The sequence below is a fragment of the Compostibacter hankyongensis genome (genome assembly GCF_039541075.1).
Lineage (GTDB): Bacteria > Bacteroidota > Bacteroidia > Chitinophagales > Chitinophagaceae > Compostibacter > Compostibacter hankyongensis.
The window spans coordinates 55,754-447,121 of record NZ_BAABFN010000022.1 but is presented as its reverse complement, the minus strand read 5'-3'; the positions used below and the strand labels follow the sequence as shown (position 1 = coordinate 447,121).

The 391,368-nt window shown below is 53.7% G+C and carries 331 protein-coding genes, 6 tRNA genes and 1 other RNA gene (1 of these 338 running past the window's edge); 185 read left to right on the top strand and 153 right to left on the bottom strand.

Annotation, left to right across the window (positions count from 1 at the left end; translation table 11 throughout):
* Window positions 1-202 precede the first annotated feature (202 nt).
* The 9 genes from ABD851_RS17990 to ABD851_RS17950 form a co-directional block, all read right to left on the bottom strand.
* On the bottom strand, window positions 203-1,381 hold the full coding sequence (locus tag ABD851_RS17990; RefSeq protein ID WP_344981937.1) for a carboxylate--amine ligase: 1,179 nt from the start codon (window positions 1,379-1,381) through the stop codon (window positions 203-205).
* 19 nt (window positions 1,382-1,400) lie between these two features.
* Window positions 1,401-2,678, bottom strand: coding sequence for a lipopolysaccharide biosynthesis protein (locus ABD851_RS17985; protein WP_344981935.1), 1,278 nt, complete (start codon window positions 2,676-2,678; stop codon window positions 1,401-1,403).
* A 5-nt stretch (window positions 2,679-2,683) separates the two neighbouring features.
* Complete coding sequence (locus ABD851_RS17980; RefSeq protein WP_344981933.1) at window positions 2,684-3,709, bottom strand: Gfo/Idh/MocA family protein; 1,026 nt, start codon at window positions 3,707-3,709, stop codon at window positions 2,684-2,686.
* Between the two features lie 81 nt (window positions 3,710-3,790).
* Window positions 3,791-4,930 (bottom strand): DegT/DnrJ/EryC1/StrS family aminotransferase, encoded by a 1,140-nt coding sequence (locus ABD851_RS17975; protein WP_344981931.1) that lies wholly within the window; start codon window positions 4,928-4,930, stop codon window positions 3,791-3,793.
* A gap of 5 nt (window positions 4,931-4,935) precedes the next feature.
* Window positions 4,936-6,138 carry an L-2-hydroxyglutarate oxidase gene (gene lhgO / locus ABD851_RS17970; protein WP_344981929.1) on the bottom strand — a complete coding sequence of 401 codons (1,203 nt, stop codon included), beginning with the start codon at window positions 6,136-6,138 and terminating at the stop codon, window positions 4,936-4,938.
* A gap of 33 nt (window positions 6,139-6,171) precedes the next feature.
* Window positions 6,172-7,464 carry a nucleotide sugar dehydrogenase gene (locus tag ABD851_RS17965; RefSeq protein WP_344981927.1) on the bottom strand — a complete coding sequence of 431 codons (1,293 nt, stop codon included), beginning with the start codon at window positions 7,462-7,464 and terminating at the stop codon, window positions 6,172-6,174.
* Window positions 7,465-7,729: 265 nt separating this feature from the next.
* Window positions 7,730-10,099 carry a GumC family protein gene (locus ABD851_RS17960; RefSeq protein ID WP_344981925.1) on the bottom strand — a complete coding sequence of 790 codons (2,370 nt, stop codon included), beginning with the start codon at window positions 10,097-10,099 and terminating at the stop codon, window positions 7,730-7,732.
* A 56-nt stretch (window positions 10,100-10,155) separates the two neighbouring features.
* Complete coding sequence (locus tag ABD851_RS17955; protein ID WP_344981924.1) at window positions 10,156-11,076, bottom strand: polysaccharide biosynthesis/export family protein; 921 nt, start codon at window positions 11,074-11,076, stop codon at window positions 10,156-10,158.
* A 145-nt stretch (window positions 11,077-11,221) separates the two neighbouring features.
* On the bottom strand, window positions 11,222-12,463 hold the full coding sequence (locus ABD851_RS17950; RefSeq protein WP_344981922.1) for an aminotransferase class I/II-fold pyridoxal phosphate-dependent enzyme: 1,242 nt from the start codon (window positions 12,461-12,463) through the stop codon (window positions 11,222-11,224).
* A gap of 228 nt (window positions 12,464-12,691) precedes the next feature.
* Between ABD851_RS17950 and ABD851_RS17945 the strand changes: the two genes are divergently transcribed.
* The 3 genes from ABD851_RS17945 (at window position 12,692) to pafA (ending at window position 17,083) form a co-directional block, all read left to right on the top strand.
* Entirely contained in the window at window positions 12,692-14,266 is a 1,575-nt protein-coding gene (locus tag ABD851_RS17945; RefSeq protein ID WP_344981920.1) for a glycerol-3-phosphate dehydrogenase/oxidase, read from the top strand.
* Window positions 14,267-14,428: 162 nt separating this feature from the next.
* Window positions 14,429-15,379 (top strand): glycerophosphodiester phosphodiesterase family protein, encoded by a 951-nt coding sequence (locus ABD851_RS17940; protein WP_344981918.1) that lies wholly within the window; start codon window positions 14,429-14,431, stop codon window positions 15,377-15,379.
* A 63-nt stretch (window positions 15,380-15,442) separates the two neighbouring features.
* Window positions 15,443-17,083, top strand: a complete 1,641-nt coding sequence (gene pafA / locus ABD851_RS17935; protein WP_344981916.1) for an alkaline phosphatase PafA — start codon at window positions 15,443-15,445, stop codon at window positions 17,081-17,083.
* 97 nt (window positions 17,084-17,180) lie between these two features.
* On the opposite strand, the gene ABD851_RS17930 is transcribed toward pafA, so the two are convergent.
* Window positions 17,181-19,445, bottom strand: a complete 2,265-nt coding sequence (locus ABD851_RS17930; protein WP_344981914.1) for a penicillin-binding protein 1A — start codon at window positions 19,443-19,445, stop codon at window positions 17,181-17,183.
* Window positions 19,446-19,612: 167 nt separating this feature from the next.
* On the opposite strand from ABD851_RS17930, the gene ABD851_RS17925 reads away from it, so the two are divergent.
* The gene (locus ABD851_RS17925) at window positions 19,613-20,005 is read left to right on the top strand and encodes a HipA N-terminal domain-containing protein (RefSeq protein ID WP_344981912.1); all 393 of its coding nucleotides are present in this window, start codon (window positions 19,613-19,615) and stop codon (window positions 20,003-20,005) included.
* A 13-nt stretch (window positions 20,006-20,018) separates the two neighbouring features.
* Here ABD851_RS17925 and ABD851_RS17920 read toward each other — a convergent pair whose 3' ends face one another.
* A complete protein-coding gene (locus ABD851_RS17920) occupies window positions 20,019-20,225 on the bottom strand; it encodes a hypothetical protein (protein WP_344981910.1) in 207 nt (68 codons plus the stop codon).
* Between the two features lie 199 nt (window positions 20,226-20,424).
* Here ABD851_RS17920 and ABD851_RS17915 point away from each other — a divergent pair, with 199 nt between their 5' ends.
* On the top strand, window positions 20,425-21,531 hold the full coding sequence (locus ABD851_RS17915; RefSeq protein WP_344981908.1) for an AI-2E family transporter: 1,107 nt from the start codon (window positions 20,425-20,427) through the stop codon (window positions 21,529-21,531).
* 47 nt (window positions 21,532-21,578) lie between these two features.
* Here the strand turns inward: ABD851_RS17915 and porW are convergent, their stop codons facing one another.
* On the bottom strand, window positions 21,579-24,572 hold the full coding sequence (porW, locus tag ABD851_RS17910) for a type IX secretion system periplasmic lipoprotein PorW/SprE (protein ID WP_344981906.1): 2,994 nt from the start codon (window positions 24,570-24,572) through the stop codon (window positions 21,579-21,581).
* 111 nt (window positions 24,573-24,683) lie between these two features.
* On the opposite strand from porW, the gene ABD851_RS17905 reads away from it, so the two are divergent.
* From ABD851_RS17905 to ABD851_RS17845, 13 genes are all read left to right on the top strand, one after another.
* Window positions 24,684-25,073: a hypothetical protein gene (locus ABD851_RS17905; RefSeq protein ID WP_344981904.1), complete on the top strand. Its 390-nt coding sequence runs from the start codon at window positions 24,684-24,686 to the stop codon at window positions 25,071-25,073.
* Between the two features lie 160 nt (window positions 25,074-25,233).
* Entirely contained in the window at window positions 25,234-25,476 is a 243-nt protein-coding gene (locus ABD851_RS17900) for an AtpZ/AtpI family protein (protein ID WP_344981902.1), read from the top strand.
* 357 nt (window positions 25,477-25,833) lie between these two features.
* Entirely contained in the window at window positions 25,834-29,037 is a 3,204-nt protein-coding gene (locus ABD851_RS17895) for a SusC/RagA family TonB-linked outer membrane protein (protein WP_344981900.1), read from the top strand.
* A 3-nt stretch (window positions 29,038-29,040) separates the two neighbouring features.
* Window positions 29,041-30,483 carry a SusD/RagB family nutrient-binding outer membrane lipoprotein gene (locus ABD851_RS17890; protein WP_344981898.1) on the top strand — a complete coding sequence of 481 codons (1,443 nt, stop codon included), beginning with the start codon at window positions 29,041-29,043 and terminating at the stop codon, window positions 30,481-30,483.
* Window positions 30,484-30,501: 18 nt separating this feature from the next.
* Window positions 30,502-31,767: a TlpA disulfide reductase family protein gene (locus tag ABD851_RS17885; RefSeq protein WP_344981896.1), complete on the top strand. Its 1,266-nt coding sequence runs from the start codon at window positions 30,502-30,504 to the stop codon at window positions 31,765-31,767.
* A 94-nt stretch (window positions 31,768-31,861) separates the two neighbouring features.
* Window positions 31,862-32,284 carry a hypothetical protein gene (locus tag ABD851_RS17880; RefSeq protein WP_344981894.1) on the top strand — a complete coding sequence of 141 codons (423 nt, stop codon included), beginning with the start codon at window positions 31,862-31,864 and terminating at the stop codon, window positions 32,282-32,284.
* A gap of 78 nt (window positions 32,285-32,362) precedes the next feature.
* Window positions 32,363-32,992 (top strand): SprT-like domain-containing protein, encoded by a 630-nt coding sequence (locus tag ABD851_RS17875; protein ID WP_344981892.1) that lies wholly within the window; start codon window positions 32,363-32,365, stop codon window positions 32,990-32,992.
* A gap of 207 nt (window positions 32,993-33,199) precedes the next feature.
* On the top strand, window positions 33,200-34,486 hold the full coding sequence (locus ABD851_RS17870; protein WP_344981890.1) for a Pycsar system effector family protein: 1,287 nt from the start codon (window positions 33,200-33,202) through the stop codon (window positions 34,484-34,486).
* 2 nt (window positions 34,487-34,488) lie between these two features.
* Entirely contained in the window at window positions 34,489-36,534 is a 2,046-nt protein-coding gene (gene ppk1, locus ABD851_RS17865) for a polyphosphate kinase 1 (RefSeq protein ID WP_344981888.1), read from the top strand.
* Complete coding sequence (locus ABD851_RS17860; protein ID WP_344981887.1) at window positions 36,527-37,390, top strand: SdiA-regulated domain-containing protein; 864 nt, start codon at window positions 36,527-36,529, stop codon at window positions 37,388-37,390. Before ppk1 ends, ABD851_RS17860 begins: the two co-directional genes overlap by 8 nt.
* A complete protein-coding gene (locus tag ABD851_RS17855; protein WP_344981885.1) occupies window positions 37,390-40,995 on the top strand; it encodes a BamA/TamA family outer membrane protein in 3,606 nt (1,201 codons plus the stop codon). Before ABD851_RS17860 ends, ABD851_RS17855 begins: the two co-directional genes overlap by 1 nt.
* Before the next feature lie 76 nt (window positions 40,996-41,071).
* Window positions 41,072-43,423, top strand: a complete 2,352-nt coding sequence (locus tag ABD851_RS17850) for a GAF domain-containing protein (RefSeq protein ID WP_344981883.1) — start codon at window positions 41,072-41,074, stop codon at window positions 43,421-43,423.
* Window positions 43,424-43,475: 52 nt separating this feature from the next.
* Entirely contained in the window at window positions 43,476-43,892 is a 417-nt protein-coding gene (locus ABD851_RS17845) for a hypothetical protein (RefSeq protein ID WP_344981881.1), read from the top strand.
* A 311-nt stretch (window positions 43,893-44,203) separates the two neighbouring features.
* Here ABD851_RS17845 and ABD851_RS17840 read toward each other — a convergent pair whose 3' ends face one another.
* Together ABD851_RS17840 and ABD851_RS17835 are read right to left on the bottom strand one after the other, a co-directional pair.
* Window positions 44,204-45,577 (bottom strand): Fic family protein, encoded by a 1,374-nt coding sequence (locus ABD851_RS17840; protein WP_344981879.1) that lies wholly within the window; start codon window positions 45,575-45,577, stop codon window positions 44,204-44,206.
* Window positions 45,578-45,935: 358 nt separating this feature from the next.
* Window positions 45,936-46,012 (bottom strand) — tRNA-Met (locus tag ABD851_RS17835).
* A 123-nt stretch (window positions 46,013-46,135) separates the two neighbouring features.
* Between ABD851_RS17835 and ABD851_RS17830 the strand changes: the two genes are divergently transcribed.
* Window positions 46,136-46,438, top strand: coding sequence for a nucleotidyltransferase family protein (locus tag ABD851_RS17830; RefSeq protein WP_344981877.1), 303 nt, complete (start codon window positions 46,136-46,138; stop codon window positions 46,436-46,438).
* Window positions 46,419-46,703 (top strand): HepT-like ribonuclease domain-containing protein, encoded by a 285-nt coding sequence (locus ABD851_RS18105; RefSeq protein WP_425549967.1) that lies wholly within the window; start codon window positions 46,419-46,421, stop codon window positions 46,701-46,703. Before ABD851_RS17830 ends, ABD851_RS18105 begins: the two co-directional genes overlap by 20 nt.
* Here the strand turns inward: ABD851_RS18105 and ABD851_RS17825 are convergent.
* The 3 genes from ABD851_RS17825 to ABD851_RS17815 form a co-directional block, all read right to left on the bottom strand.
* Entirely contained in the window at window positions 46,597-47,037 is a 441-nt protein-coding gene (locus tag ABD851_RS17825) for an acyl-CoA thioesterase (RefSeq protein ID WP_344981875.1), read from the bottom strand. The genes ABD851_RS18105 and ABD851_RS17825 overlap by 107 nt on opposite strands.
* 109 nt (window positions 47,038-47,146) lie before the next feature.
* A complete protein-coding gene (rdgB, locus tag ABD851_RS17820) occupies window positions 47,147-47,764 on the bottom strand; it encodes an RdgB/HAM1 family non-canonical purine NTP pyrophosphatase (protein WP_344981873.1) in 618 nt (205 codons plus the stop codon).
* Between the two features lie 66 nt (window positions 47,765-47,830).
* Window positions 47,831-48,529: a hypothetical protein gene (locus tag ABD851_RS17815; protein WP_344981870.1), complete on the bottom strand. Its 699-nt coding sequence runs from the start codon at window positions 48,527-48,529 to the stop codon at window positions 47,831-47,833.
* 102 nt (window positions 48,530-48,631) lie between these two features.
* On the opposite strand from ABD851_RS17815, the gene ABD851_RS17810 reads away from it, so the two are divergent.
* From ABD851_RS17810 to ABD851_RS17635, 36 genes are all read left to right on the top strand, one after another.
* Window positions 48,632-49,756, top strand: coding sequence for a branched-chain amino acid aminotransferase (locus ABD851_RS17810; protein ID WP_344981866.1), 1,125 nt, complete (start codon window positions 48,632-48,634; stop codon window positions 49,754-49,756).
* A gap of 221 nt (window positions 49,757-49,977) precedes the next feature.
* Entirely contained in the window at window positions 49,978-50,361 is a 384-nt protein-coding gene (rpsL, locus tag ABD851_RS17805) for a 30S ribosomal protein S12 (RefSeq protein ID WP_344981863.1), read from the top strand.
* Between the two features lie 64 nt (window positions 50,362-50,425).
* Complete coding sequence (gene rpsG / locus ABD851_RS17800) at window positions 50,426-50,893, top strand: 30S ribosomal protein S7 (protein WP_344981860.1); 468 nt, start codon at window positions 50,426-50,428, stop codon at window positions 50,891-50,893.
* 166 nt (window positions 50,894-51,059) lie between these two features.
* Complete coding sequence (gene fusA / locus ABD851_RS17795; protein ID WP_344981858.1) at window positions 51,060-53,204, top strand: elongation factor G; 2,145 nt, start codon at window positions 51,060-51,062, stop codon at window positions 53,202-53,204.
* A gap of 255 nt (window positions 53,205-53,459) precedes the next feature.
* Window positions 53,460-53,765: a 30S ribosomal protein S10 gene (gene rpsJ / locus ABD851_RS17790; protein WP_344981856.1), complete on the top strand. Its 306-nt coding sequence runs from the start codon at window positions 53,460-53,462 to the stop codon at window positions 53,763-53,765.
* A gap of 73 nt (window positions 53,766-53,838) precedes the next feature.
* On the top strand, window positions 53,839-54,462 hold the full coding sequence (gene rplC / locus ABD851_RS17785; protein WP_344981854.1) for a 50S ribosomal protein L3: 624 nt from the start codon (window positions 53,839-53,841) through the stop codon (window positions 54,460-54,462).
* A 1-nt stretch (window position 54,463) separates the two neighbouring features.
* Complete coding sequence (gene rplD, locus ABD851_RS17780; protein WP_344981852.1) at window positions 54,464-55,159, top strand: 50S ribosomal protein L4; 696 nt, start codon at window positions 54,464-54,466, stop codon at window positions 55,157-55,159.
* Window positions 55,160-55,171: 12 nt separating this feature from the next.
* On the top strand, window positions 55,172-55,471 hold the full coding sequence (rplW, locus tag ABD851_RS17775) for a 50S ribosomal protein L23 (RefSeq protein ID WP_344981850.1): 300 nt from the start codon (window positions 55,172-55,174) through the stop codon (window positions 55,469-55,471).
* 65 nt (window positions 55,472-55,536) lie between these two features.
* Window positions 55,537-56,367: a 50S ribosomal protein L2 gene (gene rplB, locus ABD851_RS17770; protein WP_344981848.1), complete on the top strand. Its 831-nt coding sequence runs from the start codon at window positions 55,537-55,539 to the stop codon at window positions 56,365-56,367.
* An 18-nt stretch (window positions 56,368-56,385) separates the two neighbouring features.
* A complete protein-coding gene (rpsS, locus tag ABD851_RS17765) occupies window positions 56,386-56,652 on the top strand; it encodes a 30S ribosomal protein S19 (RefSeq protein ID WP_344981846.1) in 267 nt (88 codons plus the stop codon).
* A 45-nt stretch (window positions 56,653-56,697) separates the two neighbouring features.
* The gene (gene rplV, locus ABD851_RS17760) at window positions 56,698-57,078 is read left to right on the top strand and encodes a 50S ribosomal protein L22 (RefSeq protein ID WP_344981844.1); all 381 of its coding nucleotides are present in this window, start codon (window positions 56,698-56,700) and stop codon (window positions 57,076-57,078) included.
* 36 nt (window positions 57,079-57,114) lie between these two features.
* A complete protein-coding gene (gene rpsC, locus ABD851_RS17755) occupies window positions 57,115-57,861 on the top strand; it encodes a 30S ribosomal protein S3 (protein WP_344981842.1) in 747 nt (248 codons plus the stop codon).
* A 23-nt stretch (window positions 57,862-57,884) separates the two neighbouring features.
* Window positions 57,885-58,310: a 50S ribosomal protein L16 gene (gene rplP / locus ABD851_RS17750; protein ID WP_344981840.1), complete on the top strand. Its 426-nt coding sequence runs from the start codon at window positions 57,885-57,887 to the stop codon at window positions 58,308-58,310.
* A gap of 62 nt (window positions 58,311-58,372) precedes the next feature.
* Window positions 58,373-58,597, top strand: coding sequence for a 50S ribosomal protein L29 (gene rpmC / locus ABD851_RS17745; protein WP_344981838.1), 225 nt, complete (start codon window positions 58,373-58,375; stop codon window positions 58,595-58,597).
* On the top strand, window positions 58,590-58,847 hold the full coding sequence (gene rpsQ, locus ABD851_RS17740; RefSeq protein ID WP_344981836.1) for a 30S ribosomal protein S17: 258 nt from the start codon (window positions 58,590-58,592) through the stop codon (window positions 58,845-58,847). Before rpmC ends, rpsQ begins: the two co-directional genes overlap by 8 nt.
* 77 nt (window positions 58,848-58,924) lie before the next feature.
* On the top strand, window positions 58,925-59,293 hold the full coding sequence (rplN, locus tag ABD851_RS17735) for a 50S ribosomal protein L14 (protein WP_344981834.1): 369 nt from the start codon (window positions 58,925-58,927) through the stop codon (window positions 59,291-59,293).
* A gap of 148 nt (window positions 59,294-59,441) precedes the next feature.
* Window positions 59,442-59,780, top strand: a complete 339-nt coding sequence (rplX, locus tag ABD851_RS17730; RefSeq protein WP_344981832.1) for a 50S ribosomal protein L24 — start codon at window positions 59,442-59,444, stop codon at window positions 59,778-59,780.
* A complete protein-coding gene (gene rplE, locus ABD851_RS17725; RefSeq protein ID WP_344981830.1) occupies window positions 59,780-60,358 on the top strand; it encodes a 50S ribosomal protein L5 in 579 nt (192 codons plus the stop codon). The genes rplX and rplE overlap by 1 nt, the downstream gene beginning before the upstream one ends.
* A gap of 12 nt (window positions 60,359-60,370) precedes the next feature.
* Window positions 60,371-60,640, top strand: coding sequence for a 30S ribosomal protein S14 (gene rpsN, locus ABD851_RS17720; RefSeq protein ID WP_344981827.1), 270 nt, complete (start codon window positions 60,371-60,373; stop codon window positions 60,638-60,640).
* A gap of 63 nt (window positions 60,641-60,703) precedes the next feature.
* Window positions 60,704-61,102 (top strand): 30S ribosomal protein S8, encoded by a 399-nt coding sequence (rpsH, locus tag ABD851_RS17715; RefSeq protein ID WP_344981825.1) that lies wholly within the window; start codon window positions 60,704-60,706, stop codon window positions 61,100-61,102.
* Window positions 61,103-61,127: 25 nt separating this feature from the next.
* Entirely contained in the window at window positions 61,128-61,682 is a 555-nt protein-coding gene (gene rplF, locus ABD851_RS17710; protein WP_344981824.1) for a 50S ribosomal protein L6, read from the top strand.
* A 63-nt stretch (window positions 61,683-61,745) separates the two neighbouring features.
* On the top strand, window positions 61,746-62,099 hold the full coding sequence (rplR, locus tag ABD851_RS17705) for a 50S ribosomal protein L18 (RefSeq protein ID WP_344981822.1): 354 nt from the start codon (window positions 61,746-61,748) through the stop codon (window positions 62,097-62,099).
* A gap of 64 nt (window positions 62,100-62,163) precedes the next feature.
* A complete protein-coding gene (gene rpsE, locus ABD851_RS17700) occupies window positions 62,164-62,682 on the top strand; it encodes a 30S ribosomal protein S5 (protein ID WP_344981820.1) in 519 nt (172 codons plus the stop codon).
* A 73-nt stretch (window positions 62,683-62,755) separates the two neighbouring features.
* On the top strand, window positions 62,756-62,932 hold the full coding sequence (rpmD, locus tag ABD851_RS17695) for a 50S ribosomal protein L30 (protein ID WP_344981818.1): 177 nt from the start codon (window positions 62,756-62,758) through the stop codon (window positions 62,930-62,932).
* Window positions 62,933-62,994: 62 nt separating this feature from the next.
* Window positions 62,995-63,441, top strand: a complete 447-nt coding sequence (gene rplO / locus ABD851_RS17690; RefSeq protein ID WP_344981816.1) for a 50S ribosomal protein L15 — start codon at window positions 62,995-62,997, stop codon at window positions 63,439-63,441.
* A 62-nt stretch (window positions 63,442-63,503) separates the two neighbouring features.
* Window positions 63,504-64,856, top strand: a complete 1,353-nt coding sequence (gene secY / locus ABD851_RS17685; RefSeq protein ID WP_344981814.1) for a preprotein translocase subunit SecY — start codon at window positions 63,504-63,506, stop codon at window positions 64,854-64,856.
* Window positions 64,857-64,859: 3 nt separating this feature from the next.
* The gene (gene map / locus ABD851_RS17680; protein WP_344981812.1) at window positions 64,860-65,660 is read left to right on the top strand and encodes a type I methionyl aminopeptidase; all 801 of its coding nucleotides are present in this window, start codon (window positions 64,860-64,862) and stop codon (window positions 65,658-65,660) included.
* 64 nt (window positions 65,661-65,724) lie between these two features.
* The gene (gene infA, locus ABD851_RS17675; RefSeq protein WP_344981810.1) at window positions 65,725-65,943 is read left to right on the top strand and encodes a translation initiation factor IF-1; all 219 of its coding nucleotides are present in this window, start codon (window positions 65,725-65,727) and stop codon (window positions 65,941-65,943) included.
* An 85-nt stretch (window positions 65,944-66,028) separates the two neighbouring features.
* Window positions 66,029-66,145 carry a type B 50S ribosomal protein L36 gene (gene ykgO, locus ABD851_RS17670; RefSeq protein WP_013621733.1) on the top strand — a complete coding sequence of 39 codons (117 nt, stop codon included), beginning with the start codon at window positions 66,029-66,031 and terminating at the stop codon, window positions 66,143-66,145.
* 54 nt (window positions 66,146-66,199) lie between these two features.
* A complete protein-coding gene (gene rpsM, locus ABD851_RS17665) occupies window positions 66,200-66,580 on the top strand; it encodes a 30S ribosomal protein S13 (RefSeq protein WP_344981808.1) in 381 nt (126 codons plus the stop codon).
* Window positions 66,581-66,635: 55 nt separating this feature from the next.
* Window positions 66,636-67,037, top strand: a complete 402-nt coding sequence (gene rpsK, locus ABD851_RS17660) for a 30S ribosomal protein S11 (protein ID WP_344981806.1) — start codon at window positions 66,636-66,638, stop codon at window positions 67,035-67,037.
* Between the two features lie 150 nt (window positions 67,038-67,187).
* On the top strand, window positions 67,188-67,793 hold the full coding sequence (gene rpsD / locus ABD851_RS17655) for a 30S ribosomal protein S4 (protein WP_344981804.1): 606 nt from the start codon (window positions 67,188-67,190) through the stop codon (window positions 67,791-67,793).
* A 37-nt stretch (window positions 67,794-67,830) separates the two neighbouring features.
* Entirely contained in the window at window positions 67,831-68,826 is a 996-nt protein-coding gene (locus tag ABD851_RS17650; RefSeq protein WP_344981802.1) for a DNA-directed RNA polymerase subunit alpha, read from the top strand.
* Between the two features lie 87 nt (window positions 68,827-68,913).
* Complete coding sequence (gene rplQ, locus ABD851_RS17645) at window positions 68,914-69,513, top strand: 50S ribosomal protein L17 (protein WP_344981800.1); 600 nt, start codon at window positions 68,914-68,916, stop codon at window positions 69,511-69,513.
* A gap of 111 nt (window positions 69,514-69,624) precedes the next feature.
* The gene (carA, locus tag ABD851_RS17640) at window positions 69,625-70,725 is read left to right on the top strand and encodes a glutamine-hydrolyzing carbamoyl-phosphate synthase small subunit (protein ID WP_344981798.1); all 1,101 of its coding nucleotides are present in this window, start codon (window positions 69,625-69,627) and stop codon (window positions 70,723-70,725) included.
* 630 nt (window positions 70,726-71,355) lie between these two features.
* Window positions 71,356-72,015 carry a metal-dependent transcriptional regulator gene (locus tag ABD851_RS17635; protein WP_344981796.1) on the top strand — a complete coding sequence of 220 codons (660 nt, stop codon included), beginning with the start codon at window positions 71,356-71,358 and terminating at the stop codon, window positions 72,013-72,015.
* Window positions 72,016-72,278: 263 nt separating this feature from the next.
* Here ABD851_RS17635 and ABD851_RS17630 read toward each other — a convergent pair whose 3' ends face one another.
* Both ABD851_RS17630 and ABD851_RS17625 read right to left on the bottom strand, forming a co-directional pair.
* Window positions 72,279-73,484: a pyridoxal phosphate-dependent aminotransferase gene (locus ABD851_RS17630; protein ID WP_344981794.1), complete on the bottom strand. Its 1,206-nt coding sequence runs from the start codon at window positions 73,482-73,484 to the stop codon at window positions 72,279-72,281.
* Window positions 73,485-73,548: 64 nt separating this feature from the next.
* On the bottom strand, window positions 73,549-73,974 hold the full coding sequence (locus ABD851_RS17625) for a DUF1573 domain-containing protein (protein ID WP_344981792.1): 426 nt from the start codon (window positions 73,972-73,974) through the stop codon (window positions 73,549-73,551).
* Between the two features lie 313 nt (window positions 73,975-74,287).
* On the opposite strand from ABD851_RS17625, the gene ABD851_RS17620 reads away from it, so the two are divergent.
* Window positions 74,288-76,690, top strand: a complete 2,403-nt coding sequence (locus ABD851_RS17620; RefSeq protein WP_344981790.1) for an alpha-ketoacid dehydrogenase subunit alpha/beta — start codon at window positions 74,288-74,290, stop codon at window positions 76,688-76,690.
* 10 nt (window positions 76,691-76,700) lie between these two features.
* Complete coding sequence (locus tag ABD851_RS17615) at window positions 76,701-77,654, top strand: D-2-hydroxyacid dehydrogenase (RefSeq protein WP_344981788.1); 954 nt, start codon at window positions 76,701-76,703, stop codon at window positions 77,652-77,654.
* A gap of 21 nt (window positions 77,655-77,675) precedes the next feature.
* Here the strand turns inward: ABD851_RS17615 and ABD851_RS17610 are convergent, their stop codons facing one another.
* Both ABD851_RS17610 and ABD851_RS17605 read right to left on the bottom strand, forming a co-directional pair.
* The gene (locus ABD851_RS17610) at window positions 77,676-78,386 is read right to left on the bottom strand and encodes a YebC/PmpR family DNA-binding transcriptional regulator (protein ID WP_344981786.1); all 711 of its coding nucleotides are present in this window, start codon (window positions 78,384-78,386) and stop codon (window positions 77,676-77,678) included.
* Between the two features lie 33 nt (window positions 78,387-78,419).
* The gene (locus ABD851_RS17605) at window positions 78,420-80,111 is read right to left on the bottom strand and encodes an amino acid permease (protein ID WP_344981784.1); all 1,692 of its coding nucleotides are present in this window, start codon (window positions 80,109-80,111) and stop codon (window positions 78,420-78,422) included.
* Between the two features lie 136 nt (window positions 80,112-80,247).
* Here ABD851_RS17605 and ABD851_RS17600 point away from each other — a divergent pair, with 136 nt between their 5' ends.
* Entirely contained in the window at window positions 80,248-81,624 is a 1,377-nt protein-coding gene (locus ABD851_RS17600; protein ID WP_344981782.1) for a dicarboxylate/amino acid:cation symporter, read from the top strand.
* A 3-nt stretch (window positions 81,625-81,627) separates the two neighbouring features.
* Here the strand turns inward: ABD851_RS17600 and ABD851_RS17595 are convergent, their stop codons facing one another.
* The 5 genes from ABD851_RS17595 to ABD851_RS17575 form a co-directional block, all read right to left on the bottom strand.
* A complete protein-coding gene (locus tag ABD851_RS17595) occupies window positions 81,628-83,340 on the bottom strand; it encodes a GMC oxidoreductase (protein ID WP_344981780.1) in 1,713 nt (570 codons plus the stop codon).
* A 34-nt stretch (window positions 83,341-83,374) separates the two neighbouring features.
* Window positions 83,375-84,577 carry a n-acyl-d-glucosamine 2-epimerase gene (locus ABD851_RS17590; protein ID WP_344981778.1) on the bottom strand — a complete coding sequence of 401 codons (1,203 nt, stop codon included), beginning with the start codon at window positions 84,575-84,577 and terminating at the stop codon, window positions 83,375-83,377.
* Window positions 84,578-84,656: 79 nt separating this feature from the next.
* Window positions 84,657-86,390 carry an FAD-dependent oxidoreductase gene (locus ABD851_RS17585; protein ID WP_344981776.1) on the bottom strand — a complete coding sequence of 578 codons (1,734 nt, stop codon included), beginning with the start codon at window positions 86,388-86,390 and terminating at the stop codon, window positions 84,657-84,659.
* 420 nt (window positions 86,391-86,810) lie between these two features.
* Window positions 86,811-88,409, bottom strand: coding sequence for a RagB/SusD family nutrient uptake outer membrane protein (locus tag ABD851_RS17580; RefSeq protein WP_344981774.1), 1,599 nt, complete (start codon window positions 88,407-88,409; stop codon window positions 86,811-86,813).
* 18 nt (window positions 88,410-88,427) lie between these two features.
* Complete coding sequence (locus ABD851_RS17575; RefSeq protein ID WP_344981772.1) at window positions 88,428-91,601, bottom strand: SusC/RagA family TonB-linked outer membrane protein; 3,174 nt, start codon at window positions 91,599-91,601, stop codon at window positions 88,428-88,430.
* A 286-nt stretch (window positions 91,602-91,887) separates the two neighbouring features.
* Here ABD851_RS17575 and ABD851_RS17570 point away from each other — a divergent pair, with 286 nt between their 5' ends.
* The 3 genes from ABD851_RS17570 (at window position 91,888) to ABD851_RS17560 (ending at window position 94,582) form a co-directional block, all read left to right on the top strand.
* Window positions 91,888-93,120, top strand: a complete 1,233-nt coding sequence (locus ABD851_RS17570; RefSeq protein WP_344981771.1) for an ROK family protein — start codon at window positions 91,888-91,890, stop codon at window positions 93,118-93,120.
* A gap of 85 nt (window positions 93,121-93,205) precedes the next feature.
* Window positions 93,206-94,309, top strand: coding sequence for an anhydro-N-acetylmuramic acid kinase (locus ABD851_RS17565; protein ID WP_344981769.1), 1,104 nt, complete (start codon window positions 93,206-93,208; stop codon window positions 94,307-94,309).
* Window positions 94,310-94,357: 48 nt separating this feature from the next.
* Window positions 94,358-94,582 carry a hypothetical protein gene (locus ABD851_RS17560; RefSeq protein WP_344981767.1) on the top strand — a complete coding sequence of 75 codons (225 nt, stop codon included), beginning with the start codon at window positions 94,358-94,360 and terminating at the stop codon, window positions 94,580-94,582.
* Window positions 94,583-94,828: 246 nt separating this feature from the next.
* Here the strand turns inward: ABD851_RS17560 and ade are convergent, their stop codons facing one another.
* Complete coding sequence (gene ade / locus ABD851_RS17555) at window positions 94,829-96,493, bottom strand: adenine deaminase (protein ID WP_344981765.1); 1,665 nt, start codon at window positions 96,491-96,493, stop codon at window positions 94,829-94,831.
* Between the two features lie 166 nt (window positions 96,494-96,659).
* On the opposite strand from ade, the gene ABD851_RS17550 reads away from it, so the two are divergent.
* Window positions 96,660-97,784, top strand: coding sequence for a Gfo/Idh/MocA family protein (locus tag ABD851_RS17550; RefSeq protein ID WP_344981763.1), 1,125 nt, complete (start codon window positions 96,660-96,662; stop codon window positions 97,782-97,784).
* Window positions 97,785-97,789: 5 nt separating this feature from the next.
* Here the strand turns inward: ABD851_RS17550 and ABD851_RS17545 are convergent, their stop codons facing one another.
* A complete protein-coding gene (locus ABD851_RS17545; protein WP_344981761.1) occupies window positions 97,790-98,806 on the bottom strand; it encodes a helix-turn-helix transcriptional regulator in 1,017 nt (338 codons plus the stop codon).
* A gap of 135 nt (window positions 98,807-98,941) precedes the next feature.
* Between ABD851_RS17545 and ABD851_RS17540 the strand changes: the two genes are divergently transcribed.
* A complete protein-coding gene (locus ABD851_RS17540) occupies window positions 98,942-99,205 on the top strand; it encodes a hypothetical protein (RefSeq protein ID WP_344981759.1) in 264 nt (87 codons plus the stop codon).
* A 202-nt stretch (window positions 99,206-99,407) separates the two neighbouring features.
* Complete coding sequence (locus tag ABD851_RS17535; protein ID WP_344981757.1) at window positions 99,408-100,043, top strand: peroxiredoxin; 636 nt, start codon at window positions 99,408-99,410, stop codon at window positions 100,041-100,043.
* A 65-nt stretch (window positions 100,044-100,108) separates the two neighbouring features.
* Here the strand turns inward: ABD851_RS17535 and ABD851_RS17530 are convergent, their stop codons facing one another.
* From ABD851_RS17530 to ABD851_RS17515, 4 genes are all read right to left on the bottom strand, one after another.
* Complete coding sequence (locus tag ABD851_RS17530) at window positions 100,109-100,957, bottom strand: RluA family pseudouridine synthase (protein WP_344981755.1); 849 nt, start codon at window positions 100,955-100,957, stop codon at window positions 100,109-100,111.
* Between the two features lie 170 nt (window positions 100,958-101,127).
* Complete coding sequence (locus tag ABD851_RS17525; protein ID WP_344981753.1) at window positions 101,128-102,483, bottom strand: pseudouridine synthase; 1,356 nt, start codon at window positions 102,481-102,483, stop codon at window positions 101,128-101,130.
* Between the two features lie 51 nt (window positions 102,484-102,534).
* Entirely contained in the window at window positions 102,535-103,572 is a 1,038-nt protein-coding gene (gene rlmN, locus ABD851_RS17520) for a dual-specificity RNA methyltransferase RlmN (RefSeq protein ID WP_344981751.1), read from the bottom strand.
* Between the two features lie 55 nt (window positions 103,573-103,627).
* Window positions 103,628-104,701, bottom strand: coding sequence for an RluA family pseudouridine synthase (locus ABD851_RS17515; protein ID WP_344981749.1), 1,074 nt, complete (start codon window positions 104,699-104,701; stop codon window positions 103,628-103,630).
* A 55-nt stretch (window positions 104,702-104,756) separates the two neighbouring features.
* Here ABD851_RS17515 and lipB point away from each other — a divergent pair, with 55 nt between their 5' ends.
* Window positions 104,757-105,545 (top strand): lipoyl(octanoyl) transferase LipB, encoded by a 789-nt coding sequence (lipB, locus tag ABD851_RS17510; protein WP_344981747.1) that lies wholly within the window; start codon window positions 104,757-104,759, stop codon window positions 105,543-105,545.
* On the opposite strand, the gene ABD851_RS17505 is transcribed toward lipB, so the two are convergent.
* Entirely contained in the window at window positions 105,526-106,212 is a 687-nt protein-coding gene (locus ABD851_RS17505; protein WP_344981745.1) for a hypothetical protein, read from the bottom strand. The two genes, lipB and ABD851_RS17505, sit on opposite strands and share 20 nt — an antisense overlap.
* A 51-nt stretch (window positions 106,213-106,263) precedes the next feature.
* On the bottom strand, window positions 106,264-107,079 hold the full coding sequence (locus tag ABD851_RS17500) for a porin family protein (protein ID WP_344981743.1): 816 nt from the start codon (window positions 107,077-107,079) through the stop codon (window positions 106,264-106,266).
* 265 nt (window positions 107,080-107,344) lie between these two features.
* Between ABD851_RS17500 and ABD851_RS17495 the strand changes: the two genes are divergently transcribed.
* The 5 genes from ABD851_RS17495 to ABD851_RS17475 all read left to right on the top strand — a co-directional run bounded on the left by ABD851_RS17495 (window position 107,345) and on the right by ABD851_RS17475 (window position 112,882).
* Window positions 107,345-108,253 carry a nucleotidyltransferase family protein gene (locus ABD851_RS17495; RefSeq protein WP_344981741.1) on the top strand — a complete coding sequence of 303 codons (909 nt, stop codon included), beginning with the start codon at window positions 107,345-107,347 and terminating at the stop codon, window positions 108,251-108,253.
* The gene (locus ABD851_RS17490; RefSeq protein WP_344981739.1) at window positions 108,250-109,317 is read left to right on the top strand and encodes a phosphotransferase enzyme family protein; all 1,068 of its coding nucleotides are present in this window, start codon (window positions 108,250-108,252) and stop codon (window positions 109,315-109,317) included. The genes ABD851_RS17495 and ABD851_RS17490 overlap by 4 nt, the downstream gene beginning before the upstream one ends.
* Window positions 109,318-109,429: 112 nt before the next feature.
* Complete coding sequence (locus ABD851_RS17485) at window positions 109,430-110,602, top strand: acetyl-CoA C-acyltransferase (RefSeq protein ID WP_344981737.1); 1,173 nt, start codon at window positions 109,430-109,432, stop codon at window positions 110,600-110,602.
* Between the two features lie 75 nt (window positions 110,603-110,677).
* Window positions 110,678-111,700: a pyruvate dehydrogenase complex E1 component subunit beta gene (locus ABD851_RS17480; protein ID WP_425549966.1), complete on the top strand. Its 1,023-nt coding sequence runs from the start codon at window positions 110,678-110,680 to the stop codon at window positions 111,698-111,700.
* A 6-nt stretch (window positions 111,701-111,706) separates the two neighbouring features.
* Window positions 111,707-112,882 (top strand): sigma-54-dependent transcriptional regulator, encoded by a 1,176-nt coding sequence (locus ABD851_RS17475; RefSeq protein ID WP_344981735.1) that lies wholly within the window; start codon window positions 111,707-111,709, stop codon window positions 112,880-112,882.
* 48 nt (window positions 112,883-112,930) lie between these two features.
* On the opposite strand, the gene ABD851_RS17470 is transcribed toward ABD851_RS17475, so the two are convergent.
* Both ABD851_RS17470 and ahcY read right to left on the bottom strand, forming a co-directional pair.
* Entirely contained in the window at window positions 112,931-113,671 is a 741-nt protein-coding gene (locus ABD851_RS17470) for a pyridoxine 5'-phosphate synthase (RefSeq protein WP_344981733.1), read from the bottom strand.
* Window positions 113,672-113,934: 263 nt separating this feature from the next.
* Complete coding sequence (gene ahcY / locus ABD851_RS17465; RefSeq protein WP_344981731.1) at window positions 113,935-115,260, bottom strand: adenosylhomocysteinase; 1,326 nt, start codon at window positions 115,258-115,260, stop codon at window positions 113,935-113,937.
* A gap of 151 nt (window positions 115,261-115,411) precedes the next feature.
* Here ahcY and ABD851_RS17460 point away from each other — a divergent pair, with 151 nt between their 5' ends.
* On the top strand, window positions 115,412-115,915 hold the full coding sequence (locus tag ABD851_RS17460; protein WP_344981729.1) for an Lrp/AsnC family transcriptional regulator: 504 nt from the start codon (window positions 115,412-115,414) through the stop codon (window positions 115,913-115,915).
* Window positions 115,916-115,937: 22 nt separating this feature from the next.
* On the opposite strand, the gene ABD851_RS17455 is transcribed toward ABD851_RS17460, so the two are convergent.
* Window positions 115,938-116,312 carry a VOC family protein gene (locus tag ABD851_RS17455; protein WP_344981727.1) on the bottom strand — a complete coding sequence of 125 codons (375 nt, stop codon included), beginning with the start codon at window positions 116,310-116,312 and terminating at the stop codon, window positions 115,938-115,940.
* Window positions 116,313-116,514: 202 nt separating this feature from the next.
* On the opposite strand from ABD851_RS17455, the gene ABD851_RS17450 reads away from it, so the two are divergent.
* Window positions 116,515-117,246, top strand: coding sequence for an SIMPL domain-containing protein (locus ABD851_RS17450; RefSeq protein ID WP_344981725.1), 732 nt, complete (start codon window positions 116,515-116,517; stop codon window positions 117,244-117,246).
* A 20-nt stretch (window positions 117,247-117,266) separates the two neighbouring features.
* Here ABD851_RS17450 and ABD851_RS17445 read toward each other — a convergent pair whose 3' ends face one another.
* Complete coding sequence (locus ABD851_RS17445) at window positions 117,267-117,782, bottom strand: GNAT family N-acetyltransferase (protein ID WP_344981723.1); 516 nt, start codon at window positions 117,780-117,782, stop codon at window positions 117,267-117,269.
* Between the two features lies 1 nt (window position 117,783).
* Complete coding sequence (locus ABD851_RS17440) at window positions 117,784-119,460, bottom strand: helix-hairpin-helix domain-containing protein (RefSeq protein ID WP_344981721.1); 1,677 nt, start codon at window positions 119,458-119,460, stop codon at window positions 117,784-117,786.
* A gap of 121 nt (window positions 119,461-119,581) precedes the next feature.
* Between ABD851_RS17440 and ABD851_RS17435 the strand changes: the two genes are divergently transcribed.
* Window positions 119,582-119,992 carry a hypothetical protein gene (locus tag ABD851_RS17435; protein WP_344981719.1) on the top strand — a complete coding sequence of 137 codons (411 nt, stop codon included), beginning with the start codon at window positions 119,582-119,584 and terminating at the stop codon, window positions 119,990-119,992.
* Between the two features lie 67 nt (window positions 119,993-120,059).
* On the opposite strand, the gene rpmA is transcribed toward ABD851_RS17435, so the two are convergent.
* Both rpmA and rplU read right to left on the bottom strand, forming a co-directional pair.
* The gene (gene rpmA / locus ABD851_RS17430; RefSeq protein ID WP_344981718.1) at window positions 120,060-120,338 is read right to left on the bottom strand and encodes a 50S ribosomal protein L27; all 279 of its coding nucleotides are present in this window, start codon (window positions 120,336-120,338) and stop codon (window positions 120,060-120,062) included.
* A gap of 55 nt (window positions 120,339-120,393) precedes the next feature.
* On the bottom strand, window positions 120,394-120,696 hold the full coding sequence (gene rplU / locus ABD851_RS17425; RefSeq protein ID WP_344981716.1) for a 50S ribosomal protein L21: 303 nt from the start codon (window positions 120,694-120,696) through the stop codon (window positions 120,394-120,396).
* A 232-nt stretch (window positions 120,697-120,928) separates the two neighbouring features.
* Here rplU and ABD851_RS17420 point away from each other — a divergent pair, with 232 nt between their 5' ends.
* The 3 genes from ABD851_RS17420 (at window position 120,929) to rseP (ending at window position 125,037) form a co-directional block, all read left to right on the top strand.
* On the top strand, window positions 120,929-122,422 hold the full coding sequence (locus ABD851_RS17420; protein ID WP_344981713.1) for a GH3 auxin-responsive promoter family protein: 1,494 nt from the start codon (window positions 120,929-120,931) through the stop codon (window positions 122,420-122,422).
* Window positions 122,423-122,490: 68 nt separating this feature from the next.
* Entirely contained in the window at window positions 122,491-123,651 is a 1,161-nt protein-coding gene (locus ABD851_RS17415; protein WP_344981711.1) for a 1-deoxy-D-xylulose-5-phosphate reductoisomerase, read from the top strand.
* A 12-nt stretch (window positions 123,652-123,663) separates the two neighbouring features.
* A complete protein-coding gene (rseP, locus tag ABD851_RS17410; protein ID WP_344981709.1) occupies window positions 123,664-125,037 on the top strand; it encodes an RIP metalloprotease RseP in 1,374 nt (457 codons plus the stop codon).
* 108 nt (window positions 125,038-125,145) lie between these two features.
* On the opposite strand, the gene ABD851_RS17405 is transcribed toward rseP, so the two are convergent.
* The 3 genes from ABD851_RS17405 to ruvC are packed head-to-tail and all read right to left on the bottom strand — an operon-like array spanning window position 125,146 to window position 127,751.
* Window positions 125,146-125,850, bottom strand: coding sequence for a response regulator transcription factor (locus ABD851_RS17405; RefSeq protein ID WP_344981707.1), 705 nt, complete (start codon window positions 125,848-125,850; stop codon window positions 125,146-125,148).
* A gap of 40 nt (window positions 125,851-125,890) precedes the next feature.
* Window positions 125,891-127,180, bottom strand: coding sequence for a sensor histidine kinase (locus tag ABD851_RS17400; protein WP_344981705.1), 1,290 nt, complete (start codon window positions 127,178-127,180; stop codon window positions 125,891-125,893).
* 1 nt (window position 127,181) lies between these two features.
* Complete coding sequence (gene ruvC / locus ABD851_RS17395) at window positions 127,182-127,751, bottom strand: crossover junction endodeoxyribonuclease RuvC (protein ID WP_344981703.1); 570 nt, start codon at window positions 127,749-127,751, stop codon at window positions 127,182-127,184.
* A gap of 90 nt (window positions 127,752-127,841) precedes the next feature.
* On the opposite strand from ruvC, the gene ABD851_RS17390 reads away from it, so the two are divergent.
* From ABD851_RS17390 to ABD851_RS17370, 5 genes are all read left to right on the top strand, one after another.
* A complete protein-coding gene (locus ABD851_RS17390; protein ID WP_344981701.1) occupies window positions 127,842-128,834 on the top strand; it encodes a lysylphosphatidylglycerol synthase domain-containing protein in 993 nt (330 codons plus the stop codon).
* Window positions 128,835-128,839: 5 nt separating this feature from the next.
* On the top strand, window positions 128,840-129,631 hold the full coding sequence (locus tag ABD851_RS17385; protein ID WP_344981699.1) for a DUF3108 domain-containing protein: 792 nt from the start codon (window positions 128,840-128,842) through the stop codon (window positions 129,629-129,631).
* A gap of 53 nt (window positions 129,632-129,684) precedes the next feature.
* Window positions 129,685-130,383: a response regulator transcription factor gene (locus ABD851_RS17380; RefSeq protein WP_344981697.1), complete on the top strand. Its 699-nt coding sequence runs from the start codon at window positions 129,685-129,687 to the stop codon at window positions 130,381-130,383.
* Window positions 130,384-130,516: 133 nt separating this feature from the next.
* Window positions 130,517-130,892, top strand: a transfer-messenger RNA (tmRNA) gene (gene ssrA / locus ABD851_RS17375).
* Between the two features lie 375 nt (window positions 130,893-131,267).
* Window positions 131,268-131,906: a putative polyvalent protein kinase domain-containing protein gene (locus ABD851_RS17370; protein ID WP_344981695.1), complete on the top strand. Its 639-nt coding sequence runs from the start codon at window positions 131,268-131,270 to the stop codon at window positions 131,904-131,906.
* Here the strand turns inward: ABD851_RS17370 and ABD851_RS17365 are convergent.
* The gene (locus ABD851_RS17365; RefSeq protein WP_344981693.1) at window positions 131,880-132,341 is read right to left on the bottom strand and encodes a helix-turn-helix transcriptional regulator; all 462 of its coding nucleotides are present in this window, start codon (window positions 132,339-132,341) and stop codon (window positions 131,880-131,882) included. The two genes, ABD851_RS17370 and ABD851_RS17365, sit on opposite strands and share 27 nt — an antisense overlap.
* 133 nt (window positions 132,342-132,474) lie before the next feature.
* Between ABD851_RS17365 and ABD851_RS17360 the strand changes: the two genes are divergently transcribed.
* Entirely contained in the window at window positions 132,475-133,290 is an 816-nt protein-coding gene (locus ABD851_RS17360) for a CPBP family intramembrane glutamic endopeptidase (RefSeq protein WP_344981691.1), read from the top strand.
* Window positions 133,291-133,344: 54 nt separating this feature from the next.
* Here ABD851_RS17360 and ABD851_RS17355 read toward each other — a convergent pair whose 3' ends face one another.
* Both ABD851_RS17355 and ABD851_RS17350 read right to left on the bottom strand, forming a co-directional pair.
* Window positions 133,345-135,324: a glycoside hydrolase family 97 protein gene (locus ABD851_RS17355; protein ID WP_344981689.1), complete on the bottom strand. Its 1,980-nt coding sequence runs from the start codon at window positions 135,322-135,324 to the stop codon at window positions 133,345-133,347.
* 71 nt (window positions 135,325-135,395) lie between these two features.
* A complete protein-coding gene (locus ABD851_RS17350; protein WP_344981687.1) occupies window positions 135,396-135,602 on the bottom strand; it encodes a hypothetical protein in 207 nt (68 codons plus the stop codon).
* 60 nt (window positions 135,603-135,662) lie between these two features.
* Here ABD851_RS17350 and ABD851_RS17345 point away from each other — a divergent pair, with 60 nt between their 5' ends.
* Together ABD851_RS17345 and ABD851_RS17340 are read left to right on the top strand one after the other, a co-directional pair.
* On the top strand, window positions 135,663-136,118 hold the full coding sequence (locus tag ABD851_RS17345) for a hypothetical protein (RefSeq protein WP_344981685.1): 456 nt from the start codon (window positions 135,663-135,665) through the stop codon (window positions 136,116-136,118).
* Window positions 136,119-136,182: 64 nt separating this feature from the next.
* Window positions 136,183-137,889 carry a DEAD/DEAH box helicase gene (locus ABD851_RS17340; protein WP_344981683.1) on the top strand — a complete coding sequence of 569 codons (1,707 nt, stop codon included), beginning with the start codon at window positions 136,183-136,185 and terminating at the stop codon, window positions 137,887-137,889.
* Window positions 137,890-137,892: 3 nt separating this feature from the next.
* Here ABD851_RS17340 and ABD851_RS17335 read toward each other — a convergent pair whose 3' ends face one another.
* A complete protein-coding gene (locus ABD851_RS17335) occupies window positions 137,893-138,891 on the bottom strand; it encodes a YpdA family putative bacillithiol disulfide reductase (RefSeq protein WP_344981681.1) in 999 nt (332 codons plus the stop codon).
* A gap of 157 nt (window positions 138,892-139,048) precedes the next feature.
* Between ABD851_RS17335 and ABD851_RS17330 the strand changes: the two genes are divergently transcribed.
* The 3 genes from ABD851_RS17330 to pncB are packed head-to-tail and all read left to right on the top strand — an operon-like array spanning window position 139,049 to window position 141,718.
* Complete coding sequence (locus tag ABD851_RS17330; protein WP_344981679.1) at window positions 139,049-139,957, top strand: NAD(P)-dependent oxidoreductase; 909 nt, start codon at window positions 139,049-139,051, stop codon at window positions 139,955-139,957.
* Window positions 139,958-140,006: 49 nt separating this feature from the next.
* Window positions 140,007-140,492 carry an META domain-containing protein gene (locus tag ABD851_RS17325; RefSeq protein ID WP_344981677.1) on the top strand — a complete coding sequence of 162 codons (486 nt, stop codon included), beginning with the start codon at window positions 140,007-140,009 and terminating at the stop codon, window positions 140,490-140,492.
* Between the two features lie 38 nt (window positions 140,493-140,530).
* Window positions 140,531-141,718, top strand: coding sequence for a nicotinate phosphoribosyltransferase (pncB, locus tag ABD851_RS17320; RefSeq protein ID WP_344981675.1), 1,188 nt, complete (start codon window positions 140,531-140,533; stop codon window positions 141,716-141,718).
* A gap of 5 nt (window positions 141,719-141,723) precedes the next feature.
* On the opposite strand, the gene ABD851_RS17315 is transcribed toward pncB, so the two are convergent.
* The 25 genes from ABD851_RS17315 to ABD851_RS17195 form a co-directional block, all read right to left on the bottom strand.
* Window positions 141,724-143,034, bottom strand: a complete 1,311-nt coding sequence (locus ABD851_RS17315; protein WP_344981673.1) for a putative oxidoreductase C-terminal domain-containing protein — start codon at window positions 143,032-143,034, stop codon at window positions 141,724-141,726.
* An 87-nt stretch (window positions 143,035-143,121) separates the two neighbouring features.
* Window positions 143,122-144,327 (bottom strand): N-acetylglucosamine-6-phosphate deacetylase, encoded by a 1,206-nt coding sequence (gene nagA, locus ABD851_RS17310; RefSeq protein WP_344981671.1) that lies wholly within the window; start codon window positions 144,325-144,327, stop codon window positions 143,122-143,124.
* 32 nt (window positions 144,328-144,359) lie between these two features.
* Window positions 144,360-145,700 carry a Gfo/Idh/MocA family oxidoreductase gene (locus tag ABD851_RS17305; RefSeq protein WP_344981669.1) on the bottom strand — a complete coding sequence of 447 codons (1,341 nt, stop codon included), beginning with the start codon at window positions 145,698-145,700 and terminating at the stop codon, window positions 144,360-144,362.
* Window positions 145,701-145,740: 40 nt separating this feature from the next.
* The gene (locus ABD851_RS17300) at window positions 145,741-146,790 is read right to left on the bottom strand and encodes a Gfo/Idh/MocA family protein (RefSeq protein WP_344981667.1); all 1,050 of its coding nucleotides are present in this window, start codon (window positions 146,788-146,790) and stop codon (window positions 145,741-145,743) included.
* An 11-nt stretch (window positions 146,791-146,801) separates the two neighbouring features.
* Entirely contained in the window at window positions 146,802-147,995 is a 1,194-nt protein-coding gene (locus tag ABD851_RS17295) for a sialidase (protein WP_344981665.1), read from the bottom strand.
* Between the two features lie 117 nt (window positions 147,996-148,112).
* On the bottom strand, window positions 148,113-149,831 hold the full coding sequence (locus tag ABD851_RS17290) for a RagB/SusD family nutrient uptake outer membrane protein (RefSeq protein ID WP_344981663.1): 1,719 nt from the start codon (window positions 149,829-149,831) through the stop codon (window positions 148,113-148,115).
* A 10-nt stretch (window positions 149,832-149,841) separates the two neighbouring features.
* The gene (locus ABD851_RS17285) at window positions 149,842-153,033 is read right to left on the bottom strand and encodes a SusC/RagA family TonB-linked outer membrane protein (RefSeq protein ID WP_344981662.1); all 3,192 of its coding nucleotides are present in this window, start codon (window positions 153,031-153,033) and stop codon (window positions 149,842-149,844) included.
* 144 nt (window positions 153,034-153,177) lie between these two features.
* The gene (locus ABD851_RS17280) at window positions 153,178-154,269 is read right to left on the bottom strand and encodes a Gfo/Idh/MocA family oxidoreductase (RefSeq protein ID WP_344981660.1); all 1,092 of its coding nucleotides are present in this window, start codon (window positions 154,267-154,269) and stop codon (window positions 153,178-153,180) included.
* The gene (locus ABD851_RS17275; RefSeq protein WP_344981658.1) at window positions 154,269-155,744 is read right to left on the bottom strand and encodes a sodium:solute symporter family protein; all 1,476 of its coding nucleotides are present in this window, start codon (window positions 155,742-155,744) and stop codon (window positions 154,269-154,271) included. The genes ABD851_RS17280 and ABD851_RS17275 overlap by 1 nt, the downstream gene beginning before the upstream one ends.
* 148 nt (window positions 155,745-155,892) lie before the next feature.
* Complete coding sequence (locus tag ABD851_RS17270) at window positions 155,893-157,395, bottom strand: PQQ-dependent sugar dehydrogenase (RefSeq protein ID WP_344981656.1); 1,503 nt, start codon at window positions 157,393-157,395, stop codon at window positions 155,893-155,895.
* A gap of 85 nt (window positions 157,396-157,480) precedes the next feature.
* Window positions 157,481-158,578: a plastocyanin/azurin family copper-binding protein gene (locus tag ABD851_RS17265; RefSeq protein ID WP_344981654.1), complete on the bottom strand. Its 1,098-nt coding sequence runs from the start codon at window positions 158,576-158,578 to the stop codon at window positions 157,481-157,483.
* 10 nt (window positions 158,579-158,588) lie between these two features.
* Window positions 158,589-159,917: an enolase C-terminal domain-like protein gene (locus tag ABD851_RS17260; RefSeq protein ID WP_344981652.1), complete on the bottom strand. Its 1,329-nt coding sequence runs from the start codon at window positions 159,915-159,917 to the stop codon at window positions 158,589-158,591.
* A 14-nt stretch (window positions 159,918-159,931) separates the two neighbouring features.
* On the bottom strand, window positions 159,932-161,140 hold the full coding sequence (locus tag ABD851_RS17255) for a M20 metallopeptidase family protein (RefSeq protein WP_344981650.1): 1,209 nt from the start codon (window positions 161,138-161,140) through the stop codon (window positions 159,932-159,934).
* 3 nt (window positions 161,141-161,143) lie between these two features.
* Window positions 161,144-162,202, bottom strand: a complete 1,059-nt coding sequence (locus ABD851_RS17250; RefSeq protein WP_344981648.1) for a dihydrodipicolinate synthase family protein — start codon at window positions 162,200-162,202, stop codon at window positions 161,144-161,146.
* Window positions 162,203-162,283: 81 nt separating this feature from the next.
* Complete coding sequence (locus tag ABD851_RS17245) at window positions 162,284-163,300, bottom strand: NAD-dependent epimerase/dehydratase family protein (protein WP_344981646.1); 1,017 nt, start codon at window positions 163,298-163,300, stop codon at window positions 162,284-162,286.
* Window positions 163,301-163,308: 8 nt separating this feature from the next.
* Window positions 163,309-164,934, bottom strand: a complete 1,626-nt coding sequence (locus ABD851_RS17240; RefSeq protein ID WP_344981643.1) for a PQQ-dependent sugar dehydrogenase — start codon at window positions 164,932-164,934, stop codon at window positions 163,309-163,311.
* Window positions 164,935-164,947: 13 nt separating this feature from the next.
* Window positions 164,948-166,222 (bottom strand): Nramp family divalent metal transporter, encoded by a 1,275-nt coding sequence (locus ABD851_RS17235; RefSeq protein ID WP_344981641.1) that lies wholly within the window; start codon window positions 166,220-166,222, stop codon window positions 164,948-164,950.
* A gap of 266 nt (window positions 166,223-166,488) precedes the next feature.
* The gene (locus ABD851_RS17230) at window positions 166,489-167,235 is read right to left on the bottom strand and encodes a 3-keto-disaccharide hydrolase (RefSeq protein ID WP_344981639.1); all 747 of its coding nucleotides are present in this window, start codon (window positions 167,233-167,235) and stop codon (window positions 166,489-166,491) included.
* Window positions 167,236-167,247: 12 nt separating this feature from the next.
* A complete protein-coding gene (locus ABD851_RS17225; RefSeq protein WP_344981637.1) occupies window positions 167,248-167,616 on the bottom strand; it encodes a hypothetical protein in 369 nt (122 codons plus the stop codon).
* 9 nt (window positions 167,617-167,625) lie between these two features.
* Window positions 167,626-169,767, bottom strand: a complete 2,142-nt coding sequence (locus tag ABD851_RS17220; protein ID WP_344981635.1) for a PVC-type heme-binding CxxCH protein — start codon at window positions 169,765-169,767, stop codon at window positions 167,626-167,628.
* Window positions 169,768-169,855: 88 nt separating this feature from the next.
* Window positions 169,856-170,851: an amidohydrolase family protein gene (locus ABD851_RS17215; RefSeq protein WP_344981633.1), complete on the bottom strand. Its 996-nt coding sequence runs from the start codon at window positions 170,849-170,851 to the stop codon at window positions 169,856-169,858.
* Window positions 170,852-170,914: 63 nt separating this feature from the next.
* Complete coding sequence (locus tag ABD851_RS17210) at window positions 170,915-172,309, bottom strand: DegT/DnrJ/EryC1/StrS family aminotransferase (protein WP_344981630.1); 1,395 nt, start codon at window positions 172,307-172,309, stop codon at window positions 170,915-170,917.
* Window positions 172,310-172,348: 39 nt separating this feature from the next.
* Complete coding sequence (locus ABD851_RS17205; protein WP_344981628.1) at window positions 172,349-173,305, bottom strand: amidohydrolase family protein; 957 nt, start codon at window positions 173,303-173,305, stop codon at window positions 172,349-172,351.
* 70 nt (window positions 173,306-173,375) lie between these two features.
* Window positions 173,376-174,857 carry a RagB/SusD family nutrient uptake outer membrane protein gene (locus ABD851_RS17200; RefSeq protein WP_344981626.1) on the bottom strand — a complete coding sequence of 494 codons (1,482 nt, stop codon included), beginning with the start codon at window positions 174,855-174,857 and terminating at the stop codon, window positions 173,376-173,378.
* Window positions 174,858-174,875: 18 nt separating this feature from the next.
* Entirely contained in the window at window positions 174,876-177,956 is a 3,081-nt protein-coding gene (locus ABD851_RS17195) for a SusC/RagA family TonB-linked outer membrane protein (protein WP_344981624.1), read from the bottom strand.
* 918 nt (window positions 177,957-178,874) lie between these two features.
* On the opposite strand from ABD851_RS17195, the gene ilvD reads away from it, so the two are divergent.
* The 5 genes from ilvD to ilvA all read left to right on the top strand — a co-directional run bounded on the left by ilvD (window position 178,875) and on the right by ilvA (window position 185,352).
* Window positions 178,875-180,554: a dihydroxy-acid dehydratase gene (gene ilvD, locus ABD851_RS17190; RefSeq protein ID WP_344981622.1), complete on the top strand. Its 1,680-nt coding sequence runs from the start codon at window positions 178,875-178,877 to the stop codon at window positions 180,552-180,554.
* Window positions 180,520-182,259, top strand: a complete 1,740-nt coding sequence (ilvB, locus tag ABD851_RS17185; RefSeq protein ID WP_344981620.1) for a biosynthetic-type acetolactate synthase large subunit — start codon at window positions 180,520-180,522, stop codon at window positions 182,257-182,259. The genes ilvD and ilvB overlap by 35 nt, the downstream gene beginning before the upstream one ends.
* 113 nt (window positions 182,260-182,372) lie before the next feature.
* On the top strand, window positions 182,373-182,921 hold the full coding sequence (gene ilvN, locus ABD851_RS17180; RefSeq protein ID WP_344981619.1) for an acetolactate synthase small subunit: 549 nt from the start codon (window positions 182,373-182,375) through the stop codon (window positions 182,919-182,921).
* A gap of 55 nt (window positions 182,922-182,976) precedes the next feature.
* Complete coding sequence (gene ilvC, locus ABD851_RS17175) at window positions 182,977-184,020, top strand: ketol-acid reductoisomerase (protein ID WP_344981617.1); 1,044 nt, start codon at window positions 182,977-182,979, stop codon at window positions 184,018-184,020.
* A gap of 99 nt (window positions 184,021-184,119) precedes the next feature.
* A complete protein-coding gene (gene ilvA, locus ABD851_RS17170; RefSeq protein WP_344981615.1) occupies window positions 184,120-185,352 on the top strand; it encodes a threonine ammonia-lyase IlvA in 1,233 nt (410 codons plus the stop codon).
* On the opposite strand, the gene ABD851_RS17165 is transcribed toward ilvA, so the two are convergent.
* From ABD851_RS17165 to ABD851_RS17155, 3 genes are read right to left on the bottom strand one after another with little or no spacing between them, the layout of a single operon-like run.
* The gene (locus tag ABD851_RS17165) at window positions 185,340-186,710 is read right to left on the bottom strand and encodes an MFS transporter (protein ID WP_344981613.1); all 1,371 of its coding nucleotides are present in this window, start codon (window positions 186,708-186,710) and stop codon (window positions 185,340-185,342) included. The two genes, ilvA and ABD851_RS17165, sit on opposite strands and share 13 nt — an antisense overlap.
* An 8-nt stretch (window positions 186,711-186,718) precedes the next feature.
* Complete coding sequence (locus ABD851_RS17160) at window positions 186,719-188,842, bottom strand: cation:proton antiporter domain-containing protein (protein ID WP_344981611.1); 2,124 nt, start codon at window positions 188,840-188,842, stop codon at window positions 186,719-186,721.
* A 3-nt stretch (window positions 188,843-188,845) separates the two neighbouring features.
* Entirely contained in the window at window positions 188,846-189,424 is a 579-nt protein-coding gene (locus tag ABD851_RS17155) for a hypothetical protein (RefSeq protein ID WP_344981609.1), read from the bottom strand.
* A 148-nt stretch (window positions 189,425-189,572) separates the two neighbouring features.
* Between ABD851_RS17155 and ABD851_RS17150 the strand changes: the two genes are divergently transcribed.
* Window positions 189,573-189,959, top strand: a complete 387-nt coding sequence (locus tag ABD851_RS17150) for a hypothetical protein (RefSeq protein WP_344981607.1) — start codon at window positions 189,573-189,575, stop codon at window positions 189,957-189,959.
* 62 nt (window positions 189,960-190,021) lie between these two features.
* On the opposite strand, the gene ABD851_RS17145 is transcribed toward ABD851_RS17150, so the two are convergent.
* Complete coding sequence (locus ABD851_RS17145) at window positions 190,022-191,098, bottom strand: GlxA family transcriptional regulator (RefSeq protein ID WP_344981605.1); 1,077 nt, start codon at window positions 191,096-191,098, stop codon at window positions 190,022-190,024.
* A gap of 143 nt (window positions 191,099-191,241) precedes the next feature.
* On the opposite strand from ABD851_RS17145, the gene ABD851_RS17140 reads away from it, so the two are divergent.
* The gene (locus tag ABD851_RS17140; RefSeq protein WP_344981603.1) at window positions 191,242-191,652 is read left to right on the top strand and encodes an SRPBCC family protein; all 411 of its coding nucleotides are present in this window, start codon (window positions 191,242-191,244) and stop codon (window positions 191,650-191,652) included.
* 232 nt (window positions 191,653-191,884) lie between these two features.
* Here the strand turns inward: ABD851_RS17140 and ABD851_RS17135 are convergent, their stop codons facing one another.
* The 4 genes from ABD851_RS17135 to ABD851_RS17120 form a co-directional block, all read right to left on the bottom strand.
* Window positions 191,885-192,112: a DUF433 domain-containing protein gene (locus ABD851_RS17135; RefSeq protein WP_344981601.1), complete on the bottom strand. Its 228-nt coding sequence runs from the start codon at window positions 192,110-192,112 to the stop codon at window positions 191,885-191,887.
* Window positions 192,069-192,362 carry a hypothetical protein gene (locus ABD851_RS17130; protein WP_344981941.1) on the bottom strand — a complete coding sequence of 98 codons (294 nt, stop codon included), beginning with the start codon at window positions 192,360-192,362 and terminating at the stop codon, window positions 192,069-192,071. The genes ABD851_RS17135 and ABD851_RS17130 overlap by 44 nt, the downstream gene beginning before the upstream one ends.
* A gap of 167 nt (window positions 192,363-192,529) precedes the next feature.
* Window positions 192,530-192,603: transfer RNA gene (locus ABD851_RS17125), tRNA-Pro, on the bottom strand.
* A 118-nt stretch (window positions 192,604-192,721) separates the two neighbouring features.
* Window positions 192,722-194,491 (bottom strand): alpha-L-rhamnosidase-related protein, encoded by a 1,770-nt coding sequence (locus tag ABD851_RS17120; protein ID WP_344981599.1) that lies wholly within the window; start codon window positions 194,489-194,491, stop codon window positions 192,722-192,724.
* A 354-nt stretch (window positions 194,492-194,845) separates the two neighbouring features.
* Here ABD851_RS17120 and ABD851_RS17115 point away from each other — a divergent pair, with 354 nt between their 5' ends.
* From ABD851_RS17115 to ABD851_RS17100, 4 genes are all read left to right on the top strand, one after another.
* A complete protein-coding gene (locus ABD851_RS17115) occupies window positions 194,846-197,935 on the top strand; it encodes a SusC/RagA family TonB-linked outer membrane protein (RefSeq protein ID WP_344981597.1) in 3,090 nt (1,029 codons plus the stop codon).
* 33 nt (window positions 197,936-197,968) lie between these two features.
* Window positions 197,969-199,519 carry a RagB/SusD family nutrient uptake outer membrane protein gene (locus ABD851_RS17110; protein WP_344981595.1) on the top strand — a complete coding sequence of 517 codons (1,551 nt, stop codon included), beginning with the start codon at window positions 197,969-197,971 and terminating at the stop codon, window positions 199,517-199,519.
* 7 nt (window positions 199,520-199,526) lie between these two features.
* Window positions 199,527-201,854, top strand: a complete 2,328-nt coding sequence (locus ABD851_RS17105; RefSeq protein WP_344981593.1) for an alpha-L-rhamnosidase-related protein — start codon at window positions 199,527-199,529, stop codon at window positions 201,852-201,854.
* A 101-nt stretch (window positions 201,855-201,955) separates the two neighbouring features.
* A complete protein-coding gene (locus tag ABD851_RS17100) occupies window positions 201,956-202,777 on the top strand; it encodes a sugar phosphate isomerase/epimerase family protein (RefSeq protein ID WP_344981591.1) in 822 nt (273 codons plus the stop codon).
* Here the strand turns inward: ABD851_RS17100 and ABD851_RS17095 are convergent.
* Window positions 202,774-203,661 (bottom strand): helix-turn-helix domain-containing protein, encoded by an 888-nt coding sequence (locus tag ABD851_RS17095; protein WP_344981589.1) that lies wholly within the window; start codon window positions 203,659-203,661, stop codon window positions 202,774-202,776. The two genes, ABD851_RS17100 and ABD851_RS17095, sit on opposite strands and share 4 nt — an antisense overlap.
* Window positions 203,662-203,900: 239 nt before the next feature.
* On the opposite strand from ABD851_RS17095, the gene ABD851_RS17090 reads away from it, so the two are divergent.
* The gene (locus tag ABD851_RS17090; RefSeq protein WP_344981587.1) at window positions 203,901-204,311 is read left to right on the top strand and encodes a VOC family protein; all 411 of its coding nucleotides are present in this window, start codon (window positions 203,901-203,903) and stop codon (window positions 204,309-204,311) included.
* A 20-nt stretch (window positions 204,312-204,331) separates the two neighbouring features.
* A complete protein-coding gene (locus tag ABD851_RS17085) occupies window positions 204,332-204,856 on the top strand; it encodes a DinB family protein (RefSeq protein ID WP_344981585.1) in 525 nt (174 codons plus the stop codon).
* Window positions 204,857-205,284: 428 nt separating this feature from the next.
* Here the strand turns inward: ABD851_RS17085 and ABD851_RS17080 are convergent.
* Window positions 205,285-205,374: transfer RNA gene (locus ABD851_RS17080), tRNA-Ser, on the bottom strand.
* Between the two features lie 39 nt (window positions 205,375-205,413).
* Window positions 205,414-206,847, bottom strand: a complete 1,434-nt coding sequence (gene dnaA, locus ABD851_RS17075; RefSeq protein WP_344981583.1) for a chromosomal replication initiator protein DnaA — start codon at window positions 206,845-206,847, stop codon at window positions 205,414-205,416.
* 546 nt (window positions 206,848-207,393) lie between these two features.
* Here dnaA and ABD851_RS17070 point away from each other — a divergent pair.
* From ABD851_RS17070 to ABD851_RS17060, 3 genes are all read left to right on the top strand, one after another.
* Window positions 207,394-207,777 carry a DUF3127 domain-containing protein gene (locus tag ABD851_RS17070; protein ID WP_344981581.1) on the top strand — a complete coding sequence of 128 codons (384 nt, stop codon included), beginning with the start codon at window positions 207,394-207,396 and terminating at the stop codon, window positions 207,775-207,777.
* 24 nt (window positions 207,778-207,801) lie between these two features.
* On the top strand, window positions 207,802-208,731 hold the full coding sequence (locus ABD851_RS17065; RefSeq protein WP_344981579.1) for an ABC transporter ATP-binding protein: 930 nt from the start codon (window positions 207,802-207,804) through the stop codon (window positions 208,729-208,731).
* Window positions 208,732-208,832: 101 nt separating this feature from the next.
* Window positions 208,833-210,131 (top strand): ABC transporter permease, encoded by a 1,299-nt coding sequence (locus ABD851_RS17060; protein WP_344981577.1) that lies wholly within the window; start codon window positions 208,833-208,835, stop codon window positions 210,129-210,131.
* Window positions 210,132-210,148: 17 nt separating this feature from the next.
* Here the strand turns inward: ABD851_RS17060 and ABD851_RS17055 are convergent, their stop codons facing one another.
* Window positions 210,149-211,141, bottom strand: a complete 993-nt coding sequence (locus tag ABD851_RS17055) for a sugar phosphate nucleotidyltransferase (protein ID WP_344981575.1) — start codon at window positions 211,139-211,141, stop codon at window positions 210,149-210,151.
* A 144-nt stretch (window positions 211,142-211,285) separates the two neighbouring features.
* Between ABD851_RS17055 and glyA the strand changes: the two genes are divergently transcribed.
* The 6 genes from glyA to ABD851_RS17025 all read left to right on the top strand — a co-directional run bounded on the left by glyA (window position 211,286) and on the right by ABD851_RS17025 (window position 216,186).
* A complete protein-coding gene (glyA, locus tag ABD851_RS17050; protein WP_344981574.1) occupies window positions 211,286-212,563 on the top strand; it encodes a serine hydroxymethyltransferase in 1,278 nt (425 codons plus the stop codon).
* A 174-nt stretch (window positions 212,564-212,737) separates the two neighbouring features.
* Window positions 212,738-213,574, top strand: a complete 837-nt coding sequence (locus ABD851_RS17045) for an ABC transporter ATP-binding protein (RefSeq protein WP_344981572.1) — start codon at window positions 212,738-212,740, stop codon at window positions 213,572-213,574.
* Between the two features lie 11 nt (window positions 213,575-213,585).
* Complete coding sequence (locus tag ABD851_RS17040) at window positions 213,586-214,425, top strand: hypothetical protein (RefSeq protein WP_344981570.1); 840 nt, start codon at window positions 213,586-213,588, stop codon at window positions 214,423-214,425.
* A 27-nt stretch (window positions 214,426-214,452) separates the two neighbouring features.
* Entirely contained in the window at window positions 214,453-214,833 is a 381-nt protein-coding gene (locus ABD851_RS17035; protein ID WP_344981568.1) for a GntR family transcriptional regulator, read from the top strand.
* 16 nt (window positions 214,834-214,849) lie between these two features.
* Window positions 214,850-215,596 (top strand): hypothetical protein, encoded by a 747-nt coding sequence (locus ABD851_RS17030; protein WP_344981566.1) that lies wholly within the window; start codon window positions 214,850-214,852, stop codon window positions 215,594-215,596.
* A gap of 23 nt (window positions 215,597-215,619) precedes the next feature.
* Window positions 215,620-216,186, top strand: coding sequence for a hypothetical protein (locus ABD851_RS17025; protein WP_344981565.1), 567 nt, complete (start codon window positions 215,620-215,622; stop codon window positions 216,184-216,186).
* An 11-nt stretch (window positions 216,187-216,197) separates the two neighbouring features.
* On the opposite strand, the gene ABD851_RS17020 is transcribed toward ABD851_RS17025, so the two are convergent.
* From ABD851_RS17020 to deoC, 3 genes are read right to left on the bottom strand one after another with little or no spacing between them, the layout of a single operon-like run.
* Window positions 216,198-217,373: a M20 metallopeptidase family protein gene (locus tag ABD851_RS17020; protein ID WP_344981563.1), complete on the bottom strand. Its 1,176-nt coding sequence runs from the start codon at window positions 217,371-217,373 to the stop codon at window positions 216,198-216,200.
* Entirely contained in the window at window positions 217,357-217,812 is a 456-nt protein-coding gene (locus tag ABD851_RS17015) for an SPOR domain-containing protein (RefSeq protein WP_344981561.1), read from the bottom strand. Before ABD851_RS17015 ends, ABD851_RS17020 begins: the two co-directional genes overlap by 17 nt.
* A 10-nt stretch (window positions 217,813-217,822) precedes the next feature.
* Window positions 217,823-218,491, bottom strand: a complete 669-nt coding sequence (gene deoC, locus ABD851_RS17010) for a deoxyribose-phosphate aldolase (RefSeq protein ID WP_344981559.1) — start codon at window positions 218,489-218,491, stop codon at window positions 217,823-217,825.
* A 55-nt stretch (window positions 218,492-218,546) separates the two neighbouring features.
* Here deoC and ABD851_RS17005 point away from each other — a divergent pair, with 55 nt between their 5' ends.
* The 3 genes from ABD851_RS17005 to ABD851_RS16995 all read left to right on the top strand — a co-directional run bounded on the left by ABD851_RS17005 (window position 218,547) and on the right by ABD851_RS16995 (window position 221,201).
* Window positions 218,547-219,281: a DUF1223 domain-containing protein gene (locus ABD851_RS17005; RefSeq protein WP_344981557.1), complete on the top strand. Its 735-nt coding sequence runs from the start codon at window positions 218,547-218,549 to the stop codon at window positions 219,279-219,281.
* Between the two features lie 73 nt (window positions 219,282-219,354).
* On the top strand, window positions 219,355-220,533 hold the full coding sequence (locus ABD851_RS17000; protein WP_344981555.1) for an AIR synthase related protein: 1,179 nt from the start codon (window positions 219,355-219,357) through the stop codon (window positions 220,531-220,533).
* A gap of 191 nt (window positions 220,534-220,724) precedes the next feature.
* Window positions 220,725-221,201: a hypothetical protein gene (locus ABD851_RS16995; RefSeq protein WP_344981553.1), complete on the top strand. Its 477-nt coding sequence runs from the start codon at window positions 220,725-220,727 to the stop codon at window positions 221,199-221,201.
* A 130-nt stretch (window positions 221,202-221,331) separates the two neighbouring features.
* Here ABD851_RS16995 and ABD851_RS16990 read toward each other — a convergent pair whose 3' ends face one another.
* On the bottom strand, window positions 221,332-223,140 hold the full coding sequence (locus ABD851_RS16990; RefSeq protein WP_344981551.1) for a TonB family protein: 1,809 nt from the start codon (window positions 223,138-223,140) through the stop codon (window positions 221,332-221,334).
* 28 nt (window positions 223,141-223,168) lie between these two features.
* Entirely contained in the window at window positions 223,169-223,540 is a 372-nt protein-coding gene (locus ABD851_RS16985; RefSeq protein WP_344981549.1) for a BlaI/MecI/CopY family transcriptional regulator, read from the bottom strand.
* A 215-nt stretch (window positions 223,541-223,755) separates the two neighbouring features.
* Here ABD851_RS16985 and ABD851_RS16980 point away from each other — a divergent pair, with 215 nt between their 5' ends.
* From ABD851_RS16980 to ABD851_RS16955, 6 genes are all read left to right on the top strand, one after another.
* A complete protein-coding gene (locus ABD851_RS16980; protein WP_344981547.1) occupies window positions 223,756-224,445 on the top strand; it encodes a cell division ATP-binding protein FtsE in 690 nt (229 codons plus the stop codon).
* Between the two features lie 83 nt (window positions 224,446-224,528).
* Window positions 224,529-224,801, top strand: a complete 273-nt coding sequence (gene rpsO / locus ABD851_RS16975) for a 30S ribosomal protein S15 (RefSeq protein ID WP_344981545.1) — start codon at window positions 224,529-224,531, stop codon at window positions 224,799-224,801.
* Window positions 224,802-224,893: 92 nt separating this feature from the next.
* Complete coding sequence (gene pnp / locus ABD851_RS16970) at window positions 224,894-227,161, top strand: polyribonucleotide nucleotidyltransferase (RefSeq protein WP_344981543.1); 2,268 nt, start codon at window positions 224,894-224,896, stop codon at window positions 227,159-227,161.
* 107 nt (window positions 227,162-227,268) lie between these two features.
* Window positions 227,269-228,090: a 50S ribosomal protein L11 methyltransferase gene (prmA, locus tag ABD851_RS16965; protein ID WP_344981541.1), complete on the top strand. Its 822-nt coding sequence runs from the start codon at window positions 227,269-227,271 to the stop codon at window positions 228,088-228,090.
* Window positions 228,091-228,210: 120 nt separating this feature from the next.
* On the top strand, window positions 228,211-228,858 hold the full coding sequence (gene plsY, locus ABD851_RS16960) for a glycerol-3-phosphate 1-O-acyltransferase PlsY (protein WP_344981539.1): 648 nt from the start codon (window positions 228,211-228,213) through the stop codon (window positions 228,856-228,858).
* Between the two features lie 54 nt (window positions 228,859-228,912).
* Window positions 228,913-229,719: a M48 family metallopeptidase gene (locus tag ABD851_RS16955; RefSeq protein WP_344981537.1), complete on the top strand. Its 807-nt coding sequence runs from the start codon at window positions 228,913-228,915 to the stop codon at window positions 229,717-229,719.
* Here ABD851_RS16955 and ABD851_RS16950 read toward each other — a convergent pair.
* Genes ABD851_RS16950 through rny form a run of 3 tightly spaced genes read right to left on the bottom strand, consistent with a single transcriptional unit; the run spans window position 229,716 to window position 232,509 of the window.
* On the bottom strand, window positions 229,716-230,183 hold the full coding sequence (locus ABD851_RS16950; RefSeq protein WP_344981535.1) for a 5' nucleotidase, NT5C type: 468 nt from the start codon (window positions 230,181-230,183) through the stop codon (window positions 229,716-229,718). The two genes, ABD851_RS16955 and ABD851_RS16950, sit on opposite strands and share 4 nt — an antisense overlap.
* Before the next feature lie 57 nt (window positions 230,184-230,240).
* A complete protein-coding gene (locus tag ABD851_RS16945; RefSeq protein ID WP_344981533.1) occupies window positions 230,241-230,885 on the bottom strand; it encodes a 3-keto-disaccharide hydrolase in 645 nt (214 codons plus the stop codon).
* A gap of 58 nt (window positions 230,886-230,943) precedes the next feature.
* Complete coding sequence (gene rny, locus ABD851_RS16940) at window positions 230,944-232,509, bottom strand: ribonuclease Y (protein ID WP_344981530.1); 1,566 nt, start codon at window positions 232,507-232,509, stop codon at window positions 230,944-230,946.
* Between the two features lie 178 nt (window positions 232,510-232,687).
* Between rny and ABD851_RS16935 the strand changes: the two genes are divergently transcribed.
* Window positions 232,688-232,891: a hypothetical protein gene (locus ABD851_RS16935; protein ID WP_344981528.1), complete on the top strand. Its 204-nt coding sequence runs from the start codon at window positions 232,688-232,690 to the stop codon at window positions 232,889-232,891.
* A gap of 1 nt (window position 232,892) precedes the next feature.
* Window positions 232,893-233,366 carry a hypothetical protein gene (locus ABD851_RS16930; protein ID WP_344981526.1) on the top strand — a complete coding sequence of 158 codons (474 nt, stop codon included), beginning with the start codon at window positions 232,893-232,895 and terminating at the stop codon, window positions 233,364-233,366.
* On the opposite strand, the gene ABD851_RS16925 is transcribed toward ABD851_RS16930, so the two are convergent.
* From ABD851_RS16925 to pheT, 3 genes are read right to left on the bottom strand one after another with little or no spacing between them, the layout of a single operon-like run.
* Window positions 233,363-233,644, bottom strand: coding sequence for a cell division protein ZapA (locus ABD851_RS16925; RefSeq protein WP_344981524.1), 282 nt, complete (start codon window positions 233,642-233,644; stop codon window positions 233,363-233,365). The two genes, ABD851_RS16930 and ABD851_RS16925, sit on opposite strands and share 4 nt — an antisense overlap.
* 36 nt (window positions 233,645-233,680) lie before the next feature.
* Entirely contained in the window at window positions 233,681-233,974 is a 294-nt protein-coding gene (locus ABD851_RS16920; RefSeq protein ID WP_344981522.1) for a hypothetical protein, read from the bottom strand.
* A gap of 17 nt (window positions 233,975-233,991) precedes the next feature.
* Entirely contained in the window at window positions 233,992-236,433 is a 2,442-nt protein-coding gene (gene pheT, locus ABD851_RS16915) for a phenylalanine--tRNA ligase subunit beta (RefSeq protein ID WP_344981520.1), read from the bottom strand.
* 423 nt (window positions 236,434-236,856) lie between these two features.
* On the opposite strand from pheT, the gene dnaB reads away from it, so the two are divergent.
* Both dnaB and ABD851_RS16905 read left to right on the top strand, forming a co-directional pair.
* On the top strand, window positions 236,857-238,413 hold the full coding sequence (gene dnaB, locus ABD851_RS16910; RefSeq protein ID WP_344981517.1) for a replicative DNA helicase: 1,557 nt from the start codon (window positions 236,857-236,859) through the stop codon (window positions 238,411-238,413).
* Between the two features lie 232 nt (window positions 238,414-238,645).
* Window positions 238,646-239,371, top strand: a complete 726-nt coding sequence (locus ABD851_RS16905; RefSeq protein ID WP_344981515.1) for an RsmE family RNA methyltransferase — start codon at window positions 238,646-238,648, stop codon at window positions 239,369-239,371.
* Here ABD851_RS16905 and ABD851_RS16900 read toward each other — a convergent pair.
* Complete coding sequence (locus tag ABD851_RS16900) at window positions 239,366-240,388, bottom strand: quinone-dependent dihydroorotate dehydrogenase (RefSeq protein ID WP_344981513.1); 1,023 nt, start codon at window positions 240,386-240,388, stop codon at window positions 239,366-239,368. The two genes, ABD851_RS16905 and ABD851_RS16900, sit on opposite strands and share 6 nt — an antisense overlap.
* Before the next feature lie 241 nt (window positions 240,389-240,629).
* On the opposite strand from ABD851_RS16900, the gene ABD851_RS16895 reads away from it, so the two are divergent.
* Window positions 240,630-242,441 (top strand): BamA/TamA family outer membrane protein, encoded by a 1,812-nt coding sequence (locus ABD851_RS16895; RefSeq protein WP_344981511.1) that lies wholly within the window; start codon window positions 240,630-240,632, stop codon window positions 242,439-242,441.
* Between the two features lie 4 nt (window positions 242,442-242,445).
* Here the strand turns inward: ABD851_RS16895 and ABD851_RS16890 are convergent, their stop codons facing one another.
* The 4 genes from ABD851_RS16890 to icd all read right to left on the bottom strand — a co-directional run bounded on the left by ABD851_RS16890 (window position 242,446) and on the right by icd (window position 246,093).
* Window positions 242,446-242,772, bottom strand: coding sequence for a DMT family transporter (locus ABD851_RS16890; protein WP_344981509.1), 327 nt, complete (start codon window positions 242,770-242,772; stop codon window positions 242,446-242,448).
* A gap of 10 nt (window positions 242,773-242,782) precedes the next feature.
* On the bottom strand, window positions 242,783-243,478 hold the full coding sequence (locus ABD851_RS16885) for a type 1 glutamine amidotransferase (RefSeq protein ID WP_344981507.1): 696 nt from the start codon (window positions 243,476-243,478) through the stop codon (window positions 242,783-242,785).
* 8 nt (window positions 243,479-243,486) lie between these two features.
* On the bottom strand, window positions 243,487-244,719 hold the full coding sequence (locus tag ABD851_RS16880; RefSeq protein ID WP_344981505.1) for an NADP-dependent isocitrate dehydrogenase: 1,233 nt from the start codon (window positions 244,717-244,719) through the stop codon (window positions 243,487-243,489).
* A 102-nt stretch (window positions 244,720-244,821) separates the two neighbouring features.
* Window positions 244,822-246,093 (bottom strand): NADP-dependent isocitrate dehydrogenase, encoded by a 1,272-nt coding sequence (gene icd / locus ABD851_RS16875; RefSeq protein WP_344981503.1) that lies wholly within the window; start codon window positions 246,091-246,093, stop codon window positions 244,822-244,824.
* Window positions 246,094-246,227: 134 nt separating this feature from the next.
* On the opposite strand from icd, the gene ABD851_RS16870 reads away from it, so the two are divergent.
* The 4 genes from ABD851_RS16870 to ABD851_RS16855 all read left to right on the top strand — a co-directional run bounded on the left by ABD851_RS16870 (window position 246,228) and on the right by ABD851_RS16855 (window position 249,795).
* Window positions 246,228-246,896, top strand: coding sequence for an FAD-binding oxidoreductase (locus tag ABD851_RS16870; RefSeq protein WP_344981501.1), 669 nt, complete (start codon window positions 246,228-246,230; stop codon window positions 246,894-246,896).
* Window positions 246,897-247,020: 124 nt separating this feature from the next.
* Window positions 247,021-247,998, top strand: a complete 978-nt coding sequence (locus ABD851_RS16865) for a LiaF transmembrane domain-containing protein (RefSeq protein WP_344981499.1) — start codon at window positions 247,021-247,023, stop codon at window positions 247,996-247,998.
* A 23-nt stretch (window positions 247,999-248,021) separates the two neighbouring features.
* A complete protein-coding gene (locus tag ABD851_RS16860) occupies window positions 248,022-249,083 on the top strand; it encodes a sensor histidine kinase (RefSeq protein WP_344981497.1) in 1,062 nt (353 codons plus the stop codon).
* Window positions 249,058-249,795: a LytR/AlgR family response regulator transcription factor gene (locus ABD851_RS16855; protein ID WP_344981495.1), complete on the top strand. Its 738-nt coding sequence runs from the start codon at window positions 249,058-249,060 to the stop codon at window positions 249,793-249,795. Before ABD851_RS16860 ends, ABD851_RS16855 begins: the two co-directional genes overlap by 26 nt.
* A 12-nt stretch (window positions 249,796-249,807) precedes the next feature.
* On the opposite strand, the gene ABD851_RS16850 is transcribed toward ABD851_RS16855, so the two are convergent.
* Complete coding sequence (locus ABD851_RS16850) at window positions 249,808-251,700, bottom strand: Nramp family divalent metal transporter (protein WP_344981493.1); 1,893 nt, start codon at window positions 251,698-251,700, stop codon at window positions 249,808-249,810.
* 215 nt (window positions 251,701-251,915) lie between these two features.
* On the opposite strand from ABD851_RS16850, the gene ABD851_RS16845 reads away from it, so the two are divergent.
* From ABD851_RS16845 to ABD851_RS16835, 3 genes are read left to right on the top strand one after another with little or no spacing between them, the layout of a single operon-like run.
* Complete coding sequence (locus ABD851_RS16845; protein ID WP_344981491.1) at window positions 251,916-252,821, top strand: hypothetical protein; 906 nt, start codon at window positions 251,916-251,918, stop codon at window positions 252,819-252,821.
* Between the two features lie 13 nt (window positions 252,822-252,834).
* Entirely contained in the window at window positions 252,835-255,027 is a 2,193-nt protein-coding gene (locus ABD851_RS16840) for a cation:proton antiporter domain-containing protein (RefSeq protein ID WP_344981489.1), read from the top strand.
* Between the two features lie 26 nt (window positions 255,028-255,053).
* Window positions 255,054-256,010, top strand: coding sequence for an alpha/beta hydrolase (locus ABD851_RS16835; RefSeq protein WP_344981487.1), 957 nt, complete (start codon window positions 255,054-255,056; stop codon window positions 256,008-256,010).
* Between the two features lie 29 nt (window positions 256,011-256,039).
* On the opposite strand, the gene porV is transcribed toward ABD851_RS16835, so the two are convergent.
* The 11 genes from porV to ABD851_RS16780 form a co-directional block, all read right to left on the bottom strand.
* Window positions 256,040-257,221 carry a type IX secretion system outer membrane channel protein PorV gene (gene porV, locus ABD851_RS16830; RefSeq protein ID WP_344981485.1) on the bottom strand — a complete coding sequence of 394 codons (1,182 nt, stop codon included), beginning with the start codon at window positions 257,219-257,221 and terminating at the stop codon, window positions 256,040-256,042.
* Between the two features lie 28 nt (window positions 257,222-257,249).
* Window positions 257,250-259,130: a chitobiase/beta-hexosaminidase C-terminal domain-containing protein gene (locus tag ABD851_RS16825; protein ID WP_344981483.1), complete on the bottom strand. Its 1,881-nt coding sequence runs from the start codon at window positions 259,128-259,130 to the stop codon at window positions 257,250-257,252.
* A 47-nt stretch (window positions 259,131-259,177) separates the two neighbouring features.
* Window positions 259,178-260,920, bottom strand: a complete 1,743-nt coding sequence (locus ABD851_RS16820) for an alkaline phosphatase family protein (RefSeq protein ID WP_344981481.1) — start codon at window positions 260,918-260,920, stop codon at window positions 259,178-259,180.
* A 60-nt stretch (window positions 260,921-260,980) separates the two neighbouring features.
* Window positions 260,981-262,573: a DUF5008 domain-containing protein gene (locus ABD851_RS16815; protein WP_344981479.1), complete on the bottom strand. Its 1,593-nt coding sequence runs from the start codon at window positions 262,571-262,573 to the stop codon at window positions 260,981-260,983.
* Window positions 262,574-262,676: 103 nt separating this feature from the next.
* Window positions 262,677-263,417 (bottom strand): hypothetical protein, encoded by a 741-nt coding sequence (locus ABD851_RS16810; RefSeq protein WP_344981477.1) that lies wholly within the window; start codon window positions 263,415-263,417, stop codon window positions 262,677-262,679.
* 10 nt (window positions 263,418-263,427) lie between these two features.
* A complete protein-coding gene (locus tag ABD851_RS16805) occupies window positions 263,428-264,942 on the bottom strand; it encodes a RagB/SusD family nutrient uptake outer membrane protein (protein ID WP_344981476.1) in 1,515 nt (504 codons plus the stop codon).
* A 27-nt stretch (window positions 264,943-264,969) separates the two neighbouring features.
* On the bottom strand, window positions 264,970-268,194 hold the full coding sequence (locus tag ABD851_RS16800) for a SusC/RagA family TonB-linked outer membrane protein (protein WP_344981474.1): 3,225 nt from the start codon (window positions 268,192-268,194) through the stop codon (window positions 264,970-264,972).
* A 112-nt stretch (window positions 268,195-268,306) separates the two neighbouring features.
* Window positions 268,307-269,362 carry a DUF5007 domain-containing protein gene (locus ABD851_RS16795; RefSeq protein ID WP_344981473.1) on the bottom strand — a complete coding sequence of 352 codons (1,056 nt, stop codon included), beginning with the start codon at window positions 269,360-269,362 and terminating at the stop codon, window positions 268,307-268,309.
* Between the two features lie 35 nt (window positions 269,363-269,397).
* Window positions 269,398-271,011, bottom strand: coding sequence for a carbohydrate-binding protein (locus tag ABD851_RS16790; protein ID WP_344981471.1), 1,614 nt, complete (start codon window positions 271,009-271,011; stop codon window positions 269,398-269,400).
* 16 nt (window positions 271,012-271,027) lie between these two features.
* On the bottom strand, window positions 271,028-272,554 hold the full coding sequence (locus ABD851_RS16785; protein WP_344981470.1) for a RagB/SusD family nutrient uptake outer membrane protein: 1,527 nt from the start codon (window positions 272,552-272,554) through the stop codon (window positions 271,028-271,030).
* 11 nt (window positions 272,555-272,565) lie between these two features.
* Entirely contained in the window at window positions 272,566-275,559 is a 2,994-nt protein-coding gene (locus tag ABD851_RS16780; RefSeq protein WP_344981468.1) for a SusC/RagA family TonB-linked outer membrane protein, read from the bottom strand.
* Between the two features lie 683 nt (window positions 275,560-276,242).
* Between ABD851_RS16780 and ABD851_RS16775 the strand changes: the two genes are divergently transcribed.
* From ABD851_RS16775 to ABD851_RS16765, 3 genes are all read left to right on the top strand, one after another.
* Window positions 276,243-276,719, top strand: a complete 477-nt coding sequence (locus ABD851_RS16775) for a hypothetical protein (RefSeq protein WP_344981466.1) — start codon at window positions 276,243-276,245, stop codon at window positions 276,717-276,719.
* A 152-nt stretch (window positions 276,720-276,871) separates the two neighbouring features.
* A complete protein-coding gene (locus tag ABD851_RS16770; protein WP_344981464.1) occupies window positions 276,872-279,685 on the top strand; it encodes an alpha-L-rhamnosidase in 2,814 nt (937 codons plus the stop codon).
* Window positions 279,686-279,695: 10 nt separating this feature from the next.
* On the top strand, window positions 279,696-282,095 hold the full coding sequence (locus ABD851_RS16765) for an alpha-L-rhamnosidase-related protein (RefSeq protein WP_344981462.1): 2,400 nt from the start codon (window positions 279,696-279,698) through the stop codon (window positions 282,093-282,095).
* 13 nt (window positions 282,096-282,108) lie between these two features.
* Here the strand turns inward: ABD851_RS16765 and ABD851_RS16760 are convergent, their stop codons facing one another.
* Complete coding sequence (locus tag ABD851_RS16760) at window positions 282,109-283,410, bottom strand: peptidoglycan DD-metalloendopeptidase family protein (protein ID WP_344981460.1); 1,302 nt, start codon at window positions 283,408-283,410, stop codon at window positions 282,109-282,111.
* A 106-nt stretch (window positions 283,411-283,516) separates the two neighbouring features.
* Complete coding sequence (locus tag ABD851_RS16755) at window positions 283,517-283,732, bottom strand: hypothetical protein (RefSeq protein WP_344981458.1); 216 nt, start codon at window positions 283,730-283,732, stop codon at window positions 283,517-283,519.
* A gap of 181 nt (window positions 283,733-283,913) precedes the next feature.
* Between ABD851_RS16755 and ABD851_RS16750 the strand changes: the two genes are divergently transcribed.
* A complete protein-coding gene (locus ABD851_RS16750) occupies window positions 283,914-285,557 on the top strand; it encodes a sodium:solute symporter (RefSeq protein WP_344981456.1) in 1,644 nt (547 codons plus the stop codon).
* 27 nt (window positions 285,558-285,584) lie between these two features.
* Here ABD851_RS16750 and ABD851_RS16745 read toward each other — a convergent pair whose 3' ends face one another.
* The 4 genes from ABD851_RS16745 to mtaB all read right to left on the bottom strand — a co-directional run bounded on the left by ABD851_RS16745 (window position 285,585) and on the right by mtaB (window position 287,835).
* Window positions 285,585-285,908: a type II toxin-antitoxin system VapC family toxin gene (locus tag ABD851_RS16745; protein WP_344981454.1), complete on the bottom strand. Its 324-nt coding sequence runs from the start codon at window positions 285,906-285,908 to the stop codon at window positions 285,585-285,587.
* Between the two features lie 37 nt (window positions 285,909-285,945).
* Window positions 285,946-286,197, bottom strand: coding sequence for a hypothetical protein (locus ABD851_RS16740; protein ID WP_344981452.1), 252 nt, complete (start codon window positions 286,195-286,197; stop codon window positions 285,946-285,948).
* Window positions 286,198-286,328: 131 nt separating this feature from the next.
* Window positions 286,329-286,403, bottom strand: a tRNA-Val gene (locus ABD851_RS16735).
* Between the two features lie 163 nt (window positions 286,404-286,566).
* Complete coding sequence (mtaB, locus tag ABD851_RS16730; RefSeq protein ID WP_344981450.1) at window positions 286,567-287,835, bottom strand: tRNA (N(6)-L-threonylcarbamoyladenosine(37)-C(2))-methylthiotransferase MtaB; 1,269 nt, start codon at window positions 287,833-287,835, stop codon at window positions 286,567-286,569.
* Window positions 287,836-287,947: 112 nt separating this feature from the next.
* On the opposite strand from mtaB, the gene priA reads away from it, so the two are divergent.
* Complete coding sequence (gene priA, locus ABD851_RS16725) at window positions 287,948-290,389, top strand: replication restart helicase PriA (RefSeq protein ID WP_344981448.1); 2,442 nt, start codon at window positions 287,948-287,950, stop codon at window positions 290,387-290,389.
* Between the two features lie 41 nt (window positions 290,390-290,430).
* Entirely contained in the window at window positions 290,431-291,453 is a 1,023-nt protein-coding gene (murB, locus tag ABD851_RS16720) for a UDP-N-acetylmuramate dehydrogenase (protein ID WP_344981446.1), read from the top strand.
* Here murB (ABD851_RS16720) and yiaK read toward each other — a convergent pair.
* On the bottom strand, window positions 291,450-292,430 hold the full coding sequence (gene yiaK, locus ABD851_RS16715; protein ID WP_344981444.1) for a 3-dehydro-L-gulonate 2-dehydrogenase: 981 nt from the start codon (window positions 292,428-292,430) through the stop codon (window positions 291,450-291,452). The genes murB (ABD851_RS16720) and yiaK overlap by 4 nt on opposite strands.
* A 498-nt stretch (window positions 292,431-292,928) precedes the next feature.
* Between yiaK and ABD851_RS16710 the strand changes: the two genes are divergently transcribed.
* The 3 genes from ABD851_RS16710 to ABD851_RS16700 all read left to right on the top strand — a co-directional run bounded on the left by ABD851_RS16710 (window position 292,929) and on the right by ABD851_RS16700 (window position 298,949).
* Complete coding sequence (locus tag ABD851_RS16710; RefSeq protein ID WP_344981443.1) at window positions 292,929-296,012, top strand: SusC/RagA family TonB-linked outer membrane protein; 3,084 nt, start codon at window positions 292,929-292,931, stop codon at window positions 296,010-296,012.
* A gap of 74 nt (window positions 296,013-296,086) precedes the next feature.
* Window positions 296,087-297,598 carry a RagB/SusD family nutrient uptake outer membrane protein gene (locus ABD851_RS16705; RefSeq protein ID WP_344981441.1) on the top strand — a complete coding sequence of 504 codons (1,512 nt, stop codon included), beginning with the start codon at window positions 296,087-296,089 and terminating at the stop codon, window positions 297,596-297,598.
* A 151-nt stretch (window positions 297,599-297,749) separates the two neighbouring features.
* Complete coding sequence (locus tag ABD851_RS16700) at window positions 297,750-298,949, top strand: proline dehydrogenase family protein (RefSeq protein ID WP_344981439.1); 1,200 nt, start codon at window positions 297,750-297,752, stop codon at window positions 298,947-298,949.
* A gap of 47 nt (window positions 298,950-298,996) precedes the next feature.
* Here the strand turns inward: ABD851_RS16700 and ABD851_RS16695 are convergent, their stop codons facing one another.
* On the bottom strand, window positions 298,997-300,070 hold the full coding sequence (locus tag ABD851_RS16695) for a calcium:cation antiporter (protein ID WP_344981437.1): 1,074 nt from the start codon (window positions 300,068-300,070) through the stop codon (window positions 298,997-298,999).
* 75 nt (window positions 300,071-300,145) lie between these two features.
* Window positions 300,146-300,538 carry a septal ring lytic transglycosylase RlpA family protein gene (locus ABD851_RS16690; RefSeq protein ID WP_344981435.1) on the bottom strand — a complete coding sequence of 131 codons (393 nt, stop codon included), beginning with the start codon at window positions 300,536-300,538 and terminating at the stop codon, window positions 300,146-300,148.
* Window positions 300,539-300,561: 23 nt separating this feature from the next.
* On the opposite strand from ABD851_RS16690, the gene ABD851_RS16685 reads away from it, so the two are divergent.
* The gene (locus ABD851_RS16685; protein ID WP_344981433.1) at window positions 300,562-301,194 is read left to right on the top strand and encodes a SixA phosphatase family protein; all 633 of its coding nucleotides are present in this window, start codon (window positions 300,562-300,564) and stop codon (window positions 301,192-301,194) included.
* 184 nt (window positions 301,195-301,378) lie between these two features.
* On the opposite strand, the gene mgtE is transcribed toward ABD851_RS16685, so the two are convergent.
* On the bottom strand, window positions 301,379-302,809 hold the full coding sequence (mgtE, locus tag ABD851_RS16680; protein ID WP_344981431.1) for a magnesium transporter: 1,431 nt from the start codon (window positions 302,807-302,809) through the stop codon (window positions 301,379-301,381).
* Window positions 302,810-302,937: 128 nt separating this feature from the next.
* Here mgtE and ABD851_RS16675 point away from each other — a divergent pair, with 128 nt between their 5' ends.
* Genes ABD851_RS16675 through ABD851_RS16665 form a run of 3 tightly spaced genes read left to right on the top strand, consistent with a single transcriptional unit; the run spans window position 302,938 to window position 304,774 of the window.
* A complete protein-coding gene (locus tag ABD851_RS16675) occupies window positions 302,938-303,330 on the top strand; it encodes an SET domain-containing protein (protein ID WP_344981429.1) in 393 nt (130 codons plus the stop codon).
* A gap of 2 nt (window positions 303,331-303,332) precedes the next feature.
* Window positions 303,333-303,830 (top strand): metallophosphoesterase family protein, encoded by a 498-nt coding sequence (locus tag ABD851_RS16670; protein ID WP_344981427.1) that lies wholly within the window; start codon window positions 303,333-303,335, stop codon window positions 303,828-303,830.
* Window positions 303,827-304,774 (top strand): class I SAM-dependent methyltransferase, encoded by a 948-nt coding sequence (locus ABD851_RS16665; RefSeq protein WP_344981425.1) that lies wholly within the window; start codon window positions 303,827-303,829, stop codon window positions 304,772-304,774. The genes ABD851_RS16670 and ABD851_RS16665 overlap by 4 nt, the downstream gene beginning before the upstream one ends.
* A gap of 91 nt (window positions 304,775-304,865) precedes the next feature.
* On the opposite strand, the gene ABD851_RS16660 is transcribed toward ABD851_RS16665, so the two are convergent.
* Window positions 304,866-307,112: an aconitate hydratase gene (locus ABD851_RS16660; protein ID WP_344981423.1), complete on the bottom strand. Its 2,247-nt coding sequence runs from the start codon at window positions 307,110-307,112 to the stop codon at window positions 304,866-304,868.
* A gap of 198 nt (window positions 307,113-307,310) precedes the next feature.
* On the opposite strand from ABD851_RS16660, the gene ABD851_RS16655 reads away from it, so the two are divergent.
* Together ABD851_RS16655 and fabF are read left to right on the top strand one after the other, a co-directional pair.
* Window positions 307,311-307,532: a PspC domain-containing protein gene (locus tag ABD851_RS16655; protein WP_344981421.1), complete on the top strand. Its 222-nt coding sequence runs from the start codon at window positions 307,311-307,313 to the stop codon at window positions 307,530-307,532.
* Between the two features lie 124 nt (window positions 307,533-307,656).
* On the top strand, window positions 307,657-308,907 hold the full coding sequence (gene fabF / locus ABD851_RS16650) for a beta-ketoacyl-ACP synthase II (RefSeq protein WP_344981419.1): 1,251 nt from the start codon (window positions 307,657-307,659) through the stop codon (window positions 308,905-308,907).
* A gap of 39 nt (window positions 308,908-308,946) precedes the next feature.
* On the opposite strand, the gene ABD851_RS16645 is transcribed toward fabF, so the two are convergent.
* Complete coding sequence (locus ABD851_RS16645; RefSeq protein ID WP_344981417.1) at window positions 308,947-311,340, bottom strand: GumC family protein; 2,394 nt, start codon at window positions 311,338-311,340, stop codon at window positions 308,947-308,949.
* A gap of 17 nt (window positions 311,341-311,357) precedes the next feature.
* On the bottom strand, window positions 311,358-312,164 hold the full coding sequence (locus ABD851_RS16640; protein WP_344981415.1) for a polysaccharide biosynthesis/export family protein: 807 nt from the start codon (window positions 312,162-312,164) through the stop codon (window positions 311,358-311,360).
* Between the two features lie 356 nt (window positions 312,165-312,520).
* Between ABD851_RS16640 and ABD851_RS16635 the strand changes: the two genes are divergently transcribed.
* The 14 genes from ABD851_RS16635 (at window position 312,521) to ABD851_RS16570 (ending at window position 328,357) form a co-directional block, all read left to right on the top strand.
* On the top strand, window positions 312,521-313,573 hold the full coding sequence (locus tag ABD851_RS16635) for an NAD-dependent epimerase (RefSeq protein WP_344981413.1): 1,053 nt from the start codon (window positions 312,521-312,523) through the stop codon (window positions 313,571-313,573).
* Window positions 313,574-313,590: 17 nt separating this feature from the next.
* Window positions 313,591-314,856, top strand: a complete 1,266-nt coding sequence (locus tag ABD851_RS16630; RefSeq protein ID WP_344981411.1) for a UDP-N-acetylglucosamine 1-carboxyvinyltransferase — start codon at window positions 313,591-313,593, stop codon at window positions 314,854-314,856.
* A complete protein-coding gene (locus ABD851_RS16625; RefSeq protein ID WP_344981409.1) occupies window positions 314,857-315,393 on the top strand; it encodes a serine O-acetyltransferase in 537 nt (178 codons plus the stop codon). It begins immediately after the preceding gene.
* A 2-nt stretch (window positions 315,394-315,395) separates the two neighbouring features.
* Window positions 315,396-316,715 carry a lipid II flippase MurJ gene (locus ABD851_RS16620; protein ID WP_344981407.1) on the top strand — a complete coding sequence of 440 codons (1,320 nt, stop codon included), beginning with the start codon at window positions 315,396-315,398 and terminating at the stop codon, window positions 316,713-316,715.
* Complete coding sequence (gene murB / locus ABD851_RS16615) at window positions 316,693-317,550, top strand: UDP-N-acetylmuramate dehydrogenase (protein ID WP_344981405.1); 858 nt, start codon at window positions 316,693-316,695, stop codon at window positions 317,548-317,550. The genes ABD851_RS16620 and murB (ABD851_RS16615) overlap by 23 nt, the downstream gene beginning before the upstream one ends.
* Window positions 317,551-317,561: 11 nt before the next feature.
* Entirely contained in the window at window positions 317,562-318,530 is a 969-nt protein-coding gene (locus ABD851_RS16610; RefSeq protein WP_344981403.1) for a glycosyltransferase family 2 protein, read from the top strand.
* Window positions 318,531-318,749: 219 nt separating this feature from the next.
* Window positions 318,750-319,106 carry a serine acetyltransferase gene (locus tag ABD851_RS16605; RefSeq protein WP_344981401.1) on the top strand — a complete coding sequence of 119 codons (357 nt, stop codon included), beginning with the start codon at window positions 318,750-318,752 and terminating at the stop codon, window positions 319,104-319,106.
* A 20-nt stretch (window positions 319,107-319,126) separates the two neighbouring features.
* Complete coding sequence (locus ABD851_RS16600; protein ID WP_344981400.1) at window positions 319,127-320,251, top strand: glycosyltransferase family 4 protein; 1,125 nt, start codon at window positions 319,127-319,129, stop codon at window positions 320,249-320,251.
* A complete protein-coding gene (locus ABD851_RS16595; RefSeq protein ID WP_344981398.1) occupies window positions 320,248-321,414 on the top strand; it encodes a hypothetical protein in 1,167 nt (388 codons plus the stop codon). Before ABD851_RS16600 ends, ABD851_RS16595 begins: the two co-directional genes overlap by 4 nt.
* Before the next feature lie 139 nt (window positions 321,415-321,553).
* On the top strand, window positions 321,554-322,861 hold the full coding sequence (locus ABD851_RS16590) for a right-handed parallel beta-helix repeat-containing protein (RefSeq protein WP_344981396.1): 1,308 nt from the start codon (window positions 321,554-321,556) through the stop codon (window positions 322,859-322,861).
* A gap of 136 nt (window positions 322,862-322,997) precedes the next feature.
* A complete protein-coding gene (locus ABD851_RS16585) occupies window positions 322,998-324,101 on the top strand; it encodes a glycosyltransferase family 4 protein (protein ID WP_344981394.1) in 1,104 nt (367 codons plus the stop codon).
* A 31-nt stretch (window positions 324,102-324,132) separates the two neighbouring features.
* Window positions 324,133-325,305, top strand: coding sequence for a glycosyltransferase (locus tag ABD851_RS16580; RefSeq protein WP_344981392.1), 1,173 nt, complete (start codon window positions 324,133-324,135; stop codon window positions 325,303-325,305).
* Between the two features lie 242 nt (window positions 325,306-325,547).
* Window positions 325,548-326,951 (top strand): undecaprenyl-phosphate glucose phosphotransferase, encoded by a 1,404-nt coding sequence (locus ABD851_RS16575; RefSeq protein ID WP_344981390.1) that lies wholly within the window; start codon window positions 325,548-325,550, stop codon window positions 326,949-326,951.
* Between the two features lie 44 nt (window positions 326,952-326,995).
* Window positions 326,996-328,357, top strand: a complete 1,362-nt coding sequence (locus tag ABD851_RS16570; protein ID WP_344981388.1) for a UDP-glucose dehydrogenase family protein — start codon at window positions 326,996-326,998, stop codon at window positions 328,355-328,357.
* Window positions 328,358-328,366: 9 nt separating this feature from the next.
* Here the strand turns inward: ABD851_RS16570 and ABD851_RS16565 are convergent, their stop codons facing one another.
* A complete protein-coding gene (locus tag ABD851_RS16565) occupies window positions 328,367-329,302 on the bottom strand; it encodes a hypothetical protein (protein WP_344981386.1) in 936 nt (311 codons plus the stop codon).
* A gap of 269 nt (window positions 329,303-329,571) precedes the next feature.
* On the opposite strand from ABD851_RS16565, the gene ABD851_RS16560 reads away from it, so the two are divergent.
* On the top strand, window positions 329,572-329,934 hold the full coding sequence (locus ABD851_RS16560; RefSeq protein ID WP_344981384.1) for a DUF4260 domain-containing protein: 363 nt from the start codon (window positions 329,572-329,574) through the stop codon (window positions 329,932-329,934).
* Between the two features lie 42 nt (window positions 329,935-329,976).
* Here the strand turns inward: ABD851_RS16560 and ABD851_RS16555 are convergent.
* Window positions 329,977-330,049 (bottom strand) — tRNA-Lys (locus ABD851_RS16555).
* Window positions 330,050-330,257: 208 nt separating this feature from the next.
* Here ABD851_RS16555 and ABD851_RS16550 point away from each other — a divergent pair.
* From ABD851_RS16550 to ABD851_RS16525, 6 genes are all read left to right on the top strand, one after another.
* The gene (locus tag ABD851_RS16550) at window positions 330,258-330,581 is read left to right on the top strand and encodes a hypothetical protein (protein ID WP_344981382.1); all 324 of its coding nucleotides are present in this window, start codon (window positions 330,258-330,260) and stop codon (window positions 330,579-330,581) included.
* 92 nt (window positions 330,582-330,673) lie between these two features.
* Window positions 330,674-332,992 (top strand): TonB-dependent receptor, encoded by a 2,319-nt coding sequence (locus ABD851_RS16545; protein WP_344981380.1) that lies wholly within the window; start codon window positions 330,674-330,676, stop codon window positions 332,990-332,992.
* A 36-nt stretch (window positions 332,993-333,028) separates the two neighbouring features.
* On the top strand, window positions 333,029-333,592 hold the full coding sequence (locus ABD851_RS16540) for a hypothetical protein (protein ID WP_344981378.1): 564 nt from the start codon (window positions 333,029-333,031) through the stop codon (window positions 333,590-333,592).
* 24 nt (window positions 333,593-333,616) lie between these two features.
* On the top strand, window positions 333,617-334,342 hold the full coding sequence (locus ABD851_RS16535; protein WP_344981376.1) for an outer membrane beta-barrel protein: 726 nt from the start codon (window positions 333,617-333,619) through the stop codon (window positions 334,340-334,342).
* A gap of 27 nt (window positions 334,343-334,369) precedes the next feature.
* Window positions 334,370-334,786, top strand: a complete 417-nt coding sequence (locus ABD851_RS16530) for a hypothetical protein (protein ID WP_344981374.1) — start codon at window positions 334,370-334,372, stop codon at window positions 334,784-334,786.
* A 171-nt stretch (window positions 334,787-334,957) separates the two neighbouring features.
* The gene (locus ABD851_RS16525; RefSeq protein ID WP_344981372.1) at window positions 334,958-337,390 is read left to right on the top strand and encodes a TonB-dependent receptor; all 2,433 of its coding nucleotides are present in this window, start codon (window positions 334,958-334,960) and stop codon (window positions 337,388-337,390) included.
* Between the two features lie 47 nt (window positions 337,391-337,437).
* On the opposite strand, the gene ABD851_RS16520 is transcribed toward ABD851_RS16525, so the two are convergent.
* From ABD851_RS16520 to ABD851_RS16500, 5 genes are all read right to left on the bottom strand, one after another.
* Window positions 337,438-337,863 carry a DUF983 domain-containing protein gene (locus ABD851_RS16520; RefSeq protein ID WP_344981370.1) on the bottom strand — a complete coding sequence of 142 codons (426 nt, stop codon included), beginning with the start codon at window positions 337,861-337,863 and terminating at the stop codon, window positions 337,438-337,440.
* 47 nt (window positions 337,864-337,910) lie between these two features.
* A complete protein-coding gene (locus ABD851_RS16515; RefSeq protein ID WP_344981368.1) occupies window positions 337,911-339,734 on the bottom strand; it encodes an ABC transporter ATP-binding protein in 1,824 nt (607 codons plus the stop codon).
* Window positions 339,735-339,785: 51 nt separating this feature from the next.
* Window positions 339,786-341,324: a YifB family Mg chelatase-like AAA ATPase gene (locus ABD851_RS16510; protein WP_344981366.1), complete on the bottom strand. Its 1,539-nt coding sequence runs from the start codon at window positions 341,322-341,324 to the stop codon at window positions 339,786-339,788.
* A 50-nt stretch (window positions 341,325-341,374) separates the two neighbouring features.
* Entirely contained in the window at window positions 341,375-342,700 is a 1,326-nt protein-coding gene (locus ABD851_RS16505) for a MutS-related protein (protein ID WP_344981364.1), read from the bottom strand.
* A 71-nt stretch (window positions 342,701-342,771) separates the two neighbouring features.
* The gene (locus ABD851_RS16500) at window positions 342,772-344,115 is read right to left on the bottom strand and encodes a dihydroorotase (protein WP_344981362.1); all 1,344 of its coding nucleotides are present in this window, start codon (window positions 344,113-344,115) and stop codon (window positions 342,772-342,774) included.
* Window positions 344,116-344,197: 82 nt separating this feature from the next.
* Here ABD851_RS16500 and ABD851_RS16495 point away from each other — a divergent pair, with 82 nt between their 5' ends.
* Window positions 344,198-345,943, top strand: a complete 1,746-nt coding sequence (locus tag ABD851_RS16495; protein ID WP_344981360.1) for a hypothetical protein — start codon at window positions 344,198-344,200, stop codon at window positions 345,941-345,943.
* Window positions 345,944-345,973: 30 nt separating this feature from the next.
* Here ABD851_RS16495 and porT read toward each other — a convergent pair whose 3' ends face one another.
* Both porT and ubiE read right to left on the bottom strand, forming a co-directional pair.
* Complete coding sequence (gene porT / locus ABD851_RS16490; RefSeq protein WP_344981358.1) at window positions 345,974-346,681, bottom strand: type IX secretion/gliding motility protein PorT/SprT; 708 nt, start codon at window positions 346,679-346,681, stop codon at window positions 345,974-345,976.
* Window positions 346,654-347,322, bottom strand: a complete 669-nt coding sequence (gene ubiE, locus ABD851_RS16485; RefSeq protein ID WP_344981356.1) for a bifunctional demethylmenaquinone methyltransferase/2-methoxy-6-polyprenyl-1,4-benzoquinol methylase UbiE — start codon at window positions 347,320-347,322, stop codon at window positions 346,654-346,656. Before ubiE ends, porT begins: the two co-directional genes overlap by 28 nt.
* Before the next feature lie 97 nt (window positions 347,323-347,419).
* Here ubiE and yihA point away from each other — a divergent pair, with 97 nt between their 5' ends.
* On the top strand, window positions 347,420-348,073 hold the full coding sequence (gene yihA, locus ABD851_RS16480; protein WP_344981354.1) for a ribosome biogenesis GTP-binding protein YihA/YsxC: 654 nt from the start codon (window positions 347,420-347,422) through the stop codon (window positions 348,071-348,073).
* 71 nt (window positions 348,074-348,144) lie between these two features.
* On the opposite strand, the gene ABD851_RS16475 is transcribed toward yihA, so the two are convergent.
* The 6 genes from ABD851_RS16475 to ABD851_RS16450 all read right to left on the bottom strand — a co-directional run bounded on the left by ABD851_RS16475 (window position 348,145) and on the right by ABD851_RS16450 (window position 355,591).
* Window positions 348,145-348,618 (bottom strand): ribonuclease H-like YkuK family protein, encoded by a 474-nt coding sequence (locus tag ABD851_RS16475; RefSeq protein ID WP_344981352.1) that lies wholly within the window; start codon window positions 348,616-348,618, stop codon window positions 348,145-348,147.
* A 106-nt stretch (window positions 348,619-348,724) separates the two neighbouring features.
* Window positions 348,725-349,102 carry a CoA-binding protein gene (locus ABD851_RS16470; RefSeq protein WP_344981350.1) on the bottom strand — a complete coding sequence of 126 codons (378 nt, stop codon included), beginning with the start codon at window positions 349,100-349,102 and terminating at the stop codon, window positions 348,725-348,727.
* Between the two features lie 13 nt (window positions 349,103-349,115).
* A complete protein-coding gene (locus ABD851_RS16465; protein WP_344981348.1) occupies window positions 349,116-350,849 on the bottom strand; it encodes a pyruvate dehydrogenase complex dihydrolipoamide acetyltransferase in 1,734 nt (577 codons plus the stop codon).
* A 47-nt stretch (window positions 350,850-350,896) separates the two neighbouring features.
* Window positions 350,897-352,765 (bottom strand): DNA polymerase III subunit gamma/tau, encoded by a 1,869-nt coding sequence (locus ABD851_RS16460; protein ID WP_344981346.1) that lies wholly within the window; start codon window positions 352,763-352,765, stop codon window positions 350,897-350,899.
* Window positions 352,766-352,881: 116 nt separating this feature from the next.
* A complete protein-coding gene (locus ABD851_RS16455; protein ID WP_344981345.1) occupies window positions 352,882-354,042 on the bottom strand; it encodes a hypothetical protein in 1,161 nt (386 codons plus the stop codon).
* Window positions 354,043-354,100: 58 nt separating this feature from the next.
* Window positions 354,101-355,591, bottom strand: coding sequence for an aldehyde dehydrogenase (NADP(+)) (locus ABD851_RS16450; protein ID WP_344981343.1), 1,491 nt, complete (start codon window positions 355,589-355,591; stop codon window positions 354,101-354,103).
* A 93-nt stretch (window positions 355,592-355,684) separates the two neighbouring features.
* Between ABD851_RS16450 and ABD851_RS16445 the strand changes: the two genes are divergently transcribed.
* Entirely contained in the window at window positions 355,685-356,290 is a 606-nt protein-coding gene (locus ABD851_RS16445; RefSeq protein ID WP_344981341.1) for a hypothetical protein, read from the top strand.
* Between the two features lie 5 nt (window positions 356,291-356,295).
* On the opposite strand, the gene ABD851_RS16440 is transcribed toward ABD851_RS16445, so the two are convergent.
* The gene (locus ABD851_RS16440; RefSeq protein WP_344981339.1) at window positions 356,296-358,518 is read right to left on the bottom strand and encodes an FUSC family protein; all 2,223 of its coding nucleotides are present in this window, start codon (window positions 358,516-358,518) and stop codon (window positions 356,296-356,298) included.
* 173 nt (window positions 358,519-358,691) lie between these two features.
* On the opposite strand from ABD851_RS16440, the gene atpD reads away from it, so the two are divergent.
* Together atpD and atpC are read left to right on the top strand one after the other, a co-directional pair.
* The gene (gene atpD / locus ABD851_RS16435) at window positions 358,692-360,203 is read left to right on the top strand and encodes a F0F1 ATP synthase subunit beta (protein WP_344981337.1); all 1,512 of its coding nucleotides are present in this window, start codon (window positions 358,692-358,694) and stop codon (window positions 360,201-360,203) included.
* A 17-nt stretch (window positions 360,204-360,220) separates the two neighbouring features.
* Window positions 360,221-360,478, top strand: a complete 258-nt coding sequence (atpC, locus tag ABD851_RS16430; protein WP_344981335.1) for an ATP synthase F1 subunit epsilon — start codon at window positions 360,221-360,223, stop codon at window positions 360,476-360,478.
* 10 nt (window positions 360,479-360,488) lie between these two features.
* On the opposite strand, the gene ABD851_RS16425 is transcribed toward atpC, so the two are convergent.
* A complete protein-coding gene (locus tag ABD851_RS16425; RefSeq protein ID WP_344981333.1) occupies window positions 360,489-361,040 on the bottom strand; it encodes a YqgE/AlgH family protein in 552 nt (183 codons plus the stop codon).
* A gap of 404 nt (window positions 361,041-361,444) precedes the next feature.
* Here ABD851_RS16425 and ABD851_RS16420 point away from each other — a divergent pair, with 404 nt between their 5' ends.
* Complete coding sequence (locus ABD851_RS16420) at window positions 361,445-362,806, top strand: sensor histidine kinase (RefSeq protein WP_344981331.1); 1,362 nt, start codon at window positions 361,445-361,447, stop codon at window positions 362,804-362,806.
* A 112-nt stretch (window positions 362,807-362,918) separates the two neighbouring features.
* On the opposite strand, the gene ABD851_RS16415 is transcribed toward ABD851_RS16420, so the two are convergent.
* Together ABD851_RS16415 and ABD851_RS16410 are read right to left on the bottom strand one after the other, a co-directional pair.
* A complete protein-coding gene (locus ABD851_RS16415; RefSeq protein ID WP_344981329.1) occupies window positions 362,919-363,842 on the bottom strand; it encodes a S66 peptidase family protein in 924 nt (307 codons plus the stop codon).
* On the bottom strand, window positions 363,817-364,764 hold the full coding sequence (locus tag ABD851_RS16410) for a S66 peptidase family protein (RefSeq protein ID WP_344981327.1): 948 nt from the start codon (window positions 364,762-364,764) through the stop codon (window positions 363,817-363,819). Before ABD851_RS16410 ends, ABD851_RS16415 begins: the two co-directional genes overlap by 26 nt.
* Window positions 364,765-364,829: 65 nt before the next feature.
* On the opposite strand from ABD851_RS16410, the gene metG reads away from it, so the two are divergent.
* The 5 genes from metG to lpxB all read left to right on the top strand — a co-directional run bounded on the left by metG (window position 364,830) and on the right by lpxB (window position 369,984).
* The gene (gene metG / locus ABD851_RS16405) at window positions 364,830-366,938 is read left to right on the top strand and encodes a methionine--tRNA ligase (RefSeq protein WP_344981325.1); all 2,109 of its coding nucleotides are present in this window, start codon (window positions 364,830-364,832) and stop codon (window positions 366,936-366,938) included.
* A gap of 48 nt (window positions 366,939-366,986) precedes the next feature.
* Complete coding sequence (locus ABD851_RS16400) at window positions 366,987-367,634, top strand: zinc metalloprotease (protein WP_344981323.1); 648 nt, start codon at window positions 366,987-366,989, stop codon at window positions 367,632-367,634.
* A 96-nt stretch (window positions 367,635-367,730) separates the two neighbouring features.
* A complete protein-coding gene (surE, locus tag ABD851_RS16395) occupies window positions 367,731-368,504 on the top strand; it encodes a 5'/3'-nucleotidase SurE (RefSeq protein WP_344981321.1) in 774 nt (257 codons plus the stop codon).
* On the top strand, window positions 368,501-368,800 hold the full coding sequence (locus tag ABD851_RS16390) for a hypothetical protein (protein ID WP_344981319.1): 300 nt from the start codon (window positions 368,501-368,503) through the stop codon (window positions 368,798-368,800). The genes surE and ABD851_RS16390 overlap by 4 nt, the downstream gene beginning before the upstream one ends.
* Before the next feature lie 50 nt (window positions 368,801-368,850).
* Complete coding sequence (gene lpxB, locus ABD851_RS16385) at window positions 368,851-369,984, top strand: lipid-A-disaccharide synthase (protein WP_344981317.1); 1,134 nt, start codon at window positions 368,851-368,853, stop codon at window positions 369,982-369,984.
* Here the strand turns inward: lpxB and ABD851_RS16380 are convergent.
* Window positions 369,944-370,120: a DUF6728 family protein gene (locus ABD851_RS16380; RefSeq protein ID WP_344981315.1), complete on the bottom strand. Its 177-nt coding sequence runs from the start codon at window positions 370,118-370,120 to the stop codon at window positions 369,944-369,946. The genes lpxB and ABD851_RS16380 overlap by 41 nt on opposite strands.
* A 144-nt stretch (window positions 370,121-370,264) precedes the next feature.
* Here ABD851_RS16380 and ABD851_RS16375 point away from each other — a divergent pair.
* A tRNA-Ala gene (locus tag ABD851_RS16375) sits at window positions 370,265-370,338 on the top strand.
* A 179-nt stretch (window positions 370,339-370,517) separates the two neighbouring features.
* On the opposite strand, the gene ABD851_RS16370 is transcribed toward ABD851_RS16375, so the two are convergent.
* The 5 genes from ABD851_RS16370 to ABD851_RS16350 all read right to left on the bottom strand — a co-directional run bounded on the left by ABD851_RS16370 (window position 370,518) and on the right by ABD851_RS16350 (window position 375,009).
* Window positions 370,518-371,675, bottom strand: a complete 1,158-nt coding sequence (locus ABD851_RS16370) for a Fic family protein (protein WP_344981313.1) — start codon at window positions 371,673-371,675, stop codon at window positions 370,518-370,520.
* A gap of 223 nt (window positions 371,676-371,898) precedes the next feature.
* On the bottom strand, window positions 371,899-372,657 hold the full coding sequence (locus tag ABD851_RS16365) for a TonB family protein (RefSeq protein WP_344981311.1): 759 nt from the start codon (window positions 372,655-372,657) through the stop codon (window positions 371,899-371,901).
* A gap of 27 nt (window positions 372,658-372,684) precedes the next feature.
* The gene (locus ABD851_RS16360; protein ID WP_344981308.1) at window positions 372,685-373,119 is read right to left on the bottom strand and encodes a hypothetical protein; all 435 of its coding nucleotides are present in this window, start codon (window positions 373,117-373,119) and stop codon (window positions 372,685-372,687) included.
* A gap of 703 nt (window positions 373,120-373,822) precedes the next feature.
* Window positions 373,823-374,494: a Rossmann-fold NAD(P)-binding domain-containing protein gene (locus ABD851_RS16355; RefSeq protein ID WP_344981306.1), complete on the bottom strand. Its 672-nt coding sequence runs from the start codon at window positions 374,492-374,494 to the stop codon at window positions 373,823-373,825.
* Window positions 374,495-374,535: 41 nt separating this feature from the next.
* Window positions 374,536-375,009 (bottom strand): DUF4188 domain-containing protein, encoded by a 474-nt coding sequence (locus ABD851_RS16350; protein WP_344981304.1) that lies wholly within the window; start codon window positions 375,007-375,009, stop codon window positions 374,536-374,538.
* A gap of 150 nt (window positions 375,010-375,159) precedes the next feature.
* Here ABD851_RS16350 and ABD851_RS16345 point away from each other — a divergent pair, with 150 nt between their 5' ends.
* Window positions 375,160-376,188: a glycoside hydrolase family protein gene (locus ABD851_RS16345; RefSeq protein WP_344981301.1), complete on the top strand. Its 1,029-nt coding sequence runs from the start codon at window positions 375,160-375,162 to the stop codon at window positions 376,186-376,188.
* 27 nt (window positions 376,189-376,215) lie between these two features.
* Here ABD851_RS16345 and ABD851_RS16340 read toward each other — a convergent pair whose 3' ends face one another.
* A complete protein-coding gene (locus ABD851_RS16340; protein ID WP_344981299.1) occupies window positions 376,216-377,319 on the bottom strand; it encodes an endonuclease/exonuclease/phosphatase family protein in 1,104 nt (367 codons plus the stop codon).
* Between the two features lie 285 nt (window positions 377,320-377,604).
* On the opposite strand from ABD851_RS16340, the gene ABD851_RS16335 reads away from it, so the two are divergent.
* From ABD851_RS16335 to ABD851_RS16320, 4 genes are all read left to right on the top strand, one after another.
* Complete coding sequence (locus ABD851_RS16335) at window positions 377,605-380,031, top strand: alkaline phosphatase family protein (RefSeq protein ID WP_344981297.1); 2,427 nt, start codon at window positions 377,605-377,607, stop codon at window positions 380,029-380,031.
* Between the two features lie 188 nt (window positions 380,032-380,219).
* Window positions 380,220-382,655, top strand: a complete 2,436-nt coding sequence (locus ABD851_RS16330; protein ID WP_344981294.1) for a bifunctional YncE family protein/alkaline phosphatase family protein — start codon at window positions 380,220-380,222, stop codon at window positions 382,653-382,655.
* 32 nt (window positions 382,656-382,687) lie between these two features.
* Entirely contained in the window at window positions 382,688-384,100 is a 1,413-nt protein-coding gene (locus ABD851_RS16325; RefSeq protein ID WP_344981292.1) for a hypothetical protein, read from the top strand.
* The gene (locus ABD851_RS16320) at window positions 384,100-386,931 is read left to right on the top strand and encodes a TonB-dependent receptor domain-containing protein (protein WP_344981290.1); all 2,832 of its coding nucleotides are present in this window, start codon (window positions 384,100-384,102) and stop codon (window positions 386,929-386,931) included. The genes ABD851_RS16325 and ABD851_RS16320 overlap by 1 nt, the downstream gene beginning before the upstream one ends.
* A 7-nt stretch (window positions 386,932-386,938) precedes the next feature.
* Here ABD851_RS16320 and ABD851_RS16315 read toward each other — a convergent pair whose 3' ends face one another.
* Entirely contained in the window at window positions 386,939-388,693 is a 1,755-nt protein-coding gene (locus tag ABD851_RS16315; RefSeq protein WP_344981288.1) for an ABC transporter ATP-binding protein, read from the bottom strand.
* Window positions 388,694-388,846: 153 nt separating this feature from the next.
* Here ABD851_RS16315 and ABD851_RS16310 point away from each other — a divergent pair, with 153 nt between their 5' ends.
* On the top strand, window positions 388,847-391,368 hold the 5' portion of the coding sequence (locus ABD851_RS16310; RefSeq protein ID WP_344981286.1) for a phosphocholine-specific phospholipase C. 34 nt of this gene lie beyond the right edge of the window; 2,522 of the gene's 2,556 nt are visible here — the first part of the coding sequence; it begins with the start codon at window positions 388,847-388,849; the stop codon falls past the right edge of the window.

Below are 391,368 nucleotides of genomic sequence, written 5' to 3'. Positions count from 1 at the left end.
GTGATCTCTTTTCTTCTTTGCTCATTAAGCAAAGTTCTGCATTATACAACGCTCAGGAAATATGCACTTGGTCGGGCGGATACCGATAACTGCGTTACCAGAAAACCTGGTATTCGTAATTACAGTATTATTATATATTTTGACACCCCGTTTCTTCATTTGAAAACGATACCATTTTTGCCGAAGGCTATTCAAAAAGGTTTTAGGCATGTTTTTTTTTAAGTAAAGTTAGGATTAGGAGTTTAAGCGTATGAAATAAATCATGCATGAATGGTTTCCAATCCTTCAAATCGATTCCGGCCCAGTATTTGTTCTTTTTTTTACATATCTGTTTGAACGTCGACCAATAATTTTTTCGTATGAAGAGGTTGATTAATTCATGTTTATAATAAATTAAGACAATTGGTTTTTTCCTGTTCTGCAATTCAACAGGCGGCTTCTCTCCTCTTGCGTAACACCATTGGGTATAGTGGAGATTTACACCAGATAATCTACCTACTTCATTCCACATCATGGATCTAAGGTTAACTTCCATCAATTTATATTTTCCATCCCGATAGTCATATTTAAATTCTGGTTCACAAAAGCCATGAATATTCATACCTTTTACCAACGATCTTCCCTGTTGCATCACTATTTCAGGTACTTCATTAGAGGCTGAAGAGAAAACACCGTAGTCATTAGGATATTGGCTTAATTTCCGTCCACCCCATTCATTTAGAATGTTCCCATTTTCGTCTACATAGGAGCAATAGGCATATATATTCCCATTTGAGCTGCCCGGTATAACTTCTGATGCTAAGAAATCTACCCCTTCCTCTAATAAGAGATTAATTGATCCTATATTTAATAATAGGTCTTCTTGGTCTTTGATTAACTTGGAGCGAAATATCTTTTGGTTGAGGTCCTCTCTATGAGATGGCTTAATTATAATTGGGAAGGCCAATTTTGTAATACTATCCCAATCTGTTTTATTTTGAATGCCTATTGTTCGTGGGTAGGGAACAGATAATTGTTCACAATATTTATATTGTATAACCTTGTTAGCAGTTAAATTGAAATTTTTGGTATTAAAGGGGATAAAGGTAAAATCTTTTATAAGGGGTTCAATTTTGACTATCTGTTCCAAAAACCAATCATCTGTTGGATAGAGAATAAGCTTTCCTACTTCTTTTCCCAATCGCATCAGGCAGTTGGAAAGATTTTCTGTAGTTTGTTTGATTATACAGACCTTTTTTATCTTATTAGAAAAGCAAGCTATTTTTTTTGTATAGGATATTAGGGCTATTTCCTGTATTCCCTTTTTATGTAACTCATTAATGATAGCATACGCATTTATATATCCTCCAAGAACTACAGCATAAGTTATTTCTTTTTGCACAATTATTGTTTGAATAAATTTAAATTCTCTTGATTGCTACTAAATATAAAACATATAAATTAAGAGTATAGGTCGTGACTCCTAATATCATGTATAAATGTAGGAAGCTTTCAATTTTTAAATGAAGTTGATAGCTTATTAAAAAACTTATTATATTAGTAAAGAATATTGAACTTTGTATAAGCAAAGCCAACCTTTGCTTTTCGAACGCACCATTAATCATGCTCAGTGGGCTAAATATAGTGCGGATAAAAAATAAGGGAAGTAATATTTGAGCATAAACACCTGCAATTCTCCATTTCTCCCCGAAAACAAAAGCGAGAACATCTACTACAATAAAATATAATATTAAAAAAAAGGGGGTGCATATCGTTAGTAGCTTCTTTAAAGTGGATATAAATTCCTTTTTTGCATCCCTCTTTTCTTTATGGCAATCAGCACATATTTGAAAAAATAGCTGGCCCATATTAGTACTTATTAACGATAGAGGAATGTTAAGATAGCGGTAACTATAAGAATAAAACCCTAATTGATTAACTCCGAATAAATTAGAAATAAAAAAATTATTAATGTTGATTGAGGAAGAATTCAGAAAAATTCCCCACGTAGAGATAAGCGGAAAATCTTTATACCTCTTTGCCATTTTCCATATGCGGTTTTTATTGACAGCTTTAAACTCGCTTTTATAAGATAGAAAATGGCGTATCATCTTTAGGTTTCCGGATAGATTAGATAGAATATTTCCAATAATCAATCCACTATGTCGTAGCCCAACTATTCCTAATCCAGACTGAAATACAGCGCCTGTTCCGGCTTTGAGTATGTTGGATCCGGCAATGGTTTTATATTTCTTAAAACGGACCGAGAAGTAATTTAGCATATTATATAGTCCCCCAAGAAATATAGAGAGTGGCACAAAAAAAATCCAATTTCCCAGTTTTTCTCCTCCAATTAGATGCAATATTGGCTTAGTAAAGAGAATAAATGCCATTAGTAATAATAATGAAACAGAAATTGCGATTATTATTGACAAGAAAGATAAATTTATTGCATCCTCATCTTCTTTTGGCAATGGTATAGTGAACTCATACCTTAAATTTGCTATGGAAGTAAATATTTGAACTAAGGCTGTATATACCGCTAGTATACCAAAATCTTCCGGAGGATATATTCTGGCTAAGATTATACTGGCTGCCAGTGGAATACTTTGCGCTATAACTGATCCGGAAAAAAGAACAGCAAAGTTCTTATTAAAGTCAGACTTTAAACCAATTTTTAATCTCTGGACTATCTTCATATTAATTAAGCTCCGGCTGCACAGTATATTCTTTCAATTATATCAACAACTTTTAAGCCTTCCAGAGCATTGGTAGTAATTGCAGACCGGCTGTTTAAGACGTCTACTACATTTTCAATAACATAATGATGGTTAGCAGCTGATCCTTTATATGCTCCATAATCATTTCCAGGATTAGTAGGAGCTAATTCCGGCATTGTATAATCTTTTATATGGCAAACCTCTACCTTATCCATATATTGGCCTCCTATTTTTACCGAACCATTTTCAGCAATAATGGTCATGGAGCTTTCCAGGTTTTGATTCCATACGGAGGTTGAATAATTTAGCGACCCCATACCCCCGTTCGTAAAATCGAAGCTTACAATACCGCTGTCTTCAAATTCAGTTAATCCTTTATGATTGAAGTCATTTAGTTTGGCGCTAATATTTGTAATATCGCCGAAGAGCCAGTACATAATATCTATAAAATGAGAAAACTGGGTAAATAGTGTTCCGCCGTCAAGGTCCTTTTTCCCATGCCAGCTTTCCGGCTTATAATAGCGATCATCCCTATTCCAGTAGCAATTTAGCTGGACCATATATATTTCCCCTAATCTTCCGCTCTCAATTAACTCCTTGATCCAGACTGACGGGGGAGAATATCTGTTCTGCATAACAGCAAATACATGCCTATGTACCTGAAGCGCCTTGTATATGACCTTTTCCGCATCTTGTTTAACGAGTGCCAAGGGCTTTTCAACCACAATATGTTTGCGTGCTTCTAGGCATTGCATGGCTTGTCCAGCATGAAAACCATTAGGGCTTGCAATGTTAATTACATCCACTTCTATTCCAGAATTAAGAAAATCATCTAGAGTATTGAAAAAGGGAACAGAATATTGGTCTATATTCAAGTCTTCTTTATTCTTTACGTCAATAAGACCAACCAGCTGGCTTTCTCTATTCCTGCTAATCATTTCTGCGTGACGTTTTCCAATATGTCCGCAGCCGATAACGGCAAATTTTACTATTTTACTTTTCTGGCCCATTAAGAATTTATTTTTTATTTTCGATGTTCTTCCCTATTTGATTTGATGTTTGCAATAGCCCTTGTTGCCTTTAATGTCTGTCTACTTAGCGGTTTTGAAATAATTTAATATTTCTTCAATAATATAATCTTGATCTTCATGCTTCATTTCTGTATGTATAGGCAGCGAAATTACTTCTTCGCACAACCTTTCTGCTACCGGAAAATCGCCTGCTTTATATCCATAAGTGCGATAAGCTTCTTGTAAGTGAAGTGGTATAGGGTAATAAATCATTGAAGGTATGCCTTTGCTTGTCAGATATTGCTTTAAAGCTTTACGATTATCGCTTTTTATTCTGCATGTATATTGATTGAACACATGTGTCGAATAAGGCGCTCGAAAAGGTATAATTATTTCAGAATGTCCTTTTAATCTTTCATCATATCGATCCGCTACATTTTGGCGGGCTCTGCTATAATTATTTAGATGCCGAAGTTTAATTTGTAATATTGCCGCTTGCAACGTATCCAAACGGGAATTTACGCCGATTGTCTCATGATGATACTTTTCTCTTTGACCATGATTAGCAATCATGTATGCTTTCTCAGAAAGTTGTTCATCATTAGTAAATAAAGCTCCGCCGTCACCATAGCACCCGAGGTTTTTAGATGGAAAGAATGATGTTGTTCCGATATCACCAATAGTCCCCGCAAATTTTCTGGTCCCATCTTTAAAAATAAATTCAGCACCTATGGCCTGTGCTGTATCTTCTATTATAGCTATATTATACTTTTTTGAAATTTTGAGAAGAACCTCCATATTTGAGCATTGTCCGAAAAGGTGGACGGGCACAATGCCAACTGTTTTTTCCGAAATAACGTTTCCCAACTGGTCATAGTCTATCTCAAATGTATCTTCTCTGACATCGATAAATTTAGGAGTTAGGCCAAGTAAGGCTATTACTTCTACTGTGGCGATATAAGTAAATGCCGGTACAATAACTTCATCTCCCGGTTTAAAATTTAGCGCCATCATGGCAATCTGAAGGGCATCTGTCCCATTTCCACAGGGTATTACATGCTTTACCTTATTGTATTGTTTCAAATCCTTAGCAAAATCTTTTACCTGAGGCCCATTAATATAAGCAGTGCCTTCGGCTACTGAAATCAAAGCGTTATCTATTTCCTCTTTGAGTTTATAATACTGTGCCTTTAAGTCAACCATTTGAATGGAACGCTCCATGTAGATTAATTTTTTATCTTATCACTTATAAAATTACCAATGGACAAGCAAGCTGTAGCTGCCGGAGAGGGGGCATTGCGGACATGGATAATATTACCATCTTCCAGAATGTTAAAGTCGTCTATTAGATTCCCTTCTCTGTCACAGGCCTGTGCACGGACTCCCGACCCTCCATTGATGAGGTCATCTTCTTGAATTTCCGGGATTAACTTTTGTAAGGCCTTCGTAAAGGCTTTTTTGGATAATGATCTATATATTTCGCCAGCCCCGGTTTTACCATACTTAGTTACGATTTTCCAGAATCCAGGCCAAAACAGCGTTCCAGCAATATCGCTCAGGCCGATATCCTGGAATTTATATCCTTCTCTCTTAAAGGCTAATACGGCGTTAGGACCGGCTTCTATGCCCCCGCGAATCATACGGGTAAAGTGGACCCCAAGAAAAGGAAATTTAGAATCAGGAACGGGGTAGATCAGATTGTTCACTAAATCCTCCCTTTCAGGTTTTAGCTTATAATACTCTCCCCTGAAAGGAATAATACGTAGGTCGCTTGCTCTTTTAGTCAAACTTGCTATTCGGTCAGAGTGTAATCCCGCGCAACTGATAATATTTTTCGCAGTGTAACTTCCACTTGAAGTTTCGATAATATGCTGTTCTCCTTGAGAAAGTATATTGATAACTCTCTCCCCAAATACCGCTTCTCCTCCTAATTCCTGTGTAAAAAGATATAATAATTTCTCTGCTACCTTGGGATAATCAATAATACCTGTCTGGGGTACGTAGATCGCAGCAATTCCCGAAGCATGAGGCTCATAATTATGAATTTCTTCTTTAGCGATTTTCTTTAGGCCCTTAAGGCCGTTCATCTGCCCACGTTCAAAAATTTTATTCAGAGCATGTGTTTCATCTTCAGAAGTTGCTATAATAAGTTTTCCACATATCTGATGGGGGATGTTATATTGCTTTGCGAATTCTAGTAAAGCTGTATAACCCGATATGCAATTTTTAGCTTTTAGACTTCCAGGCTTATAGTAAATACCACTATGTAATACCCCACTGTTGTGCCCCGATTGATGAGCAGCTACCCGATCTTCTTTTTCTATAAGCAAAACCCTTTTTCGAGACGACTTTAATTTTAAGTGGTATCCTACAGAAAGGCCAACCAATCCTGCTCCAATAATTACGGCGTCATAAGTGGAACTTGTCATCTTTTATCAGAAATCTTTTAGGGAGTATTCTCACTATAAGCGGCAACTAACAGTCTCACGGGGTAGGTAAGATTTGGTGTCGAAGATAATTGTGCTGTTGCCATTTCGAAGCTTTTTAAAGTCAATATTATAAAACTCCTTATGAGAGACTGCCAGAATTACAGCATCATACCCTCCTTCAATGGCATCTACCAGTTCTACATTGTATTCCTCTTTTACTTCTTCTTTTTGTGCATGAGGATCGTAGATGTCTACAGTTGCTCCGAATTCCTTCAATTCGTGATAGATATCTACCACTCGCGTATTTCGAATATCGGGGCAATCTTCTTTAAAAGTAATCCCCAGAATCAATATGCGTGCCCCCTGGATTTTGTGCCCTTTATGTATCATCAGTTTAATCACCTTGCTGGCCACAAACATACCCATGTTATCATTTACCCTTCTTCCACTTAATATCACTTGTGGATGGTAGCCCAACGCTTGGGCTTTATGAGCTAAATAATACGGATCTACACCAATACAATGACCTCCTACCAATCCTGGTTTGTATTTCAAGAAATTCCATTTAGTTCCGGCAGCTTCGATCACATCTGTGGTATCGATCCCTATACGGTCAAAGATCAATGCCAGTTCATTTACAAATGAAATGTTCACATCTCGTTGCGCATTCTCGATAGCTTTCGAAGCTTCCGCTACCTTAAGGCTGGGCGCTTTATGGGTCCCTGCATTAATAATGCTGCTATATAGTTGATCTACAATATCTGCAATTTCGGGAGTTGAACCTGACGTTACTTTTTTAATCTTTGTCAGTGTGTTCACCTTATCCCCGGGATTGATTCGTTCCGGGGAATAGCCGCAGTAGAAATCCTTATTGAATTTGAGGCCGGATGCTTTTTCCAGTACGGGAACGCAATCCTCTTCCGTGCAGCCGGGATATACCGTTGACTCATAGATTACAATATCTCCGTTTTTCAGCACTTTCCCGATCATCTCTGAGGCTTTTAGCAAGGGGGTTAGGTCAGGAGCCTTAAACTGATCAATAGGCGTCGGTACGGTAACGATGAAAGTGTTATACTTCTTTAGATCTTCTGTATCCGATGAGAACCAGAGACCTTTCTGGTCGTTATGTGCCTGGGTAGCTTCCTTAAGTCCTTCCAGGTCTGCTTCTCTGGTATGATCTTCTCCGTTTTGTAATTCTTGAATTCGTCGTGTATTGATGTCAAATCCTAGAACATCATATTTTTTCCCGAATTCGATGGCCAGGGGAAGACCTACATATCCCAGGCCGATAACTGCAATATGCTGGTCAGTTAATTTATTATTCATAGATGTACAATGATAATGAAGTGAATTTTTATGCAAAGAAAAATAGGTATCTGGCACGGCTTCGCCTCCTCACTCACAACGGTGCTGTTCAGTTTATTCAGCCGGTTGCAAAGATACAACGAATGACAACTTTTTAAAAAAGGTTGCAAAAAGTTAACGTCGCACCTGGACGGCTGCCTCTATGCAAATTTAAGGCCGGAAATGAGGATCTGGCTCGAATTGTTTGTCATGGAAATATAAAAATAATAGGGCTGATCTACAGTTATTACCTGCTTTGAAAGCGGCGTTTCCATCGACCTCTTTTTGCATCGTCACTATAATACCCATACCCGTACCCATATCCATATTGATAACGATACGCATCCCCGGATTTAATATCATTCAACACAATGGTCAAATTCGGAAACTTCTTCTGTTGGTAAAGCTGCGCGATGATTTGTACCTGCCCTTTGAGGGTATAGTTATGCCGGACGATAAACAGGCAGACATCTACATACTTGGTGAGTAGTTGAGCATCAGTAACCAGCCCAATGGGGGGAGTATCCAGCAATACAATATCGAAATTGGACTTAAGATGATCTATGAGCTTATCCATGCGTTCGTTTAGAATGAGTTCCGCTGGATTTGGAGGTATGGGTCCGCTGGGTACAAAGAAGAGTTTGTGATTCCCAAAAGGGAGCTCCATGGGCAATTCCTCAAGGCTAGCTTGTCCGGCCAGGTAATTGGAAATGCCTTTATGATGTTCTGCCCCAAGTACTCGGGCTAGTTTTGGATTGCGCAGGTCAAGACCCAAAATAGCGACTCGCTTATCTGCCAGAGCATATCCCGCAGCTAAATTCAGGGAGATAAAGGATTTCCCTTCCCCACTGGTGCTAGAGGTAATAAGGAGTGTCTTTACACTATCATCCGTACCGGTCATGAAAGTGAGGTTAGTGCGAAGGGTCCGGAACTGTTCGGCAATAACACTACGAGCCCCTGGTTTGACCACTATGTTATCTCCTTCAGTACTATGGGCAATCTCTCCCAGAATAGGAGCGTGAGTATGTTCTTCTACCTCTTTTCGGGAATGAATTTTATTATTTAGTAGATCCTTCGCATAGAGCATACCTACCGGGACACAGAGTCCAATTAAAAATGCTGCAAGATATATTAACCTTGATTTTGGCGAGATTGGTTTCGGAGAACTATTGGCCGGATCGATCAAGCGGCTTCCAGATACGGCTGCGGCTTGTGAAATAGCGGCTTCTTCTCGCTTCTGTAGGAGATAGAGATAAAGATTCTGCTTTATCTCCTGCTGCCGTTTGATGCTGATGTAATTCCGTTGCAAAGCCGGTACGGAACGAATCTGGTTTTCAAAATACTGGTTTTGCTGATTCAGCTTATTCAATGCCAGCTGGGTAGCCTGTTCCAGGTTTTTTACACTTTGCAGAATATCCGATCGCAGTCCAGTTAGCTGGGTATCGATGCCTTTGACTAAGGGGTTGTCTGACTTTGCACCTGCCTGGATATTCCGGCCGCGTTCTAGCTCCAGGTTATTATAGTTATTGATCAGTGAAAGCAGGGTAGGGTCGTCTATGCCCAACGAAGAAGGGACCATCTTATCTGCCTGCCCAGGATTGCTCACATATTCCCGGATAGATTGTAGAACATTTAATCTTAATTGTTGTACAGACAACTGATTATCTACATCCTTCACTTGATCCAGAAAGAGTTGGCTTTGGGCATCCAAGTCGGCCATGGAATGGGATTGCATAAACTCTTCCAGGCGACTCTCAATAGTATTTAGCTCTCCACTGAGCGAATCAACTCTTCCGTCCACAAACCGCACCGTATTTTCAGCTGTCAGATTCTTGTCCTGCAAACCGGCATTGTTATAAGCGTCGATTAGGGTCGTCAAATAATCTTTTCCTTTCTGTTGTACAGGTGTTTTTAAGGTTAGATTCAAAACACTGGAAGTCTTGCTGGTAGTGGTGACACCGAGACTTTTTTGATAATTTTCTACAACGGCTTGAAGTGGTGTAATAACTACAGTAATCCCTAATCTTGCGAGGCTGTCCGTTTCTTTTCCTCGATTTATAGGCAAAATAAGAAAGTGCCCAGAGGATAAATGAGCGACTTGTTTATTATTTACAATTGCCTCTCCGTCATCATCTGTGACACGATAAGTCCCATTCTTTTGTAACTGAACTTTAAACGTAATTTTTTGGGTACTATCTGTCTTTTGCAGTACAACTATATTCACAGGTGAAGACCTGTATAGTTCCTTATGACGGAGGCCATCGCGTACATAATAAGTAGTGCTAAGATCTAGTTTTCGAACAACCTGCTCATTTAAATAATGTGATTGTAGGATAGCCATTTCGTTATCTACATTGGCATTGCCTCCCATCATGTTCAACTGATTCAGAATATCGTTTTCCAGATTCTGTCCACCCTGGCCATTTTCTTGTTTGATCAGCAAGGCGCTCTCTACCTGATAAATAGGCGTGGCAATATGTAGATACAAAAAAGCCAGGAACAACATAATGACAATACCGATAGCAAACCAATACCAATGGCGCAGGTATCTGACAATGATCTCCCGAAGATTGACGGTGTTTTCTTCCTGTAAGGCAAGTTGTTCGGATTGCTCCATGTCGTGATATAAAAACGTTTCTTTAAAAACGGTTCGGATTCATGTAATGAAAAACATTAAAAGCGGGTTGCCACAAGACTGAGGGCACTCAGAATAGTGGCCAGGATAGAAACATTCCTGAGACCGGCGTTATCGGTGTTCCATACTTTCGTTTTTCTGGGCTCTACATATACCACATCGTTCTGTTGAAGATAATAGTATGGAGATGTAAACAGGCTTTTGGAGTCGTTCATATTAATCCGTCCATAGGTTCTTTCCCCGTTCTTTTCGCGGACGACCATTACATTTACCCGCTTTCCAAAAACCGTCATATCTCCGGCCATGCCCAGGGCTTGCAGTAATGTGATCTGTTGGTTAGGAATGTTAAAGGTGCCCGGTCTAGCCACTTCCCCAAGGATAGTAATTTTATAGTTCAGAAAGCGGATATTTACAATAGGGTCTGCCAGATAAGTCAGTAGACGATGAGTCAGGGTATCTTGCGCAGCCTGTAAGGTTAAGCCTTTTAGCGGAAGCTTCCCAATGCTGGGGAAATTGATACTGCCGTCTGCATCGACCAGATAACCCAACCGCATATCAGCAGTGCGTCCGTAGAGGCTTTCTACGGTGGAAGTTTCTCCCATATACATTTGGGTAGTGACACCGGCACTCCCCTGATTAAATGGTGCCGCTGCTGCCTGGTTGGTACTGCTTACCGTAATGGAAAGAATATCATCCGGCTGTATCGTCGGTGTCACTGGTTGTACACTAATAGCCTCGCTCTGAATGCGGGCCGTGTCATTAATATTCTGGAAGTAAGCAATATGTTTGGTGGAAGTGCAGGCCGGACAACACAGGATCGCGACGCAGGCGGCAAGGAAGAGCTTGGATATGGTCGACATCGTATCTGTTGAGGTTACTTTTTCAGATTTTACCGGGATACTTTCAAAAAACGGGCCGGTTTCTGCCGGCGGTAATAACTCTATGGAAATTGGTTGCAAATATAGGAGAAAAAAATATAGTATGTAATTGCGTTTGAAAAACCGCCCAGGTTTTTCAAACGCGCCTAACGAATGGAAGGCTCCACGGGAGCTTTGGTCTGGATTAAATTTATGTAAAAGATCTCGACTCCAAAATAACGTAGGGTCACACCACCGGTATCTCCGCCACGTCGTACACCTTGGCATCCAGCTTTTTACGGGCTTCGGAGAAGGCATTCAGCGTCAGCTCGATATCTTCGTCGGTATGGGCCGCCGTGGGGGTGAGCCGGTAGATGATCTGTCCCTTGGGGATCACCGGGTATACCACGATGGAGCAGAAGATATCGTAGTTCTCCCGCAGGTCGGCGGCCATGGCTGTGGCCTCGGGTACCGTGCCGCTCATGTATACGGGAGTGACGGGGGAGTTGGTTTTACCGATATTGAAGCCCCGCTCGCGCAGGCCTTCCTGCAGCTTGCGGACCTTGTCCCACAGCGTTTCCTTCAGCTCGGGATGGCTGCGCAGCAGCTCCAGCCGCTTCAGGTTGCCAATGACAATGGCCATGGGGAGCGACTTGGCAAAGATCTGCGACCGGATATTGTAGCGCAGGTAGGTGATGATGGCCTTATCGCCGCTCATAAAGCCGCCGATAGAGGCCATCGACTTGGCAAAGGTGGAAAAGTACAGGTCGATCTGATCCTGGACGCCTTGTTCTTCGCCGGCGCCGGCGCCGGTAGCGCCCATGGTGCCGAAGCCGTGCGCATCGTCTACCAGCAGGCGGAACGCATACCGCTGCTTCAGCGCGGCGATCTCCTTCAGGATGCCCTGGTCCCCGGCCATACCGAAGACGCCCTCGGTGATCACCAGGATGCCCCCGCCGGTGGTCTTGATCATTTCGGTAGCCCGTTTCAGCTGCTTTTCGCAGTCTTCCGCATCGTTGTGCTTGAATACATACCGGTGGCCGGGGTGCAGGCGCAGGCCGTCCATGATGCAGGCGTGCGACTCGGCATCGTACACTACCACGTCGCGGCGGCTGCAGAGGGCGTCGATGGCGCTCATGATGCCCTGGTAGCCGTAATTGAACAGCACGGTATCTTCTTTCTTTACAAAAGCCGAAAGCTCACGTTCCAGCTGGTTATGGTAATCCGAGTTGCCGCTCATCATCCGGGCGCCCATGGGATAGGCCAGGCCATACCTGGCGGCGGCTTCCGCATCGGTCTTCCGTACTTCGGGGTGGTTGGCCAGACCCAGGTAGTTGTTCAGGCTCCACACTATCTTTTCTTTTCCCCGGAACAGCATCCGGTTGCTCAGCTCTCCTTCCAGCTTGGGAAATGCGAAGTATTCGTGGGCGCGGTCGGAGTGCCGGCCAATAGGGCCCAGGTTTTTGATAAGTTTCTCAAAAATATCCATAGACGTATTTAAAGCTTGAAACGTGTGTGGTAAACGGGTGCAAATTAAAGAATTGTTAGCATTTAAGGAAGAATTAACCTGTGGTCTCTCCCCGACAAGGCTGGCCCGCCCTCATTTCCAAATTGAAACAAATCGAAAACATCCGTATAAAACTCTGTTTCGATTTATTGCATTTTGTTGTTTTTATTTTTATTTTGTGCTGTATTTAGCAGTATCTAAACGACGAACATGGACAGAGCGCAGATTTTGGAAGCGATAGCGGCGGGAAAACGAAGCTGGGATATTATCGTGATCGGGGGCGGGGCCACCGGTCTCGGCGTAGCTGTGGACGCGGCGACGCGGGGTCTGGATGTGCTGCTGCTGGAACAGGCCGACTTTGCCAAAGGCACTTCCAGCCGCAGCACCAAGCTGGTGCATGGCGGGGTGCGCTACCTGGCTCAGGGCGATATCAAGCTGGTGCGGGAAGCGCTCCGGGAAAGAGGACGGCTGCTGCATAACGCTCCCCACCTGGCCTGGCGCTCAGGCTTTGTCGTGCCGGCCTACAGCTGGTGGAGCAAATATTATTACGGTATCGGTCTTAAGCTGTACAGCTGGCTCTCCGGCCGGTGGGGAATAGGCAGGGCGCGGCTACTCAGCCGCCGCCGCGTGACGGAGCTGCTGCCCACCATCCGCACCGAAGGGCTGAAAGGAGGCATACAATATTACGACGGGCAGTTCGACGACGCCCGGCTGGCAGTAAACCTCGCGCAGACCTGTCTGGAAAACGGCGGCCATGTGCTCAACTACTGCCGGGTTACGGCCCTGACCAAAGATACCGCAGGGCGTGTCAACGGCGTGCAGCTGCAGGATCTGGAAGCTGGCGCGTCTTATGTCCTGCAGGCCAAAGCGGTGGTCAACGCCACCGGGGTGTTTGTAGACGAGGTCCTTTCCATGGACAATCCGGAGCACCGGAAGATGGTCCGCCCCAGCCAGGGAGTGCATGTGGTGGTGGACCGCAGCTTCCTGCAAAGCGACCAGGCTGTCATGATCCCCAAAACCAGCGACGGCCGGGTGCTGTTCATCGTGCCCTGGCAGGGTAAGGCGCTCATCGGCACCACTGATACCCCGCTGGATCATATCAGTCTCGAGCCGCAGGCGCTGGAAGAGGAGATCGCCTTTATCCTCGACACGGCAAAGAGCTATCTCCGGCGTCCGGTAACGCGCCGGGATGTGCTCAGCATCTATGCCGGGCTGCGCCCCCTTGCTGCCCCGCAGGGCGAAGGCTCCGCCACCAAGGAGATATCCCGGGGGCACAAGCTGATCGTCAACGCCTCCGGACTGGTCAGCATCATCGGCGGCAAATGGACCACCTACCGCCAGATGGCCGAGGATACAGTCGATAAGGTGCTGGCGGTGCACGGCATGCCGCCCCGGCCCTGCGTGACGCAGGATCTGCATATCCACGGCTATCATACCGGCGCTCCCGATCCCGAGTTCCTGTACGGGGCCGACGGGCCGCAGGTGAAAGCCCTGGCGGAAAACGGACCGGCCGCATGGCGTCAGCCTCTGCATCCCCGCCTGCCACAGATAGGAGCGGAGGTGATCTGGGCCGTAAGGGAAGAGATGGCCCGCACCGTGGAAGACGTGCTGGCGCGCCGTACCCGCGCGCTGTTTACCGATGCGCAGGCTGCTATAGAAGCCGCGCCGGCCGTGGCGGAGCTCATGGCGGGCGAGCTGCACCGCGACGAACCCTGGCGCCGGCAGCAGGTGGCGGATTTCCGGAAGGTGGCGGAACAATACTTGCCCGCCGGAGGCGGGAGGTGAAGGGTGAAGGGTCAAAGGTCAAAGGTAAAGGGTGAAAGGTAAAAGGCGAAGGGTCAAAGACCTAAGGCCTCACTTGGTAACATCATGTTAACATACACGGTGCATCTTTGCGATGCCTCCGGCGGCGGGTGCACGTGCTTTATAAAATCAAAAACATCCTTCATGAAAATGAATCCGACACACCGCATCATTATGCCGCTTGCCGCTGCCCTGCTGGCGATTGCCCTGGCCGCCGGCTGCAGCACGGCGAAGAAGACCGGTAGAGCATCCGCAAAAGCGCAGTCCTCCGTTCCCAACCCCGATTTTTACAAGGTCGGCCACCGGGGTACCCGGGGCCTGATGCCCGAGAACACGATCCCCTCCTTTGAAAAGGCCCTTGAGATCGGCGCCAATACCATCGAATGCGATGTCCACATCACCAGGGACGGTAAGGTGATGATCTATCACGATGCCTCGCCCACACCTTCGTATACCACCTTTGCCGACGGCAGCGATATCCCGCCGGCAGAACGGAAGAAGTACACCTGGTACAAGCTCAACTACGACGAGATCCGCAAGTTTGTCATCGGTATGAAGGATTATCCCGCCTTCCCGCAGCAGCAACGCATAGCCACCTATGCGCCGCTCATGGGCGAGATGATCGACTCCGTGGAAGCTTTTACCCGGGCGCATGATCTGCCTGAGGCATTTTATCTTGTGGAGATCAAATCCGGACCTGGGACGGACGGTGTCGAGCAGCCTAATCCCGAGGAATATATGAAGATCCTCATGCCGGTGCTGAATGCAAAGCACCTGGGCAACCGCCTTATCGTACAATCCTTTGACGAGCGGCCCCTGCAGATCATCCACCGCGATTATCCCAACATACGGCTGGGCTTTCTGCTGTCCAACAAAAAAACGTTTGAAGAAAACCTGCAGACTGTGGGCTTTACCCCCGAGTTCTACAATCCCTCCTTTAACCTCGTAACGCCGGAGCTGGTAAAGGCCTGTCACGACAAAGGGATAAAGATCGTGCCCTGGACGGTGGATAGCGAAGCGGATGTAAAAAAGATGAAAGCGCTGGGCGTGGACGGCATCATTACCGATTATCCGAATTATCTGCAGGGGCTTTGATATATTTGGATCCGGCCGCCTGGGCTCCCGACCATATTATTTACCCGATATTAAACTACGCTCATGCTTAAACGAAATTTTACCCTCGCCCTTCTCCTAACCGCCGGGATGATCCTGATGGGTCTGTCCCTGAAAGCCCAGTCATCCCGCACCCTTCCCCGCCCCAGGCTGGTGGTCGGCATCGTGGTGGACCAGATGCGCTGGGACTATCTTTACCGTTACTACGACCGTTACGGGGAAGGCGGCTTCAAAAGGCTGCTGAACGAAGGCTTTTCCTGTGAAAACACCTTCATCAGCCACCTGCCTTCCTTCACGGCGGTAGGGCATACTACCGTCTTCACCGGTTCTGTGCCCGCCATCCACGGGATTACCGGCAACGACTGGACGGATCAGCTTACCGGCCGTAAATGGTACTGTACGGAAGATACAGCGGTGCAGTCTGTCGGTACCACCGGCAAGGTAGGAGAGATGTCGCCCCGCAATCTGCTGGCCAGTACCATCACCGACGAGCTGCGCATGTCTACCAACTTCCGCTCCAAAGTAGTGGGCGTATCGCTGAAGGACCGCGCCGCCATCCTGCCGGCAGGGCATATGCCCAACGGCGCTTTCTGGCTGGATGATGCCAGTGGCAAGTTCATCACCAGCTCTTACTATATGCAGGAGCTGCCGGACTGGGCACAGCAGTTCAACGCCCGGAAGGAGCCCGAAAAGCTGGTAGCGGGCGGCTGGAAAACGCTGTATCCCATCAACACCTATATCCAGAGCACGGCGGATAATGTTTCCTGGGAAGGTACCCTGGCCGGTGAGGAAGCGCCCGTATTCCCGCACGACCTTAAAGACAGCTATCAAAAGGACCGGGGCAGCCTCCGCATCAGCCCTTTTGGTAATACGCTCACGCTCGATTTTGCACGGGCGGCCGTGGAAGGCTATGATCTCGGCAGGGGGCCGGTTACCGATTTTCTGACGATCAACTGCGCCTCTACCGATTATGTGGGGCATAAGTTCGGACCCAAGTCCATTGAAGTGGAAGATACCTACCTGCGGCTGGACAAGGACCTGGAGAAGTTTTTCAGCTACCTCGATCAGCGGCTGGGCAAGGGTAATTACCTCGTGTTCCTGACGGCAGACCACGGCGCTTCGGAGTCGGTCGGCTATCTCGAAGCGCACAATGTTCCTTCGGGTCTGTTTAATTCGGGGGGTATAACGAAATCGCTCAACAAATTGCTCGAGCAGCAATATGGCGTAGCCGGTCTGGTACGCTCCGCCATGAATTACCAGATCAACTTCGACCTGAATAAGATTGCGGAGCACAAGCTGGATATTGAAAAAATAAAAAAGACTTCGCTCGGATTTCTGCGGGCCCAGCCGGGTGTGCAGTTTGCCCTCGACATGGACCATATCGGGGAAAGTTCCGTACCGGAGCCCATCAGGATGATGGCGGAGAACGGCTATAATGCCAAACGTTCAGGTCAGATCCAGCTGATCCCCGAACCGGGCTGGTACAGCGGTTCCGCCAAGGGTACGACGCACGGTACCTGGGCGCCTTACGATACCCATATTCCGCTCGTGTTCATGGGCTGGGGCATCCGTCACGGGGCCACGAACGAAACGGTCCACATGACCGATATCGCCCCCACCGTCGCGGCGCTGCTGCATATCCAGATGCCCGGCGGCTGCGTAGGGAAAGTGGTGAATTTAAGGTAAAAGGTTAAGGGTTAAGGGTAAAGGGTGAAAGGCATTTTATAAAAGCGCCCTTCACCTTTTGCCTTTTACCTTTCGCCTCTTACCTCCTTTAGGGGGCTTACTTTTTCTTGGGAACATCAAAATAGTCGCTGGCATTGCCGTTCCCGATATCGTCGGGCTCGGCGCCGGGAAGGGCGCCGCCGCTGTCCGGCGGCCGGTAGTTGACGTCCAGCTCGGGCGGGAAGCTCAGCGGCCGCTCAAAGGGCGTATTGGGGTTGATGTCGAACGAGTTGTCCGCATACACCTTCTGCAGGAAATAGGCACAGATCGGCAGGCCGGTGCTGGCGCCCTGCCCCCAGGTCATGTTGTTGAAGTGCAGGAAGTTATAATTGCAGCCTACCCAGGCCCCGAACTGAAGCTGGGGATTGTAGCCGATAAACCATCCGTCGGTATGATCGTTGGTGGTCCCCGTTTTTCCCGCAAGGGGTCCTTTTATCCCATACCGGAAACGCATCCGGCTGCCGGTGCCGTGGTCCACCACCCCCTGCATCATCTGCACCATCGTATAGGCGATGTTCTGGTTGATGATCTCCTGCTTACGGGGCGTAAAGTTTTCCAGGATATTGCCGTTCCGGTCCTCGATGCGGGTAATGAGCAGCGGTTCCGCCATCAGACCCTTGTCCGGGAACATGCTGTAGCCGCGCATCATCTCGTACAGCGATATCTCGGGCGTTCCCAGCGAAATGGACGGGAAGGGCGGTACGTTGCCGCCGATCCGGATCCTTTTTTTCAGAAATTCGGCGAACACCGCGGGGGTCAGCTGCTGGATGAGATAAGCCGAAGCATTGTTCAGCGACCTGGCCAGCGCCTGCGACATCGGTACGGGCTCGCTGACGCTGCCGTCGTCGTTGTGCGAGGTCCAGTTCTGGTAATTGGGAAAAGTCACCGGCTGGTTGGGTACTTCGGTGCCCGGTGAAAATCCGTTCATGATGGCCAGGCAGTACAGGAAGGGCTTGATGGTAGAGCCTACCTGCCGCCGGGTATGGATATGATCGTTCTTGAAATACCGGAAATCCGGCCCCCCCACCCAGGCCTTGATCTCCCCGCTTTCGGGGTCCATGGCCATAAAACCCGCCTGCAGCTGCTGCTGCATGTATTTGATGGAGTCCATCGGGGTCATGAGGGTATCCAGCGTATTGGGCAGGTTACCCACATTGCGGTTCCAGGCAAACACGCGCGCCGGCACCTTTTTCTCCATGAAGACTTTGCGGATCTCCGCATCGCTTTTACCCGCTTCTTTCATGCTGCGGTAACGCAGGGTATTCTTCATGAACATGTCCAGGTAGTTGCTCCGGCCTTTCCAGATGCTGCCGCTTTTGATATTGGACTGCCGGTTAAATACGGACTGGAGCGTGCTGAGGTGCTTGGCCACCGCTTCGTTGGCATACAGCTGCATGCGCGGATCGATGGTGGTGTAGATCTTCAGGCCGTCTGTATACAGGTTGTAGTTGCTGCCGTCCGGTTTTTTGTGTTCCGAGCACCACTGCTTCAGATACCCCCGGATGTATTCGCGGCAGTAGGGAGCAATGCCGTTGTTCTGGTCCACTTTGTGATACTCCAGCTGTATGGGGGTCTTCAGCGCCGCCTGTGCCTGTGCCGGGGTGATAAAGCCGTTTTCCCCCATCTTGTTGATGATCAGGTTCCGCCGGCCGATGGCGATCTGGGGGTTGCGCCGCGGGTTGTAGAGCGTCGGGCCCTTGAGCATGCCGATCAGGGATGCGGCCTCCTGGATGTTGAGGCGGTCGGGGTTCTTGTTGAAAAAGGTCAGGGAGGCGTTCTTGATGCCGTAAACGTTGTCGCTGAACGGCACGGTGTTGAGATAAAGCGCCAGGATCTCTTCCTTGGTAAAATTGCGTTCCAGTTTTACGGCGAGCACCCATTCCTTCATCTTCTGGAAGGCCCGGATCACATAGTTGGAAGAACGGGAGCCGAACAGGTTCAGGGCCAGCTGCTGGGTGATGGTGCTGGAGCCCCTTTTCCGGCCGGTAAGGAGGTAAAAGGGAATGGCCGCCACCCCCTTGGGGTCGATGCCGGAATGTTTGTAAAAGCGGATGTCCTCGGTGGCGATCAGCGCCCGGGTGACATACGGGGAGATGTCTTTGAAATCGATGGCGGTACGGTCCTGATCGGCGTAATAGAACTTGCCCATCCGGGTGCCGTCCTTGGCATACACCTCAGAGGCCAGCGCGGCGGATGGATTTTCAAGCTCTTCCATGGAAGGCATGTAGCCGAATACCCCCCAGTTGATCAGCAGGACGATCAGGCAGGCGCAGGCGACGCCGGCCAGCACGACCGTCCATAATATCTTAATGGCTTTTTTCATTCGTTAATATCTGTCAACGGGCAAAACTATCAAATTTATCTTGTTTTGGCGCCAAAGTAGTGTTAAAAGGTCGGAAGTCGTTGTATGACATAGCAAATAGGGGCATTCCCTATTTTTGCCTATTTTAGAGCAAGTAACAGATTTGAAAGGGTAAGAACATTATAGTTATGATACAGAAAATAATGAAATGGTTCAATAAGGAGCACGAGGGCCAGGCCGCTCAGTTACCTAAGAACGAATCTGCACAATTCCTCCTTAATATAGACGATATTCAGGTAGGGACACTTTATTGTGAAAATGGGGAATGGTGCTTTAAATATAGCGAGGACTTTAAGGAACATCCTGATTATAACCGCATTGTTGGATTTCCGGATTTAAATAAGACATATAAGAGCGAAGAGCTTTGGCCTTTTTTTCAGATTCGAATCCCGGGCTTAAAACAACCCGCTATCCGGGAAATCTTAGAGAAAGAAAAGATTGATAAAGAAAACGAGGTAGAATTGTTAAAACGCTTTGGAAAAAAAACCATTTCAAATCCCTATGAATTGGTGACTGTGTAGTCTGCATCGGAGTCTAGAACAACTCCTCGTCTTTCGTATTGCAAAGCTTTCTCAGTACTTCCGGTGTAATAGGTTCTTCTCTGCCATCGGAATAGAGTAATATCCCTTTTCCATCTTTGGAAATGGCTACGGGTAAATTATGCCGGAAAGCAGCCCGACGCGCGGAAGCAGACACGTTTTTCAGGGCTTCTTCCACCGTTATCTTTTTCTTTTCTTTCATTTGTTGATGCTTTTCTCCTTGCTCACAATGGCTCATTTCACATCTTAAACCTAAGCCGGATTTTTATACCCGGCTTCCCAAGCCGAAATTACGAAAGTCTGTTAAAATGTCCTGGGCTGATTAAAAACAATGCCCGTTCCGGCACACACATCAGAAATAATTCAAAAAAATATAAATTACACGATAATCTGCTCGTTTTATGAAAAAATACACCCTCCCTTTTTATACGAAGCTGTCCCTCGTGATGATCGGCCTCATCGCTTCGGGCTATGTGGCAGTATGGGGAAAAGAAATTCTTGCCCCCCTGGTGCTGGCTTTCCTTTTTTCGGTGCTGCTCTTTCCGCTGAGCCGCTTTTTTGAACGGCGTTTGCGCTTCCCGCGGAGCCTGTCCTCGCTGCTCTCCGTTGTGCTGCTGGTGGTCTTTATCCTGCTGGTCCTGTTTTCCGTGGGCACCCAGATATCCGCCCTCACGCGCGACTGGCCCCAGTTCCAGTCGCAGGTCGGGGAGGCGCTGGGTCAGCTGCGGGAATGGCTGCAGCGCCGCTTCCACCTCAGCATGGAGAAGCAGCTCAGCTATCTGCACATGGCCACGGACAACATGCTTTCCAGCGGTGGTACCGTGATCGGACAGACGGTGCTCTCCGCGTCGACGGTGTTCCTGTTTTTTATTTTTACCCTCATCTATACCTTCTTCCTGCTGTTCTACCGGAGCCTGCTGGTGCGGTTTCTCGTGGCCCTGTTCCGGGAAGAGCATACCCCCGTCGTTTACGAGGTGATCGAGCAGGTGCAGTATATCATCAAGAAATACGTGGTAGGCCTGTTTTTCGAGATGTGCCTGGTGGCGGCGCTGACTACCGGTCTCTTGTGGATCCTGGGCGTGAAATACGCTCCGCTGCTGGGACTGATCACCGGCATCTTCAACCTGGTGCCCTATATCGGCATCTTTACGGCGTTGCTGCTGAGCGTGCTCATCACCTTTGCCACGGTTTCAGCGGGCAAGGCGCTTGTGGTCGCGATCGCCATCCTGCTCGTCCATACGCTGGACAGCAACGTGCTGATGCCGCGCATCGTCGGCTCCCAGGTAAAGATCAACGCGCTGGTCACGGTGATCGGCGTGGTGGTGGGCGAAATGCTCTGGGGGATAGCCGGCATGTTCCTTTCCATACCCGTCATCGCCATCTTTAAGATCGTATTCGACCGCGTGGAGGATACAAAAGCCTGGGGACTTCTGCTGGGGGAAGATCACCATCACCACGCAAAGAAACCCGTCCTTGCCTTTCCACGCCGGCGGCGGCCGCGAACGTAAATGGCCGGCCTTTCGCCTTTCAGCTCCGGCCTTTCACCTTTTACCCTTCACCTTTCACCTTTTACCTCCGCCGGCCTCAGATAACGGTCGACAAAAAACTGAAGGTAGCCGTTCAGATCCTTGGTGTTGTTCAGCAGCACAAAGTTATCCCTTGAGATGAAGCACAGGAAGTAATCCCGCGGCCCCGCCGCGGGGAAGATGCTCCGGGAGGTTCTGGCGCGGAGCTCGTTATAATAGGCCTTGGCTGCCGCCTCGTTTTCGAAGGGGCGGAAGATGAGCATGACCCGGTTTTGTATGATCACATAGGGACTTACCTCTATGCTGTCGCCCGGATGCTGCTGCCGGTTGTATTTGGCAAAGGCGGCCAGCCCGTTTTCAACCAGCGTTTTATTGGTTTTGAGAAAGGTAAGGATGACAAAATAAGGCATGTCCGCCTCGGCCTTATAGGGCGTGACCACGACGGCGGGCGCCGGCGTCCGGAGGCTGTCTCCTGCCGCTGGCGGCGGGGGCTGGACGGCTACGGGGGCCGCGGCGCTGTCTTTTGCGATGGCGAGGCTGCTGTCTGCTGCCGTTATTTTCTGCGACGCCGGCGTGGGTGCGGTTGTATTGACCGCGTAGTTGCCGGGTTCCTCCTCGGGCGCCAGCTGCAGCTGCTGCAGGTAGGCAATCAGAGAGTCCTTATGGTCCAGGGCCGCCAGGATATCCCGTGCGCGGGTGCTGAGGGCTGAATCCGCGGCATGGTCGCGGAGCACATCGTTCAGGGCGGCGCGGCCGGCGCTGTCGGATTGCTGCTTCACCAGGGTCATCGCCCGGAGCAGGTCGAACCGTCCCTTTTGCGGGTTGTGCGGGTAAAGCGAGTCACCCAGCGACTGCTGTTGCAGGACGGATGCGTAGTTGCCGGACAGGTAGTCCGCGTAAGCCTTTTCATACAATGCCGTGGCAGCCGCCTCTGCTGCGGTGCTGTCCGGCCGGGGCCGGAGAAAGGCGGTGTATTTATCGTCCGGGAACTGCGCCAGCAGCTGACTTTTATAGTGTTCGGCACGGGCGGTCTGCCCCGCCTTGCTGTAGAGCAGGTAGAGGCGGTAAAGAGCTTGCGGCTTATAGCTGTTGGCCGGGAAGCGGATCAGCAGGGTATCGAAGCTGTGTATGGCCCCGGGAATATTCTCCAGCTCATCGGCATACAGGCCGCCGAGCGCGTAATAGGCGTTGATCAGCGAATCATCCGATTGTTTTCTTTTTTCCGGCGTGGTGGGGAGGGGGGCCATCAGCGTCTCCAGGCTGAAGGGCTGTCCGGCTGCGCCGGGTCCTCCGGCGGCAGTTTCCATGGCGCCGCTGTCCGTGGGAATGGCCGCAGCGGCGGCATTGCTCAGCCGCCAGTTATCGCCTTCGGGCCGTTTGCCCCAGCGGCTCCGGAAGAGATTGAAGCCGGCTCCTTTGAGGGCGGCGTTATAAAAGTACCAGTCGCCCTGTTGTTTGCCGTTTGCCGTGAGTCCGTCGTTTCCGGCAAGCCCGCCGGCGGTCAGTAAACCGCCCGCATCTTTATCGCCGCCGCGGCGCTGCTCGTCGCGCCGGGCTTTCTTTTCCCGGATACGCAGGCTGTCGTCCACGATCCGCTGCAGCCGGGCTTGGAGCTCGGCGGGGGGGAGGTCCGCCAGGGCGCGCAGGCTATCCTGCCGCCGGATGATACGCAGCTTCTCCACCACTGCCCCGAGGGTCTGCCGGCGCTGGTTTACCATGCCGGCAAAGGGCATGCCGGCGGTCATCACCGAGGCCGTGCTGTCGTAATAATTATAGGCCTGGCCGTAATCCGGCAGCGCGTAATAGGTATCGCCCAGCAGCTTGAAAAGCCGGACCTGCTGGGCGGTATTATCCCGGTTGTACCGCAGCCCCGTATGGAGGTATTCCAGGGCGGCCGCCGGCTGCCGGGCCCCGAGCGCCAGCTCTGCCAGGGCATAGTAAAGGATGCTGCGGTAACGGGCATATTTTTCTTTGCGGGCCATGGCGAGCAACGTCCGGGTGCCGGTATCAAAATCCTCTCTGCCGGTCGCTATGTTGATCCGGATAATGTTCAGCCGCGCATAGAAGTTCAGCAGCGGGTCGGGGTGGTGATCGATGACCTGCCGGTATTGTTCGATGGCTTTGTCGGGCGCTTGCTGCCGTTCGTAAAGCTGGCCTGCCAGAAACGCCCACCGGCTGCCCACCGCCTTATCCGGGCCGGCGTCGATGGCGCTGAGCAGCGCGGGAAGGCAATGAGGATAATCGCCCTGCGCGTAATAGAAGTAAGCCTGCTGTTCGGCCAGCGCCCCCCTGAGCCGCTCGGGAAAAAGCGGGTCTACCTGCAGGCTGCTCAGCAACGCCCTTGCCCGGTCGTACTGCCCGCCGCTGATATAGGTACGGATCAGCCAGAGCAGCCCCGCATTCCGGGCCGGGGTATGATGCAGGAAGCCTTTTTTCTCGGGTGTGGCTACCGATATCTGGGGCCGGGAGGTATAGCCCCGCGTGCCGATGAGGGGCGGGGCATTTTTTTCCTGGGCCGGCGCAAACGCCTTGTTGATGAACTGGAAGGCGATCAGCGCGTTTTCGTAATCCGCCTTATAATAATAGGCTTTCCCCACCAGCAGGTAGAGATCGTCCATCCACTTATCGCGGGGATCGTGGATGTTGATGCCGATCGAGGATTTCAGGATCACCGAGTCCAGGTCGGGAACCGCCTGGGAAAAATCGTCCGGGGAAAGGGCATAAAAGGGGAGCAGGGTATCATAGGCTTCGGGATGGGCGGCCTGTACCCGCTCCAGGATATGTTTCAGCTTTTCCCGCGCGTTGAAATAGTAATTGTCCCGGGTAACGAGGTTCTGGTATATCTTCCGGTTGAAGGAAAAAGGCTTCTGTGCCAGCTTTTCGCTCGGGGCGGGCATGTTTTCGTATACCGAGTCGGGTATCTTCTGCTCATGTTTAAGCACGATCTGGGCCGAAAGGGAGCGGCAGATCAGCAGCAACAAACAGGTTAAGAAAACAGGTAATATCCGGTTGGCGGTATGCATGCAACAATTTAATGGAGTACGCTCCGGTAACTTTTGCTTGGTTCCGGCAAAAATAGTTTAAAAAGACTTTATCCGCGGTAATTGTTAAATTCGTGCATTGATCCATTTATAATGAAGGACAAGCAGGCCGGCTGGCGGGTAAAACTAAAAAAATGGCGGCAAAAGCTGGATAACAAATACCGGCTGGCGGTCCTCAACGAGGATACTTTCCAGGAAGTAGGGTCGTTCCGGTTGTCGCGGGGCCGTATTTATGTGATCGCCTGCAGCATCCTGGTGCTCTTGCTGGCGCTGGCCATGTTGCTGGTGATGTATACTCCCATCCGGTATTATATGCCGGGGTATGGCAATCTGCAGCAGCGGCAGGAATATATCCGGCTGAATATGCGGGCCGATTCGCTGGAGCATCTGCTCGAATTGCGGGAGCGGTATTACGGGGACCTGCAGCAGGTGCTGAACGGGGGCATCCAGCCGCCTCCCCGGGATACGGCGCTGCTGAAATAAGTCTAAAGTCTAAGGTTTCATTCCAGGCAGACCAACTTTAGACGTTAAACCATGAAACCGGAAACCTCAAACCAGAAAGGCGCAGCCTTCATTGAGACCGCTAAAAAATGTTATGCCCGAAATAAACGCGCAGCGTTCACGGAGACCGCTAAAAAACGTTATGAACGATGTAAACCGAAAACCGGAAACCGGAAACTTCAAGCCAGAAACGAAAAGCTGGATCCGCTACGCGGGTCTCGGCACCGAGATGCTGGCGATGCTCGGGCTGGCCACCTGGCTGGGGTATAAGCTGGACCGGTGGATGGAGCTCCGGTTTCCCATATTCCTCCTGATCTTCCCCCTGGCGGCCCTGACCGTATTTTTATGGAAGGTCATCCGGGCCACCGGCCGGCGGAAAGGATGAGCCGGTTGATCAGGGTTAGACCGGCACGTTGCCGCGCTTGATCGGCGACCTCTTTGAGGCTGATGAGCTCCTGACCTGTGGTTGATCGCCGGTCAACCTGCGATCGGCCTTGGCGGTGATACTTTCCCTTCCTTCCATGGGTTTTTCCAATTTCCATTTAGGCTATAGAATTTATAGATTAGTAAGCTTTAAGTATCTTTGCAGCGGACAAGAAGTTTAAAGTCTAAGGTTCATTTTCAGGCAGATCAACGTTAGACTTTAAACCTTAGACTATTGAAACCGAAATCTCAAATTCGAGACCTCAAGCTAGAAACCCCAAACCAGAAACTTTCATGATACCAATTAAATTTTCAAAATATGTCAAAAATATACGGACTCTTTGCCCTCCCGGCGCTTTTGCTGGGAACGGAGATCAGCCGGGCGCAATCCTTTGAGATCAGCGGCACGGTCCGGAGCCGGGAGGAAAACTTCCCCCTGTCCGGGGCCAGCGTCGTGGTGAAAGGAACCAGCCGGGGCGTCATTACCGATGACAAAGGACAATTTACCCTTACCATAAGCAGCTCGGATACCCTGCGCGTTTCCGAGCTGGGTTACCAGCCCAGGGATACAACGATATCCGGTCCTGCTTCCGGCCTGGTGATCCCGCTGGAGAGCGCCACCAGCGCCTTAAACGAGGTGGTGGTCACCGCCCTCAATATCTCCAAGGAAAAAAAATCGCTCGGCTACTCGGTACAGGAGCTCAAGACAAAAGATATCAGCGAAGCCAGGGAGCCTAACCTGGTCAATGCGCTTTCGGGGAAGGTGGCCGGCGTCAATGTCACCAACTCCCAGGGCGATATGGGCTCTTCCCGCATCATCATCCGGGGGGAAACTTCCATTTCGGGAAACAACCAGCCGCTGTTTGTGATCGACGGGGTGCCGGTAGACAACACCCAGTTCCTGGGCGGCACCGGGGGCGACAGGGACCCGGAAGCCTCCCGTGACTTTTCAAATGCCATTGCCGATATCAATCCCTCCGATATCGCCTCCGTTTCCGTGCTGAAAGGGCCCAATGCCGCAGCATTATACGGGTCGAGGGCGGCGGCAGGTGTGATCCTGATCCAGACCAAAAGCGGCAAAGGCGAGAAAGGGCTCGGCGTAACGCTCAACTCCAATACCACCCTCTCTAACCTGCTGGTGCTGCCCTCTTATCAGAATGTGTTCGGACAGGGCTCCAGCGGAAAATTCAGCTATGTGGACGGCGCGGGCGGAGGCGTCAATGATGCGGTGGATGAAAGCTGGGGCCCGCCGATGGACGGCCGCCTGATCCCCCAGTTTTTCTCCGGGGGCAAGGCAGTGCCTTTTGTGCCCCATCCGGATAATGTGAAGGACTTTTTCAGGACGGGCTACAAGCTGGATAATGAAATCGCTTTTGCGGGATCGGGCGACAAGTACAACTTCCGTTTTTCGTATAACAATATGTCCCAGCACGGGGTGATTCCCAATACGGCGCAGGAGCGGAATTCCTTCCTGGTCAATGCCGGCTATCAGATCACGCCGAAGCTGTCCCTCGATGTCATGGCCAATTATATCCGCAGGGATGCGCCCAATCTGCCCGGCGGCAGCGGCCTGAGGGAAACCAGCACCATGCTGCAGTTTACCTGGTTCGGCCGCCAGGTGGACATGGACAAGCTGTACCAGCTCTACAAAGAAGGCAGCCTTATCAACTGGAACAACCTTTATTACAGCAACCGGTATTTTATCGCCTATAACAATACCGTGGCCCAGCAGCGTAACCGCCTGATCGGGAACGTAAACCTGAAATACCAGATCACGAAAGACCTGACAGCCTCCTTCCTGACGGGGAACGACTACTATGCAGACCGCCGCAAGATGAAAGTGGCCTTCGACACCAAGGGAGCGCCTTACGGATCTTACGGGGAAGATACCTACATCGTCAATGAGAACAATACCGAAGGCCGGCTGGATTACAACCGGCAGCTGAGCGACGACTTCAGCCTGGATATCCTGGGCGGTGGCAATATCCGCACCAATACCACGGAAAATAATGATCAGCGGGCGCCTCAGCTGGCCGTAGCCGGCGTCTATACCCTCAACAACTCCCGCGTGCCGCTGGTGTCCAATAATTATTATACCAAGCTGAAGACCTACAGCTTGTTTTCGTCGGCGCAGATCGGTTTCCGGCATTATGCTTATCTGAACCTGACGGCCCGTAACGACTGGTCGTCCTCGCTTCCCGTAGAGAACCTGTCTTATTTTTATCCTTCGGTAAACGGCAGCTTTATCTTAAGCGAAGCATTGCACATGACCAGCGACCGGGTTAATTTCATCAAGCTGCGGGGCGGCTGGTCGAAGGTAGGGAAGGCTACCAGCGCGTACCAGCTGATCAATACCTACGGCTTCACCACGCCTTTTGATACCGATCCGCAGCTTCATGCCGGATCCATTGATCTCAACCCTGACCTGAAACCGGAACAGACCACCTCCGTGGAAGCGGGTGCGGAAGCGGGCTTTTTCCACGACCGGCTTCACCTCGATCTGAGTTTCTATAACATGAACAGCTTTAACCAGATCCTGGCCGTAGATGTAAGTCCTGCTACCGGGTATGAGCAAAAGCTGATCAACGGCGGGAAGATCAACAACAAGGGGCTGGAGGTGGAGCTGGACGTAACGCCGGTGCAAACCGGTGATTTTACCTGGAACATCATGACCAACTACTCGGCCAACCGCAGTAAGGTGGTATCGCTGGATAAAGCAGGACGGCTGAACAGCTATGTGCTGGGTTCCGACGGCACCGTGCAGGTGCTGGCGGCTATCGACCAGCCTTACGGCACCTTATTCGGTACCGCCTTCGAACGGAACGATAATGGGGAGATCATGGTGGACCAGAGCGGGAGGCCGGTGGTGGACCCCGATAAAAAATACCTGGGCAAATTTACCCCGGACTGGCTGGGCAGCATCAACAACAGCTTTTCCTGGCACGGCTTTCAGCTGAGCTTCCTGGTGGATGCCCGTGTCGGCGGCTCTATTTATTCCAGCACCAACAGCACCGGAACATACACGGGTGTGCTGGCTTCCACTTTGCCCGGCCGGGATGCCGCGCACGGGGGATTGCGGTATTATTATCCCGGGGACGACGACAACCATGCGGCTGTTCCGCTTCCCGAAGGCGGCACGGCGCCGGGGGGCGCTACCGTGCATGACGACGGTATGATCTTCAAAGGTGTGCATGACGACGGTAAGCAAAATGACGTTATCATATCCGCGCAGGATTATTATAAAAGTCTCACCAACGTGGACGAAGCTTTTATCTACAACGCCTCTTTTGTAAAGCTGCGCGAGGTAAGGCTGGGGTACGAGCTGCCAGCCGCGTTTATCCATTCCCTGGGTTTACAGAGCGCCGCCGTTTCGCTGGTGGGCCGCAACCTCTGGATCATCAGCAAGCATGTCCCCAACATCGATCCTGAAACGGCCTTCAACACCGGAAACGGCCAGGGGCTCGAAGACCTGGCGCTGCCGACCGTTCGCAGCTTGGGGGTGAACATTAACGTTAAATTTTAAGTCATGACATCCTATAGATTTCTCACCGTCCTCGCGGGGTTTGCATTTCTGCTGACGTTCTCTTCCTGCAAAAAGGAGCTCGCCGGGATCAATACCAATCCCAATGCCGTGGAGCATCCCCAGCCTTCCTATCTGCTGACCGGCGCCACAAAAACCGCCGCCGATGTATACTGGAATGTAGGCGGCACCAACCCCTCCAACCTGTTTGTGCAATACTGGGCGGCCATACAGTATACGGACCAGGACCGGTATATTTTTTCCAACAGCGATTTCCAGGATTTATGGACAGATCTGTACTCCGGCAGCATCGTAAATCTGGACAAGATCATCGATCTGGCCGGAGCGGAAGACAACCCCAATTACAAAGGCGTGGCCCTGATCCTGCGGGCATGGATGTATTGCCTGCTTACCGATGCTTACGGCAATATTCCTTATTCCGAGTCCATTCAGATAGACGAAAACATCACCCCCGGATATGATACCCAGCAGAAGGTCTACGAGGGCCTGCTGAGCGACCTGAAAACCGCGCAGGACAGCCTGGATGCGGACGGAAAGCCGGTAGAAGGGGATATCATTTACGGAGGGGATATCGCACGGTGGAAAAAGCTGGATAACTCCCTGCGTCTGCGCATTGCGCTTCGTATAGCGGACCGGGAGCCGGAGAAGGCTGCAGCGGTGATAAAAAGCATGGCAGACGCCGGCGGGAATTACATCGGCAGCAACAGTGAAAGCGCCGAATTGAAATATCAGAATACGCCGCCCAACGATAACCCGCTGGCCGAGCTGTTTCTGACCCGCGACGATTACCGCATCAGCAAGACCATCGTAGACCGGCTGTTTCAGCTGAATGACCCCCGCCTGCCCGTGTATGCCGCCCCCACACAGGATCCCACACCGCAGACCTACGTCGGTATTCCCAATGGTTTACTGGTGGGACAAGCCAGCGAGCTGGGGTTCACCAAGACCTCCAGGCCCGGAGCGGCCTTCCTGGACGAGACGGCCCCGGCGGTCATCATGAGCTATGCCGAGGTGCTCTTCGACCGGGCCGAGGCGGCGGCGCGGGGCTTTACCGCTGAAAACGCGGCCGACCTGTATAAAGCGGCGGTAACCGCATCGCTGCAGCAGCATAATATTGATCAGGGCGCGATCGATAAATACCTGTCGCAGCCGGCCCTGCAGTATGATCCGGGTAATTTTAAAAAGTCGATCGGCGTGCAGAAATGGATCGCGCTTTTCGGACAGGGGCTGGAGGCTTTTGCCGAATGGAGAAGGCTGGACTACCCGCAGCTGAAACCCGCCGTGGCGGGCGTACTGAACGGCAAGATGCCTTTGCGGTTTATCTACCCGGGAACGGAGCAGTCGCTGAACAAGGAAGGATACCGGCAGGCCGTCGCCGATCAGGGCGCCGACGTGCTGACCACATCGCTGTGGTTTGACGTAAATTAGCGGAATAAAATGCAGATCATGATAACAGCAAGAAGCTTCCTGCGAAAAGCGCTTTGGGCCATAGGGCTGCCGGGCGTCCTGTTATTTGCCGTACGCTGTACGGAGAACGGACCCGGTTTGCAGCACGGCATCTGGAGGGCGGCGCTGCAGCGTGCCGACGGGCAGCAGGTGGTCTTCAATTTTGAGGTGGCGGACACCGCAGGACGGCCCGTGATCGCTATCTTCAATGCAGATGAGCGCATGCGGGTGGACAGTATCCTTTTCCGGGACGATTCCGTGTTTATCCGTATGCCTTTTTTTGATTCTTATTTCGCCGCTAAGATCAATACCGACGGCAGCCTGCAGGGTACCTGGACCAAAAACTACGGCAACCGGCTGGAAACAATGCCTTTCCATGCCGTGCCGGGCGACAGCACAAGACTGCCCGCCTATGCAAAACCTGCGCAGGATATATCCGGTAGCTGGGAAGTGTCTTTTCCCGGCGAAGAAGATATTTCCAAAGCCATTGGCCTCTTTCAGCAAAACGGCAACCAGCTCAGCGGAACCTTTATGACCCCTTCGGGAGATTTCCGTTACCTGCAGGGTGTGGTCAGCGGCGATACGATGAAGCTCTCGGGTTTTGACGGCGGGCATGCGCTTTTGTTTACCGCCCGGATAGACAGCGCCAATGTCTTGTCGGACGGACGTCTGTACTCCATCAACAGCGAGGCGGCGCCCTGGTCCGCGCAAAAGAAAGTATTCGATTCCCTTCCTGCGGCCTATGCGGTGAGCGATATCCCGCCCGGAACGGTAAAGCTGAAGTTCCGGCTTCAGGACATGCGGAGCTCCCGTACCGTTTCCCTGACAGACAGCGCTTTTCTGGGAAAGGTGACGGTGATCCAGATCCTGGGCTCCTGGTGCCCCAACTGTATGGACGAAACCCCGTTCTTTACCGAGTATTACCGGGAAAACCGTCAGCGGGGCGTGGAATTTATCGGTATTGATTTTGAAAGAACGCCCGACCTTACGGCATCCAAACAGGCGCTGCAGTCCTTTTTCAACCGTTTCGATATACCTTATCCGGTCTTGTTTTCGGGGGTAGCCGCATCCGATACCGCCCTTACCCGGAAGGTATTTCCGGAGCTGCCGGTAGCCATCCGCATCTTTCCCACCACCATCTTTATAGACCGGCAGGGATATGTCCGGAAGCTGCACAGCGGGCTCAACGGTCCGGCCACGGGAAAGTACTATGAGCAGTTCAAGGCCGAATTCAGGGCCATTATGAACGGGTTGCTGGCCGAGTAGAACTGCAGCGGAGGCCCCCGTTTTCCGGCTGATTTTCCTGTTAAAGCCATTCGCCGTACTTTTGCAGGAAATCATCAAAGCACCGGCAAGCGGAATGGATAAGTTTTATGTTAAGCTCATTATCGTTTTTTGTCTTATTAACGGTATCGGAATAGCTTACTCTCACGTCCTGGAAAGATGGGGCATTGAAAATATCGTGGGGCTTACGGGAAACATCCTACTGGCATTGGCCACCTTTATCTCCTATTATTATAACCGGAAAGCGATCGGGGTAAAGAGCAACCATGTTTTTATCCGCATGGTATACCTCTCCACCCTCATCAAGCTGCTGATCTGCCTGGCCGCCGTGGTGACCTATGTGTACCTCTACCGGGGACATCTGACCAAGGGTACCATCCTGCTGTTCTTCTTTCTGTATGTGTTGTATACCGTGCTGGAAACCACCAGTCTTATCCGGAAACCGGGCAGCCGGATCGACGAAGGAGGGGGAGAGGAAGACGCCGGTCCGGAGGAATAAAAAAATAACCTCCGGGAAACAAAAAAGCATAGGTAATTCCCGTGAAAATCCTGAAATTTACCGCGCTTATTTGCAGACGTGCCACACCAGGAAGTTCCCTTGCCGGCCCTCGCAGAATATCTGCCTGAGGGCGCTTATGCCAAGATCGCCCCTTACCTTATCGATCATAAGGTACATCTCACTATTACCCGGCAACGGCAGTCCGTGCTGGGCGATTACCGCCACCCCGACCACTGGCAGGGGCACCGCATTACGGTCAACGGCAACCTTAACCCCTATAATTTTCTGCTGACGCTGGTCCATGAGATCGCCCACCTGGTGGCCTTTACCCGTTACGGGCACAGCGTGTCCCCCCACGGACGGGAGTGGAAGGCCATCTACCGGGAGCTGCTGTCGCCCTTCCTGGGCTGCGGCTGCCTGCCCTCCGATGTGGAAGCGGCGGTACGGTCCTACATAAAGAATCCCCGGGCAGCCTCCTGCTCCGACGATGAGCTGATCCGGGTGCTGCGGCGTTATGACCGGGACAACCACGGCCGCGTGCTGGTGGAGGAAATGCCGGAAGGGGCCCTGTTCCGTACTCCCGACGGCCGCATTTTCCGCCGGATGCAGCGCCTCCGCAAACGCTATCATTGCATAGAGGTGAAAACAAAAAAAGCCTATCTCTTCAGCCCTGTGTACGAAGTGATCCCCCTGGACCAGGCAACCTGACCGGGATTTACCGATCTTTTCACCGCCTCCACCGACCTTTTCTCCCACCTCCGAGGTATAAATCCGGTTTTGCGGTACCTTTATATTCACGAAGTTTAAAGTTTAAGGTCTGACTTCTAAGGTTTCATTCCAGGCAGATCGACTTTAGCCTTTAAACTTTAAGACCTTAGACTATCGAAACAAGAAGCTGTAAACCAGAAACCTTCCATGACAGATTTTAAGGAGGGCACAACCTCTTCTCCTCCCGAAATGGCCGGAAACGCTGCCTTGGTAGCTGCGCTGGATAAGATCCGGCAGCATGTCCGGGCTTTTTACCGTCTGAACGACCAGGGCCGTTTTGTCTATCATACGCTTGAGCATACCGAAAATGTCGTCTCCGCTGCAGTCCGTATCGCCCATCATTACCGGCTGAACGATGAGGATCTTTTCGTCGTCATGGCCGCCTGCTGGTTTCACGATACCGGCTATTATACGGGCGATGGGAGCGGCAAGGGTCACGAAGACCGGGGTGCGGAAATGGCCGCGCAGTTCCTGCGGGAGCTGCAGATTCCGGAACCACAGATAAAGCGGGTGCAGGACTGTATCCTGGCCACCCGTATCCCCCAGCAGCCTGCCACCCTGCCCGAGCAGATCGTATGCGATGCCGATCTCTTTCACCTGGGCACGGACGGGTTTGCCGCCTGTAACAAGCTCATGCGCCGGGAAGCCGAGACCCTGCAGCAGCACAAGATCAGCAAGGAAGACTGGCGGCTCGGCACCATCCGTTTCCTGAGCGATCATCATTATCATACAGATTACTGCCGGGAGCTCCTTGGTCCGCAGAAACGCCGGAATATCGAGCTGCTGGAGCAAAAGGCGGCGGAGGGAGCGGCAGAAAAGGCCGTGTTGTCCGGCGTCAGCGGCAACGGAGTGCCGGCCGACGCCGGGACCGCGTCGGGAAAAAAGGGGGAAAAGCGGCCCGACCGCGGTATCGAAACCGTTTTCCGCATCAGCTCAGGCAACCACCAGAAGCTGAGCGATATGGCAGACCGGAAAGCCCATATCATGATCTCTACCAACTCCATCATCATTTCGGTGCTGCTGAGCGTACTTTTCCGGAAGCTGGAGGAATATCCCCACTTCATGCTGCCGGCCACGCTGCTGCTGGTGGTATGCGTGCTGGCCATCGTATTCTCTATCCTGGCGGCAACCCCCAAAGTTTCGGGCGGCCGGTTCAGCCGGGAGGACCTCGATGCAAAAAGGGTAAACCTGCTTTTCTTCGGAAACTTTTACAGGATGAGCTTCGAGGAATATAGCGAAGGCATGAACAGGCTGATGAACGACCGGGACTTTCTGTACGGCAGTCTTATCCGCGATGTATACGCCCAGGGACGCGTGCTCTCCCGCAAATACAGGCTGCTGCGCATCGCCTATAATGTATTCATGTACGGCCTGATCGCCTCGGTGATCGCCTTTATCATTGCTGCCGTAGCCCATACCCATGGAATTATCTGAATATGGATACCCGTTATTTTCAGCGCGACGCCAGCTGGCTTTCCTTTAACGGCCGCGTGCTGCAGGAGGCACGGAACAAGGATCTTCCCCTGATGGAGCGGGTGAAATTTCTTTCCGTCTTTTCCTCCAACCTGGATGAATTTTACCGGGTGCGCATGCCGGTGCTGATGGCGCTGAAAGATATCGATGCATACCCGTTTGACCAGGATACCCTGGATAAGGTGAACGGGATGATTGCCGCCCAGCAGCAGCTGTTCGGCCGCATCCTCCGGGAGGAGCTGATCCCGGCCTTCCGTGAAAAGAACATCCATATCCTCTACGATGTTCCCCTCCCTGTCGCGGTGCACCGCCAGGCAAGATCGTATTTCTTTAGCCGTATCGCGGCTTTTATGACGGTCGCCGATCTGGTAAACGGCGCCCCGGTGTTTCCCCGGAACAACCAGCTGTACATGGTGGTGCGGACCGGACGGGAAAACGGGAGCGAAGGCCTGTTCCTGGTAACGGTGCCTTCCGGCGAGCTTCCGCGCTTCTTTGCCGCAAAGGATAAAGGGAATGTCTATGTGCTTTTCATCGAGGACATCATCCGGTTATGCCTCCCGGCGCTGTTGCCCGGGGAGCACATACAGGGCATCTACAACATCAAGGTCACACGGGATGCCGAGCTGGACCTGAGAGACGAATATGCGGGCGACCTTGCCGGGAAGATCGCCGCCCGGATCGCCGTGCGCGACCTGGGTCTGGCCACCCGCTTTCTTTACCAGCCGGGTATTCCCCTCCGTACGCTGCTGTGGGTGACCGAGACCCTGCAGCTGTCCGGCGCGGGTATGATAGAAGGGGGCGCCTATCATCATCTCAGGGACCTGAGCAGTCTGCCGCTGGATGATGCTGCCCTCTTTGAGCGGCCCTGGCCGCCGGCCGGTCCGCCTCAGGAGGAAGCGCCTTTTTTACTGCACCGCCTGCTGGGCGGGGACATGATGCTGCATTCCCCTTACCAGTCTTATGACACCATACTCCGCTTTTTCAACGAAGCGGCCCAGCTGCCGGAGGTGGAAGCGGTGTATGTCACACTCTACCGCATCGCCCGGGAATCCAGGATTGCGCAGGCGCTCATGACCGCCGCGCTGAACGGGAAAAGCGTAACGGTTTTTGTAGAGCTCAAAGCCCGGTTCGACGAAGCCAACAACCTGAAATGGGCCAAAAAGATGAAGGAGGCCGGCGTACGGATCATCTACAGCATCCCCGGTCTGAAAGTACATGCCAAGGTGGCCCTGCTGACCCTGCGGAGCGCCGGGCAGCAAAAGTTCATCGGCTTGCTGGGAACCGGCAACCTCAATGAAGATACCGCCGCGTTTTATACCGATCATATCCTGCTTACCGCCCGGCAGCCGATGCTGCAGGAGCTTTACGGGCTGTTTGGCTTCCTGACGCTCCGGGAGCGCCCGGAAGCCGCCACATCGCTCCGGTTTGAGCACCTGATCGTTGCACAGTTCAACCTGAAGGAGCGGTTTGATGCGCTGATCGACCGGGAGATCCGGCATGCCCGCAACGGGGGAGAGGGCCGCATCACGGTAAAGCTCAACAACCTGGAGGAAAGATCCCTCATCGACCGTCTCTATGCCGCCTCGGCGGCGGGAGTAAAGATCAGGCTGATCGTACGCAGCATCTGCTGCCTAATGCCCGGCGTCCCGGGTCTCAGCGACAACATTACCGTTACCCGCATCGTGGACCGCTACCTCGAGCACGGCCGTATCTTTTGCTTTCATAACAACGGTACGGAAGAGCTTTACCTCGGATCGGCCGACTGGATGAACCGCAATATCCATCACCGTATCGAAGTCTGCTTTCCCGTGCATGACGAAGCGATCAAAAGCGGGCTGAAGCAGATCCTAAAGCTGCAGCTGAGCGACAACGTGCAGGCCGTGTATATCGACGAAGGGTTGAACAACATACCGGTCGGCGCAGACGACGGCGCCCCCCGGATACGGGCCCAGGAGGCGATCAGCCGGCTTTTACATTCACCACAGGAAAAACTGCTGACCCATGTTTAAGATCACCGCTTCCCTGTTTTTATTTCTGAGCGCGGCTTTTGCACTGTGCCCGGCCTGCAGCGCTCCCGCGCAGTCCGCTGCCAATCCTCCCGGCTACGACCTTACTTCCCCCGTCCGTTATAAGATGCCGGATGAGCTGCTCGAGATTTCCGGTATCGACTTCAATAATGGAAACACAGATATCTTTTATGCCGAGCAGGACGAAGCGGGAAAGCTCTTTTACGGGAACCCGGCAACGAAGACCTGGCACAGCTATACCTTCGGTCCCAAAGGCGACTATGAGGATGTAGCCATCTGCAACGGCCGGGTAGTGCTGCTGCGGAGCGACGGCACGCTGTTCAGCTTCCCGCTGGATGTGGTGCAGGGGAAAAGCGGCGCCGCTGCCCGGGAAAGCGCGGGACTGTTGCCCAAAGGAGAGTACGAAGGATTGTCTGCGGCGGGGGAGGATAACCGGCTGGCCGTGCTTTGTAAACAGTGTAAGACAGACAAAGAAGGGATAACCGGCTACTTTTTCCGCCTGTCACCCGACGGGAGCCTGAGTGCGGACGGCAATTTTCATATCCCCGCGGCCGAGGTGGAAAAGCGGAGCGGCGGTAAAAAAAGCGCCCTTCGTCCCTCGGCCCTGGCGCTGCATCCGCTGACCGGGGAATGGTATATCCTGTCCTCGGTCAACAAACTGCTGATCGTGGCCGATCCGCAGTTCCGGGTCAAAGGCGTTTATCCCTTTAAGCGTTCCGGGTTCAACCAGCCGGAAGGCATGGCCTTTGACCGGGAGGGGAATCTCTACATTTCCAATGAAGGGAGCAAATCGGAGCCCGGAAATATTTTGATGTTTACCTACAGAAAACCCTCGTGATGTACCTGCGTTATGCGCTTGCGGCCCTCCTGTCGATCGCCCTGTCTTTGCCGGCCCTGGCACAGGACAGCATCAAATACAGGATGATTCTCATTGGCGATGCCGGCGAGATGGATCCCCAGCAGCATCATGTTATCGACGATGCGGCCGCCCATGTGCTTAGGAACAGGACCAGCGTATTTTTCCTGGGAGACAACGTGTATCCCCGCGGCATGGGCCTGCCCGGCAGCAAAACGGAAGAAGCCGGAAAAAAAATCCTGCAGTCCCAGTTCCGCCCCATGCGCGCTGCCGGGGCGCCGGTGTATTTTATCCCCGGCAACCACGACTGGGACAGGATGGGTCCGCAGGGTCTGGCCAAGATCAGGCAGCAATGGGCTTATCTCGCGTCGCAGCACGATTCGCTGCTGAAGCTCGTGCCGCCGGACGGCTGCCCGGGGCCGGTGGAGATATCGCTGACGGACAGTCTTACGGTGATTGCCTTTGACTCGGAATGGTGGCTGTTCCCTTTTGACAAAGCCAACCCCGAAGCGGACTGCGACTGCCGGACCAAGGACGATGTGATCTCCAGCCTCGAGAGTATGGCCTATGACGATCGCTATAAGGTGATCGTGCTGGCGGCGCATCACCCCTTTCAGAGCTACGGTCAGCACGGAGGAAAATTTTCCTGGAAGGATCATCTTTTTCCCCTGACGGCGCTTAATAAAAATCTGTACCTGCCCCTGCCGGGTGTGGGATCGCTCTATCCCTTCCTGCGCACCGTCTTTACCAACCCGGAAGACCTGAAGCATCCGCTGTACCGGGATATGATCCGCCGCATCGACGGCGCTTTTGCAGAAGCTCCTAACCTGGTCCATGCCGCCGGCCATGAGCACGGACTGCAGTTTATAAAGAACAAACAGCTGCAGGTGGTGAGCGGGGCGGGCGCCAAGCACGCCTATGCCCGGAAAGGGAAGCACTCTCTCTTTGCAAAAGCCAACCAGGGATATGTAACCGCAGACCTGCTGGAAGGCAACGCCCTGCGGTTTACCTACTACCTGGACGGAGATACGGGAGTGGCTCCTGTTTTCAGCTATACGGAGCCCTATGTGCCGGTGAAAAAGCAGGAGGATTCCGCCTATGCGGCCGTGGATACGGATAGTGTGATGGTCAGGATACATCCGGGCTACGACCGCGTGAGCGGCATGCACCGCTTTCTGTTCGGCGAAAATTACCGGAAGGAGTGGGCCGCCCCGGCGAAGCTGCCCGTGATCCGGATATCGCAGGTCGAAGGGGGGCTTGTGCCGGAAAAAAGAGGAGGAGGTCACCAGACCCGCTCCCTTCGCCTCGTGGATAAGCAGGACAGGGAATGGGTGCTGCGTAGCGTGGAAAAATACCCCGAAGCGATCCTGCCGGAGCAGTTGCGGGAAACCTTTGCCAAAGACTGGGTGGGCGATAACATGTCGGCCCAGCATCCTTTTTCCGCGCTGGTGGTGCCGGCGCTTGCGGATGCTGCAGGGATCCCGCATACCCGTCCCGTCATCGGCTGGGTGGCCCCCGACAAGGCGTTGGGCGTCTATGAAAAAACTTTCGCCCGTACCGTTTGTTTATTAGAGCAAAGAGAGCCGCTCGGCAACTCGGACAATACGCCCAAGATGTATGGAAAGCTCCGCGAGGATAACGACAATACGGTGGACAGCCTCCTGTTTTTCCGGGCTCGCCTGCTGGACCTGCTGATAGCGGACTGGGACCGGCATGACGATCAGTGGCGCTGGGTGGATACACTGGACGGAAAGGGGAAGCATTATATACCGGTTCCCCGGGACCGGGACCAGGTGTTTTATACCAATGAAGGTCTCATCCCTTCCGTCATTTCCCGGAAATGGATCGCCCCCAAACTTCAGGGCTTTAAAGGGCGGATAAGGGATGTGGGCACTTTTTATTTCAACGGCCATCAGCTGAACAGCTGGCTGCTGAACCAGCTTTCCTATCCCCGTTGGATGGAGGCGACCCGCGCTTTTGTGGCGACCATGACGGACTCGGTGCTGGAAGCCGCTTTGCGCAGCCTCCCGGATACCGATTACGCTATACGGCACGACGAGCTGCTGGCAAAGCTGAAGCAGCGGCGCGACGCGCTGCCGGAAGCCTCCGCCCGCTACTACCGCTTTCTGAACCGCATTGTTGACATACAGACCTCCGATAAAAATGAGCAGGTAACCTTTACCGATACCGCGGACGGACGGCTGTCGCTCGTGATCCGGAAGATATCAAAGAAGGGCCTGCCGGAGCAGATCACCTTTGCCAGGATTTTCGACCCCGGCGTCACCCGCGAGATCCGGCTTTTTGTCGCAGGGGGAGACGATAAGGTGACGATCCGCAATACCACCTCCATACGGCTGCGTATCGTGGGCGGGCAGGGCAGCAAGGCCTATGATGTTGAGGAGAGCCGGCACCGGATACACGTGTACGGACCGCCGGGCACGGCGGCGTTCGCAGGGGCGGAGGAGCGCCGGGTCAAAACAAAGCTTTCGGCCGACAGCGCCAACACGGCTATTGTGTCCACCAACCCTTACAATGTGGCGATGCCGCTGCTGACGGGCGGCTATAACCGTGACGACGGGCTGATGCTCGGCGCCGGCGTCCGTTTTACCCAAAGAGGGTTCCGCAAGACGCCTTATGCCGGTATGCAGCAGCTTACCCTGGCGCATGCCTTTGCCACCCGCGCCTATCGCGCCCGTTACAAGGGTGAATGGATTGAGGCGCTGGGTCATGCCGATATTACCGCAGCGGTCAACATCATGGCGCCGGATAATACGCAGAACTTTTTCGGAACGGGCAACAACAGCGTGTATGATAAATCCCACACCATCAGTTATTACCGGGCGCGGTTCGACCTGTACGAGCTGGAGACGGCGCTCCGGTTCAAAACGGCGTCGGGAGCTTATTTTTCCATCGGTCCGGCTTTTCAGTATTACCGGTACGACAGCTCGGAGAACAAAAACCGTTTTACCCGGACTTCCGGAGCCACCGGTACCTACGACAGCGCTGTGCTGGGCAAGGCAAAAGCTCATGCCGGCCTGCTGCTGAATTTTGTCAGCGACCGGCGGAACAACACGCTGATCCCGCAGTGGGGAACCTATGTGAATGTCGCCCTCTCGGGCTTTGCCGGCCTCAACCAGGCTGCCGGCGATTATGGCCGGCTGACGGCAGAAGCCGCCCTGTACAAAAGCATTAACCTGAAAGGTACGCTCGTGATCGGGGAGAGGATCGGCGGAGGAATTATGCTGGGGAAACCTGCATTTTATCAGTCGCTTTTCCTGGGCGGGCAGGACAACCTGCTTGGGTTTCGGAAATACCGCTTTGCCGGTACCGGCATGTTGTATAACAACCTTGAGCTGCGGATAAAGCTGGCCACCTTCAACGGCTACATCCTGCCGGGGCAGCTGGGTCTGCGGGGTTTTTACGATGTGGGCCGCGTGTGGCAGAAGGAGGAGGCTTCACAGCGCTGGCACCAGGGCGTGGGCGGGGGATTGTACTTTGCCCCCGCAGAGATGGCGCTGGTGAGCTTTGTAATGGGCTATTCCCCGGAAGGGTGGTATCCCTATATCCGGTTTGGCTTCCGGTTTTAATGCGGCAGGCGGAAAAGAAAGCCGCCGGTCCGTAAGCCTGTTGATTGAAAAAAAACATCGAAAAAACGATCCTGTCATGCAATTCGAATTGCTGCCTTTGGGGTTAGAAGCCCTTTATAAGGGCGAGATCAATACCGTATTCTCTTTTGCTCCTTTCCTGAAGGTGCTCGAGCAGCGCCTGTCTGAAGAGGAAGGAACGCGAAAGAAATTTTTCCGGCAGGCGCTGGATAAGTTCCTGGCTTATCCCGACATCCGCGAACCCATTCCCCTTGAGAAGATAGGAGAGTACCGGGAGCTGCTGGAGATGCTGTTCACCCTTTTGTATACGCCCATCGCAGATGAAAAGCAGACCCTCTGGGCCGTCAGCGTACCGGTGGTGCCCTGCATCGTCTGCGGGACAGACGGTCTGTACGGATTGGTGCGTCGCATATCTTCGGGGATGCCGAAGTCGGGGCCGCCGAAGTTCGGGCCCCCGAAATCGAAAAAGAAGCACCTGAACCTGTTTTATACCATCCTGCTGAAGCGGTTGTATAACGTGGACGTATCGCTGAATACCGAAATGGTGCATTCGCATATGGATCCGGAAACAGGGCTGAGAAGTTATTGCAAGGTAAACATCAACATTGACTTCGTGGAGATCACGGCCAGCGGCCCCCTGCCGGAGCTGCCGGTGGAAAGGCTGGCGCCGGGATTCTTCAGCGAGGAGAACCTGGCCGAGCTGCAGCGGCTGCTGCCGCTGAGCATGTTTTCGTTTACCGGCTTCTCGGTGATCAGCCTGTCGGATGTTACGGCTACGCATATACTCGAGGAGATCAAAAGCACTGTGCTCAACCCCAGCGGGCTGGCGGAGGAGATCTGCTACGGGGAAATCATCACTTCCCTGAAAGCGCTGGCGGGCAACCGGGATATCGAATTCGGGCTGCTGCCGTTTTTCCGGGTAAACGGGAAGCTGGTGATCGACGATAATGAACGCCAGCACAGCATCCTGTTAAAAGAGGGAATGGCCAACGGTATATCCAAGCAGGTTTACTTGGATATGGCGGATGAATATATTACCCGGCCGAGGGTGCTTTTTTTCGAGGACCTGGAAGCCCTTGACCGGAAGGACTATCCTTTTCTGAATGCCCTGCGGGCGGCGGGGGTGAGATCCTTTGCTTTTCTGCCCGTCTTTCATAATGCCACCCTGGCGGGGGCCATCGAGATCCACAGCCGGCAGCCGCATGTGCTGGACAAGGCGGTGCTGGCCAGGCTGGAGCCTGCTGTGCCGGTGATCTCACAGCTGCTGGATCGCGATATAGAAGTATTCAACGCCCGGCTCGAAAGGGTGATCAAGGAAAAGTTCACCTCGCTGCAGCAGCCGGTGGAATGGCGGTTCAGGGAGGCTGCGTGGAACTATATGCAGCAGGAGTCCGGCCCGGGAAAAAGTGCCCATCTCGAAAAGATCATCTTCAGGGATGTTTATCCCCTGTACGGGGCCATCGATATCCGTAACTCCACGGTGGAACGCAATCACGCCCTGCAGCAGGACATGCAGCACCATTTTGAGCTGCTGAAGGAAACCCTGATGCAGATCAGGGCCGCTCATCCCATCGGACTGATCGACGAGCTGCTGTTTCGCTGCAACAAGTGGCTGCAGCGGAACGAAGGTTACCTCTCGGCCGATGAGGAGATGCGGCTGAAGGATTTTCTCCAGTTTGAAGCCAACGACTTCCTGTTACAGCTCCGGAACACTACTACAGACGTTTCCGGGCTGATCGACCGGTACATGGCTGCCGTCGACGAGCTGGAAGGATCGGTTCACACGCATCGTCAGGAGCTGGAAAGGTCCATACAGCTGATCAATACGGCGCTGGACAATTATTTTGAGCAGGCGGGCAAAGAGCTGCAAAAGATATATCCGTATTATTTTGAAAAGATACGCACCGACGGCGTCGAATATGATATCTATATCGGTCAGTCCATCCTGCCGGTAAAGCCGTTTAACCCCATGTACCTGAAAAACCTCCGGCTCTGGCAGATCCGTTCCATGGCCGAGATCGCCCGCATCACCCACAGGCTGCAGGCGGAAATGCCCCGAACCCTGCTGACCACCCAGCTCATCTTTGTGCACACCAGCCCTATCGACATCAGCTTTCGCAACGACGAAAGAAGGCTGGATGTGGAAGGCGCCTATAACATCCGGTACCAGGTCGTCAAAAAGCGGATCGACAAGGTGCATATCCGCAATACCCGGGAACGGCTGACCCAGCCGGGCAAGATCGCGCTGGTATATTTCAACAAAAAGGATGCAGACGAGTACCTGCCTTATATCCATTACCTCCGCGAAGAAAAGATGCTGCAGGACGATCTCGAATATCTCGAGCTGGAAGACCTCCAGGGTGTCAGCGGTCTCCGCGCCATCCGGGTAAGCGTGGAGATGGAGGAGTGATTTGTGCAAATATTACATTTTATGTTAGATTTGTACATGATGGCAGGACGACTTGGATCCCATAGCGGATGGGACCGGCGAGGTGGGTAAAGCAACGATTGCCTTATCTCTCAGTGTAACTTATTATGATCGGATAATAGTGTTTCGTTTTATGACTAAGCGCTCCGGATTTTTGATTTTTCTCTCTGTCTGCAATTTCAGTTTTATTCATGCGTTTGGCCAGAAGGCGATAAAGGAGTATGTTCAGCAAAGCATTCATGTAATAGAAAACCTGGATACTTCATCTTCAGACTACAAAGATCTGGAGGCCATCGGTAAAGCCATCGGTACGGCCCGGGTGGTTATGCTTGGCGAACAGGATCATGGGGATGCACCCACTTACCTGGCTAAGACAAGGCTGATCAAATATCTGCATGAAAAAAAGGGATTCAACGTTCCCGGTGCCCGGCCCGGAAAAGGGAAGTTTTGAAAGTTGGATAGATCCCCGCTGCCGCTACGGATTTGTTGATTTTTTGCCCTTTAACAAAAGCCATTCCGATGATCATGGCCAGTTTCAGTTAAAAGGCTTTACACACATGTACTACCCACAGAAATTCGAATGGAATAGGGCTTTTGACGGTATCTTTTTTATCCGAGATATGTACCCGTGCAATAGCGGTGAGCAGCAATAGCGGGATGAATAAGTTAAAGTGAAAAGGCCGCTTTTGTGAAGCAGCCTTTTAAAAAGAATTATCTGATGTAGCCTGTCATAGGACATTAAGCTGAGTCGCAGCGATGCATCTAGATAGTACTCCAGATTTTCTGCCAGTTTTTAAACTGGGATGGTGTTACGAAATAACGCGCGAAGTTACCGTCGTGTAAACTGACCAGTTCATTTTCTACGGTTTGCACAAATTTTTCTTGGTCGCTTTCCGGCAGCTTGAGAGCCCTCTCCTGAATCATAGGGATCGCTTCCGCTTTTGAATTCGGTGCGGTAATGATCTCCGAGATGAGAGAACGGATCAGATCGCGATATTGCATCCGGAAAGGGTCGGGTTCCCCCAACGACTGGCGTTGGACGGCATATTGTTTGGCAGAGCGGTCGTAGGCCCAGAGAAACACGTCCTTTAGTAATTCAACCCGGTTCAATTCATATACTCCAAGCAATCCGTCTATGTAAAGTGTATCTGGCACCTCCACAAACGACAGTGGAGCAAGATTTTTTTTGTTCAAAGGAATATTGGCCGCTAAACGGGATACTCGCTTATTGACGTCATCAAAGGGTTGTAGATAAGGGAGCTGTACCATGATAAAAAAGGCTTGCTCAAACGGATCCAGGATTTGAGCTGCCTTACCGAGCATCAGTTCGAACATTTCTTCAATAAGCTGGGGTGTACCGGTAGGCGTATAGACAGAACCTGCTATTCCCACGCCGTGCGTTCTCAGGCTGCCGGAAGCAGCCGGATTAGGCAATAGGTTATTGGATAACAGTGCGTGCAGACTTAAGACCGTGTACCGGTTAAAGCCGATATCGGCTGTATTGACAATAAATTCAATAGCGTCTTTGTGATTAAGGATCATTTGGGCTTCCGACGCGGATTTGTCGTTGGCCGACACTCCTTGATCCAGGAGCCGTTGTGTGTCGAGTAGGGAATAGGTATTCCCTTCCAGCCTGCTGGAATTCCAGGCCAGATCGATTAATAACTGTTGTAAAATTTGTTTCGCATAAGTGCCTGCCGGGGCGTTCATCTGGGCGGTTACTCCCAGGCCAGCTAACCGCTCTTTTTCCTGTTTGGTCAGGTAACTGCTGCTGTTAGGCTGGTAGTTGTCAAGAAAGCTCCGGTTATAGCCTACTGGTTGGCGCTTTTGTTGGGGTTGCGAGACGTATTGCCGGATCTCCCGTGCTTGTCCGGACAGTGGCAGTAAATCGGAGTTCGTGTCCGGATTGCTGACGGATGCAACTTTCGCCAGCTCGTATCTGGTGGCACGTCCTTTTCCGGAGGATACCAGCTCGCCTGAGACTATTAATTCCTTTAAACGCCTTTGCAGGGTCCGTCGGTCAGGAGGGTTTGTTAATTTGGCTTCAATAGCACCAATAGAAAGTCCGCCTGTCTCGACGGAAAGGGTAAGGACGATTTCCCGTAAATCCTTCGCTGAATTTGCTGATTTAGCCATTGTCGAGATTTATTTATCGCGACAAAATTACGCTTATTTTTGTCGCAATTCCTTTTATCGCGACAATTTTTGTCGCGATTCGGTTAATCGCGACAATTTATTCGTCAATTGTACTTGCATAAGAAGAAAGTAGTGCTGGTCTTAACAGGGCAGGGATGTACTGATCGAGATGGTTTGGCATCAACGTTCCGTATGTGAGTTGTTCCAACAACTTAGCATGATGGGCTTTGGGGCCGCAATGGCTGAGGCGTAACCCCCCATATTCGATTGTTGACTATGAACCGATACATATCTTGTCATAAATAAAACAACAAAAAAAGACGCATAAAATGCGTCTTTTATATAAATGCCAGTTGAATGGTAGCGAGATCGGGATTTGAACCCGAGACCTCAGGGTTATGAATCCTGCGCTCTCACCAACTGAGCTACCTCGCCAAAAGGAGTGCAAATATATAACTTCCGTCCGAATTCAACCTTCTCTGGCCGCTAATTTTTCTCTTAGCCCGCCGGGCAGGGCGGCCGGGAAGATAGGAATGATAAATTATTTACCTTTACCTTATGAAACTCAGCCCTTCAGATCAATTGTCCCTTCAGCGTTTTTTTGCCGGGCGACCGGTAACAAGGGCTTATCTGTTTGGTTCCTATGCCAGGAATGAGGCAGATATGGACAGCGATTTGGACATTCTCGTCGAATTGGATCATAGCCAGCCCATAGGAATGAAATTTTTTACCTACCAGACCGAACTAGAAGATTTATTACACAAAAAAGTGGATCTTGTCAGCAGTCAGGGACTTTCCAGATATATAAAGCCGTTTGTTGACAGGGATAAGATATTGATTTATGAGAGGTCCGCTAAATGACGAGGTCCGGATCAGACATGTTTTGGACGCTATTGTAGAGGTGGAGCGTTATCTTACCGGCGTTTCTCTTGATGATTTCCTTTCCAATTCTGAAAAGCGCTTTGCCACTATCAAGCAGATAGAGATTATCGGAGAGGCCCGTTTTGCGGGACCAGTTTTCAGCCCTTCCCCACCTCTAATTTTTCTCTTAGCTCGCCGGGTAGAGCGGCCACCTTCCGGGTGGAATAGTCAAAACACAACATGCCCGTCTTGGCTGTGGCAATGAGGATCGTCCCGGTTTCCCGCCTGCAGCCGACCCGGTAAAGCAGGTCGAACCCGCGGCTGCTGAACTCCCCCGCTGCGATCTCCACCAGCAGCTCATCGCCCCGGAATCCTTCCCCCTTATAAGTTACAGCAAGATCCGACATGATCAGGCCGGTACCACAGGCATCCAGCTCGCTGCAGCCCAGCGACTGCAGGTACCTGATACGGGCCTCATGCAGCAGCGAGACAAGGGAATCGTTTCCCAGGTGCCCGCCGTAGTTGATATCCCGCACCTGTACCGGGATGTGGGTGCTGAAGGAAAAGGTTTCCGGAAGCTCGATCTTTATTCTGGACATTGATGTTTCTGGTTTGCGTCGTTCACAAATTTTTTTAGCGGTCTCCGTGAACGCTGCGCGTTTATTTCGGGCTTAATATTTTTTAGCGGTCTCAATGAAGCTTCACCTTTTACCTTTCACCTTTAACCCTTTCACCCCCTTTAGGGGGCCGGGGGGCCAAAAACGCCTCCAACTTCTGGAAGGCCCTGGCCCGGTGGCTGTAGCGGTTTTTCTCCCCGAGCGTCATCTGGGCAAAGCTGCGCTCCGCTCCCTCGGGAACAAATACGGGATCATAGCCAAAGCCTTCTTCGCCGGTGGCTGCTTCCAGGATATGGCCCGGGCAGACGCCTTCGAAGCGGTGTTCCTTCCCGTCCAGGATCAGCGAGATGATGGTCCGGAACCGGGCCCGTCTGTCTCCGTGGCCCTCCAGGTTTCGCAGCAGCAGCCGGATATTGTCTGCCGCAGATTTCTGAGGGCCGGCATAACGGGCGGAATACACCCCCGGAGCGCCGTTCAGCGCTTCCACCTCGAGACCGGTATCTTCAGAAAAGCAATCCTTCCCCGTCAGCCGGAAGATGGTCTGCGATTTCTCCGAAGCATTGTCCTCCAGCGTATCGTGCGGCTCGGGGATCTCCCGGGTGAAGCCGGCTTCCTCCAGGCTGATCACCCGGAATCCGGAAGCGTCCAGCAGGGAGCGGATCTCCTTTACCTTATTGGGATTGTGGGTGGCAAAAATCAGTTCGGTCATCAGGTCAGATATATGGTTCCGGGGCCGTTCCGCTTGTTCGGGAGTTCCGGCGGCCGGCCCGGTATGTCAGGAAAAAAACAGTTTCAGCGCGCCCCAGAAAAGCCGCTTCCGTTCCCGGTCGCTTTCCAGCTGCTGCAACGTATCGGTGCGCAGCAGGGGCAGCTTTTCTGTTGTCTGCAGCACCGCGTTGCGCTGCGCCGGCAGCTCCGCCAGGGCATCGCCGAACAGCAGTACTTTCCGGGGACGGAACTGCTCCTGCAATGCCCCGAAGCTCATTCCCGGGCTGTGGGCCAGGTTCACCAGGGCGATGTCCGCCATGCTGTGCTGCACGGCGCCCAGTATCTTGGTAAAAAAGGCAAACTGTTCCTCATCCAGAAACGCGGTGGACGCGTCCTCGACGATCACCAGCACCTGCCGCCGGTTGCCCCCGAGGGAACGGAGGGGGGGCGCTAAAGTTTCGGATACCGGGTCGGCAGTCCCCGCCGGAGCCGCTGTCCCCGCCGAAGCGGCCGTTCCTGCAGCGGAGTCTGTTCCTGTCAAAGCGGCTGTTCCCGGAGCAGCCTCCGTCTCCGCAGCCGCTGTTGCTGCGGAAGCGGTGTCCGCCACAGCAGCCTCCGGCCCGGCGGTATTCAACCCTTCGCCGGGGCTATCCGGACTTTCCCCGGCCCCGTCCAATCCTTCCCCGGCGGGAACAGCCGGTACCAAAGGCTCCCGGTATATACCGGCCAGCAAATAAGGATCGAGGGGCAGGGCCTGTAAGCTCATGACACAGAAAAAGTAAGGCGAAATGATCTTCCGCAGGTAAAAATTCCGTTTATTTGCAATAGTAAGCAATAAAAGCTGCAAGATAAATTCAATTCACCATTTATGGAAGACATAGGGACCAAGGAAGCCGCTGTAAAACCGGCAGCAGCGGAAGGGAAGGAGCGGAAGACCGGCGGACTGTTCCCGGTGGAACGGGTGCGGAAAAGTCATCTCGGGGAAGTGGATTTTTCCAACCTCGGGTTTGGAAAGATATTTGCCGATCATATGCTGGTCGCCGATTTCGCGGACGGCAGCTGGCAGCCGGCGCATATCGTGCCCTACGGAGAGTTCAGCGTCAGCCCGGCCAACTCGGCCCTGCATTACGGACAATCCATCTTCGAAGGCATAAAGGCTTACCGTGACGAGGACGGCGCTCCCCTGCTGTTCCGTCCGGAGAAAAATTACGAGCGTTTTCTGAAGTCCGCCGAAAGGCTGGCTATGCCGCCGGTGCCGGAGGATATCTTTTTATCGGGCATGGAGCAGCTGATTAGCCTGGACCGCGCCTGGATACCCGAGGCGGAAGGCTGCTCCCTCTATATCCGGCCCTTTATGTTTGCCACCGATGCCTTCCTGGGCGTACGTCCCTCGGGAAGCTACCGCTTTATGATCATCAATTCCCCCGCGGGCGCCTATTACAATAAGCCCGTAAAGCTGGTGGTGCAGGAAAAGTACGTACGGGCTTTCCCCGGAGGGACCGGCTTTGCCAAATCGGCCGGCAACTATGCCGGAAGCCTGATGCCCGCCCTCGAGGTGCAGCGGCAGGGATACGACCAGATCCTCTGGATAGACGGTATTCAGCATAAATACCTGCAGGAATGCGGGACCATGAACTTTTTTGTGATCATCGGCGATACGGCGGTGACCGCCGACCTGGACGAAGGTACCATCCTCGACGGGGTGACCCGCGATACGGTCATCGCGCTGATGCATGAGCAGGGGCTGAAAGTGGAGGAACGTCCCCTGTCCATCGACGAGGTGCTGGAGGCTTACCGGCAGGGCACCCTCCGCGAGGTATTCGGGACAGGCACCGCGGCCGGAATATCCTATGTGGCGGAAATGACCTACCGGGAGCACCACCTGCAGTTCCGCCCGGAAGCGTGGACCATTGCTCCGGCGCTGCTGCAGCGGCTCGGGGATGTGCATTTCGGCAAGAACGATCCCCATGGCTGGTGCCGGCGGATCGACTGAAAACAAACAGGGCTCCGCGCCGTCTGAAACGGTACGGCCCTGCCGACGATACTGTTGATTCAACAGGTGATTAAGGTTACCGGCGTGTTTTTGACGGGCACGCCGGTTTTTTGTTTTTCATTTTGCTTTTTTATCCGGAATCACCTACCTTTGCCCTCCCAAATTCGTATAATAACCGGAGTTGTTTAAACCGTGCAACCGGTAAAAATCAAGGTAAGAGCATGCCTACCATTCAACAGTTAGTAAGAAAAGGAAGGACCATTATCCGGGCCAAATCCAAATCCAGGGCCCTGGATAACTGCCCGCAGCGCCGCGGCGTATGCACCCGCGTATATACCACTACGCCCAAAAAGCCCAACTCCGCCCTGCGGAAGGTCGCCAAGGTGAAGCTGACCAACAAGATCGAGGTGATCGCCTACATCCCCGGTGAAGGACACAACCTCCAGGAGCACTCCATCGTGCTGGTGCGCGGAGGACGTGTAAAAGACCTGCCCGGCGTGCGTTACCACATCGTCCGCGGTGCCCTGGATACCGCCGGCGTAAAAGACCGGAAGCAAAGCCGTTCCAAGTACGGCACCAAACGCGAAAAGAAAGCTGCCAAATAACCGGAACGGTCTGTGATCCAAACCGTTCAACCGTTAACTGACAACTGTTAACCGACCCAAGTAAATGAGAAAACAAGCTGCAAAAAAATTACCGCTGGCGCCCGATCCGCGCTTCAACGACAGGCTGGTAACCCGCTTTGTGAACAACATCATGCTGCAGGGAAAGAAAAGCACCGCCTACCGTATATTCTATGATGCGGTAGACCGTATCAACCAGCAAACCGGCGAAAACGGCTACGAAGTGTGGAAGAAAGCCCTGGCCAATGTGACCCCCGCCGTGGAAGTAAGAAGCCGCCGTATCGGCGGAGCCACCTTCCAGATACCGGCCGAAGTACGGGCCGACCGGAAGGTTTCCCTGAGCATCAAATGGCTGGTCCGCTATGCGGCATCCCGTCATGGCAAGAGCATGGCCGAAAAGCTGGCGCAGGAGATCGTGGCCGCCAGTAAAGGCGAAGGCGGAGCCTTCAAAAAGAAAGAGGATACCCACAGGATGGCGGAAGCCAACAAGGCCTTCTCCCATTTCAGGCTCTGATCATCACCGGCCTGATATTCCCAGTGAAACAGACAGGATCCACTTGTTTACAGTGGGTCTTTTTTGTTCCGGTTTGTACCGGTTCCGGATTTGACGTTTCGCCTGGAATAGTCTACCTTTGCACCCCGAAATAAGACAATAAGCTTTACTTGTTATTCCAACTATCATGGCAGATCTAAAACTTCAACGCAACTTTGGTATTGCGGCACATATTGATGCCGGCAAAACCACCACCACCGAGCGTATTCTCTACTACACCGGTAAAACCCACAAGATAGGAGAGGTGCACGAGGGCGCCGCTACCATGGACTGGATGGAACAGGAACAGGAGAGGGGCATCACCATTACTTCCGCGGCCACTACCTGCTTCTGGAACTTCCCCACCCATCAGGGAGAAAAAACTGCGGATACCAAAACGTATAAATTCAACATCATCGATACCCCGGGCCACGTGGACTTCACCGTAGAGGTGGAACGCTCCCTGCGTGTGCTGGACGGGCTGGTAGCGCTGTTCTGCGCCGTGTCCGGCGTGGAGCCCCAGTCCGAGACCGTTTGGCGTCAGGCCAACCGGTACAAGGTGCCCCGCATCGGGTTTGTCAACAAGATGGACCGTGCAGGAGCCGACTTCCTCAATGTGGTAAAGCAGATCCGCGAGATGCTGGGCGCCAACCCCGTGCCCCTGGTGCTGCCGATCGGCGCCGAAGATACCTTTAAGGGCGTCGTGGACCTGATCACCATGAAAGGCATCATCTGGGACGAAGAGTCCAAAGGTGCCAAATACGAAGAAGTGGAGATCCCCGAAGACATGAAGGCGGAAGCCGAAGAATGGCGGGGCAAGCTGGTGGAAGCCGTGGCCGAATATGACGAGAAGCTGCTGGAAAAATGGTTTGAAGACCCCGCTACCATCACCGAAGACGAGATCCATAATGCCATCCGCCACGCTACCATCGACATGGCCATCATCCCCATGCTCTGCGGCTCCTCTTTCAAGAACAAAGGGGTGCAGAAGATGCTGGATGCCGTGGTGCGGTACCTGCCCGCTCCCGCTGACGTGGAAGCCGTAACGGGGACCAACCCCGATACCGGCAAGGAAGAATCCCGCAAGCCCGATGCATCCGAGCCCTTCGCCGCCCTGGCCTTTAAGATCGCTACCGACCCCTTTGTGGGCCGCCTGGCCTTCTTCCGGGTGTATTCCGGACGGCTGGAATCCGGTTCCTATGTGCTGAACACCCGTACGGGCAAGAAGGAGCGCATCAGCCGGATCATGCAGATGCACTCCAACAAGCAGAACCCCATCGATGCGATCGAAGCCGGCGACATCGGCGCCGCCGTGGGCTTTAAAGATATCAAGACGGGGGATACCCTCTGTCTGGAAAGCGCCCCCATCGTGCTGGAATCCATGACCTTCCCCGAGCCGGTGATCTCCGTGGCCGTTGAGCCCAAGACCCAGGTGGATGTGGACAAGATGGGCATGGCCATCGCCAAGCTGATCGAGGAAGATCCCACCCTTACCGTGAAAACCGACGAGGAAACCGGGCAGACCGTGCTGAGTGGCATGGGCGAGCTTCACCTGGAGATCATCGTGGACCGTATGCGCCGCGAGTTCAAGGTGGAGGTCAACCAGGGCGCTCCCCAGGTGGCCTACAAGGAAGCGCTGACCCAGACGATCGAGCACCGCGAAGTGTACAAGAAGCAGACGGGCGGACGCGGTAAATTCGCCGATATCCAGTTCGAGATGGGGCCCGCCGAGGCAGAATGGCTGCAGGCCAATGAAGGACAGCATCTTCAGTTTGTAAACGATATCTTTGGCGGATCGATCCCCAAGGAATTTATCCCGGCCATACAAAAGGGATTTGAGCAGTCTATGCAGACCGGTCCCCTGGCCAACTATCCGCTGGATAACATGAAGATCCGCCTGTTCGACGGGTCCTTCCACCCGGTGGACTCGGATTCGATGTCCTTTGAGCTGTGCGCGAAGTCCGCCTTCCGCGAAGCCGCCCGGAAGACCAAGCCGGTGCTGCTGGAACCGATCATGAAGGTAGAAGTAACCACGCCGGACCAGTACATGGGGGATGTGACGGGCGACCTCAACCGTCGCCGGGGCCTGCTGGAAGGCATGGATTCCCGCGCCGGCGCCCAGGTCATCAAGGCCAAAGTGCCCCTGAGCGAAATGTTCGGGTATGTGACCCAGCTGCGCTCTATCACCTCCGGCCGTGCCACCTCCATCATGGAGTTTTCCCACTATTCGCCGACCCCCAGCGGTATTGCCGACGAAGTAGTGGCCAAGGTGAAAGGCAAGGTAAACGCCTGAGCCGGCCCCGTGCCCGGAACAGGGAAATACTGAAAATAAATGTCCACCCGGCCCTGCGCCGGGTGGTTTTTTTGCCGGAAGCCGCCGGGATTTTGCGGGGAACCGCAAGGCGTTTTGCGGAAAACCGCCAAAAACCCGGTCCGGAAGCAGGAAAGCAGAAAAATCTTTGCCCGCTTTTCTTTGCAATATCAAATAATCCGCTTACCTTTGCCGTCCCAAAAATTGGGTGGTAAGCGCAGATTTATATATACCCGTATGTCACAAAGAATCCGTATCAAACTGAAATCTTACGATCATAATCTGGTTGATAAATCCGCCGAGAAGATCGTAAAAACCGTGCGCAGCACCGGTGCAGTGGTAACCGGCCCTATTCCCCTGCCCACGGAAAAGAAGATCTTTACCGTACTGAAGTCGCCGCACGTGAACAAGAAAGCGCGCGAACAGTTCCAGCTGAGCACCCACAAGCGCCTGCTGGATATTTATACCTCCTCGTCCCGTACCGTGGATGCGCTGTCCAAGCTGGACCTGCCCTCCGGTGTAGACGTGGAGATCAAGGCCTGACAAAACATATTGAGAACGGCCCATCCTGAGGAGAGCACGAAACACCCTCAGGCGCTGGGTGAAAGTAACAGTCATGAAAGGGATCATTGGTAAGAAGATCGGCATGACCAGCATTTTTGAGCCGAATGGTAAGCAGACCGCCTGCACCATCATCGAAGCTGGTCCCTGTGTGGTAACCCAGGTAAAAACAGCAGATACCGACGGTTATCAGGCCCTCCAGATTGCTTTTGGCGATCGCAAGGAAAAAAACACCCCCAAAGCGCTCCGGCAGCACTTCTCCAAAGCCGGCACAGCCCCCAAACGTATCGTACGCGAGCTCCGCAACCCGGACAGCAGCATAGAAAAAGCCCTGGGTGAAGCCCTCACCTGTGAAATATTTGCCGAAGGCGAAAAAGTAGATGTAGTGGGTACCTCCAAGGGAAAGGGATTCCAGGGGGTGGTAAAACGCCATGGCTTCAGCGGTGTGGGCGAATCCTCCCACGGCCAGCACGACCGCCAGCGGGCTCCCGGCTCGGTAGGCGGCTCCTCGTTCCCCTCCCGCGTGTTCAAGGGCATGCGCATGGCCGGCCAGATGGGCGCCGAGCGCGTGAAGGTGAAAGGGCTGCGGGTAGTAAAGATATTCCCGGATAAGAATTATATACTGGTAAGTGGCTCCGTTCCCGGTCACATTGGTTCCATCGTTTTAATTCAAAACTGATATGCAACTCAACGTTTTAAATAAGGAAGGACAGCAGACCGGAAGAACCGTTGAACTGCCGGACGAGATTTTCGGGACGGAACCGAACGATCATGTGATCTGGCTGTCGGTAAAGCAGCACCTGGCCGCACAGCGCCAGGGCACCCATAAGGTAAAGACCCGGCTGGAAGTAAAAGGCTCCTCCCGGAAGCTGCACCGGCAGAAGGGTACCGGCGGATCCCGCAAGGGGAATATCCGCAACCCGCTGTTCCGCGGCGGCGGCACCATCTTCGGCCCCAAACCCCGCGACTACAGCTTCAAGCTGAACCGCAAGGTGAAAGACCTGGCCAAGGTATCCGCCCTTGCCCATAAGGCCAAGGAAAACAGCATCCTGGTGCTGGAAGACCTGCAGCCCGAAACGCCCAGGACCCAGGATTTCGTAAAAGTGCTGAAAAACCTGCAGATCAATGTCGACGGCAAGCGTACCCTCTTTGTGACGCCGGAATACAACGATGTGCTGTACCGCTCCATGCGCAATGTGCCTACCGTGCTGGGCGCCCTGCTGAGCGATATCAACACCTACGACATCATGAACAGCCATTACCTTGTTTTCTCGGAAAGCGCCGCCAAGATATTTGCGCAGAGCGGGGAAGCAACGGGCGAAAATAACAACGACGTACAGGCAGCGGCCGGGGAAGCGCCCGCCGCGCAAGCGTAAACAGACCCAGACATGAAAAGTTCAGACATTTTGATCCGCCCCGTGGTAACGGAAAAAGCCAATAACCAGACTGACAAGCTGGGTAGCTACACCTTTGTTGTGGCCAGGGCCGCCAACAAGCTGGAGATCAAAAAGGCCGTGGAAGCATTTTACGGGGTAACCGTGGATACCGTAAATACCCACACCATTCCCGGAAAGAATAAGTTCCGGTACACCAAATCGGGTTTTGTCTCCGGCCGCCGTCCGCCTTACAAAAAGGCTACCGTGAAGCTGGCCGAAGGAGAGACCATCGACCTGTTTGCAAATATCTAAGCTGCTTTTCCCGCCGGGAAGCACTATAAAAGGAAAGGCAGTCAACTGCCGCAAAAGTTGAAGAAATGGCATTAAAGAAATTCAAACCCGTTACCGCCGGCACCCGCTGGAGAATCGGGAACGCATTTGCTGAAATTACGACCGATCAGCCCGAGAAAAGCCTGCTGGAGCCCAAGAAAAAGACGGGCGGACGGAACGTGCAGGGCCGGCGCTCCATGCGCTATATCGGCGGAGGACACAAGCAGGCCTACCGCAAGGTCGATTTCAAGCGCAACAAAAAAGACATCCCCGCTACGGTAAAGAGCATCGAGTATGATCCCAACCGCAGCGCCTTTATCGCCCTGCTGAGCTATGCAGACGGCGAAAAGCGGTATATCCTGGCCCCGCAGGGGCTCCAGGTCGGCAGCACCGTGGTCAGCGGCGATACCGTGGCTCCGGAAGTGGGCAATGCCCTGCTGCTCAGGAATATGCCCCTGGGTACCGTGGTGCACAATATTGAGCTGCAGCCCGGCCAGGGCGGCATCATCGCCCGCAGCGCCGGCACCTATGCCCAGCTCAATGCCAAGGAAGAGAAATATGCCGTACTGAAGATGCCTTCCGGGGAGCTGAGAAAGGTGCTGATCACCTGCTCCGCCACCGTGGGCACCGTGTCCAACTCGGATCATGCCCTCGAATCTGTGGGCAAGGCCGGCCGTAACCGCTGGAAAGGCACCCGCCCCCGCAACCGCGGCGTAGCCATGAACCCCGTAGACCACCCGATGGGCGGTGGCGAAGGAAAAGCCTCCGGCGGTCACCCCCGCTCCCGGACCGGCAAATACGCCAAAGGACTCAAGACACGCAAGCAGAAAGGATCGGATAAGCTGATCATTCAACGGAAAAACGGAAAGAAATTATAATATCATCAAATCAACCTTATGGCTCGTTCAATCAAGAAAGGTCCTTATGTCGCCCAGCCGCTGGAAAAGAAGGTGCTGTCGATGAATGAAGGGACCCTGAAGAAATCGGTGGTGAAGACCTGGAGTCGCCGCTCCACCATTACCCCGGATTTTGTGGGACATACCTTTGCCGTACACAACGGGAACAAGTTCATCCCCGTGTATGTGACCGAGTTTATGGTAGGACATAAGCTGGGCGAGTTTGCCCCTACCCGGAACTTTAAAGGACACGGTAACAAAAAGTAAGGTACGCCCGATATAAAGACAACCAAGCATATAATAAACAAAGCAATGGAAGCAGTAGCCAAGCTGAGAAATAACCCGACCTCCACCCGCAAGATGCGGCTGCTGGCCGACCTCATCCGCGGAATGGAGGTGGAAAAAGCGCTCAACGTGCTGAAATACCATCCCAAGCATCCGAGCGGCCCGCTGGAAAAATTATTGCTTTCCGCGGTCAGCAACTGGAAGCAGAAAAACGAAGAGGCGCGTGTGGAAGATGCCGGTCTGTTTGTGAAGACCGTGTTTGTAGACGGGGGAAGCACCCTCAAGCGGATGCGCCCCGCCCCGCAGGGCCGCGGCTACCGGGTGCGCAAGCGGAGCAATCATGTGACCATCGTGGTGGACAGCCGCCAGCCGTCCGCCGCAGGGAAGAAGGCCGGAGCCAAAGCATAACATTTTATCATTCATATTCAATACAATCCATAAAGAATGGGCCAAAAAACGAATCCGATTGGGAACCGCCTGGGGATCATCCGCGGTTGGGACTCCAACTGGTACGGAAGCAAAAAGGACTTTGCACCCAAGCTGATCGAGGATCATAGGATCAGGACCTACCTGAATGCCCGTATCAACAAGGGCGGGATATCCCGGATCGTGATCGAACGTACCCTCGGAAAGCTGATCATTACCATCCATACCTCCAAGCCCGGTATCATCATCGGTAAAGGAGGCGGAGAGGTGGACCGGATCAAGGAAGAGCTGAAGAAGCTGACGGGCAAGGCGGATGTACAGATCAATATCCTTGAGATACGCCGCCCCGAAGTGGATGCCAATATCGTAGGAGAAACCATAGCCCGGCAGATCGAAAGCCGTATCAATTACAAACGGGCCATCAAGATGGCCATCGCCACCGCGCTCCGCATGGGTGCGGAAGGCATCAAGGTAAAGGTGAGCGGACGCCTCGGCGGCGCGGAGATCGCCCGCTCCGAAGAGATCAAGCAGGGCAGAACCCCCCTCCATACTTTCCGTATGGATATCGACTATGCCGAACTGTTTGCCCAGACCGTATACGGGAAGATCGGCATCAAGGTATGGATCTGCAAAGGAGAGATCCTGGGCAAGCGCGATCTGAACCCGAACCTCGTCGGCGGTAAGGAAGGCGGAGAAAGAAGCGGACCTCCCGGCGGCGGACGCGGCGGCAGAGGCGGTCACGGCGGCGGAGGAAGAAGAAGATAGCAACATCGTTAAATATTTAAGAAATGTTACAGCCCAAAAAGACGAAACACCGGAAGCAGCAGAAAGGCCGCATGAAGGGGAACGCCCAGCGCGGCGCTACCATCGCCTTCGGCTCCTTCGCGCTGAAAGCCCTGGAGCCGCAGTGGATCACCGACCGGCAGATCGAGGCTTCCCGTGTGGCGCTGACCCGTCATATGAAACGTGAAGGAAATGTGTGGATACGCATCTTCCCCGACAAGCCCGTGACCCGGAAACCCGCTGAAGTACGTATGGGTAAGGGAAAGGGTGGTCCGGATCATTGGGCCGCCGTGGTAAAGCCGGGCCGCATCCTGTTTGAAATAGACGGGGTGACCCTGCAGATCGCCCGCGAAGCCCTGCAGCTGGCGGCATCCAAGCTGCCGATCCGTACCAAGTTCGTGATACGGCACGATTATGATTATGAGGGATAAGCTTCCGAAACGCTTTGGCAACAAAGCACCGGAGCTCCTGTAAAAAGATAAAAAACAATACCATGGCAAAAGAGAAAGCGGACCTCAAATCACTGAGCGAAGTGGACCTGCAAAGCCGGATAGCGGAAGAGGAAGTACGACTGAAAAAACTGAAATTCGGCCATGCTGTCTCTCCCATTGAGAATCCGATGAATATCCGCGAGCTGCGTCGCGATATTGCCCGGTTAAAGACCGAATTGAGAACAAGAGAACGCGGTGCAAACACAAATAATGTCAATCATGGCTGAAAGAAACTTAAGAAAAACCAGGATCGGGATCGTGTCCAGCAACAAGATGGACAAAACCATCGCGGTAAACGTGGAACGCCGGGTGAAGCACCCTATCTACGGTAAGTTTGTAAAAAAGACCACCAAGTTCATGGCGCACGACGACAAGAATGAGTGCACCGAGGGCGACCGGGTGCTGATCATGGAAACACGTCCCCTGAGCAAGCAAAAGCGCTGGAGGCTGGTGGAGATCATCGAGAAAGCAAAATAATTCAGTTTCTGATTTGGAGTTGCTGATTTGAAGTACTCAATCTCAAATCTCGAACCTCAAATTTCAAATGGGAAAAAATGATACAGCAAGAATCCAGGCTGAATGTAGCAGATAACAGCGGCGCCAAGGAAGTATTATGCATCCGGGTATTGGGCAATTCCGGGCAGTCCACCGCCAAGATAGGAGACAAGATCGTGGTGACGGTAAAGGATGCCATTCCCTCCGGCGGTATCAAAAAAGGTACCGTGACCAAAGCGGTGATCGTCCGCACCAAAAACAAGCTGCGCCGCAAAGACGGTTCCTATATCCGTTTTGACGACAACGCCGTGGTGCTGCTGAACAACAGCGACGACCCCAGGGGTACGCGCATCTTCGGCCCGGTAGCCCGCGAGCTGCGCGACAAGGGATACATGAAGATCATCTCCCTGGCTCCGGAAGTGCTGTAGGCCGGGACAGCCCTGACAGCTTTATGGCTTGGGCTTTCGGCAAAAAGAACTATCTTTGCAGGCCGTTTTTATAATAAGATTTTTCATCAGGTGATCCGCCGCTGGCCTTCTCCTGACCCCATAAAACAGAAAGATAAGTTTTCGTACCATGAAGACAAGATTCAAACCCAAGTTTAACATCAGAAAGGGAGACCAGGTGGTGGTGATCTCGGGTGAAGACAAGGACAGGACCAAGCCGCGTAAAGTGCTGGAGGTGCTTCCCGAAAAAGCCCGGGTGCTGGTGGAAGGCGTGAACGTGGTGACCAAGCATGCCAAGCCCAGCGCACAGAATACCCGCGGCGGCATCGTAAAGCAGGAGGCCCCCATCGCCATCTCCAACGTCATGCTGTGGGACGCCAAAGCCGGAGCACCGGCCCGTGTGCGCCGCAGCAAGGAAGATGGGAAAACCGTTCGGATCTTTAAAAAATCAGGGGAGGTAGTTAAATAATGGCAACGACAGAAAAATATATACCCCGGCTGCAGCAGAAGTACCAGCAGGATGTAGTGCCGGCGCTGATGAAGAAATTCGGCTACAAATCCATTATGCAGGTGCCCCGTTTGCAGAAGATCTGCCTGAACCAGGGCATCAACGGCGCCGTCAACGACAAGAAGCTGGTGGATACCGCCGTTGCTGAAATGAGCTCTGTATCCGGACAAAAAGCGGTACCGACCCTGTCCCGCAAGGACATCTCCAACTTCAAGCTCCGTCGTCATATGCCGATCGGCGCCAAGGTAACGCTCCGCAGCGTGAACATGTTCGAATTCCTGGACCGCCTGATCTCGGTATCCCTGCCGCGCGTGCGCGACTTCAAAGGCGTAAACGAAAAGTCGTTTGACGGCCGCGGAAACTATACCCTCGGCATTACCGAGCAGATCATCTTCCCGGAGATCGACATCGATAAAGTAAGTAAAATGAATGGCATGGACATCACCTTTGTGACGTCTGCAGGCAGCAACGAAGAAGCTTACGAGCTGCTGAAGGAGCTGGGTATGCCCTTCAAGAACATCAGAAAAGAACAAAATTAAAACCATACAGGTATGGCAAAAGAATCCATCAAGGCCAGACAGCGCAAAAGGGAAAGAATGGTGGCGCACTATGCGGAGAAAAGAGCCGAGCTGAAAGCGGCCGGCGACTATGCCGCACTGGACAGGCTGCCGAGGAATGCTTCCCCCGTAAGGCTGCACAACCGCTGCCAGCTGACCGGCCGGCCGAAGGGCTATGTCCGGTATTTCGGCATCTCCCGTATCATGCTCCGGGAAATGGCGCTGGCAGGCAAGATCCCCGGTGTGAGAAAAGCATCGTGGTAAACCGGACGCATCGCCCGGAAACCGCTATATCTTATTAGTAAGCGATAAAATAAAAAAGAATAAATGGTAACTGATCCGATTGCCGATTTCCTCACACGGATACGCAATGCACAGCTGGCCAGCCACCGCATCGTGGAAGTGCCCGCTTCAAACCTGAAGAAGCGTCTTACGGAGATCTTGTACGAAAAAGGATATATCCTGAAATATAAATTCGAAGAAGACAGCAAGCAGGGACTGATCAAGATTGCGTTGAAGTACGACCCGCAAACCAAGCAGCCCGCCATCCATTCCCTGGAAAGGGTGAGCCGCCCGGGTCTGCGCCGCTATGCGAAGCCGGCCGACTTCCGCCGGGTGAAAAACGGGCTGGGTATCGCCATCGTATCGACCTCCAAGGGAGTGATGACCGATAAGGAAGCCCAGGCACAGCATGTCGGCGGCGAAGTGCTCTGCCATATCTATTGAGTTTGAATTTTAAATTTTTTTAGTCATGTCACGTATAGGCAAAAGCCCGGTAAACCTCCCCGCTGGTGTCACCCTGAATGTTTCCCCGTCCAACGAAGTGACGGTGAAAGGACCGAAAGGCGAGCTGAAAAGAGCCGTTGACCGCGATATCAAAATAGAAACCAAGGATGGGGTGGTAGTGGTGAGCCGGCCGACCGATCAGATCCGTCACCGTGCGCTCCACGGCCTGTACCGCGCCCTGATCAGCAATATGGTGAAAGGCGTTTCCGAAGGTTTTGTAAAACAGCTGGAGCTGGTAGGGGTGGGATACCGCGCCTCCAACCAGGGACAGCTGCTGGATCTTTCCCTGGGCTATTCCCACAACATCCTCGTGGAGATACCCGAAGAGCTGAAGGTGAAGACCGAAACGGTGAAAGGGCAGAACCCCAAGATCATCCTCGAAGGCATCGACAACCAGCTGCTGGGTGAGGTGGCCGCCAAGATCCGCAGCCTGCGCAAACCTGAGCCCTACCAGGGTAAGGGCGTACGCTACAGCGACGAAGTAGTGCGCCGCAAAGCCGGCAAGACCGCCGGGAAATAACCGGTGACGTCCACATTGTAACAGCGATCTCCGCCAAATAACGGAGACAAAACAAAATAAATCATGCATCCGAAAGTAGTAAGAAGGCAGAAAATCAGCTACCGTATCCGCAGGAAGGTGGCCGGTACGCCGGAACAGCCCCGCCTGGCGGTGTTTCGCAGCAACCGGGATATCTATGCACAGCTGATCGACGACAGCAGCGGCACTACCCTGGCCTCCGCCTCCTCCCGTGCAAAGGATATCGCCGCCCAGAAAGGCGCGAAAGCCGAGCTGTCCCGCCTGGTGGGGCAGGCCCTCGCCCGCAAGGCAGCCGAAGCGGGGATCACCAAATGCGTTTTTGACCGCGGGGGATATCTCTACCACGGCCGTGTAAAGGCCCTGGCCGAAGGCGCCCGGGAAGGCGGGTTGCAGTTTTAGTACGAGACCTGGAAAGCATAAAAAAAGATAACGTACCCCAAGGGTGCAAAACAAGCAGAAATAAATGGCAAAAAATACGGTTAACCGGGTAAAAGCCGGCGATCTGGAACTCAAAGACAGGCTGGTGACCATCAACCGCGTGACGAAGACCACCAAGGGCGGACGCACCTTTAGCTTTTCCGCGCTGGTAGTGGTGGGCAACGAGAACGGTGTGGTAGGCCATGGCCTGGGTAAGGCCAAGGAAGTGCAGGAAGCCATCACCAAAGCCATCGACGATGCCAGGAAAAACCTGATCCGCGTGCCTGTCATGCACGGTACCATCCCGCATGACCAGCTGGCCAAGGAAGGCGCAGCCAAAGTGCTGATCAAGCCCGCCGGACACGGTACCGGGGTGATCGCCGGAGGTTCCATGCGCGCCGTGCTGGAAAGCGCCGGCATTACCGACGTGCTGGCCAAGTCCCTGGGCTCCGCCAACCCGCATAACGTGGTGAAAGCCACCTTCAAGGCCCTGAGCCTGCTGCGGGAACCGGTAGCCGTGGCCAAAACGCGCAATATCTCGCTGAAGAAAGTATTTAACGGATAATCACGCAGCCGCGGAGCGAAGATCCCGAGCATACGGATCTCGCATTCCTTTGGCGGAGTACAAATAACGGATCATGTCAAAAATAAAAATCACCCAGGTAAAAAGCGCGATCGACCGTCCCGAGCGCCAGAAACGGACCCTGGAAGCGCTGGGGCTGAAGAAGATGCATGCCACCGTAGAGGTGGAAGCCACTCCCCAGGTACTGGGTATGGTGCGGAAAGTGAGCCACCTGGTAACCGTGGCGGAATAGCGTAATTTTTTTATCTTGCGAGTTTTCTGCACGGCAGAAAGCGTTGAGCCAAAAACAGACCTATGAACTTACACACGTTGAAGCCCGAAGCCGGCGCCGTTAAAAAGGCAAAGCGCCTCGGCCGCGGGGAAGCTTCCGGCAAAGGAGGTACCTCCACAAAAGGGAACAAGGGACAGCAGTCGCGCAGCGGCTTTAAAAATAAGAAAGGTCATGAGGGCGGTCAGATGCCGATCCACCGCCGCCTGCCCAAGCGCGGGTTCAAGAACCCCGGCCGGGTGGAATACAAGGTCTTTAATGTAGGACAGCTGGATCAGCTGATCGAAAAGTACGGCCTTCAGGAAATATCGCTGGAAGTGTTGTATATGAACGGGCTTATCGGCCGCACAGACAAGGTGAAGGTGCTGGGGCAGGGCGAGCTGAAAGCCAAGGTAGACCTCAAAGTGCATGCGGTCAGCGAAAAGGCCCAGGCCGCCGTTACGGCTGCCGGGGGTACGGTAACGCTGGTATGATTGGAGACGCGCCGTCAGCGGCCGCGTCTTTTCCGTTTATGAATACAAAATAGACAATCCGGGTGAAGAAAATAGTCGAAACGATCCGTAATATCTGGAGCATCGAGGACCTTCGCAAGCGTATCCTGCTGACCTTGGGCCTGATACTGGTATACCGTTTTGGATCCTATGTAATCCTGCCGGGGATCGATCCGAACCGGCTTTCGCTGGCAGGCGCCCAGAAGGGATTGCTGGGTCTTTTCGATATGTTCGCGGGCGGCTCCTTCTCCCGCGCTTCCATCTTTGCCCTCGGCATCATGCCGTATATCTCGGCCTCCATTGCCATGCAGCTGCTGACCATTGCGGTGCCCAGCTTCGCCAAGATGCAGAAGGAAGGGGAGAGCGGCCGTAAAAAGATCAACCAGTACACCCGCCTGCTCACCGTGATCGTAACGGCTTTCCAGGCCAGCGCCTATGTAGCCTACCTCCGCTCCCAGTCCGGACCGGCTATTATCGCTGAATTCGGAGGATTTTTCTTCTGGCTGTCCACCGTGATTGTGCTGACCTCCGGAACCCTCTTTGTGATGTGGCTCGGCGAAAAGATCACCGACAAGGGGATCGGCAACGGTACCTCCATCATCATCGAGATCGGTATCCTGGCGCGTCTTCCGCAGGCGCTCATCTATGAATTTACCTCCAAGTCCAACATGGGCGGAGGCGGCCTGCTGATCTTTCTGCTGGAGATCGTCTTCCTGGTGGTGATCATCATCGGGCTGGTGCTGCTGGTGCAGGGTACCCGCAAGGTGCCGGTAAATTATGCCAAACGTATCGTGGGCAACCGCCAGGTGGGCGGTGTGCGTCAGTTCCTGCCCCTGAAGGTGAATGCCGCCGGCGTGATGCCCATTATCTTTGCCCAGGCCATCATGTTCATCCCGGCCACCCTGGTGGGATTTACCAACCCCGACAGCGCCAGCTCCGGCTTTATGCGCTCCTTCAGCGACTATACCACTCCGTTGTACAACGTCGTTTACGGCGTCCTGGTGATCGTGTTCACCTATTTCTATACCGCGCTGATCTTTAACCCCACCCAGATGGCGGATGAGATGAAGCGTAACAACGGTTTCATACCCGGTATAAAACCCGGCAAATCCACCGCCGATTATATCGGCGCCATCATGGACCGCATTACCCTTCCCGGCGCCTTTTGTCTCGCCATCGTAGGCGTGCTGCCCGGCTTTGCCAGCGCCCTGAAGATCAACTCCGTTTTTGCCAGCTTCTTTGGCGGCACCTCGCTGCTGATCATTGTAGGCGTTATCCTCGATACCCTTCAGCAGATCGAAAGCCAGCTGCTGATGCGGCACTACGACGGACTGATGAGCAAAGGCCGTATTGCCGGCAGGACTGCCGGTACCGGGGCCGGTGTATCAACCATATAACGCATGATTTTTTATAAAACAGAAGAAGAGATCGGGTATATCCGCCAAAGTGCCCTCTTAGTATCTGCCACCTTAGCCGAGGTGGCAAAATTTTTGAAGGCCGGCATCACCACCGCGGAGGTGGACCGGTATGCCGAAACCTTCATCCGCGACCATGGCGCAGTACCCTCCTTTAAGGATTACCACGGCTTCCCGGCCACCTGCTGCATCTCGGTGAACGAAACGGTGGTGCACGGCATCCCCGGGGATTATGTGCTGAAAGACGGGGACCTGGTATCGGTCGACTGCGGGGCGCTGATGAACGGCTTCCACGGGGACAGCGCCTATACCTTTGGTATCGGTGCGGTAGCCCCCGAAGTGCTTCGCCTTATGGGCGATACCCGGCGCGCCCTCTACGAAGGGGTGGAAAAGGCGGTGGCGGGCAACCGTATCGGGGATATCGGCTTTGCGGTACAGCATTATACGGAGATCAGCCGCGGCTACGGGGTAGTGCGCGAAATGGTAGGCCACGGCCTGGGCCGGGAGCTGCACGAGGAGCCCCAGGTGCCCAACTACGGCCGCCGGGGCAACGGCAGCACGCTAAAAGAAGGACTGGTGATCTGCATAGAGCCCATGATCAACCTCGGGACCCGGGATATCTATTACCTGGACGACGGCTGGTCGGTCGTGACGCGCGACGGCAAGCCCTCCGCCCATTATGAACATACCGTAGTGGTCCGGAAGGGGAAGGCGGAATTGCTGTCCGACTTTTCGGCCATAGAGGCGGCAGAGGCGGCCAACGAAGCCCTGTGCAGCGGATACTGAGGTACGGGCAAAATTTTGTCATTTTAAAAATTATTGTTGTATCTTTGCAGTCCTCAAAAAATCTATGGCGAAACAAGCACTGATCAAACAGGATGGTACCATTTTAGAAGCCTTGTCCAATGCGATGTTCCGGGTGAAGCTGGAGAATGGCCACGAAATACTGGCGACTATTTCCGGCAAGATGAGGATGCACTATATCAGGATCTTACCGGGGGATAAGGTGGGTGTGGAAATGAGCCCTTACGATCTGTCGAGAGGCCGGATCATTTACCGGTACAAATAAAAGTAAAAAGCGATTAAGAGACAAATACAGGTGAAACCGGGCATGCAAGGTTCCATCTGACCGTTAAAAAGATAAATATCTACAGATGAAAGTCAGGGCATCCATAAAAAAGAGAAGTGCGGAATGTAAGATCGTACGCCGCAAAGGCAGGCTGTATGTGATCAACAAAAAGAATCCCCGCTTCAAGCAGCGGCAGGGCTGATTGCCGTTTTTATAACCCAACCATTCAAGAGCAAAAAATTAACCATTACTGTTTATGGCACGTATAGCCGGTATAGACCTTCCAAAAAATAAACGCGGCGAGATCGGATTGACGTATATCTATGGGATCGGACGTTCTACCGCCCAGCATATCCTGACCAAGGCGGGGATAGATGTGAACAAGAAAGTACAGGACTGGAACGACGAGGAGCTGAACGCCATCCGGAGCATCATTACCAACGAAGTGAAGGTGGAAGGCGCCCTGCGCTCGGAAGTGCAGACCAACATCAAACGCCTGCTGGATATTGCCTGCTACCGCGGGCTGCGTCACCGCAAGGGGCTTCCCCTCCGGGGCCAGCGTACCCGTACCAACTCGCGTACCCGCAAAGGAAAGCGGAAGACCGTGGCCGGCAAGAAGAAGGCGCCGAAGAAATAATACCGGAATACCGGACGGAGTATTAATCGAATGAAATTCGGAATTTAAAGATATTATGGCAAAAGCATCTGCAGCCGCCAAGAACGCTGCAAAAAAACGGGTGGTCAAGGTGGATAACTACGGCGACGTACATATTTCCGCCAGCTTTAACAACATCATTATCAGCATCACCAACAAGCAGGGTCAGGTGATCTCCTGGTCTTCTGCCGGAAAGAAAGGTTTCCGGGGATCCAAGAAAAACACCCCCTATGCCGCCCAGCTGGCTGCCCAGGAAGCAGCCAGGACCGCTATGGACGCCGGCCTGAAACGCGCCGACGTCTACGTAAAGGGGCCCGGCTCCGGTCGTGAGAGCGCTATCCGCGCCATCGCCACCTCCGGTATCGAGGTATGCATGATCAAGGATGTGACCCCGCTGCCGCACAACGGCTGCCGCCCTCCCAAGAAAAGAAGGGTATAACCGCAAGAACCGCAGACCCTCCCGCGGGATGACTAACCATCCTGTTCCGGGCAGGGTTCTGGTATTTTTATAACGTGTAAGGGTGTACGATTGGGTTTTAGGATTTTTTAAGAATCGTACACTGTAACTAAAAAATCTGAACGATAAGCTATGGCAAGGTACACAGGTCCCAAGACCCGCATTTCCCGCATCTTCGGGGAACCCATCCTGGGTAACGGAAAATACCTGGGGAAAAACAGCAATCCCCCGGGGCAGCACGGTCCCAACCGCAGACGCAAACAGCCCAGCGAATACGCGCTGCAGCTCCGTGAAAAACAAAAGGCCAAGTACACCTACGGCCTGCTGGAACGTCAGTTCCGGAAAACCTTCGAAGAAGCCTCCCGCCGGAAAGGCGCTACGGGCGAAAATCTGATCAAACTGCTGGAAGCACGGCTGGATAACGCCGTATTCCGCATGGGTATAGCTCCCTCCCGGCCTGCCGCACGGCAGCTGGTTTCCCATAAGCACATCACCGTCAACGGCGAAGTGGTAAACATCCCTTCCTGCCAGCTGAGACCCGGCGATGTGGTCGGGCTGAAACCCAAATCCGCCGGCAATACCGCCCTCACCAGCAATGTCCGCGGCAAAAACCAGAAGTATACCTGGCTGGACTGGAACGAGAAGGACCTCAAAGGTACCTTCATCACCTATCCGGAAAGAGAACACGTTCCCGAGAACATCAAGGAGCAGCTGATCGTGGAACTGTATTCGAAATAATAATGAGTTTATTGATTATAAACCAACCTGACAATCAATGGCAATTTTAAATTTTCAAAAACCCGATAAGATCGTTCTTCAAAAATCCAACGAGTTTGAAGCGCAGTTCGAATTCCGCCCGCTGGAACCCGGATATGGCGTAACGATCGGTAATGCGCTGCGCCGCGTATTGCTGTCCTCCCTGGAAGGATATGCCATTGTGGGAATCAAGATCGAAGGCGCTGATCACGAATTTGCCACCCTGAAGGGCGTTACCGAGGATGTTACCGAGATCATCCTTAACCTCAAGCAGGTAAGATTCAAGAAGAAGGTAGACAGCGATATCACCAGCGAAAAAATACAGTTGTCCATCAAGGGCAAGCCCGAATTCAAGGCCGAAATGATCGAAAAGGCGACCAGCTCTTTCGAGATCATGAACCCGGACCTGCTGATCTGTACCCTGGACAGCAGCGCGAAACTGGATATAGAGCTTACCGTGGCCAAAGGCCGCGGATATACCCCTGCAGAGGAAAACAAGCCCAAGGAAGCCCCCTTCGGAACCATACCCATCGACTCGATCTATACGCCCATCAAGAACGTACGGTACAGCATTGAAAATACCCGCGTGGAGCAGAAGACCGATTACGAGAAGCTGGTGATGGAAGTGGTGACCGACGGCACTATTCACCCGGAAGAAGCCGTGAAGCAGGCTTCGCGTATCCTGATACAGCACCTGATGATCATTACCGATGAAAACATCAGCTTTGACACCAAGGATGCTGAAAAGGAAGACGTGGTGGACGAACAGACCCTGCAGCTGCGGAAAGTGCTGAAGACCCCGCTGGAAGACCTGGACCTGAGCGTCCGCGCCTTCAACTGCCTGAAGGCTGCCAAGATCAATTCCCTGAGCGAGCTGGTGCAGTACGAACAGGAAGAGCTGATGAAATTCCGCAATTTTGGACAGAAATCACTGAGCGAGATCGAAACGGTGCTGCACGAAAGAGGCCTGCAGTTCGGCATGGACCTGTCCAAGTTCAAAATGGAAGAAGACTGATTAATCATTTCAACAGGGCTGCCGGAACGGCGCTGCCCGCCTCCTGTAATTCCTGACACGGTACAGGAGCTTTAAACCAACTACGTCATGCGTCACGGAACAAAATTCAACCACCTGGGGAGAAAGTCAGCCCATCGCAAGATGCTGCTCTCCAACCTCGCCTGTGAGCTTTTTACCCACAAGCGTATCGTCACCACCCTCGCCAAAGCGCGGGCCCTTCGGGTATATGCAGAACCCCTGCTCACCAAGGCCAAGAGCAATACCACCCATCAGCGGAGGATAGTGTTCGGCTACCTGCAGGACAAAACGGTGATTACCGAACTTTTCGGCCCCATTAGTGAAAAGATCGCCGCCCGTCCCGGTGGCTATACCCGTATCATCAAGCTGGGCAAACGTCTCGGCGATGCCGCGGAAATGGCCCTGATCGAGCTGGTGGATTATAACGAGCTGTATACCCGCGAAACGCCCGGAGCCAAAGGAGGCGCTAAGAAGAGCCGCCGCCGTGGCGGGGGAGGCCGCAAAAAAGCCGCCGAAGCAGAAACGCCTGCGCCGGAAGCGGCTGCAACCGAGGCTGCCGCCCCGGAAGCCGAAGCGGCAGCGCCCGAAACTGCAGCGCCGGAGACTGAAGAAAAACCCGAAGCCGCTCCTGAAGACAAGAAAAACGCCGAAGGCGAGCAGGCCGACTAATACATTCCCCCTAATGCCGGAAGTAAAATTCATTTTTTGGAGAAAAGACAAAGCATTTCGCTTTGTCTTTTTTATTTTTGCCAACGTTTACACGATTCTATTCCCATGTCCATGCATACCGACGAAATGATAAAACCCGCCGTACTGTTACTGGAAGACGGCACCTTTTACAAAGGAAAAGCCTTTGGAAAAACCGGCACCGCCGCCGGTGAGATCTGCTTTAATACGGGGATGACCGGCTACCAGGAGGTATTTACCGATCCTTCCTATACGGGGCAGGTGCTCATCATGAACAATTGCTATATCGGCAATTACGGCACCCGTAATATCGATACGGAATCAGACAGCATAAAGATCAGGGGGCTTATCTGCAAAAATATCGCCCGGCATTACTCCCGGCAGCAGGCAGACGCTTCCCTGGATGACTACATAAAAGACAACGGCCTGGTCGGCATTTACGATGTGGATACCCGGGCCCTGGTGACCCATATCCGGAGCAAGGGCGCCATGAACTGTATCATCTCCTCCGAAATATTCGACCGGGATCAGCTGCAGCAGCTGCTGAAGCAGGTGCCGTCCATGGATGGCCTGGAGCTTTCTTCCACCATTTCCACCCGTCAGGTATACGATGTCGGGGAAGAAGCCGGCACCGGCCTGCGTATTGCCGTCCTGGACCTGGGCGTGAAGCGGAATATCCTGCACTGCCTGGCCGAACGCGGCGCCCATCTGCGGGTTTACCCGGCAAAGACCAGCTTTGAGGAAATGGAGAAATTCCAGCCCCGCGGCTATTTTATCTCCAACGGCCCCGGCGACCCCGCCGCCATGGATTACGCGGTAGAGACGGTGAAGGCCGCGCTCGATGCAGAAAAGCCGCTCTTTGGCATTTGCCTGGGGCATCAGCTCCTGGCCCGGGCCAATGATATCCCTACCTTTAAGATGCACCACGGCCACCGGGGACTGAATCACCCCGTGAAGAACCTGCTTTCAGGCCGCAGCGAGATCACCACCCAGAACCATGGCTTCGGCGTGGATCCTAAGGCTATCGCCCAATCTTCACGCGTGGAAGTAACCCATGTGAACCTCAACGACCAGTCCATCGAGGGTATCCGGGTAAAAGGCAAAAAAGCCTTCTCGGTGCAGTATCACCCCGAATCCACCCCCGGTCCTTACGATTCGCGTTATCTTTTTGATGAATTTATCAGCATGCTGTAGTCCCTAAAGCGGCTGCAGCTGAGCGCCGGGCAGGGTATTGTCCGGAATTTGTCCTTATGGGTCAGGTTGCCGCCGGCAGGTTGCCGCTGAATAACCGGGCAAGGTATTGCCCGGAATGGGGCATTTTTTCACTAAAAAAACCAGGAAATATTTTGTTTTCCGGAAAATCTTAGTATGTTTATAGCGAAAGAAAAATCCCCCGGTAGAAACCGGGGGACTACTCCATCCTCTCTACGACAGCCATCATTGCTGATGGCGTAGACTCTTTATCGGTTATTTTCGATTGTTCTCGTTTGGTGTTTATTGTTTTGCAAAGATAATGCCGTTTCATCAGAAAAACTACATTATTCCTCCAAATCCTTAATTTTTTATTTTCTTTCACATTTGCCGGCGCCCGTATCCACCCTGCTCCGTCCGTCCTTCCGGGCTGCGCTGCCTGAATAAGCGTCTCCTTGTCGCCCCCTCGTGGCCGAAGACTCCGCGGGTCGACATCCCGTACCTGAATAAGCTTCCTGTTGCGACTGTAAAGCACCTTCAGCTGAGCCGCAGCAGCGCTGTCTCCCGTTCTGCGGCACACCCGATTTTAAAGAGCGGGAACGATTGATTATATTTGAAAATCAATACCCGGCCATGCATACTTTATCGGAAGAGAACTACCTGAAAGCGATCTATCGCCTGGCGCAAGGGCCCAACGAAAAAATTACCCCCACGGCGATTGCCGAGTCGCTGGGCAACAACCCCGCCTCGGTCATCGATATGCTGAAAAAGCTCACCGAAAAACAGCTGATCCATTACGACAAGTCCCGGGGCGCCCGGCTGACGGATCGCGGAGCCCAGGCCGCCCTCGAAGTGGTGCGCAAACACCGCCTCTGGGAGGTGTTCCTGCAGGAAAAGCTGGGATACGGCTGGGATGAGGTACACGATATTGCCGAGGAGCTGGAGCATATTCATCACCCCGACCTGGCCGAGCGGCTGGCGCGGTATCTGGGCTATCCGGATTATGATCCCCACGGGGACCCTATTCCGGATGCAAAAGGCAGGATGGCGAGCCTGCACCGTATAACGCTCAGCGAGCTGGGCGACGGGCGTACCTGCCGGGTCATGGCCGTAAGAGACGCTTCTTCTGCCTTCCTGCAATACCTGCAGAAGCTCGATATCGGTATCGGCACCCGGCTGAAAGTGGTGGAAAAGATCGGCTTTGACGGATCGCTGGTGCTGCAGGTCGGGAAAGGCCACCCGGTGACGGTATCCGAAAAGTTCGCCGACGGGCTGCTGGTGAAGACCGAATAGGAGGTCTGCAAAAAGAAATTTAACAAATATTTAAAAAAAAATTTGGCGTTTCAGGAAATGTTAGTATGTTTATGAAACAATAAAAAATCCCCCGGTAGAAACCAGGGGACTACTCCATCCTCTCTACGACAGCCATCATTTCTGATGGCTTAGTTGTTTATATAACGGTACCGGCCCGCGATTGTTGTTTTTATGTCTTCCTTTTTTATTCTCCTTTTGCCGATGCAAAGATAATGCCGCCTTAGCGGGAAGGCGGACGGACCTTATCCTTTTTTTATAGCGGTATCCGGATAGCGGTCCAACGCTATTTTCAGGCAGGTTATGGCCTTTTTCAGGGCGTCCCGGTTGAGCACATACGCCAGCCTCACCTCATTTTTACCCAGTCCCGGTGTGGCATAAAAGCCATTGCCGGGGGCCAGCATAACGGTATGCCCTTCGTGGGAGAATTCCTCCAGCAGCCACTGGCAGAACGCCTCGGCATCCGGTACGGGCAGCCGCGCCATGGCATAAAAAGCGCCGCCCGGGTTGGGACAGAACACACCCGGTATGGCGTTCATCTCCTTTACCAGGAGGTCGCGCCGGGCCAGGTACTCCGTCTTTACCCCGTCGAAATAATCGACCGGCAGGTCCACGGCGGCTTCCCCCAGGATCTGGGCAAAGGAGGGCGGGCTCAGCCGGGCCTGGGCAAACTTCATGGTGGCGTTCAGCACCGCGCGGTTGCGGGTGATAAAGGCGCCGATGCGGCCGCCGCAGGCGCTGTACCGCTTGGAGATGGTGTCCATCAGCACGACATGGTCCTCCATCTCCGTCAGGCTCAGGGCGGAAAAATGAGTGCCGGTATAGCAGAATTCGCGGTAAGCCTCGTCGGAGAAGAGAAAAAGATCGTATTTCAGGCAGATCTGCTTCAGGGTCTCCAGCTCCTGCCGGCTGTAGAGATAGCCGGTGGGATTATTCGGATTACAGATCAGGACGGCCCGTGTCCGCTTCGTGACCTGCGCCTCGAAGGCTTCCATGGGCGGCAGGGCGAACCCGTCTTCGATATGGGAGTTGACCGGCCGCAGGATAACGCCGGCCTCTGCGGCAAAGCCGCTGCAATTGGCATAGAACGGTTCGGGGATAATGATCTCATCGCCCGGATCCAGGCAGCCCATCATCCCGAAAAGGATGGCCTCCGACCCGCCGGTGGTGATCATGATCTGGGAGGGATCCAGCGAGATGTCGAAACGGCTGTAATATTGGGTCAGTTTCTGCCGGTAACTTTCATTGCCTGCGCTGTGGCTGTACTCCAGTATTTTAAAGTCGAAATGACGTACCGCGTCCAGCGCCGCAGCCGGCGTTTCGATATCCGGCTGGCCGATGTTCAGATGATAAACCTGTACGCCCTTTTTTCTGGCTGCTTCGGCGTAAGGCACTAATTTCCGGATGGGAGAGGAAGGCATCTGCTCCCCGCGCTGACTGATCGTTGGCATGGCGGCAAAACTAAGGGATTTTACGACATGCAGGAGCAGTCCCGGAACAATAAATATACGGCGTTTACTGAGCTACTTTTCCGCGTAGATGCAGTTCAACGGTCTGGGGAATTCCTTTGAAATTCACAAAAACGGTTTTGTTGACCTGGCCCAGGGTAGCGGCATTATAGGTGGCTTTTATGCTGCCTTTCTTACCGGGCATCACGGGCTCCTTGGTCCAATCGGGCGTGGTGCAGCCGCAGCTGGGCTGGGCGTTCTGGATGATCAGCGGTTCCTTGCCCGTATTGGTGAAGGTAAATTCCACGGTGACCGGTTTGTTGAGCTTGGCCGTTCCGAAATCGATGTTCTCTTCCTTGAACTTCACTTTTCCGTCCAGCGGGGATTTGGCGGCGGCCGTCTGCGTGCTGGCAACGGGCTGCTGGGTCTGTGCCATTGCGCTGCTGCCGGCAGCCAGCAGGCCGATACCCAGGCAAAGCATAAATTTTTTCATAAAATGAGGCATTTTGGTTTTCGAGAATGATTTTGTCCGCCGGTAAGCCCTCCGGGCCTTACCGGATAGGTTACAAATATAGGAATGTCTCCTCTTTTTCGGCCGCAAATTTTATGGAGATGCCGGCTGGCCGGATGAATGGAAAGGAGTTTGCGCGCCAGAACGATTTTTATACCGCCGCAATAAAGCCTACATTTGTATATTTAGGGTCGTTAATCAGGCGCAGCCCCTCCGGATGCTGCCGGTTGCGGTTTTGCTGCGGAAACGGAGGCCGGCGCTCCTGCCGGGACTTTAACGGTTAAATTCTTTATACGTGAACGAATCACCATATCCACATCCAACTGCTTACGATCACCAGCTGTCCTTCGAGGACTTTCGTAAACAGGTGCTGACGGATTACCGGTTGATCTGTGAGAGCAGGGAGCTCAGCCTGCTGGCACGCAGGGAAGTGCTTACCGGAAAGGCCAAGTTCGGGATTTTCGGAGACGGGAAAGAAGTTCCCCAGGTGGCGATGGCGCGGGCTTTCCGGCCGGGCGACTGGCGGTCCGGTTACTACCGGGATCAGACGCTTGCCTTTGCCACGGGAATGGCGACCATTGAACAGTTTTTTGCCCAGCTATATACGGATACGAACCCCGAACACGAGCCCTTTTCGGGAGGGCGGCAGATGAATGCCCATTTTGCCAGTCCGAATATCGACGGGCAGGGTCAGTGGATGCCGCTGGCAGAGATGAAGAACACCGCTGCGGACATGTCGCCCACAGCCGCCCAGATGCCCCGGGCGGTCGGGCTGGCCATGGCTTCCAAGCTGTTCCGGGAAGTCCCGGAGCTGCAGTCGCTCACCGGCCTCTCCCACGGAGGCAGCGAGGTTTGCTTTGTCACCATAGGAGATGCCAGCACTTCCGAAGGTCACTTCTGGGAAGTGGTGAATGCCGCCGCAGTGCTGCAGATACCCATGGCCATCTTTGTCTGGGACGACGGCTACGGCATTTCCGTACAGCGCCGCATGCAGACGGTAAAGGGTTCCATATCGGCTGCTCTCGAAGGTTTTCGTAAAACAGACCGCGGCAACGGAATAGATATCTACCGGGTGAAAGGCTGGGATTATGCCGGGCAATGCGAGGTTTTCGAAGCCGGCGTACGTAAGATAAGGGAAACCCATGTGCCTGCCATTTTTCATGTGGAGGAGCTGACGCAGCCCCAGGGGCATTCCACCTCAGGCTCTCACGAGCGGTATAAAAGCAAGGACCGGCTGGCCTGGGAAAAGGAATGGGACTGTAACCGGCAGATGCGGCACTGGCTGCTGGAAAATGCCCTGGCCGAAGAAGAAGAGCTGCGGCAGATCGAACAGGAGGCCAAAACATATGTGATCGAATGTAAAAAGCGCGCCTGGGAAGCCTATCAGCGGCCGATCCTCCAGGAAGTACAGCAGACGGTGACCTATGGGAAGCGCCTGCTGCAGGAGGGTAAGGCGGATGCGCAGCTGGTGCGGACCGAAATGCAGCAGTTGCTGTCGGTAAAGGAACCGCTTCGCCGCGATATCCTGAGCGCTATGGCCCGCATACTCCACGCACATGATACCCTGCAGACGCCGGCGATAAAAGCATTGCGGAAACGCTATGCCCTGTGGCAGGAGCAGAACAGGGTACGGTACAATTCCCTGGTATATGCCGAAGGCCCGAATTCGGCCCTCAACGTGCCCCCCGTGCCCGTTCAGTATGCGGAGGATGCTCCCCAGCTGAACGGGTACGAGATCCTGAACCATTATTTTGATCAGCTGCTGAGCCGCGACCCCCGGGTGTTTGCCTTTGGAGAGGACCTGGGTCTGATCGGGGATGTCAACCAGGGATTTGCCGGCCTGCAGCAGAAGCACGGGGATAAGCGTGTAGCCGACACCGGTATACACGAGCTGGCCATTATGGGACGGGGTATCGGCATGGCCCTCCGCGGCCTGCGGCCCATTGCCGAAGTGCAGTACCTGGATTATATGCTGTATGCGCTGGAGCCCCTGAGCGACGATGTGGCCTCCCTGCATTACCGCACGCGGGGTACGCAGGTATGCCCTATCATCGTACGTACCCGCGGTCACCGCCTGGAAGGCATCTGGCATTCGGGCTCCCCGATGGGAATGCTCATCCATTCCCTCCGCGGCATGCACGTATGCGTGCCCCGCAACATGGTAAAAGCCGCGGGCATGTACAATACGCTGCTGAGGGCCAACGAGCCTGCGCTGGTGATAGAATGCCTGAATGCCTACCGGCTGAAAGAAAGGCTGCCGGCTAACCTTGACGACTATACGGAGCCGCTGGGCATTCCGGAAGTGATAGTGGAAGGGGAGGATGTAACGATCGTATCCTATGGCTCGGTGCTGCGCATCGCCCAGGAAGCCATTGCGCAGCTGCAGAAGCTGGACATCTCCTGCGAGCTGATCGACGTGCAGACCCTGCTGCCTTTCGATATCCATCATTCCATTGTGGAATCCCTGAAGAAAACCAACCGCATTCTGTTCCTCGATGAGGACGTCCCCGGCGGCGCCTCCGCCTTTATGTACCAGCAGGTCATGGAAGAGCAGGGCGGCTACCGCTGGCTGGATGCTCCGCCCCGCACCCTCACCGGCAAGCCGCATCGTCCGGCATACGGATCAGACGGGGATTATTTTTCCAAACCCAACACCGAAGACATCGTAGCGGCCGTGCTGGACCTCATGAAAGTCTAAAATCAAAACCGTGAAAATAGTTGTTCTGGATGGCCATACCCTCAACCCCGGCGATCTGTCCTGGGATGAGCTGCAGCAGCTGGGCGAGCTGGAAGTGTATGACCGTACCGCCCCGGAAGAAGTAGTCGGGCGGTCGCGCGGCGCGGATGTGCTGCTGACCAACAAAGCCAGGGTAACGGGGGAACATATACGGGAATTATCGGGTCTTAAATACATCGGGCTGCTGGCTACGGGTTACGACAATGTGGACATACAGGCGGCCCGGGAGCTGCAGATACCCGTAACCAATGTGCCGGCCTACAGTACGGACTCCGTGGCGCAGCTCACCTTTGCGCTGATCCTGGAGCTGACCCACGGGGCAGGGGCCCGCGCGGCCGCCGTACGGGAGGGCGCCTGGAGCCGGAGCGCCGATTTTTGTTTCGGTCACGAAGGGCTTACGGAGCTTTCCGGGAAAACGCTGGGTCTTGTCGGGTTCGGACAGATCGGGCAGGCGGTGGCGCGGATCGGGAGGGCTTTCGGGATGGAAGTGACGGCCGTGGTGCGCAGCCCGGAAAAATATGCCGGGGCGGAAGTCCGCTTCACCGGCCTGGAGGCCTGCTTCGCGGAAGCCGACTTCGTCAGCCTGCATTGCCCGCTTACGGCTGAAAACAAAGGCATGGTCAATGCCGGCCGGATCGGGCTGATGAAGACATCGGCCTGTCTGATCAATACCAGCCGCGGAGGCCTGATCCATGAAGCCGACCTCGCTGCGGCGCTGAACAGCGGCCGCATTGCCGGTGCTGCGGTGGATGTGCTTTCTGCGGAACCTCCGGCAGCCGGTAATCCCCTGCTTTCGGCGGCCAACTGCATCGTCACCCCGCATATCGCCTGGGCTACGCAGGAGGCCCGCAAACGGCTGATGAGCAGGGCTGCGGAAAATGTAAAGGCGTTTCTCCGGGATACACCGGTCAATGTGGTGAACTGATCGTCGGGATGAACGAAGCGGCTATTTCAGGTTGTGAAAAACCTTCTGCACGTCATCGTCCTCTTCCACGCGGGCAATTAATTTGAGGACATCTTCCGCCTGATCCTCGGGCAGCTCCACGGTAGTGGTGGGTATCCATTCCAGCTCGGCGCTGAGTGGCTCCAGCCCTTTATCTTCCAGCGCTTTCTGCATGTTTCCGAAATCGGCGAAGCCGCAGCGGATCACCAGATGGCCTTCCTCATCCTCGCCCAGCTCCTCCAGGCCATAGTCAATGAGCTCCAGCTCCAGCGCTTCGGGATCGACCCCTTCCGCATTGAGGCGAAAGACGCCGAGGCGGTTGAACATAAAGCTGACGCTGCCGCTGTTGCCCAGGTTGCCGTTCCCCTTGTTAAAATGGCTGCGCACATTGGCAACGGTACGGGTGGTATTGTCGGTGGCCGTTTCCACCAGCAGGGCTACGCCATGGGGACCGTATCCTTCGTACAGGACCTCTTCGTAGCTTTCCGTATCCTTGCTGCTGGCCCGCTTGATTGCCGACTCAATGCGGTCTTTGGGCATGTTGATCGCCTTGGCGTTCTGGATGACCCGGCGGAGGGCGGGGTTATTATCCGGGTCCGGGCCGCTCTGCTTTACGGCGATGGCGATTTCTTTTCCAAAGCGGGTAAACTGTTTGGCCATGCGGTCATAACGCGCAAACATCTTGGCCTTACGTACTTCAAATATCCGTCCCATGGGTTCCTTTTTCGATTACCCGGCAAATTTATATCATCCTGCCTTTAATTTATTGCCTTTTATGCGGTAATAGGCGTAATAAAAAATATGGAAGATAAACATGAGTATGGAGAAGATGATCAACGCGCTGTCTTCCGGGCTCATGCTGTGGTGGAGCCAGGTAACGGCGCCCAGCAGGACACAGAGCAGGAGACCGCAGACGGAAGTAACGCGGTAGCTTTTTCTGTGATCCGCAGTGGTATCTGTGGCGCCGAGATGGCTTTTACGGATGCCGAAGGAGAGATAGACGTCGAAGCCGATCATCATCCAGGCGATCAGCCGGATCCAGGTGTCCAGCGGCAGAAAGGCCATCATCAGGAAGCAGACGAGGATGCCCAGGATGGGAACCAGCGGCACCAGCGGGGTCCGGAAGGCGCGCGGCGCTTCGGGCATGGATCTCCGCAGCACGATGACCCCGGCGCTGACCAGGATAAAGGCGAAGAGCGTGCCGATGCTGGTCATTTCCCCGACCACACTCCCCGGCACAAAGGCGGCAAACAGGCTGACAAAGATCATGAACAGCAGGTTGGACTTGGCCGGTGTCCGGAACTTGGGATGCACGCTGGAAAATATCCTGGGCAGCAGGCCGTCGTGGCTCATGGAGTAAAAAACGCGGCTCTGCCCCAGCAACATCACCAGGATCACCGAAGAATAGCCCAGCAGAATAGCGACGATGATAAAGCGGTTGAGCCAGGGATAGGCAGGGTGGATGATCCCGTCGGCACCGACGGGCCCCATGTGGTCGATGGCGGTGGCTACGGGAGCCAGGTGGTCGGTGGCTGAGCCAAAAGAAGTATAATTGGCCACGCCCGTCATCACATAGGCGAACAGCATGTAGAGCAGGGTACAGATCAGCAGCGACCCCAGGATGCCGATCGGCATGGCCTTTTTGGGATTCCGCGTTTCCTGGGCGGCCGTGGAGACCGCATCAAAACCGATATAGGCAAAAAAGACAATAGCCGCCGCCCGGATGATGCCGCTCCAGCCGAACTCCCCGAATTTCCCGGTGTTGGGCGGGATGTAGGGGGTCAGGTTGGCCGGGCGTATATACCGGAAGCCCACGATGATAAAGATGATCACGATGGACACCTTTAATATAACGATGATGCTGTTCACCCAGGCCGATTCCTGCGTGCCCCGGATGAGGACCAGCGACATGAGCACCACGATAAAAACCGCCGGCAGGTTGATGACGCCGGTAATGAGGCTGCCGTCTGCCAGGGTGAGGCTTTCAAAGGGCGACATGATCAGCTGCGGAGGAAGGGCATATCCCAGCGATTCCAGCAGCTTGTTGAGGTAGCCCGACCAGCTGGACGCCACGGTAGCCGCTCCTACGGCATATTCCAGCACCAGGTCCCAGCCGATGATCCAGGCAATGAATTCCCCCATGGTGGCATAGGAGTAGGTATAGGCGCTTCCCGCTACGGGGATCATCGAGGAGAACTCTGCATAGCACAACCCCGCAAAGGCGCAACCGATGGCGGCGATCACAAAGGAAATCGTAATGGCAGGGCCGGCGTGGTGGGCGGCGGTGATGCCGGTGATCGAGAACAGACCCGCGCCGATGACGGCGCCGATGCCCAGGGCTACGAGGGCGCCCGCGCTCAGCGTCTTTTTCAGGCCATGTTCGGATTCGGAAGATTCGGATAAGAGTTGTTGCAGGGGTTTCCTGATGAATAAACTCATGAGGTGCAGGTTTGGTTTGCAAAATGGCTTTAAAAATAGGAATTATGGTCAGGCTGCCCAAATATAATGTCTGGCGGGTTATATGGGGGTATTTGGTTAGTTTTGGCCCTTTTACCCTTGCAGAACCTTTTTGCCTATGAACAAAAAGACGATCGTGCCGGTGGTGATCATCCTCTGTACCCTGGCCGCATTTCTTACCGTACTGCATCATTACGGTTGGCTCCATTCTTCCCCTGCGCTGCTGCTGGCCGTCCGGTGGGCCGCCATCGCCGGCCTGGTGGTATATGCCGTTACCAAGCGCTCGCTGACCACCTGGATATTTGTCAGCATGATCATCGGCGCTTCCCTGGGTCATGATGTCCCGCATTTTGCCGTAAAGCTGCAGCTGCTCAGCAAGATCTTCCTGCGGATGATCAAGACCATTATCGCCCCGCTGATCTTCAGCACGCTGGTGGTGGGTATTGCCGGGCACTCCGATCTGAAGCAGGTGGGACGCATGGGCTGGAAATCGCTCGTCTATTTTTACTCGGCCACCTTTGTGGCCCTGTTTATCGGTCTGCTGGCCATCAACGTCAGCAGGGCGGGACTGGGCATACACATGCCGGCCAATGCAGTGGAGGAGGCGCCGCCGGCCGGGGAGCATTCGCTTGCCGATACCATCCTGCATATATTCCCCGAGAACATCGCCCGCGCGGTGGCGGAGGGAGAGGTGCTGCAGATCGTCATCTTTGCCGTCATCTTCGGGATCGCCCTGGCTTTGCTGAGCGAGCAGAAAAAGAAGCCGCTGCTGGGCTTCTGCGAGAGCCTGTCGGAAACCATGTTCAAGTTTACGAACATCATCATGTACTTTGCCCCCGTCGGCGTGGGCTGCGCTATTGCCTATACGGTGGGACATATGGGGCTGGGCGTGCTGCTCAACCTCTTTCATCTGCTGATGACGCTGTATGTGGCGCTGGTGGTGTTCCTGCTGGGTGTATTGCTGCCGGTAGCCCTGTTCATCCGCATACCTGTCCGCCGTTTTATCAGCGCCATCGCGGAACCGGTCTCCATTGCCTTCGCCACGACCAGCTCGGATGCGGCGCTGCCCAAGGCCTTCCAGGCCATGGAGCGCTTTGGCGTTCCCAAGCGGATCGTGGCCTTCGTGATCCCCACGGGCTACAGCTTTAACCTGGACGGCACTACGCTGTACCTTTCGCTGGCCGCCGTGTTCGTCTCCCAGGCCGCCGGGGTCCACCCTTCCTTTGAGCAGCAACTGCTGATGGGCATCACCCTGATCATGACCAGCAAGGGGGTGGCTGCGGTGCCGCGGGCTTCGCTGGTGATCCTGCTGGGAACGGTGCATTCCTTTCACCTGCCTACCTGGCCGGTGTTTATCATCCTCGGCATCGATGAGCTGATGGACATGGGCCGTACCTCGGTCAACGTCATCGGTAACTGTCTGGCTTCCGCAGTAGTGGCGCGCTGGGAAGGAGAGTTTGACGATGAAAAAGCCCGGCGTTTTGTGCCCGAATGAGCGCTACAGGTTCCCTTTCTTTAATTCCTCCACGGCGTGATTCGCTGCCCGGGCGGTCAGCGCCATAAAGGTCAGCGACGGGTTCTGGTTGCCAACTGAGGTCATGCAGGAGCCGTCGGTGACAAACACGTTATGGCAGGCATGCAGCTGATTCCATTTGTTGAGCAGGGAGGTCTTCGGGTCTTTTCCCATGCGGACGCCCCCCATCTCGTGAATGTCCAGCCCGGGCGACTGTTGGGAGTCGCGGGTTTGGATATCCTTACAGCCGGAACGTTCCAGCATCTCCGCGCCCTGTTGCAGGAAATCTTTCATGAGCTTTACATCATTATCGTCGTATCCCACGGAAGTGATCAGCTGGGGGATGCCCCAGGCATCTTTTTTATCCTTGCTGAGTCTTACATGATTTTCGTGTTTGGGCACCGTTTCCCCCTGCATCATCATATACACCCCCCAGCCTCCCGGATCGGTCAGCTCTTCCTTTAGCGCGCTGCCTACGCCTTCCCCCCACATTCCCCGTTGCCAGCCGGCCCGCCCGGCGCTGAAAGCTACCATGTACCCCCGCAGAAAATCCGTCTGCTGGCGGAACACATTCCGGAATGAGGGCATAAAAGCGGTGGTGGGACGGCGTCCGAAATAATATTTATCGGCATACCCCTCAAAGGTGGCCGACATGCTTCCGCGGTAATTGTGAAAGGCCACAAAATGACCAAGCATCCCGCTGTCGTTCCCCAGCCCGTTGGGGAAGCGTGCGGAGGTGGAGTTGAGCAGCAGCAGGTTGGTATTCAGGGTGGCGGCGTTGACAAAGATGATGCGGGCATAATATTCCGTGGTGGCTTTCGTGTGAGCGTCGATCACCCGGACGCCGGCGGCCCTGCCTTGTTTTTCGTCGTAGATGATACTCTCCACGACGGCATCCGGATGAATGGTGAGGTTGCCCGTTTTTTCTGCCCAGGGCAGGGTGGAGGAGTTGGAGCTGAAGTAGCCTCCGAAAGGACAGCCTCGGGCGCACATGTTCCGCGCCATACACCGGTGCCGCTCCTGCGCTTCATGGATGGGTTGGGGGCGGGTCAGGTGGGCGCATCGTCCGATGATCACCTGCCGGTCGTTATACTGTTCTTTTATTTTTTGCTGGATGTGTTTTTCCACACAGTTGAGCTCAAAGGGCGGCAATACTTCGCTGTCGGGGAGGTTGGGGATGCCGTCGCGGTTACCGCTGATGCCGGTGAATTTTTCTACATGGGAATACCAGGGCGCGAGGTCTGCATACCGGATCGGCCAGTCCACGGCAAAGCCGTCGCGCGCGGGCGCTTCAAACTCATAGTTGCTCCAGCGCTGGGTCTGCCGGGCCCAGAGCAGCGATTTGCCCCCGACCTGATAGCCCCGTATCCAGTCGAAGGGCTTTTCCTGGATGTAGGGATGCTCTTTGTCCTTGACAAAAAACTGTTCCGTCGCTTCTTCAAAGGCATAGCAGCGGCTTACGACAGGATTCTCGCGGGTTACCTGTTCTGGAAAACGCCCGCGGTGCCGGAACTGCCAGGGGTCCATTGTGGTGGTGGGATAATCCTTCAGGTGGCGGACCATGCGGCCCCGTTCGAGCACCAGCGTCTTCAGTCCTTTTTCGCAAAGTTCCTTGGCGGCCCAACCGCCGCTGATGCCGGAGCCGATGACGATGGCATCATAGGTTTGCTGCTGCTGTGCTTTTCCGGAAATATTCATGCTATAGATTTTTTGAAATAAAAAAACAAGCTGCTCATGCCGCACCGTTCCCCGGGCGTTGTGCCGATGGTGTTTCCAGTATGGCCTCAAGGGTCTTCCAGCCCTGGAACAGTGCCCGGGGGGTATGGAAGCAACCTTTCCATTTCCCGCCTTTTACGGGAAGCAGCACTTCCCCCTGCCGGTTGAGATAGCCGAACCATTCCCCGTGCTTTTCATCTACAAAATGATCCCAGAGGTAACGGTGAATTTTTTCAAACCAATGCAGACAGTCTTCATTGCCGGTATGCAGATACCCTTTCAGCATACAAACCAGTCCTTCGGCATGCACCCACCAGAGCTTCTGATCCCATTCCAGCTGCTGGGGAGCATGTCCTTTTGCATCCAGAAAATAAAAGATGCCTTCATCGGTATCGTCCCATCCGTAGTCCGCCAGCTGCAGGGCAATCTTTACCGCTTTATCGATCAGCGCCCTGTTGCCGGTGTGACTTCCGATATCCATCATAAACCACATGGCCTCCAGCCCGTGGCCGGGGTTGACCAGCCGGCCTTCGAACGAGTCCGAAGGCGCTCCTCCGGGGCCTATATTTTCCAGCAGGAGGCCCTGGTCCGGCTGATAAAATTCTTCCATGACGGTATGTACGCCCCGGCGGATGATATGTGTCACCAGCTCCGGATCCAGGATGGGTTCCAGCTCCAGCACCAGGTTGGTGAGTATCATCGGCAGCGCAAAATTTTTCAGCGGGCGGGTCCCGGGCACTGATTTGGAATAAGGGCCTTTGGGATTATCCTGACGGCTGAGTATCTGGTCAAAGGTGGTTACGGCGATGTCCCGGTAAGCGGTATCGCCTGTGGCCCGGAAAAGCTGTCCGAAGGCCATGGCGGCGAAACAATCGGAAAAGATATTATAAGGCTGCACAAGCGGTTGCCCTTCCCGGGTCAGTGAAAAATACCAGCGGCCTTCCCTGCTTCTGCCGTGGCGGGCCAGGAACTCCGCGCCAAGGAGGGCCGTATCCAGCCATACCTGTTGCTTTTCCACCCGGTTGTACAGCATGGCGAATGTCCATACCTGCCGGCATTGCAGCCACAAAAACTTATCCGTATCATAAACTTTTCCTTCCCGGTCCAGACAGGTAAAATATCCACCGTACTTTTTGTCGGGAGAATGGTTGAGCCAGAAAGGTATGACATCCTGCAGCAGGTTATTGCGGTACAGGGTCGCACAGGCTTTTAAATCCATTGTCCGGGTCGGGTTTTGCATGATTTTGGTTATCGTCAGGGCCAGCTGGTATCTGTTTCCGGTCCTGTTGTTTTATCTGTCAGGACGGTTCCGGCCAGCGGGTCTCGATGCCCTGTGCACGGATAAAATCCTGGAATGCCGTCAGCTCCGGTTTTTTTTCACGGATACCGCGGGGCAGGATATTTTTCTGCAAAGCATATGCGGCCAGCATACCGGCCGCTTCGCCGATGCCCCATTCCACAGGATGCAGGCGGTAGCAGCCGTTGGTGATATGTGTGGTGCCGATGTTTTTGCCGGCGGGCAGCAGGTTTTCCATCCGTACCGGCAGCAATGCTCCCAGGGGTATCTGAAAGGGCAGCGAGTCAAAATCGATATAATTGTTGCCCCGGCTTGTGGGATGCAGGTCGATATGATAATAACCTACGCCCACGCTGTCGTAAAAGTCAAAGGCCCGGTTGCCGGTTTTGCTACCGGTGATAAGTGCGCGATTGGCGGCGCCCACGTGCTCTTCCAGGATGGTAAAGACGGCGCGGATACGCCGGGATTCGCGGATGTAAGGATATTTGGCGAGGCCGTCTTCCGTGCCCAGCACATCACCCCGCAGCCGCAGCCCCGGCCATCCCTGCTTCCCGTCAGGCCGGGGCGCTTCCGTCTGCAGCCAGTAGAACAGGGAAAGGCTCAGCTGTTTGGCCCTTTCCATATGGTTTGTGGCCGCCTTGTCGCCGACACCGGTAAGGTTGCCCAGCAGGTAATCATTCTGCGGCCAGTTGATGATGCTGATATCGCCGGCATAGGCGCCGGGTCTGAAATTGGCGGCATGGATGATTCGCCGGTAGTTCCACAGATTCAGCGCATGACCGGTAGGTACGCCTTCAGGCTGAAAGCCGAGCATCTTCGGCGTCAGGGTATGCGGATTGGAATAGGCCAGGTCCAGCAGCTTGCCGGACCAGGAGGGATGCAGCGGGGGAACGAAGCTGCGCCAGAAATCGTATTCCCGCGGCTTGCTGATGCGGTGGTCCTCACCGGCTACGTAATCCATGGCCAGGCAGTAGGTAAAGGCCTGCTGGTTGTCCGGGTCGGCCTTTTCGGCGGCATGCAGCTCTTTGGTTTCGCTGCGCGCCTCGGCGCCCGTCACGAATTCGGTGCCGGTCAGCGGTAACAGGTCGCCCAGCTCTGTGGCGTCTATGAAGTAGGGAGCGTTCAGTTCCTTTTGCTGTCCGCTTCGTCGATCCAGCATTTTTAATGCGCGTACCTTGTCCCCGGAAACATCTGCGCCGGTAGCTTTATGTTCCAGCAGCAATGTCAGCTTTCCATTGCTCAGATAAGGGGCCAGCAACGCATAGAGAACGGCCAGGGCCACCCGCGGCTCATGGCAGAGTGTGGAAACAGACCCGCCTCCCGGGTTCAGGAGACGGCGGCTCCTCGCTGCATCGGTGAGGGGATAATGTTGACGGTAGTAATTGCGTATCCCCTCGCGAAGGTCGCGATACAGCTGCGTCGCTCCGTGGGTTTCGATCCACCGGTGTTCATCCGGCGGCACACCCTGCTGTGTAAGCTGTCCCCCGATCCAGCCGGTTTCTTCGGTGAGAATGACGCGGAGACCATTGCGCAGCGCCGCCAGCGCTGCGGCACAACCGCCCAGACCGCCGCCGGCGATCACGAGATCGGCCTGCAGGTTACCGGCAGCGGAGGGGGCCGGCAATCCCGCTGCCTTCGCGGCCAGGGTCAGGACGGGTACAGCAGCTGCCGCTGCGCCGCCGCCGCTGAGGGCAAGGAACTGCAAAAAATTCCGCCGGTTTAGTTTGCTGGTCATGGGTCATTCAGGGTTAAGGGCCAAAGGCGAAAGGTTAAAGGTTAAAGGTGAAAGGCAAAAGGTTAAAGGTCAAAGGCGAAAGGTTAAAGGCGAAAGGTTAAAGGTGAAAGGCGAAAGGTTAAAGGTGAAAGGCAAAAGGTTAAAGGTCAAAGGCGAAAGGTTAAAGGTGTTGATGAAATGAAGTTCGGTAACATCATTTAAAGATAAATCAATCCCGTTGCCCAGGCTGCGACTTTATCTCGCACGCAAATGATTTTCAATGGTCTCGATGAACGCTTCGCCTTTCCGGTTTTTTCGCCTTTCCGGTTTTATAGTCTAAGGTTTAACCTCTAATGTCCAAAGTTGGTCTGCCTGGAATGGAACCTTAGACCTTAAACTTCAAAATGCCTTTTACCTTTGACCCTTCACCTTTTACCTCTTTTAGTATCCCGGGTTTTGAACAATAGAACCGCCGGAGCGGTCGATCTCGGCCTGCGGAATAGGAAACAGGTATCTGCCGCTGGCCGGTTTTTTGAAGGCGGCCCCTTTTCCGTTGGAATAAGGCCGCGTGGCAAAATCATGCATGGTAGACACATAGGTACCCCAGCGAATAAGGTCAAACAGACGCTGGTATTCCCCGCCGAGCTCCACCCTTCTTTCGTGGCGGACAGCCGCGCGCAGATCATCGGAAGCCTTTACTTCGGGCAATGTCCGGTCGGCGATCACGGTGACCCGCTTCGTAGCTTCGGCATCCGTACGGGAGGAATGGCTGGCACGGTCGCGCACCATGTTGATGTAGTCTGCGGCTTCCTGCTTGCTGCCGCCGCTTTCCACCAGGGCTTCCGCATACATCAGCAGCACATCGGCGTAGCGGATGAGATGAAGCGTCCAGGCATCGTTCCCAAAGGCTTGTCCCCGGCGGGCGGCAACGAGAAATTCCTTGCGGTTATGGTGCCCGGTATTGGGATAGTTGGAAAAGTCCAGGACTTCCTGGCCGCCCGATTTGGGAAACTGATCGCCCTGGTCCAGCACGGTGAAGAGTCTCCGCGGGTCTCCCGGCTCAAAGGCGTCTACCAGGCTCTGCGTGGGGCAATCGAATCCCCAGCCGCCGATGCTGCGGGGAGAGCAATATTGGGGAAGGGTGCTGCCGATGATGAATTTACCGGGGTCGTCTCCGAAGATGACGGGGAAGACGGCCTCCTTGCTCTTGTATCCATTCACATGGAAAAGATCCTGGTAGTCGGGCTCCAGGGCAAAGGCTTTTGCATCGATGACCTTTTTTGCCGCATCCTTTGCTTTCGTGTACAGGCTCTTGTCTTCCCCGGCAAAGAACAGGTCGGCGCGGGCCAGCATGGCCCAGACGGTTTCCTGCGTTACCCGGCCCTGTTCTGCAGCGGGCAGCTGGTTTTTTGAGGGCAGGGCGGGATCTGCAGCGCAAGCCGACCATTCGTCCGTGATGAACTTGAAAATATCCTGCGCGCTGGCGCGCGTCAGCTTGTTGCGGTCTTCCGGCGCCAGTGTTTTGGTGAGCAGGGGTACGCCGCCAAAGACCCTTACAAGGTCGAAGTAGTAAAAGGATCTCAGAAAGCGTATCTCTGCGATGTAGCGGTTCTTTGTGCTTTCATCCACGAGGTTGCCCCCGGCGTCGATCAGCGCTGCATCCGGCAGATGCTCCAGCGCCACATTGCAGTTACCGATAGCGCTGTAACAGGCGGTCCAGAAGTTCTGCAGCGTTTCGTTGGAGGAAAGCGCGCGGCCATAGCCCAGGTCGGTTACGAAGGGCCGGTCGCCCGCATCCGAACCTCCTTTGTCGCATTCGTCGGTGGCCATGTTGCCCAGCTCAGCCAGTACGGCCTGGTATCCCCAGAAATTATAAAAACCGAGATAACAGTTGACGAGGGTCTTGTACCCGGCATCGGGCGATTGGTAAAAATTCTCGTCCGTGAGCGTGCCCTGCGGGGGACGGTTCAGGTAATCCTTACCGCAGGAGACGGTCAGCAGAAAGGCGGCAGCAAGACAGATATAGATGGATCGTTTCATGATCAGAAGATTTGAAGGTTAGAACCGGGCGTTTATGCCTATCATGAAGGTACGGGGCTGGGGATAGTAGCCCTGGTCGATCCCGTTGAGCTTGGGATCGGTGGAGCCGATTTCAGGATCCAGCCCGGAGTAACGGGTAAAGGTCAGCAGGTTCTGCGCAGCCAGGTATATGCGCAGCTCCGGAATACCGAGGCGCTTGAGCATCGCTTCCGGGAAGTTATACCCCAGCTGCAGGTTCTTCAGCCGGAGATAGGATCCGTCTTCCACGAAGTAATCCGATACGTTGGTGTTGAGACGGCTGTCCTGCGAGATCTTATAATATTTGTTGGTGCTGCCCGCTCCGTTCCAGGCTTTTTCGAGAAAACCTTCGGGGGCATTGTACCAGCCTGTGCCGGCTTCGGTATCATAACGCAGGATATCCATGACGTCATTGCCCTGCGATCCCTGGAAGAACAGGCTAAGGTCGAACCGGTGCCAGGAGCCGTTCAGCGTAAGACCGTAGATGAAGTCGGGCCAGGGGTTCCCGATCAGCACCCGGTCTGCCGCATTCAGGATGCCGTCGGCGCCGGGGATCACCCTGCCGTTTTCGTCCGTTCCGTTGATGTCTTTGAAACGGAGGTCGCCCGGCTGCGACACACCCTTCTGCGGACTTTTATCCACTTCGTCCTGGGTCTGGAAAATGCCGTCGGTGCGCCAGCCGAAATAATAGCCGATCGGCATGCCTTCTTCCGTTTTGGTAATGGTTTCGCCGAGGTGGGCGGTAGAATAAATGGGCTCTCCGCCCCCCATGGAGATCACCTCGTTGCGGAAGGTCGAGATGTTGGCATTGACGCTGTAATCGAACGTTCCGATATGGTTACGATGCGTGAGGGAAAGCTCCCATCCTTTGTTGACCATGGTGCCGGCATTCACCCAGGGGGAGTTGGGATAGCCCAGCGTGCTGGGCAGCGGAAGCTGCAGCAGCATATCTTCCACCCGCTTGTTGAAATAGTCGACCTCAATGCTCAGCAGCTCTTTGAACAGCGTGGCTTCCAGTCCGATGTCTGCCTGTTTGGATGTCTCCCACTGCAGGGCGGCGGTGCCGACGGCGCTGCGACCTGCGCCGAGGGAGGGGCTGCCGTTGTCTCCGAACAGGTAGCGGGAGGTATTGCCATAAGTGGAAAGGTAGGCTCCTCCGCCTACATTCTGATTGCCGATCAGACCGTAGCTGGCCCGTATCTTGGCGTCGTCCAGCCAGCCGAGGTGCGCATTCCGGATGAAGGGCTCCTGGGTAAGCCGCCAGGCGGCGGAGAGGGAAGGGAAGGTGCCCCAGCGGTATTTTTCGGCAAAATTGGAGGTGCCGTCCCGCCGGATATTGGCGGCGAGGATATATTTGTCGGCATAGGCATAGTTGACCCTGCCGAAGTAGGAGTTGAGCGAGCTGGAGTAGGTATAGCCGGAAGCGCCGGGATTCTGGGTGCCGGCATTGATGATCCGCATATCCTTGTCATTGTTGACCAGCCCCTGGATGGAGGCGGCATAGGTCAGTCCTTTGGTCAGCTCTGCCGAGATACCGCCAAGCGCGGTAAGGTGGTGCTTGCCCCAGGTTTCATCATAGGTAAAAGTATTTTCCCAGACGAAGTAGTTGGACCAGCTGGAATTGTCGCTGACCGTGTTCAGCGCGCTCTGGTCATTGGGGTTCAGGAAGTAGGAAGGGGAAAAGCCTTTGGAGATCCCCCGGGCCAGGTCCAGGGAAAAATTGCTCCGGTAGGTCAGCGGCCGGAGGATCTTCACATCCAGCGCGGCGCCGGCCTTGATGGTGATACCCTCCCAGACGCTCTGCCGCATCCGTTCTATCTGTGCGGCCGGATTGGGCTTGTTGGAATACAGGATACCGGCATATTGGGAAAAGGGATTGCTTTCCTCGTAGCCGTCCATGATCCGCTGATAAAAGGAAGGTACGTCCTGAAGGTCATTGCGGAAGACGGGGGTGATGGGGTCTGCGGTCATGGCGCTGAAGATGGTGCCGGTATAGGGGTTGTTTTCATCGACGTTTCTCCGTTTTTCATAAACCAGCGAAAAGTTGGAAGAAAGCTTTACCCGTTTGCTGATATCGGCCCCCAGGTTGTTGTGCCAGGAAATACGGCTGTAGTCGGAACCTGCGATGATGCCGTCCTGCCCCATATAGCCGACGGAGGATGCTGCGGTCAGCTTTTTGCCCCCGCCGCTGATGCCGATGTTATAGCTCTGTGTTGGGGCGTTATAGTGCGTGATCTCTTTCCACCAGTCTGTGCCGGCGTTGCTGCCTGTATTGGCGTTTATAAATTTCATGATGGCGTCGATGTTGCCGTCCTGAAAATCCTGCGGTATCTCCTGGCCTGCTGCCTGGGCGGCCTGCCGCCGGTATTCGATAAAGCCCGCGGCGTCGAGCATATGGGGACGTTTCCAGGGAGATTGTATGCCGTAGTAAGCGTCCAGCGTCACCCGGATGTCGCCGTCGGTATTGCTGCCCTTACGGGTGGTGATGATGACCACGCCGTTGGCAGCCCTGGCGCCGTAGATGGCAGCTGCGGAAGCATCTTTCAGAATGCTCATGGATTCGATATCGTTGGGGTTGAGCCAGCCCACGCTGGTCTGTGGCAGTCCGTCCACCACATAGAGGGGATCGTTGGAGCCGTTGATGGAGCCGAGGCCGCGGATATGTACCACGCCCAGCGAGCCAGGACTTCCGCTGCTTTGGGTGACCATCACGCCGGCCGCTTTTCCCTGCAGGGCTTCCTGTGCGCTGCGCACGGGAAGGTTGCGGATATCGCGGCTGCTCACCGAGCTGATGGCGCCGGTGACATCTTCTTTTTTCTGGCTTCCGTAACCGATCACCACCACCTCGTTGAGTGCCGAAGCCGAGGGATTGAGATGAATATCCGGTGCGGCGGTCCCGGGGCGGATGACGGTTTCGGAAGACTGGAAACCCAGGGTGCGGACCAGGAGGGTATCTCCGGGAGCCGTCTGCAAGGCGAAGCTCCCGTTTTCATCGGTAGTGGTGCCCCGGGTCGTGCCTTTTATCATTACCGGGACGCCGGGAAGGGCGTGGCCCTTATCGTCTGATACCTTTCCTTTCAGCAGGTGCTGCTGGGCACGCAGGGGGAGGGTGGATGAGAGCAGGACAAGCAGCAGAAGTCCTGTTGCTGCTTTGAGTCCGTGTAGCTGTGGCATGGAGCTGAGTTTGGTGAACAAGGAGGGCTAAATAAAAATAAATTTTCCCATGAAGCAAGTATTTTAATAAAAAATTTAAATATTTATGATGAATGGAGATAAAGTTTCATTAAATAGCGGGGTGGGGCGCAGTCAAAGGAGGGAAAGGGCGGTTTTTTTGCCGCCCTGGAAAATAGCGTATCCGCTGTCTTTATTTTGATTAAGACCGTCCGGAAAGGGGGCTATTTGTAAAAAAAAATTGTAAATATGCAGTTACAGGCGCTCGTATTTAAAAACCTCCCGAATTATGCCACGGAACAATTCTTTTTTTGACGATCTCCGCAACGAAGCCATCACCGGGGTGGCCTATAAAAATCTGTCGCTCAAAAAGCAGATCCTGATCCGTTTTGCCAATACGGGAAACGCCACCATAGCCGACCTGAGCAAGGAGCTGAACATCAGCACACCGAAGACGGCCGGACTGGTGACCGAGCTGCTGCAGGACGGCCTGGTAAAAGATTATGGAAAAACGGAATCGAGTATAGGACGCCGCCCCAGCCTGTATGGCCTGAATCCTCATTCGGTCTTTTTTGTAGGAGTGGAAGTAAAAAGATTCCATGTCAATATCGGGTTGCTGGATTTTAAAAAAAATGTGGTCAAGATATCCGAAAGTATTCCTTACCGGCTGGATAATACGCCGGAGGCTTTCCGGCAGCTTTGCGACATCATCCAGGATTTTATACGCATATTATCCATTAAGAAAGATAAGATCCTGGGCATCGGTTTGAATCTTTCCGGAAGGATCAATTCGAGGACGGGCTACAGCTACAGCTATTTTCATTTCGGGGAAGAGCCGCTCAGCAATCTGCTGGAAAAGGAAACCGGTATACCCGTTTTTCTCGAGAACGACTCCAGGGCGATGGCTTACGGGGAGTTTTGCCATGGGGCGGTCCGCGATGAAAAGCATATCCTGTTCATCAATATGGATTATGGCATAGGCATGGGGATCATGGTCAACGGACGGCTGTATTACGGCAGATCCGGTTTTGCCGGCGAGCTGGGTCATATTCCCGTTTTTGACAACGAGATTATCTGTCATTGCGGAAAAAAAGGTTGTCTTGAGACAGAGGCGTCCGGGGAAGCGCTGATCAGGATCTTTTTAAAACGGATCCGCGGGGGCGCCAGCAGCATTGCCTGGAAACCCGGCCGGAAGGAAACGGCCATACAGCTCGAGGATATCATCCGGGCGGCGAAGCAGGATGATGTGCTGGCCATCGAATGCATTGCCGAGATAGGAGAGAAGCTGGGGAAAGGCATGGCTACGCTGATCAACCTGTATAATCCCGAGCTGGTGATCCTGGGCGGAAGCCTCTCCGCCACGGGCGCTTATATACAGCTGCCCATTATCACTGCGGTTCATAAATATTCGCTCAGTCTCGTCAACAACGACACAGAGCTGAAGATATCCCAGCTGGGTGAGCGCGCCGGCGTGATCGGCGCCTGCCTGCTGGTACGCGACAGGCTGCTGGGGCTTTTATAAGGTGAAAGGTTAAAGGCGAAAGGTGAGGGGCATTTCGAAATCAGAAACCCTCTGCCGGTCGTATCTTTGCACAAATTCTGGCATAATGGTATACAAGGTGATCGGGCTGATGTCCGGCAGCTCGCTCGACGGACTGGATATCGTATTTGTACAGCTGCAGGAGCGGGGCGGCAAGTGGAGCTATACGCTCGAAGCAGCAGCCTGCTACGAATACGAGGAGGAATGGAAGAGCAGGCTCATGCGCGCTCCGGGGCTCTCCGCCCGGGAGTATCTCCTGCTTCACGCCGACTACGGGCATTACCTCGGAAAAAAGGTGAATGCGTTTCTGGAAGAAATGAACCTGCAGCTACAGGCCCATCTGATCGCTTCACATGGCCATACCGTTTTCCACCTGCCGGAGCAGGGGATGACCGCACAGCTGGGCGACGGTGCGGCCATAGCCGCAGAAACCGGCCTGGCTGTGGTAAGCGACCTGCGTGCGCTGGATGTGGCCCTGCACGGACAGGGAGCGCCCATCGTGCCGGTGGGAGAGCAGCTGCTTTTTCCCGGCTATCCCCTGCTGCTGAACATCGGGGGCATCGCCAATCTCTCGGCAACTAACGGTAATGGACATATTGCATTTGATATCTGTCCCGCCAACGCTATACTGAATGCCCTGGCTGGGCGGTTGGGGAAGTCTTTCGACGAGGGCGGGCAGCTCGCCCGGGGAGGGCAGGTCAATCCTGCCCTGCTGGAGCGGTTGAATGCCCTGCCCTATTACCGGCAGCCCTATCCGAAATCGCTGGACAATAGCTTTGGCGCGTCAACAGTATTACCCCTGCTGCAGCAAAGCGGTCTTTCCGTACAGGGTCAGCTGCGCACCTATACGGAACATATCGCACAACAGACAGACCGGGCGGTCCGGCAGCTCTGCGCTGCGCGGGCCGTTCCTGAAGGTCCGCTGGAAATGCTGGTCACCGGAGGGGGAGCCTTCAACGGTTTCCTCACGGAGCAGATCGGCCATCTGCTGAGGGCGCAGCAGGTAGAAATCGTCATTCCCGAAGATGCCGTGGTAAAATATAAGGAGGCGCTGATCATGGCCCTGCTCGGGTTGCTGCGCTGGCGGGAAGCGCCTACCACCCTGCGTTCAGTAACCGGCGCCTCCCGCGGCAGCATCGGCGGTGCGCTCTGGATGGGACAGGAGGGATGAGGCGGTATATTTATGCTGCTTTTTTCGTAAATTCGTAAAAAAGATATGATGAATACAATTCAGGAACAGCCCTCATCTGTATTTGCATCGATGGTGGATAAACTGCGTTATAAAAGTGAGGCGGAGCTTAAAATGCTTTATCAAAGGTTCTTTTCGGATGAGCTGAAGGAAGAATGGAGAGTGCTCACTGATGAAACAGATTTCAGGGATGCAAAGGAAGAAGATATTATAAAAGCCATTCAGAAGAACCGCTATGATCTGAAGGATGTATAATCTTATAATTGACGCCAACATATGGATCAAATATGCCCGGGCGAAGGAAATCGCTCCATTGATTGACCGTTTTGTTGTTTACAATTTCCTTCCAGTCGCTAATAATTACTTGCTTTCCGAGATATTTAATGCTCCCGTGTAGCCTCTTGAATAGGGGTGTTAGGAAGAAGCCTCCCGCGGCAGCATCGGCGGTGCGCTCTGGATGGGACAGGAGGGATGAGGGGATCGTATAACGATCTCCGGCGCTCAGGCCGGGGCAACCGCAGTAAAGGCGAACCGGTCCCCGTCGAATAATCCTTTGTCGCTGAGCTTGAGGTGCGGGATTACCAGCAGAGCCATAAAGGAGAGTGTCATAAACGGCGCCTGCAGACCGCTGCCCAGCGCTTTGGCCAGCCGGTCCAGCGCTGCATATTTTTCCGCTACTTCGTAACCATCTTCCGTGCTCATCAGGCCGGCTACCGGCAGCGGCAGTATTTCCTGCCGTTCCCCGTCTGTTACGCATACCCCGCCGCGGTGACGGACGATCAGGTTAACGGCAGCGCATATATCCTCATCGCTGACGCCGACGGCGATGATGTTATGACTGTCATGCGCCACGGAAGAAGCCAGCGCGCCGCGCTTCAAACCGAAATTCCGGATAAAGGCGACGGAGGGCGGCGCTTCCCGGTAACGGTTCACCACCGTTATTTTCAGCAGGTCGCGGTCCGGGTCGCTGACCAGCAATCCCCCTTCCCGTTTTCCCGGCAGGGTCAGCCGGTTGGTGATCAGCTGCCCGTCCAGGGCCTCGATGACGGTGATGTTTTCCCCGGGAGGAGCCGTAATGACAAAATCCGGCGGCTTTACAGGGGCGCAATGAAAATTGTTCACCGCCGTCACCGGTACCGGTGCGATCAGGGTTTTTCCGTTTTCCGCCACCCGGATACCCGCTATATAGGTTTGCAGGACGCAGAATTCGCGGAGATCGCTGACCACGATAAAATCGGCTGCATCTCCCCGTTGCAGCAAGCCGGAATTGAGCTTGTAATGCAGCACCGGATTCAGACAGGCCGCTTTCAGCACATGCATCAGCGGTATCCCCTTTGCGCAGGCCCGCTTTACGAGCGTGTTGATATGACCCGCTACCAGGCTGTCCGGGTGTTTATCGTCGCTGCAGAACATCATCTGATTCGGGTAGTCGTACAGCAGGTCCGCCAGCGCTTCGAAGTTGCGTGCCGCGCTGCCTTCCCGGATCAGTATCTTCATACCGCAGCGGAGCTTGTCCAGCGCCTCTTCCCGGGTAAAGCATTCATGATCGGTAGTGATGGCGAGCTGTCCATCCGGCAGGCCGCCCCGGGCATATTGCTCCGCCGCTGTACCGCGCAGCCCCGGGGCGTGACCGTCCACGGGCTTGCCGTGCTTACGGGCCGCGGCGATCTTGGCCAATACGGCTTCATCGCCGGCCAGTACGCCGGGAAAGTTCATCATCTCCGAAAGATACCCGATCTCGCTGCGCTGCAGCAGCTGTTCTACCGCTGCGGGCGTTAGCTCCGCCCCTGCGGTCTCAAACGGGGTGGCCGGCACACAGGAAGGTGCGCCGAAGCAGAAACGAAAGGGCGTCTTTGCCGCATTTTGCAGCATAAAATCGACGCCATCCATTCCCATCACATTGGCAATCTCGTGCGGATCGGAAACGGTGGCTACCGTGCCGTGTACCACGGCCAGCCTGGCGAATTCCGAAGGCACCAGCATAGAGCTTTCGATATGTACATGGGCGTCCACAAAGCCGGGCATAAGATAGGGCAGGTCGGCCGTGTCCTTGGAAGGCAGCGGCGTCACCGCCCGTATGCGTCCCTGCTCCACGGCAACTTCCGCGGGATATATCTTTTCCTGTACCAGATCGACCAGTTGTCCTGTTAGGGTGAACGTATTCATGGCCTAAATTTAGCGATAATGCCTTAAACAGATTCTTCTATCGCCGGCACGCGCTGCCGCATATCATATTTACGGTTGCCATAACCGGATTATAATTAGCTTTACGTACTATGGCCCGGCAGGCTGGCGTCCTGTTTTGTCCGGCTGCGGCAAAAAGAATCAACTCATGCTGTACAACCATACTGCTCCTTTCAGAACCCGTCCTTTTTTCAGCATGCTGGTGCTGCTGTTTTTATACTGCGGAGCAGCGGCTTCCGGACAGACGCCGAAGCTGCTGAATGTCGCCCTTGCGGGAATGAGTCATGATCATGTTTACCTTGTCCTGAATCATTACCGGCAGGGCGAGGTGAACATCGTCGGGATCGCAGAACGGGATACCGCGCTGATCAGCCGTATCCAAAGCCGGTATCATCTGCCGGATTCACTGTTCTACCCTGATCTGCCTGCCCTGCTGCGGCACAAAAAGCCGGATGTGGTCATGGCCTTCAATCCCATTTCCGAACATGTGTCGGTCGTAAAGACATGTGCGCCGCTGCACATCAGCGTAATGGTGGAAAAGCCGCTGGCCACTACCGTAAAAGACGCAGCGCTGATCGCCTCCCTGGCTGCGCAGTATCATATCAAAGTGCTGACCGATTATGAAACAAGCTGGTATGCGAGCAACCAGCTGATCTATAAGATGACGAAAGAAAATGCCATCGGCGAGGTCCGCAGGATGGTGGCGCACGACGGCCATCAGGGACCCAGGGAGATAGGGGTCAGCCAGGAGTTCTTCCACTGGCTGACCGACCCGGAAACGAATGGCGCCGGCGCCCTGTTTGACTTCGGCTGCTACGGGGCCAACCTCATGACCTGGCTCATGGACGGGCAGGCTCCCCTGGCGGTCACTGCCGTAACCAAACGGATCAAGCCCGATATCTATCCCAAGGTGGATGACGACGCCGTCATTATCCTGGAATATCCCAAAGCTACCGGTATCATTGAAGCTTCCTGGAACTGGCCGTTCAACATCAAGGACTGGGAAGTGTTTGGGAAGAACGGTTATCTGCAGGCGGTGGACCGTAATACCCTGCGTGTCCGCAAGGGCGGCGGCGATGCATACAGCATTCAAAAGCTGGAGGCGCCCGCGCCGCCGTACCAGGACTATATTCCTTACGTGGCGGCTGTGCTGAGGGGCGAGATCCGTCCCGGTAACGATTTGTCCTCGCTCGAAAACAACCTGATCGTCGTAAAGATACTGGAAGCGGCCAAGCGCTCCGCCAAAGAAGGCCGGCGTATTTTACTGAAGTGATCTTCTCAGCCGTATCGCTTTTGCATGGCGGCGGCCTCGGCTTTTATCCGCTCGCGCAGGGAGGCCGGCTTCAGCACCTCCACGGTGGCGCCATAGCTGAGCAGGATCATAAACAGCTCGTGGTTGATGATCAGCTCCAGCGCTACCCTGCATTCCTTTTCGTCGTCTTTTATGATCTTCTGCGAAGGATGGATGGGCTCTGATTTGATATACTTTCCCTGTTGCGGGGTAAAGGAAAGCGCTATCTTCTGGGGTTGCTCGTCCAGCACGGTGATGCCGACGGCATGTTTGAAATAGCTGTGCTCGTCGAAATCCTTTTCTTCGAAATGCATATCCGTTTCCCAGATGTCGCGGATACGGTCCAGTCCGAAGGTCCGCAGGTCGCCCCGGTAGCTTTTGCCTTTGTCGCCCCGGCTTTTCCCGATCAGGTAAAAACGGTTGCGGTACTCCCGCAGGTGATAGGGCTCCACCCAGTAATCCTTCGGGGCATCGCTTTCAAAGGATTGGTAGGCGATCCGCAGCAAGGCTTTTTGCTTCATGGCGCCGGCGATGGTTTGCACCCATTCCAACCCCTGGTACTGAGGGGTATCCAGCCGGATCAGACCGCCATTCCCATCCGTTGACGCCCGGCCGATCTTCAGGGCCGAGGCCAGCCTGAAGATGGCATCTTCAAACTGCCGTATCATGGGCAGGTTGCTGAACTGTTCCAGGATGCCGATGGCGATCTCCAACCCCTGCAGATCGTATTCGTCTACCGGCATGTTGCTGATGGAATAGTTCTCGTCGGTATAGTAGTAGTACTTACCGGCGGCGTGATAGGCGATGGGCGCCTTGTAATTGAGCTCCTCGCTGTAGCGCATGCTGTGCAGGTCATACTGGAGGGTGCGCTTGGGTATCCTGCCGTTCATCTTGCCGGAGACATATTCGATCAGGTCTTCCAGCGTCGGCTTGGGCAGCTGCTTGTTGCGCAGGCGTTCATCGATCCAGCGGTAACGGGCAAAGGCGTCTTTGTTGACAGGCATGCTTTAGAGGTGAAAGGGTGAAAGGTTAAGGGTGAAAGGCTAAAGCTAAAGGTACGGGAATTTCTTTTGCTGCGCAAGTCGATTGCGCTGTGAGAGGATAGTTTTGGGTTATCAAAAGCATCAAAAGAAAAAGCCATGAATCAGCAGCAGCGTACGTCACTCGCCCGTAAGACCACCATCAGCCGCTCCCGCAGGATGAAAGCCATCCCGGGCGGAAGAACCGAAAAACCCGCCTTTGCGGATTGCCTGGAAGTGCTGTCCGAGCCTTACCGTCTTTACCTGGGCTATCTGGAGCTCGACTTTGAGGAAGCCGAAGCCCTGCGGCTGGCGGGGCTGGAAGAGGACATGAAGTTCAGGCTGGCCTACTATGCCTGGAAGCAGGCGGGCGCAGCGGTCTGACCGGCGGATCCCGGCCAGCCACAGCATCCTTATTCAACTGCTCTTCTGGTGCCGGTCATCGACCGCTCCGCCACAAGCCTCCGCTCGCGGTCAAAAACTAATGGCCTCTAACTAATATTAATATGGAGAATCCTATAAATTTGATGGGAATTATGTAATTTCGTAGGAGCATATTTTCCTCATCTGTATAAATCATTTTTCTATGAGCTTAAGACTAGGAGATACCGCGCCCAACTTCAAAGCGCAGACCACCCTGGGAGAAATTGACCTGTATGAGTACCTCGGCGACGGCTGGGGCGTGCTCTTTTCCCATCCTGCGGACTTTACGCCGGTATGCACGACCGAGCTGGGCCGTACGGCGCAGCTGCAGGATGAGTTTGCCAAACGCAATGCCAAGGTACTGGCCGTGAGCGTGGACCCGCTGGATTCGCACAAAAGCTGGATCAACGATATAAATGAAACCCAGCACTGCGATGTGCAGTATCCCATCATTGCCGATCCGGAGAAAAAGGTCGCCGAGCTGTATGATATGATCCATCCCAACGCTTCCGCTACGCATACGGTGCGTTCGGTATTCATTATCGGACCGGACAAGAAGATAAAGCTGACCCTCACCTATCCGGCTTCGACCGGGCGGAATTTCCTGGAGATCCTGCGTGTGCTGGATTCGCTGCAGCTGACGGCCGACTACCAGGTGGCCACGCCTGCTGACTGGAAAGAAGGGGAGGATGTCATTGTTACGGGCGCTGTGAAAACGGAAGATATCCCCGCGCGTTTCCCCAAGGGACATAAGATCGTGAAACCCTACCTGCGGACCACACCGCAACCCAACCGCTGATAAGACGGGCGTCGTCCATACCCGCCGGAAAAGCAGGCGATAGCTATGCTGCAATAGGATGCCGTTCAGCTGCCGTGCTTTCGCAGCTGCGTCAGGGTAGCCTGGAGATCGCGGGGAAGCGGAGCTTCCAGGCTGAAATGTTCCCCGGAAGGCAAGGGGAAATGCAGACGGTAAGCATGCAGCGCCAGCCGGCTCAGCAGGGGTCTTTCTTCTTCCTGGTTTTTGCCGGAATGGTAGCGTCGTTTTATAGCGGAAAGAAAAACGGGATGGGCGGTGCCATACAGCTCATCCATCACTACGGGATGCCCGCAGGATTGCATATGGACACGGATTTGATGAGTTCGTCCGGTGAGAATCTGCACGGTTAACCAGTTGTAGAGGGCGAACCGTTCCGATACTTCATATAACGTCACTGCGGACTTCCCTTTTTTCTGCACCGTCATTTTTCCCTTCCGGACAGGATGTTCGCCCAGCGGCGCATCGATGCGTCCTTTTTCTTCCGGCATCTGGCCGTTCACCAGCGCATAGTAATATTTTTCTACCTGCCGCGAGGCAAAAAGCTGTGAGAAGTACTGATGCGATTGCTCATGTTTGGCAAACAGGATCAGCCCGCTGGTGTCCCTGTCCAGCCGGTGGACGATAAAGATCTTTCCCAGCCGTTTTTCCAGCAGTCCGGCCAGGCTGGGCAGCCCGGCATCAAAGCGGTCCGGAAGGGTCAGCAGTCCGGCCGGCTTGTTGACCGCAATGAAGTCGTCGTTTTCGTATAATATCTCGGGTGGTTTCACGGATGCGGTTTCTTGTTTCTTATTTACGTCGTTCACAAAGTCTTTTAGCGGTCTCCGTGAACGCTGCGCGTTTATTTCGGGCTTAATATTTTTTAGCGGTCTCAATGAAACGAAGTTCGGCAACGTCATTTAAAAATAATTCGATCCCGTTGCCAATGCTTCGCCTTTCCGGTTTTATGGTTTAAGGTCTAAAGTCTAAAGTTATCTGTCTGGAATGGAACTTTGAACCTCAAACTTTAAACGCTTATATGACTATTTCATCGCCAAATCAGCATATCATCAAATTATCAAATCCTGTTTCACCCTTCGCCTTTCACCTCCCCCTTTTTACCTCCCCCTTTAGGGGCCCGGGGGGTAAAATGTTTCAGCAGGATCACTTCTTTTTCGGTGAGCAGACGCCATTTTCCTCTTGGGATATTCTTTTTCGTTAGTCCTGCGTACAGCACCCGGTCCAGCTTCTCCACCTGGTAGCCCAGGTGCTCGAATATCCGCCGTACGATCCGGTTACGCCCGCTGTGTATCTCCAGGCCGATCTGCGTTTTGTCGGCTGCATCCACATACGCCAGCATGTCCACAGATGCCATCCCGTCGTGCAGCTTTACCCCTCCTAATATCCGGTCGAAGTCGGCCTGGGTCAACGGCTTGTCGAGCACGGCATGATAGACCTTCTTTACCTTATTGCTCGGATGGGCCATCTGCTGGGCCAGCTCCCCGTCGTTGGTCAGCAGCAACAGCCCGGAAGTATTCCGGTCCAGCCGACCTACGGGATAGACGCGTTCCCCGGTGGCATCCCGGATCAGCTCCATCACCGTCCGCCGGCCCTGCGGATCGCGGAGGGTGGTGATATAGTCCTTGGGCTTGTTCAGCAGGATATAGACCAGACTTGTCTGCGGTGTTATCCTTTTGCCGTTCAGCTTTACCACATCGCCCGGCGCTACCTTGTAACCCGGCTCCGTCACGATCTGTCCGTTTACCGATACGATCCCGGCTTTTATATGGTCCACCGCTGCACGGCGGGAGCAGATGCCGCAATGGGCGATGTATTTGTTGAGCGGATTCTGCCTGGGCGTATAGCCGCTGCGGTTTGAACGCGGTTTTTGGGAAGGGGCTTCCTCACGAGGGGGCGGAGTATTTCTGTCCCCGTTCCGGCGGTCGGCGGCGGCTTCGCCGGTACCTGTTCTGCTCTTGCGGTCGGGTGTGTCGTTGCCGCTTTGCCGGCCCGGGTGCGTTCTCTGGAAAGCCGCTCCGCGGGGAGACGATGTGTTTCTGCTTCCGCCCCGCCGGTCAGCGGTGGTCCCGCCTTGGCGCTCCGGACGGGGCCTTTGAGTAGCGTCCTCCCTGCGGGGAGATGATGGGTTTTTGGTTTCGCTTCGCCGGTGCGACAGGGTTTTGCCGGTCCCGCTCCGCCGGCTGGACGTGTCTTTGCCGGTGGCCGCTCCGCTGGACCGGTCAACGGCCTTGCCCCCGGTTTTCCGGGGTGGACGGCCTTCGCGGGGTTGGGGATTGTCCGGCCCGAAAGTATCTTTTTGTCCGGCCCGTCCATCCGATTTTTTTGAAAACCGTTGGGAAGACTGTCCTGTCCGCTCGTCTGTTTTTTTAGAAAAATGTCCGGAAGCAGGCCGGCCGGGCGGCCGGGAGGAAGTTCTTTTTTTCATAGGGATGTTTTTTGCTGCTTTTTCAGCAGTAAATGATCGCTTATACTAAATTTATTTGTTGGCCAGCTGCCCGCAGGCCGCGTCGATGTCCTTACCGCGGCTGTGTCGTATCCGGGCGTTTACCCGGTGCTTTTCGAGATATTGCATAAACGCTGTCACCTGGGCTTCGTCCGGTTTGGCAAAGGGCGTATGATCCACAGGATTATATTCGATCAGGTTCACCACCTTTACCGGCACCTGGCGGTAAAGCCGGATCAGCTCGTCGGCATCCTTCAGCGTATCGTTGAAGTTGCGGAACAGGATATATTCAAAAGTGATATCGTTGCGGGTTTCCCGGTAAAAATAATTCAACGCCTCGGTCAATGCCTTCAGGTTGTTGTTGTCGTTGACCGGCATGATCTCGCTGCGCTTTTTGTCGTTTGCGGCGTGCAGGGAGAGGGCCAGGTTGAAGCGCACCTTGTCGTCGCCCAGCTGCCGGATCATCTTGGCCACCCCTGCCGTGGATACGGTGATCCGCCGGGGGGACATGGCCATACCCTCCGGGGAGGTGATCCGTTCGATGGAGCGCATGACCTGCCGGTAATTCAGCAGCGGCTCACCCATGCCCATGTACACGATATTGGTCAGCTTTTTTCCAAAAGTTTCCTGCGACTGCCGGTTGATCAGCGCCACCTCGTCGACGATCTCGTCAAAGCTGAGGTTGCGTTTCCGGTCCATAAAGCCCGTAGCGCAGAACCTGCAGCTCAGGCTGCAGCCCACCTGTGAGGATACGCAGGCCGTCTGCCGGGTAGCGGTGGGAATAAGCACTCCTTCTACCAGGTGGCCGTCCGGCAGGCGGAAGCGGCTTTTGATGGTGCCGTCGGCGCTGTGCTGGGTGGCGTCCACCCGCAGGGCCGGCAGGCTGAAATCAGCCGACAGCCGTTCCCGCAGCGTCTTGGACAGGTTGCTCATCTCCTCGAAGCTGCCGGCATGATGCAGCCAGAGCCAGTCGTAGACCTGGCCGGCGCGGAACGGCTTTTCGCCGGCTGCCGTTAGGTATTTCCCCAGCTCCTCACGGCTCAGCTGTCGTATGTTGGGTTTGGTTTCCATGATCGTCAGGCCCCGGCGTTTATCTCCCCGCTCAGGGCATTGTTCGGTTTTGTGTTTAGTTTTCCGGCGGTATTACGCTGCCCGCATAACGCCGCCATTTGTCCAGCAGCACCTCATAGTCCGCCGGCAGCGGCGTTTCGAAATACATTTTTTCCCGCGTCCGGGGGTGGATGAATCCCAGGGACCGGGCATGGAGGGCATGCCTTGGCAGCAGCTCAAAGCAGTTCTCCACAAACTGCTTGTATTTGTTAAAGACGGTGCCCTTTACGATACGGTCTCCCCCGTAGGTCTCGTCGTTGAACAGGGGATGGCCGGCATACTGCATATGCACGCGGATCTGATGGGTGCGGCCGGTCTCCAGCCGGCATTCGATAAAGGTCACGTAATGAAAACGCTCCAGCACCTTGTAATGGGTGATGGCCTCCTTGCCGAGCTCGCCGTCGGGATAGGCCGTCATTCTTTTCCGGAAGCGCTGGTGCCGCCCTACATGAGCGATGATGGTGCCTTCTTCTTCCTCAATATCGCCCCAGGCCAGCGCCAGGTAGCGGCGGTGTACGGTATGCTCAAAAAACTGCCGCGCCAGGTCGTTCATGGCCTTTTCGCTCTTGGCTACTACCAGCAGGCCGCTCGTGTTCTTGTCGATGCGGTGCACCAGTCCGAAACGCGGCACTACCGGGGTTTGCGCCTGCCCCCGTTCCTCCTCGTCGCCGAGGTGCCAGGCCAGGCCATGCAGCAGCGTATGGTGATAGTTGCCGCAGCCTGGATGTACCACCATCCCCGGCGGCTTGTTGACCACCAGCAGATCCTCGTCCTCATAAACGATATCCAGCGGAATATCTTCCGGAATGATCTCCAGCGTTTCCGGAGAGCGGTAGGAGAGCACGAGGATCTGATCGCCGGGTTTTACCCGGTAATTGGATTTCACCGGCTGGTTGTTGATCAGGATATGCCCTTCGTCCGCCGCCTGCTGGATCTTATTCCGGGTGGCATGCTCAATGCGGTTCATCAGGAACTTGTCGATGCGCAGCGGCTCCTGGCCCCGGTCCACGGTAATGCTGACCCTTTCATAAAGGGCCTCACTGCCGTCGCCAGCCTCCTGATCCCCGTCCTGTAGCTGCCATTGTTCCATGACGAATTTTTTGCAAAATTACCAGATTTACAGGACTTCGTATTTTTGTACCGGTATGGAAGCACAGGAAGTTGCACGTCAGGTCTTTTTCCGCGATCTGGGCCGTATCGGCTACGGGGAGGCCTGGGATTACCAGGAAAGCCTCCTGCAGGAGAATGTAAAGGTCAAGACCGCCGCTTACCGGCAGCAGGTCGCCGCCGCAGGGCAAGACGCCCCCGAAAGCGTTCTGCCCGGAGTGCGGTCTACCGTCAACTACCTTCTTTTTTGCGAGCATCCACCCGTATATACGCTGGGTAAAAGCGGGAAAAAGGAGCATCTCCTGCTCGACCCGCTGCAGCTGGAGGACAAGGGAATAACCTTTTTTCACACCAACCGTGGGGGCGATATCACCTTCCATGGCCCCGGTCAGCTGGTAGGATATCCCATCCTGGACCTGGAAAAATTCTTTACCGATATCGGGCGCTACCTCCGCAGCCTGGAAGAAGTCATTATCCGCACCATTGCGGCATACGGCGTGAAGGGAGAGCGCTCTCCCGGGGAAACGGGCGTATGGATCGAGCCCGGCCATCCGCTCAGGGCCCGGAAAATATGCGCCATGGGGGTGCGCTGCAGCCGCTGGATCACCATGCACGGCTTTGCCCTCAACATCAACACGGATCTCACTTATTTCGGCGGCATCGTTCCCTGCGGCATCGCCGATAAGCAGGTCACGTCCCTTGAAAAGGAATGCGGCCGTGCCCTCCCGGCGGCGGCTGTGAAAGCGGAGCTGAAAAAACAGTTTGAAACCGTCTTCGGGGCAACGCTGACGGCGGCGGATACTCCGGTTACCACTGGTCCGGAATAAAGAATTTCCATTTTTCCTTGAGCTTCCCGTCTTCGTACAGCTCGAAATTCACGAGGCCTGACTGCAGGAAATTGGACTTGTCCAGCATCAGGGGAGATTCCTTAATATCATTGAGCTCAAACAACGGATGCCCGTCGGCGTCGAAAAATCTGATCTGGTATTGTTTTTTGCCGGCATCGGGCAGGCTGATGTTTATATTTCCTTCCGTATTGGTATATACGTACAGTGAGGGCTGGAAAGCTGCGGGTGTAGCGGCTGCCCCCGTTGCTCCCATGACGGAGCGGGCGGGATTGCTGAAAAAATACGAGCCGTTGCTGAGCTGTATGAACAACCGGTAAAAGTTGACCCCCGCATAAGGCTTGCGGTCGGTATAGGAATTGACCTTCTGGGAGGGCCGGCCGGCGTACCCGATGGTGGCGTAGTTATAAAGGCTGTCCTGCGAACGCTGTATCCCGATCTGGCGGATGCTGTTATAGCCGGAGGTCCAGCTCAGGTAGTTCTGCCCGTTTTTGTTGACCACGGAAATATTGGGCAGCAGGGCCTGTGCCTTCCCCTGTTCATTTCCCCAGTAAAGCAATATGATAAGACCGATGCCGATGCACCTGATGCCGGAATATCCTTTCAAAATACTGATCTGTTTACCGCCGTTGCGACGCTGTGCAAACATAGGACAAATCCGTATAAATGCAAACCCGTCCGGAGAATCCGCCGTCTCCGCTCAGGAACCTTTCCGGCGCAGCTCCAGCGCGTAGCCGGCCAGGATGGTGGCGGCCCCGATATGATTCTTGCCGTGCTCATCGCCCTTCTGGATATCCATAAAGCCGTAGTTGCCGCCGCCTTCGATGAAGAACTTGCCCCGGCCGCAGTCCAGCGACAACCCTATGCCGCCCTGGATGCCCCAGTTGACCTTGTGCAGCTCGTCCCGCGCATTGATGGAAGTGTCCAGCTTGGTGGATCCGAAAAACGTCTCTACTGCCTGGTCCGGCAGCGGATCCGGATCGTCTTCGTTGATATACACCTTGACATGGTCCGAATGGACGATCTGGTGCGCGCTCACCAGGAACCCGATATAGGGGCCCACCTGGGCAAAGAGCTTCAGCTTTCCGTTCCGGCTGAGCGAAAAATTGAATTTGCCCATGACCGGCACCTGCAGATAGTTGATGCGGGAAACGTTGTTGAAATCGGCATAGACATAATCCCTGCCCGGGAAGGCCTGTTGAAACATCTCCTTGTATTCATCGGGTACGGTGAAGGGCTGCTTGCCGCTTCTTTTTCCGCCTTCTGCAGCATAGTTGATTTCCGGCTGCAGGGAAAATAGGGGCGAGAACTGGAATTCGGCGAGTGCCCCGAAATAGGGACCTACCCGGGAAGTGTAATTTTTGTTCCAGTCATTTTCTCCTCCGGAGCCGGAGCTCAGGTTGGGGATGCTGATGCCACCCTTAACGCCGATATAGGTGGCCTGCTGGGCATGGGAGGTGCGGGCGCCGGCCAGGAGGCCGAGGCAAAGGCTCCATAAGCATAAACTTTTTTTCATGTTACTATGGTTTGTTGTGGGATAAAAACAAAACTCCTTTGTCAGCAGGTTTTGCAAAGGATTTAAGGAAGGCAGGATAGCGAAGACAAAGATAGGGCAAGATCGGTATACGGGCACAATCGGGGGGGAATTTAATCGGGCCGGACGAGAAAATACGGGATTAAGCAGATAAATTCACTTTAGCCCCTTAAATTTACGGCTGTTTTCAGACCGCCGGGGAAAGCCACGGCCCTCTTTTTGAATTTATGAACCAACACCGATTCTGATGACGCAAAAACCAACATTACTGATCCTGGCGGCCGGAATGGCCAGCCGCTATGGAAGCCTGAAACAGGTTGACGGGTTCGGCCCGAACGGAGAAACGATCATTGACTATTCCATGTACGATGCCATCCGTGCCGGTTTCGGAAAGATTGTCTTTGTGATCCGGGCGCAGTTTGCCGAATCCTTTAAATCCATCTTCGAACCGCGGCTCAAGGGCCGTATCGCCACGGAATACGTTTTCCAGGAGCTGAGCGATTATATGCATGGCAAGGAAGTGCCGGCAGACCGGACCAAACCCTGGGGCACCGCGCATGCGGTACTCTGCGGAAAGAGCGCTATCCACGAGCCTTTTGCCGTGATCAATGCCGATGATTATTACGGTCGCGAAGCCTTTGAAAAGATGGCGCAGTTCCTGCAGCAGGAATGCAATGACCATACCTACAGCGTGGTAGGTTACGAGCTGGGCAACACCCTCTCGGAGAACGGGTCCGTATCCCGCGGGGTATGCGCTGTGAATGAGGCCGGAAATCTCGCCGCCATCAACGAACGTACCAAGATAGAACGGGAAAACGGCGTCATCACCTTTGAAGAGGCTGACGGCAGCAAGCACCCGCTCGAAGCGGAAACCCCCGTATCGATGAACTTCTGGGGCTTTCATCCTTCCTTTTTCGATATTGCGGAAGACCAGTTCCGGCTTTTTATCGATCAGAACCGGGAAAAGCCCAAGGCCGAGTTTTTTATCCCCCTCGTGGTAGATCATTTCATCAGCAGCGGCAAAGGCGCCGTGAAGGTGATCCCTACCGCCACCAAATGGTTCGGCGTTACCTATAAGGAAGATGCCCCCGGGGTAAAGGCCAGCCTGGAGCAGCTCATTGCCGGCGGCGCATATCCGGAAAACCTCTGGAAATGATCGTGCATCCGCAGATACTGGAAGCTTTTGATCTGAAAGAAGCGGATTATGACGCGCTGCGGTACGGTTCCGGCCATATCAATAGCACGATCCATCTGAAATCAAAAAAGCGGGGGAAAGACTATATCCTCCAGCGGATCAATACCCATGTCTTTAAACGGCCGGATATCATCGACCGCAACCAGCGGCTGGCAGCGGCCTATCTGAAAAAGCAGGCGCCGGATTATTTTTTCCTGAGTCCGGTGCCCACTGTCGCCGGCCCCTGCCTGTTTGAATGGCAGGGCGAATACTGGCGTCTGCTGCCTTTTGTAAAGCATACCGTGGCCGTCAACCAGGCCGATAACCCCCGCCAGGCTTTTGAGGCGGCGCAGCAGTTCGGCCGTCTGGCCCGGCTGCTCTCCGGCATAGACCTGCGGGAGTTTCAGCCCTCCATACCCAACTTCCATAACCTTACCCTGCGGTACAGCAGCTTCCAGGATGCTATCCGCAGTGCCAGCGAGGAGCGTCGGGAAGCGGCCGAGGATTTGACCGAAGCTTTCCTGAACTATTCGGGCATCGCCGTTCGCTTCGAAGAGCTGAAAACCGACAAGGATTTCCGCGACAGGCTCATGCACCACGATACCAAGATCAACAACGTGCTGCTGGACGATAAGACCTACGAAGGCATCTGCGTGATCGACCTGGATACCCTGATGCCGGGCAAACTGATCTCCGACCTCGGCGATATGGTGCGCACCTATGTCAGCCCCGTTTCGGAAGAAGAGCAGGATTTTGATAAGATCGTCATCCGCGACGACTATTACGAAGCGCTGATGCAGGGCTATCTCTCCGAGCTGAAGGGCGACCTTACCCCCACCGAAAAAGAGGTGCTGTTCTATGCAGGACAGTTCATCATCTATATGCAGGGTATCCGTTTTCTGACCGATTACCTGAACGGGGACGTATATTACCCCGTAAAATACCCGGAACACAACTACAACCGGGCCAAGAACCAGCTGACCTTATTGCAGCGGCTGAACGAAAGAGAGGCCGCGCTCAGACGGATCATCGGCGGCTGCCTGTAGCCGGCCGTTGGGTACGGTCTTGCTGCGGTCCGTTCTTTTCGTTGCCCGCCCTCTGGAGACGGGATGCCGGCTTTTTCCTATCTTTGGAACCCTCACCAAATCCGACAGGAAAATGCAGGAAGTCTTTATCGCCGCTGCGGTGCGGACGCCTATCGGAAGCCTGAACGGCGCGCTCTCCTCCGTGCCGGCGGTGCGGCTCGGCGCCGTTGCCATTGCCGCTGCGCTGGATAAGGCCGGTTTGCCGCCCGGCGCGGTAGACGAGGTCTATATGGGCAATGTGCTCACCGCAGGGGAGGGGCAGGCGCCCGCCAACCAGGCCAGCATCTATGCCGGCATCCCCGTCACCGTTCCCTGCACCACGGTCAACAAGGTATGCGCCAGCGGGATGAAGGCCATCCTGCTCGGGGCGCAGGGTATCCTCCTGGAGCATAATGAGGTGGTGGTAGCGGGCGGCATGGAAAATATGAGCCAGGTACCTTACTATCTTGCCGGGGCCAGGAGCGGTTACCGCCTGGGCCATCAGCAGCTTACCGATGGCATCCTCCACGACGGCCTCTGGGACCCTTACCGGGATTTTCATATGGGCAATGCCGCAGAGCTGTGCGCAACGGAATACGGCCTTTCCCGTGAAGCGCAGGATGCCTATGCGGCGCAAAGTTACCGCCGGGTGGCCGAAGCCTATGCGCAGGGATACCTTCAGCAGGAGATCGTGCCGGTGGGGATCCCCGGAAAGCGCGACCTGACGGTGGAGGAAGATGAAGAATACAAACGGGTAAATTTTGAAAAGATAAGCAGCCTGAAGCCAGCGTTCCAGCCCGGCGGGACGGTCACCGCAGCCAATGCCTCCACCATCAACGACGGAGCGGCGGCCCTGGTGCTGGCGGGGGAGAAGGCCGTACGGGAACGCGGGCTTACACCCCTGGCCCGTATAGCGGCTTTTGCCGACGCTTCGCAGGCCCCCGAAAAGTTCACCACCACACCCACCCTGGCCATGCAGCACGCGCTGGACAGGGCCGGATTGCGGATGGCCGACATGGATTATGCGGAGATCAACGAGGCCTTCTCCTGCGTGGCGCTGGCCAATGCGCGCAACCTGGGGCTGGAGGCGGAGCGGCTGAACATATGGGGCGGGGCGGTAGCCCTGGGGCATCCCATCGGCTGCAGCGGCGCCCGCATCGTGGTGACCCTGCTGAATATCCTGCGGCAGCGCCAGGCCCGGTACGGGATCGCGGGCATCTGCAACGGCGGGGGCGGGGCCAGCGCGCTGGTCCTCGAAAGGGTGTAAACAGCTGCGCTTCCCCGGTCGGCAGGGGCTCCGCCTGCCAAATATAGTTGTCATTTTGCCGCACAAGCGATATTTTTGCTTCCCGTATTGACGAACGTAAACAACAAGCATACGATGCGTGAAATAGCTTTCAGACAGGCCCTGCGTGAAGCGTTGCAGGAAGAGATGCGCCGCGACGACAAAGTATTCCTGATCGGGGAAGAGGTGGCCGAGTACAACGGCGCCTACAAGGTGAGCCAGGGTTTGCTCGATGAGTTTGGCGAAAAGCGGGTGATCGATACGCCGATCTCCGAGCTGGGCTTTGCCGCCATCGGCGTGGGCGCTGCGCAGAACGGCCTGCGTCCCGTAGTGGAGTTCATGACCTGGAACTTTGCCAACCTGGCGCTGGACCAGATCCTGAATACGGCCTCCAAGATGCTGGCCATGAGCGGGGGACAGGTAGGTTGCCCGATCGTATTCCGCGGACCCAGCGGCTCGGCAGGTCAGCTGGGCGCACAGCATTCCACCGCCTATGAAAGCTACTATGCCAATATTCCCGGCCTGAAGCTGGTATCGGTATCCAATCCCTATGATGCCAAAGGTCTCCTGAAATCCGCCATCCGCGACGACGATCCCGTGGTATTTATGGAAAGCGAGGTGATGTACGGCGATACCGGTGAAGTGCCGGAAGAGGAATACCTGATCCCCATCGGCAAGGCCGATATCAAACGCGCCGGCAAGGACGTTACCATCGTCTCCTATAACAAGATGATGAAGGTGGCGCTGGGCGCGGCCGAAGAGCTCGCCAAAGACGGCGTGGAGGCCGAGGTGATCGACCTGCGGACCATACGCCCGCTGGACTGGCAGACCATTATGGAATCTGTGAAAAAAACGAACCGCCTGGTGATCGTGGAGGAGCAGTGGCCCATGTGCAGCGTATCCTCCGAGATTGCCTACCGCATACAGAAGGAAGCCTTTGATTACCTGGACGCTCCGGTACGCCGGATTACCTCTGCAGACGCCCCCATGCACTATGCGCCCAACCTGGTGAAAGCTTACCTGCCCAGCATAGAACGCACGGTGAAGATCGTGAAGGACGTGATGTATGCGGAAAAATAACCGACTATGGCGCATATCCTGATCATAGATGATGAAAAAAGCATCCGGAAAACCCTTTCGGAGATCCTGGGGTATGAAGGATATAAGCTTTCCGAAGCCTCGGACGGGCTGGAGGGGCTGAACCTTTTCAAAAGCAAGGAACCGGACGCCGTGCTCTGCGATATCAAGATGCCGAAGATGGACGGGCTGGAGTTCCTGGAAAAAGCCAAGGAGATCAACCCCGATGTGCCGGTGATCATGATCTCCGGCCACGGCAATATCGATACGGCTGTGGAAGCCGTGAAAAAGGGCGCCTACGACTATATCTCCAAACCGCCGGACCTGAACCGGCTGCTGATCACCCTCCGCAATGCGCTGGACAAGAACACCCTTGTGGCGGAAGCCAAGGTGCTGCGGAAAAAGGTGAACAAAACGCCCGATATGATCGGGGATTCGGAGCCCATTCTAAAGATCAAGGAAACCATCGACAAGGTAGCGCCTACCGATGCCCGCGTGCTCGTCACCGGAGAAAACGGAGTGGGTAAGGAGCTGGTGGCCCGGTGGATACATGCCCGCAGCAACCGTGCTGCCGCCCCGCTGGTGGAGGTCAACTGCGCTGCCATCCCCGGCGAGCTGATCGAAAGCGAGCTGTTCGGGCACGAAAAAGGCTCTTTTACCTCCGCTATCAAGCAGCGTATCGGTAAGTTCGAGCAGGCCAACGGCGGCACCCTTTTTCTGGACGAGATCGGCGACATGAGTCTCAACGCGCAGGCCAAGGTGCTGCGTGCATTGCAGGAAGGCAAGATCACCCGCGTAGGCGGCGATAAGGAGATCAGCGTGGATGTCCGCGTCATTGCCGCTACCAACAAAGATCTGTTAAAGGAGGTGGAGGAGCGTAACTTCCGCCTGGACCTCTATCACCGCCTCAGCGTCATCATCATACACGTGCCCTCCCTGAACGACCGGGAAGCCGATGTGCCCCTGCTGGTCGATAAGTTTCTCGGAGATATCTGCGGGGAATATGGTATTGCCAAAAAGCAGATCGATAAGGCAGCCATGAAATCGCTGCAGGCCCATCAGTGGACGGGTAATATCCGGGAACTGCGCAACGTGGTGGAGCGCCTGGTCATCCTCTCCGGCAAGTGCATCACTCCTGAAGATGTAGCTTCCTATGTGGTGCCGGGTTCCGGGCCGGAATCCTGAGTTCCGGGAAGGGTTGTCTTTCTGTTTTCACCCGCTAATGGCGCAGGCTCAGTTTCCCGTCAGCTCCCGCTTATAGAGCTGGATCGTATTTTCCAGACCATAATAGAGGGCGTCGCATACGAGAGCGTGACCGATGGAAGTTTCCTTCAGCTGCGGGATATGCGTTTTCAGATAGCGCAGATTCAGGAGGTTCAGGTCGTGACCCGCATTGATTTCCAGTCCTGCGGCGGTAGCTTCCGCGGCCGTTTTTACAAAAGTATCCTCAAAGTTATCTTTCCGGAATTTTTCATCGGCAATGATACGCGTATAGTCGTGCGCGTAAGGACCGGTATAAAGCTCGATGCGGTCGGCTCCTGCGCTGCGCGCTCCCGCTACCAGCCCCGGTTCGGCATTCAGGAAAATGGATACCCGTATGCCGGCCGTTTTCAGGGCGGCGATCACCTCCCGCAGGAAGTCCTGGTGGGCGATGGTATCCCAGCCGGTGTTAGAGGTGAGCGCATCCGGCGGATCGGGAACCAGCGTGCACTGGTCCGGTTTTACTTTCAGCACCAGGTCCAGGTACTCGCGGGAAGGATAACCTTCGATATTGAATTCGGTGGTGACCACCGGCTTCAGGTCCAGCACATCCTGATAGCGGATATGCCGCTCGTCCGGGCGGGGATGCACGGTGATGCCTTCGGCCCCGAAGCGCTCGCAGTCCCGCGCCACCTCGATCAGGTCCGGTAGATTGCCTCCCCGGGCGTTCCGCAGGGTGGCGAATTTGTTGATATTTACGCTGAGCCGGGTCATTTTAAGGTGAAAGGTGAAGGGTTAAAGGTTAAAGGCATTTTAAGGTGAAGGATTAAAGACATATTAAGTTTAAAGTCCAAAGCTTAACGTCTAAGGTTTCATTCCAGGCAGAAAAACTTCAGGCTTCGGAAATTAGAAACTGCAAACTTCAAACCAGAAACTGTTTAATATTCAGGTCTAAGATATATGGGTCATTCCAGACAGAAAAACTTCAGACCTTAGACTATTTGAACCAGAAACCAGAAACTGGAAACCAGAAACACTTAATACCTGTAATAATCCGCTTTATACGGCCCGTCTACCGGGATCTGAAGATAGGAGGCCTGTTCGGGGCTGAGTACATCCAGCTCTACGCCGATCTTTTTCAGATGGAGGCGGGCCACTTTTTCGTCCAGGTGCTTGGGCAGCACATATACCTTGTTCTCATACTCGCCGCTGCGGGTCCAGAGCTCGATCTGGGCCAACGTCTGGTTGGTGAAGGAGTTGCTCATCACAAAGGAGGGATGGCCGGTAGCGCAGCCCAGGTTCACCAGGCGTCCTTCCGCCAGCACGATCACATCTTTGTCTTCAATAGTATACTTGTCCACCTGCGGCTTGATCTCCACACGGGTGCCGCCGTAGTTGTCGTTCAGCCAGGCCATGTCGATCTCGATATCGAAATGGCCGATATTGCAGACCACGGCTTTGTCTTTCATCGCCCGGAAATGCTTTTCGGTAATGATGTCCCGGCAGCCGGTGGTGGTCACGATGATATCGGCTTCGCGGGCGGCGTCTTCCATTTTCTTTACCTCAAAACCTTCCATGGCGGCCTGCAGGGCGCAGATCGGATCGATCTCAGTGACGATCACCCGTGCGCCGGCGCCCCGTAACGATTCGGCAGAGCCCTTGCCCACGTCGCCGTAGCCGGCCACGGCAGCCACCTTTCCGGCGATCATCAGGTCGGTGGCGCGCCGTATAGCGTCCACCAGGCTTTCGCGGCAACCGTATTTGTTATCGAATTTGGATTTGGTCACCGAATCGTTGACGTTGATGGCGGGCAGGGGGAGGGTGCCGTTCTGCATCCTTTCGTAGAGCCGGTGCACCCCGGTGGTGGTCTCTTCGCTCAGCCCGCGGATATGCTGTACCAGCTCGGGGAATTTATCCAGCACCATATTGGTAAGGTCGCCTCCGTCGTCGAGGATCATGTTCAGCGGGCGGTCTTCGCTGCCAAAGAACAGGGTCTGCTCGATGCACCAGTCGAACTCGGCGGCGTTCATCCCTTTCCAGGCAAATACCGGCACGCCGGTGGCGGCGATCGCTGCGGCGGCATGGTCCTGCGTGGAGAAAATGTTGCAGGAGCTCCACCGTACCTCGGCGCCCAGGTGGGTAAGCGTTTCGATCAGCACGGCGGTCTGTATGGTCATGTGCAGACATCCGGCTATACGGGCGCCCTGCAGGGGCTTGGTAACGCCATACTCTTCCCGCAAGGCCATCAGGCCGGGCATTTCGGCTTCCGCCAGCTCTATTTCACGACGGCCCCATTCGGCCAGGGAAATATCTTTTACTTTATAGGGCAGGCTCAGATCGATATGCTGAAGTTTACTGGACATGGATTGTTTTTTTTAGTCAGGGATGATCTGCGGATTCCCGCAGGTTATTTTACAAAGCTACGCCGGTAGCATGAAATATCAGTAAAGTGGTTTATATTTAGCATAAAATTCTAATTTTATCCCCTTTATTAGAACAAAAACGCAAAATAAAATGAAAACCGAAGCTGAGCAACCTGCTTATGCTGCCGGCTCCCTGCCACAGCTGGATGAGAAGGACCTGGCCATCCTGCGTCTGCTGCAGGAAGATGCCAAGATCACCGTACGGGAGATCGCTACCCGCGTTCACCTGAGCACAACGCCGGTGCACGAGCGCATCAAGCGGATGGAGGAAGAAGGCGTGATCCGGCAGTATGTGGCCCTGGTGGATCATACCAAGGTAGGGAAGGGGCTGATGGTGATCTGTTATGTATCGCTGAAGGAGCACAGCAAGCAGGCCGGTGCGCGGTTTATCCGCGCGGTGCGGGGGCTGGATGAAGTGGTGGAATGCTATAACATCTCGGGGGAATTTGATTTTATGCTCAAGGTGGTAGCGGCCAATATGGATGCTTATTATGATTTTCATGTGAACAAGCTGAGCCAGACGGAGAACATGGGCCATCTGCAGAGCGTTTTTGTCATGGGCATCATCAAGCAGACGCACCGCCTGGTGTTTTAAGAGATGCCGGGCCGGATGCAGGTCAGCTGTCTTTACGGAAGGCTCCGAAATGCCATAATATGCCGGAAGGGTCGTGGAGGAAGCATTCTTTTCCCCAGTAATCTTCTTTGACCGGGGTCAGTCTTACGTTCTTATACTTTTTGTGAAGCCCGAGCTCCTGCAGCTTTTTCCAGTATTCCTCCGCATCGTCCACTTCAAGGAATATCATGGTGTTGTCTACCCATTCTTTGGCGTAATACTTTTGCAGGTAAAATCCGATGTTTTCAGTGACCCGGAAGTAGGACATGTCGTCGGAAATGACAGACTCGGTGAAGCCCAGCTCCTGGTAAAAGCGTCTGGATTCATCGAAGTCGGCGGCCCCGATAAAAGGTCTTATCGACGTTACGTTATGTTGCATCGGCATTTGGTTTTCCTGTAAGTTAGAATTTTCCCGGACGCCGCCCAAATAAAGCGGGACGAGCCTTCCGGGACATGGAGGGTTGGCCGGAAACGGGGATGCCGAATACGGAAGCTACCCGGACATCCGTGGCACGGGCTGCCGGATCCGGTTTGGCATATAGGGAGAATAATTGTACCTTCCTTAACAAATTCTCCGTCCCATGAGAAATGCCGTTACCGCCCTTATCCTCGGAATTGCCCTGATCATTGCCGCTGCCTTGCTGGGCAGCGCATATAAGTACAAGTACAGAAGCGCGCAGATCGTTTCTGTGACGGGCGGAGCCGAGGTCAACTTTACGAGCGACCTTATCGTATGGACCGGCAGCTATTCCAAAAAATCCATGGTGCTGAAAGAGGCCTATGCCCAGCTGAAGGAAGATGAGAACAAGGTGCGGGATTACCTGACCAAGCAGGGTATCAATCCCAAGGAGCTGGTATTTTCCGCAGTCAACATCCGGAAGGAATTCAGCAACCGTTATGATGAAAACGGTCGCATTACGGGCAACGAATTTACCGGCTATGCGCTGACGCAGACCGTAAAGGTACAGTCCAAGGAGATCGGCAAGGTAGAGCAGGTCTCCCGGCAGGTCACCGAGCTGATACAGGCCGGTGTGGAATTTAATTCGGCGGAGCCGTCCTATTATTATACCAAGCTGGCGGACCTGAAGATAGACCTGCTGGCCAAAGCTTCGGCAGACGGCCGTGTAAGGGCGGAGACGATCGCCAAGAATGCTGGCAGCAAGCTGGGTGGGCTGAAAAGCGCGGATATGGGCATCTTCCAGATCACCGGCCAGTACAGCAACGAGGAGTACACCTGGGGCGGTACGCTGAATACCAGCAGCCGTGAAAAAACGGCGTCCATTACCGTAAAGATGGAATTCGCCCTGCGGTAAGCCGCTTCCGTTCCCCGCAATTATCCGTTACTTTCCGCTTCAGGCATCAGTGGCTTGCGCATAATGAAATCGTTCATAAAATAGCCGTTCCCGATGGGGATATCTGCCGTCCGGTAAACCGTAAATCCCATTTTTTCATAAAAGGCCTTGGCTTTGTTGTGCCGGTTTACCTGTAGCTCCAGCAGGGTGCCGCCCTGGCGTTGCGCACGCGCGCATACTCCCTCCAGCAGCTTTCTGCCCGCACCCTGGCCCTGTAGTGCGGGCAGCAGGTACAGCTTGTGCAGCTTGTAGATGCCCGGCTCGTCTTTGGCCGAGAAGTGGGCGTAGCCCGAAGGATGGCGGTCGGCGTAAAGCAGCAAAAAAGTGTGTCCTTCCCGGGCCTGCCGCTGTAATACCTCCAGGTTGTACATCAGCTCCAGCATGTAGGTCATCTGTTCTTCCGAAAGGATATCCTTAAAGGTGGGCGGCCAGATGATTTCCGCCAGCTGCCGGATCAGGGGCAGGTCTTCCGTGGCGGCGCCGGTGATCTGTATCATCCTAACCTTGTTTTTGTTGCCGTTGCGTCCGGAGAAAATCGGTAAGCTCCGGGAGGCTGAAGCTGCTCAGGTTCCGCTCCCGGCTGAGGCCGCCCTTCTGGGCAGCCAGCACCCCGTAACGGACCAGCTCCATGCCATCTATGCTGTGCGCATCGGGATCAACGGAAAGCAGCACGCCTTTTTCGAGCGCATAAGGTATCCAGCGCCAGTCTACGTCCAGCCTCCGGGGATGGGCGTTGATCTCCAGTACCACATGATGCGCGGCACAGGCTTCGATCAGGCGGTGATGATCGACGGGATAGCCCGGACGGCTCAGCAGCAGCCTGCCGGTAGGGTGGCCGAGGATGGTGGTAAACGGATGCTCAACAGCGCGGAGCAGGCGTTGCATGGCCTTTTGCTCATCCATCTTGAGATTGGAATGTACGGAGGCGATGACCAGGTCGAAGGTGGCCAGGATATCGTCGGGATAATCCAGCTGTCCGTCCGGCAGGATATCGGCTTCTATGCTTTTGAAGAGACGGAAGGGGGCAAGCTTTTCATTGAGCTCGTCGATGGCTTCGTGCTGCGCACGGATACGCTCGGGTTGCAGGCCGTTGGCATAAAAGGCGGAGCGCGAGTGATCGCTCACCACCAGGTACTCGTATCCCTTGTCCCGCGCAGCGGTGGCCATGGCTTCGAGCGTGTCGGCGCCGTCGCTCCACTGCGTATGTGCGTGCACGATACCCCGTATATCTTCCGGCCGGATAAGCTGCGGAAGCGGTCCTGCGGCGGCATCCGCCAGGATGGTTTCCCGGTCGCGCAGCGCGGGCGCGATGTCCGGCAGTCCGGCTTTTTGAAAAAATACGGCTTCGGTATCGGGCTGCGCAGCGGCTGCTTCGGGAAACTGTTGCTGGAAGGCGGTGATAAACGGTTCGGGGCCGGTGCTGAAAAAAAGCGTACGCGCAAACTGTTCCGGGCTGCAACTGTGGACGTGCAGGGGCGGCAGCTCTTTTGCCTGTATCAGCAGGGTATCTCCGTTCAGCGTGACCTGCTGGAAGCTTTCTTTCAGGCGGTCCTGCAGGACGGATACCGGCTCGCTGATCACGATTTCCAGCTGGTCGAGTATCTCTGCCTGCCGGCGGAAAGCTCCCGTCCAGGCCGCAACGGCGTTGGGGAACATGTCGCGCAGCTGCTGCAGCAACAGCGTTGCGGCCGGGGCAACGGTACCATACAGCTGCAGCCCCTGGTTATCCAGGTAAAAGGTGATGGCCTGCCGGATATTCTCCTGGGTTTTGGCCCCGAATCCTTTGTAGAGCAGCAGGCGGTTTTCGGTACAGGCATACAGCAGCTCTCCCGGGGTTTCTATGCCCAGGGTTTTCCAGATGGTGGCGATCTTTTTGGGGCCTATGCCTTTGATGGAGAGCATTTCGAGTATGCCCGGCGGGGTTTTTTCGAGGTACTGTTCCAGCAGGGGCAGACGGCCGGTCTGCAGCAGGTCCTGTATTTTCTGGGCGATGGCGGGGCCGATGCTTTTCATCCGTGCGATATCTTCGGGCGGCATTTCGCTCAGCGGCAGCGGCGCCCGTTCCAGCTGAAAGGCGGCCGTAGAATAGGCGCGGGTCTTAAAGGTGTTTTCCCCGTGTATTTCCATGATCCGCGACAGCAGCGTGAAGCGGGAGGCGATGGTCTTGTTGTCCATAATGCTCCAAAGATAAGCTATGACGTAAAAAAAGACCCCTCCCGTTTGGGGAGAGGTCTTTTTCTCACAATTTCAAGAAAGCCCGTATTACAACGAAATCGGCAGGTCAGGAACGACCGGCATGGAAGAGCCGGAAGGACCGGAAGACTTTTTGGAAGACTTCTTCTTAGGAGCCGACTTTTTGGCGGCCTTTTTGGCCGATTTCTTGGCAGCTTTCTTCGCTACTTTCTTAGCGGCCTTTTTTTTTGACGCCGTTTTTTTTGCGGCTTTCTTGGCCGATTTCTTGGGAGCGGCCTTTTTGGCGGCTTTCTTAGCTACCTTTTTGGCCGATTTCTTGGCTACTTTTTTTGCCGACTTTTTGGGGGCAGCTTTCTTCGCTACCTTTTTTGCCGACTTTTTGGGGGCAGCTTTTTTGGCTACCTTCTTAGCAGCTTTCTTGGGGGCTGCTTTCTTGGCTACCTTTTTAGCGGCGCCTTTTTTTACTGCCTTCTTTTTGGGGGCAGCTTTCTTTGTTGTTGCCATTGTTTTTTGAATTTTGGGTTAGTAAATGAAAATTGGGTACTAAAAAAAACTTTATGGCAAACACAACACTATTCCCGTCAGGCTTCTGCCGGGTTAGCGGTGGCTATTTCCTTAACCGAAATATAAGTCCTGTCGGCGCGACCTTTCCGGAACTCCACCAGCCCGTCCGTTAAGGCATAGATGGTAAAATCCTTACCTACACCCACATTGGAACCGGGATGATAAACCGTGCCGCGTTGTCTAACAATAATGTTCCCGGCAGCTGCAGGCTGTCCGCCGAAGATCTTTACACCAAGGCGCTTGCTCCGGGAGTCCCGGCCATTCTTTACGCTACCTTCCCCTTTTTTATGTGCCATGATTCAAACTTGCGTTGTTGAAAATACAAAAAATTATTTTAATGATACAAACCGGCTACGCGATTTCGCGGATGCGGATCTTGGTAAAATGGGTACGGTGACCGATTTTCTTACGAAAGCCCTTCCTTCTTTTCATCTTGAAGGCAATTACCTTGTCGCCCTGAACATGTTCCAGGATCTCTGCTTTTACCGAAAGGTTTACCGCTTTCCCTACCGAGAGGTTCCCGTCGGCATCCGACAACAGCACATCAGAGAAGGTAACTTCGTCTCCGGCTTTGCCCGGAATACTCTGTACAAAGATCTCCTGGTCCTGCTGTACCTTGAACTGCTGTCCGGCTATTTTTACAATTACAAACATAATTTTTCCTAATATAATTTCCGCAAAGGTAGAATTACTTTTAGAAATACCCAAGTTTTTTTGCCGGTAAAGTTAAAAGGAAAAGCGGAAGGTAAAGATGAGGGTAAATGGCGAAGGGCGGATATTTTTGCTATTTTTGTAGTTTGCTGCAGCGGTGTGCGGAATGCAGCGGCTGAACCGGGCGGGATACGCGCTCCCTGTGGGGCGGCATGTTCCCGGTAAAAACATGGAAATGAAGTTTAAGTCCTTGCTGGCAAAACCTTTTGCCGCCTATATATACAGTAAGATACAGAAAGAGATGATGCATGCCGTGGCGGACCAGGAGGCGATCCTGCAAAACCAGATCAAAACGGGATGCAAAACGGTTTTCGGCCGGGGGCACCGCCTGGACGACGTCCACACCTACGAGGAATACAAGCAGGCTGTGCCGCTGCGCGACTACGAACAGCTGAAGCCCTATATCGAAAAGATAAAGCAGGGCAAGCACAACATCCTCTGGAAAGGACAGCCCCTTTACTTCGCCAAGACCTCCGGCACCACCAGCGGCATCAAATACATTCCCATCAGCAAGGATTCGGTCAATAACCATATTGATACGGCGCGGAATGCGCTGTTGTGCTACATGGCCGAAACGGGGAAGCACGATTTTGCCGACGGCAAGATGATCTTTCTTTCCGGCTCGCCGACGCTGGAACGCATCGGCGGCATACCTACCGGCCGGCTCAGCGGTATTGTGAATCATCACGTGCCCCGCTATCTGCGCACCAACCAGCTGCCCTCTATCGAGACCAATTGTATCGAGGACTGGGAGACCAAGCTGGACCAGATCGTGGCGGAGACCATCGGGCAGAACATGACCCTCATCAGCGGCATTCCTCCCTGGGTACAGATGTATTTCGACCGCCTGCAGGCCAAAGGCGGGAAAAAGATCAGGGAGCTTTTCCCGGACTTTTCCGTGCTGGTGCACGGAGGGGTGAACTTCGAACCTTACCGGCCCAGCCTGATGGACAGCATCGGCGGCGCCGTGGATACCATTGAAACCTATCCGGCTTCCGAAGGGTTTATTGCCTTCCAGGACAGCCGGGAGCACGAAGGGCTTTTACTCAATACCAATTCCGGTATCTTTTTTGAATTTGTCCCGGCTGAGGAGGTGTTTGACGAAAATCCCACCCGTCTGTCCCTGAAAGAGGTAAAGACGGGGGTCAACTATGCGCTGATCCTGAGCAGCAATGCCGGCCTCTGGGCTTATAATATAGGCGATACCGTTAAGTTTGTTTCGACCGAGCCCTACCGCCTGGTGGTGACGGGCCGTGTAAAGCATTTTATTTCGGCTTTCGGGGAGCATGTGATCGCGGAGGAAGTGGAGCAAAGCCTGATGAGCGTAGCGGGCGCCGAAGGGCTGCGCGTCACCGAATTCACCGTGGCTCCGCGCATACAGGTAGCAGAAGGGCTGCCGCACCATGAGTGGTTCGTGGAGTTTGAAGAGGCGCCGCAGGACCTCTCTTCATTTTCCTTACAGGTGGACCGGCAGCTGCGGAAGCGGAATATTTATTATGACGACCTGCTGCGCGGCAATATCCTGGCGCCGCTGAAGCTGCGCGTGGTCCGCAAAAACGGGTTTATTGATTATATGAAATCCGTCGGCAAGCTGGGCGGGCAGAATAAAGTACCCCGCCTGAGCAACGACCGCCTGATCGCGGAAGAGCTGATGCGGTTTTTACAATAACGAACGACCGGGTGAACAATACCGCTCCCGGTGTCGCCGTTCCTGTATCCTTGAAACCTTATGCTGGTATGAAGAAAAAAAGAATCGGCCTGTTTGGCTCTACGGGCTCCATCGGTACCCAGGCCCTGGAAGTAATCGACGCGCACCCCGGCGTTTTTGAAGTGGAGGTGCTGACGGCGCAGCAGAATGTCGAAAAGCTGGAAGAACAGGCGCGGAAATTCAAGCCCAACGCCGTCGTCATCGGCGACGAATCGAAATACGAAACGCTCCGGTCAGCGTTGTCCGACCTGCCGGTGAAAGTATTTGCCGGTCCCGGCGCGCTGGTGGAAGTGGCTGCCTGGGACAGCATCGACCTGGTCCTGGCCGCCATCGTGGGCTTTGCGGGTCTGGCGCCCACCCTTGCGGCGCTGGAGCAGGGCACCCCCGTGGCGCTGGCCAACAAGGAAACGCTGGTAGTGGCAGGCGACCTGGTGATGGCCACGGCCCGCCGAAAAGGCGCTCCCATCATACCGGTGGATTCCGAACATTCGGCTATCTATCAGTGTCTGGTCGGCGAACCCCGGCAGCAGCTGGAAAAGATCATCCTCACGGCTTCGGGCGGACCCTTCCTGGGCAGAAAGCCCAACTTCCTCATCAATGTAAAGCGGGATCATGCGCTGGCGCATCCCAACTGGTCCATGGGCGAAAAGGTGACGGTGGACTCGGCCACGCTGATGAACAAAGGCCTGGAGATGATCGAAGCCCGCTGGCTGTTTGACCTGCAGCCGGAGCAGATCGAGGTGATCATCCATCCCCAGTCCGTGGTCCATTCCATGATCCAGTTTGCCGACGGCTCCATCAAGGCGCAGCTGGGCGTGCCCGATATGAAGCTGCCCATCCAGTATGCGATGGCCCATCCGGGACGGCTGAAAAACGATTTTCCCCGCTTTGTTTTTAAGGATTATCCCGCGCTCACCTTCGAACAGCCGGATATCAAAACTTTTCGTAATCTTGCAATTTCCATGGAAGTATTACGCCGGGGCGGCAATGCGCCGTGTGTAATGAATGCGGCCAACGAAGAAGCGGTGCATGCTTTCCTGAAAAACAAGGTAGGCTTTCTGGAGATGACGGAGATCATTGAAAAAGCGCTGGCGCAGGTTCCCTTCATCGAGAAGCCAACTTTACAGGATTATTATGAAAGTGATAAGTCGGCCCGCGAGCTGGCCCTGTCCATGATCACGAGGTATTGAACAAATGATAACATGACGCTAAGTGAGATTCTGATCAAAGCGGCGCAGCTGATCCTGTCGCTTTCCATCCTGGTGGTACTGCATGAGATGGGGCATTTTGTGGCGGCCAAGGTTTTTAAATGCCGGGTCGAGAAATTCTATCTCTTCTTCGATCCCTGGTTTTCCCTTTTTAAAAAGAAGGTGGGTGAAACGGAATACGGCATCGGCTGGCTGCCGCTCGGCGGCTATGTGAAGATCTCCGGCATGATCGACGAAAGCATGGACAAGGAGCAGATGCAGCAGCCGGCAGAGCCCTGGGAGTTCCGCTCCAAGCCCGCCTGGCAGCGCCTGATCATCATGATCGGCGGCGTTACCGTCAACCTGCTGCTGGCGTTCTTCCTCTTTGCCATGGTGCTCTTTGTATGGGGAGAGAAGCAGCTGCCGATGGAGAGCCTCCGCGGCGGTGTGCTGGTGAACGATTCGCTGGGCTACGAGCTGGGCTTTAGGGACGGAGACAAGATACTGGACATCAACGGGCAGCCGGTGAAGTATTTCGAAGACCTGATGCCGCAGATGGTCTATGCCAAGCAGGTAAAGATAGAGCGGGACGGCAGCGTCCTGCAGCTCGATATCCCCCACGACTTCATCGGGCAGCTGGTGGACAACCGCGGCAGAAGCAAGACCCCTTTTCTTTTTTCCTATAACTTTCCCGTGCTTGTAGGGAAAATCCCGGATAGTTCCCTGGCCAGGGGATCGGGGCTCCGCAAAGGAGATCATATTGTAGCGGTAGCCGGCACGCCTACCCCTTATTACGACGATGTGCGGAGCGTTTCAAAAGCGCACAAGGGGGAGAAGGTGCCCGTAAAGGTGATGCGGGACGGCAGCGAGGTGACGCTGCAGATGCAGCTGTCCCCGGAAGGCGCGTTCGGCTTTGTGAATGCCAACAACCCGGACGATCTGGAAAGGCTCGGCTTTCTGAAATTTGAGACTACCCGCTACGGCTTCCTGCAGTCGTTCGCCGCCGGCACGAACATGGCCATCGACCGGCTGACAGACTATGTACGGCAGTTCAAGCTCATCTTCCAGCCCAGCACCGGCGCTTACAAGGGGCTGGGCGGCTTCGGCACCATTGCCAGCATCTTTCCATCCGAGTGGGACTGGCAGGCTTTCTGGACGATGACGGCCTTCCTGTCGGTTATTCTCGCCTTTATGAATATCCTGCCCATTCCGGCGCTGGATGGCGGTCATGTGATGTTCCTGCTGTATGAGATGGTCACCGGCCGCAAGCCCAGCGATAAATTCCTTGAGTATGCGCAGATTGCCGGTATGGTGATCCTTTTTGGCCTGCTGCTCTTTGCCAATGGCATGGACGTCTGGCGGGGCATCCGCGGATGGTTCGGGGGGTAGGCAGCAGTTTCTGGTTTGAGGTTTCTGGTTTGAGGTTTGAGGTTTCCGGTTTGAGGTTTCCGGTTTGAGGTTTCTGCCCTTTACCTTTCACCCTTCACCTTTGACCTTTTACCTCCCTTCAGGAGGCAGATTGAACTTGAAGCCGACCCCGTGGATGGTTTCGAGCGACACCTTGGGATTCGAGCGGAAATATTTCCGCAGCTTGGCGATGAACACGTCCATGCTGCGCCCCAGGAAGTAATCGTCTTTTCCCCATACATGCAGCAGTATCTCCTCGCGCTTTAGCGTTTTGTTCGGGTGTTCGCAAAGGAATTTCAGCAGGTCGGCTTCCTTCTGGGTCAGCGGATGCACCTGTCCTTTGGCATTGCCCAGGGTAAGGTTGGAAAAGCTGAATTCCTGGTTGCCGATCTGGTAAAGTATGTTTTTATCCGCATTCAGCGCGCGGGTCCTGCGCAGGAAAACCTCGATGCGAAGCAGCAGCTCCTGCATGCTGAAGGGTTTGGTGATGTAGTCGTCGGCCCCGTTCAAAAAGCCGGTTACGCGGTCTTCTTCCATGGATTTGGCCGTAAGAAAAAGCACCGGGATCATTTCGTTGCGCTGCCGGATCTGCTGGGCCAGGGTAAACCCGTCCTTGGCCGGCATCATCACATCCAGCAGCACGAGGTCGAAGCTTTTTTTCTGGAACTGCCGCCAGGCCGTTTCCCCGTCCAGGCAGTGCACGGTTTCATAACCGGCCTCGCTGAGATTGTCCTTGACGACAAATCCCAGGTTCAGGTCGTCTTCCGCCAGTAAGATATGTGCTTTCTTTTCCATCGTTTACAGCCGGATATTAGCGCCGGCAGGGTGTCCGGCGTCAGGGCCGGACTTTACGGCCGGCGGGGTCGCCCTGCGGGAACCAGATCGTAAAAATACTGCCTTTACCGGGATCGCTCTCCATTTTTACCTCACCCTTCATGGCTTTGGTATACAATTTTACATAATTCAATCCTAATCCGAACCCTTTTACCTCGTGCAGGTTGCCCGTCGGCACCCGGAAGAATTTGGTGAACAGGAACTGCTGGTACTGCCGGGGAATGCCGATGCCGTTGTCTGCCACCGAGATGCTCACGCCCTGGCGGTGATCAGCCGTGGTGAGGGTGATCTCGGGTTGCGGGGCATACTTAATGGCATTGTCGATCAGGTTGAACAGGATGTTTTTAAAATGGAGGGCATCCAGTATCAGCACGGGGTGGGCGGCTTCAAGCCGCGGATGGAAATGCCCCTTTTTGCGGCGGAGCACCGCTTCGAAATCCAGCATACACTGCCGGATCACCTCGTGGATATCCACCGGTTCCTTTTTCAGCTGGATATTGTGCTTTTCGGTTTTTGCTACCTGCAGCACGCGTTCCACCTGCTCTCCGAGGTGATTGATTTCGTTGCCGATGATGCGGGCGTAGCGGGAAAGCCGCTGGTCCGATCGTACCGGCGTCGCATTTTTGAGCACTTCGGTAGAGAGTTGTATGGTGGCGATGGGCGTCCGGAACTCATGGGTCATGTTGTTGATAAAGTCTTTCTGTACTTCAGAAAGCTGCTTCTGGCGAAACAGCTTTAAGATGCTGATGACAAACCCGATGATCACGGCCAGCAGCAGGATGGTGGAAAATATCCAGAAGCCCATTTCCCGGAGCAGGAAGCTCTCCCGGCCGGGGAACAGCACACCCACATAATTAAAAGATTTCGGAACAACGGTCAGCCGGGCGGTGGAGTCTTCGCTGCCGGTAGGGGCGGAGCGGATATACCCGACATCTTCCATCTGCCCGGTGCTGCTCCGGTAAAGTCCGAATTTGAAGCTGGTAAATACATTGTATTCTTCAAAAGCCTTTTTTAATAAAAAGACCACCTCGGTGCTGTCTGCCGCATATTTTGTATTGGCGATATAATAATTGTGTCCCGCCTGTTCCACTTCGTCGGCAAAAGGGGCGGTGTCTTTCCGGGAAAAACGAACGGACTCCACCACGGACCGGAGGGCGGCGTGGACCTTTACGTTGAACTCCTGCTCCTCCAGCGTGTAAGTCTTTTTCAGCCAGTACAGCTGCGCCCCCATGACCAGTATGATCAGTACGGTCATGGCGGCGATGATCTTCTTCAGGGTAGAAGGTCTCATGTCATTTCCGGATTTTTTCCGGATGGCGGGCGATGAAGGCGGCCCATCCTCCCGGGGCGGACGCGGCGGCGGCGAGGGGGTTACTCTGCTGGAAATGGTGGCAGAGCGCTACGGCCAGGGCATCGCTGGCATCGAGATATTGCGGCTTTTCCTCAAAGGAGAGCAGACGCTGCAGCATCAGCCATACTTGTTCCTTATTGGCATTGCCGTTGCCGGTGACGGCCTGCTTTACCTTTTTGGGGGAATATTCGGTGACGGGGATGCCGGCCTGCATGGCCGCGGCAATGGCTACTCCCTGGGCGCGGCCCAGCTTCAGCATGCTCTGCACGTTCTTGCCGAAAAAGGGAGCCTCGATGGCAAAGGTATCCGGACGATACTCACGGATCAGCCCCGCTACCCGTTCGTGTATCTTCTGCAGCCGCTCGTAGTGATCCTGGCGCAGCGCCAGCTTCAGCACACCCATCTCAAGCAGACGGACCTGCCGGTTTTGTACGGCGATCAGGCCGAACCCCATCAGCTGGGTACCGGGATCTATGCCCAGGATGATATGACCGGAAGGCAGACGGCTCATGGATCAGGCAATGTGCGGCGCAGCAGCGGCACGGTTTTTATACAGGCTTGTTGTAATCGCTTTATTACCGTACGTTTGTTAAAATTTGCCGTGCTCAGCAAAAGTACCAAAATAATCATCAACTATGGGATCGGTATCGGTCTCTTTGCATGGCTTTCCTGGTCGCTTTTTCACCAGGTGCGTTACCAGGAAAACCTCCAGCTGGCCCTCAGGGAGCTGCGGGAGGTGGTGCAGGGACCTTCTCTGCTGGCCTTGCTGGGCGTTTGTCTGATGATGGCGGTCAACTGGGGTCTGGAAGCCCGGAAATGGCAGCTGCTGGTGAATCCGCTTGAGCGCATCCCCTTTCGCCGGGCCTTTTATGCCATCCTGTCCGGCATTTCCCTTTCTGTCAATACCCCCAACCGGATCGGGGAATACGGGGGACGTATCCTGTATGTACATCATATCAACAAGCTGCGGGCCATTACCGTGACGCTGGTCGGCAGCTTCAGCCAGCTGATCGTAACCATCCTTTTCGGTCTGGCCGGTCTGGCCTATTATATCGACAACCTTATTTTCCCCGGAACGGGCAGTTCGGCACTGTCGGGCGCCTGGAAGGCCGTTTTGATAGGGGTGATGGTCCTTTCCGCGGTGGTCACGCTTTTCCTGTATTTCAGGCTGCATCTTTTTGTAACCCTTTTTGAGCGGATACGGGCGCTGCGGCGCCTGCGCGGCTATGTAAAGGTGCTGGACCGGTTCTCAAAAGATGAGCTGGGAAAGTTGTTGCTGCTGTCGGTGGTCCGGTACCTCGTTTTTTCGCTGCAGTTCCTTATCCTTCTTTGGCTGCTGGGCGTGGATATCCTATGGTGGCAGGGCCTGCTGATGATCTTTCTGGTGTACCTGGCCATGGCGTTGGTGCCCACGGTCGCCATTGCGGAACTGGGCATACGGGGGCAGATCGGGCTGTACTTCCTGGGTTTGCTCAGTCCGAATAAAGTAGGTATTATTGCTGCAACCTTCGGTATCTGGTTTATCAACCTTATTATACCGGCCATCGTAGGCAGTGTGCTGATATTGGGTATAAAAGTCTTCAGCGACAAATGACCGATATGAAGAAAAGGGTCCGACTGATGATGCTTTTTCTGGTCTTCTCCGCAGCGGGACAGGCGCAGAATTTCTGCGGCCTGAGCAACATCTCTTTCCAGCCCGGGGAAAAGATTACCCTGAAGGTATATTACAATCTCGGGAGCATCTTTGTGGGAGCCGGCGAAGCCACCTTCAATACCACGCTGGAACAGATGAAAGGCCGGCCGGTATACCATGTGGTAGGCGAGGGGAGGACCTACGGCTCCTACGACTGGATATTCAAGGTAAGGGACCGCTACGAAACATATGTCGATACCGCTAATCTGCTTCCCCTGCGGTTTATCCGCAATATCAACGAGGGAGGGTATAAAAAACACGAGGATGTGACCTTCAACCAGGAGCAGCATACGGCGGTCAGCCTGAAGGGCACGCATCAGGTGCCGGCCTGCATACAGGATGTGATCAGCTCGGTATTTTATGCCCGGAATATTGATTTCGGAAAATACAATCCGGGCGACAAGATCCCTTTTGCCATGTTCCTGGACGATGAGGTTTACAATATCTATATCCGCTATATGGGTAAGGAGCAGGTCAGCACCCGCTACGGAAAGTTCAATGCCATCAAGATAAAGCCGCTGCTGATCAAGGGGACGATCTTTGAAGGGGGCGAAAAGATGACGGTCTGGGTAAGCGACGACCGGAACCATATTCCGTTGCGTATAAACAGCCCCATTACCGTCGGCAGCATCAAGGTGGATATGATCGGGTACCAGCATCTGCGGTATCCGCTGAGCTCGATGATCGGCCGCCGTTGAGCGGAACGCGTTGTGCCCGAAATATACCTTTGTTTACCATAAAATACGTCATTATGGAAGATCATAAACCTAAGATTCTGCTTGCCGAAGACGATTCCAATCTGGGAATGGTATTAAAAAACTACCTGGAGCTCAACGATTATGAAGTAGAGCTGAGCCGCGACGGCATCCTGGCCCTGGCAGCCTTCCGCCGGGAGAAGTTCGATCTTTGCCTGCTGGACGTCATGATGCCCAATATGGACGGATTTACCCTCGCCGAGGAGATCCGGAATGTAGACCCGGACATCCCGCTGTTTTTTATTTCGGCCAAAAGCATGAAGGACGATATTATCCAGGGCTATAAGCTGGGGGCGGACGATTATATCACCAAGCCTTTCGACAGCGAGCTGCTGCTGCTGAAAATAAAAGCCATCCTGAAGCGCAACCAGGAGCTGACCCACCGGGACAGCGAGCAGGTGGAATACGAGCTGGGCAGCTATCATTTCAACGCCCGTCTGCGCACCCTCAGCCGGGCGAGCGATTCCCATACCCTTTCACCCAAGGAAAACGAGCTGCTGAAGCTGCTCTGCGAGCAGATGAACGATCTGCTGCCCCGGGATGTGGCCCTCAAGAAGATATGGGGCAGCGACACCTATTTCAACGGGCGCAGTATGGACGTATACATTGCCAAGCTGCGGAAATACCTGCGGGATGATCCGGATATCGAGATCGTAAACATCCACGGCAATGGTTTCCGGCTGGTGGTAAAATGATCGGGGTTGACCTTTTTCGGCATTTTCTGTCATTATTGCCGCTTTTTGGCCGGATGAGGGATTTGCATGAAATTTGCAGGATATTTCACCAAGAGGCGGGCCGGTAGCTGTGCCGGTTTCCGTTCTGGATTATGGGGTCGTCTGGTTTTGACAGCATAGGTCTTTGAAAGTGTAAGCATGCCGTGCGTTGGGTAATTAGCACGTAAATCTGAATGCTCGAACTTTTAAATGGCGAATCTAACTACGCCATGGCTGCCTAATCAGCGATTAGCCAGTCATTATAGCCGCTGAGAGCCAAAGCCTGCCCTGGCTCCCGCCGCTGAATCATCAAACCCGGCAGGATAGGTATACCTGGTTTCCGTGAGGGTATACCGAAGCCCTAACGGATAAGGATGCGGTTGGTTTGTTACGCCCCGGCCAAGTCCCGACACCCCAATGCGTAAATAAGCATGTAGAAAGCTTTTGAGGAATATGTTTGGACGCGGGTTCGAATCCCGCCGGCTCCACCTGATGATCAAACGGAACAACTGATCAAACGGAACAACAAAGGGCTCTCCCCCAAAGCGCAAGCTCGCTTGCGTTTTGGGGGAGAGCCCTTTGTTTGGTAAAATGCGCAGCATTTTACGGGCTGCGCAGCAGCCATCCGTTTGATTCCCTGCATGGGAAAGAAGGGATCAGCGGAACAGCCGGAGGCTGTGAAGCTAATCCCGCGATTTTCCATTTAATGGGTAGATTTGTAAAAATAAAGGGTTAACGAGGCAGTGTAACCAACCCTGTCCGCTTACTATCTTTACCTATTGGTCTTCAATACTTTTATAAGCGGTTGGGAAAGTCAGAACACCCGGCTATTCCTATTATTCGCCATTTTTCTTATTATTGCATAAATGACTGGTGATGAGTCCCAAAAGAAATTACAGGATATCGTTAGAGGAGCTTTCCTTGAAGGGGAAGGAGATCATTGCACAACGGTCAGAAATCTCCTATGCCAGAGCTTTGGCTCAGATACAACTGTTAAAAGCGAATTCGAAAGTAAGGCAATCCTCAAAGAAAAGCAGGCAGGCTTCTTAAAAGCTTATGCTGACAAGACCGGACATTGGCTTCCCTCTTTGCCGTCAGGTTCTCAATACCTGACCAGAGGAGGGGAAGCGGAAGTCTACCTTGCCAAGGATCGACGCCATGTTATTAAAGTTAATGATGGCATTTATTATGCAACTTGGTTAGAATATTTTAATAGCCTTGTTATTCATAATTTGCTGTTCCCGAATACTGCATACTCACTCCTTGGCTTCACTGAAAACAACAATAAGAACCTTTGTGTCGTATTGGAACAATCTTTCGTTGAAGGGGAACAGGCAGAACTTAATGCCATTAAACAATTGTTGGTTTTTAATGGTTTTGTGAATGTAAAACACCAGGACTATTACAATGAGGCATTGGGTTTGTTGTTAGAGGATATGCATGATGAAAATGTAATAGCTAAAGATGATGTGCGCAGCTCACCTCCAAATGATAAGAAGCGTTAGGATATAGCATCCTATCACCCCCACCAGCAACAGGAAAAGCTCAAAATCCGTTTCCGGAAAGCCGGGAGACTGCGCCAGAAATGCCATCAAAAGCAGCGCCAGGACGGCCCCAATGCCAAATGTCAGAATGATCTTCTGCTGATGATTGGGTTGCCGGGAAACAGGCACGTTCAGGGGAGATGGCTCAGATCCGGATTGCTGCACCGCCATACCTGGGGAGAAAGGCTCACCATCCAGCATTTCCAGGGAAAAATCCAAATGTCGTGACAGCAATTTCAGGGTATACATCCTCGGCAGCACTTCTGCATTCTCAATCCGTTGTATGGATCTCAGGCTCAGACCGGCAATTTCGGAAAGCTCCTGCTGGGTATAGCCCTTGCCGGTGCGGCCCTCTTTTACAAGCCTGGCGATTTTTTCTCTTTTATGGCTGTCCATCGTTTAGAGAATGATTTGCGACATTCAACGTCATATATGCGTCATTGCCCAATGACGTCTTTTTCAGACACCTAAAGATAATATATTTGGTTTTTTATAATCCCTCATAGAGGTCTAACCAATTATTCCCAAAATGAAAAAACTCCTGAATGCCCATCCCGCACTAACCCTGTTATTATTATTTATCGCTTTTTTTGCGGTTCCCTTTATTTTTAGCTTTATAGGTGGTTATAACCCTGTCGTGGGTTATTTCTCCGCCGTCCTGCTTTTACTGTTAACAGGACTGTTATACAGATGGGAAGGCAAAAGTTTATCCGAACTTGGCCTTAACTTCAAACAGGGAAATATTTACTTCCTTCCCCTGGGCATTATTGTAGGAATCTTATTTTTTTGCGTTCTTCTTTTTGCACAAATGCTTCATAACGGGATACATATCCGTTTTAATAAAAATGCGGATTATACATTAATAGCAGGCGGCATATTTATTTTATTTCAGGCCGTGTGTATTGAAGAGCTGATCTTCAGAGGATATTGTTTTAAAAAGGCTGTTGATCATGCCGGCATCCCGAAAGCCAACTTGATTTTTGCTTTTCTCTTTATCGTATGGCACTGGATAGCGTTTAACGCCTGGGGAAACTATGGCTTAATGCTTGGGTTGATTACAACGGCTTTCGGACATTTGCTGTTTTCAACTGCGCTGCTCAGATCAGGGACCTTATATTTCCCGATCGGCATCCATTTAGGCAATAACTGGGCAGAACACTATTTATTTTCTGCAAGTATGGAAGGCCCCAATGCCCGGCCATCCAACGGTGTGCTTTTCATCCTTACAGGTCCTGACCCCAGGCAAGATCCTTCCCAATTTCATGTTATTATCGGCTACATGATTACTTTCATCTGTTTCCTCCTTTTCACCTGGGTGATCTGGAAATGGCCGAAAAAGCGGTAGTCGGGGTAACTCCCAAAGATCTAACGAAAAGCAAGACTGAAAAGATAACGACCGTTAATCCGTACGCCGGAGGTGAATGACCTGGCCGCCGCCGGGTGCCAGCTGCAGCTGCAGTATATCCGAGGGCTGCACGGAGCGTTCTGTTTTTACCAGGTGGTTGGGGTGTGTTGCAGCATCCGGCGCGTCAGACCAGATCAGGGCCTGGTAGTGGCCGGGCGGCAGGAATGTCAAAGGCAGTGATACGTTTCTGCCGGAAGAGCTGGTAATGCTGCCGACAAACCAATCCCTGCCTTTGCGCCGGGCTATGGTCAGCCATTTGCCGGGCTCAGCAAGGGGCACACGGGTCTCGTCCCACACGGTAGGAACAACCTTCAGGAAGTCGAAACCGGGTTGCCCAAGGTAGGCGTCCGGGTAGTCGCAGACCATGCCGAGGGGATTTTCCAGGATCACATACATGGCCAGCATGTGACAGCGGGTGCCCAGTACGAGAGGACGGGTGTATCGGGCCTTATACTTTTCCGGGGTCACCGCATGGAACCCGCCGAGGTGGTAGTCGGTTGATCCGGCCAGCAGCCTTGTAAAGGCTATATTGAGATCGTCGTCCGGCGTGATAGGGTTGCCCCACTTGTCGTTTTCGTAGTTAAGCGTTCCCTCCCGCGTAAACTCGTTGGGATAGGTACGGCTGAGGCCCGTAGGCTTATAAGCACCGTGGAACTGGATATGCAGATGATGCCTCGCCGCTGATTCCAGGATCTCAAGCTGTATGTTGACCATTTCCTGATCGTCCCGGTTCATAAAATCCACCATCATGCCCTTGATGCCCCATTTTTCAAACTGGGTGAAAGCCTGCTCCAGTTGCGGATAGAGCGCCTTCCAGTGCACCCATACCCGGATACCCACGCCCTTTTTTCGGGCATAATCGCATATCCGCTGCATGTCGAGGCCCGGCAGGGGACGGGTGACATCGGAGTGCGGACCGGGCTGATAGCTGATGCCGTCGTTTTGATACCAGGCGATGCCGCCATACCCGATCACCGTATGATAGGGGATGCCGTTTTCCGCGCAAAAGTCGATATAATACTGGTTGGTTTCGAAATTGATGCCCGGTGCGAAGGTGGTATCGGGCACCACGTCCCCGTTCCACCAGTGGAAATCCGTTTTGCCGGGCCGGATCCACGAAACATCTTTTATGCGGCAGGCCGGGCTGAGATCGGTCAGGATATTGGAGGCGATCAGCGTGCCCGGTTCTTTGCCGATCATCATCACCCGCCAGGGCGAGTGATGGGGCAGTCTGGCCTTAACCTTGATGCCATGCTGCCCGGGCAGCGGCGACAGACGGCTCCGGAGCATATTCCCGTGTCTGGCGAGGTACATGCCCGCATAATCGATGAGGGCCGCTTCGGTGATGGCCAGGTAGACGCTGTCCGGAAAGGTGAACAGTGCAGGCATGTCCATCAGCGTATCCTCTTTTATCCGGCTGAGCGGCAGATCGCTGTAACGGCCTTCGTGGGAGGTGGTGAAGTCCGGCAGAAACATGCCCAGCACCTTCGGATCACCCGCGAGGTTAAAGGTGGTGTTTTCCTCCATGAGGGTCCAGGACCGGCGGTTCCCCTGTTCGGGCAGCTCATAACGGAATGCCAGGCCATCGTTATACACCCGCACCCGCAGGTCCACTTCTCTCCCGGCTCCGGTCTGCTCTTTCAGGGCTATCTTCACTTCCCGGTACCTGTCGTTTACCGATTTTGTCTTACCGGTGACCAGCTCATAACGGTCCGCACCTTCCCGGAAAACAGGCGTCAGCATCTTTATATTGCGACCAAAAGAACTTCCTTCTGCAAAGTCCAGGCTTAACGGAGAGGGGTATACGATATTCTTCTCCTTAAAGAATACTTCGTAGACCGGCAGGCTGTCTGTACACCGGAATGCAAAGCGGATGCTGCCGTCGGGCGAGCTGAGCCGGACGGACTGTTGGGCCGGCAGGGAAAGAGGACCCGTAAGCAGAAAAAAAACGGTAAGCTTCAGGAACGAACGCATTATGATGAGAGTTTAGCGATAAACGGTATACAAGCTGCCGTTCCGTAAGGTACATTGTACGGGGTTATTTTTCAAATTGCTTTTATCCGGATAGAGGAATAGGAAGCGTGGCTTTCGCGGTTTTGATCGGCGGGTGAACCGCCGGAATTAGCTTCGCAGCCTCCAGCCGCTCCGCTGATTCCTTCTTTCCCATGCAGGGAATCAAAACCGCGCACGCTGATGCGTGCGGCGTTCTTCATTCCGCCCAAAAGCAAACTTGTTTGCTTTTGGGGCTTCATTCGTCCGCCTTCGCGGTTTCGATCATCAGGTGAACCGCCGGAATTCCTTACATTTGATATATGTTCAGGATTGTCCGGATAACGGTGAAAGATCAGCAGCGCCTGGTGCTTTGCGCGGGGCTGATTGCCCTGACGGTGTTCCCTGCCGCAGCGCAGCAGGCAGGCGGGCCGCTGGCTTTGCCGCAGCCGCCGGGCAGGCAGATGACCTTGCCGCAACCGGCAAGAGCGCCGATGACCTTGCCGCAACCGGCTACCCTGCAGGAGGTCCTGCGCCGTCCCGCTGCCCCTTCTTCAGCGGATGCCGTTGCGGCTTTTGTACCGCTGCCCCTGTCTGCCGCTCTTCCGCCCGGTGCTCCCGGCCATGGGAACCGGCTTCCGTCCGGATTTTATTACGACCGGTGTTACGGATTTTTCTGTAAAATGGAGTGGCAGACCGAAAAACGCCTGCACGTACCCCTTTCTGTTCGCCTGGGCACGCTTTCGTATGTGGACCGCCTGGAGGGGAAAGACCGCTGAGGAAATGGGCGAAGCGGGTTTTTTAACCTACCTTTGCCGCCAGAATATTGTAATAAGATACTTCATGCAAGCATTTGAAGCGTTGGGGTTACGTGCGGAACTGATCCAGGCGATTGCCGAACGGGGTTTTCAGGAACCTACTCCCATCCAGCAGCAGGCTATCCCCTGCTTATTAGCCCAGACACAGGACTTTGTAGGGCTGGCCCAGACGGGTACCGGCAAAACCGCGGCTTTCGGCCTGCCGTTGCTGCAGCATCTCGATACGGACAGCCGGGAGGTGCAGGCCCTGGTGCTGGCGCCCACGCGTGAGCTGTGCATGCAGATCGCCGCCGATCTCGAGGTCTTTGCCCGCTATCTCCCCAAAGTGCGTGCCATTGCCGTCTATGGGGGCACCTCTATCGGTCCGCAGATCCGGCAGCTCAGACAGGGCGTACAGCTGATCATCGCCACTCCGGGGCGGCTGATCGATCTCATCGAACGCAAGGCCGTGGACCTGGGCACCGTGCAGCAGGTAGTGCTGGATGAAGCGGACGAAATGCTGAACATGGGCTTCCGGGATGATATTGATTACATCCTGGAGAAAACCGTAAGCCGTCTTTCTACCTGGCTGTTTTCGGCCACCATGCCCGAAGGGGTGCGCCGTATTGCCGCGCGCTTTATGAAAAACCCGAAGGAAGTGTCCGTCGGCCGGCAGAACACCGCCGCCGCCAACATCTCCCATGAATATTATATGACCTCGGCGCATGACCGTTACGAAGCCTTAAAGCGGATCGTGGACTATCATCCCGAGATGTATGGTATCATCTTTACCCGTACGAAAGCCGATGCGCAGGAAATCGCCGACAAGCTCCGTCGTGAAGGATACGGCATCGACGCGCTGCACGGCGATCTTTCGCAGCCGCAGCGGGACAAGGTGATGAAAGATTTCCGGGACCGCACCCTGCAGCTGCTTATTGCCACGGATGTGGCTGCCCGCGGCATCGATGTGGACAGCATCACCCATGTGATCAACTATGCTCTTCCCGACGATACGGAAGTATATACGCACCGGAGCGGACGTACAGCCCGGGCAGGGCGCTCCGGCACCTGCATCTCCCTGATCCATATGCGGGAGACCGGGAAGCTGCGCGAGATAGAAAGGCTGGTCAAGGCGCGTTTCGTACGCAAGCCGGTGCCTTCCGGAAAGGAAGTATGCGAAAAGCAGTTTTTTCACTTTATCGACCGCATACACGATGCGGATATCTCCCATGGCGATTATGAGCATTATCTGCCTCAGCTCACCGAACGTTTTGCGGATATGAGCAAGGAAGAGCTGCTTACGCGTATGGCTTCGCTGGAATTTAACCGTTTCCTCGAATATTACCGCGACGCTCCCGATCTGAATGCGAGGACGGAGCGGCGCACGACCCGGGATACTCCTTACCGCGACCGTGACCGCGGGCAGGACCGGTATCGTCCCGAAAGCGGAAAAGTACGTTTATTCATAAACGTGGGCAGCAAAGACGGATTCTACAAAGCCAGCTTCCTGCAGTTTATCCTCGATATGAGCGATCTGCCGAAACAGGTGCTGGGAAGGATCGACCTGAAAGAAATGAACAGCTTTGTGGAGATCGATACCGATGCCGCCCAGCAGATGATCCGCGCGCTGGACGGCCGGAAGATGAAAGGGCGGCAGATCCGGATGAACCTGGCTGACCGTTCCGGCGGACCCCAGCAGGGGCAGGGTGGCGCTTCGTATGGAAGAGGCCCCCGGTACCGCAACAGGCCATAGGCCTCAGGAAGGGGCGCCGGCTGCGGCAGCCCGTTCGTTTATGATCTGCCGGATGATCTTCTGCGCATGCACGCGCGAGTTCTCGATAAACCATACGTGGGTTTCCATTCCCCCGCAAACCACACCCGCCAGATAGATATGCTTTAAGTTGGTTTCCATCGTTTCCGGATTATAAGCGGGGCAGCGTTTGCTGTCCTCCGAAAGGGAAATACCCGTTTTTTCAAGAAAGGAAAAATCGGGCTGGTATCCCGTCATGGCAATCACATAGTCGTTGGGCAGCGTCAGGGGACCGTCGGGCGTCATCAGGTCGACTTCCTTTTCCCGGATGGCGGTAAGTCTTGAGTTGAAATAGGCCTTGATGCTGCCTTCCTTGATCCGGTTTTCGATATCCGGCTTTTTCCAGTACTTCACCCGCGGGCCGATGCCTTCGCCCCGGATCACCATCGTGACCTCCGCTCCCTTCCGCCAGGTTTCCAGCGCCGCATCCGCGGCGGAGTTGTTGGCCCCGGCAACGATTACTTTCTGCATGGCATAGAAATGCGGCTCATCGTAGTAGTGCCGTACCTTGGGCAGCGCTTCTCCCGGGATGTTCAGCTTTACCGGTATATCGTAAAATCCGGTAGCGATAATGACCGCGGTGGTAGGATACGCGGCTTTCTCCGTTATCACGGAGTAGCCGTCTTCCGCTTTTTCGATCCGGTCCACCCGTTCGAACAGGTGCAGCCGCAGCTGGCCGGTAACCGCCACGCGCCGGTAATATTCCAGCGCTTCCGGGCGGGTGGGCTTGGGATTATTGGAGACGAAAGGAATACCACCGATCTCAAGCAGCTCGGAGGTGGAGAAAAAAGTCATGTTGGCCGGATAGTGATAAATGGAATTTACCAGGCATCCTTTTTCGATAATCAGGTAATTGAGTTCTGCTCTGCGGGCTTCCAGTCCGCAAGCCAGCCCGATGGGGCCGCCGCCGATGATGATAAGATCCTGTTTTTCCTGCATGCTCATGGATACGTGTTGTTTCTTAAGGGAAACAAAGTTACGGCCTTCCGGGTTGAGTAGGGCGGATATGTCCCGCATGCCCGATCCGGAGGTGGGTTACGGCATTGAAAATCCTGTACTTTTACGGATAAAGCCGTAATTTCAATGTTTAAAACAACGTTATATGACAGACGATCAGCGTGAAAAGGGAAGTATAGGATGGATCGGCTTGGGCAGGCTGGGAGAGCCGGTGGCGGAGAATTTCCTGGAAAAAAAACAGGTGTTGCATCTTTATAACCGTACCCGCAGCAAGGCGGTTGCCCTGCAGGACAAGGGGGCGGTGGTCATGAATACGGTGGCCGAGCTGGCCGGGCGCTGCTCCGTGATCTTCTCGCTGGTATCCAACGACGAGGCCCTGCGCAGCATTACTACCGGAGAAGACGGTATACTGGCTCATATGCGGCCCGGCGGGGTGCATGTATCCATGAGCACCATATCCCCGGCCCTGGCCGACGAGCTGACGGCCCTGCATAAGCAGCACGGCAGCTATTACCTGGCTGCACCGATAATGGGCCGGCCAGAATCGGCAAGAAGCCGGCAGCTGCACATCTGCCTGGCCGGCAATGCGGAAGCCAAACAACAGGTGGCAGGTTATTGGAAGGACCTGGGTGCAGCGCAGCTTCACGATTTCGGTGAAAAGCCGGCTGCTGCCAATGTGGCCAAGCTGTGCGTCAACTTTATGATCGGCGCCAACGTGGAGGTGCTGTCGGAAGCCTTTGCCCTGGCGGAAAAAAACGGCGTATCTTCTTCCACGCTTTTTGAGCTGATCTCCGGCGGTCTTTTTAACAGCCCGGTCGTAAAGAATTACGGAAAGCTTATCCTGCAGCGGCAATTTGAGCCGGCGGCCTTTTCGCTGGAGCTGGGGCTGAAAGACCTCAACCTGGTGCTGGATGCGGCGGGTAACCGCGGCGTGCGTATGCCGGTGGCCAATTTGGTGAAGGAACGTATGCAGCAAAGCAAAGCCAAGGGAAGGGAGCAGCTGGACTGGTCGGCTTTTTCGCTCATCGCCCAGGAAGAAGCGGGCTTGTCATAACGTCCTGCGGTTTGTGTGTCACTCAACAAAACATTATAAATTCTATCTGATGAAAAAAGTACGATCCGGTATACTGTTTCTCAGCCTGGCGCTGTTGCTCGGCGCATGCGGCACGCAGAAGTCCGCCTCGGGAGGCAAAAGCAAAAAAACCGCGGCGCTTGAGGATACCCGCTGGGTGCTGACGGAGATGAAAGGCCAGCCGGTAGTGCTTCCCGCGGGAGGCAAGGAGGTATATATTTACCTTAACTCTGACAAAAAAAGTATTTCCGGTTTTGCCGGATGCAATGGTATCGGGGGGAGCTATTCGACCGGGGAAAAAAGCACCATACATTTCCAGACGCTGAGCACTAAAATGTATTGCCAGAGTGGGATGGAGCTTGAAGACTTTATGCTGAAGGCGCTGAACGAAGCCGATCATTACCATATAGAAGGCAAAAAACTGTACCTGTTCAAAGGCCAGGAGCCGCTGATCTTTTTTGAAGCCACTGCATCGGATACGGCCAATCAGCTGCCGCCGGCAGCCCCGGCTCAGTAAGGCCGGCCTTTGTCTGATATTCCATACAGCTTTTCCATATGCGCATTCCCGATACACCACCCGTTATTCAATCCCTGCTGGATAACGATTTCTACAAGTTTACCATGCAGCATGCCGTGGTAAAGCTGTTCCCGCGGGCAAAGGCGCATTACCGCTTTATCAACCGGGGCAACCATCGTTTCCCGGATCATTTCAGCGTGGTGCTGCGGCAGGAGCTGGACCGCATGGCGGAGCTTCGCCTTACCGGAGAAGAAAAGCAATATCTTGCCCTTACCTGTCCTTATCTGGACCCCACTTATCTGGATTTTCTGCAGGGCTTCCGGTATGATCCGTCGGAGGTTACCGTACGGCAGACCGGCGGGGAGCTGGATGTTTCCATCTCCGGGTACTGGTACCGGACCATTCTGTGGGAGGTGCCGGTGATGGCGCTGATCAGCGAGCTGTACTACCGGGTTTCGGGTCTGCAGCGGAATTCTGACGAGCAGGTCGCCGCGGTTACCCGGTCCAAGATCGAGCATTACCGGCAGCTGGGGGTGAAGATTGCGGAATTCGGGACCCGAAGGCGGCATTCCTATGCGGTGCACCGGCTGGTGGTAGAGACGCTGAAGCAATACGGGGAAGGTAGCTTTACCGGCACCAGCAACGTACATCTTGCTTTTCGGTCCGGGGTAAAGCCCATCGGCACCCATGCCCATGAATGGTTTATGTTCCATGCCGCCGGCTACGGCTTTAAGATGTCCAACAGGATGGCGCTTGAGCACTGGGTGGAAGTGTACCGGGGCGATCTGGGCATCGCCCTGTCGGACACCTATACCACTCCCGTGTTTTTTGCCGCTTTTGATAAAAAGTTTTCCAAGCTGTTCGACGGGATAAGGCACGACAGCGGGGATCCGCTTGTCTTTGCACAGGCGGCTATCGATCATTACCGCGCTTTCAATATTGACCCGCTCAGCAAGACCATCATCTTCTCCGACGGGCTGGACCCGCAGAAGGTGGACCGCATAGCGGCCTTCTGCCGCGGAAAGGTCGGCATGTCCTTCGGGATCGGTACCAACTTTACCAACGATGCCGGTTTGCCGGCGCTGAATATCGTGATCAAAATGGTGTCGGCGCAGCCCGAAGACCGGCACTGGATCCCCGTGGTAAAGCTCTCCGACGAGCCGGGCAAGTATACCGGGGATCCTGAGATGATCGCGCTGGCCAAAACAGTGCTGCAGATATCCTGAAAAGGTTACTCGGTTGTTTGGGCGATGCTCAAGGCCCGGGTGGTGATGTAGTATTTGGTCAGCATGGCGGCGGTTTCCCATTCCGGCATCTTTCCGGCCTTCAGGTATTCCAGGTATTTTTTCATCACCAGCGCAAAATGCGCTTCGTGTCCCAGCCGGTATTGTGCGGGTATGACTACTTCCCAGGATTTGTCATCCTGCTTTTTCAGCGTCACCCCGGGGTATTTTTTCTGTATCGCGGAAAATTCCTGCGTCAGGGTCAGCGCTTCTTTTTCTTCCGGCGGATGGCGCAGCTCGATGAACAGGGCCGGCCGGTAGCCGCTGGCCTTGTCCTGGCGGATCACCAGGTCGGCCTTGCTGCCCCGTATCCGGGAGTAATAGGTGTCCCCGCTTCCCGGCGGCGCCTGGAAGTCCCAGCGTACTCCCACGCGGGCATGTACCCCGCGGAGACTGTAGTTGATCTCGCCGTTGGCGTAGACCTCCAGTATGCTATCCCTGACGGCCGTCCTCAGGAACTGCGGATAGGCGTCGACGTGAGTGGACCGGGTAAACTGTTCCGGCGTGATGTGGGTCGGCCAGCGCCGGGCAGAGTGTACCTGTACATCCCTGTGATAATCCGGGGACGTCCCGGAAAAGAGCTCCCACTGGATAAGATCGATGAGATGGGTAGTGACGTCCACGATACCGTCGCCCTGCTGGGTGACATCATAATACCAGGCAGGCCGCGTCAGCGTATCGCCGGAAACCTCTTTGTAAAAATAATGTACGCTTTCGCTGATGACCGAAGGGTCCTTCTCCGTGCCATTCTCAAGGGTGCCGAATATCCCGAGCTGTGTGCAGGCTTTCTGCAGGACATTGGTGATCTCATACCGCTCTGTCATGATATCGTACAGCAGCACGCCATGCTGCTTTGCATCGGCAAAAGCCGATTCCAGCAGACGGAAGCCGGCGCTGTCTATGGCCATGGGCTTATCTGCCAATACATGAATCCCGGCGTCTACCGCTTTTTTGATATAGCGGGTCTTTTCCCGGTTGTTGCCGGCAATAATTACGAGGTTCCCCGCTTTGTCGCCGAGCATCTTGTCGAGATAATCCGGTCCGGTATAGACTTTTTCCTCCCAGTGTGTGGGCTGGTCCGCCTGGCTGTTGTATTTCCGGATAAGACCCAGGTAGTCCTCTACCTCCTTTCCTCCGGGAGCGTATACGTTCACCACCGGGCTCATTTCCGGGTACATGGATTTCTGTACAAGTGCGGCATGGAAATGACCGGGATCCAGTACAACCAGGTGGAGCGAATCGTTAGCGTTCGTTTGCATGTTTTTCTGTTGGTGTTGGCATCCGGCGAGAGCGATGATGACGAGCCCTGACCAGAAAGTCCTGCTTTTTTTTCGCATGTAGTATTTTTATGTCGTTTTCCGGACTTCCCCTTCCCGGTATATGACCTTTCCTTGTATGATGGTGGTCGTGATACGGATATCTTCATCAAAGATGATGATGTCGGCATCTTTTCCTGCGGCGAGGGATCCCTTTCGGTCTCCGACCTTCATAATGCGGGCCGGCGTGCTGGTGATCATCCTGACCGCATCGGCGAGGGGCACTTCTCCCAGTTGGATCATGTTTCGCACCAGCCGGTCGGCGGTGGCTACGCTGCCGGCAAAGGCGCTTCGGTCCGGCAGCTTGGCCACATCGTCTTCCACGATCACGCGGGTTCCGTTTTCCCGGCCTCCCAGGATGCTTTCCCCGGCCGGCATGGCGGCTGCACGCATGGCATCGGTGATGAGGGCGATTTTATCCGCTCCCTTGATCTTATATACCATCTTCAGGAGCGGGGCGGGCAGGTGTATGCCGTCTGAGATGACCTCCACATCCATCTCGTCGATGATGTATGCGCTTTCCACCACGCCGGCATAGCGGTAAGCGTTACGCCGGGTAACGCTGGTCATGCAGGAATACAGGTGGGTGATGAGCGTATAGCCGTTATCGAAAGCCTGGATCACTTCCTCATAAATGGCATCGGTATGCGCGATGGCGGGCAATATGCCTTTCGAGCGCAGATACTGCCCGAATGCGATGGCGCCCTTCCTTTCCGGTGCGGCGCTCCAGCGAACCACTGCCTGAGAGGCAGATAAAATTTCCTGGTATTCGCGGGGGTCGGGGTCCCGGATATAGCGGGCATCCTGCGCTCCACGCTGGTTCAGCGCCAGGTAGGGGCCTTCCAGGTGGATGCCCAGAAACGCAGATCCGTTCTTGTTCCGGGATGCGGCCCGTTCGTATACCGCCAGCGTATTGAGGATGCCTTCCTTATCGCTCGTGAGGGTGGTGGGCACCATGGCTGTGGTGCCGTAGCGCGCATGTGTTTCTGCGATTTTCAGGAAAGCGGCTTCGTCGGCGTCCATAAAATCGCTGCCTCCTCCGCCGTGTACGTGTATGTCAATAAATCCCGGGCTGATATATTGTCCTCCGGCGTCTATTGTAAGGGCATTTTCTGCCGGTATGTCCTGCTCGCTGACCGCCGTGATCTTTCCTCCGGTCACCAGCACTGTGCCCCGGGGAATGATCCGGTTAGGCGTGATGATCCGGCCGTTGTATATTTTTAATTGCTCTTGCATTGATTTGGTGTTTCAGGGTTTCCAGGTCTTCGTTATAGCTTTGGCTCCCATCCCGGTTCGTATTGACGCTGCCAGAGCTGCTGGGCCTTCGGGTCATCCTTGATATGTCCGTTGGAAGCGTCGATGTTCAGCGTATTCCCCGAACGGACGGCGATGTTGCCAAGCTGTACCAGCAGAGTGCTTTTGTGTCCTCCTTCGACATCCGAATTCAGCCGGGCTCCGTTTTTAATCCCGTCGAAGAAATTCTGGATATGCAGGGCATCCAGCGCCTGCGAAGGATTCATCCGGTTGCGCGGGTCGATGGCCATGTCGTTTTTGACCTCCTTGATCAGCTTGTTTTTCAGGTCGTATATCTTGTATTCGTTTCCGCCGCCGATCATCAGTGATCCCTTTTCTCCGTAAAAGATCACGCCTACGCTGCTGCCTTCTATGGTCCGGCCGTTACAGCTGCGGCCTTCCCATTCCAGGAATGTGTTGTTTGGGAATTCCACGGTGATGGATTGGGTGTCAGGCGTCTCCCAGTCGTCCTTATAACGGTAACGGCCCCCTGCGGAAGTTACCCGTATGGGATAATCCGCATCCAGCCCCCAGCGGATGAGGTCCACCATATGGGTGCCGTTGTTCAGGGCTTCTCCGGTGCCCCAGTGCCAGAACCAGTGCCAGTTGTAATGCAGGATATTGTCTTTGTACGGCCTGCGCGGTGCGGGCCCCTGCCAGAGATCGTAATCCAGCCAGGAAGGAACGGCCGTCTCCTTTCCGATGCCGATAGCATCACGGTTATTGGTATACCAGCCTTTGGCAAAGTAGGCCCGGCCTATGGTGCCGCCTTTTACCTCTTCGATGGCCTTGATCACATTCGGCCAGGAGCGCCGCTGGTCGCCCATCTGTACCACCCGGTTGTACTTTTTCGCAGCAGCCACCATCAGCTCTCCTTCATGGGGGTTATGACTGCAGGGCTTTTCGAGGTAGACATGCTTCCCGGCCTTGCAGGCCAGTATGCCCGCCGGCGCATGCCAGTGGTCGGGTGTGGCGATGACCATGGCATCCAGGGATTTATCGTCCAGCGCTTTCCGGAAGTCGGTCTCCTTCTGCGGGGTATGACCGAATTTCCGGACGTTGGCGATCGCCTTGTCTGCGGCCCGGCTGTCTACATCACAGATATAGCGTATCTGGCAGCTCTTCTGACGGGCATAGTTGTCGGACAGGGCATACCCGCGTGAGTTCACTCCCATAAAGCCTACCTGGATACGCTCGTTGGCGCCGATGATGTTGGCATAACTTCCCGCGCTGAAGCCGGGCAGTATCCCTCCCAGTGAGACGGCGGCGGATGCTGCCATCGTCTTTTTGATAAAATCTCTGCGTGTGTTTTCCATAATGCGGATGATTAAAATGTTTATGAATATGGTTGAATGTTCAGCTGTTCCTTGATTTCCGGGCAGCCTCTTTCCGCGCCCGCTCCCAGATCTTTTCCATGGAGGCGGGAGCGCCGTGATGTCGTTTGCTTTCGTCTGCCGCTTCCATAAAGGCGCATATCTCGAGGGTATCTTCCGGCTTTACGGGCACGGTGCCGGTCTGGAAGAATTTTATGATCTGCAGGAGCAGCGGCTCATAACCTTCGAACGGGCCGAGTACGGCATCTCCTTTCTCTCCGTAGGCCGTACCGCCATAGGTATGCTGACCTGTGCGTGTGCCCCGGAAGGTGCCGATACGGCCGTCTTCCCAGGTGCCTATGGCAATGTCCGTACTGTCTGTATGCACCCGCACCACCTCCTTACAGCCGGTGCCCATGACGGTGTAAAGGATTTCCACTCCATGGATGCCATACCAGAAGAAATCGGGATGGGTTTTTTCCAGGGCGCAGGGGCTGTATGCATCGGCTCCCACCACTTTGCCTACTTTTCCGTTAACCACGGCCTGAGCGCTGGACATAAACCGTAGCGAAGAAGAGGAAAATACGGGCACATTGTATTTTTTTGCCTCCTCAAAGATAACGATGGTATCGGCCAGCGAGGCGGCAATGGGCTTATCGATGAACAGCCGCTTGCCGGCTTTCAGCACGGGCAGGGCCTGTTCCAGGTGGCGTCGTCCGTCGTTTGTTTCGAGCATGACCACGTCTACCTTTTTCAGCAGTTCGGGAATGCTGTCCACGATCTCCACACCCATCTTTTTCAGGGCCTCGGTGTATTCGGGGATCCTTTTTACCGACGAAGCGATGTCCAGGCTGCCCTGCGGGTAAGCGGCCACTACCTTGTATCCCCCTAAGGCCGCATCTGCATTTTCGGCATTGAGCGTCTTGGTCATGGCTACGCTGTGGGAGGTGTCCAGGCCGATGATGCCGATACGGGTGCCTGCTGCGGGGCGGCTTCTGCCCGATAAAGGTAAGGAGTAGCTGCCAAGACCCAGAGCCGCACCGGCCAGGGCGGTTGTTCTGATAAAATTGCGCCGGTTATACGCTTGTTGCATAGAAACAGATTTTATGGTTTTTGATTTTTTACAGTCAGACCGTTATATTTTAAAAAGTACGTAAAAAACAGATAAGCGATCTCGTTAGACTGCTGTGTCGGTGAATGCGCGGGGCGATTGGTCATGGCTACGCGGTTTTCATAACCCAGCAGCCGGTTTACGGCCACCGCATGGTTCAACGCTATCCAGCGTTTGGGCGTATCCTCGGAGCCGCCGGAAACGAGAAAGGGACGGGGAGCCATCAGCGCGTGCAGCTCCTGCAGGTCGTATCCTGCTTTTACAAGGCGGGGATATAATCCTTTCGCCGGGTTGTCCTTGGTGATCAAGCCCCGTTTCCGCCAGGGTGGGGGATGATATCCCAGATACCAGGGCTCCCAGTAGTTGACCGCCTCCCGGGTTTCGTCAAAGACGATACCGGGGTCGGACCATACCGCACAGGCAAATTTATCAAACAGGCAGGAGGCGAACATGGCCCATTTGCCGCCGAAAGAATGTCCCATAATGCCGATGCGGGTGGAATCCACTTCCGGTACTTTTGAAAGCGCATACCATGCATTGGCGGCCGCGCAGGCCAGCATGGAAAGCGGTTGTACTGCGGCATGGCGGATATCCGGATAATAAAGCGCGTACGTTTTTGCCTGTGTAGCCGCTGTGGTTCCGATAGAAAGGGTAATAAAGCCCCTTCTGGCGAGCTGGTAGGCAAAATCCCGGTAAGGGTGATCCGGGCCGCCAAGGCCGATGGCCGTTTCGGGCTCATAGAAGACGGTGATTACTGCGGGTTTTTTACCTTCTCCGTCCGGTATCAGCAGATAGCCCGTCGTATATTCCTTCGGGGTCCATTTGAACCGGACGCGGTATTGTGTAAAGCCGTCCCTCCGGGAAGAATCCAGGAACGTCATGCGCTGATCTTTCAGCAGGGGAGGCCATTCTCCCATCATTTTGTTCCACTGCGTTAATATTTCCCGGCGTCTTTTTTCCCAGTCCCGGTCCGTTTCCACAGTGTCTCCGTTATAGCATTTCAAGGGAGAGCGATAGGAGCCGTATTTCCCCTGATATGCCGCGGGAGGGGAAAAGTAAGGCGCGATCTTTTCCCAAATTGCAGCCTGCCCCCCCGGGTCGGGAACAGGGGCGACCTGCCCTTTTGAGCGGGTTGACGACAGTAACAAGGTCAGATTAATACAGAGGATGCTTACTATATATTTCATCTGTTAATTTTTCTCTTTTTATGGGTCTCCCGTCCAAGACGGTGTGTCATCCTCGGCTTCATCGGTATGTTTTTTATGAATAGGGGCATGCTTGTATTTTTAATGTTCAGGCCGGTCTCACCATCCGGGATTTTGTTCAAGATCGGGATTAAGCACTATCTCACTTTCCGGGATCGAATTTAAATAGTCCCGTTCAGGAACAAACCCATATCCGTTGGGAATGGCATTTTTAAAAGGATCAAGAAACCCGTTTTCATCTGTAGGAAAAGTATTGTGATCGAGTTGGTCAGCCTGCAGACCTTTGGGTCTGCTGCCTATGATCAGCTCATCAGCAGCGGCCCACCGGGCAATATCATCCCAGCGGAATCCTTCCAGGGCAAGCTCTATACGCCGCTCTCTCCTGATCTCGTTCAGCAGGGGCGAGAGGTCGGGGAAATCCCAGTTCGGATCTGCGGGAATAGACGAGATAATCAGGTGCGGCATTCCCACCCGGTCCCTGAGTTTATTGATGGAAATATCAATGTCGTCCTGGTTTATCTGTCCTGATTCTGCTTTGGCTTCGGCATAGTTTAAAAGCGCTTCCGCATACCGGTAGAGTATGGAAGGGGTTTCTTCATACTGTTGAACATGGTATTGCATGTCGGGATTATAGCCTTTTAATATCAGGTACCCCGTGGGGGCGTTGTAATCCGCCGTTGTGTTAAGTTTACTGTAAGCATCTTTCCAATAGCTTTTGGACCCGTCAGGGAAGATCTTCCATATTTCATCGGGGGTGGCTATCGTTTGATAAAAACGAGGATCCCTGTTTTGCATTTCATCTTTCAGGGTGTTATGGCCCGCAAACCGGGGACTTTGGCTGATGGGTTTGCCGTCCGTACACAAATAAGCGTCCGCCAGTTGTTGGGTGATGGTGTGACTGCTGGGCGTTTCCATGCGGAAGTTCCTGTCGTTTGTGAAATCCTTGTCGCCCCTGCTTAACCCGTTGTCGTATTCACGCCAGAACATTACCTCGGGATTGCCGTCATAGCTTTGCAATGAGAACAGATCTTTGTAATCTTTTTCCGGATGATGGGTAATATAAATATCATATAACCCCGATTTCATAACCTGCTGTGCGGCATCCACGGCCTTTTGAAAGTATTTCTGGGGCTGCGGATCATCCACTCCAAAAGGCGTTCCCGCATGATATTTTTCCCAGGTGCCTTCATAAAGCGCTACACGGCTTTGTATCAACAGCGCCATCCATTTATTGACCCGGCCGGATCCGCGTGTTTTGTCTTCTGTAAGGAACAAGGCGGCAGAATCCAATGCTGCGATAATATTATCCGCTACCTTATTTCGGGGATCTCTTGGATTATACAATTCAGGAGAGTTTGTTCCCAGTTCGGTGTTTATCCATTGGATATCTCCATAGGTTTTTAATAGATTGAAGTAAATGAGCGCCCGGAAAAAATACGCTTCTCCCAGATATTGCTTATAAGCGTCCAGCTCGTTGTTTTCCTTTACCCTTTGATAGTGGTCAAAGAAATAGTTGATGCTCCTGACATTGGTGAATGAGATGCTGCCGCTGGTCGCTACCGTCCGCGTTCCCTGGAGCCGGGTATCGGGTGTGGCGCCGATCTCGTTGTCGCTGTCGAAATCATTACCATAATTATTGTAGCGGGGAAACATGGAACTGTTATAGAACTGGTTGACATAGGTTTTCAGGTCATCCGGGTTCTTAAAGTAATCCAGTTCTGTGACTTCATCTAACGGCGGGCGTTGGAGGAAATCATCGTTACAGGATAGAAGGGAAATGCCGACTATAAAACCTATATATAATTTTAGATAATTCATGACCGTCCGATTAAAAAGTTAAGTTTATACCAAATGAGAGCGTCCGCGAGATCGGGTAAATCACGCCGCTGGTGAGGTACCCGCCATATTTTGGATCCGAAGCAAAGGCCGTTTCAGGATCGAGTGTCTTTGGCAGCTTGGATAAAAGCAGCAGGTTCTCGCCTGAGAAATAGACGCGGATATGATCGATAAAAAAACGGTCCAAAAGCTTGGCAGGAATAGTGTAGCCCACCTGAAGATTTTTCAGTCTGAGATAGGCTGCATTTAAAACATATCTTGATTGTACTTGACGGTTTTTATTCATTTCAGCGGTAAAATAAGGACGTGCGAAATAAGCATCGGTATTGGGGCCTAATATATTTTTTTCATCTGCAGGTCTCCAATAATCCAGCGACGGGGCGCCTTTGTATAAACCGGATGATGCCCATCCTGATGTCATCCCCCAGAACACGGTTGAATTAATGTCCGGATAGTAATTGCGCTTTCCTACCCCTTGCCAGAACATATTGAAGTCTATGTTTTTCCACTTGAGGCCGGCTGTAAAGCTAAGGTTATACCGGGGGGCGTCATTGCCGATAACGATGAGGTCGCCATGATTATCCAATGTCCGGTTGCCGTCATTGATAATGCCATTCCCGTCGAGGTCTTTGTATTTCATATCGCCCGGTCCCCAATCCTTATAGTATTTGGATTGATCGGGCATGCTTTCTCCTTTTTGCTGAATCAGCCCATCCGTTGCAAACCCCCATATCTCCCCGACGGGTTTTCCTGCGTACCATGTGTCGACAAGCCCCTTATCATTTTGGTATTTCAGTATTGTTGATTTGTTATCGCCCACTCCCAATTTGAGGTTATAGGAGAGGTTGTTGGAAATGCGGTCCTCCCAGCTAAGCAATATCTCGAACCCGATGGTTTTCATTTCAGCGTTATTGGATTTGGGAGTAGCGGCTCCCAGCGGGTAAGGCAGCGTCAGGGAAGGCCCCAGCATATCCGTGGTTTTTCTGTTATACCAGTCAAAGGTCAGCATAAGCCGGTTGTCCAGGAAGCTTGCATCTACGCCGAGATTAAAAGTAGTGATGGTTTCCCAGGTCAGGTCGTCGCTGATCAATGCCGGGACGCTGGCATAGGCCGGCCGTTCGCCGTCAATGATCCAGTTCAGCTCGTTTTGGACCGGTATGGTAGGCAAGTAGAGATAATTGCTTACATTCTGGTTTCCCAGAGAGCCGTATGACGCCCGCAATTTAAAGGTGTTTACATAGGGTTGTATGGAATTCCAGAATTCTTCAGATGACAAATTATATCCTACAGATGCGGAAGGGAAGAACCCCCATCTTGACTCCTTGGCGAACCGGGAAGAGCCGTTATAGCGGGCGCTCATCTCCAGCAGGTATTTTTCTTTGTAATTGTAATTCAGACGGCCGAATATGCCCTGGGTTGCCCAATGGGTTATCTGGTCATCGACCGTTTTGTCTCCTAAAGCCGTGCTGACGGAAGGGATGTCTTCCGTAATAAGGTCTGTTCCCGTAGCGGAAAGGCCGGAGTAATAGTCTTCTTCCTGCTCATAGCCCAGTAAGAGTTTAAAATAATGGCGGTTTTGCAGGGTAAATTCGTACGAGCTGACAATGTTGGCCAGCTGGTAGGTAGATTCCGAGAAAGTGGATGTATACCCTGTTTCGGGTTTGCCTACATTGCCGAATTCTCCGGTGCCTAATTCAACCCAGATCGGCTTTGGGTTGGTGGCATACCTGTTCCCGATATAATTGTAATTATACGAGATATTGGTCTTCCAGCCTTTTACAGGTTCCAACTCGGCGCCCGCCGTAATAAGGAAATCGTTTTTTTGCGTCTTGTCCCTGCCTGTGCCCTGCATTTGGCGGACCAATGGAGATTGGATCGTTCCGTTTATGTTATGGAAAGGCATCATGGGAGCGAACATGATCATCTCCCTGAATTGGTGTTCCCGCCCTACCGTTGTTTCGCCGAGGGGGAAATCTGTTTTGCCGTTGGCATATTTTACGCTTGAGTTAAATTTCAGCCATGATGTAACTTGGGAAGAAAGATTGGTAAGGAAATTATATCTTTTATAATAGTCGTAGCCGTATGCGTACATGCCGTCCTGGTCTATAAAGCTGCCACCGATATAATATTGGGTTTTGTCGTTTCCTCCGGAAACATTTATGTTATGCTTTTGACTGAATGAATGGTTTTTTATGAGTATCTGCGGCCAGTCATTATTGGCATTTCCGTTTCTTCTGCCGGCCCAGATATTGTCTATCGGATTCTCCGGATCATATTCATAAGGGAAGGTGCCGTCGAGATATCCTTTGATCCTTCCCATCTGCTCATCGCTGTATACCGGGGTCAATCCTGCATTGGCATTCGCCTCATTGAATGCGGTGGCCCAGGTATAGGAATCGATGTAACTGGGAACTTTTATCGGCGAAGCCCAGGACAGGTTATTTGAATACTGTATCTGAACTCCTCCTTTCGATCCCTTTTTGGTGGTGATCAGAATTACACCGAAGGGCGCTCTTGAACCATAAATGGCGGATGCCGACGCATCTTTGAGCACGGAAATACTTTCTACGGACTCCGGATCTATATCGGTTACGTCCATTTCCACCCCATCCACCAGTATCAGCGGCGATGCATTGCCCGAGATGGAACCCATTCCCCGGATGTTCCATGAGCTGACTGCTCCCGGTTCTCCCCCCCTCATATTCATCGTGATATTTAAATTCGGTGAAGTGCCCTTGAGCAGGTCGGCTACGTTATTCGGCGTGCGGTTCTCTAAAACGTCTTTCGGGACCACGTCTACCGATCCGGTCAGGTTTATTTTTTTCTGGGTGCCGTATCCTACTACGACTACCTGGTTGAGCGCGGAAACATCCGGTCTTAACTTTACATTTACTTCGGCTAAGCCGTTTACGCCGATCGTTGTTTCCTGAAATCCTACAAAGGAGAAAATGAGCGAGTCCTTAGGTTGCACGCCGGATAATTTATATCGGCCCTGTGCATCGGTGGTTCCGCCGTTGGAAGTTCCTTTTACCTGGACGGTCACGCCGGGTAAAGGTTGGTCACCTTCTTCGGACCGCACCGTCCCGGATAGGGACTGCGCATTGGCCCGGACGGAGATAATGAGCAGCAGCAGAAGGATACATCCTGCTACCGGAGGTTTTTTGTGGTAGAAAAATCGATTCATAGTGTGGCAGTTAGAGGTGAGTTAAGGATGATTTACGGGTACGTACCCGTAAGATAGTAAATCTTTTTAAAAAATAACCTGAACCTTCATTTTTTCTGTACTGCGGTACTGTTTTAATCTTGCAGATCCTGATCTTATTGTCTTCTATGTGTGTTGCGTTTGGGATTCGGACAGCGAAATGATCCTCTTTTCCTCGCTGCTTTTCAGCGCAGCTTCAATAACCGCAATGGTTTGCTGTGCCTGGACGGGCGTTACCGCCAGGGAAGCTTTTTCCCTGATCGCCCCATAGATGTTGTCATAAAATCCCATATAGGATCCCCGGCAGGTCTCTATCTTCCCGGAGAAATGCAATCCCTCCCATTGGGTGTTCAACGTTCCCCACTGCGATTCCGGCTCATGACCGAAATCTTCGTCAAGCGGCGATTTCCCCGCTTTCAGCAGGGCTTCCTGCGGGTCGCCGCCATATTTTATAAAGGAGCCTGCGGTACCATGCAGCGTGTACCGGGGACCGGGTTCGCGGACCAGGTAAGACGATTTTAACGTCACCTTCAGCTGCCCATAATACAGGACCAGTTCGAAGCAATCGCATACTTTTCCGCCGGGGCGCTGAATACGGATATCGGCCCATACGGCATGGGGCATACCGAACAGGACCAGCGACTGGTCGATGATATGAGACCCCAGATTATACAGCGAGCCCGTACCCGGAACGGCTTCTTCTTTCCAGGAATCTTCCTGTATAGTATTGCGGTACCGGTCGAAATGCGCTTCAAATTCCGCCAGCTCACCCAGCAGCCTTTTCTCCACGATCTTTTGTATCGTGATAAAGTCGCCGTGCCACCGGCTGTTCTGAAACACGCTCAGTATCTTTCCTTTTTCCGAGGCCAGATCGATGAGGGTCTGCGCTTCTGCGGTGCTTACCGTAAAAGCCTTCTCGACGATCACATGTTTGCCGGCCTCCAGGGCTTGTTTGCCCAGCTCAAAATGGGTGTGCTCCGGGGTATTGATGACGATCAGCTCGATGGTTTCGTCCTCCAGCAGCTTCCCGAAGTCGCTGACGATCTCCGGACCGGGATGTCTTTCCCTGGAGCGCTGCTTACCGCCTCTTTCGAGTATCTTTTTCAGGACGAACCCCGGATGGGCGGAGATCAGCGGAGCATGAAAAACCTTTCCCGACAAGCCGTAGGCGGCCAGTGCGGTGCGGATAGGGTCATCTATGATGCGCGCTTGCTTCATTATTTTTCAAATAACAGGTTCATAAAATGGGTTACCTTTTCGGGGACGGGCTTTTTGCGGCGAACGAGCCCCAGAAGGATGTAGGTCGCCAGCGAGGTAACCAGCGGCAGCCCTACCTCCAGGGCCATGCTGCTCATTTCCACGGTCTTGGTCAGGATAAAGGCCAGGAAGCCTAAGGTGATGGCGGATATGGCTGCGGTGGAACCGCATTTCTTGAAAGGCGGAAGCAGACCCAGCAGCATAGGAACGGCGATGGGGCCCAGCAGCGCGCCGAACCAGGTCACGATCAGCCCGAGCACGCCGCCGAAATGCTTGTATTGCAGCGCCACCAGTATCGTCAGCAGGGTGAAGACAAAGGTGGTGGTGCGGGCAACGAGGAGCGATTTCCGGCTCTCGCTCTCCCGGGGTATGCGGGAGATGACCGGAAGGATATCCCGTGTGATCACCGCGGAGATGGTATTGACATCCGAAGAGGTCATGGCCATGGTATGCGCAAACAGCGAGGCGAGGACCAGCCCCACCAGTCCGGAAGGCAGCAGCTTCAGCGTGAGCAATCCGTAGGATTCCGTGGGATTTTCCAGGCCCGGCAGGATGATGGGCGCCGCCCACATCGGGAAGAACAGGATCAGCGGCCAGATGAGATAAAGTATGCCGGATACCCTGGCGGCACGGGCAGACTGTACCTCGTCTTTGGTAGAGATATATTTAGTGGCCAGGTTCCAGGTGCCGCCGTTATAGCTCAGAAAGTTGATGCATAAAAAAGCAAGCGCGAACCAGACCGTGTACGGACTGTTGAAAGGCTTCGCGTGTCCGGGAGGAAGCTGATCCCACATCGTCCATATAGCGCTGATGCCTCCCATGTGCAGTAGAACGACGACAAACATGACGATGCCGCCGACCAGCTGTACCACGAACTGTGTAAAATCCGTCAGGATAACGGCCCAGAACCCGCCGAAAGTGATATAGATAAGGGATATGCCTCCTGAAATGAGTACCCCGGTGGATACCGAAAGGCCTGTAAAGACGTTGAGCAGGATGGCTATCGCCGCCCATTTTGCGCCCACATCAAACAGCTTGAGCAGCACGCCGCTCCAGGCCATGATCTGCTGGGTCAGCAGATTGTAGCGGGTAGCCAGGTATTCGAGAGGCGACTGGATATGCAGCTTTTTTCGCAGCCGGACCCAGATCCGCGGGAAAAGTCTTGCGCTGACAATGATGCTGATCCCGATGGTAAAGGCCCACCATATATATACCGAAAAGCCGTGTGTATAAGCCAGGCCTGCATAGGCTACGAATACGGCGCCGCTGTATCCCGAGACGTGGTGAGAGGTACCGGAAAGCCACCATGGCATTTTTCCGCCTGCTACAAAATAATCCGTAGAGTTCTTGTTCTTGAAATAAGACCATACTCCGATCGCAAGCATAGCCAGAAAGAAAATAGAAATCACCAAAGTGTCTGCGGTACTCAAGCGCATAAAATGTTTTTAGGAATTAGCAGTAAGTTAACTCATTTTTCATGACCCGTCTACAGCGGCATTCGTCGGGGCTTTTGTTTCCCGTCGTGGCCGGGGCTTTTATTGTTGATAAAACGGTTGCTTTGTTTGGTTGTCATGATGAGAGGATTTAAAAGTTATCCGGATCGTTCTTCTCCGGGTTGGTCCGGTTAACGGTATAACAGATCAGGCTATCCGACAGGGGTATGCCGCTTTCAGATCGTATGCCCGTAAGGGTAAGTTCGTATACCATATCCGGTATGATGCTATCCAGGGTGAGCATTACCTTTTTACGGTCGCGGGACAAGCGTATGCCCGTTACCGGTATCGTATCCACATCAAACTGCGCCGATCCGTATTTTGAAGAATAATGGTATCGGTAATGTCGCATCTGGTAATGGGCTGCGCTGTCTGCGGCAGCGCGGTCCAGCGGCCGGGTAAACGAAAGAACGAATCCCTTTGGGACGAGGTGCATCCGGAGGATGTTCATAGGCGCTGTGCCGGTGAAGACGATCCGCTGTATGCCGGTGTCGCCGGCCCAGCCGTGATTGTTCTGACCTACCCAGAGACTTCCGTCCGGGGCAAAGGCCAGGCGGTTGTTTCCTTTATGCAGCCCGTGTCCGTCGAAAAAGGGAATGCAGGCGCCCTGCCACTGGCCGTCTATCTGCTCCGGCATGACCCGTAGTATGCGGGCCTGGTTCATCTCTCCTACAAAAAGCTGTCCGGAGAACGGGCCGAACTTTCCACCCGTATTGTCCGCCAGCGGCTGGGTGGGAGAGTTGGCCATGATGCCGTGCGGGAACAGCACCGCCGGGCGGGCGCGCAGGCTGTCGAGATATGCGGGAGATAATTTAAGGGGATTGCCCTTGTCCCAGCCTTTCTCCCAGGCCAGGCTGGCCGGGTGTCCGTAGAACTTTCCTTTCTGGATCTGGTAGAGGGCGCTGGTGGGCACCCAGTCTCCCTGGTTATCGGTAGCAAACAGGTTCCCCTCCGGATCAAACCCGATACCGTTGGGGGAACGGAAGCCGCTGGCATAAGGCAGCAGCTTCCCGCCGGGAGTATACTCCATGATCCACCCGCGGTACGGCACCGGTGAGAACATCTGTTTGGGATGATCCATGGTCAGGCTGTTCAGCGGACCGCGTACCGTCTTCATGACACCGCCGTTCGGCGAGGAGGAGTTGAGCGCGATAAACAGATTGCCTTTACTGTCCTTTACAGGGCCATAGGCAAATTCATGATAGTTGCCGGAAATCCCGAAATCGTCTGTTACGGTCTCATAGAGATCGGCCTGTCCATCGCCGTCGCTATCCTTAAGCCGGGTGAGCTCGGGTCGCTGCATCACCAATATGGAAGACGAGTCTTCCGCCAGGATGCCCAGGGGATCGTGGAGGCCGGTGGCAAAAAGCTGCCAGGTCTTTTTCCGGGGATCGTAAAACATCACCTCACCGGAGCTGAAGCAGGCTGCCAGCCTGCCGTCCGGCAGGAAATCGAGGCCGCCGACCTGGCCCCCCAGCCCCGGAGGCAGTGCAATGCTCTCCACCCGGTAGGATGGCCCTTGCTGTGTCGCTGGCTTACAGCAGGTCAGCAGCATTCCGGCGATCAGTGCGATGCAGATAAACAACGGTTTCATCCGTTAATATTTGTTTTTTCAATGGTCAGATGGAACCTCGCACATTGGCATATGTCTGTCCCGATAAATATTATCTTGCTCGGTTTCATGGCTTATGACCCTCCTTTTTTATAGTAAGCGTGAAACGTGCGGCTTCGGCGGGAAGCAGTCTCAGCAGCCCGTTTTTCTCCTGTCCTGCGGAGCAGCTGACGGTCGCCGTCCCGGTATGCGGCAGCGGCAGCCAGAGGGTATCCGTTGCCCCGGTGATGCGAAAGCTGCAGCGCAGCCCCGATCCGTCTTTTAGCAGAGTGATCAGTTCGTAAATCTCCAGATTGTTGAGCCGGTAATGAAACTCGGGATAACGGCTCACCAGGCGGTATCCCTTGAAGCTTATACCGGGTATGCTATCCTTGTCGCCTATACGAAACTGGAAAGAAGACCCTGCCCGGAAGAAAATATCGCCTGCCACCCCGGCCACGGCATCTCCCTTTCCCTTCCAGAGCGCCTCGTGTTCCAGAAAGCCTCCGGACCACACGTAACGCAGGCTGCAGGAGCCGGCGTCCCAGCAATAGGAAAGATCATGCGGAAGATGAACCGCTATGGCTGCAGGGCCGGCGTCGGGCATAAAGGTGCGGTAGAGATAGGGCGGCGTCATCGGATACGGATGTTCCGGCATATCGACAGCGGCATGCATGCTATGCATGTCGCCGCCTTCGCCGCGGGGGATGTTCGGATCATCCTTGAGTGCCGGCAGGGGCTTGTCGGTGACATACATGGCTCCGTACATCGTGGCTCCATGTGCAGGATAGGTACATACATAAGGATATACACCAGGCTGCCGCGGAGCGGTAAAGGTTACAGACAGCGTTTCCCCCGGTCTTACCGTGGGGATGTGCCACAACACATCCTGAGAAGTCGGGATAAAGGATATGCCGGGCCCTTTTGCGCCCAGCGCTTCTGCTGCTTTTACCACCTTCATCCTGGCTCCCGGCCGGGTGATGACGAGGTTGTGATCCATATCATCGGTATTGCTCAGCGTAAGCTTTATCTGTGTACCGGGGCTTACGCGGAAACGGACCTTGTCATAATGAAGACCGGCCACGGCCTTTAACTGTATTTCCTGTGCTTTTGCCTTCCCGCAGAGGAAGGACGCTGCCAGTAATACAGCGAGCATCCTGCTGCAGACCATTCTGCTTTTGGTCATGGAAATGAGGTTAGCGGCTGAACAGGTTTTCATAATGTTCGGATCGTTTGAAGATACCTCCGCTTTCGCGGTAATACTGTTCGTCCAGCGCAAAGCTGCCCTGCCGGGCTTCTGTCCAGGATGCGTCTTTTGCCGGATTGTAGGAACAAAGCCTGTCCCAGTCTTTATAATGCTGATGTCCGTTGGCTTCCAGCAGGCTGGTCTGCAGGCCGGGAAAGGGAGCAAGCCGCGCCGCGACATTTTTGTTCCATTCCACCAGCACAGGGTTTACGGTCAGGTCGGCACAGAAGCAGGGAAGTCCTTCCCGGTGGGCCAGCCCGGCCATTTTCAGCGTCATGCTCAACGTCTTTGCTATGGCTTTGAGCGCCACGGCGCCGTACCCCATCCGGATGCGCGCAGCAAGGTCCGTATCGGTATGGGCACTTTCGTCGGCGGCTATACGAACACCCAGGTCTGAGACCCCGGCTTCATAGTGCTCCGGGAACGGCTCTTCAAGGAGGGCCACCTGCTCCAATGCCCCGATGGCAGAGACATGATCCAGCAGCTGCCGCAGCAGGTCCTTGTTTGGATAGCGTCCGTTGGCATCCAGGTAGTACCGTATTTTTCCGTCGGGCGTCTCCGGCGTATCTCTTGTCCCGGCAAGCCGGTGTATCTGGCTGATCCGGGCCTTGTCTTTTTCCAGCATGTCTGCCGGAGCGCCCGGATGTCCCATTTTTATCTTGAGAAAAAAATGCCCTTCGTCGAGTAATGCAAGGAGGGTATCGTCGGGGGTATCGTAGCCGACCACCGGAACGGCGGCTATGCGGCTGTTCCGTGCAGAAAGCGCCGGCCGGCAGGATCCGGGTACCATAGCGTCAAAGCCGGTAAGGTTGTTTTCCCGGGCATAGAGCAGCCATGCAGCGTTGTCCACCGGTACCAGCGCATTCAGGACAAAGGTCCTGCGCAGGTCTGTCCGGCCTGTGATCCGCTGTCCGTAGGCATAAAGCGTATCGAATATCGTATCCAGCAGCTCCATCGGATGGGTAAAGCTTATTCCTTCCAGCAGCTCCAATGCTTTTCGGGTAATATCATACATCAGGGTATTTCCCGCTGTTTCTGAATGGGCGGCACATACTTCCGGGTCGGACCACAGCACGCTCTGTACGCCCAGGCCTACGGCGGTGTGACCGTTGTCGCTTTTTAGCTGTACAGCGGTCTGCCAGAGCCGGCTCAGATGACTGCCCTTGAACCCGAAAGGCCGTAGCAGGGCTTCCTCCTCCACCGCGGAGCGGGCGGCGGTTATCTTTAGGATGCGTTCCTGGCCTGCCGGAGCAGGGATATGTTTATCCGGATGGTTCATGTAAGCGTGCTGTGTTAATTTCCCAATGTCTTCAGGGCCAGGTAAGCCATGAGGCCCGGCCCGGTTTCGAGCGCCTGCTCGTCTATATCAAAGGTTGGCGTATGCACCCCCGAGGTGATGCCGCGCTTTTCATTGCCTGTCCCCAGCCGGTAAAAGCAGCCCGGCAGAAGCTGTGCGTAGGCGGCAAAGTCCTCGGCAGCCATCCAGATGTCGAGGTCTGTTACCCTTTCGGAGCCGAGGTAATCTTCTGCATGCTTTCTGGTTCCGGCATTCAATTTCTCTTCGTTGATCAGTACCGGATAGCCCTTTCTGATCTCAAAGCTGCAACGGCCGCCCATGCTCTCGGCCAGGGTAAGGGCCATTTTTTTCATCTTGAGGTGCGCGTCGCTGCGCCATTGTTCATCCAGTGTGCGGAAGGTGCCGGCGATGTGTACCTCGTCGGGAATAACGTTGGTGGCGCCTTCGGCAATGAACCTTCCGAAGGATAATACCGACGGCATCAGCGGATTGGCCTGGCGGCTGACGATCTGCTGCAGGGCCGTCACCAGGTGGCAGGCGATCAGCACCGGGTCGGTATTCAGGTGGGGGCTGGCGGCATGACCTCCTTTACCGCTGACGGTAAGATAGAGCTCGTCGCTGCTGGCCATATAGCTGCCGCTCCGAAAACCCACCATACCTGCGGGCAGCTCGGGCATGACATGCTGACCCAGAATGCAGTCGGGATGCGGGTCTTCAAGGACGCCGTCCCGGATCATCAGGCTGGCTCCGCCGGGTATTTTTTCTTCTCCCGGCTGAAAGATGAACTTTACCGTCCCCCCGAACCGTTCTTTCATACGGCTGAGTATGGCGGCTGTAGTTAGCAGGGAAGCGGTATGCGCATCATGCCCGCAGGCGTGCATAACGCCGTCGTTGGCAGATTTATAGGGAACGTCGTTCATTTCCCGGATGGGGAGGGCGTCCATATCTGCCCGCAGGGCTATAACGCGGTCCCTCCCAGGCATGCCGCCATGAAGCAAGCCCGCGATGCCGGTGCCGCCGCTTTGCACAAAGGGAATGTTCAGCGTTTTCAGCTGGCGGGCGACAAATGCAGCGGTGCGGTGCTCTGCAAAGGAAAGCTCCGGGTCTGCATGAAGCTGCCGGCGGTTGGCGATGGTATCTTCGTGCAGACCGCGGGCCAGCTCCCGGACGGTGTCTTTCAGCAGGGTATTTGTATCGGAAGGCATCGGCTATACGGGATTTTTAAGCAGAAAGTCTTTTACAAAATCATCATCGGTGAGTTCCGGGTAGTCTGCCGTTATCCGGTCGATCTCCTGCAGTTGCCCGGGCGAGAGGGTCTCTTCATCGTCCAGACACCAGATGCCTTCGAGCAGCCCCTGTCTGCGCAGCACCTCGTGGATACCGGCGATGGATCCGCGGAAGGCATGCACCGGGTCAAACAGCGCTGCATTCATGTCGGTTACGGCCGTTCCCAGCTTCAGCAGCTCTTCCATATCAGTATAACGGTTACGGACACACGTTTTTATACGATCAAAAAGCTTTACTACCGTGTGCGTCCATACGGACCAGTGACCCAGCAGACCGCCGGAGCATCTTTTTTCCACCGCAGTGCCGTTGATGCGGAAGCGGTAGGGGGTGAGCAGATCGGCGACGATGTTATCATCGTTGCCGGTATAGAGGGCTATCCTGTCCCGCTGCGAAGAATAGCAGACCGCTCTCACCACATCCAGCGTCTGGTACCGGTTAAAGGGAGCCATCTTGACAGCGCATACCCCCGGCAGCTCGGCGAGCTTTTTCCAGAACGCATAGCTGAGGGGGCGTCCGCCCACCGCGGGTTGCAGATAAAAGGCAAACACGGGAAGGATATCTGTTACGGCGGCGACATGCCGGATCAGCTGCTCGTCGGTGTAGTCCTGCAGGCCGCCCAGACTAACGAGCCCCAGATCATAGCCATATCCTGCCGCCAGCCGGGCTTCCCCGAGCGCCTGCTCCGTAGGGCCGCAGATGCCGGCCACCTTTATGACCGTCCTCTCCGGTGCTGCAGCCTTTACTTCTTCAGCGGCCAGCCTCAATACGGGTTCCAGCAAATTTATCCCGGGCCTCCGGATGGCGAACTGGGTGGTGTGCACGCCAACGGCGATGCCGCCTGCGCCGCTGGCCAGGTAATAGCGGGTCAGCCTGCGCTGCCGGGCTTCATCCAGCCTGCGGCGGCTGTCCAACGCCAGCGGATGGGCCGGGATAACGGTGCCCTCCTGTAAAAGTGTTTCGATCTCGGAAGTAAGCTGCATGGTCGCCTGATGTTTATGTTTAGCTTGATGACCTGCCGGAGAAAAGTCTTCCGGCGGACCGGTATGGTATGGGTGATGATATCAAAACTGGCCTTCCCTCTCCTGGAAGTGGGTCGGTTTGCTGATGGTGGCTCCGCCTGCTTCGAGCCAGTCTGCCGTGAGCTGTATCATCCGGATCAGGGGCACTTTCGGGTAACCGAAGCGCCGGAAGCTTTCCGCAGCGTTGCTGAGCAAGGCAGTCGGCTGTTCTTCCCCGGTGAATACCGGCGTCTTCCGGAAGATCTTTCCGAAGGTTTCCGCGAGCCAGCGTACGGATGCTGTCTCCGGTCCGGTTATGTTCAGGATGCCGGCGGGCAGTTCGCAGTGGTGCAGGGCACGCAGGGCAAACTCGTTGGCATCTCCCTGCCAGATCACGTTCACATGGCCCATGCTGAGGTCTATAGCGCGTTCTTCTTTAACCGCTTTGGCGATTTCGAGCAATACACCGTAGCGCAGGTCATTGGCATAGTTCAGCCGGTAGATGAGCAACGGGCTGCGGTATCTTTCTGAAAAATGCTGAAAGACACGCTCCCGGCCCAGGCAGGACTGTCCGTATTCCCCAACCGGGGCCGGAGCACAGCTTTCATCCGCTCCGCCAGAGCCTACCGGTGTGAAAGGATAGACGTTCCCGGTAGAGTAAACGACCACGCGGGCCTCTTTGTACCGCTCCGCCACTCTTCCCGGCAGATACGTATTCATGGCCCAGGTAAAGGGCTCTTTTCCGGTCGTGCCGAATTTAGTGCCGGCCAGGTAAAGGACATTTTGTGCATAGGGCAATGCCTGGAGGGCGGCTTCGTTCATCAGATCGGCGGCATGGGTTTCGATGCCGTCTTTTTCCAGCGCTGCTTTCAGCCCCGGCTCGCTGAAGCGGGATATGGCGGTTACCTTCCTGGGGGCGCCTGAGCGGTCGATGGCCTGTTTGGCGAGGCGGGCCAGGCTGGGGCCGATCTTGCCGCCGGCACCGAGGATGACAAGGTCGCCCTCCAGCGCCGCCATATCGGCTATCAGCGCATCGGAAGGTTGCAGCAGCTTGTTTACAACCGCGTGGATATCTTGCATAACATTACTTATTTTATCGAAGGGTTTAAAGAATTTTTTCGCGCGGCTTTTACCTCAGCTGGGGCGACGGCACCCGCGTTGTTGCCCCAGGCGCTGCGGATATAGCTGAGCACGCCGGCCAGCTGGCGGTCGTCCAGGAAGCCGAAGGCGGGCATCTGCTCATCGTACCGGTTCCCCGTCTTGCCGTTCGGGGTGGATTTGCCTGAGAGCACGGTTTGCAGCAGCGGCGCAATGTCGCCGGTGACCACCGGGCTGCCCAGGAGGGGAGGAAAGCTGCCCTTGACCCCTTTCCCGTTCGGCTTGTGGCAGGAGGCGCAGTAGCTGTTGTAAACCGATACGCCGTCGGAAGCCGTAGCTTTCACTGTGGCGGCGGGGAGGGGTATGGCCTTTTGGGGATCCACCCGGGAGAGGTCGTCTCTTTTGCTGATCCGGGAAATACGGAGGATGCGGTCGTCCTGCGGTTTCGGGAAGCCGGGTCCGGGATTCCAGTCCCGGTTGCTGGTAGCGATATAGATATCTCCTTCGGGAGAGATGCAGATATCCCTCAGTCTTCCGAATTCTTTACTGAAGTATATCTTTTCCGAGAGGATGCGGCGTTTTTCCTGATCGAGCTGCAGCACCCGCAAGCTGGCGGTCTTCAGTGTGGCCAGCAACAGCGCATTGTTCCATTCGGGGATCGTGCCGGAGTGATAGTAATCAATACCGGAAGGGGCGATGGTAGGCGTCCAGGCTTTCAGGGGCTCCACTATCGGAGTATCCCTGCAATATTCTTTTTCATCCGGGCGGTCGCAGAAGCCTTCCACATTAGGCCATCCGTAATTTCCACCCTTTTGGATATGGTTGATCTCATCGTCCGTGGCGTCGCCGTGCTCGGAGCTGAACAGGATACCGTCCGGCGTAAATACCAGGCCCTGTATGTTGCGATGTCCGCGGGACCAGAAGGGATTGCCGGGCAGGGGATTGTCTTCGGGAACGGAGCCGTCCAGATTCAGGCGCAGCGTCTTCCCGTTGGGCGAGGCGGTATCCTGGGCATTGCTGCTGCGGGCGGCATCGCCGGTGGACCAGATCACTTTTCCCTCCGGAGAGATAGCTACGCGGGAACCATTATGTCCGGTGCTACCCGGCACTTCAAGCAATACCAGCGGGTTCGTGAGCGTATCCGTAGCTGCAGTATAGGTATAGCGTACCAGCCGGGATACGATCACCGAATCTTTTCTTTTACAGGTGTAATCCACCACTACATAGGGCTTTTGCTTATCCGGGGAAACGGCCATGCCCAGCAGCCCTAATGTTCGTTGCCGGTATATGCCGGGGATGGTCAGCAATGTTTTCCGTTTGCCGGTATGCGGGTCTACTTTGCTCACCGTGCCGCTCTGCTCGGTAAACCAGATCTGGTTGTCAGGACCCCAGGCAATTTCCCAGGGCACGTTGAGACCGGAAATAACGGTGCTGATACCGATGGTGGTGCTGTCCAGCCGGAAGACCTGTTCCACGGGAGTATCGAACTTACGGGAGTGGGTACACGCTGTCCAGCAGCAGCCGGACAGCACAAGGTAAAGCGGTAGTCGTATTTTTGTTTTTTTCATGGCCGGAAAAGCGCAGGTATGATCCGTATGGTATTTAACCGCTCTCATGCGCTGTTTTATCTCAGGTAAAAAATAAGGTTTTGGCGTTGCTGAATGCCAGGAGGATCATGATCAGCAGCCCGGCCATGCCGGCAATATTGCTGAAAAGGCCGTTTCGCCACTCGCCCATTACTTTCCGGTCATTGGCTACGAGGAACAACGCGATGCCGATAAAAGGGACGATAAAGATCGTAACCGCCTGGGCAAATACGATCAGCTGCAGCGGCAACCTCCCGAACACAATGGCAATGACCGCACCGATGAGCATGACGAGGGCAATCAATACGCGGATGATGCCGGAATTCAGCTTCCCGCCATAACCGAGAGCATCCCCGAGCAGGGTACCGCCCAGCGTAGCATTTCCGATGAGGGCGGAAAAGGAGGCACCAAACAGACCGGTGAGAAACAGGAAGGAAGCGTACTGTCCGAAAACAGGCGCCAGCGCCCTGGCCATATCCGTGGCGGCATGCAGCTTCACGCCCTGGGGATGTAATACGGCGGCAGAGCAGATCAGCACAAGGGCGCTCATCAGCCCGAGGATACATATGCCGGGCAGGCTTTCTTTTCCTGATTGCCGGATATCGGGCCGTATGTTTATCCTTTCCCTTACCAGATAAGACTGATAGAAGGCGCCTACAATGGAAAAGCAGGAAGCCATGAAGGCGATGACCAGACCCATTGATCCTTTTGGCAGCGAAGGAACGAATCCTTCGGCAATGCCGGAAAAGGCGGGTTTTGACAGCACCAGGGTGGTAACAAAAGCAAAAAGCATCAGGCAGATCAGGCCGATCATCACCTTCTCAAGGGTTTTGTAGAAGGCCCTGAAAAAAAGCAATGCGATGGCAATGGCGTTGAACAGGATTATCCAGGGTGGCTGAGCGGTATGGGTGGCCTCGGCTACGGCCATGCCTATCCCAATGGAATTGCCTGCCTGAAAGGAAGCGGCCACCAGGAACACGCCCAGCCCGATCGCTATCCTGGCGGCCCTGCCCCATTTGTTGCCGATGGTTTCCAGCAGGGTCTGGCGCGTGGCGATACCGACCCTGGCCGACATGGTGGTAAAAACGATCATGAAAAATATGGCCACTGCCACGATCCACAGGAGATCATAGCCGTAATCGGCGCCGAGAATGGCCGTGATGGTGATCTTACTCGGACCGAAGACCAGCGCCGCGGTGATGATGCCCGGGCCCAGCGAGTGAAGCCAGGCCCTCCAGGACCGTCGCGGCGCGTTGTCGCTGGGACCGTGCTTAACCGGCGGCGGACTGGTTTCCGGGATGGAAGCAGGTGATGCCAAGGTGTATGATTTTATGTGATTGATCGTCCGTACTGCTTTTGTTCCGGCTGATCAAAAAATGTAGCTGAATGGTAATCCGGTCAGCCTGTCTGCGACAGACAGCCGCAGATTCTTAAATTTCCGGGTACGTACCCGAAAGTAATATTTATTTTTAAACCTTCAAACTTTTTCTTCCCCCGGCGGCTTTCACGGGCGGCAAACGGCTTCATTGGATGCTGGATGGCGGTCGCGGGATCCCGGTTTTTTCAGCCCGGTTTACTACCTGCTTACAGACGTCTTATTTTTATATTACGGAAATAAACCTTGTCGCCATGATCGGTAAGCAGGATATGGCCCTCAGGCTGCTCTCCGTAACCTACGAGGTCTTTGAACTTTGTGCCGGCCACCTTTTCTCTGAAATCCTGGCTGCCCCTTTCATAGCTCAGCACTTTAACCCCGTTCAGCCAGTGCTCAACATGTCTGCCCCGTACGATTATCCTGACATGATTCCACCTGCCGGCCGAATATAATTTCTTGTTTTCCGGCGGATACAAGAGATAACAGGCCGCGGTGGATCCTACATCGTGGACATGATTTTTGACCGCAGGGTGATTGTAATCGTCTATGATCTGGTATTCCGGCCCGTTTATCACCGTTTTTCCGCTGCCGGCATCTTTTATTTTATTTACAAAATACTTGATGCCGCTGTTGGCGCCCGTCGTCAAATTGAAATCCAGCACCAGCTCGAAATCGGTGAATTTCTCCTTGGTGATGATATCGCCGAACCCCTGCTTGCTCAGGAAGAGACGCCCCCCCTTTACCGTCCAGCCGTCGGAGGGAAAAGGGCGGCCGTTCGTCCCGGTCCATTTATCGGTGCTGCTTCCGTTGAACAGTATTTCCCAGGCGTTTGCCGCTTTATCCGTCCGGGGCAGGGTATCGGTAAAGACTACGGAGCCGGAGCCTGCGGCTTTTGAGGCAAAGAAACCACAGAGCAGGCTGGCAAGGATGAGCGCGATCTTTTTCATGGTTGTCATCGATAGACAGATTTAAGTCTTGGGAGCATATTGGGTACAATAGCCGGCGGGATCTATAGGCCCTTTGAACAGCAGGCATCCGCCGCAGGAGGCTCCTTCGGCAGGTGGAATAAACAGCCCGCAGTTGCCGCAGTGGCTGCCGGGAACGGTGGATTCCTTTACATATCCGAATGTCTGCCGTTTTTTGACCTCTTCCGGACTGACCCCGGTCAGGTCGTCGCAAGACCCGCTATTCCCTGCGGGCTTTTTATCCGTCTTTTCTTTGTCCGGGCTTGCTTTCTTTTGTCCGCAGGCGCTGAGCAGTATGGATCCGCCCAGGAATACCGCGCCGATGCTCATACATTGGTGAATGAATTTTCTTCTGGAATGAATGTGCTCCATTTTCGTGCATTATGGCTGTGAAGATTTACCGTACAGTTTCGTCAGGTCCTGTATTGCGTTTTTGATGTCGTCTGCATTTTCGGTTTTCAGGCTTTTCAAAGCTGTCTGCTGGGCGGTGTCTGTTGTTTTAGCAACCAGGAGACCGCTGATCAGTCCTTTTACGGCAGCCGCCTGTTCCCCGGTAGCCGTTGCTAACGCCGGTTGCTGCAGCAGCGCCAGGAGCGATCCGGTCTGCTCTTTTTCATTACGTCCGCCGGTTACATAGGAAAGATCCCCGAGGAAAGCTTCTTTCCATGGCGCGGTTTCCCGGAAGATGCCTTTCTGCATCAAGATCTTTAGCAGCGCCGGGGACGACCCGGCAGCTGAGCTAAGGACGGCGGTTCTGTACCAGGAATTCTCACCGTGGCGTTCCACTACATCGGCCAGGGCCGGGGCCACCGCTGCGGCAGGAAAATTACCCAGGCTCAGCGTGGCCTGAAAAGCTACCCGAAAGGAGCTGTCCCGGACCATTTCTTTTAGCTGAGGCAGGCATGCCGGAAACCGTTCGGCTAACTGGACAGCATTCTCACGTACACCCGCTGCGGAATCTTTCAGGGCCAGCGCCACGGTACCGGCATCCAGCGCATTCAGTCCTTCCAGGAGATACAGCGCATGCAGACGGCTTCTGGGGTCTTTGCTTTGTGCGAACAGATCTTTCAACGCCGGTATTACCGTCTTATCCTGACGCTCCAGCAGCAGGCGATGGGCTTGCAGCGCCCACCAGCTGCTGGGATGCGAAAGCAGCTTTACCAGCTCCGCAGCAGTGGCGTGCTGCAGATCGACATCCGGTTTTTTATAGGCTCCTGCGTTTTTCGGAACGATGCGGTATATCCTTCCCATATTACTTCCTGCCCGGAAATCCATGTCGGTCTGGAGGTCTTCGGGAATGGATACCGGCGTTTCGATATGCTGCCGGTACATATCGATCATATAGAGCGCCCCGTCCGGACCCACTGCAAAGCTTGTGGGGCGAACCCAGGAATCGGTCGCCGCCATAAATTCCTTGTCTTTTTCCGCATCACCGCGTTTTGCCGTATAAAAGGGATCGTCGCCGGAAGGTTGAGCGAGGATATCGCGGTGCACGAGGTTACCGGAGACGTCTCCCGTAAAGATATTGCCATAATAAGCTTCCGGAAAGGCATCGCCTCCGTAGAAGGTGCCCCCGGAACCTCCGGAAAAATGTCCCTTTTCATACTCTACCCGGTCCAGGTGATGCTCCTGATATTCCTGGTTGCGGCGCTTGGTCCGCTCTGCCCGCCAGTACGGCGCCGGGGTCAGCTGGTACATCAGCGGATCGTGGTCCGACACGTTTATGACAGCCGATTGTGCCGATGGCGGCATGGCAGGGTTCCGCCTGAGGTACCGCACAGGGATAACGACCTGTCTTATATGAAGCGTGTTTTGCGAAAAGAAACGGTGTCCCCAGTCGTCAATGGCCTGCCCGAACTGCCCCGGTCCGGTGGAAAGCTCAAACTGGTCGCGGTCGGGACGAAACCGGAAATCGGCGCCCTGCATGGAAAGGCTGGCGGTATCCGACGCCGATCTGACCTTCCCGGCCTGGCCGTCGTTGTTGGCGTAGATCCAGTTGTCTACACCGAAGGTGAGGCTTGTGATCTGGGCTTCATCGTTGTTCTTGAAAAATCCGGAAAAGACAATTTTTTTGCTGTCGGCTTTTCCGTCACCGTCCGTATCCTTGAAATAGGAGATCGTCGGGGCGGCGGCCACGAATAATCCTCCTTTCCAGGGCAGCACGCTGGTCGCCTCGTTCAGCCTGTCTGCAAAGATAACGGACTTATCTGCCCGTCCGTCGCCATTGGTATCTTTCAAAAGTACAATGCGGCATTTGCCTTTGGCGGAGTCCTCCATATTGGCGTCGGGCATTTCCACGACATACGCATTTCCGGCTTCGTCAAATGTCATCGATACCGGATCAGCCACAAGCGGTTCGGTGGCAAAAATTTCCGCTTTGAAATCGTCGGCAAAATGGAATGTCTTCATCGATTCCTCCGCAGGAAGGGGTCCCGGATAACGGGACTTGGTGGTGCAGGAGGCTACCGCTGTTACAGCTAAGAAAAGCAAACAACGGCTGGGATTGATACGGGCCTTCTTCATGGCTATTTTTTGGTTTTGATAGATCTGTTGGGATTTGGGTTCATATGGTTTATAGGGAAATCATTCTGGCAGGTCCGGGACCGGCGGATCAGATGCGGATTATCTTTTTCGCGTTTTTATACAAAAGTTTCCGTTCAATTTCCTTGGTCGGCGACAGCCGCTTTACCGCGGCGATAATCCCGGCGCCGTCGCACGCTTTTCCCTGTCCGACCGCATCTGCACAATCGCTTCCATAGACGAGCTTATCCTGGTGCCTTTTGAAGAAGTCCCGGGTGAAGTCTTCGTCGCGGGTCAGGCCGCTCAGTCCGGATCCGGCGGAAAGGTCTCCGTACAGGTTTGGATAATCGCTGAGATAACGGTCCGTAAGTCCCCCCATGGTGACGGCTCCCTTGGGATACAGCACAGACTGATCGGTTTCGTTCTTGTCTATGTTGGCCCACCAGGTCTGCGCATGTCCGATGAAATTGACCCGAGGATATTTTTCCAGCATTTTGTAGAAACGTTCAAAATGATAGTTGTACATTTTGTATTGCCAGTGCATAAGCACGGGAACTTCATAATGCTGCGCCAGCTGGTAGATCTTCTGCATGCCGGCCGAATCGCAGTCCACTCCGAACTTCAGCTCGCCGATGATGACGGCGCCAAGCTTCAGGTATTTTTCGATTTCCTGTACGGCATCCGGCAGGTCGGGAACCTCGCATGCCCCGAAGGTGAATGCTTCCGGATGCTTTTTTGCAAATTCATAGCAATCCTTGTTGCCACCCGCCTTCACCTGCAGTCCGTTGGAAACGCCGAAGTGCGTGGAGGCGCTGTTTACATCCCGGCCGGCAGGCAGGAGAATGGATTTCGTAATACCCATAGTCTGCTGATGGCTGATCATCTGTTCGTCGGTGCGGCCATGGTAATGGATATGCTGGTGGATATCGATGATGGGCTCGCTGCCCGGCAGATCATCGCGTCTATGCGACGGGCTTAAGGACTTCCCGAGCAGGGAACCGGTTATGCCGGTAGCGAGGATCGCCTGAAGCCCGATCAACGAATTTCGTTTTAAAAATTCACGCCTGGAAAAATTCTTTTCGGACATATTTTATGCTTTTTATCAAAAAGATGGGGTGATGGTTTTTGCCTGCAGCGGCAGTTTGCTTTGCTATTTCTGATCTGTTTTTTTGATTTTACCGGCGTTTTTGTGAATTTTTTCAATCGCTGAAGCAATATAATCCATGTCGGTCTTTGATCCAAGCAGAAGGTTCTGGGTGAACCATACGGCTTCCTGGCATAGCCGGTCGTTTTCAGGGCACTGATTTCTTTCCAGGAACTTATTGTAGTCCAGCTCTGTTTCGGAATACATTTTTTTAAAGTTCTTTGTCTGAAAGGCATGCCGTATAAAAGGCTTGTCGTTCAGCGTGTCATATCCGCCGGAACAGGGTACCCCTTCGGCCCGCAGTGCGCTGAGGAAGCCGGCTTTCGGCAGTCCGGCGAACTCATTTTTTTCATACCGGAAAGGAAAGAGGTGAAAGGCTGCCCGGGTTACATTGTCGTATAGTTTATACGGGGTAATGCCGGGTATCTCCATGAGACGCGATCTGAGATAGCCTGCATTCTCATTCCGGGTAGTGGTCTGTGTGTCCAGGCGCTTCAGCTGGGCAAGGCCCATGGCTGCCTGATATTCGGTGAGCCTCAGCTTTGTCCCGATCATGGTGATGCCGGGGCCCATCTTATCAACCATGGACCCATATGAAATGCCAAAGTTATGATAGGAAACGCAGCGGTCTATGAAGGTCTCATCGTCGCTTACCACGGCTCCTCCTTCCCCGATGGGTATGTTTTTTGAATTCTGGAAGCTGAAGCAGCCTGCATTTCCGAAAGTCCCTACCTTTTTATGATTGATTTCAGCCAGCCAGGCCTGGCAGGCGTCTTCTACTACTACAAGATTATGCCGTTTGGCGATGGCGGTGATCTGTTCCATATCGGCGGGCAGTCCGGCAATATGGACCGGCAGGATGGCGCGTGTGCGGGGCGTGATACTGGCTTCTATCTTACCGGCGTCGATCTGGAAGGTTTCAGGGTCGGTATCGACAAATACGGGGATTGCCCCTGTCTGCAGCACGGCCTGTATGGTCGCGATAAAGGTATAGGGCGGCACGATCACCTCGTCGCCGGCCCCGATGTCCAGGTTCACCAATGCGCAGATCAGGGCATTGGTGCCGTTCACCGTGGTTACACAACGTCTGGCGCCTATCGTTTTGGCCCATGCGTTTTCAAATTCCTTTACCACCTTCGCTTCGGACCATACGCCGCTTCTGAGCACTTCCAGTACCCTGGGCTCGTCGGTCTCGGGGACCCATATGGGCCATTTCACCCATTCCGGTTTCTGGCCGGGCGCCCAGGCCGGGCTTCCTCCCAATATAGCTGGCGCGCCTGTTTCACGGCTGCCGGGAGAGGACAGATGCGGGAAGTTCATCCCGATGATCGCCGCGGTACCGGCAAGCGAGTTCTGTATGATAAATTTTCTTCTGGAATAATTTCCGGCTGGCTTTTTCATAGCTGTGGTTTTATGAGGGGGGTAACCTGCAGTACATTGTCAGATCCTGAATAGTTTTTTGGCGTTTTCATACAAAAGCTTTCGTTCTACTTTTTTATCGGTACATAATTTTCTGATCTCGGCGATCATATTGGCCCCTATACAGGTGGGCGAATGCCCGGAGGTATCCGTACAATCGCTGCCGAAGATCAGCTTGTCCTGGTGTTTTTTCATAAATTCCTTTCCGTGCGCTTCGTCGCGGGTAAAGGCATTCAACCCGGATCCGGCCGAAAGATCCCCGAATACGTTGGGATAGTCGCTGAGCAGCCGGTCGGTGTATCCTCCCGGCGTTACCGGTCCCTTGGGATACATGATGGTCGGGTCGTTGTTGTTTTTATCGATGTTGGCCCACCAGGTCATCGAATGACCGATAAAGTTCACGCGCGGGTATTTTTCCAGCATCTTGTGAAATTTTTTGAACCCGTAGTTGTACTTTTTATATTGCCAGTGCATCATTATCGGAACATTATACTCCTGTGCGAGCCGGTAAAGCCTTTGCATTTCGGGGGCATCGCACTCGATGCCGAACTTGGATTCTCCGATCACCACGGCTCCCATCTTGAGGTACTTTTCAATTTCCCCGACGGCGCCCGGCAGGTCCGGAACCTCGTTCGACCCGAATAGAAATTCTTTGGGATATTGCTTGGCGAACGCATAACATTCTTTGTTGCCCCAGGCCTCTGCTTGCAGCCCGTTGCCGAATCCGAAAAGGGTAGAGGCCCGGTTGGCAGGAGAGCCGGCAGGCTGCAGGATGGTGGTAGTGACCCCCATGGCCCGCTGATGGGCCAGCAGCTGTTCATTGGTGCGCGACAGATAGTGTACATGCTGATGCGCGTCAATAATGGGCTCATCGGCCATTTTGGGGAGCGTGGCGCCCTTTAGCCTCAGGGAGGCCTCTATCAGCAAAAGGCCTGATCCGGCGATAAACTTGCGGCGTGAAAAATTTTGCTTGGACATAAAACTTATTATAAGTTAAGCGCTATTGATAAAACAACGATTTTGCTGTCCGGACCTGTTTGTCCGGTCTTTATTTGTATCCTTCATTTTGCTCCAATACGCCGGGATTGTTCAGATCGATCTGGTCCTGGGGTATGGGAAAATGTTTCTGGAATTCCTTTGGATCCAGGTGGAGGACCAGCGGCGTCTGCGTAGCAGGGTTATAACTGGTTTCCAGCTGCTTTAATACGGTAAGGTATCTGCCCGTCCTTACCAGGTCAAACCAGCGCTGGTTTTCAAAGGCAAGCTCCAGCTGCCTTTCGAGCAGCAACTTGTCATAGAAAGCCTCCGCATCCGGGATGTCGCTAAGCGCATAGTCGTGGTCTGTATTGCCGAATGCACGTTCCCGGACGCTGTTGAGCGCGGTCAGCGCCTGATCCGGCTGATTGAGGTTATACAGCACCTCCGCCTTCAGCAGCAGCAGGTCGGCGTACCGTAATACCGGTATATCCAGACCGGATGAGCCCGGCGTGGTGTGGGGCACGGCGAATTTGTTTACATAGGGATACCAGATGGCCGGCTCTTCCTCAGGACTGTCCGGGGATTTCCAGTATTCGGTAAACGTGACGGCCTTACGGCTGTCGTCCTTTTCATATTTCTTCATCAGACTCCAGGCTGGGAACCCGTTTTCCTGGCCGTGCTTGGAGATGCCGGTAACGCCAAAGTAGGGCAGGAAATCGTCGGTGAGCGGCTGTCCGTTGGTTTCGGCGGTGTATTTCATGGCAAAGATGATCTCGTCGTTGTCTTCATTTTGTTCTGTCCACAGCGCAGCAAAATCATCCATCAGCCGGTAATGAAAATCGGGCATCTTATCCAGGTAGGTCTTGGCGTTCTTCCAATCTTTCAGGTAAACATAGACCTTGACCAGCAAGGCGGTTGCTGCTCCTTTATTGGCCCGCCCTTTCTGCATGTTTTCTTTTGGGGGCAGCATATCGATAGCCGCTTTCAGATCGTCCGTGATCAGGGCGTATATCTCCGCTTCGGAAGCCCTGGGGGTCGACTTGCTTTCCTCAACGGAAAACAGCGAGGTCACTTTCGGAATGCCTCCGAACATGCGTACGAGGTCAAAATAAAACAAGGCCCGCATGAATCTGGCTTCTCCGGTATACTGATCCTTCTGGGTGGCTTCATAATCGGTCGGGATTTCGATGTTTTTCAGCACGGCGTTTGCCCGGTATATTCCGCTATAGCTTTTTTTCCAGAAATCGCTGAAGTGCTGGTCGTCCGGTAAAAAGGCCAGGCTGTTAAGGTCCGTCAGGCCGAAAAAGTTATGATAGCCTGTAGGATATAATTCGTCGCTGGGCATTTCCAGCAGTATCCAGTCCCTTGGTATCCTGGCCTGGTAGCTGCTGTATATGCCGATCACGGCGCTGTTCATATCGTTGGCCGTTTTATAGAAATTTGCTTCGGTCAGATCCGAGGGAGGCAGGAGGTCGAGGTACTGGTCGTTACAGGAAGCCAGGCCCAGCGCCGATACCAGCAGGATCATATGGAAAGCGGTCTTTTTTTTCATGATCGTCCGGTTAAGGGATTAGAAAACGACATTTACACCAAAAACAAACGTGCGGTTGATCGGCGTGGCTCCGTTGTTAAAGCCGGGCATGCTTCCGATACCGTCTACCTCACCCATGGTATACCCTTCCGGATTATAGCCGTGGAAGTCCTTACTGGTGATCATAAGGAGGTTGCTGGCGGATAGATAGACCCGGAAGGTGTTAAGATGCAACCTGTTTGCCAGGGCAGTGGGGAAGGTATAGCCGAGGTTGACGTTCCGGACCGCGAGGAAGGAGGCGTTTTCGATATAATAATCGCTGTTGGCCACATAAGCCAGCTCGCTCAGGGCGGTGGAGGGCGTTTTCCCGTCGCCCGGCTCGGCTTCCGACCACCACTGGTTTTCTATTAACGAAAGTCGCATGGCGCATACGGTGGGGCCTTCATAATACAGGTTTTCCAGATCGTACATCTTGGCGCCTATGGAAGATTGCAGGGCGATGCTCAGATCAAAATTTTTCCATGAGAAATTATTTACCATTCCCATGAAAACGCTGGGCTGGAAGTTGCCGAGAATCACCTTATCGTCAGGCGTGATCTGTCCGTCCCCGTTTACATCTTCGTACTTGCCGTTCCCGGGTTTGGATCCGGGAAGCACGGGTGAGTTGTCCACATCTTCCTGATCCTGCAGGACGCCGATTAATTTATATCCGTAATAGGAGAACATGGGTTCCCCTATCCGTAACAGCCAGCTCATGCCCCGGCTGTGGGTATTGATCACTTCGTCCACGCCTCCGAGATCAAGCACCTTGTTTTTGTCATGGGAGAGGTTGAAGCTGGTCTGCCATTTAAAGGCGCCGTCCAGGTTGACGGAATTGATCTCCAGCTCGAAACCTTTGTTTCCGATGTCCCCCACATTTACCAGCGAGCTGGTGAAGCCCGAAACGGCGGGGATGCCGACATTGTACAGCAGGCCGTAGGTCCTTTTATCGTAGTAGTCAAATACGAAATTCAGCCGGTCGCTGAATAAGCCCAATTCGATTCCCAGGTCGGTGCTTTTTGTTTTTTCCCATTGGAGCTCGGCATTGCCGAAATTGCTTTGGGCCTGGCCTTTGGTAAGCTCGCCGTCGGGCGAGTAGTAGGTATCGCTGATCTTACCCAGGTATTGAAAATCCCCGATATTGAAGTTGCCGGCTATCCCGTAGCTTGCCCTGATCTTGAGGTTGCTGATGACGGGAACATTCCGGAAAAAATCTTCCTGCGAGATACGCCATGCGGCAGATACGGAAGGAAAGCTTCCCCATCGGTTCCGGGGCCCGAACCGGGAGCTGCCGTCTGTTCTATAGGAGGCGGAGACCAGGTACCTGTCTTTGAATCCGTAGTTTATGCGGCCGAAATAGGAGACCAGTCCCCATTGTGATTTCGAGGTTCCGCTTGCCGTGGGTGATATGGTCGCATTGTTGAGCGTCTCGATGATATCATTGTTAAAGCTTCCGGGAAGCACGCCCAGATAGGCGTTGCGGGAGGTAGTCTTTTGATAGGAAGCGCCTAAGATCGCGTTGAGGCTGTGTATCCCGTTAAAGGTCTTATCATAGCTGAGCACATTTTCGTTGATCAGGTTTATGTTCCGGGTATCCGCGGAAGATCCTGTAGACACGGAGTTGGTGGTAGCGGAAGCCGCCTGGTAGTTTTCCCCGGTACTGTACGCTATATTGGCATCCAGGGAGGTCCTGAATTTTAACCCTTCAAGAAGATTTAAGTCGAGGTATACTTCTCCGAGACTGTTAAAGGTGGAAGAAATGTTATGGGTCCCGTATAAGACGGCCAGGGGACTTACCCCGGCAGACACGGATGTGCCCCAGTAGTCCAGCGGTTTGGGATAGGTGCCGTCCGGATTTTTCTTGGGTGAGAGGAAGGGGGGCATCTTGGCAATGGCTTCCATGGTAACGGGAGAGGTGCGCCGTTTGGAAAACTCAGGGTTGATCAGGAACCCTGCGCTGACCACATTGTTTATTTTTACATCTACTTTGGCCCTGACCGAATAGGTTTTGTACCAGGTATTGATGAGTGTGCCCTGCTCGTCCTTCAGGCCGCCGGATACGTAATAACGTACGTTTTCTGTTCCGCCGGAGAGCGAAAGATGGTAGTTCTGGATGGGGGCCGGGTTCAGCAGCACATCTTCCCAGATGGTGTTCCCTTCTTTTATGACCGGATTCACCTGGTAGGTGGCGGGACGGCGATCGTCGCCCCAGACCGGGAGGGAAACGTCTCCGCCGGCATTGGCAAAATCCCGGTTTTTATACCGGACCTGGTAATCGTAAAATTCCTGTCCGGTGATCCAGTCGTGATGTCCGATGGCATTGGCCGAGCCGTAAAAAGCATTGAAGCTCAGCTTGGGTTTTCCTGTTCTTCCGCTTTTGGTCGTGACGATGATTACCCCGCCAGAGCCCCTGGAACCGTAGATGGCGGCTGATGAGGCATCCTTTAATACTTCGATGGAGGCTACGTCATTCATGTTTATATTGGCCAGGCTGCCTCCCGGAAATCCGTCGATCACGACCAGGGGGTTATTGCTTGCCGAGATGGAGCCCAGCCCTCTTATCCTGATGATCGGAGTGGCGCCGGGGCTGCTCACGGTGTTGGATATATTTACTCCAGCCAGTCTTCCGGCCAGTGCGTTTTCAATCCTGCCGGTCGGTATCTGATCTAAGATGTCATTCTCGACGCGGGATATGGCAGCCGTAAGGGAGCTTTTCTTTTCCCTGCCATATCCGATGACCACCAGCTGGTCTAAGGAAGATGCTTCGGCCGACAAGCTGATATCGAGCTGGGTGCGGCCGTTGACGGAAACAGTTTCCTTCTGAAAGCCGACAGATGAAAACGAGAGCGAATCGGAGGGCTTTACGCCGCTGAGGCTGTATCGGCCGTTCATGTCTGTAGTGGTGCCGTTGGCTGCGCCTTTTACCTGTATGGTTACACCGGAAAGAGGCTCTTTTTTCTCGGCGGATCGTACCGTCCCGGAGATGGTCTGGGCGCGGGCAGCGCCGGCGGAGACAACGACGGTCAGGAGGACCTGCGTTATCCACCAGGGGATCTTTAAGTATAAATTTTTGACAGGCATGAGGATGGATTTAGGTGAACTGAAATGGTTTATCGAAAGTGATAAGCACCAAACATTCGTGTACGTACCCGAATTTTTTCATATTACCATAAGCTTCCTGTGGCTCCGTCCGTAGGCCAGGCAAGAGGACGAACGAAGATAACGAGCAAAACACCGGCAGTTTCCCATTGCGGGGTATGCCTTTCGTTCCAATAAACGGGTACGTACCCGAAAGTTATTTCTTATTTTTGAAACCGCCAAGCTTTTTTTCTTTTGGGGTGACAGGGTTCCGGCAGCCGGGGCGGGGATGGATATAGATATGGAGATCGAGATAGTTCTTTTCCTATAGGCGTCGCCGTTCCCGAGCAACTTTGGGGTAAGCGGCAGCCCGCTTTTTCTTTTTATCGGATGCCCGGCCTGCATTTCTTCCCGGTGATGAATGCTGCGTCTGACGGAGCACCTCCGGTTGTTTAAAAACCTGTTAGAATTATTTCAAAAAAATCAAGTTAATTTAAAAATAATCTATTAAAATGTCCTTTAAATGTCGAAAAATCAAATCTGAATGTTTTTATTGTTTCTTAACGGTTTTCGCCGTTAAATTTGTCGGCCTAATAAATGTTTTTCATTCCTTCATGGGGAAGATTGACCATAACCGTATTTCCCTGCGCCGTATGGCAGGAGCAAACTGGAGCCTGATGTTACAGTGGGTCGTCCTCGTTGTGGTCATTGTCATTTTCCCGTCGCATGGAGGAACGGCCTGAACGATATTTCCGTACAACATATTGAATCGCCTTCCTTCTGCAAAAGAAGCAGAAAAGGCGATTTTTTTATTGCTGCCGGACAACCCGGAACTCAGTATAGGCGGTTCCGGCAGCAATAAGAAAAGCCGGGATGACAAAGAAAGGAAGATCATCATAAACTGATAACAGACAAGGTATCATGGAACTAAACAAGTACAGCAAAACACTTACGCAGGACCCTACGCAGCCCGCAGCTCAGGCCCAGCTCTACGCTATCGGGCTGAAGGAAGAAGACCTCAAAAAAGCCCAGGTGGGTATCGCAAGCATGGGGTACGAGGGCAATAACTGCAATATGCACCTGAACGATCTGGCGAAGGAGATAAAACAATCCGTGCAAGCCCAGAACCTGGTTGGGCTGATCTTTAATACTATCGGCGTCAGCGACGGGATGAGCAACGGTACTCCCGGTATGCGCTATTCCCTGGTGTCCCGCGAGATCATCGCGGATTCCATCGAAGCGGTTTGCGGGGCGCAGTACTATGACGGTCTGATTACCGTACCGGGCTGTGATAAGAATATGCCGGGCTCCATTATGGCCATGGCGCGACTGAACCGGCCTTCCATCATGGTGTACGGCGGAACCATTGCCCCGGGAAGATACAAAGGACAGGACCTGAACATCATCTCAGCCTTTGAAGCCCTGGGCCAGAAGCTGGCCGGGCAGCTGGACGAGGGAGATTTTAAAGGCATCATACAGCATTCCTGCCCGGGCGCAGGCGCCTGCGGCGGCATGTATACCGCCAATACCATGGCCGCCGCCATCGAGGCGATGGGGATGTCGCTGCCCTACAGCTCTTCCAACCCCGCACTCAGCGAAGACAAGAAAAAGGAATGCGCCGAAGCCGGAAAGGCCATCCGCCGGCTGCTGGAAATGGACCTGAAGCCTCGGGATATCATGACCCCGAAGGCCTTTGAAAATGCCATCACCGTAGTTATCGCCCTGGGCGGATCCACCAATGCCGTGCTGCACCTGATCGCCATGGCCCGTTCCGCCGGCCTGCGGCTGACGCTGGAGGATTTTCAGCAGCTGAGCGACAAGGTGCCGCTGCTGGCTGACCTGAAGCCCAGCGGTAAATATTTGATGGAGGACCTGCATAAGCTGGGCGGCGTTCCCGCTGTGATGAAGTACCTGTTAAAAGAAGGCTTCCTGCACGGCGACTGTATAACCGTTACCGGCAAAACCCTGGCGGAAAATCTCGCCGGCATCAAAGATTTTGATTTTGAAAAGCAGGACCTGCTGCGGCCGGTCGATCATCCCATCAAGGTTACGGGACACCTGCAGATCCTGAAGGGGAACCTGGCCGAGCTCGGCAGCGTGGCCAAGATCACCGGGAAGGAAGGAGAACGCTTTTCCGGTCCTGCCCGCGTATTCGACGGTGAGTATAAGCTGATCGACGGCATCCAGACGGGCCGGGTAAAAGCAGGCGATGTGGTGGTGATCCGTTATGAAGGACCCAAAGGAGCCCCGGGTATGCCCGAAATGCTGAAGCCCACCTCAGCCATCTTCGGGGCGGGTCTGGGCAGCAGCGTCGCCCTGATCACCGACGGACGGTTCTCCGGCGGAACGCACGGCTTTGTCGTCGGACACATTGCACCCGAGGCTTTTGAAGGCGGAACCATAGGTCTGGTGCAGGATGACGATATCATTGAAATAGACGCTACACAAAACCGTATAACCCTTCACGTTAGCGATGAAGAGCTGCAGCAACGCCGCGCCGCATGGAAGCGGCCTCCGCTGAAGGCGAATAACGGTATATTGTTCAAATACGCAAAACAAGTAAAAAATGCAACAGAAGGATGCGTTACTGACGAAGATTGATGCGGAGTCCCATACTGCCCGGTCCATTACCGGCGCCGAAGCGGTAATACAATCATTGATCGCCGAGGGGGTGGAGACCGTGTTCGGTTATCCCGGCGGAGCCATTATGCCGATCTACGATGCGCTGTACGACTACCAGGATAAGATCCACCACATCCTGGTACGGCACGAGCAGGGCGCTACCCATGCCGCTCAGGGTTATGCCCGTGCCTCCGGCAAGGTAGGCGTGGTGTTTGCCACCTCCGGACCCGGCGCCACCAACCTGGTGACCGGTATCGCGGATGCCCAGATCGACTCTACGCCCATGGTATGCATCACCGGGCAGGTAGCTGCATCGCTGCTGGGAACAGACGCCTTCCAGGAAACCGATGTGATCGGGATTACCACGCCGGTAACCAAGTGGAACGTGCAGATTACCCATCCCGACGAAATCCCCGGCGCCATCGCCAAGGCCTTTTATATAGCGCGCACCGGAAGGCCCGGCCCCGTACTGATCGATATCACCAAGAATGCGCAGTTCGGAAAGCTGGATTACAGCTACCGGAAATGCGAATATATCCGGAGCTACCGTCCCCATCCCGAGTTGGATAATGAAGCTGTAGCCCGTGCGGCGGAGCTGATCAACAACGCCAAAAAACCTTTTATCCTCTGCGGGCACGGCGTACTCATCTCCGGCGCCGAAGCGGAGCTGAAAAAGCTGGCCGAAAAAGCCGGTATCCCCGTCGGATGCACGCTCCTTGGCCTGTCTGCCTTTCCCACAGATCATCCCCTTTATATCGGTTATCTGGGCATGCACGGCAACTATGCGCCCAACATTCAGACCAACGAATGTGATGTGCTGATCGCCGTGGGAATGCGGTTCGACGACCGTATAACCGGCGACGTTAAGACCTATGCCTCGCAGGCCAAGGTGATCCATATTGAGATCGACGCTGCCGAGATCAACAAGATCATCAAAGCGGATGTAGCCGTACATGCCGACGCCAGGGAGGCCCTGGCGGCGCTGACAGAAAAGGTACAGCCGGCGTCTCATGCCGAGTGGCTGCAGGAATTCCACGACCTGGAGAAGCTGGAGGAGGAAAAGGTAAAGAAGCAAGAGCTTTATCCTTCAAGCGGACAGCTGAGAATGGCCGAGGTGATCCGCCTTATTTCAGAAAAGACAAAAGGAGATGCGATACTGGTCACCGACGTAGGGCAGCACCAGATGGTGGCCTCCCGTTATTTCGGATTTAAGCATCCCAATACCAACATCACCTCGGGGGGATTGGGCACGATGGGCTTTGCCCTGCCGGCAGCCATGGGCGCCAAGATGGCGGCCCCCGATAAAGAGGTCATTGCCATTATCGGCGACGGCTGCTTCCAGATGACGTTGCAGGAGCTGGGTACCATCTATCAGTCGAAGATCGGTATCAAGATCGTTATCCTGAACAACAACTTCCTGGGAATGGTGCGGCAGTGGCAACAGCTGTTCTTTGATAAACGGTATTCTTCCACCGAAATGATCAACCCCGATTTTATCACGATCGCAAAAGGATTTTTCATCGAAGCGAAAAAGGTGGAAGCGCGCGCGGATATATCGGCCGATCTGGATAAGATGCTCGAGCACCAGGGCGCATATCTCCTGGAGGTGGTGGTGGAGAAGGAAGACAACGTATTCCCGATGGTGCCGGCCGGCGCTTCCATCTCGGATATCCGGCTGGAGTAATATCTTTGCATTCCCGCCGGAAGCCCTGAAGAAAAAAGGCCGGCTTTTACCGGGTGGGGCGGCCTTAGAGAACTACCCGGGATCACTTTTAAATATCCTGATGCAGGAAAAAAATGGAAAGGCAATATACATTAACGGTTTACTGTGAAAACAGGATCGGCCTGATCGGTCGCGTTGCGGTTATCTTTACCCGGCGCCATGTAAACATTGAAAGCTTTATCGCTTCGGAAACCGAAATAAAGGACGTCTACAAGCTTACGGTTGTGGTGACCTCCACGCGCGAGCAGCTGGAGAAGATCGTCGGACAGATCGAAAAGCTGATAGAAGTGCACAAGGCCTTTGTCCACGACGAGGAAGAAGTGGTATACCAGGAGATGGCATTGTACAAAATATCTACCGAGCAGCTGGAGAAGCAGGATGTGGAAAAGCTGATCCGGGCCAACCATGCCAATATCCTGTCTATTACCCCCAAATACTTTGTCGTGGAAAAGACCGGCCACCAGGATGAATTGCTTGACCTGCTGCATGCCCTGGAGCCCTATGGCCTTATAGAATACGCCAGCAGCGGCCGCGTGGCGATCGTGAAATGGTCGCGCCGCTTCCATAAGCACCTGAAAGAGCTTTCACTGGTGGAAGAGGACAATCTTTCCATTGGGAAATAAATCATCACCGGTACCAAAAATTTAAATTCTCATTTTAAATCACAAATCAAGAAAAATGGCAACAATCAATTTCGGAGGAGTAAAGGAAGACGTCGTAACACGCGAGGAATTCCCGATGGAAAAAGCAAGGGAGGTCTTAAAGGATGAGACCATTGCGATCATCGGGTATGGTGTGCAGGGACCCGGCCAGTCGCTGAACCTGCGCGATAACGGCTTTAATGTCATCATCGGCCAGCGGAAAGATTCCAAAACATGGGATAAGGCCGTAGCCGACGGATGGGTGCCGGGCGAAACGCTTTTTGAAATCGAAGAAGCCGCCAAACGGGGTACGATCATCCAGTTCCTGCTTTCCGATGCAGGACAGATTTCCCTGTGGCCGGCCATAAAGCAACAGCTTACCGCCGGAAAGGCCTTGTATTTCTCCCACGGGTTCGGGGTTACCTATAACGACCAGACGGGCATCGTACCGCCCAAGGACGTGGACGTGATCCTGGTAGCGCCCAAGGGCTCCGGAACTTCCCTGCGCCGCTTGTTCCTGGCCGGTCAGGGACTGAACTCGAGCTTTGCCATCTTTCAGGATGCCACCGGCCGCGCCCGCGAACGGGTGATCGCCCTGGGTATCGGCGTTGGCTCCGGTTACCTGTTTGAAACGGATTTTAAGAAAGAAGTGTTCTCCGATCTTACCGGCGAGCGCGGTACCCTGATGGGCGCCATACAGGGCATCTTTGCCGCCCAGTACGAAACGCTGCGGTCGAAAGGGCATTCTCCCTCGGAAGCATTCAACGAAACCGTGGAAGAGCTTACCCAGTCGCTGATGCCGCTGGTAGCCGAAAACGGGATGGACTGGATGTATGCCAACTGCTCCACCACTGCACAGCGGGGTGCGCTGGACTGGTGGAAAAAATTCCGCGATGCCACGAAGCCGGTGTTTGAGGAATTGTACAATAGCGTGGCAGAGGGTAAGGAAGCCGCCCGCTCTATCGAATCCAACAGCCAGCCGGACTACCGGGAAAAGCTGAACGAGGAGCTGAAAGAGCTGCGCGAAAGCGAAATGTGGCAGGCCGGATCAGCGGTTCGCAAGCTGCGCCCGAATGCCTGATAGAAAAGCTTCGCCGGTCTTTCAGGCCGGCGAAGTTCTTTTACCCCGCCGGGAAGCTTGTTTCCCGGCGTTTTGTTTCACCGATCAACCGTTTCACCGATGACTTTGGATATTGAAGGGGCAGCCCGGCGCTTAAAGGATGTGGTTATCCATACCCCTTTATCCATCAACCGCAACCTTTCCCGGAAATATAATTGTAACGTATATCTGAAACGGGAAGACCTGCAGGTAGTCCGTTCCTATAAGCTGAGGGGCGCTTATAACATGATGAGCAGTCTGGCCCCGGAGCAGCTGACGGCGGGTGTGGTGTGCGCCAGTGCAGGCAATCATGCCCAGGGATTTGCCTTTTCCTGCGCCCGCCTGGGTATACGGGGCGTGGTGTTTATGCCTTCCCCAACGCCCAAGCAGAAGATCAACCAGGTGAGGATGTTCGGTGAAAATTTCGTGGAGATCGTGCTCACCGGCGATACCTTTGACGACTGTCAGGAAGCGGCCCTCGGCTATGCAGCACGGGAGCAGATGACGGTTATTCCTCCTTTTGATCATCCCAGCATTATCGCCGGGCAGGGCACCGTGGGCAAAGAGATACTGGATGACCTTCCGCAGGTCGATTACCTGTTTGTACCCGTAGGCGGCGGCGGTCTGGCCTCCGGCGTAGGGACTTACTTTAAACAGCACAGCCCGCAAACGCGCATCATCGGGGCGGAGCCCGAGGGCGCGCCCAGCATGCTGAAGGCCTTTGAGGCCGGCAGTCCGGTTACCCTTCCCGAGATCGATAATTTTGTGGACGGAGCGGCAGTGAAGCGCGTAGGCCAGCTGACCTATCAAATATGCCGGGAAGTGCTGCATGCTATGACCCTCGTGCCCGAAGGACGCATCTGCTCTTCCATCCTGCGCCTGTATAATGAGGATGCCATCGTCGTGGAGCCTGCCGGTGCGCTGGCCATGGCCGCGCTGGTGGATTTTGCCGAAGAAATCCGCGGCAAGAACGTGGTTTGTGTCGTCAGCGGAAGCAATAACGATATCGACCGCATGCAGGAAATGAAGGAACGCTCTCTTTTGTATGAAGGACTGAAGCATTACTTTATCATCCGCTTTGTACAACGTCCCGGCGCATTAAAAGAATTTGTAAACGAGGTGCTGGGTCCCGGGGACGATATTACCCGGTTTGAGTACATACAGAAACACAATAAGGAAGCCGGTCCCGCCCTGGTAGGAATAGAGCTGAAAAGTCCGGAAGACTATCCCACGCTGATCCGGAACATGCAGGAAAGACAGATATCCTATACCGAGATCAACAAGGACGACAACCTGTTCGGCTATCTGGTCTGAGCCGGAAAAGCCTGGTCGTCCGGGGTTGCAGCGTTCTCCCGCTTTGTTTCCGGCCCTTCTTCCCGCATTTCCCGGTCGATATAAGAATGCTTCCCGGTATCCCGGATGAACACATATACGACGAGGGAGCAGGCGACACAAAAGGTAATGTACCAGTAGTACCAGGATTCATGCCCGATGTTTTTGCAGTAAAATGCGATGTATTCCGCCGTGCCGCCGAAGATCGCAACGGTAAGCGCATACGGCAGTCCTACGCCCAGCGCCCGGATCTCTGCGGGAAACATTTCGGCTTTTACGACGGCATTGATGGAGGTGTAGCCGCTTACGATCAGCAGGGCGGCCAGGATCAGGAAAAAGGCCGCGAGCTCCGAGGACGCATGGCTCAGCGCGGTCAGCAGGGGAACGGTAAATAAGGTGCCCAGTACCCCGAATCCGATCAGCAACGGCTTTCTGCCTACTTTGTCCGACAACCATCCGAACAAGGGCTGGAGCAACGCATAGATGAGCATCAGCCAGAAAACCAGGAAGGTCGATTGCTCTTTTGAAAGATGGACCGTGTTGACCAGGAATTTCTGCATATAGGTGGTGTAGGTATAGAAGGCCAGCGTGCCGCCGAGGGTAAGTCCCACAACCGTGATTACGGCGCGGGGATGGTGTCTGAGCAGGTACAGCAGGGATCCGCGGGTATCCTGCTTTTTGCTTAACGGTATCGACTCCTGCATATTCCGCCGCATATAAAAAGTAAACAGGGCGAGCAATGCGCCGATGGCAAAGGGAATGCGCCAGCCCCAAGCCTGTAGCTGTTCCGGACTGAGAAATACCTTCTGAAGCAGCAGCTGTATACCCAGGGCGATAAGCTGTCCGCTGATCAGCGTAACATACTGAAAGCTGGAATAAAACCCCCGCCGGCCGGGAGCGGCCACCTCGCTCAGGTAGGTGGCCGAGGTGCCGTATTCCCCGCCCACGCTGAGTCCCTGCAGGAGCCGTGCCAGCAGCAGACATACGGGCGACCAGATGCCGATACGGTGATGGCCGGGTGTAAGCGCGATCAGCAACGATCCGAACGACATGAACAGAACGGAGAGGGTCATGGCCGTCTTCCGTCCTTTCCGGTCCGCGATGCGACCGAACAGCCATCCTCCGGCCGGTCGCATCAGAAAACCTACGGCAAAGACGGCCGCCGTGTTCAGCAGCTGTACCGTAGCATTGCCTTCCGGAAAAAATACCGGTGCGAAATACAGCGCAAAGGCTGCATAGACATACCAGTCGTACCATTCCACAAGGTTGCCTGCCGATCCGGCAAAGATGGCGCGGATGCGCCAGGCCGTGCCATGCGGTGTCGCTGTGTTATTGCTCATTTTCCGGTCTATTTGAATATTTTGCCGATGACTTTACCTATTTCTGCAAAGTCACGGTGATTGCTGACGGATCTTCTCTCAAGCGACCCTTCTTCTACGGCCGAGAAAGGATAGATCAGCAGATAGTTATTTTCATGCAGATGATGATTCAGAAAATCAGGGATGGCCCTCATCTGCGGAAGATAGGACGTCATGCCCCGCTTTGCCATCAGTATAATCAGACCTTCATCGTCTTTGAGCTCGCCGGCTGCGTGCTCGGCTTCCTCCCAGTTCTGCAGGACGTTAAATTCCGCTTCAATATTTGCTTTTTTTATGACCCGCTTAAGGATGGCAATGATATTTTCGCTGGTATGAAAGCTCATCAGCGCGCCCGAGTTCCTTCCTATGTTCCAGACCCTTAGCAGCGCATGAAAAAAGCCGGGCTCCCTTTCTCCCTGCATCGGGATCAGCACGGTATATTTTTTGACCGTGGATATCGGCTGCGCTGCATGATAGACCAGCACGTTGATCTGTTCATTTTGTAAATAGCCGTTATAGAGATTATATACGAAGGAAGGTGAAAAGCCCTTTTCGTCCTCCAGGCCGATGATCAGATCGGTTATTTTTTGCTCCTTTATAACATTATTGATACCGTTTATAACGTCGTTGTCATACCGGGTGAGCGGATGAAGCTCCACATCTGCTGCGGCGGCCGTATCCGAAGCGTGATGAAGTATCTTTTCTGCATTCTTAACCGAGGATTCCCTTTTGTCTTCGTTGATGACATTCAGCGCAAACAGGCGGTCTTCATTCGTATCCGCCTTTAACAGCAGGCCGAGGTTAACCATGCGTTCAACGGTCTCTTCGTGGTTGACCGCAAGCAGGATATTTTCTTTTTCCTGGTTGTTGCCGGAAACGGTATCTTCCTTTTCGGCGTCTGCTATCCGTTGTGCGCTGGACATGGATATGAAGGAAGAGATGGTACAGGAGATGAGGATCAGCAGAATGCTTCCGTTCAGCACATGCTCGTTCAGCAGCCTTACCGGTTCTCCTGCCGCCGTTTCAGAGATGATAATGTTATAACCGACCATTACGGATGCGAGGGTAGCGGCGGCGGAGGCGGAACTCATTCCGAATATGAGCCGTCCTTCGTCGCGGGTAAGCCTGAAGGTCTTCCGGGTAGCGACAGCGGCCAGGTATTTGCCGCCGATGGAAGCGGCTATCATTACCCCTGCAACCCCTAAGGTTTCCCAGCTTTGAACGAAAGCCCTGAAGTCGATCAGCATCCCTACGCTGATCAGAAAAAAGGGAATAAAAATGGCATTCCCGACAAATTCTACCCGGTTCATAAGCGATGACGACCGCGGGATCATCCTGTTGAGGGCAAGGCCGGCAAAGAAGGCGCCGATGATGGATTCAACGCCGGCCAGCTCTGCCAGCAATGCGGCCAGGTAGATCATCACCAATACAAAAATATATTGTGAGATCTTGTCTTCCACCACCTTAAAGAACCACCTTCCGATAAGCGGGAAAATCAGCAGAATAACAAGGCCAAAGACAATCATGGATAAAGACAACCTGATCCAGAAGGCGGTGCCGACGCCGCCCTGCGTCATGCCGACAACCACTGCCAGGACCAGCAGGGAAAGGATATCGGTGATCATGGTGCCGCCTACCGTGATGTTGACCGATAGGTTCTTAGCGATACCCAACTTGCTGATTAGGGGGTAGACAATGAGGGTATGAGAAGAAAAGAGACTTGCGAAGAGTATGGATGTCAGCAGAGGGAAATGCAGCAGGTAAAACCCACCGGCGAAGCCGAGCACAAACGGCACTGTAAAAGTATAGATGGCAAAGGTAACGCTCCTCCATTTGTTCTTTTTAAAGTCGCCCATGTCTATTTCCAACCCGGCCAGAAACATAATGTATAGCAGCCCGGTAGTGCCTGTCACCACCACGCTGCTGTCGCGGGATAATACGTTAAACCCGTGGGGCCCCACCAATGCCCCTGCGATGATAAGACCGAGCAGATGCGGTACCTTTATTTTATTCAGTAAAAGCGGGGCTCCCAGGATGATGATCAGCTCCAGCAGGAATTTCAGTAACGGATCTTCAATAGGTAAGCTGATGTGCTGAATACTCAGTAACTGCATGGGTTAGTTATTTGAGGCGGGTACGAGTTCCACAGAAAATCTGGCGGTGCAATTGTTGTCTCCACTGAGGATCTGTGTGCCTTTCATAAGGTTGGAATCTATCTTCCGGAGCACAACGCTCATGTCGGCTTTCTTTTGGATCGACGAATCTGTGGCGAAGTGTAGCAGGATCTCTTCTTTGTTAAAGCTTCCGGAAAAGACACGGATCAGCTTATCGTTGTTGGTAACTTTTACAAACATGCCGGTAGAGTCGCTGGTAAATTCCCAGCTGCCCGACCACTGATCCCCGATGACATAATTGCTGCAATTGGATTCTTTACAGATCACTTTACTGTTCCATCTTCCTGCCACGGCGGCTGGCCACGAAAGCGTCGCCACAGTATCATGGTGGGAGAGGAGGCTGTCCCTCATCCTCAGCAACGATTGATAATCGGCTTCCTTTTCGGCGAACTGTTTTTCCCGTTCGAGCAGGTTCTGTTCCCGGCCGGCAAGCTGCTGCTCGTATTTGTGGCCGGTACATCCCGCTACCGAAATAGACAGCAGGCATGCTGCAGGTAATATCTTTAACACCATGAGGTTCATAGGCTGGATGATTCTAAACTCAGATATACCATCGCAATTTAACATAATTAGGCTCACTTTAAAAACCGGAAGGCAGGCTCATTTTTTCCCCCTTAAAGTTTTTGGCATATGCTTTGCATTCTCGTCTGATGGATTAAAACAATTCTATATGAGACAGAAATTTGGATTACTCGGCGCCTTCATGTTGGCTTTACTGGCTATCTCGTTATTCTCGGCCTCCTGTAGTAAAAATGACGATCCGTCGGATAACGATTTCTTTGTAGGTACTTACAAAGGATCCATCAGCTATAATGACGGGGAGAAGTCCATCACGGACGACGATGGAAGGCTTACCGTGGTTAAGGTCGGAAGCTCCTACAGCTTTAAATTCGGTACCGGCATACCGGACATTAATAATGTCAAATTTCAGCAGCAGGACGACGGTAGTTATGTGAGTGTAGGAGAAGGAGTAACGGGGATCACTATCGACGCGCATTCTCTTAAGATGCTGGTCTCTAACGATGACGGCACCTGGACAGCCAACTGTACCCGGTAGCTTTTGGTCGGATTTTTTACGATAATGAATTAAAAGAGACGGCTTTGCTCAAGGCCGCCTCTTTATTTTTTATATGTTGCAATCTCGAAGGGATCCTTGACCGGGTTGCTCTGCTGATCCTGAGAATAGGAATAAACGTTACCATGGTATTGGGCTACAGCTTCTTTATTATACTTGTGCTTATATTCCAGCGGCGACATGGCGGTGATCTTCCTGAATACTTCTCTGAAGGCTTTTACATCCGAATAGCCTACCTCATACATTACCTCATTGATGGTCTTGCGGGTTGTTTCAAGCGATTTTTTTGCAGACTCGATCTTAACCCGCTGCAGGTACTCGACCGGCGTATTTCCGGTAGCCCTGATAAACCTCCTGTCAAAGTTCCGTCTCCCTGCCGCCAGCCTTGAAGATAGGTCCTGAATGGATATTTTTTCATCGAGGTGATCTTCAATATAAGCCTGCGCTTTTTTTATCATCTCGTCTCCATGATTTTTTTGCCCTTTAAATATGATAAAGGCAGATTGACTTTGCCGGTCCAGCTCGATCTGAAAAACCTTTGAACAATAGATCGCCGCCTCACGGCTATAGTATTTTTCAACCAGATAAATCGCCAGGTTCAGAAAAGAATAGCCGCCGCCATTGGTATAAATGCCTTGTTCGTCGGTGATCAGGTTTTCAGGTTTAAGATTTACTTTGGGAAATAACTTTCTGAAAGTATCCGTCACGATCCAATGTGTAGAGCAATTTTTTCCGTTCAGCAATCCGGTGGAAGCCAGCATAAATGCGCCGGTGCACATGCTGGCAATCTCTGCTCCGTTTTTATATTGTTTTGTAATCCAGTCCGCCAGCAATTTATTGCCTTTCGATATTTTTTGAAACTCATGAGCCAATGAAGGAATGACAATAAGATGGGTTTTTCTTATCTCCGAAATACGGGACTGCGCTTTCAGTGCCAATAAACCATTGCCGAATTCGGCCTGGTCGGAGACGCCCGCCAGCTCGACTTTGAATAATTCCTTCTTGCCGGCTTCTTTCCGGTAGGCATTGGCCGCATTAAATATTTCATAAGCGCCTATTATGCAGGCGAGCGTGCTGAGATTGCTTTGCCCGTCGGGGATGACGATCGTAAGATGTTTCATGATATTTCTTTTGACAAAGATAAAAACTTATGATGTCCAGATCAACCCACTATAAAGTCCGTTTTACACCCTAAGAATATTGTATTTAGACAATACTTTTGTCCTGTTATATGCAAGTTGCTCATCTCTAAAAATCAATAACCATGGCAGACATCAGGCACAACGTAGTGATTAAGGCAGCCCCTGAAAAAATTTATGAAGCCCTTACCACGCAGGAGGGACTTTCAGGCTGGTGGGCGAAACAAACGGTAGCCCGGCCGGAAGAAGGGTTTGTAAACGTATTTACCTTCGGCGACTTTCGAAATGAAATGAAAGTGACCGTTCTGGATCCCGGAAAAAGAGTGGAATGGCTGTGCATCCGGTCGATTGACGAATGGATGGGTACAAATATATCTTTTGAGCTGGAAGAAAGAAATGAAAGGACGCTGTTGCGTTTTGCTCACTCCGGCTGGCGCGCTATTACAGATACCTTTGCAGGCTGCAACTATGATTGGGGCCGGTTCATGACAAGTTTAAAATCATACTGTGAAACGGGAAAAGGAACCCCTTCTTAACCAATTCTTCTTTGGTCGTTTTATTCAATCTCGAGGCAGGCAACTTCGTCGTAGTCGTTTTGTGTAATAAACGCCACAATATCTTCAGCTTTATTCAGCAGCAGCTGGGCAATATGGTTGGTGCGAGTATTTCCGGTTTGTAAACTCGCAAACTTGCCTGGCTTCGGGAAATAGGAAGGAAATTTTCCTTATTACACGAAAGGAAATGTTCTGGTCCAGTAATAATCTCACTTTATGCGATACGGAGCTTGTGTTCACGATCAGCGGCGTAAGCCAGGGAAGAGCGTATCTGCTCTCCGGTCAATTCCGGAAAATCTTGCAATATCTCTTCCTGAGACATTCCGTTTGCGAGCCAACTCAGGACGTCAAATACAGAAATACGGGTTCCCTTAATCACGGGCTTCCCGAATCTGACATTAGGATCGATGATTATATGTTCGCTGTAATTGCTGCCCTCCATGATATGGATTTTCAATAGAGACGAAGTCAGGTAATATTATTGAAAAAACTTTCGCATTTGGGATATGCGGAACTACTCGCAGCATTGCAAGTTTAAATAAAAAAGTTTTTGCCACAGCAAGTTTTTTCAAGAAGACAGGATTAGCTTCGCTGATCCTAAGGGGAGGCAGCCAAATATACAATGCCCCGGCCGCGCCTGCGGCACGTCCTGCTTTTTGCGTTCTCCGCAGCTGCACGAGCAATCTCTGCATCTACTTCAAAGGCAGGATTGCCTACGGCGATCCTAAAGAGGGAGGTGCCAAATGCCGGCAAAGCCTTTGGCTTTTTACTTTTTTCGCTGTCCGCATCCGGACAAGTCCGATGCGGTCTGCTCTAAAAGCAAAAAGCCCCCGCTTCGCGGAGGCTTTGCCGGCATTTGTCGAGAAGACAGGATTCGAACCTGCGACCCCCTGGTCCCAAACCAGGTGCGCTACCGGCCTGCGCCACTTCTCGATCCGGAAAGCGATGTCAACCGGCCGGAAAACGGCCTTATCGCTGCGGCAAAGATAATCCTTTTTACAGCGACGGGAAGTTATTTATCCGAAGCGCTACCGCAGCGGCGGCATGCACATCAGGAGCGGATGATCCTTACGCCCGGCGGAGCGGTGATCTTTGTGTCGGTCTTTCCGCCGGGGAGCTTGCGGCAGCTGATCCTGATCAGTCCGTAAGGGGTGGGAAAGGTTCCCTTTGCCCATTCCAGATCGCCAAGCTGAGGAGTGATGCGCACCGCTTTACACCCCGGCTCAACCACCTTTACTCCAAGCACATGTTCGGTCAGCCAGGAAGTAGGGCCGGAAGACCAGCCGTGGCAGAGGCTGTGACGGAACCCCTTGTAGCAATAAGCGCCATAGTCGCCATGTATGTCTTTCTTGCCCGGTATGGGAAGCTCGTCGATCCTGAACGCGTTTTTGGTCCAGTCCAGGTTGAAGTCCTCCCAGAAGGTGGTAGCGCCCATGTTCAGCATCGCCCCCCAGTAGCTGCGGATATTATCCAGCGCCCCCCGGATATTGCCGGCCTTGGCCTGCGCCTGCAGCATATAATAGCCGTAAAAAGTGGAGAAGTGCTGTGCACCGCCGACGCTGAGGATGGTCTTGTCCGCCTTGTCTGCAGGCATGAGACCGGACAGCGCCAGCAGGGCGGCGGCCTGTTTGGAATGGTTGGGATCGGGCACCGCTTGTTTTAGCCTGGCAATCGCAGCCCGGCATTTCGCCGCAGTAGCCGGCTCGTTCAGATATTTACAAAGATCGGCTCCGGCATCCAGGGTCATTACCATCAGGGCTTGCAGCCCGGCGTGTACTGCTTCCGGATTCTCGCTGGAGGGCCAGTCCAGGAAGCGGGTGCCGTCGAGCTTTTCGGTATTGTCCGGCCCGATCTTGCCGATAAGGTAGTCCAGCAGCTTTACGAGGTAGTCTTTTTGCTGCTGCAGGTATGCTTTGTTGCCATTATGATAATACCAGTCGCGCTGGATCAGCACCCACCACATCGAGTAGGCGCTGATGCCGTTCATCCAGCCCGGCAGCGGTGTGACGTCGCGGGAGAGATCCAGGCTTTTGGGCACCACCCCGTTGTATCCGAACACGGTATTGATGGTGGCCACTTCAGGTCCCATATCCCCGACCCATACCAGGCGGTCGCGTTTTATGCCATCCCAAAGGTAGTCCTGCATATTCAGCTGTACAGTGTAGGCCCCGGTCATCCATATTTTATTCAGCAGGGTATCGCTGCAGGAAAAAGAGCCCAGGTAGGGGAGATTGCGGAAGGTAAAAACTGCTGTTACATTTTTCAGCAGCAGCTCTGCATCGGGGTCGACCAGGTCGATGCGTACAAAGCGGAAGCCGGTATTGCCCATCTCAAGACTACCCAGCCAGGGAAGCTGTACCACAAAATCCCGCATCGCATGGTCATTGGTAGCATCGTGCAGCGTATCGCTGACGTCGGACATGGTCTCGCTGACCGATTCTCCGAAACGGATACGCACTTTTACCGGTTTGTTGACCTTCATCATTCCCGTGGTGATATGAATGCCTCCGTGGAGCTCTTTTCCAAAATCCAGCAGGATGCCCGCCTTTTCACTGCCGGTATTCTTTAGCAGGCAGAGATTGCGGTTACTCAGATCGGCCTGACCGTTATCGGGAAGCAGCAGCCGGTCTGCGTGCTGAATGTTCGTTCCGGAAGTATCCGATTGCCATATGATGCGTAAGGGGGTGATATACCGGTGAGTCAGGCTGTCGCTTCTCACTTTCCCGGCATATTCCTTCCCGAAAACCGGTGGCATCTGGGCGCTGGCCGAAAAGCTCATTACACCCGCCAGCAGAAAGCTGCCCAAAATTGCTTTATACATGCGTTGATTATTTATCAGAAAGTGTTGTAAACCGGCAAGCAAAATAGAAAAGGGGGTAAAAGAAGGTATCCTGTGCTATCCTGCCCGGGAAAGCTGCCGGATATCTCTTCCGTGGTTCGAAGCTTACCGGTGCGGTGCGAAATATCAAAAAGTATAAAGTATTTGTCAATTTCTATATAGGACAGCCTTTGGTCAAAATTATATTTGTATAGTTCTTCTTACAGCTAATTCCCTATTATTTACGGCAGCGTGTTTTATCAGTTACAAGGCGACATCGGTAGCCGGGTCTGAACCTGAGGAAGGAGACCAATGAATCTTCGGAAACGAGTCTTTATCCATACTAAAACCTGCGTTATGTTTACACCATTTTGTTTTATCCGATCCCGTATCAGGACTGCCCTCTGCATGCTGGGCTGCGTCCTGCTTTGTTCTTCCCTGTCCGCGCAACAGGGAGACAGGATTTCCGGCAAGGTAACGGACAGCCTGAGCGGACAGCCCCTGGCCGGGGTGACGGTCGCCCTGAAAGACGGCAGTCAGGGGACAACCACCGGCGCCGACGGTGTATTTCAATTGCCGGGGCATCCGCCGGCAGTTCTGGTACTGTCCTCCATAGGATACAAGACGAAAGAAGTTCCGGTAGACCGTCTGTCCGGTATCCTTATCCGGCTTGAGCCGGGGAATGCCAAGCTCGATGAAGTGGTGGTAGTCAGCTATGGCAAGCAGGATGTGCGGGAAGTGACCGGATCGGTAAGCCAGCTGAATGCGAACGAAGTTAAAGATATGCCGGTAAGTAATATTGGCCAGAAAATGCAGGGTAAGTTAGCCGGTGTTCAGATCAACAATAATAATGGCGAGCCGGGGGCGAACATGTCTTTCCGCATCCGCGGGGCGGCCTCGATAAATGCCGGCAACGGGCCGCTGATCGTGATAGACGGATTTCCTTCGGTGAGCGGACTTGAGGTATTGAGTCCCGATGAGATTGAGTCGGTTACCGTGCTGAAAGATGCTGCTGCTTCTTCCCTGTATGGTTCCCGGGCGGCGAATGGGGTAATACTCGTTACCACGAAGCAGGCCAAATCGGGTCAGAAAAACATACAATTCAGCACTTATGTAGGTGTGGAATCTGTTCCGGATAGGGGAAAGCCGGATCTGATGAATGCGCGGGAATTTGCCCAGTTCAAAAAAGAATTTTACGAAGATGCCGCCAAATATGAAGGCTATACCGGAGGAGTTCCGGAGATATACCAACACCCCGAACAATACGGACCGGACGACGGTACGGACTGGTTTGATGTGCTGCTGCGGAAAGCACTTACACAGAATTATAACCTTTCCCTTTCCACAGGCGTAAATGATCTGAAATCTGCCGTAAACCTCAACTATAACCGGCAGGAGGGGGTAATGCTCAATACCTATGCAGAACGGGTTACCGCCAGGGCGAATAATACCTATTCCGCATCGGACCGGCTGACATTCGGATTAAATATTGGCGTGACCTACCGCCGCAGCCAGATTACTTCCGGCTTGGGTAATGGACGCAATATCATTCAGTCCGCCTACCTGATGGACCCTACGCTTAACTATAAAAATCCGGACGGAACCTATCCCGTCTCTTTTTCACAGCCCGGCATGTTTCCCAATCCCAATTACTATCTCGTATTAAAGGAAAGAGCTAATCCTACCAAAGAAACCACCGTGCTGGCCAATGCTTTCGGAGAATATGAAATCCTGAAAGGACTGCGGTATAAGATAAGCCTGAATGCAAATACGGATAATACGGTCAACCGGACCTTCACGCCTTCAACGGCACAGGGAGGGCTTGGAGGGGCGCCGCCGCAGCCTGCCACGGGAAGTTATAACACCAGCAGCTTTCTGACCTGGCTGATCGAAAATACCCTGACCTATCAGAAGACCATCCATGATAAACATAACATCGATGCGCTTGTGGGTTATACTGCTCAGCGTTATAATTTTGAAAACAGCAACATAAACGGCACCCAGTTCCCGGACGACAATATCGGATGGGTGAATGCCGCGACGACAAGAATAGGAGATGTGGGCACTAACGCTTCTTCGTTGTTGTCCTATATTGCCCGGTTGAATTATAATTACAACAGCAAATACCTGCTTTCGCTCGCTTTCCGGCGGGACGGGTCTTCCCGGTTCGGATCGAATAATAAATGGGGTAATTTTCCTTCCGTATCGGTCGGCTGGGTAGTCTCGGAAGAGGGGTTTTTGCATAATGTGAAGGGAATCAGCTTCTTAAAGCTGAGGGCCAGCTATGGAAAAACCGGCAACAACAACATAGGGGATTATACTTATCTGGCGTCGGTCAACTCGGATAACTATGTATTCGACGACAAGGTGACCCCGGGGAAATCCCTGAACGGTATCGGGAACTCCAACCTCACCTGGGAAACAACCGACGGGCTGGATATCGGCCTCGATCTGGGTCTTTTTAACGACCGCATTGCCTTTACCTACGATTATTACAGGAAAAAGACGGCAGGGCTGTTATATCAGGTTGATATTCCAGTTCAATCCGGCTTTAGCAGCATTACTTCGAATATCGGGCAGTTTAACTTCTGGGGACACGAGTTCAGCATAACGTCTCAAAACCTCACCGGTGCATTTCGGTGGAGCACCAGCTTTAATATTTCGTTTGACCGGAACCGGGTAGAAAAGCTTGGTACCAATAATGCCCCGATAGGCGGATATCAGCTCTACTGGGATGACAACAGGACGGCCGTAAGCCATCCTATCGGTCTTTTTTACGGGTATATCAATACCGGAGTGTATATGACGCAGGAGGAGTTTGATACGCAGCCTCATGACGCTACAGCAATGGTCGGAACCGCGAGGTTTAAAGACATCAGCGGCCCCGACGGCGTGCCTGACGGTATTATCGATGAGAATGACCGGACCTTTATCGGTAATCCGAACCCCGATTTTATCTACGGGATGACGAACCAATTCAGCTATAACAATTTTGATCTGAGTATCGTATTCGCCGGTTCTGTGGGCAACGATATTGCCGACGACGCTTTTCAATCCACCGAGAACCTGGACGGGGTCTTTAATGTGAGAAAAGGTGTGGCCAACCGGTGGAGATCGGAAGAAGACCCGGGGGACGGCATATACCCGAGGACCAGGGCAGGCACTACTGCGGATTTCCGGAATTTCACTTCACGTCAGGTGTTTGACGGATCCTACCTGGCCGCAAAGAATATCACGCTTGGCTACAGATTGCCGCTTGCCAGAAATCCGTATGTCAAAAATGCCCGGGTATATTTCAGTGCGCAGAATGCCTTTATACTGACGAATTATCCGGGCATGAATCCTGAGGCGGGACTGAACGGTCTGAACGGATTGAACCAGGGTCGGGATTTTACCGCCTACCCCGTCAGCCGGATATTTACCCTGGGTGTAGATGTGGGATTCTGAGTAAGCCTTGTGTTTGATCTTAAACTAAACATTATGAAAAAGATATTCCTGTATATAGCAGTTGCTTTGATTACGTTGCAATCCTGCAGCGAAGATAACCTGAACCTGGCTCCGGAGACTTCGCTGAGCTCGGTTTCTTTTTTTAAGAATGCTGCAGAGTTTGACCAGGCAGTTGTTTCCGCCTATACGAACCTGCGACTGATTGCCGTGACAGGCATTTACATGGACGAAATACGGTCCGATAATACTTTTTTTACGATTTACCAGGCTGACCGGGGAACGGAAACCAGTGCAGAAGCCATGGCAGAGTTTCTGGATAATGCCACCTCCAGCCAGGAGCCGAACAATCCCGGCAACCGATATGGAAATGATTATTCAGGTATCGCCAAGGTGAACACCGTTCTTAGCCGACTGGAGAACCGGGAGGATATAGCGCAGGGCGTAAAGGACACCTTGTCGGGAGAGGCGCTGTTCCTGAGGGCGTATTATTATTACGATCTGGTTCAGCATTATGGCGGTGTCCCTTTGCAACTCAAGGAAGTGACTTCGGAGAAAGAAGCTTTTTTACCCAGGAATACCGTGGAAGAGGTATACAGTCAGATCATTGCAGACCTCACGAATGCTATTCCCAAGCTTCCTGTGGCGACAACCTTTCCTCAGTCGGGCAGGGCCACGCGAGGCGCAGCCAAAATGCTGTTGGCTTACGCCTACATGTCAAAGCCGGAGCGCGAATACGCCAAAGCGGAAAAGGAGTTGCTGGATATCACCCATATGAACTATGGCTTATTGGATAATTATGCCGACGTCTTTGACCCCGCTCATAAAAACAGCCGGGAGTCGATATTTGAAGTGCAGTACCAGGCAGGAAATGACGGGCAGCAGAGTGACTTTATATGGAGGTTTATTCCAAAGACAACAAATACGGAAGCCATACTAGGCCTGCACGGCACAAACTTGCGGGGCGGCCTTTCTAGCGGGGGCTGGAATGTTCCGACCCAGGAAATGGTGGATTCATATGAAGATGGAGACAAGCGCCTGCCAGCTTCGATCGGCGTGGCCGTGGGTAGCCTCAGTGGGGAATCTTTTACGACTGAAGCGATGGAAAACCCTGTTGGATTTCATCCCCCTTCGGGCAAAGCCTACTTTTATTTTATCAAAAAATATCTGCATCCTCCTTATGCTGTGGAATGGAATACGGATGACAATTGGCCTGTTTATCGATATTCCGGCGCCTTGTTGCTGCTGGCGGAATGCCTGGTCGCCCAAAACAAGTCCCCGGAAGCGCTGCCTTATCTGAACCAGGTGAGGAAAAGGGCAGGATTGCCAGATATGACAGTTGCCACGAAAGAAAGTGTGGCGGATGAAATGCGTCATGAGCTCGCTTTTGAAAACCATCGCTGGACCGATCTCATCCGCAATGGCAATGCGGTCAATGTGCTAAATGAAAAGGGAGAACGTCTGAAGGCGCTCTATGGATGGCTGCTGCCCGCTTCATTCAAGGTAACAGAAAACAGGCTAATTTACGCTATACCTTCGAGGGAAATCCAGATCAACAGCAATCTCGTTCAAAACCCCGGTTATTGAGAATAATATGAAAAAACTGATCTGTCTTATTTGTTTTGCCGCTGCCGTCTTTGTCGGCGCACCCTGTTCCGCCCAAACCCCATCGTGGCAGGCGGCCTGGATAGGCATCCCCCATGCGAAGGGCGATACCAACCTGTGGACCTGCTTCCGGAAAACGTTTTCCCTGGACAGGGCTCCGGCAGATGCCCGGGCCAGGATCGCCACGGATTCGAAATACTGGCTCTGGGTAAACGGAAAGCTGGTCGTTTTTGAAGGAGAGCTCAAACGGGGACCTAATCCGCGGGATACTTACTATGATGAAGTAAACCTGTCCCCCTATCTTCTGAAAGGTGAGAACAGCATTGCCGTGCTGACCTGGTATTGGGGAAGGGACGGCTTTGATCATAAGAGCAGCGGTAAGTCCGCATTGTTGTTCGAGGCAAAAATAAACGGGAAAGCAATAACGTCAGACAACACCTGGAAGGCCATCCGGCATCCTGCCTTTGGCAATACCGGTCCCCCGCTGCCCAACTACCGTCTGCCTGAGTTCAATATTTATTTCGATGCCGGGAAGGATATTCCCGGCTGGAACGGGGCCGGTTTTGATGACGGTTCCTGGAAAAATGCCGTCTCTTACGGCGTTCCCCCCGTAGGGCCCTGGAATAACCTGGTAAAGCGGCCGATTCCGTTGTGGAATGATTCCGGTCTCCGGGACTATGTCAACAACGATAGCTTACCGGGAACAAGCGCGGGTGGAGTGATCGTGGCAAAGCTTCCCAGGAATATTACCATCACGCCGTATCTCAAGATCGTGGCAGACAGCGGTCTGAAGATAGACATGCGGACCGATAATTACAAAGGGGGGAGCGAATACAACGTCCGGACGGAGTACATCACCAGATCCGGTGTGCAGGAGTTTGAGACGTTCGGTTATATGAACGGGCATGAGGTGCGCTATACCATTCCTCCCGGTGTAAAGATCCTTTCGCTCAAATACCGTGAAACCCGGTATAATACCGAACAGGTCGGAGCATTCTCGTGCGATGACGACTTTTACAACCGGCTCTGGGAAAAGTCGTACAATACCCTGAACGTCAACCTGCGCGATGCCATCCAGGATCCGGACCGCGAAAGAGCGCAATGGTGGGGAGATGCGGTGATACTCATGGGTGAGATACTCTACGCCTGCGATCATAACGGGATACCGGCCATACGGAAAGCGATCCTTAATCTGGTCGATTGGCAGAAGCCGAATGGTGTATTGTACTCGCCGGTGCCGGCCGGCAGCTGGGACAGGGAGCTGCCTGCGCAGATGCTGGCCAGCATTGGCAGATACGGCTTCTGGAACTACTATCGTTATACCGGCGATACGGCGTTGATCCGTTACGTTTATCCAGCAGTAAAAAAATACCTGCACTTGTGGAAGATGGGGGAAGACGGCCTTGTGGTGCACCGGCCGGGTGGATGGGACTGGCTGGACTGGGGAAATGATATTGACGTGCCGCTGCTCGACAATGCCTGGTATTACATGGCGCTCGATGCAGCCGGGCAGATGGCCCGGCTTACGGGTGACTTGTCTGATACAGCGTTTTACCGGGAGAGAATGAGCATGATAAGAAAAAGCTTTAACCGGAAGTTCTGGAACGGGACGGCCTACCGGAGCCCGGGGAACAAAGGGGTTACGGACGACAGGGGCAACGGGCTTGCAGTGGTGGCCGGGCTGGCGGATACTGCAAAATTCGATGCCATAAAAAAGGTGCTGCAGACCGAGTTCCATGCGAGCCCCTATATGGAGAAATATATCATGGAGTCGTTCTTTGTCATGCAGGATGCGACCGCGGGTCTGAGCCGGATGAAGCGGCGGTATGATAATATGGTAAAGAGCCATCTTTCCACCCTGTGGGAAGGATGGGGTATCGGCGCTGAAGGCTACGGGGGAGGGTCTTATAACCATGGCTGGTCCGGCGGCCCGCTCACCCTCATGAGCCAGTATGTCGCCGGGATAGCCCCGGAAACGCCGGGTTACAGGACTTTCCATATCATACCACAGCCGGGCGATCTGCACCGGATCCATTGTATCGTTCCCACCGTGAAGGGGACTGTCGCATTGGACCTCAAGATAGAAAAAGAAGAAAAGCTCAGCATGACGGTGGATATACCGGACCATGCGCAAACCGCGCGTGTAGGTATACCCCGGATGAACCCAGCCTTATCCCGCATAACGGTGAACGGAACCCTTCTGCTGCAGGATGGGCGACCGCTGAATAACAATCCTTCGGTGAAGTTTGCCGGGGAAGACGGCCGTTATTTCTTTTTTAACGTCCGGCCCGGCAAATGGTCTTTTGCCCTGTTCTAAACCCGGGCATGTGGCCGGAGCGGCATGCTGCGTGATCCGGATAAAAGTGGTATGTTTACCGGACGAAGCAGAAACAGGAACTTGTTTTATAAAACATACCGATGAAGATAAAAATCCTTTGCGCCTTCTGGGGACATGAGCATCTGGACCAGAAGGTTTTTATGGATCAGGTGCGCGATGCGGGTTATGATGGTTTCGACACCTGGGTGCCGGAAGATGCAGGACTCAAAAAGCAGTTGTTTGATTATCTGCAGCAGCATGAGATGCATATCGTCACGCATCAGCACCAGGCCCGCGGCGACACTTTTGAAGAATTTAAAAGATCTTTTCTCCGCAACCTTGCCATATGCGCCGAGCCGGGTCCCCTGCTGATCAATTCCCATACGGGGAGAGATTACTTTTCGCGCGAGCAAAACCTGGAGCTGCTGGATCTGGCCCAGGAATTTTCGGAAAAGAACGGCATCGTAATTGCCCATGAGACGCACCGGGGTCGCATAGGGTACAGTCCCCAGATGACGGCCGACCTTTTTGCGGCAAATAATGCGTATCAGCTGACCGCCGATCTTTCTCACTGGGTATGCGTTACCGAGAGCTTCCTGGAGAATTTTCAGGAGATATTGTCGGAGGCCATAGACCGTTCCGTGCATATCCATGCGCGGGTGGGATACCAGGAGGGACCGCAGGTACCCGACCCCAGGGCTCCGGAGTGGAAGCATGCGGTGGATCATTTTGTAGCCTGGTGGGATCGTATCGTAGCGTTAAACGCGGAACGTAAACGGGATATCCTGCCGGTTACGACCGAATTCGGCCCGAAGCCATATATGCCGGCCATCCCCTTCACCGGTGAACCTGTAGCCGATCTGTTTGAGGTCAACTGTTATATGAAAGATATGCTGAACGAACGGTATGCCCGTTACCGTTAGTGCGATACACTGTTTTGCAGACGATAGGATTTGGGAGGTACCTCATATTTTTTCTTGAACAGCCTGGAGAAGTAAAATAGGGAATCGAATCCCGTCTGGTAAGCTATTTCGCTGATCGTCAGGGTAGTGGAGGTCAGCAGGTATTTAGCCCGCTCCAGCCGCAGGTTCAGGTGATATTGGTTCGGAGATTCACCCGTAATTTTTTTGAAGGCTTTTCTGAAAGCGGAATAACCCATAGGGATATCCCTGGCCAGCGCCTGCATGTCGACGGGGCTCTCGAGCGACTCCTGCAGCAGGAACTGCGCTTTGGCGATCAGTCTTCCTGCCGGATCGTTGTCCTGCTCCTTATGGATGGATACTGCGTTCACTACCCCGAGTATCTGCAGGGTGATGCCGGCGACAACCTGGTGATAGCCGGGTGAGGAAGCGTGTATGGTTTCGATCAGGTTGTGGAAAAGATGCAGCAGATCGCAGTGCAGCCCTACGTGTATAAAAGGAGACTTTACGGAAAAGAATCCTTTGTGCATGAGCTCATGCGGATAGGCTCCGTCAAACCCTACCCAGTATTCCTCCCATCCCGAATGGACATCGGGGCGGTAGCGGTGCCATACGCCGGGATAAAGAAAAAAGCAGGTGCCTTCGTTTATGGTCACCGGCGGCGTATGGGCGGATTCAAAGATGCCCTGCCCCCTGGAGATAAATACCAGGTAGTAGCCGCTGAGGATGCGACCCTTGTTCCAGTTGAACGAGTGGGTCGTGGGATGTTCACTGTTGTTGGGATAGTGCTGTTTCGGATTCGTTTTGGTATAGCCTGCAGTATTGACATACAGTCCCCATTTTTCTTCCGTATCGCCTATGTGAAGATATTTATGGTAGTTCTGCATAGCGTTAAAATAAAACGGGGATGCTGCTCTCAAATCTACAAAATAGGTCAAAAAGTACAAATACTGACCGGCTAACCTCCGGAGAAACAGCTGCAGCAATGACCGACGCAATCGCCCCCCTATATTGTCGTTTTTAACCCGCTGTAGCCTGTTGTTTTATCTTTATTTTTGTTATCGTCATCTGTGCATCAGCAATGCAGAGGAAAAGCATAACCCGAATCATCTAAAAACAGTTACCTATGAAAAAGATTGCACTGAATCCTTATCTCTTCTTTGACGGAAACTGCCGCGAGGCCATGGAGTTTTACCGGCAGGTCTTCGGCGGCGATCTGTATATGCAGACCTTTGGCGAGGTAAATGACAGCTGTCCCGAAGCCATGAAGGACAGCATTATGCATGCCCGGCTGGCGAGCGATGAAGTTCTCCTGATGGCCAGCGATAGCCCCGAGGAAGGCGCACTCGGTACCGGAAGGATAAGCCTTGCCCTGGGCGGCACCGATGAAAAGGGGCTCCGCCGGATATTTGACGCGCTCAGCGAAGGCGGAAAAGAAGGGCATCCCCTGGAAAAACAGGTATGGGGCGATATTTACGGCGATGTGAAAGATAAGTACGGCATCATGTGGATGGTGAACATCACTATTCAGAAATAACAGAACATAAACTGAAAACGATGGATCAGCCTGTTTCGAAATCGCTGGAGATCATTATCCCGGCATTCAGGATGCACACCCAGATGTTTGACAACATTTTAGCGGGTGTTGAGACAAAGGACGTCCTGAAGCGTATTGAGGGAAGGACCAACCATATCGTCTGGATGGCGGGCAATCTGGTAAACTGCCGTTATTGGCTGGCAGGCATACTAGGTATCGCGGAGACCGACCCGAACAGCTCCTTTTTTGAGAATGCCAGGGCCCTGGACGAAAAGCTGGATTATCCTTCGCTGGACGTGTTAAAGAAGGAATGGCATACCATCTCGCCAAAACTGTATAAGCGCCTGCTTTCGATTAGTGAGGAAGAGCTGCACGAACCCTATGCGTTCGGGATGAAGGTGGAGTTTGTCACGGAAAACAAGTTGAATATGGTGGGGATGGCCACCGACCGGGTGGGCTATCTTTTTGGCCAGCTCGGGCTCATGCGCAGGATACTGGGTTATGAGGGCGTGCGGTATGATATCAATGAGAAGCTGAATTATTAGCGCGCCGGGATTACCTCGCTGCGCTCGGTGATCCCATAAAGGGAGGCTAAAGTCCACCAATGGCGTTCGCTACGCTCACTTTCATTTTTATTCCCCGCCTGCTCAGGCAAGCAAGCTTGCCACGCTGGAGCAGGGGATTACCTCGCTGCGCTCGGTGATCCCATAAAGGGTGGCTAAAGTTCATATTATCGCACCCGAAGACGGCTTTCGCCCGTCTTCATTTTTTTGTTTTGCGCATCTGGTCCGGGGAATTTGGTCCGGGATTACCTCGCTTTGCTCGGTGATCCCTGGAAGGGGTGGCTAAAGTCCACCAATGGCGTTCGCTACGCTCACTTTCATTTTTATTCCCCGCCTGCTCAGGCAAGCAAGCTTGCCACGCTGCCGGGGAATAAAAATGCCCCGCTGATGCGGGGCCATTGGCGGACTTGCGGTGAGGGCGGGATTCGAACCCGCGGTACAGCGATTAACCGTACGACAGTTTAGCAAACTGCTCCTTTCGGCCACTCAGGCACCTCACCCTTCCTTCCGGGGCTGCAAAAATAGGAATATTTTTAAAATTACATAGCGGCGAGCTGTACCTTTTGCTGCAGTTCCGAAACGCTTTCCTTAAAGGCGTTGTCGGTGTCCATCAGGTCCTTTACCGTCTGGCAGGAGTGGATGACGGTGGTATGATCCCGGCCTCCAAAATGTTCCCCGATCGTTTTGAGCGAATTTTTGGTAAACTGCTTGGCCAGGAACATGGTGATCTGCCGGGCCTGTACGATTTCCCGCTTGCGCGTTTTCTGCAGTACCTTATCATAGGGAACGCTGAAGTAATCGCACACCATTTTCTGTATGCTGCTGATGGTGATCTCTTTAGATGAGGTTTTTACAAAGGATTTCAGCACTTTCCGGGCCAGGTCAAGGTCAATGTCCTTTTTATTGAGGGAGGACTGGGCCAGTAGCGAAATGAGCGCGCCTTCCAGCTCCCTGATGTTGCTTTGGATATTATAGGCGACATATTTGACCACCTCCCGGGGCATCTCAAGCCCGTCCGCCTTCATCTTGGTATCCAGGATCTCCATCCGGGTTTCAAAATCCGGTATCTGCAGGTCTGCGCTCAGCCCCCAGCGGAACCGGCTCAGCAGCCGCTCCTGCAGGCCTTCGAGGTCCTTGGGCGGCTTGTCTGAAGTGAGCACCAGCTGTTTCCCGGACTGGTGAAGATGATTGAAGATAGCAAAGAAGGCTTCCTGGGTTTTTTCGGCCCGGGCAAAGAACTGTATATCGTCAATGATCAGCACGTCAATCAGCTGGTAGAAATGGATGAAATCATTTATCTCGCTGCGTTTGCCGCTGTCGATGAACTGATTGATAAACTTTTCCGCACTTACATACAAAACAGCTTTATGCGGATGCTGCTCTTTTACCGCATTGCCGATGGCCTGTCCCAGATGGGTCTTTCCCAGACCTACACCGCCATAGATAACGAGGGGATTGAAAGAGGTGCTGCCGGGCTTTTCCGCCACCGTTTTGCCCGCCCGGCGGGCTACCCGGTTGCAGTCGCCCTCTATGTAGGAATCAAAAGTATAATTGGGATTCAGCTGCGGGTCTATCTGCACACGTTTGAGTCCCGGGATCACGAAGGGATTCACCGGGTTGGTATTGATCACCAACGGAAAATCCAGCTCGTTTCCGGGAGCCGGTTTGCTAAAGTGCATAGGCATATTTACCGTTACCGGCCGTTGGGTGGTGTTGCCGTTCTCTACCACGATGCGGTATTCCAGCCTTGCTTCTTTCCCCAGCTCACGCTTGATGGTTTTGCCTAAGAGACCTATGTAGTGTTCTTCCAGATATTCGTAAAAAAACTGACTGGGTACCTGGATCGTCAATACGTTCGTTTCAAGCTTTACCGGTTTAATAGGTTCGAACCATGTTTTATAGGGTTGCCACTCAACGATATCCCTAATTATATTTAGACACTTTTCCCATACCTGTTCGCAAGTGCGCTCCATTGAAACAAATAATTTTCTATTATTTTAATTAAGGATAATCCGAATTTGCTAAAAAATTTCCCGGGTGTGTACGACGGATAATTTTTTGGACAGGAGGACGAATATCTTAAGAAAATGTTGAAAAAAAAAATTCATTCTTGCTTGTTTCTGTCGGCAAAAATACACCATGCTAATTTATGATAAATATTTAGCAGACATAATTTTTTCAAGTATATGAAAATTTTCAGAAAGCGAGGACAGGAAAGGATTTGATTACTTTTTAAAGTCTGGAACACGCCAGGGCTGCTGCTCCGCGCCGAGCGGTCGCGGATGTAGATTGATCAAAAAATTTATTCCTTTTTTTGCCGCTCACGAAATTTTTATGCGGGGATGGCTGATAATTAATTTTAAAGATCGTTGTATGCTGTATGGCCGGCATACAAAAGCCGCTCTCAACCTATCAGGCCAAAACGGTAAGCTGTGCGCTCTATCTTATATATTCCTGTTTTGTACACCCGCTGAATTTAGTATTTTTGTATTTAACTGCTAAACTGCTAAAAACTTTTTATGAGTCTTGAAATAACTGGAAAACTGATTCAGAAGCTGCCGGTACAGACTGGCGAAGGAAAGAACGGACCCTGGTCGAAAGGGGGTTTCGTATTGGAGACAAGCGGCGACCGTTTTCCCAAAAAGGTCTGCTGCGTCACCTGGGGCGATACCATCAGCCAGGTGAATGCCTTCAACGAGGGCGCCAACCTGAAGGCCAGCATCGACGTGGAAAGCCGCGAGTACAACGGACGTTGGTATACCGATGTGCGGGCCTGGCGTATCGAGGCGCTTCCCGATGGAGGAGGTAGTGTTGATCCCCAGCCGAACTATAATACCTCACAGGAGCCGCGTGAACAGTATAATCCTTCCCAGGAATCTGCTGACGACGATCTTCCTTTCTGATCCCGGAAGAAGACAGGGTATCTTATGGATCCGATTATTCGACTGGAGCACCTGAAGAAGCAGTATGAAGGGCATCGCGCGGTAGATGATATCAGCTTTACCATCCCCGCCGGCGCTATTTTCGGCCTGCTGGGCCCTAACGGGGCCGGAAAGACCACGCTGCTGCGCATGATCACCGGCATATTTTATCCCGACGAAGGTCAGCTCTTTTTTGAAGAACAACCGTTTGATCCCAAGCAGCATGCTGCCCGCATCGGCTATATGCCCGAAGAAAGAGGGCTGTATAAAAAGATGAAAACGGCGGAGCATGTGCTTTATCTGGCCCGGCTGCGCGGCCTGTCCGAAAGCGAGGCCCGGGAGCGGTGCCGTTTCTGGATGAGCCGTTTTGAGCTGGACAGCTGGCGGAACAAACCGGTGGGCGATCTCAGCAAAGGCATGCAGCAGAAGGTACAGTTCATCGTCACCATCCTGCACGAACCCAGCCTGCTGATCCTGGATGAGCCTTTTTCCGGTCTGGATCCCATCAACACCAATCTGATCAAGGAGGAGATCTTCCGGCTCAGCGCGAAGGGTACCACCATCATCTTCTCCACGCACCGCATGGAGCAGGTGGAGGAGATCTGTAATCATATTGTACTGGTGCACCGCGGCAGGAAGGTGCTGGACGGTGCGGTGCAGCAGATCAAGCAGGATTTCAAGCGATCCGAGTTCAGCGTGCTGCTCGATGCTCCCCCCGCGGGACTTGTGCAGGCAACAGACAGCTTTACCGTGGAAAGAACCGCAGGAGCCGAAGTGACCGTAAAGCTGAAGGACGGTCATTCCACCAACGAGATGCTAAGTTATTTTATACAGCAGGGCTATGGCGTGCAGGCCTTTCATGAGATATTGCCGACGATCAACGACGTGTTTATACGGCAGGTGAGGACCCCTGAAGAGGTAAGAGGTAAAAGGTAAAAGGCAAAGGGTAGAAGGAAAGGGGTGAGCCCCGTCCCTGCAGGGAGCAAAGGTAAATCGGCTCATCATCAAATCATCAAATTATCAAATCAACCCGCTCCATGCATAAAACCTGGCTGATCATCAAACGCGAGTACCTCAGCCGTGTAAGGAAAAAATCCTTCATCGTCATCACGCTGCTGGTGCCGGTTATCTTCATCCTGTTTATCGGTTTACAGGTATTCCTCGCCAGCGGAGGTAACCGGGAAGTTCAGCATATTGCCGTTATCGACGAAACGGGCCAGTTCCGCGGGAAGCTGAAAGACGGGGAAAATATCCATTTCTCTTTTGTCGGAAGCAGCGATCCCTCGGCTTACCGGCAGAAGTATGCCCGTCAGGGTTATACCGGACTGCTGTTTATTCCCCGCTTTGAGCTGGACAAGCCGGAGGGTTTTACCTTTTACGGGCAGAACCAGCTGGGCCTCGGCGCCTATTCCTATATCACCGGTCAGCTTGATCATGTCATCGAGCAGCAGCGGATGGTAGCGGCCGGTATTGACCAGGCGCAGCTGGACGCCATCAAGGCGGATGTATCGCTCATCCAGGCCGGCAGCGGCGGCGGGGACACCACCTATATTACCTATGCGGCCACCGCGGTGGGCTACATCGCCGGCTTTATGATCTATTTTGTGCTCCTGTTCTTCGGAATGCAGGTGATGCGCGGAGTGATGGAGGAAAAAACCAACCGCATTGCGGAAGTGATCATCTCTTCGGTAAAGCCGTTTCAACTGATGGCCGGCAAGATCGTGGGTATCGCGGGCGTGGGCCTTACCCAGTTCCTCATCTGGCTGGTGCTGGGTTTGGTGCTCTTTTTCGTAGCCGGGGCGCTGGCTCCCGGGCTGGCCCAGCAGGCCGCAGCCGTTCAAAATGCGCAGCCGCAGGCCCAGCAGGCTGCCGAGGTCCTGCACAAGGTGCATGATGTGGTGACCGCCTTGCCGGTGACGCTCATCATCGTCTGCTTTTTGTTTTATTTCCTGGGCGGCTACCTGTTGTACGCCTCGCTGTATGCTGCGGTGGGCTCCGCGGTAGATCATGATGCCGCCGAATCGCAGTCCCTGACCTTTCCCCTGACGCTCCCGCTGATCCTTTCCTTTTTTATCATGTTCAATGCCATACAGCAGCCCAACAGCCCGCTGTCTGTGGGCGCAAGCCTTTTTCCCCTGTCGTCCCCGCTGGTGATGATCGTCCGGATCCCTTTCGGGGTACCGTGGTGGCAGCTGGCCCTCTCTATGCTTTTCCTGGTGCTGGGTTTTCTGCTGACGACCTGGATCGCCGCAAAGATCTACCGGACCGGTATCCTGCTATACGGCAAAAAGGTCACCCTGCGGGAAATGGGCAAATGGCTGTTCCGGAAAGGGTAATGCTCCGGGAGGCTGTCTCAGCCCAGGTCGATCTCCGTATTGTCCCCGATGTTCAGGCTTTGTGTGAGTCCGCGTATGTTGGCATCGCTGCCGATCAGTGAAGAGGTCAGCACTACTTCATGCAGGTGCGAGTAAGCCCCGATGATGGAATCCTTTACGATGGAAGCGCGGATAACGGTATTTTCCCCGATGGCTACGTTGGGCCCGATAATGGAATGAGCGATGTTGCAGCCGCCGGCAATGCTGACGGGAGGGATGATGATGGTATTTTCGGTGACGGCATCGGTAGGGGGACCGGAACCATATTTTTTGAGCAGGGTGGCGTTGGATTCCAGCAAGGTTTCCTTCCGTCCGCAATCGAACCAGTTGGCCACCTTAAAGGGGGTAAAGGCGATGCCCTTCTGCAGCATGCCCTGCAGCCCGTCGGTAAGGTGGTACTCGTCGTGGGAAGTGATTTTTTTATGGTAGTTTTCTTCGAGGCAGTCGAACAGTTCCGCAGTTTCCTTGATTTTGTATAAACCCACGAGGGCCATATTGGAAACCGGGATCTGCGGTTTTTCAACGACCCTTATAATATGCCCTTCCTCGTCCATTTCGGCCACCCCGAAGCTCCGGGGATCGTCTACCTTTTTCAGGCCCAGCGCGGAGCCGGGAAGCTGCATTACGGCATCGATATCAAACTCGCAGATGGTATCGCCCATGACGATGAATACCTCGTCATCCCCCACTACGGAACGAGTGAGCGCGATGGCCTGACCGGTTCCCTCCCGTATGTTCTGCTGTACAAAATGGCAATTCAGCCGGGGATATTTCTCTTCTACATAATCCTGTATCTTCTCTCCGAGGTAGCCGACCACAAATATAAAGTCGCGTATCCCGGCGGAGGACAGCTGATCGATAATAAAGCTGAGTATGGTTTTCCCGGCAAGCGGCATGAGCGCCTTTGGCTGCGTGTAGGTATGGGGGCGCAGCTTGGTGCCTGCTCCTGCTACGGGAATGATGGCCTTCATGGATATTACTTTCGGTGGGCGTGAAATTACTATAAATTTTCCGGACGGCATGAGCGGTATCCTGCGGAGAATTTGTGATTTGGCAGCCGGAATTTGTATTTTTGCAAAAATTTCTTTTACCGCTAACCGCACTTGCTTTACAGTATGCAGAAAGACCAGCAGATCTTCGATCTCATCCATGAGGAATTGCAGCGCCAGCGCCAGGGCCTGGAGCTGATTGCCTCGGAAAACTTTACCAGCTTGCAGGTGATGCAGGCCATGGGAAACGTGATGACCAACAAATATGCCGAAGGGTATCCCGGACGCCGGTATTATGGCGGATGCGAGGTAGTGGATCAGAGCGAGCAGCTGGCGATAGACCGTGCCAAACAGATGTTCGGTGTGGAATATGCCAACGTGCAGCCGCATTCCGGCGCGCAGGCCAATGCTGCAGTCATGCAGGCCCTGCTACAGCCCGGCGATAAGATCCTGGGGCTGGACCTGAGCATGGGCGGACACCTCACTCACGGTTCCGCCGTTAACTACTCCGGGAAGCTGTATCAGCCATACTTTTATGGAGTGGATCGCGAGACGGGCCTGGTGGAATATGATAAGATGGAGCAGCTGGCGGAGCTGGAACGCCCGAAGCTGATCATTTGCGGCGCCTCGGCATACAGCCGGGACTGGGACTATAAACGTATCCGCGAGATCGCCGATAAGATAGGGGCTTTTGTGATGGCAGACATTGCCCATCCGGCCGGCCTCATCGCCAAGGGTCTCCTCAGCTCGCCTTTTGAGCATTGTCATGTGGTGACCACCACTACCCACAAGACCCTGCGCGGCCCGCGGGGCGGAATGATCCTCATGGGTAAGGATTTTGAGAATCCTTTCGGACTAAAGACACCCAAGGGCGAGATCCGCATGATGAGCTCCCTGCTGGACCTGGCCGTTTTCCCCGGTATACAGGGCGGTCCCCTGCAGCATGTTATCGCAGCAAAAGCCGTGTCCTTCTTTGAGGTGCTGACCGATGAATACGGCACCTATGCACAGCAGGTCATTAAAAATGCCCAGGCTATGGCAAAATCCTTCGTGGACAAGAACTACCAGATCGTATCCGGCGGCACGGACAACCACCTGCTGCTGATCGATCTGCGCAATAAAAACATTACGGGTAAAAAAGCCGAGCAGGTACTCGTAAAGGCGGATATCACGGTCAACAAGAACATGGTGCCGTATGACGACAAGTCGGCTTTTGTGACCTCGGGCATACGGGTGGGCGTGCCGGCCATTACCACGCGCGGGCTCAGCGAAGCGCATATGCCGCAGGTGGTGGAATGGATCGATACGCTGCTGGCCGATGCCGACAATGAAGAAAAGATCCGTTCCGTGAAGGGGGCGGTGAACGAATTTATGCAGCAGTTCCCGCTTTATCCGGAGCTGTAAAACAATTGTTCTTAATTGATCTATCGCTGTCCCGCCTGAGGCGGGACAGCTTTTTTATTGAGAGCCGGGTCGGAACGACCCCGTTTATCCCTTTTCAAAAATAATTTGGAAGATAACCGGAAGTTGATATATTTGTACTGTATTAGTAATGTAGTACACTAAAACATTCTTTACATGATCACCGTATCACAGCTTTCTTTTACCTACCGAAAGGGGCGCTCCGTACTGGAAGACCTCAGCCTCCAGCTGGAGGCCGGGCATATCTGCGGTCTGCTGGGCCGGAACGGCACGGGGAAAAGTACCTTGCTCTACCAGCTTTGCGGGTTGCTGTTTCCCGTAAAAGGCAGCTGCGAAGTGTTGGGATTCCGGCCGGGGCGACGGGAGCCGGAATTTTTGCAACAGGTATTCCTGCTGCCCGAAGCGTTTTATATGCCGGATGTGACGGTAGAAAGCTATCTCGGCACCTATACGCCTTTTTATCCCGCTTTTGACCGGGAAGCCTTTTATCAGTATCTGAATACATTTGAAGTGCCGCGGGATGCGCAGCTCCGCCGGATCAGCCACGGCCAGCAGAAAAAAGTGCTGATCAGCTTTGCGCTGGCCACAAAGGCCCGTATCCTGCTGATGGACGAGCCTACCAACGGACTGGATATTCCTTCCAAAAGACAATTCAGAAAACTGATGGCGGGCAACCTGCTACCCGGGCAGCTGATCCTGATCAGCACACACCAGGTAAAAGACCTGGACAGTCTCATCGATGAAGTGCTCATCCTTGACGACCATCGTATTATCCTGCATGAGTCGGTAGACCGGATCACCGAAAAGCTTGCTTTTCACCAGGTGATGGAACCGTCTGAAGTGCCCGGCCTGCTGTTTAGCGAAGGCGCGCTCAAAGGCTATGCCGTAGTGGCGCAAAATACGGACGGAGAACATACGAAGATGGACATGGAGATGTTCTTTAATGCCGTGCTGGCCGAAAAGCCGCAGGTACTGCCGCTCTTTAACCGGTAAAAATCTTTTTTATGCAATTCTCGTTTACACGTTTTGGTTACCTGTTCCGAAAGCAATGGGTGGAAAACCGCAAGCTGTACGGCCTTGGTGCATTGGCTTATACGGGCGTCCTGTTGTTTTTCCTGCTTTTCTTTGCTTTTGCGGGTGATCTTGGTATGCCAATGCAGGGGCTGGCTTATTTTACCGGTCTCATCTTCGGCGGCGGAATGTTTTGCTCCACCTTGTTCAGCCGCCTGGGCGACAGCTCAGGGAATACACAGGAGCTGCTGCTGCCGGTTTCTCCCCTGGAACGTATGCTGGTGGCCGTATTGCTGGGTGTGGTCCTGTACCCCGTCGTATTTACAGCATTGTTCTATCCCTGCCTGGCGGCGGCGCATGTCGTGGATACGGTGAGCCGCGCCGCCAATCATCAGCCGGCAAATGATTTCTTGGATCTGGGAGCGGGCAGTACAAGGGTGATTATCCTGTTGAATTTTACGGTCCAGGCCTTTGCCCTGGTATGCTTCCTGCTGTTCCGGAAATATGCTTTTGTAAAAGCCGTTATTGCTTCCATAGTCCTTCTTCTGGTGTTTCTAATCGTCAATACCGCTACCCTTAAAATGTTGTTCCCCGACAAGCCGGTCACCGGGAAGGCGGCTACCTACTATCATCCGAGTATGCAGAACCTATACGGAAGTGTAGGCTTTATGGTGGTCAGGAAGACAAATGATAAAGTGGTGAGCTGGGAAAATTCCTTCATGATGGTAGACCTTGGCAAACCGGTTCGAACAGGATTCGGGGCACTTTATTTGGTGATGCCGCTGCTGCTCTGCGGTGTAGTAGTATTAAAGTTGAAAGAACGGCAGCGCTGAGCTATCAGCGGTTTAAAATCAGAAAGGATGGAATTCAACCATACACAGGCCATTTATCTCCAGATCGCGGAATATGTCTGCGACCGGATACAATCCGGACAATGGGCGCCTGAGGACAGGGTGCCCTCCGTACGGGAGCTGGCGGTGGACCTGGAGGTCAACCCCAATACGGTGATGCGGGCTTATGAATACCTGCAGCAGCAGGAGATCATTTACACCCGCCGCGGCCTGGGCTATTTTGTCGGCGCGGATGCCGTCCGAAAGCTGAAGAAAATCCGCAGCGAGCAGTTCTTCCGCGAAGAATTGCCCCAGCTCTTCCGGAAGATAGCGCTGCTGGACATTGCATGGGATGAGCTTGGTAAGCAATACGAGCAGTTCCGTCGGAAAGAAGCCGGCAAAAACAGATAAATACAAATATTACATCATGAAGAACAGCAATAAATTACTGATCGCGGTATTGTTTCTCGGCCTGCTGTCCCTTTTTCTCTATAACTGGCTGATGGCAGTGGAATATAAGGCAGGACATTTGCAGAACCGCGCCGATATCGCGCTGGGTAAAATAGAATCGCACAGGCTGCCTCCTTTTCATCATGTCGTGGCCGACCTGCATCTTTTACGGGTAGGCTCATCCGGCCATTATGCGAACAGCAACCTGCATTTCGGAGTCCGTCAGACGGTTTCCGGCGACAGCTGCATCCTCCGGATAAGGGGGAAGCTCGGGCCTCTGATCCGGTATCATGTGCAGGAAGATACCCTCTTTCTTTCTTCCGATAGCATCCTGACGGAGCCTCTTCCTTACCTGAACGATATTAATGCTTTTGTGGTGCAGGCGCCTTCCCTTGCTTCTGTTCGTTTCAGCAACGGGCTGATGACACTGGAAAAGTTTCATCAGGACGATATCCTCGTGCTGAAAGCGGGAACGAATGCGAGTGCCGATATCGGAGCTGTCCGGCTGAAACGGCTGCATCTTATACTGTCTGCCGGCACGGTCCGTCTGGATACCGCTGCGCATATTGCATCCCTGGATTACGATCTTGAGCGCAGTCGCCTGGAAATTCCCCGGGGAACGGTGGATACATTATATGCCGGAAAAGTAGATCCTTTTTCCCGGATGGAGCTGCAGGGATATGCGGTGAATACGGGTGCGCAAAAGGATATTGCCGGGGAATAGAAATAAAAAGACAGATACAGGACGTGAAGATATCCAGACAACGGGCGTTTGATTATTTCATCCTGGCGGCAAGGATATCGCTTGCCTACACGCTGATAAAATATGGCCAGGCCAAACTGACCGGCGGACAGTTCGGCGTTTCCCCCGAAGAGCTGAACACCCCGCTGAAAGACCTGAGCCTGTTTCGCCTTTCGTGGTACCTGGCGGATCATGAGCCTTTCAAATCCTTTATCGGCATCTGCCAGATCATCACGGCCGGGCTGCTGCTCTACAGCCGCACCTGTATTATGGGGGCGCTCATGTCCATTCCCATCTGGCTGAATATTCTGGTATGGGACATGACCTTTATGGGTTTGCTCACTCCCTTCGTTATACGGATCCCATACTACCTGCTGCTGACCTTCCTGATCCTGTGGCATTATAGAGAAAAGCTGTTTCCGGCCCTGCACAGCTGTACGGAGGGCATGGCCACAAGGTATGTATACCCGCTCTGGGCCTGGCTGGTATTGCCGTTGGCCGCCTTTTGCGTAGACCTTGCCAGCGCCCCGCTGATGGCCGCTTTTTATTTTTTAAAGGTGATGATGAGATAAGCGGCGGCTTTTCACCATTGTGCCGCCAGCCAGGCCATGGCGCCCATGCCGATCTCGATGGCGCTTTCGTCGATATCGAAGGTGGGAGTATGTACGCCGGAGCTGATGCCCCTGGCCTTGTTGCCCGTACCCAGCCGGAAGAAGCAGGCAGGGATCTCCTGGGAGTAGAAAGCAAAGTCCTCCGCACCCATGCGTTTGGGCGTTTCCGTTATATTACTGCCGCCCATGTATTCGCCGCTGAGGGCCTGCGCCCTGGCCGTTACTTCCTCGTTGTTATAAACACAAGGGTAGCCTACCAGGATGTCGATATCGATCTCCGCGCCCATGGCACGGGCCAGCTCGGCGGCCTGCCGGCGGATCAGCTCGTGCGCACGGAAGCGCCACGCTTCGTCCATCGCGCGAAAGGTGCCCATCAGCTTTACCTCGGAAGGGATCACATTGGTGGTATGGCCTCCGTTAAAGGCGCAGACCGACAGTACGGAAGGAGAGAGGGGGTTGCAGTTGCGGCTGATGATCTGCTGCAGGCTTACCACCAGATGGGAAGCTACCAGTATGGTATCGACCGTCAGGTGGGGAGCGGCAGCATGACCGCCCTTGCCGCGGATGGTGAAATACAGCTCGTCGGCGCTGGCCATGTACATGCCGCTGTGGAAGCCCAGCAGCCCCGTTTCCATCTCGGGCAGCACATGCAGACCGAGGATGGCATCGGGACGGGGATCTTCCAGGGCGCCGTCTTTGATCATCAGGCTGGCTCCCCCGGGATGTTTTTCCTCGCCCGGCTGAAAGATCAGCTTCACGGTACCTTCCCACTGGTCGCGCATTTCCTGCAGGATGCGGGCGGCACCCAGCAGGCAGGTGGTGTGAACGTCATGGCCGCAGGCATGCATGATCCCGGGGTTCAGGGAGCGGTAGGGTACTTCGTTGGCTTCCTCAATGGGCAGCGCATCCATATCGGCCCGCAGGGCAATGGTTTTTTTGCCGGGGTTTTTTCCCCTGATCAGCGCCACGATGCCGGTATCTGCGACGGGTGCGCGGAAGGAAATGCCCCAGGCGTCAAGCTGTCCGCGGATAAAGGCCGAGGTGGCGGTTTCATGGAAAGAAAGCTCCGGGTGGGCGTGCAGGTGCCGGCGGATGCCGATAAATTCCGGCGCCAGCGTCCGGGCCAACTGCTTAATCGTCTGAATCATCGCTGTTATTGAAAAGTGCTTTTTCGGGATCGATCCTGATGACATCCCGGACGATAAACACCCCGCTTTGGAAATACTGGCTTACATCCTGCTGCAGAGTCGAAGCATCCTGCTGTGTACGGAAATCCCCGATCCGGACGCGGAAGTAAGGAGACTGATACGAAAGATAGGTATTGTAATTCGGGAAAAGCTGCATCAGCCGCGCCTTGGTTTCCATGGCATTGTTCCGGTTCATGGTGCTGAGCACCTGTATGCGGTAGCCGGAGATATTGCGCAATGCAATGGTATTGGTATAGATCTGCCGGCGGACCAGCATATCCACCCGCGGATCCTTGAATATGGAAAGACCGCTGTTGTTGTAAGGTACTTCGGAAACTTCCTGGGCGGTGGCCTGCAGGGAAAAGATACCTGCCAGCAGCAGGACGATCAGCTGTTTCATTCGGAATGAATTATCTTTTATTTTCTTCCTCCTCCTTCACGATCCGGACCCCGGCGCTGCATCCCAGCCGCGCGGCCCCGGCGGCCAGCATGGCCCTGGCCTGGACAAAGGTACGAATCCCTCCGGAAGCTTTGATGCGTATCTCGGGGGGCAGGTGCTTCCGCATGATCCGTACCGCTTCCACCGTGGCCCCCTTTTCCGCATACCCGGTGGAAGTCTTCAAAAAATGTACCGGATACCGGCTGTAGAGGTCGCAGCAGCGGATGATCTCCGCTTCCGTGAGCATGCCGCTTTCGATGATCAGCTTGATGATCCTGCCGTTTTCACGGACCATCGGGAGGATGGCGCTGATCTCGGTTTCCAGAAAAGACCAGTCCCCGTTCCTGAGGGCGGCGAGGTTAACGACCATATCCAGCTCATCCGCGCCGGCGGCAATGGCCTTCGTCATCTCTGCCGCTTTGGCGGCAATGGCCGAATAGCCAAAAGGAAAGCCGATGACCGTGGCGGTTTTTACGTGGCTTTCTCCGCATCGCTGCTTTGCCTCCCGCACATAATAAGGAGGCACACATACGGCCGCAAACCCGTATTGCAGGGCCTCCCTGCAGAGGTTGGCGATATCTGCACCGGTGGAGAAGGGAGCCAGCAGGGTATGGTCGATATAGGAAGCGATGTGCGGCATAAGATTGCGGCTGATCAAAAGTAAGTATATTTAATTTTTGAAAAGAGGATTCAATATGCGGATGATTATTGCCATGTTCCTGGTCATGATCGGGACATCCTGCCTGCAGGCGCAGCCGGCAAAGGATACAGCGGACTTTGTGGTGCTGGAGCTTTTTACGTCGGAGGGCTGCGCCAGCTGTCCTCCTGCCGAGCTGTTGATGGAAAAAGTACAGCGGGAGTATGCCGGTAAAAACGTGTATGTGCTCTGCTATCATGTAGATTATTTCAACCGGCAGGGCTGGAGAGATCCGTACAGCGATGCTGCCTACAGCCGGCGGCAGGAAATGTATGACACCCTGTTTAACCACGAAGTATATACGCCGCAATTGGTGATCAACGGCGGCCGTCAGACCAAAGGCTATGATGCCTCGGCTGTATACGGCGCCATCCGCAAGCTGGAAAAGAGCACGGCAAAGATGCCCGGTATACAGGCCAGCGCAATGGCTGTCGGTTCAAAGATCAGGGTCAGCTATACCCTGAAGGGGTCGTACCCCGGTCAGCTGCTGCGGATCGTGCTGGTGCAGAAAGAAGGAGGGCAAAAGGTGACGGCGGGCGAAAATGCCGGGCGGAAGCTGCATCATGTGCAGATCGTGCGTGCAGTGGCCACCGCCGCCGCGCGCGACGGAAGCCTGGACATGGAGCTGCCGGAGGGTACAGACCCCGCCTCGGCGGAGCTGGTCTTCCTGGTGCAGCCCCTGCACGGGGGGCTGGTGAGCGCAGCAGCAGCCTGCGCCATAGGGGCAGGATAGCAGCCGGGCGGATGGGAATGCGGGGGAAAAATGTATTTTTGTATCCCTTTCGTGGTTTAAAACAGCTTGTATCTTGACCCAATCCAATTACGATCTTCGCGGGGTGTCGGCTACCAAAGACGACGTACATGCCGCCATCCGGCATCTCGACAAAGGGCTTTATCCCCGGGCGTTCTGTAAGGTAATACCCGACATCCTGGGCAGGGATCCCGCCTGGTGCAACCTGATGCATGCAGACGGGGCCGGTACCAAATCCTCGCTGGCTTATGCCTACTGGAAAGAAACGGGGGATATGAGCGTATGGCGGGGCATTGCGCAGGACGCCATCGTGATGAATACCGATGACCTGCTCTGCGTGGGCGCCACCGAAAACATCCTGCTGTCCTCCACCATCGGCCGGAATAAAAAGAAGATACCGGGAGAGGTTATTGCCGCCGTCATCCAGGGCACTGAAGAAATCCTCGAAGAGCTCCGCGGCTATGGCGTATCCATATATTCCACCGGCGGGGAAACCGCCGATGTGGGCGATCTGGTGCGGACCATCATCGTGGACTCCACCGTGACCTGCCGCATGCCGCGTGCGGATGTCATCAGCAACGACCGCATCCGGGCGGGGGATGTGATCGTAGGGCTGGCGGCTTACGGGAAAGCCATATACGAAAAAGAATATAACGGGGGCATGGGCAGCAATGGGCTGACCGCTGCACGACATGATGTATTCGAGCATGCCCTTTCCGGAAAATACCCCGAAACCTTTGATCCCGCCGTGCCCGGAGAGCTGGTCTACAGCGGCGCCAAAAAGCTGACCGATACGGTAGACATTCCCGGCTACGGGGCGGTCACGGTCGGGAAGCTGGTGCTGTCTCCTACCCGTACCTATGCGCCGGTGATCCGGAAGGTGCTGGAAGCCTTCCGGCCGCAGATTCACGGCATGGTGCATTGCAGCGGAGGGGGGCAGACCAAGGTGCTGCATTTTATCGAAAAGCTGAGGGTGGTAAAGGATCGGTTGTTTGTGCTGCCGCCCCTGTTCCGGATGATCCATGAGCAATCCGGCACACCCTGGAAAGAAATGTACCAGGTCTTTAATATGGGACATCGTATGGAGCTGTATGTCCCGGAGGAGACGGCGGATGATATCATCGGGATTGCGCAGTCTTTCGGCGTGGAAGCGCAGCGCGTCGGCCGGGTGGAGGAAGCGGCCCGGAAATCGGTGCTGATCCGGGGCGAGTTCGGGGAATTTGTGTATGAATAGCCCTGCAGACATCCCGGATCAGGAGGTGTCGGTTTGCTTGCCTCTTGTAAAATTCCGCCGCCACTTCATCCCTTTTAACGGCCGCTGGTCCCCGCCTTGTCCCTTACGGCTTTCCCCGCCGCTGCGGATGGCCTGGAATTTGATCCGCCATAGCAAGAAACCTGTTTTTATAAACCGTTAAAACCAAGGATATGAAAAAGATAACTGCACTTTTGCTGCTTGCCGCTTTCGTGAGCACTACGGCATTTACCGCTTGCACTAAAAAAGAAGTACGGGAAGTCAACAATGCCACCAGCCTGGTATTCCCGGTGGCTGCCGATGACTGGACGCTGGATGAGGACGGGCTTGTCTATTCTGTTTCTTTTGATGTACCGGAGCTTTCCGATGCGGTCTATGATCATGGCGCCGTGCTGGTATATCTTGCCTTCGGGAACAATGATTTTTATGAAGCCCTTCCGGAAGTGTTTAACGGAAACTCCTATGGCGTTATCCACAACGCAGGCTATATAACAGTAGATGCATCCCCGGTTGGCGATAACGCAGTAACCCGCCCCGGTGCGGCTACGGCCAAGGTGGTCTTTATCGATGCCCAGCTGTTGGAAATGCATCCCGATGTGGATCTGCGGGATTATAATGCGGTGACCCGGGCTTTCCGGGTGAAAGAATAAAACTGCCGGCGTGTACCGCTGCCGGTCCCCGGACGGCTCCGGCAACCCCACACGGTGTCCTGATTTATCACGGTTAAGGGTACACGTTGATCCGGCAGTCTTAGGTCAATAGGCCAAATCGGTTGACGCTTTACTGCAATAAAAACCTTACGGGCAGCGAATATTGTACCACTACCAGCTTCCCGTCCTGTGAGCCGGGCTGCCAGCGGGGCATAGCCTGCACTACCCGTATGGCTTCTTCTTCCAGGCCGCCGCCTTTAGGTTTTTCTACCGTATGTACGTGGCTGAGGCTGCCATCCGTGCCCACGATAAACTGCACGACCACTGTGCCCTGTATATTCTTTTCCCGGGCTACATCGGGGTAATGGATATGGTCGCGGAGATAATGCATGAGGGCCTCATCTCCGCCGGGGAAGGCAGGCATCTTTTCCACAAATGTATAGACTTTGTTCGCGGCGGGGCCGTTCCGGCTGCTATCGGCTGCGCTGCGCGCGGGACCGCTCGCCTGCAGCATGAACCGGATGGGCAGCGCATACTGTACCCGTACGGGTTTGTTATCCTGTATGCCGGGCTGCCAGCGGGGCATGGTCTTCACGATCCGGACCGCTTCTTCCTCCAGCCCGCCGCCTTTGTGGGCTCCTATAGTCTTTATATTACTGAGGCTGCCGTCCGGGCTCACGATAAACTGGACGATTATGGTACCTTGAATATTTTCTTCCCTGGCTTCTGCGGGATAACGGACATGCTCTCTGAGATAGTTCATCATCGCTTTGTCGCCTCCCGGGAATTCGGGCATCTTTTGTACAAAAGTGTATAAGGCATTACGGCTGGTATCGAAGCCGCGGCTGTCCTTTTGACGCGGCGGGGCCGGCGGTGGAGGAGGAGGTGTCTTCGATTTTTGCGAAGGAGCCGGAGGGGGCGGAGGCGGTACGCGCTGCGCGGCAGGTTTTTTTGCATCCGGAACCGTATCTGCCGGCATAGCGGCAGCCGGCTCATCCGGAAACAGCATATTCCCCGAGGTAGCGCCGGTTACTTTCGTCAGCGTGACCTGCAGTCCGGGATATTGGGTAAAGCTGAACAGCACGGCAACGACAGCCAGCAGCGGAATGACCAGCAGCCTTCTCAGATAGGCGCGGCCGTTACCGGAAGGCCGGAGCAGCATGCGCAGCCGTCGCTTGACCGGAGGATGAAAAAAGGTATTGGAAAAAAGCTCCGGGGCATGGCCGAAAGGCTGCAGCAGGATACAGGCTGCGTAAGCTGCCGGCGCTTCCTGCCCGGTAGCCTTTTCATCGGCAATAAATTCATGGACCAGGGACAATTCTTTTCTGAACAGATGGAAAACGGGATTGCACCAGAAAAGAGCGCAGGCCAGCTCCATAAAGAGCTTGTCGGCGCTGTGCTTTTCCCGGACATGCGCCAGCTCATGCCGCAGCATATGCCGTCCTTCGTCGGAATCCTCTTCCACCGCCGTATCCCAGCAGATGTAGCGGAAAAAGGAATAAGGGCCGGAAGAGCCGGCGGACGGAACAAGGATATAATCCGCGAAATGTATTTTTTCGTGCTGCCGGATCAGGCGGATCATCCGGCGCAGCCCCAGCACCAGTCGGAACAGCAGCAGCAAAATGCCCAGCACATATGCCCCCGCCGCATAATCAGCGACCGAAAATGAGCGTTCCGGCGTAATGGTCACCATCGGCAGCCAGTTGTCCCGCACTTCCAGCACCCGCGAGGTGTAGGTGATCAGTCCTCCACGCGTGCTGTCGTCCGGAACAAAGGGGATATGCAGCAGCGGGATGATCGCCGAAAGCAGCGTGGCGCCCAGCAGGTAGTACCGGTTCCATTGGTGGAATCTTTTGTTCCGCAGCGCCAGCAGGTAATAGCCGTAAAAAAGGAGAGAGCAGGCAGTTACCTTGATCAGATAAAGGAATAAGGAGCTCATGGCAGATAAATTAAAGCGTTGGACGCAGTTAGGACTTACCGGTCTTTGATTTCTTGATTTCCTCCAGCAGCGATTCCAACTCATGTATACTGATGTCTTTTTCCTTGGCAAAAAAGGAAACCATGTTGCTGAACGATCCTTCGAAATAGCCTTTTACAAAATGCCGCAGCGTACGTTTGGAATAGTCGGATTTGGAAACCAGCGGATAGTAGCGGTGCGATTTCCCAAAGGCTTTATAGTCCACAAATCCTTTCTCCACCAGGATTTTAACGAGTGTGGACACGGTGTTGTAATGCGGCTTGGGCGGGGGCAACTCCGCGATGATCTCTTTTACAAAAGCTTCCTGCAGCTTCCAAAGCGCCTGCATGATCTGTTCTTCTGCCCGGGTGAGCGGTTTCATGATGTTTCTGGTTTACTTCGTGCACAATGTTTTTTAAAGGTCTCAGTGAAGGCTGCGCCTTTCCGGTTTGATATTTGAGATTTGATATTTCTGGTTTCAATACAAACATACTAATTTTTTAGTTTAAAAACTATTTTTTTAGTTTTTTTAGGAAAAAAGTTCCCGGACACCTTTGGATTAATGCCTATTTTTGCGGGAGGACCAAAAGCAGCGGCATGAGCGAAGTCATTGTATCACTGAAAAATGCGAGCATCTTCCAGGGTAATTCCGAGATCCTGTCCGAGGTCAATATTTCGGTTTCCCGCGGAGAATTTGTATACCTTATCGGAAAAACCGGCACCGGCAAATCCAGTCTGCTCAAGACCCTCTACGGGGAGCTTTCCCTGCGGCAGGGAGAAGGGCAGGTGGTGGGCTTCGACCTGACGGGGATGACCTGGAAAAAGATCCCGTTCCTGCGCCGCAACCTCGGCGTGGTATTCCAGGATTTCCAGCTGCTGACCGACCGTACCGTATATGACAACCTCCGCTTTGCCCTGAAATCCACCGGCTGGAAAGACAATACCCTGATGGAGGAGAAGATCCATGATGTGCTGGAAAAAGTGGGCCTGAAAACAAAAGGGTTCAAGATGCCCTATGAGCTGTCGGGCGGAGAGCAGCAGCGTATCGACATTGCCCGGGCCCTGCTCAACTCCCCGCGTCTGATCCTGGCCGACGAACCCACGGGCAACCTGGACCCCGAAACCTCGGACGGCATTATGCAGCTTCTTTTCCAGATCAGCAGGGACTACGGCACCGCCATCATCATGGCCACCCACGATTATATCGTACTGCAGAAATTCCCTTCCCGGGTGCTCCGCACCGAGCACGGCAAAGTGGTGGACAATGCCACCGTCAGCTTTGCCTGAAGATGATTTTTGTATATCTCGCAATTCCATCGTACTTTTGCCGCGGAAAAATAGCGACTTAAAACATTATCATTTTTTTACAGATGTCTTACTTAACCAAAGAAAAAACGGCCAATATCTTCAAAGAATTTGGCGGAAGCGAAAAAAATACCGGCTCTGTGGAGGGACAGGTGGCACTGCTGACCGAAAGGATCAATGCTATCTCGGGTCATCTCAAGGGAAATAAAAAGGATTTCTCCACCCACCGCGGACTGATGCACATGGTCGGACAACGCAAACGCCTGCTGGCCTATCTCTCCAAAACGGATCTGAACGGATACCGTGCGCTGATCGAAAAGCTCGGTCTCCGGAAATAACAACAACTCGCTCACCTGCAGTTCCCAACTCACACGGTTGGGAATCCTTTTTTTGCAGCGGGGGCTCTTCTTCATTTTTTTACATCTTATCTATGAGCTTAAAAGCCATTTCAACAACCTTTGATATAGGTGACGGTCGCATGGTGACCCTGGAAACGGGGAAGCTGGCGCGTCAGGCCGATGGCGCCGTGCTGGTACGGCAGGGCAAGTGCATGCTGCTGGCTACCGTCTGCGCCAACAAGGAACCGCGGGAAGGACAGAGCTTTTTCCCCATGTCGGTGGATTATCAGGAAAAGTTTGCTTCGGCAGGCCGTATTCCCGGGTCATTCTTTAAACGGGAAGGCCGCCTGTCTGATTATGAAGTGTTGATCAGCCGGCTGGTGGACCGCGCCCTGCGGCCCCTTTTCCCGGAGGATTACCGTTGTGATGTACAGGTGCTGATCTATCTGATCTCCTCCGATCCGGAGATCATGCCCGACGCGCTGGCTTGCCTGGCGGCTTCGGCAGCCATGGCCGTATCGGATATTCCTATCCAGGAAGTGATCTCGGAAGTGAGGATCGGTCGCGTAGACGGGCAGTTTGTGGTAAACCCCACCCGTTCCCAGCTCGAGCATGCCGATATGGACTTTATCGTAGCGGCTTCCGAGAAGAACATCATGATGGTGGAAGGCGAAAGCAAGGAGTGCTCCGAAGAAGACCTGGTACAGGCCATCGAAAAAGCGCATGAAGCGATCCGGGTACAGATAAAGGCACAGCAGGAGCTGCGTGAACAGGCCGGTGTGACCGGGAAGCGCGATTATGAAAAGCCTTATGAAAACGAGGCGCTGCGCCAGCAGGTGGAGGCTTTTGCCAAGGACCGCATTTACCAGATCGCCCGTGCCGGCAGCAGCAAACACGAACGCTCCGAGGCGCTGCACCAGGTGGAAGACGACCTGATCGCCTCCCTGGGCGAAGAGCCCGAAGATAACGATGTGGCCGCCGCCAAACGTTATTATCACGATCTCGAATACGATGTGATCCGCAATATGATCATCGACGAGCGGGTAAGGCTCGACGGCCGTGGGCTGGACGTAGTGCGTCCGCTGAGCATGGAGATCGATTACCTGCCGTCGCCGCACGGCTCTGCACTGTTCACCCGCGGAGAAACGCAGTCACTTACCACTGTTACCCTCGGTACGCCGGATGACGAGCTGCTGCTGGAAAACGCCGCCGTCTCCCGCTATTCAAAAACGATTCTGCATTACAACTTCCCGCCCTTCTCCACAGGTGAGGTGAAGCCGATGCGCGGTCCTGCCCGCCGTGAAGTAGGGCATGGCAACCTGGCCCTCCGCTCGCTGAAGCAGGTGCTGCCGGGTAACGAGTACCCCTATACGGTACGCATCGTATCCGATATACTGGAATCCAACGGTTCCTCCTCCATGGCTACCGTATGTGCCGGCTCGCTGGCCCTGATGGATGCCGGAGTGCCCATTCCCAAGCATGTTTCCGGCGTAGCAATGGGATTCATTTCCCGCGACGACGGCAAATATGCCATCCTTACGGATATCCTGGGCGATGAGGACCACCTGGGCGACATGGACTTTAAGGTGACCGGTACCCGCGACGGTATCTGCGGCGTGCAGATGGACATCAAGGTGGACGGTCTCAGCATGGATACCATGCGCGAAGCGCTGGAACAGGCGCGCCGGGGAAGGCTGCACATTCTCGAGCAGATGTATGCCACCATGCCGGAAGCGCGGCCCGAACCCAAACCGCATGCGCCGCGTATGGAAAAGCTGATCATCGACCGCGAATTTATCGGCGCCGTTATCGGCCCGGGCGGCAAGGTGGTACAGGAGATTCAGCGCGAAACCGGTACCAACATCAATATCGAAGAAGTCAACAATACCGGCGAAGTCAGCATCTTCTCCGTCGATAAAGAAGGACTGGACAAGGCCGTGGCCTGGGTGAAAGGACTGGTAGCCGTACCGGAAGTAGGAGAAACCTACGAATCCACCGTGAAATCCATTATGCCTTACGGGGCCTTTGTGGAATTCCTGCCCGGCAAGCAGGGCTTGCTGCATATCTCTGAAGTTTCCTGGAAACGGCTGGAAAACCTGGACGGGGTTATGCAGGAAGGAGAAAAGATCAAGGTAAAGCTCACCGGTACGGATCCCCGCACCGGAAAATTCAAGCTTTCCCGTAAAGTGCTGATCCCCAAGCCTGAAGGTTATCAGGAACCGCCGGCCCGCGAAGGCCGCCCGCTGCGTGACCGGGATCGTGACCGTGACCGGGGACGGGATCGCGATCGCGATCGGCAGGCCCGTCCGGCATCCGGACATCAACCTTCCCGGAGTGAAGAAAAAGCGCCGGAAGAATAAAGCACGAACAGCATCATTACACATGACGCCACTCTGCAAAGGGTGGCGCTTGTGTTTAAAAGCGGCAGGCCCCGTTGTATTCAGGGGCGGACGCATCATCTTTGCTGATGGAAAACTATGTATCGGTGATCATTACCTGTCCGCCGGGACAGCAGCGGGATATCCTCATCGGCTGGCTGGATGATCTGGGCTACGAGGGTTTTGAGGAACGCGAAGAGGAGCTGGTAGCCAGCCTGCCGGAGCCGCGGTTTGACCCAAAAGCACTGGAGGAGCTGCTCCTTCCGCTGGGACTGCGTCATCGCCGCGAGCTGCAGCAGCCGGTGAACTGGAATGCACGCTGGGAAGCTTCGTTCAGCCCGGTACGTATCGGAGATTTCTGCGGTATCCGGGCGGCTTTTCATCCCCCTGTAGAAGACGTGCTGCACGAGATCATCATTACGCCGAGAATGACTTTTGGGACGGGCCACCATGCCACTACCAGCGCGATGATCCGGCTGATGCAAAAGCTGGATTTTAGCGGTAAAAAGGTGCTGGATTTCGGTACCGGCACGGCCATACTGGCCCTGCTGGCCGAACGCTGCGGGGCCGCCGCGGTCTGCGCCGTGGATAACGACGGCTGGGCGGTGCGGAATGCGCGGGAAAACCTGACAGAAAACAACTCCCGTAACATCATGGTAGAGGAGGCCGACCGGGTGCCGCCCGGTGCCGGGTCCTGGGATATTGTGCTGGCCAACCTGAACCGGCATATTCTGGTGGAGCAGCTGCCGGCCCTCGAAGCCGCCCTGTCTCCCGGAGGCAGCCTCCTTGTCAGCGGCATTCTGGAAGCCGACGGCGCGCTGATGACGGCCACGGCCGCCCGTTACGGGCTGGCGCCGGCAGAGCAGCTGCTGTGCGACGGCTGGCTGGCCCTGCGCTTCGGGAAAAGCTGATCCCGGCCCCCGGGAAGTCCCCGGCTGCGAAACCAAGGGGGAATGCTTTTTATTTTACTTATTTTAGCTATTTTTGTTAACCGCATAAGCAGGCACACGTAAACCAAAATCAGACATTGCATGAGTGAAGTGTTATTGATTTTACTGGCCTATCTGGTAGGATCTGTTTCCAATGCCGTATGGGTCAGCAAGCGGTTTTTTCGCATGGATATCCGTGAATACGGCAGCGGCAACGCAGGCGCTACAAATACCTTCCGGGTATTGGGGCCGCGTGCAGGCACCTTTGTCATGATCATGGACATGATAAAGGGTATCATAGCCGTAAAACTGGCCCTGATTATCCCTTATTATGCTGAACCGGAACATCTGACCCAGCTGATCAATTTCCAGATCGGACTGGGACTGGCGGCAGTGGTGGGTCATATCTTCCCGATCTGGGCTGATTTCCGCGGCGGCAAGGGTATCGCCACCCTTTTTGGTATGGTGCTGGCCATACAGCCGCTGATCGCGTTGAGCTGCGTAGGCGTATTCCTGCTGATGCTTTTCCTGACCCGTTACGTTTCCCTGAGTTCTATCCTGGCCAGCGTGGCCTTTCCTATACTGCTTATCTTTATTTTTCGTGAACAGGAACTTTTTTACAAGCTCTTTGCCATTGCCATTGCCCTGTTGGTGATCCTGACCCATCAGAAAAACATCGGCAGGCTCTTAAACGGCAGTGAAAACAAGGTGCCGCTTTTCCGCAACCGCCGGAGAAGGGAAGCCGACTGACTAAAACCTGGTATAAAGCTTGCAGGAACCAGGGCGGATTATAAAATATACACGATGAAACGAGCATTTACCTCCCTGGCCTTATGCGCCCTGTTATGCGGCGCCTGCACCCGTGTTCCCATTACGGGACGCAGCCAGCTGAACCTGATACCCGAAAGCACCATGGATCAGATGGCGGTGGAGCAGTACCGGAGCTTTCTTTCGCAGAACAAAGCCGTTTCTTCCAACAGCAGCCGGGACGCCAGCATGGTGCAGCGGGTCGGTTCCCGTATAGCCGGTGCCGTTACCCAGTACCTGAGGACCAACGGGGCCGCAGACCGGGTGTCGGACTATAAATGGGAGTTTAACCTCGTGGAGAACAAGGAAGTGAACGCCTGGTGCATGCCCGGGGGAAAGGTGGTGGTTTATACGGGTATCTTACCGGTGACCAAAGACGAAACCTCCCTGGCCATTGTGCTGGGGCACGAGATTGCACATGCCATCGCCCGGCACAGTAACGAAAGGATGAGCCAGCAGCTGGGTCTACAGGGTTTGCAGATGCTGGGGGATGCCGCGCTGATGAAAAAGGATTCCCGGTACGTCAATACATTTGATCAGCTCTTCGGTATCGGAACGCAGGTAGGCGTTACGCTGCCCCACTCCCGGGCGCAGGAATCCGAGGCCGACCACCTGGGTCTGATCTTTGCCGCTATGGCCGGCTACGATCCGCGCCAGGCCGTACCTTTCTGGCAGCGTATGGCCACGCTGGGGGGCGGTTCCAAAGTGCCCGTCTACCTCAGCGACCACCCGGACGATGCCACCCGTATCGCCCAGATCCAGAAATGGGTGCCGGAGGCCATGAAATATTACAAGCCGCACTAAAGCAGATAATTCAGCACGGCTGTCCAGTCCGGGAAAGCCGTTGTGCCGAAATGAATATGTTCTCCCCGGAAGTGTTCCACGCCGTTGCGGATACGGTCATCGATCAGTGCGCGGCCGGAGAAGAGGCCTTTGTTGTGTGTAAGTATCAGTCGCTTGAAGGCCGTTTCCCCAAGGTGTTGCTCCACCCATATCCGCTTTTCCGTCCAGGAATTCACCCCATACCAGTCCGGCGTGGAAAGCACATATACCTCGTAGGGTTCAGACAGACGCCGGAAGGCTTCCACGGCCCCGTCCACCGGCTCCAGGCCGGTAAAAAAGCCGGGAATGCAGCTCAGCGCTGCAGTGGTTTCCCGCTGCTGCGCTGTTTCATACTGATCGAAGCCGGGGTGGTGGCTTCTGACGCCTTTGTAAAAATCCACCAGCACCCCGTCCATATCCACGAAGAGAAGTTCTTTCGGGTTCATGCGTTGTTCGTACTTGTGATGATGCTTTGGTTCCTGTTTTGAAGCGGGCGGAGAGGCTTACAGCTCCCGCAGCACGATATTCCGCCAGCGGACCCTGATACCCCCGCCACTGTGTATCTGCAGGGCGATCTGGCCGGTGCGGCTGCCGATCTTGGCATCGGTCAGCTGGATCATCTGCGTGCCGTTCAGCCAGGTAGTCACCTCGTCTCCCTTTACCTGCACTTTCATCTTGTTCCATTCCCCCATTTTGAGGGCCGATTCCTTGGAAGAATCGGGGAGGATGAGCCAGCCCCGGCCATAGGATTCGTAGATGCCACCCGAGTGCATGCCGGGAGGAGCTACCTCTGCCTGCCATCCCGAGATGGTGGTGCCTTTTACGGAAGAGTGGAAAAAGACGCCGCTGTTGCCGTTGGCTTCCTGCTTGAACTCCAGGGTCAGCACAAAATCCTTATAGGAATTGTCTGTGCCCAGGTAACCGTATTCCTTGTCCGGACCGCTTTCGCAAACCAGGGTGCCGTCTTTATCCACATACCATTTCTCGGTGCCGTATATCTGCCACCCGTCCAGGTTTTTACCATTAAAAAGATGGATCTTCTTTCCCTTATGATGCCGCTGCGCATTGGCCGGAACAAAGGCCGGCAGGACAAGCAGGAGCAGCAACAGGTATTTGATACCGGCGCGGAAACGGGTGGAAGTAAGCATAGGGGTTGGTTTTTTTCGGGTGTACGATATATGGTTTAAACAGTCGGGATGTCCCATATTACCGGGCTACGTTCACTGCCCGTTTTTCCCGGATTACCGTTACCTTGATCTGGCCGGGATACTGCATTTCGGTCTGGATCTTCTGGGCGATCTCAAAAGAGAGACGGTCGGCATCGGCATCGCTTACTTTTTCACTTTCCACGATTACACGCAATTCCCGTCCGGCCTGTATGGCATAGGCTTTTTCCACCCCGTCGAAGGCGATGGCCAGGTTTTCCAGGTCCTTGATACGCTGGAGGTAGCTTTGCATGATCTCGCGCCGTGCGCCGGGGCGGGCGCCGCTGATGGCGTCGCAGGCCTGTACGATGGGGGAGATCACGTATTTCATTTCCTCTTCGTCGTGGTGCGCTGCGATAGCGTTCACCACCGCGGGATGCTCATTGTATTTTTCGGCCAGCTTCCCGCCCAGCAGGGCATGGCTCAGCTCAGTCTCCTCATCGGGCACCTTGCCGATATCGTGCAGCAGACCGGCGCGCTTAGCCAGCTTTGGATTCAGCCCCAGCTCGGCTGCCATGATGCCGCAGAGATTGGCCGTTTCCTTGGAGTGCATGAGCAGGTTCTGCCCATAGGAGGAGCGGAAGCGCATCTTACCGACCATCCGCACCAGGTCGGGGTGCAGACCGTGTATGCCCAGCTCGATGACGGTACGTTCGCCGATCTCCATCACTTGCTCCTCAAGCTGACGTTTGGTCTTTTCCACCACTTCCTCGATGCGGGCGGGATGGATGCGTCCGTCCTGTACCAGGCGCTGCAGGGCCAGACGGGCTATTTCCCGGCGCAGGGGATCGAACGAGGAAAGCACGATGGCTTCGGGGGTATCGTCCACCACCAGGTCCACACCGGTCGCAGCTTCGATGGCCCGGATATTCCGTCCTTCGCGGCCGATGATCTGACCCTTGATCTCGTCGCTTTCCAGGTTGAAGACGGTGATGGCATTCTCGATGGTCTGCTCGGCCGCCGTACGCTGTATGCTCTGAATGATGATCTTTTTGGCTTCTTTGTTGGCCCGGGCCTTGGCATCCTCCACCACTTCCTGGATATGCGCCGTAGCCTGGGTGCGGGCTTCCTCCTTGAGGGTTTCCACAAGCTGGCTCCGGGCTTCTTCGGCCGAGAGCCCCGCTACCTTTTCCAGCCGCCGGATATGTTCTTCCTGGTGCTTTTCGAGTTCGGTACGCTTGATGTTCACCAGCTCGATCTGCCGCATCAGGTTTTCCTTGATCGCTTCGTTTTCCTGGACCTGCTTCTGGGCATTCTCGTTCTTCTGGTTCAGGGACTGCTCCTTCTGCTTGATCCGGCCTTCCGCATCGGCTATCTTCTGGTTGCGCTGCAGTACTTCCTTCTCATGTGCGCTTTTTAGCTGTAAAAACCGTTCTTTTGCTTCGAGTAGCTTGTCTTTTTTAAGATTTTCCGCCGCAACGGCTGCTTCAGCCTTTATTTTTTGCGCCTGCTCCTCTGCTTCCTCGGTAATTTTGCGGGTGTTCTTGGCAAAAATGAGCTTTCCCAGTATGATACCTATTATTAAGGCCGCCGCTGCGGCAATGACTGCGATAACTGTCGTTCCCATAAAAAGTTAAATATTGCATGATTTATAATGATTCCCAACTGCCTGCAGCGGGTGCAGGCTCCGGATACAGCCTGCGAAAATACAAATTAAACCCGGAAAAAGAAAAGGGCGGGAAAGGGGCTAAGGGCAGTAAGGCAAAAAGACATAAATTTGTAACAGGGAATGATAGGAATAACACATGAGCAGGCTAAAAATATATTCTACTAATGTATCCCGCGAGAGCATCCTCAGGGAGCGGGCGGCTGCCTATCAGCAACTTTCTTCCCGGGAAAAGATAGAACAATTGTTTTCACTGATTCAGGTCTCCGTTTCACTGAATGGCGGCAAACCCCTGAAATACCCCCAGGGGAAAGGAGTAGTTATCTCCAGGAAAAATCATTAGCATGACCATACCGGCTGCCAGTGAGGAAATGCTGGAGTTACTGAGGGCGTTTCATGTCTTTCAGGTGCGATACCTGATTGTAGGTGGCTTTGCTGTGAACCGGTACGGGTATAAACGCACCACAGGCGATATTGACATTTACCTGAAAGATACCCCGGAGAACAGGGCCAACCTGATCAGGGCGCTTGCCGAAATGGGTTACGGGGAGTTTGATATGCTTATGAATGTACCTATCATAGCAGGATATTGTGAGATTATGCTTGACAACGGTATTTACGCTGATTTAATGACTGATATTCCGGGGCTGGAGAAGGAGCGGTTTGACTATTACTACGATCTGGCAACGGTTGACAGCATAGAAGATTACACCGTTCGGTATCTGCATTATAATCATCTGCTGGAAAACAAACGGGCGACGGGGCGGCCCAAGGATATGCTGGACATTGACGAACTGGAAAAAATAAACGGAAACTAACCGGCCTGTTCCAGCAGCTTCTCCAGGGATTCCAGCCGGGTCTGCAGGTCGGCGGGGAGCGCAGCGTTTGCGCCGGTGGCGGGTTGTGTGGCGTACAGGATAAGGCACATTGCAATATAATCCTGGATATCCTTGCCGGCATAGGCCGTTTTGAACTCCAGTATCTTCTCATTCACCTCCCGGATGGTTTTCCGCACCTGCTCTTCCTCTTCAGCTTTGATTTTCAGCCGGTAGCTGCGGTCCGCAATCACAACGTTTATGGGGATAAGGGTATCCATGCGGCGTATAATTAATTATATACCGGATATGTCCGGCTAATTGTTCAGTAAGGCCATACAGCGGTCGATCTCCCGTATATAGGCATTGATCTGCTGACGCAGGAAGCGTTTTTCCTCAGGCGTTTCTTCCCGTTGACCCGATCCGGCGATTTTCAGCAGGGCCGAATGGCGCTCCATCTCCTGTATGGCATTTTCTTTTTCTTCCAGGATTTTTTGCTGGATCGCTATCGTCTGCTGCAGGGTAGCACGTTCTTCCTCCAGCTGCTGTGTCCGTTTTAACAGCAGTTTCAGCTTTTCTTCTATCCGTAACAGGATATCGCCTTCGTTCATATGATAAGATATGGCATCTACTTCCTGATCTCTGCCTGCAGCCCGGTTTCCAGGGCCCGGATAATCTGTTGCATTGCTTTTTCGATCTCCCGGTCGGTCAATGTTTTTTCCGGATGGCGGAAGGTGAAGCTTACAGCATAGGATTTTTTCCCGGGGCCCAGCTTCTCACTTTCAAAAACATCAAAGAGACCGACTTCCTGCAGAATGGGCGTTTTTACGGTCCATACGGCTGCCTCCACATCGCTGAATTTTACGGAATTGCTCAAAATCAGTGCCAGATCGCGCCGTACGGCGGGATAACGGGGAATTTCTGAAAACCGTATCCGGGTCCGGCTGCTGAGGCGGAGCAGTTTGCTCCAGTCGAGATCTGCGTACCACACCGGCTGCCGTATCCCGAAACGCTGCAGTCCGGCGGCCGTCACTTTTCCGAAATACCCGACCGGCTCTTTGCCGGCATAGATATGCTGTCCTTCGTTTACCGCTCCAAGGTCGGCAGGTTCAAAGCTTACCTGCGTGGCTCCCAGCTGGGTGAGCAGGTTTTGCAGATGTCCTTTCAGGAAATAGGCATCTGTCTTTACCGGATTGCCCAGCCAGCTTTCCGCCTGCTTGTTGCCCGTAAGGTACAGGCAGAGGTGCTCCCGTTCCTCGTAAGGGGTGGGGGAGGCACCCTCTTTCCGCAGCAGGTAAGATTTTCCGAGCTCGAAAAAGAGCAGGTCCGTCTGCTGCCGGTTGAGGTTGTGCGCCACGCTTTCCAATCCCGTTTCGAGCAGGGAGGGGCGCATCACGTCGAGCTCGGCGCTGAGGCTGTTCAGCATACGGACCAGCCGGCCGGCTACCGGCTGACCGGTATAGTAGCGGCTGTTGGTGATGGAGTTGGTAAAGATCTCAAAGAAGCCGTTGCTGCTGAGATAAGCCGTTGCTTTTTCCCGCAGGGCTTCGCGATCCGGGGGGGCGGAACGGGAAGGAGTGATGGTCATGTGGGTGGGGATGAGCACATTGTCGAACCCGTCTATCCGCATCACCTCTTCCGCGATATCGGCCGGCAGGCGTATGTCCGGCTTGCTGTAGGGAACGGTCAGCCGGAGCTGTCCTTCCCCGGCTGTCTGTACTTCAAATCCCAGGCTTTCCAGGATGTTCCTTACCTGTGTTTCTGGATAGGTCTTTCCGCTGAGCTTTTGGAGATAATCCGCATCGAGGATGATCTCTGCCGGGGGCTGCGGGGCGGGATAGACATCGGTGATCTCCGAGGAGACGTGTCCCCCGCAGAGCTCGCAGATCAGGACGGCGGCCCGTTTCAGCGCAAAGATAAGATTGGAGATGTCTACTCCTTTTTCGAAACGAAGGGCGGCGTCGGTACGCAGGCCGTGCCGGAAGGAGCTGCGCCGGATGGTGGCGGGATCAAAGAAAGCGCTTTCCAAAAAAATGCGGGTGGTACTGCTTTTTACTCCCGAGTCCAGTCCTCCGAAGATGCCGGCCAGGCACAGGCCCCCGGCCGTGTCGCAGATCATGAGGTCTTCGGCATGCAGGCTGCGCTTTTTTTCATCCAGCGTCACGAAAGGAGTGTCGGGGGGCAGGTTTTTGACGATCACCGTCCTGTCCCGGATAGCGTCCGCGTCAAAGGCATGGAGGGGCTGTCCCGTTTCGTGGAGGATATAATTGGAGATATCCACGATATTGCTGACCGGGCGTACCCCGATGGCTTTCAGCCGCTCCTGCATCCAGGAGGGGGAAGCCCCTGCGGTAATGCCGCTGAGGGTAAGACCCGTATAGCGGGGACAGGCAACCGCATTTTCGATCTTTACGGTTACGGGAAGCTCTGTTGAGCTGATCCGGAAGCCGGAGATGTCCGGCAGGACCACCTTATAGGATTTGCCTTCACTATGGCTGAGCCAGGCGCATACATCGCGCGCCACGCCGATATGGCTCATGGCATCCATCCGGTTGGGGGTCAGCCCGATTTCATAGACCCAGTCGGTATAGGGCCGGAAATAATCCCCGGCAGACGTGCCGGCCGGCACGTTTTCGGTGAGCACCAGGATACCGCTGTGGTCGGTTCCCAGGCCGATCTCATCTTCCGCGCAGATCATGCCCTGGCTTTCCACGCCCCGGATCTTTGTCTTTTTCAGGATGAGGGGATCCCCGCCGGCGGGATAAAGGGTACTGCCCGCAGGCGCTACCACCACCTGTTGTCCGGCGGCCACATTTGGCGCTCCGCAGACGATCTGCAGCGGCTCGGGTCCCCCGGTATCCACACGGGTCAGCTTTAGCTTGTCTGCGTCGGGATGAGGAGCCACTTCGAGGACCTTTCCGATGACCAGCCCTTCCAGGCTGCCTTTTATGGCTTCGTAACGGGAAAGCTTTTCCACTTCCAATCCGACGGCGGTCAATATTTCAGCCAGTTTTTCAGGTGCGGGATGCAGGGGCAGGTAGGTACAAAGCCAGCGGTAAGATATGTTCATAATGAATCAGGTTGTCGATAACCGGCGTCAAGCTGCGGCCGGGAAGCCGTAAAGGTAGTAACTTCCTAAAATCCGGTTTCCCCGCCGGCACGGCGTAGCAAAAAAAAACTTTTTCCGGGTCGGGTTGGGCAAAAATCTTTTTACACGGTGAAATGGGCATAAGCAGGGAGGAAAGCGGTATTTTTGTTTTTTTTTGTGGAAAAGCCTTCTTTTTCCGGTGGAAAACCGGGGGAAGACCGTGTATAAACCGTGCATACAACTCCTCTCCCGTCTAATAAATTTTCAGCGAATAGTGTTTTTTTGTTTCTGGAAAATCGCATTACATTCGTTCTCCGGCATAGGATGATTTTACAATTTCTTAAAGAAAACTTAACACACTGGTGACGGCCGGCCCTATTTTTAACGCTAACCCATTATTCAGGCATGGATCTCTCAAATACCAAGAAGGACCGGAATATACGCAGGAACAAGACGGTTGACCTTTCTACGCTTGTTTACGGCAAGATCCCCCCCCAGGCAAAAGAGCTGGAGGAGGCGGTGCTTGGCGCCGTGATGCTGGAGAAAAATGCCTTCGATGTGGCCGTGGAAATCCTCAAGGCGGAATGCTTTTATGTGGATGCCCACCAGCGCATTTTTGCCGCCATGGTACGGCTGGCTTCCAAGTCCATGCCGATCGATATCCTCACAGTGGTGGAGGAGCTGAAAGCTGCCGGCGAACTGGAGATGGTAGGAGGACCTTTCTTTGTGACCCGTCTTACCAACAGCGTGGTATCTACCGCCAACCTGGAAGCACATGCCCGCATCGTGTTACAGAAATTTATCCAGCGGGAGCTGATCCGGATTTCCGGGGAAATTATCGGGGAAGCCTATGAAGATGCCACCGACGTATTTGAGCTGATGGACAAGGCCGAATCCAAGCTGTACGAAATCACCGACTCGCACCTCCGGAAAAACTATTCGGATATCAACCAGGTCCTGGCCAAAACGCTCAAACGGATCGAGGAGCTGCGGAAAAGCGATGAAGATGTGAACGGCGTGCCTTCCGGCTTTCATTCGCTGGATAAGATCACCCATGGCTGGCAGTCCACCGACCTTATCATCATTGCGGCCCGTCCCTCGGTCGGGAAAACGGCTTTTGCGCTGAACCTTGCCCTCAATGCGGCCATGCATGCCACCAAGCCTACATCCGTTGCCGTATTTTCCCTGGAAATGTCCACCGGGCAGCTGGTGCAGCGCATGCTTTCCACCGTCTCCGACGTGTTGCTGGAGAAGATATCCACCGGTAAGATGGAGGAGCATGAGATGAAGCAGCTCTCCACCCGCGGGATCGACCGGCTCTCCAATGCCCGGATATTCCTGGACGATACCCCGGCATTGAACATTTTTGAGCTGCGGGCCAAGTGCCGTCGGCTGAAAAATAAAAATGAGCTGGGCATGGTGGTGATCGATTATCTGCAGCTCATGTCCGGCACCGCCGACCGCAACAGCAACCGGGAACAGGAGATCAGCAAGATATCGCGCGACCTGAAAGGGCTGGCCAAAGAGCTGGAGATCCCTGTCATTGCCCTGTCCCAGCTGAGCCGTGAGGTGGAAAAGCGGAAGGAGGGCAACAAGATGCCGCAGCTCAGCGATCTCCGCGAGTCGGGCGCCATCGAGCAGGATGCCGATATGGTGATGTTCCTCTACCGCCCCGAATACTATGATGTCACCTCCGATGAATTCGGCGAATCCAATAAGGGAGAGACCCATGTGCGCATTGCCAAACACCGTAACGGTATGCTGGATACCGTGAAGCTGAAGGCCCTGCTGCATGTGCAACGTTTTGAGGAGATGGAGACGGTAGACACTTTCAGTCCCTTTGCCGGCATGCCCAACCGTCCGTCCGGCGGAGGAGCCGGGGAAGACGGCCCCAGGATGTTTATCCAGAAGGGTTCCCGTATGAACGATATGGACTTCACCGATGACGAACCGCCGTTTTAAACCCCTGACCCCCTAAAGGGGGAAAAGGTTAAAGGCGAAAGGTAAAAGGTGAAGGATGAAAGGTGAAAGGCATTTTAAGGTTAAAGTCTACGGTTTCATTCCAGACCGGTCAACTTCAGATTTTAAGCGATTGCCCCGGAAACTTCAAACAAGAGGCCGGAAACGCGCAGCGTTCATCGAGACCATTGAAAAACATTCTGGACAAGATAAACGTCAAACAGGATATCATTGAATGAATTCTGCCCAACAAAAACTTCCTTTATTTTTTACGGAACAGGCCGCTAACCCCGGGGATGCGATCCTGCTGGACGAAGCTGCTTCCCGTCATTGCACGCAGGTGCTGCGGATGCGGGAAGGCGACCGTATGCTGCTGACCGACGGGAAAGGATGCCGGATGGAAGCGGAGATATTGCTGGCGGACCGCCGCCGGACAAAGGTGAGTATCCGGGAGACAGAGATGCTGCCCCCGCCGCAGCCCCGTCTGGGTATCGGCATCGCCTTTACCAAAAACACCGCCCGCATGGAATGGTTCCTGGAGAAAGCCACCGAGATCGGTATCCGGGACATCTTTCCCCTGCTGTGCGCCCGCTCTCAAAGAGAAAAACTCCGCCGGGATCGTTTCGAAAGCATCCTCAACGCCGCTATGCTGCAGTCCAGACAGGTTTACCTGCCGCAGCTGCATGCCCCGGTGCTGTTTGCCGATCTGGTTAACGGGAACGAGTACACGCAACGCTGCATCGCCTGGTGCGGCGACGGACCAAAGACACCCCTGCAGCAGGCCCTGGCTCCGGGTATGGATACGCTGGTGCTGATTGGCCCGGAAGGTGATTTCAGTATGGAGGAAGTGGAGCTGTCCGCGGAGCAAGGCTTCCGGCCGGTTTCCCTGGGACCGAACCGGCTCCGGACGGAAACCGCCGGAATAGTTGCCTGCACCCTGATGAATGCCGCCCGGCTATAACAGCCCTTTGCAGATATTTTTTACGATCCCAGGTCCTTCGTAGATAAATCCCGTATATACCTGTACCAGCACAGCGCCTGCATCCAGCTTTTCGCGGGCATCTGCTGCGGTAAAGATGCCCCCTGAGGCAATAATGGGAAGCTGTCCGCCGGACTGCCGGTGCAGATAGCGGACCACCTCGGTTGCGCGCTGCTGCAGGGGCAGCCCGCTGAGTCCCCCGGCACCTATGCGGGCTATCTCGGTAGCGGCCGTTTTCAGACCGGTCCGGTCAATGGTGGTATTGGTGGCTACAATTCCCGAGAGGCCGGCAGACCGTACGATCTCCAGGATATCGTCCAGCTGAGCATCCGTAAGGTCCGGCGCTATCTTCAGCAGCAGGGGCTTGGGGCGGGGCTGCTGCCGGTTCAGCTCCTGCAGGCGCAGCAGCAGGGCCGTCAGCGGGGCTTTCTCCTGGAGCTCCCGCAGCCCCGGGGTATTGGGGGAGCTTACATTCACCACGAAATAATCCACTACGTCAAAAAGGGCGAGGAAACACTTTTCATAATCGGCGACAGCCGATTCGTTGGGCGTTACCTTGTTCTTACCGATATTTCCTCCGATGAGGATATTGGCTTTCTTTTTGCGCAGACGGGTAGCGGCGGCGGCAACGCCTTCGTTGTTGAACCCCATCCGGTTGATCAACGCCCGGTCCCGGCTCAGCCGGAACAGGCGGGGCGGCGGATTGCCCGGCTGGGGAAGGGGGGTTACGGTGCCGATCTCGATAAAGCCAAAGCCCAGGTCGGCCAGCGTGTCGATGTGTTTGGCGTCCTTGTCAAATCCGGCGGCGAGTCCTACCGGGTTGGGAAAGGTAAGCCCGAAAACGGTGCGTTGCAGTCCTGCCTCCGCCGGGCGGAAGATCCGCTGTGTCAGGCGGCGCAGCGGGGGAACGGCATGGACGGCATCAAGCCCTTTCATCACGAGACGGTGCACCCGTTCCGGAGCAAGGCAGAAGAGCAGCTTTTTGATAAGCGGATACATAGGCGGGGCAAAGATACGCCTCTGCCGCTCATTTTGACAGACGGTGATTGCAGTTCCCCGGAAATTTGTAATGTTGCTGCACCGGGATACCGCCTGTCCGGGAAGAAGACACGGGGGTGTATTGATAAAACGGAAATACATACTGCGCCTGCTACTGATATCCGGCATGCTGTTGTTTCTCCCAGCGCATGTCCCGGCGGAGCCATGCCCAGGGCAGGCAGCCCCTGCCGATACCCTCCCGGTGAAGGACACCCTTCCGCTTCCTCAGCGCTCCTTTATGCGGAAGCTCGGCGGCTATATCGATTCGCTGCGCAGCGGTCGCTACCGCGACTCGCTGCTGCGTCACCTTTCCAAGGAAGACCGCGAGCAGCCGGATACGGTAGTCAGCAAAACGGTAAAAAGCGAAGAGGGATTCAGGGCACATCAGGGCAAGATCATCCGGAATATTTACTACCGGCAGCTGCCGGTGTTCGGTCCGAGGAATATCAATGATACCAGCTTCAGATCGCAGATGAAGCTGATCAATTTTGCCAACCGTCTGCATTACAATACCCGGCTCTGGGCCATCCGGCAATCTCTTTTTTTTCATCCGGGAGATACGGTTAACGCCTATGCGCTTGCGGATAACGAGCGTTATCTGCGTAACCAGGATTATATCTCCGATGCGCGTCTTTATATAATCAATGCAGACAGCACTTCCGATTCGGTAGATGTGCAGGTCATCACCAAAGACGAGTTCGAATACGGGGGCGATCTTTCCAGCCTGACCACGAAGAAAATAGGGGCCAGGGTGTACAATACCAACTTCCTGGGCGCCGCCCAGCGGCTGCAGGCCGGTTTTATGTGGAACGACCGTTACCGGCCGCCCTGGAACGTGGCTGCAGAATATACGAAGTACAACCTGGGCGGTACTTTCACAGACGTTTCCCTGGGGTATACCGCGCTTACGGGAGGCGGGCATGAGCCACTGGATACGGGTGTATACGAGGGTACCTGGTATATCAATATCGACCGGCCGTTGTATACGCGTTATGCTAAATTCACCGGAGGGCTTTACCTGGCCGACAACCGCTCCTTGAATATATACGGCAATGAAGATTCCCTGTTCCGCGATTACCGGTACAGGGTAATGGACGTATGGAGCGGTTATAACTTCCGTAACCAGTTCGGGCAGGACGGCTCCGTCGGCAACCGGCCGAGCCTGGCGCTGCTGCTGCGGTATTACGACCGCTCTTTTCAGCGGAAGCCCCTGCAGGAGAAATATGCCGCAAATCCCATTTATAACGACCGCCATTTTTATCTCGCGCAGTTTGTTTTATTCAAGCAGGACTTTTTCAAGACCGATCATTTTTACGGATTCGGCCGTACCGAAGATATCCCCAACGGGTATACGCTGGCGGCTACCGTAGGCTCCGAACGCTGGAGCGGGCGAAAACGTTTTTATACGGGAATATCCATGCAGCGGTTCTGGCTGACTGCGCACAAGGATGTCTTCTATACGGATATCGGGCTGAGCAGCTTCTGGCGGCGGCAGGCTTCGGAAGATGCGGTTATTCATGCCGGTCTCGGCTATTACAGCCGTCTTTGCCGCCTGGGCCAGGGCTTCCTGCGGCAGTTCTTCTCGCTCGATTACCTGAACGATCCTAACCCTTACCTGTATCGGCCCCTGAACATCAATATGGATAACGGCATATGGGGATTCCGTCATACGCTGCTCAACGGCTATCAGCGGCTGAAGCTGGAATCGGAAACGGTTTACTATAGTCCCCTGAAAGTGTACGGATTTAAATTCAACTTTTTTACATCCCTGCAGATAGCCGAGCTCTCTGATCACAACCGTTATCTTTTCAATAACCCTATCTATGCAGGCATCGGCGCGGGCTGCCGCATAAGGAACGAAAACCTGGCCATCAATACCCTCAAGCTGGCGGCCAACTATTATCCGGTACGGCCGGATGGCATGCGCGGATTTTACTTCGAGCTGACCACCATTGCCAATCTGCGGTTCAACATTTTTGCCTTACGGAAGCCGGCTTTTCTGGATTTTGAGTAAACACTTAATGCGAAACGATCTTCAATCCTATGATGGAGCTGATCAGCAAAACGATGAAGAACAGACGCCAGAATTCCGCAGGTTCCTTGAAAAAGAGGATGCCCAGGATAACGGTACCCACCGCCCCGATGCCGGTCCAGACCGCGTAGGCCGTACCCATCGGAAGGGTTTGGGTAGCCCGGTAAAGCAGGTACATGCTCAGGGTGAGACAGATAAAAAAACCTATGATCCAGCCGGTGGAGGCTGCGCCGGTGCTGGTCTTGGCCTTGCTCAGACAAGTAGTGAAACCCACTTCAAAAAGACCCGCAATGATGAGTATCAGCCAGTTCATATCAGCAGTTTTAAGGCCGGGAAAAATGAGAAAGCAGTTCCGAAAACCGCTGGATATTGTCGGGTGTATATCCCGAAAGTATTTCCGCTTCCGGTTGCACCCAGGTATCCGCCACCAGCTCGTCGCGGCCGGCAGCCATCATCGCTTTCAGACTTTCGGGCGTGACTTCCGGATGAAACTGAATCCCCAACACGCGTTCCCTCCACAAAAAAGCCTGCTGCCCGCAGGCGGCCGAGCCGGCCAGCTGCAGCGCGCCCTCGGGTAAGGCAAAGGTGTCGCCATGCCAGTGAAAGGCGGAAAAACGGTCGGGGAAGCCGGCCAGCAAAGGATGCTGTCTCCCAGCCGTGCTGAGCTCCACCGGGAACCATCCGATCTCCTTTTGCGGATTGGGATAAACAGCCGCTCCCAGCACATCCGCCATCAGCTGTGCGCCGAGGCAGATGCCGATGGCGGACTTTCCGCGGTCTATCACCTGACGGATAAACTGTTTCTCTGCGCTGAGCCAGGGATATTTCCGCTCGTCATGGACGCCCATGGGCCCGCCCATCACGACCAGGAAGTCCACCGCCTCCGGGTCGGGAAGCGCATCATTCCTGTACAGGCGGGTTATCTCGAAAACGTGCCCCGCCGCCTGCGCCCAGGCGGCAATGCTGCCGGGGCCTTCGAAATCGACATGCTGGAGACAGCGGATCCGCAGCGGTGCCATGGTGTGTGCTATTTGTCCAACCGGGCCTTTAATGCGCTGTCCAGCGCGTCCAGGAACTCCTCGGTATAGAGATAGTGGGTGCCGTGCTCCACTTTGTTGCCATACTCACAGATGGCCAGGTCCTTGGTCATCTTGCCGCTTTCCACCGTTTCGATACATACCTGTTCCAGGGTGTGGCAGAAGTTCACGAGCTCGGAATTATTGTCCAGCCTGCCGCGAAACTCCAGCCCGCGTGTCCAGGCGAAGATGGAGGCAATGGGATTGGTGCTGGTGGGCTTGCCCTGCTGGTGCAGCCGGTAGTGGCGGGTAACGGTGCCGTGGGCGGCTTCTGCTTCGAGCGTTTTGCCGTCCGGGGATACCAGGGTGGAGGTCATCAGACCCAGGGAGCCGAAGCCCTGCGCCACGGTATCGCTTTGCACATCCCCGTCGTAGTTCTTGCAGGCCCAGACAAAATTGCCATGCCACTTGAGGGCGCTGGCCACCATATCATCGATCAGGCGGTGCTCGTAGGTAAGTCCCTGCTTGTCGAATTCGGCCTTGAACTCGTTTTCATAGATCTCCTGAAAGAGGTCTTTAAAGCGTCCGTCGTATTTCTTCAGGATGGTATTTTTGGTGCTGAGGTAAAGCGGCCATTTTTTCAGCAACGCCTGGTTAAAGCAGGCGCGGGCAAAGCCGCGGATGGATTCATCGGTATTGTACATGGCCAGGGCCACGCCGCCTTCGCCTTTAAAATCATATACTTCATATTCGGTGGCTTCGCCGTTTTCCGGTTCGAACCTTATCGTCAGCTTTCCTTTTCCTTTTACCACAAAGTCGGTAGCGCGGTACTGGTCGCCGAAGGCATGACGGCCGATACAGATGGGAGCGGTCCAGTTGGGCACCAGCCGGGGGATATTTTTGATGACGATCGGCTCGCGGAAAACGGTGCCGTCCAGGATGTTCCGGATGGTGCCGTTCGGCGAACGCCACATCTGCTTCAGGTTGAATTCTTTTACCCGCGCTTCATCGGGAGTGATCGTGGCGCATTTGATGCCTACTCCGTATTCCCGGATGGCGTTGGCGGCATCAACGGTGATCTGATCGTCGGTGGCGTCGCGGCTTTCGATGCCGAGATCGTAATATTTGATATCCACCTCCAGGTAAGGAAGGATCAGCTTGTCCTTGATGAATTTCCAGATGACGCGGGTCATCTCATCCCCGTCCAGCTCAACGACCGGGTTGGTAACCTTGATTTTGCTCATGAATCTTGACTATTTTATACTTGTAGGATAATCATTTTTACGGGGCGTGAAGATAATCATAAAGATCAGCATTGCATAACCGTCCTTCCCGCCGGGCTGTGCTTACACCTGCATTTCCTTGATGATCTCGCCGGCGAACTCGCTGGTTTTAAGCAGGGTGGCATGCGGCATGAGGCGGTAGAAGTCTATCGTGACTTTTTTGCGCATAATGGCCTGGCTCAGCCCCCGCACAATGCACGCCGCTGCTTCTTTCCAGTTCATGTATTCGAGCATCATTACTCCGCTCAGCAGCAGGGAGGAGGGGTTCATGCTGTCTGTTCCGGCGAAGCGGGGCGCGGTGCCGTGGGTGGCTTCGAACACGGCATGGCCGGTGGTATAGTTGATATTGGCGCCCGGGGCGATCCCGATGCCGCCCACGGATGCCGCCAGGGCGTCGGAGATATAATCCCCGTTCAGGTTGAGGGTGGCCACCACCGAAAAATCCTGCGGGGCCAGCAGTATCTGCTGCAGGAAATTGTCGGCGATGATGTCCTTGAGCAGGATCTTTCCCTGCGCCAGCTCTACCTGCATGGCTCTATTGGCGGCTTCTTCCCCCTCCGCTGCTTTGGTTTTTTCCCATTGCTCCCAGGTATAGACCTGGCCGGCAAACTCCCGGGCCGCCAGCTCGTATCCCCACTGTTTGAAGCCCCCCTCGGTATATTTCATGATATTGCCCTTGTGGACCAGCGTTACGGAGGGGCGCTGATGTTCGATGGCATAGGCGATGGCCGAGCGGATCAGCCTTTCGGAGCCTTCGCGCGATACGGGCTTTATCCCGAAGGCCGCGCTGTCCGGGAACCGTATGCTTTTTACCCCCATTTCCCCGATCAGAAAATCCCTGAGCTTTGCCGCTTCGGGACTCCCGGCCGGGTATTCGATGCCGGCATAAATGTCTTCGGTATTTTCGCGGAAGATAACCATGTCCACCCGCTCGGGGTGCAGCAGGGGGGAGGGCACTCCATGATACCAGCGTACCGGCCGTACGCAGGCATAGAGGTCCAGCTCCTGGCGCAGGGCCACGTTCAGCGAGCGGATACCGCCGCCAACCGGCGTGGTCAGCGGGCCTTTGATGGCGATGCGGTAGGTCTTAAAGGCATCCAGGGTGGCCTGCGGCAGCCATTCTCCGGTTTGCGCATGGGCTTTTTCCCCGGCCAGCACTTCTTTCCAGCAGATCTTCCGCCTGCCTCCGTATGCCAGCTCAACGGCCGCATCAAATACGCGTACGCTGGCCTTCCAGATATCCGGGCCGATACCATCGCCCTCGATAAAGGGGATGAGGGGGTGATCCGGCACCTGCAGTCCGCCCTCCGTCATGCTGATTGGCTGTTCTTCCATGGTCTTTGATTTGATTGCCGATTTTCCGCCGCAAAGGTAACGGATTTCCCCCGAGCGGCAGCGCCACAGCGCCCGGCTGCGGCATGGCTTGCAGGTGCAGCAAATAAGTGCTAACTTACCCCAAAAGTCAGTTTATGGAAGAACATCTTGTACGCATACTATCCGTAGCGCCGGTCACCCACAATGTCCGCTGCTTTAAGGTGGAAAAGCCGGAAGGATACCGGTTTATTCCCGGTCAGGCCACCGAAGTGTCCATCCCCAAGTCGGGCTGGAGGGAGGAAAGACGCCCTTTTACCTTTACCAGCCTCAATGAATGGGATCACCTGGAGTTTACGATCAAAATATATGATGATCACGGCGGGGTAACACAGCAGCTGGGCAAGCTCGAGTCGGGCGACGAGCTGCTGCTGCACGACGTATGGGGCGCAATACAGTACAAGGGAGAAGGTACTTTTATAGCCGGCGGAGCCGGCGTGACGCCTTTTATTGCCATTTTCCGGCAGCTGCAGCGCGATGAGAAACTGGGGAACAACCGCCTGCTTTTCTCTAACCGGACAGCAAGCGACATTATCCTGCGAGATGAGTTCGAGCGCATGCTGGGGCCGGCGTTTGTCAATACCCTTACATCTGAAAAGGCGGATGGCATGGATAACCGCCGGATCGACGAAACCTACCTTCGCGAAAATATAGCTTCCTTTGACCAGCCTTTTTATGTCTGCGGCCCGGACCAGATGGTGGAGGATGTCAAGCAGGCATTGCACCGGCTGGGAGCGGGCGCTGATATGGTGACTGTGGAGCTCTGATTTTTACGGATCGTTTACCGTCAAAAAGCCGCGGTTTACCGACGGCCGGCATACTGTAACCTGTTTGAGATTGGAGGTATGCCCCGGTTGGTGGTAGCTTTGTGGAAAATTAAACCGAAAAGAAATGGAAGAAGATATGCATAAAGAACCAGAAGCAGGCGGATCGGACCCGGCGGGGGCATCCCGGCGGGAAGAGCGGCTGCGGAGGCGGGCGGCTGCCTTTTCGGCACGGCAGCGGGAGCTTATGAATCGCCGTTACCGGTCCCACAGCGTGTGGTCCGGCATCGTGATCCTGGGGATAGGACTGGTATACCTCGCCGCTCAGCTAGGCGCTCCCATTCCTTCCTGGGTGTTTACCTGGCCGATGATTCTCATTTTGGTCGGCTTTTTTATGGGGATCAAACACCGGTTCCGGGATATTGCCTCTATCGTGCTGATGCTGATAGGTTTCGGTTTTCTGTCGGAGAATATCTGGGAGTTTACCTTTCATTTCCGGCAGCTGATATGGCCGCTTATCATTATCGTGATCGGGCTGATCATCATTATCCGGCCGAAACGGGCCTCGAACTGGCAGGAATGGGAAAAACGCCGGGGGCACGGTCCCTGGGGTCCCAAGCCATGGGCGCATACACATACGCACACACACGGTCCGAAGACGGGTCCGGAATGGGATGCGCTGAAGGAAAAATGGGAGGATGTCCGGGAAAAATGGGAAGAGAAATTTGAAGCGCGGGGACCCCATGAAAGCGTAAGGGCCGGCGAAGACCGGCTGGATACGGCTGCAGTATTCTGCGGCATACGTCGTACCGTATTTTCAAAAAACTTTAAAGGAGGGGATGCCGTTACCGTATTCGGCGGTACGGAGCTGAACCTGGCGCAGGCCGATTTCTCGGAATCGGACATCGCCGTGCTGGATGTAGTGGTCATCTTCGGTGGCCTCAAACTTACCGTACCGCCCGGATGGGAAGTGCGCAGCAACGTCATCACCATATTTGCCGGAGTGGAGGATAAACGTTATCTCAATCCCGGTGATACATCCGGAAAAAAGGTGCTGCTGATCACCGGTACGGCCCTTTTCGGAGGAATAGATATCCGTAATTAACCTGAATACGAGCATAATGCCCTATGGCTTCCCAGGCACCGTCCATAAAAGAGTTTCGCTTATTCTTTGCCATTGAATGGGTCATCTGGACGGCGGCCACGGCCATCACGCTGGCCTTATGGTACGACCAGCCCTGGCTGCTGGCGGTGAGCGACAGCGTGGTCAGCAACGGGTTGCTGGCCTTCAGCACGTTCATCATCGTAAATGTGCTGTCTTTTTACCAGCCCGGTTACGGGCGGCTGCCTTTCGCCCTTTTGCTGGTAGTGGGCATGTCCTTCCTCTGGATAAAGGTGGACTACCTGATCCTGCAAGGGCTGTATCCCCCGGAATGGGATGACATGCTGCACCAGACCCTGCCGGTGCGGTTTGCGCTCTCTGTGCTGTTTACCATGCTCTTTGCCATGGGTAACCTGCTTTGGACCCTGCTGAAGGATCAGCAGGAAAGCCGTGACCGGGAGGCCGACCTGCGGCAGATGGCCAAGGATGCGGAGCTGTATAAGCTGCGGCAGCAGCTGCAGCCTCATTTTTTATTCAACAGCCTGAACTCGATCAATGCACTCATCTGTGTTCATCCCGAGGAGGCCCGCAAGATGGTGCAGCAGCTGTCTGACTTTTTGCGGGGCACCCTCAAGCGGGAAGAAAGCCAGTTTATTCCCCTCGAGGAGGAGCTGCAGTACCTGCAGCTGTACCTGGACATTGAAAAGGTGCGTTTCGGCCACCGACTGAAAACCAGCTCCGATGTTTCCGAGGAAGCGCTGAAGGCGAAGATGCCGCCCCTGCTCCTGCAGCCGCTGATGGAAAATGCGATCAAGTTCGGACTGTACGGCACCACCGAGCAGGTAGGGATCCACCTGCGGGCCATTGTCCGTGACGGTCACCTGGTGATCGCCATCATGAATCCTTACGATCCCGATATGCAGATGCCGGAAGGTACCGGCTTCGGGCTCAAATCGGTGAAGCGGCGCCTGCATCTGCTCTTTGGTCAGGCTGCGCAGGTAGAGACCAATACAACACCCGACGCGTTTGCCGTGGTGATAAGATTTCCGTTATTTTATGAACATGACAAAAGTAATCCTGATAGATGATGAGCCGCTGGCCAGGGCGGTCATCAGGGAATACCTGCAAAACCTGCAGGATTTCGAGATTGTAGCCGAGTGCGGGGACGGCTTTGAGGCCATGAAGGCCATTGCCCGTCACCAGCCCGATCTGCTGTTCCTGGATATACAGATGCCGAAGATCAGCGGCTTTGAGCTGCTGGAGCTACTGGAGGAGCCGCCCGGTGTGATCTTCGCCACCGCATTCGACGAGTATGCCATCCGAGCCTTTGAGGCTAACGCTGTCGACTATCTGCTAAAGCCCTTTTCGCGGGAGCGGTTTGATAAGGCGGTTGAAAAATTCCGGCAGCAGGCGGCCGCCGGGAAAACGCAGGTCAAGACCCTGCTGGAAAAGATGGAGTCAGACGCCGGCCCGCAGCATCGCATTATCGTGAAGATCAACAATGTCATCAAGATCATCCCTCTTCAGGATGTGCAGTACCTCGAGGCGGCCGATGATTATGTAAAGGTGCACACCGCCGATGGTCATTTCCTGAAGAACAAGACGATGCAGTTCTTCGAGCAATCCCTGCCCCCGCAGCAGTTCGTACGGGTACACCGGTCCTATATCCTGAACATCAGCTATATCACGCGGCTGGACCCCTATGAGAAGGAGGGCTATGTGGCGGTGCTGAAAACCGGCGCACATATTCCGGTCAGCAAGACCGGTTATCCGCGGCTGAAGACGGTGCTGGGCCTGTAGAGATAAGCCTCTTTATTTTACGATCAGCACCGGCACTTTTACGGCATGTGCCACCTGGCTGGCCGTTTCTCCGTAGAGCCAGTCCTTGAATCCGCGGTGCCCGTGCCCGCCCATGACCAGCAGGTCGGCGTGTTGTTCCCGGACGATCCTGACGATGGAGCGGCTGCGGCCGTGGTGCGCCAGGAAGCCCGTTGCCCGCTGACCGCGCTCAGCCAGCAATCTGACATAGGTGTCCAGCTGCTGCCGGTCGTGCTGGGACTCATAATCGGCGCTTTCCTGTTCCATCATCCGTGCGGAAGCGCTTTCCACCACATGAATCAGCAGATAGTGCGTGCCGGCATGGCCCTGGGCCACGGCGGCGGAAATGGTTTTTTCATCATTCCGGCTGAAATCCAATGCTATGGCGATGCGGTCGTACACTGGCTGTACAAAATCCCCCAGCTGGAGATGCTCCGGGTGGATACGCGTGTCTCCCCCGGTTTTCCGTTTGGAGAGCAGCGGGTACCAGAAGGTGACCAGCAGCAAGACCAGAAAAAGTATGGCCGCGCCTGCGATAAGCAGCTTGCTGCCCCAGTGGCCGGCGGCAAACAGCTGCCCGGCCACTGTTCCGTAGACCATGCGCAGGTTCAGATAAACCAGGATGGCGGTGATCAGCCAGGCCAGGATGCGGGTCAGGGGCCGGATGGCAAACTTTCCCATAGTAGGCTTATCGCTGACAAAATGAATAAGCGGGATAATGGCAAAGCCCAGCTGCAGGCTCAGCAGCACCTGGCTGAAGATGAGCAACGACCCGACCTGCTGTTCCCCGGCGATCAGGATGGTGAGCACCGCCGGAATGATGGCCAGCAGACGGGTGATCATGCGGCGCAGCGCCGGGTTGATGCGCAGCCTGAGATAGCCTTCCATCACGATCTGACCCGCCAGGGTGCCGGTAACGGTAGAGCTTTGTCCTGCCACGATGAGGGCTACAGCAAAAAGACGGGGCGCCCAGGCGCTGCCCAGCAGCGGTTCCAGCAGTTGATGGGCATCCCCGAGCTCGGCGATACCGGTATGACCGCTTTTGTAAAATACGGCCGCCGCCAGCACGAGGATGGCGGCATTGACAAAAAAAGCGAGGTTCAATGCGATCGCGCTGTCCGCCACATTCAGCCGTATGGCCCTCCGCAGCGAGGCTTCGTCTTTTTTGATCTTGCGGGTCTGCACCAGCGCCGAATGCAAGTAGAGGTTATGCGGCATCACCGTGGCGCCGATGATGCCGATGGCGATATACAGGGCTTCCGCATCCGGGATGCTGGGCAAAAGACCCGAGATCACTTCCCCGGGCCGGGGCCGGGCCAGGAACAGCTCCACCAGGAAGCAGCATCCGATAACGGCAATAAGACTGATGATAAAGAGCTCCATCTTGCGCATCCCCAGCTTTTGGAGATACAGCAGCAGCAGGGTGTCCAGGAAGGTAATCAGCACCCCCCAGATCAGGGGCAGCCCAAACAGCAGGTTGAGCCCGATGGCCATACCCAACACTTCTGCCAGGTCGCAGGCCGCGATGGCTACCTCTGCCAGCAGATATAATATAAAATTGGTTACGGGAGGATAGGTTTCGCGGTTGGCCTGGGCCAGGTCCCGCCCCCGCACCAGGCCCAGGCGGGCGCTGAGACTTTGCAGCAGCAAGGCCATGAGGTTACTCATCAGCAGCACCCAGAGCAACGTATAGCCGTAACGGCTGCCTCCCGCCAGGTCGGTCGCCCAGTTGCCCGGGTCCATATATCCCACGCTTACCAGATAAGCCGGTCCGATAAAAGCCAGCACCCGTTTCCAACGGCTTCCGTTGACGGTGGTATCTACCGAGCCATGAATCTCGTTCAGGGATAAACCCGGATGTGCGGTCTTTGTACGATGTGTATCCAAGTAAGCGGGTCAATTATTAGGCAAATCTAATAAAAAATTTTTAACTAACCATATTTTGTGGTCGGCCAGGCCCGATCAGGCGGCCGGGCGGTGTTTTTCAAAAATTAAGAAATCGTTTTCTGACTTTCCTGCCGTTTTTTGTTAACATTGCCGGGGAAAACGGGCGGCGGGAAAACATTTCGGGTCGTGTTCTTTTAACCGTTTAAATGATTCAGGTGAAACGAATAGCAGGAATACTGGCAATAGCCGTTTTATTGACCGCCTGCCGGAGCGGCGGGCAGCGCGGCGGAAAGGGGTTGCATTCTTTCAACGACCTCCAAAGCCTGTTTCCCGAGCTGGAAACTCCTTTTCAATACCCCGCGGATTCCCTGGCGGCTAAACCGCGCGTTCCCGAACTTGAGCCGGAGGATCTTTCTGCTTTTGTACCGGACAGCATGCTGAAGGAGGTGACGATAAAAAAAGTCAAAACGCATTATTATCCGCTGGGGCGCCTGCAAAGCGAAAGCCGGCAGCATTTTCTTCTGCTGAAGGCTGTTAATCCCCGTATAAGAGCGGTATACCTGTGTGTTTTTGACAAAAAAGGCCGTTTTTCGGATGCCCGGATTATCGGCCGGTCGGATCCGAAGATCAGGCAGGGCTTCCGGATAGATCAGAAATTATTGCTTTACCTGAATATCTCAAAGCCGGGCAGTGCGCGCAACCCGGGTGAGGATGTATATATGGTGAACCCGGATGGGACCTTCACCCTTATCCTTACCAACAATGCCCAGTCACTGACAGCCGACCAGATCAATCCCATCGATACGCTGCCCCGGAAGCACAAGTATTCCGCCGATTACCTTTTGGGAAAAACCGGCCTCGTTTCCATACGCGACGGCGCGGATGCCAAAAGCTTTCGTTTTTTTATATACTTTAATAAAAACGGCGACTGTAAGGGGGAGATCAGCGGTACGGGGCATTTTGTGCGGCCGGGCCTGGGTGAGTTTAAGGAGGAGGATGGTCCCTGCGGGCTTCGTTTTACCTTCTCTGCTTCGCGCGTTGGGCTGAAAGAGATCGGGGGCTGCGGCGCCTATCGCGATATCCGTTGTTTTTTTGACGGAACATTTACAAAGAAAAAATAAGCGTAAGTGTTCTATGATGAAGTCGTTACTGTTATCCATTGACCTGAGCCTGCCGCTGAAGGATCCGGTGCTGATCTTTTCGATCGTGCTGTTTATTATCCTGCTGGCCCCCATTATCCTCCGGAAATTCCGTATCCCCAGCATTATCGGGCTGATCATTGCCGGCGTGATCATCGGGCCGTATGGCCTTAATGTGCTGCGTTACGATAGCAGTATAGAGCTGTTCGGCATGGTGGGACTCCTGTACATCATGTTCCTCGCCGGGCTGGACCTGGAGATGAACGAGTTTTTAAAAAATCGCGGGCGCAGCGCGGTGTTCGGATTGTGTACCTTTATCCTTCCTTTTGGGATGGGCGTTCCCGTATGTCATTACCTTCTGCATTTCGGATGGGTACCTTCCGTACTTATCTCCAGCATGTTTGCCACGCATACGCTCGTGTCCTATCCTATTGCAAGCAGATTGGGCATTACCAAAAATCAGGTCGTCACCATTGCGGTAGGGGGGACCATCATTACGGATACCCTGGTGCTGCTCATACTGGCGGTCATCACCGGGGCGGCCAGGGGTACGCTGAACCAGGCGTTCTGGCTCAGGTTGGGGATTTCCATAGTAGTGTTTGTGCTGATCGTGTTTTTATTATTCCCCCTGATCGCCAGATGGTTTTTCAGGAACATTAAAGCGGATAACACCACTCATTATATTTTTGTCCTGGCGATGGTGTTCCTGGCTGGTATGCTGGCCAAGCTGGCTGGGGTGGAGGCTATCATCGGCGCGTTTATGGCCGGCCTGGCGCTGAACCGTCTTATCCCGCATACCTCCCCGCTGATGAACCGGATCGATTTTGTGGGCAATACGTTGTTTATTCCCTTTTTCCTGCTGAGTGTAGGGATGCGGGTAGACCTCCGGGTATTTCTCCATGGCTCCGGCATACTGGTACTGGCCGGTGTGCTCTTGGTGATTGCCTTCCTGGGGAAATGGCTGGCTGCCCTGATCGTACAGAAGATATACGGTTATAGCATGGTGCAGCGCAGATTGTTGTTCGGGCTTACCAGCTCCCGCGCCGCGGCTACCCTGGCCGTTATCCTGGTGGGTTTTGAAATGGGCATTGTCAATGAAACGATCTTAAACGGTACAGTTATCCTGATCCTGATCACCTGTCTGGTATCTTCCTTCATCACCGAAAACGCAGGCCGCAAGCTGGCCATTGTGGAAAGCCAGGCTCTTCCTGAAATGGAAGAAAGCCGGGAAAACATCCTGGTGCCGATCTCGAATCCCGAAACCATCGAGCAGCTGATGGACTTTGCCATTATGCTGAAAGACCCCCGCCAGCGCACACCGATCTATGCCCTCAGCATTGTAAAAGACGATGAGGAGGCCGGCGAGAAGGTCCTGCTGAGCAATAAGATGCTGGAAAAGGTGATCAAGCATGCCTCGGCCACCGACAGCCCGGTACAGATCATCACCCGGGTGGACCTCAATGTGGTCAGCGGTATTACCCGCGCCGCCAAGGAAGTTACGGCAACCGATCTGATCATGGGCTGGAGCTCGCGGATCAGCACCACCGACCGCTTGTTCGGCACCAAGCTGGGTAGCCTGTTGCTGAACAACTGGCAGAATATTTATGTCAGCCGCTTTCTTTATCCGCTGAACACTACCCGTAAAGTGGTGCTTATCATTCCGGGAAACGCCGAGTACGAAATAGGATTCGCTCACTGCATACGGAAGGTGGAAGCGCTTTCCAGGCAGGCAGGCGCGGACATTCTTTTGTGTACCGGTAAAAAAACGCAGGATGCCTTCATGCGCGAGCTTGGCCGGAGCAAGAATCCCGTGCAGGTGCAGTTCCGGGTATTCGACGACCTGGAAGATTTCCTGGTAATATCGAGGTCCGTAAGCCGGCATGACCTGCTGATCATCATAAGCGCCCGGAAGGGTACCCTTTCTTATCATACCTTCCTCGATAATATTCCCGTAAAGCTCAACCGCCATTTCCGCGAAAATAATTTTATCCTGATCTACCCCGAACAAAACATGGTTGAGGTAAAGGAATCCGGCCTGCAGGGCGAAGACCTTACGCTGGCGCCCATCCAGGAGCAGATCGAAAACATCAGCAAGCTGGGCAGGGCGGTGAAGAAGATGTTCCGCGGCGGTCCCCGCCAGGACAAAGAGGATCCCGGCGGCGATACAGACTCCCCATCCGCCGGATAATGTTGTATTTCACAAACCGGACAAGCATGGCAAAATCTGCTATCTTTATTCTTCTGAAAACTGAAAAAACCATGATCCGTTCTCTGCTTTTTTTCTTTGCCTTTTTCTTTTGCGCCGCGTTTTGTCAGGCCCAGCAGGTGCTGCCCCTGTATTCCGGCAGCATCCCCAATGCCCGGCCCGTTGCGGATAAACAACAGGTTACGATAAACAAGGAGCTGGATACCGTGCTTACCGAGGTATCCGTGCCTACGCTCACCGCCTATTTCCCGCCGGCGAATACGGCCAGCGGAGCGTCCGTGATCATATGTCCCGGCGGCGGCTACCATGCCCTGATGTATTCCTGGGAAGGTATCCGTATCGCCAGGGCGTTCAACAAGGTGGGGGTGGCTGCCTTTATTTTGAAGTACCGGCTGCCGAGCGATCGTACCCTGCAGGATAAGAGCATCGGTCCCCTCCAGGATGCGCAGCAGGCCATAAAAACGGTTCGTGAAAAAGCAGCGCAGTGGAAGCTGGATCCGCATCGTATCGGCATCATGGGATTCTCCGCCGGCGGCCACCTGGCCTCCTCGGCCGGCACTCATTTCGGTCACGCCTATATTGAAAATAAAAACGGCACCAGCCTGCGCCCGGATTTTATGCTGCTGATCTATCCTGTGATCAGCTTCACGGACAGCATAGGCCATGTCGGCTCCAGGGATAACCTGCTCGGCGCCCACCCCTCTCCGGAGCAGATCCGGCTTTTTTCCAATGAGCTGCAGGTGGATGCGCATACGCCGCCTACCTTCCTGGCCCATGCGGTGGATGATAAGGTGGTGCTTTCCCAGAACAGTCTTTACTTCTACGAGGCCCTGCACCACAGCGGAGTGCCCGCCGAGCTGCACCTCTATGAAAAGGGAGAGCACGGGTTCATTACCGCTCCCCCGTTTGACGAATGGTTCAACAGCTGCATATACTGGATGAAGAGCAATAAATGGATACGCTGATCGGCCGCGGATAAAGCGACGTATGCAGGTTATTTACCCAGACCGTCCAGATCGGCCTGCAGAGACAAACGCAGGGTATTGGAAAGGGGGTTTTGTTGTACGCCGCTTCCGGAAGGGACCAGATAAGAAAAATCGAGTCCGAACCGGTCATATTTCAATCCTATGCCCAGCGACAGGAACTTGCGATTGCCCTTGGTCCTGTGCTCGTTGAAATAGCCGGCCCGGATGGCGAACAGGCTATTGTACCAGTATTCCGCACCGACAGAATACATGAGCTCATGAAGCTCTTCCTTTATCCCTCCGGGGGCATCTCCGAAGGAGCTGAAAAGCGCGCCCACCGTTCCCTTTTCCCGGTAATCCGGTATATTGTTCCGGTCGGCATCCGCGGTATCCGGCGTAGGCGCCATTAATTTGTTGATGTCCAGTGTGAGGGTGATCTTGTTGCGCTCGTCAATGAGATGGGTGTAGGCCGCGCCGATCCCCAGGTTGGCCGGGAGAAAATCCTTATCGCCGGAATCCTGGGTATAGGATATTCTGGAGCCCAGGTTGGTAATGGCCGCGCCGAAGCTCCATATGCCGCCTTGTTTCCCGCCATAGCTGACATTCTTGGTATAAAAGGCGGAGATGTCTCCTGCCACAGCCGTGCCGGCCTTATAGCTGCTCCCGTCCGCTTTTCCGCCGTTGGCCAGACGGGAATGAATATACCGTAGAGCGATGCCCATCGAAAAACCATCGTCTAATTTCAGCGCATATCCTGCATCCACGGCAAATTCACGGGGATGGGAACGGGCCAGGTCCGTGCCTTCGAAATCTGTCAGCTGTATATCTCCCATATCAAAGTAGCGCAGCGAAGCCCCTATAGCCTGGCGCTCGTCCAGCTTCCGGTAGCCGCCTATGGCGGCGAGGAAAACGTCGTCTGCCATCTCCCGGAGCCAGGGGGTATACGTCACCGTAGCCCCTGCACCTTTTTCTGCAAAGGGCAGCTTAGCCAGGTTATGAAATACGGCTGTCGCATCGGCTGAAAGCGCGAGACCTGCATCGCCCATCGCCCCGCTGCGGGCGTCGGGAACAATACGCAGGAAAGGAACGGCGGTATTCACGGTATTTACCCGCCCGTCGACAGCACCGTAGGTCATCTGTGCCCGGACGGCGCCGGCAGTAACGGACAGCAGCCCGGCACTTCCCAAAAGGATGACGAATATTTTTTTCATCTGTCGGTATTTATCTTTTTTAATATCATTATTTGCTGACAATAAATTTTCCCTTGGCTACCGTTTGCCCCGACCAGGCCTTTACATAATATACGCCGCCGGCCAGCCGTGCTACTGAAAATTCGTGATAAGTGTAGCCTCCTTTTACCAGCGCATCGTGCACCACGGCCCCGCGGGTGTCTGTAACGATCAGGCGCGTTCCCTTCAGGGTGTATACCATATTGCTCCAGCTGATCCGCACCACGTCGCTGGCCGGGTTGGGGGTGATCTTCAGGGCGGGAGGCGGCATGTCTTCCGGCAACGGATTACCGGTTGGCGGCGGCAGGTTGATCGTATATACGGCAGCGTTGATTGCCGAGGGCCGCATGCCTTCTTTTTCCGCATATACCTTGAGGGTCGTGCTGGTGCTGATCTGCAGCGGAGAAAAGTAGACCGGCGATCTGAAGTCGGGATCGCTGCCATCCAGCTCGTAGTAAATGGTGGCCCCTTCCGTTGCGCAGGTGACGCCGACCTTCTGGGGAGCATCGTAGGTGCCGGCAGGGACGCTGAATTCAGGACTGGCTACCGTGCCGCTCTTCTTCAGGATCGTATAAGTGGCCGAGCTGACGGTGGAAGGCTTGGTCGAGCCTTTTTCCGCATAGGCGTAGATCGTGGTAGTGGTATCAATAAGAAGCGGATCCTTGTAGACCGGTGACTCCTGGTCCGGCTCGGATCCGTCCAGGGTATAATGGATCACCGCGTTCTTTGTATCGCTGGTGATGGCCACCTTTTGGGCGGTTTCATAAGTGCCTTCCTCCACGCTGAATTCTGGGGCTGCCACCTGCGGGTCGATCAGGGTATAGGTGGCCGAGCTGATGGTCGAAGGCGTCATCCCTTCCTTTACCGCGAAAGCCCTGACGCGAAGCGTGCTGTCAATCACTACCGGTGCGGTATATACGGGAGAACCCTCGTTGGGGTCGGTGCCGTCCAGGGTATAATGGATGACCGCCCCCTGTTCCCCGCTGGTGATTGTCACTTTCAGGGAACTGTCATAGACGCCTCCCGGAGGCGTAAACTCCGGCGCTTCCACGATAGGCAGCACTACGTTATAAGCGCTGCTCACCTCCTCGGAGGCGAACATGCCGTCGGCAAATGTTTTGGCGCGGATCTGGGTTGTCTTGTATTCATTTAAAATAATAGAATCCTTATACAGAAGCGCGTTAGTGGTGGGTGCGCTTCCGTCTGTCGTGTAGCGGATCTCGGCATTTGGGGTCGCGGTGCTGATCTTTACCACTACGCTGTCCTCGTACAGTCCTCCCGGCGGGCTTATCTGCGGCTTGCCGGCAGTTTGGGGCTCCAGGGCATACAGGTAGCGGGAAGGCACGGCCTGCCGGCCGATGCCGGGGGCCGCCCAGTCAAAGAACAGGGCATTGGCGCCGCCTCCTCCTTCATGAAACTCCCAGATGATAGGATATTTTCTCCCGGCTTCCAGGGTGATCTTACCGGAATGCTCCGAACAGCAGGTGGTCCAGTAATCGATGACCGATTGTCCGTTGATCCATATCCGGCTGCCGTCGTCGGTATTGGTATAAAACGTGTACTCGCCGGAGACCGGCGCTTCGATAAGGCCTACCCAGCGTATGGAGAAATTATCGATTATCTCCGGATGGCTTGTAAAGGGCCCGGAGGTGGTGCCCCAGTTGAATTTCACGGTAGAGTCTATTCTGACCATCAAAGGAGAAGCCGCGAAGGCATTATTGGCATCCGTATAAGTGTAATAGCTTCCGATAAGCCCATGTGTGGAGTCTCCCGGTCCGGCTGAGGCGACAGGAACTTTTAATGCAGGACTGAGCGGACGGGCCAGGCTGCTCCGGGCAGGGATATGGAACAACAGGAACGCAAAGGACAAAAGCCGTATGAGGTGCTTCATTTCAAAACAGTTTGGCGTTGAAAAGAAAGACGGGGCATGGTTTCCGATTAATGGGCGAGGTTGGTATAATCTGTGGTCCATACCCGCCCGTCCAGGTCCCACTTGGTATCTGTAATTACTTTGAGCCAGTTGAGGATCTGCCGGGCAATATCTGTCGGTTGCGGAGCCAGGGTAGCCAGGTCGCTGGACGAAGGCGGGCATACCAGATCGTTATAATCTTCCCACTGGTAAGCGCCCCGGAGGCTGAAGCTGTGCTGCAGGGGCCCGTTGTCGGTGAATTGTCCCCCGAATCCGTCGGTGCAGGGCCAGTAGCCGATAAGATAATCATTATAGGGGTGGTCCGATGACAGCTCCGTTTCACAGGCATGGGCGCTGATCGTACTGTCGGGTAACACAGCGCGCCAGATTTTGACTTCGCTCATATATACATCTGCGGGCTCGTTGACAGAGCCGGGAAGAAAGCCCATCGTTAGCGGCGTCATGGTATTGATATTGCCTTGCGCCGTGATCTCCCCTTCGTTGTTGAACACCCCGTTGGTATAGGTCCGGGCATAGCGGTGAAGAATTCCGGCTCCGTCTTTTCGGTTAAGGATAACAGCGGCGATATCATGCCAGGTGCCGTCGCTGATGTCCGCTCCCTTTACCTGTATGTTCCCTTTCCCTACCTGGCCGAAGTTGATCATCCAGTAATGTTGTTCGAGGAACATGACCCAGCCGGGTTTGCCAGGGTCAAAGGATTCCCTTTTGCCCAGGATAGAGGGGTAGGTATAGGTATAGTCCCCTTTGGGTCCCGGGTTGACTTTTACCTTGAATTCCACCGTGAAGGAAGTCGTATCTCCGAAGTTGTAATCTCCGCCGTCGTCCGGGACAACGGCGTTCACCGCGTTGGCATCGCGGTCGTGCAGCCGCACCGCCTGCCCGGCATACCGGTTGCCGGTATAAGGTTTGTCGATCATCGAAGGTTCATAAACAGGCGAGTAATAAATGGTGAATCCGTTCACGCGGGGATCGCTGAGGATGGTATGGTCGTCCTTGGCAGGGTCGACGGGGAAGGGGCCTCCGTGGTTGGCGGTGATCACGACCAGCCAATCCTCGCCGGAAAAATTCTTCCGTGCCCTTAAGGCTTCCATCAGTTTCCCGATATAGCCGTCTACCTTCAGGATAGCAGCTTTGTATTGGGGCACGGAAACGTCGTAGCCGTATCTGGCGCCGGCCTGATCCACATCCTTGAATTGCAGAAAGACCAGTCCTGCGCTATCCAGCTTCAGCTCGTTGAGGGCCGCCGCCTGCGCTGCCGCATCGTTTCCTCCGAATGTCCTGTTGACATCCGCATCCGTGATGAGCCTGTTGCCCAGATCGTTTGAGCTGCTGAAAGCCGCGATCCGGAACTCCGGTTTGCGATCCTTGATGTACCGGAAGAATACCGGATAGGTATCGAGTTTATTGCCTGAAAAGTCATTACTGAGCACCTGGTGTTTTTCCTTATGCACACCCGTAAGCAGGTCCGCCCACCCGGTAGCATCCAGGGTAAGGGTATCGGTGATGGAATACCAGGAATAGATGGCATGCTCGTTCAGCTGGAGCAAGGTGGGCGGTTTGGCATCCCGGACCGATTGGCCCCGGGCGCCGTCTACTACGATATAGAGTACTTTCGGAGTACGCGCCGCCGAGCTGGTTGTATCGGTATAATCCCTTTTTTCCAGTATCCTGTCAAAGCCTTTATTGCAGGCCAATGCTGCGAACAACAGCGCGGCAAGACCGTACAGCGCTTTCCAAACCTTGTGGTGCATATGCATAAGTGAGTATTTGGTCGTCCTGATGAAATGTGAATGGCAATGGTTGGGCGAATCTCATTCTTTGAATACCAGCCGCATGATATTGCCCATTTCCTGCTCGTCAAATTTGTAGAACCCGCCGGCGATAAGGACCTGTATTTCTCCGGAAGAGTTTCTGGTCTCCAGCATATAATTGACCACTCCCTGGAAATCTCCGGTTGTGTTATATCCTTTAGCCAGCTGACCCTTGCTGTCCAATACCATTAAGTTGCCCCGGTGTATCCCGTCATATTTTTTGAAAAATCCACTGATAATGCTGTAACCGTTGGATAGCTGCTGGGCAGAAACATAAATATCGCTGTTGCCTTTTTTGGCCGGTTTGAAAGTGGGATCCATCGTACCGTCTTTATGCAGCATCACCAGACCGCTGGAAGGGACCCCGTTGAAATGCTCGAATCCGCCGGCAAGTATAAAGCGCGCTGTGGAGGGGTTGTATTTGATCGTGGCGATAACGTCGTCCGTCCCGGTACCGACTTTGAAGGTCCTGTCCAGCGATCCGTCTTCGTTTAACCTCGCGATGTTGTTGGCATTTTCGCCGTTGTACTTCGTGAAGCGGCCGACAATGATCAGCTTGCCGTCGCTTTGCATGAAGCCGTCGGTGATGGGGCCGTTGGGGCCTTGCTTTCCGCGTTGACGCTGAAAGTCGTAGTTGAAGGAAGAGTCCAGCGCGCCGTCCGGGAAAAAGCGGACCAGGTTACGGACGGAGATGCTGTCGGTGACCAGCGAGTCGCGGGTGCCCTGGTAATTGGCTTTATTATACACAAACTGGAGATAATAATTGAAGTTCCCGATTGCGGTAATCATATTGTTCCGCACAAAGATCTTCTGGATGGTCCCGTCGGTGCCGCCGTTGAAGAGGGGGACGGTATCCCGGCTCAGCGGGGTACGCACAACGGTGGTGTCCAGGGAGCCGTTGCTGTTCAGCAGGGTGATGTTATGAATTTCTCCGCGGTGGGAGTCGAAAGAGGCAAAGGCTCCGGCGATCACCATCTTCCGGTTAGTGAGCGTGGCGATACTGTTCAGATATCCGTCGGCAGCATCTCCCGAGCGCAGGGAGCGGTCTACCTCACCGTCCCTGGAGGTCATGACAATGCGGTTCAGCGGCTTTACGGCTCCCTTGTGTTCGAAGTCGGAAAAGCTTCCCACCAATACAAGCCGGCCGTCGGGTAGCGGCAGCACATCGTTGATGGAATTGTTGGCGCCTACCTTTGCCTTGAAGCTGTTGTCTACGGCCAGCTTGCCTTGTACCCTGAAGATCGGGCCGAAAAAGATCTGGTCGCCTACCGTGATATATCCGACCCCCGTGCTGGCCGTTTCAGGTACTTTTACCTTGATGCTGCCGCTGTCCACCTGCATCACGTCTGCCGTTTCGCCGTTCAGGTAAAAATGGAGCGAGTCCTTGTAATGCGAGAGGCCTGTAGCCCGGAAGGTGACCATGGTACCGATGCCTCCCGTAGCGGGGGAAGGCAGGTCCGTACTGAGCTGGATGCCCAGGGGGGGCTTACCGCCCCCGTAAGGATCTTCGAACTGCTGTTTATCTTTCCGGCATCCCCAAATGATGCCGGTACAGGCAAAGAGCAGAAACCCTGTTTTAATCGTGCGGTTCATGCGGATCATTTTTCACCCATTAATATTTGTTTTTCTGACGGTCATCCGCCTTAGGCGGATCCCATATTAGCGTCTCCCAATAATTTGCGCTCACTGCCGGGCATCAGGGAGTTTCCTTAATACCCTGTGAAGAGATATAAGCCTGCATATCACTGACGAACTGGTCGATATCAAATCCGAAAAACAGGTGCTCGTCGCTGAGCACATGCACTGTCCCGTTATCCGTGAGGATATTGGAAGACGCTACGTATCCTACGATCCAGTTGTCGCGGGGATGGCCTGTATCCGGTATATAATCGATGGTCAGCTGCCGGTAGCCAACATATTTCACTCCGTTGTCGTCATTGTAAATGACCCCGATGTTCATGGGCTGCCCGTCCCAGGAGAGGTAGCCCTGCCCCGGGTAGGTCGGTATCAGGTCGTAATCGATCTGGGGATAATCCTTCAGCTGGTTGGCGCCGTGGAACAGGTAGAGGGTGAGGTATTTTCTCCATATGCCCTGCGGGACGTCTCCCAGTGTCCGGACCGTATCGTACCCCAGTAGGTATAGATAATTGTTAGTATTCCTGATCAGTCTTTCGACGCTGCGGTCCGTGGGCGCAAAAAAGGTAACAGAATCGTTTTTGAACACATCTTCCATGCCCGACAGCCGCACGATCAACGATACGGTATCGAAATAAAAGGGCTGGGCGTCCAGATAATCCAGCACAGAGCCTTCGAAATAGGGGTTGTGCAATCCCGAATCATGATAATAATCTTCTTCTTTCTGACAGGCAGACAGTGCCAGGGCGGCCGCCGCCACACAGCAGATCATTTTTACCTGTACCGTTTTTGAAAAACACATAGCGTACGTTTTATCTTACCCAATAATTGTTGAGCTGCATATAGGGATTCTGATTCAGCACAGAAGCATCCAGGGGCCAGGTCCAGGCCCTTGCATTAAACTGGGCCTGGGTCAGGGAATTGGCGCACCATTGCGATTGCATGACGCGTCCTGTGCGGATGAGGTCATAGTAATACTGTCCTTCGCCCATCAGCTCTTTGGCCCTTTCTGCAAAGATGGCGTCCTTCAGCGCCTGGGTATTGCCGCCATCGGTGAAGGGAAGGGCCTTGGCCCTGCTCCTGACCATGTTGAGCATCCGGATGGCCTCTTCGTTTTGCCCGATTTCGGCCAGCGCTTCTGCACGGAGCAGCAGCAGTCCGGCATACCGGAAAATGATCTGGTCTTCATCGGGGTTTACATCCTCGTTATCGCTGACCGCGTATATATTGGTGAACTTCAGGAACTGGAAGTTACCGTCATTAGAGAGCATGTCTTTGTCGAACCAGAAATCTATCCTGGCATCAGGCAGCCCTGAAGGGTACAGCTGCTGCAGGAACTCCGAATAGAAATAGCTGAAGCTGTAATGATGGGTGGATGCCGGGCGCTTGTAGGGAAAATGCAGCACCATGTCGGAGAAGGTCTGATACATAATGATCTCTCCGTAATTGGAGTTTTGCACGATCTCGAAAATACTTTCCTTGGTACGGCCTTTAAAGAGGGTATTGAAGTCTTCTATCGGCAGCAGCTCAAATTGTCCGCTTTTTACCACCTCTTCTCCCAACGCGGCCGTCCGGGTATAGTAATCTTTTGCATGGGCCTTGTCGAATCCAGCATTCCACATGTTCAGCTGCATCATCAGCGCCCTGATCGCCGCTCTGCCGGCCCGTACGCCGGTATAGGCGGGGTCGGCATATACCCAGGGAAGATCGTCCTTGACCTTATCCAGATCGGCGATGCACTTGTTGGCCACATCTACCATGGGTTCTCTTGGCAGCGGGTCCTCATGGTAGGCGTCCGTGTAATACGGCACGTCGCCCCACACCCGGATCATGATAAAATAGGCCAGGCTGCGCATAAAGACCGCTTCGGCCTGGTATTGTTTCACATCGGCGGCTGAAACGCCGGGTATTTCCCTGCGTCCTACCTCATAATAGATTATGTTGGCGGCCTGTATGGCATGGTAAAAGCCGTCCCAGGTGGTAAGGTTGTGCCAGTGAAACGTTCCTTCCATTACATCTCCGGAGGTTGAGGTGAGGAGCGTGAGGAGATCATTGGTCGAGATGTAGTCGAAATAGATCCGGGAGGTGCCCATCTCGGCGGATTTTCGCAGCATGCCGGAGCGCATATCTCCCGAAGCGGGTAGGAAGGGGCATGATCCCAGCTTGTCTCTCATCAGACCGTACATATCCCATACGGCGCTTTCCACATCTTCCTTGTTTTGGAAAAAAGCATTTCCCGAAAGGCGGTCGAGCGGTCTGACATCCAAAAATTTCTTGCAGCCGGTAAACAGCAATATCGACAGCAGGCAAATAAGGATCCGGTTCATATCGGTTCGGTTTGAGGATGGTTGTTGTTAAAATTCCACATTCAGTCCGAAAGTCCAGCTCCTGGGTATCGGATATCCGCCGGACTGATCCCGCCCGAGGGCGCTCACGTTTTCAGGGTTGGGACCGCTGTAGTTTGAAAAGGTATATACGTTGTTACAGGTCAGGTAAAAACGGATCGTATTGATCCCGGCCCGCTGGGTCAGCTTTTTGCTGAGCAGGTAGGCCAGGGTCACCGTGTTGATCTTGAAATAGGAACCATCTTCCTGGAACAAGGTCTGGTCTGCCCGGTAGGGAAGCACGCCTCCGTAACGGGCATAATCAAATGGATTGGGATAGGTGGCGACGCTGCCCGGTCCGCTCCATACGTCCACGTCGTTCAGCCCCACGATGGTCCTCGGACCCACGGTGGAGGCCGTGCCGAAGGGATCGCTCAGATAGCGCAGACGTTCTGCAAGAGTATTGTTGAGAATGTCCCGCAGGGCGGTATAGGAGGCGCTGATGTTCAGGGAAAAGTCTTTGTAGTTCAGATAAGACTGCAGCCCGCCGGTGATCAGGGGTTGTGAATTCCCGGCTGCGGTGTAGTCGTTGTTATCCATGATATAGTTTCCATCCACATCTTTCCAGTAGGGGTCTCCCTGCTGGAAATAGTCTCCTCCGTCTTTCCGGTAGCGCAAGCCGCTGGCGGGGTCTACCGGAACGTCTGCGGTCGTGGAAAATACGCCCAGGGTTTTGAAAAGGTAATTGGTCAATGCGTTCCTGCCCACGCGGTAAAGGATGCTCTGGTTTTCTGTGGCGTCCCATTCGATGAGCTGCCGGGCTCCGTTGGGCAGGTGGGTGAGGATATCCCTGTTAAAGGCGCCGTTTACCGAAATGGTCCATTGTACGGCGCTGATCTTGGGTGTCGGTCTGAATGTCAGTGTAAGCTCGTACCCGTAATCGGCCATAGCGGTTTCGTTGGAATTGATACTGTTAAAACCGGTGATATTAGAGACCGGCTTGGACCGCAGCATGTTCTTCACCTGCTTGTAATAGATATCAAAGATCACTTCGATACGGCTGTCCAAGAACCCGCCTTCAAAGCCGCCGTTCCATTGGGTGGTGGTAGTGGGCTTGAGGTAAGGATTGGGAAGCTTGTCGAAGTTGATGCCGATGCGTGGATTGTTGTTGTAGGTTCCGCGCGGATCGTACTGTCCGTATATGGAAAAAATATCACCCGAGGGTACGATGTTTTGCCCCCAGCTGCCCCGCAGGGAGCCGTAGGAAAGCCATTTGCTGTCCGTAAAGAGATTTTCCTTGCTGAAATTCCACCGCAGCCCGATGGACGGATTCTTCGAGTAAGGATCCTCGAAGCCGCTTGCCGATGATCCGTCTATCCGATAGCTGGCATCCAGTACATATTTTTGCTGGTAATTGTAGCTGAACATTCCCGAGAAGGAAGCGGTATGACCGCGGCTGTAGTTATCCAGCAGACCGCCGCCCCGGGAATAATAAGCGTCGTATCCCAGGGGGCCGCGATACTGGTCGTTGGGCGTTTTCTCCTGTTGGATAACTTGGGCCTGAAAGCCCCGGTTATAAAACTCGTTGAATGCCGTGAGGGTGAAATTGTGCTTTTCACGGATGCTGTAGAAATAAGACAGACTGTTGCGGTTGTAAAGGGTATAGTTACGATCTGAGTAGCCATATACCTGTGAAAAATCGTTGTGCGCGGCAGCGGGGGTAAAGCGGTCCTGGGTGTTGGAGCTATAATCGTAGCTCAGATTGGTGGAAGCGCTGAATCCTTTGAGGATCTGGTAGTTTACATCCAGGCTGGTGCGGGTGGTGAGCGTCTTGTTATCATCCTCCGTTTCGAGGGCAGACAGGACGCCGGCGGTGCTGAGGAAAAAGGAGGGGCCGGGCAGCAGCGAAGAGGCCTGTCCGTTGGCCGATACGCCCTTTTGCAGCAGTCCGTTTCCGCTGCCCATGTTCCTTTTGCCGATCTGCGACGAAAAGGTGGTGAAGACCCGCAATTTGGGGTTGGGCTGGTACTGCATATTGGTATTGATCGAGTAGCGGTCGAAGCCGGTGTTCTGGATGACGCCGTTCTCGTGGTAATATCCCAGGTCTACTTTGTAATTGAACTTGGGGTCCCCGCCGCTGATATTGATGTTATGCGTTTGGTTGTATGTTGTCCGGTAGAAGATGCCCTGCCAGTTGGTGGAGTTGTTATAATAAGGGTTAAGGCTGTCTGCCAGGAAAGGAGAGTTGGAGATATTGAAGATATCTTCATAGCTGCCGTTCAGCAGGATATCCTGTATTCTGACCTGTCTTTCCAGCCTTCCTCCGATGGTGGACCGCAGCTCCGGAGGAACGTTCATAAAGAAGTTGGCGGTATAGCGGACAAGGGGGGTAGGGGAGCTGCCCCGTTTGGTGGTAACCAGGATAACGCCATAGGCTCCGCGGGAACCATACAGCGCCGTAGCCTGGGCATCCTTCAATACCTCAAGGCTTTCGATATCTTCCGGTGGGATCAGCGAAAGCGGACTGACGCCTGGTCCTGAGGACTGGTAGCCGTATTCGAAATTGGCGTCTGCTTCTACCGGCACGCCGTCGATAACATATAAAGGGGAGGTCGGCGAGAGAAAGGCATCGCTGCCTGAACCTTTTACGTCGATATTGGAAAGACCGCGTATGACCACGCTGCCCCGCCCGCCGGGCGAGCCGGTGTTGTTCTGGATATTCAAGCCCGAGACCCTGCCCTGCAGCAGCTGTTCTACGTTAGAAACAGGAACATCCTGCAGCTCCTTGCCATCGACTTTGAGAGAAGAGCCGGTGGTCAGCTCCCGGGTCTTGGTCTGATAGCCCACGATCACCGCTTCCTTTAGCTTGTTTTCGTTTACGGAAAGGCGGATGGTTAAGCCGCTTTTTGCCGACCGCACTTTCATGGGGTAATCCGAAAAGCCTACGTAGTGAAAGGTAAGGGTAGATCCCTGCGTTACCTCCGCGCTGAATTTACCGGAATTATCGGTAGTGCCGACGGCTTTGGCGCTTTTTCCCGAACCTTCCATAATGCCTACGCCGATCAGGGGTTCGTTGGTTTGTCCGTCCCGGACCACGCCGCTCAGCGTGACCTTCTGCTGGGCATAGGCGGCGGAGCCGGTCAGCAGGATAGCGAGCAGCAGCAGGAAATAGCGAAAGGCGCCGCATGAAGAACCGGCCGGAGAGACGGCCTGTTTTATCGGGACAGGCTGGGAAGCGGATATCTTCAGTTTCATCTGTTAATATTTATATTTTTAACATTAACATGCTTTTGCATGATAAATGCCCGGTTTCAGATGGACGGTTATGGATGTTTTGTTTCAGCATAGTTTTTTATCCTGCATTTCATTATTCGTCCGAAAATCGCGGGTTATCGCTGTAAAAATGAAAGATGATCTCCCAGTCTCCTTTTTGGAAAATGCTAAAGGAGAAATCAATGGTCCCGGTTTGGCGGATCCCGCCAAATCCGAGCCTGTCGAAGGTGAATACTACATGCGCCTGTGATCCGTCTGTGGTGGTGAACCGTGTGGGGTATCGTACCAGCGGGATGGGATAGGCCACATCGTAGCTAACGGCATCTTTGGTGATTTTTACATTAAATCCGTGTACCACGCTGTCCCATATGGTGCGGTTGAAGTTGGAAGGAGAAATGGGCAGGGAGTCTTTGTTCAAGAATTTGAAGGTCAGCGAACTCCCGTTGCCCTTCTTATGGAAATAAACGCGTACGCTGTCGCTTTTCAGCAGCAGATCGGTGCTGTCCCCGGTAATGTTATAAATGTTGGGATGAAGGTAGATCAGACGGTAGACCGAAGAATCTTCGGTGAGATATTGTTTGGCCCGCTCTCCGGTGATCTCATCATACTCGTAGGGGCTGTACGGCTGCGCTCTTAACGGCATCAGCAAAAGATCCTTGTAGGTATTGGCTCCGCCGGAATTGGAAGCTACCACATCAAACAGGTAGCCCGAATCGGGCTGCTGCCGGAGCATGGTGCTGTCCGCGGATGACCACAGGATAAAGTCTCCGGACTTTTCACGGATCTCCCAGAGCGGGTGAGGCTCCATTGTCCGTTTGGCCTCGATTTCAGCCAGGGACTTTTCGTATCCGGTATAGGCTGCTTTCCAGGTCAGCGCCGGCACTTCCCTGGCCAGGTCGTCGGTAGGATTGCCGTTTTCCTTATAGCGGACATTGGTGATCTCGAAATGGATAGGCGTGGTGGAATTGTCTGTATTGAACACCCTTGAATAGAGCGTTGTCCTTCCCAGGATCGGCTGGTATTGGGTCTGGGTGAATACTGCCTGCGGGCTCAGGTAATCCAGGTCCCCCGGCAGCCATTTCCTGCACGAGGTTATGAGAATCCCGGAAAATACGATGGCGGACAGCAGGTACTTTATTTTTCCTGGCATGGCTTCCTGTTTTTCGGTATGGTGTTTTTACAGTATCAATGAATAGGATTGAATAGGAACCCTTTTATGTTGTAGCCCCCGGTTTCCTCGAAGAAGCGCATCTTATGTATGCCTTCGCTCAGGTAAACAGATGTTCTTATATCTGTCCAGTTGGTCCAGCCTCCTGTTTTGGGGCAGACCAGGGGGCCGGTTTCATCTTTGCCGTCAAACTCTACGTGGAAGCGGCTGCCATCGCCGGGATCGTTGGGGCTGCCTACCCGTACATCCAGATTATACACGCCGGTTTTTTTGACGTCAATGGTATACTCGATCCATTCCCCGGCATTTGTCCAGCCTACATCGTAACCGCCGCCTTCCCCGCTGAACTCTATGTCTACGCCTTCCCCGGGACGCCAGCGACCTCCGTTGTTGGACGCGTCGTTATCATGATAAGCCACTCCTTCTCCGCCCGGATCAAAATCTTCCACCGGTACAAAGCCCGGTACCGGATAAGGACGGCCCACCGGCATGATCTTGATGAACCGCAAATTGTAGTTGGCGTATTCGTAGATCATGCGGATAGTATGAAGACCGGGCTGGTCCAGACGGACGGTGGCTTCCACATCGGTATAATTCTGATATCCCCCTGTTCCCGGCACGCGCATGCTGCCGGTGATGTTGGTAAAATGTCCCGGCTTATCATCGATTTCAAGATGTAGGGCGCCGTTGTTATCGGGAGAGGCCGCACGCACAAGCACTTTATATGTTCCGGTATCCGCAACGTTTACCGAGTAATTCATCCATTCATAGGCTGCCGTCCAGCCGACATCGAAGCCTCCTTCTCCCGAATTTTCGATGTCTACCCCTTCGCCGGTACGGTATTTTCCTCCGTTGTTGGATGCATCATTGTCATGATAGGCTACCCGTTCCCCGCCAAGGTCATATTGATCCAGCCCGATGATGCCGGGCACCCAGATCGGCACGCCAGTATGGGGCTTTGAAAAGGTAGGATTGACATGACTGATCAGTGCATCAAAGCCGAAGAGGTGATCGCGTTCCAGTACATTTACAAAGCCGTTGGTCGTCTTTATATCCAGCGCTACCGTATTCACGTTGCTCCATTGACGGGTATATACCACGCCCTTGGTATCGCTGAAGGTGATAAAGGAGGGCCCGCCTTCCACATATCCCTCTGCATTGCTGTAGTTCAGCTTACCATGCATCATATAGCCGTAACGGATAGCCGGTATGTCCCTTCCATCCTGCTGGGCCATGCTGTCTCCGGAGAACTTTCCCCGGATAATATAGCGGCATACAAGGGAGTCCAGGTCGTTGAGGGGGACGTTGGCGATATATTGCAGGGGTCGATCTTGCGTCTTGCGCAGGGTATTCAGGTCCTCGAAGGCTTGCTGGAAGCTGGCATTGGTCGGGGCAAAGACGGTGTAATCGCCTTTCTTCAGACTGTCTGCAAGATTCACCCTGTCCAGGGCAAGCAGGAAGGAGTCGTAGATACCTTGCTGGCTCTTCAGAAAGTCGTAGCTGCTTCCCTCGAATTCGCGGAGGGTGTTTTTATAGTTATAGTACCCCTTATCCTTATAGCAGCTGCTGTAAAATACAGCCGACGCCAGGCAGGACAGCAGCAGGCAGGTCGACAGATGGGATCTGAGCATGGATGGTTTCTTTTAGTTATTGCCAGTAGGGGTTTTGGGTCATCTGTTTATTCTGGTTCAGGATATCATCCGAAACCGGCCAGTAGATGCCGCCTTTTTTGATGAGCTCCATAAACGCAGCGTTATGCTGTTTGATCTGGTTATAGCGGACCAGGTCGTACCAGCGCCAGCCTTCCCCCATCAACTCTTTCCTTCTTTCCCGGAAGATGGCGTCTATCAGGTCGCCTTCCCGGGCCTGGTCATAATGGGGAATTTTTCGGCTGTCCCGGATCAGGTTCAGCAGGTCTATGGCCTTGGCGCTGTTTCCCAGCACCGTCAGGTTTTCGGCCTGCAGCAGGGCAATCTCTTCCAGCCGGGTGATTACAATGGCGCTGCCGTATATCCGGAAGGAGGGGTCGGAGTTGCCGCCGCCCTGAATCACCTTGATCTTGTTGAAGATGGGGATATGGCTGCTGAAGTTGGCAAAATATCTTTCGGAGGTCGGCTCTCCGGTCAGCGTGTCGAGGCTGAAACGTTCGTCTGCCGGAAGGTTAAAGATGGACAGGATGGAATCTTTGGGCACATAGATGTCCGGTAGATTCTTATCGACGACCGGCTTGGCCAGCGTCAGCTCTTCCAGGTGTCCCGAAAAGGAAGCATCGGTATGGGCCCACAGAAAGTTGAACGCCAGCATATGATTATAGATCCTTCCTGCGAAAAAGCCGTTGCTGTTGCAGAGGTTGTCGGTGGTTACATAACTGTGCCCGCTTTTGGAATAATTGTCCAGCACAAACTGCGCATATACGGAGGCGTCCGCATATTTCCCCTGCCACGCGGCCACGTGGGCCAGTACGGCATACGCCGTTAATTTGCGGGCCAGGGCCCCGCCCCATCTGCCTGCATCTTCATTGTAATAATTACCGGCCTGTTGCGGATCATTTGAACTGTATTGATAAGGAAGGTCTGCCGCCGCTGCATTCAGCTCTTTTTCCACAAAGGCCAATACCGCCTGCTGGCTGTCGCGCGGCTTGCTTTCGAACTCTCCGTCATGAGAGGTGGTGATCAGGGGGACGTCGCCCCAGATCCGGACCATATAAAAATAGGCAAAGGCCCTCAGGAAACGGATCTGCGCGACATCTACATGCATATTCTGATCGGAATACTTGGGGTCCCTTGCTTTTACCTCCCCTACATGTTCCAGGAACATATTGGCTGCATTCACAACGGCATAAAAGCGGCGCCAGTTGGACAGGCTGTTCAGCAAAGGATAGGAGGCCCTCAGATCGCCGTTGATAATGGATTTCAAGTCCTGTCGCTGAGTCGATTTAAAGTCCCCGTCGCGCAGCTCCCCATACATCCAGTGCGCGTCGTGATCGGCGAGAGCGGCTCGCATCAGGCCGTATGTTCCGATCAGCGCGGCGCGGGTGTCTTCATGGTTGTTCCAGAAATTCTTTTCGGCGACCACATCCTGCGAGTCAATATCCAGCAGCTTTTTACATCCTGTGGTGAACAGGCCGGCCAGCAGGAGGGTAACAGGAAGCAGCTTTTTTATAAAGTTGTACATGGCCTTACTTTTTACAGGTCGAGTTTTGCCCCAAGGGTATAGGTTCTCGGAATAGGCAATCCGTATCCGGTGTCGTATCCGTTGAACCCGGCCAGCTCGGGATCGCCGCCCGAATAAGGGGTAAGGGTGAACAGGTTACTCACTGTCAGATAAACCACCAACTTATTGATGGGGGAGCTTTTGTGCCACCATTTTGTCGCCGTCAGGTCATACTGCAGGGAGATGTTCCTCAGCTTGAGGAAAGAGCCGTTCTCCAGGAACAGGTCCTGATCGGGTTGATAAGGGATAACGGTGCTCCAGGGATTATAGCGCGGGTATTTCGTTTCATCCCCCGCCTTCTGCCAGAAGGTGATCTCCTTTACAGCGTCCATATCGATCTTTCCTTCCCGGTTGGCAAAATCCATGTGATTGGACATTTCCTGGTTGAGTATTCTTCTGCCCAATGCATAATAGAATGAAAGGTTAAGGCTGAAGGGGCCGTAGAAGAAATCATTGTCGAATTCTCCGGAGACAGCGGGAAGCATATGGCCTTTCAGGACTTTATCGTGATCGTCGATGTTATAGTCCCCGTTCATATCCACCCATTTCGGGTCGCCTTTCCTGAGCGGGATGTTCCGGTAGCTCATGGGTTTGTGCGTTTCCGGATTCAGCGGCACCTCTGCGTCATCGGTATAGATGCCCTGGTTTTGTAATACCCAATACTGGTCTATTGCATGGCCCGTCTTCAGCATCTGCGTGCCGGATCCGACGATCAGTTCATCCAGACCGTCCGGCAGGGCCTGCAGCGTGTTGTTGTTGTAGTTGATGTTGACGCCCGGAATCCACTGGAAGCGGTGTCCTTCGGGGAAGACCATGGCGCGGAGGGACAGGTCCACGCCCCGGTTGCGTACCTGCAGGCCGTTCTTATAGGCCATGTTGTAGCCATATTCTGCGGCGAAAGGCACCCCGAGCAGCATATTGTGATCGGTCTTGTTATAAAGGTCGAGCACTGCGTTGAGCCGGTTGTCGAGCAAGCCGAGATCCAGGCCCACATCCAGCTGATCCGTATACGGCCATTGAAGACCGTATCCCACATATCCCAGGTTGTACGGACGGGAGAGGGCGGGGAAGGCATCATAGGAGAATTTGACGGGATTGTTGCTGAAGGAAAGATCGGAAATATACTGGGGTCCTTCCCCGAACCGGTCGTCTGTAAACAGGCGGGCCACCCTTCCCCAACTGGCGTGTATGCGGAAGGCGGAGACGGCAGCCTTGTCCTGCAGCAGCGCATTTTTCAGGTCCCATCCGGCGCTGAAGGTGGGGGAGAAGGACCACCAGTTGTCGGGCTGGGCGCTCGAAGAGCCGTCTGCCCGCAGCAGTACGGAGAAGTCCAGCCGTTCCTTATAGCGGTAGGCGAGTCTTCCATAGAAGGATAAAAGGTGATGCTGCTGCTTGTCGAGGAACATATTGATCAGCGCCCGGTCAAAAGCTTTGGAGCTGAGATATTCGGCAGTTTTGGAAGGGTCCGAATGCAGCATGTTCACCTTGATCAGGTCATTTGGGCCTTTATAAGCATAGGTATAGTTGTACTTGTTGGCATCTGCCTGGAAGACTTCCCCTGCCTCCAGGGTCAGATCATGCTTTTGCTGCCAGCTGTGGTGAAAGGTGAGGGTATTGTCAAATATGATCCGCTGGTTGTAGCCATAATAGTTGGAAACGTAATTTACGGTTTCCATCAGCGTGCTGGGATAAAAGATATCCCGCAGCCCTTCGTTGTAATCAAAGCCGAAGTTGGAGCTGAAATTAAAGTCGGAGGCAAATTTGAAGTTTAGCCGGAAGTATCCGGTGATGACGTTGCTAAGATTCTGATCAATGGACTCGTCGTATTCTTTCAGGTATTGGCTGTAATAATGTTTGTTGGGCGGCAGGGGATAGCTGAGGTCGGGAAGGTATTGGACTTCTGCGTAGCGGTCTCTGAGCGTAGTATTACGTTTGCGTTCCAGCCTTGCTGCGCTGATCATCGAGGAGATGGTCAGCCAGGTCACGGGGAGCATATTTATCTCAAACATGGCGTTATACCGGTCCAGCCGGGTATTGTCTGCCGTGTTATTGGTTTGCTGATTACCGGCGGAAAAGCGGAAGTTTGCCCGGTCTGTGCCGCTGGAGAGACTTGCGCTGGCCGCCCGCACGAAGGCGTTTTTGTAATAGAGGTCTGTCCAGTCGGATGGACCATAATAAGCATTGTTGGTTGAGTCCCGCAGGTAAAGCGGGTAGTTGAGCTTATCATCCGTGGTGGCATATTCTTCATAAAAGGGCTGGCGGAAGCTGTTTTCATAACGGCCGTTTGTCGTATAGATACGGGGACGTTGTACAAAGCCGAAATAGGTATTGAAGCTGATCTTTCGTCCGCCGATTACGGGCGCTTTGGTCTTGATCAGGATTACGCCCCCGTTGGCCGCGCGCGGTCCGTATACGGCTGCATCCGCAAAGTCTTTGAGTACGGTGATCGAGGCGATATTGTTCAGGTCGATTGCTGCGAGGATGTTGGTGGCCGGACCGATACGGTTAAAATCATATTGTTGTATGTTGAACGCAAACGGGTGATCCATGATCAGGGGGACTCCGTCCACGATCACAGTCGGCTGGGCGTCATAGATGTCCTTATGTTGGGTAAATGGAAAGGGCATGCCCCGGATGAACATGCCCATTTCGGATCCGGGCTCTCCGCTGGGTTCCTGTATATACAACCCCGCAACCTTTCCCTTAAGGGCCTGTTGGAAGCTGGAGAAGGGATAAATAGACAGCTTTTCGGGCAGTACGCCGTTCCGGATAAAAGCATGCGGATCCACATGGTTGGTATCCACCGGCGTCTTGCTTTGGACGGTATCGGTGGAGGAGGTATCGGTCCGGACTGTGGCTGATATGGCCGTGAAGCCGGCCGGAAAAGAGGAGCAGCAGATGCCCTGGTTAATACCGGCGGTCATACTGATGAGCGTAACAGCTACAGCGTTCACTATAAAACGCATAAACAGTTCGTTTTTAGGGGTAACGATCAGAAATGATAACGTTAACGCATATCCCAAAGGATCATGAGCAGACCTTTCTCTGCCGGAGAAGTCTGGTCAAATGCTTCACCCGCAGGAAGTTTTTCCTGAACAAAAAGGGTCTGCTGCGTAGCCTATAACCGGATTACGAAGGTTGTTCCGGCTGGGGAAAGAAAGACAGAAAGACAGATCGGAAAAAAAATTCCGGTAACTTGCAACGGATAGGATGAGAAGTTGGCCCGTTACCCGGATAGAGGAGTCGTTTTGTTTTCATACGTCGTAGAGATTGGCTGAGGATTAAGAATAATATAAAGATCAATACATGGTTGCCGGTTTAAGGATGAATTAACTCAAGTTATATTGAAATTTTTTTGAGTTCCTGCCGTCCGCTCATCATCTCCAATCCTCCGCTCATCATATATTAAAAATAAAGCCGCGCTTGAGAACACCGGAAAAAGACACTGGATGTCTTTATAACTTTTTGTAAATTATATATTTATGAAGCGACACACTTTCCAAGGGCTCTGGCCGTCGCTGGGAATTGCCCGGTTTTGCAATCCTTCAGGTTTGTACCTTCGGGATGACAGATCACTCCCGTGCATCACAAGATACAAACAAGTTTGATATTTCAAAACAAATTTGAAAAAAATTTCAAATTTATTTGAATGCAGCCTATAGTGCGGCGTCTTGACGCTTATATAAAATACAGGGAACTCAATCCCAACAGGTTTTCAGAAATGCTCGGTTATGCCAGTCCAGAGAAAATATATCGTTTGTTTCGCGAAGAAAATGCAAAGCCCGGTGTAGATATCCTGATTGATATATCCAACATATTTGAGGATTTGAATATGCAATGGGTGCTTACGGGAAAAGGAGAAATGCTTAAGAAAGAAGCTGTATCCTGTCCTCCCGGTCAGCAGGGAGGAGGTCCGGAAGTTCAGGAATACCTGAAATGCGAGGAGAAGGAACGGCTTATCGCTGCCCAGCAGGGCCATATCACCGCTTTGGAACGCCTCATTGAAGAAAAGGAAAAGCGTGTGCAGGAGAAAGACTTTATTATACAGGAGCTGAGAAAGAAGATTACTCCGGAAACGACGCGAGGAGGACCCTTTAAAGAAACCGGACGACGAAAGGCCGGATAAAATCGCTTAGATCCGGCATAATAAAGCAGACCATAGATATCCACGCTGCGAAATTTTTACACTTTTTATATCTTGTTGCGTTTTTGCGCCTTTCGTCCCGTACGCTTTAAAGAACGGAAGGCACGTAGAGATCTATTTAAATTCAAGCTGGTATGTATCGCTGTTTTCTGATTATAATAATAGTAATCGCCGGTTTCCGGACCGGTATAAAAGCATCGGAAAAATATTCCCGTCTGGCGGAGCCACCGCAGGTCCGGGTATACGATACCCGTTGTCAGCATATGCAGCATCCGGCGGGAGTGGAGGATGCCCATCCCTTTTTCGGCTGGAAGCTGTCGGCTGCGGCGCGGGACATACACCAGACGGCCTACCGCATCGTGGTGGCTTCCTCTCCGGAGAAGCTGGAGCAGGGGGCGGATCTATGGGATTCCGGCAAGGTACCTTCGGCCGAGAATGCTTTTGTCCGTTATGGCGGCCGGCCGCTGGAGCCTGCCAGAAAATACTACTGGAGCGTGGAAGTATGGACCGGCAATGGAGAAAGCAGCCGCAGCCCGGCAGATTATTTTATTACAGGATTATCCCGGGAAAGTGATTGGCAGACGGCCAAATGGATCGCCTTTGAACGGCTGCAGGATAGCCTGAAGGTTTTCCCCGGTGTGCACGGCAGCGGCGACGGACTGGGCAATAAAGCCCTGAAGCGCGCGGTGATCCCGTTTTTCAGAAAAGATTTCCGGTTGCGTAAACCCCTCAGCCAGGCATTTGCCTATATCTCCGGGCAAGGGCAATATGCTTTTTTTATAAACGGAGCCCGGGTGGATACCGGCTTCCTGAATCCCGCCTGGTCTGATTATACCAAGCGTTGCTATTATAATGCCTTTGAAGTCACCCGGCAGCTGAAGCAGGGCGCCAATACGCTGGGAGCCGTCGCCGGCACCGGCTTCCTGTATATCAACCGCGAACGGTACCGGAAGCTGGTCATTGCCGGCGGTTATCCGATGATCCGGATGTTCCTCGTGCTGCGGTATACAGACGGCACTGCCGATACCGTGGTTACGGATGCCAGCTGGAAGACGGCCCCCTCGCCCATTGCTTATTCCAGCATCTACGGAGGAGAGGACTATGATGCACGCCGGGAACAGCCCGGCTGGAACCGGCCCGGCTTCCGGGATGATACCTGGAAGCCGGCACTGACGGTGCCCGGTCCCGGCGGAAAGATGGAAGTGCAGCAAAGCCCGCCGGTACACATCAACCGCAGCTTTCCGCCCCTGCAACACAAAGCCTCGGGAGATACCATGCAGGTTTATGATTTCGGACAGAATGCGTCGGGGATCATCCGCCTCCGGGTGAAAGGACCCGCCGGCTACCGTGTCAGGGTCATTCCCGCCGAGCTGATCACACCGGATGGGAGACCGGACCAGGGCGCTACGGGGCATCCTTACTATTACGACTATACGTTAAAAGGCGGAGATGCTGAAACCTGGCAGCCCCTGTTCACTTATTACGGACTGCGTTATGCCGGTGTGGAGGTGCGGGATCCCGAGGGGCATATCCTGAAAGACGGAGGACCGGTGAAGATCAGCGGGCTGACCTTCCTGCATACGGAAACGGCCGTGGAGCAGACGGGGAGCTTCTCCTGCTCCAACCCCCTGTTCAACCGGATATTCGAATTGATCCGCTGGGGGATACGCAACAACCTGTCCAACGTGGCTACCGACTGCCCGCACCGGGAGAAATTGGGCTGGCTGGAAGAAACCCATCTTATCGGCAATTCGATACGCTACAACTTTGACATCCGGAATTTTTATCACAAGGTCATCGAGGATATGCAGGATGCCCAGCTGCCCAACGGCCTCGTGCCGGATATTGCGCCCGAATATGTTGTCTTTGACGACGGGTTCCGGGATTCTCCGGAATGGGGAAGCGCCTGCGTGCTGCTGCCCTGGTATGTTTACCAATGGTATGGCGATACGTCTGCCCTGCGGGAAAGCTATACCATGATGAAGCGGTATGTGGACTATCTGGAAAACAAAGCCGGGGGGAACATGCTGTCTTACGGGCTGGGGGACTGGTTCGACCTGGGCCCCAAGCCGCCTGGAGTATCGCAGCTGACACCCCTCGGCGTTACGGCTACCGCTTTTTATTTTTATGATGCCGACATTGTCGGCAAGGTAGCGGGTATACTGGGCGACAGGACGGCGGCCAGCCGGTACGGATCATTGGCCGAGCGTATACGGACGACCTTTAACAAGCAATATTTTGATCCTGCTACCGGGGTATATGCCACCGGCAGCCAGACCGCTTATGCCATCCCGCTTTACTTTGGCCTGGTTCCGGAACAGTACCGGAACAAAGTGCTGGAGAATCTGAAAGATTCGGTGGCTAAGCATCATTATGCCCTCACCGCCGGCGATATCGGCTTCCGCTACCTGATACAGGCGCTCCAGGAAGGAGGAGCCTATGAGCTGATCTATAAGATGAATAACCGCGATGACGTGCCCGGTTACGGCTATCAGCTCCGTCAGGGTGCCACTGCGTTGACGGAATCCTGGCAGGCGCTGCGGAACGTGTCCAACGACCACATGATGCTGGGCCATCTTATGGAATGGCTCTATGGGGGGCTGGCGGGAATCGGGCAGCAGCCCGGCACAACGGGATACCGGCAGCTGCTGGTTGACCCGCAGTGGGTAAAAGACATCAGCCGGGTAAAGGCCAGCTATAATTCCATAAACGGACCCATACAGGTAAGCTGGATGCGGGAGAGCGGCTCCCGCCTGCACTTGCGGGTGACGGTGCCGCCGAATACTACGGCGGCGGTAGTGCTGCCAACTGACCGGCCGGACCGGATAAAGGAAAGCGGCATGCCCCTGAGCAAAGGCATTGCCGGCATTGCAGGGGTGAGCCATACAGAAAAAACTACTATCGTAAAGACCGGTTCGGGCACATATGATTTTTCTTTCGATGAATAAATTGCTTTCCATGCGTCCGCTTTTTACCTTTCGCCGTGCCGCCCGGAAGTGGTGGCTTGCCGCAGCCCTTGTCCTCGCAGCCGTCTCGCCGGCTTTCCCTCAGGATGTGCAGATCAGCCCCAGCCTCCTGTCCGGGCAGTGGAATGCGCACTGGATATCCTGTCCCGGTATCGCGCCCCGCGACTATGGCGTATATCATTTCCGGAAAACATTGCTCCTGCCGGCAAAGCCGGGGCATTTTACGGTACATGTATCTGCGGACAACCGGTACCGGCTATATGTTAACGGTACGCCGGTAGGCCGGGGCCCGGCCCGGGGCGATCTGTACCACTGGTGCTTCGAATCCTATGATCTTGCTCCTTATCTGAAAGCCGGGAAGAATGTGATAGCCGCCCTGGTATGGAACATGGGCGTGGATGCTCCTGTAGCCCAGCTCTCGAACCAGACGGCGTTCCTGCTGCAGGGCGATACCCGCGCGGAGCAGTCGGCCAATTCGGATAATACCTGGCAGGTCTACCACGATACCGCCTACCGGTCCTGCGCTACCGACATGGGCGCATTGTTGCACAGCTATACCGCCGTTGGGGTAGGTGACGAGGTAAACGGAGCAGTCTATCCCTGGGGATGGGAGCAGCCGGGATATGATGATGCAAGCTGGCTTCCGGCGCGCGTCCTGCCCGCCATGGTGGCGATCACGGGATATGGCACCGATAATCTCTGGACCCTTGTCCCCCGAACCATCCCGCAGCCGGAAGAGCGCTTGCAGCGCCTTCAGGCAGTGCGTAGGGCCACCGTGAAGGATGCCGGGGATTTTATCCGGGGACAGTCGCGGACATTGCCTCCGCACAGCAATATCCGTATCCTGCTGGACCAGCGTTTCGAAACCAATGCTTATCCCGTGCTTAAGGTCAGCGGGGGAAAAGGGGCAAGCATCCGGCTGACCTATGCAGAAGCCCTCTTTGACGCACAGGGGCGGAAAGGCAACCGCAATGAAGTGGACGGCAAGGATATCCGGGGCCTGTATGACATCTTTTATCCGGACGGCGGCGCTCAGCGCATCTTCAGTCCGCTCTGGTTCCGCACCTACCGTTATCTGCAGCTCGATATCCGCACCGGCGGAGAGCCCCTGACCATCGATGACCTGTACGGTCTGTATACGGCCTATCCCTTTGAGCACAAGGCCACCTTCGCCAGCAGCGACAGCTCGCTGAAGGCCATCTGGGAAACGGGATGGCGTACAGCGCGGCTCTGCGCCGGGGAGACTTATTTCGACTGTCCCTACTACGAGCAGCTGCAGTATGAGGCGGATACCCGTATCCAGGCGCTGATATCCCTGTACAACGCCGGAGACGACCGGCTGATGCGCAAGGCCATCAATGATTTTTACAATTCCCGTGTACCCGAGGGGCTTACCCAGGGCCGTTATCCAAGCAGCCGTCTTCAGGTGATCCCGACCTTTTCCCTTTTTTGGGTGTCGATGCTGTACGATTACTGGATGCACCGCACCGATGATGCTTTTCTGGAAAAATACCTGGATGCGGCCGCCAGGGTGCTGAAGTGGTATGCGATGCACGTAGACAGCAGCCGGGGTATGCTGGGCCCCATGAAGTGGTGGAATTTTACGGACTGGAACAATGCCTTTTCCAACGGCGTCCCGGACGGAGCTACAGACGGTCATTCCGCGGTGATCACCCTCCAGTACGCCTATACGCTGAACCAGGCCTCGGCCCTGTTTGCCTATTTCGGCAGAAAAGAGGAGGCAGAGCGCTACCGCCGTCTGGCCGCCAGCCTGGCGCAGCATACCTACCGGCAGTGTTTTGACGCCACCCGTATGGAGATGGCCAATACGCCGGAAAAGCAGGCCTTCAGCCAGCATGCAGGCATCATGGCCGTGCTGGCGGATGCCGTTCCTGCAGATGAGCAGCAAAAGGTAATGCGCCGGATTCTGGACGACAGCACGCTGAGCCAGGCTACGTTTTATTATCGCTTTTATCTTACTCGTGCGCTGGTGAAGGCGGGTATGGGCAATCTGTATTACGGGCAGCTGAAGCCCTGGCGGGAAATGTTGAAGAATGGACTGACTACCTTTGCCGAGAATCCCGATCCTACGCGTTCCGACTGCCATGCCTGGTCTGCCAGTCCCAACTATGACTTCCTCGCCACCCTCTGCGGCATCATGCCGTCGGCGCCCGGCTTCAAAACGGTGTCTATTGCACCCGAGCCCGGATCGCTCCGGGAAATAAAGGCCAGCATGCCGCATCCTTACGGCACCCTCAGCGTGCACTTGCGGCGCTCCGGGGAACATGGCATCCATGCCGAGATTGTCCTGCCCGGACGTCTGACCGGTACCTTCCGCTGGCAGGGCAAGACGGTATCCCTCAAACCCGGAAAGCAAACGGTTGACCTGTAGCGCTGCAGTTGCCTTAAAGGGCTGAAGCCAGCACTTCCTCCGGCTCTTCTTCGGCCGTATCGAGCGGCATATCCTCCAGCTTTCCTTTTTGGAGCCGCATGAGGGAATCAAAGCGGGGCAGGTCTGCCGCGGCTACCGGCTCTGTAGGGGTAAAATGTTGTTTCAGTGCATCCACCTGCTGTCCGTTTTTCCAGAAGCGGTAACATACATGGGGACCGGTGGCCAGCCCTGTGCTGCCGACATAACCGATCACCTGACCTTGCTTTACCCGCTGGCCGGCATGCACCGCCCTCCTGCTCATATGCAGGTACTGTGTGGTGTAGGTGCTGTTGTGCCGGATTTTGACATAATTGCCGTTGAAGCGGGAATAGGTGGAGGCGATGACGGTACCATCACCCGTACTCATGATGGGTGTGCCGGTTGGCGCGGCATAATCGGTGCCCAGATGCGCCTTCCAGCGATGCTGTACCGGATGAAATCGGCGTTTGGTATAATGAGAGGTGATGCGGCTGTACTTCAGGGGCGCTTTCAGAAAAGCCTGCCGCAGGCTCTTGGCCTGCTCATTGTAATAAGCGCCCGGCTTGCCGGGGTCGGGTTGAAAATAAAAGGCATAGAACTTTTCCCCGTCATGGGAGAACACGGCCGACCTGATATTACCCAGCCCTGCCGGTCCATCGGGGACATAATTTTCTTCATATACGATCTTGAACCAGTCGCCCTCCTGAAGATGGTAAAAGTCGATGGCCCAGGCAAAGATATTGACCAGCTGCGGTACCAGCAGGGGGTTGCCGTTCAGCCGCTCGAGCGAGCTGTACATTGAGCCGCCGCTGATGGCGCCGCCGACCGACCGGACACGGGTAGTGACCGGTCTTTTTCCCGTCGTGATGCGGATGGAATCCCGGAGATCATACAGCACATAATCGACCGGGTTGGCCTGGTAAACAAAATACGCCGTCTTCGCCGAAGAATCTTTTGAGGAAAAAACAAGATAGCGGCTGCCGGCCTTCATTTTCCGGATATCAAAAACGGGCCGGGATTTCCGGCTGAGGTTATAAATGGTGGAGCGGTCCAGCCCGTAACGTTCCAGTATGCCGGACAGCAGCTCGTTGCGCTGGATAGTGCCTTCCGTGATCCGGAAGGAGTCGGCAGGCAGTCCGAAAAGGGTCTTTTTTACCGCTACCGGGGCTTTGACGGGCGGGGGAGTGGTTTTTACAGGGCGGGGAGTGTGGGAAAAGGCGAGTACCAGTGTTCCTGCAATGAGTGTGATGCCGATGGCTGCTGGGATCCAGATCAGCTTCTTATTTTGTAGGCGCATTCGGATAATTTTCAGGCGGGACGACCACTTCTTCATCTGGTAAAACGGCAAAAAGAAAGCTGTGGTATGTCCTCCCGGCTTAAATTCGGAATAAAATTACGGAGGGTCAGGGGGTGTACACTTTCTGAATAATGTACTCATCGAACCGGTTGAACTGCGCATAATCCGGCTCGTTGTTCAGGATATATTTCAGCGCTTCTTCCGCCAGTTCCCGCTCCGGGAATATTTTTTCAAATTCAATAAGATGCAAGGCGCTTTCCGTGCTGACCGGGGACCGCTTATCTGTCCTTTCCAGTCCGAATATGCAATAATGATGTTCCATGATCGAATGATAATAGTATTATTATTTTGTATTTGATTTAATAATCTGGGGCAGGGGTTACGGGGAACTAAACTACAGCAAAAAAATGAAACCGGAGATGATAATATTTTACGCAATGTCTTCAAAATATTATCTTGGGAAGCCGAAGGGGTAAAACCTCCGTTCTCTTATATCGGTTTTTATGGAAAATTTTTCATTCGGCTTCTGGGACTACGCCATCATCGGCGTGTATTTCGTGATCATCTTTGCCATCGGTTTTTATTTTGCCCGCAAGGAACGCAATACCACCGAGTATTTCCTGGCCGGCCGACACGTGGGCTGGTTTGCCGTCGGAGCCTCCCTTTTTGCTTCCAACATCTCCACCGAGCATTTTATCGGCCTTTCAGGATCGGGCTATACCTCGGGCATCGCGGTGGGCAATTTTGAATGGTCGGCATCCGTCTGCCTGTTGTTCCTGGGTTGGGTATTTGTGCCCTTTTATCTTAAGTCAGGCGTATTTACCATGCCGGAATTCCTGGAAAGACGGTTCAGCGCCTCCAGCCGCTGGTACCTGAGCACCGTATCCATCGTGGCTTATATCCTTACCAAGATATCCGTACATCTTTTTGCCGCGGGCATATTGCTGCACCTGGTGATGGGATGGGACCTGTATACCTCTTCCATCTTCCTGGTGGTGGCCACCGGTCTGTATACCATCCTGGGCGGGATGAGCGCGGTGATCTACACCGAGCTGATACAGACGTTCATCCTGCTTACGGGCGCCATTGTGCTGACCCTTATCGGGCTGCACCGGGTAGGGGGATGGCACGAGCTGGTCAGCCATGTTCCCGACGGCTATTTCAGCATGTTCAAGCCGGTAAGCGATCCTGACTTTCCCTGGACCGGCGTGATCATCGCTCCTTTTGTAGTGGGTATCTGGTATTGGTGTACCGACCAGAGCATTGTGCAGCGCGTGCTCGCGGCCAAAAACATCGATCATGCAAAGACCGGGACCATCATGGCCGGTTTTCTGAAGATACTGCCTGTTTTTATCCTGGTGCTGCCGGGGCTGATCGCCTATGCCCTGCAGCAGAAAGGGCTGCTGCTACCCGGGAAAACGCTGCATCCGAACGATGTGTATCCCGTGCTGATCAAGTACCTGTTGCCCGCCGGCTTCCGGGGACTGATCGTGGCCAGCCTGCTGGCTGCCCTGCTGGCTTCCCTGGCGGCCTGCTTCAACAGTACCTCCACCCTGATGACCATTGACGTGTACAAGAAATGGAAGCCGGAGGCTTCCGAAAGGCAGCAGGTGAACTTCGGGCGGCTGGCTACCGTGGTGCTGGTGTTCATCAGCATAGCCTGGGTGCCCCTGGTCAACAGCCTGTCTGACCAGCTGTATGTGTATCTGCAAAGCGTACAGGCCTACCTGAGCCCTCCGATCGCCTGTGTGTTCCTGCTGGGATTATTATGGCCCAAGGCGAATGCCCGGGGCGCCAGCATCGTATTGTGGACGGGCTTTGTGCTGGGGCTGCTGCGTTTTGTGCTGGAAGTGATCCACAAAACCCATCCCTTCACCGATCCTTTTATCAGGACGATGGTCACGATGAACTTCATGCATTTTGCCATACTGCTGTTCGCGTTTTCCCTGGTGCTGATGATGATCGTCAGCGTGCTGACACCAGCTCCGGCACAGGAAAAGCTCAACGGTCTGACCTTCCGGTATGCGGGACATGTAGACCTCTCCGAATCCTACAAGGTCGAAAGCGCGAGCCGGAGAAAGCGGAACATTATTGCTTCCTGCATACTGGTGATCCTGCTGCTGATCTTGTATGCCCTGTTTTTCTGAATGCTATTCTCTGTTTTGGATAGAGCTTTACAATTCGAAAGGATTGATCAGCCTAAGCTCGGGGATTTGTTTAAAATCAGCGGTATTACGCGTCAATAAACTGAGGTTATGGGTCAATGCCGTAGCGGCAATAATGGCATCGGGTGTTTTGATCTTGAATTTTTGACGAAGCGAGATGGTTTCTTGGATTATATCACTTTCCAACGGAAATATAGCGGCCTTTTCTACAAAATCAATTAATGGAACAAGCTGTTTATCTGAAGCCCCATGCCATCCCAGCAATTCTATTTGAGTGATGACAGAAATAATCGGGTCTATCGTTTCTATAAATTGAAGGCCCTTGGATGGCAAGGCATTGCCTAAAGTTGCAATGACACATTGGTGTCAATTAAAAAGTGCTGTTTTGCCATTCATTGCGGCTTTGTTCAACATGTTTTTGAAGTGTTTCTGCCATTTCAGTCGATATTGTACCGACAAAATCTGCCATCTTATATTTTTTAGCGACAGGATGGTCCTTTGCAGACTGTTTCTCAAGTTGCTTTAAATCGGAATGCTTGTTGAGCATCTTTTTCCAATCGTTTATGGGAATGACCACTGCCGTATGTTTACCGGATTGATCCGAAATATATTGTAAAGACATAGTAGTTGATTTTAATATAAAGATACAAAAAGTAAGGGGATTTGCGGTCCACTTTCCCATTTTAACATTATGAAACACCAGGAAGGGCAAATAAAAAAGGCTTCAACATCTACGTCGAAGCCTTTTGGGTGTGGGAGCTACAGGGTTCGAACCTGTGACCCTCTGTTTGTAAGACAGATGCTCTGAACCAGCTGAGCTAAGCTCCCTTTTTGTAACGGGATTGCAAAGATAAGCGCAAAATCTATTTTGCAAAAAAAAATTTCAGGGGCAGCAACCCTCAATTCCGGGAGCAGCTGACTCTTAATCAGCGGGTCCAGAGTTAGACAGCAGCTATGTTTCTCTGGAAGGCGGATGCGCTGAACCGGCCGTTTAAAGCACCCATTCCACGACCCGGTTGACCAGGTCTTCCTGGTAAGGAGCGGATACCCGGATATAATTATCCGTATACCCCTCCATCAGGCCTTCCTTGTGCTGCTCTTCAAACAGCACCGGCCGTTTTTGCCCGCGCTGCTGCGCCGTAAAATGCTGCATCTTTTTTACCGAAAGCTGGCGGAGGCGCTGGTTGCGCTCCTGTCTTACCGGAACCGGTACCACCGGGCTGATCCGCAGCGCTTCTGTATCGTTGCGCTCGCTGTAGGTAAAGACGTGCAGATAAGATACGTCCACGTCCTGCAGAAAATCAAAGGTAGCCTCAAAATCCGCTTCGGACTCTGAAGGAAAGCCCACGATCACATCAGCGCCGATACAGGCATGCGGCATAAGACGCCGGATCAGCGCTACCCGCTCTGCATACAGCTCCCGGCGGTAACGCCGGCGCATCAGCCCGAGAATGCGATCGGAGCCGCTTTGCAGCGGTATATGGAAATGGGGCATGAACTTTCCGGAACGGGCCACGAAGGCGATGATATCGTCGGTCAGCAGATTGGGCTCGATAGAGGAAATCCGGTAGCGTTCAATGCCCGGCACTTCATCCAGCGCCTGCACCAGCGCGGAGAAATTCTCATTGCTCTGCCGTCCTCCCTCATCTCCTTTTCCGAAATCGCCCAGGTTGACGCCGGTAAGCACGATCTCCTTCACCCCGCTGTGGGCGAGGGTATGGGCATGCTCCAGTACGCCGGCGATCGTATCGCTGCGGCTGTGTCCCCGGGCCAGGGGAATGGTGCAGTAGGTGCAGGGATAGTCGCAGCCGTCCTGTACCTTCAGGAAGGTGCGGGTACGGTCGTGGAGCGACCATGCCGCCCGGAAGCCCTGCAGGTCGCTGATGTCGCAGGAGCATATCCGTGCGGCGCCGCTTTTGTCCGTGGTTTTCAGATGGCGGGCCAGGTTGAACTTTTCGGCGGCGCCCAGCACCAGGTCTACTCCTTCGATGCCGGCGATCTCTCCCGGCTTGAGCTGCGCATAGCATCCCGTTACAACGATCGTGCTCTCCGGGGCCCTGCGCCGGATCCTCCGTACGATCTGCCGGCACTCCCGGTCGGCATTTTCCGTTACGGAGCAGGTGTTGATGACGTACACATCCGCTTCCGATTCAAAAGGCTTCCGGACAAAGCCCTCCTCTTCCAGCATCCTGCCCAGCGTGGAGGTCTCGGAGAAGTTGAGCTTGCAGCCCAGCGTGTGAAAAGCTACGGATCGGTTCATGGCGTATCGGCCTGCAAAGGTATCTAAAATTCTGCAGCGGAGCGTAGTCCGCCCGGCGGGCATATCCCTCATGAAAAAAAAATCCTGTAGGTTTGTTCCTTAATCCGCCCGCATGCCGTTTGCTGATGTTATACTGCCGTTAGCCCTGCCCCGGAACTATACCTATGCCGTACCGCCGGAGCTGGAGGTGCAGCCGGGCAGCCGCGTGGCGGTGCAGTTCGGAAAAAACAAAAAATATGCGGCGGTGGTGAAGCGGCTGCATGAGGAAGCGCCGGCAGAATATACGCCCAAGCCGCTGCTCTACCTGCTGGATGAGGAGCCGGTGATTAATCCTGTTCAGCTGGCTTTCTGGGAGTGGATGAGCCGTTATTATATGTGTTCGGAGGGCGAAGTGCTGAATGCAGCGCTGCCCGCTTACCTGAAGCTTTCCAGTGAGACCGTTTTCCTGTTCAATGAACTTTACGGAGATGATTTCAGCGGACTGGATGACGAGGAATACCTGGTAGCAGAAGCCCTGCATATCCGCAGGGAGCTGAAGCTGGATGAGATACAGCAGGTGCTGGGCAGAGCGCAGGTCTATCCGGTCATGAAGAGGCTGCTGGAAAAGCAGGTCTGCTATATTTATGAAGAGCTGAAGGAGGCGTACCGCCCCAAGACCGAAAAGATAGTGATGCTGCGGCCGGAATATGCCGACGAAGCGGCGCTGGCGCCGCTCTTTGACCAGCTGCAACGGGCGCCCAGGCAAATGGAATTACTGTTGGCGTATATTCATCTCCGTCATACCTCCGGTGTGGTGCGCCAGCGGGAGCTGCTGGAGAAGGCAGGCGCTTCGTCGGCCCAGCTGAAAGGCCTGGTCGAAAAGGGCGTGCTCGAAATACAGCAGCAGCCGGTGGACCGGTTGCCGCTGAATGCAGGGCCGGAGATAAAGCTTGATCTGACGTTGAATGACGAACAGGAGGACTGTCTGCAGCAGATCCACGATCATTTCCGGAAAAAGTCGGTAGTACTGTTGCATGGCGTTACCTCCAGCGGTAAGACCATGGTGTATATCCGTCTGATAGAGCAATGGCTGAGACAACATAAGCAGGTGCTGTACCTGCTGCCGGAGATCGCCCTTACTGCGCAGATCGTCCGCCGGTTGCAGCAGCATTTCGGGAACCGCATTGCCATCTATCATTCCCGCTTCAACAATAATGAACGGGTAGAGATATGGAAAAAGGTAAAGTCCGGGGAGACGAGGATCGTCCTGGGCGCCCGTTCTGCCCTGCTGCTGCCCTTCAAGGAGCTGGGACTCCTGATCCTGGATGAAGAGCACGATCCTTCTTTCAAGCAGCAGGATCCGGCGCCCCGATACCATGCCCGCGATGCCGCCATTTATTATGCTACCCTGTTTAAGGCCAGGGTGCTGCTGGGGTCGGCCACTCCTTCGGTGGAATCGTATTATCATGCCCGCCGCGGCAAATACGGGCTGGTGACCCTGCGGGAAAGATACGGCGGCGCGGCCATGCCTTCCATCGAAATTTCGGATACCCGTAAGGCGGCCTTTCATCACCAGTCTTCCGGGCATTTTACCGCACAACTGCGGGAGGCCATCGAACAGACGTTGGCAGCAGATAAGCAGGTGATCCTTTTTCAGAACCGGCGCGGCTATGCCCCTTTCATGATATGTACCACCTGCGGTTTTGTGCCCCGGTGCCGCAACTGCGATGTGTCACTGACCTATCATAAGCATCACGATAAGCTGCACTGTCATTATTGCGGGCAGCAGTATCCCCGGCCGGATGCCTGTCCTGCCTGCGGCAGCCCCACGCTCGTCACCCGCAGCTTTGGTACCGAAAAAGTAGAGGATGACCTTGTGGCCTTGTTTCCCCATGCCCGGGTGGCGCGGATGGACCTGGATTCTGTCAGGAGCAGGGAAGGTCATCATAAGCTGATCCGGCTTTTTGAAGAACGGCGTATAGACATTCTCGTGGGCACGCAGATGGTGGTGAAGGGACTGGATTTTGATCATGTGAACCTAGTAGGTATCCTGCATGCGGACAGCCTGCTCAGCTACCCGGACTTCCGGGTCCATGAGCGGGCGTTCCAGCTGATGGAGCAGGTCAGCGGTCGCGCCGGGCGCAAGGATACACCCGGGCGGGTGATCATACAGGCGGCCAACACGCAGCATCCTGTGCTGGGGTATGTGGTGCGTCACGATTACGAGGCCTTCTTTGACGTGGAAATTGCGGAGCGGGAACGGTTCGGGTATCCTCCCTTTTCCCGGCTGCTGCGGATTACGCTGAAGCACAAAAAACAGGAAGTGGTCAGGCAGGCGGCCGCCGTGCTGGCTGAAGGTCTTCCGGCGGAGCTGCAGTATTACAGGGTAGGGCCGGCGGTGCCTCCCGTCGGACGTATACGCGGCTATTATCTGATGGAAATGCTGATCAAGCTGCCGCGCACGCTGCAGCGCATGGAAAGCTATAAACAGGTGCTGCGCGCGCAATTTATACGGATGCAGTCCCTTCCGCCCTATAAATCATTACAGATCGTTCCGGATGTGGACTGCATGTAATATGGCAGGCGCACGAAACCGGATAAACAGTTATTAAAAACATGTCTACGACGATTTACGAACAATATTCCCTGAAAGCGCTGAACACATTTGGTATGGATGAGAAGGCGCGCTATTATGCTACCTTTTCGTCGGCGGAGGAGCTGCGCGGACTGCTCGATGATGCGCGTCTGCGTATGCCGGCGCCGCTGATCCTGGGCGGAGGAAGCAATATCCTGCTTACCCGGCCGGTGCAGGGCGCCGTGCTGAAGAACGAGATACGGGGCATCGAAAAAACGGGGGAAGATGCGGAATATGTTTATGTACGGGCTGGCGCGGGAGAAAACTGGCACCGGTTTGTGCAATATTGCGTGGAGCGGGGCTGGGGCGGACTGGAAAACCTTTCGCTGATCCCCGGCAATGTCGGCGCCGGTCCTATGCAGAACATCGGAGCCTATGGTACGGAGATCAGGGATGTTTTTTATACTCTTGAAGCCATGCAGCTGAAGGAAAAGAAAATAGTCTCCTTTTCAAATGCGGAATGCGGATTTGGCTACCGCGAAAGCGTATTCAAGAAACAGTACCGGCAACAGTTTGCCATCCTGAGCGTTACCTGCCGGCTGCTTAAGCAGCCCCGCTTCAACATTGCTTACGGGGCCATCCGGCAGGAGCTGGAAACCATGGGGGTGAAGGAGCTTTCCGTACGCGCGGTCAGCGAAGCGGTCATCCGTATCCGTACCGCCAAGCTGCCCGATCCGGCCAAGATCGGTAACGCGGGAAGCTTTTTCAAGAATCCTGAAGTAGCGCGCGAAAAATATGAGCAGCTGCAGAAAGATCATCCCGATATCGTGGCCTACCCGCTTCCGGAAGGAGGATACAAGCTGGCGGCAGGCTGGCTGATCGAGCAATGCGGGTGGAAGGGCTACCGGGAGGGAGATGCCGGCGTACATGCCCGGCAGGCGCTCGTATTGGTGAATTACGGCGGGGCTTCGGGTGCCGACATTTACCGTCTCTCGGAAAAGATCGCGGAGAGTGTGGCGCAGCGGTACGGGGTACAGCTGGAACGGGAAGTGAATGTGTACTAAACCATAGCCAGCACTTCCTGCCAGATTTTTTCGTTTACCGGCACTCCTTCTTTTTCACTTCTGCGCCGTGCAGCCAGGGTCCGTTCCCCGGGGTAGCGTATGCTGCCATCCGCGGAGCCCGCTTTTGTAAAATCAAGGATGTCCTCCACGAGGGAAGCATGTTCACCGGTGGAATGTATGCAAAGGAACAGCTGGGAGACCCCGCTTTCCTTACCGCTGCTTGCGATGTCCGCTACCGAACGTCCTCCGCTAAGGCTGACCAGCAGCGCATCCAGCATAAAAGAAAGACCTGCTCCCTTCCAGTATCCGGCCGGCAGCAATCGTTTGGCATCCATGACTGCCACGGGATCTTTGCTGAGTTGGCCCGCTGTATCGAAACCGCCGGCGACGGGCAGCGTTTCTCCGGCCAGTCGGTATTCCTGCAGCTTCCCGAAAGAAAATTGCGAAAGCGCCATATCCAGCACCAGGTGTCCCCGCTCCCGGGGAATGCCGATCACCAGCGGGTTGTTGCCCAGCCGCGGAGCCGTACCGCCCCAGGGGGGCATGATGGCCATGGCATTGGTGGTACAGAGGCTGATGCAGTGCTGGTCCGCCGCCTGCCAGGCATAGGTAGCGCCCCGCATCCAGTGGTTGGTATTTTTTACCACGACCATACCCATACCGCCGGTCGCAGCCAGCGCTGCTGCGCGGGCAACGGCCAGCGTGGCCGTGTACATACCCGGTGCGCGGCGCCCGTCCCATTGTTCGATCATGCCCCGGGCATCCGTCTGCTCCGGTTCTGCCTGCACATCAATAAGGCCTTCCTTAATATGGGAAATAAAAACAGGAAAGCGGTTCAGTCCGTGCGAAGGTACCCCGTCGCGACTGTTTTCGGCAAAGATGCGGGCGCAGCATTCGGCGCGGTCTTCCGGAAAAGCATGCTTCAGCAGAATCTGCTTAAAGACTGTCTTTAATTCCGGAAAAGGTATGTTATGCATATAAGGGAATTAGACCGTCTTACCGGTACTGAGAACAGATTGGATGAATAAGACAATGATAAATAAAAATTCCCATTCACGGATAAAAAGAAATAAGGACAGGACGAAATAATTAGGTGGTTTAAAAGGAAAAAATTATTTTTATGAATCTGATTGCTGCATGGCGGGCATGATGAAATAAAGAAACACAGTATTGCTGTTTTTTTATAAAGCGAACGTCATTAACCAATATCTAAATACCATTGTATATGTCTACTCATCTTTACCGGTACGGTAGTTTGCTAAATCGATTCAACATTACTGTATTGCCCTTTTCCCCGGGTGACCCTCCACCCCGGTAGGGAGATCTCATGCTCCGCTGTTTTCCGGCAGTCCTGCCATTCTCTCACAAGGAGAGGTCCGGCTGCCGGATGAAGCCGGAGCATGTCCCGGACCTGCTTTCTGTCGCTAAAATATCCCGATTCCTCAGTTCTTTCTGTTATTTCAAAACCAAAATCTATGTTAAACACGCTAAACAAGAGATGTATCGTCTTGGTGTTGCTCCTGCTGCCTGTCGCTGCCTTTGCGCAGTTCAGGGTAACCGGTACGGTAACCAGCGCGGACAACTCCGCTCCTTTGCCGGGGGTGACGATACGGGTAAAGGGTACTACCACAGGCACAGCCAGCGATGCAAGCGGCAAATATGCCCTGGAAGTACCTGACGGAAATACCGCTACGCTGGTCTTTTCGTTCACCGGCTATGAGGAAAAGGAAGTACCTGTAGCCAACCAGCACACCGTTAATCTTACGATGAGCATGTCTTCCACTCAATTGAACGAGTTTGTGGCCATCGGTTACGGTACGGTAAAGAAATCCGACGTCACCGGCGCCATCGGCACCATCAACTCGGAAAAGCTGATGGACCGGCCTTCGGTGCCCAACGTTTCGCAGGCCCTGGAAGGCAAGCTGCCCGGTGTGGATGTCAACGTCAACAGCAATGCCCCGGGGCAGGCCGCCAAGATCCGGATCCGCGGTATCGCCTCCATCAGCTCCAACCTGGATCCCCTGTTCGTGGTGGATGGGGTGGTCGGCGTGCCGCCCAACACCATCAACCCGAACGATATCGAGTCCATCCAGGTGCTGAAGGATGCTTCTTCCGAAGCCATCTATGGGGCCCGGGGTTCCAACGGTATTATTATGGTGACCACCAAACGGGGTAAGGCCGGACCGCCGACCATCTCCTATGAGGGGAATGTGAATGTAAGCACCCTGTCCCGGCACCTGAAGACGCTCAATTCGGAACAGTTTATCGATGTGTATAATGAGGCGTATAAAAATGGGCAAAAGTTTGATCCGCTGGGAGAAGTGCAAACGCCGCCCAAGGCGCTGAATCACGAGAACTTTCCGCTGCTGTTTGACGAAAACGACAACCCGCTCTACAATACCAACTGGGAATCGGAAACTTACAAACCGGCTGTCTCCACCAACCATTACCTGATCCTGCAGGGCGGAAACGATAAATCCCTGTACAGCCTTTCCCTCGGCTTTCAGGATCAGAACGGGCTCATGATCGAGTCCTGGTACAAACGCTATTCGGTGCGTTTTACGATGGACAACGACATCAATAGCTGGCTGAAGATCGGGGGCGATATAGCCTTTAACAAGGATAAGCAAAGAATGGTTTCTGATGCAAATGGCGGTCTGAATGTACCCAGGATGGTGACGGAGGAAGTGCCTATCCTGCCGGTTAAGTATCCCGACGGGATCTGGGCGGGCAACTTTGATATTGACGGTCTGGAAGGCGGGCCCAACCCGGTGGATATTGCACATAACCGTTATGGCCTGAACAATACCCAGCAGACCCTGGGAAGCGTTTATCTGTTGTTCCATCTGACCAAGGACCTGGATTTTAAGACGGACTTCGGATACGGCGTAGCTTCAAATAAATCGAATTTTTACTCTTCCATGAATCTGCAGCATTTATCGGCAGACCAGGGCGGAGTAGCTACCAGCAGTTCCGGGCAGGCCTATTACTGGCAGTCGGAGAGCTACCTGACCTGGAACAAGCAGATCAGCGAGCAGCAACGACTGACTGCCCTCTTGGGGGTTTCCTGGCTGGAGAATTATTCGGAAAGCGTCAACGCGGAAGGGCAGGATTTTGTGGACGATTTTTTCCAGTGGCATAACCTGAACGCCGGTGCGGTAAAACAAGCTATCGGCACCTCGGACGGAAAGCGGACCATGAATTCCTATTATGCCCGTCTGATGTACAATATCGCTGAAAAATACATGGTGACTGCCACCGGCCGGTACGACGGTTCTTCGGTTTTCGGGGAAAATAATAAATACGCCTTTTTCCCCTCCATCGGGGCAGCCTGGCGCATCTCCAGCGAAGACTTCCTGAAAGATAATAAAACTATCAGCGATCTGAAGCTGCGGGCCAGCTACGGCGCGGCCGGTAATCAGGAGATTGGCAATTACCGTTCCCTTGCTACCATTATTGCCGGTAATACGGTTTTAGGCGGAGAGAATCAATCTATTTTGGTTCCCGATCGTCTCGGCAATCCGGACCTGAAATGGGAAAAATCCATTCAGGCCGATGTAGGCATCGAGCTGGGCTTGTTTGAAAACCGGGTCAGCCTGGAAGCGGATTATTATAATAAGCGAACCAAGAATCTGCTGCTGCAGGCTCCTATTCCCTGGTCGGCTGGTATGGGAACCCCCTATGTCTATAAAAACGTAGGATCTGTAAGAAATGCCGGCATTGAGATCAGCCTCAGCACCACGAACATACAGACAAAGAACGTTACCTGGACCACCGATTTTGCCTTTGCCTCCAACAAGAATACCATCCTGAAGCTGAATGAGGGCAATGCGGATATCTTCCCCGGACCCAACTTCCTGGGTGAGACCAATGTGCTGCGGGTAGGCTATCCGATCGGTTCCTTTTACGGCATGACCCGCCTGGGCACCTACGGCTCCGATGAGGCCGCAGAAGCCGATGAGCACGGTTTGAAGCCCGGTGACCGGAAATATATTTACAATGAGGATGGCAGCCCGTACTACAGCATCATCGGGCGCGCCTATCCCAAATGGACGGGTGTATTCAGCACCAAGCTCACGGTGAAGAACTGGGACCTGTCCGCCAACATCCGGTTTGTACAGGGGGTGAATACAGCCGCTACCTTCAAGCACTCTTCCGAAGACCGGCAGACCATCGCCAATAGCCTGACCACGGTGCTGGATGGCTGGACGGAAGATCACCAGAACACCATGATCTCCCAGGTCCGGAACTACAAGTTTGCACAGGATTCGCATTTCGATACCTGGTGGGTGGAGGACGGCTCCTTTATCCGGGGACAGAACTTTGTGCTGGGCTATACCTTCCCGGAGAGCACCCTGTCTAAGATGAAGATGTCCAAGCTGCGCTTTTATGTGAGCGTGGACAACCTGTTCATCATTACCAAGTACACCGGATACGACCCGGAAGTGGATACTTATATGACCGGTTATGGAGACAGCCCTGCTTTTTCACAGAACCTGGATTTCTTCCCTTATCCCCGTCCCCGCGTATGGACGCTGGGGGCATCGGTTAAGTTTTAAAGCGTGTCGTGCTGTTGTCCGGAATGCAAGATTTCCGGTTTGTTGATCAATTGAAAAAGACAAAATATCTACAGATGAAAAAGATACCATATCTCATCATAGCCGCGGCGCTGCTCCTTGGAAGCTCCTGTAAGAAGTTCCTCGAGGAAGAGCCCACCGGCTTTATTACCCCCAATACGCCCCTGTCCAGCGAGAAGGTGGCAAGAGCCCTGGCGAACGGCCCCTACAGCAGCATGCAGGGCTTTCTGGCCGGTCAGCCTTCCTCCTACGGTGGCAATACCTGGAACCTGATGGAATTCATGACCGGGAAATCCAACAGCGATCTGGGTCAAACCGGCTTTGTGAATTTTCAGACACTTACTTACAATTCAACTTCCTTTTATTTTGATACCTGGTGGCAGCAGATGTACCTGGGTATCGGAAAATGTAACCTGGCCCTGCAGAAAATACCAGATATAACTGCTCCGGGTTTGACGGACGAGGCAAAGACCAATATGCTGGCCGAAGTACATGCCCTGCGGGCATTGTATTATTTCTTCCTGGTGCGGATGTATGGGGCCGTGCCAAAAGTTACTGAGTTGCCCAAAGACCTGAATGGCCTGAACCTGCCCCGCACCCCGGCCAAGGCCATTTACGACAGCATCATCATTCCAGACTTGCTCACAGCGGAAAAATCCACCCTCCCCTGGCGGGATGAAGGAGGACGTATCTCCATGGGGGCTGTGAAGTCCATCCTCGCGGATGTATACCTCACCTATGCGGGGGCGGCGATCAAAGGGGGTAACCAGTACTATGCCGAGTCGGCCAAGCGCTCCCTGGAGGTCATCCAGAAAGGGGGATATACGCTGTTCCCGGAGTATACCGATATGATCAAACCGGCGAACAAAAACAAGGGAGAATTTATACTGCAGGTGCAATATGCGGCCAGTGTACCTTCTGTTAATCCGCTTACTCCGTTGAATGTCCCCAACTATTCGGGTATCTCTGCGTACGCGGATGAGTATGGCTCGGTATTTCCCACGGATCAGTTCATCAATTCATTCCCTGCCGGAGACAAGCGTGTGGCAGAAAAGCAGTTCTTCTATACCAGTTATAAAAAGAAAGGTTCCTCGGAGATTATCACTTTCAAACACCATTATATCTACAAGTGGTTTGATGTAAATGCAATAACGGAAACTGCCAAGTCCGATCTGAACTATACCTTGTACCGGCTGGCGGATGTGATGCTGATGTACGCAGAAGCTTCCAACCGGGCCGGAGGCGGTCCCAATGCGAATGCTATCAAGTACGTCAACCAGATCAGGGCCCGGGCAAAGCTGGCGCCTATTGTTGCAATGGGCGAGACCGCCTTTGAGCATGAGGTATGGCTGGAGCGCTATTTTGAACTTTGTTTTGAGAACAAGATGTGGTTCGACATGGTCCGCACCCGCAAGGTGCATAACGATGTGACGGGCAACTGGGATGACTTTGTCGGCCATAAGACCGTCTGGGGAAAGGCCTTCCAGGAAAAGAACCTGCTTTTCCCGATACCCAAGCATGAATCGGATATTAACCCGAATCTGCTGCCCAATAACCCGGGGTTTTAAAGGGGATAATATTTTTATGGCAAAGCGGTCTCGCCTCGGCGGGACCGCTTTTGTATGTAAAGAAGTCTGCTTGCCGGATATCTTTCTGTATCCGTGGCTGTATTTCCTATTTAGCGGAATCCCTTACATTTGCCGCATAGGGTTTATTTCTATGGAGCAACCATTATCGGCACTTTCGTTTGACAATACGGAGGATGCTTTTGCCTATAAAACGGACAAGGCACTTCGTAAAGCCGGCTGGATATTTTCAGCCATGCACTATCCCTGGCTGGTAAAGGCAGGATCCCGGTTTATACGTATGGCGTTGAAAGCCGGTCTGCCTGTGACCGGTCTGATACGGGAAACCCTCTTTGCCCAGTTCTGCGGCGGGGAATCTCTTGAGGGAGCCGGCCGTACCGCAGGAAAGCTCGGACAGTTTGGCGTGGGGGCGGCGCTGGACTACGGCGTGGAAGCGGCTGAGGGGGAAGAAAATTATGATCGCGCCGTACCCGAATTCATCCGGGCCATCCACTACGCATCGGGGCAACCCAATATTCCCTTTATCAGCATTAAGATTACCGGATTTTCTCGCTTTGGATTGCTGGAGAAGAAGCACAGCGGCGCTGCGCTCTCCGTAGCAGAGCAGCAGGAATGGGAACGCATACGTAAACGCATATACGCTGTTTGTAAAGCGGCTGCCTCAAAAAAGACGGGCGTGCTGATCGATGCGGAAGAAAGCTGGATACAGCAAGCAGTGGATGAGCTGGCGGATGAAATGATGTCCACCTTTAACCAGCTGGAACCTATAGTATACAATACCTTCCAGCTCTATCGTCACGACCGGCTTTCCTTTCTGGAGGAATCGTTTGAAAAAAGCCGTCATGCCGGTTATATCCTGGGCGCCAAGCTGGTGCGGGGCGCTTACCTCGAAAAAGAGCGAAAGCGGGCGGCTGCGCTCGGCTATCCGTCTCCCATACAGCCGGACAAAGCCGCTACCGACCGGGATTATAACCAGGCGGTCCGGTTTTGTATCGGACATCTCGAAGGGCTTTCCCTTTTTATGGGTACGCACAATGAGGAAAGCTGCCTGCTGGGCGTTGCGCAGATGCAGGAGAAGGGATTGCCGGCCAGCCATCCGCATGTGCATTTTTCACAGCTTTATGGTATGAGCGACAACATCACCTTCAACCTGGCTAAGGCCGGCTTCCGGGTTTCCAAATACCTGCCCTACGGACCGGTTAAAGAGGTGTTGCCCTATCTCATACGGCGGGCCCAGGAGAATACTTCCATTGCCGGGCAGACCGGCAGGGAGCTCGGCCTTATCCGGAAGGAGATCCGGCGGCGGAAAGCGTCAATAGTCAGTAGTCAATGATTTCGGACTCCTGATTTGGGGTTTGCGGTTGGCCCTATGCCGGTTTCCTACGGTATGATGGATGTGAACAGATATGTGGCAAATATCACGAGCAATACAATGCCGTAAAGCAGGTTTGTTTTGCCGGTGATCAACGACAGCATCACCGTAAAAATAGAAAGCAGCAACAAAACGGTCGATCCTGTATTGATGCCCAGTAAGATGGTCGAGCCGCCGAATACAGAATATATGCCAACAGCCGGAATGGTCAACCCGGTGCTGGCCAGCGCAGACCCGAGCGCAAGGTTCACGCTGGTCTGAAGGCGGTTAGCCCTGGCGGCATTGAATGCGGCAATGCCTTCCGGAAGCAATATGATCATGGCGATGATAATGCCGACCAGCGACTGGGGCGCCCCTATTTTAGTCACCCCCGCTTCAATGGCAGGGGATAAGGCTTTCGCCATCAATACCACTGCTCCCAGGCAGATCAGTAACAAGATCAGGCTTACAAGGGTTGTCCGGTTATTGGGCAGGGCCGCATGATCATCCGCTGTATGGCCGGAGGGCAGAAAGTAATCCCTGTGACGGACAGACTGTACGAAGATAAACCCTGCATAAAGGACAATGCATATAATGGAAATGAAGATGAGCTGCGCTTCATGATACACCGGTCCGGGTGTGCTCTGGGTGTAATTGGGGAAAACCATCGTCAGCACCAGGATGGAAGATAACGCAACCAATGCAGATGTGGCAGAATGCTGGGTGATGGATTGCTCATGAAATTTTATCCCTCCGGTTAAAAGGCAAAGACCGACAATGCCGTTTAAGATGATCATATTGGCGGCAAAAATAGTATCCCTGGCCAGGCTGATGCTCTGTTCCCCTCCGGACGACATTAAGGTTATAATCAACGACAGCTCAATAATGGTAACGGCCAGCGCAAGGATTAAGGTGCCGAAGGGTTCCCCTACGCGGTGGGCGATTACTTCCGCCAGATGTACGGCCGCCAGTACAGCGGTGATCAATACTATGGACAGGACGATAACGAATAAAATACCGGAAAACGACCCTTTAAGGAGGATGAGTAGCCATGCAATAATGGGAGTAAGAATGATCCAGTAAGGAAGGGAGAGGTTTTTCATCCCTACTAAATTAATTCTTTTCCCTGAGGATGACAATTTTTCCGGTACGGATCAGAGATGATTGAGGGAGGTAGCTCACTTCTTCTTGTAGCTGAGCTTCACCGGCACCACACCATCGCGCAGCATGCCTATTCTCCGGGCTGCTTTTTTAGAAAGGTCGATGATACGCCCGTTTACGTAAGGGCCGCGGTCGTTGATCCGCACCTTTACCGTACGCCCGTTTTTCAGGTTGGTGACTTTTACCTTCGTGCCGAAGGGAATGGTAAGACTGGCTGCCGTACGTTTATGCTGCCGGAAAATTTCCCCGTTGGCCGTCCGCCGTCCTTTGAACATATCCGCATAATAGGAGGCATCTCCCCGCTGCACGATACGGGGACTGCAGGCCGTGCCCAGGCAGAGCATTCCCGACGCCAGGAAAAACCAGCGGAACGGCGAGCGAATTGATTTATTGTCAGCATAGGTACGCATGGCATGCCTTTACCGCCAAAAGTATGCCGAATCCGGCAGACTTCGACCGGCATTCGCCTTCAGTTCGTAACTTCACCGCCGTAAATGACGAATATCATATCATGAAGCACAGCTCCGGCCTTATTTTGTTTTGGATCATGGCGGGCCTTTTTGTAGCGGGTATTGCCGGTTGCAAACGGACGGCAGAAAATTCTGTAACGCATTTTTATATTGTCCGGCATGCGGAACGTTATCCCGGCTTTGAGGGAAGTCTCACCTGGTACGGACGCCTGCGGGCAGGCGATCTGATGCGAAAGCTGCAGGATTCCGGCATCGGGAAGATCTATGTGACCCCTTTTGTCCGTACCGTGCAGACCGCGGATTCGCTGCGGCTGCTGCAGCGGATCGATACGGCATGTTACCTTGCCGATACCAGCGGCCGGGATCTGCTGCGCAGCCTGACGGTGCATAAGGATTACGGAAAGCGCATTCTCATCGTCGGCCATGCCAATACGCTTCCCGGCATCCTCCGCAGCCTGGGCGTGAAAGAGCCGCTGCCCGCCTTCCCCGATACGGTTTACAATCGCCTATTTGAGGTGGTCAATGATCACGGAAAGGTAAGTCTGCGGAGTTCATCGTATGGGCGTCCTTCGTTGCCGCCGGCCCCCGCTCCCTAAAAGGGTCAAAGGTGAAAGGTCAAAGGCGAAGGGCATCAATGATTTGGTAATTTGATGATGTGCTGATTTATTTCGTGCATAATGATCTTTAGTGGTCTCAATGAACGCTCTGCGTTTGATGATTACCTCAAACCGGAAACCAGAAACCTCAAACCAACAAATTCAAATCAGCAATGGGAAATCTTCAGTGCAGCATACCGCGCATGATCATGGCGGCGATACTGCAATAGATCACGATACCGACCACGTCCACCAGCGTGGCCACGAAGGGAGCGGAAGAGGTGGCCGGATCCGCCTTGAACTTCTTCAGCACGATGGGCAGCATGGAGCCGATAAGGCTGCCCCAGAGGATCACCCCGATGAGGGAAAAAAATATGGTCAGGCCCATCAGTATCCAGTGAGGGCCGTAGTCATGAATATGCAGCTCCTGCCACAGCAGCACCCGGATGAATCCGATAGCCCCCAGCCCCATCCCCAGCAGTAAACCGGAAATCAGCTCCCGTCGCATCACCCGCCACCAGTCGGCCAGCCCGACTTCTCCCAGGGCCATGGCCTGGATGATCAGGGTGGAAGCCTGGGAGCCGCTGTTGCCCCCGCTGGACATGATCAGGGGGATGAACAGGATCAGATCGGCGACGGACAGAAAGATGCCCGTTTCCTGGTAATGCTGCATGGCCGTTGTGGTGAGCATCTCACTGAGAAAAAGGATGATCAGCACGCTGGCTCGCTTCCTTACCAGCCGGGACAGGGCGATATCCAGATATGGCTCGTCGAGGGCCTCGGTACCCCCGATCTTCTGGATATCCTCGGTGTATTCCTCGTTGGCCAGCCACAGCACGTCGTCGATGGTGACGATGCCCAGCAGGATATCCTGCTCATCCGTCACCGGCAGGGCGACCCGGTTTTCTTTCCGGAATACATTGATGGCTTCCTCCTGGCTGTCGCTGACGCTAAAGGCCGTAAAGCGGCCGTCCATCAGCGCGCTGATCTGCGTGGCGGGATCTACCAGCAGGATCTCGCGGATCCGGATATCGTCCATCAGCTTGCCGTATTCATCCACGATGTAAATAACATCGATCGTTTCGCTGTCCTTGCCATGCTCCCGGATATGGTCCAGCACCTGCCGTACCGTCCAGCCCGGCTCCACGTCCAGGTAATCCGGCGTCATCAGCCGGCCCACGCTGTCTTCCGGATAGCCCAGCAGGGAAAGGGCTATCTTCCGCTCTTCCGCATTCATGAGCTTCAGCAGCTCTTTTACTACGGGGCTGGGCAGTTCGCTCAGCAGGGCGGTCCGGTCGTCCGGCGGCAATTCGTTGATCAGCTCCGCTACCTTATGGCCGGGGAGCGATTTGATAATACGTTCCTGGGTGGGAAAATCGAGGATCTTGAAAGCGCTGACGGCGCGCTTGACGGAAAGATTGGAAATAATAAGGTTCTCATACTGCGGATACTCGTCAATCAGTTCCGCAATATCCATGATCAGTTGTTCATCGAGCAGCTCCTGCAGGCCGGCAGAGCTGCCTTCCTCCGCCAGGGGGAGGAATATCTCTGTCAGCATTTCGTTTTCCATCGTCCATCGCTGAAAATAACTTAAGGTGGCGGCAATATATGCCAAAAGCGCCGCAATTTACTTTAACTTGCAGAAACGAACAAAACTTTTGTGTTTCCGCGATCCCCCTCTTTATGATACCCAGATACAGTTTATTACCTTTGCCCGTATTACCCCAGCGCAAACTATAGCATATGAAAATAAAACCTTACCTCTATGTCCGGGAAAGCAAAGGAAAAGGACGGGGTGTTTTTACAAAAGAAGCGATCAACAAGGGTATCCTTATCGAAGAGGCCCCCGTGCTGGTGCTGAGCGACAAGGACACGGTAAAGGCGCTTAAAACGCATCTGTATAACTATCTTTTTGACTGGTCGGGCAAGCACCGCTCCTGCGTGGCCCTCGGGTGGGCGTCGCTATACAACCATTCTTATACGCCCAACTGTGCGGGAGAATTTGATTTTAAAAAGAAAGTGATGAAGATAAAGACCATCCGGAAGATAGAGAAAGGGGAGGAGCTGTTCATCAACTATAACGGGGCGGCTGAGGACGAAAGCCCGCTCTGGTTCAAGGTGAAAAAGCAGCGCTGAGCATGACCCGGATCGGGCTTTTGTCGGACACGCACGGATATCTTCATCCCGGGATATTTTCCCATTTCGGAGCAGTAGATGAGATATGGCATGCCGGCGATATCGGAGGAGGCGTGGCGCTGGCAGACCAGCTGGAAGCTTTTAAACCTTTCCGTGCCGTATACGGCAATATAGACGGTGCGGAGATCCGTATCCGTTATCCGGAGGATCTGCGCTTTACCCTGGAGGGGGTGGCGGTCTGGATGACCCATATCGGCGGTTATCCCGGACGCTATGCCCCCCGCGTGAAACCCCTCATCCATGCCCGGCCCCCGCAGCTGTTCATCAGCGGGCATTCCCATATCCTGAAAGTAATGCCCGATAAAAAGCTGAATCTGCTGCATCTCAATCCAGGCGCCTGCGGCCTGCAGGGCTGGCATAAGGTACAGACCCTCCTGCGTTTTGCCCTGGATAAGGGACGCGTGGAGCAGCTGGAAGTAATCGAACTGCCACGGCTATGACGGAAGAGAAATTTAACATGTTCCGCAACAGGCTGCAGAAGGTGGCCCGGCATATCAACCGCCAGGCCGGCCGTCAGCAGATCAGCTGTTACCGCATCTACGATCACGATCTTCCTGAATTTCCCTTTTGTATAGACCGGTATGGCCAGGCCCTGTATGTGGCCGAGTACCGGCGCCGGCATGCGCTGGATGAAACGGAATATGAGACCTGGCTGGAAGGCAGCCTGGACATCATCTCGGAAGTGCTGGGAGTGCCACGGGAGATGATTTTCCTGAAGGAGCGGCGCCGTAAGGAAGGCCGCGAAGGCCAGTACCAGAAAACCGCTGCGGCGCATCATGATTTTGTGGTGGAGGAGGCCGGGCTGCGGTTCAGGGTCAACCTCAGCGATTATCTGGATACCGGTCTTTTTCCGGATCACCGTATTACCCGGGCTATGGTCCGGGAGGAAGCGGCCGGGAAAAAGATGCTGAACCTCTTCTGCTATACGGGTGCCTTTTCGGTATATGCCGCCGCGGGGGGAGCGGCAGAGGTCACTTCGGTGGACCTGTCCAATACCTACCTGCGCTGGGCGGAAGATAACATGCAGCTCAACGGACTGCTGGATCCCCGCCGGCATCATTTTATCCGGGCAGATGTCAAGCAATATCTGGCCTCCCTGCGCCCCGGCATGTTTGACCTGGCGGTCATGGACCCACCTACCTTCAGCAACAGCAAATCCATGAAGGACTTCCTCGATATCCAGCGCGATCATGTTACCCTGCTCAACCAGGTCCTCCGCGCCATGCGTCCCGGCGGAGTGCTTTACTTCAGCACCAACTCCCGGAAGTTCCAGCTGGACGCCCTGCAAATCCGGGCCAGGGCCATCCGGGATATTACGGCCGCTACCACGCCCTTTGACTTCCGGAAGAAGCTCTTTCGCTGGTGCTACCGTCTGGAAGCATAAAAAAAGTCCCGTCCTGCCTGTGGTGCATTGTGCCGGTACGGCACACGCTGAGGCGGAACGGGACCCGTTGTCTTTTCTGCTTGCGGAAAGCTTATCCGGCAAATTGTTTCCGGATAAGATTCAGCGCGCTGCCGGCCTTGAACCATTCGATCTGCTGCGCATTATAAGTATGGTTGGCCTGGAAAGTATCGCTGCTGCCGTCCTTATGATGCAGGACTACGGTGAGCGGTTTGCCGGGTGCGAATGCCGTCAGTCCCGTTATATCGATGATATCGTCTTCCTGTACTTTTTCGTAATCGTTCTTATCGGCAAAGGTGATTCCCAGCATACCCTGCTTTTTCAGGTTGGTTTCGTGTATACGGGCAAAGGATTTTACCAGGATAACGCGTACGCCTAAATGACGGGGTTCCATAGCGGCATGTTCGCGGCTGGAGCCTTCGCCGTAATTTTCATCGCCCACCACTACGCTGCCGATGCCGGCGGCCTTGTAGGCACGCTGTACCTTGGGCACTTCACCGTATTCCCCGGTAAGGACATTCTTCACGCTGTTGGTCTGGTCGTTATAGGCATTTACCGCACCGATGAGCAGGTTGTTGGAGATGTTGTCCAGGTGACCCCGGTATTTCAGCCAAGGTCCGGCCATGGAGATATGGTCGGTCGTGCATTTTCCTTTGGCCTTGATCAGTAGCCGGAGATCTTTCAGGTCGTTCCCGTCCCAGGCAGGGAATGGCTCCAGCAGCTGCAGCCGCTCTGAGTCCGGGGATACGATCACCTCTACATGGCTGCCATCCTTGGCAGGGGCGACATACCCGGGGTCTTCCACGGCAAAGCCGCGTGCGGGCAGCTCTTCGCCCCGCGGTTCGTCGAGCATCACCTGCTCGCCCTTTTCATTCGTGAGGGTGTCCTTCAGCGGGTTGAAGGAGAGCCGGCCGGCCAGGGCAAAGGCGGTGACGATCTCGGGGGAGGCCACAAAGGCATGGGTGGAGGCCAGCCCGTCATTGCGTTTGGCGAAGTTCCGGTTAAAGGAGGTGACAATGGTATTTTTCCGGGAAGGGTCGTCGATATGACGGGCCCATTGCCCGATGCAGGGGCCGCAAGCGTTGGCGAGCACTATCCCGCCGATGCTGTCGAAGTTGGCCAGCAGGCCGTCGCGGTCCACGGTATAGCGTACCTGCTCCGAGCCCGGGGTAATGGTAAATTCGCTTTTGGCCTTCAGCCCTTTTTCCTCCGCCTGCCGGGCTACGGATGCTGCCCGGGTGATGTCTTCATAGGAAGAGTTGGTACAGGAACCGATAAGGGCTACCTCCACCTCGTCCGGCCAGCCATTGGCTTCCACGGCTTCTTTCATCTTGGAAACGGGCCAGGCCAGGTCCGGGGTAAAAGGACCGTTTACATGCGGTTCCAGCTCGCTCAGGTTGATCTCGATTACCTGGTCGTAGTATTTTTCAGGTGCTGCATATACTTCGGCATCCGGACGGAGGTGCTCGCGGATCTGGTCTGCCAGGGCGGCTACTTCCTCGCGGCCGGTGGCTTTGAGATAGGCGGCCATCTTATCGTCATAGCCGAAGATGGAACAGGTGGCGCCGATCTCGGCTCCCATATTGCAGATGGTACCCTTTCCGGTGGCGCTGAGGCTATCCGCCCCTTCGCCGAAATATTCCACGATGGCTCCGGTACCGCCTTTTACGGTCAGGATACCGGCCACTTTCAGGATGATGTCTTTGGGAGAGGTCCACCCGCTCATCCTGCCGGTCAGCTTCACCCCGATCAGCTTGGGCATCTTGAGCTCCCAGGGGAGGCCGGCCATAACGTCCACTGCATCCGCACCACCCACGCCGATGGCGACCATACCCAGACCGCCGGCATTGGGGGTATGGGAATCGGTACCGATCATCATACCGCCGGGGAAGGCATAGTTTTCCAGCACTACCTGGTGAATGATACCGGCTCCGGGCTTCCAGAAGCCGATGCCGTACTTGTTGGATATGGAGCCGAGAAAATCGTAGACTTCCCGGTTGACCGAGAGCGCTTTTTCCAGATCGGCATCTGCGCCGGTCTGGGCCTGTATGAGGTGATCGCAGTGTACGGTGGAGGGCACGGCTACCTTGTCCCTCCCGCAGGTCTTGAACTGGAGCAGCGCCATCTGGGCCGTAGCGTCCTGCATGGCCACACGGTCCGGACGAAACTCTACATAGTCTTCCCCGCGCCTGAACGCATGGGAGGTATGATTGAATAAATGAGCATACAGGATCTTTTCGGACAGGGTAAGCGGCTTCCCTGTCAGCTTACGCGTTTCACCCACCTGACCGGGTAATGCGGCGTAAACCTTTTTAATCATTTCAATATCAAAAACCATGGAAAAATGAAAATTAACAGTTAAAAATGCTGATACAAAGGTATAAAAAATAAGGTGTTTTATCCCGCGCTTTCCCGACAGGCGGCAGTAACCTGTCCGGCAGCCCGCGGAAGGCTGCGGCGTGGCTGCTCTGCCGGGCATGAATTTTGATAAAAAAGGAAAAAACCATAATTTCGGGTCATGAACCGCTTTAAGGACTTTATGGAATGGCAGGCCTTCGGCGTGTGCGCTGCCATCGGCGAAAAGATGGGAATAGCTACTTCCCGTATCCGCATGTGGTTTATTTATATTTCCTTCCTGACCATGGGCTCTCCCCTTATCGTATATATGGTGCTGGCTTTCTGGATGAATCTTAAGAGATACATCGCATACGCCCAGCGCAATCCCCTCCGGTGGTTATAATAACCGTATTTCAAAAACCTGTTTTATCTTTGCGCCGCGCTGATTTCCGGCGCGCGGACGAGCGGCCCGGAAGGGCGCGCAGGCCGTGTTTCACCCTATCTTGAAAAAGAACAATCAACACCGCATGAAACGAGTAGTTGTAACAGGAACAGGAGCGCTTACCCCCATCGGGAACAGCGCCGCCGACTTCTGGAAATCGCTGGTAAAAGGTGTGAGCGGAGCCGCTTCCATCACCAAGTTTGACGCTTCCCGGTTCAAAACACGCTTTGCCTGTGAGCTGAAGGATTTTGATCCTCTGCAGGTTATTCCCAAAAGCGAGGCCAGGAAGTACGACCTGTTCACCCAGTATGCGCTGATCAGCGTCGCGGAAGCCGTTGAGCACGCCGGAATAGATTTCGACACGCTGAACCGCAACCGTATCGGCGTTATATGGGGTTCCGGCAACGGCGGCATCCAGACCTTCCAGGAGCAGGTGAGCGAATTCGCCCGGGGCGACGGCACTCCCCGCTTTAACCCTTTCTTTATTCCCAAAATGATCGCCGACATTGCCTCGGGGGTGATCTCCATCCGGTATAACCTGCGGGGAATTAATTTTACTACCGTATCTGCCTGCGCTTCTTCCAACAGCGCCATTATCGACGCTTTTAACTATATCCGTTGGGGTAAGGCCGATATGATCATCACGGGCGGCTCGGAAGCTCCCATCAACGAAACCAGCATCGGCGGTTTTAACGCCGCCAGGGCCCTTTCTACAAACAATGAAGATCCGGCCGGCGCTTCGCGTCCCTTTGATGTGGGGCGCGACGGCTTTGTCATGGGCGAAGGAGCCGGCGCCCTTATCCTCGAAGAATATGAGCATGCGCGGAAACGCAATGCCACCATACTGGCCGAAGTGGCCGGTGGCGGTATGGCTGCCGATGCCTACCATCTTACCGGTACACACCCGGAAGGAGAGGGAGCCTATCTTGGCATGATGGCTGCGCTGGAAGATGCCGGTCTGCAACCGACGGACATCGACTATATCAATGCGCACGCTACCTCTACCCTGGTGGGCGACAATACCGAGCTCACCGCCATAGAGCGGCTGTTCGGGGAACGCCCTGCCGTGCATATCAGCGGTACCAAGTCCATGACCGGTCACCTGCTGGGCGCCGCCGGCGCCATAGAGGCCATTGCCTGTATCGGCGCCCTGCAGGAAGATACTATCCCGCCCACTATCAATACCCGGGAGGTGACGCCGGAGTTTGCCGGTTTCAATCTTACGTTGGGAAGCGCGGTCCAGACACCGGTGCGCTGCGCCATGAGCAATACGTTCGGGTTTGGCGGGCATATCGCCACTACGATTTTCAAAAAGGCGGACCGTAACGGCAAATAACCGGTTACGGCGGCGGACGCAATACCGGCTTCTCCGGGCTTATGATACGGCCTTTTTGCCGAGGATCCTTTTCAACCAGTCTGTTTTTTCGTCCTCCAGGTATCCGTATCCGTAACCGCCGTATCCATAGCCGCCGTACCCGTTATATTTGGCATGGATGTCGTTTACCACCAGGTAGACATTCTTTAACTTGCCGGAATCCCTTAGCTCATTTAAATGTTTTAACTGTAGTTTGTGGGTTCGCCCGATCCGGGCCACATATAAGGTAATATCGGTGAATTTTTCGATGATCAGGGCATCGGATACCAATCCTGCCGGGGGACTGTCAATAATGATATAATCAAAATTCTCCTTGAGTTTGTCGATCAATATCCCGAGTTTCTCATTCAGCAGCAGTTCAGCGGGATTCGGAGGGATGGGTCCTGATGAAATTACAAAGCAGTTCTTGTTAAAGGAGGATGGCCGGATAATTGACCATATATCATCATGATCCCCGCCGGCTATATAATTGCTGTATCCGTAATGATTATTCATGCCCAGATAGGATGATAACTTTGGCTTACGAAGATCCAGCTCGATCATTACCACCTTTTTCCCGCTTATGGCGAGCGTGTTGGCAAGATTGGCACTGAGAAAGGATTTTCCTTCCTCTCCCATGCTGGAGGTGAACAGGATAACTTTCTGGACTGCGTCATTTCTGATCAGGAATTGGAGATTCGTTCTCAGGTTCCGGAAATGCTCTGAGATGGCGGAACGGGTTTTTTCGTGAACCACAATGTTTTCTCCGTAATGGTTATGGCTGATCTCCCCGACAACAGGGATATCCGTTACCTGCTCAATATCGGCTTTGTTCCGGAGCTTTACATGCAAGGCTTCTCTCAGCTGCAGACCGATAATAGGGATAATGCAACCTGCCAGGACTGCGAAGGCGTAGATGATCTTTTTTTGGGGTTTGAACGGATAACGGTCGCTTTTTGCATTGTCGATGATTCTTGCATTGGATAATGTAGAGGTTTTACTGATCGCCGTTTCTTCCTTTTTCTGCAGCAGAAAAAGATAGAGTTGTTGCTTTACATTTTGCTGACGGGAGTAATCAATAAATATCCTTTCTTTTGCCGGAACGTTCCGGAGCTTGCGTTCCAGGCCTGCAAAGTTATCCCCGATCCGGTTTTTTGCTATGATAAGCCCGTTTTTATAGGCAGACAATCCTTTCAGCAGATTTTTCCGGGCATTGCTGATCTGCAGGTCGAGGTTCTCCAGGGCGGGATTATGGCTTGTCAGGGAAAGCGACAGCCTGTCTTTTTCCAGCAAAAGCGTATTATACTGGTTTACTGCGGTGGAAAAGGAGGGGTCCGGAACAATTAATGAGGTAGGGACAGTCTGTTCATTTCCCGGCTTGCTGAGATAACGCTCCAGGTCTTCCGTAACTGAGATCTGTATTTCCTGCTCGTTCAGTTTATCAAAATAACTGCTGGCGTTTCCTATCAGCGTTTTTGATTGTTCTTCTATATCCGCCAGGTCGTTTCTTGATTTGTAGCGTTCCAGCTCTTTTTCAACGTTTTGCAGTTCATTGCTGACCATGGAAAGGCGGTCGTCTATAAAAGCCAGCGTGCTGTTTGCCGTTTTTACCTTATTCTGCAGGTTTGCATCCAGATAGCAGTCTATAATCTTTTGCAGGACAGCTTCTCCCTTTTCCTGGTCCGGATAATCCAATACCAGATCTATTGTTGTCGCCTGTTTGTCTGAAAGGGAAGCTTCAAAATTGTCGGAGAGTTCTTCTACGGCTTGTTCTGCGGGCGTTACAATCACCAGGTAATTGTCGGACGCTTCGTCAGCCGTGATCTGTCTGGGCTTGAATACAAGCGTATATTCTTTCAGCCTGACGGAGTCCATCCAGTCCGTAGTTATATCAATATTTTCTTCCTCGTTGACAAGGTGCAGCTTCCTGTTTTTTAAGATATTGACTTTATATTCCGAGGTTTGCGTGACCGGGCCCTTATACCGGATACCGGTTTCAAAAGGCGCTTGCCCGTACAGCTCGAGTGTGGCCAGTCCGTTTTTCCGGTAAGTCGTTATGTTCAGGTGCATATCGTTGACGACCTCTGTCATGAGGCTGCGGGAGTTCAGTACCTGGACTTCATTATTGGCATTGGGTGCGAAAGATCCGAGGTCTGTAAGTTGGTTGTCTGCCAGAAATCCGAGGCTTCCGGAGAGCCGGTCCGGCTGGTCTTCTACCAACATCTTTCCCGTTATCTGCCAGACGGGGCTGGCATATTTCAGGTATAGAAAGGCTCCCAGGATAAAGATCGCGATACTGGCAAGTATAACCGGCCAGCCGGAAAGTATTCTCCTGAAAATGAGACTGAAATCGATATCATCCGGTGAGCGGACATTCCGTTTGGTCCGGCTGGTTTTATAGCTGTATGTCGTCATAGGGATAGCAGATAAGTCTATTTTAACAAAACGATCAGTACCGATGCGATAGAAGTAAGCAGGCTGATATTCCTGACCCAGGCGACATCTGTATTGGCCACCTTGGATCGTGTTGGCTGAACATAAAGTATGTCATTTTGCTTCAGATAATAATAGGGAGAAGATATCAGGCTGCTGTTGCTCAGGTTCAGACGTACGGCTTCGGTTTTGCCGTTTTTTTCTTTTCTCAGCAGTAAAACATTTTTCCGTTTTCCGTACAGGGTAAGGTCGCCGGCATATCCAATGGCGTCGAAAACAGAAACCCTTTCATTGGGTATGATGTAGGAGGAGGGGCGGTTGACTTCTCCCAGCACGGTAACCCGGAAGTTGGCAAAGCGGATGGTTACGCTGGGATTTTTGAAAAACTCCTCTGCTTTATGACGTACGACCTCACGGGCCTGATCTGTGGTGAGGCCGCTTAACCTCACCTTACCCAGCACGGGAAGCTCGACAAAGCCTTCCCTGTTTACCAGGTATCCGCTGATCAGTTGCTGGGTGATGCTGTTGCTTGTGCTCTGACCATTGGCGGGGTTGGGCAGGTTGCCGCTGTTAATAACGGCTGTAGCATCCGGATCGACGGTATTCACATTGATAACGAGGATATCGTCGGGGCCGATGACAGGTTCCTTAAAAGGAGCTTCCTGCAGTTCTACTACATGGATAGAATCCCGTAGGTTATGGAAGTAGGTAACTTTTTGAGTAGAGGAGCAGGAGAGCAGTTCCAGGCAGGAGACAATACCGGCGCTGAACAGGAGAGTAGTCGCACTGAATATCCTTATATGCATGATCCTGAGGGGTTAATGATGATCTGAGCGCAGCAATCCCAATACAAATTACTATAAATAATATGTAATAATTAAAAATTAATTTAATGTTATATCCTGTTGTTGAAAATGAGAAAAATATGTTTAAAAATTATTGTTAAAATGGATGATTTTATGAGTTTTGTTTTACAAAGATAGCAATTATTATCTATTTTCTAAAATGGATCGAGAAATCATTTTTAAATTAAACTATTTTATATCTGATAATATTTGTTGATTTTAGTTTGAAAAATCCGTATTTTTGTATTGATATTAATAGATAGAATATTTATTAATATTATTGAAAAGCACAAAAGCATTCCTCAAAGCCAGGACTTATGAAGATTCTTGTTACCGGATGCGCAGGATTTATCGGGTTTCACCTGGTGCAGGCCCTTCTTCACCGGGGCGAAACGGTGGTGGGTATTGATAATATTAATGATTATTATGATATCAATTTGAAATATGACCGGCTGGAAGCCTTGGGTATCGGCCGGGAGCATATTTACTGGTATAAGATCGTTGAAGCGGATAAAAGCGGTTTTCGTTTCTGCCGGATCAATCTCGAAGATCGGCGGCAGCTTCTCCGCATATGTGAAAAAGAAGGTTTTGATGTAATTGTACATCTGGCAGCTCAGGCCGGAGTGCGGTATTCCATTCAGCATCCGGACACTTATATACAGTCCAATCTGGTGGGGTTCCTGAATATTCTGGAGGTATGCCGTGAGATCAAAGTCCGCCATCTGGTATATGCAAGCTCCTCCAGCGTATACGGGCTCAATGAATGTATGCCTTTTTCAGTACGGCATAATGTGGATCATCCCGTATCGCTTTATGGCGCAAGCAAGAAAAGTAACGAGCTAATGGCCCACGCTTACAGCCATTTGTTTGGGATACCTACTTCGGGGCTTCGTTTTTTTACCGTGTACGGGCCTTGGGGACGTCCGGATATGGCCTATTTCCTGTTTGCGGAAGCCATAACGAAAGGCGAGCCCATAAAGGTATTTAACCATGGTGAAATGAAACGTGATTTTACTTATGTAGATGATATCATTCGGGGACTCATCTGTGTAATGGACGAGCCGGCCGGAAAAAATGCGGCATGGTCGGGGCAAAAACCCGATCCCTCTTCATCTTCTGCCCCTTACAGGATCTATAATATCGGTAACCATACGCCGGTCAGGCTGCTCGATTTCATAGCAACGCTTGAACAGCAGCTGGGTAAGGATGCCCGTAAAGAATTTGTGGATATGCAGAGCGGGGACGTCCCTGCCACCTGGGCGGATGTGGACGACCTGATCGAAAATTTTGATTACCGGCCCGAAACGCCGGTAGCGGAAGGGCTGAGCCACTTTGTCGGTTGGTATAAGTCGTATTACAAGATCTCTTAATGCAAAATCGATCTGCTATGGATTCCGGACTTATGAACGTTGCCGCAGACACAAACATCATGAAGGTTTCCAAAAGGAAGCTGGTGGGAACCGTACAGGTGAGTGGGGCCAAGAACAGCGCGCTCCGGCTCCTCGCCGCTTCTCTTTTAACCGATGAGCCTGTAGAGCTTTATAATTTCCCCAATGGCCTGCTGGACGTCCAGGTCCATCTGGAGATGCTGATGCTGCTCGGAAAGGCCGTGCTGCCTGCAGACCGTTATGTAAAGATCACCGAAGATAATTACCGTATCTCAACTTTTCTGGATTGGCCGGGTCGTTCGATCCGGAATACCCTCCTGATTTTAGGCGCGCTGACAACCCGCCACGGAGAAGGGCGGGTGCCGCTGCCCGGCGGATGCAAGCTGGGTGAACGGAAATATGATCTTCATGTTATGCTGCTGGAAAGAATGGGGGCGGAGGTCTGGGAAGAAGGGAACTTTTTATGCGCGAGGGCGAAATCCGGCCGGTTGCAGGCAAACGATATCCATTTGCCGATCCGGTCTACCGGCGCCACCGAGAACAGCATCATTGCCGGCAGCCTGGCCCGGGGGACCACAACGGTATGGAATCCGCATGTCCGCCCCGAGATCCTTGACCTCATCAGGATGTTGAATAAAATGGGTGCCCGTATTACCGTGCACGGCCAGAAATGTATTGTCATACATGGTGTGGAACGACTCGGCGGTGTAAGGCACAGCGTTATCGCCGACAATATGGAAGCGCTCACCTGGGCCATAGGCTCCGTGATCACCGACGGGGATATCGAAATTCAGAATTTTCCTTTTGAAGATCTGATGGTGCCGATGACCTTTCTGAAGGAGAGCGGTATGAAGGTTTTCCGGGGAAGGGATTCCCTGATCGTCAAGGGCGGCGCTCCCTATCCTGTGGAGATCAGCACCGGATCTTATCCGGGTATTAATTCTGATATGCAGCCGCTTTTTGCGGTATATGGCGCCCAGTCCTCCGGGGAGTCAAAGATCGTCGACCTCCGTTTTCCCGGCAGGTACGGTTACGCCGGTGAGCTGGCCAAGATGGGAATGGACTGTTTTATCGACAATGATCTGCTGATCATCCGCGGGGGAAAGCCGCTTACGGGAACCCGTGTAAAAGCGTTGGACCTGAGGGCGGGCATTGCTCTGTTCATGGCCGGGCTGACAGCCGAAGGCGAAACCCTGATCGAGGATGCCTGGCAGATAGAGCGGGGATACGAATACCTGGAAAAGAAACTGGAAAACCTGGGTTGAATGGAAAATATCGGCTTAAAGGAAACGGTGGGGGCGATAAGGTCCGATCTCAAAAAACACGGAGCAAATTCCTTTTGGGCTTCTTTTCGGACCTACTGTTTCAATCCGTCTTTCCGGTTGATATTGAACTACCGGATCGGCAGGTTTTACATACAGAAGCGGAGTCCCGTATTCAAACTGTTGGTCAGATATTATGCTTATAAGCAGGTCGTCAGGAGGAGCTGCCAGATCTCATACCGGGCCGATATCGGTCAACGCGTTTTCTTCCCGCATCCCCTGGTTATCGTGATAGGCGAGTACGTAAAGATAGGCGATGATGTGAGCATCTGGCACGGCGTTACCCTGGGCAGCCACGGAAGGAAGGAGATGAACTGCGAGTATCCGGTCATTCTTAACAGGGTCAGGCTATATGCCGGCAGCAAAGTACTGGGCGCGGTGAGGGTCGGAAATGATGCGGTAATAGGGGCTTCTGCAGTGGTCAATATTGATGTGCCCGATGCGTCAGTCGCGGTCGGAATTCCGGCAAGAATACTTTGATCATGAAAAGATTCATACAGGATTTTATCAAGGTGATGTTCAGCAAGGCCGGCGTCATTCTCTTTAACCTGGGTAATGCTGTGGTCGTCGCCCGGGGGCTGGGTCCGGATGCCAACGGGCTGATCGCCGTGCTGGTAGTGTACCCTACCCTGTTTATGACGGTGGGTTCTCTGGGGATCAGCCAGGCGACGACCTATTATGTGGGGAAGGACATGTATGGCCTGGGTGATGTCAAACGTGCCATAGTGCAGTTGTGGATACTTTCCACGGTGTTTTGCCTGGCGGCCTGTTTTATCCTGGTCAGGTACTTCAGCGACGGGGGAGAGAACCTTGTGCAGGTGATGCTGGCCATAGCTCCCGTTCCTTTTTGTCTTTTCAATACTTATAGCTCCGGCATCTTCCTGGGCAAAAAGCAGATCGGGCTGTTCAACCGGATTGAATGGCTGCCGCCTCTTTTTGTATTCCTGCTGAATATTCTTTTTGTATACGGCCTGAAACTGGGAATTACAGGCGCACTGACGGGCCTTGCCGCCGGACCGTTCATCATGACCCTCGTTTTATTGTTAAAGAACGATTTTATCCGTTTTTTTTCCTGGAAAGTTAATTATGTTATAGCCAGATCGATCCTTTCATTGGGGATTGTCTATGCAGTGGCCCTGCTGATCGTCAACCTGAATTACCGGGTAGACGTCGTTATTATGGATAAGCTGAGCACGAAGTATCAGTTAGGGATCTATTCCAAGGGGGCGGCTTTAACCGAATATTTATGGCAGATCCCGATGTTGTTCAGCGCACTGATCTTTTCCCGCAGCGCAGGATCAAAGGATCCGATGCAGTTTTCGCGGCAAATTGCCCGTCTGCTCCGGATGGCCATTATCGCTATCGGAGCGGCGTCGGTTGTTCTGATGGTTTTTTCCGCCAAGATCATTGTTTTGCTGTTTGGGGACGCTTATGCAGAAAGCAGTTCCGTATTACGTGTGCTGGCGCCCGGGGTACTGTTGCTCACCGTTTTTAAAATTCTGAATATGGACCTGGCGGGCAGGGGAAAGCCGTGGATTTCCGTTAAAGCCATGCTTCCCGCTTTGGTTGTAAATGTTATTTTAAATCTTATGCTGGTGCCCGGTTACGGGGCCTATGGCGCTGCGCTGGCTTCTACGGTCAGCTACGGACTGGCCGCCGTGCTGTTCATCGGGCTTTATGCCAGGGAAGTTCAGCTTCCTGTAAGGAAGATATTGGAGTTTTCCCTGGCTGATTTTCATTTTATGTTTAATCTGACACGTGGATCCAAACTGTTAAAAAATGCGGGTTTTAGACAGACTTGACCTGACGGCATATAACTCCTACGGGGTTTGCGCCGTATGTGCAAAAGCATTCTTTCCTGACAGCGAAGCGGATATCAGGGAACTTTACAGAAGCCGGCCCGATGTTCCGAAAGTGCTTTTGGGGAGCGGACATAACGTCATATTGTCCAGGCAGTTCTATGAGCAGGATTTTGTCATCTTCTCCGGCAATTTCGATTCGGTTGAGATTGGAGGCGATACCATTGTTTCGGAAGCAGGCGCCTTGATGGAAGATCTGAGCATCGTGGCGATGAACAAATCATTGTCCGGCCTGGAAATTTTCTATGATATACCGAGCTCTTTGGGCGGCGCGGTGGTCATGAATGCAGGCGCGGGCGGGGAAGAGATCAAAGATCTGCTGCTTGCTGTAAGGTATTATGATACTCTGAGCGATGAATTTAAGGAAATAGCCAGGGAAGAGATGGATTTTGAATACCGGAACAGCTTCTTTCAGCGGAATCCTCAGATGATCGTTTTGAAGGCAATGCTCCGGCTGATTCCGGGAAACAAGCAAGATATCCTCGAAAAGATGAACCGGATAAAAGCGCAGCGTTCGGCAAAACAGCCCAAAGAATTTCCCAATGCGGGAAGCGTGTTCAAGCGGCCGCCCGGCCGGTATGTCGGACCCATGATAGAGGAACTGGGTTTAAAAGGGTTCTCTTTGGGCGGGGCGAGGGTATCGGAAAAGCATGGCGGGTTTGTCGTGAATTTCAACAGGGCCTGCGGAGCGGATATCGTAAATCTGATTACAGAAATAAGGGCCAGGGTCCGGGAACGGTATAATGTGGAGCTGGAAATAGAGCAAAGGATTATTTAATGTAATAGCATATGGTCTATAAGCCCAGGGTATCCGTGATATGTGGATATTATAATAAAGAGGATGAGGTTGACCGGTCTGTCGGGTCGGTCCTGAACCAGTCTTTTCAGGATTTTGAATTCATCGTCTTTGACGACTGTTCAACCGACGCAACATTTGACAGGTTGACAAAATACGGGGCCGACAGCAGGGTCAGGTTAGTCAGATATGAAAAAAATATTGGCTTTGTCAAAGGTATGATCCGGGCGTTGTCTGTTGCTGCAGGGGATTATATTGCCATTCATGGCGCTGGGGATATCTCGCTGGAAAACCGGCTGGAAAGACAGGTTGCCATGCTCGATGAGCATCATGATGCCGTAGCAGCGAGCAGCTTTCATGTGAACATTGATCCCAAAAACGGAAAACGTGAATTGGCCAGGCTGCCGGAAACGCTTGTAATGACCGATTTCCTGAAGATAAACCCGATCTCCCACGGAGGGGTAATGTTCCGGCGGGATGCATACCTGTCCTGCGGGGGATACAGCGAAAGCTTTGTCTATTCGCAGGACCTTGACCTGTGGCTGCGAATGTCGCGGCTCGGTTGCATAAAAGTGGTCCAGGAGCTGTTGTATGAGCGGATCGTCCAGTTTGACGGAGTATCCTTTAAGCCGGATAAATTCGTAAGGCAGGTAAGATATGCTTATCTGGCGAGGAAAATGGTGGGTTATTCTCCGGAACGCCGGAGAATGGTTGAGGATCAATTGAGGGAGTCAGGCATTGATGCGGTAGTGTCTTTAAAATCTGGATATATGCAGAATCTGTTGTTCAAACGGTTTCTGGTCCTGTTCATGAAAAATGAACTTACCGAAACGCACATATTTATAGATGTGGCTGAAGGTATTTACATGAAGTTTTATCTGATGTTGTCTCTTTTGTATAATGTAAAATTGCTTAGATCATGCGCCAACCTGCTTTACCGCCTGCCGGCCTTCCGGTCCTGATGACGATGGGAAGAAAGGGGATGCTGTAAGGTATAAAAAGAGAATATGTTTTTAAGTTACCTTATCCAGGATTTTAGCGCGAACCGCGATAATATCAAGGGTCGGATCGTACTGTTTCTTTTTCGCCTGGGTCAGGTTATCTACAGAAACAGGGTGACAAGGATAATTTTTTTCCCTTATCTGATTTTTTACCGGCTGATGATAGAATGGTTTCTTGGAATGGAGATCCCGTGGAAGATCGAAGCGGGTAAGGGACTGCGGGTCTATCACGGGCAGGCGCTGGTTATAAACCCGGGCACTGTTATCGGGGCTAACTGTACCTTAAGACAGAGCACCACCATCGGGAATAAGCAATCCGCCAACGGAGCCTTCGGGGAAGGGAAAAGCCCGGTAATAGGGAATAATGTGGATGTCGGATCGAATGTCTGTATCATCGGGGATATAATAGTCGGGAACAATGTTGTTATAGGAGCCGGAACGATCGTCGTAAAAGACGTTCCGGACGATAGCGTGATTGTCGGTAACCCGGCCAGAATAGTCAGACCGCGGACTGATAAATTGGATCAAAGCATATGAAATTGCTATTCCTGTGCAATATGAAAAAATATTCCGGCGGTGAGCTGGTGATGGAGCGATTGATATTGAACCTCGATAGCAAATCGTATCAAAGCATCATTGCGCTGCCGGAAGGGGAGTTTTCTGCCAGATGTATCGTGAATAATATTCCGGTGCTGATTAACAATAATATTCCCAGGTTAAACCGGGGCGAAGGAAAGATTAATTACCTGGTATATCTGCTGAAACTTTTTAAAGGGATACTGGAAATATCGGGTTATGTCAAAAGAAATGGTTTCGATATTATCATTGCCAACAGCTTTGGTGTATCCCTTCATGCGGGATTGATCGGATTGCTCACGGGCAGGAAGGTTTTATGGATCCATCATCACCCCGTGTTTCAGAAAGAGGGTATAAATGCAAGCATTGCGCGTTTCGCTTCAAGGCTCTCTCATTCCGTTGTTTGTGTTTCAAATGCCTTGAAGCGATCATTAATTGATATCCGCATACCTGAGCAAAAAATCCGTGTCATTTATAACGGACTTGACCTCGATAGCTTTAGACCGCTTAAAAACGACGTTGTAAATGAAAAGATAACGATTTCAATTGTCGGTATTATTTCAAAATGGAAAGGACATCAATATCTTTTTAATGCGGTACATCTGATGTCCCGTGATATCAAAAACAGAATTTTGATCGATGTGGTGGGAGGTTTTATCCATAACTCGCCAAACGATCTGAAGTACAAGCATGAATTGGATGATTTTCTTGCCCGGTATAATCTTCAGAAGATAGTCCGTTTTGTGGGATACAAGCATGATATGAAACCCTATTACGGAACCAAGGTTGATGTTCTGGTCAACTGCTCCCAGGAACCGGAACCGCTCGGAACCACGATTTATGAAGCAATGTCCTTTGAAAAGATCGTGATCGTAACCGATCTCGGCGGGAATGTTGAGATTGTCAGCCATTTAATTGACGGCTTTATTGTAGACCACAGATCTCCTTTGAGCCTGGCGCAATGCCTGACGCATGTTGTAAATAACTATCGGACTGCAGAAATAGAAGGGATCAGAAAAAATGCACGAAAGAAGGTAACGACCCTTTTTGATATAAAAACCAGCGTGAAATCATATATGAAAGTTTTTGATGAGATTGTATCATGAATGAACTGATCAATAAGAGGAACCCTTCCGGAATCAACAGGCTGCTGATTCACGGACTGTATATTTCTGCATTGTTGTATAATATTCATCGTTATATATTCAAGTATAATAGTTCGGCAACATCTCCTACCTATACCAATACCCCTAATGCATGGAAAGCCGGAAAGTATCTGATCATACTGCTTGTCCTGTCTTTCTTTTATATGAATAAGCGGGCCTATAAGATTCATCAGCCGGTCAGGGAACTGATTATTCATTCTTTTCTGTTATGGAGCCTGGTAGTGAATGTTATATGGATTCTCGATTTTGGGACCCCTGTCTGGGAGGAGCTTGAATACCTGCTATGGGGTATCGCATTGCTTCCGGTATTTTACCTGGGAGACGATCTGAAGGAGTTTATCACGGATTTTCTTTCCAGGAACTTTTCCGTTATAGCTTATTTCACCATTGTTACCGACTTTTTTGTGATTGCGAATTACCATTTGACAGGTCGGCTGACCGCTTTGAGCTATGAAGGAAGTTTGATCCGCTTTGGCGGTTTGTGGGATGATCCCAATGGGTTTGGCCTGTTTTGTAATTTCCTGGTCTATATCGCTTTGGATAAGAGAAAGTGGCTGATGGCCGCCCTGCTGGCAATTTGCGTGTTTTATACGGTGTCATTCAGCGCCTATTTGATATTTTTTATTGTTATCTTACTATGGGGGTTGAAGGGCTTCCGGATAAACAATTATTTCCTTTATTTTTCCCTGGCAGCGGGAACCGGGATATGTCTGATATTTGCACTTTACTGGCCGGATATATACGCTTTTTATGTGACTACTGTTCAGCAAAAGCAGGGGTCCATTGATTCGCATACTTCTGTTAAGCTGGAATTTTTACTTTTCCCGTATCTGAATAAGAAATTTTTTTTCCACGAAACATGGTATATTTCGTATCTGTATAATTATTCCCCGTTTTCCTATCTCTTTTTATTCCTGATACTCTGCTTTGTCATTTATCTGTTCAGTAAGCCTTACAAAGCATATACCGAGATATATTTATTGTTGTTCATGCTGGAAATGATCTTTATTCCCATGCTGTCGGTCTTCCCCCTTAATATGCTTTTCTTTTTATTTCTATATAGTACTTACGGGATCAGGTATAAGAAAAAGGAAGGAGGATAGGGACATGCACAGATGCTTTTATATTTATTGTTTAATGATGCTGTGCAGTTTCAGATTGTATGGACAGGCCCCTGCTTACCGGTTAATATCCGGATCAGATAACGGGTTGAAAAATAACGGCATCTTTAATAATACCGCCTTGTTTAACAAGCTGGTTAACCAATCTGCTAACGTTGAAATAGTCCTGGACAGCGGTACTTATCTTTTGGATTCGCTGGTGATCAGCCGGCATAATATTATCCTGGATGGCAACGGATCCGTCCTGACCACCGGCAAGTCCGGCGCATCTCCGTTTCTCATTCTTATAAAAGGGAGAAATGTAACGTTCAGGAACTTTAATATGGTGTTTGCTGATCCAAGAAGGGGCGATGGGATCAGGATTTATGATACAAAGGACGTTTTAATAGAACATTGCAGGATAAGCGGTTATACGGGGAAAGGGATTGACATAGTTTATTCAGGGAATGTTCATGTCGATAAGTGTAATGTGGCATCTTGCCTGCACGGCATTCAGTTTTGGGGAGGAGATGCCGGGAAAGCGCCCGCCCCTTCTTCCGGCGTCAGCGGGATCAGGATAACCGGTAACGAAGTGAAAAACATCCGGAAGGGCGGGATATGGGGCAGTTTGGGAAGGGATGTTGAAATAACCGGTAACCATGTTTCTAATTGCGGGGATGTCGGAATCGATCTTGAGAGATGTGATAGCTCTGTCATAAAATACAATAACATTTCCGGCTGTAAGAATGGTTGCATAACGTTCTTTTATGGATGCCGCACAGTCGTGGTACAGGACAACGTGATACAGCAACAAGGCGTCAGGGGGCCGGGGATTAAATTTTACGGATCTGCATCCTTGCATAACAATATAGAATTGTCGGCCAACAGGATAAGCGGCGATCATATGTCGGCCATTGCCTTTGATGCGCGATCTGCAAATCGTATAAGGATTCTGAACAATACCATAGCAGGTAGGTTTTCCGGAGCCGTTAAGGCAATAGATTGTAATGATATCGTTATTCAGTCCAATATCGTCAAGCTGGTCAACAGCAGTATAGCGATCGATAATGAGGGAGGGTCCCGCTGGCGTATATCGGGAAATGAGCTGTTGAATACTGCTGAAAAGATGAATCCGGCATCAGGTCAGATAAATATAGGCATCAGAAATTACTGGAGATCGGCCGTCTTCAACAATTCGGAAAACACGGTGAGTGATAACAAGATCTCCGGATTTACCGCCTCCGTCCTGGAGGACAGCTGGGGAAATATGAGTGCTTCGAGCAACAGGTATTATGGCAACGTATTGGAGAGCTTTTATGATAATCTGAGAAAGAAAAGTGATGCCCGGATCGGTGAGCGTAATGAGATCAGACGTTCATCAGGGAAAAGATATGACCAGAGCAAAATAATAAAAATGCAGAATGGATCCAGTTTTAAGAATTATAAGTAAAACCCCGCAATCAGGGGGTGTCGTGGCTTTGGGCCTGAAGATGTTTTATTGTCATCCGTCAGGCGATGGTTCAGGAAAAACAGGGGTTGTAATGGGTAGGAGAACTTATTTCTAAAAAAAGAAAATCTGTTTAAGCATGAGCGGTCTTTTTTTTGATGTTAGGATGATCAATGATTCGGGGATAGGCACTTATATCAGAAATATCCTTCCGCCGGTTTCCGGTATTGCCGATACAACGGTTCTTGGCCGGAACAGAGACGGTTGTTTTCGCAATTTGATGTATAGGGATTTTGATTACCCCGTTTATTCGGTCCGGGAGCAGCTTGCCTACTACAGGCTCCGGAAAGACCTGAAGGCGGGTTTTATTTTGTTTTCGCCTCATTACAATATTCCTGTATATCCGCTTTCCTGTAAACGGGTGGTCACGATCCATGATGTCTATCATTTGGCTTTTCTGGACGATCTGAGTGTTGGGCAGAAGGTATATGCAAAGTTTATGATCAGGAGGGCAATAGCGAAGAGCGATAAAATTATCACGGTATCTGATTTTTCCAAAAAAGAGATCATCCGGTATTGTAATGATTGCGATCCGGAAAAGATATCTGTTATCAGGAATGGCATCAGGCAGCGATCAAAGATAGAAAACTTGGATGAAATAAGGTTCCGGTACGGACTGCCGGAGAAATATCTTTTGTTTGTCGGGAATGTCAAACCGCATAAAAATCTGAAGCGGTTTTTAAAAGCTTATCTTTTGCTGGATAACAGTATAAAGGATAAATATAAGATTGTTGTTGTCGGAAAAAAAAGCGGTTTTATAACAGGTGACCCCTTATTACATAAGCAGGTAGCGGAAGACAGGGTTTTGAGCTCCAATATTATCTTTACCGGTTTTGTCGCTGAGGAGGATATGGATACTATTTATGGCCATGCTTCCCTGTTTGTTTTCCCATCGCTGTATGAAGGATTCGGTTTTCCGCCATTGGAGGCCATGGTGAATGGCTGTCCTGTCGTCGTTTCCGATACAGCCAGTTTGCCGGAGGTCTGCGGTGAGGCAGCGTTGTACTTTAATCCCTATGATGTATATGATATCCGGGACAAGATCGACAGGGTTTTAAAAGATCATGATTTGCGTGAGAAATTGATTGAAAAAGGCAGGGACCGGGTTAGAAAGTTTACCTGGGAAGCATCTTCCCGAAAGCATGTCGAGTTACTTCGGTCTTTGATCCGGGATGAGGTTTGATCAGGTTATCTGCTTCCTCCTTTGGTAAATTATGGTGTTATATTATTTAAAACGGGTTTTTATGCGTATCGCAATTGTTCAGGATGAGCTGGTTCGTAAGGGAGGGGCCGAGCAGGTCGTACTGGGTTTTCATCGTGCCTTCCCTGAGGCGCCTATTTTTACGCTCTGTTACAACCGGAAAAAGACCTATCCGGAGTTTGAGTCCTGTGATATCCGCACAAGCTGGCTGGGCAGGGTTGTTAAAAATGAAAAGAGCCTGAAGCGGCTTTTTTACCCTTTTGCCATCTGGGCCATGCGTGCTATAAATCTAAAGGGATATGATGTGATATTGCAGTCTACTACCCATTGCGCCAAGTATGTGCGGCCCGATCCCCAGGCGCTGGTCATTACCTATTGTCATACGCCATTCCGTTTGGCCTGGCGTCCTGAATCGTATAAGGAGATTGACGGCGCCAATCCCGTTATGTCCAGACTGTACAGCATGGTCATCCGCAGGCTGCGGAAGATTGACAGGAAGGCAGCTCGTCGGACGGACTGGTTTATTACCAATTCGAGGGAGGTAGTCCCGCGGATCTACGCGGCTTATTTTCCCCGGGGAAAGGTAACGGTGATCAATCCTGGTGTAAAATGTGCAAACTTTTATCCTTCCGGTTTGGACGGCGGTTATTTCCTGGTGGTATCCCGACTTGAACCTTATAAAAAAGTTGACCTGGTTGTGGAAGCCTTTAACCGGTTGCCTGGTGAAAAACTGATCATTGTAGGAAGTGGGTCGAGGGAGGCTGGTCTGAAAAAGAAAGCCGGGAAAAACATAACTTTTGTCAGCGGCCTGAGCGCCGCCGAGCTGGCAGAGGTCTACGCGGGATGTAAAGCTTTGATTTTTCCGCAATTGGAAGATTATGGCATTACCCCGCTTGAGGCCAATGCATCGGGTAAGCCTGTGATCGCCTATGGGAGAGGAGGGGTGCTGGACACGATGATTCCGTACCAGGATGACATAAGACCCGCTACCGCTTTATTTTTTAACCGACAGACGGTTTCTGCATTGAAAGCGGCTGTTGTTCGCTTTGGGCATCTCCGGTTCGATACTTCATTTATCCGGGCACATGCTGAAAAATTTGATGAATCAGAATTTATAATAAAAATTCATAATTTTATTTCAAATACTTACAAATCAAACTGTTATATTTTTACTTGTAAACATTAAAAAAATATAAATCTTTTGTTTTTACACGTTGTTAGTATAAAAATCGATAATTTTAACAAAAAAACAATAATGGTAATATTATTTAATATTATTGAAATACGCTTAAAATTATTGCTTTTTATTTTCTCCATGCCCCTCTTCTGCGAATCGAAAGCCGGCCGTTTTTAAAGGCCAAATCATAGTTGACTGATCTTGATTTATTGATATTGCCTGTTGCCCTGTTTTAACAAATGCGCTGACTTATGGTCTATCGCTATTCAATCATGTTCCGCGTAGTCAATCGTATTGTGGACTATGCTTTGTTGAACCTGTCCATGGTGTTTGCCTATCTGACCCTGGACAAGTCTGACGTTTTCTGGCTTTATAACAGGACTTATCTCCCCGTAGTCCTGTTTGTAAACCTGTTATGGTTCCTGTCCAGCACCATATGCAGGCAATACTCCCAGGTGCTGCGTAAGGATTCCATCAAGATCGTTCAGGCCGTAATCAGATCCTATGTCCTTTTTGCCGGCTTTATAGTGCTCTTTATTATGCTGGTGCCCGCCCTGCTTCCTCATTATATCACCAAGACGTTTCTGATTTATTCGCTGTCCTATTTTGGCTTTTCCCTGGGAATCTGGAAGTTTATATTCCTGGTCATCCGTAAAATCAGATATGATATTCTCCACGATTTCAGAAAGGTGATCATTGCCGGTACAGGCCTGGCAGCAAAGGACCTTTACGAGTATTTTAAACGTAATCCTTACAGGGGTTATCAGATTATCGGTTTTTTTGATTATGATGCGGGTGAGACGATTGAGAAAGAACTGTATAAAGGCAGTATCAGGGAATGTATTCCTTATGTCACCCGTAACGAGGTAGATGAGATATTCTGCACGCTTCCGAGTGATAAGAATGAAGATATCCGTCAATTGATGATGGCGGCCGACCGCCATCTGGTAAGATTTAAGTTTATACCGGATTACAATACCTATGTAAAAAGGGCAGTACATCTGGAAAGCATGGGGGAAATACCTGTGATGTCCGTCAGGGTGGAACCGCTGGAGGGAATAATCAACCGGATCATAAAGCGCACTTTTGATATCGTGTTTTCACTTTGGGTCATTGTGTTTGTGCTGAGCTGGCTGTTCCCGATACTGGCTATCCTGATCAAGCTGGAATCCCGTGGTGCCGTATTGTTTATTCAGCTGCGTTCGGGACGGAACAACCATTCTTTCCGGTGTTTCAAGTTCAGGAGCATGCGGCAGAATGTGGATGCCGACCTGAAGCAGGCCACCCGGGATGACCCCCGGATCACGAGGCTGGGCGCTTTCATGCGTAAGACCAGCCTGGACGAATTGCCGCAGTTCTTCAACGTATTGAGCGGAAAAATGTCGGTTGTGGGACCCCGCCCGCATATGCTGAAACATACCGAGGAATATTCCCGACTGATCGATCAGTTTATGGTAAGACATTTCCTCAAACCGGGTATTACGGGCTGGGCGCAGATCAATGGGTTGCGCGGAGAAACCAAAACATCCGATGATATGCTGAAACGGGTGGAGGCTGATGTCTGGTACCTGGAAAACTGGTCATTCCTGCTTGACCTGAAAATCATATGCTATACTTTCTTGAACGTATTTAAAAAGGATCAAAATGCATTTTAGGGGTTCCCGGTCCGGGAGATTTATTAATACTAAAAAACACATACATGAAAGCAATCGTAGTAGGTACAGGTTATGTCGGACTGGTTACAGGGGCATGCCTGGCGGATACGGGTGTCCACGTGTCCTGTATTGACATTGACGAACGGAAGATCAATATGCTGAAGGGAGAAAGGCTTCCGATATATGAGACGGGCCTGGAGGAGATTGTCCGGCGGAATATGAAGAAAGGCCGCCTGGAATTCGGCACCTCCCTGGCCGAATTCCTACAGGGGGCGGAGGTCATTTTTATCGCCGTGGGTACGCCCCCGGATGAGGACGGCAGCGCCAATCTGCGTCATGTGCTGGCTGTGGCTACGGCTATCGGGGAAGCTTTGCAGGATTATGCCGTCGTGGTTACCAAAAGCACTGTTCCCGTAGGCACTTCGGCTAAGGTAAAAGCGTTCATAGCCGCGGCCATGGATAAAAGGGGGAGAAAGATATCGTTTGATGTAGCCTCCAATCCGGAATTCCTGAAAGAAGGCGCCGCCGTACAGGATTTTCTGAGCCCGGACCGCATTGTGATCGGAACAGACAGCATGCGGGCCCGGAACGTCCTGGACCAGCTTTATAAGCCTTTTCAGCTCAACCGCTACCGCATCATCCATATGGATATTGCTTCGGCGGAAATGACCAAATATGCGGCCAATGCCATGCTGGCCGCCCGCATTAGCTTCATGAACGATATGGCTAACCTGTGCGAGTTTGTGGATGCGGATATCAATCAGGTAAGGAACGGCATCGGCGCCGATCCGCGTATCGGAAGCAAGTTCCTTTATCCGGGAGTTGGTTACGGGGGATCATGCTTTCCAAAAGACGTGAAAGCCCTGATCCATACGGGAAAATACTACGGCCACAGGCTTCGCCTGCTGGAAGCGGTGGAAGCCATTAATGAAGATCAGAAGCAGGTCCTGTTCAAAAAGCTCCTCTATTTTCTGGATAACGATTTGGAAGGGAAGCAGATCGCCATATGGGGACTGGCTTTCAAGCCGAATACCGATGATATGCGGGAGGCTCCCGCCTTAACTATAATAGAGGCGTTGATAAAAGCAGGCGCCGGGGTGAGGGCTTATGATCCGATGGCCACAGGTGAGGCGCGTAAGCAGATTGCTGCAGATGTTATTTATGCTCAAAATGAATATGAAGCGGTGGATGGTGCCGATGCCCTGATGCTGCTTACGGAGTGGCCGGAGTTCCGGTTACCGGACTGGAAGCGCGTAAAAAGGCTGATGCAGCTTCCCCTCGTGCTGGATGGGCGGAATATATACAACCCGCAGCAGCTGAGAAGCCTGGGTTTTGTATATCATGGTATCGGAACAAAAAACGGAACACTTGCGGCGCTTGAAAAGTCATTGTACGCCGGAGCTTAAAAAGCCCCCTCAGCGGGTTTTTATCTGCCTGCTTATTTTCCGGATGGCCTGCATCTCTACCGGATCCAGCTGATCGAATAGCCGGCGCCGGTGCAGGTCAAACGACCGGTGCGGCATGCCGTCGGGATCGCCTCCCTGATCGCCGTTGTGAAAGCACCATCCCGCTGCACCTGCCGCCAGAGCGCCCTGCAGATCGGTAACATAGTCCGTTACCCCGGGCTGCCAGCGGGTATAGCCCCGGCGGAACGGTTCCTGGTAATTTACCGGTACCACCCGCCCGAGCGCTTTCATCATGGCCAGATATTCCCGGGTTTTTGATGCGGTTTGGGCAGCCGAGGCTGCATTCCGTGGCCGGTGGGGACAGATGAAGTCGACCCGGGCGATGCGCAGATACCGGTTCAGATCTTCCCGGCTGATATCGTTGCCGGCGGATGCTGTAACGAGCAGCCGGGGATAGCGGTCCTTTACCATCCTGCACAATTGTTCCAGCTCTTCAAAGCTTACAAACCGCTTGTCTCTGATATCGCGTTCATTGGCCAGGTCTATATACCAGTTTTGATAAGGCTTCAGGGCGGTTACGAGCGTTGCCACCGCATGTCTGTATGTCTTCTGATCCTTTATGCCATCGCCGTGCGAAAGGGTGACATCCACGATAATGCCTTTGCGATCGCACCGTTTTATGATCCATTCCAGCTTGTTCATCAATATCGCTCTCGCATTGCCCTGATGGTCTATGGCGCTTATATTGCTATCCGATCCTGGCCAGTTGGCCCAGATGCGTATCCAGTTAAAGCCATACTTTTTTATGTCTGCAAGGTCCTGCCGGATGAATTTTTCGGGCGCTCCCAGCCCAGCGTAGTAACTGATGCCGTATAAGAATACGGGATCGCCGTTTATGGTGAACTGTGAGCCGCGTATGCCCAGTCTGGTTTTGGCGGCGGGCAAATGATGGCCGGATTTTGTGCCGGCCTGCCCGTAAGCTTCATAAGCTGCAAGTAAATATATGCAGATGATGGCCGGAGTAATAATATACGCAGCAGTTTTGCAGGATCGTATCGGGTGAGACCTTCCCGGGTTCGTTTTTTTATTGCAGGAGGCAGAAACCGACGTGCGGTTCAATATGGGATTACCGGACCGGATGCGTATCATCGGATGAAGTGGCATTGAGGAGCTTATTCATATATTTGTTTGGCAAGTTATGAAAATTCGAACGGATGAAAACAATACTTATCTTAGAGGAACTGGCCTGCTTCGCCCTGGCGGTATTGGCCTTTTATCTGCAATGCAGCCTGGCCTGGTGGTGGTTCCCGGCGCTTATTCTTGCGCCCGATATCAGTATGTTAGGCTACCTTGCAGGGAATAAAACCGGCGCCTGTGTCTATAACTTCTTTCATCATAAGGGAACGGCGATTGCCTTATATCTTGCCGGATGGTACACCGGTCATCAGTGGTTGCTGTTTTGCGGGATACTCCTCTTTGCCCATTCCTCAATGGACAGGATATTCGGATACGGACTGAAGTATGCAACCGGATTTAGCGATACGCATCTGGGGAAAATAGGACGAAAGCCTGTATAAACATAAAACCTGCCGGCTGGCAGGTTTTATGAAAAAAGGGGGTGTCCCCGCAGAGACTCGAACTCTGGACCCGCTGATTAAGAGTCAGCTGCTCTACCAACTGAGCTACAGAGACAAAAAGAAATCCCGCAAAGCGAAATCCGGTTTGGAAACCGGGAGGCAAAGATACGAATCCTGGCCAAATATGATAATCGAATTTGAAAAATATATGACAGCTGCCGGGAAACGGTAGAAAAGATTGTTTACGGCGAAGACGTGATATTGCCGGATTTAGTGCTATCTTTGTCAGCTGTAAATTCAGTATGATTGTGAACAGGCATGTCGTGAAAAAGGGATTATCCCTGCTGCTGCTGGTGGTATTTTTCTATAGTACCACTCCTGCAGCTTTTCTGCATGCCGTGTTCGCCAACCACAAAGATACCCGCGAACATTATACCGTTGATGGAAGCGGTCATATCAGTCCTGTACATATACACTGCCCGTTCCTGCACTTCAGTACCACGCCTTTTGTTTCTCCGGAAGGTATTCTTCTGAGCACCGCACAGGTGATACAGGAGACGCTGGTACAGCCCATAGCGACGTGCACCTTTGTCTTGTATTCTCCCTTTCCCGCCCTGCGGGCGCCCCCTGCCCGCCTCGTAGGGTAAAGTCCGGACAGGATATCCCTTTAGCTTCTTTCGGAAGGCGCAATGTGTCCTGCATTGTTGTGCCGGTTTCTTCATGACCTAAAGCAGTATCAGTGACGTTGAAAACGATCGCCCTGGCGATGGGTATATGCTATGCCCGTTTCGCCTGCGGCCAGTGTATCCATACGTTTGCCTTGTCGGGAAAGGTGTCTGATCCCGACGGCCGTCCCATTGCCGGAGCTGTTGTCGGGATAGCCGCGCTGGGAAAAGGTACCGTCGCTGATCAGCAGGGCGTTTACCACATGACCGGTCTCTGTCCGGGCAACTATACCGTCACCTGTGAAAAAGTGGGTTTTCGTAAGGTCTCTGTCCGGCTGACCCTGGATAGCAACAGCCGTCATGTCTGGGTGTTGACGACGGATACCACGGAGCTAAAGGAGGTGTTGATCGCGGGAGACCGGAGACGTATGCTGAGTACCGTAACCCGTGAAGTGCTGGAATCTTCTTTGAAATTCGGTTCCCGTGCCCAGCCCTTAGGAGAATCCCTGAAGGCGATCCCGGGGCTGAATAGCGTCCAGATGGGTCCTTCCCTGTCCAAGCCGGTCATTCAAGGCCTGTACGGCAATCGTATCCTTATCCTGAACAACGGAGTGCGGCAGGAAGGACAGCAATGGGGGGAGGATCATGCGCCAGAATTAGATCCCTTTGTAGCCGGCAAGATCTCCGTGATAAAGGGCGCTGCCGGAATAAGATATGGTCCGGATGCCATCGCGGGGGTAGTGCTGCTGGAGCCGGCGGCCCTGCCTGCTACGCCTGGAATCGGCGGATCCGTCAACCTTACCGGTGCTTCCAACGGGCGGATGGGTGTGGGTTCGGCTACTCTTGAAGGGGCCTTGGGGCACCGGCTCAGCGGATGGGCCTGGCGGGTGCAGGGTACCCTCAAAAGGGCCGGTAACTTCAGGACGCCCCATTATTACCTCGGCAATACGGGATTGGGCGAAAGCGACTTTTCCGCCTCGGTAGGGTACCGGAAAAACCGTTTCGACATACAGCTCTTTTACAGCCACTACGGGACGAAGATCGGTATCTTCGATGGATCGCATGTGGGGAATATTGAAGACCTCTATGCGGCCTTCAAACGTTCCAGGCCGCTCACCCCTTCGGTGTTTTCCTATAAGATCAGGCGGAGCTACCAGTCGGTGCGTCACGACCTGTTTAAAGCATCCGCCCATTATCAGTTCGGGAACGGGGGAAAGGTGGAAGCCGATTTTGCCCGGCAGGGGGATCTTCGTCAGGAATACGATGTGGATCTTCCGTATTCAGACGATCCGGCTGTGCTGAATATGCCGCAGCTGCGCTTCCGGCTGACCACCCATACGCTGAATGTGGCCTATATCGAACCGGAAAGGAATCATTTCTCCGGCAGTATCGGTCTCAGCGGGATGACGCAGGGCAATGTGTTCCGTGGTATCCGTTATCTCATACCCAATTTCAGGAATTATACCGGAGGGGCGTTTGCCATAGAACAGTATAACCGTAACCGGTTGACACTGGAAGGCGGATTGCGTTACGATTACCTCTGGCTGAGGGTCTACCAGCGGGATCAGGCTTCGCTGGCTCTTTATCACAGCACTTTCGATTACAGCAACCTGACCGGAACGCTGGGATTCAGATACCGGCTGGGTGAACGCTTTTCCATCAACGGGAATTTCGGTATTGCCTGGCGTGCGCCGAGCATCAACGAGCTCTATATCCGGGGTGTTCATTTCAGCGCTGCCAGCTATGAGATCGGGGATTCCGCACTCGTTTCCGAACGTTCCTATAATACTACCGCCGGGCTGAAATACCGGTCGGAGAAGTTTCAGGCCGGACTGGATCTGTACGACAACGAGATAAATCATTTTATCTATGCCCAACCCCTGCTGCAACCGGTTACCATCATCAGCGGCACCTACCCGGCATTCAGATATACCCAGGCCGATGTGCGACTGCGGGGCGCCGACCTGAATGCATCATACCGGTTCCTTCCCCACTTTGACCTGGCATCAAAGATCTCGTTTGTGAGGGGGTATAATAAGTCCATTCATGATGATCTGATCTATATGCCTGCGGACCGTTTTGACCATACGCTTTCTTATCGGCGGAAGAAGCTGGGAAGACTGCAGGATGTAAGGCTGTCCCTGCAGAACGTTACGGTATCCCGGCAGACGCGGGTACCCCCCAACAGCGACTATGTGCCGCCTCCTCCGGGGTATTCGCTATTCAATGCCGACGTCGGCTTCCGGCTACCGTACCGGAAACAGGGGGTGGATATGGACTTCGCGGTGAGGAACCTGACCAATGTGGCGTACCGGGAATACCTGAACGGGTTCCGTTACTATGCCGACGAGCCGGGGATCAATTTTATAGTAAGCGCCAGGCTTAAATTTTAATCTAAACTGTCATCTGTAAATTTTAAATCCAAGTATATGAAAAAAGCAATCAGTCTGACCGGCATTGCCATGATGGTATTGCTGTGGAATGCCTGCAACAAGGATGAAGAGGCGGTGGCTCCTCCCGTACCGGGAAACGAGTTCCTTACCACGGTTGAATTGAAGGTCACCAATGAAAACGATCCGTCGGATACGCAGACCGCGTCCTGGAAGGACATGAACCCGGACGACGATACGCCGCCGGATGTCAGTGCTGCGAAGCTAACGCTCAAACCCAATGCAAAGTACAAGGCGGAAGTGTTATTCTGGGACGATACACAGAGTCCGCGCGGAGACGTCACCGAAGAAATCAAGGAACGGGAAAACTATCATCTGGTCTGCTTTACCGTAAGCTCAGGGCTGAATCTGACGGTAAAAAGAACAGATCATGATACCAATACGCCCGCGCTGGAAGTGGGACTGGAAGACGAATTCACCACGGGAGCAACGGGCGCGGGAAAGCTGAATGTACAGCTGCGGCACCAGCCTAATGTCAAAGACGGCACCTGTGAGCCGGGCTCTACGGATGCCGACGTGAACTATGATATCACTATTCAATAATCCGAACCTTAAAACATTTTAATGATGAAGCATATTTTTAGTTCAATAAGCCTGCTGTTGCTGCTGACCGTATCCCTGTCATCCTTTGCGCAGGACAAAAAGCCGGTAAAAAGCTATATCGGCATTACAGGAGGTGTCAGCGCCCCTTCCGGCAATTTTGTCAAAGGGGATTATGACAATGATAAGTCCGGTTTTGCCGGTACCGGGGCAGCCATAGGTCTGACGGGGGTTTATTATTTCAAATCGGGATTCGGCATCGGCGGCCTGGCTACCTATAACGGATACGGATTTAAAGGGGCGCAGCAGCTGGCCGACGGTTATAAGGAAGCCTTTGATGTTGACAGCTCCACCGTAAAGGTAGACGGCAGTAATCATACCCTGAACATCCTGGTGGGGCCTTATTACGCTTTCCCTTTGGGTAAAAAGCTTTCGCTTGACCTGCGGGTGCTCGGCGGGCTGGTCAATGCCAGCCTGGCGGGGAACAAGGTATATCTGGAGGACAATACCGACGCTACCTTCGGGCAGAAAAAATCCACGGCCTCAGCCTTTGGCTTTCAGGCGGGTGCCGGGCTCCGTTATGCTATCGCTCCCCATCTGGCCTTGCTGCTGAATGTGGATTACTTCAGTTCCAAACCGGATTTTAAGGTCAGCAACGAGAACCGTCCGGTTAACGCAGGTCGCCTGATTACCCGCTACCACGAAAGCATCAGCGGCATAAACGGCAACCTGGGCGTGGCCTATCAGTTTTAACGCCGCCTTTTTTCAGATTTCCTTTTGATGGCGGGGAAAGGCCTCCGGGGCAGGATGGATTCCTGTCTCTGGGGCCTTTTTGCTTTTAATCCTATCTTTGTACCCGTGCGTTTTCCGGAAAAATACAGGATAGGGAAGAAAGCGGCAGCGATAGGTGTGCTGGCTGTTTTCTTTTTTGCCATCCTTCCGCATGATTTTATACATGATTTTGCCGGACACCGGGACACGGTAGACCATTACAATACAGGTCTTAGCTGGAGCAGACACCATATCCACTGCGACTTTCTGAAGATTATCATCGCGCCTTATCTACCCGGAGCGCCGCAGGTATTGCCGGCCGGATATGCCAGCTATGCCGTACCCGTCTTTGCGCTGGCGCTGTCTGACATGACGGGGGCGGCTCTTGTTTCCCTGTTGCGCGGCCCCCCTCCGGCGCTGACCTGAGCCATAAAACGGTCCGGCGGCTCCGTAGCATGAACTATGTCTTGTCCGCCGGACGATCTTCACACCATTTTATTTTATCCCGGACAGGAAACCGTTTTTGCCGCCATGGAGGGATAATCCTACAGACGGCGAGATGTTATCATATAAACGTTTTTCCCGCAATACCCACACATGAAAAAAATCATATTTTATATCATCCTGACTGTCCTGTTGGGGCCGGCCATGGTTTCCCGTGCTGCCACGCGGGAAGAAGACAAAAACCTGCTCACCGGCACCGTTACGGATGCGAAAAGCCACCAGCCCCTGGCAGGGGCTTCCGTATATTTTCCCGATCTGAAGACGGGCACCATTACCGGCAGCGACGGCCATTTCAGCATCAAGAATCTTCCGGCGGGAAGCTTCCTGGTACAGGTGCAGTATATCGGCTATGGGTCGGTGAGCGCTATGGTTACGATCAAAGGGGCGGTAACGCATGACTTTCAGCTTTCCCCCGCCGTGCTCGAACAGAGCGAAGTGGTCGTCACCGGCAGCAGCGCGGCTACCGAGGCCCGGAAAAGTCCTACCCCCATCAGCGTGATCAGCATGCAGCAGATCCGGCGCCGGGCCTATACCAACATCATTGACGCGGTCGCCAAGCAGCCGGGCATCAGCCAGGTATCTACCGGGCCGGCGATATCCAAACCGGTGATCCGCGGATTGGGGTACAACCGGGTGGTGGTGATCAACGACGGCATCCGGCAGGAAGGCCAGCAATGGGGCGATGAGCACGGTATCGAAGTAGATGATTACAATGTCAGCAAGATCGAGATACTCAAGGGGCCGGCTTCGCTGATGTATGGCTCGGATGCTCTGGCGGGCGTGGTCAACATCATTTCCAACCTGCCGGTGCCGGAGGGCACGGTAAGGGGCAATCTCACCGGCGCCTGGCAAAGCAACAGCGGGCTGTGGGGAGTGCATGGCAACCTGGCGGGCAACCTCAACGGCTTTAACTGGAACGCTTATGGTACCCGTCAGCAGTCGCACGACTACCGGAACAAATACGACGGTTATGTGTTCAATTCCCGCTTCAACGAAACCAACTTCGGAGGCTATGTAGGGCTGAACAAAAGCTGGGGCTATTCCCATCTGCAGTTCGCCTCGTTTAACGAGAACCTGGGGCTGGTGGAAGGCGAAAGGGACGACGATGGGCATTTTGTAAAGCCGGTGCCGGACGGGGAAGAAGTACCTACCCACGGTGATTTTACTTCGTACCAGCCGGACATTCCGCGTCAGCGTATCGTACACAACAAGGCGGTACTGGATAACAACTTTTACCTGGGCGGCAGCAGCCGGCTGGCCCTTATCCTGGGCTTCCAGCAGAACCTCCGCAAGGAGTACGGGGAGGTGGAAACGCCGGATGTGCCGGGATTGTCGCTGCGGCTCAATACTTTTAATTATGATGCAAAATATTTTCTTCCCGCCCTGGGTCGCTGGCAGACCAGCATTGGCGTGAACGGCATGGCGCAGCATAACATTAACGAGGGTATGGAATTCCTCATCCCCGATTACCACTTATTTGACATCGGCGCTTTTGCGTATGTAAAACGGGATTTTGACCGTCTGTCGCTTAGCGGTGGGCTGCGTTTTGATAACCGCCACATCCAAACGGATGCGCTCAGGCTGGATGAGGACGGAAAGCCGGCCGGCGCCGGAGAGGGTGAAGAGAAATTCAGCGCTGTCCGCCGCAACTTCTCCAATGTTTCGGCCAGCGCAGGGCTCAGCTATGCAGCCGGTTCTGCAGTGACGCTGAAGGTCAATATTGCCCGGGGCTTCCGTGCGCCGAATGCCGCCGAGCTGTCGGCCAACGGCGTGCACGAAGGCACTATCCGGTATGAGTACGGTAATACGGCGCTTCACCCTGAGGTCAGCACCGAAGGCGATCTCGGACTGGAATGGAACAGCACGCATGTGTCGTTAAATGCAGGCGTATTTTACAACGACATCCGTAATTATATTTTCTCCCGAAAGCTGACCGGCGCCGGCGGGGAGGATTCCATACCCGTCAATGATAACGAGGAGGGCTATGCCGCCTTTCAGTACCAGCAGACCCATGCGCATCTCTATGGCGGGGAGCTGACCCTGGATATCCATCCGCATCCGCTGGACTGGCTGCATTTTGAAAATTCCCTTTCCTATGTGCGCGGCACCATTGCCGGCGGTACGGATTCCACCGGTAACCTGCCCATGATGCCGGCCACCCGCTGGGTCAGCGAGCTACGCGGGGATTTCCTTAAAAAGGGGAAAGGGATCCGGAACCTGTATGTGAAGATAGAGCTGGACCGTTATTTCCGGCAGAACGAGATCTTCAGCGCCTACCGCACGGAAACGGTTACGCCGGGCTATTCGCTCCTGAATGCCGGGATAGGTGCAGACATTGTCAACCATAAGGGCCGTACCCTGTTCAGTCTGAACCTCTCCGCAGATAACCTGGCGGATGTGGCCTACCAGAATCACCTGAGCCGTCTCAAATATGCCGATGAAAATCCGGTTACCGGACGCACGGGCGTTTTTGATATGGGACGCAACTTCAGCGTGAAGGTAAATGTGCCGCTGAATTTTAAGTAAGGTCGTTTCCAGATATTCTCTTGATCCTAAGCAGCCGGGAGGGCTTTTCAGGAGGCAGGAGACGTTTTGTCCGACCGGGGAAGCTGCTCGGTTTCCGGATCGTAGCGTACAAAAAAATACAGGTACATCACGCGGGAGAACCGGATCAGCCAGGGCATGGCAACCAGGAGGATCAGCGCGTTGACCAGCAGCCACCAGTAAATGCTGTTGTCCCCGACGGATATGCCAAAGATCAGCCAGTACCAGGCCAGGTTGAAGACGGAAAGCGCGACGGTAAGCCCGTAGCTTACGTATCCGGTGCCATACCAGAACCCTACCTCCAGCTCATAGCGCTGTCCGCATTCCGGACAGTGCTTGGGCATGGAGAACATCTTCCTGAGGTGGTAGGGGTTGGGGTCGGTAAACATGTTGCCCCGGCGACAGCGGGGGCATTTATAGGTGAAGAGGCTTGCCAGCAGACTGCGGGATTTCATCCGTTTGAAATTTGCGCAAAGTTAATGTTTTATTTGACCCGACGGGCTTAGACGGCAATGCCGTCGGCGGCGGGTGCGGGATCGGATTTCCGCTCTCCGATCTGCTGCCGCCACATGGCGTAATAAAGGCCTTTTTCGCGGACCAGCTCACTGTGGGTGCCCGTTTCCACGATATCGCCCCTTTCCAGCACGTAGATGCGATCCGCATGCATGATGGTGGAGAGGCGGTGGGCAATGAGCACGGTGATCTGTTTTCTCCGGGATGATATTTTTTTGATGGTATCCGTAATGGCTTCTTCCGTAATGGAATCCAGCGAAGAGGTGGCCTCATCGAAGATGAGCAGCCTCGGATCGCGCAGCAGGGCGCGGGCAATAGAAAGGCGCTGCCTTTCGCCCCCGGATATTTTCATACCGCCTTCCCCGATCACCGTATGGATACCCTTTTCCGCCCTGGAGAGGATATACTGGCATGAGGCATCGTTCAGCGCCGCGAGGATCTGTTCGTTCGTGGCATCGGGCCGCACAAAGACCAGGTTCTCCCGGATGGTGCCGGCAAACAGCTGTGTATCCTGCGTTACATATCCGATCTGTCTGCGGAGCGCATCGAAGTCGATGTCCCGGCTGCTGATGCGGTTGTACAAGATGCGGCCTTCGCCGGGATGGTACAGGCCCACCAGCAATTTGGCCAGCGTGGTCTTGCCGGACCCGGAGGGCCCTACCAGGGCGATCGTTTCCCCCGCTTCTGCAGTAAAACTTATTTTATTCAGCGCTTTGTGCTGGGCGGTAAGATGCCGGAAGCTGACCTGCTCAAAGGAAAGCCGGGTGATATCGCCGAAAGACCGCGGCTGCAGGGGCTTCGATTCTTTGGGCTTTTTCATGAGGGTGTCGAAATTCTGCAGCGAGGCTTCTGCTTCGCGGTAGGACATGATGATGTTTCCGAGTTCCTGCAGGGGGTTAAAGATGAAAAAAGAAAAGAATTGCAGGGTCATCATCTGGCCTACCTGCAGCACATCCCGGAAGATCAGCCATAGCAGGGTGAACATGATGCACTGGCGGAGGAAGTTTACAAAGGTCCCCTGGATGAAGCTCAGGCTGCGGATGCGTTTTACCTTGGTCAGCTCGAGGCCCAGTATCTTGTAGGTGTTTTTATTCAGCCGGTCGATCTCCTGGTCGGTCAGCCCCAGGCTTTTGACCAGCTCGATGTTGCGCAGCGATTCGGTGGTGGCGCCGGCCAACGCCGTGGTTTCGTTGACGATATGCCGTTGTATGATCTTTATCTTTTTACTCAGCCAGCTGGTCAGCCAGGCCAGGAAAAAGCTGCCGGTAAAAAACAGGGCCACGATGCGCCAGTCCAGCCGGAGCGAGTAGATGGTTACAAATACGATTCCTATAGCAGCGGTAAACAGGACGTTGACGAAGGAGGTAATGAATTTTTCACAGTCGGCCCTGGCCTTGGTCAGGATGGAAAGCGTTTCCCCGCTGCGCTGATCTTCAAAATCCTGGTAAGGCAGCTGCATGGAATGCCGCAGTCCGTCGGTAAACAGCTTTGCCCCGAATTTCTGGATGATGACATTGACAAAATAGTCCTGGAAGGCCTTGGCAATACGGGAAACCATGGCTACGCCGATGGCGGCTCCCAGCCAGAGCAGCACGCCCCGGGTAAAATCGCCGTCAGGACGCGGGATCTTCCGGATCACTTTTCCGGCGGCATCGGTGATCCATTTTTCGTGCGGATGCGTGGCATACTGGTCGATGATCTTCCCCAGGATAACGGGATCCAGCAGGGAAAAAGTCTGGTTTATGGCTGCCAGTATAAGGGCCAGCAGGATCAGCCATTTGAAATTTTTCAGATAAGCGAGCAGTATCCGCATAATGCCGGCAAAGTTACGTTAAAAATACACAGCGGATATTTTCCGGGGCGGCTACAGACCCCAGTTGTCCCGGTCCAGGCTTCGGTACTGGATGGCCTCGGCAATGTGTTCCGCCAGGATGGTTTCCTGGGCGTCCAGATCGGCGATGGTACGGGCTACCTTCAGAATGCGGTCGTAAGCGCGGGCGGAGAGCTGCAGCCGCTCCATCGCTTTTTTTAGCAGATTTTGCGGTACGGGGCTGAGCCGGCAAACCTCCTTCAGCAGCCGGGCAGACATGTGGGCGTTGCTGTGCAGCCCCGGGTGTTCCCTGAACCGCGCTGTCTGGATGTGCCGGGCACGGATCACCCGTTCCCTTATCGCCGCGCTGTTTTCCGCGGCAGGCTCCGCGGAGAGCTCGGAAAAAGGTACCGGGGTCACCTCCACATGCAGATCGATACGATCCAGCAGGGGACCGGAAATTCTGTGCAGGTATTTTTGCACCGCGCCGGGGGGACAGGAGCACGCTTTTTCGGGATGGTTGAAATAGCCGCAGGGGCAGGGGTTCATCGAGGCCACCAGCATAAAGCTGGCCGGGAACTCCACTGCTACTTTTGCCCGGGATACGGACACCCGCCGCTCCTCCATGGGCTGCCGCATCACCTCCAGCACGCTGCGTTTGAATTCCGGAAGCTCGTCCAGGAAGAGCACGCCATTGTGCGCCAGGGATATTTCGCCGGGCTGCGGGATACCGCCGCCGCCGACCAGGGCCACGTCGCTGATGGTGTGGTGCGGCGACCGGAAGGGACGCCGGTAGACGAGGGTGGCATTTTCCGGCAGCCTGCCCGCCACCGAATGTATCTTGGTGGTTTCGAGGGCCTCCTGTAGGGAAAGGGGAGGGAGAATGCCCGGCAGCCGTTTGGCCAGCATGGTCTTGCCTGCGCCCGGAGGGCCGATCAGGATCACGTTATGTCCGCCGGCCGCCGCTACTTCCAGGGCGCGTTTGATGTTTCGCTGCCCCCGGACGTCGCTGAAATCAGGCCCGGCTTCGCGCTGCGCTTCAAAAAACTCATCGCGTGTATGCACCACCGTTGGCTGCAGGGCATCCTGATCTTTGAAATAAGCCAGTATATCGCGGATATGGGATATGCCGAATACGGGAAGGTCGTTGATGATGGCCGCCTCGCGGGCGTTGGCCCGGGGGATAAACAGGGCGCGGAAGCCTTCTTTCCTGGCTTGCAGCGCAATGGGCAGCGCCCCTTTGATCGGCAGCACATCGCCGTTGAGGGAGAGCTCTCCCATGATGATATACCGGTCCAGTTCGGGAGCGGTGATCTGACCCGTAGCGCTGAGCATGCCGATGGCGATGGGGAGATCATAGGCCGTGCCGGCTTTTCGCAGGTCTGCAGGCGCCAGGTTAACGATCATTTTCCTGCGGGGCATCGAGAAGCCGTTGTTCCGGATGGCCGCCTCGATGCGCTGCAGGCTTTCCTTTACCGCATTGTCGGGGAGCCCTACGATGAAATAACGAAACCCGTCGCCGATGTTTACCTCTATGCTGATGGTGCGTGCATCAACTCCATAAACAGCGCTGCCGAAGGTTTTCACCAGCATGAGAGAGAGGATTGTTGATCCGGCTAAGATAACAAAAAATAAGGGAAGGCTCAGCCGATGCGGTCCAGCAGCTCAAGGACCTTTTCCCGTTTCAGGATAAGAAAGCCGAGCCGGTCGTTTGAAATGCCATCTTTCAGCTGATAGCTGAAGGAAGGAACTTCGTCTGTTACGGATGTCTCAAAATAATTAAAGCGGATATTGTGGTATTGCTGCAGGTCCGCCGCTATTTCATAAAGATGGGTGGAAAGCACGAAAAAGCTGTTGCGCATCTTCAAAAGACCTTCGATCACCTTCACGGAGCATATTTTGGCATCGCGGAAGTTGGTGCCTTTGAACAGCTCATCGATCAGGATCAGCCAGTGCCGGCCGTCGTTGATCTTCAGGATCGTTTTTTTGATCCGTTGCACCTCGTTGAAAAAATAGCTTTCTCCCAGCACTACGTTATCTTCTACCTGGATGGTGCTGAGCAGCCCGTCCATCCAGGTAAGCTGCAGCTCTTCCGCGGGCACCCCCATGCCGATGTGGGCCAGGAAGGCGGAGATGCCTATGGCCTTGATAAAGGTGCTCTTGCCGGACATGTTGGCCCCGGTCAGGAATAAAAAGTTGGTTTCCGGATCCATGCTGACCTCATAGGAAACCGGATGTTTCAGCAGGATATGGTACAGTGCCCTGGCGCGGAAGAAAGGATGGTCATCTGTGGCGAAGCGGGGGAACGAAAGTCCGAAATGCTTTACGGCGGCCGCCATGGAGTAGTAGGCATCCAGCTGGTAATACAGCGCGATCAGGGCGGTCACCGACCGTTGCTGGTGCCTCAGCTGGTAGCCGAAATACAGTACGCGGGAGAAGGAAAGCCTTTCCTGCGGGTCGTACTGGCTCATCTCCTTTATCACCGGCTTGGCCAGCATATCCTCCACCTGCGTAAACAGCTTCCGCAGCAGCGGAGGGGTATTTGCCTGCCGGTACAGCCCCATCAGCTGGCTGAGCCCCTGAAAAAAGCTGATAAAATGCGAAAGCGAATAGCGGACCAGGGAATAATCCCCTGCATACATGATACGGTAATAGAGATTCTGAGGGGAGAGAGCGGCATTCTGGGCGGGGGGTATGGGCTCGCTGCCGGCGTCAAAGAACTTTTCCATCACCATCATGGTGCCGTTGGTGATGCTGTCAGGCCACTGCTCGATACCGGCAAGGATATACTTTACCGTATCCTGCGTGCCGGATACCGCTGCGATGTCGGCGAGGGGATGGGTAAAAAAAAACTTCAGCTGCTCTTTGCCGCCAACGGTACGGGTGAAGTTGAGCCGGTGGAAGACGGAATAAGTTTCCTCTTTATTGAAAACGGAAAGGTCTTCTAAGGTGGTTTTATCTATTTCCATGGCGCCTGTAATTACCTTTGGTGAAAACACGATTGCCGCTTCCCCGCTCCGGCAGTGCGCCCTCGGCGTTTTTAAAGGAAAGCCAGCCGCTTACCCTTTTTAGATTCATCAAAGCCGTTTTTTCCATATACCGGATACCCGTTTACAAAGGTGGTATGGATGGCCGCAGGAAAATCATGGCCTTCAAAGGGACTCCATTTGCATTTGTAGTACAGGTTTTCCGGTGTTACGGAAGTGGAGCCGCCCAGGTCTGCCAGCACCAGGTCCGCATAATAACCCTCACGGATATATCCGCGGTCGCGTATTTTGAAGCAGACGGCCGGGGCATGACACATCTTTTCCACCACCTTCTCCAGGGGGATGCTGCCTTTTTTTACATATTCAAGCATGAGCAGCAGGCCGTGTTGTACCAGGGGCAGGCCCGCGGGTGCGGAAGGGTAGGGCTGCTGTTTTTCTTCGGCGGTATGGGGGGCATGGTCCGTGGCGATCACATCCAGCCGGTCGTCCAGCAGGGCTTCCCAGAGCTTCTCGCGGTGCCGGGGGGCCTTGATGGCGGGATTACACTTGATCCGGTTGCCCAGGGCGGCATAGTCATCTGACGTAAAATGGAGATGATGCACGCATACTTCAGCGGTGATCCGTTTATCGGCCAGGGGCAGCATGTTGCCGAAGAGCTGCAGCTCTTCGGCCGTCGTAATATGCAGGATATGCAGGCGGGTATCGAATTTCTTGGCCAGCTGCACGGCCAGGAAAGAGGACTCAAAACAAGCCGCTTCATCCCGGATGAGGGGGTGATCTGCCGCAGTCAGACGCTCTTCTCCTTTTTCTGCCGTTATCCGTTGGAGATTATTGCGGATGATCTGTTCGTTTTCGCAATGGGTGGCGATAAGCAGCTCCGTCTCCGAAAAGATCTTCTCCAGCGTAAGCAGGTTATCGACCAGCATGTTGCCCGTGGAAGACCCCATGAACACCTTTACGCCGCATACAGAGCGCTTTTTGGCATTGGTTTTGATGACCTCTTCCGCGTTGTCGTTGGATACGCCCATGAAGAAGGAATAGTTGGCCAGCGAGGTGGCCGCGCCGATGTCGTATTTTTCTTCCAGCAGGGCTTGTGTAAGCGCCGGCGGCCGGGTATTGGGCATCTCCATGAAGCTGGTGACGCCTCCGGCCACTGCAGCGCGCGCTTCGCTGTAGATACAGGCCTTGTGGGTGAGCCCCGGTTCGCGGAAATGTACCTGGTCGTCAATGACCCCCGGAAGCAGGTAAAGGCCCTCCGCGTTGATCTCTTCGAAGCTGCCCGGTGGATTGAGCTGCGGGCCTGTGCGGACGATGCGTTCCTCCTCGATGAGCACATCTCCGGGCATAATGTTACCTTCGTTGACAATAAATGCGTTTTTTATAAGATATCTTTGCATGCAGTAAAAATAAGAAAACCCCGGCAACCGGCCGTATTATCGTTGCCGCCGTTGCTTTCCGTTTTAGATTTAAATTCAAAATATGGCATTTCTACGATGGGGTATTACCCTGTTTGCATTGCTGCTGACCGTTACCGCCTTCGGACAGTCTACCGACATCCCTTTCGGCAGCAAGGATTATCCGGTGCTGGACCGGCTGGAGATCAAATCCGGCCTTTTTCCGGAGCAATTCAGCAGCGGCATCAAGCCCATATCCCGCCGTGCGGCCGTGGCCTATGCGCTGGCGGTAGACAGTCTGGCCGCAAAGGATCCCTCCATCATCAGCAGCGTAGAACATCCTTACTGGGTTACCACCGGCCTTTCGGAAATAGACCGTTATAACCTGAGGAAGCTCCTGGCTGATAACGGCGAATGGGCGCCCGATTCGCTGAGCTTTGAGCCCAGCCGTGTGCCCTGGGTGAAAACATTTTACAAGAACAAGACCAACCTTTACGAAGTAAATGTTCCCGACTTTTATCTTGCGGTGAATCCCCTGCTGCTGCTGCAGATCGGCAAGGAAAGCAATAACGATGAAGCCCTGTATATCAATACCCGGGGTCTTGAGGTACGCGGGCGTATCGCCGATAAGGTGGGCTTTTACGCCATGCTGTCGGAAAACCAGGAACGGCCTCCCTTTTTTATGCAGGACCGGATTGATAAATGGCAGGCTGTGCCGGGTATCGGCTACTATAAAAATATAAAGAACCGTTCGGGCGGTTATGATTACTTCAATGCCGCAGGCTATGTCAGCTTCGGTGTGACGAAATACATAGACGTGCAGTTCGGGTATGGCAATAATTTTATCGGGGATGGTTACCGCAGCCTGCTGCTGAGCACCAACGCGGCCAATTACCTTTACCTGAAGCTGCATACCCGTATCTGGAAGCTCGACTATGAAAATATTTTTGCCGAGCTGATATCCCAGTATCCGCGTGGCGAAGGCGATTTCCTGCGGCCCAAGAAGTACATGGCCATGCACCACCTGGGTGTAAACCTTACCCGCTGGCTGAACGTAGGGGCTTTTGAAAGTGTGGTGTTTTCCCGGAAAGATCATTTTGAGTTCCAGTACCTGAACCCGATTATCTTCTACCGGGCCATAGAGCAGATGGTGGGCAGCCCGGATAAGGTTATCGTGGGGCTGGATGCCAAGGCCAACGTAGCGCACCACTTCCAGTTTTATTCCCAGTTTTTCCTGAACGAGCTGAAGGTGAAGGAATTCTTTGGTAACCGGGGCTGGTGGGGCAACAAGTGGGGACTGCAGCTGGGCGGCAAATATGTGGACGCCTTCAATGTGCCTAACCTCGATCTGCAGGGTGAGGTCAACGTCGTACGCCCGTACACGTATACCCACGGGGACTCCGTAGCCAACTACACCCATTACAACCAGCCGCTGGCGCATCCCTGGGGAGCCAATTTCGCCGAATTTATCGGCATAGTCCGCTACCAGCCCGTAAAGAAGCTGTATCTCGAAGCCAGGGGTATCTATGGGGATCAGGGGCTGGATTACCCGGGCACCAACTACGGAAGCAATATCTTTATGGACTACAAAACCCGGGAAAAGGAGTATGGCAATACGATAGGGCAAGGGCTGAAGTCACGCACCCTGAATGTGCTGCTGCTGGCTTCTTACGAAGTAAGGGATAATCTTTTTGTGGACCTTTCTTTCCAGACCCGGAAAACGGGGGGCGCATATAAAACCTATTATCCTGAAGAAGGGAAGCGGAGCGAGACCAACTTCTTCAGCGCCGCGCTGCGGTGGAACCTCGGCCGGCGGATATATGACTATTAAGCCGGGTGCGGAATGATCAGCAGGCAGCGTTTAGCCTTCCAGGTGGATGGAAAAAACGATGATGCGGGAAATCAGCCGTTCGATGATATTGGAATAAGGATTTTCCGGCTCCCGGATCTGGATATTGCTGAAGCCATTGCTGAGCTTGATCTCCGGGGAGAAGATAAAATGGGGGAAATAAAATTCGAACCCCAGTCCTGCCTCATACCCGTAATCGAGCTTGTTGGCCTTGACGATATCATATTCCCGGCGTGCCTGCGTATTGGCAGCCAGGTCGTAATCAAACTTAAGTCCTCCTATTACATAAAAACGGAAGTTCCCGATCCGGTCGGATTTCAGCTTTAGCTGCAGCGGAAAGCTAAGGAGGATAGAAGGAATGTTTTTATCCTCTACCAGCGAATCCGTTTTAAAGAGATAATGCAGGCCCTTGTCGGCAAAGACGAGGTTGGGGTTGAAGCGCAGGTCCAGCTTTTTGTTGATCCGCATATTGCCCAGCAGGCCCAGGTTAAAGCCCTGGCTGTGCAGGGGCTCCACCAGCAGCACGCTGTCGTCATGAATAAATTTGTCGGCATGCTCCAGCTTGTAATAGGATTGGTTGTATCCCAGGGTGATCCCGAAATAATAAGGCTGGTCGTCGTGATTGGCCAGGTTCAGGTAATCGCTTTGGGCATGCAGCGCCCCGGCGGAACCCAGCAGCAGGAGTGCGGGGATCAGTTTACGGCATAATAGACCGAGCATATGCCGAAGGTGAGAGGCGTACATGTTGCGTTGCTGTAACCCGTTTTTTTCAGGATGCCGATCATTTCGGCGCCCTGTGGAAAGGCGGCTACCGATTCGGGCAGATAAGCATAGGCTTCCCTGCTCCTGGCCACCCATTTGCCGATATTCGGTGTTATAAAACGAAAATACAGGTTAAATAATTGTTTTACCGGGAAAATTGACGGTTTCGAGAATTCCAGGATCACGGCCTTGCCCCCCGGCTTCAGCACGCGCCGCATCTCGGAAAGGCCTTGTTCGAGGTGCTCGAAGTTCCGCACGCCGAAGGCGGCGGTCACCGCGTCGAAGGCGGCATCGGGGAAGGGCAGCGCTTCGCTGTCGCCCTGCTGCAGGTGAACGGCATCTTCCATTCCCTGCTCCCGGATCTTTTTCCGTCCCAGCTCCAGCATGCCTTCGGAAATATCCACGCCCGTTACTTTTTCGGGCTGCAGCATCTGCCGGATCAGGATGGCCAGGTCGCCGGTGCCGGTGGCCACGTCCAGCACCTGCCGGGGATGGTCTTCCCGGAGCATCCGGATGGCCTTTTTCCTCCAGGTGCGGTCGATCCCCAGCGAAAGAAAATGATTCATGAAGTCGTACCGGAACGCAATCCGGTTAAACATCTGGGCAATCTGTTCCTTCTTGCTTAAATTTGACTCCCGGTACGGGACCGTTTGCTGCGCTGTTTCCTCTGGCATAGGCCGCAAAGATAGGGAATAGTTGCTCAGCAGTACGGACCGGCACTTCGAAGCCATTATGATCATTCAGAGCGCAACCTATATCATCAGTAATACGGACTGGCGGAAATCCCCCCCGCCGGATAAGCCGGAATATGCTTTTATCGGCCGTTCCAACGTCGGGAAATCCACGCTGATCAATATGCTGACAGACCGGACCCGACTGGCCAAGGTGAGCGGTACTCCCGGGAAGACGCAGACCATCAATCATTTCCTGATCAACGAGGCCTGGTACCTCGTGGATCTGCCGGGTTACGGCTTCGCCAAGGTGGCGCGGCAGCAGCGGGAGCAGTGGAGCAAGATGAGCGGGGAGTACCTGCGCAACCGTTCCAACCTGGGTTGTGTGTTTGTGCTGCTGGACAGCCGTCTTACGCCGCAGGAGGCCGATCTGTCGTTCATCAGGCAGCTGGGGGAATGGGAAGTTCCGTTCAGCCTGGTGTTCACCAAATCGGATAAAAATACCCAGCTGGTTACCTCGCGGAATGTAAAAGCTTTTCTGAATAAGCTAAAGGAAGACTGGGAATTCCTGCCGCCGCATTTTGTCACCTCGGCGGTAAAGCGCAGCGGCCGGGAAGCGCTTCTGGAATATATCGGGGAGCTCAATATCCGTTTCGGGGCTATTGCCAGGGGGAGCTGAAAAGGGGAGACAGGTTTACCGTTGTGCGGTAGCGGCACAACCCAAGGGAAGATAGCGGCGGGAGCAGCGGCTCAGTTCACCATTTTATCGGCGCAGCAGCTGCTGGCAAAAGCATCGGGTTTGGCCTTGAAGGCAAAGCCCATACCGAGGATGTATCCCATCGCTTCCCGAAGGGCCTCGTTGCTTTTGAAATGGGGATTGGTGTTGATGTCGGCATGCACCTCCATATCCACATCATATTCCGTAAAGAGATCGCACAGCTCGTAAGCCGTTTCGATGCTCCTGGCCACCTCCACCAGCATCCGTTCCTTGATGCTGAATTGCTGCAGCGTTTTTTCGTTGTGGATAAACATAAACCCGCCGTGCTTTTCCCGCAGGAATACGATAACGGTAGCAAATTCTGTTTCGGCTCCTTTGACCTGTGAGTCGGTGCCGATGCAGACTTTCAGATGGTAGCCCTTGCCCGTTTCGCGGACAATGGCCCGTCTGACTTCTTCTTTTATGGGCAGCCGCAGCTGCTCACCATTGAATCTTCTCCAGTTCATCTGTTAATTGTTTTTTAATGATCAGATGGTATAATGGATAAAAAATTATCCTAATGTACGAAGAAAAGGAATACGAAACTTGTTATGGCTTTGTTAAGCGAGGGAATCAGTATTGCCCGGTGCTGAGCAGTACCAGGGTGCAGGCTTCCATGGTCTGTATGCCGGCTTTGCGGGCGCGGGCGGCGAAGCCGGGGTTTTCGGCTCCGGGGTTGAAGATGATCCTTTGGGGACGGAGGTCCAGGATAGCCGTTTCGTAGGGTTGCTGATTGGCAGCGTTGAGATATAACGTTACCGTATGTACGTTTTTTCCGGAAGGAAAGGTGGTTTGCAGCGATATATCCGCTACTTCTCCCAACCGTTTACCCACCGCAATGACAGGGATGCCTTTTGCCCGCAGATTCCTCACCGCCAGGTAGCTGTAGCGCTGTGGGTTGGGGGAAGCTCCCAGTACGAGCGTGGTTTTTGCGGTCAGGTCGGTTTCCATCGTTAAAAGTTGGCTATACAAGCATGGTCACGGGATTCTCCAGGTAGACCTTAAGGGTCTGCAGGAAGCGGGCGCCTACGGCTCCGTCTACCACGCGGTGGTCGCAGCTCATGGTGAGCTTCATGATATTGGCGGTTTTGAAAACGCCTTTGTCTGCCACTACGGTTTCCTTAATAGCCCCTACGGCCAGGATGCAGGAATCCGGCGGGTTGATGATGGCGGTAAACTCTTCGATGCCCATCATACCCAGGTTGGAGATGGTAAAGGTATTGCCGCTGTAATCCTCGGGCTGCAGCTTTTTGTTGCGTACTTTTTCGTATAGCGCCTGGGCGGTTGCAGCGATCTGGCTGAGGCCCAGCTGATCGGCAAAGCGGATCACGGGAACGATCAGCCCTTCTTCTACGGCAACGGCAGAGCCGATATGGATATGTTTGTTCTGGCGGATAAAATCGCCCATCCAGCTGCTGTTGACATAGGGATGCTGGCGCAGCGCCATGGCGGCGGCCTTGATGGTCATATCGTTGAACGATATCTTTACCGGCGATACTTCGTTCATGGCCTTGCGGGCGGCTATCGCATTGTCCATGTTCACCTCGATGGTGAGATAAAAATGGGGAGCGTTGAACTTGCTTTCGCCGAGGCGCCGGGCGATGGTTCTGCGCATCTGGCTCAGCGGGATATCGGTATGACCTTCCTGCCCGGACGCGACAGGAGCCGCGGCAGCGGGAGCGCCCTGCTGCGCGGAAGCTGCCCCCGGTGTAAACTGATCCACATCCCTTTTGATGATACGGCCGCCGTCGCCGGTGCCCTGTACCTGGGAGAGGTCTATATTTTTTTCTTCGGCCAGCTTCCGGGCCAGGGGCGAAGCCTTCATGCGTCCGTCGGTATCTTTTCCTGCGGCGGGCGCAGCTGCTGGAGCCGCGCTTTTTTGAGCAGCCGCCGGTGTGGCTGTTTCTTCAGCGGCCTTTTTCCCGGCGTCTTCAGCGCCGGACCCCTCTGCTTTTCCGGCGTCTTCGTTTCCTCCTCCCTGGCTGCTTTCCGCATCCAGGATAGGTTGTATGTCGGTGCCCTTTTTGCCGACGATGGCAATGATGTCGTTGACCTTGGCCGCTTCCCCGGCTTTTACGCCGATATGGAGAAGGGTACCGTCTGCATATCCTACTACCTCCATGGTAGCCTTATCCGTTTCCACCTCGGCCAGCACGTCGTCGGAGCTGACCTGGTCGCCCTCATTTTTCAGCCAGGACACGATCTTCCCTTCCTTCATGGTGTCGCTGAGCAGGGGCATGCGCACTACCGTTACCTCCTTCATGGCTGCTTTCAGGGCGGCATCGTCCTTTTTCGGGGCTGCCGCTTTCTCTTCCGGCTTTTCCTCAGCGGCTTCCGTTTGTTCTTCCGGAGCTTTCTTTTCCTCTTTTCCCTTTCCGGAATCTTCTCCGCTCTGCGCTTCTGCCTTGGGAGCGGGAGCGTCTCCGCCTTCTTTTTCGAGCAGGGACTTGTAATCTTCTCCTTTTTTGCCGACTACGGCGATGACCTCGTTGACCTTGGCGGCTTCTCCTTTTTGGGGCCCTATATATAACAAGGTGCCTTCCACATAGGGCACTACTTCCATGGTAGCCTTATCTGTTTCCACTTCCGCGATAACATCATCGGCCTTTACGGCGTCGCCTACATTTTTGTGCCATGCTGCGATTACCCCTTCTTTCATGGTGTCACTCAGCAGGGGCATACGGATAACTTCTGCCATAGTCTGTCGGAAAAATTTGCTTCAAAAGTAGTGAAAAAAAACGGTTGTCAGTAATCCAGCTCCAGGTTTAATTTGTCCTTCAGCTCGCCGATAAGGGGGTATTTTTCGACCATCCGCTGGTATTGTTCGCGGGCGGATAAAACGGGAGCGATGTCTTTCGGAGGGGCGAGGGCCTCGTTTACCCGGAGGGTGATCACGAGGGCGGGATTGCGGAACGCCTGTTTCAGAAAATCCGCCAGCTCCATCTTGTCCTCTTCGATAAAATGCCTTTGCAGGTCGTTGCGGCATAGAATGCAGATCTCTGCATCCCCGGTTATTTCGGGCCGGGCCAGCTCGAGATGGGTCAGCAGCTGCAGCTTTTCCGCTTTGCGCTGCTGTTCGATATAAGCTACCCATTGCGGCAGGAAGGCGGCTTCAGAAAGGGGGATGGCCTCCATTTCCGGGCCGGCAGCGGCAGCCTGTGCGCCGAGTTTTTTTCGCAGGGTTTTGAGGTCGGACAGGCGCGGTTTTGCGGCAGCTCCGTTTCCGGCGGATGCCGGGGCAGCCGCCTGCTTTTCCACGGGTGGCAAAGGCGCGGCCGGTTCCCGAACGGTTTTTTGGGGGGAGGCGGCCGGTGTAACGGCCGGCTTTTTCACGGGCACCTCGGGTTCTTCCGCCAGGGTGAGGGTGGCGCTTTCGGCAGTGGCATAAGCTGCCGGCGCCTTTTTCCCGGGCCGTAAAGCAATGGGCTGGGGAAATGGCGCGCGCAGCTTGCGGGCGACAGCCGGTTCAGTTACTTTTTTTTTTGATACCGCCCCGCTTTCTTCGCTGACCAGCTGAACGGCCTGCTGGAGATACCCCATTTTTATGAGGGTCATCTCCACCTGGAGCCGTTTGTTGTTGGCCGTTTTGTACTGGATAGCGGCCTCGTTGAGCAGGTTCAGGGCAGACACCAGCAGACCCGCGGAGGCGGCTGCCGCGGCATCGCGGTAGCGCGTTCTGAGGTTGTCGGAAACCTCGAGCAGGCGGGCGGTTCGCTGATCCTTGCAGACCAGCACATCGCGGACAAAGGCCGAAAGCCCTTCGAGGAAGCTGTCTGCTTCAAAGCCCTTTTGCAGCACCTCGTCCAGCAGCAGCAGGGCCTGGGCGGCATCCTGGGCGAGCACCGCATCCATGACCCGGAAGAAATAATCGTAGTCCAGGATATTGAGATGCTCCAGGGTATTGGCATAGGTGACCTCCCCGTTGGTAAAGCTGACGATCTTGTCCAGTATGCTCAGCGCATCGCGCATACAGCCCTCGCTTTTCTGGGCAATGATGTGCAGGGCATCGGCGTCGGCGGTGATGTGCTCCCGGCTGCAGATGTCCTGCATGTGTCCCATAGCGTCCTGTATGGTAATGCGGCGAAAATCAAAGATCTGACACCGGCTGAGGATGGTGGGCAGTATCTTGTGCTTTTCGGTAGTGGCGAGGATGAAGATGGCGTAGGGGGGCGGCTCCTCCAGCGTTTTGAGGAAGGCATTAAAAGCCGAAGCGCTCAGCATGTGCACTTCGTCGATGATATAGGTCTTGTATTTACCGGCCTGGGGGGCAAAGCGCACCTGCTCCACCAGGGTACGGATATCGTCTACCGAGTTATTGGATGCCGCATCCAGCTCGTGTATATTAAAGGAGTTGCCCTGGTTGAAAGACCGGCAGGAATCGCATTCGTTGCAGGCTTCCCCGGAGGCAGTGATGTTTTCGCAGTTGATGGTTTTGGCCAGGATGCGGGCGCATGAGGTTTTGCCTACGCCGCGGGGACCGCAGAAGAGAAAAGCATGGGCCAGCTGGTTGTTCTTGATGGCATTTCTGAGCGTGGTGGTGATGTGTTCCTGTCCCACTACGCTGTCGAAGGTCTGGGGACGGTATTTCCGGGCCGATACAATAAAATGCTCCATAACAATTGCTCCAGTGTCCGCTAAGGTAGGAAATGTTGATGAATGATTTGATGATGTGCTGATTTGATGATGTGTTGATTGTTTCATCATCAAATCAGCACATCATCAAATCGACCTTATACCATCGGATGCCGTTTGAACGGTTTGCTGCGGTCGAACAGATAGCGGTATGTCACCAGCCTGCGGCTGCGGTAAGTGCCCAGGTTTTCGGCGATATTGATCATCTTGGGATTGAAGTCGCCGATCCATTGCATTTCAAAATCCTCGTAAGCCGTATGCTGCTGCATCATGTTGGCCCCTTCCACGATCATAAAGGCATCCACACCCGTACCCTGGAACTCGGGGACGATACCGAAAACCAGGCCTACATATCTTTTGCTTTTACGGGTGGCTTTGAGGTACAGGAATTTCAGTTTGGCCAAAAGGTTGAACTTGCCGTGGAGAAACTTGAACCACTGGTTCAGATCCGGCAGGTTCAGCCAGCAGCCGATGGGCTGTTCCTTATGATAGATGAACCATACCAGCCGTTCGTCGATAACCGGCTTCATCTGGCGGAACATCTGTACGGCCTGCCGGGGCTCCAGGTTTTTGCCGCCCTGGTGGCTGGCCCATGCCTTGTTATAGATGGTGCTGAAATCGAGGGCGTATTTGTCCAGCTCTTTTTTGCTGATCATCCTTGCGCTGAAGTCAGGGTCCTGCGCAAAGCGGGCATGCCTTTCGTAAAATTTATCCTGCAGACGGTTCCGGACCTTTAGTGCGAAACATATCTGGTTGAAGAACGGCCGGAACCCATACTCTTCGAAAAGTGTCTGGTAGTAGGGCTGGTTGTAGTTCATACAATAGAGCGGCTCGTGAAAGCCTTCCACCAGCAGTCCCCACCAGTTGAGGCGCTCCCCGAAGTTGATCGGCCCGTCCATGGCTTCCATGCCCTGTTCCTGCAGCCAGGCTTTGGCCTGGTCGAACAGCAGCGCGGCGGCATCGGGGCTGTTGATACATTCAAAAAAGCCGATGCCCCCCGTCGGTTGCTCATCGCCTTTGTTCCGGTATTTTTTGTTGATAAAGGCGGCAATGCGGCCGGCCAGCCGGCCTTCTTCGTCCTTTAATATCCAGCGGGCACAAGAGCCCTGCCGGAAGAGTTTGTTTTTTCCGGGATCAAAAACGGCCTCAACATCCTTATCCAGCGGTTGTATCCACCCGGGGTCATCCTTGTTGATCACTGCGGCTGTTTCCAGAAAGGCTTTGGCCGTAGCTGCATCGGTTACCGGTGTCAATTCCATGCGCAAAAGTGGTCGTTTCCAGCAAAAATAACAGTTATTTATCAGCTCCTGTCAGGCGTCAGGCGATGGCTTCCCGGGTGAGTTCGTTGTTTACCGTACGCCAGATACCCAGCGGGTTACCGTTCTTCAGCTCATCGGGTAAAGCCCCGTCGGGGAAGTTCTGGAGACAGAGGGGGCGGGCGAAGCGTTTGATGCCGTCGGCGCCCACCGCGGTAAAGCGGCTGTCTGTGGTGGCCGGGTAAGGTCCGCCGTGGTGCATGGCCAGCGCCACCTCTACGCCGGTGGGTACCCCGTTTATGATGAGCCGGCCGCAGTGTTCGCGTACCTCGTTCAGCAGATCGGCATGGGTGTGGAGATCTTCTTCAGTAGCCATGAGCGTATGGGTGAGCTGACCTTCGAGGCGGCGGGCGACCTCCAGCATCTGGGCGGCGTCCCGGCACTGGATGACGAGTGAGTAGGGGCCGAATACTTCCTGGTGCAGCACGGGATTTTGCAAAAAGGCGTCTCCGGGTGCGGTGGCCAGCGTAGCCGCTCCCTCGTGTTCCGAGGCGGTATGGGCGGATACGGCCACCATTTTTACATCCAGCTGCGCCAGCGCGGTGCTCCGGTGGTTGTGGAAGGCGCGGGCGATACCGGCATGCAGCATGGGGGCCGGGGTGGTCTCCCGTATGGTCTTGCCCAGCAGCTCGGTAAAGCGGTTAAGGGTTTCTCCTTTGATGCCGATCAGCAGCCCCGGGTTGGTACAGAACTGTCCCACCCCTTGGGTGATGGAGGCGGCATACTGGGCGGCAACGGTTTCGGCGTCTTTTTCCAGCTTGCCCGGCAGCAGGAATACGGGGTTGATGCTGCCCATTTCGGCGAATACGGGAATGGGTTCCTTTCTTTTGGCGGCAAGATCAAAAAGAGCTTTCCCGCCGGCCTGCGAGCCGGTGAAGCCCACCGCTTTGGTATGGGGGTGGTTGACCAGCATTTCACCTACTTCAAATCCAGCGCCGTGTATATGGTTAAAGATACCCGGGGGCATATGGGTGGCCTCGGCCGCTTGCAGGATAGCGCCGGCTACCAGCTCCGAGGTATGGGCATGCGCGGGATGCGCCTTTACGATCACCGGGCAGCCGGCGGCCAGGGCGCAGGCGGTGTCTCCGCCTGCGGTGGAATAGGCGAACGGGAAATTGCTGGCGCCGAATACCACTACGGGGCCCAGCGGTACCAGCATCTTCCGCAGATCGGGTTTTGGGGCGGGAGTACGGTCGGGAACCGCCGTATCGATCCGGGCCTCCAGCCACTCGCCCTTTTCGGCAGCGGCGGCATAGCTTCTCAGCTGGAAGACGGTCCTGCCCAGCTCTCCGGCAAGCCGCTCCCGCGGCAGACTGGTTTCCTCCATAGCTACCGGCACTACGGTTTCTTTCAGCGCCTCGAGCGCTTCGGCGATAGCCCGCATAAAATCCGCACGTTGTTTCAGGGAAAAGTTGCGGTATACCTGGAATGCGCTCCAGGCTGTCTCCATGGCACGCGTTATCTCTTCTTGTGTGGCGTCGTTATAAGTCATTGCTGTCGTTTATAAAGTGATGTCAGATACTTTCAAAAATAGAAAAATCCTTGTAACCTTTGCAGTGTGCCTGCATTTTAAAACTGTAAAGTTATGCGATTCCGGAAATACATCTTCCCCCTGCTGGCCCTTGCCGCCCTTGCCGTGCTGCTGACGATGTACCGCCGGCAGCAGGTGGCGTACCGCAAAACGCTTGCCGTCAACCGCAGCCTGGTGCAGCAGGTCAATACGCTGCAGCAAAGGGAAAAGCAGCTTTCGGCGGCCATGCAGCAGATATCCGGACGGCGCGATGAGCGTGAGTTTGAGCCGGCCGCTTTCGTGGACCGGAAAAAATACTTTCGCATGAATTGGAAGAATTATATCCATGTTTCCCTGAATAACTATAAGACCGGCCTGCTGGGCGGCATACATCATATAGCGGTGGTCGTGGCCAATGACACGGAATATCCCCTCGACAACGTGCGGGTAAAGCTTTCCTACCAACGTGCCGGCGGGGAAGTCTTTAAAACGGAGCTGGTCACGGTTCAGCATATTCCTGCGAAGCAGCGGCAGACCCTGCCTGCCCCGGAAAGCCGCAAAGGGATGAAGGTGAGCCTGTCCCTGCTGGGGATCACCAGCCAGCCCATGAATTTCTGCTGGTCGCCGGGCAAGCCGGTACGGCCAGGGGAAGCGGATCCGTACCGCTGCGCGCCGGAGTGAGCCGCTCAGGCGGGCCGGGGCTGCGGATCCCCCAGGGCCAGGAACATACCCTGCAATTCATAAATCATCTTGTCTGCCTGCGCCTGCAGAAAAAGATAGTCCTGCAGCAGCCCGTCCTGCTCGCCGGCGCCGGAAAGTGCCTGTATGCGTTCGCCGAAGGCGTTGATCACCGGCATGAAGGAAGGCGGCGGTCCCGGGGATGTTCCCTTTTCTGCGGCTGCTGCCAGCTGGCCCATGGCCGGCAGGGCCAGGGCGGTAAACCGGCTCAGCTCGGGTGCGGCAGCCGCGGCATCGGAGTAAGATGCACGTCCCGCGATAGCGTTGATCTGCCGGGTAAGTCTGACATTATAGCTGGTGAGGGCGTAGGCCTGTTCCAGCTTATGCCTTTTATGGGCGGGTTCGGCCATCATGCGTTGCAGCGAAGCATACGCGTTGCTGTTGGCCCCTTCGGCCTTTCTCCGGTAACGGGTCAGCATCCCCTGTTTGTCGGGGGCGGCCTGTTCCAGCAGGCGGGCCAGCCGTTCCAGGTAGGCCTGGTTGGCGCGGATGGCCTGGGTGATCAGCGCCGGAAAGCGTGTCCGCTCCCAGAGGGGCCAGAAGGCATAGCCGGCGGCGAGGGCCAGCAGGCAGCCCGCCAGCGTGTTCGCCAGCCGGTAAATGGTGGTGGAGAGGCTGACGGGTGCGGCGATCTCAAGGGTGGTTACCAGCATGATGGTGACAAAAAAAACGGCTACTGCGTAGTTCTTCCGTACAAAATAGACCAGGAAAAAACAGCTCAGCGCTGCCAGGGTCAGGACGGCCCACAGCGGCAGCTGTACCAGCAGAAGCAGGCTTCCGGCGATAATGCCGGTAACTGTGCCGGTTATACGTTGCCCTGCTTTTTTGAAGGTGGCCCCGAACTCGGGCTGCAGCACGATCATCACCGTCATGGCGATCCAGTAGCCGCGGACGATGTGAAAGCCCTTGTACAGGGCAATGCCGATGGCGACGGCCAGGCCGAGCCGGAGCGAGAAGCGGAAGATAAAGGAGCGGGGATTCCACTCATCTTTAAAGGAGGGGACGCCCTGTAGTATGGCGATGCCGCTGAAGAGATTGCGGAAGGAGATGGTGGAGAGAAAAGCGCTGCGGGGAGCGGTATTGAGCAGCCGGATGCTTTCCTGCAGCTGCTCCAGGGCCTCCGAAAAGGCGCTTTCCAGGTTGCGCAGGGTGAGCGTTTCTGCGGGCGACAGGGTCTGCTCTTCCATGTTTTTGCCGAGCAGGTGCAGGGAGCGGGTGGCCCGTTCCACCCGCAAGGCGGCCATGGCGCGGTCTTCCGCCCTGTTGCTGATGATAGCCAGGGCCACGCGCTGTGTGGCGTGGCTGAAAGCGTTGAGGATATTGGTAATGAGGGAGGAAGGTACGGGTACCTTTAACCGGTAGACGGTTTCCAGATTGGTTCTTACGGCGGCCAGCGAGGCGCCGAGCAGGGAAGCCGTTTTGCGGAGCTCGGCCAGCCGGGCAAACACCTCGTTGTCCTTCCCCGGCCGCAGGGCCTGCTTTCGGCTGATGATGGCCATGGAATGGGTGATGGCATCCCGCAGGGCGATCTCTTTTTCTTCGATCTTCGCCGGGCGGGCATAATCGGGATGTCCCGCATCGGGATCGTCCTGGCCGAGGACGTCCAGCAGGTCCGCCACCGCTTTCCAGGTGAGGGCCACCGAGCGGCGCAGCGGGCTGAGGGGCACCATCGGCCAGGTGATCAGGATAAGGGCCAGCGCCCAGGCGCCTCCCCGCAGCACCAGGCTGCTCCGGTACAGCGCTTCGGCCGGATGACCGGGATGCTCCAGGGAAAACAGGAAGAGCAGCAGCCCGGCCAGCACCACCCCCGGACCATGGTCGCCGGTATTCCGGAGAAAGCCGCCCAGCACGGCCAGCAAGCCCATGCCAAGCACCGACCAGACGAAATAGCTGCCCGCCCAGGTGCCCAGGAAGGTACAGACGGCGGCGATCAGCGTGGAAACCACCAGCACGGCGATCCGGCGCGGGTAGGTGCCCCGGTAGTCGACCATGGCCAGCAGCTCGGCGCCCAGGGCGATCCACACGCTTTCCGCCGTCCGCCCCGTGGCGATCCCCCAGATGAAAGGGATGATCAGCGAAAGGGTGACGCGGAACGCCTTACCGATTACCGGCTCAAAGTACTCGTTGAGGATGACATTCCGGATAGGACTGGTGAGGGTAGAGGGGTTCATGCAAGCTCCGTACAACAAAATAACAACATAGGATTTACTTCTCAAAAAATCCCGTTGTTTTTACCCCTTTTTCCTATTACCTTTGCGCAAAATTTCGCGGGGACGGCCCCGGCTGTCCGTTACGACACTTATATTATTTTCATTCATATCAAACTTGTTAAACCTTTCCCCGTATGCCAAACGTAGGAAAAATCAAGCAGATCATCGGTCCTGTTGTGGACGTTCACTTCGACCAGGATAATCATCTGCCGGAGATATTCAACGCCCTTGAAGTAACCCGTGAGAATGGACAAAAGGTGATCTTTGAGGTACAGCAGCACCTCGGGGAGGACAGCGTACGTTGCGTGGCCATGGATTCCACCGACGGGTTGGTTCGCGGCGCTACGGTAACCGACCGGGGAGAACCGATCAAGATGCCTACGGGCGACCAGATAAAGGGCCGTCTTTTTAATGTGGTTGGCGATACCATCGACGGGCTGCAGCCGCTTCCGGTGGAAGGCGGTTATTCGATCCATCGCAAAGCCCCTGCATTCGAAGACCTGGCTACCGGTTCCGAAGTGTTGTATACGGGTATCAAGGTGATCGATCTTATCGAGCCTTATGCCAAGGGCGGGAAGATCGGTCTGTTCGGGGGAGCCGGCGTAGGTAAAACGGTGCTGATCCAGGAGCTGATCAATAACATCGCCAAGGCCTATTCCGGTCTGTCGGTATTTGCCGGCGTGGGCGAACGTACCCGTGAGGGAAATGACCTGATGCGTGAAATGATCGAAGCAGGCATTATCAAATATGGTGATAAATTTATCCATTCCATGGAAGAAGGCGGATGGGACCTTTCCTCCGTTGACCTGGAGGAGCTGAAGGATTCCAAGGCCACCTTCGTATTCGGGCAGATGAATGAGCCCCCCGGAGCGCGTGCGCGGGTAGCCCTCAGCGGGCTTACCGTAGCGGAATATTTCCGGGACGGCGACGGCTCAGCCACCGGCGGCCGCGATATCCTGTTCTTCGTGGACAATATCTTCCGCTTTACCCAGGCGGGCTCCGAGGTATCGGCCCTGCTGGGGCGCATGCCCTCCGCCGTAGGTTACCAGCCGACGCTGGCCACCGAGATGGGCCTCATGCAGGAACGCATCACCTCTACCAAGAACGGCTCTATCACTTCCGTGCAGGCGGTATACGTGCCGGCGGATGACCTTACCGATCCCGCGCCGGCTACCACCTTTGCCCACCTGGATGCCACTACGGTGCTGAGCCGCAAGATCGCCGACCTGGGTATTTACCCGGCCGTGGATCCGCTGGACTCCACTTCCCGCATCCTGAGCCCCATGGTGGTGGGAGACGCCCATTATAACTGCGCACAGCGGGTAAAACAAATCCTGCAGCGATATAAGGAACTTCAGGATATCATCGCCATCCTGGGTCTGGACGAGCTGAGCGATGAGGACAAGCAGGTGGTAAACCGGGCGCGGAAGGTGCAGCGCTTCCTGTCGCAGCCCTTCCATGTGGCCGAGCAGTTTACCGGCCTGAAAGGGGTGCTGGTACCGATCGAAGAGACCATCCGCGGATTCAACATGATCATGGACGGGGAGGTGGACGAATATCCCGAAGCCGCCTTCAACCTGGTCGGCACCATCGACGACGCTATCGAGAAAGGCAAGAAGCTGCTGGAACAGGCAGCCAAAAGTTAACCGGAAAAATCGGCAAGATGCAGCTTGAAATATTAACACCCGAACGCAGGGTTTTTTCCGGCAAAGTGTATGGTCTCCGTCTCCCGGGGATCGACGGCAGCTTTGAGGTGCTGGAAAAGCATGCTCCCCTGGTGGCCGCCCTGGCCCCCGGGCGTATGAAGGTGCTGAATGATAAGCAGAACTTTTCTTTTTATACCATCCAGGGAGGATTTATAGAGGTGCTGGACAACCAGGCCACCGTACTGGTGGAAGGCGCCATCCCGGCAGAAAAATAACCTGCTCTCCTTAATTCAGCGACGGATCCACAGGATATCCGGCCATGGGAGCATATTCGCCCCCCAGGTCCCGCAGCGATTGCTGCCAGATCCGGCCGGCCTCCCGCAGGAATACCAGCTCCGGCGCTCCTTCCGATACGATCCAGGTATGCTCCTGCAGCTCTTTTTCGAGCTGCCCTTCGCTCCAGCCCGCATATCCGCTGAAGAAACGCAGTCCCGCAACGTCGATCAGGCCCAGTTCCAGCAGCTCCGTGAGCCGCTCAAAATCGCCGCCCCAGAAAACACCGGGCAGTATTTCCAGCCCCCCTTCCAAAAGACCGGGAAAGCGATGAATGAAATGAAGGGTGTCCTGGCTTACCGGTCCTCCGGTGTATACCGGTATCCCCTCCGGTACGGTTCCCGGCGCACAGGCATCCAGCGTATAGGCGGAAGGGCGGTTAATCACAAAGCCCAGACTGCCTTCGTCTCGATGCTCGCAAAGCAGGATCACCGTACGGGCGAAGTTGGGGTCTTTCAGAAAAGGGTCCGCAATCAGCAAGCGTCCTGCAGCAGGTGTTTCCATAGTCGGTAGTCGTGGATTCTTAAGTCTAACGTTTACGTCTAAGTCTGAGGTCCTCCGCCCCGGGTATATAAACTTCAGACCTCAGACTTTAAATCTTAAACACTAATATAACAAAAAAGGGAGCCTTTTGCTCCCTTTACATCAACCAAAATCTAAATCGTCTCGGAAGAGTCCGTGCGACTTATTGTATGAAAAATCTTTATACTTTTAATGCCTGTCGCAGCTTTTTGTTGGTCACCGATAACGCCGGAAATCCTGCCGCTAATCTGCCGGAAATGTCCCGCTTGTAAATCACCATAAAAGTAAGCGGAAGAAACGGAATTTCCGTTAAGATAAAGTTAAATTAAATTTTATATGGTATATCCGGTGATTTTCAATGATGAACGTCGGTTAATTTTGTGTCAATGAAGAAGATATTTCCCTGGATCGTTTTGCTGATCACCTTGTCGCTGATCGGGATTATCACCATACAGGTAAGTTGGATACGGAATGCGGTGATCATGAAGCGGGAGCAATTTGACAACCGGATGCTGCAGCTGCTGGACAATACCCAGGCCGAGCTGGTGCAGAAGCGCTCGATGAACGGGGGGGAGATGCAGCCGGGGTTGGGCGGAAAGCGCTCGCTGTGGTTCAACAGGAACGGCACGGATCTGCTGTCCGGGCAGGACATCAGCTTCTGGTTCACCACCACGGAAGTCAAAAATATCATCCAGCGCAATATGAAGGCCCAGGGTCTCGATGTGCCGTTTGAATTTGCCATCGCCCGGATGCGGCCCATGGCTCCGATGGTCAATGAGATGTATTCCAGCACGGATGTTTTCAAGCAGATGCCCGATACGGTGCATTACCAGATGTTTTATACCACCCTTGCGGACAACAGCGTGATGAATTCGCTGCTCCCCGCCAATAATGAGATGCTGTTCATCACCGTTCCGGCCAACAACCGGGCGTTTGTGCTCCGGTCCATGAGCTGGATCATTTCCGGAGCGGTGTTGTTCACCCTGATCCTGATTGCCGCCTTTTCCCTGACCGTTTATACCATGCTGCGGCAGAAAAAGCTGTCGGAGATCAAATCGGATTTTATCAATAACATGACCCATGAGTTCAAAACGCCGCTGGCCACCATTTCGCTGGCGGTGGACGCCATCGGCAACGAAAAGGTGCTGGGCACAAAAGAGAAGGTCCGGTATTTTACCGATATCATCAAGGAAGAGAATAAACGGATGAACAAGCAGGTGGAAACCATCCTGCAGTCGGCCGTGCTGGAGAAACAGGAGATCCGGCTGAACCGCCAGGAAGTGGATGTGCACGAGATCATCCGCAAGAGCGTGGAGAACCTGGAGCTGCAGCTGCAACAGAAAAACGGCAGCATCAGCACAGACCTGCATGCCACGCATACACGTCTGCTGGCCGACGAGGTACATTTCTCCAATGCCATATCCAACCTGCTGGACAATGCCCTTAAATATTCCAAAGAGCATCCCGAAATCAGGATCAGCACGCACAATACCCGCAAAGGCATCGCTATCACGGTAACGGATAATGGCATCGGCATGAGCAAGGAAACGGTGGCCCGTATCTTTGAGAAATTCTATCGCGCGCATACCGGCAACCTGCATAATGTAAAAGGCTTTGGTCTCGGCCTGGCGTATGTAAAGGCCATTGTGGAAGCCCACCAGGGGAAAATCCGCGTAGAAAGCGCGTTGGGGAAGGGCAGCCGCTTTGAGCTGGAATTCCCGGTTCCCGCCTCCCGGCCCGGGGTTTAAGGTCTAAGGTTCAAGGTCTAAAGTCTAACGTCTAAGGTTCCATTCCAGGCAATCAACTTTAAACTTTAGATGTTAGACCGGAAATCAGAAACCTCAAACCAGAAACTTCAAATCAGAAACCGGAAACCGCTTCCTCCGCCAGCCGGCAATAGTCCGGTCTCACAGTCAGCTCATAGGGCAGCCCCAGCTTCAAGGCGTAGTTCTCATGCTGGTGACCCGCTGGGAAGCCGAAGCAAACCGGAAAATCAAATTCCTTTACCTTATCCAGGATGATCTGCTGTACTGTCTGTCCGAAGGGACCCTCGTCATCCTCCTTCAGCCGGGTAAAACCGCCGATCAGCAACCCTGCCAGGAAGGACAGCCGGCCCGAACGCCTGAGGGTATACAGCATGCTGTCGATATGATAGAATTTTTCAGCCACATCTTCGAGGAACAGGATTTTTCCGTCCGTATCCATGGCCGAAGGAGAACCTGCTAAGGCGGCCAGCAGGGACAGGTTGCCGCCCACGAGTATGCCGCGGGCCGTACCCTGGCGGTTGGCGGCATCGGGCGGGATCTCGTACGACAGCCGGTCGCCCCGCAGCGCACGGCGGAGGCTGAAGGCAGAGGCATCCCGGGTATCGGATTTCAGGTCGATGCACATCTCTGCATGCAGGGTGGGGATATGCAGCTGCGCCTGGATATGGGCGTGCAGCACGGTGATATCGCTGTAGCCGGTCAGCCATTTGGGATGAAGATAAAAACGGTTGAAGTCAAGCCGGTCAATGATGCGCAATGTGCCGTATCCGCCCCGGGCGCAGACGATGGCCCTGATCTCCGGATCGTCCAGCATCTGCTGCAGATCGGCTGCCCGCGTTGCATCGGTGCCGGCAAACTGGTAAAACCGGGTTTGCAGGGTGCTGCCGGTGCGGACCCGGTATCCCCAGCGTTCGAGCGCGGCGATGGCCGGACCGGCGTCTTCCAGTGAAAAATAGCTGCCCGGCGAAGTGATGCCGATGGTATCTCCGGGTTTAAGATAAGGCGGGATGATGGTCATGATATGGCGCCGGTTGGGTTTCTTCCTTCAGAAAGCACGGTTCTCCCGTATGCAGGGTATAGGGTACGCCCAGCTTCAGGGTATAATTCTCCGGCTGGTGCCCCGCAGGAAAGCCAAAGGCTACGGGAAAGGCATATTCCTTGACTTTATCCAGGATGATCTCATAGGCGGTCTGACCAAAGGGCGTATCCGTCTCCTGACTGGCCGTAAAGCTGCCCAGCAGCAGGCCGGAGAGCTTTTCCAGCCATCCCGCCCTTTTCAGGTTCATCATCATCCTGTCGATATTATACAGGTATTCGCCTACATCTTCTATCAGCAGGATCTTGCGTGCCATGTCCGGCGCGGCTGCCGTGCCGGAGAGGTTGGTCAGCAGGGAGAGGTTGCCCCCGATGAGCATGCCCCGGCAGGTGCCCTGCCGGTTCAGCGGATGCGCGGGAAAATGGTAATGGATATCGCCGCCCCTCCAGACCTGGCGCAGGCTTTCCACATAAGGGTCCTGTACCGTAAGGGATGTGATGCCGCTACACATCATGGAGTGGAGGGTGGGAATTCCCAGACGGGCATGTACATGCAGGTGCAGTGTCGTGATATCGCTGTATCCGCAGAGCCATTTCGGATATTGGCAGAAACGGGAAAAGTCCAGCTGATCGATGATCCTTACCATACCATAGCCGCCGCGTCCGAAGAGAATGGCCCTGATCTCCGGATCATCCAGCATCTCCTGCAATTCCCCGCGGCGCACCTCGTCGGGAGCGGAGAAATTATGGTAATGCATACCCGCCGTATTCCCGATCCGTACCCGGTACCCCCAGGAGCTGAGCACGCCTGCGGCAAACTCGGCTACGGGCCTGTCCATCTTGCTGGCCGGGCAGGTGATCCCGATCAGGTCGCCCGGCTGCAGATAAGCAGGTATGTTCATCATTATGAGGGCGTTTGATTACCTTTGCAAAACGGCTAAGTTACCATAAACGGATCAATAACCATACAATGAAGCAATTTAAGCGGTACCTGGTAACGGCAGCGCTGCCTTATGCCAACGGACCTGTGCATATCGGCCATCTTGCCGGCTGTTACCTCCCTGCGGATATTTATGTGCGTTACCTGCGTTCCCGGAAAAGAGCGGTGCAGTTTGTAGGCGGCACCGACGAACATGGCGTGCCCATTACCATCAAAGCCATGCAGGAAAATATTACCCCCCGGGATATCGTCGATAAATATTATGCCCTGATCAGTGAAAGCTTTTCCGAAATGGGCATTTCCTTCGATATTTTTTCGCGTACTTCAAAGCCGGTGCACCATGAAACCGCCGCCGGCTTTTTCAAAAAGATGTATGACGACGGTCTGTTTGAAGAAAAGGAAACCGAGCAGTACTACGACGAAGTGAAGCAGGTGTTTCTGGCAGACCGCTATATCATCGGCACCTGCCCCAACTGCGGCAACGAAAAGGCCTATGGCGACCAGTGCGAACGCTGCGGCAGCTCCCTCAGCCCCGATGAGCTCATCAACCCCCGTTCCGCACTGAGCGATGCGGTGCCGGTAAAACGGAAGACAAAGCACTGGTATCTTCCCCTGCAGCAATATGAACCCTGGCTCAAGGAATGGCTGCTGGAAGGACATCAGGAATGGAAGAATAACGTATACGGACAGTGTAAAAGCTGGCTGGACCACGGCCTGCAAAGCCGCGCCATGACGCGCGACAGCAACTGGGGAGTGAAAGTGCCGCTCCCGGATGCCGAAGGAAAGGTGCTGTACGTCTGGTTTGATGCCCCCATCGGGTATATTTCCGCGACCAAGGAGCTGCTGCCCGACAGCTGGGAGACCTACTGGAAGCAGGACGATACCAAGCTGGTGCATTTTATCGGGAAGGACAATATTGTTTTTCACTGCATTATCTTCCCGGCCATGTTAAAGGCGCACGGCGGATACGTGCTGCCCGAAAACGTGCCGGCGAACGAGTTCCTGAACATAGAAGGGGAGAAGGTGTCCACCTCCCGCAACTGGGCGGTATGGGTGCATGATTATGTAAAGGATTTTCCCGGTCAGCAGGATGTGCTGCGCTATGTGCTCTGTGCCAATGCGCCGGAAAACAAAGACAACGACTTTACCTGGAAGGATTTCCAGGATCGCAATAACAATGAGCTGGTGGCGATCTTTGGGAATTTCATCAACCGGACGCTGGTGCTCATGCACAAGCTGTGCAACGGGAAAGTGCCTCCCTTCCATGCCGACATCGCCGATGAAGCGGACAGGCAGATCGGTCTTTTCCTGCAAAAGCAAAAGGAGAAGATCAAGGATGCGCTGGAACATTTCCGTTTCCGCGATGCGCTGGGAGAGGTGATGAATATTGCGCGGGAAGGCAACCGCTATATGCAGGAAAAAGCCCCCTGGCTGCTGGCGAAGACGCCGGAACTGCAGACGCAGCACCAGCAGCAGATCGATAACTGCATCCATGTTTGTCTTCAGCTTACCGCCAACCTCGGTATTCTGATCAATCCTTTTCTGCCGTATACGGCAAAGAAGATATGTCATATGCTGAAGGTGGTGGATCGTATGCTCGAATGGGAGAATGCCGGCAGCATGAAGCTGGTGAAGACGGGATACAGCCTGCGCGCGCCGGAACTGCTGTTCCGGAAGATAGCCGATGAGGAGATTGCGCTGCAGCTGGAAAAGCTGAGATCAGGCGCTGCCCTGTCTGCTCCGGCCCAACCGGGGAAAACGCCTGCGCAAGCCCCTCCTGCGAACGCGGGACCGGTGCCTGCCGCCAAACCCGAGATCACCTATGAGGACTTTGCCAAGCTGGACCTCCGCGCGGGGATCATCACGGAAGCGGCAAAGGTGGAGAAGGCCGACAAGCTGCTGCGTCTGACGGTAGACCTCGGCGCCGAGCAGCGTACAGTCGTTTCCGGTATTGCACAGCATTATGCGCCGGAGGATATCATCGGCCGGCGGGTCACGCTGGTGGCGAACCTGGCCCCCAGGAAGATGCGCGGCATCACCTCCCAGGGCATGATACTGATGGCCGAAGAGGCCGGCAGCGGCCGTCTTGTGTTTGTAGGCGCCGGAGAGGATGTGCCCCCCGGCAGCGGGGTGAGCTGAGTGCGGCCCCTTTTGCGACAGGCTGTTCCGGAGCGATACCAATATGTTATGGGCGGAGCTTATCTATACGAATCAAAACAGGAGCTGGTTATCCGTTCGGTATTTGTCTTCTATGGCGATGCGGCCGATCAGGCGCTGGCCACCCGGCTGGCGGAAGAAACCGGGCAGATGTGGAATGCGCCCGGGGCGCTGATAAAGGCGAAGGGCCGGCTTTTTGCCGTCCGGTTCGAGATCAGCGGCCTGTACCGGGCCGACCTCTCCTTCGATGAGATACACGGCAATACCGACCCGCATTATAATTTTTTCCGTGTTGAGGAATTCAGCCGATCCGATATCTCCTTTGTGGATGAGATCGGATGCAACACCGGCTATTTCAAGCGGGATAATCTCCTGGACCAGACCACTACCATTGCCCATGAATACGGTCATACCCTGGGTCTGCGCCATCCGGAGATACTGGATATCCGGGGCAAAGGGCAGCCCGGTATCATGTATCCCCGCGGCACCTGGGTAGATGCCCCGTATCAGTGGGACCCCCAGGCCGAGCCCGGTAAGCCGGGGGGCACGCTTAACCCGGCCTGCCGCAGGGTGCTGCCGGAAGATATCGGGCAGCTGTTCCTCGACAGGCTGCATTTTGACACTTCCGGTAAAGCCGTAGTGGGTGACTTTACCAATCTTTACCATAAGCGGCACTGACCGGGCGCAGCAATAATAGCTATTTATTCATCCCATTCCCGGCGGCATCTGTGAAATTCGTGGTAACTTTAGCGCGTTCAAAAAAGGTCAGCCCGGATGATGGAACAACGACCGGTAATTTTAGTTACCAACGACGATGATATTACAGCTCCCGGCATCCATGCCCTCGTGGAGGCGGTAAAGCCATTGGGGAAGGTGGTGGTGGTGGCTCCGGATCGGCCGCAGTCCGGGAAGGGACACGCCATTACGCTGGGGGTGCCGCTGCGCCTGGATCAGGTGGATCTTTTCGGGGATATCGAAGCTTATCAATGTTCGGGGACCCCGGTGGATTGTGTGAAGCTGGCGCGGGACAAGATCCTCCACGGGCCGCCAGACCTCTGCGTCAGCGGCATCAACCACGGCGCCAACCATTCCATCAACGTCATTTATTCGGGCACCATGAGTGCGGCCATGGAAGCGGCTATCGAAGGTATCCCCTCGGTAGGTTTTTCGCTGCTCGATTACCGCTTTGATGCTGACTTTTCGCTGGCTGGGCAGGTGGCGCGCAACCTGTCCCGCTACCTGCTGGAAAAACCGTTGCCCTATGGCACCCTGTTAAATGTAAATGTGCCAATAATCCCTGCCGCAGCGGTGAAAGGCATCCGGCTCTGTCGGCAGGCGAATGCCAAATGGGTGGAGGAATTTGATGAGCGGACCGACCCGCAGGGGAAAAAATACTACTGGCTGACGGGAGAGTTTGAGAACCTGGACGAAGGTGAGGATACCGATGTCTGGGCGCTGGAGCACGGCTATGTTTCGGTAGTACCCGTACGGTTCGACCTGACGCATTACGAACTTAAACAACAGATCGCAAAAGACTGGCCGTTTTGAAATTCCTGAAGAGAGATCAGACCGGACTCGGGCTGGTGCTGGGTTTGCTGGCACCGATAGTGGGCTTTTTTATTTTTTACCTGCTGCGCTTTCTTCCGAATGGCGCATCGCTGGCCAGCTATCTTCAGCTTTTCTCCAATCACCAGTTCCTGATACCCAAGGTAATGAGCCTGAGCCTGCTGTTCAACGCCATCATCTTTTTCCTGTATACCCAGAACCATAAGGACCAGACAGCCCGCGGCATCCTGATTGCCACGCTGGTATATGCCATCGTCATTATTATCTATAAATTGTAAAGTACAGGGCGCTGCGGCGGATAATGTCTGCCTTGCTACCCTCTGAGCATATGCGATATTATATCATAGCCGGTGAAGCTTCGGGCGATCTGCATGGCAGCAACCTGATCCGTGCCTTGCACCGGCAGGATACCGCCACAGAGGTTCGTTGCTGGGGGGGCGATCTTATGCAGGAGGCAGGGGCGGTGCTTGTCAAGCATTACCGCGATCTGGCCTTTATGGGTTTTGCGGAGGTGGCCATGCACTTGCGCACCATCTTCCGGAATCTGGACTTTTGCAAGAAGGATATCCTGGCCTTTCGTCCCGATGCGCTGGTGCTCATCGACTATCCCGGTTTTAACCTTCGCATTGCGCAATGGGCGCATGAGCAGGGGCTGCGGGTGATCTTTTACATTTCCCCCCAGGTATGGGCCTGGAAAGAAAGCCGGGTGAAGCTGATCCGGGAGTGCGTGGATAAGATGCTGGTGATCCTTCCGTTCGAAAAGGCCTTTTATGAGAAATGGGATTATCCCGTGGAATATGTGGGCCACCCGCTTGTAGAGGTGGTCAGAGAAGCGCAGCGCCGCCCTGCGCCGGAATCCCTGGCCGACAAGCCTGTCGTGGCCCTGCTGCCCGGCAGCCGCAGGCAGGAAGTGCGCAAAAAGCTGCCGGTGATGCTGAAGATGGCCGCCGCTTTCCCGGACTATGCCTTTGTGATCGCCCAGGCCCCGAGCCTGGAAGATGAGTTCTTACAACCTTTCCTGCAGGGGTATGATAATGTACGGTGTGTAAAGGGCCGCACCTACGACCTGCTGCGCCAGGCCCGGGCAGCTTTGGTGACCTCCGGCACCGCCACCCTGGAAACAGCCTTGTTTGGCGTACCCGAAGTAGTTTGCTATAAAGGCAGCCCGGTATCGTATTTCCTGGCCCGCCGCCTGATCCGGGTAAAATACATCTCGCTGGTGAACCTCATTATGGACCGGGAAGTAGTGAAGGAGCTGATACAGTATGAGCTGACGCCTGCCAACCTGCAAAAAGAGCTCAACGCCCTGCTTAAGGATGAAGATCACATCCGCAGGCTGAAGGAGGATTATCATCAGCTATGGGATCGTCTGGGTGCCGGGCATGCCTCGGAAGCCGCAGCCGCAGCCATTCTCCGCTATCTCAGTGAATCAGGTGCCGGATCAGCCGTACCAGCAGGATGATGACGCATATCAGGAAGAGCAGAATGGATATCCGGTTCATGCCGTGCATCAGCTTTACATAGGTGGTCTTGGGGGCATTCGGGTCCTGTTTCTTCAGGAAGAGGTAACGCAGCACTTGATCCCATATCTTTTTCATGATCCCGGAAGGTTTGGATATCGTCCGTAAAGATACGATGATCTGCCGCAAGGGGGCGCTCTTCCCGCTATATCCGGGTCAATTTCCGCTGCACTTTGTTTTTTCAGCAAAACCGCTATCTTTGCACTGCTTTTTGAAAGGCATGGGGGTTTAGCTCAGCTGGCTAGAGCGTTTGCATGGCATGCAAAAGGTCACCGGTTCGACTCCGGTAACCTCCACTTAACCGGAAAATCAATCGATTTTCCGGTTTTTTATAAATCAGTAACCCTTTTGATTTCATCTCCAAGTGCTTACGAGCAAAAAATCCCATCATAAAAGTAATTCGATAAATTATATATCGATCCCATTATTTCGTAATGTCATTATTGATTAGAATTGCTGCTCAGTAAATTGATTCTTATTCATTCGTTGGCAGGAAACTTCTTTCTCCAAGAGCCTGGATGACTCCCCGTAATAAATAACTATTGTCAAACCGTATGACATACTTCCGAGTGCCCGCTTTCTCCGGCATCAACATCTTTTTTTCGATCAGTTTTCGCAATTGCCGGGAGACCTCTGCGCTTGCTTTGCGAGGTAATAAGTCCTTTACATTCGCAGCTTGGATAAGCTGCTTTTCTGCTACCCGACGAAGCAATTTTGCTTCCAGTTCTGTAATGTGTCGGCGTTCCAGGGAGTAGTCAATGGCTGGAACCAGGATATGCCGCCGTAAAAAATCATAATTCAGCAGGCGGTCAATTTTTTCTATTTCTTCTTTCAAGCCCTTTAGCACATAGGTGCACCAATTTAAAATCCCTTCGGAGGTTCCGCTATCGGCTTCAGACAGGTGTTTATAATAGTCGTTACGGTTACTGCAGAAAACAGCGGTTGGATTTAGTATTCGACCGATATCGACATTAAAGCCTGACTTAATCAACATGGCGTAAGTAAACAGACGGACTGTCCGGCCATTTCCGTTACCGAACGGGTGTATCCAAACAAAGCGGTGATGAGCGATAGCGACTTTTAATAGATCGTATTTCGGACTGTCAGATCGGTTAATAAATTCCATCAGTTCTTCCATATATTCCGCTATAAGGAATGCATCAGGTGGTATGTGGGTTGATTTGTTGATCTTTACCGCATGTTTTCTATACTCGCCCGGAAGAGCATCTCCCTCTCCAGCCGGTGGTGCAGCCAATCCATCGACGACCATTTTATGCATTTCGCTAAGGAAAGCTCGGTTAATCGGGAACTCTTTAATGTGCTCGTCAATAAAATCCATTGCTTTCTCAATGTTCTGGATTTCCCGGATGCTGGGTGGTATAGAACGATGTTCGTCAAGCTTAGTCTCAATGTATTCGGCAATTGTGGTATTATTCCCCTCGATTCTGGCAGATCCGATACTTTCCAGAGTGTGGAAAATATGTTTCAACTGAAAGAATACGCGGGGATGGGTCGATCCCCGCAACGGTTTTTTCCGCAGGTGATCCAATTCAATGATCAAATCAGTTAATGGAGAGCCGAAAGAGGGTTCCGTCAATTGTAGCGGAAAAGGAGTAAATCGGGCTTCTTTCATGAGCGTTTGTTTTGCATTTTGCACAAGCATTTTGCTCGTGCAGCATTTTCTGATCAAATGACCAACAATTAACAATGCTATATCAAAAGTAGTTAATTTTCAGTAAATTGAAAGAATTGATATAAAAAAACAATTAACACTATCCCGAAATCAGATTTGATTTTGTCGTTGAAACAGCGTCTTTTCGGTTCTAAACCCGGGACTTACCAAGTCCAGCATTTGCTTACCGGCGCTTATGGCTTTTCTGCTCCTCCAGCCTGAACTGAAGTGGAAGGGAGTACTGAACAGTTACCGGCTCGCCGTCCTGTATGCCGGGTTTCCAGGTGGGCATCTTTTTAACTACCCTGATGGCTTCCCTGTCGAGATCGATGTTTACACCCTCTCCGATTTTCACATTTGAGATGCTTCCGGTACGGGTGACAATAAAAATGACGACGACGCGTCCCTGGACATTCTTTTTTCTGGCCCGTTCAGGGTATTTAAGTTCCCTTCGGAGGAAGTTCATCATCGCATTTTCCCCGCCCGGGAACTCGGGCATCCGGAGAAATTCCGTATGCGGAACCGTTTTTCCGTCGGCATTAAAACATTTTCCCCTGACGAACTTGCCGTTAAAGAAGGAGTCCACCCTTTTTGGATGGCCGTTTTCCCAAAAGGTGCGGACCGCGCCGTTGATATCCCTGTTCCGGTAACTGACCGACTGTTTTAGCTGGCCGTTTGCATAATATTTTCGTTGTTCGCCATTAAGGGTCCTTTTTTTGTAATCCGAAAAAAAGCTCTCCGACCTGATCTTTCCTGATTTGTAATAGGTCTTTTCAATGGCCCTGCTCGCATCATGGGGATCATGCCAGACTACTTCATAGTAGTCGGCCGTCTGTAAAAAGGTTGTTTGATTCCCCGCCTTATTGTAATAGGTAGTATCCTGTCCTGCAGCATGCAGTGCAGGCAGAAACAGGATGAGGGCAAGCCATTTTTTTCTCAGCATGCTTGTCGTTTTTCGGATGAAGCAGGATCAGCGTGCGCTTGTCAGCGAAGGATCCAGTTCATGGCTCATTTCATCCACAAATGTTCTGGCCATGTTATCGATATTGTGATTATACAGCGCAATATGGTTTCCCGTGGCGGTTTTCCAGGACTGGAACATTTTTATCGGGGTGTTGGTTTCGCTATCCGGTATGGCTATCCTGCCCCTTTTTACCACTTGGTTATCCTGCAGCAGCTTATAGGATACCACCATGTCTTTCAGCTCCGGCTGTATATATACTGTTTCCAGGGAAATGTAGTACAGTAACCCCACTATCCTTGTTTTGTCATTCAGTGCAAAAGCATGGGGCATTTGTTCTATGGAGAGCTCCAGCTGTTTTCCCTGTAGCGAGGGAATCAGCTTTCCTTTGGCCTGGGTATATACCATATTCTTAAAACGACGGACGGGAATTTCTGTATTCAAAATGCAGGTGTTCTTATAATCAACTTTCCAGTAAACGAGTAGTGGCAACATACGGGTTGATGTATGACTGGAGGAAACTTGCCCTGATCCGGCCGGAAGGGAAGAGGTTATCATAATAGAGCTGTCCTTTAGTTTTCGCTCGGCCGGCAGATGGTTCCCGTACTGTTTGCCTACAAGGCGGTCCATTTTTTTTGCGGTGATACAGCCGCACAGCAAAACGGCCGGCACGATCAGAAAAAGCCATCCTGTAAAAGACCGGAAGGTCTTTCTGGTGAAAGGGTATTGGTGTTTCATCGGAATGAAAATTGATTCGTTATGAAGTGGAATATGCAGTGTTAATCACCCGGCAGATACCGGCGTTCGTCGTCACGGCAGCGCATGACGGCAGGATATGCGCCTGGTTTTTACCATCCCTTGGGTAGGGACCGGTATACAGGAACAGGCCGGAGGGGTTATCCGGAAAAGTTGAGGGAGATGGCAGCGATAAAGAGACCGTTAAAAATTGCCCGGTGCGGGTGAATGCGGGGTAGAAACTGTTGCATACAGCAGGATTTAGGTTAATGCGGTTAAAGCTTTTCGCCCATGAAATATAGGGCGGTTTTTTGTTCTTTCAAAATTATTTTCCGGTCCTCCCCGGATTTACCGGGGTGTTGCAGCCTATCTGCCGCCGCTGATATCGATAAACGTCCCCGCCCCGTATTACTTACCGGCCTTCGGCTGCGCTGCCACCGGCATGGTTAATATCCTTTACCTCCATGATCTGTTTATCGCCGCCGTTGATAAGGCAATGGATCATAGCCTGCCCCACCTGCCGGAGCGTGCCGGCGCTGTTGGGGAAGACGGCTTTCAGGATGGGATACATCCACCCGGCATAGCGATATAGCTTTAGTACATTTCTTTGTCCCGGTGTCGGTTTCATCAACCCGGGACGGAAGCAGTACACCTTTTTAAAAGACATCTTTAGCAGGGCGTTTTCGGTTTTTCCCTTTACACGTGCCCACATCAGCCTTCCCTTTTCGCTGCTGTCCGTTCCGCTGCCGCTGACATAGATAAAAGCCATATCCCGTTGCGGCAACACTCCTGCAAAATGCGTGGTGAGGTCATAGGTGAGCCGGCTGTATTCGGCTTCTTTCATCCCGATGCTGCTTACGCCTGTGCAGAAAAAACAGCCATCGTATCCCTGCAGATTTTCGTCGCCCTTTTTCAGGTTTAAGAAATCAGATACCAGGTATTCCTTCAGCTTGGGGTGCGATCTTCCCGTCGGCTTCCTGCTGACGCTCAATACCCCGGCTATACGGGGATCTGCCAGACACGCCATCATTACTCCTTCGCCGACCATGCCGGTTGTTCCGGTTATGATTACCTTATAGGCCATATACAGGTTATGTCATAAAAATACTTAATTATCGGCAACCTTTATTCCCTTCCGGCGGTAACCCGATCTTTTGCATGATGGTAGTTTCCGATGGCTGGTATTAACTCACCTGCCTTGCCAAGCCCGAACCTGGGCATGTTGTTGTAAACACTTTCGCAGTTCCCTTTCGGAATGAGATAGGTTTCATGCCAGATTCCGACATCTCCATTGCTTTTGATGCGCCGGTTGAAATCCTGCCAGGCCGGAAAGTGCTGGGCGTCTTTGTTCCTTGCATAAGCTTCCAGCTTTTCAAATGATTCCCAATACTGCACCATAATGGTAGTCCGGCCAAACCATGTTTCTGCATGGATAAGTCCCATATCCTTATTGATCATTAGTTCTTTGATCATCCTGGGCATCGCCGCCGCTACCGGTATCCATTTATGAAACTTCCAAAACTTATTAACCCGCATTCCGATCAGGAACACGACAAAAGGTTTGTCCATTTTTGCCGTCATTCGTTGCTTGATAATCATAAATATCTATTTTGAAGCAAAATCATTGCATGCAAGAAATAATGGTTGTCCGTTAATAGTAGTTGTAATTTTATCAAAACTAATCTACGATAAAATTCAATAGTAAAATAATCAATGGTATCAGGTCTCAAGGGATATCCGATGTTAAATATGAAAGAATACAGCAAGCGTCTTTGTCAAAAGATCCTGTTCTATGCAGTAATGGTGAACAGCCCCTTGATGTTGCGGGGCCAAAGTGTTCCGACCCGCCATGTACTGACCCGTCCTGTGATCGAGGGCTCATGGTGGCAGATTGCCGGTAACCCTGACCTCGGGAGATATACTTCTGAAAAGCAACAACCGGTCGATTTTGGTATCTGGCAGGCTGCCGACGGCACCTGGCAACTTTGGTCCTGTATCAGGAATACCCGCTGCGGAGGGCATACGCGTCTTTTTTATCATTGGGAAGGTAAAGACCTCACGGACAAGGACTGGGAACCCAGGGGTATAGCCATGGAAGCGGATACGACTGTGGGAGAAGCCGCAGGAGGGTTACAGGCCCCTTTCGTATTCCGGACCAGGGATACCTTTTATATGGTTTACGGCGACTGGAACAACATATGTCTTGCCAGCAGCGCCGACGGCAAGAAATTTACCCGCGTGCTGAATGCAAAAGGGCGGTCAGACCTGTTTTCAGGCCCTTATGGTAATACCAGGGATCCGATGGTCATGTATGACAGTGGGTTGTATTATTGCTATTATACCGGGCATACCGCTCCGGACGGAACGGTAACAGAAAATGGCAAAGCCGTCCATAAAACATACAAGTCGGCCGATTTCTGCCGCGTCTCTGCCGATTTAAAGCATTGGAGCGCACCGGTTATGGTAGCGGCAGGCGGAGCGGCCGATCAGAAGACCGACTGGTTCGGAGGAGGCGCGGAATGCCCGTTCGTGGTCAAAAAGGATGGGGCTTATTATCTTTTCAGAAACCAGGTCTATGGTAAAAACAATCTGAATACCCAATATGCGTCTGAAGATCCGCGCAATTTCGGGATAGGTAACGACAGCTCCGGTATCGGAACATTGCCGGTAGCTGCTCCTGAGATCGTGTTTTCCGGAGGGGCCTATTATATCGTTGCATTGAACCCTTCGCTGGATGGGATCCGTGTGGCTAAACTCAAATGGGAGCCTGTTGAATAGCCCGGATGCGGGGATCCATGTGTTTGGTCAAGTTCTTTTGTCTGTGGATTGCTGTCCCGAATGAAGCTTTGCCGCAAGGTACGCGTCGGCATGATCGGTCTTGATCTCCACCCACATGGGCAGATGATCGGACATCTGGTAGGTGCGCCAATAGGTTTTGTAATAACGGGTTTTCTCGGCAGCTGTTCTTTTTCTTCCTTTTGAGGTGGTTAGATAAGCCGATCCCATCTCATCTGCATAGCTATGCTCATCCTTTAGGGTAAATATATACTGGTAATAGTCGAAGACGCCTGCTTTGCCGGTAGGTACAAAGCGCCGGGGCTTTACTTTAAAAGCGATCTGGTCATAGAACTTGTTCTTCGGTACATTGGATCCGGGTAAGGATCTCAGCGCATCCGGTATGACGAATCCTGCGGTTTTAATAGCCTGATAGGTCTGGTCTTCAGGACTGTATATGTTGAAGTCGCCAAGCAGGACAAGATTATTGGACCATTCATATTGGTCCGACGCTTTCTTTGCGATGGCGTGCGCTATTTCTTCTATTTCCTTCAGTCGATCAGGATCGTTGGCGGCAGCGCTGCCATAGAGGATGTGTACGGTGGTGAGTATGAAGGTGGTCCATCCGGCTTTGAAACCACAGAGATAGGGCGTTCTGGCAAGCTGCCTGACAGGCTCATAAATAACCTGGCCTGTATGGGGATCTTTTGTCTGAAAGGGGGGCAGCACCATCTCCCCCGCCAATCCTCCAAAACGTACCTTTTGGGTATCGAATAAAAAGGCCAGCCGCTCGCCGTTGCCTTGCGTGCCTGCTGTGACATCGGTAAAAATGTATTTCCAGCGGCTGCCCAGGATGGTGTTCAATGCCTTCAGGGCCGATAGATCTTCTTTTACCTCCTGGATCGCAATGATATCAAAGCGGGAAATGATCTCGGCAATATAATAATAAGCCTCCGCTGTCCTGCCGCCATACTTATGGGTGCCAAATTCCCTGATATTCCAGGTAGCGATCAGGAGATTGGCTTCCAGTTTTTCCGGGATCTGTGCTTTGAGCTTTTCCCTCAGGAGAAGGAGGTTCCGGATGGTACGTTTGCCTTCTGCTGATCGAGGATTGATATTTTGATAAAAAGGCATGCCTGGGATAGCGCAAATCTACCTCCGCATTATTGTATTAATGCTATTTTAAAATGAAATCTGCGTTAATTTTCAGATTGCCTGCGATAATGTGCCTGTCGTATCTCTTTTTCGAAACCCTGATAAACAGATCAATCCGGGTTATTAACGAGCAGCCGGTTTATCAACATCTTTGACCCGGGCCGGTCCTGTCTGATTTATACCCGATAGCTTAATAATTTGATAAACTTATTTTCCCAGATGAAGACGTAACTTTGGGAAATAACCTGAAACTCAGACCTTAAGATGAAGATATCCGCCCTTCTGCTGTCTGTATGCCTGGTGTCCCAGGTTTACGGACAAACCCTGCAAGAATTGGATCGCAAGCGGTTAAGGCTGCCCAACGGATGGAGCCTGACCAGTGTCGGAAAGCAATTGACGCTGGGAGATCTGCCCCTGAATCTGGTGGTGAGCCACAATAAAAAAATGCTGGCGGTGACCAACAACGGACAAAGTACGCAGTCTATAGAATTATTTGATGTAAAAAGCGAACGCCGGCTCGACAGCGTAGCCATTCCCAAATCCTGGTACGGCCTGGCTTTTGACGACCGTGATCAATACCTTTATGCGTCCGGAGGGAACGATAACTGGATCGTAAGGTATAAGATCGACCGGGGCAGGCTGGTTGAGAACGATAAATATGTGCTGGGAAAGCCCTGGCCCAACCCTGTTTCTCCGGGAGGGCTGGCCGTAGACGGAAAGGGCGGATATCTGTACACGGTAGGAGTATATGACAGCTGTCTGTATGTGATGAGCCTGCAACGCAAAAATATCCTGCACAAGATCCATCTCTCCGGTGTGCCGTATACCTGTCTTTTGTCCGGTGATAAAAAGCGTTTGTATGTCAGCCTCTGGGGCGGGCAGAAGGTGCTGGTTTATAATACCGGCACTGCCCGGATTACCGGACAGATACCGGTAGGCAGCCACCCGAATGAAATGTGCCTGTCAAAGGACGGACGTTATCTTTATGTGGCCAATGCCGATGATAATTCCATATCTGTCATTAGCACAGCGGCAAGCAAGGTCGTAGAGACGCTCAATGCGGCTTTGTATCCCAATGCGCCTTCCGGTTCTACCAGCAACGGCGTGGCGCTGAGTGACGATGGTAAAACACTGTATATTGCCAATGCCGACAATAATTGCCTGGCTTTGTTTGATGTTTCCGTTCCGGAGAAAAGCCGTTCGCTCGGTTTCATCCCGGTAGGCTGGTACCCGACCAGTGTGAAAATCATCGGCCGGGATATTTACGTAACCAATGGCAAAGGGCTCAGCTCCCTGGCCAATCCTTACGGCCCGAATCCGGTCAACACTGCGCAAAACGTAATCTATCAGGAAGGGGATACCACGCCGCATAAGATACCGGTGCAATATATTGCCGGTATGTTTAAAGGAACGCTCAGCATCATTAAAGCGCCGTCTGAAGAGCAGCTCGGGATATATTCCCGGGCGGTTTATCAAAACACCCCGTACAGCAAGGAGAAGGAGCTGGTGACACAGGGCCAGCCGGGGAATCCCATTCCTTTTAAGGTAGGCGCGGCTTCACCGATCAAGCATGTATTTTATATCATCAAGGAAAACAGGACCTACGACCAGGTGCTGGGTGATGTAAAAGAAGGTAACGGTGACCCGAGTCTCGTTTTGTTCGGCAAAAAGATCACTCCCAACCAGCATAAGCTGGTGCAGGAATTTGTCCTGCTGGATAATTTTTATGTTGATGCGGAAGTGAGCATGGACGGACACAACTGGAGCATGGGCGCTTATGCCAATGACTACCTGGAAAAGACCTGGCCCACCAGCTATGGCGGACGGGGCGGCTATTATTCAGGCGAAGGTGAGATGGAAATGGGAAATAATAAAAACGGTTTTATCTGGAACAATTGTGCCCGTAACCACGTGAGCTACCGCACCTATGGTGAGTTTATGGGAGATGAGAAGCCCAATATCCCTGCCTTGGTTGGCCATCAGGCCCCTTACAGAAGCTGGGACCTGAATTTCCGGGATACGGCCCGCTTCTCCCAATGGAAAAAAGATTTTGATTCTCTGGTTGCCCGGAATGCCGTTCCCGGACTTTGCACCATACGTTTCGGAAACGATCATACCCAGGGGCTCCGGAAGGGGGCGCCGACACCCTTTGCCCAGGTTGCTGATAATGATCTGGCCGTCGGCTTGTTTATCGATTATTTAAGTAAAAGCCCAGTATGGAAAAGCAGCGTTGTGTTTATCCTGGAAGATGATGCACAGAATGGCCCCGATCATGTGGATGCGCACCGCAGCCCGTTGTATGTGGCCGGTCCCTATGTAAAAAGACACCACGTGGATCATACGATGTATTCTACTTCCGGGGTTTTGCGTACCATAGAGCTTATTCTGGGACTGCCTCCCATGTCGCAGTATGATGCCGCCGCCACACCGCTCTGGCAAAGCTTTACAGCGGATGCTGATTTGTCTCCTTTTGACCATGTGCCGGCTCAGGTAGACCTGGATGACGTTAACCGGCAGGAGAGCAGGGTGGCCAGGCTGAGCGCAGCCATGAATTTTTCCAAAGAAGATGCCGTGCCGGATAACTTGTTTAACGAGGTGTTGTGGCAGGGCATCAAAGGGATTGCCGCGCCGGCGCCGAAGCGGGCGGCCTTTGTAAAGGCGGGCCTCGTTCATGAAGATGATGATGACTGACGATCTTCAGGCTTCCGTTCATAATTTGATAACATATCTGCCACTCATATTTCATATAGTTTTACGGCCGGTTTTAAGCGAGCTGCATTTTACATTCAGGGATGGGCAGGACGGGCGTGGCTGTTTACTTACAGGGGAGATGTCAGCACCTGTAGCGCGGAGACGATGCATGCATTAATACCTGTAGTATGATAAAGAAAATTGCCTTTTTGTTTGTAGGATGGATGGGCATGGCCTCCATGCTGTATGCCCAGGATCTCGCCAGGCTGGAGCAGCATCGTGTGCATCTCCCCAATGGCTGGGCCCTTACACCGGCCGGTACCAGTCTCCCCCTGGGCGATCTCCCCCTGAACATTGCCGTCAGCAGCACCCGCCGCTATGCAGCGGTCACCAACAACGGGCAGAGCACCCAGACCATCCAGCTGATCGATGTGCAGCGCGACCGGCAGCTGGATCAGGTCGTGATACCTAAATCCTGGTGCGGCATCGCTTTCAGCGCAGACGAAAAATACCTGTATGCCTCCGGCGGAAACGACAACTGGATTCTCCGGTATGCTATCCGTAATAATAAGCTGACCGTCACCGATACCATTAAGCTGGGCGTACCCTGGCCCGAAGGAGCCGTATCCCCGGCAGGCATTGCCCTTGACGACAGCCGTGGCCTCCTCTACGTGGTTACCAAAGAAGACAACAGCCTGTATGTGGTTGACCTGCGTTCGCATCGTATCCTGCACAAGCTGTCCCTTTCCGGTGAGGGCTATACCTGTTTGCTTTCGCCTGATAAGTCGGCTTTATACGTGAGCGTCTGGGGCGGGAAAAAAGTGATGCTGTACAATACCCGGACCAATGTTTTTTCCGACAGCATAGCTGTGGGAGATCATCCCAATGATCTTTGCCTTTCCGGTGACGGCCGCTACCTGTATGTGTCCAACGCCAATGACAACAGCGTTTCGGTGATCGATACCCGTAGCCGCAAGGTGCTTGAGACCCTGAACGCGGCGCTGTATCCCACCCGGCTGAGCGGCTCTACCAGCAACGGGGTGGCGCTTAGCGACGACGGCAAAACGCTGTACATTGCCAATGCGGATAATAACTGTCTTGCCGTATTTGACGTCAGCCGCCCGGGCGCCAGCGTGTCCCGGGGCTTTATCCCAACCGGCTGGTACCCGACCTGTGTACGGGTGATCGGTAAAAAGCTGTATGTGGCCAATGGAAAAGGATTTTCCTCCTTCCCCAATCCGCAGGGGCCAAACCCTACGGATAAAAAGGAGAAGGTGATCGCCCATGAGGGAGACAGTGCACAACCCAAAGCGGTTCAGTACATCGGAGGCGGCCTGCTGATGGGCAGCCTGAGCATTATTCCCCTCCCGACTGAAAAGCAGCTGGCGGTGTACTCTCAGGCCGTTTATCACAATACGCCTTACAATCAAAAAGAAGAGTCGGAAGCCTCCGGAGCGCCCGGCAATCCTGTTCCCCGCCGGGTAGGCGACCCGTCGCCTATCAAGCATGTATTTTATGTGATCAAGGAAAACCGTACTTATGACCAGGTACTTGGCGATATGAAAGAAGGGAACGGAGATACGAGCCTTGTTTTATTCGGTGAAAGAATTACGCCCAATCAGCACGCCATTGCCCGGCAGTTTGTATTGCTGGATAACTTCTACGTGGAAGGCGAGGTGAGCGCAGACGGGCACAACTGGAGCATGGGCGCCTATGCGACAGACTTTATGGAAAAAAACTGGCCGACCAGCTACGGGCGCAGAGGTAAGGGTGCTTCCGGACCTACCGCGCTGAATAAGGAATACATCTGGGACCAGGCCAGCCGGTCGGGAGTGAGCTTCCGTACCTACGGAGAATTTGCCTCCGGAAAAAATGTCCGTATACCCGTATTGAAAGGGCATTATGTAAGGCACTACCCCGCATTCAACCTGCATATTGCCGATACCACCCGGTACCGTATCTGGGAAAAGGATTTTGATTCCCTGGTCGCGGCGCACGCCCTTCCGCAGCTGATGACGGTATATTTTCCCAATGATCATACGGAAGGTGTGAAAGCCGGAAGGCCTACTCCTTTTGCCCATGTAGCCGACAATGATCTGGCTATCGGCATGTTCCTCGAGCACATCAGTAAAAGTCCCGTATGGAAGGAGTCGGTTGTTTTTGTACTGGAAGATGACGCCCAGAACGGACCGGACCATGTGGATGCCCACCGCTCACCGGCTTACATCGCCGGAGGCTATGTCAAAAGGCATTTTGTGGATCATACCCTGTATTCCACCTCCTCCATTATCCGTACCATAGAGCTGATCCTGGGAATGCCCCCCATGACCCAGTATGATGCGGCGGCTACCCCCATGTGGCGGAGCTTTGCGGCTCATGTGGATACAACAGACTTTAACAGCCTTCCCGCCAATGTTGATCTGAAAGAAACAAGTCCGGGAGGTACCCCCCTCGCCCGGATGTCCGCTGACCTGGACTTCTCCCGCGAGGACGTGATACCCGACCAGATCATGAACAACATTACCTGGAAGGCCGTAAAGGGCCAGGATGCCGTGATGCCCATGCCGGTCAGGGCTGCTTTTGTCCGTCCGGTAAAGGATACCGACGATGACGATGATGATTAATGTCTTACAGTATAAACTTATACCCTGTTGTTATGCAAAAAAGCGTATTGTATGCCTCTTGTTTCTTCCTGCTGATCGCAGGTGCATGTAATAAATCAGATACCGACGTGAAGATCACCGACCCTGATCCGGTACAGGGCAGCTTTATTGCAGAAGGGGATACCCTGAACACTAAAAATGGTTCGGACGGCCGTTCCATCAAAGGAACGCTCAAGGCTGGGGGGACCTACTATCTCTACAGCGATTACGGAGATGCTGTGGTCAATACCGGGGATACCCTCGTCATACAAAGCGGGGTGAAGGTATATTTTGCAGGTCCCTCCGCCGGACCGACGGCCATCGGTACCCAGGATCATGCCCCGGGGCTGGTCGTTAACGGCACCCTGCTGGTGCTGGGCACCCAGGATAAGCCTGTGGTGTTCACTGTAGAGGATCCTGCGCTTCGTTCGGATCCTGCCAAAGATCCGCAGTCGCCCGATAAAGACCCCGCGTTTAAGGGGTACTGGGGCGGCATCCAGGGTGGAGTGAACTCCGGGGATATTATTATCAAATGGGCGCGGCTCGAATACCTGGGCGGCCTTGCGCCGTCTTCCGATCCTGCACGACCCAACAAAGCCCGTTACGGAATATTTATTCAAAATCCCAAGGCCAGCTTCGTTCTTGAGGATTCCTGGCTTTATGGATCTTTCGATGATATGGTGCGGCTTGCCGGCTGTAAATATGAGGTGATGCGTAATACCTTTGAAAAAGTTGGATACCAGGCCGGTGAATGTGTGAACGTCAAAAGCGGAAGCACCGGCGATATTGCCTATAATCTTGTTGTGGGCGGCACCGGTAATGCCTTTAAATCGGCTAATGCCGGCGGGCTTTCTCCCCAGAGCAATATGGTGATGTATAATAACACGATTGTCAGCACCGGCTACCGGCAGGCCAAGGTAGGGGAAGGCGGCTCCCTGGATTTTGAGAACGGCGGCCGCGGCGTCAGCTATAATAACCTGCTGGTGAACTGCGCCTTTGGCCTGGCCATTATGGGGGGCGGGGGAAGCGTGCCGGCGGCAGACACCGCTAATATAAAATACGGCTATACCTTCAACTACGGGGACAATACGGATATTACCTCCCAGTTTCTGCCGGCGGGCTATATTACGATGAAGCAGCCTTCGGATATCAACGGCGGGAATAACACCCAGCCGGGGGCCAATAACCCGCTGTTTGTCAACTACCCTCTGCCCGTAAAACAAGGATTTGATTTTATCAGCAATGATTTTGTCGGCGCCTATGATTTCCATCTGCAGGCCGGATCCCCGGCTAACGGAGCAGGATATACGGACTTCGAACCCCTCGGTGTGGTAAAAACAGATCCTGTCTACGGCGTTACGGAAATTACACCGCCGGGTGCCGACATTGGCGCTTTTCAGCAGGATCATTCCGGGAACCAGCATTGATGAAATGGGTCTGGGCAGGCATTGTTGCGGGACTAATGGCCGTGGCGGGCGGTAAAGCTGCCCGTGGAGAAACTGTGCAGGGCTTTATTACAGATGTGCAGCATGGAATGCCGGTCAGCGGGGTATCCGTGTCCGTTCCCGCGCTCGGACTGTTTACCCGCAGTGACGAGACCGGACATTTTTATCTGGAGAAAATTCCCCCCGGCCGGTATTATATTCTTTTCAGGGCCATTGGCTACCGTACGGATAGTATATCCTTTTCCGTGACCGGCAGCCAGCCGGTCATTTTGCTACAGATAAGGCTGCATCCGACACCTATCCTGTTGCATACCCTGACGGTAAGCGGCAGCCCGGATATCCAGGCCTCTCCGGGAAATATGCTGGACGGAAACGCCGTACCCCTGAAGCAGGTGATTACCCGGCGGTCCATTGAGCAGTCTGCCGATATCACGCTGGCGGACATCGCAGGACGGTCCGCAGGCGTCTCCCTGCTGGGGGATAAGACCGCGACGTCGGTTAAGGCCGTTATCCGGGGTATGGACTCCAGGTACAGCTATATCTCGGTCAATGGCATGGCGCTCCCCAGCCCGGACGACCGGAGCCGTTATCTTTCGCTGGATCTGTTTCCCTCCGGCATTATCGATCATCTGGAGATTTACAAAACCCTTACCCCCGACATGGCAGGCAATGCCATCGGCGGCATAATCAATATTGTGACCCGGCCGGTTCCGGACAGCGCGCAATTGGCTGTAAATCTGGCTACGGGCTACCCTCAGCTGTTTTTCCAACGACGGTCGCTGACTTTTGATGACAAGGTGATCCGGAAGCGGTCGCCCTATGAGCAATACGGTCCGGAACATTATGCTACGGGTGCAGATTTTACCAAAGACAATCTTTCTTTCCATGCGGCGCACCCCGCTCCGGACATGCAGGCCGGCGTCAGTATGGCCGACCGTTTCCTGCACCGGAAGCTGGGTGTATTGGTAGCGGGCAGCCTGCAGCTTTTTCATTACGGATCCGATGGCTTTTTGCTTTTACAAAACAGCGAGCCGCAGCTGAAAAATGTTCCCGGTATCACCGATTTTATCAGCCGGCAGTATGATGTCGCCAGTAACCATAAAAGCCTTTACGCTGCACTGGATTATAACATCAATGAGCAGAATTGCCTCTATCTGCACCAGCTCTATATCAGCAAGGACGACAGGGAAAGCCGGAGCAGCGTTGACACCAGCCTTTCCGAAGGGCGCAGCGGGCCGGGAACAGGCAGAATTGCCCTGATGCAGCGATCGAGGCTGCACCGCCAGTCCATAGAGCATCTTAACCTGCAGGGCCGTCACCGGCTGAGCCAACAGCTTTCGCTGGACTGGTCCGGGGTTTATTCAGAAGCAAGCGGCAGCTATCCGGACTGGGCAGAGCTGTCTGCAAATACCGGTCGTATCCTCGGAGCCGGCGGGATAATACGGCAAACTCCCGAACTGCTGGCGCCCCTGGAGCGGACCTGGCTGCATAACCGGGAAACCGAAGCAGATTTTTATGCCAACATGCATTACAGACCGGCTTTTTTTAAGCAAAAGCTTGAGCTGTCCGCCGGTACCCTGCTGCAACGCCGGCACCGGGATAATTTTTATAACAATTATGTTTTTACGCCTGCGATCACCAATGGCAACGGCCAGCCTTTTCAAGGTATCTATGCGGCCGTATGGCTGAATAACAACGGTCCGCAAAACCCGCTGGGAACCGTGAATACGCCCGGTACTTATACCGCCGGGGAAGATATCTCCGCTTATTACATAAGGGCTTTCCTGCAGGCCGGTAATATATCCGTCACCGCGGGTGTGCGGAAAGAAGGGACGGTTCAGACGGTCCGCTCAGCGGCGGATGCAGGCCCTTTTGACCGCGATGTCGATATCCGGTACCGCGACTGGCTCCCGTCGCTGCATCTCCGGTATGCGGTGGATAAAAAGCAAGGTCTCCGGCTCTCCTATTACCGCGCCATCAGCCGTCCTTCTTTGTATAGCCTTACCTTTTTCAACATGGATTATGACGACTATAACGAGGCCGGGAATCCTTTTCTGAAAAGAAGCACGGCAGATAATTTCGATCTTCGCTATGAGCGGTCTGATCCCGGCTTGCTGGATGAGCTGCAGGTGACCGCTTTTTATAAACATATCCGGGACCCCTTTGAAAAAACGCTTCTGAATACCGGCGAGATACTTTACCCCATCCCCCAGAACGGGCAGCCTTATACGCCCGTTTCCAAGTTGACCGAGCAGCTGCGCAATTACGGCGCGGCCCATAATTACGGGCTCGAGATTGCGCTGGTCAAACACTGGGGCGGCCTGGAGATCAATGCGAATTATACCTTCACTTCTTCGCATATTGTACAAACCAAAAAATACAAACAGCGGTCTGATCCTGCCGATCCGGCCTCGGACATCATTACCGTGACGCGGCAGGAGGAGCGGCCGCTGCAGGGGCAATCCAGACATCTGGCGGGTCTCATTCTGGCCTATCATTTTCGGCCCTATGACTTCACGGTCCAGCTTACCGGTACCTATACAGGAACCAGGATAGCAGAGATATCCGGCTGGTACGGACTGGATAACTGGCAAAAAGGCTATGCCATGCTCGACCTTTCCTTTGAAAAAAACATCGGTAATCGATGGCGGATTTTTGCCAAGGCAACCAATCTGCTCAACAGCGGCGACCGTACCTTTATGAAAGGAAAAATGCCGGACCTTCCCCGCCAGACCGGAAGAGGCGATATACTCGTTTCCAGATCATATAACGGCTCCGGTTATATGCTGGGTGTACAATACCGGTTGAAATGATCATCTACTATGGAGAAGAGTATCTTCTTTCGCCTACTTGCTGCCGCCACATAGCATAGTATAGTCCCTTCCGTAACAAGAGCTCGGCATGGGATCCTGTTTCCGAGATCTTTCCTTTTTCAAGCACATAGATAAGGTCTGCATGCATGATCGTCGACAGCCGGTGGGCAATCAGGATAGTGATCTGTTTCCTGCTGAGGGATACGTCCCGCATGGTATTCGTAATATCGTCTTCGGTGAGCGAATCCAGCGCCGATGTGGCCTCGTCAAAGATGAGAAGCCTGGGATCCCGGAGCAACGCCCGCGCGATAGAGATACGCTGCTTTTCGCCTCCGGATAATTTCATGCCGCCTTCTCCGAGCATGGTGTCTATACCTTTTTCCGATCTGGCCAGCAGGGAGGTGCAGGCGGCTCTGTCCAGCGCTTCGGCAATGGCCATGTCCGTAGCGTCCGGCTTTACAAACAGCAGATTTTCTTTTATCGTGCCAGCATACAGCTGGGTGTCCTGGGTAACAAAGCCGATCTGCCGGCGCAACGCGTTGTAACGGATTTCGGAAGCGGAAATGCCGTTGAACAGAATATTTCCCCCAACGGGCCGGTACAGTCCTACCAGGAGCTTGACGAGGGTGGATTTCCCTGAGCCGGATGGGCCCACGAAGGCAATGGTCTCTCCCAGCCTGACTTCGAAAGATATGCCGTCTATCGCATTCATGACGGAGGTTTTATGCCGGAATACCACGTCCTCAAAACAAATGCTTTCCAGCGGGCCGATCTTTACGGGGTTTTCCGGTCGCTGCTCCACCGGTCGCTGCATGAGCTGGTCGAAGTTAAAGACGGAGGCCTCCACCTCCCGGTAATTCAGGATGATATTCCCCAGGTCCTGCAAGGGGCCGAAGATGGCCGTGGAAATGAACTGCATGGCGATGAGCTCTCCTGTGCTCAATACCTCGTGGAAGATCAGCCAGAGCAGGATGAACAGGATGGATTGCTTCAGCAGGTTAAGCGCCGTTCCCTGCAGGAAGGAAAGCGTACGCACCCGCCTGGTCTTGCTCATTTCCAGATCATAGATATGTCGGGTCTGCACCTTCAGCCGCCGTATTTCGGAAAAAGTAAGCCCCAGGCTTTTTACAAGCTCAATATTGCGCAGCGACTCGGTGATCACACCGGACATCTGATAGGTTTCCCGGTTGATGGCCCGCTGCACCGTCTTGATCTTCTTGCTCAGCAGCCCGGTAAGCGATCCCAGTACCGCTATGCCGATAACGAAGACGGGCACCAGCATCCAGTTTTTGGTGAGCGAATACCACACCAGAAAACCCACCCCTACCAGGGAGGAAAAGAGTATATTGATGAGGGAATTCACAAATCTTTCCGTATCGGTTTTTACCTTCTGCAGCAGGGAAAGCGTTTCCCCGCTGCGCTGATCTTCGAACTCCTGGAAAGACAGGCGAAGCGTTTGTTTCAATCCGTCGTTAAAGATCTGAAGGCCGAACCGCTGAACTGCCTGGCGGATGAAGTAATCCTGGAAGGACCGGGCTATCCGGGCGGCGACGGCAATGCCGATGGCTATCGCCAGCCAGTACAAGACGCCGCTTACGCGCTCCTGCTGGGTAAGTCCTGCAGGATTCGTTGCATAATTGTCTATGATCTTTCCGAAAATGACGGGGTCTGTCAGGTTCAGCAGCTGTGCTATCCCGGCCAGCGCAAGGGCCAGCAGGATCAATCCTCTTTGCGGCCTGAAATATCGTAAGAGTATACCCATGTGCAACAGAAAATAGCGATAATATACGACAAATTCCAGTACGGGTAAGATAATACAATGCAGTATTCCTTACAGGCGCCTTCTGCAATGACTATGGTCATTAACTTAAAAAAAATATGATCTTTTGGCGAAAGTTTTTAACTTGGCCGCATCATGGATACAAGAAGGGAATTTCTCAAGAAAACCGCCCTGCTGACTGGTGCAGCGGGACTTTCCGGTATATTGCCCGCTTCCATACAACGCGCAATGGCTATCAATCCGCCTGAGGGAAGCACTTATCTGGATGCGGAGCATGTGGTGATCCTCATGCAGGAGAACCGTTCTTTTGATCATTGCTTTGGTACCCTGCGGGGCGTGCGCGGATTTAACGATCCGCGGGCCATTACGCTTCCCGATAAAAACCTTGTGTGGATGCAGACCAACGACGCGGGCGAAACTTATCTGCCTTTCCGGTTTGACATTCGTAATACAAAGGCCACCTGGATGGGCTCGGTGCCCCATAGCCGCTCCAGCCAGGTAGATGCCAACAACCAGGGAAAGTACGACCGCTGGCTGCAGTCCAAGCGCGTCCGCAATAAGAAGTTTGCTGAAATGCCGCTGACCCTGGGTTATTATACCCGCGAGGACATTCCCTTTTATTATGCCATGGCGGATGCTTTCACCGTTTGCGATCAGAACTTCTGCTCCGCGATGACTTCTACCCGGCCCAACCGTCTTTTTTTCTGGACCGGCACCATCCGGCCGGAACAGAATGGGGATGCGAAGGCTTATATCCGGAATGAAGACGAAAGCTTTGGCACCGAACACTGGATGACCTTCCCCGAAAGGCTGGAAGAGAACGGTATCTCCTGGAAGTTTTACCAGAACGATATAGACTGCGGCGGCGGGTTTGACCGGGGGCAACGCGCCTGGCTCGCCAACTTCGGCTGTAATCCGCTGGAGTGGTTTGCCAACTTTAATGTAAAGTTTTCTCCGCGTTACATCCAAAGCCTGCAAAAGCAGACGGTTGATCTGCCCGCAGAAATAAAGGCATTGCAGGACAAGCTCCGGTCGCTTTCCGCTACCGACCAGGCCTTCGGCAAAATACAGACTGCCATCCGGAAAAAGCAGGAAGTGCTGGACAAGGCCCGGCAGGAGCTGGTACAATGGAGTCGCGAAAATTATGACAAGCTGTCCCGGAAAGAAAAGAATCTCTATGAGAACGCTTTTTCCACCAATGCCGGCGATCCCGATTATCATAGCCTGACCACGCTTAACTATGAGGAGAACGGCGAAAAACGGCAGCTGGATGTTCCCAAGGGAGATGTGCTGTATCAGTTCCGGAAGGACGTCGAGAGCGGAAAGCTTCCCACCGTATCCTGGCTGGCCGGTGCGCAGAACTTTTCGGACCATCCCAGCGCGCCATGGTACGGCTCGCTGTATTTGTCTGAAATACTGGATATCCTCACCAAGAATCCCGAGGTATGGAAGAAGACCATATTTATCGTGACCTTCGACGAAAACGACGGTTATTTTGATCACGTGCCTCCCTTTGTGGCGCCGGATCCCGATAATCCCGCCAGCGGCAAATGCTCTCCCGGTCTTGATACCCGGGTAGAGTATATCCGGCGCGCCAGCGAGCTGAGCCGCGGCGTGGCCAAAAACGAGGCAAGGGAAGGGCCGGTAGGGCTGGGCTTTCGCGTACCCCTGCTCATTGCTTCCCCCTGGAGCCGGGGTGGTAAGGTATGCTCGCAGGTTTTTGACCATACCTCCACGCTGCAGTTCCTGGAAGACTTTCTGGGCCGTAAGCTCGGCAAGCCCGTCAGGGAAACCAATATCAGTGCCTGGCGGCGTGCCATAACGGGCGACCTGTCCTCTGTATTTAAAGCAGATAAGGACCGGGGCCGGGAGCAGCTTCCCTTCCTGGAAAAGGATCCTTTTTATGAAAAGATATACAACGCGAAATTTAAAAAGACGCCGAACGATTTCCGACCCCTGTCCAAAGAAGAGATCGATGGTATCAACAACAGTCCTTCCGCTTCTGCGCTGATGCCCCGGCAGGAGAAAGGGGTGCGCCCGGCCTGCGCGCTGCCTTACCAGCTCTATGTCAGCGGGCAGCTGGGCGAAGGCGGAAAGCGGTTTGAGCTCACTATGGAGGCCCGCGATGAATTCTTTGGAAAGCGGTCCGCGGGTTCACCGTTCAACGTTTACTTCCCGGGAAAATACAACACCGGAAAAGGCGTTTTTGAAAATACCGGCAGCCGCTCCTATGCCGTGAGTGCGGGCGACAGGCTGACGGACAGTTGGGAGGTGGCGGCGTTCGAAAACGGCATTTACCATGTGCGGGTCTACGGCCCCAACGGCTTCTTCCGGGAGTTCAGCGGCCGGCAGGAAGATCCGCAGATCCGTATCGCCTGCGAATACGAGCGCCGGAAGAATGCGGACAGCAAGCCCAGTGGAAACCTGGTTCTGCAGGTGACCAACCTGCACCCTTCCCGTTCTTATGAGGTAGTGATCACCGACCATGGCTATAAAACCGGGAACCTCCGGAAATCCCTTGCCGCCGGCGGGGGAGGAGCGCTGCTCCTGCCCCTGAACCTGGAAAAAAGCTTTGGCTGGTATGATTTCAGCCTCAGGGTGCCGGGTTTCGATGAATTCGAGAGGCGGTTTGCCGGCCATGTGGAGACCGGGGAAGA

Coding starts and splice junctions, on each gene's coding strand:
- ABD851_RS17980 (WP_344981933.1), bottom strand. CDS start 3,709: ATGGGCCAGAAAAGTAAAATAGTAAAATTTGCCGTTATCGGCTGCGGA.
- ABD851_RS17345 (WP_344981685.1), top strand. CDS start 135,663: ATGTTCAGGATTGTCCGGATAACGGTGAAAGATCAGCAGCGCCTGGTG.
- ABD851_RS16450 (WP_344981343.1), bottom strand. CDS start 355,591: ATGACTTATAACGACGCCACACAAGAAGAGATAACGCGTGCCATGGAG.
- ABD851_RS16860 (WP_344981497.1), top strand. CDS start 248,022: ATGGCTTCCCAGGCACCGTCCATAAAAGAGTTTCGCTTATTCTTTGCC.
- ABD851_RS17535 (WP_344981757.1), top strand. CDS start 99,408: ATGAGCTTAAGACTAGGAGATACCGCGCCCAACTTCAAAGCGCAGACC.
- ABD851_RS16535 (WP_344981376.1), top strand. CDS start 333,617: ATGAAGCATATTTTTAGTTCAATAAGCCTGCTGTTGCTGCTGACCGTA.
- ABD851_RS16780 (WP_344981468.1), bottom strand. CDS start 275,559: ATGCGTTTTATAGTGAACGCTGTAGCTGTTACGCTCATCAGTATGACC.
- porV (WP_344981485.1), bottom strand. CDS start 257,221: ATGAAAAAAATATTCGTCATCCTTTTGGGAAGTGCCGGGCTGCTGTCC.
- rplO (WP_344981816.1), top strand. CDS start 62,995: ATGAACTTACACACGTTGAAGCCCGAAGCCGGCGCCGTTAAAAAGGCA.
- ABD851_RS17315 (WP_344981673.1), bottom strand. CDS start 143,034: ATGCAAACGAACGCTAACGATTCGCTCCACCTGGTTGTACTGGATCCC.
- ABD851_RS17530 (WP_344981755.1), bottom strand. CDS start 100,957: ATGACGTTGCCGAACTTCGTTTCATTGAGACCGCTAAAAAATATTAAG.
- ABD851_RS17400 (WP_344981705.1), bottom strand. CDS start 127,180: ATGAGACCTTCTACCCTGAAGAAGATCATCGCCGCCATGACCGTACTG.
- ABD851_RS16945 (WP_344981533.1), bottom strand. CDS start 230,885: ATGCTTACTTCCACCCGTTTCCGCGCCGGTATCAAATACCTGTTGCTG.
- ABD851_RS17575 (WP_344981772.1), bottom strand. CDS start 91,601: ATGCCACAGCTACACGGACTCAAAGCAGCAACAGGACTTCTGCTGCTT.
- ABD851_RS16690 (WP_344981435.1), bottom strand. CDS start 300,538: ATGCGTACCTATGCTGACAATAAATCAATTCGCTCGCCGTTCCGCTGG.
- rdgB (WP_344981873.1), bottom strand. CDS start 47,764: ATGACCGAACTGATTTTTGCCACCCACAATCCCAATAAGGTAAAGGAG.
- pafA (WP_344981916.1), top strand. CDS start 15,443: ATGCTTAAACGAAATTTTACCCTCGCCCTTCTCCTAACCGCCGGGATG.
- ABD851_RS16620 (WP_344981407.1), top strand. CDS start 315,396: ATGAAAAGATTCATACAGGATTTTATCAAGGTGATGTTCAGCAAGGCC.
- ABD851_RS17290 (WP_344981663.1), bottom strand. CDS start 149,831: ATGAATTATCTAAAATTATATATAGGTTTTATAGTCGGCATTTCCCTT.
- ABD851_RS17155 (WP_344981609.1), bottom strand. CDS start 189,424: ATGAACCTCATGGTGTTAAAGATATTACCTGCAGCATGCCTGCTGTCT.
- ABD851_RS16380 (WP_344981315.1), bottom strand. CDS start 370,120: ATGAAAAAGATATGGGATCAAGTGCTGCGTTACCTCTTCCTGAAGAAA.
- rplF (WP_344981824.1), top strand. CDS start 61,128: ATGTCACGTATAGGCAAAAGCCCGGTAAACCTCCCCGCTGGTGTCACC.
- ABD851_RS16520 (WP_344981370.1), bottom strand. CDS start 337,863: ATGAAATCCCGCAGTCTGCTGGCAAGCCTCTTCACCTATAAATGCCCC.
- ABD851_RS16810 (WP_344981477.1), bottom strand. CDS start 263,417: ATGTGTTTTTCAAAAACGGTACAGGTAAAAATGATCTGCTGTGTGGCG.
- ABD851_RS16835 (WP_344981487.1), top strand. CDS start 255,054: ATGGCAAAATCTGCTATCTTTATTCTTCTGAAAACTGAAAAAACCATG.
- ABD851_RS17870 (WP_344981890.1), top strand. CDS start 33,200: ATGACAGATTTTAAGGAGGGCACAACCTCTTCTCCTCCCGAAATGGCC.
- ABD851_RS17435 (WP_344981719.1), top strand. CDS start 119,582: ATGGAAGAGCCGGAAGGACCGGAAGACTTTTTGGAAGACTTCTTCTTA.
- rpmC (WP_344981838.1), top strand. CDS start 58,373: ATGGCAAAAGAGAAAGCGGACCTCAAATCACTGAGCGAAGTGGACCTG.
- ABD851_RS16445 (WP_344981341.1), top strand. CDS start 355,685: ATGCGATTCCGGAAATACATCTTCCCCCTGCTGGCCCTTGCCGCCCTT.
- ABD851_RS16400 (WP_344981323.1), top strand. CDS start 366,987: ATGGGCGGAGCTTATCTATACGAATCAAAACAGGAGCTGGTTATCCGT.
- ABD851_RS17165 (WP_344981613.1), bottom strand. CDS start 186,710: ATGAGCAATAACACAGCGACACCGCATGGCACGGCCTGGCGCATCCGC.
- rpsC (WP_344981842.1), top strand. CDS start 57,115: ATGGGCCAAAAAACGAATCCGATTGGGAACCGCCTGGGGATCATCCGC.
- ABD851_RS16920 (WP_344981522.1), bottom strand. CDS start 233,974: ATGAACGAAGGCGATATCCTGTTACGGATAGAAGAAAAGCTGAAACTG.
- ABD851_RS17150 (WP_344981607.1), top strand. CDS start 189,573: ATGAGACAGAAATTTGGATTACTCGGCGCCTTCATGTTGGCTTTACTG.
- plsY (WP_344981539.1), top strand. CDS start 228,211: ATGAGTGAAGTGTTATTGATTTTACTGGCCTATCTGGTAGGATCTGTT.
- ABD851_RS17060 (WP_344981577.1), top strand. CDS start 208,833: ATGCATAAAACCTGGCTGATCATCAAACGCGAGTACCTCAGCCGTGTA.
- rplW (WP_344981850.1), top strand. CDS start 55,172: ATGAAAAGTTCAGACATTTTGATCCGCCCCGTGGTAACGGAAAAAGCC.
- ABD851_RS17940 (WP_344981918.1), top strand. CDS start 14,429: ATGAAAATGAATCCGACACACCGCATCATTATGCCGCTTGCCGCTGCC.
- ABD851_RS17160 (WP_344981611.1), bottom strand. CDS start 188,842: ATGCAGTTACTGAGTATTCAGCACATCAGCTTACCTATTGAAGATCCG.
- ABD851_RS16350 (WP_344981304.1), bottom strand. CDS start 375,009: ATGATTATCAAGCAACGAATGACGGCAAAAATGGACAAACCTTTTGTC.
- ABD851_RS17280 (WP_344981660.1), bottom strand. CDS start 154,269: ATGAAGCAAGCGCGCATCATAGATGACCCTATCCGCACCGCACTGGCC.
- yiaK (WP_344981444.1), bottom strand. CDS start 292,430: ATGCATAACATACCTTTTCCGGAATTAAAGACAGTCTTTAAGCAGATT.
- ABD851_RS16540 (WP_344981378.1), top strand. CDS start 333,029: ATGAAAAAAGCAATCAGTCTGACCGGCATTGCCATGATGGTATTGCTG.
- ABD851_RS16985 (WP_344981549.1), bottom strand. CDS start 223,540: ATGAAACCGCTCACCCGGGCAGAAGAACAGATCATGCAGGCGCTTTGG.
- ABD851_RS17250 (WP_344981648.1), bottom strand. CDS start 162,202: ATGCAGCTTACTTCCGAGATCGAAACACTTTTACAGGAGGGCACCGTT.
- ABD851_RS17265 (WP_344981654.1), bottom strand. CDS start 158,578: ATGACCAAAAGCAGAATGGTCTGCAGCAGGATGCTCGCTGTATTACTG.
- murB (WP_344981446.1), top strand. CDS start 290,431: ATGTCTACGACGATTTACGAACAATATTCCCTGAAAGCGCTGAACACA.
- ABD851_RS16475 (WP_344981352.1), bottom strand. CDS start 348,618: ATGAACTGGAGAAGATTCAATGGTGAGCAGCTGCGGCTGCCCATAAAA.
- ABD851_RS16640 (WP_344981415.1), bottom strand. CDS start 312,164: ATGCATATAAGGATATTCAGTGCGACTACTCTCCTGTTCAGCGCCGGT.
- ABD851_RS17040 (WP_344981570.1), top strand. CDS start 213,586: ATGCAATTCTCGTTTACACGTTTTGGTTACCTGTTCCGAAAGCAATGG.
- ABD851_RS17195 (WP_344981624.1), bottom strand. CDS start 177,956: ATGCCTGTCAAAAATTTATACTTAAAGATCCCCTGGTGGATAACGCAG.
- ABD851_RS17580 (WP_344981774.1), bottom strand. CDS start 88,409: ATGAAACGATCCATCTATATCTGTCTTGCTGCCGCCTTTCTGCTGACC.
- ABD851_RS17440 (WP_344981721.1), bottom strand. CDS start 119,460: ATGGACAACAAGACCATCGCCTCCCGCTTCACGCTGCTGTCGCGGATC.
- ABD851_RS16500 (WP_344981362.1), bottom strand. CDS start 344,115: ATGCAAAGATATCTTATAAAAAACGCATTTATTGTCAACGAAGGTAAC.
- ABD851_RS16890 (WP_344981509.1), bottom strand. CDS start 242,772: ATGAACTGGCTGATACTCATCATTGCGGGTCTTTTTGAAGTGGGTTTC.
- metG (WP_344981325.1), top strand. CDS start 364,830: ATGAAGCAATTTAAGCGGTACCTGGTAACGGCAGCGCTGCCTTATGCC.
- ABD851_RS17285 (WP_344981662.1), bottom strand. CDS start 153,033: ATGAATCGATTTTTCTACCACAAAAAACCTCCGGTAGCAGGATGTATC.
- ABD851_RS17325 (WP_344981677.1), top strand. CDS start 140,007: ATGAAAAAAGTACGATCCGGTATACTGTTTCTCAGCCTGGCGCTGTTG.
- ABD851_RS17035 (WP_344981568.1), top strand. CDS start 214,453: ATGGAATTCAACCATACACAGGCCATTTATCTCCAGATCGCGGAATAT.
- ABD851_RS17015 (WP_344981561.1), bottom strand. CDS start 217,812: ATGAAACAGCTGATCGTCCTGCTGCTGGCAGGTATCTTTTCCCTGCAG.
- lipB (WP_344981747.1), top strand. CDS start 104,757: ATGGAAGCACAGGAAGTTGCACGTCAGGTCTTTTTCCGCGATCTGGGC.
- infA (WP_344981810.1), top strand. CDS start 65,725: ATGGCGAAACAAGCACTGATCAAACAGGATGGTACCATTTTAGAAGCC.
- ABD851_RS16700 (WP_344981439.1), top strand. CDS start 297,750: ATGGAGCAACCATTATCGGCACTTTCGTTTGACAATACGGAGGATGCT.
- murB (WP_344981405.1), top strand. CDS start 316,693: ATGCGGGTTTTAGACAGACTTGACCTGACGGCATATAACTCCTACGGG.
- ABD851_RS16925 (WP_344981524.1), bottom strand. CDS start 233,644: ATGGATACCCTTATCCCCATAAACGTTGTGATTGCGGACCGCAGCTAC.
- ABD851_RS17225 (WP_344981637.1), bottom strand. CDS start 167,616: ATGGAGCACATTCATTCCAGAAGAAAATTCATTCACCAATGTATGAGC.
- rplE (WP_344981830.1), top strand. CDS start 59,780: ATGGCAACGACAGAAAAATATATACCCCGGCTGCAGCAGAAGTACCAG.
- ykgO (WP_013621733.1), top strand. CDS start 66,029: ATGAAAGTCAGGGCATCCATAAAAAAGAGAAGTGCGGAATGTAAGATC.
- rpsN (WP_344981827.1), top strand. CDS start 60,371: ATGGCAAAAGAATCCATCAAGGCCAGACAGCGCAAAAGGGAAAGAATG.
- ABD851_RS17140 (WP_344981603.1), top strand. CDS start 191,242: ATGGCAGACATCAGGCACAACGTAGTGATTAAGGCAGCCCCTGAAAAA.
- ABD851_RS16775 (WP_344981466.1), top strand. CDS start 276,243: ATGCAGCCTATAGTGCGGCGTCTTGACGCTTATATAAAATACAGGGAA.
- ABD851_RS17930 (WP_344981914.1), bottom strand. CDS start 19,445: ATGAAAAAAGCCATTAAGATATTATGGACGGTCGTGCTGGCCGGCGTC.
- rplR (WP_344981822.1), top strand. CDS start 61,746: ATGCATCCGAAAGTAGTAAGAAGGCAGAAAATCAGCTACCGTATCCGC.
- ABD851_RS16825 (WP_344981483.1), bottom strand. CDS start 259,130: ATGAAGCACCTCATACGGCTTTTGTCCTTTGCGTTCCTGTTGTTCCAT.
- ABD851_RS17020 (WP_344981563.1), bottom strand. CDS start 217,373: ATGATTCAGACGATTAAGCAGTTGGCCCGGACGCTGGCGCCGGAATTT.
- ahcY (WP_344981731.1), bottom strand. CDS start 115,260: ATGTCCAGTAAACTTCAGCATATCGATCTGAGCCTGCCCTATAAAGTA.
- ABD851_RS17460 (WP_344981729.1), top strand. CDS start 115,412: ATGAAAACCGAAGCTGAGCAACCTGCTTATGCTGCCGGCTCCCTGCCA.
- ABD851_RS16440 (WP_344981339.1), bottom strand. CDS start 358,518: ATGAACCCCTCTACCCTCACCAGTCCTATCCGGAATGTCATCCTCAAC.
- rpsS (WP_344981846.1), top strand. CDS start 56,386: ATGGCTCGTTCAATCAAGAAAGGTCCTTATGTCGCCCAGCCGCTGGAA.
- ABD851_RS17045 (WP_344981572.1), top strand. CDS start 212,738: ATGATCACCGTATCACAGCTTTCTTTTACCTACCGAAAGGGGCGCTCC.
- ABD851_RS17120 (WP_344981599.1), bottom strand. CDS start 194,491: ATGTATAAAGCAATTTTGGGCAGCTTTCTGCTGGCGGGTGTAATGAGC.
- ABD851_RS16510 (WP_344981366.1), bottom strand. CDS start 341,324: ATGCTGGTGAAAACCTTCGGCAGCGCTGTTTATGGAGTTGATGCACGC.
- ilvC (WP_344981617.1), top strand. CDS start 182,977: ATGGCAACAATCAATTTCGGAGGAGTAAAGGAAGACGTCGTAACACGC.
- fabF (WP_344981419.1), top strand. CDS start 307,657: ATGAAACGAGTAGTTGTAACAGGAACAGGAGCGCTTACCCCCATCGGG.
- rpsL (WP_344981863.1), top strand. CDS start 49,978: ATGCCTACCATTCAACAGTTAGTAAGAAAAGGAAGGACCATTATCCGG.
- ABD851_RS17515 (WP_344981749.1), bottom strand. CDS start 104,701: ATGGAACAATGGCAGCTACAGGACGGGGATCAGGAGGCTGGCGACGGC.
- ABD851_RS17550 (WP_344981763.1), top strand. CDS start 96,660: ATGCTGTACAACCATACTGCTCCTTTCAGAACCCGTCCTTTTTTCAGC.
- ABD851_RS16465 (WP_344981348.1), bottom strand. CDS start 350,849: ATGGCAGAAGTTATCCGTATGCCCCTGCTGAGTGACACCATGAAAGAA.
- map (WP_344981812.1), top strand. CDS start 64,860: ATGATTTTTTATAAAACAGAAGAAGAGATCGGGTATATCCGCCAAAGT.
- ilvN (WP_344981619.1), top strand. CDS start 182,373: ATGGAAAGGCAATATACATTAACGGTTTACTGTGAAAACAGGATCGGC.
- ABD851_RS17405 (WP_344981707.1), bottom strand. CDS start 125,850: ATGGAAAAGAAAGCACATATCTTACTGGCGGAAGACGACCTGAACCTG.
- ABD851_RS16415 (WP_344981329.1), bottom strand. CDS start 363,842: ATGACCATCATCCCGCCTTATCTTAAACCCGGAGATACCATCGGCATC.
- ABD851_RS17415 (WP_344981711.1), top strand. CDS start 122,491: ATGAAGAAAAAAAGAATCGGCCTGTTTGGCTCTACGGGCTCCATCGGT.
- ABD851_RS16560 (WP_344981384.1), top strand. CDS start 329,572: ATGAAAACAATACTTATCTTAGAGGAACTGGCCTGCTTCGCCCTGGCG.
- ABD851_RS17300 (WP_344981667.1), bottom strand. CDS start 146,790: ATGCAACAAGCGTATAACCGGCGCAATTTTATCAGAACAACCGCCCTG.
- ABD851_RS17450 (WP_344981725.1), top strand. CDS start 116,515: ATGAGAAATGCCGTTACCGCCCTTATCCTCGGAATTGCCCTGATCATT.
- ABD851_RS16460 (WP_344981346.1), bottom strand. CDS start 352,765: ATGGAGCATTTTATTGTATCGGCCCGGAAATACCGTCCCCAGACCTTC.
- pnp (WP_344981543.1), top strand. CDS start 224,894: ATGAGCTTAAAAGCCATTTCAACAACCTTTGATATAGGTGACGGTCGC.
- ABD851_RS17240 (WP_344981643.1), bottom strand. CDS start 164,934: ATGAGAGCGGTTAAATACCATACGGATCATACCTGCGCTTTTCCGGCC.
- ABD851_RS16515 (WP_344981368.1), bottom strand. CDS start 339,734: ATGCGGATACTGCTCGCTTATCTGAAAAATTTCAAATGGCTGATCCTG.
- ABD851_RS16655 (WP_344981421.1), top strand. CDS start 307,311: ATGAACCGCTTTAAGGACTTTATGGAATGGCAGGCCTTCGGCGTGTGC.
- ABD851_RS16880 (WP_344981505.1), bottom strand. CDS start 244,719: ATGAGCAAAATCAAGGTTACCAACCCGGTCGTTGAGCTGGACGGGGAT.
- ABD851_RS17815 (WP_344981870.1), bottom strand. CDS start 48,529: ATGAGCTTACAGGCCCTGCCCCTCGATCCTTATTTGCTGGCCGGTATA.
- rplP (WP_344981840.1), top strand. CDS start 57,885: ATGTTACAGCCCAAAAAGACGAAACACCGGAAGCAGCAGAAAGGCCGC.
- lhgO (WP_344981929.1), bottom strand. CDS start 6,138: ATGACAAGTTCCACTTATGACGCCGTAATTATTGGAGCAGGATTGGTT.
- ABD851_RS17925 (WP_344981912.1), top strand. CDS start 19,613: ATGATACAGAAAATAATGAAATGGTTCAATAAGGAGCACGAGGGCCAG.
- ABD851_RS16805 (WP_344981476.1), bottom strand. CDS start 264,942: ATGAACCGGATCCTTATTTGCCTGCTGTCGATATTGCTGTTTACCGGC.
- ABD851_RS17590 (WP_344981778.1), bottom strand. CDS start 84,577: ATGGATTTAAAAGCCTGTGCGACCCTGTACCGCAATAACCTGCTGCAG.
- ABD851_RS16455 (WP_344981345.1), bottom strand. CDS start 354,042: ATGGAATTGACACCGGTAACCGATGCAGCTACGGCCAAAGCCTTTCTG.
- porT (WP_344981358.1), bottom strand. CDS start 346,681: ATGCTCGGTCTATTATGCCGTAAACTGATCCCCGCACTCCTGCTGCTG.
- ABD851_RS16570 (WP_344981388.1), top strand. CDS start 326,996: ATGAAAGCAATCGTAGTAGGTACAGGTTATGTCGGACTGGTTACAGGG.
- rplD (WP_344981852.1), top strand. CDS start 54,464: ATGCAACTCAACGTTTTAAATAAGGAAGGACAGCAGACCGGAAGAACC.
- ABD851_RS17215 (WP_344981633.1), bottom strand. CDS start 170,851: ATGTCCGAAAAGAATTTTTCCAGGCGTGAATTTTTAAAACGAAATTCG.
- ABD851_RS16340 (WP_344981299.1), bottom strand. CDS start 377,319: ATGCCTTTTTATCAAAATATCAATCCTCGATCAGCAGAAGGCAAACGT.
- ABD851_RS16665 (WP_344981425.1), top strand. CDS start 303,827: ATGACGGAAGAGAAATTTAACATGTTCCGCAACAGGCTGCAGAAGGTG.
- ABD851_RS17610 (WP_344981786.1), bottom strand. CDS start 78,386: ATGGGACGGATATTTGAAGTACGTAAGGCCAAGATGTTTGCGCGTTAT.
- ABD851_RS16470 (WP_344981350.1), bottom strand. CDS start 349,102: ATGGAAACCGACCTGACCGCAAAAACCACGCTCGTACTGGGAGCTTCC.
- ABD851_RS16575 (WP_344981390.1), top strand. CDS start 325,548: ATGGTCTATCGCTATTCAATCATGTTCCGCGTAGTCAATCGTATTGTG.
- rpsE (WP_344981820.1), top strand. CDS start 62,164: ATGGCAAAAAATACGGTTAACCGGGTAAAAGCCGGCGATCTGGAACTC.
- ABD851_RS17890 (WP_344981898.1), top strand. CDS start 29,041: ATGACATCCTATAGATTTCTCACCGTCCTCGCGGGGTTTGCATTTCTG.
- ABD851_RS17085 (WP_344981585.1), top strand. CDS start 204,332: ATGGATCAGCCTGTTTCGAAATCGCTGGAGATCATTATCCCGGCATTC.
- ABD851_RS17565 (WP_344981769.1), top strand. CDS start 93,206: ATGGTATACAAGGTGATCGGGCTGATGTCCGGCAGCTCGCTCGACGGA.
- pheT (WP_344981520.1), bottom strand. CDS start 236,433: ATGAACATATCTTACCGCTGGCTTTGTACCTACCTGCCCCTGCATCCC.
- ubiE (WP_344981356.1), bottom strand. CDS start 347,322: ATGTTTAACCGGATTGCGTTCCGGTACGACTTCATGAATCATTTTCTT.
- ABD851_RS17255 (WP_344981650.1), bottom strand. CDS start 161,140: ATGCCTTCCGATACAAATACCCTGCTGAAAGACACCGTCCGGGAGCTG.
- surE (WP_344981321.1), top strand. CDS start 367,731: ATGATGGAACAACGACCGGTAATTTTAGTTACCAACGACGATGATATT.
- ABD851_RS17895 (WP_344981900.1), top strand. CDS start 25,834: ATGTCAAAAATATACGGACTCTTTGCCCTCCCGGCGCTTTTGCTGGGA.
- ABD851_RS17200 (WP_344981626.1), bottom strand. CDS start 174,857: ATGAAAAAAAAGACCGCTTTCCATATGATCCTGCTGGTATCGGCGCTG.
- ABD851_RS16710 (WP_344981443.1), top strand. CDS start 292,929: ATGTTAAACACGCTAAACAAGAGATGTATCGTCTTGGTGTTGCTCCTG.
- ABD851_RS17090 (WP_344981587.1), top strand. CDS start 203,901: ATGAAAAAGATTGCACTGAATCCTTATCTCTTCTTTGACGGAAACTGC.
- rpsJ (WP_344981856.1), top strand. CDS start 53,460: ATGTCACAAAGAATCCGTATCAAACTGAAATCTTACGATCATAATCTG.
- ABD851_RS17630 (WP_344981794.1), bottom strand. CDS start 73,484: ATGCCAACGATCAGTCAGCGCGGGGAGCAGATGCCTTCCTCTCCCATC.
- ABD851_RS16770 (WP_344981464.1), top strand. CDS start 276,872: ATGTATCGCTGTTTTCTGATTATAATAATAGTAATCGCCGGTTTCCGG.
- ABD851_RS17540 (WP_344981759.1), top strand. CDS start 98,942: ATGAATCAGCAGCAGCGTACGTCACTCGCCCGTAAGACCACCATCAGC.
- ABD851_RS17500 (WP_344981743.1), bottom strand. CDS start 107,079: ATGAAAAAAAGTTTATGCTTATGGAGCCTTTGCCTCGGCCTCCTGGCC.
- ABD851_RS17475 (WP_344981735.1), top strand. CDS start 111,707: ATGGCGCATATCCTGATCATAGATGATGAAAAAAGCATCCGGAAAACC.
- rseP (WP_344981709.1), top strand. CDS start 123,664: ATGACGCTAAGTGAGATTCTGATCAAAGCGGCGCAGCTGATCCTGTCG.
- porW (WP_344981906.1), bottom strand. CDS start 24,572: ATGCATACCGCCAACCGGATATTACCTGTTTTCTTAACCTGTTTGTTG.
- ABD851_RS17965 (WP_344981927.1), bottom strand. CDS start 7,464: ATGAATAATAAATTAACTGACCAGCATATTGCAGTTATCGGCCTGGGA.
- rplX (WP_344981832.1), top strand. CDS start 59,442: ATGAAGACAAGATTCAAACCCAAGTTTAACATCAGAAAGGGAGACCAG.
- ABD851_RS16815 (WP_344981479.1), bottom strand. CDS start 262,573: ATGAACCGCACGATTAAAACAGGGTTTCTGCTCTTTGCCTGTACCGGC.
- ABD851_RS16495 (WP_344981360.1), top strand. CDS start 344,198: ATGGCATTTCTACGATGGGGTATTACCCTGTTTGCATTGCTGCTGACC.
- ABD851_RS16675 (WP_344981429.1), top strand. CDS start 302,938: ATGAAAATAAAACCTTACCTCTATGTCCGGGAAAGCAAAGGAAAAGGA.
- ABD851_RS17560 (WP_344981767.1), top strand. CDS start 94,358: ATGAATACAATTCAGGAACAGCCCTCATCTGTATTTGCATCGATGGTG.
- ABD851_RS17065 (WP_344981579.1), top strand. CDS start 207,802: ATGGATCCGATTATTCGACTGGAGCACCTGAAGAAGCAGTATGAAGGG.
- ABD851_RS17455 (WP_344981727.1), bottom strand. CDS start 116,312: ATGCAACATAACGTAACGTCGATAAGACCTTTTATCGGGGCCGCCGAC.
- ABD851_RS16740 (WP_344981452.1), bottom strand. CDS start 286,197: ATGTCTTTACAATATATTTCGGATCAATCCGGTAAACATACGGCAGTG.
- ABD851_RS17275 (WP_344981658.1), bottom strand. CDS start 155,744: ATGCGCTTGAGTACCGCAGACACTTTGGTGATTTCTATTTTCTTTCTG.
- ABD851_RS16320 (WP_344981290.1), top strand. CDS start 384,100: ATGAAATGGGTCTGGGCAGGCATTGTTGCGGGACTAATGGCCGTGGCG.
- ABD851_RS17270 (WP_344981656.1), bottom strand. CDS start 157,395: ATGAAACCGTTGTTTATCTGCATCGCACTGATCGCCGGAATGCTGCTG.
- ABD851_RS17340 (WP_344981683.1), top strand. CDS start 136,183: ATGCAAGCATTTGAAGCGTTGGGGTTACGTGCGGAACTGATCCAGGCG.
- rpsG (WP_344981860.1), top strand. CDS start 50,426: ATGAGAAAACAAGCTGCAAAAAAATTACCGCTGGCGCCCGATCCGCGC.
- ABD851_RS16645 (WP_344981417.1), bottom strand. CDS start 311,340: ATGACGACATACAGCTATAAAACCAGCCGGACCAAACGGAATGTCCGC.
- rplB (WP_344981848.1), top strand. CDS start 55,537: ATGGCATTAAAGAAATTCAAACCCGTTACCGCCGGCACCCGCTGGAGA.
- ABD851_RS16685 (WP_344981433.1), top strand. CDS start 300,562: ATGCCGAATCCGGCAGACTTCGACCGGCATTCGCCTTCAGTTCGTAAC.
- fusA (WP_344981858.1), top strand. CDS start 51,060: ATGGCAGATCTAAAACTTCAACGCAACTTTGGTATTGCGGCACATATT.
- ABD851_RS17505 (WP_344981745.1), bottom strand. CDS start 106,212: ATGTTTGCACAGCGTCGCAACGGCGGTAAACAGATCAGTATTTTGAAA.
- ABD851_RS17650 (WP_344981802.1), top strand. CDS start 67,831: ATGGCAATTTTAAATTTTCAAAAACCCGATAAGATCGTTCTTCAAAAA.
- ABD851_RS17330 (WP_344981679.1), top strand. CDS start 139,049: ATGACAGACGATCAGCGTGAAAAGGGAAGTATAGGATGGATCGGCTTG.
- ABD851_RS17350 (WP_344981687.1), bottom strand. CDS start 135,602: ATGAAGCCCCAAAAGCAAACAAGTTTGCTTTTGGGCGGAATGAAGAAC.
- ABD851_RS16425 (WP_344981333.1), bottom strand. CDS start 361,040: ATGGAAACACCTGCTGCAGGACGCTTGCTGATTGCGGACCCTTTTCTG.
- ABD851_RS17305 (WP_344981669.1), bottom strand. CDS start 145,700: ATGGAAAACACACGCAGAGATTTTATCAAAAAGACGATGGCAGCATCC.
- ABD851_RS16990 (WP_344981551.1), bottom strand. CDS start 223,140: ATGAGCTCCTTATTCCTTTATCTGATCAAGGTAACTGCCTGCTCTCTC.
- rlmN (WP_344981751.1), bottom strand. CDS start 103,572: ATGGAAACCAAACCCAACATACGACAGCTGAGCCGTGAGGAGCTGGGG.
- ABD851_RS17470 (WP_344981733.1), bottom strand. CDS start 113,671: ATGACCCGGCTCAGCGTAAATATCAACAAATTCGCCACCCTGCGGAAC.
- mtaB (WP_344981450.1), bottom strand. CDS start 287,835: ATGAACCGATCCGTAGCTTTTCACACGCTGGGCTGCAAGCTCAACTTC.
- ABD851_RS17385 (WP_344981699.1), top strand. CDS start 128,840: ATGAAGAAAAGGGTCCGACTGATGATGCTTTTTCTGGTCTTCTCCGCA.
- ABD851_RS16980 (WP_344981547.1), top strand. CDS start 223,756: ATGAGCGAAGTCATTGTATCACTGAAAAATGCGAGCATCTTCCAGGGT.
- lpxB (WP_344981317.1), top strand. CDS start 368,851: ATGCGATATTATATCATAGCCGGTGAAGCTTCGGGCGATCTGCATGGC.
- ABD851_RS17595 (WP_344981780.1), bottom strand. CDS start 83,340: ATGAATATTTCCGGAAAAGCACAGCAGCAGCAAACCTATGATGCCATC.
- ABD851_RS16530 (WP_344981374.1), top strand. CDS start 334,370: ATGGCGGGGAAAGGCCTCCGGGGCAGGATGGATTCCTGTCTCTGGGGC.
- ABD851_RS17950 (WP_344981922.1), bottom strand. CDS start 12,463: ATGGATATTTTTGAGAAACTTATCAAAAACCTGGGCCCTATTGGCCGG.
- dnaA (WP_344981583.1), bottom strand. CDS start 206,847: ATGGAGCGCACTTGCGAACAGGTATGGGAAAAGTGTCTAAATATAATT.
- ABD851_RS16755 (WP_344981458.1), bottom strand. CDS start 283,732: ATGGAACATCATTATTGCATATTCGGACTGGAAAGGACAGATAAGCGG.
- ABD851_RS17570 (WP_344981771.1), top strand. CDS start 91,888: ATGCCACGGAACAATTCTTTTTTTGACGATCTCCGCAACGAAGCCATC.
- ABD851_RS16370 (WP_344981313.1), bottom strand. CDS start 371,675: ATGAAAGAAGCCCGATTTACTCCTTTTCCGCTACAATTGACGGAACCC.
- ABD851_RS16705 (WP_344981441.1), top strand. CDS start 296,087: ATGAAAAAGATACCATATCTCATCATAGCCGCGGCGCTGCTCCTTGGA.
- ABD851_RS16900 (WP_344981513.1), bottom strand. CDS start 240,388: ATGTATCCGCTTATCAAAAAGCTGCTCTTCTGCCTTGCTCCGGAACGG.
- ABD851_RS17495 (WP_344981741.1), top strand. CDS start 107,345: ATGACGCAAAAACCAACATTACTGATCCTGGCGGCCGGAATGGCCAGC.
- ABD851_RS17915 (WP_344981908.1), top strand. CDS start 20,425: ATGAAAAAATACACCCTCCCTTTTTATACGAAGCTGTCCCTCGTGATG.
- rplQ (WP_344981800.1), top strand. CDS start 68,914: ATGCGTCACGGAACAAAATTCAACCACCTGGGGAGAAAGTCAGCCCAT.
- rny (WP_344981530.1), bottom strand. CDS start 232,509: ATGGGAACGACAGTTATCGCAGTCATTGCCGCAGCGGCGGCCTTAATA.
- ABD851_RS17100 (WP_344981591.1), top strand. CDS start 201,956: ATGAAGATAAAAATCCTTTGCGCCTTCTGGGGACATGAGCATCTGGAC.
- ABD851_RS16315 (WP_344981288.1), bottom strand. CDS start 388,693: ATGGGTATACTCTTACGATATTTCAGGCCGCAAAGAGGATTGATCCTG.
- ABD851_RS16905 (WP_344981515.1), top strand. CDS start 238,646: ATGAATTCTGCCCAACAAAAACTTCCTTTATTTTTTACGGAACAGGCC.
- ABD851_RS16870 (WP_344981501.1), top strand. CDS start 246,228: ATGGAAGAACATCTTGTACGCATACTATCCGTAGCGCCGGTCACCCAC.
- ABD851_RS16930 (WP_344981526.1), top strand. CDS start 232,893: ATGACCATACCGGCTGCCAGTGAGGAAATGCTGGAGTTACTGAGGGCG.
- ABD851_RS16765 (WP_344981462.1), top strand. CDS start 279,696: ATGCGTCCGCTTTTTACCTTTCGCCGTGCCGCCCGGAAGTGGTGGCTT.
- ABD851_RS17445 (WP_344981723.1), bottom strand. CDS start 117,782: ATGATACAGATCACCGGCGCCGCCACGGAAGACCTGCCCCTGATCCGG.
- ade (WP_344981765.1), bottom strand. CDS start 96,493: ATGAATACGTTCACCCTAACAGGACAACTGGTCGATCTGGTACAGGAA.
- ilvB (WP_344981620.1), top strand. CDS start 180,520: ATGCAACAGAAGGATGCGTTACTGACGAAGATTGATGCGGAGTCCCAT.
- ABD851_RS17880 (WP_344981894.1), top strand. CDS start 31,862: ATGGATAAGTTTTATGTTAAGCTCATTATCGTTTTTTGTCTTATTAAC.
- ABD851_RS17885 (WP_344981896.1), top strand. CDS start 30,502: ATGATAACAGCAAGAAGCTTCCTGCGAAAAGCGCTTTGGGCCATAGGG.
- rpsH (WP_344981825.1), top strand. CDS start 60,704: ATGGTAACTGATCCGATTGCCGATTTCCTCACACGGATACGCAATGCA.
- ABD851_RS16325 (WP_344981292.1), top strand. CDS start 382,688: ATGCAAAAAAGCGTATTGTATGCCTCTTGTTTCTTCCTGCTGATCGCA.
- ABD851_RS17205 (WP_344981628.1), bottom strand. CDS start 173,305: ATGTCCAAGCAAAATTTTTCACGCCGCAAGTTTATCGCCGGATCAGGC.
- ABD851_RS16695 (WP_344981437.1), bottom strand. CDS start 300,070: ATGAAAAACCTCTCCCTTCCTTACTGGATCATTCTTACTCCCATTATT.
- rpsQ (WP_344981836.1), top strand. CDS start 58,590: ATGGCTGAAAGAAACTTAAGAAAAACCAGGATCGGGATCGTGTCCAGC.
- ABD851_RS17810 (WP_344981866.1), top strand. CDS start 48,632: ATGGAAGACATAGGGACCAAGGAAGCCGCTGTAAAACCGGCAGCAGCG.
- ABD851_RS16600 (WP_344981400.1), top strand. CDS start 319,127: ATGAAAAAATATTCCGGCGGTGAGCTGGTGATGGAGCGATTGATATTG.
- ABD851_RS17830 (WP_344981877.1), top strand. CDS start 46,136: ATGAAACTCAGCCCTTCAGATCAATTGTCCCTTCAGCGTTTTTTTGCC.
- ABD851_RS16750 (WP_344981456.1), top strand. CDS start 283,914: ATGGAAAATTTTTCATTCGGCTTCTGGGACTACGCCATCATCGGCGTG.
- ABD851_RS16580 (WP_344981392.1), top strand. CDS start 324,133: ATGGTGTTATATTATTTAAAACGGGTTTTTATGCGTATCGCAATTGTT.
- ilvD (WP_344981622.1), top strand. CDS start 178,875: ATGGAACTAAACAAGTACAGCAAAACACTTACGCAGGACCCTACGCAG.
- ABD851_RS17135 (WP_344981601.1), bottom strand. CDS start 192,112: ATGGAGGGCAGCAATTACAGCGAACATATAATCATCGATCCTAATGTC.
- ABD851_RS17210 (WP_344981630.1), bottom strand. CDS start 172,309: ATGAAAAAGCCAGCCGGAAATTATTCCAGAAGAAAATTTATCATACAG.
- ABD851_RS16330 (WP_344981294.1), top strand. CDS start 380,220: ATGATAAAGAAAATTGCCTTTTTGTTTGTAGGATGGATGGGCATGGCC.
- ABD851_RS16595 (WP_344981398.1), top strand. CDS start 320,248: ATGAATGAACTGATCAATAAGAGGAACCCTTCCGGAATCAACAGGCTG.
- ABD851_RS16950 (WP_344981535.1), bottom strand. CDS start 230,183: ATGAACCCGAAAGAACTTCTCTTCGTGGATATGGACGGGGTGCTGGTG.
- ABD851_RS17900 (WP_344981902.1), top strand. CDS start 25,234: ATGAACGATGTAAACCGAAAACCGGAAACCGGAAACTTCAAGCCAGAA.
- icd (WP_344981503.1), bottom strand. CDS start 246,093: ATGGAAGAACAGCCAATCAGCATGACGGAGGGCGGACTGCAGGTGCCG.
- ABD851_RS17110 (WP_344981595.1), top strand. CDS start 197,969: ATGAAAAAGATATTCCTGTATATAGCAGTTGCTTTGATTACGTTGCAA.
- ABD851_RS17030 (WP_344981566.1), top strand. CDS start 214,850: ATGAAGAACAGCAATAAATTACTGATCGCGGTATTGTTTCTCGGCCTG.
- ABD851_RS16335 (WP_344981297.1), top strand. CDS start 377,605: ATGAAGATATCCGCCCTTCTGCTGTCTGTATGCCTGGTGTCCCAGGTT.
- ABD851_RS18105 (WP_425549967.1), top strand. CDS start 46,419: ATGAGAGGTCCGCTAAATGACGAGGTCCGGATCAGACATGTTTTGGAC.
- ruvC (WP_344981703.1), bottom strand. CDS start 127,751: ATGAGCCGTCTGCCTTCCGGTCATATCATCCTGGGCATAGATCCCGGT.
- ABD851_RS16660 (WP_344981423.1), bottom strand. CDS start 307,112: ATGATTAAAAAGGTTTACGCCGCATTACCCGGTCAGGTGGGTGAAACG.
- ABD851_RS17355 (WP_344981689.1), bottom strand. CDS start 135,324: ATGCGTTCGTTCCTGAAGCTTACCGTTTTTTTTCTGCTTACGGGTCCT.
- ABD851_RS17095 (WP_344981589.1), bottom strand. CDS start 203,661: ATGCAGAACTACCATAAATATCTTCACATAGGCGATACGGAAGAAAAA.
- ABD851_RS16935 (WP_344981528.1), top strand. CDS start 232,688: ATGAGCAGGCTAAAAATATATTCTACTAATGTATCCCGCGAGAGCATC.
- rpsK (WP_344981806.1), top strand. CDS start 66,636: ATGGCAAAAGCATCTGCAGCCGCCAAGAACGCTGCAAAAAAACGGGTG.
- atpD (WP_344981337.1), top strand. CDS start 358,692: ATGCCAAACGTAGGAAAAATCAAGCAGATCATCGGTCCTGTTGTGGAC.
- ABD851_RS17365 (WP_344981693.1), bottom strand. CDS start 132,341: ATGGACAGCCATAAAAGAGAAAAAATCGCCAGGCTTGTAAAAGAGGGC.
- ABD851_RS17850 (WP_344981883.1), top strand. CDS start 41,072: ATGCAATTCGAATTGCTGCCTTTGGGGTTAGAAGCCCTTTATAAGGGC.
- ABD851_RS17635 (WP_344981796.1), top strand. CDS start 71,356: ATGCATACTTTATCGGAAGAGAACTACCTGAAAGCGATCTATCGCCTG.
- ABD851_RS17825 (WP_344981875.1), bottom strand. CDS start 47,037: ATGTCCAGAATAAAGATCGAGCTTCCGGAAACCTTTTCCTTCAGCACC.
- ABD851_RS17855 (WP_344981885.1), top strand. CDS start 37,390: ATGTACCTGCGTTATGCGCTTGCGGCCCTCCTGTCGATCGCCCTGTCT.
- pncB (WP_344981675.1), top strand. CDS start 140,531: ATGCGCATTCCCGATACACCACCCGTTATTCAATCCCTGCTGGATAAC.
- ABD851_RS16420 (WP_344981331.1), top strand. CDS start 361,445: ATGAAGAAGATATTTCCCTGGATCGTTTTGCTGATCACCTTGTCGCTG.
- ABD851_RS17585 (WP_344981776.1), bottom strand. CDS start 86,390: ATGACCAGCAAACTAAACCGGCGGAATTTTTTGCAGTTCCTTGCCCTC.
- ABD851_RS17545 (WP_344981761.1), bottom strand. CDS start 98,806: ATGCCTGTCAACAAAGACGCCTTTGCCCGTTACCGCTGGATCGATGAA.
- ABD851_RS17070 (WP_344981581.1), top strand. CDS start 207,394: ATGAGTCTTGAAATAACTGGAAAACTGATTCAGAAGCTGCCGGTACAG.
- ABD851_RS17230 (WP_344981639.1), bottom strand. CDS start 167,235: ATGACAACCATGAAAAAGATCGCGCTCATCCTTGCCAGCCTGCTCTGT.
- ABD851_RS17420 (WP_344981713.1), top strand. CDS start 120,929: ATGAAGTTTAAGTCCTTGCTGGCAAAACCTTTTGCCGCCTATATATAC.
- ABD851_RS17975 (WP_344981931.1), bottom strand. CDS start 4,930: ATGGAGCGTTCCATTCAAATGGTTGACTTAAAGGCACAGTATTATAAA.
- ABD851_RS17490 (WP_344981739.1), top strand. CDS start 108,250: ATGATCGTGCATCCGCAGATACTGGAAGCTTTTGATCTGAAAGAAGCG.
- ilvA (WP_344981615.1), top strand. CDS start 184,120: ATGACTTTGGATATTGAAGGGGCAGCCCGGCGCTTAAAGGATGTGGTT.
- ABD851_RS16820 (WP_344981481.1), bottom strand. CDS start 260,920: ATGCACCACAAGGTTTGGAAAGCGCTGTACGGTCTTGCCGCGCTGTTG.
- dnaB (WP_344981517.1), top strand. CDS start 236,857: ATGGATCTCTCAAATACCAAGAAGGACCGGAATATACGCAGGAACAAG.
- ABD851_RS16410 (WP_344981327.1), bottom strand. CDS start 364,764: ATGATGAACATACCTGCTTATCTGCAGCCGGGCGACCTGATCGGGATC.
- ABD851_RS17105 (WP_344981593.1), top strand. CDS start 199,527: ATGAAAAAACTGATCTGTCTTATTTGTTTTGCCGCTGCCGTCTTTGTC.
- rplU (WP_344981716.1), bottom strand. CDS start 120,696: ATGTTTGTAATTGTAAAAATAGCCGGACAGCAGTTCAAGGTACAGCAG.
- ABD851_RS17945 (WP_344981920.1), top strand. CDS start 12,692: ATGGACAGAGCGCAGATTTTGGAAGCGATAGCGGCGGGAAAACGAAGC.
- ABD851_RS17115 (WP_344981597.1), top strand. CDS start 194,846: ATGTTTACACCATTTTGTTTTATCCGATCCCGTATCAGGACTGCCCTC.
- ABD851_RS16635 (WP_344981413.1), top strand. CDS start 312,521: ATGAAGATTCTTGTTACCGGATGCGCAGGATTTATCGGGTTTCACCTG.
- ABD851_RS17145 (WP_344981605.1), bottom strand. CDS start 191,098: ATGAAACATCTTACGATCGTCATCCCCGACGGGCAAAGCAATCTCAGC.
- ABD851_RS17905 (WP_344981904.1), top strand. CDS start 24,684: ATGAAGGACAAGCAGGCCGGCTGGCGGGTAAAACTAAAAAAATGGCGG.
- rpsD (WP_344981804.1), top strand. CDS start 67,188: ATGGCAAGGTACACAGGTCCCAAGACCCGCATTTCCCGCATCTTCGGG.
- ABD851_RS16345 (WP_344981301.1), top strand. CDS start 375,160: ATGAAAGAATACAGCAAGCGTCTTTGTCAAAAGATCCTGTTCTATGCA.
- ABD851_RS17220 (WP_344981635.1), bottom strand. CDS start 169,767: ATGAAGAAGGCCCGTATCAATCCCAGCCGTTGTTTGCTTTTCTTAGCT.
- rpsM (WP_344981808.1), top strand. CDS start 66,200: ATGGCACGTATAGCCGGTATAGACCTTCCAAAAAATAAACGCGGCGAG.
- ABD851_RS16505 (WP_344981364.1), bottom strand. CDS start 342,700: ATGGAAATAGATAAAACCACCTTAGAAGACCTTTCCGTTTTCAATAAA.
- ABD851_RS16785 (WP_344981470.1), bottom strand. CDS start 272,554: ATGTACAACTTTATAAAAAAGCTGCTTCCTGTTACCCTCCTGCTGGCC.
- ABD851_RS17380 (WP_344981697.1), top strand. CDS start 129,685: ATGGAAGATCATAAACCTAAGATTCTGCTTGCCGAAGACGATTCCAAT.
- ABD851_RS16800 (WP_344981474.1), bottom strand. CDS start 268,194: ATGAAACTGAAGATATCCGCTTCCCAGCCTGTCCCGATAAAACAGGCC.
- ABD851_RS16605 (WP_344981401.1), top strand. CDS start 318,750: ATGGAGATCCCGTGGAAGATCGAAGCGGGTAAGGGACTGCGGGTCTAT.
- ABD851_RS17370 (WP_344981695.1), top strand. CDS start 131,268: ATGACTGGTGATGAGTCCCAAAAGAAATTACAGGATATCGTTAGAGGA.
- ABD851_RS17335 (WP_344981681.1), bottom strand. CDS start 138,891: ATGAGCATGCAGGAAAAACAGGATCTTATCATCATCGGCGGCGGCCCC.
- ABD851_RS17005 (WP_344981557.1), top strand. CDS start 218,547: ATGCGGATGATTATTGCCATGTTCCTGGTCATGATCGGGACATCCTGC.
- rplN (WP_344981834.1), top strand. CDS start 58,925: ATGATACAGCAAGAATCCAGGCTGAATGTAGCAGATAACAGCGGCGCC.
- deoC (WP_344981559.1), bottom strand. CDS start 218,491: ATGCCGCACATCGCTTCCTATATCGACCATACCCTGCTGGCTCCCTTC.
- ABD851_RS16865 (WP_344981499.1), top strand. CDS start 247,021: ATGGAAGAAGATATGCATAAAGAACCAGAAGCAGGCGGATCGGACCCG.
- glyA (WP_344981574.1), top strand. CDS start 211,286: ATGCAGAAAGACCAGCAGATCTTCGATCTCATCCATGAGGAATTGCAG.
- prmA (WP_344981541.1), top strand. CDS start 227,269: ATGGAAAACTATGTATCGGTGATCATTACCTGTCCGCCGGGACAGCAG.
- rplC (WP_344981854.1), top strand. CDS start 53,839: ATGAAAGGGATCATTGGTAAGAAGATCGGCATGACCAGCATTTTTGAG.
- ABD851_RS17360 (WP_344981691.1), top strand. CDS start 132,475: ATGAAAAAACTCCTGAATGCCCATCCCGCACTAACCCTGTTATTATTA.
- ABD851_RS17485 (WP_344981737.1), top strand. CDS start 109,430: ATGCAGGAAGTCTTTATCGCCGCTGCGGTGCGGACGCCTATCGGAAGC.
- ABD851_RS17960 (WP_344981925.1), bottom strand. CDS start 10,099: ATGGAGCAATCCGAACAACTTGCCTTACAGGAAGAAAACACCGTCAAT.
- carA (WP_344981798.1), top strand. CDS start 69,625: ATGCATACCGACGAAATGATAAAACCCGCCGTACTGTTACTGGAAGAC.
- priA (WP_344981448.1), top strand. CDS start 287,948: ATGCCGTTTGCTGATGTTATACTGCCGTTAGCCCTGCCCCGGAACTAT.
- ABD851_RS17840 (WP_344981879.1), bottom strand. CDS start 45,577: ATGGCTAAATCAGCAAATTCAGCGAAGGATTTACGGGAAATCGTCCTT.
- ppk1 (WP_344981888.1), top strand. CDS start 34,489: ATGGATACCCGTTATTTTCAGCGCGACGCCAGCTGGCTTTCCTTTAAC.
- ABD851_RS17600 (WP_344981782.1), top strand. CDS start 80,248: ATGAACAAAAAGACGATCGTGCCGGTGGTGATCATCCTCTGTACCCTG.
- ABD851_RS17260 (WP_344981652.1), bottom strand. CDS start 159,917: ATGAACCATCCGGATAAACATATCCCTGCTCCGGCAGGCCAGGAACGC.
- ABD851_RS16790 (WP_344981471.1), bottom strand. CDS start 271,011: ATGCTCAGATCCCATCTGTCGACCTGCCTGCTGCTGTCCTGCCTGGCG.
- ABD851_RS16885 (WP_344981507.1), bottom strand. CDS start 243,478: ATGGCACCGCTGCGGATCCGCTGTCTCCAGCATGTCGATTTCGAAGGC.
- ABD851_RS16795 (WP_344981473.1), bottom strand. CDS start 269,362: ATGCCAGGAAAAATAAAGTACCTGCTGTCCGCCATCGTATTTTCCGGG.
- atpC (WP_344981335.1), top strand. CDS start 360,221: ATGCAGCTTGAAATATTAACACCCGAACGCAGGGTTTTTTCCGGCAAA.
- ABD851_RS16355 (WP_344981306.1), bottom strand. CDS start 374,494: ATGGCCTATAAGGTAATCATAACCGGAACAACCGGCATGGTCGGCGAA.
- ABD851_RS16840 (WP_344981489.1), top strand. CDS start 252,835: ATGATGAAGTCGTTACTGTTATCCATTGACCTGAGCCTGCCGCTGAAG.
- ABD851_RS17985 (WP_344981935.1), bottom strand. CDS start 2,678: ATGAAGATAGTCCAGAGATTAAAAATTGGTTTAAAGTCTGACTTTAAT.
- ABD851_RS16585 (WP_344981394.1), top strand. CDS start 322,998: ATGAGCGGTCTTTTTTTTGATGTTAGGATGATCAATGATTCGGGGATA.
- ABD851_RS16610 (WP_344981403.1), top strand. CDS start 317,562: ATGGTCTATAAGCCCAGGGTATCCGTGATATGTGGATATTATAATAAA.
- ABD851_RS17245 (WP_344981646.1), bottom strand. CDS start 163,300: ATGCAAGATATCCACGCGGTTGTAAACAAGCTGCTGCAACCTTCCGAT.
- rplV (WP_344981844.1), top strand. CDS start 56,698: ATGGAAGCAGTAGCCAAGCTGAGAAATAACCCGACCTCCACCCGCAAG.
- ABD851_RS16670 (WP_344981427.1), top strand. CDS start 303,333: ATGACCCGGATCGGGCTTTTGTCGGACACGCACGGATATCTTCATCCC.
- ABD851_RS16625 (WP_344981409.1), top strand. CDS start 314,857: ATGGAAAATATCGGCTTAAAGGAAACGGTGGGGGCGATAAGGTCCGAT.
- ABD851_RS16525 (WP_344981372.1), top strand. CDS start 334,958: ATGAAAAAAATCATATTTTATATCATCCTGACTGTCCTGTTGGGGCCG.
- rpmD (WP_344981818.1), top strand. CDS start 62,756: ATGTCAAAAATAAAAATCACCCAGGTAAAAAGCGCGATCGACCGTCCC.
- ABD851_RS17130 (WP_344981941.1), bottom strand. CDS start 192,362: ATGCAGAGATTGCTCGTGCAGCTGCGGAGAACGCAAAAAGCAGGACGT.
- ABD851_RS17525 (WP_344981753.1), bottom strand. CDS start 102,483: ATGAAAAAAAGAACTTCCTCCCGGCCGCCCGGCCGGCCTGCTTCCGGA.
- ABD851_RS16630 (WP_344981411.1), top strand. CDS start 313,591: ATGGATTCCGGACTTATGAACGTTGCCGCAGACACAAACATCATGAAG.
- ABD851_RS16855 (WP_344981495.1), top strand. CDS start 249,058: ATGACAAAAGTAATCCTGATAGATGATGAGCCGCTGGCCAGGGCGGTC.
- ABD851_RS16955 (WP_344981537.1), top strand. CDS start 228,913: ATGAAACGAGCATTTACCTCCCTGGCCTTATGCGCCCTGTTATGCGGC.
- rpmA (WP_344981718.1), bottom strand. CDS start 120,338: ATGGCACATAAAAAAGGGGAAGGTAGCGTAAAGAATGGCCGGGACTCC.
- nagA (WP_344981671.1), bottom strand. CDS start 144,327: ATGCAAGAGCAATTAAAAATATACAACGGCCGGATCATCACGCCTAAC.
- ABD851_RS16995 (WP_344981553.1), top strand. CDS start 220,725: ATGAAAAAGATAACTGCACTTTTGCTGCTTGCCGCTTTCGTGAGCACT.
- ABD851_RS17295 (WP_344981665.1), bottom strand. CDS start 147,995: ATGAAATATATAGTAAGCATCCTCTGTATTAATCTGACCTTGTTACTG.
- ABD851_RS17920 (WP_344981910.1), bottom strand. CDS start 20,225: ATGAAAGAAAAGAAAAAGATAACGGTGGAAGAAGCCCTGAAAAACGTG.
- ABD851_RS16760 (WP_344981460.1), bottom strand. CDS start 283,410: ATGCGCCTACAAAATAAGAAGCTGATCTGGATCCCAGCAGCCATCGGC.
- ABD851_RS16365 (WP_344981311.1), bottom strand. CDS start 372,657: ATGCTGAGAAAAAAATGGCTTGCCCTCATCCTGTTTCTGCCTGCACTG.
- ABD851_RS17055 (WP_344981575.1), bottom strand. CDS start 211,141: ATGAAGGCCATCATTCCCGTAGCAGGAGCAGGCACCAAGCTGCGCCCC.
- ABD851_RS17625 (WP_344981792.1), bottom strand. CDS start 73,974: ATGAAAAAATTTATGCTTTGCCTGGGTATCGGCCTGCTGGCTGCCGGC.
- rpsO (WP_344981545.1), top strand. CDS start 224,529: ATGTCTTACTTAACCAAAGAAAAAACGGCCAATATCTTCAAAGAATTT.
- ABD851_RS17605 (WP_344981784.1), bottom strand. CDS start 80,111: ATGAGTTTATTCATCAGGAAACCCCTGCAACAACTCTTATCCGAATCT.
- ABD851_RS17860 (WP_344981887.1), top strand. CDS start 36,527: ATGTTTAAGATCACCGCTTCCCTGTTTTTATTTCTGAGCGCGGCTTTT.